The sequence below is a fragment of the Algoriphagus sediminis genome, from assembly GCF_030403435.1.
GTDB classification, from domain to species: domain Bacteria; phylum Bacteroidota; class Bacteroidia; order Cytophagales; family Cyclobacteriaceae; genus Algoriphagus; species Algoriphagus sediminis.
On record NZ_JAUEPH010000003.1, the window covers coordinates 57,114 to 518,486 of the forward strand.

The 461,373-nt window shown below is 41.3% G+C and carries 373 protein-coding genes, 2 tRNA genes and 1 riboswitch (2 of these 376 running past the window's edge); of the genes, 159 read left to right on the forward strand and 216 right to left on the reverse strand.

Annotated elements, in window-relative coordinates; all coding sequences use genetic code 11:
* Nucleotides 1-416 carry the 5' end (the start) of a twin-arginine translocase subunit TatC gene (tatC, locus tag QVH07_RS06755; protein ID WP_289999399.1) on the reverse strand. Its footprint begins 436 nt before the window's first position, so the window shows 416 of its 852 coding nt (coding positions 1-416); the start codon lies at nucleotides 414-416; its stop codon lies off the left edge, out of view.
* A 21-nt stretch (nucleotides 417-437) separates the two neighbouring features.
* On the reverse strand, nucleotides 438-1,706 hold the full coding sequence (gene glyA / locus QVH07_RS06760) for a serine hydroxymethyltransferase (RefSeq protein ID WP_289999400.1): 1,269 nt from the start codon (nucleotides 1,704-1,706) through the stop codon (nucleotides 438-440).
* Between the two features lie 190 nt (nucleotides 1,707-1,896).
* On the opposite strand from glyA, the gene QVH07_RS06765 reads away from it, so the two are divergent.
* A complete protein-coding gene (locus QVH07_RS06765; RefSeq protein ID WP_289999401.1) occupies nucleotides 1,897-2,211 on the forward strand; it encodes a UDP-glucuronosyltransferase in 315 nt (104 codons plus the stop codon).
* On the opposite strand, the gene QVH07_RS06770 is transcribed toward QVH07_RS06765, so the two are convergent.
* Complete coding sequence (locus QVH07_RS06770) at nucleotides 2,208-2,435, reverse strand: hypothetical protein (protein ID WP_289999402.1); 228 nt, start codon at nucleotides 2,433-2,435, stop codon at nucleotides 2,208-2,210. The two genes, QVH07_RS06765 and QVH07_RS06770, sit on opposite strands and share 4 nt — an antisense overlap.
* A 100-nt stretch (nucleotides 2,436-2,535) precedes the next feature.
* Between QVH07_RS06770 and QVH07_RS06775 the strand changes: the two genes are divergently transcribed.
* Nucleotides 2,536-3,447, forward strand: coding sequence for an AEC family transporter (locus tag QVH07_RS06775; protein WP_289999403.1), 912 nt, complete (start codon nucleotides 2,536-2,538; stop codon nucleotides 3,445-3,447).
* On the opposite strand, the gene QVH07_RS06780 is transcribed toward QVH07_RS06775, so the two are convergent.
* The 10 genes from QVH07_RS06780 to QVH07_RS06825 form a co-directional block, all read right to left on the reverse strand.
* The gene (locus tag QVH07_RS06780) at nucleotides 3,444-4,250 is read right to left on the reverse strand and encodes an inositol monophosphatase family protein (protein WP_289999404.1); all 807 of its coding nucleotides are present in this window, start codon (nucleotides 4,248-4,250) and stop codon (nucleotides 3,444-3,446) included. The genes QVH07_RS06775 and QVH07_RS06780 overlap by 4 nt on opposite strands.
* A gap of 6 nt (nucleotides 4,251-4,256) precedes the next feature.
* Nucleotides 4,257-4,943 (reverse strand): 16S rRNA (cytidine(1402)-2'-O)-methyltransferase, encoded by a 687-nt coding sequence (rsmI, locus tag QVH07_RS06785; protein WP_289999405.1) that lies wholly within the window; start codon nucleotides 4,941-4,943, stop codon nucleotides 4,257-4,259.
* Between the two features lies 1 nt (nucleotide 4,944).
* The gene (locus tag QVH07_RS06790; RefSeq protein ID WP_289999406.1) at nucleotides 4,945-5,175 is read right to left on the reverse strand and encodes a 4a-hydroxytetrahydrobiopterin dehydratase; all 231 of its coding nucleotides are present in this window, start codon (nucleotides 5,173-5,175) and stop codon (nucleotides 4,945-4,947) included.
* 11 nt (nucleotides 5,176-5,186) lie between these two features.
* Nucleotides 5,187-5,492: a DUF493 domain-containing protein gene (locus tag QVH07_RS06795; protein ID WP_289999407.1), complete on the reverse strand. Its 306-nt coding sequence runs from the start codon at nucleotides 5,490-5,492 to the stop codon at nucleotides 5,187-5,189.
* 32 nt (nucleotides 5,493-5,524) lie between these two features.
* On the reverse strand, nucleotides 5,525-7,636 hold the full coding sequence (locus QVH07_RS06800) for a SurA N-terminal domain-containing protein (protein ID WP_289999408.1): 2,112 nt from the start codon (nucleotides 7,634-7,636) through the stop codon (nucleotides 5,525-5,527).
* 83 nt (nucleotides 7,637-7,719) lie between these two features.
* Nucleotides 7,720-8,997, reverse strand: coding sequence for a hemolysin family protein (locus QVH07_RS06805; protein WP_289999409.1), 1,278 nt, complete (start codon nucleotides 8,995-8,997; stop codon nucleotides 7,720-7,722).
* 208 nt (nucleotides 8,998-9,205) lie between these two features.
* Entirely contained in the window at nucleotides 9,206-9,751 is a 546-nt protein-coding gene (lptC, locus tag QVH07_RS06810; RefSeq protein ID WP_289999410.1) for an LPS export ABC transporter periplasmic protein LptC, read from the reverse strand.
* 74 nt (nucleotides 9,752-9,825) lie between these two features.
* The gene (locus tag QVH07_RS06815; RefSeq protein WP_289999411.1) at nucleotides 9,826-11,130 is read right to left on the reverse strand and encodes a hypothetical protein; all 1,305 of its coding nucleotides are present in this window, start codon (nucleotides 11,128-11,130) and stop codon (nucleotides 9,826-9,828) included.
* A 94-nt stretch (nucleotides 11,131-11,224) separates the two neighbouring features.
* Entirely contained in the window at nucleotides 11,225-12,511 is a 1,287-nt protein-coding gene (gene bamG / locus QVH07_RS06820) for a BamG family beta-barrel-assembly machinery protein (RefSeq protein ID WP_289999412.1), read from the reverse strand.
* Nucleotides 12,501-13,214 carry a type III pantothenate kinase gene (locus tag QVH07_RS06825; protein ID WP_289999413.1) on the reverse strand — a complete coding sequence of 238 codons (714 nt, stop codon included), beginning with the start codon at nucleotides 13,212-13,214 and terminating at the stop codon, nucleotides 12,501-12,503. Before QVH07_RS06825 ends, bamG begins: the two co-directional genes overlap by 11 nt.
* 112 nt (nucleotides 13,215-13,326) lie before the next feature.
* Here QVH07_RS06825 and QVH07_RS06830 point away from each other — a divergent pair, with 112 nt between their 5' ends.
* From QVH07_RS06830 to QVH07_RS06840, 3 genes are all read left to right on the forward strand, one after another.
* Complete coding sequence (locus QVH07_RS06830; RefSeq protein ID WP_289999414.1) at nucleotides 13,327-14,406, forward strand: anhydro-N-acetylmuramic acid kinase; 1,080 nt, start codon at nucleotides 13,327-13,329, stop codon at nucleotides 14,404-14,406.
* Nucleotides 14,407-14,467: 61 nt separating this feature from the next.
* Nucleotides 14,468-15,694 carry a Glu/Leu/Phe/Val dehydrogenase dimerization domain-containing protein gene (locus QVH07_RS06835; RefSeq protein ID WP_289999415.1) on the forward strand — a complete coding sequence of 409 codons (1,227 nt, stop codon included), beginning with the start codon at nucleotides 14,468-14,470 and terminating at the stop codon, nucleotides 15,692-15,694.
* Nucleotides 15,695-15,864: 170 nt separating this feature from the next.
* Nucleotides 15,865-17,403, forward strand: coding sequence for a sodium:proton antiporter (locus QVH07_RS06840; protein WP_289999416.1), 1,539 nt, complete (start codon nucleotides 15,865-15,867; stop codon nucleotides 17,401-17,403).
* Here the strand turns inward: QVH07_RS06840 and QVH07_RS06845 are convergent.
* The 9 genes from QVH07_RS06845 to rfbC all read right to left on the reverse strand — a co-directional run bounded on the left by QVH07_RS06845 (nucleotide 17,400) and on the right by rfbC (nucleotide 25,174).
* A complete protein-coding gene (locus tag QVH07_RS06845) occupies nucleotides 17,400-17,990 on the reverse strand; it encodes a DNA-3-methyladenine glycosylase I (RefSeq protein ID WP_289999417.1) in 591 nt (196 codons plus the stop codon). The two genes, QVH07_RS06840 and QVH07_RS06845, sit on opposite strands and share 4 nt — an antisense overlap.
* A 7-nt stretch (nucleotides 17,991-17,997) precedes the next feature.
* Entirely contained in the window at nucleotides 17,998-18,852 is an 855-nt protein-coding gene (gene purU, locus QVH07_RS06850; protein WP_289999418.1) for a formyltetrahydrofolate deformylase, read from the reverse strand.
* 8 nt (nucleotides 18,853-18,860) lie between these two features.
* The gene (locus tag QVH07_RS06855; protein ID WP_289999419.1) at nucleotides 18,861-19,598 is read right to left on the reverse strand and encodes a shikimate dehydrogenase family protein; all 738 of its coding nucleotides are present in this window, start codon (nucleotides 19,596-19,598) and stop codon (nucleotides 18,861-18,863) included.
* Nucleotides 19,595-20,530, reverse strand: coding sequence for a DUF368 domain-containing protein (locus QVH07_RS06860; protein WP_289999899.1), 936 nt, complete (start codon nucleotides 20,528-20,530; stop codon nucleotides 19,595-19,597). Before QVH07_RS06860 ends, QVH07_RS06855 begins: the two co-directional genes overlap by 4 nt.
* 59 nt (nucleotides 20,531-20,589) lie before the next feature.
* Complete coding sequence (locus QVH07_RS06865) at nucleotides 20,590-21,360, reverse strand: phosphosulfolactate synthase (RefSeq protein ID WP_289999420.1); 771 nt, start codon at nucleotides 21,358-21,360, stop codon at nucleotides 20,590-20,592.
* A 21-nt stretch (nucleotides 21,361-21,381) separates the two neighbouring features.
* Complete coding sequence (locus QVH07_RS06870; RefSeq protein ID WP_289999421.1) at nucleotides 21,382-22,791, reverse strand: tetratricopeptide repeat protein; 1,410 nt, start codon at nucleotides 22,789-22,791, stop codon at nucleotides 21,382-21,384.
* A 124-nt stretch (nucleotides 22,792-22,915) separates the two neighbouring features.
* Nucleotides 22,916-23,869: an NAD-dependent epimerase/dehydratase family protein gene (locus QVH07_RS06875; RefSeq protein WP_289999422.1), complete on the reverse strand. Its 954-nt coding sequence runs from the start codon at nucleotides 23,867-23,869 to the stop codon at nucleotides 22,916-22,918.
* Between the two features lie 7 nt (nucleotides 23,870-23,876).
* Complete coding sequence (locus tag QVH07_RS06880) at nucleotides 23,877-24,623, reverse strand: tyrosine-protein phosphatase (protein ID WP_289999423.1); 747 nt, start codon at nucleotides 24,621-24,623, stop codon at nucleotides 23,877-23,879.
* A complete protein-coding gene (gene rfbC, locus QVH07_RS06885) occupies nucleotides 24,623-25,174 on the reverse strand; it encodes a dTDP-4-dehydrorhamnose 3,5-epimerase (RefSeq protein ID WP_289999424.1) in 552 nt (183 codons plus the stop codon). Before rfbC ends, QVH07_RS06880 begins: the two co-directional genes overlap by 1 nt.
* A gap of 155 nt (nucleotides 25,175-25,329) precedes the next feature.
* Between rfbC and hflX the strand changes: the two genes are divergently transcribed.
* Entirely contained in the window at nucleotides 25,330-26,589 is a 1,260-nt protein-coding gene (hflX, locus tag QVH07_RS06890; protein ID WP_289999425.1) for a GTPase HflX, read from the forward strand.
* Nucleotides 26,590-26,625: 36 nt separating this feature from the next.
* On the opposite strand, the gene QVH07_RS06895 is transcribed toward hflX, so the two are convergent.
* Nucleotides 26,626-29,013, reverse strand: coding sequence for a TonB-dependent receptor (locus QVH07_RS06895; RefSeq protein ID WP_289999426.1), 2,388 nt, complete (start codon nucleotides 29,011-29,013; stop codon nucleotides 26,626-26,628).
* A 97-nt stretch (nucleotides 29,014-29,110) separates the two neighbouring features.
* A riboswitch (TPP riboswitch) is annotated at nucleotides 29,111-29,207 on the reverse strand.
* A 100-nt stretch (nucleotides 29,208-29,307) separates the two neighbouring features.
* Here QVH07_RS06895 and QVH07_RS06900 point away from each other — a divergent pair.
* The 5 genes from QVH07_RS06900 to QVH07_RS06920 all read left to right on the forward strand — a co-directional run bounded on the left by QVH07_RS06900 (nucleotide 29,308) and on the right by QVH07_RS06920 (nucleotide 33,951).
* Nucleotides 29,308-30,150 (forward strand): fumarylacetoacetate hydrolase family protein, encoded by an 843-nt coding sequence (locus QVH07_RS06900; protein ID WP_289999427.1) that lies wholly within the window; start codon nucleotides 29,308-29,310, stop codon nucleotides 30,148-30,150.
* Between the two features lie 186 nt (nucleotides 30,151-30,336).
* Nucleotides 30,337-30,708, forward strand: coding sequence for a TfoX/Sxy family protein (locus QVH07_RS06905; protein WP_289999428.1), 372 nt, complete (start codon nucleotides 30,337-30,339; stop codon nucleotides 30,706-30,708).
* Nucleotides 30,709-30,770: 62 nt separating this feature from the next.
* Nucleotides 30,771-31,196: a hypothetical protein gene (locus QVH07_RS06910; protein ID WP_289999429.1), complete on the forward strand. Its 426-nt coding sequence runs from the start codon at nucleotides 30,771-30,773 to the stop codon at nucleotides 31,194-31,196.
* A 22-nt stretch (nucleotides 31,197-31,218) separates the two neighbouring features.
* A complete protein-coding gene (locus QVH07_RS06915; RefSeq protein ID WP_289999430.1) occupies nucleotides 31,219-31,653 on the forward strand; it encodes a secondary thiamine-phosphate synthase enzyme YjbQ in 435 nt (144 codons plus the stop codon).
* Between the two features lie 75 nt (nucleotides 31,654-31,728).
* Nucleotides 31,729-33,951 (forward strand): DUF5916 domain-containing protein, encoded by a 2,223-nt coding sequence (locus QVH07_RS06920; RefSeq protein WP_289999431.1) that lies wholly within the window; start codon nucleotides 31,729-31,731, stop codon nucleotides 33,949-33,951.
* An 8-nt stretch (nucleotides 33,952-33,959) separates the two neighbouring features.
* Here QVH07_RS06920 and QVH07_RS06925 read toward each other — a convergent pair whose 3' ends face one another.
* Nucleotides 33,960-36,371 carry an alpha-L-rhamnosidase-related protein gene (locus QVH07_RS06925; protein ID WP_289999432.1) on the reverse strand — a complete coding sequence of 804 codons (2,412 nt, stop codon included), beginning with the start codon at nucleotides 36,369-36,371 and terminating at the stop codon, nucleotides 33,960-33,962.
* A 212-nt stretch (nucleotides 36,372-36,583) separates the two neighbouring features.
* Here QVH07_RS06925 and QVH07_RS06930 point away from each other — a divergent pair, with 212 nt between their 5' ends.
* Nucleotides 36,584-38,011: a DASH family cryptochrome gene (locus QVH07_RS06930; protein WP_289999433.1), complete on the forward strand. Its 1,428-nt coding sequence runs from the start codon at nucleotides 36,584-36,586 to the stop codon at nucleotides 38,009-38,011.
* A gap of 312 nt (nucleotides 38,012-38,323) precedes the next feature.
* Here the strand turns inward: QVH07_RS06930 and QVH07_RS06935 are convergent, their stop codons facing one another.
* The 3 genes from QVH07_RS06935 to QVH07_RS06945 are packed head-to-tail and all read right to left on the reverse strand — an operon-like array spanning nucleotide 38,324 to nucleotide 41,062.
* A complete protein-coding gene (locus tag QVH07_RS06935; RefSeq protein WP_289999434.1) occupies nucleotides 38,324-39,556 on the reverse strand; it encodes a serine hydrolase in 1,233 nt (410 codons plus the stop codon).
* Between the two features lie 15 nt (nucleotides 39,557-39,571).
* Nucleotides 39,572-40,624: an aminotransferase class I/II-fold pyridoxal phosphate-dependent enzyme gene (locus QVH07_RS06940; protein WP_289999435.1), complete on the reverse strand. Its 1,053-nt coding sequence runs from the start codon at nucleotides 40,622-40,624 to the stop codon at nucleotides 39,572-39,574.
* Between the two features lie 15 nt (nucleotides 40,625-40,639).
* Complete coding sequence (locus tag QVH07_RS06945; RefSeq protein WP_289999436.1) at nucleotides 40,640-41,062, reverse strand: VOC family protein; 423 nt, start codon at nucleotides 41,060-41,062, stop codon at nucleotides 40,640-40,642.
* 58 nt (nucleotides 41,063-41,120) lie between these two features.
* Between QVH07_RS06945 and QVH07_RS06950 the strand changes: the two genes are divergently transcribed.
* From QVH07_RS06950 to QVH07_RS06975, 6 genes are all read left to right on the forward strand, one after another.
* Nucleotides 41,121-42,017: a patatin-like phospholipase family protein gene (locus tag QVH07_RS06950; protein ID WP_289999437.1), complete on the forward strand. Its 897-nt coding sequence runs from the start codon at nucleotides 41,121-41,123 to the stop codon at nucleotides 42,015-42,017.
* The gene (locus QVH07_RS06955; protein ID WP_289999438.1) at nucleotides 42,007-42,627 is read left to right on the forward strand and encodes a class I SAM-dependent methyltransferase; all 621 of its coding nucleotides are present in this window, start codon (nucleotides 42,007-42,009) and stop codon (nucleotides 42,625-42,627) included. The genes QVH07_RS06950 and QVH07_RS06955 overlap by 11 nt, the downstream gene beginning before the upstream one ends.
* Before the next feature lie 27 nt (nucleotides 42,628-42,654).
* A complete protein-coding gene (locus tag QVH07_RS06960; protein WP_289999439.1) occupies nucleotides 42,655-43,257 on the forward strand; it encodes a trimeric intracellular cation channel family protein in 603 nt (200 codons plus the stop codon).
* Nucleotides 43,258-43,620: 363 nt separating this feature from the next.
* Entirely contained in the window at nucleotides 43,621-44,208 is a 588-nt protein-coding gene (locus tag QVH07_RS06965) for an alpha-ketoglutarate-dependent dioxygenase AlkB (RefSeq protein WP_289999440.1), read from the forward strand.
* 140 nt (nucleotides 44,209-44,348) lie between these two features.
* Nucleotides 44,349-45,059, forward strand: coding sequence for a porin family protein (locus QVH07_RS06970; protein ID WP_289999441.1), 711 nt, complete (start codon nucleotides 44,349-44,351; stop codon nucleotides 45,057-45,059).
* 46 nt (nucleotides 45,060-45,105) lie between these two features.
* Nucleotides 45,106-46,164, forward strand: a complete 1,059-nt coding sequence (locus QVH07_RS06975) for a PCMD domain-containing protein (protein WP_289999442.1) — start codon at nucleotides 45,106-45,108, stop codon at nucleotides 46,162-46,164.
* A 76-nt stretch (nucleotides 46,165-46,240) separates the two neighbouring features.
* Here the strand turns inward: QVH07_RS06975 and QVH07_RS06980 are convergent, their stop codons facing one another.
* The 4 genes from QVH07_RS06980 to QVH07_RS06995 all read right to left on the reverse strand — a co-directional run bounded on the left by QVH07_RS06980 (nucleotide 46,241) and on the right by QVH07_RS06995 (nucleotide 50,179).
* A complete protein-coding gene (locus QVH07_RS06980; RefSeq protein WP_289999443.1) occupies nucleotides 46,241-47,422 on the reverse strand; it encodes a DUF4221 family protein in 1,182 nt (393 codons plus the stop codon).
* A gap of 7 nt (nucleotides 47,423-47,429) precedes the next feature.
* Entirely contained in the window at nucleotides 47,430-48,578 is a 1,149-nt protein-coding gene (locus QVH07_RS06985; protein WP_289999444.1) for a DUF4221 family protein, read from the reverse strand.
* Nucleotides 48,579-48,711: 133 nt separating this feature from the next.
* The gene (locus tag QVH07_RS06990) at nucleotides 48,712-49,845 is read right to left on the reverse strand and encodes a DUF4221 family protein (RefSeq protein ID WP_289999445.1); all 1,134 of its coding nucleotides are present in this window, start codon (nucleotides 49,843-49,845) and stop codon (nucleotides 48,712-48,714) included.
* 31 nt (nucleotides 49,846-49,876) lie between these two features.
* Nucleotides 49,877-50,179, reverse strand: coding sequence for a DUF4286 family protein (locus tag QVH07_RS06995; protein ID WP_289999446.1), 303 nt, complete (start codon nucleotides 50,177-50,179; stop codon nucleotides 49,877-49,879).
* 104 nt (nucleotides 50,180-50,283) lie between these two features.
* Between QVH07_RS06995 and QVH07_RS07000 the strand changes: the two genes are divergently transcribed.
* From QVH07_RS07000 to QVH07_RS07040, 9 genes are all read left to right on the forward strand, one after another.
* Nucleotides 50,284-50,952: a carotenoid biosynthesis protein gene (locus QVH07_RS07000; RefSeq protein ID WP_289999447.1), complete on the forward strand. Its 669-nt coding sequence runs from the start codon at nucleotides 50,284-50,286 to the stop codon at nucleotides 50,950-50,952.
* An 88-nt stretch (nucleotides 50,953-51,040) separates the two neighbouring features.
* The gene (locus tag QVH07_RS07005; protein WP_289999448.1) at nucleotides 51,041-51,487 is read left to right on the forward strand and encodes a sterol desaturase family protein; all 447 of its coding nucleotides are present in this window, start codon (nucleotides 51,041-51,043) and stop codon (nucleotides 51,485-51,487) included.
* The gene (locus QVH07_RS07010; RefSeq protein WP_289999449.1) at nucleotides 51,484-52,380 is read left to right on the forward strand and encodes a MerR family transcriptional regulator; all 897 of its coding nucleotides are present in this window, start codon (nucleotides 51,484-51,486) and stop codon (nucleotides 52,378-52,380) included. Before QVH07_RS07005 ends, QVH07_RS07010 begins: the two co-directional genes overlap by 4 nt.
* 202 nt (nucleotides 52,381-52,582) lie before the next feature.
* The gene (locus QVH07_RS07015) at nucleotides 52,583-53,095 is read left to right on the forward strand and encodes an RNA polymerase sigma factor (protein WP_289999450.1); all 513 of its coding nucleotides are present in this window, start codon (nucleotides 52,583-52,585) and stop codon (nucleotides 53,093-53,095) included.
* Nucleotides 53,096-53,098: 3 nt separating this feature from the next.
* Nucleotides 53,099-54,580: a bifunctional phytoene desaturase/3,4-desaturase gene (crtID, locus tag QVH07_RS07020; RefSeq protein WP_289999451.1), complete on the forward strand. Its 1,482-nt coding sequence runs from the start codon at nucleotides 53,099-53,101 to the stop codon at nucleotides 54,578-54,580.
* 22 nt (nucleotides 54,581-54,602) lie between these two features.
* Nucleotides 54,603-55,445, forward strand: a complete 843-nt coding sequence (locus QVH07_RS07025; protein WP_289999452.1) for a phytoene/squalene synthase family protein — start codon at nucleotides 54,603-54,605, stop codon at nucleotides 55,443-55,445.
* Between the two features lie 86 nt (nucleotides 55,446-55,531).
* A complete protein-coding gene (locus tag QVH07_RS07030) occupies nucleotides 55,532-56,377 on the forward strand; it encodes a 4-hydroxy-3-methylbut-2-enyl diphosphate reductase (RefSeq protein WP_289999453.1) in 846 nt (281 codons plus the stop codon).
* 21 nt (nucleotides 56,378-56,398) lie between these two features.
* Entirely contained in the window at nucleotides 56,399-57,112 is a 714-nt protein-coding gene (locus QVH07_RS07035) for a fatty acid desaturase (RefSeq protein WP_289999454.1), read from the forward strand.
* Between the two features lie 83 nt (nucleotides 57,113-57,195).
* Nucleotides 57,196-59,598 (forward strand): TonB-dependent receptor, encoded by a 2,403-nt coding sequence (locus QVH07_RS07040; protein WP_289999455.1) that lies wholly within the window; start codon nucleotides 57,196-57,198, stop codon nucleotides 59,596-59,598.
* Here the strand turns inward: QVH07_RS07040 and QVH07_RS07045 are convergent.
* The 11 genes from QVH07_RS07045 to QVH07_RS07095 form a co-directional block, all read right to left on the reverse strand.
* Nucleotides 59,595-60,044 (reverse strand): YdeI/OmpD-associated family protein, encoded by a 450-nt coding sequence (locus QVH07_RS07045; RefSeq protein WP_289999456.1) that lies wholly within the window; start codon nucleotides 60,042-60,044, stop codon nucleotides 59,595-59,597. The two genes, QVH07_RS07040 and QVH07_RS07045, sit on opposite strands and share 4 nt — an antisense overlap.
* 40 nt (nucleotides 60,045-60,084) lie before the next feature.
* Entirely contained in the window at nucleotides 60,085-60,543 is a 459-nt protein-coding gene (locus QVH07_RS07050; protein WP_289999457.1) for an outer membrane insertion C- signal, read from the reverse strand.
* A 46-nt stretch (nucleotides 60,544-60,589) separates the two neighbouring features.
* The gene (gene aqpZ / locus QVH07_RS07055; RefSeq protein WP_289999458.1) at nucleotides 60,590-61,273 is read right to left on the reverse strand and encodes an aquaporin Z; all 684 of its coding nucleotides are present in this window, start codon (nucleotides 61,271-61,273) and stop codon (nucleotides 60,590-60,592) included.
* A 117-nt stretch (nucleotides 61,274-61,390) separates the two neighbouring features.
* Entirely contained in the window at nucleotides 61,391-62,857 is a 1,467-nt protein-coding gene (locus tag QVH07_RS07060) for a pyridoxal phosphate-dependent decarboxylase family protein (RefSeq protein ID WP_289999459.1), read from the reverse strand.
* A 1-nt stretch (nucleotide 62,858) separates the two neighbouring features.
* Nucleotides 62,859-64,601 carry an arylsulfatase gene (locus QVH07_RS07065; RefSeq protein ID WP_289999460.1) on the reverse strand — a complete coding sequence of 581 codons (1,743 nt, stop codon included), beginning with the start codon at nucleotides 64,599-64,601 and terminating at the stop codon, nucleotides 62,859-62,861.
* A gap of 30 nt (nucleotides 64,602-64,631) precedes the next feature.
* Nucleotides 64,632-65,711, reverse strand: a complete 1,080-nt coding sequence (locus QVH07_RS07070; protein ID WP_289999461.1) for a lipid II:glycine glycyltransferase FemX — start codon at nucleotides 65,709-65,711, stop codon at nucleotides 64,632-64,634.
* Nucleotides 65,708-66,718 (reverse strand): hypothetical protein, encoded by a 1,011-nt coding sequence (locus QVH07_RS07075; RefSeq protein ID WP_289999462.1) that lies wholly within the window; start codon nucleotides 66,716-66,718, stop codon nucleotides 65,708-65,710. Before QVH07_RS07075 ends, QVH07_RS07070 begins: the two co-directional genes overlap by 4 nt.
* A 91-nt stretch (nucleotides 66,719-66,809) precedes the next feature.
* On the reverse strand, nucleotides 66,810-67,559 hold the full coding sequence (locus QVH07_RS07080; RefSeq protein ID WP_289999463.1) for a TMEM175 family protein: 750 nt from the start codon (nucleotides 67,557-67,559) through the stop codon (nucleotides 66,810-66,812).
* Between the two features lie 36 nt (nucleotides 67,560-67,595).
* On the reverse strand, nucleotides 67,596-68,969 hold the full coding sequence (gene radA / locus QVH07_RS07085) for a DNA repair protein RadA (protein WP_289999464.1): 1,374 nt from the start codon (nucleotides 68,967-68,969) through the stop codon (nucleotides 67,596-67,598).
* A gap of 2 nt (nucleotides 68,970-68,971) precedes the next feature.
* Entirely contained in the window at nucleotides 68,972-71,809 is a 2,838-nt protein-coding gene (polA, locus tag QVH07_RS07090) for a DNA polymerase I (RefSeq protein ID WP_289999465.1), read from the reverse strand.
* Between the two features lie 116 nt (nucleotides 71,810-71,925).
* Nucleotides 71,926-72,360 (reverse strand): hypothetical protein, encoded by a 435-nt coding sequence (locus tag QVH07_RS07095; protein ID WP_289999466.1) that lies wholly within the window; start codon nucleotides 72,358-72,360, stop codon nucleotides 71,926-71,928.
* 75 nt (nucleotides 72,361-72,435) lie between these two features.
* Here QVH07_RS07095 and QVH07_RS07100 point away from each other — a divergent pair, with 75 nt between their 5' ends.
* Nucleotides 72,436-74,109 carry an amidase gene (locus QVH07_RS07100; RefSeq protein ID WP_289999467.1) on the forward strand — a complete coding sequence of 558 codons (1,674 nt, stop codon included), beginning with the start codon at nucleotides 72,436-72,438 and terminating at the stop codon, nucleotides 74,107-74,109.
* Here the strand turns inward: QVH07_RS07100 and QVH07_RS07105 are convergent, their stop codons facing one another.
* Together QVH07_RS07105 and gpmI are read right to left on the reverse strand one after the other, a co-directional pair.
* Entirely contained in the window at nucleotides 74,110-74,670 is a 561-nt protein-coding gene (locus tag QVH07_RS07105; RefSeq protein WP_289999468.1) for a hypothetical protein, read from the reverse strand.
* On the reverse strand, nucleotides 74,667-76,193 hold the full coding sequence (gene gpmI / locus QVH07_RS07110; protein WP_289999469.1) for a 2,3-bisphosphoglycerate-independent phosphoglycerate mutase: 1,527 nt from the start codon (nucleotides 76,191-76,193) through the stop codon (nucleotides 74,667-74,669). The genes QVH07_RS07105 and gpmI overlap by 4 nt, the downstream gene beginning before the upstream one ends.
* Nucleotides 76,194-76,324: 131 nt before the next feature.
* Here gpmI and QVH07_RS07115 point away from each other — a divergent pair, with 131 nt between their 5' ends.
* Nucleotides 76,325-76,711, forward strand: a complete 387-nt coding sequence (locus QVH07_RS07115; protein WP_289999470.1) for a DUF4783 domain-containing protein — start codon at nucleotides 76,325-76,327, stop codon at nucleotides 76,709-76,711.
* A 50-nt stretch (nucleotides 76,712-76,761) separates the two neighbouring features.
* On the forward strand, nucleotides 76,762-77,619 hold the full coding sequence (gene nadC, locus QVH07_RS07120) for a carboxylating nicotinate-nucleotide diphosphorylase (protein ID WP_289999471.1): 858 nt from the start codon (nucleotides 76,762-76,764) through the stop codon (nucleotides 77,617-77,619).
* Here the strand turns inward: nadC and corA are convergent.
* The 5 genes from corA to QVH07_RS07145 all read right to left on the reverse strand — a co-directional run bounded on the left by corA (nucleotide 77,616) and on the right by QVH07_RS07145 (nucleotide 82,010).
* The gene (gene corA, locus QVH07_RS07125; RefSeq protein WP_289999472.1) at nucleotides 77,616-78,725 is read right to left on the reverse strand and encodes a magnesium/cobalt transporter CorA; all 1,110 of its coding nucleotides are present in this window, start codon (nucleotides 78,723-78,725) and stop codon (nucleotides 77,616-77,618) included. The two genes, nadC and corA, sit on opposite strands and share 4 nt — an antisense overlap.
* Nucleotides 78,718-79,653, reverse strand: coding sequence for a tRNA epoxyqueuosine(34) reductase QueG (gene queG, locus QVH07_RS07130; RefSeq protein ID WP_289999473.1), 936 nt, complete (start codon nucleotides 79,651-79,653; stop codon nucleotides 78,718-78,720). Before queG ends, corA begins: the two co-directional genes overlap by 8 nt.
* A 67-nt stretch (nucleotides 79,654-79,720) precedes the next feature.
* Nucleotides 79,721-79,993 (reverse strand): PAAR domain-containing protein, encoded by a 273-nt coding sequence (locus QVH07_RS07135; protein WP_289999474.1) that lies wholly within the window; start codon nucleotides 79,991-79,993, stop codon nucleotides 79,721-79,723.
* A gap of 2 nt (nucleotides 79,994-79,995) precedes the next feature.
* Nucleotides 79,996-81,681: a phage baseplate assembly protein V gene (locus tag QVH07_RS07140; protein WP_289999475.1), complete on the reverse strand. Its 1,686-nt coding sequence runs from the start codon at nucleotides 81,679-81,681 to the stop codon at nucleotides 79,996-79,998.
* A 107-nt stretch (nucleotides 81,682-81,788) separates the two neighbouring features.
* A complete protein-coding gene (locus QVH07_RS07145) occupies nucleotides 81,789-82,010 on the reverse strand; it encodes a hypothetical protein (protein ID WP_289999476.1) in 222 nt (73 codons plus the stop codon).
* 59 nt (nucleotides 82,011-82,069) lie between these two features.
* Here QVH07_RS07145 and QVH07_RS07150 point away from each other — a divergent pair, with 59 nt between their 5' ends.
* Nucleotides 82,070-83,170 carry a vWA domain-containing protein gene (locus QVH07_RS07150; protein WP_289999477.1) on the forward strand — a complete coding sequence of 367 codons (1,101 nt, stop codon included), beginning with the start codon at nucleotides 82,070-82,072 and terminating at the stop codon, nucleotides 83,168-83,170.
* Between the two features lie 2 nt (nucleotides 83,171-83,172).
* Nucleotides 83,173-84,699: a P-loop NTPase family protein gene (locus tag QVH07_RS07155; protein WP_289999478.1), complete on the forward strand. Its 1,527-nt coding sequence runs from the start codon at nucleotides 83,173-83,175 to the stop codon at nucleotides 84,697-84,699.
* A 116-nt stretch (nucleotides 84,700-84,815) separates the two neighbouring features.
* Here the strand turns inward: QVH07_RS07155 and QVH07_RS07160 are convergent, their stop codons facing one another.
* On the reverse strand, nucleotides 84,816-85,178 hold the full coding sequence (locus QVH07_RS07160) for a DUF1304 domain-containing protein (RefSeq protein WP_289999479.1): 363 nt from the start codon (nucleotides 85,176-85,178) through the stop codon (nucleotides 84,816-84,818).
* Nucleotides 85,179-85,252: 74 nt separating this feature from the next.
* Between QVH07_RS07160 and QVH07_RS07165 the strand changes: the two genes are divergently transcribed.
* The 3 genes from QVH07_RS07165 to QVH07_RS07175 all read left to right on the forward strand — a co-directional run bounded on the left by QVH07_RS07165 (nucleotide 85,253) and on the right by QVH07_RS07175 (nucleotide 90,143).
* Entirely contained in the window at nucleotides 85,253-86,629 is a 1,377-nt protein-coding gene (locus QVH07_RS07165) for a methyltransferase RsmF C-terminal domain-like protein (RefSeq protein ID WP_289999480.1), read from the forward strand.
* Nucleotides 86,630-86,908: 279 nt separating this feature from the next.
* On the forward strand, nucleotides 86,909-87,655 hold the full coding sequence (locus tag QVH07_RS07170) for a DUF3291 domain-containing protein (protein ID WP_289999481.1): 747 nt from the start codon (nucleotides 86,909-86,911) through the stop codon (nucleotides 87,653-87,655).
* A gap of 328 nt (nucleotides 87,656-87,983) precedes the next feature.
* On the forward strand, nucleotides 87,984-90,143 hold the full coding sequence (locus QVH07_RS07175) for a prolyl oligopeptidase family serine peptidase (RefSeq protein WP_289999482.1): 2,160 nt from the start codon (nucleotides 87,984-87,986) through the stop codon (nucleotides 90,141-90,143).
* 101 nt (nucleotides 90,144-90,244) lie between these two features.
* Here QVH07_RS07175 and QVH07_RS07180 read toward each other — a convergent pair whose 3' ends face one another.
* The 3 genes from QVH07_RS07180 to QVH07_RS07190 form a co-directional block, all read right to left on the reverse strand.
* Nucleotides 90,245-90,724 (reverse strand): hypothetical protein, encoded by a 480-nt coding sequence (locus QVH07_RS07180; RefSeq protein WP_289999483.1) that lies wholly within the window; start codon nucleotides 90,722-90,724, stop codon nucleotides 90,245-90,247.
* Nucleotides 90,721-91,830: an amidohydrolase family protein gene (locus QVH07_RS07185; protein WP_289999484.1), complete on the reverse strand. Its 1,110-nt coding sequence runs from the start codon at nucleotides 91,828-91,830 to the stop codon at nucleotides 90,721-90,723. Before QVH07_RS07185 ends, QVH07_RS07180 begins: the two co-directional genes overlap by 4 nt.
* A 121-nt stretch (nucleotides 91,831-91,951) precedes the next feature.
* Nucleotides 91,952-94,507, reverse strand: coding sequence for a M14 family metallopeptidase (locus tag QVH07_RS07190; protein ID WP_289999485.1), 2,556 nt, complete (start codon nucleotides 94,505-94,507; stop codon nucleotides 91,952-91,954).
* 93 nt (nucleotides 94,508-94,600) lie between these two features.
* Here QVH07_RS07190 and QVH07_RS07195 point away from each other — a divergent pair, with 93 nt between their 5' ends.
* Genes QVH07_RS07195 through QVH07_RS07205 form a run of 3 tightly spaced genes read left to right on the forward strand, consistent with a single transcriptional unit; the run spans nucleotide 94,601 to nucleotide 95,269 of the window.
* The gene (locus QVH07_RS07195; protein WP_289999486.1) at nucleotides 94,601-94,858 is read left to right on the forward strand and encodes a PLD nuclease N-terminal domain-containing protein; all 258 of its coding nucleotides are present in this window, start codon (nucleotides 94,601-94,603) and stop codon (nucleotides 94,856-94,858) included.
* A complete protein-coding gene (locus tag QVH07_RS07200) occupies nucleotides 94,855-95,094 on the forward strand; it encodes a PLDc N-terminal domain-containing protein (RefSeq protein WP_289999487.1) in 240 nt (79 codons plus the stop codon). The genes QVH07_RS07195 and QVH07_RS07200 overlap by 4 nt, the downstream gene beginning before the upstream one ends.
* Before the next feature lies 1 nt (nucleotide 95,095).
* Nucleotides 95,096-95,269, forward strand: a complete 174-nt coding sequence (locus tag QVH07_RS07205) for a PLDc N-terminal domain-containing protein (RefSeq protein ID WP_289999488.1) — start codon at nucleotides 95,096-95,098, stop codon at nucleotides 95,267-95,269.
* A gap of 7 nt (nucleotides 95,270-95,276) precedes the next feature.
* Here the strand turns inward: QVH07_RS07205 and QVH07_RS07210 are convergent, their stop codons facing one another.
* A complete protein-coding gene (locus QVH07_RS07210; protein WP_289999489.1) occupies nucleotides 95,277-96,164 on the reverse strand; it encodes a TIGR01777 family oxidoreductase in 888 nt (295 codons plus the stop codon).
* Between the two features lie 234 nt (nucleotides 96,165-96,398).
* Between QVH07_RS07210 and QVH07_RS07215 the strand changes: the two genes are divergently transcribed.
* Nucleotides 96,399-97,634, forward strand: coding sequence for a voltage-gated chloride channel family protein (locus QVH07_RS07215; protein WP_289999490.1), 1,236 nt, complete (start codon nucleotides 96,399-96,401; stop codon nucleotides 97,632-97,634).
* Here QVH07_RS07215 and QVH07_RS07220 read toward each other — a convergent pair.
* The 4 genes from QVH07_RS07220 to QVH07_RS07235 are packed head-to-tail and all read right to left on the reverse strand — an operon-like array spanning nucleotide 97,631 to nucleotide 102,758.
* On the reverse strand, nucleotides 97,631-98,437 hold the full coding sequence (locus QVH07_RS07220) for an ion transporter (protein ID WP_289999491.1): 807 nt from the start codon (nucleotides 98,435-98,437) through the stop codon (nucleotides 97,631-97,633). The two genes, QVH07_RS07215 and QVH07_RS07220, sit on opposite strands and share 4 nt — an antisense overlap.
* A 34-nt stretch (nucleotides 98,438-98,471) precedes the next feature.
* Nucleotides 98,472-100,940 carry a bifunctional UDP-N-acetylmuramoyl-tripeptide:D-alanyl-D-alanine ligase/alanine racemase gene (locus QVH07_RS07225; protein ID WP_289999492.1) on the reverse strand — a complete coding sequence of 823 codons (2,469 nt, stop codon included), beginning with the start codon at nucleotides 100,938-100,940 and terminating at the stop codon, nucleotides 98,472-98,474.
* Between the two features lie 3 nt (nucleotides 100,941-100,943).
* Nucleotides 100,944-102,005 (reverse strand): lysylphosphatidylglycerol synthase transmembrane domain-containing protein, encoded by a 1,062-nt coding sequence (locus QVH07_RS07230; protein WP_289999493.1) that lies wholly within the window; start codon nucleotides 102,003-102,005, stop codon nucleotides 100,944-100,946.
* A 3-nt stretch (nucleotides 102,006-102,008) separates the two neighbouring features.
* Nucleotides 102,009-102,758 carry a segregation and condensation protein A gene (locus QVH07_RS07235; protein ID WP_289999494.1) on the reverse strand — a complete coding sequence of 250 codons (750 nt, stop codon included), beginning with the start codon at nucleotides 102,756-102,758 and terminating at the stop codon, nucleotides 102,009-102,011.
* 177 nt (nucleotides 102,759-102,935) lie between these two features.
* Between QVH07_RS07235 and dxs the strand changes: the two genes are divergently transcribed.
* The gene (gene dxs / locus QVH07_RS07240) at nucleotides 102,936-104,849 is read left to right on the forward strand and encodes a 1-deoxy-D-xylulose-5-phosphate synthase (RefSeq protein WP_289999495.1); all 1,914 of its coding nucleotides are present in this window, start codon (nucleotides 102,936-102,938) and stop codon (nucleotides 104,847-104,849) included.
* A 10-nt stretch (nucleotides 104,850-104,859) separates the two neighbouring features.
* Nucleotides 104,860-105,630 (forward strand): alpha/beta fold hydrolase, encoded by a 771-nt coding sequence (locus QVH07_RS07245; RefSeq protein ID WP_289999496.1) that lies wholly within the window; start codon nucleotides 104,860-104,862, stop codon nucleotides 105,628-105,630.
* Here the strand turns inward: QVH07_RS07245 and QVH07_RS07250 are convergent.
* The 3 genes from QVH07_RS07250 to QVH07_RS07260 are packed head-to-tail and all read right to left on the reverse strand — an operon-like array spanning nucleotide 105,627 to nucleotide 107,927.
* Nucleotides 105,627-106,109 (reverse strand): GAF domain-containing protein, encoded by a 483-nt coding sequence (locus QVH07_RS07250; protein ID WP_289999497.1) that lies wholly within the window; start codon nucleotides 106,107-106,109, stop codon nucleotides 105,627-105,629. The genes QVH07_RS07245 and QVH07_RS07250 overlap by 4 nt on opposite strands.
* Nucleotides 106,102-107,127, reverse strand: coding sequence for a bifunctional diaminohydroxyphosphoribosylaminopyrimidine deaminase/5-amino-6-(5-phosphoribosylamino)uracil reductase RibD (gene ribD, locus QVH07_RS07255; protein WP_289999498.1), 1,026 nt, complete (start codon nucleotides 107,125-107,127; stop codon nucleotides 106,102-106,104). The genes QVH07_RS07250 and ribD overlap by 8 nt, the downstream gene beginning before the upstream one ends.
* Entirely contained in the window at nucleotides 107,124-107,927 is an 804-nt protein-coding gene (locus tag QVH07_RS07260; RefSeq protein ID WP_289999499.1) for a DUF4382 domain-containing protein, read from the reverse strand. The genes ribD and QVH07_RS07260 overlap by 4 nt, the downstream gene beginning before the upstream one ends.
* Before the next feature lie 106 nt (nucleotides 107,928-108,033).
* Between QVH07_RS07260 and dgt the strand changes: the two genes are divergently transcribed.
* On the forward strand, nucleotides 108,034-109,380 hold the full coding sequence (gene dgt / locus QVH07_RS07265) for a dGTP triphosphohydrolase (RefSeq protein WP_435367057.1): 1,347 nt from the start codon (nucleotides 108,034-108,036) through the stop codon (nucleotides 109,378-109,380).
* Here dgt and QVH07_RS07270 read toward each other — a convergent pair.
* The 18 genes from QVH07_RS07270 to QVH07_RS07355 all read right to left on the reverse strand — a co-directional run bounded on the left by QVH07_RS07270 (nucleotide 109,377) and on the right by QVH07_RS07355 (nucleotide 133,257).
* Complete coding sequence (locus QVH07_RS07270; RefSeq protein ID WP_289999500.1) at nucleotides 109,377-111,815, reverse strand: hypothetical protein; 2,439 nt, start codon at nucleotides 111,813-111,815, stop codon at nucleotides 109,377-109,379. The two genes, dgt and QVH07_RS07270, sit on opposite strands and share 4 nt — an antisense overlap.
* 71 nt (nucleotides 111,816-111,886) lie before the next feature.
* A complete protein-coding gene (locus tag QVH07_RS07275; protein ID WP_289999501.1) occupies nucleotides 111,887-113,572 on the reverse strand; it encodes a PQQ-dependent sugar dehydrogenase in 1,686 nt (561 codons plus the stop codon).
* A gap of 64 nt (nucleotides 113,573-113,636) precedes the next feature.
* Entirely contained in the window at nucleotides 113,637-114,908 is a 1,272-nt protein-coding gene (locus tag QVH07_RS07280; protein ID WP_289999502.1) for a serine hydrolase domain-containing protein, read from the reverse strand.
* 108 nt (nucleotides 114,909-115,016) lie between these two features.
* Nucleotides 115,017-116,900, reverse strand: a complete 1,884-nt coding sequence (locus QVH07_RS07285) for a CBS domain-containing protein (RefSeq protein ID WP_289999503.1) — start codon at nucleotides 116,898-116,900, stop codon at nucleotides 115,017-115,019.
* 27 nt (nucleotides 116,901-116,927) lie between these two features.
* A complete protein-coding gene (locus QVH07_RS07290) occupies nucleotides 116,928-117,944 on the reverse strand; it encodes a DUF3500 domain-containing protein (RefSeq protein ID WP_289999504.1) in 1,017 nt (338 codons plus the stop codon).
* A 113-nt stretch (nucleotides 117,945-118,057) separates the two neighbouring features.
* Entirely contained in the window at nucleotides 118,058-119,854 is a 1,797-nt protein-coding gene (locus tag QVH07_RS07295) for an acyl-CoA dehydrogenase FadE (RefSeq protein ID WP_289999505.1), read from the reverse strand.
* A 24-nt stretch (nucleotides 119,855-119,878) separates the two neighbouring features.
* Nucleotides 119,879-121,051 carry a thiolase family protein gene (locus QVH07_RS07300; RefSeq protein WP_289999506.1) on the reverse strand — a complete coding sequence of 391 codons (1,173 nt, stop codon included), beginning with the start codon at nucleotides 121,049-121,051 and terminating at the stop codon, nucleotides 119,879-119,881.
* A 37-nt stretch (nucleotides 121,052-121,088) separates the two neighbouring features.
* Nucleotides 121,089-123,494: a 3-hydroxyacyl-CoA dehydrogenase/enoyl-CoA hydratase family protein gene (locus QVH07_RS07305; RefSeq protein WP_289999507.1), complete on the reverse strand. Its 2,406-nt coding sequence runs from the start codon at nucleotides 123,492-123,494 to the stop codon at nucleotides 121,089-121,091.
* 22 nt (nucleotides 123,495-123,516) lie between these two features.
* Nucleotides 123,517-123,987 carry a MarR family winged helix-turn-helix transcriptional regulator gene (locus QVH07_RS07310; protein WP_289999508.1) on the reverse strand — a complete coding sequence of 157 codons (471 nt, stop codon included), beginning with the start codon at nucleotides 123,985-123,987 and terminating at the stop codon, nucleotides 123,517-123,519.
* Between the two features lie 239 nt (nucleotides 123,988-124,226).
* Nucleotides 124,227-125,975, reverse strand: a complete 1,749-nt coding sequence (locus tag QVH07_RS07315) for an AMP-dependent synthetase/ligase (RefSeq protein WP_289999509.1) — start codon at nucleotides 125,973-125,975, stop codon at nucleotides 124,227-124,229.
* Nucleotides 125,976-126,435: 460 nt separating this feature from the next.
* The gene (locus QVH07_RS07320; protein WP_289999510.1) at nucleotides 126,436-128,100 is read right to left on the reverse strand and encodes an Ig-like domain-containing domain; all 1,665 of its coding nucleotides are present in this window, start codon (nucleotides 128,098-128,100) and stop codon (nucleotides 126,436-126,438) included.
* Nucleotides 128,097-128,999: a class I SAM-dependent methyltransferase gene (locus QVH07_RS07325; RefSeq protein ID WP_289999511.1), complete on the reverse strand. Its 903-nt coding sequence runs from the start codon at nucleotides 128,997-128,999 to the stop codon at nucleotides 128,097-128,099. Before QVH07_RS07325 ends, QVH07_RS07320 begins: the two co-directional genes overlap by 4 nt.
* A gap of 6 nt (nucleotides 129,000-129,005) precedes the next feature.
* Nucleotides 129,006-130,871: a tRNA uridine-5-carboxymethylaminomethyl(34) synthesis enzyme MnmG gene (gene mnmG, locus QVH07_RS07330; protein ID WP_289999512.1), complete on the reverse strand. Its 1,866-nt coding sequence runs from the start codon at nucleotides 130,869-130,871 to the stop codon at nucleotides 129,006-129,008.
* Between the two features lie 50 nt (nucleotides 130,872-130,921).
* Entirely contained in the window at nucleotides 130,922-131,260 is a 339-nt protein-coding gene (gene ybeY, locus QVH07_RS07335; RefSeq protein WP_353890983.1) for an rRNA maturation RNase YbeY, read from the reverse strand.
* Between the two features lie 88 nt (nucleotides 131,261-131,348).
* The gene (locus tag QVH07_RS07340; RefSeq protein WP_289999514.1) at nucleotides 131,349-131,750 is read right to left on the reverse strand and encodes an ATP-binding protein; all 402 of its coding nucleotides are present in this window, start codon (nucleotides 131,748-131,750) and stop codon (nucleotides 131,349-131,351) included.
* Between the two features lie 29 nt (nucleotides 131,751-131,779).
* Entirely contained in the window at nucleotides 131,780-132,541 is a 762-nt protein-coding gene (locus QVH07_RS07345; RefSeq protein WP_289999515.1) for an exodeoxyribonuclease III, read from the reverse strand.
* Between the two features lie 5 nt (nucleotides 132,542-132,546).
* The gene (locus QVH07_RS07350; protein WP_289999516.1) at nucleotides 132,547-132,912 is read right to left on the reverse strand and encodes a hypothetical protein; all 366 of its coding nucleotides are present in this window, start codon (nucleotides 132,910-132,912) and stop codon (nucleotides 132,547-132,549) included.
* Nucleotides 132,913-132,915: 3 nt separating this feature from the next.
* Entirely contained in the window at nucleotides 132,916-133,257 is a 342-nt protein-coding gene (locus QVH07_RS07355) for a carboxymuconolactone decarboxylase family protein (RefSeq protein WP_289999517.1), read from the reverse strand.
* Between the two features lie 131 nt (nucleotides 133,258-133,388).
* Between QVH07_RS07355 and QVH07_RS07360 the strand changes: the two genes are divergently transcribed.
* From QVH07_RS07360 to QVH07_RS07385, 6 genes are read left to right on the forward strand one after another with little or no spacing between them, the layout of a single operon-like run.
* A complete protein-coding gene (locus tag QVH07_RS07360) occupies nucleotides 133,389-134,021 on the forward strand; it encodes a ComF family protein (protein ID WP_289999518.1) in 633 nt (210 codons plus the stop codon).
* A gap of 4 nt (nucleotides 134,022-134,025) precedes the next feature.
* Nucleotides 134,026-134,550, forward strand: coding sequence for a YfiT family bacillithiol transferase (locus QVH07_RS07365; protein WP_289999519.1), 525 nt, complete (start codon nucleotides 134,026-134,028; stop codon nucleotides 134,548-134,550).
* A 9-nt stretch (nucleotides 134,551-134,559) separates the two neighbouring features.
* On the forward strand, nucleotides 134,560-135,318 hold the full coding sequence (locus QVH07_RS07370) for an SDR family NAD(P)-dependent oxidoreductase (protein WP_289999520.1): 759 nt from the start codon (nucleotides 134,560-134,562) through the stop codon (nucleotides 135,316-135,318).
* Between the two features lie 2 nt (nucleotides 135,319-135,320).
* Entirely contained in the window at nucleotides 135,321-136,742 is a 1,422-nt protein-coding gene (locus QVH07_RS07375; protein ID WP_289999521.1) for a pyridoxal phosphate-dependent decarboxylase family protein, read from the forward strand.
* Between the two features lie 6 nt (nucleotides 136,743-136,748).
* Nucleotides 136,749-137,333 carry a hypothetical protein gene (locus QVH07_RS07380; RefSeq protein WP_289999522.1) on the forward strand — a complete coding sequence of 195 codons (585 nt, stop codon included), beginning with the start codon at nucleotides 136,749-136,751 and terminating at the stop codon, nucleotides 137,331-137,333.
* Between the two features lies 1 nt (nucleotide 137,334).
* On the forward strand, nucleotides 137,335-137,784 hold the full coding sequence (locus QVH07_RS07385; protein WP_289999523.1) for a PaaI family thioesterase: 450 nt from the start codon (nucleotides 137,335-137,337) through the stop codon (nucleotides 137,782-137,784).
* Nucleotides 137,785-137,811: 27 nt separating this feature from the next.
* Here the strand turns inward: QVH07_RS07385 and QVH07_RS07390 are convergent, their stop codons facing one another.
* The gene (locus QVH07_RS07390) at nucleotides 137,812-138,354 is read right to left on the reverse strand and encodes an RNA methyltransferase (RefSeq protein WP_289999524.1); all 543 of its coding nucleotides are present in this window, start codon (nucleotides 138,352-138,354) and stop codon (nucleotides 137,812-137,814) included.
* An 83-nt stretch (nucleotides 138,355-138,437) separates the two neighbouring features.
* Here QVH07_RS07390 and mutS point away from each other — a divergent pair, with 83 nt between their 5' ends.
* The 9 genes from mutS to QVH07_RS07435 all read left to right on the forward strand — a co-directional run bounded on the left by mutS (nucleotide 138,438) and on the right by QVH07_RS07435 (nucleotide 147,998).
* Nucleotides 138,438-141,041 carry a DNA mismatch repair protein MutS gene (gene mutS / locus QVH07_RS07395; RefSeq protein WP_289999525.1) on the forward strand — a complete coding sequence of 868 codons (2,604 nt, stop codon included), beginning with the start codon at nucleotides 138,438-138,440 and terminating at the stop codon, nucleotides 141,039-141,041.
* A gap of 56 nt (nucleotides 141,042-141,097) precedes the next feature.
* Entirely contained in the window at nucleotides 141,098-141,895 is a 798-nt protein-coding gene (locus tag QVH07_RS07400; RefSeq protein WP_289999526.1) for a LuxR C-terminal-related transcriptional regulator, read from the forward strand.
* 116 nt (nucleotides 141,896-142,011) lie between these two features.
* A tRNA-Gly gene (locus QVH07_RS07405) sits at nucleotides 142,012-142,084 on the forward strand.
* Nucleotides 142,085-142,149: 65 nt separating this feature from the next.
* A tRNA-Leu gene (locus QVH07_RS07410) sits at nucleotides 142,150-142,233 on the forward strand.
* A gap of 109 nt (nucleotides 142,234-142,342) precedes the next feature.
* Nucleotides 142,343-143,188, forward strand: coding sequence for a mechanosensitive ion channel family protein (locus QVH07_RS07415; RefSeq protein WP_289999527.1), 846 nt, complete (start codon nucleotides 142,343-142,345; stop codon nucleotides 143,186-143,188).
* Between the two features lie 285 nt (nucleotides 143,189-143,473).
* Complete coding sequence (locus QVH07_RS07420) at nucleotides 143,474-144,934, forward strand: hypothetical protein (RefSeq protein ID WP_289999528.1); 1,461 nt, start codon at nucleotides 143,474-143,476, stop codon at nucleotides 144,932-144,934.
* A gap of 51 nt (nucleotides 144,935-144,985) precedes the next feature.
* Nucleotides 144,986-145,303 carry a hypothetical protein gene (locus QVH07_RS07425; RefSeq protein WP_289999529.1) on the forward strand — a complete coding sequence of 106 codons (318 nt, stop codon included), beginning with the start codon at nucleotides 144,986-144,988 and terminating at the stop codon, nucleotides 145,301-145,303.
* A 644-nt stretch (nucleotides 145,304-145,947) separates the two neighbouring features.
* On the forward strand, nucleotides 145,948-147,471 hold the full coding sequence (locus QVH07_RS07430) for a hypothetical protein (RefSeq protein ID WP_289999530.1): 1,524 nt from the start codon (nucleotides 145,948-145,950) through the stop codon (nucleotides 147,469-147,471).
* Nucleotides 147,471-147,998 (forward strand): hypothetical protein, encoded by a 528-nt coding sequence (locus QVH07_RS07435; RefSeq protein WP_289999531.1) that lies wholly within the window; start codon nucleotides 147,471-147,473, stop codon nucleotides 147,996-147,998. The genes QVH07_RS07430 and QVH07_RS07435 overlap by 1 nt, the downstream gene beginning before the upstream one ends.
* A 324-nt stretch (nucleotides 147,999-148,322) precedes the next feature.
* On the opposite strand, the gene QVH07_RS07440 is transcribed toward QVH07_RS07435, so the two are convergent.
* Nucleotides 148,323-149,246, reverse strand: a complete 924-nt coding sequence (locus QVH07_RS07440) for a DUF1963 domain-containing protein (RefSeq protein ID WP_289999532.1) — start codon at nucleotides 149,244-149,246, stop codon at nucleotides 148,323-148,325.
* A 21-nt stretch (nucleotides 149,247-149,267) separates the two neighbouring features.
* Complete coding sequence (locus QVH07_RS07445) at nucleotides 149,268-149,735, reverse strand: pyrophosphohydrolase domain-containing protein (RefSeq protein WP_289999533.1); 468 nt, start codon at nucleotides 149,733-149,735, stop codon at nucleotides 149,268-149,270.
* 284 nt (nucleotides 149,736-150,019) lie between these two features.
* Between QVH07_RS07445 and dapF the strand changes: the two genes are divergently transcribed.
* From dapF to QVH07_RS07480, 7 genes are all read left to right on the forward strand, one after another.
* Nucleotides 150,020-150,820, forward strand: a complete 801-nt coding sequence (gene dapF, locus QVH07_RS07450; RefSeq protein ID WP_289999534.1) for a diaminopimelate epimerase — start codon at nucleotides 150,020-150,022, stop codon at nucleotides 150,818-150,820.
* Nucleotides 150,821-150,884: 64 nt separating this feature from the next.
* Entirely contained in the window at nucleotides 150,885-154,265 is a 3,381-nt protein-coding gene (gene secA, locus QVH07_RS07455) for a preprotein translocase subunit SecA (RefSeq protein WP_289999535.1), read from the forward strand.
* Nucleotides 154,266-154,270: 5 nt separating this feature from the next.
* Nucleotides 154,271-154,813, forward strand: a complete 543-nt coding sequence (locus QVH07_RS07460) for a hypothetical protein (protein WP_289999536.1) — start codon at nucleotides 154,271-154,273, stop codon at nucleotides 154,811-154,813.
* Entirely contained in the window at nucleotides 154,794-155,984 is a 1,191-nt protein-coding gene (locus QVH07_RS07465; protein ID WP_289999537.1) for a M20 metallopeptidase family protein, read from the forward strand. Before QVH07_RS07460 ends, QVH07_RS07465 begins: the two co-directional genes overlap by 20 nt.
* A gap of 57 nt (nucleotides 155,985-156,041) precedes the next feature.
* On the forward strand, nucleotides 156,042-156,815 hold the full coding sequence (locus QVH07_RS07470; RefSeq protein ID WP_289999538.1) for a S1/P1 nuclease: 774 nt from the start codon (nucleotides 156,042-156,044) through the stop codon (nucleotides 156,813-156,815).
* Between the two features lie 82 nt (nucleotides 156,816-156,897).
* Nucleotides 156,898-158,751, forward strand: a complete 1,854-nt coding sequence (locus tag QVH07_RS07475) for a tetratricopeptide repeat-containing sensor histidine kinase (protein WP_289999539.1) — start codon at nucleotides 156,898-156,900, stop codon at nucleotides 158,749-158,751.
* 6 nt (nucleotides 158,752-158,757) lie between these two features.
* The gene (locus QVH07_RS07480) at nucleotides 158,758-159,408 is read left to right on the forward strand and encodes a response regulator (RefSeq protein ID WP_289999540.1); all 651 of its coding nucleotides are present in this window, start codon (nucleotides 158,758-158,760) and stop codon (nucleotides 159,406-159,408) included.
* Here the strand turns inward: QVH07_RS07480 and QVH07_RS07485 are convergent.
* Nucleotides 159,405-161,447, reverse strand: a complete 2,043-nt coding sequence (locus QVH07_RS07485; RefSeq protein WP_289999541.1) for a protein-disulfide reductase DsbD family protein — start codon at nucleotides 161,445-161,447, stop codon at nucleotides 159,405-159,407. The genes QVH07_RS07480 and QVH07_RS07485 overlap by 4 nt on opposite strands.
* 53 nt (nucleotides 161,448-161,500) lie before the next feature.
* The gene (locus QVH07_RS07490; protein WP_289999542.1) at nucleotides 161,501-162,889 is read right to left on the reverse strand and encodes a dipeptidase; all 1,389 of its coding nucleotides are present in this window, start codon (nucleotides 162,887-162,889) and stop codon (nucleotides 161,501-161,503) included.
* A gap of 106 nt (nucleotides 162,890-162,995) precedes the next feature.
* On the opposite strand from QVH07_RS07490, the gene QVH07_RS07495 reads away from it, so the two are divergent.
* Complete coding sequence (locus tag QVH07_RS07495; RefSeq protein WP_289999543.1) at nucleotides 162,996-163,970, forward strand: NADPH:quinone oxidoreductase family protein; 975 nt, start codon at nucleotides 162,996-162,998, stop codon at nucleotides 163,968-163,970.
* Nucleotides 163,971-164,026: 56 nt separating this feature from the next.
* On the opposite strand, the gene QVH07_RS07500 is transcribed toward QVH07_RS07495, so the two are convergent.
* From QVH07_RS07500 to QVH07_RS07510, 3 genes are all read right to left on the reverse strand, one after another.
* Nucleotides 164,027-164,449, reverse strand: a complete 423-nt coding sequence (locus QVH07_RS07500) for an organic hydroperoxide resistance protein (protein ID WP_289999544.1) — start codon at nucleotides 164,447-164,449, stop codon at nucleotides 164,027-164,029.
* A 2-nt stretch (nucleotides 164,450-164,451) separates the two neighbouring features.
* The gene (locus QVH07_RS07505) at nucleotides 164,452-164,883 is read right to left on the reverse strand and encodes a MarR family winged helix-turn-helix transcriptional regulator (protein ID WP_289999545.1); all 432 of its coding nucleotides are present in this window, start codon (nucleotides 164,881-164,883) and stop codon (nucleotides 164,452-164,454) included.
* A gap of 169 nt (nucleotides 164,884-165,052) precedes the next feature.
* Complete coding sequence (locus QVH07_RS07510; RefSeq protein WP_289999546.1) at nucleotides 165,053-166,372, reverse strand: Gfo/Idh/MocA family protein; 1,320 nt, start codon at nucleotides 166,370-166,372, stop codon at nucleotides 165,053-165,055.
* A gap of 101 nt (nucleotides 166,373-166,473) precedes the next feature.
* Here QVH07_RS07510 and QVH07_RS07515 point away from each other — a divergent pair, with 101 nt between their 5' ends.
* Nucleotides 166,474-167,406, forward strand: a complete 933-nt coding sequence (locus QVH07_RS07515; protein WP_289999547.1) for a LysR substrate-binding domain-containing protein — start codon at nucleotides 166,474-166,476, stop codon at nucleotides 167,404-167,406.
* On the opposite strand, the gene QVH07_RS07520 is transcribed toward QVH07_RS07515, so the two are convergent.
* The 3 genes from QVH07_RS07520 to QVH07_RS07530 all read right to left on the reverse strand — a co-directional run bounded on the left by QVH07_RS07520 (nucleotide 167,407) and on the right by QVH07_RS07530 (nucleotide 168,751).
* Complete coding sequence (locus QVH07_RS07520) at nucleotides 167,407-167,859, reverse strand: copper resistance protein NlpE (protein ID WP_289999548.1); 453 nt, start codon at nucleotides 167,857-167,859, stop codon at nucleotides 167,407-167,409.
* Nucleotides 167,860-167,932: 73 nt separating this feature from the next.
* Nucleotides 167,933-168,298, reverse strand: coding sequence for a VOC family protein (locus QVH07_RS07525; RefSeq protein ID WP_289999549.1), 366 nt, complete (start codon nucleotides 168,296-168,298; stop codon nucleotides 167,933-167,935).
* Nucleotides 168,299-168,751 (reverse strand): DUF1569 domain-containing protein, encoded by a 453-nt coding sequence (locus QVH07_RS07530; RefSeq protein WP_289999550.1) that lies wholly within the window; start codon nucleotides 168,749-168,751, stop codon nucleotides 168,299-168,301. It lies immediately after the preceding gene.
* A 141-nt stretch (nucleotides 168,752-168,892) separates the two neighbouring features.
* Between QVH07_RS07530 and QVH07_RS07535 the strand changes: the two genes are divergently transcribed.
* From QVH07_RS07535 to QVH07_RS07550, 4 genes are all read left to right on the forward strand, one after another.
* A complete protein-coding gene (locus QVH07_RS07535) occupies nucleotides 168,893-169,453 on the forward strand; it encodes a hypothetical protein (protein WP_289999551.1) in 561 nt (186 codons plus the stop codon).
* A 1-nt stretch (nucleotide 169,454) separates the two neighbouring features.
* Nucleotides 169,455-169,742 carry a winged helix-turn-helix domain-containing protein gene (locus QVH07_RS07540; protein ID WP_289999552.1) on the forward strand — a complete coding sequence of 96 codons (288 nt, stop codon included), beginning with the start codon at nucleotides 169,455-169,457 and terminating at the stop codon, nucleotides 169,740-169,742.
* A 43-nt stretch (nucleotides 169,743-169,785) separates the two neighbouring features.
* Nucleotides 169,786-170,511, forward strand: a complete 726-nt coding sequence (locus QVH07_RS07545) for a tetratricopeptide repeat protein (protein ID WP_289999553.1) — start codon at nucleotides 169,786-169,788, stop codon at nucleotides 170,509-170,511.
* A gap of 99 nt (nucleotides 170,512-170,610) precedes the next feature.
* Nucleotides 170,611-171,180, forward strand: coding sequence for a hypothetical protein (locus QVH07_RS07550; protein WP_289999554.1), 570 nt, complete (start codon nucleotides 170,611-170,613; stop codon nucleotides 171,178-171,180).
* On the opposite strand, the gene QVH07_RS07555 is transcribed toward QVH07_RS07550, so the two are convergent.
* Together QVH07_RS07555 and QVH07_RS07560 are read right to left on the reverse strand one after the other, a co-directional pair.
* On the reverse strand, nucleotides 171,181-171,585 hold the full coding sequence (locus QVH07_RS07555) for a hypothetical protein (protein ID WP_289999555.1): 405 nt from the start codon (nucleotides 171,583-171,585) through the stop codon (nucleotides 171,181-171,183).
* A complete protein-coding gene (locus QVH07_RS07560) occupies nucleotides 171,572-174,010 on the reverse strand; it encodes a S9 family peptidase (RefSeq protein WP_289999556.1) in 2,439 nt (812 codons plus the stop codon). Before QVH07_RS07560 ends, QVH07_RS07555 begins: the two co-directional genes overlap by 14 nt.
* 172 nt (nucleotides 174,011-174,182) lie before the next feature.
* On the opposite strand from QVH07_RS07560, the gene QVH07_RS07565 reads away from it, so the two are divergent.
* The 6 genes from QVH07_RS07565 (at nucleotide 174,183) to QVH07_RS07590 (ending at nucleotide 180,541) form a co-directional block, all read left to right on the forward strand.
* Complete coding sequence (locus QVH07_RS07565; protein ID WP_289999557.1) at nucleotides 174,183-175,148, forward strand: AAA family ATPase; 966 nt, start codon at nucleotides 174,183-174,185, stop codon at nucleotides 175,146-175,148.
* Between the two features lie 3 nt (nucleotides 175,149-175,151).
* A complete protein-coding gene (locus QVH07_RS07570) occupies nucleotides 175,152-176,090 on the forward strand; it encodes a DUF58 domain-containing protein (RefSeq protein WP_289999558.1) in 939 nt (312 codons plus the stop codon).
* Complete coding sequence (locus tag QVH07_RS07575) at nucleotides 176,087-176,584, forward strand: DUF4381 domain-containing protein (protein WP_289999559.1); 498 nt, start codon at nucleotides 176,087-176,089, stop codon at nucleotides 176,582-176,584. The genes QVH07_RS07570 and QVH07_RS07575 overlap by 4 nt, the downstream gene beginning before the upstream one ends.
* A 76-nt stretch (nucleotides 176,585-176,660) precedes the next feature.
* Nucleotides 176,661-177,584: a VWA domain-containing protein gene (locus tag QVH07_RS07580; protein WP_289999560.1), complete on the forward strand. Its 924-nt coding sequence runs from the start codon at nucleotides 176,661-176,663 to the stop codon at nucleotides 177,582-177,584.
* Nucleotides 177,585-177,714: 130 nt separating this feature from the next.
* Complete coding sequence (locus tag QVH07_RS07585) at nucleotides 177,715-179,223, forward strand: VWA domain-containing protein (protein WP_289999561.1); 1,509 nt, start codon at nucleotides 177,715-177,717, stop codon at nucleotides 179,221-179,223.
* On the forward strand, nucleotides 179,216-180,541 hold the full coding sequence (locus QVH07_RS07590; RefSeq protein ID WP_289999562.1) for a BatD family protein: 1,326 nt from the start codon (nucleotides 179,216-179,218) through the stop codon (nucleotides 180,539-180,541). Before QVH07_RS07585 ends, QVH07_RS07590 begins: the two co-directional genes overlap by 8 nt.
* A gap of 115 nt (nucleotides 180,542-180,656) precedes the next feature.
* Here the strand turns inward: QVH07_RS07590 and QVH07_RS07595 are convergent, their stop codons facing one another.
* The 3 genes from QVH07_RS07595 to mfd all read right to left on the reverse strand — a co-directional run bounded on the left by QVH07_RS07595 (nucleotide 180,657) and on the right by mfd (nucleotide 188,840).
* Complete coding sequence (locus QVH07_RS07595) at nucleotides 180,657-183,899, reverse strand: WD40/YVTN/BNR-like repeat-containing protein (protein ID WP_289999563.1); 3,243 nt, start codon at nucleotides 183,897-183,899, stop codon at nucleotides 180,657-180,659.
* 188 nt (nucleotides 183,900-184,087) lie between these two features.
* Nucleotides 184,088-185,284, reverse strand: coding sequence for a gliding motility lipoprotein GldJ (gene gldJ / locus QVH07_RS07600; protein WP_493340622.1), 1,197 nt, complete (start codon nucleotides 185,282-185,284; stop codon nucleotides 184,088-184,090).
* A 202-nt stretch (nucleotides 185,285-185,486) separates the two neighbouring features.
* Nucleotides 185,487-188,840, reverse strand: coding sequence for a transcription-repair coupling factor (gene mfd, locus QVH07_RS07605; protein ID WP_289999565.1), 3,354 nt, complete (start codon nucleotides 188,838-188,840; stop codon nucleotides 185,487-185,489).
* A gap of 117 nt (nucleotides 188,841-188,957) precedes the next feature.
* Between mfd and QVH07_RS07610 the strand changes: the two genes are divergently transcribed.
* Nucleotides 188,958-189,572, forward strand: a complete 615-nt coding sequence (locus tag QVH07_RS07610; protein ID WP_289999566.1) for a cytochrome c oxidase subunit 3 — start codon at nucleotides 188,958-188,960, stop codon at nucleotides 189,570-189,572.
* A gap of 3 nt (nucleotides 189,573-189,575) precedes the next feature.
* Nucleotides 189,576-190,016, forward strand: coding sequence for an SRPBCC family protein (locus tag QVH07_RS07615; RefSeq protein ID WP_289999567.1), 441 nt, complete (start codon nucleotides 189,576-189,578; stop codon nucleotides 190,014-190,016).
* Here the strand turns inward: QVH07_RS07615 and QVH07_RS07620 are convergent, their stop codons facing one another.
* Nucleotides 190,017-190,490: a Fur family transcriptional regulator gene (locus QVH07_RS07620; RefSeq protein ID WP_289999568.1), complete on the reverse strand. Its 474-nt coding sequence runs from the start codon at nucleotides 190,488-190,490 to the stop codon at nucleotides 190,017-190,019.
* A gap of 200 nt (nucleotides 190,491-190,690) precedes the next feature.
* On the opposite strand from QVH07_RS07620, the gene QVH07_RS07625 reads away from it, so the two are divergent.
* The 4 genes from QVH07_RS07625 (at nucleotide 190,691) to QVH07_RS07640 (ending at nucleotide 193,844) form a co-directional block, all read left to right on the forward strand.
* Complete coding sequence (locus tag QVH07_RS07625; RefSeq protein WP_289999569.1) at nucleotides 190,691-191,947, forward strand: aspartyl protease family protein; 1,257 nt, start codon at nucleotides 190,691-190,693, stop codon at nucleotides 191,945-191,947.
* A gap of 70 nt (nucleotides 191,948-192,017) precedes the next feature.
* Complete coding sequence (locus QVH07_RS07630) at nucleotides 192,018-192,608, forward strand: LemA family protein (protein ID WP_289999570.1); 591 nt, start codon at nucleotides 192,018-192,020, stop codon at nucleotides 192,606-192,608.
* A gap of 2 nt (nucleotides 192,609-192,610) precedes the next feature.
* Nucleotides 192,611-193,048, forward strand: a complete 438-nt coding sequence (locus QVH07_RS07635; protein ID WP_289999571.1) for a TPM domain-containing protein — start codon at nucleotides 192,611-192,613, stop codon at nucleotides 193,046-193,048.
* Entirely contained in the window at nucleotides 193,026-193,844 is an 819-nt protein-coding gene (locus QVH07_RS07640; protein ID WP_289999572.1) for a TPM domain-containing protein, read from the forward strand. Before QVH07_RS07635 ends, QVH07_RS07640 begins: the two co-directional genes overlap by 23 nt.
* Before the next feature lie 74 nt (nucleotides 193,845-193,918).
* Here QVH07_RS07640 and QVH07_RS07645 read toward each other — a convergent pair whose 3' ends face one another.
* Nucleotides 193,919-194,341 carry a nucleoside-diphosphate kinase gene (locus tag QVH07_RS07645; protein WP_289999573.1) on the reverse strand — a complete coding sequence of 141 codons (423 nt, stop codon included), beginning with the start codon at nucleotides 194,339-194,341 and terminating at the stop codon, nucleotides 193,919-193,921.
* 181 nt (nucleotides 194,342-194,522) lie between these two features.
* Between QVH07_RS07645 and QVH07_RS07650 the strand changes: the two genes are divergently transcribed.
* From QVH07_RS07650 to QVH07_RS07665, 4 genes are read left to right on the forward strand one after another with little or no spacing between them, the layout of a single operon-like run.
* Complete coding sequence (locus QVH07_RS07650) at nucleotides 194,523-195,563, forward strand: DHH family phosphoesterase (RefSeq protein ID WP_289999574.1); 1,041 nt, start codon at nucleotides 194,523-194,525, stop codon at nucleotides 195,561-195,563.
* Between the two features lie 27 nt (nucleotides 195,564-195,590).
* A complete protein-coding gene (locus tag QVH07_RS07655) occupies nucleotides 195,591-196,517 on the forward strand; it encodes an FKBP-type peptidyl-prolyl cis-trans isomerase (RefSeq protein ID WP_289999575.1) in 927 nt (308 codons plus the stop codon).
* A 28-nt stretch (nucleotides 196,518-196,545) separates the two neighbouring features.
* A complete protein-coding gene (locus tag QVH07_RS07660; protein ID WP_289028462.1) occupies nucleotides 196,546-197,097 on the forward strand; it encodes an FKBP-type peptidyl-prolyl cis-trans isomerase in 552 nt (183 codons plus the stop codon).
* A gap of 2 nt (nucleotides 197,098-197,099) precedes the next feature.
* Entirely contained in the window at nucleotides 197,100-197,651 is a 552-nt protein-coding gene (locus QVH07_RS07665) for an FKBP-type peptidyl-prolyl cis-trans isomerase (protein ID WP_289028460.1), read from the forward strand.
* Nucleotides 197,652-197,677: 26 nt separating this feature from the next.
* Here QVH07_RS07665 and QVH07_RS07670 read toward each other — a convergent pair whose 3' ends face one another.
* On the reverse strand, nucleotides 197,678-198,268 hold the full coding sequence (locus QVH07_RS07670) for a methyltransferase family protein (RefSeq protein ID WP_289999576.1): 591 nt from the start codon (nucleotides 198,266-198,268) through the stop codon (nucleotides 197,678-197,680).
* 14 nt (nucleotides 198,269-198,282) lie between these two features.
* Here QVH07_RS07670 and QVH07_RS07675 point away from each other — a divergent pair, with 14 nt between their 5' ends.
* Nucleotides 198,283-199,491, forward strand: a complete 1,209-nt coding sequence (locus QVH07_RS07675; protein WP_289999577.1) for an NAD(P)-dependent oxidoreductase — start codon at nucleotides 198,283-198,285, stop codon at nucleotides 199,489-199,491.
* 5 nt (nucleotides 199,492-199,496) lie between these two features.
* Entirely contained in the window at nucleotides 199,497-200,132 is a 636-nt protein-coding gene (locus QVH07_RS07680) for a 2-deoxyribose-5-phosphate aldolase (protein ID WP_289999578.1), read from the forward strand.
* Here the strand turns inward: QVH07_RS07680 and QVH07_RS07685 are convergent.
* Complete coding sequence (locus QVH07_RS07685) at nucleotides 200,129-201,235, reverse strand: Na/Pi symporter (protein ID WP_289999579.1); 1,107 nt, start codon at nucleotides 201,233-201,235, stop codon at nucleotides 200,129-200,131. The two genes, QVH07_RS07680 and QVH07_RS07685, sit on opposite strands and share 4 nt — an antisense overlap.
* Before the next feature lie 216 nt (nucleotides 201,236-201,451).
* Here QVH07_RS07685 and QVH07_RS07690 point away from each other — a divergent pair, with 216 nt between their 5' ends.
* The 4 genes from QVH07_RS07690 (at nucleotide 201,452) to QVH07_RS07705 (ending at nucleotide 206,386) form a co-directional block, all read left to right on the forward strand.
* Complete coding sequence (locus QVH07_RS07690) at nucleotides 201,452-202,591, forward strand: hypothetical protein (RefSeq protein ID WP_289999580.1); 1,140 nt, start codon at nucleotides 201,452-201,454, stop codon at nucleotides 202,589-202,591.
* A gap of 4 nt (nucleotides 202,592-202,595) precedes the next feature.
* Nucleotides 202,596-203,039 carry a nucleoside deaminase gene (locus QVH07_RS07695; protein ID WP_289999581.1) on the forward strand — a complete coding sequence of 148 codons (444 nt, stop codon included), beginning with the start codon at nucleotides 202,596-202,598 and terminating at the stop codon, nucleotides 203,037-203,039.
* A 98-nt stretch (nucleotides 203,040-203,137) separates the two neighbouring features.
* The gene (locus QVH07_RS07700) at nucleotides 203,138-203,743 is read left to right on the forward strand and encodes a superoxide dismutase (protein ID WP_289999582.1); all 606 of its coding nucleotides are present in this window, start codon (nucleotides 203,138-203,140) and stop codon (nucleotides 203,741-203,743) included.
* A gap of 204 nt (nucleotides 203,744-203,947) precedes the next feature.
* Nucleotides 203,948-206,386: an outer membrane beta-barrel protein gene (locus QVH07_RS07705; protein WP_289999583.1), complete on the forward strand. Its 2,439-nt coding sequence runs from the start codon at nucleotides 203,948-203,950 to the stop codon at nucleotides 206,384-206,386.
* A 39-nt stretch (nucleotides 206,387-206,425) separates the two neighbouring features.
* Here the strand turns inward: QVH07_RS07705 and QVH07_RS07710 are convergent, their stop codons facing one another.
* Complete coding sequence (locus QVH07_RS07710; protein ID WP_289999584.1) at nucleotides 206,426-206,893, reverse strand: MaoC family dehydratase; 468 nt, start codon at nucleotides 206,891-206,893, stop codon at nucleotides 206,426-206,428.
* A gap of 87 nt (nucleotides 206,894-206,980) precedes the next feature.
* Between QVH07_RS07710 and QVH07_RS07715 the strand changes: the two genes are divergently transcribed.
* On the forward strand, nucleotides 206,981-207,778 hold the full coding sequence (locus tag QVH07_RS07715) for a class I SAM-dependent methyltransferase (RefSeq protein ID WP_289999585.1): 798 nt from the start codon (nucleotides 206,981-206,983) through the stop codon (nucleotides 207,776-207,778).
* Nucleotides 207,779-207,781: 3 nt separating this feature from the next.
* Entirely contained in the window at nucleotides 207,782-208,483 is a 702-nt protein-coding gene (gene mtgA, locus QVH07_RS07720) for a monofunctional biosynthetic peptidoglycan transglycosylase (protein WP_289999586.1), read from the forward strand.
* 423 nt (nucleotides 208,484-208,906) lie between these two features.
* Here mtgA and QVH07_RS07725 read toward each other — a convergent pair whose 3' ends face one another.
* Together QVH07_RS07725 and QVH07_RS07730 are read right to left on the reverse strand one after the other, a co-directional pair.
* Nucleotides 208,907-210,643: a chloride channel protein gene (locus tag QVH07_RS07725; RefSeq protein WP_289999587.1), complete on the reverse strand. Its 1,737-nt coding sequence runs from the start codon at nucleotides 210,641-210,643 to the stop codon at nucleotides 208,907-208,909.
* Nucleotides 210,644-210,701: 58 nt separating this feature from the next.
* Entirely contained in the window at nucleotides 210,702-211,643 is a 942-nt protein-coding gene (locus QVH07_RS07730; RefSeq protein WP_289999588.1) for a M28 family peptidase, read from the reverse strand.
* A 49-nt stretch (nucleotides 211,644-211,692) separates the two neighbouring features.
* On the opposite strand from QVH07_RS07730, the gene QVH07_RS07735 reads away from it, so the two are divergent.
* Nucleotides 211,693-212,673 (forward strand): NTPase, encoded by a 981-nt coding sequence (locus tag QVH07_RS07735; RefSeq protein WP_289999589.1) that lies wholly within the window; start codon nucleotides 211,693-211,695, stop codon nucleotides 212,671-212,673.
* A 173-nt stretch (nucleotides 212,674-212,846) separates the two neighbouring features.
* On the opposite strand, the gene yjjX is transcribed toward QVH07_RS07735, so the two are convergent.
* Both yjjX and QVH07_RS07745 read right to left on the reverse strand, forming a co-directional pair.
* Nucleotides 212,847-213,431: an inosine/xanthosine triphosphatase gene (gene yjjX, locus QVH07_RS07740; RefSeq protein ID WP_289999590.1), complete on the reverse strand. Its 585-nt coding sequence runs from the start codon at nucleotides 213,429-213,431 to the stop codon at nucleotides 212,847-212,849.
* A 6-nt stretch (nucleotides 213,432-213,437) separates the two neighbouring features.
* Nucleotides 213,438-214,145 (reverse strand): YebC/PmpR family DNA-binding transcriptional regulator, encoded by a 708-nt coding sequence (locus QVH07_RS07745; RefSeq protein ID WP_289999591.1) that lies wholly within the window; start codon nucleotides 214,143-214,145, stop codon nucleotides 213,438-213,440.
* A gap of 139 nt (nucleotides 214,146-214,284) precedes the next feature.
* On the opposite strand from QVH07_RS07745, the gene QVH07_RS07750 reads away from it, so the two are divergent.
* Nucleotides 214,285-215,616 (forward strand): NAD(P)/FAD-dependent oxidoreductase, encoded by a 1,332-nt coding sequence (locus QVH07_RS07750; protein WP_289999592.1) that lies wholly within the window; start codon nucleotides 214,285-214,287, stop codon nucleotides 215,614-215,616.
* A gap of 87 nt (nucleotides 215,617-215,703) precedes the next feature.
* Complete coding sequence (locus QVH07_RS07755; RefSeq protein WP_289999593.1) at nucleotides 215,704-216,111, forward strand: DUF4890 domain-containing protein; 408 nt, start codon at nucleotides 215,704-215,706, stop codon at nucleotides 216,109-216,111.
* A 34-nt stretch (nucleotides 216,112-216,145) separates the two neighbouring features.
* Here the strand turns inward: QVH07_RS07755 and QVH07_RS07760 are convergent, their stop codons facing one another.
* From QVH07_RS07760 to mutY, 5 genes are all read right to left on the reverse strand, one after another.
* Nucleotides 216,146-217,624: a glutamate synthase subunit beta gene (locus QVH07_RS07760; protein ID WP_289999594.1), complete on the reverse strand. Its 1,479-nt coding sequence runs from the start codon at nucleotides 217,622-217,624 to the stop codon at nucleotides 216,146-216,148.
* Between the two features lies 1 nt (nucleotide 217,625).
* Nucleotides 217,626-222,116: a glutamate synthase large subunit gene (gltB, locus tag QVH07_RS07765; RefSeq protein WP_289999595.1), complete on the reverse strand. Its 4,491-nt coding sequence runs from the start codon at nucleotides 222,114-222,116 to the stop codon at nucleotides 217,626-217,628.
* 383 nt (nucleotides 222,117-222,499) lie between these two features.
* The gene (gene gldE / locus QVH07_RS07770) at nucleotides 222,500-223,849 is read right to left on the reverse strand and encodes a gliding motility-associated protein GldE (protein WP_289999596.1); all 1,350 of its coding nucleotides are present in this window, start codon (nucleotides 223,847-223,849) and stop codon (nucleotides 222,500-222,502) included.
* Between the two features lie 73 nt (nucleotides 223,850-223,922).
* The gene (locus QVH07_RS07775; protein WP_289999597.1) at nucleotides 223,923-224,375 is read right to left on the reverse strand and encodes a single-stranded DNA-binding protein; all 453 of its coding nucleotides are present in this window, start codon (nucleotides 224,373-224,375) and stop codon (nucleotides 223,923-223,925) included.
* A 34-nt stretch (nucleotides 224,376-224,409) separates the two neighbouring features.
* On the reverse strand, nucleotides 224,410-225,471 hold the full coding sequence (gene mutY, locus QVH07_RS07780) for an A/G-specific adenine glycosylase (protein ID WP_289999598.1): 1,062 nt from the start codon (nucleotides 225,469-225,471) through the stop codon (nucleotides 224,410-224,412).
* Nucleotides 225,472-225,616: 145 nt separating this feature from the next.
* Between mutY and QVH07_RS07785 the strand changes: the two genes are divergently transcribed.
* The 3 genes from QVH07_RS07785 to QVH07_RS07795 all read left to right on the forward strand — a co-directional run bounded on the left by QVH07_RS07785 (nucleotide 225,617) and on the right by QVH07_RS07795 (nucleotide 228,515).
* Entirely contained in the window at nucleotides 225,617-225,925 is a 309-nt protein-coding gene (locus tag QVH07_RS07785) for an HU family DNA-binding protein (protein WP_289999599.1), read from the forward strand.
* Between the two features lie 18 nt (nucleotides 225,926-225,943).
* The gene (locus tag QVH07_RS07790; protein WP_289999600.1) at nucleotides 225,944-226,759 is read left to right on the forward strand and encodes a tetratricopeptide repeat protein; all 816 of its coding nucleotides are present in this window, start codon (nucleotides 225,944-225,946) and stop codon (nucleotides 226,757-226,759) included.
* A 184-nt stretch (nucleotides 226,760-226,943) separates the two neighbouring features.
* On the forward strand, nucleotides 226,944-228,515 hold the full coding sequence (locus QVH07_RS07795; RefSeq protein ID WP_289999601.1) for an Rne/Rng family ribonuclease: 1,572 nt from the start codon (nucleotides 226,944-226,946) through the stop codon (nucleotides 228,513-228,515).
* A 30-nt stretch (nucleotides 228,516-228,545) separates the two neighbouring features.
* Here QVH07_RS07795 and QVH07_RS07800 read toward each other — a convergent pair whose 3' ends face one another.
* The 6 genes from QVH07_RS07800 to QVH07_RS07825 all read right to left on the reverse strand — a co-directional run bounded on the left by QVH07_RS07800 (nucleotide 228,546) and on the right by QVH07_RS07825 (nucleotide 235,709).
* A complete protein-coding gene (locus tag QVH07_RS07800; RefSeq protein ID WP_289999602.1) occupies nucleotides 228,546-229,679 on the reverse strand; it encodes a DUF4221 family protein in 1,134 nt (377 codons plus the stop codon).
* 55 nt (nucleotides 229,680-229,734) lie between these two features.
* A complete protein-coding gene (locus QVH07_RS07805) occupies nucleotides 229,735-230,955 on the reverse strand; it encodes a hypothetical protein (RefSeq protein WP_289999603.1) in 1,221 nt (406 codons plus the stop codon).
* Nucleotides 230,956-230,978: 23 nt separating this feature from the next.
* A complete protein-coding gene (locus tag QVH07_RS07810) occupies nucleotides 230,979-231,731 on the reverse strand; it encodes a LytR/AlgR family response regulator transcription factor (protein ID WP_289999604.1) in 753 nt (250 codons plus the stop codon).
* Nucleotides 231,728-232,816, reverse strand: a complete 1,089-nt coding sequence (locus QVH07_RS07815; protein ID WP_289999605.1) for a sensor histidine kinase — start codon at nucleotides 232,814-232,816, stop codon at nucleotides 231,728-231,730. Before QVH07_RS07815 ends, QVH07_RS07810 begins: the two co-directional genes overlap by 4 nt.
* Before the next feature lie 83 nt (nucleotides 232,817-232,899).
* Entirely contained in the window at nucleotides 232,900-233,538 is a 639-nt protein-coding gene (locus QVH07_RS07820) for a hypothetical protein (protein ID WP_289999606.1), read from the reverse strand.
* Between the two features lie 11 nt (nucleotides 233,539-233,549).
* A complete protein-coding gene (locus QVH07_RS07825; RefSeq protein WP_289999607.1) occupies nucleotides 233,550-235,709 on the reverse strand; it encodes a TonB-dependent receptor in 2,160 nt (719 codons plus the stop codon).
* Between the two features lie 229 nt (nucleotides 235,710-235,938).
* Between QVH07_RS07825 and QVH07_RS07830 the strand changes: the two genes are divergently transcribed.
* The 5 genes from QVH07_RS07830 to QVH07_RS07850 all read left to right on the forward strand — a co-directional run bounded on the left by QVH07_RS07830 (nucleotide 235,939) and on the right by QVH07_RS07850 (nucleotide 243,701).
* Nucleotides 235,939-237,066, forward strand: a complete 1,128-nt coding sequence (locus QVH07_RS07830) for an efflux RND transporter periplasmic adaptor subunit (RefSeq protein ID WP_289999608.1) — start codon at nucleotides 235,939-235,941, stop codon at nucleotides 237,064-237,066.
* Between the two features lie 4 nt (nucleotides 237,067-237,070).
* A complete protein-coding gene (locus QVH07_RS07835) occupies nucleotides 237,071-240,241 on the forward strand; it encodes an efflux RND transporter permease subunit (RefSeq protein ID WP_289999609.1) in 3,171 nt (1,056 codons plus the stop codon).
* Nucleotides 240,238-241,641: an efflux transporter outer membrane subunit gene (locus QVH07_RS07840; RefSeq protein ID WP_289999610.1), complete on the forward strand. Its 1,404-nt coding sequence runs from the start codon at nucleotides 240,238-240,240 to the stop codon at nucleotides 241,639-241,641. Before QVH07_RS07835 ends, QVH07_RS07840 begins: the two co-directional genes overlap by 4 nt.
* A 132-nt stretch (nucleotides 241,642-241,773) precedes the next feature.
* The gene (locus tag QVH07_RS07845) at nucleotides 241,774-243,015 is read left to right on the forward strand and encodes a DUF4198 domain-containing protein (RefSeq protein ID WP_289999611.1); all 1,242 of its coding nucleotides are present in this window, start codon (nucleotides 241,774-241,776) and stop codon (nucleotides 243,013-243,015) included.
* Nucleotides 243,012-243,701 carry a HupE/UreJ family protein gene (locus QVH07_RS07850; RefSeq protein ID WP_289999612.1) on the forward strand — a complete coding sequence of 230 codons (690 nt, stop codon included), beginning with the start codon at nucleotides 243,012-243,014 and terminating at the stop codon, nucleotides 243,699-243,701. Before QVH07_RS07845 ends, QVH07_RS07850 begins: the two co-directional genes overlap by 4 nt.
* A gap of 184 nt (nucleotides 243,702-243,885) precedes the next feature.
* Here QVH07_RS07850 and QVH07_RS07855 read toward each other — a convergent pair whose 3' ends face one another.
* The 15 genes from QVH07_RS07855 to uvrA (QVH07_RS07925) all read right to left on the reverse strand — a co-directional run bounded on the left by QVH07_RS07855 (nucleotide 243,886) and on the right by uvrA (QVH07_RS07925) (nucleotide 262,877).
* A complete protein-coding gene (locus QVH07_RS07855; RefSeq protein ID WP_289999613.1) occupies nucleotides 243,886-244,287 on the reverse strand; it encodes a DoxX family protein in 402 nt (133 codons plus the stop codon).
* 161 nt (nucleotides 244,288-244,448) lie between these two features.
* Nucleotides 244,449-245,285 carry a DUF2490 domain-containing protein gene (locus tag QVH07_RS07860; protein WP_289999614.1) on the reverse strand — a complete coding sequence of 279 codons (837 nt, stop codon included), beginning with the start codon at nucleotides 245,283-245,285 and terminating at the stop codon, nucleotides 244,449-244,451.
* Nucleotides 245,282-247,285 carry a hypothetical protein gene (locus QVH07_RS07865; protein WP_289999615.1) on the reverse strand — a complete coding sequence of 668 codons (2,004 nt, stop codon included), beginning with the start codon at nucleotides 247,283-247,285 and terminating at the stop codon, nucleotides 245,282-245,284. Before QVH07_RS07865 ends, QVH07_RS07860 begins: the two co-directional genes overlap by 4 nt.
* A 54-nt stretch (nucleotides 247,286-247,339) precedes the next feature.
* Nucleotides 247,340-248,056 carry a hypothetical protein gene (locus QVH07_RS07870; RefSeq protein ID WP_289999616.1) on the reverse strand — a complete coding sequence of 239 codons (717 nt, stop codon included), beginning with the start codon at nucleotides 248,054-248,056 and terminating at the stop codon, nucleotides 247,340-247,342.
* A gap of 85 nt (nucleotides 248,057-248,141) precedes the next feature.
* Entirely contained in the window at nucleotides 248,142-249,932 is a 1,791-nt protein-coding gene (locus QVH07_RS07875) for a M14 family metallopeptidase (protein ID WP_289999617.1), read from the reverse strand.
* A gap of 61 nt (nucleotides 249,933-249,993) precedes the next feature.
* Nucleotides 249,994-251,595, reverse strand: a complete 1,602-nt coding sequence (locus QVH07_RS07880) for a GMC family oxidoreductase (protein WP_289999618.1) — start codon at nucleotides 251,593-251,595, stop codon at nucleotides 249,994-249,996.
* A gap of 38 nt (nucleotides 251,596-251,633) precedes the next feature.
* The gene (locus tag QVH07_RS07885) at nucleotides 251,634-252,335 is read right to left on the reverse strand and encodes an SH3 domain-containing protein (RefSeq protein WP_289999619.1); all 702 of its coding nucleotides are present in this window, start codon (nucleotides 252,333-252,335) and stop codon (nucleotides 251,634-251,636) included.
* Nucleotides 252,332-252,757, reverse strand: a complete 426-nt coding sequence (locus QVH07_RS07890; protein WP_289999620.1) for a cupin domain-containing protein — start codon at nucleotides 252,755-252,757, stop codon at nucleotides 252,332-252,334. Before QVH07_RS07890 ends, QVH07_RS07885 begins: the two co-directional genes overlap by 4 nt.
* Before the next feature lie 76 nt (nucleotides 252,758-252,833).
* Entirely contained in the window at nucleotides 252,834-255,365 is a 2,532-nt protein-coding gene (locus QVH07_RS07895) for a M14 family metallopeptidase (RefSeq protein WP_289999621.1), read from the reverse strand.
* 111 nt (nucleotides 255,366-255,476) lie between these two features.
* Nucleotides 255,477-256,424 (reverse strand): hypothetical protein, encoded by a 948-nt coding sequence (locus QVH07_RS07900; protein ID WP_289999622.1) that lies wholly within the window; start codon nucleotides 256,422-256,424, stop codon nucleotides 255,477-255,479.
* On the reverse strand, nucleotides 256,421-257,140 hold the full coding sequence (locus QVH07_RS07905; protein WP_289999623.1) for a DUF6624 domain-containing protein: 720 nt from the start codon (nucleotides 257,138-257,140) through the stop codon (nucleotides 256,421-256,423). The genes QVH07_RS07900 and QVH07_RS07905 overlap by 4 nt, the downstream gene beginning before the upstream one ends.
* Nucleotides 257,141-257,275: 135 nt before the next feature.
* Nucleotides 257,276-257,998: a hypothetical protein gene (locus QVH07_RS07910; RefSeq protein ID WP_289999624.1), complete on the reverse strand. Its 723-nt coding sequence runs from the start codon at nucleotides 257,996-257,998 to the stop codon at nucleotides 257,276-257,278.
* A gap of 4 nt (nucleotides 257,999-258,002) precedes the next feature.
* Nucleotides 258,003-259,163, reverse strand: coding sequence for a serine hydrolase domain-containing protein (locus QVH07_RS07915; protein ID WP_289999625.1), 1,161 nt, complete (start codon nucleotides 259,161-259,163; stop codon nucleotides 258,003-258,005).
* Between the two features lie 80 nt (nucleotides 259,164-259,243).
* Nucleotides 259,244-260,017, reverse strand: coding sequence for a LytTR family DNA-binding domain-containing protein (locus QVH07_RS07920; RefSeq protein WP_289999626.1), 774 nt, complete (start codon nucleotides 260,015-260,017; stop codon nucleotides 259,244-259,246).
* A gap of 43 nt (nucleotides 260,018-260,060) precedes the next feature.
* A complete protein-coding gene (uvrA, locus tag QVH07_RS07925) occupies nucleotides 260,061-262,877 on the reverse strand; it encodes an excinuclease ABC subunit UvrA (protein ID WP_289999627.1) in 2,817 nt (938 codons plus the stop codon).
* Nucleotides 262,878-262,972: 95 nt separating this feature from the next.
* Here uvrA (QVH07_RS07925) and pnuC point away from each other — a divergent pair, with 95 nt between their 5' ends.
* Genes pnuC through QVH07_RS07940 form a run of 3 tightly spaced genes read left to right on the forward strand, consistent with a single transcriptional unit; the run spans nucleotide 262,973 to nucleotide 265,660 of the window.
* The gene (gene pnuC / locus QVH07_RS07930; RefSeq protein WP_289999628.1) at nucleotides 262,973-263,611 is read left to right on the forward strand and encodes a nicotinamide riboside transporter PnuC; all 639 of its coding nucleotides are present in this window, start codon (nucleotides 262,973-262,975) and stop codon (nucleotides 263,609-263,611) included.
* Nucleotides 263,577-264,101: an AAA family ATPase gene (locus QVH07_RS07935; RefSeq protein ID WP_289999629.1), complete on the forward strand. Its 525-nt coding sequence runs from the start codon at nucleotides 263,577-263,579 to the stop codon at nucleotides 264,099-264,101. Before pnuC ends, QVH07_RS07935 begins: the two co-directional genes overlap by 35 nt.
* Entirely contained in the window at nucleotides 264,098-265,660 is a 1,563-nt protein-coding gene (locus QVH07_RS07940; RefSeq protein WP_289999630.1) for an arylsulfatase, read from the forward strand. Before QVH07_RS07935 ends, QVH07_RS07940 begins: the two co-directional genes overlap by 4 nt.
* Here QVH07_RS07940 and QVH07_RS07945 read toward each other — a convergent pair.
* Entirely contained in the window at nucleotides 265,653-266,744 is a 1,092-nt protein-coding gene (locus QVH07_RS07945; RefSeq protein WP_289999631.1) for a serine hydrolase domain-containing protein, read from the reverse strand. The genes QVH07_RS07940 and QVH07_RS07945 overlap by 8 nt on opposite strands.
* A gap of 281 nt (nucleotides 266,745-267,025) precedes the next feature.
* Between QVH07_RS07945 and QVH07_RS07950 the strand changes: the two genes are divergently transcribed.
* Together QVH07_RS07950 and QVH07_RS07955 are read left to right on the forward strand one after the other, a co-directional pair.
* A complete protein-coding gene (locus QVH07_RS07950) occupies nucleotides 267,026-268,360 on the forward strand; it encodes a glucuronyl esterase domain-containing protein (RefSeq protein WP_289999632.1) in 1,335 nt (444 codons plus the stop codon).
* Nucleotides 268,361-268,460: 100 nt separating this feature from the next.
* On the forward strand, nucleotides 268,461-269,426 hold the full coding sequence (locus QVH07_RS07955) for an alkaline phosphatase family protein (RefSeq protein WP_289999633.1): 966 nt from the start codon (nucleotides 268,461-268,463) through the stop codon (nucleotides 269,424-269,426).
* Nucleotides 269,427-269,457: 31 nt separating this feature from the next.
* Here QVH07_RS07955 and QVH07_RS07960 read toward each other — a convergent pair whose 3' ends face one another.
* The 25 genes from QVH07_RS07960 to QVH07_RS08085 form a co-directional block, all read right to left on the reverse strand.
* Nucleotides 269,458-271,017 carry a M20/M25/M40 family metallo-hydrolase gene (locus QVH07_RS07960; protein ID WP_289999634.1) on the reverse strand — a complete coding sequence of 520 codons (1,560 nt, stop codon included), beginning with the start codon at nucleotides 271,015-271,017 and terminating at the stop codon, nucleotides 269,458-269,460.
* An 81-nt stretch (nucleotides 271,018-271,098) separates the two neighbouring features.
* Nucleotides 271,099-272,232: a cellulase family glycosylhydrolase gene (locus tag QVH07_RS07965; RefSeq protein ID WP_289999635.1), complete on the reverse strand. Its 1,134-nt coding sequence runs from the start codon at nucleotides 272,230-272,232 to the stop codon at nucleotides 271,099-271,101.
* A gap of 3 nt (nucleotides 272,233-272,235) precedes the next feature.
* Nucleotides 272,236-273,567 carry a GntP family permease gene (locus QVH07_RS07970; protein WP_289999636.1) on the reverse strand — a complete coding sequence of 444 codons (1,332 nt, stop codon included), beginning with the start codon at nucleotides 273,565-273,567 and terminating at the stop codon, nucleotides 272,236-272,238.
* A gap of 135 nt (nucleotides 273,568-273,702) precedes the next feature.
* On the reverse strand, nucleotides 273,703-274,623 hold the full coding sequence (locus tag QVH07_RS07975; protein WP_289999637.1) for an NAD(P)-dependent alcohol dehydrogenase: 921 nt from the start codon (nucleotides 274,621-274,623) through the stop codon (nucleotides 273,703-273,705).
* A 236-nt stretch (nucleotides 274,624-274,859) separates the two neighbouring features.
* On the reverse strand, nucleotides 274,860-275,234 hold the full coding sequence (locus QVH07_RS07980) for a nuclear transport factor 2 family protein (RefSeq protein ID WP_289999638.1): 375 nt from the start codon (nucleotides 275,232-275,234) through the stop codon (nucleotides 274,860-274,862).
* Between the two features lie 103 nt (nucleotides 275,235-275,337).
* Complete coding sequence (locus QVH07_RS07985) at nucleotides 275,338-278,931, reverse strand: amidohydrolase family protein (protein ID WP_289999639.1); 3,594 nt, start codon at nucleotides 278,929-278,931, stop codon at nucleotides 275,338-275,340.
* A 29-nt stretch (nucleotides 278,932-278,960) separates the two neighbouring features.
* A complete protein-coding gene (locus tag QVH07_RS07990; RefSeq protein WP_289999640.1) occupies nucleotides 278,961-280,007 on the reverse strand; it encodes an adenylate/guanylate cyclase domain-containing protein in 1,047 nt (348 codons plus the stop codon).
* Nucleotides 280,008-280,010: 3 nt separating this feature from the next.
* Nucleotides 280,011-280,385, reverse strand: coding sequence for a response regulator (locus tag QVH07_RS07995; protein WP_289999641.1), 375 nt, complete (start codon nucleotides 280,383-280,385; stop codon nucleotides 280,011-280,013).
* A gap of 2 nt (nucleotides 280,386-280,387) precedes the next feature.
* Nucleotides 280,388-284,059 carry an ATP-binding protein gene (locus QVH07_RS08000; RefSeq protein ID WP_289999642.1) on the reverse strand — a complete coding sequence of 1,224 codons (3,672 nt, stop codon included), beginning with the start codon at nucleotides 284,057-284,059 and terminating at the stop codon, nucleotides 280,388-280,390.
* Nucleotides 284,046-285,413 (reverse strand): sensor histidine kinase, encoded by a 1,368-nt coding sequence (locus tag QVH07_RS08005; RefSeq protein WP_289999643.1) that lies wholly within the window; start codon nucleotides 285,411-285,413, stop codon nucleotides 284,046-284,048. The genes QVH07_RS08000 and QVH07_RS08005 overlap by 14 nt, the downstream gene beginning before the upstream one ends.
* A 17-nt stretch (nucleotides 285,414-285,430) precedes the next feature.
* Nucleotides 285,431-289,186 carry a sensor histidine kinase gene (locus QVH07_RS08010; RefSeq protein WP_289999644.1) on the reverse strand — a complete coding sequence of 1,252 codons (3,756 nt, stop codon included), beginning with the start codon at nucleotides 289,184-289,186 and terminating at the stop codon, nucleotides 285,431-285,433.
* Nucleotides 289,187-289,424: 238 nt separating this feature from the next.
* Nucleotides 289,425-290,546 carry a sensor histidine kinase gene (locus tag QVH07_RS08015; protein ID WP_289999645.1) on the reverse strand — a complete coding sequence of 374 codons (1,122 nt, stop codon included), beginning with the start codon at nucleotides 290,544-290,546 and terminating at the stop codon, nucleotides 289,425-289,427.
* Between the two features lie 49 nt (nucleotides 290,547-290,595).
* Nucleotides 290,596-291,732, reverse strand: coding sequence for an FIST signal transduction protein (locus QVH07_RS08020; RefSeq protein ID WP_289999646.1), 1,137 nt, complete (start codon nucleotides 291,730-291,732; stop codon nucleotides 290,596-290,598).
* A 507-nt stretch (nucleotides 291,733-292,239) separates the two neighbouring features.
* Complete coding sequence (locus QVH07_RS08025) at nucleotides 292,240-294,696, reverse strand: CehA/McbA family metallohydrolase (RefSeq protein ID WP_289999647.1); 2,457 nt, start codon at nucleotides 294,694-294,696, stop codon at nucleotides 292,240-292,242.
* Between the two features lie 83 nt (nucleotides 294,697-294,779).
* Nucleotides 294,780-295,952: a DmpA family aminopeptidase gene (locus QVH07_RS08030; protein ID WP_289999648.1), complete on the reverse strand. Its 1,173-nt coding sequence runs from the start codon at nucleotides 295,950-295,952 to the stop codon at nucleotides 294,780-294,782.
* Between the two features lie 123 nt (nucleotides 295,953-296,075).
* A complete protein-coding gene (locus QVH07_RS08035; protein ID WP_289999649.1) occupies nucleotides 296,076-296,828 on the reverse strand; it encodes an SDR family NAD(P)-dependent oxidoreductase in 753 nt (250 codons plus the stop codon).
* 270 nt (nucleotides 296,829-297,098) lie between these two features.
* A complete protein-coding gene (locus QVH07_RS08040) occupies nucleotides 297,099-297,629 on the reverse strand; it encodes a VOC family protein (protein WP_353890984.1) in 531 nt (176 codons plus the stop codon).
* Nucleotides 297,630-297,862: 233 nt separating this feature from the next.
* The gene (locus tag QVH07_RS08045; RefSeq protein WP_289999650.1) at nucleotides 297,863-299,548 is read right to left on the reverse strand and encodes an adenylate/guanylate cyclase domain-containing protein; all 1,686 of its coding nucleotides are present in this window, start codon (nucleotides 299,546-299,548) and stop codon (nucleotides 297,863-297,865) included.
* Between the two features lie 41 nt (nucleotides 299,549-299,589).
* Nucleotides 299,590-299,970 (reverse strand): response regulator transcription factor, encoded by a 381-nt coding sequence (locus tag QVH07_RS08050; RefSeq protein WP_289999651.1) that lies wholly within the window; start codon nucleotides 299,968-299,970, stop codon nucleotides 299,590-299,592.
* A gap of 41 nt (nucleotides 299,971-300,011) precedes the next feature.
* Nucleotides 300,012-304,934, reverse strand: a complete 4,923-nt coding sequence (locus QVH07_RS08055) for a response regulator (protein ID WP_289999652.1) — start codon at nucleotides 304,932-304,934, stop codon at nucleotides 300,012-300,014.
* 443 nt (nucleotides 304,935-305,377) lie between these two features.
* Nucleotides 305,378-309,154, reverse strand: coding sequence for a sensor histidine kinase (locus QVH07_RS08060; protein WP_289999653.1), 3,777 nt, complete (start codon nucleotides 309,152-309,154; stop codon nucleotides 305,378-305,380).
* A gap of 6 nt (nucleotides 309,155-309,160) precedes the next feature.
* Entirely contained in the window at nucleotides 309,161-314,968 is a 5,808-nt protein-coding gene (locus QVH07_RS08065; protein ID WP_289999654.1) for an ATP-binding protein, read from the reverse strand.
* On the reverse strand, nucleotides 314,968-318,843 hold the full coding sequence (locus QVH07_RS08075; RefSeq protein ID WP_353890985.1) for a sensor histidine kinase: 3,876 nt from the start codon (nucleotides 318,841-318,843) through the stop codon (nucleotides 314,968-314,970). The genes QVH07_RS08065 and QVH07_RS08075 overlap by 1 nt, the downstream gene beginning before the upstream one ends.
* 72 nt (nucleotides 318,844-318,915) lie before the next feature.
* Complete coding sequence (locus QVH07_RS08080) at nucleotides 318,916-322,191, reverse strand: ATP-binding protein (protein WP_289999655.1); 3,276 nt, start codon at nucleotides 322,189-322,191, stop codon at nucleotides 318,916-318,918.
* 141 nt (nucleotides 322,192-322,332) lie between these two features.
* A complete protein-coding gene (locus QVH07_RS08085) occupies nucleotides 322,333-324,426 on the reverse strand; it encodes a sensor histidine kinase (protein ID WP_289999656.1) in 2,094 nt (697 codons plus the stop codon).
* Nucleotides 324,427-324,633: 207 nt separating this feature from the next.
* Here QVH07_RS08085 and QVH07_RS08090 point away from each other — a divergent pair, with 207 nt between their 5' ends.
* The 6 genes from QVH07_RS08090 to QVH07_RS08115 all read left to right on the forward strand — a co-directional run bounded on the left by QVH07_RS08090 (nucleotide 324,634) and on the right by QVH07_RS08115 (nucleotide 335,353).
* The gene (locus QVH07_RS08090; protein WP_289999657.1) at nucleotides 324,634-327,894 is read left to right on the forward strand and encodes a S41 family peptidase; all 3,261 of its coding nucleotides are present in this window, start codon (nucleotides 324,634-324,636) and stop codon (nucleotides 327,892-327,894) included.
* Nucleotides 327,895-328,144: 250 nt separating this feature from the next.
* Nucleotides 328,145-329,347 (forward strand): FIST signal transduction protein, encoded by a 1,203-nt coding sequence (locus QVH07_RS08095; RefSeq protein ID WP_289999658.1) that lies wholly within the window; start codon nucleotides 328,145-328,147, stop codon nucleotides 329,345-329,347.
* A gap of 3 nt (nucleotides 329,348-329,350) precedes the next feature.
* Nucleotides 329,351-330,676, forward strand: coding sequence for an adenylate/guanylate cyclase domain-containing protein (locus QVH07_RS08100; RefSeq protein ID WP_289999659.1), 1,326 nt, complete (start codon nucleotides 329,351-329,353; stop codon nucleotides 330,674-330,676).
* 67 nt (nucleotides 330,677-330,743) lie between these two features.
* On the forward strand, nucleotides 330,744-332,921 hold the full coding sequence (locus QVH07_RS08105; protein ID WP_289999660.1) for a hypothetical protein: 2,178 nt from the start codon (nucleotides 330,744-330,746) through the stop codon (nucleotides 332,919-332,921).
* Nucleotides 332,922-332,939: 18 nt separating this feature from the next.
* On the forward strand, nucleotides 332,940-334,421 hold the full coding sequence (locus tag QVH07_RS08110; protein WP_289999661.1) for a hypothetical protein: 1,482 nt from the start codon (nucleotides 332,940-332,942) through the stop codon (nucleotides 334,419-334,421).
* An 11-nt stretch (nucleotides 334,422-334,432) separates the two neighbouring features.
* Nucleotides 334,433-335,353 (forward strand): bile acid:sodium symporter family protein, encoded by a 921-nt coding sequence (locus QVH07_RS08115; RefSeq protein ID WP_289999662.1) that lies wholly within the window; start codon nucleotides 334,433-334,435, stop codon nucleotides 335,351-335,353.
* 4 nt (nucleotides 335,354-335,357) lie between these two features.
* Here QVH07_RS08115 and QVH07_RS08120 read toward each other — a convergent pair whose 3' ends face one another.
* From QVH07_RS08120 to QVH07_RS08135, 4 genes are read right to left on the reverse strand one after another with little or no spacing between them, the layout of a single operon-like run.
* Complete coding sequence (locus tag QVH07_RS08120) at nucleotides 335,358-335,549, reverse strand: hypothetical protein (RefSeq protein WP_289999663.1); 192 nt, start codon at nucleotides 335,547-335,549, stop codon at nucleotides 335,358-335,360.
* Between the two features lie 26 nt (nucleotides 335,550-335,575).
* Entirely contained in the window at nucleotides 335,576-337,792 is a 2,217-nt protein-coding gene (locus tag QVH07_RS08125) for a xanthine dehydrogenase family protein molybdopterin-binding subunit (protein ID WP_289999664.1), read from the reverse strand.
* Between the two features lie 11 nt (nucleotides 337,793-337,803).
* Nucleotides 337,804-338,280: a (2Fe-2S)-binding protein gene (locus tag QVH07_RS08130; protein ID WP_289999665.1), complete on the reverse strand. Its 477-nt coding sequence runs from the start codon at nucleotides 338,278-338,280 to the stop codon at nucleotides 337,804-337,806.
* A gap of 25 nt (nucleotides 338,281-338,305) precedes the next feature.
* Complete coding sequence (locus QVH07_RS08135) at nucleotides 338,306-338,833, reverse strand: DsrE family protein (protein ID WP_289999666.1); 528 nt, start codon at nucleotides 338,831-338,833, stop codon at nucleotides 338,306-338,308.
* Nucleotides 338,834-339,062: 229 nt separating this feature from the next.
* Here QVH07_RS08135 and QVH07_RS08140 point away from each other — a divergent pair, with 229 nt between their 5' ends.
* From QVH07_RS08140 to QVH07_RS08150, 3 genes are all read left to right on the forward strand, one after another.
* The gene (locus QVH07_RS08140; protein WP_289999667.1) at nucleotides 339,063-343,082 is read left to right on the forward strand and encodes a hybrid sensor histidine kinase/response regulator transcription factor; all 4,020 of its coding nucleotides are present in this window, start codon (nucleotides 339,063-339,065) and stop codon (nucleotides 343,080-343,082) included.
* A 308-nt stretch (nucleotides 343,083-343,390) separates the two neighbouring features.
* Entirely contained in the window at nucleotides 343,391-345,106 is a 1,716-nt protein-coding gene (locus QVH07_RS08145; RefSeq protein ID WP_289999668.1) for an NHL repeat-containing protein, read from the forward strand.
* Nucleotides 345,107-345,323: 217 nt separating this feature from the next.
* Nucleotides 345,324-345,515, forward strand: coding sequence for a hypothetical protein (locus tag QVH07_RS08150; protein WP_289999669.1), 192 nt, complete (start codon nucleotides 345,324-345,326; stop codon nucleotides 345,513-345,515).
* Nucleotides 345,516-345,560: 45 nt separating this feature from the next.
* Here QVH07_RS08150 and QVH07_RS08155 read toward each other — a convergent pair whose 3' ends face one another.
* The 21 genes from QVH07_RS08155 to QVH07_RS08255 form a co-directional block, all read right to left on the reverse strand.
* A complete protein-coding gene (locus QVH07_RS08155) occupies nucleotides 345,561-346,304 on the reverse strand; it encodes a DUF6090 family protein (RefSeq protein ID WP_289999670.1) in 744 nt (247 codons plus the stop codon).
* A gap of 1 nt (nucleotide 346,305) precedes the next feature.
* Nucleotides 346,306-347,088: a DUF6090 family protein gene (locus QVH07_RS08160; protein ID WP_289999671.1), complete on the reverse strand. Its 783-nt coding sequence runs from the start codon at nucleotides 347,086-347,088 to the stop codon at nucleotides 346,306-346,308.
* On the reverse strand, nucleotides 347,085-347,525 hold the full coding sequence (locus QVH07_RS08165) for a YybH family protein (RefSeq protein WP_289999672.1): 441 nt from the start codon (nucleotides 347,523-347,525) through the stop codon (nucleotides 347,085-347,087). The genes QVH07_RS08160 and QVH07_RS08165 overlap by 4 nt, the downstream gene beginning before the upstream one ends.
* Nucleotides 347,522-349,552 carry a S9 family peptidase gene (locus QVH07_RS08170; protein WP_289999673.1) on the reverse strand — a complete coding sequence of 677 codons (2,031 nt, stop codon included), beginning with the start codon at nucleotides 349,550-349,552 and terminating at the stop codon, nucleotides 347,522-347,524. The genes QVH07_RS08165 and QVH07_RS08170 overlap by 4 nt, the downstream gene beginning before the upstream one ends.
* A 23-nt stretch (nucleotides 349,553-349,575) precedes the next feature.
* The gene (locus QVH07_RS08175; protein ID WP_289999674.1) at nucleotides 349,576-350,883 is read right to left on the reverse strand and encodes an APC family permease; all 1,308 of its coding nucleotides are present in this window, start codon (nucleotides 350,881-350,883) and stop codon (nucleotides 349,576-349,578) included.
* A gap of 9 nt (nucleotides 350,884-350,892) precedes the next feature.
* Nucleotides 350,893-352,524, reverse strand: coding sequence for an arylsulfatase (locus tag QVH07_RS08180; protein ID WP_289999675.1), 1,632 nt, complete (start codon nucleotides 352,522-352,524; stop codon nucleotides 350,893-350,895).
* Nucleotides 352,525-353,214: 690 nt separating this feature from the next.
* Nucleotides 353,215-353,421, reverse strand: a complete 207-nt coding sequence (locus QVH07_RS08185; protein WP_289999676.1) for a hypothetical protein — start codon at nucleotides 353,419-353,421, stop codon at nucleotides 353,215-353,217.
* Between the two features lie 175 nt (nucleotides 353,422-353,596).
* Complete coding sequence (locus QVH07_RS08190) at nucleotides 353,597-354,124, reverse strand: hypothetical protein (RefSeq protein WP_289999677.1); 528 nt, start codon at nucleotides 354,122-354,124, stop codon at nucleotides 353,597-353,599.
* Nucleotides 354,105-354,407 carry a hypothetical protein gene (locus QVH07_RS08195; RefSeq protein WP_289999678.1) on the reverse strand — a complete coding sequence of 101 codons (303 nt, stop codon included), beginning with the start codon at nucleotides 354,405-354,407 and terminating at the stop codon, nucleotides 354,105-354,107. The genes QVH07_RS08190 and QVH07_RS08195 overlap by 20 nt, the downstream gene beginning before the upstream one ends.
* Before the next feature lie 46 nt (nucleotides 354,408-354,453).
* On the reverse strand, nucleotides 354,454-354,999 hold the full coding sequence (locus tag QVH07_RS08200; RefSeq protein ID WP_289999679.1) for a hypothetical protein: 546 nt from the start codon (nucleotides 354,997-354,999) through the stop codon (nucleotides 354,454-354,456).
* Nucleotides 354,962-356,500 carry a hypothetical protein gene (locus QVH07_RS08205; protein ID WP_289999680.1) on the reverse strand — a complete coding sequence of 513 codons (1,539 nt, stop codon included), beginning with the start codon at nucleotides 356,498-356,500 and terminating at the stop codon, nucleotides 354,962-354,964. Before QVH07_RS08205 ends, QVH07_RS08200 begins: the two co-directional genes overlap by 38 nt.
* 305 nt (nucleotides 356,501-356,805) lie before the next feature.
* Nucleotides 356,806-357,306, reverse strand: coding sequence for a hypothetical protein (locus tag QVH07_RS08210; protein WP_289999681.1), 501 nt, complete (start codon nucleotides 357,304-357,306; stop codon nucleotides 356,806-356,808).
* Nucleotides 357,294-358,811 carry a hypothetical protein gene (locus QVH07_RS08215; RefSeq protein WP_289999682.1) on the reverse strand — a complete coding sequence of 506 codons (1,518 nt, stop codon included), beginning with the start codon at nucleotides 358,809-358,811 and terminating at the stop codon, nucleotides 357,294-357,296. The genes QVH07_RS08210 and QVH07_RS08215 overlap by 13 nt, the downstream gene beginning before the upstream one ends.
* Before the next feature lie 357 nt (nucleotides 358,812-359,168).
* Nucleotides 359,169-361,067 carry an adenylate/guanylate cyclase domain-containing protein gene (locus QVH07_RS08220; RefSeq protein WP_289999683.1) on the reverse strand — a complete coding sequence of 633 codons (1,899 nt, stop codon included), beginning with the start codon at nucleotides 361,065-361,067 and terminating at the stop codon, nucleotides 359,169-359,171.
* A gap of 261 nt (nucleotides 361,068-361,328) precedes the next feature.
* Nucleotides 361,329-361,577, reverse strand: coding sequence for a hypothetical protein (locus QVH07_RS08225; protein ID WP_289999684.1), 249 nt, complete (start codon nucleotides 361,575-361,577; stop codon nucleotides 361,329-361,331).
* 178 nt (nucleotides 361,578-361,755) lie between these two features.
* The gene (locus QVH07_RS08230; protein WP_289999685.1) at nucleotides 361,756-362,367 is read right to left on the reverse strand and encodes a DUF6434 domain-containing protein; all 612 of its coding nucleotides are present in this window, start codon (nucleotides 362,365-362,367) and stop codon (nucleotides 361,756-361,758) included.
* Nucleotides 362,357-363,421, reverse strand: a complete 1,065-nt coding sequence (locus QVH07_RS08235; RefSeq protein WP_289999686.1) for a DUF3500 domain-containing protein — start codon at nucleotides 363,419-363,421, stop codon at nucleotides 362,357-362,359. Before QVH07_RS08235 ends, QVH07_RS08230 begins: the two co-directional genes overlap by 11 nt.
* Nucleotides 363,418-364,824 (reverse strand): sulfatase family protein, encoded by a 1,407-nt coding sequence (locus tag QVH07_RS08240; protein WP_289999687.1) that lies wholly within the window; start codon nucleotides 364,822-364,824, stop codon nucleotides 363,418-363,420. Before QVH07_RS08240 ends, QVH07_RS08235 begins: the two co-directional genes overlap by 4 nt.
* Nucleotides 364,825-364,839: 15 nt before the next feature.
* Entirely contained in the window at nucleotides 364,840-365,643 is an 804-nt protein-coding gene (locus tag QVH07_RS08245) for a peptidylprolyl isomerase (protein ID WP_289999688.1), read from the reverse strand.
* Between the two features lie 61 nt (nucleotides 365,644-365,704).
* Nucleotides 365,705-367,423 carry a patatin-like phospholipase family protein gene (locus QVH07_RS08250; RefSeq protein ID WP_289999689.1) on the reverse strand — a complete coding sequence of 573 codons (1,719 nt, stop codon included), beginning with the start codon at nucleotides 367,421-367,423 and terminating at the stop codon, nucleotides 365,705-365,707.
* A 198-nt stretch (nucleotides 367,424-367,621) separates the two neighbouring features.
* A complete protein-coding gene (locus QVH07_RS08255) occupies nucleotides 367,622-368,746 on the reverse strand; it encodes a P1 family peptidase (RefSeq protein ID WP_289999690.1) in 1,125 nt (374 codons plus the stop codon).
* A gap of 77 nt (nucleotides 368,747-368,823) precedes the next feature.
* On the opposite strand from QVH07_RS08255, the gene nth reads away from it, so the two are divergent.
* From nth to QVH07_RS08270, 3 genes are read left to right on the forward strand one after another with little or no spacing between them, the layout of a single operon-like run.
* Nucleotides 368,824-369,495: an endonuclease III gene (nth, locus tag QVH07_RS08260; RefSeq protein WP_289999691.1), complete on the forward strand. Its 672-nt coding sequence runs from the start codon at nucleotides 368,824-368,826 to the stop codon at nucleotides 369,493-369,495.
* Nucleotides 369,495-371,258 (forward strand): asparagine synthase (glutamine-hydrolyzing), encoded by a 1,764-nt coding sequence (gene asnB / locus QVH07_RS08265; RefSeq protein WP_289999692.1) that lies wholly within the window; start codon nucleotides 369,495-369,497, stop codon nucleotides 371,256-371,258. The genes nth and asnB overlap by 1 nt, the downstream gene beginning before the upstream one ends.
* Nucleotides 371,234-372,460 (forward strand): glycosyltransferase family 4 protein, encoded by a 1,227-nt coding sequence (locus tag QVH07_RS08270; RefSeq protein ID WP_289999693.1) that lies wholly within the window; start codon nucleotides 371,234-371,236, stop codon nucleotides 372,458-372,460. Before asnB ends, QVH07_RS08270 begins: the two co-directional genes overlap by 25 nt.
* Here the strand turns inward: QVH07_RS08270 and gldB are convergent.
* Entirely contained in the window at nucleotides 372,423-373,436 is a 1,014-nt protein-coding gene (gene gldB / locus QVH07_RS08275; protein WP_289999694.1) for a gliding motility lipoprotein GldB, read from the reverse strand. The genes QVH07_RS08270 and gldB overlap by 38 nt on opposite strands.
* Before the next feature lie 141 nt (nucleotides 373,437-373,577).
* Here gldB and QVH07_RS08280 point away from each other — a divergent pair, with 141 nt between their 5' ends.
* From QVH07_RS08280 to QVH07_RS08315, 8 genes are all read left to right on the forward strand, one after another.
* Complete coding sequence (locus tag QVH07_RS08280) at nucleotides 373,578-374,582, forward strand: radical SAM/SPASM domain-containing protein (protein ID WP_289999695.1); 1,005 nt, start codon at nucleotides 373,578-373,580, stop codon at nucleotides 374,580-374,582.
* A gap of 128 nt (nucleotides 374,583-374,710) precedes the next feature.
* Nucleotides 374,711-377,299, forward strand: coding sequence for an SLBB domain-containing protein (locus QVH07_RS08285; protein WP_289999696.1), 2,589 nt, complete (start codon nucleotides 374,711-374,713; stop codon nucleotides 377,297-377,299).
* Nucleotides 377,299-378,366, forward strand: coding sequence for a GumC domain-containing protein (locus tag QVH07_RS08290; RefSeq protein WP_289999697.1), 1,068 nt, complete (start codon nucleotides 377,299-377,301; stop codon nucleotides 378,364-378,366). Before QVH07_RS08285 ends, QVH07_RS08290 begins: the two co-directional genes overlap by 1 nt.
* A gap of 12 nt (nucleotides 378,367-378,378) precedes the next feature.
* A complete protein-coding gene (locus QVH07_RS08295) occupies nucleotides 378,379-379,695 on the forward strand; it encodes an oligosaccharide flippase family protein (RefSeq protein WP_289999698.1) in 1,317 nt (438 codons plus the stop codon).
* 31 nt (nucleotides 379,696-379,726) lie between these two features.
* On the forward strand, nucleotides 379,727-380,551 hold the full coding sequence (locus QVH07_RS08300) for a glycosyltransferase family 2 protein (RefSeq protein ID WP_289999699.1): 825 nt from the start codon (nucleotides 379,727-379,729) through the stop codon (nucleotides 380,549-380,551).
* 70 nt (nucleotides 380,552-380,621) lie between these two features.
* Nucleotides 380,622-381,857, forward strand: coding sequence for a hypothetical protein (locus QVH07_RS08305; RefSeq protein WP_289999700.1), 1,236 nt, complete (start codon nucleotides 380,622-380,624; stop codon nucleotides 381,855-381,857).
* 197 nt (nucleotides 381,858-382,054) lie between these two features.
* A complete protein-coding gene (locus QVH07_RS08310) occupies nucleotides 382,055-382,903 on the forward strand; it encodes a class I SAM-dependent methyltransferase (protein ID WP_289999701.1) in 849 nt (282 codons plus the stop codon).
* 4 nt (nucleotides 382,904-382,907) lie between these two features.
* Complete coding sequence (locus QVH07_RS08315) at nucleotides 382,908-383,702, forward strand: class I SAM-dependent methyltransferase (protein ID WP_289999702.1); 795 nt, start codon at nucleotides 382,908-382,910, stop codon at nucleotides 383,700-383,702.
* 32 nt (nucleotides 383,703-383,734) lie between these two features.
* Here QVH07_RS08315 and QVH07_RS08320 read toward each other — a convergent pair whose 3' ends face one another.
* Complete coding sequence (locus QVH07_RS08320; protein WP_289999703.1) at nucleotides 383,735-384,991, reverse strand: M57 family metalloprotease; 1,257 nt, start codon at nucleotides 384,989-384,991, stop codon at nucleotides 383,735-383,737.
* Between the two features lie 245 nt (nucleotides 384,992-385,236).
* Here QVH07_RS08320 and QVH07_RS08325 point away from each other — a divergent pair, with 245 nt between their 5' ends.
* From QVH07_RS08325 to QVH07_RS08345, 5 genes are read left to right on the forward strand one after another with little or no spacing between them, the layout of a single operon-like run.
* Nucleotides 385,237-386,643: an O-antigen ligase family protein gene (locus QVH07_RS08325; RefSeq protein ID WP_289999704.1), complete on the forward strand. Its 1,407-nt coding sequence runs from the start codon at nucleotides 385,237-385,239 to the stop codon at nucleotides 386,641-386,643.
* Entirely contained in the window at nucleotides 386,640-387,764 is a 1,125-nt protein-coding gene (locus QVH07_RS08330) for a glycosyltransferase family 4 protein (RefSeq protein ID WP_289999705.1), read from the forward strand. Before QVH07_RS08325 ends, QVH07_RS08330 begins: the two co-directional genes overlap by 4 nt.
* 3 nt (nucleotides 387,765-387,767) lie before the next feature.
* On the forward strand, nucleotides 387,768-388,667 hold the full coding sequence (locus QVH07_RS08335; RefSeq protein ID WP_289999706.1) for a class I SAM-dependent methyltransferase: 900 nt from the start codon (nucleotides 387,768-387,770) through the stop codon (nucleotides 388,665-388,667).
* On the forward strand, nucleotides 388,660-389,820 hold the full coding sequence (locus tag QVH07_RS08340; protein WP_289999707.1) for a glycosyltransferase family 4 protein: 1,161 nt from the start codon (nucleotides 388,660-388,662) through the stop codon (nucleotides 389,818-389,820). The genes QVH07_RS08335 and QVH07_RS08340 overlap by 8 nt, the downstream gene beginning before the upstream one ends.
* Nucleotides 389,796-390,920 (forward strand): glycosyltransferase, encoded by a 1,125-nt coding sequence (locus tag QVH07_RS08345; protein WP_289999708.1) that lies wholly within the window; start codon nucleotides 389,796-389,798, stop codon nucleotides 390,918-390,920. The genes QVH07_RS08340 and QVH07_RS08345 overlap by 25 nt, the downstream gene beginning before the upstream one ends.
* Nucleotides 390,921-390,961: 41 nt before the next feature.
* Here QVH07_RS08345 and QVH07_RS08350 read toward each other — a convergent pair whose 3' ends face one another.
* The 3 genes from QVH07_RS08350 to QVH07_RS08360 form a co-directional block, all read right to left on the reverse strand.
* Complete coding sequence (locus QVH07_RS08350) at nucleotides 390,962-391,456, reverse strand: CIA30 family protein (protein ID WP_289999709.1); 495 nt, start codon at nucleotides 391,454-391,456, stop codon at nucleotides 390,962-390,964.
* 61 nt (nucleotides 391,457-391,517) lie between these two features.
* The gene (locus tag QVH07_RS08355) at nucleotides 391,518-392,249 is read right to left on the reverse strand and encodes an SIMPL domain-containing protein (protein WP_289999710.1); all 732 of its coding nucleotides are present in this window, start codon (nucleotides 392,247-392,249) and stop codon (nucleotides 391,518-391,520) included.
* An 81-nt stretch (nucleotides 392,250-392,330) separates the two neighbouring features.
* Nucleotides 392,331-393,800: a M14 family zinc carboxypeptidase gene (locus tag QVH07_RS08360; RefSeq protein WP_289999711.1), complete on the reverse strand. Its 1,470-nt coding sequence runs from the start codon at nucleotides 393,798-393,800 to the stop codon at nucleotides 392,331-392,333.
* Between the two features lie 103 nt (nucleotides 393,801-393,903).
* Here QVH07_RS08360 and QVH07_RS08365 point away from each other — a divergent pair, with 103 nt between their 5' ends.
* Entirely contained in the window at nucleotides 393,904-394,914 is a 1,011-nt protein-coding gene (locus QVH07_RS08365; RefSeq protein WP_289999712.1) for a dipeptide epimerase, read from the forward strand.
* 24 nt (nucleotides 394,915-394,938) lie between these two features.
* On the opposite strand, the gene QVH07_RS08370 is transcribed toward QVH07_RS08365, so the two are convergent.
* Together QVH07_RS08370 and QVH07_RS08375 are read right to left on the reverse strand one after the other, a co-directional pair.
* On the reverse strand, nucleotides 394,939-395,634 hold the full coding sequence (locus QVH07_RS08370; protein ID WP_289999713.1) for a response regulator transcription factor: 696 nt from the start codon (nucleotides 395,632-395,634) through the stop codon (nucleotides 394,939-394,941).
* The gene (locus QVH07_RS08375) at nucleotides 395,631-397,346 is read right to left on the reverse strand and encodes a sensor histidine kinase (RefSeq protein WP_289999714.1); all 1,716 of its coding nucleotides are present in this window, start codon (nucleotides 397,344-397,346) and stop codon (nucleotides 395,631-395,633) included. Before QVH07_RS08375 ends, QVH07_RS08370 begins: the two co-directional genes overlap by 4 nt.
* A 158-nt stretch (nucleotides 397,347-397,504) precedes the next feature.
* Here QVH07_RS08375 and lysA point away from each other — a divergent pair, with 158 nt between their 5' ends.
* From lysA to QVH07_RS08405, 6 genes are all read left to right on the forward strand, one after another.
* Nucleotides 397,505-398,743: a diaminopimelate decarboxylase gene (lysA, locus tag QVH07_RS08380; protein WP_289999902.1), complete on the forward strand. Its 1,239-nt coding sequence runs from the start codon at nucleotides 397,505-397,507 to the stop codon at nucleotides 398,741-398,743.
* A gap of 187 nt (nucleotides 398,744-398,930) precedes the next feature.
* Nucleotides 398,931-406,760, forward strand: coding sequence for a PKD domain-containing protein (locus tag QVH07_RS08385; RefSeq protein ID WP_289999715.1), 7,830 nt, complete (start codon nucleotides 398,931-398,933; stop codon nucleotides 406,758-406,760).
* Nucleotides 406,757-407,791: a PorP/SprF family type IX secretion system membrane protein gene (locus tag QVH07_RS08390; RefSeq protein WP_289999716.1), complete on the forward strand. Its 1,035-nt coding sequence runs from the start codon at nucleotides 406,757-406,759 to the stop codon at nucleotides 407,789-407,791. The genes QVH07_RS08385 and QVH07_RS08390 overlap by 4 nt, the downstream gene beginning before the upstream one ends.
* A 374-nt stretch (nucleotides 407,792-408,165) precedes the next feature.
* Nucleotides 408,166-410,220: a T9SS type B sorting domain-containing protein gene (locus tag QVH07_RS08395; protein WP_289999717.1), complete on the forward strand. Its 2,055-nt coding sequence runs from the start codon at nucleotides 408,166-408,168 to the stop codon at nucleotides 410,218-410,220.
* Between the two features lie 3 nt (nucleotides 410,221-410,223).
* Nucleotides 410,224-411,249 carry a PorP/SprF family type IX secretion system membrane protein gene (locus QVH07_RS08400; RefSeq protein ID WP_289999718.1) on the forward strand — a complete coding sequence of 342 codons (1,026 nt, stop codon included), beginning with the start codon at nucleotides 410,224-410,226 and terminating at the stop codon, nucleotides 411,247-411,249.
* 54 nt (nucleotides 411,250-411,303) lie between these two features.
* A complete protein-coding gene (locus QVH07_RS08405; RefSeq protein ID WP_289999719.1) occupies nucleotides 411,304-412,833 on the forward strand; it encodes a cryptochrome/photolyase family protein in 1,530 nt (509 codons plus the stop codon).
* 74 nt (nucleotides 412,834-412,907) lie between these two features.
* On the opposite strand, the gene QVH07_RS08410 is transcribed toward QVH07_RS08405, so the two are convergent.
* The 8 genes from QVH07_RS08410 to QVH07_RS08445 all read right to left on the reverse strand — a co-directional run bounded on the left by QVH07_RS08410 (nucleotide 412,908) and on the right by QVH07_RS08445 (nucleotide 418,444).
* Complete coding sequence (locus QVH07_RS08410; RefSeq protein WP_289999720.1) at nucleotides 412,908-413,513, reverse strand: hypothetical protein; 606 nt, start codon at nucleotides 413,511-413,513, stop codon at nucleotides 412,908-412,910.
* Nucleotides 413,514-413,611: 98 nt separating this feature from the next.
* Entirely contained in the window at nucleotides 413,612-414,034 is a 423-nt protein-coding gene (locus tag QVH07_RS08415; protein ID WP_289999721.1) for a hypothetical protein, read from the reverse strand.
* 106 nt (nucleotides 414,035-414,140) lie between these two features.
* Nucleotides 414,141-414,797, reverse strand: a complete 657-nt coding sequence (locus tag QVH07_RS08420) for a hypothetical protein (protein WP_289999722.1) — start codon at nucleotides 414,795-414,797, stop codon at nucleotides 414,141-414,143.
* Between the two features lie 4 nt (nucleotides 414,798-414,801).
* Nucleotides 414,802-415,296, reverse strand: coding sequence for an RNA polymerase sigma factor (locus QVH07_RS08425; protein WP_289999723.1), 495 nt, complete (start codon nucleotides 415,294-415,296; stop codon nucleotides 414,802-414,804).
* Nucleotides 415,297-415,337: 41 nt separating this feature from the next.
* Complete coding sequence (locus QVH07_RS08430) at nucleotides 415,338-415,742, reverse strand: DUF2306 domain-containing protein (RefSeq protein ID WP_289999724.1); 405 nt, start codon at nucleotides 415,740-415,742, stop codon at nucleotides 415,338-415,340.
* Between the two features lie 23 nt (nucleotides 415,743-415,765).
* Entirely contained in the window at nucleotides 415,766-416,860 is a 1,095-nt protein-coding gene (locus QVH07_RS08435; RefSeq protein WP_289999725.1) for a porin, read from the reverse strand.
* Nucleotides 416,861-416,879: 19 nt separating this feature from the next.
* Nucleotides 416,880-417,524 (reverse strand): TVP38/TMEM64 family protein, encoded by a 645-nt coding sequence (locus tag QVH07_RS08440; protein ID WP_289999726.1) that lies wholly within the window; start codon nucleotides 417,522-417,524, stop codon nucleotides 416,880-416,882.
* Nucleotides 417,521-418,444, reverse strand: coding sequence for a mechanosensitive ion channel family protein (locus QVH07_RS08445; protein ID WP_289999727.1), 924 nt, complete (start codon nucleotides 418,442-418,444; stop codon nucleotides 417,521-417,523). The genes QVH07_RS08440 and QVH07_RS08445 overlap by 4 nt, the downstream gene beginning before the upstream one ends.
* A 158-nt stretch (nucleotides 418,445-418,602) precedes the next feature.
* On the opposite strand from QVH07_RS08445, the gene QVH07_RS08450 reads away from it, so the two are divergent.
* Nucleotides 418,603-419,973 carry a transglutaminase-like domain-containing protein gene (locus tag QVH07_RS08450; protein WP_289999728.1) on the forward strand — a complete coding sequence of 457 codons (1,371 nt, stop codon included), beginning with the start codon at nucleotides 418,603-418,605 and terminating at the stop codon, nucleotides 419,971-419,973.
* A 29-nt stretch (nucleotides 419,974-420,002) separates the two neighbouring features.
* Here QVH07_RS08450 and QVH07_RS08455 read toward each other — a convergent pair whose 3' ends face one another.
* The 3 genes from QVH07_RS08455 to QVH07_RS08465 form a co-directional block, all read right to left on the reverse strand.
* Nucleotides 420,003-420,203 carry a hypothetical protein gene (locus QVH07_RS08455; RefSeq protein ID WP_289999729.1) on the reverse strand — a complete coding sequence of 67 codons (201 nt, stop codon included), beginning with the start codon at nucleotides 420,201-420,203 and terminating at the stop codon, nucleotides 420,003-420,005.
* A 90-nt stretch (nucleotides 420,204-420,293) separates the two neighbouring features.
* The gene (locus QVH07_RS08460) at nucleotides 420,294-420,620 is read right to left on the reverse strand and encodes a DUF5655 domain-containing protein (RefSeq protein WP_289999730.1); all 327 of its coding nucleotides are present in this window, start codon (nucleotides 420,618-420,620) and stop codon (nucleotides 420,294-420,296) included.
* Between the two features lie 85 nt (nucleotides 420,621-420,705).
* Nucleotides 420,706-421,812, reverse strand: coding sequence for a TolB family protein (locus QVH07_RS08465; protein WP_289999731.1), 1,107 nt, complete (start codon nucleotides 421,810-421,812; stop codon nucleotides 420,706-420,708).
* Between the two features lie 81 nt (nucleotides 421,813-421,893).
* On the opposite strand from QVH07_RS08465, the gene QVH07_RS08470 reads away from it, so the two are divergent.
* On the forward strand, nucleotides 421,894-423,132 hold the full coding sequence (locus tag QVH07_RS08470) for a M28 family peptidase (protein WP_289999732.1): 1,239 nt from the start codon (nucleotides 421,894-421,896) through the stop codon (nucleotides 423,130-423,132).
* 19 nt (nucleotides 423,133-423,151) lie between these two features.
* Here QVH07_RS08470 and QVH07_RS08475 read toward each other — a convergent pair whose 3' ends face one another.
* Nucleotides 423,152-424,375: an NADH:flavin oxidoreductase/NADH oxidase family protein gene (locus QVH07_RS08475; protein ID WP_289999733.1), complete on the reverse strand. Its 1,224-nt coding sequence runs from the start codon at nucleotides 424,373-424,375 to the stop codon at nucleotides 423,152-423,154.
* Nucleotides 424,376-424,569: 194 nt separating this feature from the next.
* Complete coding sequence (locus QVH07_RS08480; protein ID WP_289999734.1) at nucleotides 424,570-426,636, reverse strand: helix-turn-helix domain-containing protein; 2,067 nt, start codon at nucleotides 426,634-426,636, stop codon at nucleotides 424,570-424,572.
* 236 nt (nucleotides 426,637-426,872) lie between these two features.
* Here QVH07_RS08480 and QVH07_RS08485 point away from each other — a divergent pair, with 236 nt between their 5' ends.
* From QVH07_RS08485 to QVH07_RS08520, 8 genes are all read left to right on the forward strand, one after another.
* Nucleotides 426,873-427,445: an ankyrin repeat domain-containing protein gene (locus QVH07_RS08485; RefSeq protein WP_289999735.1), complete on the forward strand. Its 573-nt coding sequence runs from the start codon at nucleotides 426,873-426,875 to the stop codon at nucleotides 427,443-427,445.
* Between the two features lie 25 nt (nucleotides 427,446-427,470).
* On the forward strand, nucleotides 427,471-428,571 hold the full coding sequence (locus QVH07_RS08490; RefSeq protein WP_289999736.1) for an acyltransferase family protein: 1,101 nt from the start codon (nucleotides 427,471-427,473) through the stop codon (nucleotides 428,569-428,571).
* A 39-nt stretch (nucleotides 428,572-428,610) separates the two neighbouring features.
* On the forward strand, nucleotides 428,611-429,645 hold the full coding sequence (locus QVH07_RS08495) for a serine hydrolase domain-containing protein (RefSeq protein ID WP_289999737.1): 1,035 nt from the start codon (nucleotides 428,611-428,613) through the stop codon (nucleotides 429,643-429,645).
* A gap of 286 nt (nucleotides 429,646-429,931) precedes the next feature.
* Complete coding sequence (gene ileS / locus QVH07_RS08500; RefSeq protein ID WP_289999903.1) at nucleotides 429,932-433,306, forward strand: isoleucine--tRNA ligase; 3,375 nt, start codon at nucleotides 429,932-429,934, stop codon at nucleotides 433,304-433,306.
* A 10-nt stretch (nucleotides 433,307-433,316) separates the two neighbouring features.
* Complete coding sequence (locus tag QVH07_RS08505; protein ID WP_289999738.1) at nucleotides 433,317-433,955, forward strand: lipoprotein signal peptidase; 639 nt, start codon at nucleotides 433,317-433,319, stop codon at nucleotides 433,953-433,955.
* A 149-nt stretch (nucleotides 433,956-434,104) separates the two neighbouring features.
* Nucleotides 434,105-437,029 (forward strand): DEAD/DEAH box helicase, encoded by a 2,925-nt coding sequence (locus tag QVH07_RS08510; RefSeq protein WP_289999904.1) that lies wholly within the window; start codon nucleotides 434,105-434,107, stop codon nucleotides 437,027-437,029.
* 157 nt (nucleotides 437,030-437,186) lie between these two features.
* Nucleotides 437,187-438,533 (forward strand): PhoH family protein, encoded by a 1,347-nt coding sequence (locus tag QVH07_RS08515; protein ID WP_289999739.1) that lies wholly within the window; start codon nucleotides 437,187-437,189, stop codon nucleotides 438,531-438,533.
* A 278-nt stretch (nucleotides 438,534-438,811) separates the two neighbouring features.
* On the forward strand, nucleotides 438,812-439,036 hold the full coding sequence (locus QVH07_RS08520; RefSeq protein ID WP_289999740.1) for a hypothetical protein: 225 nt from the start codon (nucleotides 438,812-438,814) through the stop codon (nucleotides 439,034-439,036).
* Between the two features lie 76 nt (nucleotides 439,037-439,112).
* On the opposite strand, the gene QVH07_RS08525 is transcribed toward QVH07_RS08520, so the two are convergent.
* The 8 genes from QVH07_RS08525 to QVH07_RS08560 all read right to left on the reverse strand — a co-directional run bounded on the left by QVH07_RS08525 (nucleotide 439,113) and on the right by QVH07_RS08560 (nucleotide 449,259).
* Complete coding sequence (locus QVH07_RS08525) at nucleotides 439,113-439,868, reverse strand: LytR/AlgR family response regulator transcription factor (protein WP_289999741.1); 756 nt, start codon at nucleotides 439,866-439,868, stop codon at nucleotides 439,113-439,115.
* A 114-nt stretch (nucleotides 439,869-439,982) separates the two neighbouring features.
* Nucleotides 439,983-440,717: a LytR/AlgR family response regulator transcription factor gene (locus tag QVH07_RS08530; RefSeq protein WP_289999742.1), complete on the reverse strand. Its 735-nt coding sequence runs from the start codon at nucleotides 440,715-440,717 to the stop codon at nucleotides 439,983-439,985.
* Nucleotides 440,714-441,781, reverse strand: a complete 1,068-nt coding sequence (locus QVH07_RS08535; RefSeq protein ID WP_289999743.1) for a sensor histidine kinase — start codon at nucleotides 441,779-441,781, stop codon at nucleotides 440,714-440,716. Before QVH07_RS08535 ends, QVH07_RS08530 begins: the two co-directional genes overlap by 4 nt.
* 68 nt (nucleotides 441,782-441,849) lie before the next feature.
* Nucleotides 441,850-444,681, reverse strand: coding sequence for an excinuclease ABC subunit UvrA (uvrA, locus tag QVH07_RS08540; protein ID WP_289999744.1), 2,832 nt, complete (start codon nucleotides 444,679-444,681; stop codon nucleotides 441,850-441,852).
* A 123-nt stretch (nucleotides 444,682-444,804) separates the two neighbouring features.
* A complete protein-coding gene (locus QVH07_RS08545) occupies nucleotides 444,805-446,430 on the reverse strand; it encodes a metallophosphoesterase family protein (protein WP_289999745.1) in 1,626 nt (541 codons plus the stop codon).
* A gap of 51 nt (nucleotides 446,431-446,481) precedes the next feature.
* Nucleotides 446,482-447,531: a bifunctional transcriptional activator/DNA repair enzyme AdaA gene (locus tag QVH07_RS08550; RefSeq protein WP_289999746.1), complete on the reverse strand. Its 1,050-nt coding sequence runs from the start codon at nucleotides 447,529-447,531 to the stop codon at nucleotides 446,482-446,484.
* Between the two features lie 70 nt (nucleotides 447,532-447,601).
* Nucleotides 447,602-448,534 carry a lytic transglycosylase domain-containing protein gene (locus tag QVH07_RS08555; protein WP_289999747.1) on the reverse strand — a complete coding sequence of 311 codons (933 nt, stop codon included), beginning with the start codon at nucleotides 448,532-448,534 and terminating at the stop codon, nucleotides 447,602-447,604.
* A complete protein-coding gene (locus QVH07_RS08560) occupies nucleotides 448,534-449,259 on the reverse strand; it encodes an LOG family protein (RefSeq protein ID WP_289999748.1) in 726 nt (241 codons plus the stop codon). The genes QVH07_RS08555 and QVH07_RS08560 overlap by 1 nt, the downstream gene beginning before the upstream one ends.
* A 256-nt stretch (nucleotides 449,260-449,515) precedes the next feature.
* Between QVH07_RS08560 and QVH07_RS08565 the strand changes: the two genes are divergently transcribed.
* The 3 genes from QVH07_RS08565 to QVH07_RS08575 are packed head-to-tail and all read left to right on the forward strand — an operon-like array spanning nucleotide 449,516 to nucleotide 450,996.
* On the forward strand, nucleotides 449,516-449,875 hold the full coding sequence (locus QVH07_RS08565; RefSeq protein WP_289999749.1) for a phage holin family protein: 360 nt from the start codon (nucleotides 449,516-449,518) through the stop codon (nucleotides 449,873-449,875).
* Nucleotides 449,862-450,254 carry a hypothetical protein gene (locus QVH07_RS08570; RefSeq protein WP_289999750.1) on the forward strand — a complete coding sequence of 131 codons (393 nt, stop codon included), beginning with the start codon at nucleotides 449,862-449,864 and terminating at the stop codon, nucleotides 450,252-450,254. The genes QVH07_RS08565 and QVH07_RS08570 overlap by 14 nt, the downstream gene beginning before the upstream one ends.
* Nucleotides 450,226-450,996, forward strand: a complete 771-nt coding sequence (locus QVH07_RS08575) for a phosphoglycerol geranylgeranyltransferase (protein ID WP_289999751.1) — start codon at nucleotides 450,226-450,228, stop codon at nucleotides 450,994-450,996. Before QVH07_RS08570 ends, QVH07_RS08575 begins: the two co-directional genes overlap by 29 nt.
* On the opposite strand, the gene QVH07_RS08580 is transcribed toward QVH07_RS08575, so the two are convergent.
* The 6 genes from QVH07_RS08580 to panC all read right to left on the reverse strand — a co-directional run bounded on the left by QVH07_RS08580 (nucleotide 450,982) and on the right by panC (nucleotide 456,219).
* The gene (locus QVH07_RS08580; RefSeq protein WP_289999752.1) at nucleotides 450,982-451,908 is read right to left on the reverse strand and encodes a helix-turn-helix domain-containing protein; all 927 of its coding nucleotides are present in this window, start codon (nucleotides 451,906-451,908) and stop codon (nucleotides 450,982-450,984) included. The genes QVH07_RS08575 and QVH07_RS08580 overlap by 15 nt on opposite strands.
* Nucleotides 451,909-452,033: 125 nt before the next feature.
* The gene (locus QVH07_RS08585; protein ID WP_289999753.1) at nucleotides 452,034-453,173 is read right to left on the reverse strand and encodes an acyl-CoA dehydrogenase; all 1,140 of its coding nucleotides are present in this window, start codon (nucleotides 453,171-453,173) and stop codon (nucleotides 452,034-452,036) included.
* A gap of 94 nt (nucleotides 453,174-453,267) precedes the next feature.
* The gene (locus QVH07_RS08590; protein ID WP_289999754.1) at nucleotides 453,268-453,957 is read right to left on the reverse strand and encodes a zinc metallopeptidase; all 690 of its coding nucleotides are present in this window, start codon (nucleotides 453,955-453,957) and stop codon (nucleotides 453,268-453,270) included.
* Between the two features lie 31 nt (nucleotides 453,958-453,988).
* A complete protein-coding gene (locus QVH07_RS08595; protein WP_289999755.1) occupies nucleotides 453,989-454,996 on the reverse strand; it encodes a lysylphosphatidylglycerol synthase transmembrane domain-containing protein in 1,008 nt (335 codons plus the stop codon).
* Nucleotides 454,993-455,340 (reverse strand): aspartate 1-decarboxylase, encoded by a 348-nt coding sequence (gene panD / locus QVH07_RS08600; protein WP_289999756.1) that lies wholly within the window; start codon nucleotides 455,338-455,340, stop codon nucleotides 454,993-454,995. Before panD ends, QVH07_RS08595 begins: the two co-directional genes overlap by 4 nt.
* Nucleotides 455,341-455,361: 21 nt before the next feature.
* A complete protein-coding gene (panC, locus tag QVH07_RS08605; RefSeq protein WP_289999757.1) occupies nucleotides 455,362-456,219 on the reverse strand; it encodes a pantoate--beta-alanine ligase in 858 nt (285 codons plus the stop codon).
* Nucleotides 456,220-456,339: 120 nt separating this feature from the next.
* On the opposite strand from panC, the gene QVH07_RS08610 reads away from it, so the two are divergent.
* The 3 genes from QVH07_RS08610 to glmS all read left to right on the forward strand — a co-directional run bounded on the left by QVH07_RS08610 (nucleotide 456,340) and on the right by glmS (nucleotide 460,435).
* Nucleotides 456,340-457,152 (forward strand): glycogen/starch synthase, encoded by an 813-nt coding sequence (locus QVH07_RS08610; protein WP_289999758.1) that lies wholly within the window; start codon nucleotides 456,340-456,342, stop codon nucleotides 457,150-457,152.
* Nucleotides 457,079-458,473, forward strand: coding sequence for a DUF4270 family protein (locus tag QVH07_RS08615; protein WP_289999759.1), 1,395 nt, complete (start codon nucleotides 457,079-457,081; stop codon nucleotides 458,471-458,473). Before QVH07_RS08610 ends, QVH07_RS08615 begins: the two co-directional genes overlap by 74 nt.
* Before the next feature lie 120 nt (nucleotides 458,474-458,593).
* Nucleotides 458,594-460,435, forward strand: a complete 1,842-nt coding sequence (gene glmS, locus QVH07_RS08620; protein ID WP_289999760.1) for a glutamine--fructose-6-phosphate transaminase (isomerizing) — start codon at nucleotides 458,594-458,596, stop codon at nucleotides 460,433-460,435.
* A gap of 43 nt (nucleotides 460,436-460,478) precedes the next feature.
* Here glmS and QVH07_RS08625 read toward each other — a convergent pair whose 3' ends face one another.
* Complete coding sequence (locus QVH07_RS08625) at nucleotides 460,479-460,703, reverse strand: Kazal-type serine protease inhibitor domain-containing protein (RefSeq protein ID WP_289999761.1); 225 nt, start codon at nucleotides 460,701-460,703, stop codon at nucleotides 460,479-460,481.
* A gap of 105 nt (nucleotides 460,704-460,808) precedes the next feature.
* On the opposite strand from QVH07_RS08625, the gene prfA reads away from it, so the two are divergent.
* A protein-coding gene (prfA, locus tag QVH07_RS08630; RefSeq protein WP_289999762.1) for a peptide chain release factor 1 crosses the window boundary here: on the forward strand, nucleotides 460,809-461,373 show its 5' portion. It continues 512 nt past the right edge of the window; only the first 565 of its 1,077 coding nucleotides appear in the window; its start codon is at nucleotides 460,809-460,811; its stop codon lies beyond the right edge, outside the window.

A 461,373-nucleotide genomic window follows, 5' to 3' on the forward strand; every position in this document is an offset into this window, starting at 1 on the left:
GCCCCTCTTGCCGCATTTTTTTCATTATCGTAAAGCCCAGGGCTTATAAACCTCCACATTTCCCAAAAAACATAAGGGAAAGAAACGATAAAACCCACGACAAAACTCGAAGTCATGTGCATGGAAAATTGTCCGGTCATCTGCCGGCTTTGAATTATGAACGGAAGCTCATCGATGCACAGTGCAGGCATGCTGAAAACTCCACTCAAATGGCAAAGCCATCTATAAGTTGCGAAATCAACCCTAGATGGTCCAAGAATGACTTCTCCAAAAACTAAACTTTTGGAAACAAATGCTAGAATGGTGAAAATGAAGATAGCTGCGACAGAACGCACCAAATGCCAACGGAGCGCCTCAAGGTGCTCCAAAAATGACATTCCCTCTTCTTCCTCTTCGACGTATTGGTCTAAAGCCACTTTTTCTTTTGGAAATTTTAATTAGTACAGGGGAAATCCCACCATCCACTCATTCACTTCAGACTTAATCTCCTGAAGTTTTGCTTCGTTGTCATGGCTGCGCAAAGCCGAATCAATGAAACTTACAATCTTCAACATATCTTCTTCCTTCAGGCCTCTGGTAGTGATCGCAGCCGTTCCTATTCTCATCCCTGAAGTAACGAAAGGTGACCTTGTATCAAAAGGAACCATATTCTTATTGATGGTGATATCGACTTTCCCAAGGGTTTCTTCAGCAACCTTACCCGTGATGTCTTTGTTTCGGAGATCGATCAGCATCAAGTGATTATCCGTGCCTCCAGAAATCAGATTGTAGTCTAGTTTTACAAATTCTTCAGCCAAAACCTGAGCATTCTTCTTAACCTGAAGAATATAGGTCATGTACTCATCAGACAATGCCTCTCCGAAGGCAACCGCCTTTGCAGCTATAATATGCTCAAGTGGACCTCCTTGAGTACCAGGGAAAACCCCTCCATCCAGGAGTGAACTCATTTTTCTCAACTCTCCCTTCATAGTTTTGATTCCGAAAGGATTTTCAAAGTCTTCACGCATAAGGATCAGGCCTCCGCGTGGACCTCGAAGGGTCTTATGAGTAGTCGTGGTTACAATATGGCAATGGTCAAGAGGATCTTTCAAAAGCCCTCTTGCGATAAGTCCAGATGGATGAGAAACATCAGCCAACAATATGGCACCGACCTGATCTGCAATATCGCGCAGCCTCTCGTAATCCCAATCACGACTATAAGCTGATGCTCCAGAGATTAATAGCTTTGGTTTTACTTCAAGGGCTTTGGCTTCTACTTTATCATAATCGATCACTCCGGTTTCCTCTTCTACCCCATAAAAGTGAGGATCATAAAGTTTACCTGAGAAATTAACAGGAGACCCATGGGTTAAATGTCCTCCATGCGATAAATCAAAACCCAAGATGGGATCACCTGCCTTGAGGCAAGCTAGAAAGACCGCTGCATTCGCCTGCGCACCTGAATGCGGTTGAACATTCGCCCAGGTAGCACCGAAAAGTTCCTTAGCTCTTTCTATAGCTAAGGTCTCGATTTCGTCTACGACTTCACACCCACCATAGTATCTTTTGCCTGGCAGACCCTCAGCATATTTATTGGTCAATACACTTCCTGCTGCCTCCATCACCTGCTTGCTCGCAAAGTTTTCAGAAGCGATTAATTCTATCCCCTCTCTTTGACGCTTTTCTTCTTGATTAATTAAGTCAAATACCGCGGTATCTCTTTTCATAAATATTGTTGAATGGGTTTGAAGGACGCTTTGGTCAGTCAAAAATAGCCCGAAACTATCTATAATCCAATCTAAAAAACTACCCTGTGAAACTTTGCTAAAGCAAGCCTGTAATTAGTAATTTCGTATGATGTATGACTTCAAATTTTCACCGGAAAGTTACTTTTCAGAAGGATCAAATTCGGTCCTTTTGGTAAAATTAAGTTATCCTGAAAGTCAATGGGGAGAGCAAATCAGTATTTATGCACACTACTTGAATTACCGAATCGAGTTTGAAGCAGTAGATTTTTATGGAAACGAATACATGCTTTATCCCAGAAGCACAGAGGAGCCTTTGAGTTTTGAGGATATGGTGTACTTAATTGAAGGAATGCAGGTGAATACAGATGAGCTGAATGGTGGGGCAGATCTGACCTTGAATGGTGTTCCGAGAGTAGAAAGCTCATTTTACCCTGAGCTTAAAAATTTTTTTGATGAAAAAAGGTCGAATTACGATCTTGACTAGAAATCGCTATTAGGAGAGTCAGTGGAGGAAATCTGGTAATTTCTGAACCAGTAATTATAACAAGCAAAGTCCACACAGTCATTCAGAACCATTTCTCCCATGCGTAGATTTTTAACCCTGCTTTTTGGAAGCCAGTTTCTGAAGCGCTTGGCCTGATTTAATGGTAGCTGTCCTAGCTGAATCCAGCGTTTACCATCGATAAATATTGGGATAAGCTTTGTCATGTATCAATAGTTTAATCAAAAGTATACTGATAAACAGGTAGATACAATATCGTGCCATTTACCTTTCTGTTAATAAAAAGTAACCGCTATATTTCGTTCTATGCTTACGGCCGTCATCGGAGTTTTCTGTTTTTCACTTGGACTTCTTCTTCAAAAACTCCCAAAAAGGACCTCCTCCGCAGTATCCAAATGGATCAATAAATACCTTTTTTATCTGGTATTGCCAGCATTGGCACTTCTTCACATTCCTCCTATGGAACTCTCCTGGAGTGTTCTCATGCCCATAAGCGCAGCTTGGTTTACCTTCATGTTGAGCTGGGTGATTTTCGGAACACTTGGCAAATATTTTCATTGGGACAGGACTTTGACAGGATGTTTGATCATCGTTCCTGGCCTGGCAAATACTTCCTTTATGGGGTTTCCTGTGCTGGAGTTTTTGTTTGGCCCTGAGGCTTTACCAACTGCCTTATTGATTGATCAGGCAGGTTCTTTTCTATTGGTTTCCTCCATGTCCATTGTGGTGGCTTCGATCTATGGAACAGGCTCAAGCAAGCCTAAGCTGATTCTCCTCAAGATCATCAGCTTTCCTCCATTTTTTATGCTTCTGGCTAGCCTTGCCATGAGCGTATTTAAGGTTTCAGTACCAGGTATGCTACTTCCAGTTTTAGAAGTGATAGGAAAAACCATGGCACCTGTTGCCTTGATTGCCATTGGGATTAAACTTCAATTCGATCTTCCTTCTCTGAAGTCAAGATACTTTTGGCTTGGCATGAGCTATAGGATAATACTTGCCCCAGCTTTGATCCTCCTGATTTATTCTGAAACCATGGACCCAGAGTCGCTGGAATTTAAGGTGACTGTTTTGGAAAGCGGAATGGCTCCGATGATAACAGGATCGCTGGTGGCTATAGAATATCAGCTGAACCCAAAGCTAGCTTCTCAATTGGCTGGAATTGGGCTTCCAATTAGTTTAGCCACAGTTTTGCTCTGGCATTTTTTTCTCAGACTTTAGGTCCAGATAGTCTTTACATTTTCCAAAAACTCTGAATGGATATTTTTATTTGAGGCAACCACTTCTCGCCCAAACAGGAAATTATCTCCACCACCAAAGTCCGTAACTTGCCCCCCTGCTTCCTGAACCAGAATGATTCCTCCGGCTACATCATAAGAGTTAAGATTATATTCAAAGTACCCTTCGAATCTTCCGCAAGCCACATAAGCCAAATCCACAGCAGCACTTCCCATCCTTCGAAGTCCATGCGTCTTTTGCATCAAAGATTTCAAAGCGTCCAAATACTTATCAATCTGCTCAAAATCATAATAGGGAAAACCTGTAGCCAGTAGAGAAGCAGATAAATCAGGTGCTGAGGAAACCGATATTTTCTTATCGTTACAAAACGCTCCACCTCCTTTTCGGGCAGAGAAGCATTCGTCTCGATTTACTTCATACACCACCCCAAGAATTACCTCACCATTTAACTCCAGAGCAATACTTACAGAGAATACCGGTAAAGCGTGAATAAAATTTGTGGTCCCATCCAATGGGTCAATAATCCAATTAAGACTTTTAGACCTAGTCGTTTTGGTTCCTTCCTCAGTAATGAAACCCGCATCAGGAAGTAATTCACCTAATCCATCCACAATGATTTGCTCAGCCTCCTTATCTACATAAGAAACCAAGTCATTAAAGCCTTTATGTTCAATGGCTGAAAGGTCAAAATTCTCTCTTTCCTTTCGAATGAAACTTCCTGCCTTCTTTGCAATCTCAATTGTGATTTTTAAAAGCTGGTCTAATTGAACTTCTGAAAAAGTCATGAAAAGTTATTTTGAGGATTTACCCGCCACCACAAGCACAAGCTCACCTTTCAGCGGATTAGATTCATAGTAATTAGCGATTTCCGTAAGTGTACCCCGCACAGTTTCTTCATGAAGTTTGGTAATCTCCCTGGAAACTGATGCCTGCCTGTCCGAGCCCAGAACTTCTGCCAATTGATTTAAGGTTTTGATCAATCTATGCATGGATTCATAAAAGATCATGGTGCGGGTTTCTTCAGCCAATTGATCAATTCTGGTCTTTCTGCCTTTTTTGTGAGGTAAAAAACCTTCGAAAGTAAACCGGTCTGCAGGAAGACCGCTATTCACCAAGGCCGGTACGAAGGCTGTGGCACCTGGAAGGCTTTGGACTGAAAGTCCTGATTCAATAACCTCCCTCACTAAAAGAAATCCAGGATCTGAAATGGCGGGAGTTCCCGCGTCACTCACTAAGGCAAAAGTTACACCTTCTTTCATCCGCTCAATGATTTTCTCTACAGCCTTATGCTCATTGTGCATATGGTAACTTTGGAGTGGCTTCCTGACTTCCAGATGCTTCAGTAGCTGTCCAGTGGTTCTGGTATCTTCAGCTAAAATAACGTCCACCGCTTTTAAAATATCTACGGCGCGAAAGGTAATGTCTCCCAGATTTCCAATGGGAGTAGGTACTATAGTAAGATCTGGAAGACCTTCCATGTTATAGTAGCTGATCTATGGCTTTAGCAAGCTTTCGGTCCTTTTCAGTAACAGTATTTCCTGCATCATGTGTAGTAAGCTCAATGCTCACGGTATTATATACATTGCTCCAATTCGGGTGATGAGCATGAGCTTCTGCTAAAAATGCAACCCGAGTCATAAAGGCAAAGGCCTCTGTAAAATCAGCAAATTCAATTGTTCTTTTCAGTCGATTATCTTCTTCTTTCCACATAATATTTGAATTTATAGTGCGATCACTCCTTCAATTTTCGATGCTCTTTCATAAAAGTCTAGAACCTGTTCGGCAGACTCCGTCATCACTTTGATCGTGGCACTAATGTACTTTCCACCAGAACTCGCCTTTAGCTCTATGTTGTTCTTTGGAAATATTTCTTCGATCTCATGCTGTCTTCCATTCGGCACGATAAACTTAAACATGTATAGCATTGGGAAATCTCCACTTGCATTAAGCTTTTCCTTGAAGACTTCCCGGTCAAAATTATCCTTCATATTAATATTCCTTTCCAAAGGTCCAAAAAAAGAACCCATGCTTTAGGACATGGGTTCAAAATTTTATCTGTTTAGAAAAACTTGTATCGATAGTCTTTCACATCTGCCAAATCCTGCAAGGCCATCATGACCTGAAAATTCGTTCGTTGAGAACCACTTTGAGTTAGAGATCTTTGGAAGCCCGAATAATCCCCAATTTCGCCTGCAGAAGTTTTACTATTCAGCTTAGCAACTATCACTCCCACATCCTCATGAATAGGTTCGGTCATATCGCCTGAATTCTGCAATCCGAATATGGCTCCAACAGCAGCTGGCGCAAAACCGATTCCCGGAATCACCGAAGAACTCAATTTCAAATCAGGTGTGGAACTCAAAGAAGCCGCATCAGGGAAGAGTTCTTGCATTTCTTCCAAGGTTGACTTAGTCTTTAACTGCTCAGCGATTAAATCTGCTTTTTTCTGATTTCTAACCTGAAGCATTACCTGACTTCTTACATCAGCAAGCTTCGCATCACCTTTCTCCTTTTTATCCACTAGGGATGCCACCATATATTGGTTATCCAATTCGAAAACTGGAGAAACTTCATTTTCTGAAGCTTCGGAAAATGCCCATCTGATCACTTCTCTGGCTCCTTGAATATTGTTAAGGTTTCTAGCTTGTGCATCGACATTGTTAGCTTGGATAATTCTATATCCCGCTTCCTGTGCATTTTCAGTGAATTCATTTCTGTTTCCACTTTCAGCGGCGAAAGAATCTGCATTCCTAAATGCCTCATTTCTCGTTTGATCACTCGCCACTAGCTCAAGTTCGAGAACCGCGAGTTTAGTATATTCTGACTTTGGAAGCTCTGTCACCTGGATGATGTGGTATCCGTATTCGGTTTCTACCAGTCTATTGATGAGTCCTGTGCTTCTTTGAGCAAAAGCCGCCTCAGCAAACTCTTCTACAAAGTCTTCCTTAGCAAACCATCCAAGGTCACCACCCTGCTGTGCAGAACCATCCTGACCGTATTGCCTAGCGGCTAATTCAAAACCACCATTTTCTCTTATATCATCCAGAACATCCTGAGCCTGGGCTCTAACGTCTTCTTTCGCAAGATCAGACATATTCTCAGTGCTGAACAAAATATGAGAAGCTCTTAATCGAGGTGAACCTTCAAACTGTTCAGTGATCTTGTAAGTAACATAAGAAGAATTAGGAGTTACAAATGGTCCATAAACGCCACCTTCTTCGATCTCGTCAACATTATTAGTCAAAGACGCAGGCAAATTATCACCGGGACGATAAGTAAAGAAAGGAAACTGACTTTCAGAATTTCGCATTACAAATGAAGAGTCATTGTCCGCATTTATTAATTCCTGGGTAAGTTCATTGATTTCCTCAATAACAGCCGCCGAATCTAAACCACTAGGAAGAATGCTAAAACTTACATACTCCACGTTTGCGGTATTACCGGTTTGGAATTTTTCTTGATTTTCGGACAAATAGCTACTTAGCTCACTATCAGAAACTTCTATGCTGGAATCAGGAATTGCATAAAAAGGAACAAATAAATGCTGCACATCAGCGATGCTATTTTCAGCATTATAAGCAGCCTTCGCTTCTGCAGTAGTAGCATACTCAGAAGTAGCCAACAGATTATCATACTTGATTCTCAACCTAGAATCGGCAAAAACCTCTTCTTGCTGAGCCCAAAAAGCCTGTTGAGCTGGGTCAGCTGTCTCCAAAGACTGAAGGAATGATACCAATTGAGTTTTATCAAACTGACCAGTTTGTGGATTAACCAGCTGCTGCTGAAGTTCGGGAACGATGTTCTTTCCCTGAACCATATCTACAAGCTCTGCATCAGAAATCTCAAGGCCTAGTTTATCATATTCTTCTTTGAAGACCTTCTCCACAATCATGGCCTGCCATGCCTGCTCACGAACTGAAAACATTTCAACTTCTGAGGGCGCTCTTCCTGTTCTTTGCTGGTAGTTGATTCTAAATTCTTCTACTCGCTGCACATACTCTTCGTATGTGATTTCTTCTCCGGCTATTTCACCGACGATGTTCTGATTTGAGTTAAGAAGTGTGGAATTAGGGCTTAGTAAGTCCCCTCCCAAAAGGAATAAAATTAACCCGCCGGCAATAACACCGATTGCGAGACCCGTTCTCTGTCTTATTTGTTTAATTAACGCCATTCTAGTTTCTACGCTTTTTTAGGATGGCAAAGATAACTGGATAAAGGGCGAAATTCAAATAATATTCTAAATCAAAGGCTTATCTAAAAAACCCCAGATGAATTTATTTTCATCTTTACTGTATCGATCCGGTGATCCTGTTTAGAAACCACAGTAAATGTGTATGGACCATAGGTAACAGCCTCGCCTTTTTGAGGTAAATTTTCAGTCAAAGAAAGAATCAACCCAGAAAGAGTTTCGAAGTCTCCGATCGGTAAACTCCAGCCATATTTCTCATTCAAATAGTCGATTTCATGTCTTGCGCTGAGGAGATATTCTTGTTCACTTATATGCTGCTCGATCAAATCATCACTGTCATGTTCGTCTTCTATCTCACCGAGAATCTCCTCAATAATATCCTCCATAGACACAATTCCGCTTGTTCCTCCAAACTCATCTACCACCCAGGCAAGGCTTTTCCTCTCTTGAATAAACTGGATTAGTACTTCATTTGCCAAAGCAGATTCTGGGGCGATGATAATTGGGGTAAGAATTTCTTCAATTTTTTCGGGCTTTTTAAAAAGCTCCAGCTGATGACAGTAACCGATCACTTCGTCTATAGTATCTCGATACACGATGATTTTGGAATGACCGCTTTCAGCAAAAATCTCCTTCAATTCCTCTATGCTATCCTCTACCTCAATAGCTACCACATCCGTACGTGGAACCATGCATTCTCTGAGTCTTACCGTTTTAAATTCCACGGCATTGTCAAAAATCTTAGTATCGATTTCTAAATCACTTTCCTCGGAACTACTATTCATGTGATCCTGAATGAAGCTATTCAAATCAGTTACCGTAAAGACTGTTTTGTCCTCATTGTACTCCAGGTTCAAAATTTTAGTGATAAAAAACCTGGATAGCCAAACGACTGCCCAGACCACCGGATACATGACTAAATAGATAATAAGGAAGGGCATCGCGAATATCTTGAGCAAGCTATTCGGATTAAGCAGGAAAATGGATTTCGGTAAGAATTCTGCCGTAATCAAAACAATGATAGTGGAAATCAAAGTTTGAATTAGCAACACCACTACCTCATTATTCAAAATATCTGGTAATAAACCTCTTATCGGATCTTCAAGAAGATAGGCCATGAAAATACCATAGAGTACAAGGGATATGGTATTTCCCATGAGAGTGGTACCAATGAACTGACCAGGTTTCTCCATGAAACCGCTGAGAATTCTGCCCGTCAGTTTTCCTTGTTTGCTCTCAAGCTCTACCTGCAGCTTATTTGCCGAGATAAAGGCGATTTCCATCCCTGAAAAAAAAGCCGAGAAGAGCAGAGTGATAATCACATACATTAAAAAAACTGTCATTTCTTTCGTTTAGGCTTTTTCCCCTTCTTTTTTGATTTGGATTGGACCGGTGCTTTGCTCTGCATCCTACGATACTGAAACCAAAATAGGAAGGCTATCGCAAACATAAAAACCGAATAAGACACTCCGATTCCCTGCGTCAAAGATAGATGTATCCCTATGATGATTAGTGCAAGGGAAAGAGAAAGAAGTAAAACGTCCGGTAGTTTCATTGGCCTTCACCGGGTAAAACCGTTCGACTGTCAGTGATGTTTTTCAATTTATAATTTGTAAAGGTTTCATCACTTTCCATTCCTGTGCCATTAAAAATGGTTTGGTTATCCTGAACAGTCACGAATGTTTCCGTGTAAATGCGTTTTTCTCCCGGATCCCAAAATAATTCTTCTGCTTGAAGCTTCTGGTTTTCCAAAATATTATCCACTCGGACATCCCCCACTCCCTTATACAGATTTTCAGTTTTTAAAAAATATCCCCGATCTGCTCTCATGGTAGTTCCTACCGTCCCATCCTTTTCATAAAAAGTAATATCAATTCCTTCCGGAAACTCGAGGTTCCCATTTGCATATTCAAGCTGCTTGGCGGCCCGAATTTCAGATCGAAGAACGGCCGAATCACTTTGAATTAGGTGAATGTCTGTGGCAGCGTTTATGGGTCCATCATATACCTCCAAGGCACTCACATCCACACTTTCTCTGCAGGCAGAGAAGCCAAATGCTAATAAAAGAAGAAGAAATAGGCTATGATCCTTAGACATAGGATAAATGTAGTGATTAGCTAAACAAAAAAAGGCAACCTTACGGCTGCCTTTCATTATTTTCTTAGTGACTGTTAGTCTCTGGTAGCCAAAGTCACGGTCTCCCCAATCCAACAGCCAGTGTTGATTGTTCCTCCTACCTGAAGACCTTCTGTAAATAGTTCTTCTTTGGATGGGAATCGTGCTCTCGCATTTGCCATGCCCTGATTATTGCCAGCTCTTTGGTAGGCATTATAGGCCGCGATGAATACGGAGTAATCTTTTGCACGGCTTTCTCCTCCCTTACAAACATTGAAAGAACCCATGTAAAGATCTCCAATCAACTTCCATGCATCAGATGCCTTTTCCTGATCCAGTTCAGCAGCTTCACGAGCGGCCGATCTTGCGTCAGACCTTTGACCATTACCTGCGTAGATGGAAGCTAACTTAAGCTTTACTTCTGCCTTCTGAGCATCACTTTCCGCTAGTTCGAAAGCCTTGTTAAATGCTTCTTTAGCACTTTCTACATCATCTCTTTGAAGATAAAGGTCTCCTCTTACCTGAGCAGTTCCAAAGGTAGGCTCGTTTGAATCTTTAATTTCGAGTGCAGTAAGGAAAATATCGGAAGAGGTACACTTGTACTGTATAGAGTATTTGAATATCTGATCCGCTAGTTTAAGGTTCGTAGGGTCCGCCTTTAGTCTTGGACCCATCGTGTTTTCGATGAAGTCACAATCAATCAGTTTCATGGCCACTAAAACTCTTTCTGTGGTTCCGCGAGGCCCACTTACATCTACACCTTCTGCTTCCTTGGCATCTAGCAAAGCCTGGATTTGATCATATTTATCGAGAACCTGATCAGGTGTGTACACCTTGTTATAGGCATTATGCCTGTAAACCGCATCAAAATAAGCGGCATATAGACTTGGAATGGAAAGCTCACCATTTAGCTCAATAGCTTTCTCAAAGTTCGCTACTACATCGCCCAACTTCTCTTTATTCCCCTTATAGAAATCATAGCTGTAATAAGCTTTATTTTCAATCCAATTTGGCTCGTTATTATAAAGCTCCGCTCTCTTTTCATAAATAGTGATTACAGAGTCCTGGAAAACACGCTTCTTTTCAGCATCGGCTTCGGCATCTGCTGCACCTTTATATACAGTAACTCCATTGATATAAATGGACTCATTAAGTTCTGGTACGTTTGTCAATAGCCAATTCAATGGACCGGTTGCTTGGGCAAATTGCTCTGATTTCATATAATCAGTGTAAGCTGCATTTAGTTCACGAGCCTTTGCTTCATCCTGAGAGTCAGCTGGCCAGTTCCAACCGTCCTGTGCTTGAGCAAGACCAGTCACCAAAAGGGCTGCCAAGACAAATAGGGTAGTTTTAAGTTTCATTTCTTAGGGTTTTATTTGGCGATAATGTTATTAAACAAATAGATTTTCTCTCCAATTAAATTTCGGGCTTCTAATTTCGTATTTTTTTCTGGAATTAGTCAAATGGTCTTTTATAAAACCAACTATTATCATTTAAACTAAATCCAAGAGTGAAATTAATGTAATCCTCTCTGATCAATCCATTCTCCAAACTACCTCTTCTCCCCAGCTTCATGGCAAAGTTGACTAGAGATAGCTGGTTAACAGGAAATGAGGCTCCAAAGTTTATGCCGACATCATTGATTTTAGTTTGATTTAACAAATAAGGAGTCTGCTGATAATCAATCCCAAATCGATAAGTGGTGCGCTTAAGAGCGTTATCAATAGATAAATAATCAGGAACGATTTGGAAACCCAAGCCAATTTTAATTGCTTCTTCTAGGATGGATTCTCCTCCCCCGAAGGTCCTATACTGCGTAAAATCCTGGAATTGACCTTCCAGACCAATTACATATTTATTTGATTTCTCATAGCTAATTCCGAATCCGAAGCGATTTGGGATATATACTGAACCTGGATCATCATTTGCAATTTGGTCTCCGGGAGTATCTGGATCATCCGCTAGGCCAAAAGCTGCGAGCTTTGCAAAAGCTTTACCCTTTACTTCTCCTAAAGACTGATAAATGGCTCCAAGATGAAGATTTCCATTTTCACTGATAGGGAAAAAGTAGTGTGCACCAACTTTAAATCCCACATCGCTTACGGTTAATCTTTCATAATACTCCGTTCTATTACCTACGACATTGTCATTCTCATTGGTGAGTGTCAACTGATTTCTTCGGATAGTTGAACCGAAAAGGTAAGAACCGGTAAATCCAAGGCTTAAATTTTTTGCCACAAGAAAGCCGAAATTCATATAGGCCTCTGAAATACCACCATCTCCCTGGATAAAGTTTGTAGCTGTGATACCGTCCGCTCCACGAACATCACTCTCGAGGACGAGCCTGTAGTTTACACTGGTAATTTGGTTTAACCCCAATCCTCCACCAAACTTTCCAGACTTGAATGGAAAAGCCATTGCAATGTAAGAGAGACCTCCTCCATCTACATCAGAGTCTTCTACATTTGTTTGAGCATTGATCCTTTTGTAATTCAGGGCTGCCTGGAAATTAAAAATTGTGTTTCTGGTAGAAAGTGCCGGGTTCACCACATTTGGGTTCCAGCCAGTACCAAAACTAATGCCTAAGCCACCCATTCCTTGGTTATGGGTCAAGCCAGAGTAATTAAACTCGCCAAGGCCTAGGGCACTGTAAGTTGAAGCACTGGATTGTGCCGACACTTCTGTATATAAGAAAAGGGTGCATAGAACACCCAACAAATTCAATCTGATTTTACTCAACATTGTGGTTTAGAATGCAATTTAATCCGAGCAGGACTAAATTTGGGACTACAAATATGTGGTCTTTTGCCAACGATTCAAAGAAATGTGAATCTCCTCCGCTAATAAAGGCCTTGATTCCTGGAAATTTTGCCCTGAAATCTTCAATATGGCCTTCAATTTCATGAGCTAAACCATACCAAATTCCTGATTTCATACAGTCTACCGTAGTTCTTCCTATCGGTGAGTCTGGAATATCATCCATAGAAACCAATGGGAGATTAGCAGTGAGTGAATGCATACTCTGTGACCTCAACCTAAGACCTGGACTGATGGCTCCACCCATGTAAATATCTTCCCCATTGACAAAATCAAAGGTCAGACAAGTTCCCAGGTCAATAGCCAAAACAGGCCCTCCTGAATTTAATTTCCATGCACCAACAGCTCCTGCAAGCCTATCCAAACCTAGTGTAGATTGGCTTGAATAGCCATTTTTTATAGGTAAAGGCACTTTGTGATCAAGGAAAAGAAAATTAAATGGTAACAGGCTTTGAAGTTCAGATTTAGAATACCTCACCGAACTGACCAGACAATGCTTGAAACTTTCTTTACCGCACCAATCCAAGGCCTTCTCGATAGAATCAAATGACTCATTTGAGTAAATTTGATCTCCATCAAAAAAGGCTGATTTTATTCTGGTATTCCCTATGTCAATACAAAGCTGCATGCAGTTCATTTCTTTCGAAGGCGCAAATTACTGATTTAGAAAAGCGGGAGATTTACTTAACTTTAATTAATGCAATCACCAGACTTGGCTTAACAACTTTTAACCCCTAGCCATGGAAAAATACTCAGTAATCGGATTGATGTCAGGTACTTCAGGAGACGGACTTGATATTGCTTATTGCCACTTTGCAAAAAGTGATAAATGGTCATACGAAATCCTAAAATCCGAAACAGTGGAATTCCCTTCTGCCTTAAAAACCCAATTGATGTCTGCGCATAAATTGCCCTCATCAGATCTTATGAGTCTGGATGTCACTCTTGGAAAATGGATGGGTAAGGAAGTCAAAAATTTCTGTCAGAATTTGAAAACCAAACCCACGGCGGTTTGTAGCCATGGGCATACTGTATTCCATCAGCCAGAAAAAGGACTTAGTCTTCAGATAGGAAATGGCTGGTGGCTCGCTCAGAACAGTGAACTTCCTGCGATAAATGACTTCAGAATGCTGGACATTTCTCTGGGCGGTCAAGGTGCTCCTCTAGTACCTCTAGGAGATAAGCTTCTCTTTCACGAATATGATTTTTGTGTAAACCTTGGTGGAATTTCAAATATCAGCATGGATGTGAATGGATCCAGAAAAGCATTTGACTGCACCCCTTTTAATGGCTTACTAAATCTTTTTGCTCAAAAACTTGGAGCAGAATACGACAAAGATGGAAACTGGGCCAGAGAAGGAAATGTGGATAGACAGCTTTTGGAAAATTTAAACTCTCTGGACTACTATCAAAAATCGGGAGCCAAATCACTGGGTCGCGAAGACCTGGAAAGCGATTTTCTACCAATAATTTCCGAAAGAGGATTAAATGTAAAAGATATTTTGGCGACACTGGTAGAGCATTATGCCATTCAGATTTCTCAGATCATTCGAAAATATGCGGCCAAAGAAAACCCCAAAATTCTTTTATCAGGCGGAGGGGCTTACAATAAATTTTTCGTCGAGCGACTTTCCAGAAACCTACAAAACACCTATGAAATCATCTTGCCAGATAAAGAAGTCATTGAATTCAAAGAGGCTTTAATCTTTGGATTCCTGGGAGTTTTAAAGATGCGAGGTGAAAATAATTGCCTTTCAAGTGTGACCGGCGCCAAAGAAGATTCCTGCGGTGGAACATGGTATGATTACCGACCATCCTAATCCGATAGGACTGCTTTTCAAAAATTCTATTTTTGCCGCGAATATTAAACCCAACTAACCGATGCAGGAACTACTTAAAAAATTTGAGAATAAGAAACCCGAAGTAATCTTTGAGTGGAGTGATAGTGAATCCGAAGCTGAAGGATGGGTAGTGATCAATTCACTACGGGGAGGTGCTGCGGGTGGAGGAACCCGAATGAGAAAAGGTCTAGATAAAAGAGAAGTAGAGTCTCTAGCAAAGACCATGGAGGTGAAATTTACAGTTTCAGGTCCTGCGATAGGCGGAGCTAAATCAGGAATCAACTTTGATCCTGCTGATCCCCGAAAAGACGAAGTGTTGAAAAGATGGTATAAAGCCGTCATGCCGCTGTTGAAAAATTACTACGGAACCGGTGGTGACCTGAATGTGGACGAGATTCATGAAGTAATTCCAATTACTGAATCTTATGGGCTTTGGCACCCACAAGAAGGAATCGTTAATGGCTTTTTTCATGCGACTGAACCTGAAAAGATCCGTAAAATCGGCCAATTGAGACAAGGTGTAGCAAAGGTTTTAGAGGATCCGGAATTCACTCCAAACGGTCCTAAAAAATATACTGTAGCCGATATGATCACTGGATATGGGGTAGCTGAGGCAGTGAGCCACTATTACTCCATCTGGGGAGGAGATATCAAAGGAAAGCGAGCTGTGATTCAAGGATGGGGTAATGTAGGTGCTGCTGCTGCCTGTTTCCTAGCAGTGGAAGGAGTGAAGATTGTGGGAATCATCGATAAAGATGGTGGTCTGATAAAAGAGGATGGATACACGCTCGATGAGATAAGAGAACTTTTCATCAATAGAAAAGGAAATAAACTAAGCGCACCTGACATGATTCCTTTCGAGGAAATGAATGAGCGGGTTTGGGACTTAGAAAGTGAAATTTTCATTCCTGCTGCGGCTTCCAGGCTGATTACCAAAGAGCAGGCAGAGAAAATGGTTAATGCAGGTCTTGAGGTAATTTCCTGTGGTGCGAATGTTCCTTTTGCAGATCCTGAAATATTCTTTGGGCCGATAGGTCTATGGGTAGATGAAAGAGTATCACTGATTCCGGATTTCGTGGCTAATTGTGGAATGGCAAGAGTCTTTGCTTATCTCATGAGCGAAAATGCAGAGGTGACCGATCAGGCCATATTTTCTGACGTTAGCGAAACTATTCGGCTTGCCCTCCAAAAAACCTTTGATTCAAATTCTAGCAAAACTAAAATAGCTCAGAATTCTTTTAGTCTGGCTCTTCAGGAGTTAGTCTGAAAAGGATTTTAAAGCGATTATGATAAAATTCACAAAGAATTAATTCAGCCTTCTGATGTTGCACTTGGAGTTTATCGTCCAAAATCAGTAGTTTAGCGAATAGCGCCCTACTTTTTGAGTGGTTCGGAAGAAGGAATTTATTTCGGCATTAAATAAGATTACCCCAACCTATGAAGATTAATCTTTCTCGACTTTTTCTCATCTTTCTGCTAATGTTTTTTGTGGCTGGAGCCATAAATGAAGTAAGCGCTATGACTGATGAGGCTTCAGGAGAGATGATTTCCATGGTCTCTTTTGATGCAAGTCAAGATACAAACCACTCAGACCAAGATCACGGAGGTGAACATGCCGAAGGTCATGATGAGGAAGGCTCACACGGTCATGCTGCACCTATTTGGCTGGTGATTCCATTCATAGCCTTGCTATTGATGATTGCTACAGGTCCGCTTTTCTATGAGCACTTCTGGCATAAAAACTATCCTAAGATTGCCGTGGCCTTGGCCATTTTGGTTGTATTCTATTATTTATTTGCTCTGGACAACGTTCACGGGCCTGTTCATGCCCTCGCTGAGTATGTGCAATTCATTGCACTATTGGCTTCGCTTTACATTGCCTCAGGAGGAATCCTGATTGAAATCGATAAGAAAGCCACTCCTTTGGCCAATGTAACCTTATTAGTAGTTGGGGCTTTAGTATCAAATCTCATAGGTACTACAGGGGCTTCAATGCTTTTGATTCGTCCTTTTATTCGACTGAATAAGGGAAATATCCAGGCTTACCACATCATCTTTTTCATCTTTATGGTGAGTAATGTCGGTGGCTCCTTAACCCCGATTGGTGACCCTCCTCTTTTCCTAGGTTTCTTGAAGGGAATCCCCTTCTTCTGGACTCTTGAGCATAACTGGCCGGCATGGGTATTTGCACTTATCGTGTTGGCGACAGCATTTTATTTCATAGACAGAAAACTAGGAAGAGCTGTAGACCCAGAGCCAGAGGCAGAAACCTATACCAATAAATTTACTTTGGTGGGTGCCAAAAACTTCGGCTGGCTTTTGGTAATTATTTGTTCTGTATTCTTGGATCCAAACGTAATTGAAGGAGTTCCGGCCATCGTTTATGATGGACAAAAATTCTCATTTATCCGGGAAATCATCATGCTTTCTGTAGCCTTCTTTTCATATCGACTGGCTGATCAAAGGGCACTGCAAGGGAACGAATTCAATTTTGAACCCATCAGAGAGGTCGCCTTTATTTTCATTGGAATATTTGGAACCATGATGCCGGCACTTGAGCTTGTCGGAGATTTTGCCAAATCACCTGATGGCGCGGCATTGATCACAGCAAATACACTTTATTGGGGAACGGGTATTCTTTCAGGATTTCTGGATAATGCTCCAACCTACTTGAACTTCCTGGCTGCAGCCATGGCTTCTGGTGGGGCTTCTATAAATAATATTGAAGAGGTAAGAACCTTCGCCGCAAACGGATATCCGGATTCTTCTTTTCAATTGATGGCTATAGCTATCGCTTCTGTTTTCTTTGGAGCGATGACCTACATAGGAAATGGCCCGAATTTCATGGTGAAGTCCATCGCTGAGCAAAGTGGAATCAAGATGCCGTCTTTCTTTGGCTACATTATCCGATTCTCATTGCCGATTCTTTTGCCTCTGCTATTTCTGGTTTGGCTGATCTTTTTTGCTTTTCATTAAGCCTTAACCTCTGCGTATCTATAGCATTCTACTAGATGGTCATTAATTAGACCGGTAGCCTGCATATGTGCATATAAAGTAGTACTCCCTAAAAACTTAAAACCACGCTTTTTCATATCCTTCGCCAACTGATCTGATTGCTTGCTCGTAGCCGGAGCATTTTCCATGGAGCGTAATTGATTATCAATAGGCCGACCATCCACAAAATCCCAGATATAATCCGAGAAAGATCTAAATTCAGCCTGCACCTCCATTAATCTTTTTGCATTGTTGATGGCTGCTTTGATCTTTAACCTATTCCGAATTATTCCCGAGTCGGTCATTAATTCCTCCACAAAGGAATCCGGATAATCGGCCACCATCTTATAATCGAAATCAGCAAAAGCTTTGCGATAGCCTTCTCTCTTTTTCAGGATGGTTGCCCAACTTAGCCCTGCCTGAGCACTTTCAAGAATCAGGAATTCAAAATGAATTCGGTCATCATAAACAGGAACACCCCACTCCTCATCATGGTATTTGATGTATTGATTAAAACCTAGACACCAGGGACATCTGGTTTTATCGTCATTTAAGATTTGAGAGCACATGATTTGATCAATAAAAAATAATAGTTCGGTTTTTAAATACCATTACCTTCCTATCCAGATGTGACCTGATGGCTCTGGAAAGAACCACTTTTTCTACGTCCTGCCCGATCTGCACCAAATCAGAAACATCATTGTGATGCCTTACTCTGGCTACTTCCTGTTCGATGATAGGTCCAGCATCCAGCTCCTCTGTCACGTAATGCGCCGTTGCACCAATAATCTTGACTCCCCTCTCAAAGGCCGCATGATATGGCTTTGCCCCGACAAAAGCTGGTAAAAAGGAATGGTGAATATTGATGATTCGATTAGGAAAATGAGAAATAAACTCCGGGGAAACGATCTGCATGTATCTAGCCAGAACCACAAAATCTATCTTATTTTCCGACAGGAGCCTAAGTTGCTCTCGTTCTGCCTGGATTTTGTTTTCCTTAGAAACAGGGATGTGATGAAAAGGAATGTTAAATGCCTCCACCACACCTCTGAGATGATTGTGATTTGAAATCACCAAAGGAATTTCGACTTCAAGTTGTCCTGAATGATGTCTTGAAAGGATATCAAAGAGGCAATGGGATTGTTTGCTTACAAAAACCGCCATTCGGGCTTTTGGCTGATTGAAATGAAGAGTGAAATCCATTTCAAACTCCTCTGCCACCTCTTTTGAAAATTTCTCAGATATGTTGTCTTTTTCCAAGGCAAATGAATCCAAATCCCAGCAGGCACGCATAAAAAAGCGCTTGGCTTCCTGATCTACATACTGGTCTACTTCAAGAATATTTCCTCCATTCTGGAAAAGGAAATCCGAAACTGCCGCTACGATTCCCCTTTGATCAGGGCATTGAATGATTAAGATGGCCTTGTTCATGGTGAAATTTAGTCATTCCAAATCTTCCAGGCAGCTTCTGCCTGGCCGATGAGCATTTCCATTCCATTTGTAGCACGACCGCCTTTTTCTGTTACCGTTTTCATCATGGCGGTTTCCGCCGGATTATAAACCAAATCATAATAAAGATGATCCTTGGAAATCTGATCCAATGGTATTGCAGGCATGCTTTCTATTTCGGGAAACGTACCAAGCGGTGTGCTATTAATTATAAGTTGATGATCACTCATGATCTCAGGCCTTTGGGTTAATTCCTTATAGGTTATTGCATTTGCTTTACCCGATCTGGACACAAATTGAAACTCAATGCCAAGATCATCTAATGCAGCAGCCACAGCCTTTGATGCTCCACCAGTACCCAAAATCAATGCTTTAGGTCTCTCTTCCCCAAGCCATCCAGCTAAAGAATCGCGAAATCCGATGAAGTCCGTATTGTATCCGATGAGCTTATTTTCCTTAAACTGAATGCAATTAACCGCCCCGATTTGCTTTGCCGAAGGCGATATCTCATCCAGGAAAGGCATGACTTCTAGCTTATAAGGAATAGTTACGCAAAGCCCTTCTAGTGTAGGATTCTCAGAAATGACCTTTTTCAATTCCCCAACTGAAGGAATCTCAAATAGCTCAAATTCACAATTGCTCAACCCCTCCTTTTCGAATTTTTCAGTGAAATATTTCTTCGAGAAAGAGTGCCCTAGAGGAAAACCGATTAGTCCGAATTTTCTCATTTCTTCGAGAAATAAGCCGCCAATCTATCAATTCCAAAAACCAAAATGATTCCAAACATAAAAGCTCCTATGGCCATTGCCAGCTGGGGTTCTGCCCCAACCTGTTCAGAAAATTCAGCAGGCCAAAGATTCTCAGTCAGAAAAGGTTTTTCTTCCCCGCTTGAAGATTTGCGATAGGCCGTGACCAGTTTCCAGGGCCAAAGCTTATTTAATGATCCCAACATAAAGCCCGAGAGTAAACCTATGGTAACTGAATAAAACTTTCTCAGTAACCAGGAAATTAATCGGCTAAAGGATAGAATTCCCACCAGGCAGCCCGAGGCAAAAATTGCCAAAGTGAAGAAGTCTTTCTCAGATAGGGCATTTAGAATATTCTCATACTGACCTAAAATCAGGAGCAAAAAGCTTCCGCTAATTCCTGGAAGAATCATGGCACAAATAGCAATTGCCCCTGAAACAAAGGTAAACCAAAGGCTATCTGGAGAGGTCATGGGAGGGAGCTCTGTAATAAAATACGCTGAGATAATCCCTAAAACCACAGCGAATACCACTCCCAAATGCCACCTCTGTATTCCTCTCAAAATTATGATAGCACTGATCAAAATTAAGCCGCAGAAAAAAGACCAAAGACCGATAGGCTCTTCATCCATCAGGTAGGTAATCAGCTCGCTTAGTAAAAATATACTAGTTCCTATTCCGAGGATCAGTGCCAGTAGAAAAGACCCATTCACGGACTGGTAGAACTTCTTGAATTCTCCCTTAAATACAAGTTTGATGCTTTCGGTATTTATGGAAGTAATAGACTGTAGCAGCTTTTCATAAATCCCTGTAATTAGGGCGATCGAACCACCGGAAACACCCGGAACGATATCGGCCGCACCCATGGCCATGCCCTTGAAATAGAGAAGAATATATTTCTTGATCGTTTCCATACTCAAAAAATAAGGCTGACCAGAAATTCTAATCAGCCCCATTCAAATGAAATCTAAAATTAAAGTTTTATGTCCTCTAGGTACATATCAAAAGTATCTCCCCTTAGACCTAATCTTACGGTTTCCAATGGGATGATTTCAGACGGGCTGATATTTCCCAGGTTTACGTTAGCTCCAAGAAGCTTTACAAACCAAACCTGCTGGCTTTTGATTGGAGCCTCCCAGATAATTTTATCTCCTGGAATCTGAGTTAAAATTTCCTCAACAAGTCCTTGTCTTACCTCTCCGGAATCCCTGAAAAGACCAACATTCCCACCTTCACGAGCTTCTCCGATAACCTTCCATGCTCCAGCATCGAGCTCACTTTGCATTTGCTCAATCCACTTATATGGCGGGATAATCTTGGCGGCATCCTTCGATCCAACCTCGGACAAAACAGTCACTTGTTTTGCAAGCTGGGAAATGTACTCACACTTCTTATCGTGGTTTAGAGAAATCGAACCATCCGAAACTTCCGCGAACTCAAGACCATACTTGTCAAGGACGGCCCGGTAATCATCAAACTGACCTCTCACGATAAAGGCTTCAAATAAAGTTCCTCCAAAGTAAACCGGCACTCCCGCCTCTTTATAAATATCTAGCTTTTCGCGAAGATTTTTAGTCACATAAGAGGTGGACCAGCCTAATTTTACAATGTCCACATAGTCAGAGCAGCTGCTCATGAAGTCTTCTACTTGTCTGGGGCTTAGGCCTTTATCCATAGCCATAGTAAATCCTTCGGTCCTTGGTTTAGTAGTGCGGACCGGGATATTCTTCAGCTCGTAATTCATTCTGAAATGTTAAAGGTTTAATCAGGTATTTTCTTCTTTGTACTGTGCAATGATCTTGTATATCGCCTTTTGCTTATCCAGCTCCGGCATCAGTTCAAACAAAATCGTGTGCTTATCAAAGTCCAAAGTTAAGGCATTTTCTAAATATGAGAATGCCTCCTTGTATTTACCCATCTTGATCTGGTAAATGACCATTCGGTAGTAGAGTTCGGCTTCTTCTGGAATCTCATCAATTCCCTCACTAATGACATCAATAGCCTCTTCGAACCGATTCTGATCATAATAGATCACAGAAAGATTCACATAAGTCTCCATGATCCCCGGTTCCAGGTTAATAGCTTCTTCATAGGCTTCTGAACTGGCCTGCAGATTCCCAAGCTTGAATTCGGCATCTGCCAGACCCACCCAGAAATTCGGATTACTCTTGGTAAAGTTTAGTGCCTTTTTGAAATAATGGATGGCTTCAAAATACTTCTCTTTCTTCAGCATGCACATACCCAGCCCAAACCATGCATCGTCGTATTCCTCATCTATCTTGGCCGCCTTTTTAAAATAGGTAAATGCCTTCTCCACATTATCCAGTTTTTCATAGGCAGCCCCCATGTAGCAGCAGTTTTCTGCATTGGCTCCTTCGCAGTTTATCGTGTTCTGATATGCTTCCAGAGCCAATTCATACTGCTGAGTATTCATGTAGGCATTTCCTAAATTGAAATAGGCTGACGCAAAGCTATCATCAATCAGGAGAGCGTAATCATAAGCTTTGATTGCCTCTTCGAACTTCCCAATTCGGTTGTAAACTACTCCAAGGTTATACCAGGCACCCGCACTGTAAGGGTCCTGATCAATGAATTGCTGATAGAACTCCAGAATTTCATTGAAAGACCCTTCCTCTTCTGTAATCATGGCCAGCTGAAAAAGGGCATCCTCATGATTAATTCTGCACTTCACCGCCTCCTTGAAATAGAGCGTAGCTTTTTTATTGTCTCCCTTGATCCGATGAAGATTTCCAAGAGAATAATAAATCTCTGCCTTGTCTTCAGCCAGAGAGAGATAGTTTTCCAGTAGTTCTATTCCTTGATCATAAGATCCTGCCAGAATATGTGCATTCCCCAAAGCCAGAATTATTTCTTCATTATTCGGAGAAAGGTTATTGATATTTTCCAGAATATCCATTCCCTCATCCAGCTCATCATTAAAAATTAGACACTGGGCTTTGAGCAATTTGATTTCTACAGAAAACGGGAATCGGTCGAGCGAAATTTCCGCCGCCCTTAGGGCTTTCAGGAATTTCTGTTGGTCAAAGTAAAACCGGATTACATCCTCTAATTCCTCTTCTTCAAAATATAAATCCAGGTTTGATTTCAGGGAGTTCTCAAAGCGCTCGATCAGCTTTCTTTCTTGCTCCCTATCGTGATCATGATCTCCTGTCATTAGGATAGGTTAAGGTTTGTATAATTTACCAAATAAATCGGTCCGCCAAAATTCCAGTTGGCAATTTTTTGAAGCGATGAACCTATAATTATTAAAGGTCAAACGCAGGCTAAATTGGATTAGTTTACTTTGCCCATTCAAAAGTCTCTCGAAGGCTTCTAAATTCAAATTCCAGAAGTTTCATCACCTTTTTATTGTCAAAGAATATCTTCTGTTGGGCAATCATGGCTGTTTGACGATTTAAGGCCACTTTGGTTAATTTCAAGCGATAGAGCAAGTTTTGGAAGAATATCACCCATTTCAATAGCCAGTCAGAAATTTCTCTTTTGGGAGGAGTCAAATCAAAAACTTCACCCATCAACTCGAAAAACTCAGAATAAGCTATGCTCTCCTTATTTAAGATAAAGCGCTCTCCCCACTCCTCCTTCTCAAAAATCTTTAAAACCATATCAGCAGCATCCCGGATATCGATATAATTCAGATCCCCTTTAGGATAAAAAGAGCGGCCGTCCTTTAAGTAATTGTAAATGAATGTACTACTTCTACCTCCATCTGTTTTGGCGAGTAAAATAGAAGGATTCACAACGATCAGATTTAGCCCTTCCTGCTCGCCCCTCCAGGCCTCCAGCTCCCCCCAATATTTGGAGATGGCATAGTCCGTGTTCAAAGAGGATTCTGTCCACTTGTGCTTTTCATTGATTCTCAGAACTTCAGAAGACCTCCCAATAGCGGCAACAGAACTCACATGAATCAAATTATGAACTCCTTCAGCGAGCATGGTATTCACCAAATTCGCAGTACCGTTCACATTAATAGTATAAAGATCATCCTTCTCGCTAGGGTCGAAGGAAACAAATCCGGCCGCGTGAATAACTAAATCTATATCCTTTAGCGCGGTCGCAATCGACTCTGGATCTAAAATATCACCATCATGCCATTGAATCTCAAAATCGATGTCTTCAAGCAAATCCATCGAAGAGGTTTTCCTTTTTAGGCCATGAATATGACCAACCTTTGAAAAGCTTCTTGCCAACTGGCTACCAAAAAGGCCGGTAATACCTGTGATCAGGATTTTCATAGAGAGTTTATAGAGATCTGTTTTTCAGATCCATTTGCTTATAACTTTCATAATTCTTTGCCTTCGGCAAAGTTTCGAGCATATCCAGATAACGAGGATTATGGCAGTCTGTTCCAAAAAATTTAACTACCCCTCGCTCTATAAGTCTTTCAGCAAAATCCTTCACGGGTTTCGAATAAAACCCGGTGAGTGAAAGAAGATTCACTTGGAATAGAAGTCGGCGATCAATCAAGTCCTCCAAAAGCTTTTTGTCAGCAAGTAGATACTGATACCTTTCAGGATGGGCAAAGATTGGAGTATATCCGCTCATTTCTAACTGAAAAAGCGTCTCCAGAAGCATTTGAGGCCTGTTGATGAAGCCTGTTTCTACCAAAATATAATTCTTACCAAATGTTAGAATCTCTTCACCTGCTTTGACCTTTTCTAAAAAAATCTCATCCAGATAATACTCCGCAGCCGCTTCGATCTCAATATCAATTCCAGCATTTTTCACACTCTTTTTTAAGTCCTCTAGGCCCATCTTAATGATTTCTGGAGTATTTCTATAATACTCAGACATGATATGAGGCGTGGTAATAATCTTCCTCAAACCATAGCTAGAAAGTCTTCCGATTAATTCAAGAGACTCTTCGGTGGTCTTCGATCCATCATCGATTCCAGGAATAAGATGGGAATGCATATCTACTTCAAGCCAGTCAAGGTTGAAGGGTTCGATTTCTGTAGTTTTCTTTTTGAATAAGTCAAATAAGCTCATCACAATCCTCCTTCTCGGTCTATAAACTGTTTAAGAGTAGGTAAGATGGCATCTTTTTCGGAAACTATTGGATTATCCACCATCCAATCAATTCCCAGATCCGAATCATCCCAAATGATCCCCCCCTCAGATTCTTTGTTGTAGTAATTCGAACACTTGTAGGCAAAAGTGGCATCCTCTAATACAGAAAAGCCATGTGCAAATCCTGCTGGGACAAGCAGGAGATTATTTTTTTCTTCGGAGAGTTCCACACAGACAGCCTGTCCGAAGGTCTTTGAGCCTTTTCGAAGATCTACCGCCACATCAAGCACTCGCCCTTTGATCACTCGCACCAACTTGTCCTGTGCAAATGGAGGCCTTTGAAAATGAAGCCCTCGAATGGTTCCCTTGACAGAACTGGATTGATTATCCTGAACCCATTTAATATCCAACCCTCTGGAGGTAAACCAATTTTCCCGAAATGACTCGAAAAACGAACCTCTGGGATCTTTAAATACTCGGGGAAGAATTTCCAATACGTCGGGAATGGAAGTTTCTTTTATCTCTGCCATGCAAAGCTGGGTAACTTTTGCACAAAAAAAGCAAGCCTTTACCGAGTATCCTAATCTAATTCCGAATAATATGCCGAACTTTAATGTCCAAAAATTTGCTAAAGCAATCTGATTTCCAAATCATTAAATGCAAAGGAAACGTTGACTACCAACATATGAGTAAATATTCCAGAAAACTTCAAAAACTTTACGATACAGCCCCAAAGGTGCCTACTGCGGTACTGGTGAGTCTCATTTCACAGGGACAAACCGATCAGGAAGTTGACGAATATCTAGATGAACTGGCTTTTCTCACAGAAACAATGGGAGCTAAGGCTGTTTACCGTTTCACCCAAAAGATGGAAAAGCCTGATATAAGAACCTTTGTGGGAAGCGGAAAGCTGGAGGAAATCCAGGCTTACATTGAGCACTTCGAAACTGACATGGTCATATTCGATGATGACCTGTCTCCTTCTCAAATGAGGAACCTGGAAAATGAACTGAAAGTAAAAATCTATGATCGGTCCATGCTTATCCTGGATATTTTCTTACAGAGAGCTCAAACCGCACAGGCCAAAACCCAGGTGGAATTAGCAAGGTTTCAATATTTATTACCTCGTTTGACTAGAATGTGGACCCACCTGGAAAGACAAAGGGGTGGTACCGCTACTCGAGGTGGTGCTGGAGAGAAAGAAATCGAGACGGATAGACGGGATATTCGAAATAAGATCACGCTTTTAAAGAATAAACTTAGACAGATAGAAAAACAGGGCAGAACCCAAAGAAAGGGAAGGAGTGGAATCGTACGAGTAGCCCTCGTGGGGTACACAAACGTCGGGAAAAGCACCTTGATGAACCTGATTACAAAATCAAAAATTCTTGCTGAGAATAAACTCTTTGCGACCGTGGATTCCACGGTCAGGAAAGTAGTTTTAGACCGGGTCCCATTCTTGCTTTCTGATACTGTTGGTTTCATTAGAAAGCTACCTACTCACTTGATTGAATCCTTCAAAAGTACCCTTGATGAAATCCGCGAAGCTGATCTTTTGGTCCATGTGGTAGATATTTCTCATCCGAATTTCGAGGATCATATTCAGGTGGTAGAACAGACGCTCAGGGAAATTGATGCCGGTGATAAACCTGTCCTTCTGGTTTTCAACAAAATTGATTTGGTAGAAACCATGCCATCAGAAGATGCAATGATGTCAATGACAGAAATAGAGCTGGAGGAAGCTGATTACAAAGACTTCGATGGTTTGTCTACGGCTTATGAAAAAAAATATGGAGTAAAACCAGTCTTCATGGCAGCCTCTTCCGGAACTAAAGTGGAAGAATTCAGAAAGGCATTAACACAGGAGGTAAAAAAGCAACATCTGAAAATATACCCACACTATTTGGAGCCCGAAACCTACAATTGGGAAAAGGATACAGAATAAAAAAAGGACCTCGAAAGGTCCTTTTTATTTGTCCTATTAAAACTTGAGGCTAAGTCCGAGCAAGAAGTTTGTTCCGGCCTGGGGGTAATAAAAGTTTTCAGTGATTAAGTCCCTTCCACTATCTCCTGGAATGAAATAGCTGAAGGTGTAACCATTTGGCTCATATAGCTCATTGAAGATATTATTCACCATAAGATTTAAATCAATTGATTCAAAGAATCTAGGCTTTATGGAATAACTGAGTTGAAGGTCTGTGGTGAAAAAAGCATCCAATGCTCGGTCTTCATTCGAGGTGTTATCCAAGTATTGCTGCCCAACATACTTGCTCAACAAATTAAATGATAGCTGTTCGACCGGTTTAAACTCAATGATCGCCGAACCGACCAGACTCGGTGAGAAAGCTATATCCGTATCAGTGTGCTGGATAGATTCCTGTTGGAAAATCTCAGTGCTGTAATCATCTATGTATTCAGTGAATTCGGGAATTCTATTTTGGCTGAAAGCAATATTTCCACCCAAAGTCCACTTATCAGACACTTTATAGGCACCGTCGAGCTCTATCCCTACACGGTAGGATTCCTCCACATTTTCCCTAATGTAAGCCCCTACATCATTGATTTGTCCAGTAAGAATCAGCTGGTCCCTATAATCCATAAGGTAGAAGTTCGCATTATACTGGAAGCGATTTCCCTTTACTCGAACTCCTGCTTCCACATTGTTCAATTTTTCCGGCCTAGGAACTTCATCTAATGGATTATCAATAAAATCCCCTCGGGTGGGTTCTCGGTTTGCCACTGCATAGCTCGCATACCAGGTTCGGTTTCCTTGCTCGAATGTGATTCCAACCTTTGGGTTAAAAAAGGAATAGCTTTGCTGCCCATCTACAACCCTCTGATCATCATTCACCCCAAAAAAGGTATAGTCAATCCCCCGAAACTGCAAGTCTCCAAAAAGGTAAAGTCCACTAGACACCTGAAGATTGGCTTTGGCATAAATGTTTCTATCGTCTTTGACAGCGTTATTATCATAATATCGGTCCCTAATATCTGTATCACCAGCTACCCGGGCCCAGATTATTTCACCAAAATGATCACCATCATATCGATTGGCTCCACCACCAAGGATAACGTCCCATTTACCATCATCAGAGATATAATTTACTGAGCCCACGAAACCATAAAAATCATTATCCAGCCATCTTCTACGAATAATATCCGTGCTTGAAATCACTTCTTCCCCAACAATGGCATCAGGCAATCCATAATCCGAAAAGGCATCATCCTCTCTAAATTGTTCGAAATATCCTGCCCCATCTGTGTAGTGTAGCGCAAAATTAGTTTTCCAATTAGAACCGATTTTACCTGCATAGATTAACTGATAATGGTCCTGACCATAATTGTCGGTTTCATTGTCGTAAGTATAAAAATTCGCTGTTCGATCTGTCTCCAGTTGAGCTTCAGAAAGCCCATACCAACTTTGATAGGTCTGCTCACGGCCTGAGAATGCATTAAATTTAAGCACATGGTTCTCTGAGTGAAACCCTGCCGAAACGAACCAGCTCCTCAAATCAGAAAAGGCACGATCCACATAGCCATCCGAATAGATTCTAGATAGTCTTGCATCCACAGTAAAACGATCATTTAGCAAACCGGAGCCTGCTTTGACAGAATGTCTACGACTATTGAATGACCCCACACTATTATCGATTTGGGCATAGGGTTCATCCTGTCGGGTATCCGTCTGAAAGTTCAGAGAAGCACCAAAAGTAGCGGCCCCATTGGTCGAAGTGCCTACTCCCCTTTGAATTTGAAGGTTATCTACCGAAGAGGCAAAATCAGGCATATTCACCCAGAAAACCCCATGGGACTCCGCATCATTCAGTGGAATTCCGTTGACGGTAACGTTTATTCTTGTTTGATCCGTACCCCTGATTCTCAATCCTGTGTAACCGATCCCTGCACCCGCATCAGAGTGTGAAACCACTGAGGGAGTGAAATTTAAAAGTATAGGAATATCCTGACCCAGATTTCTTTTTGCAATTTCTTCCTTATCCAGAGTCTGGAAGGTGGTAGGGGTCAAATCAGATGCCCTGGTCGCTGAAACAATAAATTCCTCGGTCATCAAATCAGTGAATGCTAATTCAATCACAAATTCCTCGGTCATAGGAATGGAAATATCTCTCCTTATGGTGCCATACCCCACGAAAGAAATTCTCACCGAGTAATCTCCCGGTGATAAGTTTCGGATCAAAAACTCGCCAGATTCATCAGTCACACCTCCTTTTGAGGCTTCTTGCACCCAGACGGATGCTCCCTGCAAGGCATTTCCACTGCCCGCTTCAATTACTTTTCCTCTGAAGTCTTCTTGTGCGAAAACTCCAAATGAGCTAAGGCTTAAAGCCAAAGCAACTACAAATTTTTTCATTAATCCTATTGGATTTGAGTTAAACACTGGAACACTAAAGGGAAGTATTCCTTTCCTGTTTACCCTTTGAAAACAAATGATGGCACAAAACCTCAATCCATTTTCATTCTCATTTCCCTTCGTCGGCATTACCCGCATCAGGTAGTATGGGTATGATCTCAGCCCGATTTTAGAGGGCACCCCTTATGATCTGGTAGCAAAAGTAAGGGAGCTTGGGGTTCTTTCAAAACCGTCAAAAAAATATCCTTAGCTTGAATAGAACTGTTTTGACTAAATTTAAGCAAACTCAATCCTATGAAACTTTACAAACTTTCCTCCTCCACTCTGATCGAAATAGAATCTACTTTTTATCTCGGCCCTGAATTCGACTGGGACGACCTTCTTAGCAAAGAGGACTTATCTGCTTTTCTGGCTTCGGAGCATAAAAAATGGGAAGGAATTTCCACTGAATCAGCAACTCAGAAAATAGAATCTGAAGCGAGGGCTCCTATGGGCAATCAGGAGATTTGGGCAGCTGGAGTGACTTATTACCGAAGTAGAACAGCGAGAATGGAAGAATCCGAAGATGCTGGAGGAGCTGATTTCTATGACAAAGTTTATAATGCAGAAAGACCTGAGCTCTTTTTTAAGGCCACCGCAAGCAGAGTAGCCCATCCCGGCAAAGCTGTGACTATCCGGCGAGACTCCTCTTGGGATGTTCCAGAACCTGAACTGACTCTCTTGGTTTCTCCAAAAGGAATAATCCAGGGCTACACCATCGGCAATGATATGAGTAGCCGAAGTATTGAAGGAGAAAACCCTCTCTATTTGCCACAGGCTAAGGTTTATCATGGATCTGCATCTATCGGACCTTGCATCCTACTTGGAAATCATATCCTTGATGAGGCAAAAATAAAGCTTGAAATTCATCGTAATGATAGTCTTACTTTTTCCGGTGAAACAGATTTAAGCCAACTGAAAAGAAAACCTCAGGAATTAGCGGATTGGCTATATCGGGGAAACACATTTCCAATTGGTTGCTTCTTGATGACCGGAACAGGTATAGTACCTGATAACCTGACTCTTGAGGTAGGAGATCAAATCGCCATAAGCATTGAAGGAATTGGAACACTCAAGAATAAGGTGGAAAAAATCTGATTATGACTATCCCGCGAAATTAATGGCCTTTTTACACCAATTTTGGATAGTATAACAGCCTTCCTATTCTCTTTTTTTACTTACCAAACCCTAAGGCAAATGGTGCCAAGCTGGCGGTAAAAAATTTTACGCATCCACTAATTCCTTTTAGAAGACTTAGAATATTTCATATTTAAATCATATAAAATGGCATTTGACGAATATTTAGCAGAGCGAATTTCCAGGGTTCTGGATGAGAGAAAGGTCATCTACTTTCAAAAGAAAATGATGGGAGGCCTAGTTTTTATGGTGGATAATAAAATGTGCTTGGGGATTGCAAGAGATAAAAATTCAGGAGAAGATAGGCTGATGGTTCGAATCGGGGAGGAAGCCATTCAAAGCAATTCTCACAAAGATGGCATCAGGCCAATGGAATTTACAGGTAGGCCTATGAAAGATTATTCTTTTATCTATCCTGAAGGATATGATATGGAAGAAGATTTAGAATTCTGGGTGGATCTTGCCCTAACTTTTAATCCCCAAGCCAAAAAGAGCATCAAAAGATCAAAAAAGAAATAAAATTTTATCTGGATCGAAACGATGGAAGGGTCTGAATCGTAAAAAATAAAAACTTTCCAACCGTGAAAAAATACAAGTTTCTATTTATCGCTACACTATTCTTTAGTTTTTCCTGTGCAGAAAGTGTGGATCCTCTTGATCCTGAATCTTATCAGATATATGAGCTGGCTGGCTATCAACCATCCTTTTCACCAAACAGGGAATTTGTTCCAATTACCGATTCACTTTATGTGTACTGGTTTTTTGAAGATGGAGACTTCCAAAAACGGATTGGGGATGAAGTTGCAAACGGAACCTTTACTTCTGAAAAGCAGGATGGTCAAGAGGCCCTACTTTTGGATTTCGAAAATCCTGATAGCGACCTGATTCATAGTTGCATTCGAGGTCAGGAGTACATGATGCTTCAAACCGATAATACCCTGGTAGGTACTTGGCAGGCATGTGACGGGCCAATCTTATTTTTCAACCCAGTGGATACTCCTTCCTGAATTTTAGGTCATATCTTTGGATATGACCGAGTTTTATCAAACTGAACTTAGATTACGATCATTTCCGGCTGGTTATCATCTGATCACCTATGAAATAGAAACTGCAGTCCCTGAAATCTCCACTATCCAAACTGGTTTTCTTCAGGTTTTTATCAAACATACTTCCGCTGCATTGACCATCAATGAAAATGCAGATCCAACAGTCAGACAGGATTTCAGAACCTTTGTGGATGAGCTTATTCCTGAGGACTACCCCAGGTTTATTCATACTTATGAAGGACCTGATGACATGCCCGCTCATATAAAGGCCAGTTTCTTTGACTCCCAGCTTCAGATTCCCATAAGCAATGGAAGGCTCAATCTCGGAACCTGGCAAGGAATATATCTTTGCGAGTTCCGCACTCATGCTAGTCCTAGACAGCTCGTCTTAACTGCTTTTGGTCAAGTAAAATCCTGAACCCTCTGTACAGCACCTGAATAAGCCATTGATATAATTCGCTTATTGTCTTAGTAAGGATAAGTTAGATTTGTAATGATGCGGAAGATAAACCCCAGCCTCTTTCTTCTTCTGTTCAGTTTAATGGCTTTGCCGAAGGCTCTGGCACAAAACACCGAGCTACCAAATGCCTTTGCATTTAAACTGGATGAACCAATAGTCCTGGATGGTATTTTAGACGAAGCCATCTGGATGGACGAGGAAGGCTGGAACCGTGATTTTACACAGTATTTTCCTTTCGATACCTCTTTGGCCGTGGTACAGACTCGCATCAAAATAGCCTTTGATGCAAACAATCTATATCTCGCTGCCGAAATGATGAATTTAGGGGAAAGGGACTATGTTTCGACTTCTCTTCGTCGTGATTATCGTGGCCAGCAGAATGATGGAGTGACTTTCGTCTTCGACACCTTTAATGATAAAACCAACGCCTTTCAGTTTGGCATTAATCCTTATGGGGTTCAGCGTGAAGGATTATTAGCAAACGGGGGTTCACGAGGTGAGGATCTGAGCCTGGCATGGGATAATAAATGGTACGCTGAAGCTACGATTCTCGAGGACCGATGGGTGGCTGAGGCCATCATTCCACTTTCCACATTGAGATTTAAAGACGGAGGCCAAAACTGGAATGTGAACTTCTATCGTATCGATAGCGACACCGGTGAGCGCAGTACCTGGTCACCGATTCCCAGAAACTTATCCATCATTTCTTTGGCTTTCAGTCGAAAACTTATCTTCGAGGAACCCATAAAAAAGACATCTGCCAATATTTCAATCATCCCATATGTGGCAGGTCGAACTTCCAAGAATTTTATTGAAGGTACAGAAGAATCGTTTACTCCTTCTTTTGGGGGAGATGCCAAAATAGGAATTGGGCCGGCACTTAATCTGGACCTGACCGTCAACCCTGACTTTTCCCAAGTAGAGGTGGATGAACAGGTTACAAACTTGGATAGATTTGAGATTTTCTTCCCAGAAAGGCGACAATTCTTTCTCGAAAATGGGGATTTATTCGCCTCTTTTGGACATCCTTTAGCAAGACCTTTTTTCTCCAGAAGAATAGGAGTGGCAAGGGATGAAAACACCGGACAGAATGTGCAAAACCAGATTCTTTATGGAGCAAGGCTTTCAGGTAAAGTGACAGATGACTGGCGTGTGGGTTTGATGAATATGCAAACCGCAAACGATGAGGATGCAGGGATCATTGGGAATAACTATTCTGTGGCCGCCGTGCAGCGGAAGGTTTTTAGTCGATCGAACATAGGCTTCATTTTCGTGGATAGAGAAACTTTAGCTCCTGATGAAAGCAATAACTTATTTGACCCTTCAGAATCGAATCGCCTTTTGGGTTTAGAATATAATCTTGCTTCTGATGATGGAAAATGGACAGGTAAAGCCTTTTATCACCGGACATTTGAGCCTGATGAAGGTGAAAGTCCAAGAACTTTCAATGCCTATATGCTTTATAATGATTTGAATTGGAGAGGAAGCATCAGCTACCTGGATATCGGCGAAGGCTATAATCCAGAGGTAGGCTTTGTCCCGAGGACAAATTATAAGCGTTTCAATCCGGATATCGGATACAACTTTTTCCCTCAGTCCAACCTGATCAATCGACATGGTCCTTCACTGGAATATGAGTTGTTTTGGAATGAAGAGTTAGGGACAACCGATAGAAACTTCAATTTGGGATATCAAATTCAATTTCAATCTCTGGCCCAAATTGAGTTCGCTTTAAGCAATAATTACATCTACCTGTTTGATGATTTCGATCCAACCCGAACAGGGGGTGAACCTCTTCCTGCTGGGAGTGATTACTACGCCAATCGCTTTCAGGTAAGCTTTCAGAGTGACCCGAGAAAGGCTTTTAATCTTCAACTCAATTCGGAGTTTGGGGAGTATTTCACCGGGCAGATTGCCTCAATCAGAAGCCAGCTAGGTTGGAGAATTGGATACACAGCCAATATCTCCATGAATTTCAGCTATAATCGTATTCGACTTCCTGAACCTCAAAATGATGCAGATCTGCTTTTAGTTGGACCAAGGATAGATTTGACTTTTACCAAGAACCTATTCTGGACCACATTTATCCAGTACAATAATCAGATCGAAAACATCAATATCAATACCCGTCTGCAATGGAGATTTGCTCCTGTATCGGACTTCTTCCTGGTTTACACGGATAATTACTTCCCAGATACATTTAATTCGAAGCAAAGAAGTTTGGTATTGAAGCTGAATTATTGGTTAAATCTATAGAGGTTCGTTTATTTCACCGCCTCCACTCTTACTTTAGCCCCAGTCATCAATAATCTTCTATAGCCATCCTGAGTATCTGCATTAACTTCTTTTCCAAGTAGCTTCACCTTTCCATATTCCTCCGGAATCTCAATTGAAAGTCCCCATTTTTTCTCAGTCTGCTCCACTTCAATCATCAGCTCATCCCCTTCTTTTTCATACTTCAGGCTGACTTCATTGTCCCCAATTTTTACTCGCTCAATACTGGCCTCATTCCAGTTATTAGGCATCTGTGGGCGAATGTAAATTACCCGGTTTCCAGCATCAGGCTGAATTCCAAAAAACTGAGTAATAATCGGTACCGCGAAGCTGTACATGTTCCAGGCCTGTGTAAACATCCCATAATCAGGTGATACTTCATAAATGGAACCCGGAAGGGCGAATCCAAAACTTAGGGTCATCCTTTGCAGATAATCAAGTGCCGCATCAGGATTCCCATAATTGTTTTCTCCAATTGCTTGAACACCCGTAGGCAAAGTCATCACTGCCCCTGTATAAGAAAATGCCTGGCTTCCGGCAAAACTTCCATCCTCGCTTTCCGCCTGCTCATCTCTATCGATCCCTGTCACAAAAACCCCGAAGGGATTCGTGTATTTTCTACCGGTTTCTAGCGCGATTTGAGCTTTTTCCGGATCTGCAATACCAACCTCCATTGGAGTATTAACCACCCAATTATGGTACAAAACAAAGCCCTGTTTTTGGTCTTTAGGTAATGTGGATAACTTTGACTGAGTAGCTTCTAATTCTTCTACAGCCCAGGGCTTATTTAAGGTATCTGCTCGTAAGATCGCACCCTCCACCAATTGCAAAGCCTCTTCAGCTGTCCCGATAAAATCAGCATATGAGCCAAATTCCGGCACCCAGAAATCCGAATTTATCTTTTCGGCAAGCGCTTCAGCCGTCTGTTGATAACTTTCAGCCAATTCCTGTTTGCCTAAAATCTCCGCCATCTGAGAAGCATCACTAAATGCCTTTTGGCTATAGGCTGCCACATCGATCATCTCAGATTCCAGACCATGGATTTCCATCATTCCATATCCATCGGCCAGAAGATTTCCATCTTTATCATTTTCTTCCAATAGCCAATTCAAACCCTTTTCTATGGTGGGGAAATACTTCTGCAAAAGCTCCACATCTCCTGTCCATCGGTAGACCTCCCAAACCGTAGAAGCGAACTGAGGTGTTTCATTGATATTGCCTGGATTAAAAACCACTCCATTGGTAGATACCTCATGGACAATGCGGCCATTTCCGTTTTCAGATTCAGAAAGATCATGCAATAGATCAAGGGTTTCGTAAACCAAGTCTTTTCTTCCTGTGGTAATCAAACCTTGGATTGTGTATTCACTATCCACACCAAACCACCAGGGATAATCTGGCAGTCCTGCACCAAAGCCTCTTCCCAATTTAGGGACTTCTCGCACCAGCCAATCCGTATTATACTTGATCCACTCAAATGCTCGCTGAACCTCCTTATCAGGGATGTTAATTTTGGACACTTGACTCAGTTCCTCGTAACGGGCCTTCTTGTTAAACCAATCCTCAATGTAATTTGCCTTCAAATCGGCAAAGGTTTCCAATGCTTTCACCTCACTCTGGTCAGATCCTGAAATAAAGATGGGAAGAACTACACTTGAACCAGCAGGAATCGAAACAGATGTGGAAAAACCTGATTTAAATCCATTTTCTCCTTTAGATTCAAAACTACATTCTGGCTTTACAGGAGAAAGCAGAAAATTCTCATCACTACCCCAGACAGCAAACCAATCATTTGATTCATCCTTGGCGGTAAAAGTACCCGTAAGCTCCTCAAAGTTTACCTGATCTGGCCCGTCAATCATGCCGCTCCGCTCTCCCAACCAAACGGGCTGCAAATCCACATTGGCCTCAAAAAAGAAATCAAAGGCTGCTGAGCTTGATGATTCATTTTGAAAACGGAAAAGAACCGTCATTCCCTCTCTGCCGTCCGAAACGAATTGAGTCCGATCCACACTTACTTGTTCGAAGACCACACCATAATCCTGTTGATTTGCAAAAGGGTAATTGGTAAAGGTTTTTGCTTTGTCCAAACAAATGATTTGCTCTCCAGACTTTAAAGAAGCGGTGAAGCCATCCATGAGCTTGATAGGATGCATCCAAAGCCCTCCCATTTCTCCCTCTACATGCCAACCAAGATCAGGAAAAGTCCCATCCTGATGACCCACCATATAAAAGCGGTCACCTGATGCTGAAAATGGGCTAGACAGATACTCCCTCTTCCCAGTGAGACCTTCCTGGCTTTCCAAGTCTTCAAATATTTTATCCTGCGGGGAACCCTTCCATTCACAAGCCCACAAACCTAAAACCATCCCAGTAATGGCAATAGCTACCCTGATTCTCATTGATTTTGAAATCTTTTGTTTAATACCAAAAAAGCCCTCTAGAATTTTTTTCCGTACCAAAGTCCCTGATTTATAGATAAATGACAGAAAAAGGGTGACGAAAAGTTAATTTCGGATGACAGCTTATTTTTGGCTGAAATTAAAGAAAAATGAATCAACTAATTTTCGGTTAAATCCCCAAACATTGCCCCTGCACAGTCTGTTTGGAAGTAATGAAATTCAAAAGGTCTATCATATGGTTCAGGAATGACTTGAGACTCAGGGACAATGTCACTTTATTGGAAGGCATTGCGAGAAGTGAAGAAATTATCCCAGTCTATTTTCTGGATCCAAGACATTTTGAAAAAACTGAATTAGGCTTTCCAAAAACCGGAAAACTCCGTCATAAATTTTTAATAGAAAGCTTATTGAACCTGCGAGCGAACTTACGGAGAAAAGGGGCGGATTTAATTATTCTAAATGGAAAACCAGAGGAAATTCTCCCTGAAGTAGCCACAAGCATAGATGCTCAGGCCATATTCTTTTCACAGGAAGTGACCTCTGAAGAAACCTCGGTTGAAAAGGCCCTTGAACAAAAATCCTGGGCAAAAGGGATAGCCACAGAAAATTATTGGCAAAGTACTCTTTATCATATTGATGATTTGCCTTTGCCGGTAGGACAGCTACCAGAAGTTTTCACGCAGTTTAGAAAAAACGTAGAAAAGTTGTCCAGCATACGAAAAGAGGTGGATGCGCCTAAAAGTATCCCGTATGCACAAATAGAAATACCAAACAGTCTTTCCGATGAGGAAGTAAAGAATGGGCTTGGGGAGCTCCTGCCGCTGCCAAACAAGGTGATGAAGTTTGATGGTGGAGAATGCCGCGGTATGGAGCGCCTTGAGTCCTATTTCTGGCAAAAGGATTTACTCAAAAACTATAAGGAAACCCGCAATGGGTTGCTGGGAAAGGACTACAGCTCCAAGTTTTCGCCTTGGTTGGCCCTAGGCTGTATTTCACCTCGAACAATCTACTGGGAGGTGAAAAAATATGAGAAAGAGAGGAAAAAAAATAGTAGTACCTATTGGTTGGTTTTTGAGCTGATTTGGAGAGATTATTTCAGATTCATATGTAAGAAACATGGAGATAAAATTTTCCAGGTAGAAGGAATAAAAAATCAGAGGGACTCCTGGCGAAGAGATCGCGCGGATTTTCTGCGCTGGTGCGAGGGGAAGACAGGAGTCCCATTTGTAGACGCTAATATGCGCGAACTGAATACGACAGGCTTTATGTCTAACCGTGGGCGTCAGAATGTAGCTAGCTTTCTTGTCAATGATCTGAATATTGACTGGACCTGGGGGGCAAGCTATTTCGAGAGCATGTTGATCGATTATGATGTATGCTCTAACTGGGGAAACTGGATGTATGTAGGTGGTGTAGGAAATGACCCCAGAGAAAACCGGTACTTTAATATTCTCCGGCAGGCAAAGAATTACGACCGTGAAGGGGAGTTTGTGCGGTTTTGGATAGACGAACTAGCCAGTATTGAGGGATTTGATATTCATAAGCCCCATGAGCTACCTGAAAATTTTCTGCGTGGAAAGCGAATTGAAATTGGTAAAACCTATCCCGAGGCAATGGTTGAGATGGAAAAGTGGAGTTAGGGATAGGATACCCCCGGAATTGCTTCCGGGGGTTATTTTCTGGTCCAAATCTAACTAACTATTTCGCTTTTCTGTGTTCTTCTGCCGGGGCTTTTGATTTGGTTTCCAAATCATGAAGTACCAGATAGTCTCAAAAAAAATCACCAAAAATGAGATTTTAATCCAAACTCCACCGTCCAATAATTGGCTAAAATCAAATCGTAGCTCTGGATAAACGTATGCCTCTGAAATAAGCAACAGTGACAGGTATAAAAGCATAAATTTCCAATTGGACTTGAGAAATGCTATAAGGTTCTTCATTTTAACCATTCATCAATACTCAAACCAAAACTCAGAAAAATCAGCGGGCACAAGTTTCTCTCTGCTCATTTCTATATCATATAAATAGTCTCCAAGCTCAGCAAAAAACGGAAAGGCGATCTCTTCATATTCATAGACATCATCGTTCAGTGTTTCATCCTCATTTACATAAATCACCGCTGCTACGAAAAACTCAATTCCATTATCAAAATCCACATAGTAGCTTCCGTCCAGAAGATGCCCATACGCCTGACCGGTCTTATTGAAAAGTCTTAAGGATTTTCTTAATCCTCTCTTATCATTTCCATCCAGGTAAAACTTAGAATATGTATCCCAATACTCCTCCACAGGATAATTTGGATAATCGCTTTCCCCCGGAAGCATGCTCATGTATTTCAAGATTAGATTTCTATGTTCCTCATTAATATTAAACCGCTCCATATCCGGAAAAGCCATGGGAAACATAATCCGCTTTACGGTTCCACTCAAATCTGAGATGGCAAATTTATTCTTAAAAGTAAAGTCCATCCCTTCTTCGATTAGGGAATCTCCCAGGTAATAGGCCTTTCCGATAATCGGTTGAGCTGAGTTTGAATAGACCTTTTCTTCAGTTCTGGCCGGAATCTCATGAATCAATTCACCATCTTTATTTACAAAACGGATCGGGTTGAACATTCGGTTCTCCTCAGGCGTAGCCCTGAAACTAAGGCGGTGATTGATTACCGTATGATTCATGCCTTTTTCAGCCAGTTTACTGTTGATGTAATCCTGTCCTAAAAGCTCATACAGACGATTATAGGCATCATTGTCAGAAACCAGGAGAATCTTTTTGATATACTGGGCAATGCTGGGAAGTGAGTCCTCCGCAGATAGATCCACATAGGCCGGAACCTGAGAGGGGTGAATGGAATCAGTCAGCATAGTGGTATTGGCATCCAGACCCTCAATATTTTGCTCCTCCAACCACTCCAAAGCCAAAATCGCAACTGGCAATTTCACCGTGCTGGCGGGATAGAAATATCGCTCATCATCCAGATTAAAAGGGAATTCAGTCATCAAAGGAATTCCATGTTCATTTCTATCCAGCTGAGTGTAGAGAATCTGCACCTTGTATTTATCGGGGTTTTCAAGCACTTCTTCGAGCACAGGATATTTCTCTAGGCCATCTTGAAAGGGCACTATTTCTTTTGGCCCGCAGGCCAAAGCCAATACTAAAAGGGATGCAAGGGTGAAGATATTCTTCATGGTCAGATATTCGTTTTACGATAGTTTATGCAATGTTTCAGAAAGAAGCTCCAAATCTTCTGGTAGATGGAAAGCTGAAATAATAATTCGATTAATCCTGGGATCCTTTACGGTAGGATAATGGAACGAAGAAACGATAAATCCAGCCTCTTCCAAAGCTTCAACCCACTCATCTCTTTCAAACACAAAAACGGGATAATCCTCACTTTTATTTATCCCATTTATATCCTCGATAAGCGATGAAAAAAGTTTGACATTCTGAACTAGCTTTTTTTGCTGATCAACATAAATGTTCTGGCATTTTAGAAAAGCATAAAGATAGGCCGGAGGACAAGGTGAAGCCCCGCCATACATTCTCAGACCATGGATTTTTTTCTGTCGCTCCTCGGAGCAAAGGATAATCCCTGCGGGTAAACTCAGTCCTTTACCTAAAGAACCTGAAACGATCACCTCCGCAGGAAGGGTTTTCAAAGATTCATAAGTTCCGAAGATCCCCTGCCCAATTAAACCGAAAGCATGACTGTCATCCACAATGAGCGTGACAGAGTGCTTTTTCCCTATTGCTTTAAGCCACGAGTAATCGTGGATCATGCTAGTCAAAGGATCAACGGCATTTCCGAGTATCAGAATTTCCTGAGGGGCCAATCTTTCTGCCTTTTCCAGGCAAAGCTGTTTCCAGCTTTCAAAACTCATTGTAGAATCCGGGATCAATTGATTGGGAAGGATGGCTGGGTGGGTATCAGGTGCTACCCAGATGTCTTTGGATTTTGAGCAGCTTTGCAAAGCAGCAGATCCGGCGAGATAGCCAGAGCTCATCACGATAGCTTCTTCTGCTCCGGCGCTTTGAGCAAAGAAATCCTCAAACTCCTGGAAGATGTTAAGCTTTACATTGTTGCCACGGCTCTGGCCATGGTTCAAACCCAAAAGCTCCATACCTTCCGTCAGAGCGCTTTTAAAAGGGGGCAGCAATCCCATCCCGAGGTAAGCCGTCCCGCTGAAATAGCGATAGTTTTTTCCCTCGTATCGGATAATCCGATCTATTTTTTGATCCAGATGGAATTGCTTCAAAATGAGTATTGAAATTTAATTTGCGAAGATTTGGGATGGGTCCTTAAAGGACTTAAACTCAAGGGCATTCCCGGAGGGATCCAGGAAAAACATGGTTGCCTGCTCTCCCACTTCTCCTTCAAATCGGATGTATGGCTCGATCACGAATTCGATTCCGTGCTCCTTTAGCTTATCCGCCAGCTCATGCCATTCTTCCCAAGGCAGAATAGCTCCAAAATGCCGAACAGGAACATTTTTCCCATCGACCGAATTGGTCTTGGCCTGGGCAAGTTCATCTGGTTTCACATGGGCTGACAGCTGATGACCAAAAAAATCAAAGTCGATCCATTTATCGGTATTCCGGCCGATTTGGCATCCGAGCAGCCCACCATAAAAGGCTCTGGTTTCCTCAATATCCCGAATGGGAAAAGCAAGGTGAAAAGGTTTAAATTCGCTCATAGTTCTATCTTTGGAAAGGATTCAGAGAACTTCAAATTTAGAATTAAAATCCACAATAATGACAGCAAAAAAGTCGGTATCTCTTGTTTTAGGAAGTGGGGGAGCCAGAGGAATGGCCCATATCGGCGTGATCGAAGTGCTGGAAGAGAATGGCTACGAGATTCGCGAAATTGCGGGTAGTTCGGTAGGTGCCTTAGTGGGTGGAGTTTATGCCGCAGGTCAACTCGCGGAATTCAAGGAGTGGATCTGTAATCTGGGTCGGGTAGATGTCTTTGGCTTAATGGATTTTTCTTTTTCCAGCAAAGGTTTCATTAAAGGAGACAAGGTATTTCATGTGCTCAAAAAAATCGTGAAAGAGCAAAAGATCGAAGATTTAAAGATTCCTTTTTCCTGCAATGCGGTGGATTATCATGAGGGTTTGGATCGGGTTTTCGATTCAGGCAGTCTTTTTCAAGCCATCCGAGCTTCTGTGAGCATTCCTTCCTTGGTACAACCCGCAGTGATTGACGGAGTGGAATACATTGATGGAGGTGTTTTAAACCCTTTGCCCGTGGATCTTTTGAAGAAGAAAAGCCAAAAGGTGCTAGCAGTGAACCTGAATGCTTTGGGCGATAGCTACGTCAAACCTCCCAAAAAAGACCATGGAGGAAATCGACTGATCCAAACTCCCGGCTGGCTTAAAGAATATCAGGGCAAAATGAATTCCTACTTTGACCGACATAAGGAGGTCAGTAAAAGAAAAAGTCTGGGTTCTCTGGACCTGATCAACCGCTCCATGGAACTACTTCATGACCGGGTATCGCAGCTTACCCTGGAAAAGCATGGAGTGGATGTGGTCGTGGATATCAGTAAGAGACAGGCAAGTACGATGGAGTTTTATAGGGCTGCTGAGATGATAGAAATAGGTAGAATCAAAGCTGAAAAAGCGATCAAAAAGCTTGAGAATGAACCCTAAAGACCTAAATAAACTTCTGGGCAATATCGATATCTATCTGCTGGACCAGATACTCAAAGAGAGGTTTAGCAAGGATATGCGTATTCTGGACGCGGGATGTGGGGAAGGAAGAAACGCCATCTATTTTCTGAATGAGGGATATAGAATCTTCGGTATCGATCAGGAGGAATTAGGAGTGCAATACCTTAAATACCTTGCGAAAACGATCAATCCAAACTATGAGCTGGATCGGTTTCAAATAGCCAAACTGGAAGAGATTCCTTTTCATGATGGGGCCTTTGATGCGATCATTTGCTCTGCCGTCTTTCACTTTGCTCAAAGTGAAAAACACTTCTTTCAAATGCTGAACGAACTCCTGAGAGTGCTGAAACTGGGAGGGATTTTTTGGTTTCGCACCTGCACTGGGTTTGGCGGGATTTTAGAACAGGGTCAGCCCATAGGAAAAGGAAGGTTTTTACTCCCGGATGGGTCTGAGCGTTTTGTCATCACCCGGGAAATCCTTCAGCAAATAGAAGAATTAGGACTCAAATTTTTAGAGGAGCCGAAAACGGTTTTGGTCTTAGACCAGCGGGAAATGGGGATTTTCCTAATGGAGAAATTAGGTAAATAATGTATTCCATCTCCTTACATTTGCAGCATGCAACTTCAATACTACCTTGAGCTGGCGGGAACCTTGGTTTTCGCGATTTCTGGTGCTCTGGCTATTCGGGAACGGGACCACGACCTATTTGGAGCAGGGTTTACTGGATTTATCACAGCGATAGGTGGAGGTACACTCAGAGACATTCTTTTGGACAGTTATCCCTTAGTGTGGATAGGTGATATTTACTTTTTATACGCCATCTTTTTCGGTCTTCTTTTAGCATTCCTATTACCGAATTACCTTAGTCAGCTGCGAAAGACGTTTTTTCTTTTTGACACTTTGGGAATCGCATTTTTTACGATTTTGGGTGTGGAAAAATCCTTAAGTCTAGGGGTCAGTCCCGAAATCGCAGCGATTATGGGAATGTTTTCTGCAGTAATGGGTGGAGTGATCCGTGATACCTTAACGAATGAAACACCTGTACTTTTCCGAAAGGAAATTTACGCCTCTGCCTGTCTGGCAGGAGCTATTTTATATTTGATTTTGAATTATTTTGAAGTGGCTCGAGAGCTAAATATGCTTATTTCCATTTCGCTGGTGATTGCCCTTCGATTGCTCTCTGTGAAGTACAAATTAAGTCTTCCTAGGTTGGGGTAGATTTGAATCAATAGTGGATGTTACTCTACTTTTGAAGGCTTATTTTACTCCCCAAATCGGAGGGATATATTGGATATACCAGATATCCACTTTTTGTGCTTCATTTGATTGGCTACAGCCTCGTGCCTCGGCTTCTCACCACTCTGCTTTTGGTTTCTTTACTTTTCCCGACTTTTACCCCATTTTTCGCCCAGGCTTCGTATATTCTGTTTTTTAAATCTTTGCAACCGCAGGGTATTTTCACAGGGATCGTTGGAAGTTATTAGAGATCATGAAAACTGGTAGCTCAAAATCAATAAGAGAAGGTCCAACCAAACGATTACTGCTTCCATCAACAATGATTTCTGCACAATTACCGACCACATGAAATTAGACCTTAATTGCGAGGTAGAATACATTGGCTCTTTCCTTTCTCAGGAAGAATCTAATGGTTTGCTCCACGAACTATTAAAAGTCAAAGACCTTACGACCCCTTTTTCTATGGAATTGGCTTCAGGTGAATTGTTTCAGCAAAATTTTGGAAAAATGATGTTTGTGGATAGAGAAATCTACGATAAGAAAAAACTCCCATCTTCAATTTGGGGTACGAATCAGGTTTGGTCAGAAAGCATGAGTGTGCTTAAAAGGAGAATTGAGGGATATACAGGTCAAAGTTTTGCAACCTGTGTTTGTATTTATTACCCCGATGGAAATGCTGGTGTGGATTACCATTCCGACCAAGTTGCTTTTGGAGATACGAACATAATTGCATCTATTAGTCTAGGGGAAGAACGACTATTCCAATTGAGAGAAAAGCAAACAGGGAAAGTCTATGACCTTATACTTGGGAATGGTAGTCTATTGGTAATGGGTAACGGAACCCAAGATAGGTATGAGCACGCATTACCTATTAATCCGACCTATAAAAGACCAAGAATTAATCTGACTTTCAGGAAGTTTGGGTTCGATTGAAATCCTAACTTAGCCTAAGTATTAGCTGGGCGGCGATCAAATCTTCGATAGCATGACCAACTGATTTAACGAGGTTGATTTTAAACTCAAAAATCTACGAAATATTTAATTTGGATTAATTACCCTTAGATATAATGTCATTGAAAAAAATATTTATACTTAGCTTTCTTGTTTTAGGATGGCATTTGGCCAATGCACAGGAAAAGGTCGATTCATTGGATAATAACTATAAGATCGAAAAAGGACGATTCTTCACCTCTCTTACTGCTTCCCTTAGCCAAAGAAGTGCCGAGAATGAAAATCAAATCCTCCGGCAAGTCAAAAATCAAAATAGATACAGATTCCGTATCGTTGGGGCAGGAGGATACGCCATAAAGGACAATTTCATGGTGGGTTTAGCAGGGGGTTATGGCCGATCTAAAGAGGATATTACTTTTCTGAATGAAAATCAACAAGAGGTAACCACTCAGCGATTGGAGCAAGGATTTTCAATTGTGCCAAATATGAGAAATTATATACCACTTGGCCGTGGACAATTGCAAATTCTAGTCCAAACCGAATTTGGATTAACCTTTGGGGAGTCTTTGCAGCGTAACTTTTATGAAAGTGAAATTGACAAAATCGAGAGTGAGTTTATAGAAATTAACGTAGGTGTAAGCCCTGGATTAGTCCTTTTCTTCGATAGACATTGGGCCTTCGAAACCACGGTTGGTATCGCCGGCCTATCTACTCGTATCGAAGAAAGTATCACAAATGACGACCTACAGAACAAGACCAGAATAGTCCAAAATAACGTGGATTTACGAATCAATCTTTTAAACCTAAACCTTGGGGTGGCTTACTATTTCTAAGGACACCTGAATTAAACTCGATTAACTTAAACAACATCATTGTATTATGGAGAAAGTTTTAAGCCAATTATACATGATAGCCCTAATTTTTACTTTTGCCTCGTGCATTAAGGAGGATAAATTTGGATTGTCGTCATTCAAGGAAATCAAGACATTTGAATTACCTGGGCAGGCCGGAGTCTCGGACATCGATAAAGAGGCCTTGACGATCGAGATTCCAATGGCGGAAGGGGCATCTTTAATTGATATTTCACCTTCATTGATTGAACTATCAAACTTTGCCCGGATTGTACCTGGTATAGACGAACCACAGGATTTCAGCGAAAGCGTAACCTACACTGTTACGGCAGAAGATGGAACTAGCAATGACTGGACAATCATTGCAGTCCCAGCTTTGCCAAATCCACAATTAGCAAATAGTAATTTTGATGACTGGTATCGGGTAGGCGATTACCAGCAGCCTGGCATAGATGCAAATAACACAGTCTGGGGTACTGCGAACCGGGCCATAGCCATAGCAGGAGATGCTAATACCAACCCGGAGGATTTGGGGGGTGGGGACTTTGCTGCGAGGATGACGAGCGTGGCAGCACCCCTTTTAGTGAGAATGGCTGCAGCAACGCTATTCACAGGCCGTTTCAAAGATGGCTTCCCGAATCCTTCGGATCCCAGATCAAATATTGATTTTGGCACTCCTTTTATAGGAAGGCCTGAATCATTTCAGGTAGAATATCAATATTTTCCTGGAGACTCTTACGAAGATGCCAATGGCAATCCCCTTCCGGGTGGAGATCAATGCGATATTTATGTTCTTTTAGAAAAAAGAGAAGGGGAAGAGGTTGAAAGAATCGCGACTGGATGGTTTAGATCATCTGAGGAAGTGAGCGAATGGACAACCCTTGAAGTAGGCCTAAAGTATGGTGAATTAAGCTCTTCAGATCCCGAGTTTGAATATGCAAATATTAGGGAAGGTGAATCATGGGCCGACCCCGATGCTACTCCCACACATATCACGGTCGTTTTTTCATCGAGTGCTTTAGGGGACTTTTTTACCGGAGCCATAGGAAGCGAACTATGGGTAAATAACTTTGAGCTGATTTATTAGCAATTTTTAAATTTCTAACAAAAAAGCCTATTCCAAGTCGACCTGGAATAGGCTTTTCAAAAGGGCACGGGATATATCAATCCATTCGGACTAGAGAACCTCCAGTTTCCGATCCACCGATTGGCTTTATTCTGGCAAAAGCCATTTCGTCATCAATATTCACGTAGGTATAAAGCATTCCATTCTTGAAAAACCGAAGCGAAGCCTTTGGGTAATCCTCAATTTTCTCTTCGTGAAGCATATTATAATCTGTATCAAAAAGGGTGACCACCTGCTTTTTGATCACAGAATCTGCAATCATCCTATCCTTATCTTCTGCAAACCTCCACAGCAAATCTCCCTCAGGATGGTAAATCATTTGTTCAAACTCGACCTGTTCCCGCTTTTGGTCCATTATGGCCATCAAAGCTTCCTGAGAATCTACCTCTGATGGAAAATCGCCTGTTTTCTCATTAGTGGTGAGGGTAGCATTAAAAGTCTTATGCACCAAAGTGTCCTTTTCGGGCTGCCAAACCAAAGCCTCATTAAATGCCGCATTGGTAATAACAAAGTCCCCATTAAGAAAATTAGTGTGTACGGATTCGCCAGTAGTCATCATCATTTTACCATCTCCACTTCTCATGGTAATGGAAAACTGATCCAGCCTTTCAAACATATCGCCCGCCTCCATAAGCTCTATGGTTTTTGCTTCCATATCCAGCTTTAAAATTCCTTTTGCCGGCTCTCCGAAACCTTGCTCATTAAGTCGAGTGAAAAAAAGTTTACCATCAGGAGAAAAGGTGCCATGATATTCAAAGCTTTCGTCTTCGGCAATTTCATAACCGGTCCATTCTGACTTCTCATATTCGAAGGTGCTGACTAACTCACCTTTTTGGTTGATTTCATGGATTTTGTTGAAATCAAACAGCTTTAGATTTCCATTTTCCAGAACCTGAAGCCTCCCTATAAATCCACCCCCAACTCCATTTGGGCCTTCTCGCTCAAGCTGAACCGTTTCCCTTAATTTCATCTGATCTAAGTCCACGATTTCCAGAAGAAATGTATTAGGGTTGAAATTGAAAAGTGTTTTTGAATCGCTACTCACATCAGCGATTCCCATCCCCCAATTCAGAAAGAAGAAATGATCACCGGCATCCACCATCACAGTGTCGATTTCATAGGTTAGCTCATAGTTAAAATCCGCTGTGGTTTCCTCAGAGCTTTCTCCTCCACAGGAGAAAAGCAAAGCGAAAAGAGGTAAAAAGAGTAGTTTTTTCATGATTGGTTTAGTTAAAATTAAAATCCATAATGGCAAACCCAAGTTCATCCTCAATATTAACATAGGACCATAGTTTCCCATCTTTAAAAAACGGATTACTGGGCGCCTTTTCTAGATTTTCCAATTGAGTCTCTCCGATGAGATTCAAATTTTCGTCATAAGCGAATAGGAAAACCTCATATGTTCTTGGCACGTCGTCCGCCACCTTTGGATCCATCTTATCCCCAAATCGGTAATATCTCTGACTTGATGAATCCCAAAGCAATGGCTTATAGGCTATCTGGGTTCGAAGGGTTTCCATTTGCTCGTTGAATTCTTCATCCCCTGAGGGTTCTTTATTTATATCCGCGCTTTTCCTTCTTGCGGTTAGCTTATGAGGAAACTCAATTAACCTAGCAGAATCAGACTCAAAATCATAGAGATATATATCAGAAGTAGCGGATGTAGATACAAAGAGTTCATCATTCATCGGGTACACATCGATTTGCTCAGTATACACCATTGCCGTAGTACCATTCATATTCATGAAGGTATAGTCCTTTAAAAAATCAAAGGCTGGTAAGTCCACAAGCTTTCCAGATTTGCTAGCTAAGTCTATTATCGATAAGTCCCAAACTCCTTGAAAAAAGCTACCAAATAGAGAGACATGAGTTTTGCCGTCATTGAGCAGGAGCAAGCTATTGGTTAATGGAGAATTATCATCTGACTCATATTCAGGAATATCACTAGGCGCGAACTTTAAATCCAAAAGCTTCTTACCGTCCAGGTTAAACTGTCCGGCTTGCATATAACTTGCTATTACAAATTCGTCACCTGGCAGGTATTGAAAATTATTTGGAAAGTTTCCAACTCCATCAGGCCCCTCTTCTTCAAACTGAAAACGCTCAACAAGTCTTGCCGCATCCAAATCAATTTTCAATAAGCCTTGATCCTGAGGAACGTAAAGGAAAACAAACTTTCTATCAGGTGTGACCGCAGACGTACGAAATCCGTTTGCCAAGTTAATTAACTCTTCTCCCGAATCGATTTGAATGGTATCTAGCGAAAAGCTAAAATCCTCAAGAATATTATTAGGGGTTTCCGAATCGCCATTAGTTCCTTCGGAGCAGGCGAAAACCGCACAAGATAGTAGTGCGAGCAAAAGAATTCTTTGCATAAAAGTTGGTTTAGTCAAAATCGTAATCAAGAAATCAAAAACAGACTGATTTCCTGCGGCATAAGTTAAAACGAAAAGACGGTATGAGTCTCCTTTAAGCCTAGTTTATATGACAGAGATTCCTAAAAATTTCTTAAAAAACAAATGAGTATTTAGCGAACGCAGGAAATTCTCCCACCACTGTGTAGGCGTAAAGGTAGCCATCCTTAATGAAGGCACGGAAGGGGTATCGATCCATTTTCAGTAATTTTTCCCCGATGAGATTCAAATCTTGATCGTAAGCGAAAAGGTAAATATCTGAGCCCAAACTCCCTTCTTCATTGAACCGGGTGTTTTCGGATGCAAATCGGAAATACATTTCTCTCGAATCATCCCAGTAAAACTTTGTGAAAGAAATAAGCTTATTTATTTCTCTCCCTAATGCCCTTCTTTCCTCATGAGAATTTACATCTGCTTTGATACTACCGCTTCTTTTATTAGGGACCAACTTATGGTCAAATGAAACAAGTCTCAAAGAATCCAGCTGTGGCAAGTATTGATAAATATCAGAAGTGGATTGACAGTATACTATGAAAGAATTATTCACTTTATCCAACCAAACCTGATCTCCAGAAATGGTGGCACCATTTCCCTGCATAAACACCACTCTGAAATTGTTGGCGATGTCCATTGCGGGTATATCAAACATTTTCACCGAGTCGTTCTGAAAATCAAAAGAGGCTAAGCCCTGTGTTCCACCCATAAAAACTCCAGGTATAGAAACACCCTTGTTACCATCATCGATTATGAACATTCTTCGTTTGAAATCCAGGTTTTCTATGTCTGGAAGCCCCTTCCAATTCCGGGATTCAAGGTTCAACTCGCTCAACTTTTCCCCTTCTTTTGAATAAATCCCTTGAACCCCATATCCGATTAAAGCGAATTTATCATCTGCTAAAAGATTTGCATTGATCAAATACTCAGGAACCCTGTTGGGACCATCAGTTTTCAAGGTATAGCGCCCTTTCAAAGAGAAATCTTCTAGTTCTATTTCATGGATTTCAGGATTTTCACCCTCATAATAAAAGAAGAGTGTTTTTTGATCGGCGCTTATTTCAGGATAATTGTATGCTCCAGGGATAAAAATTTCCTCACCAACATCTACCACCACAGTATCTATATTGACTATTAACTCATCCAATACATTTTCAAAGGATTGATCCTCTTCCCTTGTTGCACATGAACTAAAAAGTAAAATACCTAAAATAAGGGCTAAAAATGTTCTCATAGTCAAAAATTAAATTTTAGAAAGTGAATAGTTATACCTCCTGAAGCAAAGTTCTAAACGCAAGTGCCTTCTCGCCGAATCTTATTTGGGGCTTAATTCTCAATTCCTGAGCATAAAGCTTTTCATATTCCATAAGCTTGGCAGTGGACTCTGCAAAAAACTGAATACTATAATTTGTGCTTTCGTCATCAGCGCTATTCAGTAGCCTATAAAATTTATGACTGGTAAAAAGCCCACAAGCAAAAACTTCGGGAATATGAGTGTCCTTCATCCAGCTCACAAAATCCTCTTCTACAGAATGAGCTACGGTGTAAGTGATATTATATAGAATCATATGAATTAATTTTAATCAGATTTTATTTGTTTTGCCAACAATCACAACGTAACCAAGTTAGACTTGCCGTGTCGGCTAAAATTCTGCCTCGGTAAAATTAACCAATGTCCAGTCCACAAACTATTTCTAAGGAGAGGAAAGTAAATATCAGGTTTTTGGTAGCAAGAATCCTTGTCATAGCAATCTATGCTGCAGGGGCTATTGGGCTCAGCTTTCCAGAATATAAAGAGCTTTTTGAGTTTCTTACCCCTTTTCAGTTGATCGGTACTACCTGCCTTTTGCTTTTGTTTCACAAGGGTTGGAATGATTCATTCCCCATTTTTGGAGCAGCAGCATTCTGGATTGGGTTTGGCTCCGAAATTATCGGGATTCATACCGGACTACTCTTTGGGAATTATGTTTATGGGCCCACTTTGGGGCCAAAGCTTTGGGAAGTCCCCCTTGTAATCGGCTTGAACTGGTTCCTTTTGGTGTATTTAAGTGGGGCGCTTTTTTCTAAATCTGTCAAAAACGACTACCTAGGAGCAGCTCTCGGTGCAGCAGTCATGACTGCCTTGGATTATGTAATCGAGCCGGTAGCAGTGGTTATGGATATGTGGTATTGGAAGTTTGATATCATTCCCCCTTCAAACTATGCAGGATGGTTTCTGATCGCCTTTATCATTCATTTAATTTATAGGAAGGCTAACTTTGCCAAAGAAAATCCACTAGTCCCATACCTTCTGGTTTCGATGATTCTGTTTTTCACAATTCTAAATTTCACCATCGTTTAATCCTCGATCAATTACCAGAATCTGTAATTGGTTGATAATTTGCGGTTAAAGCAAAAAACAAAAGTTCAACAAAACGGTTTACTTCACAATGGTAAAGGCGATAGGCTTTATTATACTCGGATTTGCAATCATGGAATTTTCCGGATGGGCTATACATAAATACTTAATGCATGGTCCCCTTTGGTCAATTCATAAGACACATCATCAACCTTCGAAAAGCTGGTTTGAGCTAAACGATCTGTTTTCTCTGCTTTTTGGCAGTATCGCAGTAATTTTAATCATTCTGGGAATCGAAGCTTTTGATTATCGATTTTGGATAGGAATGGGCATAAGTCTGTATGGAATGCTATATTTCTTCCTGCATGATGTTTTGATCCATCGAAGGGTAAAATTGTTTCACAGACCCGGCAACTTTTTCCTTCGCGGTATTTTTAAGGCCCATCAGGCCCATCACAAAACAAATAAGAAAGATGACGCTGTCTCTTTCGGTTTGTTTGTGGTACCAAAAAAATATTTTAAAGAAGAAAAGCAGTGAGCACGTATTCAATCAAGGATTTAGAACAGCTGTCGGGTATAAAAGCCCATACGCTAAGGGTGTGGGAACAAAGATACAGTTTACTCGACCCCAAGAGGACGGAGACTAACATCCGTTACTACGACGATGAAGATCTTAAACTCATCTTGAATGTTGCCTTATTAAATGATAATGGGTTCAAGATTAGTAAAATCGCATCCATGTCAGAGGAAGAAAAGCGGGAAGAGGTAGTCAAACTGACTGAAAGGTCTTTGACTCATGATGATCAAATTCATGCCTTGACTATCTGTATGATAGAAATGGATGAGGAGCGCTTTGATAAGGTGCTTTCTACCAATATTCTGAAACTTGGTTTTGAACAAACCATGCTCAACGTCATCTATCCTTTCATGTCAAAGATCGGAGTACTGTGGCAGACTGGAGCTGTAAATCCGGCTCAGGAACACTTTATTTCGAATCTGGTCAGACAAAAACTTATTGTAGCAATCGACGGGCAAGTCAACGCACATGGAGGAAAGAAATTTTTACTATTCTTACCTGAAGGTGAGCTGCATGAAATTTCTATCCTGTTTGCTACTTATATTATTAAGAGCAAAGGACACCGCGTGATCTACTTAGGACAAAGCACCCCAAGTGATGACTTGCTTTCTGTTTATAAACTTCATGAGCCAGAATACCTGCTCACTGTGATCACTACCTCTCCATCTGCCGAATATGCACAGGATTATTTAGATGCCTTGTCAGAAAGGTTTGCTAATTCGAATATTCTAGTGACAGGATATCAGGTAATTGGCCAGGACCTCAAGTTTCCATCCAATGTGAAATGCCTGAATTATATCCGCGATATCAAAGAGTATCTGGAGGAGTTAGAGCAGGTTCCACAAGAGAAATAGTTTAAAATTTCAACACTTTACTTAAACAAAGGCATTTCAATGAAATGCTTTTTTTGTTTTAAAACCTGCCTAAATTGCCATTTTAGAGAGTTTTAGTGGTAATTCATATTTTTTGTTTAATCTTTCTCAAAAAAAATTCAACAATTCTATTGTATTTTGTTTAATCATTAGTACATTTGATTAAACAAAAATCAGTAACACCATGACGACTCTTGAATTTAGCTACTCACTTAATAAGATGTCAACCAGCCTGAAGCCATTTGCGCTGAAATTGACTCGAGACATGGATGATGCAAATGACCTACTACAGGATACAATGGTTAAGGCATTTACCAATAAGGACAAGTTTCAGGAGGGAACCAACCTGAAAGCTTGGCTCTACACAATCATGAAAAATACTTTTATTACCAACTATCAAAGAATGGTTAGAAGAGGAACTTTTGTAGATACTACCGATAACCTCCACTACATCAATTCAAGCGGATCAAGAATTGAGAATGATGCCTATCAGAATTTTACATTAGATGATACCCACGCTGCCATTGATAGTCTGGATGATGTTTATAAAACTCCATTTATGATGCATTTCAGAGGATTCAAATATCATGAAATTGCAGAAAAGCTTAACATCCCAATTGGAACTGTAAAAAATAGAATCCATATTGCCCGTAAGCTTTTAAAAGCAGAACTTACAGTATACAGACATAAGAATTAAAAGATGAGCCAAAAGCATGTGGTAGTGATAGGTTCCGGGTTTGCGGGGCTTTCCGCAGCTACCCACTTGGCAAAAAATAACCACTCAGTCACCCTGATTGAAAAAAATGAATCCCCTGGAGGAAGAGCTCGAAAGTTCGACCATCAGGGGTTTGTTTTTGATATGGGGCCAAGTTGGTATTGGATGCCTGACGTATTCGAAGATTATTTTTCTCACTTTGGGAAAAAACCCAGTGATTATTATTCTTTAAAAAGACTTGATCCCTCCTATGCGGTCATCTATGGCGAAAAAGACGTATTGGATATCCCAGCAGACCTGGAGCAGTTTAAACAGATGCTCGAGGACATTGAGCCTGGTGCTGGGAAGCAATTGGATGAGTTTTTGGCTCAAGCCAAATACAAATATGAAGTGGGAATTCATGATTTAGTGAAGCGTCCAAGTCGATCAGTTTTTGAATTCACCTCTCCAAAACTACTTGCGGATATGATTAGAATGGACATTTTTCAGTCCATGTCAAAACATGTTCGTAAGTTTTTCAAGCATGAAAAAATTATCCGGCTGATGGAATTTCCTGTACTTTTTCTTGGAGAAACTGCTGATAATATTCCTGCCCTATATAGCCTGATGAACTATGCAGATATCGCCTTAGGCACCTGGTATCCCATGGGAGGAATGCATGAGGTAATTAAGGGAATGGTAACACTCGCGGAAGAACAAGGAGTGAAGATTCGTTACGATTCTGAGGTAGAAGAAATCGAAATCGAAAATGGTCAGGCCAAAAGAGTTCGCCTAATTTCAGGCGAGAAAATCGAAGCCGATGTGGTCGTGGCAGGGGCAGATTACCATCATGTGGATAAACATCTAATTAATCCCAAGTATTCGAACTATTCAGAAGAGTATTGGGATAAGAGGGTAATGGCTCCATCCAGTCTTTTATTTTACTTGGGTATAGATAAAAAACTCAAGAATCTTCGACATCATAATTTATTCTTTGACGAACCACTTGGCCCTCATGCAGATGCTATTTACAAACATCCAAGATGGCCTGAAAAACCGCTTTTCTATGCTTCAGTTCCATCCATGACGGATCCCTCCGTTGCACCTGAAGGAAAGGAAAATATGTTCCTTTTAATCCCATTGGCACCAGACCTAGAAGACACAGAAGAGATGCGGGAAAAATATTACGACATTATAATGGAAAGGCTAGAAAGAATTACTGGTCAGGATGTTAGGTCCCATGTGATTTATAAGAGATCCTACGCTCATGCTGATTTTAAGTCTGATTATCACGCCTTCAAAGGCAATGCTTATGGACTGGCAAATACCCTGACTCAGACCGCTATTCTGAAACCCTCCTTAAAGAATAAAAAAGTATCTAACTTGTACTATACCGGGCAGCTTACAGTCCCCGGTCCAGGTGTTCCCCCTTCTCTAATATCGGGTCGCGTGGTCTCAGGTGAGGTGATGAAAGAAAACAATTTGTAAACAAAAAAGTATATTTTGTACTATGAACGCTGTAGAACTATTCGACAATACTGCACTTGAATGCAGCCGGCTGATTACTCAGCGCTACAGTACAAGCTTTACCCTAGGGATCAAAACTCTGGATAAAAAGTTTCACCTTCCTATTTATGCGATCTATGGCTTTGTTCGATATGCTGATGAAATCGTAGATACCTTCCATGATCAGGATAAAGGAAAACTTCTTGAGAAGTTTAAGAAGAATACTTACGAGGCCATCGAGACTAAGCTTTCCCTAAACCCTGTCCTGCATGCATTTCAGCTCATGGTCAATAAATATAAGATCGACCATGATCTCATAGAGGCTTTTTTGCACAGCATGGAAATGGACCTTGACTTCAAAACCTACAGTGACAATCGCTACCATGAATATATTTATGGCAGTGCCGAGGTAGTCGGTCTTATGTGCCTTAAAGTATTCTGTGAGGGGGATGAAGAAATGTATCAACGCCTAAAAGAACCGGCATGTAAACTAGGTGCCGCCTTCCAAAAAGTTAATTTCCTCAGAGATATAAAAAGTGATTTTGAGGAACGAGGCCGGGTATATTTTCCAGGGGTCGACTATGCCCAGTTTGATAAAAATGCAAAACAAGCCATAGAAGAGGACATCCAAAAAGATTTTGATGATTCCCTCATTGGAATTGAAGGTCTTCCTGAGGGAGCTCAACTAGGTGTCAGAGTAGCTTATCTATACTATCAAAAGCTCTTTGATAAGATAAAAAGTCTACCGGCTGAGACCATAACCCAGCAAAGAATTCGAATTCCTAATACCAGGAAATTAACTCTTCTGCTCGGAACTTACTTCGGAACCAAACTTGGTATTTCTTAGTAAATCGATTATCATACAATTACTTTATCCTTCAGTAGTTTCACAACCTTCATCAAACAATTCAAACAATTGAAAGTTAATTACACGTGAAAAATCTTCAGGTCCATATCGATCAACATTCCGGCTTCTGTTTTGGAGTGGTCTATGCTATCGAAATGGCAGAAGAAATTCTAGATGAGCAGGGTTATTTGTATTGTCTGGGAGACATAGTTCACAACGACGAAGAAGTAAGAAGGTTAACGGAAAAAGGGCTTCGAATTATAAACCATGAAGAGCTCAAATCTCTTTATAATGAGAAGGTACTTATCCGTGCTCATGGTGAACCTCCCTCAACCTACGAGCTTTCAATTCAAAATAATCTCACTTTGATAGATGCAAGTTGTCCTGTTGTATTGAAGCTACAAAACCGGATCAAAAACTCATTTGACAAAGAGGAGACAATCTACATTTACGGAAAACATGGGCATGCAGAAGTGATTGGACTTCTAGGCCAAACCAACAATAAGGCAGTTGTTTTTCAGGATATCGCAGAGCTTGATATCAAAAGCATGCCTAAAAACATCACCCTTTATAGTCAAACCACCAAATCCACTGATAAATTCTATGAAATCAATGAGGTTTTAAGAGAAAATGGAATCACAGTTCGGACTAATGACACCATCTGTAGACAGGTTTCCAATCGAGATAAAGAACTTAGGGATTTTGCCGAGAGGTTTGATAGGATTGTTTTTGTAAGCGGAACTAAATCATCAAATGGTAAAGTTCTTTACAATGTATGCAAGGAGAAAAACCCAAACACTTATTTCGTTTCTAATCCGGATCAAATAGAAAATGACTGGTTCGAGCAGAATGAGACCATTGGAATCTGCGGTGCTACTTCCACGCCCATGTGGCTTATGGAACAAGTAAAAGAAAGAATTTTAACTTTCTAGGAATTCAACCCATCTTTCGCCATGGATTTGGCAAACACATCCGATAAAGCTTATAGGCTTAAGAATAAAGGCGTAATAATCGCATTGGTCATAATAGTCCTTTGGGCTATTTCTTTGACCTACTGGCTGCATTTTGACTTGAGTTGGAGCAATCCTTTGACCTACGTCGGAATAATATTACAGACTCACCTTTATACCGGGCTTTTTATCACTGCCCATGATGCTATGCATGGTCTGGTGTCACCTAACAAGAAACTAAACCATACCATAGGCTGGATCAGTGCAATCCTTTTTTCCTATAATTTCTACTGGAGGCTTTTTCCAAAACACCACGAACACCATCGCTTTGTTGCCACAGATAAAGATCCAGATTATCACGAATCTGATAATTTCCTGATTTGGTATTTCAGCTTTGCAAAGCAATACATCAATATCTGGCAGTTAATACTGATGGCTGTCACTTATAATTTGCTGAAGCTGGTTCTTCCATATGAAAACCTGATCGTTTTCTGGATGGCTCCAGCCATTCTTTCTACTTTACAACTTTTTTATTTTGGAACCTATCTTCCCCATAGGGGGGAAAGCGATAATGAGCATCACTCAAGATCGCAAAAGAAAAACCATGTCTGGGCATTTTTAACTTGTTATTTCTTTGGTTACCATTACGAACACCATAATTCTCCTGGGACTCCATGGTGGAAGCTTTGGGAAGAAAAAGAGAAACAAACTGTATGATTTTGATGATTTTCATCAAAAATTCCATGAGGTAGAAACTTTTTACGGCTGAAATGATTTTGATGTTAACCTTAACTAAAATCATGAAAAGTTCAGTTTTAGCATTTATTCTAATTCTCTTTTTTGGAACGGCATTTTCGCAAGGGATAATTCGGGGTAAAATTGTAAATCCGGTGAATAATGAACCGGTACCTTATGCAAATATCTTTATTCTCGAGACGGAACTAGGTGCAATTTCTGATGAAGAAGGGAACTATGAAATCTCGGGGATTCCTCCAGGTTTATACAATGTCAGAGCAAGTTTTGTAGGTTTTAAAACTCAAACCCAATATGAAATCCAGGTGACCTTGGCGAGACCTGTGCAGCTCGATTTTGATTTAACTGAAGATGCGGCGGAACTCAATGAGGTGGTGGTAAACTCAGAATTCACAAGAAATGAAGAAACTCCCGTTTCTGTCAGAAAGCTCAATTCAAATGAAATAGAACGATACCCAGGGGGTAACAGGGATATCTCCAGAGTGATTCAATCACTCCCAGGAGTAGCAAGCACAGCAAGTTTTCGAAATGATATCATTATTCGTGGAGGAGCTCCTAATGAAAATAAATTTTTTGTTGATGAAATTGAAGTTCCTGTAATCAATCACTTTGCCACACAGGGTTCTTCAGGAGGGCCTGTAGGGATTTTAAATGTGAACCTTATCAAAAATGTGGATGTGGTTTCGGGTGGCTTTGCCGCAAACAGAATGAACTCCTTGAGTTCTTTTTTCGAATTTGAACTGAAAGAGGGAAGAAGAGACAAAATGTTTACGCAGTTCACAGTGGGAGCATCTGAACTGACACTTTCGAATGAGGGTCCAATAGGGGAAAATACGAGCTACATATTCTCTGCAAGGAGGTCCTACCTCAGCGGCTTGTTTAGGCTACTCGAACTTCCATTCTTACCTACATTCAATGATTTTCAGGTTAAGACCACTACAAAGCTCAACGATAAAACTGAGCTTACATTCATAGGGGTAGGGGCTATTGATGACTTTGTTCTTAACCAGGATATTCCTAACGATGAAACAGAAGAAGAGCGTGCAGACAGGCTTTATCTATTGGATTTACTGCCAGTGCAAAAACAGTGGAATTATACCACTGGACTGAAACTCAAGAGATATCGTGATAACGGGTTCTGGACTTTTGTGCTTAGCAGAAACATGCTAAATAATGAATCCATTAAATATCAGAACAACGACGAGAGCTCTGAAGATAATCTTCTATTCAACTATGTGTCTCAAGAGTCAGAAAACAAATTCAGGGCTGAAAACAGCATCTTTGGTAACGGATACACCCTAAAATATGGAGTGAATTATGAGTACTCCAGGTATTTGATTGATAATTTCGACAGGGCCACCTTATCCAGTACAGGCGAGGTGATCGATGTAGAAAACATCAGTAATTATAATAGCTACGGAGCATTTATCTCCGGTAGTAAGAATTTCTTAAATGAGAGGCTTTTGCTGACAGGAGGCATAAGAATGGATGGGAGTGACTTTGGGCAAACTGCCCAGAATCCTCTAAATCAAATCAGCCCCAGATTTTCTGTGTCATACCAGCTCAGACCAAATCTATATGCTACAGCCAATGCAGGAATTTATTATCAAAAACCACCCTACACCGCACTTGGATTTGTAGACGAAAATGGTGTCCTAATCAATCAAGAGAATGACATCCGGTTCATCAGGAATTCTCAAATTATTGGAGGAATAGAAATGGTTTCTCCGGAGAAAAACAGAAGATTTGGTGCAGAAATCTTTTACAAAAGATATTCAAACTATCCTTCATCGATTAGAAATGGAATTGCTCTGGCAAATCTAGGGGCTGACTTTGGTGTCATCGGAAATGAGCCTGTTGAGTCCAATGCTGATGGAAGAGCGTACGGAATTGAATTCTTGGCACAACAGAGACTATTCAAAGATTTCTATGGAATCGCGGCACTGACTTTAGTCCGAAGTGAATTTACCAACCCAAATACCGAAGGGTTTGTCCCTTCTTCCTGGGACAACAGAATCATCCTGAGCCTGACAGCAGGAAAGAGATTTGGAAAGAATTGGGAGATAGGTGCCAGATGGAGATACCTCGGAGGGACACCATATACGCCATTTGATGTGGAAGAGTCTTCATTAATCAGTAATTGGGATTTGAGAAATACCGGTATTCTTGATTTTACACAAATCAATGCGGAACGTCTTCCTGCTTTCCACCAGCTTGATTTGAGAATTGATAAAAAATACTACTTCGAAAAGTGGAACCTTAACTGGTATATCGACATTCAGAATGCCTATAATTTTGAAGCAGAGCAGGCTCCATTGCTTGTACCTGTTTATGATCAACAAGGAGATATTTTAGTGGATCCAAATGATCCCTCCAGATATCAGTTGCGATTTTTAGAAAACACAGCTGGAACCATCCTTCCTACCGTAGGGCTCATATTGGAATTCTAAAGTTCATCGATCAGTCGGAGAATTCGCTTGGTCATCGAATTAATCGAGTCCTTTTCGTAAATGAATTTGACCCATTCTTTTTGCTTTTTTTGCGAAAGCTTCATGAAGCGCTCATATTTACCCGGTACGTCTTTTAGACAGGCTATCACTTCATCTGGCACATCCTTAGGTATGGATCTCTTGAAAAGTTTGATATAAACGAGCTCCCCCGCTTCCTTTTGAATCTCATTTCGAATCGCCTTGGCCACGGGAAGAAAAAGGGTACCATCCCCTTTAGGCATCAGATTTTTATTATCAAACTTATACCCGTCAATCTGCCCCGAAACCTTCAGCATGCCAAAAGACTCCACCCCATTGAAAGATTCTTTTTTCAAGGGAACATAAGTCCATCCGCCCTTACCTGAAAAGCGCTCCAAATAAATTTCTCCTTCAAGAATTAATTCCATAAAAAAAAGCAGGATCAACACCTGCTTTCTAAATTACTGATTAAGAGGCGTTGGGCCCAAATCGCCAACGGATATTGAGCCCAAACCCGTTTCCATTAAAGCTCGTATTCTCCACGATCACGAAAACAGGTCTGTAATCCACACCGATGGTAATAGGAACATCACGGATGGGGTATTCAATCCCTACTTCACCTGCCGCTCCAAGGACAAATGGATCGCCTAAAAACAAAGATGGCCCAAAGCCTGCATACCACATAAAATCACTATTTCCTACGGGCCTGAATAATGGATGCCAAATGGCATCTATTCCTACACCTCCACCACCAAAACTTACGTTTGCATGAATCCTAGAAAATTCTCCCAAGGCTAGGATTCCATCAACGGCAACGTTATTGTTGTTCATATTACCAAATCGAATACCCACTTCCTGGGCCTGGCTTTGCAGACTGAAACCAAAAGCCGTGACAAATACGGCTAAAAGAATTTTTAATTTTTTCATATGGAAAATTTAGATCTTGGACAAAAGTAAAAATCTATCTCTTTTTTTAATCCTCTGGGGACAAATTCTTATAAACCAAGCCGGCAAAAACCGCCCCAATAATAGGAGCAACCCAAAATAACCACAGCTGCTGGAGGTAAATACCTCCGGCAAAGATAGCCTGAGAAGTACTTCTTGCAGGATTAACGGATGTGTTGGTGACTGGTATTGAAATCAAATGGATTAAAACCAAGCAAAGTCCGATGGCTAGGCCCGCGAAGCCTGCTGGGGCTTTAGAGTGGGTAGATCCTAAAATGACAAAAAGAAAAATAAAAGTCATCACTACTTCAGTCACTAATGCAGCCGTCAAACCATAGCCCCCTGGAGAGGCTTCTCCATATCCATTTGAAGCGAAACCTCCAAGTTCCACCCCAGCTTTACCTGTAGCAATTACATAAAGAATAGCTGCACCAGCCAGTCCTCCCAAGACCTGAGAAATCACGTATCCTCCTACATCTTTTCCTTCAAACCTACCTCCCATCCAAAGACCTATGGTAACAGCAGGATTCAGGTGGCAACCAGAAATATGACCGATTCCATAAGCCATAGTCACCACCGTAAGACCAAAGGCCAAGGATACCCCGACAAAACCAATTCCCAATTCAGGGAATCCTGCTGCTAGAACTGCACTGCCGCATCCGCCGAGGACCAGCCATAGTGTACCAATAAACTCTGCAATGTGTTTTTTCATGATATTTGGATTAATATGGTTATCTCATCAAATTATAAAGAAAAATTTTATTTAAAATTATCTTATAACTTTTAATTTGGTTTTGTTTCAGATAAACCAAATATCTACTATCTCCAATTAAGAGAAATCTAAATCTGATAACACTTCCTTTCCAATTCTGATTGTCTCCCGAACCAGAATTTCCATATCCTCAAAACGCGTTCTCTGGTTCACATTAGCCACTCTCAGAGTAAATTTTCCTTTAAGCAAAGTAGAACTTGGCGCGGCAATCCCTTCTTCCTGAATTCTCAGAAGAATTTCTCTGTTCAGGTCTTTGAGCTTCTGCTCTGGTAAGTTTCCAGGATTCATTCGATAGCAGGTTATACTCATTGATACCGGTGCCATAAGTTCTAGCCCTTCCTGAGATTCTACCAGCTTCCCAAGATACTCAGCCTGCCTATTATTTTGGGCTATCATGCCCTTGTAAGCTTCAAGCCCATTTTCCTTTAAGGACATCCAAACCTTAAGCGCTTTGAACCCTCTGGATAACTCAAACCCATAATGATTAAGTGAATCCGGACCTCCAGCAAGACCCCTTTTCTCTTGGATCAGGTAATTAGGAGTTTGGGAAAAGGCAGCCCGATGCTTCTCAGAATCCCGAATTAGAGTACAGCCGACTTCATACGGCACATAAAACCACTTATGCAGATCGAAAGCCAGACTATCTGCCTTCTCTATGGCTTTGAGCCTATTCTCATAAATTGGATCTAATTTGGCCAGAGCCCCATAGGCTCCATCCACATGAAACCATAGATCATACATTCGGCTGATTCTTAAAATTTCATCCAGTGGGTCAATAGCCCCGGTATTTACCGTTCCGGAAGTACCAACTATACAGAAGGGCCTAAATCCATTTTCCAAATCAGAGAAAATCTGCTTTTCAAGTAAATCTGATCGCATTTCATAAAACTCATTCACTTCTATCTCCCGAATGTTTTCAGAACCTAGACCTATAATTTCCGCCGCCTTTTGAATACAACTATGGGTTTCTGTGGAGCAATAAAGAATAAGCTTTTTATCCAAGTGGCTCATTCCTGACTTTCTAATGTTCTCCCCTTTGATGGAATTTCTGGCAACAGTCAAGGCGGTGATATTCGCCATAGAACCACCACTTACTAGAATTCCGGAAGCCTCAGGAGGGAAGCCCATCATTTCCTTGCACCAAGAAATTACCTGCTTATCCACGTACATGGGAGCATGTTCACCAATGGTCACATTGGGATTCATCCCTGAGGCCATTAAGTCAGCAAAAGTCCCTAGAGGAGTTCCCGTCCCTTGGATCCATGCAAAAAACCTTGGATGTACATTTCCTTTATTGTAAGGAAAAATATTTTCTTTGAATTCATTGTAAACCTCTTGCGGATCCATGTGGTGAGAAGGGATAGGCTCATCCAGTGACTTTTTTACCTCCTCTGGGATTGGTTTCCAAATGGGCTTTTCTTGTATTCCTTTCCAATAATCAATTAAATCATCCACCATTTGATGGCCCAGATTTCGCATCTTTTCCCAGTCTCTGGGGTCAAGCGTCCTATTTTCTTTATCCATTTTATTCCTTTGGAATTAGCTCCAAGCTATAAAAATCACCCACCCCATTTGATGGCATGGAAAGAGCTTTCAGCACCAGGTTTTGTCTACCCTCTTCAAATTCCAACATACCGATATTGATTTTCCTCCAGGTTTGCTCCGGAGCTTCTTTACGTGGAATCCGGTTTATACTGGGAATTATTTCTCCTTGAAAAGGCTCATTAATTTCTATTTCTATTTCACTAATAGTCCCATATAAAAGGAGAGCACTAGGTACCTGATTTTTTTCGGCGGTATAACTCAACCAAACTTCAAACTCACCTCGGTCCAATACATTCAAATCCCAATAAATACTGTCTTCCATAGATTTCCATTGGGTTAACCAATCTTGTGCCCAACCATGCCCTTCAAAAAATGAAATACCCTCCGTAAAGCGGGCTTCATACCCTGGAAGTAAAATCTGAGGACTTTGGTCAGAAATTGGAATTGGCCTTTCCATCTGTATTTCGGCGGTTACCTCATCCCACCACTTATCGTACTTAGCCTTCATTGCTTCCAAAATCTCAGGCTTTTCATCTGCTAAATCCTTTTTCTGGTTTGGATCGTTTGACATGTCGAAAAGCTCCTCTCCATTTTCATTTAGGACCAATAGCATTTGATCCTCCCGAATGGCCCCAGGATAATAAGTTAGCTCGCTTTGTGGCTGAGCCACTTGTGAAAAAATGGGACGTTCAATTTCTAAATCATTCCCTAGTAGAAGGGGTTTCAGACTTATACCGTCTATCGTTCTTATGCCATTGTTTTCTAGGCCTAGTAAATCTACCAAAGTCGGGAATACATCAATGTGAGCTGACGCAGCGGTCACTATTCTTGGCTCAAATTTTCCTTTCCACCTCCAGAATGAAGGCACTCTTACCCCTCCTTCATTTACGCTTCCCTTTCTACCTTTCATGTTATCGTTGAAACGAACTCCATTCGGACCGTTATCGGTAAGAAAAATTACTAAGGTGTTTTGGTCCAGACCCATATCTTCCAGCTTCTTCAAAACCCGACCCACATTGCTATCTATGTTCTCCACCATCCCGTGTATGGCTGCCAGTTCGTCATCTAAGCCTTCCGACTTATATGAATCAAAATATTCGTCTGGAACCTGATGGGGACTATGGGGAGTATTATAGGGTAGATACAAAAAGAAAGGGGTCTTCTCATTTCTCTCCATAAAATCAATGGCTTTGTCCGTAAGGACATCTGGCAAATACCCTGGTAAATTCTGGTTCTTCTGATCAATCTCTAGCGTCGTATTAAAATAATTGGTCCAATGGCCCCCGAGAAACCCAACGAACTCATCAAATCCTTGGGCGAGAGGATGATGGGGGTAGTGCTGCCCATTATGCCATTTACCAAAGATTCCTGTGGAATACCCATTATCCTTAAAAAGCTCAGCAAGGGTATACTCTTCTGCATCCATCGTTTCAAGGCCGTTGGAAACTGTGACCGTCCCAGTTCTAAGGTGATATCTGCCAGTCAGTAAACTTGCCCGGGTAGGTGCGCAAAGTGGACTCACATAGAATCGATCAAACCGAACCGATTCATGAGCTAATACATCGAGATTTGGGGTTCGGATTTTGTCATTACCGTGAACACCCAAATCACCATAGCCTTGATCATCAGTTAGAATTAAAATGACATTGGGAGGTTTCTCCTCACTCTTTTTCGAGCATGCAAAAAGGACAAAGGCGAGAAGGAGGTATAAAAGTGATTTCATAATTGAGTAAAGTGAAATTAGCAAAAATTGCTACTTCTTACTCAACAGCCTCGATATGAACTTTTTATTTCTTTGAACCCATGGCATAAGTTTTTGGTAAGTCCAGAAAAGCCAAGGTTTAAGCACCCAGTAATAGGGCTCCTCCAAGCCCAACTCCTCGCCTCCAAAACCTTTCTTAAATCTCACTACTCCTTCACTACCACCCATAGAAATATCATAAAAATCATAGCCCTTGGAAACCCCGAACTGGATAACCTGATCTTGCAAAAAATGCCCCACCATCAAGTCCTTCTTTTCTCTCAAAGTGGCCCCCATGATATAATGGAGTTTATTTCCGACATCAAAGATCACCAAAGCACCTTTTAGCTCTCCTTCGTTAACGCAGGTTACAATATGGCATAAACCCTTGTTCACCAGAGAGACCAAGGTAGACCCAAATTCGCTCCAGCTTCGCACGGAGTATCCCTGATTCACAGCATTTAATTCTATGAGGGAATAGGCCGCCTTGATATCGTCTAAGGAGTTGGCAAACTGCAACTCATTTCCCATTCTTTGGGATTTGTTCACATCACGTCTGGTGCTGGCTTTGTAATTTTTCCTAATTTTTTCATAGGCATCAGCCTCTTTCGGGAAAAGATGAACCGCTCTGAATGCAGAAACTCCAATTACAAATTTGAAAGGAATGCCTCTTCCACTAGGCACTCTCCTTCCAGGGTAATCTTTAACAAAAGAATAGGTGTGCGGACTAATAGGATTTGATGAAAATGGGGTACTCAATTGGACCAAAAAAGCTCCTTGTCGTTTCCCAACTTTTAAAAATTCATCAACAAGCTCTTCAATCAAGTGCTCCTGACCTTCCTTTATGATGGGTCCATAAGGGCAAACCAAAACTTTAAAGGGACCTGTTTTGGCAAGAACTGCCCCGATTCCACCAAGAATTTCTCCTCCCTCTGTTTTAGCAAGAATTAGGGAAGAAGAAAACCCATAGGAAGAATAGCTTTTCAACCAATCCTCAGTTTGAAGATAAATTCCTCTGCTGCTTTTATTTAGAAAATCATCCCAACTGGCCCAATCCTCTTGGGACTCGCTATGCACTATGGAATAGGTCATAAGTTATTTGTGTGTTCTGAAATAACTTCTACAAAACGATCGGGATCATCCACAAAAAAAGCAAGTGTCTGGAATCGCCTCTTTATTCCGTAAATACCGGATAACTCAGCAGGAACTTTGAGCTCAAGGGTTACATTATGAGCTTCCAGTGTTCCTAGAATGGAAAGCCTCCTCGATAATTCGTGTTCATCAAAATCTGCTGTGAACTTCTCAACCCTATTTATCTGATCAAAGGGAATATCTACCTCACTTGCAAAACCATACCTTAAATGGAGTGTGTCTTTCGAAAGGTATATTGGTCTTTGGTTTAAGGATCGTAAAACTCCAAATAATTGAAACCCCGAATAGATACTTAGTCCAGTCAGGATCCAAGCTGCCAATAAACTCCAATTCATTAAGAGGATATGAAACACAAATGTCTCAGCAATTATCAGGAATATAAGAAAAGCCAAAATTATTCTGGAAGGTGAATCTTTGTGATAGCTAAATTCATTGTCCCCAAGCTTTGGCGATTTCCACTTAAAGAAACCGTAATAGAAAACAGCTACCTCGGTTGCGACACCATTAACGGCAAAAGGGGGAAATAACTTTCTACAAGTATCTTTGAGCGCATTGAAAAAGTCTGTATTTCCTTTCTGAGTTTCTTTGTAAACCCTAACAGTATTTGTGACTTTCCAAACCACATAAGAAATAACAGCAAGTTCAGCCAATGGAACGAGCCAAGATTTTGCAAAATCCAGATACCTTTGATTGCCTTCCGGCAAAATATAGCTGGCTAGAATTACCCCAGCTAAAAGGACAGGAAGCACCAGTGTTTTTGGAAGTTTTGTTTTTCGAATTGTAAAGAAAAATAATCCTGGTATCAATACGACCAGATCAAATGTGATTCCCAAGGATAGAAGATCTGCATTTGGGGGAAACTGTTCCGTTCGAACCAAAAAGAAGAAAAACAAACCAGCTAAAAATAAAAGAATTATAGGGTGGGATCTTCTAAGAAATAAACTCATTGGCTGTGGGTTCAATACTCCTTTTTCTTATGCGAAGTTAATCAGAAAGGGGCTAAATCCTTGTTTTTTGAGGGGAAATGAGTCCGAACAATTAGTCCCTAAAATCCACAAACTTGGGATTGGAATCAATGATTTCTTTTGCCTTTTTCTTATACCGCTTTGCCCAGATTATAATCGCAGGGGTATAGGTACTATACATCATTCCGCCAATAAAAGAAGCCAAGGCCACAGAGTACCCTTTAATTGCGATTACGAGTAAAATCGAAACAATCGGAACCACAGACATGAGGATCATTCTGTTTCTCTGAAATGTGGTATGAATGATTTCATATTCATTTAACTGAAGAACCGATTTTTTCTTCAGAGCTACCTGATAAAACCAAAGGAGAATGAAATACAATGCAAATGCAACGAAGCCATAGTAAATCATAATATCGGGAATTTCGCGAGGGGAAATAGTCACCGGCAAATCACTCCCGAAAATCGCTTGGGTCATGAATAAGGTCAAAAATCGAAGTGGATAGACATAAAAAATAATCAGAGCAATAAACAAAGAATTGAGGAAGACGAACATGGGACCACGCAATCCATAAATTTCCGAAAAGCGCACATGTTCCTTCCAGATAATGATCAGGAAGCCAATACTGACCAAAAAAGCAGGGAGTGTTTTGGTGAAAACCACCAGGTCCTTCAACGAATTTGGATTGGATAAATTAAAAATGAGAAGGGTAACTGCTATTCCAAAAACCGCATCGGTAAGATTATCGAGCCTCGATGGATTCTCTCCCCGATAATCGATATTCGGATCTTTCTCTACTTTGGACAGTGCTCTTTTTCTCAAATCTTTAGTCTTATAAGAACAAATAAAGGATTCCTCTCAAAAAATCTGCTGATACATTTCTTCTAGCTTGGCGACCGCAATTACTTTTATCCTGAAATTCGATAAATCCACGCCCTTTACCGAATACTTGGAAAGGACGATTTTTTTGAAACCCAGCTTTTCAGCCTCAGAGATCCTACTTTCTATCCGGGAAACTGCTCGAACTTCCCCTCCCAACCCTATTTCTCCTACCAAACAAAGCTCTTCCGACAAGGGCGTATCTTCATAACTGGAAATCAAGGATGCACAAACAGCCAAATCCAGTGCCGGATCATCTACTTTCATTCCGCCTGCAACATTTAAAAACACATCCTGCATCCCGAGCTTCATTCCTCCTCTTTTTTCAAGAACTGCCAAAAGCATATTAAGCCGTTTAGAATCATATCCAGTACTGCTTCTCTGTGGAGTTCCATAGGTGGCAGGACTCACCAGGGATTGAATTTCTATCAGCAAAGGCCTATTGCCTTCCATCATTGCCCCAATAGCAACACCATTCAAAGACTCTTCCCTTTGAGTCAAAAGAATCTCAGATGGATTAGTAACCACCCGTAGCCCATCAGCCCGCATTTCATAGATTCCAAGTTCATGGGTGGAGCCAAATCTGTTTTTAGAAGTTCGAAGAATTCGATAGGTCAAATGTCTATCCCCCTCAAACTGCAAAACCGTATCCACCATATGTTCCAGAACTTTAGGACCAGCGATGGATCCATCTTTTGTGATATGACCTATCAGGAAAACTGGCGTTCCCGTTTCTTTCGCGAATTTCATGAGCTCTGCAGTGCATTCACGCACCTGAGAGACCGAGCCTGCGGCCGACTCCACATGTTGGGAATGCAAAGTCTGAATCGAGTCAATCACCAAAAAATCAGGCTTTAATTGCTCGATATGCTGAAAGATATGCTGGGTATTGGTTTCCGCTAGCAGATAGCAATCAGCATTTTCACGATCCATCCGATCAGCCCTCATTTTGATTTGAGCCTCACTTTCCTCTGCGGATACATAAAGCACTTTCTTCCCTGAAAGGGACAAAGCGATTTGAAGCATGAGTGTAGACTTACCAATGCCTGGTTCCCCTCCGATAAGCACCAATGAACCAGGAACGATTCCTCCTCCTAAAACCCGATTTAATTCCGAATCGCCTGTATTCCATCTGGGCTGATCAGAATAGCTTACTTCGGAAATCCTTTTTGGGCTATTCGACTTTTGAGTACTTGTTCCCGGCGCTTTCCATGAGCCTTTTCCTGAAACTTCCTTCTGAATTACCTCCTCCACATAGGTATTCCACTCCCCGCATGCCGGGCACTTTCCGAGCCATTTGGGACTTTGGGCTCCGCAATTTTGACAAAAGAAGCTTGTTTTTACTTTGGCCATAATTAATGAGCCTCCAGCCAATTCTTTCCTGTTCCAACTTCCACTTCCACCGGAACTTTCAACTCAATCGCATCAGCCATAAGTTTAGGAACATTCTTTTCTAGAACAGAAATTTCATCCTTATGCGCATCAAAAACCAACTCATCATGCACCTGCAAAATCATCTTTGACTTAAGTTTCTCCTTCTTCATCCAGTTGTGCACATTGATCATAGCCACTTTGATGAGGTCTGCTGCAGATCCTTGAATAGGCGCATTAATGGCATTTCGCTCCGCAAAGCCTCTCATCGTAGCATTACGACTATTAATATCACGTAAATATCTACGCCTTCCCAAAATAGTCTCCACGTATTCGTCTTTCCTAGCCTTCTCAATGGCCGAATCCATATATTCTTTCACAGCAGGAAATTCTCTGAAATAGGAATCAATAATCTCCTTCGCTTCTCCTCTTGGAATACTCAACCTTTGCGAAAGACCGAAGGCCGAAATCCCATAAATAATTCCAAAATTGGCTGTTTTTGCCTTTCTCCGCATATCTGAGGTCACCTCCTCAAGAGGAACTTTGAAAATTTTCGCGGCGGTGGTCGCATGAATATCGCGACCGTTTCTAAAAGCTTCTAGCATGGACTCATCCTCAGAGAATGCCGCCATAAGCCTTAACTCGATCTGTGAATAATCTGCAGCTAGAAGCAAATGATTTTCGTCTGTTGGCACAAATGCCTTCCTTATTTCTCTCCCCCTTTCTGTTCGAATAGGAATATTCTGAAGGTTTGGGTTTACCGAAGAAAGCCGACCCGTAGCAGCCACAAACTGATTATAAGTGGTGTGGATTTTTCCCGTTTTGGAATTAATAAGAGTAGGCAAGGAATCCACATAAGTTGACTTCAACTTCACCATTTGTCGAAAATCCAAAATTGCTCTGGCGATTTCATGCTCGCTAGCCAATTTGCTCAAGACTTCCTCCCCAGTTGCATATTGCCCTGTTTTGGTTTTCTTGGCCTTAGGGTCTAACTCAAGCTTATCAAAAAGAACCTCACCCAATTGCTTTGGCGAAGCCAGATTAAATTTAACTCCAGCCAGCTCGTAAACCTTATTTTCGATCTCCTTGATTTCCTTTTCCAGTTTCTCAGAAAGCTCAGACAGGGCATCTGTGTCCAGACAAACTCCCTGAAACTCCATTTCTGCTAAGACATTGATTAACGGAACTTCTACATCAGAAAACAGTCCCTCGACCTTTTTCTCCTTAAGCTGGGGATCAAAAACTGATTTAAGTCTAAGGGTAATATCGGCATCCTCGGCCGCATATGGAGTGACCTTATCCTCATCCACATCACGCATATTGCCTTGGTTTTTACCCTTCTTTCCAATTAAGGATTCAATGGAAACCGGCTTGTAATTCAGATACTGCATGGCCAGCCAATCCATAGAATGCTTACCTTCAGGTTCAATAAGATAATGAGCCAACATGGTGTCGTATAGGGCTCCCTGAACGGAAATCCCATGATTTTTCAAGACCAGAACATCGTATTTAATATTCTGTCCCACTTTCATGATTTTCTCATTTTCAAGAACTGGCCTAAGCAAATCAAGAATTTTTGCAGTCTCTTCCTTTTCTGAAGGACAAGGAACATAATATGCCTCACCATCTACATAGGCAAAGGCTATTCCGACCAATTCTGCTCCCATAGGATTCAAGGATGTGGTCTCTGTATCAAAGCAAAATCGCTCTTGCAGGTTCAAATAATGGACAAGTTTGGATATAGCTTTTTCCCCTTTGATTTTATGATAATGAGCCACCGAACTAAAAATATTCGAAGGCATATTTTGATCATAAGGGCTTGCCGGCTCTTCCTGCGGTTCAACCACAGGGTCATCCAAAGCGACTGTTTTTCCAGTCCCTGAAGCTCCTCCAAACAGACCTAATTGTTCAGACTGAGCAATCGTAGCCTTTTTCTGATCACCTTTGAAAATTCTGGAAGCCAAAGTCCGAAATTCAAGCTCTGAGAAGATTTCTTTCAGTTTTTCTTCATCGAACCCTTCATACTTCAATCCTTCCCCATCGAAATCAATCGGAACATCGACCTTTATGGTGGCTAATTCTTTGGAAAGTAAGCCTTGCTCCGCAAAGTTCACTACATTTTCCTTTTGCTTTCCTTTAAGATCTTCCGTGTTTTTAAGTAGCTCCTCCACAGATCCATAGGCTTTCAGCAATTTCACCGCTGTTTTTTGCCCTATACCAGGAATGCCAGGAATATTATCCACAGAATCACCCATAAGGCCAAGTATGTCTCTAACCTGATCTACCTTTTCAATATCCCACTTTTTACAAATTTCACTAGGCCCCATCACGTCCACAGCGTTTCCCATAAATGCAGGCTTGTACAAAAAGATATGATCATCCACCAGCTGTCCATAATCCTTATCTGGTGTCATCATATAAACCGTGAAATCATTCCTCTCGGCCTTTTTCGCCAATGTCCCGATGATATCATCGGCCTCGAAGCCATCTAATTCCAGAATAGGAATATTAAAGGCTTCCACGATTTTCTTAACCCATGGTATCCCTACTCCAATATCCTCAGGTTGCTCCTGCCTGTTTGCCTTGTAGGGTTCATACCTTTCATGTCTGAATGTAGGTGCGTGAGTATCAAAAGCCACCCCGATATGGGTAGGCTTTTCTTTGTTTAAAACTTCAAGTAGGGTATTTGTAAACCCCAGCATGACCCCTGTATTCAGGCCTTTAGAATTAATTCTGGGATTTTTGCTGAAGGCAAAGTGCGCACGATAAATAAGCGCCATGGCATCCAGTAAAAAGAGCTTGTTTGGCTGCTTTTGGGACATTTTTGGGTGTTAGTTTTTTAGAAAAGTTAAATATTCAGAACGGTGAATTTACTAAAAATTGAACGCCTTCAAGCGAGATCACTTAGCAAAAAGGCATCAAATTTCTGATTTATAAACTAGCCGTTTTTAGTGAGATAATCCTTAACCTCTTTGGCACGCCATAGAATGAAACCCAGAGGAATTAACCAGAATAGCTCATTAAAAATCAATTCAAAACCCGTTCTTTTATTCCAGCCTAGTTCAGGAAGGAAAAAAACTACAAACCAGACTGCCATGATTACCTTCCCGATGAGCCCCGCCAACATCAAACGTATCCAGCTCACTGGATAAAAGGCTGAAATAAAAATCAGTAAGCCCACTACCAAACCAAAAGATCCAAACCAGTTAGAATGGAGATCTAACTGGGCCTCCATATCCATAGCAAGCCAAGCGAGAAGACTTCCCCCAAACCATTTATAAAAAGCGGACCATGCCAGCGTATACATCCCGGCAAGAAGCAAAAGACCCCTGAAATACATTGGGAAAACAGGAAAAGTTGACTGTTGATCCATGAGTGGTTTGATTTTGATTTCCTATTTGAACACCTTCAGGAACTTGAAGTTTGAGAATAATACAAATCTATTCAAATGAAAAAGGAAAAGAACCTTTTAAAGGTAGCATTTATGGGCATCGCTGCTCTAGCATTTTTGGCTCTTGGATTTACCATGGGACAGAAGGCCAATGAAATTACCCCACAAAAAATCCAAGGCGCTGCTGAAATCCTCGGCCTGGAATTCACTCCTGCAGAAACCGACAGCATGGTTGGTAGGCTGAAAACTCAGTTATCGAATCTAGGTGAGCTGAGGGAAACTTCCTTAGAAAACTCTGTGAGCCCCTCCCTAATTTTCAACCCTCTTCCAAAGGGATTCACCCCTAATCAAGAGCAAAAACCAATCGACTGGGGCCTAGAGGACAATGTGGTTTTACCTGATCGTGAAGCTGACATTGCCTATATGCCTGTTCATGATTTAGCTGTCTTAATCAAAAACCAAAAACTTTCCAGTGAGAGGCTCACCCAAATTTATTTGGATAGGATAAAAACATATTCAGACACGCTTCAATGTTTGATCACTTTAATGGAGGATTCAGCTTTGGAAAAAGCGCGTGAAATGGATGCTGAAATTGCCTCCGGTAAATACCGCGGCCCTCTACACGGGATTCCCTACGGAATAAAAGATTTATTGACCGTGGAAGGAACAAAGACTACATGGGGCGCCATGCCTTACAAAGACCAAGTCCTCGAGGGTACTTCTACCGTTGTGAAAAAGCTGGATGAAGCAGGAGGTGTTTTGGTTGGTAAGTTTACCCTGGGTGCTTTAGCTATGGGTGATGTTTGGTACGGTGGAGTCACCAAAAATCCATGGAATTTGGAGCAAGGTTCTAGCGGTTCTTCGGCAGGCTCAGCCTCAGCCGTAAGTGCTGGCCTGGTTCCTTATGCAATAGGAACTGAAACTCTTGGCTCTATCGTATCACCCTCTACAAGAAATGGTGTCACAGGATTAAGACCAACTTATGGGCGAGTGAGTAAAGCCGGTGCCATGGCGCTAAGCTGGTCTATGGATAAAATCGGACCTATATCCAGATCTGCCCTAGATAATGCCATTGTGCTTTCAGTGATCAATGGAGCAGATCCGGAAGACCCGAGCACTATACCCGCCGCATTCAATTATTCTGCGGATGAAGATGTAAAATCTCTGAAGATTGGCTATTTCAAGCCCTTCTTTGAGAGAAGAAATACTCCAAATGATCAAGCCGTCCTCGATCTCCTCCGAGATCAGGGAATAGAACTGGAGCCTGTTTCATTGGATAATAAAATTGATGCAACTCCAATAATCATGATGTTGATGGCTGAAGGGGCAGCCTCATTCGATGAATTAACCCGATTGGGCTGGGATGATCAGCTGGTCGCCCAACACAAAAATGCCTGGCCAAACCTGTTCAGGGCTGCCCGATTTATTTCAGCCGTGGATTATGTGAATATGAGCAGGCAAAGAAGGCTGCTGATCGAAGAAGTTCATGCCATCATGAAGAATTATGATGTAATCGTCACTCCCACTTTTGGAGATCCCCAGCTACAAATCACCAACCTTACGGGTCATCCTGCACTTTGCCTTCCAAATGGTTTTAATGATGAGGGAAGCCCCACCTCCATCACTCTTTTATCGAATATCTTCGACGAAGGAAAACTGATCATGTTAGGTGAACTGATCCAAAATAATTCGGACTGGCAGGCAAAACGTCCTCCTATGTTTAATCAATAATTATTGCTTGATGGATCCTGAATAGCGGATGTTGTTCGGATCCATCAAAAGGATTTTCTGGGTAGTTTCAACGTTGTAATGATCAATTTTTTGACTCACCCCAGAGAAGTAAATTTCCGCAATTGTTGTAGAAGTATAAAAGGTATTATCCTTCTTCATTTTGATTTGAATACCACTAACCTCATCGTCTGTGTAAGTGATGATCATCTCCTGAAGCCTTCCTTTTTCTTCAGGTTTTAGCTTATGGATTAAATATCTTTTGACTACCTCAGTATCGTAAGATTGGGCAAAAGAAGGGCTATTTATATCGGCCTCATAGAACACTTCCAGCTCTTTTCTAATATCCTCTCTGGACATTCTTTTGGAAGTCAAAGCCTCCTCCCAGTTAATTCTGGAAGATTTTGCCATCTGAACAGAATCTGGAAGTTCAGCCAGTTTTTGGTCTATGAAACCCTTCAGGTCAAAATAAGGCAGGACCTCCATCTCAGCATTTCTGGAACTAGCCACATCACATGACACCAAAATCAAGAAAGCAAGAATAAAACTATTTCTTAATCTCATTTTGAAATCAAAATTTTCCCCGTCATCTCTTCTGGAATATCAATACCCATAAGATTTAGAATGGTAGGAGCTAAATCCCCAAGCTTCCCATCCTTCATTTTGAAATTTTTATTCTTATCCACGAAAATAAACGGAACCAAATTCGTGGTATGGGCAGTGTTGGGCGAACCATCTGGATTTACCATGACATCACTATTTCCGTGATCTGCTATGACTATAGTACTGTAGCCATTGGCCAAAGCAGTTTCGATTACACTTTTGGTACACTGATCCACTGCCTCACAAGCTTTCATGGCCGCTTCGAAAACTCCAGTATGACCCACCATGTCTGCATTGGCAAAATTCAAACAGATGAAATCAGCACTTTCCTTTTTCAGTTCAACATTTATCTTACTTGCTATTTCAAAAGCGCTCATTTCTGGCTGTAAATCGTAAGTAGCGACTTTTGGAGAAGGGCAGAGAATTCTACTTTCTCCATCAAATTCTGTCTCCCTTCCCCCGGAAAAGAAGAAAGTTACGTGTGGATACTTCTCGGTTTCAGCGATTCTTATTTGCTTTTTACCATTTCTCTCAAGGACCTCCCCAAGGGTATTTTTCAGGTTATCCTTTTCAAAAAGCACCTTGACTCCTTTGAAGCTATCATCATAATTTGTAAATGTGATGTAGTCCAATGAAAGTTTTTTCATTCCGAAATCCGGAAAATCCTTTTGCGTCAAAACCTGAGTGATTTCTCTCCCTCGATCTGTTCGGAAATTAAAGCACAACACCAAGTCACCCTCTTCAATAGTAGCAATGGGGCTTCTATCAGAATTTACGTGGATAATCGGACGAATAAACTCATCCGTCACTCCATTATCGTAAGACTTTCGAATGCTCGCTTTGATGTCGTGAGATCGTTCTCCTTCCCCCTTGACCATTGCGTCATAGGCCAATTTCACTCGCTCCCATCTATTATCTCTATCCATGGCATAGTATCGGCCAATTACGCTAGCCACCTGACCGGTAGAGTTCTTTAGGTGAGCCTCCAAGTCTTCGATGAATTTGATGCCACTTTTTGGATCAGTGTCTCTTCCATCCGTAAACGCATGGATAAAAACATCTTCCAGCCCATGAAATTTAGCCGCATCACAAAGACCTTTCAGATGTTTGATATGAGCATGAACACCCCCATCGGAGACAAGGCCCATAAAATGAACCTTTTTCCCCTTTTCTTGGGCAGATTTGAAAGCCTCTATCAAAACCTGATGATCCTTGAGCTCTTCATTTTCGACAGCTTGATTGATTTTTACCAGATCCTGATAAACCACTCTCCCTGCGCCAATATTCATGTGCCCAACTTCAGAATTACCCATTTGGCCTTCTGGAAGACCTACGGCTAGACCTGAGGCGTCCAGTTTTGCGTGAGGATAATTGGTGAATAAGCTATCTACGTAAGGAGTATTTGCCTTTGCGATGGCAGAGATATTAGGGTTAGTTCCCAAACCCCATCCATCGAGAATCATCAAGAGTACTTTCTTTTCCATATGGCAAATATATTATTTTTCAATCCAATGGAGCCAAAGGGTATTTCGTACTTTTTTTTAGGACGAACAACATTCTTTAGCATTCAAATTAACTTTTGGTCTAGTATTTGAAATAGCGGCAGGTGATGTACATGATCTACCTCATACTAGCTGCTTTTATCTCCCTTGGAAATCCTGTGGATGAGGTCAAAGTTGAATCCATTGACCCGATAGTTGAAGCATTGGATAGGGGCTCCAGCAGCGAGCTGGCCCAGTACTTTGATTCCAGCATTCAACTGAACCTAAATGGAAAGCAAGGAAGTTATAGTAGCAGCCAAGCAGAGCAAGTCCTGAAAGAATTTTTTAGACAGAACCCTCCAAATAGCTTTGCTGTGGTCTATTCCAGCCAAAAGAATAGCCGGGTGAATTCCTATGTAGGCAACTACCAAAGCATCAATAGGCTATTCAAAGTTTTCCTCAAAGTCAACGAAAAGGATAATTCCATACGACTTTATAGTCTGGAGTTCGTCGCAGGATAATTACCCAATCCATTTAGTTAAATCACAAAGTCTTTGGCTATTTTTGCCAAATGACCCCAGAATATATTACCGAGCAGTCCCTGCAAGAATTCATCCAAGCCGCTTTTCGAGAGGACATAGGGCCTGGTGATTTTTCTTCATTGGGTTCTATTCCAGAAGGAACTCAGGGTAAAGCACAGCTACTGATAAAAGGTGATGGAATTATTGCTGGGGTGGAAATGGCAAAAAGAATTTTTCATGCCTTTGATCCTGAACTTCGTGTAGAAATATTGATTCAAGATGGAAAAGAGGTCCGTTTTGGGGATGTTGGTTTAAAAGTTTATGGAAAGGCCACTTCCATCCTTTCTTCCGAAAGGCTGGTGCTGAACTGCATGCAGCGAATGAGCGGAATCGCTACAATAACTCACCGTCTTACCCAGAAAATCCTCCATACCAAGGCTCGCCTCATGGACACCAGAAAAACTACCCCAAATTTCAGGCTTATGGAAAAGTGGGCTGTAGCCATCGGAGGGGGACTTAATCATCGTTTTGCTCTTTATGACATGGTCATGCTTAAGGATAACCATGTAGACTTTGCCGGAGGCATAAGCAAAGCAGTGAACAGCACAGTGGATTTTTTAAAAGAAAAAGGGCTGAACCTGAAAATAGAGGTGGAGACCCGAACTCTGGAGGAAGTTCATGAGGCAGCATCACTTCCTCAGGTAGACTGCATCATGCTCGACAATATGGACTATGCCACCATGCGCGAAGCAGTTAAAATTATAAATGGAAGAGCAAAAACTGAGGCATCCGGTGGAATAACTGAAGAAACTCTGGTAGATGTCGCAGAATGTGGGGTGGACTACATTTCTATGGGAGCCTTGACCCATTCAGTGAAAAGTATGGACATCAGTCTTAAGGCTTTCTAAAACCATTTTTTCCAGCGGAAATAGAGGAGCATTCCCATAACTGCCACAAACATTCCACCTAAGACATAAAAATACCCGTTTCTCAAATGCAGCTCCGGCATATTTTCGAAATTCATCCCATAGACACCCGCCACGAAGCTTAGAGGAATAAAAATGGTCGAAATGACGGTAAGTACCTTCATTATCTGATTCATTTTATTCGAAAGGATATTCATGCATAAGTCCAAAAGGCTTCCCGAAAAATCTCTAAACCCATCTAGCAATTCTATTACCTGGGTGATGTTTTCATGTAAATCTTGCAAAAAGGGGTGAATTTCCTGAGATACATGAGGGCCCTCGTGTTTTTGGAAAACCACACTAACCTCCCGGAGCGGATAGATCGCTTTTCGAATAGCCATCAATTGTTTCCTTTGAAAATAAATTCGATTTAGGGTTTCATCCCCCGCATTATTAATTGCCGCTTCCTCAAGGTCCTCCAGACGACTACCAATCCCCTCCAAAACCACAAAGTAGGAGTCAATAATGGAGTCAAGTAGGGCATACAGTAAGTAATCTGATCCTCTTTTTCTAATATTTCCAATCGAATTTTCCAGCCTACCCCGAACATAATTAAAAACATCGCCTTCACGCTCCTGAAAAGTAATCACCAGATCTTGTCTGAGAAGAAAACTCACTTGTTCTACATCCAAGGCATCTCCTTCAGGTTCCTTCCTGATCATCTTTACAGAGACATAAAGATAGTCTTCCACGACCTCCATTTTTGGTCTCTGGTCCACATCCAGAATATCCTCCATAGTAAGCTTATTGATGGAGAAAATCTGCCTTATTTCTTCTAAGGTTTCGATGTCGTGAAGGCCATCTACATCAATCCACGTCACCTTTTTCCTATTTTCTAGAACGTTCGGAAGCTCCTTCAGGCTGATCTTTTTTTGCTCATAGAACTCCTCATCGTAATGAGTCAACTCAATGGTGACATCTTCGATTTTCTTCTTCCCAGTGAACACCATGGATCCTGGTGGAAGTCCAATCTTTGATCCTTTCTTTTGGGGGAAAAGATTAATTTTTGGGATCAGGTGTCTGCTCAAAAATGGTTTTTTCTTACTCATTCTTCAGAAAATTAACATTTCTCTTTAGTCCGGCAAACTTTGTTCGCTTCAGAGGAGACTTTTTGAATACCTTTCCAAAGGTCTCTTCTGTCATTTCCTCCCAATCCTTATTGGAAAAAGACTTTAACTCCTCCGGGGGAGAAAATTTTGGCTGAGTGTGGGTTTTAGAAAAGCGATTCCAGGGGCATACATCCTGGCAGATATCGCAGCCAAAAGCCCAGTTTCCCATTTTGCCCTTGAACTCAGTGGGTATTTCTTCCTTCAACTCAATTGTCAGATAGGAAATGCAACGGGAGGCATCTATCACCTCAGGTTCCACAATAGCATCAGTAGGACAGGCATCGATACATCGTGTACAAGTGCCACAAAAATCCCCTATGAATGGAGGGTCAGGCTGAACCTCAAGATCAATAATCAGCTCAGCCAAAAAGAAGAAGCTTCCCTGTTCCTTAGAAAGCAAAAGACTGTTTTTACCAATCCATCCTATACCCGCCTTTTGTGCCCATTGACGTTCCATCACAGGAGCCGAATCCACAAAAACTCTTCCCGAAAATTCCCCAATTTCTTCTTGTAGCTCTTTCAAAAAAGTCTTTAAAAGATCTTTGATCACGAAATGATAGTCTTCACCGTAGGCATATTTGGCAAGCTTAATATCCTTTTGCCCTTCGGGCAAAGCTTCCTCCGGAAAATAAGAATAGGCAAGAGAAACCACCGTTTTGGCTCCCTCCACAAGCTTGGTTGGATCAAGCCTTTTATCAAAGTGATTGGCCAGATAGGCCATTTTCCCATGGTAATTTCTATTCAGCCATTCCTCCAACTTAGGAGCTTCTCCTTCTAAAAATTCAGCTTTGGCTATGCCGCAAAAATCAAAGCCTAAGGCCTTGGCCTTGGATTTAATATGTGCCGCATATTCCTGAGGTCTAATCATTCGTTACCGTTGGTTTATGCAAAATACCAACAAAAACTTCCCAGGAAAAATTGAAATGAAGCAACACTCAGCCAGAGATAACTACTGTAGCCTGACCTGCAATGGCTTCTGCCCCAGAAATTGTGGAATCTCCCGTTCTTATAGATGGTTTTCCTTCTATCAATACGGTAGCGCTGCCGGTAACAAAGTCACTAACTGGTGGTTTGTTAGGCAATTTTGAGGTAGCGGAATCACCGACTATCGCTGCTGGCTTACCCTCGATAAGTACTGTCGGTGCGCCTGTCCCGACCACCATTCCTCCCTCATTGGTTGGATCAGAAATTCTTACTGCTGTAGACATGGTTAATTGATTTGAACTAGCGAACCTTGGATACGGGTAATTGCATTGGATTTTAATTCTGCACTCGCACCACCAATCAAACTTATTTCAGCATCAGAGTTTGCAGAAATATTAACTCCGTTAATAGTGATGTCCCCCGTTGCAGACAGATTTAAATCTGACTGACTGGAAATGGTAATTCCATTAGAATCCATGGTTAGGCGATTTCCTGATTGATCTTCCAGCAATACGCCTTCATCCTGAGATATTGACACTTTATTCCCTTCTGTTGTTTCAAGCTTAATTGCTCCGGCTTCATCATCAAATGTCATTTTCAAGCCGCTTTTGGTAAAAATGCCCTTTATATCCAATCCTTCACTGTCCGAAATAGGGCTTGGCTTAGCTTCACTGTGTAAGCCTCCAATAACTACTGGGTTTTGAAGAGATCCTCCTAGGAAGGATATCAAGACTTCATCACCAATGTCTGGTCTAAAAAGCAAACCCTTATTGGTACCAGCTCCTGTGGAGGTCAGACGAGCCCAAATACCAGAAGCATCGTCTCCTACCGAAGGAATTTTTACTTTGACAGCATGACCTTCTCCTCCTTCCACTTCTGTGACGACACCTATATGTATCCCACCTATGGAAGTTTCAGGCTCTTGATATTCCTGAATATCCAGTCCGATTGAAATCGTACTATTCCATTTGCCATCCTCAATTTCATGCTCTACACCATTTACGAATACCGTCTGGCTAAGGTACTTTCCGAAACCGTCAAGCTTTACATAGTCTCCTGAATTCAACAGAGCATTTCCCTGGATCTCCACGAAACCCCTAATTCTAGATAGCCATTTCTCTGAAAGCTCAGCCTCCAAGGTATAATCCAATTCTTCCTGACTCAGATATGGGTCATTGATGATATTCAATTCTTCCGATCCTATAAACTTGGCCAATTGGACTTGAACCTTATCTCTGGATCTTATTGTTGATTCGGTCATTTCCTGGTCCTGTATATTCCAAACCTTTCCCTTCAATTCTTCTGCCTGTGGTTCAGAATCCAGGGTTAATTCATGGTTATTTACTTTTTTTGAATTAATCTCAAGTGAAGGTTCAGCTCTATAATTAATCTTATTTACAGTCACCTTCCCTTCTTTCACACCCACGTAGCAGGCATTTCTTTTGGCTCGCTCCAGTATAAAGGACCAATCAGTTTGGTTCAATTGAGTTACATTTTCGTGAACGAATTCCATTCCTTGGATGGAGTGAGCTTGTAAAGAATATTTACTTAAAATATTATCCACGATGTCCTTATCATTTAGATCGTAAAAACTATGACTGGAAGGACCAGCATCCAGTCTAAAAGTCGAATCTTTGAGTTGGACCTGAAGAACATTTCTTTTATTATCTGAAAAAGACTTGTGACTAAGTACCACACCTTTAAATAATACTTCTTCGTTGGAATTATATCCTGCTTTAATTTCCCACTCTGCTCCAAATAGAAACTCTTCAGATTCACTCAACTTGAAGTTTTGGTTTTGAAACTCCACAAAGGCTATAGGAATCTCATTGATGAAATTGAAGGTCCGGACGCTCAAAATCCTAAGCTGACTAGACAAGATTTGACCATTGCTGGAAATGGTAAAAGTAGGTGCGCTTCTGGTAGCCAATGGGGTCCGAATAGGGGTGGAGGTAATTCTTCTTTTTGACATAAGACTAAAAGTTATGATTTACTTGTGCAATAAAGAGAACGCACATTGGCCTTAATCTACCTCATAAAAAACTGAAAGTCAATAGTTTAAAAAAGGGTTCTCCAAGATCAGAGATCTGTATTTTTCCGATCCTGATAAAATTGCTCATCGAAAGTTTCCTTGATTTCCACCGGGGCTACTAGCACGGACCAAACCATCCAGATCACTAAAAAGGGAGAAATCAGAAACATAAGCCAGATTAAGAACATGCTAAGTTCAAACTGAATCAAAGTTGTAAAAACGATCAGTGCGCCAGTAACAATTCCGACGACAGTCTTATAGTTGGTCATATTTTCATTTATTTAATGCAAGAGATAAACTCGTTAGCACTAAAACTTGTTATGAGCGCATGAAAGGATTTCGCTTTTCGAAATACACTCCACCGAAAGACCCTGGCAAAAACACCTTTGAAAATTTATTGAAGATTTTCCTTCAGTTGGTCACTATGACCGGAGGTGATGTGGCTGAGGCACTTAACTGGCTGACCAATCTGGATAATCAGTATAATCTCACCAATCCGAATTATGGAATTGGCGATTTTATCGACGACCTAAAGGACAAAGGCTACCTCACTGAAGAAAGCCCTGAAGGAGAGTTTAAGATTACCGGAAAAGCAGAGCAGAGTATCAGAAAATCCGCCTTGGAAGAAATTTTTGGAAAACTTAAGCGTGGAAAATCCGGTCAGCACAAGACGACTCATACCGGGCTGGGAGAGGAGAGAGGTACCGATAGGAGAGCCTATGAATTTGGAGACAATCTGGACCAGATCGCATTGACGGATTCTTTGAGAAATGCCCAGGTAAACCATGGTTTTTCCGGAGATTATCTGCTCACAGAGAGCGACCTGGAAATTCAGGAGACTGAATTTAGATCACAGACCTCCACGGTATTGATGATTGACATATCTCATTCCATGATTCTGTATGGTGAGGATAGAATTACTCCTGCTAAAAAAGTTGCTATGGCTTTGGCGGAGCTTATTAAAACCCGATACCCAAAGGATACCCTGGATATTATCGTCTTCGGAAATGATGCCTGGCAGATTGAAATCAAAGATCTTCCCTATTTGCAGGTGGGACCTTATCATACGAATACCGTGGCCGGACTGGAACTTGCAATGGATTTGCTCCGAAGGAGAAAAAACCCAAACAAGCAGATTTTCATGATTACTGATGGAAAGCCGACCTGCCTGAAAGTAGGGATTAAGTATTACAAAAACAGCTTTGGCATAGACAGCAAAATCTTAAATGAGACTCTAAAGCTTGCTGCTCAATGTAGAAAGCTCAAAATACCGGTAACCACCTTCATGATTGCTTCAGACCCTTATCTGAAGGAGTTTGTGAAAGAGTTTACCAAAGTAAATAATGGCAATGCCTACTATTCCAGCCTGAAAGGATTAGGCGATTTAATTTTTGAAGACTACAGAAGAAACCGAACAAAGCGCTTTTAAGCATGGACTACCAAAACATCAAAACTGAAGACCTCCTAAAAATAAAAACCTTGGGGCAACTCAAAGCCGCTGGTTACCAACCCAAAAGCATTAAAGAAGAACTTCGCGAGAATCTGATCAAAAAGATTCGGGCAAATGAAAATGTTTTTGAAGGAATCTGGGGATATGAGGATACCGTGATTCCTGACATCGAACGTGCTATTTTATCCCGCCATAATATTAATCTTCTAGGCCTTCGGGGTCAGGCAAAAACAAGAATTGCAAGGATGATGACTCAATTACTGGATGAGTATGTCCCGGTAGTATTCGGTTCAGAGCTGAATGATGATCCCTTACAGCCCTTGACTCACTTTGCTCATGACCTGATCGAAGAGAAAGGTGATGACACGCTTATCACCTGGTGGCATAGAAATGATCGATACACCGAAAAACTCGCTACACCGGATGTTTCGGTTGCCGATTTGATTGGTGATGTAGATCCGATTAAAGCTGCAACTCTTAAGCTTTCTTATGATGACGAGAGAGTGATTCATTATGGATTGGTCCCACGATCGCATCGGTCTATTTTCGTGATCAATGAATTACCTGATCTTCAAGCGAGAATCCAGGTGGCTCTATTCAATATTCTCCAAGAAGGAGACATTCAAATCAGAGGCTTTAAGCTTCGCTTACCTTTGGATATCCAATTTGTCTTTACAGCAAATCCTGAGGATTATACAAACCGGGGAAGCATCGTAACCCCACTTAAGGATAGAATAGAAAGTCAGATCATCACGCATTACCCTAAGTCGATTGAGATTGGGAAGAAGATTACCGAGCAGGAAGCGAATTTGGACGGAAAGCCTCTTTCCAATATTCATGTTCCGGAGCTGATGCGCGATTTGATCGAACAGATCGCTATCGAAGCCCGAGGCTCAGAGTATGTTGACGAAAAAAGCGGGGTTTCCGCTAGACTCACGATTTCAGCTTATGAAAATCTGATTTCTGCGGCTGAGCGAAGAATGCTCAAGAACGGCGAAAGCAATACCATTACCCGTGTAGCGGACCTGATTGGCGTGATTCCGGCCATTACTGGCAAAGTTGAGCTCGTCTATGAAGGCGAACAGGAAGGTGCTGGATTGGTGGCTTACAATTTAATTGGCAAGGCCATCCGGTCGCAATTCGTGAATTACTTCCCAAGTCCAGAGCAAAAGAAAAAAGAAAAAGAAGGCAATCCATACGTCCTGCCTCTTTCATGGTTTGGCGAGGGAAATTCACTGGATATTTTGGCATCGCAATCAGACAAAGAATACAAAAGCGCCCTCCTACAGGTTCCGGGATTAGAAGAAGTGGTTACCCAACTGGTGACTGATCTACCAGAAAAGGAGAAGGAGTTTTTTATGGAATTTGCGCTGCATGGGCTGGCGGAATATTCACAGCTCAGCAAGAGCCTGCTGGATACTGGCCTTCAGTTTAAGGACTTGTTTAGCTCCATGTTCAACATGGGCATGGGGGATGATGATGACTTTGATGAGGATTCATTGAATTGATTGGCTTGCCAGGTTGAGCGCCTGCCTTTTAGTTCGGAAGGTAATGGAAATGTGATTAAACTTCGACTCTGCTCAGTCCGACATGCGGTAGGAAGGGAAGCATCTAAATTTTAAAATCACCTTAGTAAAACCAGAACGATCCCGATAAGGGCAGGTAATCCCTGCACCCAGAATATTTTCTTGCTTGCGGTAAGAGCACCAAAAATTCCTGCTACCAAAACACAGCCAAGGAAAAATAGAGCTACGTTTCGGGACCATTCAGGATCTGAGATCAAAAGACTCCAAATTAACCCAGCAACCAGGAAGCCATTGTACAAGCCCTGATTGGCTGCCAGGGATTTCGTTTTTGGGAAAAGCTCCTTAGGAAACTGCCTGAAAATTTTTCTGCCTGTGGTTTCCCAGGCAAACATCTCGAAGTACAAAAAATAGGCGTGTAGCGATGCTACAATGATGATTACAATTTGGCTGGCAATCTCCATAAGTAGTTTTCTTTCAAATTACGATTAATCAAGGAAAGTTAATGCCGAAAACAAAGATCATTTAACTTTAGCCTATGGCAAAAACTGAGCTTCCTAAAGACTTTCAGAAGCAGATGAGCGAACTACTGGGCGCAGAAGAATTTGAGATTTTTTCAAAAGCATTGGAAAAACCTGTCAAAACATCTATTCGGAAAAATCCCTACAAAAAGTCGGAGCTTAGCTCAATTGAGGAAAGGATCCCTTGGTCTGAAAATGGCTTTATTCTCAGAGAAAGACCAAAATTTTCGCAGGATCCTCTTTGGCATGCCGGAACTTTTTATGTGCAAGAATCCTCCTCCATGTTTATAGATTGGGTTTTGCGTAGCTTAAAAATACCGAAGGGCATCTTTCTGGATATGTCTGCTGCACCCGGTGGAAAATCCACCCTTCTTTCTTCCTATTTAGGTGATGAAGGTCTTCTCGTTTCAAACGAAGTCATCCAATCCAGAGCCCAGACCCTGAAAGAGAACATCATAAAATGGGGACTTGGAAATACCGTAGTGACTAACAATGACCCAGAACATTTTGATGATTTGGAAGGACTTTTTGATTGCGTCCTCGTGGATGCCCCTTGTTCGGGAGAAGGGATGTTTCGTAAGGACCCAAATGCCAGAAATGAATGGTCTTTAGATAATGTATCCTTATGTGCCGCGAGGCAAAGCCGAATTCTTGATCATTGTGGCGCTCTGGTCAAAGGTGGAGGATATCTGATCTATTCAACCTGTACTTTTAATGAAAAAGAGAATGAGGACATGATCCGCTTTTTGGTGGATGAGTTTGCTTTCGAACCTGTCAGAATTCGATTTGAAAAGGAATGGGGAATGAAAGAGTCGGAGATCGAAACTTCTGAGGGCACTTTTTTTGGATATAGATTTTATCCGCATAGAGTCCCGGGAGAAGGATTTTTTATTGCGATCTTGAGGAGGCCTCAAGATTCGTTTAGTCTAAATCCCAAACGCTCAAAAGATTTCAAACATCCCTTTCTCAAGGAGATAAGGGATACCGACTCCGAAAAGCTGGATTTAGATTCAGGCTTTGACGGTAATGGTAAGTTTTATACTCTTAATGATTCCTACTTCAGAGTTCTTAGAAATTTTATACCGGAACTTGAAGTGATCCTTCGTTCTCTGAATGTCCGATATTTCGGCGTTGAACTAGGAAAAAGAAAAGGAGAAGGATGGATTCCGAGCCCTGAATGGGCATTAAGCACATTACCCAAAAAGAATTTTTCTAGGCTAGAATTAAGCCGAAATCAGGCCCTTGATTTTCTAGGAAAAAAGGAAATGAACTTACCAGAAATACCTTTGGGCTGGCATCTGATTACTTATCTGGGAAACAGTTTGGGCTGGATCAAGAATTTGGGCAACCGAATAAATAATTACTACCCCAAAGACTGGAGAATTAGGAAGTAGCATTTCATCACTTAACAGTGATAATGCGAAGTGCGGATTTGCATAAGATCGAATCGGCGGAAAGCCTTTTACCAAAATAAAAATTGATGTAGAGAACTAAGGGTCTACACATTCATATCTTCATTTCTAATGATCTTTACTTCGGCTTTAACTATCCTTCTAATTTCTCATGTTAAGGCTATTTCTGAAATCTCATGCAAGGACATAAACAATTGTGAAACTGGTGAGTTAAAAAAGCTCCATCAATAAACTATTTCCAAGGAAGCTTACGCCAAATTTATGCCTTTTCAATCCTACACACCCGGGCAGATTTGCACCATGAGCTTTTTTCGATTCGAGTCCCGTGTGAATAAACGCTGGGCATTCAACCAGATATTCAAAGCTAGAGAACCCCTCTCCAATACGGATGGATTAAAGTTTTTCAAATTGTTTGGTCTTGGAGGTGGGCATGGTTACAGTTTGAAAACCAAGTTTGACAAATATGGCCTCCTGGGCGTCTGGGATGACATGGAACAAGCGAAGAGTTTCTTTAATGGAGAGCTATTTGCAGAATTTAAAGAAAGAACCATTGAAACCTACACGATGGTGATGAGCCCTCTCTCATCAAGAGGAACCTGGTCAGGGTTTAATGAGTGGCAGCCAAAGGCAGAAAGAACTGTAGACAATGAAATCGTTTGTGTTCTAACTCGTGCTACTTTGAAGCCTAAGTATATTTTCCGTTTTTTCCGTCAAATCTCCAAAGTGGTACGAGACCACACAGGAAGGGAAGGACTAATATTAACTCAAGGCTTCTCTGAATTACCATTAATTGAACAAGCCACTTTTTCTATTTGGGAAAATGAGGCTACTATGAAAGATTTCGCATATCGATCAGCGCATCATGAAGTAATCCGAATGACCAGGAAATACGATGGCTTTAAAGAAGAAATGTACACTCGCATGCAGCTCATCGAAACACATGGCTCCTGGAATGATACGGATCCAATTAAGTCTCGTATGGAAAGCCTTTCCCTGCTCGCAGTTTAATTTTTATTTTATACTCTGGTTAACTTAAAGAGCAGGCTTTAGGCAGGCTCAGATTTTTGGAGCAGAGTAAAAAACTACCCCAAAAACTGAAAAATTAAGAAGTCACAATGCTATTTTACCACCCAAAATAAGGGATAAAACCGTAATACGTTTATCGGCCTGAAAATGGTATATTCAGGCAAAAAGTGCGGATATCCTGGTTTTGGAATAAGGATAATGAGTAGATGCAGGATGTCCACTGGTTGAAGCCAAATTTGATTGGCTCCAAGACGAGAGCACTATTTGAGCAGTATTAGATTATTTTACTAGACTTCACTAAAGCAAACACATGCAACAGATCTCTTTTTGGCAAACATGGATAGTGGTAGCCTTACTGATGGCGATACCCATAACCCTCACAGCACAAGAAACTGAGCTCACACTTGATGACCTGTTCGCAACACCAAAACTGACGGGAACAACCCCATCCCGGCCTGTATGGGCACCGAACAGCGAGCAATTCGCCTTTTCCTGGAGTGAACCAGGAAATCCTGGGCGTGGCCTTTGGGTAAGCACAAGCGATGGGAAAGAATTACGCCTCATTTCCAATTCTACATCCGCGTCAGTACGCGATATTATCTGGACCGACGCAAACACAATCCTCAGCCTTCGAGCTGACAACCTATGGCAGACAACGCTGAGCCGAGGAGTCGACCTCCAGTTGATGCCCGTTAAGGCAGGGGCAAGTAACCTGTCGATATCGCCAAACGGCAATCAAGCGGCATATTTACGAAACGGTGACCTATGGCTTGCTGACTTCGCTTCCAAACAGAATCGCCAACTCACCGAAATCGGCATTGCTCCTCTCTCAAGCTTACCGAAGGGTCGCTACAGCCGTGCGGAACGTGAAATCGGGCCAGGTATTTGGAGTGGGCCAACGTACAAATGGTCCCCGGATGGCAAGACAATCGCGATTCACGTGGTGGATCGGAGAGAGATGCGAAAGGTTCCGTTCCCTGATTACCTCGCTGAGGAAACTGATCCTAACGAGGTACGGCGAAGTTATCCTGGCGATCCGAATGAGATTCGAAAAGTTGGCCTGCTCGATGTAGAAAGCGGTAACATCACGTACCTCGATTTACCGAACCCCAATGCCAACCAGGTTATCGACTTCAATTGGTCACAGGACGGTGCGTTGCTGGTTGATATTGCTTCCGACACGGCAGTAGAACGTAAGTTGTTCGTTCTTGCAGCCGGAGAAAGCCAACTGAGGGAGATTTGGCGAGGTGTACGAGAGAGCCGCATGTATACATCCTTTGGATCTACCTGGCATCCGGATGGAAAAAATGTCGTTTTCTTAAGCGATATGGGTGATCGCTACGGCCTTTACAGGATCGATGCATCACCGTCAAGGGATCGTCCGCAACTCCTAACAGATCCTTCCTATGATGTCCTTTCCGCACCAAGTATTGCTGGTGACGCCCTGTTTTACGCAGGAAATGGTGTTAATCCATACGAACAACACGTATATCGACTGAAGATGTCCGGTGGCGCTCCCGAGCAGGTGACACAACTTGCTGGGCAGAACGTTGGCTATCCTTCACCAGATGGCCGGCACTTGGTTTTTACGCACAGCAACGACACAGCACCGCCCGAACTATATGTGATGAGCAGCGATGGTGGCGAGGCCACTCGAGTAACACAGTCTCCATTGTCGGCCTTCACAGAGCGTACTTGGGCAGCCGCGGAATACGTCACTTTCCCCAGCCTTGTAGATGACTACACCCTACATGCCCGAATTCTGAAACCTACCAACATGCAGCCCGGTAAAAAGTATCCAGTACTATTTGGGCCCGTGTATTCGAATACAGCGAGGAACCGCTGGGCCGGTAACTACAGCCTCATACAGCATCTGTTGTCCAAGAAGGGATATATTATCGTGCAGGTGGATTCACGCGGCAGCAACGGTTATGGTCGGGCATTCCGTGAAGAGTTCCTACTGGGCTTTGCCGATCAGGACATTGAGGATTATGCGAGTGCCGTTGCCTATATGGAGTCATTGGACTATGTTGATCCCGATCGCATCGGCATCTGGGGCAGCAGTTACGGAGGCACACTCTCCGTTTATTCGCTATTGATGAAGCCGGGCTTATTCCAGGTGGGTGTTGCTGCCGCAGCGGCTGTGGACCCGATGTACTTTGGCACGGACGACGTTGCGATTGTTCGTACCCCACAGACACACCCGGAAATCTTTGAAAGAAAAGCCCTCAAGTATGCCGGCAATTTGGAGGATAAACTCCTGTTCATCCACGGCATGCAGGACCATGTGGTACCATTTAAGACGACAGCCGTGTTAGCTGAAGAACTGATTAAAAAAGGCAAGGACTTCGACTTTACCTTTGCACCGGGTGCAACGCATGGATGGAGCCGTGAGGGGTATTACGATCGCTATCTGTTCGGTAAGATGATCGAATACTTTGACCGACACCTTGGCGTGCCGTCAAAGTAGATGATTGCAATTGGCTTGTTGCAAAGCGTTGAGGCCCAATTTGATTGGCTCTACTTTATATATTTTAGTCTTTATCCTTTTTTACACGCTGACCTTAATTATCACATTAGCTCATCGGAAAAAAGTTCCATTGCCTTTATAGCTTTTTTCTCATTTCTGAAGTCTAAAACCAGAGGCTGCTGACCTTCCATAAAAATCACACATTTATAGCTTTTATATCGGCTCGTAATTGTAGGGTGAATACCATTCGGAATGTTCGACCGCTCCACTTCATGATGTATCATGTCCAATTTTTTAACCTCCGGAATAGGCTCCCAATCCCCAAAAGAAATCCCAGCCCAACGCTGGTAATGCTTCCATCTCTTATTACTAAAGTCAAACAGAATTCCACTGTAGCTGCCCAAAAGGATTACACCAATGCTTATCGCCCCAGCCCCAAGAGCAATTGATTTAACACTTTGCTCTACAGGAAAGAGAAAGGGAGCTATTAAAACAATACTTCCCCCTAGAACCAAAACAGCACCGCCCACCTTTAAGCCATCAGACCAAAAGTGGTAATTTTTATACTCAAAGAATTTCATTCGGGAAATAGACTTTTGTCCATTCCGGGAACAATGCGAAGTGCATTTTTATAATAGACCTTCTTCAACACCTCATCCGAAAGTCCCAATCCGTACATTTTCCAATACGCATGATACTTTTTGTAATAGGGAAAGTATTCGTCCTCAGTCTCCAGCACCCGGAAATACGTATTGAACTCCTCCCGATTATAAGCGTCCTTTCCGAAAAGGATTCGGTCCTGGTATTTCTCAAAGAAAGCTTTCGCCCTTCTGGGCTGACGCCCAAATTCTGCGATCACGGCTCCTATCCCAAAATTCACATTGGGGTATTTTTCCAGATGTGCTTCAGCTTTATCCAAATCATTTGCCATCCAACCCATATGCGCGTTGATGAAAGTAGTTTCGGGATGCTTCCCAAAAACATCATGTTGCTCAGCTATTATCTGCTCAAACGGGGCCGGATCAGTATCACTTCGCTTTCTTCCTGGTCTGAGCTTCAGCTCCAGCCATCGTTCATTATTGGCATCATGCGGTTGCCAGAACTGGGCAGGATCTGCGGAATGAATTAAAACCGGAATCCCAAGTTCCCCAGCTTTGGCCCAAACCGGATCAAGATCGGGGTGATTTATGGGTACTCGGTTCCCTTTGATATCCTCCACAGAAAGTCCCAGGCTTTTATAAATCTTCAATCCCGCAGCTCCAGCCTGAACATCCTCTTCAAGCTCTTTTACGGCTATTCTTGTCCAATTCTCATCCCCAAAACCAGCAAAATTCAAATTGGTAAAAACCATAAATCTTCCAGGAGCATGGGTTTCAAATTCCTTCAGCATAGACCGAATGTATTCCTGCTGTGAATCACTGGTTCCTCTTCCAAACCCTCTTCCGCTGAGATTTACCAAAACACCCATATTCAGCTCCTCCATTTCCGAGAGTAGATTATCGATTTTGGTTTCATCTATTCCTCCTTGATGACTGTGAATATCCACGAAGGGAAACTTGGCATGAGTGACAATATTCTCCGGCACTTTTAGCGTGGATGGTGGGTTATATTCTTCAAAGCTCATTTCTTGAGCATTGACCATGAATGAGCTTAGGAGAAGAAAGCCGAGAAGTGGTGTGAATCGCATTTTTGGGAATTTTTAATGTATAAGTAATGAATTTCTCCTCCCTTTGCCTAACCAGTCATAGAAAGTCAATCAAAAAAGCCCCAAATACAAACCTTGGGGCCCTTTAAAGAAGATCAAATCATTACCTGGCTGTACCTCCACTTATAATCTGGCCGAAGAAAATAGCATTGGCGAAAAGCTTATTCGTACCAAACCAAAATGCTCTGAAATTAGGATTATCAGCAAATCCGATAATTCTACCCCTTCCAATGGCCGACACGCGGATCACAGCACCATTCTGGAGACCTGCCACGTTGGATGGATGCAAATATCCTGACGCAAGTGGGGCATCTGTGTAGACTAATGGGTTTGCATAAGGGTTTTCTGAAGGTTCTAACCAGAAATTATCGTTTCTAAAAGTGTAAATCTCGGGACTGGTATAGCCAAACCCCACAGGATGACTTGTATCGAGGATCGCATTAAAAATTGCGCCACCGGTTACTTTTGCTCCTGTAGCATTGTCATAGTCTGCATAGCTTTTTTGTAGCACTGGCTCTTCTGCCTCCCTTTCTCTAAAGGAAAAGTCCCCAACTTCATTTCTAGACAGAAAGCTTAAGGCTCTCCCTTTTGCAACAAGGGTTCCACCAGCAGAGACCCAGGATCTGAGAGTTTGGGCTCCTGATTTGCCAAGCCCCCCATAGTTTCCATCAGGCATCAAAATCACGTTATATCGATTAAGAGTATTCTGAGAAACTCTGTCCATAGGTAGTAAAGTAACAGGCATCTCATACCGCTGATCGAGAAGGTGCCAAATTTCTCCCGCCTCATAGCTGTCTACTCCTCCATCTACCAAAAGTGCGATTTCCGGTTTTTCTAAAGGAAGAATCTTTCTGGAGCCCAGGTTCACTCCTGAAGTGTAGCCGGTACTTAGACCATATATTTCCAAATTCGACTCTTGTGCTACCTTTTGAAGCTCCGAGTAAAATTCAGTCGGATTTAATCCGCTTTCTCCGGCTCCAATTAAAAGTGTTCCTCGTCCAAATTCTTGCCCTTCGGGAGTCGCAAACTCCTCAGTGGACACTCTCACCAGGAATCCCTTTTCGAGCAAATCATACGCTGCTTTTGGGGCATAATAATCCGTCCATGGCAAGGCATATTGATACGCAGCTGTTCCACCAATTACCCCTCCACTTTTCATTTCATGAGTTTCTTTGCTCACCTCCTGAACATTGGCAAGGTTTAGAATTTTACTATTCAAGGCCATGTAATCCAGATTAAAAGCCATAGGGTAAGTCCAAGCTGAAATATCATAAAATAGACTATCCTGAAAGGTTGTTCTGGTCTCAAACATGGCCTCGATCAATTTATATTGAGGCTGATTTACAGGTACGATATATGAATTCTCAGCCTTGAACTCCTGACCATTTACAGAAATATCTTCTTTAAGGCTGAATACTTGGATATCGTGCTGAAGAATAAGGTCCGCCAAGTGAAAGCTCCTAGCATCATCTTCTTTGCTCCCAAAAATGTAAGCTTGATTCGCATCCGCAGAAGCTTCGTCCGAAATTCCTTCATAAAACTCCTGCATCCACTCATTCAACTCACTTCCCATTTCACTGATGGCCTGAAAAGACGATAAGTTTGCCGTGAACTGGTTTCTTATTGCAAATGGAAAACTCAACATTCCATTGGGGCTTTCCTGAAGATGCCCTCTTGCGCTAGCTTGCTCAAACAAAATCCCTATTGAGCCCTGTACATCAGGATAGGTGGACCCTTTACCAAAATAAAAGTCGTCGTAGCTCTCCCTGGCAAAATAAAGCGATCCAATTTTATCTAAGGCTTCAGCATGAAATCTGCCTATTTTTTCAGTCAATTCCTGATTCTTAGCAGGGGTTAATGGGTGAACTCTAGAAGGGATACCCGGCTGGAAAAAGAACGTGCTATAGGTTCCCATTTCATGAAAGTCCAAATGTACATTTGGAAGCCATTCCTGAAAAACCTTAACCCGACTTCTGGATTCAGGGTGCTGAACAGGAAGCCAGTCCCTGTTTAGGTCAAACCAGTAGTGATTTGTTCTTCCTCCTGGCCATGCTTCATTGTATTCCCGACCATTCGGGTCACCATTTAAATTATACGCCTTATGCGAATTTACCCATGAAGCAAAACGGTTAACCCCATCAGGGTTTAAAGCCGGGTCTAAAAGCAAAATGACATTCTCTAATTCCTCTGCAAGTTCATTGGCAGCAGCAAAGTGATAAGCTGCTAAAAGCGAGGCATTGGCTCCAGAGGCCTCATTTCCATGGACGGAATATCCCATAAACATCACCGCAGGTAGATCAGCAGCATTAACTGAAGCCCCTGATTCCCTCAGCTTCTGACGATCCGCTTTAATCTGATCAACCCGAGAGAGATTAGACGGGGATGTAATGGTCAGAAGCGTTTGAGGCCTCATTTCATAGGTCCGCCCAGTTTCCTCAAACTTAACGCGGTCAGATGATTCCGCCACCGCCTTCATATAGGTCACAAGCTGATCATGGGTAGCATGCCATTCTCCCACTTCGAAACCCAAAACCTCTTTTGGAGTAGGTACGTTTGGATCATATGTATATCCTTCTGGTAAATAGTAGGATAAGTCCACCTGGGCAAAAACAGTCGAAGCAATGAGCCCCAAAAAACAAGTCAGGATAGTCTTCTTCATAGTATCGATGATTAAATTTTTCATAAAAGTCTGACAATAAACTCGGGAGAAAAGTTATTTTCGTTTAATGGCAATAATAATTGAAGAACTGATATGAATTTACTTGAACCAAACGCTCTAATTATTACTCAAATTGCCTTCGTCATTTATGCCGGTTTTTGGGTGTATGCTCTGTTTGACTTAATCCAGGCAGAATTCAGAGATCCAAACCAGAAATTAATTTGGGCTATATTATTAATTTTCATTCCTTTCATCGGTACTTTTATGTACCTGAGTATGAGTAGGAGACTCAAAGTCAGAAAGACTCTTTTTAATTCTCAGGAAAAACGAATTAACTTCAGAAGGAAATGACATTAGCTTTTTTAAACAACTTTGGAGGAATCGGAACATTAATATTTTTCATCCTAGGCTTAATTTATTCGGTGGTATGGGTTTATTGCCTAATTGATATCATTCGTTCAGATTTCAAGGATTCAAACATGAAAATCATTTGGATTCTGGTCATCTTATTTGCCCAACTTGTCGGACCAATCGCCTACCTTTTAATGGGCAAATCAACCAAAATCTCAACCACCAACCCATATTGATATGTTCGGACTCGGAATCATTGGTTTCCTCATTTACGCCTACACCATCTATGATGTAGTCATAAGTAGTTTTCATAATAGCAATGATCGCCTGATCTGGCTGTTAATTGTGGTTTTGCTTCCCTTGTTAGGGACGATTCTTTGGTTCCTGGTGGGCCGAAGCAAGCGGGTTTGATAAAGGCCTAACGGTATACCTCGGTTAAGGCTTCTCCAAGTTTTGGATATTCAAATTCAAAGCCAGCCTTCTGGATTTTTTTGCTTGATACCCGGTTGCCTCCGAGTACCATCTCTGCCATTTCTCCCAAGATAAGTTTTAAAACAAAACTTGGAACTCCTATTCCTACGTAGGTTTTACCAACTGCATTCGCTGCTGATTTGGTGAGTTCTTGATTAGTGGCTGGGTTGGGCCCCACTGCATTGAAGGTTCCCTGAAGAGTGGTTTTCTCCAGAGCAAAGGCAAACATCCGAACTAAATCATCAACATGAATCCAGCTCATCCATTGGTCTCCGGAGCCCAATGGTGCTGCTACTGGTGGCTTGAGCATTTCCGGTAGAGCTCCACCTTTGGCGTCAAGAACGATTCCAATCCTTAGGAGAACGGTACGGATCTGGAGGGATTCCATCTTTCGAACTTCTTCCTCCCATTGCTTTACCACATCCGCCAAAAAATCTGATCCCGGTGGAAATTCTTCTGTCATCAGGTTAGTACCGGTATTAAATCCATAGAATCCGACTGCCGAAGCAGATATAAACGCATCTGGTTTTTTCTTAGCTTTTCCTATGGCACCATAAAGCAATTGAGTGCTTTTGGTCCTTGATTCCAGAATCAGCCGTTTCCTATCTTCTGTCCATCTGCTATCCGCTACACCTGCACCTGCTAAGTGTATCACCGCATCTGCCCATTCCACAGAATCAGCATCAATATGGCTTTTCTCCAAATTCCATAGGTAGGACTTTCTTTCCTGAATTCTTCTGCTCAGCCACGCCACTTCATACCCCTTTTCTTCAAGGTGAGATGTGAGCTTCTGGCCTATAAGTCCTGTACCTCCTGTGATAAGAATTCTTTTCATTTTATTACGATGTTTCCAAAACTCAAAAGATGGGTATTTATTAGGTTCGCACCATTCCCAAAAAACAAATTGCCAAAAGTTGTTCCTCCTTTTTCAACTAAGGATTAATAATTGCAAAACAACCTACCTTCCATCCTCTTCCAACTGGCACTTAGAAAGTGCCCCTAGTTAAATACAATCTGGAAATTATTATCTTCAAAGCTAAAGTTATCACCTTTTAACTTCTCAGCAATTTTGACTTTTTCTAAGTTCCTTAATCACAGCAAAAGATGGATTCTTTTTGTACTGATCGTGGGACTTTTTTCAGGTAGTGCCTCAGCTATTTTTCTGGTGTCTCTTGATTGGGCTACTCAATACCGTGAACAAAATCTATGGATCATTGCTCTACTTCCAGCAGGAGGTTTTTTGATCGGTTGGTTTTATTATAAGTATGGCAAAATTTCGGTGCTTGGCAATAACCTTTTGCTTCAGGAAATCTACGAACAAAAGAATCCTGTTCCTTTGAGAATGACACCCATGGTACTTTTGGGAACGGTTTTGACACATTTATTCGGAGGGTCAGCAGGACGAGAAGGTACAGCTGTTCAGATGGGAGGGTCCTTAGCCGACCAACTCTCCAAGTGGTTTGACCTCAGCAAAAAAGAGCGACGATTAATATTGATTTGCGGGGTTGCGGGAGGCTTTGCTTCGGTCTTTGGGACACCTCTGGCGGGGGCCTTTTTTGGACTGGAATGGATGCTGGATCGGAAGTTGAATTGGTCATCAGTCTTGCCCACCTTTTTAACTGCTTTTATCGCCGATTGGGTCTGTCAAGGGTTATGGGGGGTGGGGCACACCGTCTATGAAATAAGCGAAGTTCCCTCGCATACATTCATTAATTTTCTTTGGGTCATCCCTGCTGCCATTGCCTTCGGACTATCAGGAAAATTATTCGCGGAGAGCACACATTTTTTCTCCAAACTTTTTTCTAAATCCATTTCCTACCCACCTCTCAGACCGCTCATAGGCGGACTACTTATCGCTACTTTTGTATGGATATCGGACAGTACAGAGTACCTCGGTTTGGGAGTCCCCAGAATTGTGGAAGCCTTCGAAACTCCACTTCCCTGGTACGACTTTCTGGCTAAAACAGGACTGACAAGCTTTACTTTGGGAGCAGGTTTTAAAGGAGGAGAGGTGACACCTTTATTTTTCACTGGAGCCACGCTTGGCAATGCACTTTCTACCTGGATTCCTTTACCCTTAAGCCTCATGGCCGGAATAGGTTTGGTTGGAGTTTTTAGTGGAGCTACTAATACTCCCGTGACCTGTACCCTCATGGGGTTAGAGCTCTTCGGCATGGAAGCTGGATTTTTTCTGGCTCTCAGCTGTGTGATCGCCTATTTGGCCTCCGGCCAAAGCAGTATCTACTCATCTCAGGATCTCTCAAAAAAACCGAGGATATTTAGAAGGAATCGGGATAAAAATTAGAGAGCCTCTCCACATGCTCTACAATAGGAATCTTCAGGGTCAAGACCAGTTTTTCCACAGGTCTTACATGTAATACCTTTCGCAATTTGGTCCCGGGTTCTTTGAGCTGCCATTTCAGAACTCACAATTCCCGTGGGAACCGCAATGATCGCATAACCCATCAACATAATTACAGAAGATAAAAACTGACCCAAAGGTGTGGAGGGTGTAATGTCTCCAAAACCCACCGTTGTCAAAGTCACAATTGCCCAATACATTCCAATTGGGATATTATAAAACCCGTGCTCTGGGCCTTCTATGATGAACATCAGCGTCCCCATAATGAGAACTATAGTGAGTATAAAGCCGACAAACAGTAAAATTTTGTGGGAACTAGCTCTAATGGATTTTTTCAAGAACTCAGCTTCAGAAACATAACGACCCAGTTTCAAAATTCTGGTGATACGAAGTAATCTCATCGACCGGACTACGGTAAGCAACTGGGAATTCACCACGAAAAAGCTCAAAAATGTTGGTAAAATCGCCAATAAATCAATGATCCCATAAAAGCTGAAAACATAGCCCAAAGTTCTTTTGGAAAGCCATAATCTTAGAAGGTATTCAACGGTGAAAAGAATGGTAAAAATCCACTCCAGAGCCAGGAAAATATCCCCATACTTTGCTCGGATCGCAGCAACAGAATCCAGGATGGCGACCAATATACTTCCGAAAATCATGATCAAAAGGACGACATCAAAAGTCTTTCCTGCTCGATCATCAGCTTCAAATACGATGTGGGCTAGTCTTTCTTTACTTAGATTCATAAAGGAATTTAAAAAATTTACTTCGGGAGACAATTCAGTCCAGATAATAAACTCTCTTCACCCGGGTACTGATATTAGTCAAAAGCTCATACGGAATCGTTCCAATGGATTTAGCTTGATCAAGTAATGATATTCCTGAACCGTAAACAATGGCTTCATCTCCTTCATTAGCTTGAATACTTGTCACGTCCACCATAACCATATCCATACAAACATTTCCTACCACAGGAGCTTTCTGTCCATTGATAAGAACATACCCTGTTCCGTTACTAAACCTCCTGTCATACCCGTCAGCATAGCCTATGGCAAGTGTGGCAATTTTTCCGCCTCTTGGGAGAACTCCTTTTCTGGAATACCCTACTGTTTCACTTGGTTTGATCGTCTTGATTTGGGAAATACTCGTTTTCAGAGTAGATATAGGACGTAGGGCTTCTGGCTCCTTGTTGCTCACCTCTACTCCATAAAGCCCAATACCCAGACGAACCATATCCATTTGGTAGTCAGGAAAGGAAAGAATTCCAGCTGAGTTTAATGCATGCTTAAGAATGTTCTTGGGGAGGTCTGGCTGAACTTGGGAAACCATTTCATTAAATAGCTGGAGCTGTTCTAAAGAAAATTCGGAATGGACTTCTTCGTCGGCTCCTGCCAAATGGGTGTACACACTCTTAACTTTAACTTGTGGGTTTTGATTCAGTAATTTTTTCAGACTCTGTAGTTGATCACTTGTAAAACCAAGTCGCCTCATTCCGGTATCAAAGTCCAGATGCACCTTTATTTCCTTCGTTTTTTCTCGAGCAAAATTGGCAACGAATTCAAAAAAAGAAACACTGAAAACCACTGGTTCCAAATCAAAATCCAAGCATGACTGCAAAGATTCTTTCACAGGGTTCAAAACCATGATAGGTAAAGTAATTCCCTCATTTCTTAAGAAGACCCCTTCATCCGTATACGCAACCGCCAAGTAATCGGCTCCAATGGATTGCAAATGATTCGCTATTTCTGAAGATCCCCCACCGTAGGCAAATGCCTTCACCATGACCATAATTTTGGTTTCTGGTTTAAGCTTCCTTTTGTAAAAATTGTAATTATGGGTCAAGGCATTGAGGTTGATCTCAAGAACGGTCCCGTGTAATCTTTGCTCTAAAAAATCAACAACTTTCTCAAAGCCAAATGATCTGGCTCCAGTGACAAGAATTAAATCGTTTTGGAAGTCATCCTTCCGAATATGATTTAGCAAGTCTTCGGTAGTGACAAATGAAATGGTCACTATACTTTTTGGAAAGGGATATGCCGAAATGGAAGCTCCAACGGCATAAAGGGTATTAACCTGATGCATTTCAAGAAGTCTGGAAACTTCTGGATAAACCTGCTCAGAGGCACCTTGCTGGAGAAGGTCAGAAAGGATAACAATCTTCCTTGCCTTTGGCCTTTGTTGATTCATAAAATCAAACGCAACCTTCAATCCCTCCAAGTCATTGTTGTAGGTGTCATCGATAATCAAGGAATTATTCACTCCATCTTTCACCGTGAGACGCATATCCACCGACTTCAGGTATTTTAGAGCCTCCTGAATTTGAGAAGCTGATTGTCCCAAAGTTAATGCAGCCACGATGGCGTGTGTAATATTCTCAAGGGATGCCTGATCAGAAAAAGGAACATGAAAAGTGTGCATGCTCAATTCTTCTTTTAAAAGAATAATCCGAGTTAATGTTCCTTCCGTTCTAAGAGATCTCACGAAGGTGGCTCTGGCTGAGTCAGACCAGCTAATTCTTCTTTCGTCTTCAATCTCTTTTTCTATGATTTCGCTCAAAAGCGAATTCTGCCTTTGGTAAATGAGAAAACTGGTACTCTCAAACAGCTGGAGCTTTTCCTCAATCTTATCTTTTCGGGACAGAAAGCCTTCATCGTGAGCCGTACCGATATTCGTGAAAATTCCCAAATCAGGTTTTAGCATCCTTTCCAATGCCTTCATTTCGCCAGCCTTCGAAACTCCAGCTTCCATCACAGCCACCTGATGATAATCGGTGAGACCAAAGATGGATAAGGGAACACCTACCTGAGAATTATAACTTTTTGGGCTTTTGCCGACATTGAAGCCCTGAGAAAGCAATTGCCCCAGCCATTCCTTTACAATAGTCTTCCCGTTACTTCCGGTAATCGCAACAACCGGCTTTTCAAAAAGCTTTCTTTGGAATGCGGCAATATCCTGTAGTGCTTTTCGGGTGTCTGGTACTCTGAGGAAAATACATCTATCCAGATTATTTTTCTTCGGACTAAAGCTTAAACCGACCAAAAAGCCTTGCACTCCCTGATCTATTAAATCCGGAATAAAATCCTCTCCATTTGCTTTTGCTCCCTTTAAAGCAACAAAAAGCGTTTTCTTCGGATTGCCAATCTGTCTTGAATCAATGGAGACTGTTTCAAAAACCATGTCCATTTTTTCACCCAAAAGCTCTCCTCCACAGGTTTCAAGCAATTGAGATATGGATAAGCTGGACAGCATAATTTATTCGATGGGCTTTTTCTTTTTGAAGAAAACCTGGCGTATCCATCTAGGTAGAAAAATCGCGCCAAGAATCAAATATGGGTAATAGGAAAAGAGCCTCCATAGGATACTCGTCACGAATGTGTATCCATCCAAGAATTGAGTGAAAAACTGTGAAAAGAAGAATTCGGCGGTACCACTGCTTCCTGGTGTTGGGGAAATCATCATCACGATCCACATGATCACTTGCCTTGCAAATACAATCAAATGACTATCTAAACTCAAGGTGACAAATGCAGAAATCAAGGCATTGAGCATGAGATAACGTGAGCTCCAGATAAATATGGTAGCGAGAATCACAGGAAGCCAGTATTTGTAGTTTTTATCGGATAGCTCCTCAGATGCATCAATGATCTGATCTCCATACTCACCAGCATCGTGTTTCCATTTTCGAAGAAATCGGATGGAAAAAATCTTGATAAGGATCCATTTAAACACTCTTGGTCGATAAAATAATGCCGCAGCCATAATCATACTGTAAAGGGCATAAAGGGCATAACTCACCCAGAAAATAGCTTCCAAACCATTTTGGAACTGGTTTTTAATCGCTTCGCTTTCAGGAAAAATATTCCCTTTGGCCAAAACCAAAATAATTGGGGCTCCTATAACAAAGAACAGGTTATCTAAAATGGCAGTCACCATCACATAGGCGATGGCTCTTCCAAGCTTGATCCCTTCCTTGTTCAAGATAAAAATCGCCACAGCTGTCCCACCAACTATAGAAGGGGTAACTGCGGAGGCAAACTCCCAGAGAATGATGACATAAATGGCCCGAACCCAGGTTAGTTCTTGATTGGTGATAGCCCGAATTCTGTAGACATAACCAATATCCCTGAAAAGAATAAGAACGATTGCCAGAAAAATAAATGGCAAGGATGCATCAAAAACCACTTTGAGGTTATCTGAGGTTACATCCGGATCGAAATAGAACATTGCGAAGACAATGCCCAGTCCAATAAGTACCGGAACCCAAACCTTATTTGGATTAAGGGTCTTAAAAATTTCTTTATTGTCTAGCTTCATTCCCTATGCAGCCTCTACCGGCTCTGTGTGTTCGACCCAAAAATTATTGAATCCTTCACCGATGACGATGGTAACTTTTGAAAGTTGCAATAGTTCTAAAATGGCCAGAAATGTATAGATCACGAAGATCTTATCGGCTTTGTATTCGATGAAATAAGAAAATGGCATTTTCTTTTTCAGGCTTACTTTTTCTAATACGAAGTCCTTTTGCTGCTCAATCGTATATGGGTATTGAATTACCGTATGCTTGGTTTCTTCCTCCCTTGCCGCGAGTTGAGCCATCTTTTTTTGAAAGACCTTAAGAAGTTTATATAAGTCCAGGTGTTGCATTTCAGCATCCACATTTTCCCCTGAAGACAGAGAGTAAAACTCCTCTAAAACATTCCCTCTTTTCTCCTTATGAAGTTGATCATACTCCATTTGAGAAAGCTCCTCAATTACAGACTTATATTTTTTGTACTCAAGCAAATTCCTAATCAGCTCTTCTCTGGGATCTATTTCCTCTCCCTCTTCGTTCAGCTCTGGCCGAGGCAAAAGCATCCTTGACTTTATCTTCATCAAAGTTGCCGCGAAAAGGATAAATTCACTCGCCACTTCAATTTCCATTTTCTCCAAATGGTGAAGATAGTCGAGAAAATCCTGGGTGATCTTGAAAATAGGAATGTCGTAAATATCCAATTCGTCTCGCTCTATAAAAAAAAGCATCAAATCGAATGGACCTTCGAAAAGGGGTAATTTGATTTCGAAACTCAAAGGATATTTAAATTAATGGTTAATTTTGCTGTTTAAAATCAAAGATATTCAAATAAGGCTAATTAACAGGAAAGAGCCCGCAGAAAGTAAAGGATTGAACCTGCTTGATTTTAATCCGATGGAAAACAATGCTGTTCTAAAAAGGTTATCCTTTGTATCCCAACTACGACTTAAAAAATGCTAATCGAACCAGGAAAATTATTAGCCCAAATCAATAGCCCTGCAGACCTAAAGAAGTTTCCCAAGGACAAACTGGTACAAATATGTGATGAACTACGTCAGTTTATCATCGACAATGTCTCTGTTTATGGCGGTCACTTCGGTGCAAGCCTGGGAGTTGTAGAACTTACTGTAGCTTTGCACTATGTGCTTAATACCCCTGAAGATCAACTCGTATGGGATGTAGGTCATCAGGCTTATGGACATAAAATTTTAACTGGAAGGCGAGATAAATTTCATACAAATCGGGTCTATGGAGGCCTTTCTGGGTTTCCAAAAAGAAAAGAAAGCGAGTACGATACTTTTGGTGTTGGGCATTCTAGTACTTCTATTTCTGCTGCTCTTGGAATGGCCGTTGGTTCGAAGTACAAAAATTCAAATATTCAGCACGTTGCTGTCATCGGTGATGGTGCTATGACGGGTGGAATGGCATTCGAAGGAATGAATCACGCAGGTGTTTCTGATTCAAATATCCTGATCATTCTGAATGACAACTGCATGTCTATAGACCCAAATGTGGGAGCTCTTAAGGATTATCTGACGGATATCACCACTTCACACACCTATAACAAGGTAAAGGATGAGGTTTGGAAAATGCTAGGTAAGCTTAGCAAGTTTGGTACAAGTGCTCAAGAGATCATTTCAAAGGTTGAAGGTGGATTAAAATCAGCATTGCTAAATCAAAGCAACTTATTCGAATCGTTAAACCTGAGATACTTTGGCCCTGTAGATGGTCATGATGTAAACCACCTGGCAGAAATTCTAAGTGATCTAAAAGATATTCCAGGCCCAAAAATACTTCATTGTATAACTATGAAGGGCAAAGGTTTTGAGCCAGCGGAAAATGGAAACCAAACCACATGGCATGCCCCAGGGACCTTTGATAAGGTAACAGGGGAGATTTATAAGAAAAAACCATCAAAGCCTCAGCCACCAAAATATCAGCAAGTTTTCGGTCATACGATTGTTGAGCTGGCTGAAAAAAACGATAAAATTATGGGGGTAACCCCAGCCATGCCTTCAGGTTCTTCTCTCAATATTATGATGGAAGCAATGCCTGATCGAGCATTTGATGTGGGAATAGCAGAACAACATGCTGTCACTTTTTCAGCTGGACTAGCTACACGAGGCCTTGTTCCTTTCTGTAATATCTATTCCACTTTTATGCAGAGAGCCTATGACCAGGTGGTTCATGATGTCTGCCTTCAAAACCTCCCTGTAGTATTCTGCCTCGATAGAGCAGGGTTCGCAGGTGCTGATGGCCCCACACACCATGGGGCTTATGACATCGCTTATTTTAGATGTATTCCAAATTTGGTAGTAGCAGCACCTATGAACGAGGAGGAACTTCGGAATATGATGTATTCTGCTTCCGAGCATGGTGCTCCGTATTCAATCAGATATCCTAGAGGTCAGGGTGTGATGCCAGAGTGGAGAACACCACTTGAAAAGATTCCTACTGGTCAGGGTAGAGTTGTGAAGGAAGGGGAGGATGTTGCTATCCTTACTCTTGGTCACATCGGAAACTATGCTGTCGAAGCCTGTGAAACCCTAGCAGAAGAAGGCTTAAATCCAGCTCATTTTGACATGCGATTTGTTAAACCTCTGGATTCAGATCTACTTCATGAAGTTTTTGGAAAATTCAAGAAGGTAGTAACTGTAGAAGATGGCTGTTTGATGGGCGGATTCGGATCAGCGGTGACCGAGTGGATGATCGATAATGGCTATCAGTCGCAGATCAAGCGACTTGGCATTCCTGATGAGGTCGTGGAACATGGTACGCAACTAGAGCTACATAAGCAATGTGGTTTTGACCCAGCTGGAATCGCCGATGCGGTTCGAAGTATGGCTGAAGTTTCAACCGCAAAATAATTCTTATCCCATGTCCGAAATTCACTTTTACCAAGAAGGTGATGGACAGCCTTTAATCCTTATTCACGGATTTTGTGAAACAGGAGAAATGTGGCGTGAATTCAGTGCTGCTCTTGGTTCATCTAATTCAGTATATGCCATTGACCTGCCCGGGTTTGGAATGAGTCCTTTGGATCGTGACCGAATTACACTGGAGGAAGTTGCCGTCCAAATAGAAGAATGGATGCATGATCAGGACATTAAAAACCCAATCATCATAGGGCATTCTTTGGGAGGATATGTTGCACTAAGTCTTCTGGAACTTTTAGGAAACCACATAAAGGGTATTGGCCTTTTTAATTCTACTTCTTTTGCTGATCCTAAGGAAAAAAAAGCGATGAGAAACAGGGCCCTATTGTTTATAGAAAAAAATGGTGTCACAAAATTCGTTGATTCTTTTGTCCCGCAATTATTCCCTGAAAACAGACGAAAAGAACTGGAGGAAGAAATTCAAGTAGCGGTGAAAGATGCTCATCGCTCTTCTCTAAATGGACTAATGGCCTTTACCCAAGCAATGCGAGACCGGCCGGACCGTTCCTCCATTTTAGCACATTTTCAAGGTAAAAAATTGATGATAGCGGGCACACAAGATTCGGCTGTACCCGTTGAGGATAGCCGAAAACAAAAAGAATTGTTTACTCATTACCACGAATTGGAAGGCATGGGTCACATGGGAATGATAGAAGAAAAAGAGAAGACTCTTAATCTTTTGCAAAGCTTTCTAAAAGCTTGTGAAGCTTAAAGCGTTTTGGAAAGAATCTCCATTAGCTCCTCTAGGTACTTTCTATCCGTGTCGTCAAAAGAGGCTAGCTGATCACTATCCACATCCAGAACGCCAAATACAACTCCATCCTTCATAACCGGAACCACTATTTCAGACTTGGAGGCTGAGCTACAGGCAATGTGGCCAGGAAAAGCATCCACATCATCCACAATCAAAGTTTCTGCCCTTTGCCAGGAAGTTCCACAAACTCCCTTACCCATCTGAATTCGTGTGCAGGCAATAGGCCCTTGAAATGGCCCCAGGACAAGTTGCTCTTCTTTAACCAAATAAAACCCAACCCAAAAGAACCCTAGTGCTTCTTTCAGACAGGCCGAAATATTGGCCAAGTTCGCATAGAGATCAGATTCTGATGAAATCAGCGCCTCCACCTGAGGCAATAAAGCCTCATAAATTTCAGCTTTGGTTCCTGTTTCTGGTAGGTATAGGTTCTCAGACACGGTAGTAAATCTTTAAAGAGTCATCACCAACTTGAATTTCCTGCGATACAGGGAAATCAAATTTTGGCGCAGAAATTCCACTTTCAAATCGGGCTTGGCTGGTAAACACCCGTGCCTCATCCCAAAGTTCAGTTTCTATAAATTTATTCAATAAATATGTTCCCCCTTCCACAATCAAGCTTTGAATCTTTCGTGAATTTAAATCGCTGAGAACATCACCTAACTCAAAGCCATCATTAAGCTTTACATATTCCATATTTCCTCCTCTTTCAGCCTTTATGGTATTGAAACAAATCGTTGGTACCGATCCATCGAATAGAGAAAGAGAGGGGTCTAACTCAAGGTTTGAATCAATCACAAGACGAATTGGATTGGTTCCTTTCCAGTCACGAACATTCAATCTTGGGTTATCATATTTCGCAGTATTCTTCCCAACCAAAATCGAGTCTTCATCCGAACGCCATTTATGCACCAATTGTCGGCTTTGGGAGCCACTGATCCATTTGGAAGAATAGTCAGTTCTCGCAACAAACCCATCTAATGTTTGAGCCCATTTTAAAATCACATAGGGCCTTTTTTTCTCAATTTGGGTGAAAAATCTTCGGTTCTGATATCGTGCTTCCTTTTCCAAAACACCTGCTTTGACTTCAATTCCCGCATTTTCGAGAATGGCAATTCCCCTTCCTCCAACCAAGGGATTGGAATCAACTGTGGCAATTACTACTCTTTTGACACCCTTTTCGACCAGCAGATTTGCACAGGGTGGAGTCCTTCCGAAATGAGAGCAAGGTTCTAAGGTGACATAGACAGTGGCATCTGAAAGTAGATCTGTCTCGGAAACAGAATGAATAGCATTCACTTCCGCATGAGCCTCTCCATATTTTTTATGATAGCCTTCTCCAATAATCTTATCCTCATGAACGATCACGCAGCCGACCATTGGGTTTGGTGAAACCGCCCCTTTTCCTAGCTCGGCAAGTTGCAATGCACGAAGCATATACTTGTTATCCTTGGTCATTCTTCTTTAGGCTCTAAAACGATATCACCTACCTCAGTTTGCTGGTTTGATAGGACAGGAATATCCTTAAGTATTGACCCTTCATATAGAGAATCCTTAGGATCCACGTATAAGTCAAAAGTTCCTTCTGGAAGCCTAAAGAGAAAAACTCCTGAGCTATTTGTTTGCGTGGAGATAGAGTCTGAACCCACAATGGCATATACCGCAGGCCTAAGTCCTGTAGGCTGAATTCTTCCCTCAATTTCTCCAGAACCTAGTCCGGGGATTGCACTGACCTCTGGGCTGAGGAAAAAAATAAAGGGATCTTCCGAAAGCAGATTGATAGACCTCTCCAAATCAAAATCCAGAATGACGTCATAGGCAACCCCGAATTCAAGATCTTGATTAAACTCAAGTGGAATGACTTCCATGTCTGCGCTTTCTAATGGCAAAGGATACTGCCTATCATTTTCCCATAGGGAATGATTGTTTCCCAAAATCATCCGTATTCCTTCAATGTTTCCCACCGGGAGTTCTCCCCTTGCCAATAGCAAGGCCTCTCCAGCTACCAATGCGCTTACTTCGATTTCCTTTTCTCCTGGTTTATATTCAAGAAAAAAGGTTTCCAAGCTCGCTTCCCTTGCTTGAACTCTTACATCTACCTCCACTCCCAAAATGCTCACAAAAACTGAATCCCAGGTAGCAGGGGCATCCACCAAAATAACATTTAACAAGGCTTTTTGATCAGAGCTTGGGTCCTCACAGGAATAAGCCAAAAGTAAGATTACTGAAAGAAAAAGTGCGTAAATGAGTTTTCTCAAGGGAAGTTCGGATGTGTCCTCACAAAAATACGGTTTTTCCTTACCCTAAGATTATAAAAAGCGAGTTTAAGTCTTTTCCTTCGTTTGGAAGCAGCTATTTTTGGGCATGATGAAATGGGAAAAGCTTTTGAACCGGGGAAGGTTTGGTGATTTGGCTTCAAAATCAACCAATAATAGTAGTAGGAGTGAATTTGAAGTTGATTATGATCGAATCATTTTCTCTTCTCCCTTCAGGAACCTTCAGGACAAAACACAAGTGTTTCCACTACCTGATAATGCCTTTGTCCACACGCGCCTTACCCATAGTCTCGAGGTTTCATCTGTAGGGCGTTCACTTGGAAAAGAAGCCGGCTATTACCTCCTGGAAAAGTACCCAAAACTTAGCGAAGCTGGAATCTCAGCTTACGAAATAGGTGCGATTGTAGCGGCAGCGGCCTTAACTCATGACATTGGAAACCCTCCTTTTGGACATGCAGGAGAGGAGGCCATTTCGGATTTTTTCAGGCATCATGAATCAGGTCAGATCTGGCAAAATCATCTTCGAGAAGACCAGTGGACTGACTTGTGTAACTTCGAAGGGAATGCACAGGGGTTTCGCATGTTGGTTTCCAAAGAAAATGGATTGAAGCTCACTTATGTCACTTTAGCGGCCTTCACCAAATACCCCAGACCAAGCGATATTCCACATCGCGATGTGGCGCGTAAAAGCCAAAAGAAATTTGGGTTTTTTATCAACCAGTTTGCTGATTTTGAGCGTTTGGCAAATTTCCTTGGAATAGAAAAAAACAGTCCCGATTGTTGGTGTAGACATCCTTTGGCCTTTTTGGTGGAAGCTGCAGATGACATTTGTTACAGCATCATCGATCTGGAAGATGGCTGTACCACCGGTTTGGTTAGTTTTGAAGAAACGGTAGAACTTCTCGCTCCAATTCTAAAAGATCGTTTTGATCCAGAAAAGCTGAAAGGCCGAAGCATGACACAAAATCTAGGGGCTTTGAGGGCTTTGGCCATAGGCCAACTGATAGAAGAATGTGTAGTGGCTTTCATCACAAATGAAGAAGGAATGCTCAAGGGGATTTTTGATAAAGCTTTGACCGATGTCATTCCTTCAGCGAAGGCCCTGGAAAAAATAACGGAAGTTTCCATCCGGAAAATCTACCGAAGCCAGGTAGTTCTAGAAAAAGAGGCCGCTGGTTTCCAGGTATTGGAAGGCCTTCTCGCAGTTTTTTCATCCTCTATCTATAATAAATGTTATAGGCCAGAACAGTTTTCCGGAAAGGATAAGAGTATTTTAAGGCTGCTTCCGGAAGACTTTCCGCTCAATGGCTGGGGTGAGGAAGTAAATCCTTATGGCCTTATCCGGGCACTGGTCGATTACATTAGTGGAATGACTGATAAATATGCTCTTTCCCTATATCGAAGGGTCAACGGGATTTCCTTCCCTGGAAATTAATCCAGAGGTTTTCTGATTCCTAGCTGATCCAAAATTACAGCCCCTTCGATAGTCTGGTCGAACACAAACTTGATCTCTACAAGATTAGAGAAGTCAAAATCTGGGTTTCGGTCTTTAAGCCGCTTAAACTCGAAGGAATAGCTTTGGAATATTGGCTCCGAATTACTGTCTTCATCCAAAAACTGCAACTTCTCCACACGGGTTTTTACTCTTCTTTGAAGATGTGAGAAATCACTCAATAAAAACTCTAACTTTTCACCGGCCCGATCTTTTATAATTAAGCTAAGGTTCAAAGGGTCTTCTGGTTTTTCCTCTTCCTCTTCTTCGTCAGCTTCGGAATCTTCTAAATTTAGTTCTTCTTCGGCATCATTTTCCTCATTCTCCACTTCTTCTTTTTCTTCCTCCTCATCAACGCCCTCGTCATCATCTTCATCCTTTTTATTAACCCATTTACCAGAACTTCGGGGGTCAGTATTGGTTGTAGATTCTGAAAGCGAGAAGACCAGCACGGAGGTAGAGTCGACCTGAGCAGGAACAGAATCCCAACTAATGGTATAGCTAGCACGGATACTATCAGGCAATTCAGGAATTTTTCCATCCTCCCAAAGGCTATCAGCCCCGTCTAATTTTTCATAGTTCCAGCCTAAGACAGCAGCTCTGGTTCCCAGCCTGCCATAATTAAAAGGAACCTCTCCCTCACGCCAAACACTAAGGTTAATTCCTTGGGCCATTCCTTTTCCTGCCGTTTTCAGATCAAGGTCCTCATCAAAATCAACCAAAATCTCTGTATTCGAATCTTCAAACTGATTCAAATAAATATTATCCGGAAGCCAGTCCCTACCAGCTCGATGATCTATAAAAAAAGGAAGATATTCATCCCTCTCATTTAAAGTAACTTCCAGAAACGCTCCGATATAGACCTTGGCAATTTGTTCCTGCTCCTCCTTGCTCATAAGCTGTTCCTTATTCAAAACTCCATCGAATGCCGCTCCGATATCATTATCTCCCCAGCTCGTGTTGAACTGTCCGTGATTTGCGTCCTTGATGAAAATACCAGCCTTAAAATGATAAAGGCTATCGGTGAACTTGATTCTCTGAAACTGCTTTAAACCTGAAAATGAAGTAACGTCTGCATCCATACCACCATGTAAGGTGAGATAGCTCATATTCTCCACTTGGTTTGGAGAGTCTCCCGGTTTATACTGTCCATCCACTGGTGCTATCGCCACCACAGACTTAATATTAAAATGATAATCCAAAGGGGTTTGCCCATCATCTGGATAAAGGTCGAGGGAGTTCATCATGGCGGCATGACCCACAGCCTCTCCACCTCTGGAATGACCAATCAGTGAAACTCTTTCCAAATCAGCTTTGCCCGAAAGGGGATGAGAAGAATCTTTTGACCAATCATCCCAAAGTTTCACATGCTCCAGCAAAAGCCAGGCTCTGGCATCATTTTCTTCGTCCAAACCATCGGTGAATAAATCAGTCCAGGAGGAATTGATAAAGTTTTCATCTACTGAAGCCAGGATCATCCCTTTGCTGGCGAGAAATTCACCCAGGTAATCATATCCCGGATCAGAATAATCCTGCATTCCATGGTTTCCATGAACGATCAGAACCAAGGGAAAAGGTCTATTCCCTTTAGGCGCCCACACTCGGGCATTTAATGGCAATTCCCGGTAATCAAAGTCCCAATATTTCGTTCTCAGCTCCCCCGACCAACCTTCCCAATTGTCCAAAAAGGCGGTGCCATCAACAGTTCTACTCTCAAAATCTACTTCTTCTCCGTACTCAGGCCTCCTTATATCTGTCCCTGAACCATAAGTAAAATACTCTACTTCATAACTCCCATTATCACCTGGAGAGGGTAAATCAAATTTTTGAACATTATCCTCAGTTAGCTTTGCGGCATTAACAGGCTCCAACATGTCAAAGCCAGGAATAATCAGAGCATAAAAAAATGCGAGCATTCCAGCTAAACCGACCAATAGGCCCAAAATTCCTATGATTCTTCTTACCCAGCTGGTTTTACCAAAGGTCTTTTGGGTGAACATGGAAATACCCGCACCTAGCAAGGCAAACATTAAAATCAAATAGAAAACCACCCTGTTATCACCAAAACGAACGATGGTCATCAGGGGAATAGCAAAGCTTAACCCGATGAGGAATGGCTTTGGAATGGACGCCAATTGTTTGATAAGCCAGGGTAGGATGAAGCCAATCAAGGTAGCCGCCACCATGAGAACCAGACCAAAAAGAAGTAGTCTGGAATCATTCCACCTATGGCTGGAAACAATAACCTCGTATAGGAAGAAGAGAACCGAAAATGCAACCATTCCGATGGCTGCCCCTCGCACTGCGGAATCTCCAGGGCTTACCGCTTTTACAATTTTATTGAACCAAGCTTTAAGCTTTTGAAATAGTTTCTTCATTTTATTAGGGTTATGAAGTGGCAAAAAAGGCTTTAACTAAGTCTATTTTTAGGAGTAAAAAGTTAATTGAATCAAAGCCTCATTCGAAAAACTTTACCCTCGGTCTTACTCATAATGTAAATATTACCTTCAGCATCTTTTCCGAACTTTAGGTCTACTCGATTCCCTTCTCCTACCATTTCCGCAAGTGTCATTTCCTGGCCATCGACCATCACTTTCCAGGAATAAATGGTAGGTCTGGGGTTTTCATTGAAATTTGCATGAAAAAGACGGCCAGAAAGTATATCTCCAAAAATGAGGTTTCCAGATAAGACCCCTTCATCCACAAAATAACCAGCAAAAATCGCTGCTAGCTCATCATGCTCCATTTGAACAATAGGGTAGGTCACATCTAAACCTCCATCTCCTTCCTTTAAGGGGAAAATCTCTCTAAAATTCCCATATGGATTGATTTCAAACGTTCCTTCGCGGAATGGCCAACCATAAAATTTCCCTGGTTCAATTCGATTGATTTCCTCAATAGTATGCTGGCCAATATCTGTAGCATAGAAATTACCTACTTGATCCCAAAACAGTCTGTTAGGGTTTCTAAAGCCATTTGCATAGACTTCTCCGGCTTTGCCTTCCTGTCCAAAAAACGGGTTTACTTCCGGTATTCCATACTTTCCATTATCACTATTCCTTCCCAGTGGATCAATTCGCAGAATACTGCTGTATAAATCGCTCCCTTGATTATATGAAATATTAGCAAACCCTTGTTCTACGGTTCCTCCGTCACCAAATCCAATATAAAGCAATCCATAATCCTCTTCCCCTTTTTTTGCGGTGGGATTAAAAGCCAGTTCTTGCATTCCATGTGCCTGAGAGGGAATATCTATCCTTAATAGCTCCCGAAACTCTCCCTCAAAAAGGGTAGACTCTGGCTCTTCATTTTTCCATTCGGTAAGTACCCACTGCATGAAAACTTTCAGGCTATCAGTGTACCCAGTATCAGGAATAGCCGAACCTCCCGGCTCAGTATGTGCAGTATAAAAAAGGCCGTTTTCAAGATAATCTGGGTGAAAAGCAAAACTTCCAAGTCCCGTTCCCCAGCCTGGTTTGCTGACGAGTTTGTCCATTTTGTCCTTGAGATTAAGGAATAGCTTTGGCTCTGAGCCTATCACCTCATAAATACCGACTCTTTGATCATTAATCATCAATCGGTCTGTTCCTGGGATTGGCTCCATTTTGGTCATCTTGGCCAAGGGAGGAACGGTATCCGAAGCAGGCAACTGGAAAAACTCCTCAATCTCAATTCGAATTCCTGAATCTTCTATTCCTTCTTCAATCCAGTTTTTATTTTCCAAGAGCGCCACCTGTTCAGCAGGGGTAGCAAAAGTGTGCATGTAGCTCAATAAAGCATCAAGGTCTGGCTCACTTAAGCTTCCAAAAGCAGGCATGGGTGTCTTATAGGTTGCCAAAAGTGCTAAGGCCCGCTCATCCTCATCATCAAAAAAAGCAGAAGGGTTCTTGATAAAACCTTTAATCCACTCAGAGTCAACTTGTCTCGTCAGCCCACTTAAGTTCGGCCCAATGGCATTGTCCTTAAAATTATGACAAGTAGAACATTGGTTCTGGAAAATGGCTTTACCAGCCAATATTTGATCCTGAGCCTGAGAAATATCTGCACCTATTTTATTTCCCTTTGGCTGGCAGGCCACCATTGTGATTAACAAACAAAAAATATAAAGACTGGTAGTTTTTCTGGAATTACGCATAAAATAAGGCCTTGGAAAAATATATCAATTCTTTGCATGAATAAGAAACCCTTGGTTAACAGGGCTATTCCTCTGGTACAAATTTCCCATAAACAGCGTCCTTAAAATTTTTGTGCAAGCCAATCCCATCGTAAGGAAAAAGTTGTACAAATAGGACTGCTACCAAATCATTTTTGGGGTCAACCCAGAACAAGGTACTTGCTGCTCCATCCCAGAAAAATTCACCTGGGATTCCATTAATCTCCTCAGCGCGTTGGGGAGCTTCTGTCCTTACCGCAAAATCAATCCCGAACCCGACTCTACCTTTAGAGGGTAGCCAAGATCTCTCAGTGATAGAGTCTGGAAGATGATTGGTAGCCATCAGCTCAATCGTTTCGGGTTCCAAAATTCGGGTTCCGTTGATCTCTCCTTTCCGAGCTAACATTCGAGCGAATGTCATATAATCATCTATGGTGGAAACTAAACCAAACCCTCCAGGAGTGAGCGGCCATTTATTAAAATTAAATCTATTGGCGATGGAATCAGGCGTAGGCTCTAACTGCCCTTCTCCCGTGCGAGTGTAAGCCACTGCCAGTCTATCCCGCTCGTCTTCTGGCAAATAGTATTTGGTCTCATCTAAGCCCAAGGGGTCTAATACGTTCGCCCTTAAGTATTCTCCATAGGGTTGACCGGAAATTCTCTCAACCAAAAAAGCCTGAACATCCACCGAAAGACCGTACTCCCATTGAGTCCCCGGATGAAACCAAAGAGGTGTTCTTCCCATTTTCTCAGCCATCACCGTAAGAGTATTTTCAAAACTCCGGGCATCTACTTCCGCCATTATTTCACTTAAACCGGGAATATCATTACGATTGGGGAATCCTGCCGTATGCCTGGTAATATCCCGGATGGAAATGGGCCGGTCTGCATCCACTAGAATCATCTCTCCATTCTCATCCACACCCTCATAAACTTTCATGCCTGAAAACTCCGGCGCATATTTTTCAAGAGGATCATCCAGATCAAACTTCCCATTTTCCCAAAGCTGCATCAAAGCTGTTCCTGTGATGGGTTTAGTCATGGAATATATTCTCACAAGCGTCTCCCGATCCATAGGTTTTTGATTTTCCCTATCGGCAAAGCCAAAGGCATTAAAATATACCTCTTTATCATTTTCAAATATCAGGGCCGAAACCCCGCCAACATTTCCGGTATTGACATAAGATTGAAGAGTAGAATCTATGCGTGATTTTACCTCTTCATTAACGATAAAATTCTGATTGACCGGCTCATTACAAGCCGAAAGAAAAAGGGTCAGGACCCCTAAATAGAGGATTCCCGAGCGATTAAGAACCATTATAATTGAATTAGGATGGGTATGTGTTTACGTAGTTTCTCCTGTAATTTAGCCATTTTCAAATAAGGTCTTAATGGCCTATCTGGGATTCTCAGGTCTGAAAATTTTTCAGAAATCATTTTCCGTGATAATTCCCACTAAGTGACCTTTATCTAAAACCGGTAGACAACCTATTGCCTTGTCTTTCATAAGCCTTTTTACCTCCTCCAATGGGGTAGTTGGTTCGGTCACATATATTTCATTTACCATCACATCTGCCACCATTGTGCTTGATGACATTCCCTTAATTTTTCTGAGATGACTCCAGGTAAGAAGACCGCAAATTTTTCCCGATTCATCCTCCACTGGAACATGATGGATGTTTTTCCATTCCATAATTTGCTTGGCAAGCTCAGCGGAATCATGTTTTCCTACCCTAAAAAGCAAAGTACTCATCGCATGAGCGACAAGGGTTGGTTTCGTAACTTTCTTTATTTTTTCTGCTTCCGGCCAAAGGTGAACCGGAAGCCCGCTATCCTCAAAAACCTGAAGGTTCTTCACCAGACTTAATAAGGCATCATCCTGTTTACAGCCTTCTTTAAGTTTTCTGAAATTATTGATAATCCATTCTGAGCCTGATTGACCATTAAGTCTTCCTCGGATTACTTCAAACAAGCGTATAATATCACTTTCATCCACCCCTGCTTTTTGCAACCCATCCTCTGCAATTGGGAGAAACTCCTCTAACATTAAGTCCTCAATGGTAACTTTCTTACCAAACCAAAACATCTGGGCTCTTCTTCCTACCCTTGCGGCATTCACAAAGTTTGACTTAACATCCCTAAAACTCATTTTCTCACTGCTGTTGTCATACTTCTCCGGTCGACCCAACATTAAGCCAACCCAAAGTGCCATATTCGCCATTTCGTCTATCGCCGTGGGCCCTGCCGGGATATATCGGTTCTCTATTCGTAAATGAGCCTTTCCTTTACCTACACCGTAACACGGCCGATTCCATCGATAAATTGTACCATTGTGAAGGTTCAGCGCATCAAGTTTTGGGGTTTCTCCGCTTTGCGCCTTTTCAAAAGAGTTTCCTTCAATTTCCTTTCCAAGGATAACCCTGTGATCTGCTATCTCATTTTTAAAATAGTCCACTATGGTACCCTTTGCCCAATCTCTACCAAAGCTCACTCTGGCCAATTGCTCTTTTAAGGCAAAAGTAGTAGGCCTGGAATCAATGCTTTGCTGGAAAAGGCCTATTCGGGTTTCGTACCAAAGCTCTCTGCCCAATAGCAGCGGAGAGTTTGAAGCTATTCCCAAAAGTGGTCCCGAAATGGCCTGAGCCCAGTTATATGCACTTTCAAAATCATTGGGGTCTATTTGCAAATGCATTTGGAAACTGGTATTGCAAGCCTCAAAAAGAACATTTTTATGTTTTATGGATAATTCATCAACACCTGCCAGATAAAGGGAAAAGTCACCCTGTTTCAATTCTTTTAGCCTTTCATTGAGTGCATGATATCGGGGGCTAGGAGTCATATAATCTTCCTCCAACTCCCTCTTGGTGATGGTAGGAAGGATACCAGTTAGAATGATCTGAACTTCTTTTTCTTTTCCTTTTTCCTTGGCTAGCTGAAGCAAAGACTCAAGTTGATTTTGCATTTTAGTAAAGGCATCACCCTTGAGTTCAAAAGGATCCAGATTTATCTCGAGGTTGAAAACAGCAAGCTCAGAAGTGAAATGCTTATCGTTCACAGCCTCTAGCAACTCACTAGCACAGGTAGCAGGTCGTCCTTCCCGGTCTACCAAACAAAACTCTTGCTCTGCACCAATTCGAGTAACTCCTTTTTCAATCTTTCCATTATCTAAAAGGTATTCTAGAGCAGCTAAATCTTCTAGAAGCTGTGCAGATAGTCTTGCTTTTTGTACGTCGGTGAAATTCTGTTGAATAGATTGATCTCCCATACCTGCGAAAATAGGCGTGTCCTTGGTTAAGCCTGCTGCTAGCAAGCAACAAATGAAATGACTTTAATCAGCTTACTGTACCACGTGATGCGGAGAGTTCAAATAATGTTCTACTAAAATGTCTCTGCCAAAATCACCCTCGAAGTCTCGCCAAACCGTGTGAACATGATTTGCTCCATTTTGGGAATTATCAAATTCAATCAGAAATGATAATCCCTGAACCCGATAATAATGTGCTGATCCTAATTCTTTCGCGCCAACCCATCCAAAATGGATATGATCAAAACCTTCATCTTGAATGACTTTACGTCGTTCCTGATTTAGCTTATTGGGCAAGGCACTTAGATATAGATCAATGATTTTAATCAAGGCATCCTGTTGCTTGGAATTCAATTCCTCAAAACTCAACCCTACAGGATCAAGGGGGTCCACGACCGATTTATTTATGGTAACTATTTCCCTATAGGACTCTTCCCTAAAAATAGCTTTCTCCAATTGTTCCTCCGACATGCTGTTTATTAAAGCAAAACCGAGATCCTCTTCCTCCTTAAGTACTCGCTCACCTTCTCGTGGCCCACTTGGGATTCGGGCAGGATTAGAACCGAAAAACCTGGGAGTCGCAGTTACCTTGTCACCGGCTATGGTATAATTCAAGGACACGTGATGTCCTTCAAAAGACCAGGCCCAAACATCATCATTCAAGGGGTCTCCATAAAATGCCAAATGATAGTTTTCAGGGTTTCTCAAAACTGAGTCTCCGGAAAATTCCCGAAGGACAGCCTCCAGACCCATTATTGCCTTTGTTTTTTCCAGCCCAGACTTAGACAAATAACTTTGAAGCAATGCGAAAAGCTTCTCTCGTTGGTCTTCAGAAAGGTCTGAAAATACCAGGCCTTCTCTTTCATACATGGTTCCAGGAAAAAAGTGCCACTCTGTCTTTGCTTCATGATTGAAATCAAGCAAAGCCTTGGCCTTTTGGGTTTCAGAAAGAGAGTTCAGAAATGATTCAACTGGCTTATCCCGAAAAGAAAAAAACACGATACACAGAATGGATACAAAGCCAAGAATGATGATAGAATACTTTTTCATAGTGATGGATGTGAAAGATGAAAAGCTAACTGGTATTTCTAAGCTACACATTTTCAAACAAAAAAGCCCCTAACCCAAAAGGGCCAGGGGCTTTCTCTCTATCAATTAACTAATCAAAATGGATACTTCCCTTCAGCGATCATAAAGTCAGCGACTTGTCTTCTCAGAACTTTGGTATTTACCAATGGGGCCTTTGTATATCTCTTCAAACCCATCAACATTACCTTCTGCTCATCACCAGAAGTGAAGGAAGCAATTGCTTCTTTCGCAGCGGCTGTAATTTTATCAATCGCTTCGGATAAGTAAACCTGAGTCATTGCAAGCTGGTTTGCTACTGCCTCTTCGCCTTTAATTCCTGCAAGCTTTTCTGTTCTAAGAACAGCTGATTCCGCCGCATAAATTTCGATCATCACATCCGCAAGATTCATCATTACTTCTTGCTCGTCCTCGATTTTTTCCTGAAGGGCCATTGCAGCTTTTCCACCCACCATTAAGAAAACTTTCTTAAGGTTTTTCAGCACATCTTTTTCCTGAGCCAGGAACTGGGAGTTGTCAATACTTCCGAAAGACGGAACAGACGTCAATTCTTTTGATACCGCCATCGCAGGTTCAAAAAGATTAATCTCTCCTTTCATGGCTCTTTTCAAAAGCATACCAACCATGAGCATTCTGTTAATCTCATTGGTTCCTTCGTAAATTCTGGAAATTCTGGCATCACGATAAGCTCTCTCCATAGGTGCATCTGCCGAATATCCCATTCCGCCATACACCTGGACACCCTGATCCACTACATAATCCAAAACTTCAGAACCATGGACCTTTGCGATAGCACATTCTAGGGCAAATTCTTCCACACCCTTAAGCTTAGCCTCGTTTTCGGCCATTCCTTCAGCTGCCAGTTCCGCAATTCTTTCTTCAATATCCTGCCCAGCCCTATAGCAAAGTGACTCCGTCACAAACGTCCTGATAGCCATTTCTGCAAGCTTCGCTTTGATCGCACCAAATGAATTAATGCTGACTCCAAACTGCTTACGCTCGGTAGAATATTTGATAGCCTGAGTAGTGACTGTTCTGGTTCCACCAAGAACTCCAGCACCCAATTTAATCCTACCGATATTCAAGATGTTTACTGCAATCTTAAATCCGTTTTGTCTTTCGGAGAGCATGTTCTCAACCGGTACTTTACAGTCATTGAAAAACACCTGGCGAGTGGAAGAACCCTTAATACCAAGCTTCTTCTCTTCCTCATTCATGGTAATTCCACCAAAATTTTTCTCTACGATGAAAGCAGTCAGGTTTTTATCGTCTTCGATTTTGGCGAAAACAATGAATAGGTCTGCAAAGCCAGCATTTGAGATCCACATTTTCTGACCGTTAATAAGGTAGTGTTTACCATCTTCGGTCAGTGTTGCTTTAGTCTTTCCGCTGTTTGCGTCGGAGCCCGCATCAGGCTCAGTCAAGCAGTAACAAGCTGCCCATTCGCCAGTCGCTAGTTTAGGCAGATACTTTGACTTTTGTTCTTCATTGCCATAGTATAATATCGGGAGGGTACCTATTCCTGTATGCGCACCATAGGTGGTAGAAAAGGATCCTGCTGCACCAATAATATCTGCGATGAGCATAGAAGTATTAAAGCTCATTCCCATTCCACCATATTCCTCTGGAACGGAAATACCCAAAAGCCCCAATTCACCTGCTTTTCTAAAAATAGAAGGAACAAGATCAGGGTTTTTCATGCTGTCAATCTCTTCAATATTTGGATGAATTTCCGTATCGATGAAGTCCTGACAGGCCTGAGCCATCATTTGCTGCTCTTCGGTAAACTGCTCAGGAATAAAGACGTCCTGAGCCTTTGATTCTTTGATTAAGAACTCTCCACCATTGAGAGAATCTTTTGCTACACTTTCCATTTTCTTTTTATCTAGTTTTCGAGTTTAAAGGAGTTCATATACTCCAGCTACACCCTGACCCCCGCCTACACAGGCAGTGACCATTCCATACTTCATATTTTGTCTTTTCATTTCATTGAAAAGCTGCACAGAAAGCTTCGCTCCGGTACATCCCAGTGGGTGACCAAGAGCAACAGCTCCACCATTTACATTTACAATATCAGGGTTCAAGTCCAGTGCTTTAATCACCGCTAGCCCCTGAGCTGCAAACGCTTCATTCAATTCGATCAATTCAATATCCTTAAGCTTCAGTCCCGCCTGATCCAATGCTTTTGGCACTGCTTCTTTAGGACCAATACCCATAATTCTAGGGTCAACACCTGCTACCGAATAAGACATCATTCTGGCGACAGGCTCCAAGTTCAGCTCTTTTACCATTCGCTCAGACATCACTACCACAAAGGCTGCCCCGTCACTAGTTTGAGAGGAATTACCTGCAGTAACCTGTCCTCCTTGTTTGAAGGCTGGTCTTAATTTTGCCAATCCTTCCATGGAAGTTCCCGGTCTCGGCCCTTCATCGGTATCCACGGTAAATTTTCTGACTTTCTTTTTTCCATCTCCATCCAAGAATGTTTCCTCGACTTCAACTGGAACAATTTCGTCTTTAAATTTTCCTTCGGCGATCGCCGCCAAAGCCCTATCATGAGATCTTACAGAAAATGCATCTGCTTCTTCTCTGGTGATTTCATATTCGGCTGCCAATTCCTCCGCAGTAAGACCCATACTCAAATAATAGCTAGGGTGCTCAGAGGCTATCTTCCAGTTTAAAGCCGTTTTATATCCCATCATTGGGACCAAAGACATGGACTCTGTACCACCAGCAATGATACAATCAGCCATACCTGCATTAACTTTGGCGGAAGCCAAAGCAATAGCTTCTAATCCAGAGCCACAATATCGATTTATAATGAAGCCTGGGTTATCAATACCGAGTGCCAAAAGGGAAATCATTCTTCCCATTTGCATTCCCTGCTCTGCTTCCGGTACAGCATTACCTACGATCAAGTCCTGAACATGAGATGTTTCAAGACCCGGTGTATTTGCCACCAAATGCTTGATTACGTCAGCAGCAAGATCATCAGGTCTATAGAATCGAAACCCTCCTTTTTTTGCCTTTCCGACTGCTGATCTATATCCGTTTACTATATAAGCGTTCATAATTTTTTATTTAGAATTTGAAGTTTTAAGGAAAAAATCAGTTTCTGAGAGGTTTGCCTTTGAATAAAATACTATGGATTCTCTCCAGCGTTTTTTGCTCTCCGGTAAGACTGAGGAAAGCCTCCCTTTCCAAATCCAAGAGGTATTGTTCAGAGACCATGGTTGGTGCTGACAAGTCCCCACCTGACATTACCCATGCCAACTTCCTTGCGATTTTAGCATCATGCTCGGAGATGTAAGCCCCATATCGCATTCCTGTTATTCCTGCTTCGAAAAGTGCCAGAGAGCTCTTTCCAAGGACCTTGATATCCTTTTGCTGAACTGGCTGAGTATAACCTGCATCGTAAAGTTCGATTACTTTGGCTTTTGCTTCAGCCAGCTGCCTTTTTCTATTCAGGGTGATTCCATCGGTCGGCCTTAAATAGTTAAGATTCATTGCCTCATTTGCAGAGGTAGCAACTTTTGCCGTGGCAATATTCATGAAGTATTCCTGCAGTTGATTCATTTCTACATCTCCAGCTATCAAGCTGTTGGAGAATCGAAGCGTCATTTCCTTTGTTCCTCCTCCTGCAGGGATCAAACCAACACCTACTTCCACTAAGCCCATATACAGTTCTGCATGTGCCTGAATATGATCGGAGTGAAGCGACAGCTCACATCCACCTCCCAAAGCCATATTATGCGGTGCGACTACAACAGGAACTGAGGAGAACCTCGCTCTCATCATAGTATTCTGGAAGCCAGCAATCATCAGGTTTATTTCGTCAAAGTCCTGATCACCGGCAAACATAAATAGCATTGCAAGATTTGCTCCTGCGGAGAAATTGGCCCCTTCATTTCCAATGACGAGCCCTTTGTAAGACTTCTCAGCCATGGTAATAGCGGTATTAATTCCTTCTACTACTTCTTGGCCCATGGAATTCATTTTAGTATGGAATTCCAGGTTGATTACATCATCACCCATATCATAGATAGTGGCCCCAGCATTTCCCCAGACTTTCTTACCTGCCGCTTTAAGAGTATCCAGAATGATGAAATCATCTGTTCCCGGTATTTCCTTGTAGCTTTTGGATGGAATATCGTAGTAAAGTTTCTTCCCGTTTTTCACTTTGTAGAAACTTTCAAATCCAGCCTCAAGCATTTCGAAAACCCAATCGGCTGGTTTTTCTCCAGCTGCTTCCATTTTCTCAGCTGTCTCTTTAACTCCGAGAACATCCCAAGTCTCAAACGGCCCAAGCTCCCAACCGAATCCTGCAGAAACAGCCTGATCAATTCTATAAAGCTCGTCTGCGATTTCTGGAATTCTGAATGAACAATATCGAAGTGAATCATAGAAAGTAGCTCTATAAAACTCTCCGGCTTTATCATCGAAATTGACAAGTAGCTTTATTCTTTCTTTTAAATCTTCAACTTCCTTGGCCGCTTCGAGTGATTTAAACTTTGGCTTTTCTGCAGGCTTATATTCAAAAGTTTCAAAGTCTATCTCCTTGAGTTCTTTTCGTCCATCTTTATGACGAATCATTTTGAAGTAACCTTGGCCTGTCTTATCTCCAAACCACTTATTGTTATAAAGGACTTCTACGATTTTTGGAAGTTTGAACTTATCTCTTGATTCATCATGAGGAAGTACTTTGTACAAGTTATTCGCCACATTTACGGTAGTGTCTAGACCAACTACATCCATTGTTCTAAAAGTTGCTGACTTGGCTCTACCAATTACAGTACCTGTAAGCTTATCCACTTCAGAAACACCCATTCCCATTTTTTCAATGGTATGCATGGCTGAAATAATGGAGTACACACCGATTCGATTCGCGATAAATGCCGGTGTGTCTTTACATAAGACAGTTTCTTTTCCAAGAAACTTATCTCCATAATCCATCAAGAAATCAACGATTTCAGGATCTGTTTTCGGACCTGGAATAATTTCTAGAAGTCTAAGATATCTTGGAGGATTGAAAAAGTGTGTTCCCGCAAAATTAACCTGAAAGTCTTCGCTTCTACCTTCGCACATCATATGCATTGGAATGCCTGATGTGTTTGAGGTAATCAAAGTCCCCGGTGTCCTATACTTTTCTACTTTTTCAAACAATTGCTGCTTGATGTCAAGCCTTTCTACTACGACCTCAATAACCCAGTCATAGTCTTTAATTTTAGGAAGGTCGTCATCAAAATTTCCTGTAGAAATTCTACTGGCAAATGCTTTATCGTAAATGGCGGAGGGATTAGACTTTAATGTGCTGGCTAATGCCTCATTCACGATCCGGTTTCTGACGACAGGGTTTTCTTTCGTAAGTCCTTTTTTGGTTTCTGCTTCATTCAGCTCAAAAGGAACAATATCCAAAAGAAGAACTTCCACACCTATATTGGCAAAGTGACAGGCGATTCTGGAACCCATAACGCCTGAACCCAATACGGCAACTTTTCTAATAGTTCGCTTCATGATTATTTTGGCTTATACTCTTTTAAAATTCAATAATTGATTTCTGTAATTCGGATACGTTTTCTGCCTGGACCTGATCGATGACCAATTGAATTTTCCTAAATACTTCGAAAAAATTATTCAGCTCCTCCTCGCTTACAATTTCCCTTACCTGCTCATTAAAAAGTTTAATGGTGCTGACGGAAATTTCCTTTTTGCGTTTTCCCTCTTCGGTCAAATAAATTCGAACAGACCGTTTGTCTTGCTCATCCGGCTTTTTATAGATGAGGTCTTTTTCTTCCATGGTTTTCAGCATCCTGGTCAGACTCCTGGTTTCTAGACCTAACTTAGGAGCAATCTTCGTAGCTGGTGTTCCATCCTTAGAATTAATGTTGATCAGTACAAAACCGATAGCAGTGGTAAAGTCCTCCTTTGCGGCTTGCTGATTATACATCCTGGAAATGGCATGCCAGGCACTTTTAATATGGAAATCAACGGTCTCTTCTCTCTTCATTTACTTTCAGATCTCAAAAGAAATCTAAAGTAAAAAAATTTAGTATGCATGCATACAAAAATCGAAAAATAATTATGCATGCATCACAAATTAACTACCAGTGAATGATTAAAATTCAGAATATTATTTTATAAATATGCTTAAAAACTAAGAAAACGAAACAAAATAGATTATTTGCTCCGTTTTCCGTATGATCTATTGTCCCTAGGTATTGGGACGTTTTTGATCCAAATCAAATATTAAGCTGCGTACAGATCCTCAATCTCTTTTTGGTATTTTTCTTTGATTACTTTCCTTTTCAGCTTCATAGTAGGAGTGAGTTCACCACTGTCCACTTGCCAGACATTAGGTAGAAGTTTGAATTTTTTTATTTGCTCCCATTTTCCGAAGTATTTATTCAAACCATCTATTTCACGTTGAAACTTTTCAAGTATTTCTGGTTTCTCTATCATTTCAGAATCATTCGAATATGCAATTCCCTTATGCTTGCAGTAATCCCGAAGTCCTTCGAAACTTGGAACAATGATCGCAGAAGGAAATTTCCGGTTTTCACCTACCACCATAAGCTGTTCAATGAGTGCAGACTCTTTAAACTTATTTTCCATTACCTGTGGTGCTATATATTTTCCACCTGAGGTTTTAAACATCTCTTTTTTCCGGTCTGTGATTTTGAGATATTCTCCATCGAGCACTCCTATGTCCCCGGTATGGAACCAGCCATCCTTAATGACCTCAGCAGTCATCTCAGGTTCCTTGTAGTATCCCATCATAATGTTTGGTCCTTTCGCCAAAATCTCTCCATCTTCAGCGATCTTAACTTCTACACCTTCTATCACTTTTCCCACATAACCGATCCTCATATCTTCATGGGTACAAATAGAAGCTGTAATCACAGGTGAGGTTTCTGTTAACCCATAACCTTCACATATTTTGATTTCTGCTGCCCAAAAAACCCTGAGTAATCTTGGCTGCAAAGCAGACGCTCCCGAATTGATTTGTTGTATTTCTCCTCCCAGAGCTTCTCTCCATTTACTGAAAATGATTTTGTTGGCCATTTTTAATTGCCAATTATACCATCCACCTAAATCAACATTAGGATCATATTTATGACCCAATTCCAAAGCCCAGAAAAATAACTTCTTCTTGATACCAGTAAGTTCATAACCTTTGGCTACAATCTTATCGTAAATTTTCTCTAACAGTCGTGGAACTGTATTAAACATGTGAGGCTTAACCTCCTTTATATTTTCACCCAAAGTCTCGAGACTTTCAGCATAATAAACAGAATAGCCCGCAAAAAGGTAAGCAAAGGAAGCTGCTCTCTCATAGATATGGCAAAGCGGTAAAAAGCTGATTACCCTTGAAGTTCCTGGTGGAATGGTCCAGATCTTTTCTATGGCAACCATGTTTGACATAACATTTGAATGCTTCAGCATGACGCCTTTTGGTCGACCAGTGGTTCCAGAAGTATATATGATTGTAAAGAGATCTGATTCCTGAACTGCATTCTTTGAATTTTCAAGTTCCTGAAGATCTCCACCTTCTCCTGTTTTTAAAAAGTCTTCCCAAAAATCTACACCCTCCAGTTTCTCAAAACTTAGAATTCGTCTATCACCGGCCACTTTTGAAGCTTTGTCATATATCTCCTGATCTCCAACAAAAATCATTTTTACTTCTGCATGATTGAAGATATAGTCATAATCCTCAGAAGTAATGGTGGGATACATGGGTACAGAAACAGCTCCGATTTGTTGCAAAGCCAAATCCACAAAATTCCATTCAGGACAATTATTAGAAATGATAGCTACTTTATCCTTACTCTTGATTCCACCAGAAAGGAAAGCCAGACTCAAATTATCAACAATCCGTTTCAGATCTCTAGAAGAAAATGTTTTCCATTGTCCATTTTCTTTTTTTGCAAGACACACATCTTTATCATATGTCGAAATCTGATATGGAATCAGATCAAACAGCCTTTTAACTTCCATCTTATTTTGGGTTTTAATTGGTTCTATAATTATACCAAATAAGCATCATCGAACCAACAGGCATGTGGATTACCAACATGCTATTTATAAGAATAGAAATTTTAATTAAAAAATCTTATGATTATTACTAAGTGTGTGGAAATGTGGGAAACTTGAATGTTGTCTGAAACCCACAAATTGGGTAGATGTTTAAATTATTTTTCCCCAAGTTTTAAACATATAAAATATTGATAATCAGTTGTTTGTAAAGTTGTAGACATTTATTTTCTTTTTGTGAAAGTAAATTGTGTGGTTAAAGTGGAAGTGGTTAACTCTGGGAAACTCTGTTGAAAACTCTGCACTTATCCTCAGTTTCTGGATATGGAAGAATGCATCGTGAAATGGCTTGGGATAAAATGTCGGAAACTTAGATTTATGCCTTATTCTATCCACATAGAAAACCACATTATCCACTGGCAGATTAATTCAGTATTCCTGATTTAGGAATACTTTGGATGACAAGAGGACCAACTGTCCAACCCCCTCTTATTGTAATATCTTTGCTCTGAGTCTCAGGATCGAGGAAGTAATAAACCAATTCCGGCTGTCGGCCTGTGGCGAAATTAGGTGGATCCCATACTCCGTTTCCATTTGTATCCTCAATGACTCTTAACCTATAAATTCCAGGTTCAATAAGTTTGAATGAAAAATCCGCCTGATTGGATTGTTCTAGTTCCTTTATTACTTCTTCTTTGGAGTTGAGTAGTTGAATTATGAGATTGGTTGCTCCGGTATTTACACTCCCAGAAATCTCATCAGCGAGAGATTCCCTTTTCAATTTTCGGAAATTGGCTGTGATTGATTGGAGATTGTACTGATTTTCTACATCCTGAAATGTAGAGTCGGAGGCACTTAAAGTGAATATGCTTTGGTTTAAAGAATCTGGTACAAAAAGCTGAATTTGAAGTTGATCGCGTCTAAGGGAGTCCTTGAAACTGAGCATTTCTGGCGTGATTTGATAAAATTGAGCTGAGTCATAAACAACCTGTAATGAATCATAATTGATCGCTGCAAGGGGTTTACTGAAGGTTAAGTCCATTTTCAGGTTTTCGAAAAAGCTTTTTCCGGAAGCTACGGTCACTGATAACTCTTCTTTGGCTCTGTCGGATTCTTGGAATTTTGCCCAAACTAGGCTATCCACTGTCTGTAGTATGGAATCTGTGGCGAAAATTTGTAGGGATAAACTATCTGGAATGGTTTGATCTGAGTAAATCTTGACCCTATCATCATTAATCTTAAAGGATAGATTATAATCTGTACTGTGCTGCAGTGCAAAATCTCGTAAACCTTTATTAAAGACTAATTGATATGCGCTACCAGACTCAGTTGACCGATTTAGCTTAAACTCCCCTTGGTCAGATTTTGCCAGATTGAAATGGAGAAGCTTTTCAGTTTCTGGAGTAATGGTTAAGGTATCCTTGATAAAGGCGAAATTTTCGTTTTTCCCTTCCGCCTTTAAGGTATTGTTCTCGTCAAGCCATGCATAAGCAAGAAACTCTCCTTCACGAAGGTTTTCTAGCTGGAAGTTTCCTGTCGAATCGGCTTGTCCTATATAGTAGGGAGGGGAGGTAAAAAGATCTGTGGTGTCCTGAGTTCTATATAGCCCGATCAAAACATCCCGATAATTAGTGTTTCTATCTGGGAATAAAACGTTAACTCTTCCTTGTACAGTAAGGCTGTCTATTGTTGGTCCAGTTGAAAAAACTACTTTCAGGTTTTGTGCTGGATTGCTTTCTGAGGCATCTTGAACAGATTTTTGAAAATTGAAAACGTAGGTAGTATTTTCTTCTAGTTCCTGATTAAGGTCTACACGCACCCTGTTTTTTAGTGCTGTTGTAATTATTTTATCCTTATCCAGTCGTGGTGTGATAATGATGTTCTTGGAGGGATTATCCAGTTTTATATACTCATCAAACTCGATAATAATTTCTTCAGGAACCGTGTTAATAGACTGGTTTTCAGGATATTGTGAGATTATATTCGGTGGGTCTTCGTCAATCGGTCCCCCTTGAGGAGTGCTTTGTTTGGCACAGCCGAGAAGTAAGAGCAAACTCCATAGTGGCAATATTTTCGTTAATAGTTTCAAGACTTTTGAAAGTAATAAATATTACTAGAGTGTTGCCGATTCGAGTTTATTCTGGCCTTGGTGTTTGATTGAATTCCTGAAAGAAATGCTAACGAGTATTTGACAATGTTTGAGGTATTGGGGTTTTTGTATTTCTCCGAAAGTAAAGAGACGTAATAGCTATCAAAGACCAATGGCTCTGTTTCTATAAGGTTTAGATTGTAAATTTGAGCGAACTTTTGCATGGTATGATCAGTAAAATGATAGAGATGTCTAGGAACATCCCAACCGGCCCAAAAAGGTCCATATTTTTCTGAATCTAGGCTCAGCGGATTGGGAACTGCAATTATGATATACCCCCCAACTTTCAACCTCTTCAAAAGTTGATCTACTGTTTCTTTGAGATCGTGGATATGTTCTAGTACGTGGTATAAGGTGATTATATCAAATGAATTTTCGTCACACGAATCAATGGACTGGAAGATTTGGTTTGGAAGTTTGATCTGGGATAAAGAGAATGCTTGTTGATTTGGTTCGATACCGAATACGGTCCACCCATGTATATTTCCCTGATTGATAAGTTCGGCCGTTCCACAACCGTAATCAAGCCACTTTCCCTTTCGGCCAATCAGTTTTTCAAGTCTTTTGAGTTTGGTATTTATATTTCTGTCTTTGACCGTTTGGTAAATTTTTGATATTAAGTCTTTGCCTCCATCGGAATGGGAATAATACTCCTCAAAATCATAATAAGGGTGAATTTCCTGTTGGGATGGCCTTGGGTTGGTAAAAATTAAATCACAATCCTGACAGCGGTCAAGAGTGAAAGTTTCCTGACTAACTGCATGGTCGCTTATCTTTTTGTAACCCTTATGGATTTTATGACTTCCACAAAGAGGACAACTACCAAGTGTTTCAGACATTGTTAATTATTTGTCCAAATATACGGTAATGATGGATAGGTCAGCGGGGGATACACCACTGATTCTAGAAGCCTGGCCTAGAGTCTCTGGTCTGATTTTACTGAGTTTTTGTTTTCCTTCTGCAGAAAGTGCAGGAATTTCAGTGTACTGGAAATCAGAGGGTATTTTGAAATTTTCCATACTACTCATTTTCTCCACCATTTGGCGCTCCTTACGGAGATAGCTATCATATTTTGTGATTATTTCTACTTGTTCTAATACATCCTTGGCGTATGAAGAAAGGATTGTATTTGTTTGATTATCAAGGGTTTGAATATCAAAAATTCCTATATTTGGTCGTTTAAGCAACTTCTCTGCGGTCGTTTTTTCTTTTATGATAGCGGTATTAAGTTGTTGTAGTTTTGTATTGATATCATCAGGAGAAAGCTTGATTTTTGTTATCTGCTCTTGTAATTCCTCCGTAGCTTTTTCTTTAATTTTTACCTGCTCGAGTCGCTCTTCGCTCGCAAGTCCTAATTGATATCCTAAAGGAGTTAGCCTTAAATCAGCATTGTCCTGTCTTAAGAGAAGTCGAAACTCTGCTCTCGAAGTGAACATTCTATAGGGTTCATCGGTACCCTTATTAATGAGGTCATCGATTAGTACTCCGATATATGCATCCGATCTTTTTAGAATAAACGATTCTTCTTCTTGTACACGTCTCGCTGCATTAATACCTGCGAACAGTCCCTGACAGGCGGCCTCTTCATAACCAGTGGTACCATTAATTTGTCCTGCGAAAAATAGGTTGTCTACCAGTTGCGTTTCCAAGCTAAGTTTTAGCTGGGTTGGTGGAAAATAATCATATTCTATCGCGTAGCCTGGGCGAAACATTTTTGCATTCTCAAAACCAGGAATCTTTCGTAGTGCTTTGTATTGAATGTCTTCAGGTAAAGAAGTGGAGAAACCATTGACATATATTTCAACTGTGTTCCATCCTTCAGGCTCTACGAATATCTGATGTCGATCTCTTTCAGCGAAACGATTGATTTTATCCTCAATTGATGGACAATATCTCGGTCCGAGTCCTTGAATTCGTCCATTGAACATCGGAGATTTATCAAAGCCTTCTTCAAGTGACCTGTGAACTTCAGGGTTTGTATAGGTTATCCAGCAGCTTCTTTGGTTCTTTAGAGTGGTTGTTTCATGAGAAAAGCTGAATTTTTCTGGTTTCACATCCCCAAGCTGTTCTTCCATTTTGGAATAATCGAGAGATCTTCCATCTACTCTAGGAGGTGTACCGGTTTTCATTCGACCAGACTCAAAGCCTAAGTCTAAGAGCTGTTCGGTTATCCCATAAGCTGCGGACTCTCCAGTTCTTCCACCACCGAATTGTTTTTCTCCAATATGAATTAATCCATTTAGAAATGTACCGTTGGTCAAAACGACGGTTTTGGCTTTTATCTCCAGCCCCATTCCCGTTTTTACTCCGACCACTTTTTTATCCTTTACAATAATTCCCTTAACCATTTCTTGCCAAAAATCCACATTCGGCGTTTGTTCGAGGGTTAGTCTCCACTCTTCTGCAAACCTCATACGGTCGTTTTGACTGCGGGGACTCCACATCGCTGGACCCTTTGATCGGTTTAGCATTCTAAACTGAATCATGGATTTGTCAGCCACGATACCGGACATTCCTCCCAAGGCATCGATTTCTCTTATTATTTGGCCTTTAGCCACTCCACCCATTGCTGGATTACAGGACATCTGTGCGATCGTATTCATGTTCATGGTACACAATAAGACAGAAGCCCCTATTCGAGCTGCTGCATGAGCTGCTTCACACCCAGCGTGTCCAGCGCCAACTACAATTACATCGTATTTTTTAAACATTTCTTGAGATGTTTCACGTGGAACAAAAGATGATGTTCCACGTGGAACAGTTAAATGGATTCAAATAATTCTATTGCCTCAGTCTCTTTTTGCCTCATTACTTTCTTGTCTTTGTTTGATTTGTCATTATAACCAATCAAATGTAAGAGACCATGACTTATTACTCGTAATAGCTCAGTGTCGGGAATGGTTCCCAAAGTCATTGCATTTTCTTGAACTCTGTCTATACTTATAAAAATATCCCCTGAAATTTCTTCAGAGGCATCACTTCCATCAAATGTGATAATATCTGTATAAGTATTATGATTCAGGTATTGGAGGTTAATTTGTAGAAGGTAGTCGTCAGAGCAGAAAATGTAATTGAGGTCCGCAATTTTTTTATTACTCATTCCTGCAATTTGACGCAGCCACTTTTTGGTCTTGTTCCGATGTTTGTATCGAAATGATGTGTCCTCTGAAAAAAAGGAAATTGCCATCTTAATTCAAATAGAAACCAAGGGTTGCCTTGGTGCCGCCATTATCCAGCTTGAATTCATCGGTCAAGTGTTTGATTAGGAAAATTCCTCTTCCACCTGGTTTCTCAATATTTTCTGGTGCTGTAGGATCCTGTAAATTATCCTGATCGAAACCGTCTCCCTCATCTGTAATGATAAACTGTAAAAGGTCATCATCCATGATGAGTTCTAGGTGTACCGATTTTTGTTTGTCTTCTCGGTTGCCATGCTGTATGGCATTGCTTACACATTCGGTGACAGAAATCATGATGTTTCCATAGATGTCGTCATCGATTTGGAACTTTTCTCGGGCATTGTCGATGAAGCTTTCGACAATCTTAATATTGTCGATCAAAGATGGTATTGAAATTTTAATTGTTTTCATCGACTAGATATAATTAAACCTCTTTTAACTTAGATAATTTCTATTCTTATGGGACAATGGTCCGAATGCTTTATCTCTGGCAAAATTACGGAATCTTTTACTCTTGGTTTCATTGACTCAGATGTCATGTGATAATCAATCCTCCAACCCAAATTCTTGTTTCTTGCATTTGCCCGATAACTCCACCAGGTGTAATTATGGGGGTCGGAATTCATCAGGCGGAAAGAATCATCAAAACCACTTTCAGTCAACTTATCCATCCATGCTCTCTCTTCTGGTAAAAACCCCGAGCTGTTTTTGTTTGATACGGGATTATGAATATCGATAGCTTTATGACAGATATTATAATCACCGCTTACAATCAGGTTAGGAGTGGTTTTTAGAAGTGACTGCATATGATCAAACATCCCATCTAGAAATTCATATTTGAATGTTTGCCTTATGTCACCAGTAGTTCCTGAAGGGAAGTAAGATGAAACAAAGGAAAAATCCTCAAAATCCGTTTGAAGAACTCTTCCCTCAGAATCAAATCTTTCATGTCCCATTCCGTAATGTACTTTGACAGGCTTCAATTTAGTTAAAATTGCAACACCACTATATCCTTTTTTCTCAGCAGGGTACCAATAAATGTGATAACCAAGATCTTCGAACTGAGCGAGCTCTACCTGGCTTTCTAAGGCCTTAACCTCCTGTAAACCAATGATATCTGGATTTTCTGCTTTGAGCCAGTCTCTGAACCCCTTATTAATCGCAGCTCTAATCCCGTTTACGTTATATGATATGATTCGCATGTTTTTCAATCGAAGCTTTCTCCGTACTCTTTTTCAAAATAATCCAAAACCTGAATTTTTAGAAGCTTTTCCTGATTCAATAAATCAATGTGCGGGAGCTCCTTGATAAGTTTCCAATGAGGCCAACCCTCTTGGTCGATATAATCCAGTTCGTAAAATCCCTGGTAACTTAGAACTTTACAAATGGCAATATGCATTAAGTCCTGCTTTTGCTCTTTACTAAAAGTTTTCAGTCCCTGACCTAATTCTTGAACTCCTATAAGGAATAGAACTCCATTTAAGTCATTCGGTTTTTTACCTATGCTTTCCTCCAAAGCGAGTTTAAGCTTATTCCACTTTCTCTCAAAATCCAGGTCTCGCTTTATACTCATAATCTATTGAATGTCAAGACTTTCCCAATATTCTGTGGCTCTCCTTAGGTGAGGAATCACTATGGTCCCTCCAATAAGTGTTGCAATTGAAAAGACCTCAAAAACCTGCTCACGTGATAGTCCAAGTTCATGGCATTTACCAAGGTGATACCGCACACAGTCGTCACATCTCAAGACCATAGAACAAGCAAGCCCTATCATTTCTTTGGATTTTTTGTCCACACTTCCTTCAGAAAAGGCATTGGTGTCCAGATTAAAAATTCTTTTGAGAACTTTATTATCCTCGCCGAGAATTTTCTCATTCATCCGACTACGGTATTCGTTGAATTCCTCAGGGTTATTCATTAACTTTTTGTTGATATGGATTGCAAATATACTAGGAATATGGCCTAGACGAATACTAACTGTCCAATTGAGCTATGCGTTTATTTTTTATCAAAGATTTTTTAAATATTCTTTTCCCCCGGAATTGCATCATGTGTAAAAACTCCCTTCATGAGTTTGAGGAACATTTGTGTTTGACCTGTGAAGAGTCTTTACCGAGGACAAATTACGTTTTGCGGCCCGAAAACAATGATTTGGTACAAAAGGTAGAGGGTTTAACCAAGGTGAAGTCCATTGTTTCTTTTCTTCGCTTTACCAAATCTGGGCAAAGTCAAAGGCTCATTCATGAGATCAAATACAAAAATAGACCTGATTTAGCAAAACATCTGGGTCGACTTTTCGGGAATGAATTGCTGGCTTCAGGATATCCTCTGCCGGACTTACTTATCCCAGTCCCTCTTCATCCAAGTAAAAAGATAAGGAGAGGCTTTAATCAAAGTGAAATGTTTGCTGAAGGCATAAGTCAAAAAATCGATGTGCCGATTTGCTTGGCCTTGAAAAGAACAAAATTTACAGAAACCCAAACCAAAAAATCCCGAGCTCAAAGGATGGCTAATGTTGATGGAGTATTTGCTCTTGAAGAATCAGAGTTGGTGAAGGGAAAAAATGTGGCAGTAATTGATGACGTAATGACAACGGGAGCCACGCTGTGTGCATGCGGAAATGAACTTTTGGACAATCATGCAAAAAGTGTGAATTTCATGACCATAGCATCTGGAAGATAATTTCATGGATATAGAGCATCTTAAATATCCCATTGGGAAGTTTGTTAGACCGGAAGTCATTTCGGATCAGCATCTTCAGCAAGCCATAGAGTATTTAAACGAATACCCCGATTTGCTGAACAGGACCCATCAAAGCTTTGATAGTCAGTATTTTAATAAAAAATATAGACCTGGAGGATGGACTGTTGCTCAGGTGATTCATCATCTTGCTGATAGTCATATGAATGCCTTAATTCGTTTCAAAATGGCATTGACAGAAAATAACCCAATAATTAAGCCTTACGATGAGGCACAGTGGGCAAAACTGGCTGATTATTCCTTGGGCACCTCTATTTCTGTGAAAATGATAGAAGGTATCCACAAAAAATGGGGAGAGATTTTGAAGAATATGAGTTTTCCAGATTTCGAAAAATGCTATTTTCACCCGGATTTAAAGCAAATGGTTTCCTTGAAGGAAGTTTGTCTATTATACGAATGGCACGGAAAGCACCATCTTGCACACCTTAGATTGCCCCAGCTCTATAAATAAATTGAAACAATGAAGATTGACTTAACTAATAAAACCATTCTAGTTACGGGTGCTTCCAGAGGTATTGGTGCGGCGGCAGCATTACAACTTGCAGCTTCTGGAGCTAAGGTTTTGATACATTACAATAAAGCAAAAGAGCATGCGGAAAACCTTCTAGCTCAGATTCAGGGCAAAGGTGCTTTAATCCAATGCGACCTTTCAAAACCGGTAGAAGTTGTTGGCTTAATTGAGAAAGCATGGGCTGAATTTGGTCCTATTTCAGCCGTTGTAAATAATGCAGGCATTGCTAAAGCGGCTCCGGATGATATGCCCAGTAATGAATGGCTCAAAATATGGGAGGAAACGATGGCCGTAAATACCACCTCTTTGGGAATAATATGCAAGGAATATGTAGAACATGCCAAAAAGGAGAAACAAGGGCGAGTAATTAATATATCATCAAGAGCGGCCTTTCGTGGGGATACTACCGATTATATTGCTTATGCCGCATCAAAAGGGGCGGTTGTGAGTATTACAAGAACCATTGCTAGGCATTATGGGAAGGATGGAATTAAGGCATTTCTCATTGCTCCTGGATTTACCAGAACGGATATGGCCAATGAAATTTTGGCGGAATATGGTGAAGGTTTTGCCTTGAATGATATTGCTCTTCGTGAGTTAACTAAACCAGAAGACTTGGCACCAATGATTACTCTTCTTTGCTCTGGTTTGGCGGATCATGCCACCGGCGCCTCCATAGATATTAATGCCGGTTCTTACGTACACTAATTATGGATAAGAATGAATTCAGGAAGCGAGGCCATGAATTGGTTGATTGGATGGCTGATTATTTGGAATCAAAAGAATCCTATCCAGTAACTCCTGATGTTGAACCCGGAGACATTTATGCCAAACTTCCGGATAACGCACCTGAAGAAGGAGAAGAGTTTGACCGAATTTTCGCCGATTTTCAGAGGATAATTATGCCGGGGATGACCCATTGGCAAAACCCAGCTTTCTTTGGGTACTTTCCGGCAAATAACTCAGAGCCATCAATTTTGGCGGAAATGCTGATGTCAACCTTGGGAGCACAGTGTATGTCCTGGATCACTTCTCCGGCCGCCGCCGAACTTGAAGAAAAAGTATGTGATTGGCTTCGAGAAGCCAAAGGAATAAACTCTAATTGGAAGGGCTGTATCCATGATACCGCTAGTACAGCTACCCTTAGCGCTATTTTGGCCGCTAGGGAGAAACACAGCGGCTTTCAAATCAATAAATCTGGCTTTACAGGGAAAGAAAAATTCAGGGTTTATTCTTCTTCTCACGTTCATTCTTCTATCGATAAAGCGGTAAAAATCAGTGGAATTGGAGAAGAAAATCTGGTCAGAGTGGATGTGGATGAGAATTTTTCTATGATTCCTGAGGCCTTGGAAAGGGCTATCCGTCATGATTTGGCTCAGGGCCTTACCCCTTTGATGGTAATTTCTGCGTTAGGTACCACCAGCTCTACTGCTGTCGACCCCATTGGAGAAATAACTAGGGTTTGTCGGGATTATCAGGTATGGCACCACATAGATGCTGCTTTTGCGGGGACCGCTTTGCTACTTCCTGAATATCAGACTCTTATTCACGGGCATGATGAGGCAGATTCCTACGTATTTAACCCACATAAGTGGATGATGACCAATTTTGATTGTACGGTCATGTTTTTGAAAGAACCCGAATATTTGGTTAAGACTTTTTCTCTTACTCCGGAATATTTAAAAACTGATCTGGACGAAAAAGTGAATAATTATCGGGATTGGGGTATCCCGCTAGGCAGAAGGTTCAGGGCCTTGAAGTTGTGGTTTGTATTAAGATCCTATGGTTTGGAAGGTCTTAGGAAAAAGCTCAGACATCATCTCCATCTTACAAAAAAAGCAGAGTCATGGATAAGAGCTGATAGTAGATTAGAAATTTTGGCTCCGGTAAATTTCAATACTATTTGCTTTAGATACGTTCACCATGACCTGAGCACAGAAAAACTAAATGAGATCAACGAATCCTGGATGTCCACAGCAAATGCAACCCATAAGCTGTTCTTTTCACACACCAAACTTAATGATAAGTATGTGATAAGGTGGGTCATTGGCCAAACAGATGTTGAGGAGAAACATATAGAAGCAGCATGGGTTTTACTGAAAGAGCAGTTGCATAAGACCATTAATTCATAGACCTAAATGTCATCCAGGTCCACAAAAGACCCTGTTTTATCACCCGAATTGATTCGGATTTTGAAGATTTTTGGCCTTGCCTCTCTTCTGATTGTTTTTGCTTTGTCCTTCTTTGACTCAAAAAGGGCCAACAACACCGGAGAGGACCCTAGGTTTAGGATGTCTCAATCAAACCGTCTTTATTTCTTAAATGTGCGGGCTTTGTCCTATGATCGTGAAGTAAGAAAGGATGCGAAAATGACCTTATTTCGACATGACAATAGGAAGAGCATTGATGATGAGCCAAGTTTGGACTTGGTGCTAATTTTAAATGGGCAGAAAGATGAAGCTTATCTTTACTTGGAGCCTATAAATACAGATTGGCCTTTGAATTTGAGAATAACACAAGGGGCTGAAACAAAAGAATTTGAAATGAAAAATGGAAACAAGGATGACCATTTTGAGCATGTGCAAAAAATAAAGGATGGAATCTTAGAGAAAAGCTCGTTTTATATTTTGCATGAGGAACGTTGGGTTCCTCTCTGGAAGGATGAGGGAGAGCTTGAATATCTGAATATAATACTGGAAGACTATTCTAAACTTATTGAATGAGATGAATCAGCGAATTTATAGCATTTTTAAGGCTCAAGAAGGCCAAGTAATCGATAATGGACCATCTAAGGCTGCGAATTGGCTTGCACTTAAACTTCTACGTATTGGTGATTCAAATGTGACCATGGAGGGTAGGGTCCGTGAGGATATGTGTAACCCTGTGGGAATTCTGCATGGAGGGATTGCTTCACTGATGTTGGATGAGATCATTGGAATTGGAAACATAGTGATGACTGAGGAGTACGTGATGTCCAGTGTCAACCTCAATGTTGACTTTCTTTCCTCTGCGAATATTGGTGAGCGACTAATTATTTCCGCAAAGCTTATCCGCCTAGGGGCTAATTTGAATCACTGGGAGGCGAAGATCGAAAAGGAGTCGGGGAAACTTGTTGCAAAGGCAAGCAGCAATATGTCAAAGACTCATATTAAACTTTCGGATCTTGGGCTTTAGTTTTCCACAAACTAATTGTGAACAATTTTAATTACCTTTCAATTCATTGATTTTGCAGAAAATATCCCAAGTGGCGATTCCCAATGAGACAGAGATATTAAGTGAATGCTTTGTGCCAAACTGGGGAATTTCCAGGATTATATCTGAATTAGCCAACACCTCATCTTCCACCCCGAAAACCTCATTTCCGAATACTAGAGCATGTTTTTCACCCTTTTCAGGGGAGTATTTTTCAAGAGAAACAGATTTTTCAGCTTGCTCCAGAGCGCAGATTTTATAGCCTTTCTTCTTTAGCACTTGAATGGCTTCCATCGTATTTAGGACATATTCCCATTGTACAGAATCTGTTGCTCCAAGAGCAGTTTTCTGAATATCACGATGAGGTGGCTTTCCTGTAATCCCGCAAAGAAATATTTTCTCAATACGAAAAGCATCCCCTGTTCGGAAAGCTGAACCGACATTATTAAGGCTTCGAACATTGTCCAAAACCAACACAATAGGGGTCTTTTTAGCTTCTTTATATTCTTCTATGCTGAGCCTATTCAGCTCTTCCATGCTTAATTTTTTCATCTGCTTTTGTTATGGTAGGCGAATGCTTATTTTCGACTTTTGGCTTTCCTGCCTCAAAACTACAAATAGCCTTCTAAACTCCCATGAGCAAAAGCAAATCCGGAAAAGAGACCCCCTTGATGAAGCAGTACAATGCTATCAAAGCCAAGCATCCCGGCGCGTTACTTCTTTTCCGGGTAGGAGATTTCTATGAAACTTTTGGGGAAGATGCGATTACTGCAAGTAAAGTTTTGGATATCGTCCTTACCAAAAGAGCAAATGGCGCGGCATCGCATATTGAACTGGCGGGTTTTCCACATCACTCATTGGATACTTATCTCCCCAAACTGGTAAGGGCTGGAAATCGCGTTGCGATATGTGATCAGCTTGAAGACCCGAAATCAGTCAAAGGGATTGTGAAGCGAGGAGTTACCGAGTTAGTTACTCCAGGCCTTTCTTATAATGATCAGGTTTTAGATACTCGAAAAAACAATTACCTAGCTTCTATAGACTTTGGAAAGGAAACGCATGGAATCGCCTTTTTGGATGTTTCCACCGGGGAGTTTATGTGTGCAGAGGGAAGCCTTTCTTACATTGAAAAGCTTTTGCAAAGCTTTGCTCCATCGGAGGTTATTTTTAGTAAAGCTGCAAGGCAAATCGCAGAAGGAACGTTAAAAGATGATTCCATCACCTTTTACTGCGAAGACTGGGTTTATCAATTCGACTACTGCTATGAGCGGATGGTGGGACACTTTGGAACTCAGAACCTGAAGGGCTTTGGGGTAGAAGAGCTTTCCCAAGGAATAGTGGCTGCAGGCGCGATTTTATACTATCTGGAAGAAACAGAACACAAAGAGACCCAGCATGTCAGCTCTATTTCAAGAATCGCCGAGGAGAAATACGTGTGGCTGGATAAGTTTACTATCAGAAACCTTGAGCTTGTTTTTGCTCAGCATGATGGAGGAGTGCCCTTGATTAATATCCTCGATAAGACGGTGACTCCCATGGGCTCCCGAATGATGAAAAAGTGGATGGTTTTACCTCTGAAGGAGAAAAGCCTTATAGAGGAGAGACTTAAAGTGGTGGAGTTTTTTGTGGAGCAAAGGAGCTTGATCGAGCAGATTACAGAAGAGCTCAGGCATATTGGAGACCTAGAGCGATTAATTTCTAAGGTGGTAGTGGGCCGTGCAAACCCCCGAGAAATGAATCAGATCCGGAGGGCGTTAAAAATCACCTTGCCCATAAAAGAGCTGCTGAAAAAGCAGAATAATGCAACGCTGAAAAGAATTTCAGACCAGCTTCATCCATGTACTTTCCTACTTGAGAAAATCGAAAGAGAGCTGAAGGAGGATGCGCCTATGTTGGTTCATCAAGGTGGAGTGATTCAGGATGGAGTGGATTCTGAATTGGATGAATATCGCGGCCTGGCCAATTCCGGAAAAGACCATCTGGTGGGAATTCAGCAGAGAGAAATCGAAAGAACCGGAATAACCAGCTTAAAAATAGCTTTTAATAAGGTTTTTGGCTACTACCTGGAAGTTACCCATGCTCACAAAGATAAAGTCCCCCCAGAATGGATTCGAAAGCAGACTCTTGTGAATGCTGAGCGATATATTACACAGGAGCTCAAGGAGTACGAAGAAAAAATTCTGAATGCGGAAGAGCGCATGGTGGTTTTGGAACAGCAACTTTATCAAGAACTCGTTAAGGAAGCATCCAACTTTGTCACCGAAATTCAGCAAAATGCTAGAGTTCTGGGGACTCTTGACGCATTGCTTTCCTTTGCAGCAGTAGCCATTTCAAATAATTATGTAAAGCCAAAAATTTCTACAACAGAAACTCTGGAAATTAAAGATGGCCGTCACCCTGTAATTGAAAAGCAGCTTCCTCCTGGTGAAGATTATATTCCCAATGACATTTACCTCGATCATAATAGTCAACAAATCATCATCATCACTGGGCCAAATATGGCAGGTAAATCCGCTTTGCTTCGACAGACGGCCTTAATTGTCTTGATGGCTCAAATGGGGAGCTTTGTTCCTGCTAGCTTTGCCCGTGTGGGCATTATAGACAAAGTTTTTACCCGCGTGGGAGCTTCAGACAACCTTTCCAAAGGAGAGTCCACTTTCATGGTGGAAATGACGGAGACTGCTAGCATATTAAATAATCTATCCGATCGAAGTTTGGTGCTCATGGATGAAATCGGTAGAGGGACTTCCACATATGACGGTATTTCCATTGCCTGGTCCATAGTGGAATATCTCCATAACAATGAGCAGTTTAAGGCGAAGACTCTTTTTGCTACCCATTATCATGAACTGAATCAACTGACTGAGGATTTTCCCAGGGTTAAAAACTTCAACGTATCGGTGAAAGAGGTCGGAAACAAAGTGGTTTTTATGAGGAAGCTGGAAAAAGGAGGTAGTGAGCATAGCTTTGGTATTCATGTGGCGCAGATGGCAGGAATGCCAAATCCGATTGTACTTAGAGCTTCAGAGATTATGAATCATCTCGAGAAGGACAAGGCAATGAAGAGCAAGAAAAAAGCCCTTAGCGAAGTTCCGAAAAATAATTACCAGTTAAATATGTTTGAGCTGGACCCAAAGTTTGCAGACGCTAAAAAACTTTTGGATGAGATAGACATCAATACCATCTCCCCGGTAGAAGCCTTGCTAAAACTAAATGAGCTTAAAAAGAAACTAGAGTAGTCATTTGAAAAGCAGAAATGTGTATATTCATTACTGTTTTTTAAACTTAACTTCACATGGATAAGGTTCTTCTAAGTGACCTAAGAAAGCAAAACAAGTACACTCATTTTTTTCAGGATTGGGCTAATCAGGAGTTTGGGAAAATGCCCGACCCGAAGAAGGTGGTGAAAGATCTGGAAAAGCTCAGCAATCAGATCGGGATGCAGGAAGGCCTGTATATGGCTTGTTTCGATTATAAAAATTTGAATCTGGCATTTTTCGCTGGAAATGTGGAAGAGTTGACCGGATATCCCTCTTCTATGTTCAGGAATAAGGGTATGGAGACATCCTTTACCATGATTCATCCTGATGATCGGCCTGAGTTATTTCGCTTTCAGGAGATTGTATTCAAAGCCTTTCATGGCTTAAGTATGAAAGAAAAACATACTTTCGAGTTTTCATACACTACCCGATGGGTTCACCGCACCACCTTAGAAGTGCATTGGATGATGGCCAGAGTGAAACCATACTTTATTGATGAGAGCGGGAATTTTGCCATGGACTTTCATGTCATTGTAAAGCTTATGGTTCCTCCAAAGATTTCAGGCTATGACTGGAATTACTCATTTGTGAAAGACGACGGAGAGCGTGTGGTGGTGAGTAAAAATGAACCTACAGAACATGAGGTGAAGCTTACTAAAAAGGAGAAGCAGGTCGTGAAATTGATTTTGGATGGCCAGTCATCTAAAGAAATTGGGGAGGCTTTGAATATCTCGATTAATACGGTTGGTACTCATCGAAAGAATATTCTCAAAAAACTGGGTGCAAGAAACGTAACCGAGATGATTAAAATCCTGAGCTCGTACGAATTTTAAGTTAGGCTGGTGAATAACATATTGAATTTTTTCGAGGTAAAAGTCTTGCAAATTTATTCTTTCAACTTACCTTTGCATCCACAATTCGATCAGATCACGTTCTGATCTACCCAAAAGCGAGAGTAGCTCAGCTGGTAGAGCACGACCTTGCCAAGGTCGGGGTCGCGAGTTCGAATCTCGTCTCTCGCTCAAAAAGCCCTTGCAAAAGGGCTTTGTTGTTTGCAGAAGACTTCTCTACTAGAAGGAGCAAACAAGCCGGGATGGTGGAATAGGTAGACACGCAAGACTTAAAATCTTGTGGCCGTAAGGCCGTGCGGGTTCGATTCCCGCTCCTGGTACAGAAGCCTCGCCCCGATAACTATCGGAGCGGGGCTTTTTTATTTTAGAACATCATCTAGACTTTTGAATTAAAACCGTTTTCTCAAGCACTTTTTATAATTTAAGAATATGGAAAGTGTAATTGATTTAGATTGGTCTGGAATAGTAAGCTGGTTACAGACCCTGGGGATTTCCCTCGCCATTCTTCTGGTATTCTATTTTTTGGCAGCATTTCTTCAAAGGCATCTACGAGCCCGTTTGGTGGCTCGAATGGAAGATGACCTGTTGGCCAATTTCCTTTCTATGATTTTTAGGCTGATCATCATTCTGATTGGATTTATGGTCGTTTTTCGCTTTGTAGGGTTGACAGGGGTAGTTTCAGGGCTATTGGCCGGAGCCGGTATTTCGGCCTTTGTGATTGGCTTTGCTCTTAAAGATATTGGTGAGAACTTTCTCGCAGGAATTCTTTTAGCCTTCAAGCGACCTTTCAAAGTTGGAGATATCATCGAAATCAATGGAATAAGGGGATCAGTGGTTTCCCTTAATCTGAGAGATACACATATCAAAACCGGAGATGGCATGGATGTCTTTATTCCTAATGCACAGATCATCAATAATCCACTGACCAATTTGACTATCGATGGTTTTCTACGCTATGATTTTGTGATTGGGCTGGATTACGGTTCAGATTATCGCAAAGCGATGTCTATCATCTTGGAAACGGCAAAAAATGTCCCAGGAGCTCTCAAAAACCGAAGAAAGGCCAATGTCTGGATTTCCGATCTGTCAGCCAGTACGTTAAATCTCCAGGTAACTTTTTGGGTAGATACCCTAGACGATGGTCCCGGCGATATGGAGATCAAAACCAATTTGATAATTGAGGTCTTGAATGCTTTAAGTCAAGCAGGCTTCAATTTGCCAGGAAACATTATGGAATTGAAGAACTATCAAGATAATCCGCTAAAAACCAGTTAAGTTATTTTTCCAAAATCCCTAGAAAAAGTCTAAATCCGGGCTGAACTACAACTATCCTATTTTCAAAAGCAAAAAGTCAGTGCTGACCTGCAATTAAATAAATTATAGCCCAAAATAGTCTTAAAAACCCAGCAAATAGTACAAGAAAAAAAGTTCAAAACCATCAAAAAATACCCAGAAATGGGTATTTTTTTTCTGAATCAATCGCCCCAACTTTGATTAAATAAATTTTAATTCTATGAAAACACAAAAACACAAAAACACAAAAACACAAAAATTTAATTTTTGAATAGACTTTTTAGTAGTGTTTTACTTTTCGCCTTAGCGGCATTTTTTATTTCCAGCTGTCAAATGGAGCCATTGGAGGAGCATATCCTGGAGGCGGATGTCCTAGAGGAATTTGAACGAGGCCCTTTTGATGTCCAGCCTGCCAACTTAAATGATTTGCAGGCGCTAGGGTCCAAGATGAACAAGCGACTCGGCGTGGATGTAATTCGGTCAGCACAGGGTCGGGAACTTTCTGATTTCACTTTTGATTTGGATGCTTCATTAGTCACGTTTGACTCCACCCAGAGAAAAACCTACACAGTTCCTTTCCTCGAAAAGGAAAACCGCTACAGCACTTATAACCTGGTCATAGTAACTGACTCAGCTACTAACCTCTTAGACCAATATGTATTAGCCTATAGCTTTGATAGCCTACAGTATAGGAGTTTTATTGAAAGTGGAGATTTCCTGCAATCAGGAACTACAATAAAAAGATTCTCATTTTCGAGTTTTTTTAATGACTCCAATCCTTTTTCTCTGGAAAGGTGTCAGGGGATCACGGATGAGAATGGAAATCCAGTGGTATGTGATCAGGTGACTATAGATGCCGGGTCCGGTGGAGGAGGGGGCTCATCCAGTGGAGGTACTGCTTGGGTTACTCCTGGAGGGGCTACAGGTAGTGGTAACCCTTCTCCAAGTTCAGGATCTTCTGGTAGTGGAGGAGGAACCCCATGCACTTGGACTGTGACATCTGTGAGAGAAGAAGTACCGAATTACGGAGGATCATATTGTGAATCTTCAACGTCCTGCATCACCGGATATGTAGTGACCATTTCCTGTGGGGACGCCTATTCTCGAAAAAGCGCTTCCCAAAATGAAGGAATGATGACCTGCATGGACTGTGATATTTCAGATTTTGGCAACCCTGCCTTTACTTCTTTCCTATTGGAGTCGCTTGATCCGGATCAAAAAAGAGAAGCACAACTGGACTATTTGAATACTCATGGCGCCTCAGAGTTTGTATCCATGATTCGGCAGATGATGGCAACTCCAGGATTGACCATGGGTGATTGGGCAGAAATTAATAACCTTGTCAATCAGATTTATCTTCAGCAGAAGGGAAAATTTATGATGGTCATTTTTAGTCCAGAGAATATTTCTCAAGTACTTTTCCTGGCCTTTTCTACTAATATATCTGATGCTCTTAGAAATAGAGTATTTAGTTTAACGTCAAGATATTCAGCCTATGCCGAAATAGCCTCAATGTTGGGTAATAAAAGTTGGACTGTTGGCGGACTAAAAATTACCTTTAATGGATATACTTCCCATGGAACGATTGCTTATGGAATTTCAAAGGGTCTTTCTCCTTCCCAAATAAAAACTATTCTTGGGAATGGAGTCCCTAGAATCGTAACCCATGCTAGATGGGGGATCAATTGTTTGTGGAATTTCAAGGGAAAGCAATTGTTATTGATATAGCTAATGGTGCAAACCATGGAAAGATAATTACTTATTTGTTAAACCCATGATATGGATTACAACGAACTAAAAAAATTTAATGCGGTCGAAACCCAAATCAATATCGTATTAATGAATTGGGACCCGATAGGAATTCAAAAATCAGGAGAATTTGCCCATAATATTTACTTGGAATACGCTAGATATGTGAGCCAAATACTTGAAGTAATTCATGACAAAGAAAAACTTGAAGAATTGATTTGGACTATTGCGACGGATATTACAGGATTAGATGAAAAAAATTTCAGACTAGCTGCTGAAGTAAGTGGTTTACTTGATTCCTTTTGTAAGATTAGAGAGGAAAATGATACTATAAATAATGGATCTTAATTTATGTTGGAGGCTCTAGAAGTATTTCTGGATTAGAAGCTGCTATTCAAAGCCTTTTATTTTGATCTGACTGGTGCAGGAGGGTTTCTACCTATTGTATTGGATTTTAATTTCGGTTATCGCCTAAAATAAAAAGAAAGGGCTGTTCCAAAAGCAATTTTGGAACAGCCCTTTCTTTAACCATGCTCAAGAATTCCTTTCTCCAAAGAAATCGGCGGATTCTGTTCTATTTGGTCCTGACCCTACTTTTCAACTTTAAGCTAGCAAATTACCCCTCCAAAATCCCCTTCAAATCCGCAGGTGAATAGTTTACTCAACCACCAATCACCATCTCAGAAATCCCGATTTTTCCTAAAATCCCTGGAAAAAGTCTAAATCCGGGCTGAACTACAACTATCCTATTTCCAAAAGCAATAACCTAGGTTTGATCTGCAACGCAAAAAATTTGAGGTCAAAATAGTCTTAAAAATCCAGCAAATAGTACAAGAAAAAAACTTCAAAAACCCCCAAAAATACCCAGAAATGGGTATTTTTTTTCTGAATCCATCGCCCCAACTTTGATTAAATAAATTTTAATTCTATGGAAACACAAAAACACAAAAACACAAAAACACAAAAACACAAAAACACAAAAATTTAAATTTTTGAAGGATCTTTTTTACCGATCGCTTAGCTTTTCAGCTCTTATTTTAATTCTTTGGAGCTGCCAAGAGGAGCTAACCGGAGATGTAGACCCTAGTAGCCAGCTCTCGAAAAGTGAAAGTACTAGACTCGTTTTTGGTTCAATCGCCGAATTTGAAGGGCTCATGTCTCAAATGGACCCAGCCTCTACTCAAGATTATGAAAAAGTCTTACAAAGCAAAACCAAGGAATTCCCCAAATTCCATTCTTTACAAAAAACTATCCTTAAAACAGTAGAGGAAAATTCACCAAATTTCAGAGCGCTAGAGGTTGAACCAGAGTTCCTTCTTGATTCAATTATAGAATTAGTTCCAGATATCGCGCTTAGATCCTTTCTGAATGAAGATATGGAGATAGAAATTGAGGGCATGATTTACAAGGTAACCTCATATGGAACATTTGGCTGTCCTTCAGATAAATATGAAAAATTGCTCGAAGTAATTGAAAACTTCAATCCAAACGCTAGAATTGCAAGCGGTACTTTAGGAGGTGTGGAAGGAGATGATGGTATTATATTTGAGGACACTTTCGGTGGTGGTAATGGAAGTGGCGGTTCTTCAGGCGGAAGCTCTACCAACAATTTAATCATGTCACAACCTAATGATTTTTCCCCACTGAGCCCTTATTTATACGCATGGCCAAAGTCTGTCTATGATAGCTTTACCGCTCACAGTTATGGTGCGAATACTACTGTTGGAAAATTATTTGAAGGTACATTTGGAGGAAATACAGTTTATGAGGAAAATTATACCTCAAAATTTAGATTTCGGGTAAAAGTTTTTGATTACAACTACATTTTTTATCGAAGCGTAGGGTTAAACGGTAAGCTTCAAAAGAAAGGTTGGACAGGTATCTGGGCGACTCAAAACGAGGTAAGAGCTGAAAAAATGGTTCTTGGTTGGGATGGACTATTACTTAGCATTAAAATTCCGTACACTTTACCAGCAGGTTATACTAGTTTTCCATCCAAGGGTGTTTCAAAGGAAATTTTAAAGTTTACAAATTTCAGTCTTCCAAATGGAAATTTAACCAGTGTTAGAATCCCGTTTTTAGGAGTTCAGCCTATAGCCTACAATGATATTGAAAAGATGTTAAAAGGAACATTGAAAAAGTCTTATAGCGAAATTACTAAGGCTATTTGGAAAGATGCTGAATCAAGTTTTGCTAGTGCCTCTCTTGCAATCAAACAACAAGATTTGAAAAGCTACAGGGTTGTATTCCCAGATGAAATTAAGATAAACCTCTCACGTTACGAAATTGTGGGTACCAATGAGAATGAATTAAGCTTCATTATTGATAGATTTGTCGGAATAGAATATTCGGCTACAGGAACCGGTGCCCCTACCTCATTCTCTCAAAATGTATTACAACCTACGCTATCTAATGTGAAGAAAATGCATAAGATTGACGCAGCAGCGGTTTATGGTGGCGCTGAGTTTCTTGGAGATATTAAAGGCGTTAGGGTAATTAAAGAATTGAATGACTAATGACTAGAAAAATTCTCTTAGCAGTTTCACTTTGCTTTCTTGTAAAAGTAGTATGGTCTCAGTCAGAGAAGGAGACCAGGATAAATCTGATTAACCCAGGAATTGCGCTTGAATATCCAATTGGAAAATATTCTACAATTGAGTTCAATGCAGGCGTAGGCTATAACTATTCCTATCCAAATTTGAATACAGTTTTCGGTGAATCTGGTTTTCAATGGCAGATAGCTCCATTTATAGACATTCAAAGCAGAAAGTATTACAACTTTGAAAAAAGGCAGTCTAATAAAAAATCAGGTTCAAACTTTATTGCTCTGCGGTACTTGTTCTATGGTTCCAGATTAGCTGGTAACGTTCGGACTGATCAAAACTATAGTATGGCTATTGGACCTACTTGGGGAATGAAACGGGAATATGGTCGGTGGACTGCCCTTTTCAGTGTAGGACCAGCATATTATTTTGATCTGACTGGTGCAGGAGGGTTTCTACCTATTGCATTGGAGTTTAATTTCGGTTATCGCCTAAACTAAAAAGAAAGGGCTGTCCCAAAAGCAATTTTGGGACAGCCCTTTCTTTAACCATGCTCGAGAATTCCTTTCTCCAAAGAAATCGGCGGATTCTGTTCTATTTGGTCCTGACCCTACTTTTCAACTTTAAACTAGCAAATTACCCCTCCAAAATCCCTTTCAAATCCGCAGGAGAATATTTTACTGATTTCAAGGTTTTGTAATCTCCTTCATGAAAGACAAAAAAAATCTTACAGGCTTTCCATTGATAAACAAATTGGTGCCAACAAGAATTTATGGTTTGACAGAAAGCTTTATTTAATGCCTGGAAGAACCTTAAAAGACAAATTAGGTGTCTTGAAAAACGAGGATGGTATTTTCAAACTTTTTGTTTTGAAGGTCTTGTTTTGTAATACCAAAATAGCCTGTCGAGCTACCGATTTTGTTGAATCCAGTTTGAGGGTTAGCAAGTGTAAATTGAAGTAGGTTTATGAAGGTTGGTCTGACCGAATCAATTTTAGCTCTGTCCAATTCGTCCAAGTCATACGTCTGATAATTGAGGTAGGAGAAGGCCCAGTCAAAAGTTACATCAGTTTGGACAGGTGAGGTGTATCCAAGAATTTGTTGAATCTCTTGATTACCAAAAGAGTAATTGAGGTTATAGGCTTTTTCCTGATCAGTTGGACTCATAGACCTAACCTCAAGAGTCTCATATGACGGAAAAGTATAGATGGTTTCAAAACTCATCCTCTGTGGAACAAACCTATATTCTGTCAAAAGAGCCTGAGGGAATGGGACGTTTTCTAATTTCTGACTTTCAGAATAAATCACTTTGTATTCACTTTTATCAAAAATGAATTCATAATAGGTGCCAAATTGGTTTTCAGGTTTATTGAAATGGACAAAAAAGTAAATCATTCCACTATTTGGGAGCTCCTTATCCAAATCTAGTTTTTCGATTTCGCTTAAGTTGATCTGAGCCAGGAAAACCATTGGATTGTCTTCAAATGTTGGCCAATTTAAACCTTCTGGTAAATCTGGAGTTCCCCCGAACCGGGAGACGCCCAACCCTTGCTTATCAATCGATTGATCCTGAACAACCTTAATTCCAGGCCTCAGCAAGGCTTCGATATTTTCAATACCAGAGGACCATTTGATCGTCTGAATAGCTTTTAAATACCTTTCTTTTGTTGGGTCTCTTGAGTCAGGAGACTTCACCTGACTACAGGAGATAAAAACCAAGATTACGAAAGAGCCAAGTTTTTTTATCATTATATAAAAGGAAAAAGATGATTAGATTCCCAAAATCCCCTTCAAATCCGCAGGTGAATAGTTTACTGATTTCAGGGTTTTGTGATCTCCTTCACGGAAGACTAGGTACAAGTCTCCTTCTTTTTCATAAAAGCATTTGGTGCCCTTGGCTTCGTAATGAGCAACAGTAGCTTTGGCTTCCTCTTCTGTTTCGCAAGCTTTACTCATATTTGATCGCTGTACTTCGTCGAATAGGGCTTTGAATTTTTCCCCTAGCCCAAACTCAAGAATTGCACCAGAAAGGACGTACTGAAGATCACAAAGGGCATCCGCGATTTCAACAAGATCTTTATCCTCTATGGCTTCTTGAAGCTCCTTCAGCTCTTCGGCTAGAAGAGATACTCTGAGTTCACATCTTTTTTGGGATGGAATGGTGGGTTCCGAAAGCACAGGGTGCTTAAAAGTTTCATGAAATTTAGCGACAGAGGTAAGTGACTTTGGGTCTTGCATTTTGATTTAGAAATTAAAGGTTGAAGTAATAAAAAAAGCGGGAATTTATGGTCTTCCGATTGGAGAATTATACTTAAATCTGTTTGGTAAGAGATAGAACTCGAGTTGAGCCCATAGGTTGAGTAGCTGAATATCTCTAGGGATTTTGCTAAATATGGTCAAAAACTCCTCTTAGCGAAACCAATATCCCGACAGAACGTCTGATTTTCTGCCAAGTATGGTAGCTTTATGCCCGAATGTTTCTTTGGAAATGTTTTTGATAAATCAGGTACAGCTAATAATTCATGACACTTTCGTTTTATAAATATCAGGGTACAGGCAATGACTTCGTCATGATTGACGATAGATTGGAGCGGTTTGACCTCGATGATCTTTCTACCGTTTCGAAGATTTGCGACCGGAAGTTTGGTGTAGGGTCTGATGGGCTGATTTTGATCCGAAACCATCCTGAGTATGATTTCGAAATGATCTACTACAATGCTGACGGGAGTCAGAGCATGTGTGGAAACGGAGCTAGATGTGCTGTTGCCTTCAGCCATCTACTTGGGATTATCGGTTTAGAAACGAGCTTTCTCGCGATTGATGGAGGCCATAAGGCCAAAATTGTCGACGGAAAAGTAGAGCTTCTGATGGGAGAAATTTCTAAGCCAAAGGAAGTGGAGGGAGATGTTTTTATCAACACGGGTTCTCCGCATCATCTTCGAAAAGTAGAGCAAATCAGGGACTATCCGGTGGTGGAAGAAGGAAGCAGAATTCGCTATTCTGAGAGGTATCCAGAGGGTACGAATGTGAATTTTGTGGAGGCTATTGACGAGAATGAAATCTTCGTACGTACCTATGAGAGGGGAGTGGAAAATGAGACGCTCTCCTGCGGAACAGGTGTGACTGCAGCAGCTTTGGCCTTTGGCACAAAGAACCCAAATCAAACGGTCGCGATTAAAACCCTTGGTGGGGATCTTGCCGTGAGATATTCATTAAATGAGGATCATGAATTTGAGGATGTGTGGCTTATAGGGCCGGCAGAAAAAGTATTTGAAGGCACTCTGGAATTGAACGAAGAATCAGTTGCAGAGCAAAGCCATTAACCATTATCAATTGTAACAAAAAGGGCGTAATTTTAGCCCCCTATTGAGAATACACTAATCCAACATGTTAGACGCTATAGCTAAAGGGCTGGCCAAAGTTTTTGGGACAAAGTCCGATAGAGACATAAAAGAATTAACTCCGAGAGTCAAAGAGATCAATGCTGAGTTTGCCAAACTGGGCAATATCAGTGACGATGAACTGAGAGGGAGGACATCAGAGATCAAAGAAGTCATCAACGCTCACCTGAAGCCAATTGATGATCAGATCGAAACGCTTAAAGGGGAAATCGATAAGTTACCTGCTGAAGCCATCCACCAAAAGGATGAGCTTTTTAATCAAATAGACAAGCTTGAAAAGGAAAGGGACGAATCCCTTGAGAAAATCCTTGATGAGGTACTTGCCCAAGCTTTTGCAGTAGTGAAAGAAACCGCAAGACGCTTCAAAGAAGTGGGAAGCCTGAAGGTAAAAGCTACCCTTCGTGACAAGGAACTGGCCGCCAGTAAAGACAATGTCGTAATAGAAGGAGATTCCGCTACCTGGAAAAACAGCTGGATGGCTGCGGGTACAGAAGTGGTCTGGGATATGGTCCATTATGATGTGCAGCTGATCGGTGGTATGGTTTTGCACCAAGGAAAAATCGCCGAGATGGCCACAGGTGAAGGAAAAACTCTGGTATCTACACTTCCTTCCTATTTGAATGCCCTTGCAGGAAGAGGAGTTCATGTGGTGACGGTAAATGATTACCTGGCTAAGCGTGACTCCGAGTGGAATGCACCACTTTTTGAATTCCATGGATTGTCTGTGGACTGTATAGATAAGTATAAGCCCAATAGCGAGGAGAGAAAGAGAGCTTACAAATGCGACATCGTCTACGGTACGAATAATGAATTTGGTTTCGATTATCTAAGAGATAACATGGCCCGTGATGCGGGAGATTTGGTTCAGGGTAAACATCATTTTGCCATGATTGATGAGGTCGATTCTGTATTGATTGATGATGCCAGAACACCGTTGATCATTTCAGGACCTGTTCCTAAAGGAGATGTTCATGAGTTTGATGACATGAAGCCAAGGGTTTCCTCTTTGGTGGATGAGCAAAGAAAATTAGTCCAGGGATTCCTGACCGGAGCGAAGAAAAAAATCGCTGATGGAGACGAGAAAGAAGGGGGATTGATGCTTTTCCGAGCCTATCGGGGAATGCCAAAATATAAGCCTTTGATCAAGTACTTGTCGGAGCCGGGCATCAGAGTAATTCTCCAGAAAACAGAGAATTTCTACCTGCAGGACAATAAGAAATACATGCCTGAGGCGGATGAGCCACTACTTTTTACCATTGATGAAAAGACCAATGTGGTCGATTTAACTGATCGTGGAATTGAAACCATGACCGCCAAAAATGAGGATCAGGACTTTTTTGTGATGCCAGATATTGGGGTGGTTATTGCAGAACTGGAGAAGGATGAAAGTCTGGAAGACAAAGAGAAGCTGATCCGCAAGGAAGAGGTCATCAAGGATTATGGAGTAAAAGCCCAGCGAATTCACACCGTAAACCAGTTGCTGAAGGCTTATTGTATGTTTGAGCGTGACACGGAGTATATCCTCGTGGATGGAAAAGTGAAAATCGTAGATGAGCAGACAGGTCGTGTGATGGAAGGCCGAAGATATTCGGATGGACTTCACCAAGCCATCGAGGCAAAGGAAAACGTAAAGGTGGAGGATGCTACCCAGACCTATGCGACAATTACTTTGCAGAACTATTTCAGAATGTATCACAAGCTTTCCGGGATGACCGGTACAGCAGAGACAGAAGCTGGAGAGTTTTGGGAGATTTATAAGCTAGACGTGGTTGTAATCCCAACGAATAAACCGATTATCCGAAAGGATAGAGAAGATAAGGTTTATAAGACAGTAAGGGAGAAATTCAATGCGGTAGTTGATGAAATCAACGAATTGGTAGCTGAAGGAAGGCCAGTGTTGGTGGGTACTACCTCGGTGGAAATCTCTGAGGTACTTAGCCGAATGCTCACCCTGAAAAAAATCCAGCATCAGGTTTTAAATGCGAAGCAACATGCCAGGGAGGCAGATGTGGTGGCTGAAGCGGGTAAGCCGGGAACAGTGACCATCGCAACCAACATGGCAGGTAGGGGAACTGATATCAAATTAACTCCGGAATCAAGGGAAGCAGGCGGACTGGCCATTATCGGTACAGAGAGACATGAATCACGGCGTGTGGACAGACAGCTTCGTGGTCGTTCCGGTAGACAGGGGGATGTGGGGTCTTCACAGTTCTTTGTTTCTCTGGAAGATAGCTTAATGAGACTTTTCGGATCAGACCGAATCGCGAAGCTGATGGACCGAATGGGTCTTGAAGAAGGAGAAGTGATCCAGCATAGTATGATTTCTAAGTCCATTGAGCGCGCACAGCGCAAAGTGGAGGAAAATAACTTTGGTACCAGAAAGAGACTGCTCGAGTATGATGATGTGATGAATTCTCAGCGAGAGGTAGTTTATAAGAGAAGGCGAAATGCTTTAAAGGGCGAAAGACTGGAGCTAGACATTCTGAATATTCTGTTTGATGTTTGTGAAGGCTTGGCAGAAATGGCTCAGTCTACGGAGGATGTGGAAAACTTCAGAATGAATGTATTTACATCTCTTGGCTTGGATTACCCGATCACGGAAGAAGAGCTCAAGTCCAAAGACACCGGTGCTCTAACTCAGGAGTTGTATCAAAAGGCATTTGAAAGCTACCAGGCGAAGAACCAAAGAATCATGACCACCGCTTTACCGGTTCTTAAAAAGGTATATGAAGAGCGCGGCGCGACGGTGAAGGATATTATGGTTCCGATTTCGGATGGAGTGAAGCAAATCGGAGTAGTGGTTAACTTGGAAAACACCATAGAGTCTGAGGGAAGAACTTTGGTAAGAACCATAGAGAAAAATGTGACTCTAGCGATCATCGATCAAAATTGGAAGGAACATTTAAGAGATATGGACGATCTGAAGCAGTCGGTTCAAAACGCAGTTTATGAGCAGAAGGACCCACTTTTGATTTATAAGTTCGAGGCCTTTGAGATGTTTAAGCGCTTTATCGGTAAACTCAATGAAGATGTTTCATCTTTCATTACTCGTGCAGACCTTCCGAAGCAGGATCCTGCTCAGGTGAATGCAGCGGCTCCAAGGAGAAGGCAAGAGCCTGAAGGTCAGGCAAGTAAAGCTGAAGTTTCGAGTACATTGAACCCAGGTGCTAATCGAGCGGCCGCGGCTGCAGCATCAGCTGGAAGGGCCGAGACTCAGGTTGTAGCTCCGAGAAAGGTAGAGAAAAGCTATGGCAGAAATGACCGCGTTTCGGTACAATATACAGACGGCCGTGTCGTAAAAGAGGTAAAATATAAGAGCATTGAGCAGGACGTAGAGTCCGGCAAATGTGTGATCATAGAAAACTAATTCTTATGAGAGGGTACTTGGTTGTTCTTTTGTTTGGGGTTGTTTTTGTAGGCTGTAAAAGTTCTGCAAATGTGAACTCAACCCGTTCTGATTTCAGCAACTATACGGAGGATGTATCTGCCACACTTCCGGATTATCCCGATTATCAAGATCAGTTGGCACAAATCGAGGAGCCTGTTGAGTCTTCTGACCTTGCAATAGATGATCAGTTGGCCGCTATCGGAAGAGATTTGGCTGCTCAAAATGAATCAGAGCCATATTTTGATGGTTACACTGTTTTGATTTACTCAGGGATAGACCGTGAAATGGCTTTCGAAACTCAGGAGTCTTTGGAAGAGCTTTTCCCGGATTTGAATTCAAGAATGCAGTATGAGCAGCCTCGGTATTTGCTTAAAATAGGACAATACAAGCATAGGTTTGAGGCCCAAAAGAATTACAGTTTATTAAAAGAAACGTTTCCAAGTGTGAGGATTATCCAGGATAGAATTCAAAGAAAGGATTTCCAACTGGATTCCGAAAAGAATGATAATGATGAAGGAGAGAATTAAAGCTTTAGCCGAAGGCCTAAAGCAAGAAGTAATCGAAAATAGGAGACATCTTCATCAGAATCCTGAGCTTTCATATAAGGAATATAATACTGCGAAATTTGTCAAAGAGAAGCTTGAATCCATGGGGATTTCAGGCCTCGAGCAAAAAGCTGATACTGGCTGGACCGCATGTATTAAAGGGAAAAATCCTGATAAAAAAGTAATTGCCTTACGGGCAGATATGGATGCCTTGCCCATACTTGAAGCAAATGAGGTTCCATATAAATCCCAAAACCCCGGGGTAATGCATGCCTGTGGTCACGATGCCCACACAGCTTCCTTGCTTGGTGCCGCTAAAATTCTCAATGAGGTAAAAGATAGTTTTGAAGGCACGGTGAAGTTGATTTTTCAACCTGGAGAAGAGCTCGCCCCTGGTGGAGCCTCTCTAATGATTAAAGATAAGGTATTAGAAAATCCAAGACCGAATGGAATTATCGGTCAGCATGTGATGCCTTTCATTCCTGTGGGGAAGGTGGGTTTCAGAGAGGGAATCTATATGGCTAGTGCGGATGAGCTTTACATTACCGTCAAGGGTAAGGGAGGCCACGGTGCCATGCCGGAGACTTTCATAGATCCCGTATTGATTACTTCACATCTAATCGTAGCTCTGCAGCAGATAGTGAGTAGGGCTGCCAGCCCAAAAGTACCAAGCGTTCTGTCCTTCGGTAAAGTGATAGCGAATGGTGCGACTAATGTGATTCCAAATGAAGTTAAAGTGGAAGGAACTTTCCGAACGCTGAATGAACCCTGGAGAGCCAAGGCGCATGAGAAAATGCTTCAAATTGCTCACGGAATAGTGGAAGGTATGGGAGGTGAATTGGATTTTGAAATCCGAAAAGGATATCCTTTCCTGAAGAATGACCCATACCTCACCAGAAGATCGAAGCAAGCAGCTATTGATTATTTAGGAGAAGAGAATGTGGTTGATCTGGATATCTGGATGGCAGCGGAGGACTTTGCATATTATTCTCAGGTAGTGGATGGGTGTTTCTATCGTCTGGGAACCCGAAATGAAGCAAAAGGAATTATCTCAAGTGTTCACACACCCACTTTTGATATCGACGAAGACGCACTTGAAATCGGTGCGGGCTTGATGGCATGGCTGGCAGTTTCAGAGCTTCAAAAAAGTTAACCTACAGTTAAACTTATTGGATTAGACACGATTTATCTTTGTGAGTAAATATTAATTATGAAGTCTAGTCGAATCATCCCAATCTTCCTTTTACTTTTCACCCTTTCTCTGGAAAGCTTTGCCTGGGGCCAGCTAGGCCATTACCTAATAGGCTATATGGCAGAAAAGCAGCTCAAGAAATCCACTCTAAAAAAGGTGGAGGCTGTAATTTATCCCATGTCCTTAGGGAGAAGTGGTACCTGGATGGATGAAATTAGATCAGATTCGACCTTTGACTATGCCACTACGTGGCACTACCTCACTTCAAAAAATGGGGAATACGATCCAAGCATCCAGGAAGAAATGGGAGATGCTTTTGAAGCTATCAAAAGACTAAAAGCAGAACTAAAGGCAGGAGGGCTTTCCAGCAAAAAGGAAGCTGAAAAATTAAAGATGTTGATTCACATTGTGGAGGACATTCACCAACCCCTCCATGTGGGCACTGGAGAAGATCGCGGTGGAAATGATGTTCGAATTGAATTTTTTAATCGTGCTACCAACTTGCATGCACTTTGGGACACGGGCATGATTGATAGAAAAAGCATGAGCTACACTGAATTGGGCGAAGAGCTATACCGAAGAATCACTCCTGAATTGCAGAGAAAATATCAGTCAGCATCTATGGAGGACTGGCTGAAAGAGGCCGTTTCTTTGAGACCTCTGGTGTATAATCTTCCAGAGAGTAAAAAAATCAGTTGGGTTTATATGTATGAAGCCAATGATACACTCGAAGAAAGGTTAGTGGCAGCAAGCGTAAGGTTAGCTCAGGTTTTAGAAGAGATTTATGGCTAGTCTTAGGAAAATTTAAATTTTTCTTTAGCGATCTGTAAATACAAAAAGCATTTTTCTATATTTAGAATCTCTATTTCTGTATATGAGAAGAGTTTCTACCTGCTTATTCGTCATCCTTACTTTTATTTTCACGGCTTCTGGTCAGGAGCTTCAAGATCGCCTGCAGAAAGCCCTTGAAGCACGTGATTCAATTGCCCTTAATTCGGCTCAGGAGTCAGTTCAGACCCCTCTTGATTCAGGAGTTTTTCTATATTTTCAGGGCCGTCTTCAGTCCAGACTAGGTGATAATAAACGTGCCGTGGAATCTGTCGAGAAAAGTTTAACCTATTTTGACCTTAAAAATTCACCTGACTATTTAATCTCCGCAAACAACTATCTCACCTACCTGGAATCCATAATAGGGAACTGGGACAGGGCGATGTTTTTTGGCCAGGAGGCCCTCAAGGCGGCAGAGACAGTCCAGGATACTAATAGAATTGCCTATGCTCTTGGAGATATAGCGATAGTATTTCATGACATGGAGGATTATTCCAATGGTGTGGCCTATGCGAAGCGAGGCTTCAACTTATTGAAAAACTATCGAGACCCTAATCCACGGACGCAGGGCTTTGTGACTAACAGCCTTGCTATCAATTTCGATGACTGGGATAAACCTGATTCCGCACTTTTCTATCATTATGAAAACCTGAAGCTTTTGGAAGTGGTGGATAGTACCACCATGACAAACACTTTCAATAATATCGGAAATACTCTGCTGAAGCAGAAGGACTTTGCGGAAGCGGAAAAATGGATTAATGTAAGCCTAAAGTATAATTATTTGCGGGATGAGCCCTATAAAATGGCGGCGAATTACACGAATCTGGCCAATATCGCCTATAACCTAGACAACTTTTCGAAGGCAGAGGTGATGCTTGATTCAGCTAAAAAATATGTGGACTTGAGTGGCTCAAGAGAAAAGGTTAGAGATTATCTCTGGGAACAATACCGCTTTCAAAAAAGAAAAGGTGACCTGAATAAGGCCATGGCTTTCCTGGAAGATTATTCGGAACTGAAGGATAGTATTTTCAAGGATGAACGCGTACAAATGATAGGTGAGCTTCAAACCAAATATGAAGTTTCGAAAAAGGAAACCGAGCTTGCCCAGTCCAGGGCAGATCTTGCAGAGACAGATTTACTGGTGAAGAACCGGAACAACCAATTATTGCTTTTGCTGATCCTGATTTTGATTGTGCTGGGGATTTCCTTTTTTATCTATTACAGGCAGAAGAACAAAACGCTTCATTTGGAACAGGAAGCAAAGCTACAGGCTATTTTGGCGGAGCAGGAAACACAAAACCGTCTTTTGGAGCAAAGAAATAGGATTTCTTCCGATCTGCATGACAATATCGGAGCGCAGCTCACTTTTATAGTCTCATCGCTAGATAACCTTAAGTTTGTAGATCTGCCCAAAGAAAAATTCAACAGTAAGCTAGATCAGATTTCAGCTTTTACTGTGGAAACGGTGAATGAGTTGAGAGATACCATTTGGGCCATGAATAAAGAAAGCATAAGTGTGGAGGATCTTGAAGTGCGATTAAATACCTTGATTAGTAAGGCTAAAGTCTCCTGTCCCAATATTGATTTTGAGTTAATTGTGGATGAGGGCTTATCAAAAGAAAAAGAGCTAAACTCTATGGAAGGGGTGAATTACTATAGAATTGCTCAAGAGGCCTTGAACAATGCGGTGAAACATTCCGGGGCGAATAAAATTTGGATAGAATTGGCTTCTGAAAACTCCCATGTTAAGCTTTCTGTGAAAGATAATGGTCAGGGAATTTCGGGTAAAGAATCTAAAGGAAATGGAATGCATACGATGAAGAATAGGGCAGAAAGGATTGGCAGGAAGTTTTCACTTGACTCGAGACCCGAGGCAGGGACACAGGTTTGTATTTCATGATAGGATATGGGGATTAAACTGGCGATAGCGGAAGACAACTCATTTTTGCTTCGAGCAATTGAGGAAAAGATTTCTTTTTTTGAGGACCTGCAGCTAAAATTTACGGCTTCTAATGGAGAAGATTTTCTCCGGAAATTGAAGAAGAACTCCGTTGTGGATCTGGTTTTGATGGATATAGAAATGCCCGTGAAAAATGGCATTGAAACGGTTCGTGAACTAAGTAAGGCCTATCCACAAATCAAGGTGATTATGCTCACGGTATTTGATGATGAAGAGAATATCTACCAATCGATACTTGCTGGAGCGAATGGTTATTTATTAAAAGAGGTGGACCCAAAATCTCTTCATCAGGCGATTCTTGATACCATGGAAGGTGGTGCGGCTATGACACCGAGCATTGCGATGAAAGCTTTGAAGATTCTTCGAAACCCGATTGTTCCGGAGGAAAAGAAAGAAGAGATTAACCTGACTAGGCGTGAAATAGAAGTCTTGGAGCAAACTGCCAAAGGACTCACGTATCAGCAAATTGCTGAGAACTTATTTATCTCTCCCAAAACGGTCCGAAAGCATACGGAGAATATTTACCAAAAACTCCAGGTTCACAACAAACTGGAGGCCGTACAAAAGGCGGTTAAAAACAGAATAATTGAGGGTTAAGGCCTAAATCGTTCGCTGGCTTCATCTAAAAAGTCTATGAAATTCTGAATGTTGGTATCATAAGCTTTCGGCTGAACCAATAGATTTTCATCATGATCCAATATCACATAATAAGGCTGGGCGTTGTTTTGAAATCGCGTGATCTGGAAATCTGCATTCTGCTTCCCCATGGTTTTTTTCACTTTTCCATCATATTCAGAGGTGTACCATTCACTCTCAGGAAGCTCCAGACGCTCATCTATGTAAAGAGCTACCATGACAAAATTCTCTTTCAGCCGGCTAAGCACGGCCGGGTCTGACCAGACATTTTCTTCCATTTTCCTGCAGTTTACGCAGCCATGGCCTGTGAAATCGATAAGTAAGGGCTTTCCTTCTTTTTTGGCGACAGCCAAAGCTTCATCATAATCGAAGTACCCTTCGATCCCATAGGGTATTTTCAGGAGGTCTCCGTACTTGACCTGTCTTTCAGAAGCCTGAACCGAAGCATTGCCTCCTGATACAAAGTGCTGAGTAGTGATTGGGGGAAGATAACCGCTTAGAGCTTTGAGCGGAGCGCCCCAAAGTCCTGGAATCATGTAAACAACAAACATGAAGGTGACCAAAGCGAGTAATAATCTCGGGACTCCAATACTTTCAATAGGGCTATCATGTGGTAACCGAATTTTGCCCAGGAGGTATAATCCGAGTATACCGAATATGACAATCCAAATCACTAGGAATATCTCCCGATCCAAAATTCCCCAATGATAAACCAAGTCAGCAATGGATAAGAATTTAAAAGCTAAAGCCAGCTCCAAGAAGCCTAAAACCACTTTCACAGAATTCAGCCAGCCACCAGACTTAGGAAGGCGATTCATCCATTCTGGGAAAATTGCGAAAAGAGTAAATGGAATGGCAAAGGCTAATGAAAAAGAAAACATTCCCAAAATGGGCTTAAGCAATTCACCACCAGCCGAGGAAATTAAAATGGAGCCTACGATAGGCCCTGTGCAGGAAAAAGAAACAAGTACCAAGGTAAATGCCATGAAAAAGATGCCACTCATTCCTCCTTGTTCCGCTTTTTCGTCTACTCTATTAACGAATTTTGAAGGGAGAGTAAGCTCAAACATTCCAAGAAATGCCAAGGCGAAAAAGATGAATATTCCAAAGAAGAATAGGTTGGGCAGCCAATGTGTGGCCAACCAATTAGCAAACTCGGGGCCTTGAATGGCTGCTACTGCCGTTCCAGCGATGGTGTAAATTCCAATTATCGAGGCGCCATAAATAAATGCGTTTCTTATTCCTTTTGATCGATTCTCTGCCCTTCCGGTGAAAAAGCTGACTGTCATTGGGATCATCGGGAATACACATGGAGTTAATAATGCCGCCAAGCCAGCCAGAAAAGCCAGAATCATAAAACCCCAGAGGGACTCCCCCTCCTGATTAGTATCAAGAATAATAGATTCTACTGCACCTTCGGTTTTTTCTACTTCGCTAGTTTCGGATGCTGGCGGAATCGTATTAAAAATGGGCTCGGATACAGAATCTACTGAATTACCTGTGGAGCTTTCGAATGTACTTTCCGAAGCTGGGTTTGCTGTAAAGGATAATTCCAGATCTTCCTCATAATTGATGCATTGCCCGGTGAGGTCGGAGCACATCTGGTAAATCACTACGCCTGAAATTATCCCAGATGCTGCTTCAAGTTTCAGTTTCTGCTCGAAACGACCTTTTTCAAGGAAATAGGTCACATTGGCTTCCCAAACCTCCTCATACTTTTCCTTTGAGTCAATGGATTCTAATTCTCCAATCGGGGTAAAATCGGGTGATGGGGAAAGCTCAAGCTGGGTAAGAATTGGTCCGGCTTCAGGAGAGAAATCATTCGCATAGATATACCAGCCTAAAGGAATATCTGCTTCCACAACAAGAGCGACTTCTTCTCCAACAGAATAGTTTTCAGGGCTAATACTGAAATTCCAATTGGGCGGATCAATGATCTGGGCCTGTACAACGCCAGTCATTAAGGTTAATAAAATTAGTAGAAGCCGTAACTTTTTCATGGAAAGGGGTGAATTCCTGATCAACAGTCAGTTGTACTTTTTAAGTTCCGGACTTAGCCTTGACTCAAGGCTCTGAATTTTTCAAAGAAAACAGCGATCGTTTCAATTCCAATGAAGTAATTCTTTACACCATAATGCTCATTTGGTGAGTGTAATGCATCGGTATCCAACCCAAATCCGAAGAGAATTGGATCGGTTCCAAGTTCTTTCTGGAAAAGAGCAACGATAGGAATAGACCCCCCTTCACGGGTTGGAATTGGTCGTTTTCCAAAGGTTTCTTCCATGGCTGCTTCTGCCGCTTTGTATCCCATAGAACTATCCGAAACCACAGCCGGAGAGCCACCATGATGTGTTTTTACACTTACTTTCACTGAATCCGGAGCAATGGACTTGAAATAATTCTCAAACAATTCCGAGATCTCATGCCAATCCTGGTCAGGAACCAAGCGCATGGAAATTTTTGCATTCGCTTTAGAAGGAAGTACGGTTTTGGCCCCTTCTCCCATGTAACCTCCCCAAATACCATTGACATCTAGTGTAGGTCGAATTCCTACTCGTTCGATGGTGCTGTATCCTTTCTCACCGTGCACTGCATCTATGTTTAGCTTGGATTTATATTCTTCCAAATCAAATGGAGCTTCATTTAGTCGCTTTCTTTGCTCATCGGTAAGCTCTTGAACCTTATCATAAAAACCAGGAATGGTCACATGATTATTTTCATCCAGCATGGAAGAAATCATTTGGCAAAGGATATTTATCGGATTTGCTACGGCACCGCCATAAGTTCCAGAGTGCAAATCTCTATTCGCCCCGATCACTTCCACTTCCATGTATGCCATACCTCTCAGACCAACCGTAATGGAAGGATTTTCCATCGAAATCATATGGGTATCCGAAATCAAAATCACATCGGCTGAAAGTTTTTCTTTATTGTTGATTACGAACTCTTCTAAATTATCTGAGCCGACTTCTTCCTCACCCTCAATCATGAATTTCACATTACAAGGAAGGTTTCCTTCAGCCATCATGGCTTCAAAAGCTTTTACATGCATGTAAAATTGTCCTTTGTCATCCGCCGAACCACGGGCGAATATGGCTCCCTCCTCATGATTCGGAGCATCTTTTATAACTGGCTCGAAAGGAGGAGAATCCCAAAGCTCATATGGGTCTGCGGGCTGCACATCGTAATGCCCATAGACTAAAACCGTTGGAAGACTTGGGTCGATGGTTTTTTCACCATAAACAATCGGATAACCAGCAGTCTGGCAAACTTCTACAGTATCTGCACCTGCTTTATCGAGTGATTCTCTTACAAATTCCGCAGCGGCGAATACATCGTCCTTGAATTTTGGGTCTGCACTTACAGATGGAATTCGCAATAAATCCAATAGTTCATTCAGAAATTTGTCCTTGTTATTTCTTATGTAGTCTTTTACAGCCATGTGCTTTTTTGAATATGGTAGAAAGTGCTCAAAATTATCCTTTTCGTAAGGAAATGCCTATTTTAAACACACTTTTCACATAAATTGATTTGAATAAATCACCCATATGAAAGCCATTATTTGTAACAGTTTTGGAGGGCCAGATACTCTTCAGTTTGGAGAGCTTCCAGATCCGGTACCATCAGAAAATCAAGTGTTGATTTCCGTAAAAGCTTGTGGAGTTAATTTCCCTGATGTTTTGATCATCCAGAACAAATATCAATTCAAGCCAGAACTTCCATTTTCGCCTGGAGGAGAAGTGGCTGGAAAGATTATTCAGGTTGGTGAAAACGTCCAACATCTAAAAGTTGGCGATGAGGTGCTGGCACTATGCGGCTGGGGAGGCTTTGCTGAAAAAGTAGCGGTAGATTCAGATCGTGTTTTTCCCTTGCCCGCGGGCCTTGACCCTTTGGTTGCAGCGACTACCCTTTACACCTATGGTACCTCTTATCACGCGCTGAAAGATCGAGCTCAGCTTAAAGAAGGGGAAACGGTGGTTGTTTTGGGTGCAGCAGGAGGCGTTGGTTTGGCAGCTGTGGAACTAGCAAAACTCCTCGGGACAAAAGTTATTGCCGCAGCATCCACCAAGGAAAAGCTTGAGCTTTGCAAAGCTAAAGGCGCAAATGATCTGATAAACTATGAGGAAGAAGACTTGAAAACCCGAATAAAGGAGCTCACTGGCGGAAAAGGAGCAGATGTGGTGTATGACCCAGTAGGAGGAAAATTCACCGAACCGGCATTGAGGGGCATGGCTTGGAAGGGCCGATATTTAATAGTTGGTTTTGCAAATGGAGAAATTCCGAAAATCCCGATGAATTTACCTCTGTTGAAAGGCTGTTCAATTCAGGGAGTATTTTGGGGACAGTTCTCGAGAATGGAGCCTAAAGTAAGCATGGAAAATATTCAGCAGCTTGTGAAGTGGATTTATGAGGGAAAAATCAAGCAACACATCCATAAGGCTTATCCCTTGGAAAATGCTGGGGAAGCATTGGTGGCCCTGCAGGAAAGAAAAATGCTTGGAAAAGGAGTTGCGACAATATGAAAAAAGGCCAGCGATTATCTGGCCTTTAAGCTTTTCGAGCAGTTCATTGAATGAAATTATTCCACTGCTTTTATAGTCACCTCTATATTTCCTCTGGTAGCTTTAGAATAAGGACAAACCTGATGAGCCTTATCTGCTAGTTCCTGAGCTTGTTCCAGAGATTCTGCCTGAGGAATTTTCACTTCAATATCTACTGCCAGGCCAAAACTTCCAGGTCCATAATTTCCCAGGTGTACCTTGGCCTTGATTTCAGAATCTCTCAGACTGGTATTTCCTGCCACAGCCCCAAGAGCACCACCAAAGCATGAAGCATATGCTGCTGCAAAAAATTGTTCAGGATTAGTTTTTTCACCATCACCGCCAATTTCTTTGGGCATTGAAACATCAAAATCAAGTTTTCCATCATCTGTCTTCACGTGGCCTTTTCTGCCTCCGGTATTTATGGCGACAGCGGTGTAATCAATATTAAGTTTTTCCATGGTTATTGGTTTTTAAAGAGTTGTAATTCTTCTAACAAGTCGTGAATAGTTTGGTTCACCTCCTGAAAGGTTTTCGCGGAGGATTCTTGAAGTGCTTCCTCTAATTCATTCATGGCTGACTCGGCTTTTTGCTGAAGCGATTTACCAGGATAGGTAAGTTCGGCTGTTACGGTCCTTTCATCCTCCTCACCACGCACGCGCTTGACATAATTCAAGGATTCTAACTTCTTCAGTAATGGGGTAAGCGTTCCTGAATCCAGCAATAATTTTTTACCAATTTGATTTACCCTAAGTCCGTCTTCTTCCCACAGGCAGGATAAAACCAGATATTGTGGATAAGTCAAGCCTATTTCTGAGAGTTTGGAGGAAATCAACTGTACCAAAAGCCTAGAACTGCTGTAAAGGCTGAGCGAAAGCGAATGAATGGTATTCATTTCATTTTGATTGATTGAGAACAATTTAATAAAGCAAAATGAAAAAAATCGCTTTTTCTTAGAAATTAGCCTAATTAAGAACCAGAAAATTCTTTCTGTGCCTTAGCCAAGCCAGGAGGACTTACTTCAAATAATCAAATTGTGGATAAGTCTACAGTCATTTCCCAAATCAAATAGAATATCCATTCTGATAGGGATAATGCAGCTTGGTTTGAGCTTCCCAATCATTTAAGAATTTTTGATTAATTGGATCCCAAGATAGTTCTCGGCCTAACTCATGGGCTATATTTCCAATAGTACAAACTGTGCAGGTACTATGGCCTACTTCCACAGGAGCCACAGGTTCTTTCCTCATAATCACGGAGTCAATAAAATCTACATGATGTCCGCCGAAGCCTAGCTCCTCTCTGGAAAACTCCCTTTGGCACTCAGGAACAGAACTGTCATACTGACCTCTGGAAACGGTAATCCAGCCTTTTTCCCCAATGAATTTTACTCCTTGTCTTCCCTCACCGAAAGGGGCAACCAGCATTTCGATTCCATTCGAATAAATGAATTTAAGTGGCTCTTCACCCCTGTCGGGAATGATGGATACTGGACCATTTCTATCCATTCCAATTCCCCATTGGGCAATGTCAAACATATGGGCTCCCCAATCGGTCATGAGTCCACCTCCCGTATTTTTATACCACCTCCAGGCACCCCAGGCGTCTTCATTTTTCTGTGGATCAAGAGTAATTGGGGGGTTCAATTCTGGCATGTAGGGCATTTCCGGTCTTGGGCCAAGCCAGGCCTTCCAGTCCAAACCTTGCGGGATAGTGGTGCCTTCATAATCTACTTCTTTAGGAAATGGATCTGAACCCACATGTGCGTAAACTGTTGAAATTTTGCCTAAGTATCCTTTCTGTACCATACGAACAGCATGCTGGAAATTTGCTCCGCTTCTTTGCATACTACCCACCGCCAAAACAATATTGTTATCGCGGACGGCCTTCACAAGGTCTTGCCCTTCTTTGACTGTATAGGTAAGTGGCTTCTCTAGGTAAATATCTTTGCCCGCTTCACAGGCATGAATTGCCATAAGGGCATGCCAATGGTCCGGAGTAGCGATAACCACGGCATCGATTTCCGGATTCTCCAGTAACTCCCTGTAATCTGAATAGAGCTTAACCGAAGCCTCTTGCCCTCTTTCTTTGTAAAGCTCCTTGGTTCGGATGGCAAACCTTTCTCTTTTAATTTCATATACGTCTGCCCCAGCCAAAACTTCCACCTGAGGGTTTTGCATGAAGTTCCTTAACAATCCCATGGCTTGGCGTCCAACTCCAATAAACCCAAGACGAACTTTTTCACCTGCAAACTTTCTGATGTGGGGACTTTCCGCAAAGCTTAAACCTGGAACTACTCCAAGAGCTCCTGTGGTTAAAAGTGTGTTTCTTAAGAATTTTCGTCGAGAAGAGTATTTATTTGTCATGGCTTTGGCATTTTTCATTTTGTAGAAATGAATTTAAGCTTTTCAACAGGAAAGCAAACCAGAGAGTGATAAATGGTATTATATACCTTGGGAATTGTGCATATTGAAAAAAATAGCTCATGACTATACAGCAATTAGAGTACTTATTGGCAGTGGATAAGCATAGGCATTTCGGGCATGCAGCTCAGGCGTGTTTTGTTACTCAGCCCACGCTTAGTGCTCAATTGAGCAAACTTGAAAGGGAGTTGGGTCTGGTTCTTTTTGACCGATCAAAAATGCCGGTGATTCCAACTGAGACCGGTAAGCGTGTGATCCAGCAGGCCAAAAAAGTGGTCAGTGAATCAAAAGGTATTTATGAGCTCGTTGCTCAGCTAAAAGGAGATGTCTCCGGTGACGTGCATCTGGGAATAATTCCCACCTTGGCGCCATATCTACTGCATCGTTTTGTTAAGGGCTTTCTGGAAAAATATCCAAAGGTTAATCTGATCGTTCAGGAGATGATTACTGAGGAGATTATTGGAAAGTTGAAAAATGATGAGTTGGATCTGGGAATAGTAGTGACCCCGCTTTCGGAACCTGGCATCATTGAAAAGCCAGTTTTTTACGAAAAGTTTTTTGCCTATATCTCGGATGGTCATCCTGCTTTGCGCAGTGCGCGGTTTGATCCAAGTAAGAATTCCAGAGAAGACTTTTGGGTCCTTCAACAGGGCCACTGCTTTAGAGAGCAAGCTCTGAATATCTGTGATGGCTCATCTAATGGTAAACAAAACTTCCATTACGAAAGCGGTTCTTTGGAAGGGTTAAAGAATATGGTGAATCGGTACAAGGGGATTACCTTGCTTCCTGAGTTGGCTACGTTTGATTTATCGGTGGAGGAGAAAAATAGGTTGAGGCCTTTCGTCGGGGAAACTCCCGTGCGTGAAGTAAGTATTATTCTCAATCGCAGCTTTTTAAAGCAAAAAATGGTTCAACTTCTGCATGAGGAAATTTCCGCTTCCATTCCCCAGGAAATGACCATGAAGGCACATGGGAAAGTGGTGAAGTTTCGCTGATTATTGCTTTGTAAGAATATAATAATCCGCTAGATCTCCTGTAATAATTTCTCCAGATTGGTCCAGAAACCACAATCGGTTTTCACCTACTTTATACTTACCCTCGGTTTTTCCCATATGAATTAATGTGATTATGGAACCAGTCTCATCCCACTCGAAAGGGCCTGACAGCTCCTGTTCTAAGGCATCATTCCTTCCCAGATAAATTGATTTCAGAAGGTAGGTTTCGTCATTGTTCAAAGTCAAAATGGTCTCAATACCCTCGCAGTCAGCACATGGTAGAGTTCCTTTATAAGTCCCATTCCAATCTAGAGAAACATGGGAGTTGTCTCCGATATATTTTGGTTGTTCTGTCGAGGGGCTTACTTCCTCGGTTTCAGTTTTTACTTCGGTCTGGGTATCGCATGCAGTAGCGACTAGTAGTATTCCAAATAGCCAAATAAGGTTTTTCATAATTGTTAAATTTCTCCTTTTAGTAAAGCGATTAGAATTTAGAATGATGTAATTGCATTTTTTGTTTGTTGTCCTATTCTTTAAATATTCCGATATGCCAAAGAATTCCACTCGGGTCATGGATAAAATATTCTGAACCCCAATCGGCATGTTGAATTTGTGAAACTCTCACCTCAGGAAATTCTGAAGGCAGGTTTTTGGATTGAATTTCTTTCCAGTGCATTTCTAAATCTTCTACTTCCAGGAAAATCATAGAATTTTCGCACCAATCTTTCACATAATAGTCCTGTAAATAAAAGAAAAGAGTCTTTGATACCCTAACAACAGACATTTTGGGTCCTACCGGCCTGATATCAAACCCCATTCTTTCATAAAATGAGATGCTTCTTTGGTAGTTTTTAGAACCAAGAAAGGTCCTGAGTGATCTTGCTGTAATCATTTAAACACCGAATTGGGTGAGGTGGTGATCCAGGTGTTTGTAAAAGAGGTTATTCCATTCTTGTGAGGACATAGCACCGAAAGAGGGAGATTCCTTTCCCTCGAAATGATCTTTACCCAGTTCCAGTGTCTTTTTCAGGAATTCAATTAGTCGTTTTTTTTCTTCTTTGAAATTTCGCGAATCATGAATCACAAAAGCAGGAGCGGTCCTAAGGTTCTTTTTGTATGGGGTTTCGTCCACCACTCCTTTCTTCACAAAAGTCTTTAGCATGAACCTCATAAAGGGATTTGCCTTTGGGTGCTTATCTGTAAATGCCATTTCATAGGCAACGTTCACATGTGCCAGCATTTGGTCCACCGACATCTTTCCCCAATGTGGCTTGGTGTCAATTTTAAGACTTTCAACACGAGAAATGAGCTCATTCGTCACTTCTTCAGAAAAAATATTTTTCATAGTAAATCGGGCTTTTGAAGCAATATAGCCAAAAAAGGGGCTCGTTTGAAGATTTTAGAATCAGAATTATTTAAAATAAATAGGTTTATAATGTAAACCAATTTATATTTGTTCCGTTGGTATTAGTAAACGAACAAAAAAATGGAAAAAGAACTGACAAGTAAAGAGTCTTTAGAGCTGATCACACAGATGATCAGCAAAGCAAAGAAGACAGCGGGCGGAGATGGTGGTTTTCAGATGCTACTTTGGGGCTGGGCTGTTTCTCTATGTAATTTTGGCCATTATATATTGGCAAAGTTAGAATACGATGCCCCTTACGTAGTTTGGACGGCGTTGATTCCGGTCGTGGGTGTTAGTATTTGGCATGGTTTCAAAAAACCAAGACAAACAGGGGTAAGAACCCATTTAGATAGTGTCCTGAACCAGCTTTGGCTTATGGTTTTCATTGGAATTATCATTGTACTGGCATTTATGTCTCAGCTAAACTTCTATCAGAATCCAGTCATTTTAATTTTGGCCTCGATTGGAGTTTTCACAACGGGAGCCATGGTTAAGGAAAAGCTGATTAAGTTTGGTGGAGTATTTCTCATGGTGGCAGCATTAATTTCCTTCTTTATGCCAATTACGGAACAGTATTTAGTAGCAGGGATTGCGATTGTCATTGGATATTTAGTACCTGGATATACACTTAAAAAAGGATAAGGTGAGCGCATTTAGTCCATTAGATCCACTTTTACATTCTCAGCTTAGGTTGGCAGTAATGTCGCTGCTGATTGGTCTTGATGAAGCGGAATTCACATTCCTGAAGGGACAGACTCAATCCACTGCCGGTAATCTGAGTGTTCAGTTGGACAAACTGGAGAAGGCAGGATATATAGAGGTCACCAAGTCCTTCCGAGGCAAAAGACCATTAACTACCTGTAAGATTACACAAGAAGGTGTTTCGGCTTTTGAGTCTTATGTGGAGAACTTAAAGAAATACATCGAGTAAAAAATTTTCAAAATTTAGTTTATAATATAAACCAATTTATACCATGAAAACGAACGTAAAATTTATGATTGTACCGGTCTTGTTGATATGCATGGCCATGACTACTCCTCAGGAGTTATTGCGAATGAATTATCTCGCTTATCTCAATGCAGATAAGGAGAACTGGAAGCAAAATGTGGCGTTGGCCAGTAAAATCTACCAGGAAGATCCAACTGTGGATAACCTAGCAAATCTTGCAAAAACGGAGTTTGGGTTGCTCAATATCACTATGACTGATGAGGATGAAGACCTTTTCGATGACTATGTGGATAACTGTGAAGACCATCTTAAAGAATTAGAAAAAAGCTCTAAGTTTTCAGGAGAGGCAAAAGCCTTACTTTCTAGTCTCTATGGTTATAAAATAGCCTATAGTCCCTGGAAGAGCATGACATTAGGGCCAAAGTCTTCAAGGCTTTTGGATGAAGCGATGGAGCTCGACCCGGAGTCACCAGTGGTGTTGAAAATGCTGGCGTCTAACAAGTATTTTACTCCAGCTATGTGGGGTGGAGATGTGGATAAGTCCCTTGAGTTATTTGAGAAAAGTTCTAGAAAATTCCAGGAAGTTGGCGATGAGAATAATTGGATGCACTTGGATAACCTTGCTTGGCAAGGGATAATCCTAGCAGAAAAGGGTGAAAAAGACGAAGCTAAAAGGGTCTATGAAAAGGCTGTGCAGATGGAACCAGATTTTCATTGGGTAACGAAAGTTCTTCTTCCGGACTTAGAATGAAATTAGAGGTTGTAATTTAAAAATGGTGGGTTCTATGGGCTCACCATTTTTCGTTTGCTTAATATGGCCTAACTTTGTCACTTTAATTTTCTGGGATAAATGAAAAAGTTTAGTGTACTGATTTTTCTCTTTCTTACTAGCCACTTCGTTTTTGCACAAGAAGGACATGAAAATAATCAAATAGAAGGCGAAATAGGTGAAGAAGGTTTTCACTTGGAAGAAGGAAGGTACAGCATAGCTTTCGTTATAGGCCACACTTACCTCTATGGAGCCAAAGATCTTGAGGGAGAAGAAATCGCCAGTTATGTACCTATGTTCGCCATCGACTTTAATTATTATGTCACAGAGCGATTTGGCATAGGTTTACACACGGATATTCTTTTTGAAACGATTTTTCTGGAGGGCGCAGATGAAGGTGAGGTTGAGAGAGAGAACCCGGTTGCTCCTGCAGTTATGTTCGGCTATAAACTGAATAAGCATTTTTTAATAGGTGCAGGGTTAGGGGCTGAATTCGCTGGTAATGAAACTTATGGACTAAACAGAATTTCTCTTGAATACGGAGCAGAATTCCGAAACGGTTGGGAATTCTTTGCCTTACTCTCTCAGGATTTCCGTTGGGATATATATGATACCACTTCCCTTGCCTTTGGTTTGGCTAAAAGGTTTTAATTAATCCTCTACCGTTAGCCTTATTTCTTCAATTTCAGAATTTACATTTGCAATAGCCCTTTCCTGAAAAAACTCAGAAATTGGCCGTCCAGAATTCACGAAGCGGACCACATAGGGTTCTTTCACTATCAACTCTTCAACAGGAAATTCCTCCCCTGAGAAGGCCGTTCCTTTAAGGATAAATTCCTCCTCTGCCTGAAGTTGAGGTTTAATGTAAACATCCACACTTCGGGTGCTGGTGTTTTCAATGATCAAGGTGAATAGAACCATAGGGTCAGGCCGCTCCTTTTCAGAACAGGCCATAGCCATAAGCGCAAGTAGTAGAATCCAGAGAATTGATTGGGTGTGAATCATTGCTGTCGTTTTAATTTTTAACGACTTCCACTGCATTCTATTTCTTTTCATCCAACTGATTTTTGTTCTTCACATACTTTTCAAGCCAGGTATCCATTTCCCATAAAGTGTGCAGGATAGATTCTCTGGAAGCATATCCATGACTTTCGTTTGGAAGGAAGACTAACCGAGCCGTGCCTCCATTTCCTTTTAAGGCCGCATAGTATCGTTCAGATTGAATTGGGAAAGTACCCGAATTATTATCGGCCTCTCCGTGAATTAATAAAATCGGTTCTTTTACTTTATGTGCGTGCATGAATGGGCTCATGGTGAAATACACTTCCGGAGCTTCCCAAAAAGTTCTTTCTTCTCTTTGGAAGCCAAAAGGAGTCAAGGTTCTATTGTAAGCCCCAGATCTGGCGATTCCTGCAGCAAAGAGATCTGAATGTGAAAGCAGGTTGGCAGTCATGAAAGCTCCATAAGAATGTCCACCTACCCCGATCCTATCGCGATCACCTATTCCTCTTTCGACGACGTAGTCAATAGCTGCCTCAGCATTGGCCACTAGTTGGTCCACAAAAAGATCGTTTGGTTCTATATCACCTTCCCCGACAATAGGCATTTCAGTTCTATCCATTACGGCATATCCTCTCGTCACCCAATAAATCGGTGATCCCCAACTCAACCTGGTGAAACGATACTTTGATCCTCTTACCTGAGAAGCTACTTCAGCTGATTTGTATTCTCTAGGGTATGCCCACATCAAAACAGGAAGGGGACCGTCCGTCTCGGGATCATAGCCTTCTGGGGTATAAATCACAGCGGAAAGATCAAGACCATCTTTTCTCTTGTAAGTGACCAATTCTTTTTGAACGCCCTTGATGCTTTCATATGGATCAGGGAAATCAGTGATTTGTCGAGGAGCCATTCGCTTCCTTGTATTCACTAACCAATAATTTGGCTGTGTTTCTGTGCCTTCTTTCAAACTGATAAATTCTCCACCTTTCAGGTCAAGCACTTTCGTGATCCGCTCATAATATGGAGCCTGAGACCTCCAAAGAATTTCCTGCTCTCCGGTATTTAGGTCAAAAGAAGATAAGAATGGCATACTTCCCTCTGGGGAACCACCCTCCGATGTCATATAGATTTTGTCTCCATCCCGCAGCAGGACTGATCGCCCAAATTCATTTTCAATGGAGATTGGGCTTCCGGGATCATTGTAAATATCCGAATAAAGTCGATCGATAATTACTCGCTGACCTTCCTTTGGATTAGAAGGATTGATTACGCTTCTGATTTCCTGTCGGCTTGACCACCATCGTTCATTCAAAATTGCCAAATTATCATCTGACCAGTCTATATAGCTGTATCTTAGTTTGGTAGAGGCGATTTTATTTTTTTCTCCGTTAAAAGGTGCTTCCAGTGTATAAATTACATCTCTTTCGTCCACTTCCATTTGAGGATCTCCCCCATCCTGGGCTTCTGCCCAGTAAAGTGTCGCCGGCTTATCCGCTCTCCAATTTACACTTCTAGGACCCTCTACCGTGGCATCAAACCCTTTAGGACGGACTTCGTCCAAAGGAATCTCCGCCAGGGTTTTTACCAAGGAGCCATCGGAAGAAGATAAAATTTCAACTCTATAAGGAAAACGACTTGCCGGAACTAAATAAGAGAATGGCTTCTCGATAGTTCGAATCAAAAGGTATTCGCCGTCAGGGGAGCTTGAAAGGCTTCTGATCATTCCTGCTTTACCTATGGGTTTTACACTACCAGAAAGATCAGCCTTCATAAGTTGGCTATCCATGAAGTAAGCAAATAGCGCTTCATCATAGGTGTTTTTTAGCAAATCCTGATAAGTTCTGGTAGCCGCTGCAGCACCATCCGTTTCCTGAATGGTAGGGCCACTTGGCGCCGCTGGTTTTTGAGGGTAATCTCCTCGGTTGGGATTTATCGCCCGAAATACGATGGTATTATCCGGAAGCCATATCAGGTCAGTTCCAAGCACACCATTTAAGATTGGGTCAGTGATTTGTTTGGCTTCAAAAGAATTCAAGTCAGCGACCCAGAGGCTGATTCCATTGGCATAAGTTTGAGTGAAAGCAAGATATTTCTCATCCTGAGAAAGCGAAAAACCGGATAGTTTTGGGAACTCAGGAAGTCCTTTTACTTCCACTTCTTCCCCAGATCGGGTCTTTTTGAAGGTGATATTATTGAAGTAGCCCTGTCTGCTGGAGCCTGAAGTTTGAGGATTGATTCTCGTCCCTGCGATTCTCAACTCAGGGCTGGAAAGATCTTCAATTCCAGCATATCCTGGTCTGGAGAGGATCATCATCCATTCCCCATCAGAAGTGAAGCTCACACTGGGAGTGGGAGGTGTATCCACCAAATCTACAATTGATTTGGGAGGGGTTTGATAGGAAGTTTGAGCTTGGATTGTTCCGATTCCTAAGCTAAAGCAAAAGAATATCGCGAGAGTGTTAGTAATGATCCTGGACATAATTTCTTCGATTTAACACCTAAAATACATTTCATGCGGAAAGATCAATGAAAGATTTCGATAAGAGGTAGCAATTTGTTGGAAATGGTCTCACAAAAGTTGAAATGTATGTTCCATTTTCTATCTTCAGAATTTAATTCAGAATAGAAAAAATTAAACTAAACCAATTTTTATGACAGCACTTGAATCGATTCAGGAGTTAAAAAAGCGAATGTCGAATTCGATAATTGGACAGGATAGGCTTTGTGAAAGGCTGATTCTGGTTTTACTGGCCGATGGAAATATGCTCCTTGAAGGGCTGCCAGGTTTGGCAAAAACAAGAGCGATAAAGACCCTGGCAAAGGAGTTGGACTGTGGTTTAAGTCGAATCCAATTTACTCCCGACCTTTTACCGTCAGACATCACAGGCACGGAGATTTACCAACCTGAGTTGGAAGAGAAGTTCATATTTCAGGAGGGGCCTATTTTTAGTAATCTGATTCTTGCAGATGAAATTAATCGTGCCCCAGCCAAAGTTCAATCTGCGCTTCTAGAGGCAATGGAAGAAAGACAGGTTTCAGTTGCTGGTAAAACATATAAAATGGATCCCCTTTTCATGGTGATGGCTACTCAAAACCCAGTGGAGCAAGAGGGGACTTATCCACTACCAGAAGCTCAAATGGATAGATTCTTAATGCATGTTATGATCGATTATCCAGATGATAATTCAGAACTGGAAATTCTTAGATTAAATCGGTCGGAGCAGACTTCTAAAAAACAAACCACTCATGAAAAACTATCTCCTGAAATTATTTTTGAGGCAAGAAAGGAGATAGCTGCGGTGAAAATTTCTGAGAATGTGGAAAAGTATATAGTCGATTTGGTCTCTGCCACGCGTTATCCCAAAAAATACTCCGAGAAATTAGATGAGTGGATTGAATTTGGCGCCAGCCCAAGAGGGACCATAGCCCTGGACAGGTCGGCTCGAACGCATGCCTGGATGAATGGGCAGGATTTTGTAAGTCCTGATGATGTTCGGGCCGTGATTCATGACTGTTTGCGCCACCGCTTGATTCTTAGCTATGAGGCAAATGCTGAAGGAGTAAGGCCTGATCAAGCTTTAGACGAAGTATTGAAGTTGGTAGCTGTAATCGGATAAAGGGTGAAATCTTCTGAGGACCATAACGAGCATGTTTTCACCTCGCTTAAAGCTTTATTGAGGATGGAGCATATTGCTAAGACCCTTAGTTTTCGGAAAAATAGGCAGAGGGTAAAATCCATTTTGGGCGGTAAACATGCATCAAAACTTCGAGGAAGAGGGTTGGACTTTGAAGAGGTGCGGAATTATGAAAGAGGTGATGATATAAGAAACATTGACTGGAAAGTTACAGCCAGGACCCAAGTGACTCATTCCAGGGTATATAGTGAAGAAAAGGAGAAGCCCGCCCTGATCGTAGTGGACCAATCCAACTCTATGTTTTTTGGCTCACAGAAAAGGATGAAATCGGTTGTGGCGGCCGAGCTTGCGGCCATTTCCGCTTTTAGAATACTAAAAGAAGGAGATCGAGTAGGAGGCGCTATTTTCACAGATCACGGAATCGATATCATCTACCCCAAAAGAGATAGGAAGAATATCCTACGGTTTCTTGAGGCAATAGTGAGAAGAAATCACGCCTTGAAACAGCGGTCAGCAAATAGAAAATTTGAGGACTCTTTAAAAGAAATTACCCAGAAGGTCAGGAACATTGTTTCACATGATTTTCTTGTCATAATTGTTTCTGATTTTATGCGATACTCTCCGAAAGTAGTAAAGTTTCTCACGCAGATTTCTCAGCATAATGACGTAATACTGGCTAAAGTCAGTGACCCTTTGGAGCGGGATTTACCGAGAACTAACTTTATTGCAGGTAATGATTCCAAACAAATCAGTATTAAGGGAAAAGCAAGTCAGATTCGTAAAAATTTTCAAGAGGGTTATGATCAGGAACTCCTTTCTTTTGAAGCAAGCATGAAAAAGTATAGGATTCCAGTAATAAAAATTGATACGATAAGGTCCGTGGATGAACAGCTTAAAGAACAATTCGGTCTATCCAGAAAATGAGATTGCAGGAATCAAATATCGACTCTTTAAGAATAGCAGACTCATTGGCTATTGAGGCTAGACTGGAGCTTCAGCCTCTTTACGAGCCTGATCCTGTCAGGTTTGATTTTAGTGCACCTGGCTGGCTGTATTTGGGAATTGTTCTAGTACTTGCGATCCTAGTGCTTGGGTTTTTTCAGTGGAGGAAATATCAAAGGAACAAATACAGAAGAGAAGCCTATAACAATCTGAATCGCTTTGAAAATTCCGGTGATCTTAAAGGAGCTTTTATAACTCTAAAGCAGGCTGCGATCTTCCGTTTTGGAAGAGAAGAAGCTGGTTCCCTTTCAGGAAGCTCATGGTGGAGGTTTCTTGAAAAAACAGGAAGAGGGGTAGAATGGGTTGATATTTCTTCTGATTTGGATAATTACCTGTACCAAGGGAAAGAGCCTGGTCCGGAGTTTTCAAAACTCGTATTTGACCGAGCAAAAAAATGGATTAAGAATCATGCCTGAGAATTTTGAAATAGCTAATCTTTGGGTTTTTTACTTGTTACCCCTGCCGATTCTCATTTATTGGTTACTTCCTTCGATGAGAATTCGCAGTTCCTATTTAGAAATACCGGGCTTTGATAAAGCTGTGAATTATACAGCCGAAAGACCAAGGAAAGGGGCACTGGTGAAGAGGAGAGGTTGGGTTCAAATGATAGTTTTATTTCTTTCATGGATCCTTATCCTTATGGCACTTTCATCTCCACAGCTAGTTGGAGAACCTGAATTAAGGGTAAAGACATCAAGAAATTTCCTTATCGCAGCGGATATATCATTCAGTATGGCTCAAAAAGACTGGATGAGCGAAGGGGAAAGAGTAAGGCGCTGGGATGCTGTAAAAGAAGTTCTTCATGGTTTGATCGATAGTCGGGAAGGAGATAGAATGGGACTGCTTTTCTTCGGCACGAATGCCTATGTGCAAGCCCCATTTACTTCAGATTTAAAGACAGTAGATGAGCTCTTGGAAGAAGCGGATGTGGGCATGGCTGGACAGATGACCCACGTAGGAAAAGCTATCACAAAGGGAGCAACTCTTTTTGAGGAAGATACAATTGAGACCAAGGTCATGCTCCTATTGACAGATGGTGTGGACTCTGGAACTGATATTCTTCCCCTTGATGCAGCCGAGCTCGCGATGAAAGATTCGATACAGATTTATACGATTGGAATAGGCGTACCAGGAAATGCTGGAAGTGATCTGGATGAAAAAACCTTAACCCAAATTGCTGAGATGACAGATGGACAATATTTTTTAGCTCGGGATAAGGAAATGTTGGAGCAAATTAATGAGGAGTTGAACAAACTTGAACCTATTGAATTTGAAGAAAAGGAAAATCGACCTGTAGAACTTCTATATCCTTACCCTTTAGGAGTGTCCATAGCCCTTTTGCTATTAAGTTCCCTTTTGTCTTCTTTAATCCAACTGGTGATGACTGTAAAGAGAAAGGAGAATACTTATGCCTGACGAGGTTTTTCCAATTGTATGGGATCAGTTTCACTTCTTAAGACCTATTTTTTTATGGCTTTTTATTCCTTTGAGTATTTGGCTATTGATAAGCTTTTTATCTCTAAGACAGGAGCAAGATTGGAAAAAAATGATTGCTCCCCATCTAAGATTTTATGTAATCAAAAAAGGAAATGAATGGAGCAGCTATTTCATGCAAGGATTACTGTTCATTGGAATCTCCTTTGGAATTGTTGCCGTATCTGGCCCAACCTGGAAGCAGATAGAAGTTCCTGGTCAGGACCTTGAAACTCCTCTTGTAATCATTTTAGAACTATCCAATAGCATGCTGGAAGGGGATTTACAGCCTTCACGTTTGGAGCGGGCAAAATTTAAAATAACTGATTTCTTGAAAGAAGATCCAAGAGCCAGGGCTGCTTTAATTGGATATTCTGGGACGGCTCATACCATCATGCCACTTACTAAAGATTATAAGCTGATCTTGAGTCATATTGATGGATTATCTCCTTCCATTATGCCTGTTGAAGGCTCTGATTTTCAAGCAGCCTTAGCACTTTCTGATACACTTACCTCTATTACATCGGCACCCGGTACTGTGCTCCTACTCACTGATGATATCTCAGAGGCTTTTTTTGATGCCGTTCAAGAATTTCAAAATAACTCAAAAAATACAGTCGAAATTCTGCCTATTTTTTCTGGGACAGAAATTGGTACAGAGCAAATTCTTGAAAAACTTCAAAACCTTCAATCAGTAAATGTAAATAGACTGACTTTGGATAATAGTGATGTCGAGGCTGTTGCCCAAAGGATCAGTAAAAACCTTATTTTCTCAGAACAGGATGAAGTTCAAGAGGAACAATGGCAAGATATGGGTTTACTTTTCCTGATTCCACTTGCAGTGATTGTTCTATTCTGGTTTAGAAGAGGCTGGGTTATTTATGTTTTTTTGGTCTTTGTTATCACTTCATGCGGAGAGATAAATAGTTTTGGAGACTTATGGTATAGTCCGGACTATCAAGGTCAACTCCTCAGCGATAAGAATGAATTTGTCCTCGCTGCAGAGGCCTTTAGTGACCCCATGCGAAAGGGGGTTGCATTTTTTAAGGCTGGCGACTTCGAGAATGCAATAGAAGCTTTTCAGTCTGATACGACTTCCAATGGGGCATATAATCTGGGTTTGGCCTATTTCCAAAATGGAGATTATGCAGCAGCAAATCTGGCCTTTGGCAAAGCCCTTGAAATAGACCCAGAGATGGAGCAAGCTAGAAGTGCTCAAACCGAAATTAATCAACTGATTCCAGGAGAATCCGAAGTAAGTCCTGAAGAGGCTGAAGAAGCCACCAGCAAGCCATCGGGAGATGGAAATGTGGAAAACCAAGACATGGAAGATCTCGGAGGTGGAGGGCAGGAGGCCACTGAAGAACAAATGAGCGATGGAAGAAAAGAAGAGGAGGTGGCTACGGATACCCGAATCGGCAAGGAACTAGACGAGGTACCAGATGATCTCGGGATCCGTATTGAGGATCAAGGTGGAAAAGTTCTAATGAGAAAAGTGGATGATGACCCGGCACTTTTCTTACAGAAAAAATTTGCGTATCAAGTGAAACAAGGCCAAGTAAAAGGCAGGAACAATGAATAGCTGGAAATTGAAATATATTCTATCATTTGGAGGTTTTTTAATTTGTTTCCAGCTATGCTCTCAGCAGTTCCATACTGAAGTGAAGATCAATAAAAACTCTGTCTATGTCGGGGAACCCATAGAAGTAACAATTGGAGTTTTTACTACCACTTGGTTTACAAGAGGTGTGGATTTGGGGAATATTTCTGTACCTGGGGCCTTTTCAGTTTATTTCAGGCCTGTCAGTCAATCCAAAACGATAAATGGGAAACAGTTTTCTGGAGTTGAATTAACTTACAATGTATTTCCTTATGAGGATAGCCCAGATTTCGTATTTCCTTCCTTGGATATTGAAGTGGAATCACCTCCAGATGGGGATTTCAGAGGAAAAACTCACTTCCTCAAAACTCAGGAGAGGAAAATACAAGTTAAGCCAGTCCCGACGGAGTTTGATAGGAATGAATGGCTAGTTGCGAATAGTCTGGGTGTAAGAGAAACCTGGTCTCAGAATAAGAAACAGGTCAAAGTTGGGGATGTATTAGAAAGGAGAATCACGCTGAATGCAGGCGGTACGGTTTCTGAGTTAATTCCTCCTTTAATCTGGGATAGCATTCCCAATGTGAGTCTTTATCCTTCCAGGAGCCAGGTGAATAATGATAAAACCAAATCAGCGATTAGCGCCAGTCGATCTGAAAGCATACGCTATCTTTTTGAGAAGGAGGGGAAAGTTTTGATTCCCGCCAAGGTTTTTACTTGGTACAACCCTTACCAGCAAAAGCTCTTTAAGCGTACTCTGGATGCAGTAGAAATAGACGTAATTCCGAACCCAGATTTAGGGGTTTTACTCTCTGTAAAAGACAGTCTACAAACCGAAGTAGCATCCATGGATACTGAAACTTCCGGAGAAGAAAAATTGCTGATTTTTGGATTACCGCTGGGTCAATTCATTTTGGTTTTGAGCATAGTCTTGGTGTTGGCCTATTTCCTATTTCGGGCAGCAATTCGTTTATGGATAACCGTTAAGGACCGAAGGAAGAAGTATAAAGTTTCAGAAGAATTCTTCTTTAAGCAATTTCAACATGAGCTTAAAAATGGTAGTGGTTTTCAAGCCCAAAGGGCATTTTATCGATGGATTGATGAATTACATTTGGCTGAGCCAAGCCTAAGCTTTTTTGTTTTGAATTATGGCCATAGAAGCCAGAGCCAAACTAAAATAACCGAGTTGATGTCTTTAAATTGGACTACCAATGATTGGAAGGAGGCAAGAAAAAGGGCGAAAAAAAATATCATTCAAAATGGAGTTTTTGAAAAGAAAAAAATGGCTTGGATCAATCCATAGCATAGATGTCTGGTCGGAAGGTATTAAATAATTCTGGATGACTCAATGATCAAGTCATTCTTAATCTAGAAGGGAAAACCCCCGAGCTAATTTTTAACTCGGGGTTTTTCTTTGATTATTTCAAGCCATCTATGGGTGGAGCACCAAGGGCTTTGACTCTAGCTGCAAGTGAAGGAATGGTAGTTCCAGTCATCTGCTCTAGTTCGGTTTTTAGAGGGGCAAACTCAACCTTTCCAGCTGCAAGTGCCTCTTTTTGCATGCCTGTTGGACCGTATGTTCCCATTGCACCTCCATATGCGGCGTATAATCTATCCGTCACTGTTGGAGCCATATTGTCCTGTAGCTCTCGCTTCGCCAAATTCCCATTCATTTTACTTTCCAGGGTTTTTAGTGCCATTTCCGCATCATGAAGATCCTTAACCAAGGCCGCATCAGTTTTTCCTGATCTGCTTACGGCTACTTGCATGGCCTGGACTTGATTCTGAGCATCCTCAAAAGCAGTTTCAGCTAAGGTCAATTCATTCGCGAACTCCACAAGTTCTGCCCGAAAGGATTTGATTTCAGCAAGGCTTTTTCCTTCCAGGGCTCCTTCTCTTAGTGGTTTTATTTCGAAGGAAACAGGCTCTCCCATAGGAGTCATTTCACCGTCTTTGAAAGAAACCAGCTTTGCGGAATAAGTACCTGGCAAAGCCATCATTCCGCCAAAACCTCCAGCGCGAAGTCTCTCTGGATTAATAACTCCCTGACTTGCCATGGAAAGGTCCCAAGACATTCTGTGGATTCCGGAAGCATTTTTTGCTTTCACTCGTTGCACCAAATTCTCTTCAGAATCATAAATGTCTATATGCAATTCCGGAGCTTTTTCCATCATTTCGGCCTCTATGGCATCAAAACCGGGAAATTCAATAGAAGCGTCACCCATTTCTTTTTCTGCCTTTTGGCGGTCTGCTTTCATTGTGCTCATGCCTTCTTTGAGGAAATAGGAGAAAGTGACTCCAAAATCTGGGTTTGGAGCTGACCAGTAATCATCTCCCATTTGTCTTACAACATTTCGTGGTATATACCAATAGCCATCTCTTGGAGTGAAAAGGTGAGCGTCTTTTTCCAGCATTTCTTCAGAGATCTCTCTCAATGGGCTATAGTCATCCAGAATGAAGAACCCTCTGCCAAATGAAGCTCCCACCAAGTCATTTTCTCTACGCTGTATGGTGATATCCCTGAATGAAATCGTAGGAAGTCCACCATTTAATTCCATCCAGTTTCCTCCTCCATTTATAGAAAAGTAAACTCCAAATTCGGTTGCCAAAAAGAGAAGCCCTTCTTTTTCATGGTCTTGAACGATTCTCCAGGTGAGTAAAGGCTCCGGCAGACCATTGGTGATCAAGGACCAGCTTGCCCCATAGTTTGTGCTCTTGGCTACATAAGGCTTGAAATCTCCTTCCTTGTGATTATCTAAAACAACATAAACTGTGGCTTCGTCAAAAAGGTCTGCTCTGATATCATTCACAAATGCGTTTTCCGGTACTCCAGGGATGCTACCCACTTGGACTTCATTCCATGTTTCCCCCCCATCAGTAGTATATTGGATCAAGCCATCATCTGTTCCGGCGTAAAGGACATCGGGATTAATAGGAGATTCACCTAAAGAGGAAATGGTGCTGAACTCGGACATGGCATACATATCCCAGGCGTGATCCCAGCTTTGGTTTTTACCCATAATTGGCTCAGTGATTCGATCCCTTCCGGTAGTAAGATCTCCTGAAATTGCGGTCCAAGAATCCCCACGATCGGTTGACTTCCAAACTCTTTGCGAAGCAAAATAAATGGTACTAGGTACGTGCTGACTCGGTAAAATAGGAGAATCCCAGTTGAACCTTTCTTCGCCTTCATTGGCCCCGGGTTGAGGCTGAATGTACACTGCTTCACCGGTAATTCGATCCAACCTGTTCAAATATCCTTGTTGAGATTCAGCATATCCGATCTCTGGATTTCCAGGCTCTACGGCAGATTGGTGTCCATCTCCCCCAAGAACCCGAGACCAGTGTGCGTTGCGAATTCCATTTTCATCGTCCGTTCTGGAGGGGCCACCATGAGAGCCATTGTCCTGGGTTCCTCCATAAACATTATAGAAAGGAACAGCATCGTCAACGGCCACCTTGTAATACTGCGTCACCGGGAGATTTTTTATGTATCTCCAGTTTTTCGTTCCGTCTAAGGTCTCATAAATTCCTCCATCTGTTCCCAATAGCATAAAATCAGGCTCGTTTGCAATGAAATTCAATGAGTGACTGTCTGAGTGGGTACCATCGGTATCCAGTAAATTAAAGGTTTTTCCATGATCATAGGAGACCTGCATTCGTACATCGATCAGATAAATTGCACCAAATCTATGTGGGTCAGCAATGACTTCCTGATAATAATGAGGCCCTGTGGCACCAGCCACTGCATCAGACATTTTGGTCCAGGAAGCACCTTGGTCAGAAGACATAAAAACACCACCGGTTCTCCTGATTAATTCGATGGCGGCATATACATAGTCAGGGTTTTGTGGACTTATTGCCAAGCCTATCTTCCCTTTGATTCCTCCAGGAATTCCATTAGTCAGCTCGGTCCAGGTCTTTCCTCCGTCCATAGATTTATGGACCCCTGATTTTGGTCCTCCTCCTAGATATCCGGCTATGGTTCTGTGCCTTTGCCATGTGGCAGCGTAAACAATGTCTGGGTTTCTAGGGTCTATCACCGCATCTCCAACTCCCGTCCATTCCTCATCTCCAAGCGTTTTTTCCCACGTTTTCCCCCCATCTTCGGAGAGATAAAATCCGCGATCTCCTCCACTACTCCATAGCGGACCTTGAGAGGCAACCATAACGACATTTGAGTTTTCAGGATGCACAATTATTTTTCCAATGTGCTGAGAATCTTTTAGGCCCATATTTTTCCAAGTGGACCCCCCATTTTCACTGAGGTAAACTCCATCTCCAAAAGAAATATGTCGGCCACCATTGTTCTCACCCGTGCCTACCCAAATTCGGTTCGTGTTGTTTGGATCAATCGTAACGCAACCAATCGCAAATACAGACTGATTATCAAAAATAGGAGTCCAAGTAGTCCCTGCATTTTCTGTCTTCCATACACCTCCTGAAGCCACTCCAACATACCAGACGTTACGATTATTTGGATGAATAGCTATATCGGCGATTCTGCCTGAGGTAAATGCAGGCCCGATATTCCTCCAGGCGAAAGCCGAGAAGCTCTGAGCGGCCAGACCTTCCGCACTTGATTCTGTATTATTTTTTTGTGCCAAAGCGGGACTCCATAAAAGAGTAAGGCACAAAATCATTTGGTAAAACTTACGCATAAGATAGATTTTTGGTGTGAGTGATGTAATTGATAAAAATTTAAGATCGAAAAAAATCTTCAGACGGGGAAGTTTATTTTGGGAACGGAGGCTGTAAGTTTTCTGAAAAAGCTAATTGGGTGCTTTCCTGGAGACATAAAAAAACCCTGCAGAGATTTCTACAGGGTTCATTTTATGTTTTTTTAGGATTAATTACCCTTTTCTCCAATGGAAATCATCGCACATCTAAATCCGATAGCATTGGTAGCTGAATCTTGATGCATAAATCTTCGTGTACCCGGAGACAGCCAATAAGCCACATCTTTCCATGACCCGCCTTTGTATACTCTAAGCTCATCGGTTAGCAATGAGGTCTCATAGTTTTCTGCTTCGTCATAAACACCATCTTTTCGAAGAGGGTTTAGATCGTCAAAATCCTGAAATGAAAGTGGTCGATACACATCATAAACCCACTCATTCATATTTCCTGCCATGTGATAAAGGCCAAAGTCATTTGGCGCCATGTCGTACACATTGGTTGGTAGAATTTCTCCATCATTTCTTTGATTACCTGAGATACCTGCATAGTCACCTCGGCCTCTTTTAAAGTTGGCAAGGAAATCACCCTGCTTACCCTTACGCTTCACGTTGTAAGGGTTTCTCACTCCACGGCCATCCCATGGGTAAATTCTTCCATATTCCTGATTCTCTTCAAGATATTGAGTACCGATCATTGCTTTGGCGGCATATTCCCATTCAGCTTCATTTGGGAGTCGATAATCAGCTAAAGCTACTCCTCTTTCGATCAAAAGATTTTTGCTCATAGCAGAATCCAGACCTCTTTCCTCCCGGATCAATTCCTGAACATATTCAGTTCTCCACTTTGCATAGGCATTTGCCTGACTCCAGGAAACACCAGCAACAGGATAAAAATTAAATCCGGGGAATCGGAAATAATATGATTGGTACAAGTCATTAAAAGACATGGCTCCGGACCAAACATCTTCAGATGGTTCAAGTTTCAAAAGGGAATCGGCGCTCACCTTTTTCTTCATATCGAATAAGTATTCCCGATAATCGTTATTAGTGATTTCTGTCTCATCCATATAAAAAGACGCAACAGTTACCGTTCGCTCTAGATTGTCACGGAAAGCCATGATATCCTCTTCTTGCGAACCGAGCACTGCTCTACCGCCCTGAATAAATTTCAAGTTTGGACCGGGAATCTGCTCCGCATTTTTGGCCACAAAGAAACTGGTAGAATCCTCTTCATCGAAACTGAATTCTGCACCAGTCGTTGCACTTTTCTTTCCGGGATTTTTCGCAGTCCTGCGTCCGTATCCTGGAGTTTTATTACAAGAAGAAAGGATAACCCCAAAAATGATTAAGAAGGAAGCTATCCACATGCTCAATGAGGTGTTTCTCTGACGCATATTGTTATCGTGTTTAATCAATTTAATCCGCTAATATAATTCCTATAGTGAGCAGTTACAATAAATTAATGTCTGAGAACGGATTATGTTTTGGTTAAAATCCCCAAAATTACCAACCACAGACATTTAATATGGCGGAAAGTGCAATATTTATGCCAGTAAAAATTTTGAAATTTTACTGTGAAAGCATCTCTTTTAGTCGCTGATCCGCCTTGGAAATGGATGTTACTTCTCCTATGGTAAGAATCAAACGACTTTTGTATTCTTTTATTTTGCAAAGCCGCGGAAGTGTTTGAGTGAATTTCATCACCTTACCAAAAACCTCAGATGCATAATATTCTGATTTACTGGAAGGAAGTAAATAGCATTTCATTTTCCCGGATTTTAAAACGAGTTTTTCTATTCCAAGACTTTCAGCTTTCCAGCGTAGCCGAACAGTCTCCATAAGTTCCTCGACTGATTCAGGAATCGGACCAAAGCGGTCACTGAGCATGGCTGAGAATTTATTCAGACCTTCTTCATCTTTAATTCCATCCAACTTGGCGTAGAGACCTAGTCTTTCGGAGATATTACTTACGTATTCTTCGGGAATCAAAAGCTCCATGTCAGTTTCGATAGTGCAGTCCTGAACCAAGACAGCCACCTTTTCTTTTAAATCCACCTCGAAGAGGGAAGCAAACTCATTTTCTTTGAGTTCCTGAACGGCTTCATCCAAGATTTTATGATACATTTCGAAGCCCAGATCGGTAATAAACCCACTTTGCTCTGCACCCAAAAGATTTCCTGCTCCACGGATATCTAGGTCCTTCATAGCCACCTTAAAGCCATCCCCTAAATCGGAAAATTCTTCTAAAGTCTGAAGCCGTTTTCTAGCTTCTGCCGTGAGCCCGGACATTGGGTTGGTCAGTAGATAGCAAAAGGCTTTTTTGTTGCTTCTACCTACCCGACCACGCATTTGATGCAAATCACTCAAGCCAAACATATGAGCGCGATTGATAATGATCGTGTTTGCATTCGGAATATCCAGCCCAGACTCAATGATGTTTGTAGAAACTAGCACATCGTATTCATGATTAATAAAATCTACCATAATACGTTCCAGTTTGCGGCCATCTATCTGACCATGTGCACCTATCACTTTGGCATCCGGAACTAACTTCATGATTAAATTGGCTATGGAGTCGATTTCTCCGACGCGATTATGAACAAAGAAAACCTGACCGCCACGTCTAAGTTCATAGGCCACCGCATCCCGAATCACTTCTTCTTGGAATGTATGAGTTTCTGTGGTGACAGGCTGTCGATTTGGTGGAGGAGTCCCAATGACAGATAAATCACGCGCTCCCATCAGAGAAAAGTGCAAGGTTCTGGGAATTGGAGTAGCCGTGAGTGTGAGAACATCCACATCCACACGAAGATTCTTTAACTGATCCTTTACTTTCACTCCAAACTTCTGCTCCTCATCAATGACCAGCAACCCCAGGTCCTTAAACTGGATGTCCTTATTGACAATTTTATGTGTGCCTACGAGAATATCGATTTCTCCTGTTTTCACTTGCTCCACGATTTCACGAACCTCTTTTGCTGTTCTGAATCGATTGATGTATTCTATTTTTAGTGGGAATCCTTCGAGTCTCTCGGAAAAAGTCTGGTAATGCTGCATGGCCAAAATGGTGGTAGGCACTAATACGGCCACCTGCTTTCTGTCATTGACAGCTTTAAATGCAGCTCGAATGGCTACTTCTGTTTTACCAAACCCGACATCCCCACAAACTAATCTATCCATAGGGTAGCTCTTTTCCATATCCGACTTGACATCCGAGGTTGCCTGGGCTTGATCAGGAGTATCTTCATAGACGAAGGAAGATTCCAGCTCAACTTGTAAAATAGAGTCTGGGCTATAGGCAAATCCGTGGGCTGAACGTCTTTTAGCATAAAGTGCAATCAGGTCCTTGGCAATGTCTTTGACTTTTTTCTTGACCCTGGACTTTTTGTTGTCCCACTCAGGCGATCCCAATTTGGACATAGTAGGAAGGGAGCCTTCCTGTCCGCTGAATTTTGAAATTTTGTGAAGGGAATGAATATTCACATAAAGTAGATCATCATCACGGAACACAAGCCTGACTGCTTCCTGCATCTTGTCATTCACCATCACCTTTTCCAGACCGGCAAAGCGACCTATCCCATAATCCACATGGACGATATAGTCTCCAGCATGAAGAGCCTTGAGTTCCTTTAAAGTAAGAGCTTTGGATTTGCTCGCCTTCCTTCTGGACCTATATCTATGAAATCGTTCAAAAATTTGGTGATCCGTGTAGCATGCGATTTTCAACTCCCGATCTTCAAAACCCTCTTTTAGGCCCATTAGAATTGTTCCCACTTTTAGGGTAGGGTCCAACTCCTCAAAAATTCCCAAAAGGCGGTTGATCTGCTTTTCGTTTTCAGCGGTGATAATGGAAGTGAAGCCTTTATTTTCGTTTTCGCTCAAGTTTTCGACCAGTAGGTCAAAGTTCTTATTGAAAGCAGGCTGAGGTTTACTATCCCATTCGAACTTTCGGCTTTCCCTAAGGTAAAATTGCCTTCCGAATTCTACGATTTTAAACCTGGATAAGGCCTCTGAAAAATCCTGACTTTGGTGGAAAAGGGCTTCGGGTTTGATCAGAAGTTTTTCTGCTTTGGACCGGGAGACCATTTGCTCATGAGAAAGCTGAGCTTTGTGAAAGCACTCATCAATCACATCCAAAGTCAATTGATAATCCTTAATCCAAACAGTGGTTCTTTCCGGCAGGAAATCCAAAAATGATTGTCTTACCTCCTGGATTAGTGTGCTTTGTAAATTCGGTACCAAGGAAATGTGCTTCACATCTTGAAGGGAAAGCTGAGTCCCGGGATCAAAAGTCCGAATGCTTTCTATCTCTTTTCCGAACAATTCAAGCCTGTAGGGATTTTCGTGGGAGAAGGAAAAAACGTCCAGAATACCCCCTCTAATGGCAAACTGCCCAGGTTCGTAAACAAAATCGGTCTTCTCAAAATCATAACTGACCAAAACCTCAGAAATGAATTCCATATCAATTGCCTCTCCCACCCGAGCCACTAAAGTGTTTTCCTGAAGGGATCGCCTATTGATCACCTTTTCATAAAGTGCCTCAGGATAAGTGACTATCAATTTGCTTTTCAGGTCTGGTAATGCCAACGCCGACAGCATTTCTGCCCTTAGCAAAACATTGGCATTATCGACTTTGTCGTATTGATACGGGCGCTTGAAGCTTGTAGCAAAAATAAAATGCTCTTCCGTTTGAAGTAGATTTTGAAGGTCGGTGTTGAAGTAGGCAGCCTCTTCTTTGTCCTTGAGGATTACCAGGTGCACTCCTTCTTTTTCAGCAAAAATACTGCTTAGGAAGACAGCATCAATGCTTCCTGCTAATCCTTGAATTTGCACGTTTTGCTTTTTTTCAGCGAGTACTTCATGGGAAATACTCTGAAATAGCGGGTGACTTTGATAAAGGGCTAAAAAAGATTTTTGATCCAAAACGGTGTGGTTGCAGGGCTGAAGAATCGCAAATTTAGTGTATTCCAGACTTTTGGGAAAACTTCCCTAAATTCTCAGAATTTTGAACCTAAGGCTCGATAAAATGTTTAGCTCTACATGGTGGAGAAACAAGAGAAACTCGGATGGTTTCAACGCATCGAAAGGCTGCACCCTTACGAGACCCTGATGTATCTTGGAATGTTTGGCAGCGGGTTGATCTTTCTTTTTCTAACAGTGGCTTTTTTAGCTTCAGGTACTAATCAGCTTCAAGGCTTAAACAGGCATATACCCTTTTCTTTTCTAGCCTCTACTTTTCTTCTGGTGGTAAGTGGATATTCGGCCACCAAAATGAGACTCCATTATCAGGAAGAACGAATAGATAAACTGCAGGGGTCCTTGTTGATTACTCTGGTTTTGGGGCTGGTTTTCACACTTTTGCAGTTTTTGGGGTGGCAGGAATTAACAAATATGGGAATTGATTTTCAAGGAATCCCTTCTGGTAGCTTTTTGTATGTGCTTTCAGGGATACATATTTTTCACCTTCTTGGAGCTATTGTTTTCGCGATAATCCTTTGGCTACAATTAAAGAAGAAACAAACTGATCAAGTTGAAAGTCTGATTTTGGTAGTGAATCCCTATGAAAAAATGAGAATACGGCTTTTCACTACATATTGGAGATTTATGGACGCCATTTGGTTGATTTTATTCATGTTGTTTGTCATCAGTTTTTAGGGGATGAAATTAACTATTGAAACCAAGGTCGAGCAGGATTATCTTTCTGTAAAAGAAGGGTTCAATGAGAGCCTATTTACTAAATTAAGTCCTCCCTTTCCCCCAGTTAAGCTCCTCCGATTTGATGGATCGTCCAAAGGAGATATCGTTTCCCTTGAATTGAATTTTATCTTTTTCAAGCAAAAGTGGACCAGCGAAATCACAGAGGATGCGACGGATGATCAGGAGTTTTATTTTATTGATAAAGGGGTAGAACTTCCCTTTTTTCTTTCAAAGTGGACGCACAAACACCGAGTGATCAAATCAGGGTCTGGTACAATTATTCGGGATGAAATTGATTATGAAGCTCCCTTTTTTCTAATGACATGGTTGCTTTTCCCTGCCATGCTTGGGCAATTCGCTTACAGGAAGCCTGTTTATAAAAAAATATTCAAAAGGGGGTAATTAAGCCGTTTCAGGTAGATTTTCACACTTTTCGATCGTACAGTCACCATACAGAACCAGAGAATGGCTGGTAATGGCCGAATCAAATTCCTTTCCGATCAGCTCCTTGATTTCTTTGATTTTGGGATCTGAGAATTCTCGGATTTTACGGCATTGATTACAGACATGATGGTCATGGTGCTTATAAGCAAGGGCCTGTTCATACAGTGCTACCTTATCTTTAAATTGGTGTTTCACGGCCAGGCCACTTTCAACCAAAAGATCCAAGGTGTTGTAAATTGTTGCCCGGCTAATGGTACTTCCTGAATTTCTCATATTCAGAAATAATCCCTCCACATCCATGTGTTCATCTTCAGGCAAAGCGTAAAGCTCTTCCAATACAGCAAACCTTTCCGGAGTTTTTCTACTTCCTTGTTTAAGTAAGAAATCTTCAAAAATTCTCTTAGCCTTTTCTAAAATCTCTGGGTTTGACATTATACAGCACTTAGGTGATCCAAAGATGCTAGTTTTTGGGGCCAACTTCAACTTCAACACTACCCAAGAGACTAATTTGATTTTATTCTAATTAAAAACTGGATTTGATATTCGGAACAAGCCGGGTATTTGGGGCGTTTATAGGGTACCATTTATTCTAATTTAACTAACTTATCCACATCGCCCCATCTCCATTCATAATGGTTAGGATTGTTATTTTCAGTTTATTTTTTGCCTTTTCAACTTCTGCCAAAGTAGCAGCACAGGTTCCGGGATTCTTTCTCAAAGACGAATCAAAAAGGAAAGCAACCATTCCTTTTTATGCATCAAATAGTCTAATGATTATTCCTGTATCGGTGAATGGAAATACGCCTGTAAATTTTATGATTGATACGGGAGTGAGAGCCAATATTCTTTTTAGTAAAGATTTGGGAGATGCCATGGGTTTGGAATATAGCCGGAAGATAGATTTGGTAGGTGCGGATGGATCTGCTACCCTTGGGGCCTATGTCTCGCCTATTAATAATTTTGATCTAGGACCGGTGGAAGGGCGACTTCAGAGTTTACTGGTTTTGGAAGAGGATTTTTTGGAAATCGAAGCCGTGATCGGGACCCCTGTTTATGGAATTCTAGGTTATGAATTTTTCAAATACAATCCGATCAGAATCAACTATGACGATAGCAAGCTCGACTTCTTCAGGGAGGACGCTATGAAATGGAGACCTCCCTTTTATCATAAGTTTGATTTATCTATTGAGGATAATAAGCCTTATGTGGACGCGAAGATTAAGCAGAGAAACGGGGAAACTCTGGAAGCAAAACTGCTCGTGGATACAGGTGCCAATCATGGACTTTTATTAAATGCTGAAACAACCGATGAAATTGTTCTACCAAACAAAACCATAGAAACTCAAATAGGCCAATCCTTAGGAGGAGTGATCTATGGTAATGTAGGCCGGGTAGATAGAATTAATCTGGCAGGATTAAAAATGGATGAAGTGCTTACCTCCTATCCTGAAGAAAATGAATTCAGCTATGTGGTCCAGGGGACAGGAAGACAAGGAAGTCTGGGTGCCGAGATATTTGGTAGAACTCGTTTGATTCTTGATTATCCGAGGGGGAGAATGTTTATGAAAAAAGGGAGAGATTTCTATTCCCCTTTTGAATTTGATATGAGCGGAATTTTTGTCAAAAAGATAACCACCTTTGAAAATCGGTTTTATGTTGGACAGGTGAGAAAAAATTCACCAGCTGAGGAGCAGGGAATAAAGGCAAATGATGAAATCCTTTCGATAAATAAAATCCCTACTTTCATTTGGGAACTATCAGAAGTGATCCAGCTTTTTAGATCAGAAGAAGGCAAGGAAATAGAGCTGGAGCTCCGAAGATACAGGAATGATGACCTCAATGATTATGAGGATTATCGAACCATCATCAAGCTCAAAAAACAAATTTGATAAAGAAAATTAGGTACTTTTGAGCTTTGCGCTCTGAAGCGCCAAACCAAACTTAAAACCAACACAAGTGATGAAGAAATTATTAATCCCTGGAATTATCCTGCTTGTATTAGGCATTTTCTTGTATTCCTCTTTTAAAGGAACTTACAATGATCTGGTGAGAATGGACGAAGGTGTGGGAGGACAATGGGCTGAAGTCGAGACTCAATACCAAAGAAGAGCAGATTTGATTCCAAATCTTGTAAATACCGTTAAGGGATACGCTGACTTTGAGCAGGAAACTTTGACTGGAGTAATTGAAGCCAGGGCTAAAGCTACTTCCGTAACTATTGATCCAACGAATCTGAATGAAAGCAACATCGCGCAATTCCAGCAGGCTCAGGATGAGCTTTCTGGGGCATTAAGCAGATTGCTGGTTTCTGTGGAACGTTATCCTGAACTGAAAGCAAACCAAAGCTTCCTTGAGCTTCAGGCGCAGCTGGAAGGAACAGAAAACAGAATCGCTGTAGCTAGGAGAAATTTCAATAATTCAGTAGTAGAGTACAATACCTACCTCAGAACCTTCCCAAATAATATTTATGCTGGATTCTTTGATTTCGAGCGTAAAGGCACCTTTGAAGCAGCGGCTGGAGCTGAGAATGCACCAAACGTACAATTTTAAGCATGGCTGAAAAGTTATTTTCAAACGAAGACCGTGAGATAATTATTTCTGCCATTAAGCAGGCTGAACTGAAGACTTCTGGTGAAATTCAGGTTCATATCGAGAGTAAGGTTCGAGGTGATCTGATGGATCGCGCTGCGGAAGTTTTCGAGATGCTTAAGATGTTCCAAACCAAGGACAGAAATGGTGTGCTTTTTTATTTGGCAGTGGAGGATCACAAGTTTGCTATCCTCGGTGACGGTGGAATTAATGCCGTGGTTCCAAAGAACTTTTGGGAGGAGATAAAGGAGACCATGCTGGGATATTTCAAAAAAGGAGAATTTACTGAGGGTTTAAAAACCGGAATAAAAATGGCTGGAGACCAGCTGCAAGCCCACTTCCCATACAATGAGTCAACCGATATCAATGAATTACCTGATGAGATTTCTTTTGGGGAGTAAAGCTTTAATTTTCTTTGGACTAGTTTTCCTAACTCTGGGAAGTGTTTTTGCCCAGGACTTTCCTCCTGTGCCAAATCCACCTCGATTGGTTAATGATTTTACAGAAACTCTTTCCACTTCAGAAATCAATAATCTGGAGCGAAAATTAGTGGCGTATAATGACAGCACTTCCACCCAATTGACTATTGTGCTCATGGGCTCCGTAGGCCCATATGACATTTCAGACTACGCTTTCCAGCTAGGCGATGCTTGGGGAATTGGTCAGGAGGACCTGGACAATGGAGTCCTGATTTTGGCTGCAATGGAAGATAGAAAAGTGTTTATCGCCACGGGATATGGAATGGAAGGAGTGGTTCCTGACGCCCTTGCTAAGAGGATCGTAGAAAGCATAATCATTCCAAATTTCAAAATGGAGGCTTACTACGATGGCCTCGATCAGGCTTCCGAAATGATTTTTAAGCTAGCTTCAGGAGAATATAAGGCCGAGGAGCTTCAATCCGATGGTAATAGTGGAGGCGGACTTCTTTTAGTCGGGCTTTTCATTTTACTTTTTATCATAATTCCATTGATAAGAAACCGTAAGGATAATGACAACCACATGGGTGGCCGTGGAGGTGGGGTAGATCTATGGACTACCATTATGCTAGCGAATTTACTCAAAGGCGGAAATGGGGGCCGGTTTGGCGACTTCAAATCAGGCGGAGGATCCTTTGGAGGAGGCTTCGGTGGAGGAGGTGGATTTGGAGGTTTTGGTGGCGGCTCCTTTGGCGGCGGTGGAGCAGGAGGCAGCTGGTAAAAAATCAGCCTTGATTAAAATCAAAAAAGAGCGCCATGCGGCGCTCTTTTCTATTTGTTAAATAAAGCTAAATCTTAGCCCACTCTCTCGATTTCAGAAAAGTAGAAATTGCCTTCGATTGCAGCATTTTCGTCTGAATCAGATCCGTGAACCGCATTGGCTTCGATAGACTTAGCAAAGATTTTTCTGATGGTTCCTTCAGCTGCATCAGCAGGATTAGTGGCACCTATCAATTTTCTAAAATCTTCCACTGCATTATCCTTTTCAAGGATCGCGGCGATGATAGGTCCTGAGGACATGTATGCGCATAAATCCGCGTAAAAAGGCCTTTCGGCGTGTACAGCGTAGAATTTACCCGCCATTTCACCGGTCAATCGAGTAGCTTTCATTGCTACGATTTTGAATCCAGCTTCCTCGATCATTTTCAAAATTGCTCCAGAATTTCCTTCCGCAAAAGCGTCAGGCTTAATCATGGTGAATGTTCTGTTAGTTGCCATTGTGTATTTCCAAGGTTTAATTCGGCCGCAAAAATAGGTGATTTAGAATCATTCTCCGAACTCAGGTCTTAATTTCTCAAAGAAGATGCTCATTTTCAGCTTGGTGCACATGTTGGGATTTGGTAAAAAATTATAGACCTTTGCAAGCTAATTGTGGCTTCGCGGCCTCTAAAAGATTCGAATGACAGCTTTCGCCTCATTTAAAAAGGAAATTTCCTCACCCAGAAATATCTTCATCACTACCCACGTAAAACCTGATGCTGATGCCTTAGGCTCATCTTTGGGTCTTGCTAATTACCTCATTAAAAAGGGACATAAGGTTACCGTGGTAACACCTACGGATTATCCTTATTTCCTTACTTGGATGAAAGGTAATGATGACGTAATTGATTTCAGTGTTCAAAAGAACCATCCTAAGGTTAAAAAAGCCCTCAAGGAAGCAGATATCGTTTTTTGTTTAGACTTCTCAGTATTGAGTAGAGTAAATGAACTAGGTGAAATGATTCGCGAAAGTGATACTTTCATTGTGAATATTGATCATCACCAAGAACCAGAAGATTTTGCGGATTACAGGCTTTGGTCCACCGAAGCCGCAGCGACTTGTGAGTTGGTTTACGAGATGATTGTGAAACTTGGCGATAAAAAACTGATTGACAAGGAAATTGCTGAGTGTTTATACGCTGGGATTATGACGGATACGGGAGGCTTTAAGCATCCTAATACCACTAGCAATGTTCATCATGTGGTTGCCGATTTAATTAAAATTGGAGCGGATAATACCAAAGTGGCTAATCTGATTTATGATTCTAATTCCGTGAATCGTTTGAAGTTTATTGGCTTTGCCATCAGCCACAGGCTGGTGGTCAGAGAGGACCTTCACCTCGCTTATTTTGTGATTAGTAAAAAGGACTTGCAAAAGTATCATCATAAAACCGGAGACTCAGAAGGTCTGGTGAATTATGCTCTATCTTTAGACGGGGTTAAAATGGCTGCCTTATTTTCAGAAAGAGAAGATGGTGTGAAAATTTCATTTAGGTCAACAGCTGATGTTGCAGTTAATAAATTCGCTGCCGCGTACTGGAACGGCGGAGGTCATAAAAACGCTGCAGGCGGACGTTCCCATCTAAGCTTAAAAGCAACGATAGAGAGATTTGAGGATTTAGTAGAAGAGAAAGAGGAAGTATTATTTGGCACAAAAGTTCTTGAGGAGAATCTGGGCTAAAACATATAATTGAAACCAATTTATTTTATGAATAACAATAAGCGTATTTGGGCGATTGCTGCCTTGATTTTTGGTGTATCGACACTTTCGTCTTGTCAAAAAACAAAAGTGACTGAGAAAGATGGGATTGAATATACCTACCACGAAGAAGGAACGGAAAAACCTGCAAACGGGGACTTTCTCATGTATCACCTGGTGATTAAGACAGCTGATGATTCTACTATTTATTCTACAGTGGATCAGCCTTTCCCAGGTTATTTACAGGCTAATGATTCCATTCCGGCAAACAACGGTATGGACGAAATTTTCCTAAACCTCAAAAAAGGGGATAGTATTTCTTTTCAAGCAAAGGCGAAAGTCATTTTCGGCCCAAATCAGCCACCTTCACTTGGTCCGGATGATGATGTAAAAGTAGCCCTTGGTGCATTTGATATCTTGGATAGAGATGGAATTGATTCACTTTTCCAGATCGCCATGGCAAAGGAAAATGCCAAGGCAGCCGAAAGAGCAAAGGAACTCCTTGTCACCGAGTCTGCGGAAATCGAGACTTATGCTTCTGAAAATGGACTAGAACTCCAAAAAACAGAAAACGGCCTTTACTATGTAATTGAGCAAGAAGGAACGGGTGAAGAAGTGAGCCCAGGAACAACCATGTACGTGGATTATGCGGGATACCTCATTGATGGTACTCTTTTTGACACTTCTAATTCAGAATTGGCCCAGGAAAATGATGTATTCAATCCTTCTAGAGATTATTCTCCACTTCCTGTTAATGTGGGAATGGGTCAAGTAATTCCAGGATGGGATGAAGGGCTTCTATTATTAAAAAAGGGCTCGAAAGCTAAGTTTTTGATTCCATCTCCTTTAGGATATGGAGAAGCTGGTGCTGGAGGCCTAATCGGTCCAAACTCAATCTTAGTTTTTGACGTAGAAGTGACGGACGTTCAGAAATAATTCTTTCCGGAAAAAATCCAAAATCTGTATGAAACTTAGATATCTATCCATTCTAGCTGTTGCTATTGCCACTATCGGTGCTTATTCATGTATTGATCAGGAAAACACAGTAGATGCAATTTTCGCTCGTGACATGGAGGCGATAGATGAATACCTAGCCACGAACTCTTTAGTGAATGTTAAGGAATTTGAAGATGCTAGGGGCTTTAGAGTAATTTGGCAGGAAGTATCCGGGAGTGGTGTTTTTGCAGAAGTTGGGGATACCATTAGGGCTAATTATACTGGTAAGCTTCTTGATAATTCCGTTTTTGATACTTCCATCGAGGATATTGCGCGAGAGAATGGCATTTATGTGGACAGCAGACCATATATCCCAATTCAGTTTCGAACGGGTTTGGGTTCTGTGATCCCTGGGTTTGAACTTGGTCTTCTGAACATTGAAGTTGGCGATAAGGCAACGGTAATTATGCCCTCCGAATTGGGATATGCCAACAATCCTCCGAGTGGCATTCCTGTAAATGCACCGCTCATTTTTGAGATAGAATTAATTGAAGTCAAAAGAGGGCCTACAGGTAACTAATTATGAAAAGAGGAATACCATACTTGATTTTCTTGGCTTTGGTAGGGATGTTTTCATGCGAGCCTACTAATCCATTTGAAAACCAACCGACATACGATGTAGATGGGAATTTGGCAATAGACAGCGCCAAGATTGTGGCATATCTAGACACGGCTAGAATTGATAGCCTTTACCGTATTCATGATCCTTCCGGACTTGTAGTGATTGTTCAGGAAGAAGGCGAGGGTACTAGGCCTACTAGTGGAAATGTAATCTACGCTGATTATATAGGATCACTTATGGAAGATGGGTCTGTATTTGATACTAATCTTGAGCAAGTGGCAAGGGATAATGATATATTCGTTGAAGGCAGACAGTATGGTGTTTTTAACTTTGTATTAGGGTCTGGTACTGTAATTACCGGCTGGGATATCGGCTTTCGAAGAGTGCGTCCCCAAACCAAGGGTATTATGATCATTCCGTCCCCATACGCCTATAGAAATCAGGAAAGTAATGATCGAATTCCACCAAACTCAGTTTTGCTATTCGAATTTGATTTTAGAGGAATTGACTAATTTAAAGGAGCTTAAACGCTCCTTTTTTATTTCCACTTGGGGATCAAAGCTGGGACGGATTCCTTGTATTTAATATAATCCTTTCCGAAGAGCTGGGTTAGATTTTGCTCCTCGAACTTGATTCCAAATATTAGGTATACTAAAAGGCAGAAAAGGTGAATGATAGCTGCTAAACTAGCCGCTACAAATGCGTAGCCAAGGAAAATTAGAATCAAGGCAGCATATAACGGATGCCGTACTTTCGAATAGATTCCTGATATCACAAGTTTTTCCTTTTTTGGAGTAGAAATCCCAAAAAATCCTGATAAGGATATTGCACGGCTGGACTTCACCAAAATGATGGTTCCGAAGGTGGCTAGCATATACCCAACATATGTGATAATGGGTGATGTTGGGAATAACTGCAATACCGGAATTGTGACCGAATGATACAGGATACCGGCGAATAATGTCAGTGATAAAATAGAATAATACAGTCGGTATCTTTTCATCAATCTAGGGGAATGCTCCTCTAAAAATCTTTTTACCTTTACTGAAGCCAAGCTACTGTGGGAAACATAGAAAACAGCCCAGAGTAGTGCAAGCACGATATAATCAATTAGTTGTTCGTTTCCCATATACTTCAAATATCATGAAAATCGGAATAATTCATGAGGGTAAAAACCCACCAGATAAACGAGTTCCATTTACACCATTGCAACTGGCGGAAATTCAGGAAAGTTTTGCCGATCAGTTGGAAATAGAGGTTCAAAGTAGTCAGATCAGATCATTTACTGATCAAGAGTATTTGGATGCTGGATTGAAAGTGGTGGATGACATTTCCTCTTGTGATATTTTGTTCGGAGTAAAAGAAGTCCCTATACCATCTCTTATCCCAAATAAAACTTATTTCTTCTTTTCCCATACCATGAAAAAGCAGGAGTATAACCGACCCTTACTTCAGGCTTTGCTTCAGAAAAATATCAGGATGATAGATTATGAAGCCTTAACTAATGAAGAAGGGGTAAGAGTAGTGGCCTTTGGTCGCTGGGCTGGCATTGTTGGAGCATATAATGCTTTTTTAACTTACGGAAAGAAGAGTGGGCTTTATGATATTAAGGAGGCTAATGAATGCTTTGACCTGGAGGAGCTGAAGCAGGAACTGAAGAAGGTGGAGTTACCTCCAATCAAAATCATCCTAACAGGAAGAGGAAAGGTAGGAAAAGGAGCTCGGGAGGTTTTAGAGGAAATCCCAATTCGGGAAGTTTCCGAAGACGAATTCCGCAATAATTATTTTGAAGAGCCAGTATTCACCAATTTGGATTCAGAAGAAATCAATAAAAGGAAAAAGGACGGAGGATTTGATCTTCAGGAATTTTATAACCAGCCTGAGCTGTATGAAAGTGATTTTAGGAAATACACAGAAGTAGCTGATATTTTAATTGGAGCCTCTTATTGGGACCCAAAAGCACCCAGGCTCTTTGAATTAAAGGACATTCAAAGCGAGGATTTTGCCATATCCGTCATCGCGGACATTACTTGTGATATTGATGGCTCTATCCCCACCACCCAAAGGCCAAGCACAATTGCTGATCCGGTCTATGATGTAGATCGGGATTCTTTGGAAGAGATTCCACCGTTTTCAAAGCAGTCGAGCATATCAGTTATGGCTGTGGATAATCTTCCCTGTGAATTACCTAGAGCAGCAAGTGATGGTTTTGGTGCTCAACTTCGGCAGTGGGTAATTCCAGCGCTATTAGAAGAAAACGCAGCCATTCTGGAACGAGCCACCATTTGCCGGGATGGAGATTTGACCTTGGAGTTTATGCGGCTTAAAGATTTCGTGGAGGGCAAAGAGTAAACTGAATGACAGTTGATAATCGATTTTTGGAGCCAACTTTTTTGAATGCAGAGTTCTGTGCCCGGGATTTAAATGAGGCAATTCTAAAAATCAAAGAATCTGGAATTGTTGGAGTTACCCTACCTTCCTTTTGGGTTAAGAAAGCTGTTCGTGAGCTTGGGGATAGTGATGTTATCGTGAGTACAGCAGTTGGTTATCCTCATGGGTTTCATCAAAGTATTGTAAAGCTGACCGAAGCCAAGGAGGCCATTTCTCAGGGAGCCATGGGAATCCATCTAGTTTGGTCAGAGACAGCATACTTGTCAGGAATGAACTGGCCAAAAATCGAAGTGGCTCAGCTCTCTAAGCTGTGTCATGAGGAAGGGTGCTTCCTATCGGTAATGGTATCCTCGAAATGGGTCTCCAAAAATGAGAACATGCTGGAAGTAGCAAGAATGTCGCAGGATGCAGGAGCCGATTATTTTACCCTTGGGCTTGATTTTTCCGAAGAGATAGAGGCTGCCCAAATTCAACTTCTGAGAGAGACTCTAAGCTCGCAGGTGGGTATCAGGGTCTTTTCTAAGTATAATGAGCCAAAAAAATTACAAGCTTTACTCAAAGCTGGAGCGGACAAAATCCATGTGTCAGGAAGCCTTGCTTAGTCGCTGAAATAGATCAGCAAAAATGGAATAATAAAAAAGACTAAGAGAATATAGGCGAAACCTATCAAGCGGTTTTTGGCGGATTTTTTACCAAAATTCTTGGCTAATCTTACCGGGAGGTTTCTCACAGCTGGAATTGGCATCATAATCAAAGCACCAAACAGATTGATAAAAAAATGCACCAAAGCCAAAGCAATTGCCGCCTCAGTTTTATAAACCGCTGCAATGGCTGCAGTGATTGTTGTCCCAATATTGGCGCCAATAATAAATGGAAAAGATCTTGCCAGAGTAACTCTTTTATTTGCCACCAACGGAATAATAAGTGAAGTGGTCACTGTGCTGGATTGTACCGCAGCAGTGAAAAGAGTTCCGTAGAATAAAGCCCGGTAAGGAAACTTAAATACAATGTTACTTATCTCATTGAAGGAGTCGAAAATGAAAGCTTTGAATACTGAGGAAGTTAAAAGTTTTATTGCTCCAAAAATCAGGAAAATGGAGATGATTAAGGTTAAGAAGGGAATACCAATTAGTTCGGTCAGCCATTCTGTTAGAGGCCGTGTGAAGGTTTTACTGTAAAGAAAGGTTCCGTCGTAACTTTCGTCAGCAAACAAGTGTGCAGTCTGGGTGGCAAGGTTGCTTAGAAATCCAAAAATCAGCTCCAGAGGTAATAAAATAAACACCGTGAACATGTTAAAAAAGTCATGTAGGATTCCTGCGGAAAGAGCTCTGGCGAATCGTTTCTTCTTCATTATGTAAGAAAGGGAAACGAGAGTGGAGGTAAGTGTGGTACCAATATTTGCTCCAAGTACGATGGGTACCGCCTGAGAAAGTTCAAGGTTTCCTGCTGCGACCACGGCAACCACTGTGGAGGTGACAGTGGAGCTACTTTGGATGAGGGCGGTCATCAGAATTCCTATGAAGAGTCCAACGAATGGGTTTTCTGTCGCTAGAAGAATTCCATTGGCCACAGAGTTATTCAAGTTCCCCATGGACACCGTCAGCAGATCAATAGCAAAAATGAACAACAACAAAGCTATGACCATTAGGATATAGCTCTTTATCTTATTGCTGTTGTTGGGTTCCTCTAAGTTCTCTGCGACCATTACAGGGTGTTGGTTTAACTTTCAGAAAAGAAACAATCTTACATCAAACTTCAGACCGCAAAATTTTCATGAAATGGAGCGGCAAAATTTGAAATTTTTTTGCGAAAAACCTTAAGAATCAGGCTGAATAGAGATCATTTATTCTTGAATTAACAATTTGATAATAATGACAATCTAATATCTTCATTATTTTAGCCCTTGAATCCGAGACCTAGCATGCCGCCAAAAAAAAATCTCGACCAAAACATCAACGAGGAAAAACTAGTCAAATCATCGTATGCGCTTTTTGATTTTGCAAGGAAGGAAAAATCCTTTCTGATCATAATCTGCATTCTTATCACCATAGCTGGTATAATTACTCCCTATACTTACGCTGCGATGTGGTTTGGTTTTGCCCTGGCAGCTTATTCAGCCATTGCAAACGACTCAATTCAGACCATAGGAACCTTTATTGCTTCGAACCAACAGAAAAAATGGTATTGGCTTTGGCTGTTTATGGGTTTGATATTTGTGGGTACGGTCACCTATAGCTGGCTGACTTTCGGAGGGGATGTGAGTTATGAGCGCCTCACTACAAAAGGGTTGGAAAAAGCTCCAGAAAGCTTTGTTTTCTTACAGCTTGCAGCTCCCATAGTACTTCTAGTGATGACAAGGCTTAGGATGCCTGTATCGACTACCTTTCTACTCTTAAATGTTTTTACATACAGCTCAGGAACGATAGTAAGTGTCACGGAGAAAAGCTTATCGGGTTACTTTTTAGCGTTTTTCTTAGCCATCATAGTGTGGTTTGCTCTTGAAAAATTTGTAAAAAATTACCTCAAAGGTAAACCTGCACCATATTGGACGGTGCTTCAATGGATTACTTCTGGAACACTGTGGGCGGTCTGGATCATGCAGGATGCCGCCAATATTGCCGTTTTCTTACCCCGACAATTGAATTTGGCTGAATTCATTGCTTATGCGGGATTTGTCTTTCTGGGACTAGGATTTCTTTTCTATATGAAAGGAGACAAAATTCAGGGCATTGTGAATGAAAAGTCAAATGTGACTGATGTCAGAGCTGCTACGATTGTGGACTTTGTTTATGCGATCATTCTGTTTTATTTCAAGCTCTATAATAGCGTACCTATGAGTACTACATGGGTGTTCATCGGCTTGCTAGCTGGACGTGAGCTGGCGATAGCCTTAGGAAAAGAGGCAGGACCAAACGACAGCCGATCCAAGTGGGTTAAGCGAGCTCTGAAGTTGGCTAGAAAAGACGCTACTAAAGCAATAATTGGTCTCTTGGTCTCTTTGATCCTTGCCATCATAATCAATGAAGGCGTAAGAGAAGAAATACTTGATTATTTCCGATAGGCACATGGAGCTTTTCTCCCATGAATACTATATGAATGAGGCCTTAAAGCAGGCAAAATATGCTTTTGAAGAGGGTGAAATCCCCGTTGGAGCTGTCATCGTGTCGAATAATCGAATAATTGCAAGGGCTTACAACCAAACTGAAAAGCTTCATGATGTTACTGCACATGCGGAAATGCTTGCTATCACCTCTGCCGCAAATTCTTTGGGGGCAAAATATCTCACGGACTGCAAAATGTATGTCACACTGGAACCTTGTCAAATGTGTGCAGGGGCACTTTTTTGGGCGCAAATTTCAGAATTACACTTTGGAGCGAGTGACCCCAAGAGGGGTTTTATGAAGGTTAATTCAAAAGCGTTACACCCTAAAACTAAGATTTCAACCGGAATTCTGGCCGAACAAAGTGAGAGCTTATTGAATGAATTCTTCAACAAGCTGAGAAAATAAGTCGCTTTTGACTCCTGTGAGAACCTTTTTGCAATCGTCTCGGTTGATTTAGCATATTCTTTAATGCAATTATTGTTTCACTAAAAACCAAATACAAAATGTCTTTTGAATTACCATCTCTACCTTATGCGCTAGACGCGCTAGAACCACATATTGACGCCAGAACCATGGAGATTCACCATGGAAAGCATCATGCGGGATATGTGAGCAAGTTGAATGCTGCTATTGCAGGTACAGATCTCGAAGGAAAGTCCATCGAGGAGTTAATGCGTGTAGCCGGTTCCAACACCGCGGTAAGAAATAATGGCGGGGGCCACTTTAATCACAGCCTTTTTTGGCAAATTCTATCTCCGAATGGTGGAGGTGAGCCAAAGGGTGAAATAGGATCTCATCTAAATACCAAATATGGAAATTTTGAAGAGTTTAAGGATCACTTTGCTAATGCAGCTGCAACTAGATTTGGTTCTGGTTGGGCATGGCTCATCGTAACTGCCTCTGGAGGAATTGAGATTACTTCCACCCCAAATCAGGACAATCCATTGATGGATATTTCAGAAATCAAGGGTACTCCTATTTTAGGAATTGATGTATGGGAGCATGCTTACTACCTAAACTACCAGAATAGAAGACCAGATTATATTTCGGCTTTCTGGAATGTTGTTAATTGGGACGAAGTTGAAAAGAGATATTTAGCTGCCATCTAAGCTAGCTTGCTATCTTTTTAAGAGCCTCGATCAAAAAAGATCGAGGCTTTTTTTGTGCCAATATGAATCATTTAACTGTACGGTTTTGGTACAGTTTTCTGATTAGAAATTTGTTTTTGTCCCTTTTTGAGCTTTTTAGGCCTGTTTTTTCACTTGGCACTCCTTTTTCATATGCAGGCATGAAACACAAACCAATTATTTGCCATGCGCGCCACCAGCATTTTATTCACCACACTTTTGATTTATTTCTTGGGAGTCAGCAGCGCAGCTGCTGAACAGCCAAGTATCGTATTTGGATCATTGGTAGACCAAAAAGGGAGCCCAATTCCTTACGCCAATGTAGCCTTGATTGCCACCGATGGAGGTGGTCTCGTAGATGGAACCGTATCTGATGAAAACGGTGAATTCCTGATTGAATCCATCAAGTCAGGCACAGTTCGATTAGTAATTTCATCGATCGGATATAATCAGTTTTCGTCTGAGGAGTTTGAACTGGAGCCAGGTTTAAAAAAGAACTTTGGACAGCTCAGTATTGAAGAAGAGATGACCGGTCTGGATGAAGTGACCGTTCAATCCACTCGACCTGAAATTATTATAGAACCCGATAAAACCATCGTTAATGTGGAAGGCACTGTAATGGCCGAAGGGTCCAATGTTCTGGATGTGATCGGAAGGTCTCCTGGGATTTATGTGGACCAGGATGGGAATATCAATTTGAATGGCCGCACAGGTGTGGTGGTCATGATCAATGATCGTCAGACCTACATGAGTGCCACGGATCTAGCAAATTTCCTTAGAGCTATGCCTGCCGATAATATTAAGAGTCTCGAAGTAATCAATAATCCCTCCGCAAGATTTGATGCAGAGGGTTCTGCCGGGGTTATTAATATTATTCTGAAAAAGAACACCGTAGACGGGGTTTTTGGAAATGTTCAAGCAGGAGGGCAGTATAATGGCCTTTGGGCACCAATCGGTGGATTTTCTTTGAACGTGAAAAAAGGAAAGTGGACTAGTAATTTTAACCTGAATCATAGCCACTACGCGGTAGTTAATGAATTAGATATTGAGAGGAATTTTGCTTTGCCCGAAGGGGTATCAAATTTCAGCCAGGACTCTGAAATCAATCAAAGGGATAAGAATTGGTTCGGAAATGGAGCCATAAATTATGAGATCAATCAGAACCATAATCTAGGGTTGAACTTTCAGGCGTCCACTTCGAATTTTCAGAACAATAGTACTTCATTAACTGAAATTACTACCCCAGGCGAAGCGGAAAATAGCTTTCTAGATTCGGATAACGATCAAAATGGAGGAAGTGACCGATACTTTGCCAATCTTCATTATGCCGGAAAATTGGATACAATAGGAACTACGCTTTCAGCTGATGTGGATTTCACAAGAATGAATTCTGACAGTAGATCGCTTCTTTCAAATACGTACTGGGTAGGTGAAGATCACGAAAATGGGACACGAGATCAGATTCTTACACTTAATGATATGTTCTATAACATTTTCACTTCAAAGGTTGATTTGGTTAAGCCTCTTGGGAAAAAGGGTGGAATTCTCGAGACAGGCCTGAAAGGTTCTTGGGTAAAATCAGATAATAACCTTGACCTGAGCCGTGCGATTGAAGATGGCCCATTTGAGCCAGACCCGAACAGCAATCAGTTCATTTACAATGAGTCTGTGCTGGCAGCCTATGCTTCTTATAAAGGGAGTTTCTCTGAAAAAGTATCCTTCCAAGCTGGACTTAGAGGAGAATACTCTGAAATCAAGGGTAACTCCGTGACTTTGGATCAGGTAAATACACAAGAATATTTCAATTTATTCCCAAGTGTTTTTGTGCAGCATAAGATCAGCGATAACTACCAAATCGTTTATAATGCTAACAGAAGAATTACCAGACCTAATTATCGCCTTTTGAATCCTTTCGTGAATTATATCGATCCTTTGACTTCAGAAAGGGGTAATCCAAACCTGAGGCCACAGTACTCAAATAACTTCGAAATGAATCATGTGGTGAAAGGAATGTATCAATTTACCTTAGGCTATAGTGAGACAGAGGATGCATTTATGCAGGTATTCATTCAGGATGAAGAAAGTCGATCAACCACGACGTTTACAGACAACTTTGATAAGACCCGAAATGCAAATTTCAGAGCCATAGTCCCTGTACAAATAAAGGAATGGTGGGGAGCATCAAATATGGTACAAGTGAACTACAACAGGTTCAAAAGTCAGATTGGAGATGATTTTCTAGATAATTCCCAGACATCGTTCATGGTTCGATCTCAGCATAATCTTACTTTGCCAAAAGGCTTTAAGCTGGAGCTAATGGGGATGTATGTCGGCCCTCAAATTTGGGGACAAGGAGAGCTAAAAGGTTTTGCCTGGATGGATGCCGGAGTCACTAAAACCATCATGGATGACAAACTTACTATTGCAGTCAATGCAACCGATGTTTTCAGAACCCAGCTGATTCGAGCAAATGTTGAATTCGCAGATATCGATACTTCCTTTGAGCAGTATAGAAGTAATCAAGGTATTCGCTTTACTCTGAGATGGAGGTTTGCCAAAGGGGATAGTTTCCGGGTGAATAAAAGCACCGGAAGTGAAGAGGAAAGAAGCAGACTTGGACAGTAAATTTTGGAAATGGCCGGTTTAGACCGGCCATTTTTCATTTTAATCCATAAAATGATATAAGAAAATCAGGACCCCAGTAAAGGCTGGTTTTTTTTGATCTTTGATTTCCAGTTTGACCTGTACCTCAGCTTTAACCGTTCCCCGTAGGTTCATCACTGATTTTAAAGTGGCATGAAGTTTTACCTCCTGATCCACCAAGACCGGGGATGCAAATCTCAGAGACTCTATCCCATAATTGATCATCATTTTGAGATTTCGGACATCCACTATTTGTTCCCATAGATGGGGAACGATGCTCAAGGTGAGGTAGCCATGTGCGATGGTATTTCCAAATGCCCCCTCTTTTTTAGCTCTCTCTGGATTAGTATGAATCCATTGGTGGTCATGAGTAGCGTCTGCAAAAAGATTAATTTGATCTTGAGTGATTTTGAAATAGTCAGAGCTGCCAATTTGTTGGCCATTAAATTTTTCAAATTCCTCAAAACTTCGGATGATTACCTGGGACATAGTAGCTGTGTTTTTCTAATGGCCTAAATTAAGTTGCATAATTAGAAAGTGAAAGTCATTATGAACTCCATTCTTTAAGTTTGCACCATGGACAAAAGATATCTCCACGGTTTTATCCCGGAGGAACAACAGAGGCTGATTAATCAAGCAGGATTTCTCACTCCCCTGATTTATCCCAAAATTGACTTTTCAGGATGTAAAAGAATCTTAGAGATTGGATGTGGGGTCGGTGCACAGACAGCTAAGCTTCTAGAACTTTTTCCTGAGACTCATATTACTTGTGTAGATCATTCAGAAATTCAACTTGACAAGGCTAGGGAGAATCTGAAGTTTGCAGGGAATCGAGTAGACTTTCTACTTCAGGATGCAACGGAATTGAAACTTCCAGAAAGTTATGATGGAGTTTATATCTGTTGGGTTTTAGAGCATATTCCGAATCCTGAAAAAGTTCTTCGTTCATTGAAGCCTTTTTTGGATAAAGAAGCCAAAATTTGGATAACGGAAGTTTTCAATTCAAGCTTTTATTATCAACCTCATGGCGAAAGGCTCGAGTATTACTATTCCCAATACAATACCTATCAGAGAGACTGTGGGGGTGACCCAGACGTAGGAGCTAACCTAGGCAACCTACTTTTCAGAGAGGGATATAATGAGATCAAAACTTTTCCTGGTGGGTTTCACCTTGATAAAAAGGATGAGGGATTGCTCCTTGAATTTTTAGAATTTTGGAAAAAATTAATGCGAAGTGGAAGCGAAGGAATGCTTCGAGACGGATATATCATCCTGGATGATATTTCTGGAATGGAAGAGGATTTAGATGCTATCGCAAAGAATGAAAATCCAATATTTTTCTATCGTTTTATTCAGGCGTTTGCGACGATTTAGGGAATGAGAAAAGTGATTAGTTGGTTTTGGCGGTTAATTTGGAAAACCATTCTGTGGTTTTTCATTCTGAGCATTGGCTTGGTGGTATTGTATAGGTTCGTTCCTGTTCCCTTCACCCCCTTAATGATTATTCGCTGGGTTGAATATAAGACGGAAGACCAGGATTTTGGGATTGAATATAGTTGGACGCCAGTGGCAGATATTTCAAAGCCCATGCAAAAAGCTGTCGTGGCTAGCGAAGATCAAAAATTCCCGGATCATAATGGTTTTGATTTTGACGCGATGAAGACCGCCTGGGAAAAAAACAAACAAGGTAAAACTGTAAAAGGAGCCAGTACCATATCTCAGCAGACAGCGAAGAATGTATTTTTATGGCCCGCGAGAACCTATTTGAGAAAAGGGCTGGAGGCTTACTTTACGATTTTGATCGAGTTAATATGGCCCAAAGAAAGAATTCTGGAAGTGTACTTGAATGTGATAGAAGTTGGGTCAGGAAAATATGGTGTGACCACCGCGGCAAAAAGCTTCTACAATACTACACCCGATAAACTTCAGCCCTCCCAAGCGGCTATGATTGCGGCTTTACTTCCAAGTCCGAGGAGGTGGAATCCGAACCGACCGACTCCTTATTTAATTGGAAGACAGGCCTGGATAAGAGTTCAAATGAATAACCTTCCAGATCTTCCGTGGTGGAAATCAAATTAAAATCTTCCGGTTAAAATATAATTATTTTAAGTCAAAGCTGAAGGTTTACTCCACATAAAACCAAAGGTCCGAACCACTAGCTATAAGCAAGTCTCCAAAATTATCCCTTGCCAAATTTTCTTTTTTTATTTGGGGTCAGAAGGATTTTCGCATTCCTCAGATGAAAGATTTATGAATAATAATTAGGTCAATATTTTCGGTCTATAGTCGCAGTATTTGCCGATTAAAAAAAGCAAGATTTTTTTATCCACAATTCCATTAATTTATCCACACTTGCCAACATGATTAGTTTAAATAACTGAAAATCAATAAATTATGGTTAAAAATAATTTTAAATTTTGTGGATAAAGCGAGCTAACTTTAATTCTTGCAAAAATTGGCTGTGAAAAATGTTGTGAAATAAAAAAACCAAATAATCTTCTTTTATGATCGTTCATTGAGCCTTTGGCGGATTAATTTCTTCCTGTAGGCATTAAAAATTCTTGACTTCGAAATGAAGCCCAGATAGCGCTCATCATTGATTACAGGTAAATTCCATGCCCCTGACTTTTCGAATTTGTCCATTACAGATTGCATATTTTCAGTAGCCAATAGTACTTCTGGGGGACTGTGCATTAAATCCTTAATTAGCACAGAATTTCGCTTACTCTCGTCAAACATGATTCCCCTGATGTCGTCCAGAGTGATAATTCCTCTGAGATGTTCTTCTTCATCCACCACAGGGAATAAGTTTCGCTTAGAAACCTTGACAAGAGCTATCAATTCAGAAAGCTTTGCTTCGGGTGAAACCGGATGGAGATCTTTTTCAATTATGTGTGAGATACTTATCAAGTTTAGGACTTCCTGATCTCTTGAACTGTCCAGACTTTTGCCTTGATCCTTCAATTGCAGGATATATAGGCTGTCCTTTTGATAATAAGAGGTGGTGACATAAGAAATGGCAGAAACAAACATGAGCGGGATGAAGAGTTCATATCCTCCTGTAATTTCTGCTATTAGGAATATTGCTGATAGAGGCGAGTGTTGGACTCCACTCATTAATCCGCACATGGCAACTAAGGTAAATGAGGCTACTGGCAATGGGATGTGGAAACCGAACTGGTTTTTGGCATAGGCAAAGGCAAATCCCAGAATACCTCCTGCAAAAAGGGATGGAGCGAAAATACCTCCGCTTCCTCCACTTCCCAAAGTGATGGCAGATGCAACGGGTTTTAGAAGAACTATTATTCCGAGGAAAACTATAAACAAGACAGGACTATCAAAAGCTGAGAAAAAAGGACTGGTCTCAAGAATGCTAAGAGGATCCCCTTCAATCAGTGTATTCAGCGTATTATAGCCTTCCCCATAGATAGGCGGAAAGAAAAAAACCATAAATCCAAGGATGGCACCACCGTAAAGAAGCTTCATGGTATGATCTTCGAATCGATCCATAAATCTCTCTGTATAGTGAACTGCCCTAGAGAAATATAAAGAGACGAAGCCACAAAGAATGGCCAGCAGAAGGTAATAGGGCATATGTGCCGCCTGGAAATTTATTACCAAATTGAAGTTGAAAAGGGAGTCATTTCCAATCAAAATCATGGATGTCAGAGACCCCATCACCGATGCGATTAACAAGGGAATAAAGCTGGTAGTTGAAATTTCAAGTAGGATAACTTCGATCGCAAAAATCACGGCGCCTATTGGGGCTCCAAATATTGAGGAAATGGCTCCCGCCGCTCCGCAGCCGATAAGCAGGGTCCTGTTTTTTGCATTCAAACGCATAAGTGACCCGGTGTTTGAACCTATGGCGGACCCGGTGACCACCATCGGCGCTTCCAGCCCAACCGAACCACCAAAACCTACCGTCAGCGCTGAGGTCACTAGACGGCTGATCATTTTCACTCTTGGAATCAGGCTGCTGTTTTTTGAAATATTAAAAAGTACATCAGGAATCCCATGCCCCCCAAAATCCTTGAAAATGAACTTTCCTACCAGATAAGCCAAGGTAATCCCGATTAAGGGGTAAAGTATATACATGAAGTTTGCATACTCTGCATAGAAATCAGCAGTGAGAAAGACCTGGATACTATGTACTGCCTCTTTTAGAACTACTGCAGCAAAACCAGATAATACACCGATTATTCCGCTCAGAATAAGAATAAAGGATTGGTTGCTCATATGTCTGAGCCGCCATTTTAAAAATCGGGTAATCAAGTCTGGTCCAGCCATACAGGATTTAATCTTCTACTAAAAATTTGTCAAGTTCAAGAATGCATTTGAGGATCAAATTCGCAGAGCCCACAAAGAATTTAGGGTTAATTCCATCAAACTCATCATCTTGAGTATGATAATCCTCGTGATCCTCTACCCCAAAATAGATATGAGAAATTCCCTTTTTTACAAATGAACCGTGATCGGATGAGTTAGTCCAGTCGTCTCTTCCCATTCCTGGTTGGTCATGTCCAAATAATAATTCCGGAACAGAACCTTCAGAAGCGATCTCTAGTGGCCCCTTTAGCTGAGGGTTTTGATAAGTTCCAGATGCATATATCTCATCACTATCATTCCTTCCGACCATATCCATATTTACATTTAGGGCTATTTGATCTAATTCAAAAGGAAAATCCTCCAAAAAAGCTTTGGAACCTCGTAATCCAAGCTCTTCAGAATCAAAAGCCGCAAACATCAAACTGTGTTGGGCGGGATTTTTTGAGAAGTATTCGGCTATTGCCAAAAGTGCTGCAGTTCCTGATGCATTGTCATCTGCTCCATTATAAATGGAGTCTCCATCTGAGTTTGGCTGTCCCAAGCCCAAATGATCAAAGTGGGCACTTATGACAATTATCTTATCGGACTCTCGCCCGGGAATAAAACCAATTACATTTGCGGCATCTTCATATACCTTCCCAAAGCTCCGGAAGGAAAATCGCTGCAAGTAATCCTTGTAATGCGTTTTCAATCCATAAGTTTGGAATTCATTTTGTATATATTCTATTGCTTTGAGATTCCCTTCAGATGAGGTTTTTCTGCCCTTGAGCTCATCGGAGCTAAGGAAAACTAAGTGCCTCATCAGGTTTTTGGAATCAATACTCTGAGAAAAACTCGTTGTATAAATAAATGCCAAAAAACAAATGATGCCTACTTTCCGGTAAAGTTGCATAAGGGTGTGGGTTTTCATTAGATTAACGCAAAATTACTGCTGTAAGTAAAAATAGCTTTTATTACCAATGAAATTCTATTTGGGGGTTCTTCTTTCATTTTCCATTTGCCTTCTGGGCAAAGCTCAAGGGGGGTTACCTGAGAGTTTCTTCGATGGTAAGGCAGTGGTTATGGTTTCGATAGACCCGGCTTCTCAGCCATCAATGACTTGGAAACAACTCGCAGATAGTCTTCATACCTCGCTGGTAGATGCCGGTGCCGACCCTGTTGCTTATTATGAGCTTGAGACCATTGCTTTATCCGAAGATAGACAGGCGGCTTACGCCAAAGCTTTTGAAACAAGGCAGGTTAAAAACATAATTTTTATCACAAAGACCAAATCCACGCTTGCAGTCCATATGTCACCATTTAGCGGAGATGGCAAAATCATTCCAAAAACCAACCCTTATGGTGTTCAAGGTTCAAATCTAAATGAGGCTCGTGAAGCTTTAGAAGCCATAGGAGAAAATGTACGAAGCAAGAATCTCCTGGTCATTGATGTTCCTGAATTTGGAGAAGTGATTGATGCATCTGCATCTGTAAGTTTAAAGTATGAACAAGGGTACCCACTTAATCTGGAGATTTTTAAAACGGGGGTCCCGATTTCCGGCTCTTCAGCATCCGAGAGTTTAATCAGCCTTTTCCGCTTTGACCTTTATGGTAAAAGCCAAGAGGCGGTTTTGGCAGAGCAGGCGAATCAAAAGTCAGCCTTGGAATCTATCCTTGATTCGAATTATCCCTATGAAGTTGTTTGGCTCACAGAAGCCAGAACAAATCAAGAATTAATTTCCGACAGGATTCAATTTATTCTCGATAAGGTAGAAGGTCGGGAATCAGACCTAATGGAAAGTATGGGTGTGGAACCTAGACCAGGGTCAGAGAGTCGCGTGGTCACGAAATATTTCATTAAGCTTCTGGTAAGAGATGAAATCTACATTGGAGACTCTTGGGATGCTGATCCCGACTGGAGAAAATCACTACAAAATTTCCTCTCCAATCTAAATAAATAAACCTCCCGAAGGAGGTTTATCGAACAGCTGTTTCAAATAGGGTGATTGAAGCAACTTTTTTCTTTCATCTTATTGAATCTAATCTGGAAGTCAAGATCGAATAAAATTTTTACTTTCCTACATTTTACACAATTATTTTGAACTTTGTCGCCAATTAAGTGCAGTTTATACCATTAGGAACCGAAATAAAGCTCCTTATTCATGAACGGAATCAGGGCTAAAATTATTGCCGGTGTATAGTATTCTGCTCTTGTGATTTTTTGTTTGGTAAGAAGACCTACAGAGCCACCTTTTTGTTTAGAATTCTCTTCGGAAAATACCTTGTCATCAGCATGCCCGAGTTCCATCCCTTTATCCACAAGATCTGAAACGGCCTTAGGTAAATAAAAGGTTGCCGTTTGGGCTTGACTACTGTTACCTTTTTTATCTTCTATATAAACATAAGCGAAGGCATACATACCACTAGAATCTCTAGCCACTCCACCTTCTATCCCCACCCAAAAGTCAGCTTCGGGGAATGAGATTCTAGCGTTTTTTGCTCTGTTTTTGGCACCCTGCAAAGTTTCATCATGACCAATCGGCTGATCTGAGACCTCAGAAGCTACATGAATTCCGGATATGGCATATTCTTCCTCAAAAACTTCTCTAAATGCACTCTGGGTACAAGAGAGCTTAACAGGATTTTGGCTTCCTACTATGATGAGACCTTTAGAGCCCCTTTGTAAGTTTTGTCTTTTTGGAAAGGATCTTTTGTTCATGATAGGTTATGCCATATTGGTATAAACCTGGTTTACATCATCGTCCTCTTCCATTTTTTCCACCATTTTATTTATCACTTCTTCCTGTTCTTCATCCAGTTCAGTAAGGGTAGTGGGGAATCTTTGAAAATCAGCGCTTATTACCTCTATCCCCCGATCCTCCAGGGCCTTTTGCATGGATCCAAAATCCTCAAATTCTGTGTAAACAAATAACTCTCCTTCATTCTCATCAATATCCACCAGGCCATGGTCAATTAGCTCCAGCTCTAACTCTTCGATATCCTGATCTTCTGCTTTGAAGCGAAACACAGCTTTTCTATCAAACATAAAACTTACAGAGCCTGAGGTTCCAAGGCTTCCTCCCGCTTTCGAAAAATAGCTTCTGACATTCGCCACAGTTCGATTGATATTATCCGTGGAGGTCTCTACGATTACTGCGACGCCATGCGGGCCGTATCCTTCATAAACGATTTCTTCGTAGTCCTTTTCGTCTTTGTTTGAAGCTCTCTTTATCGCCGCCTCAATACGGTCTTTGGGCATTTGTGCACCCTTGGCATTTTGGATGACTGTTCTTAGCCTGGGATTGGAATCAGGATCAGGTCCCCCAGTCTTGACAGCCATCACTATTTCTTTACCCAGACGGGTAAAAACTTTGGACATTTTGTCCCATCTCTTGAACTTCCGTTCCTTTCTGAATTCAAATGCTCTTCCCATATTGATTTTTTGTTGGTGTAAAAATAATAAATCAACAGAAATCAAGAGTGAGCCTGTGGATAAAACTGTCTTCAAATAAAAGTCAATTTTATTTGACCGATTGCTAGCAGCTTTCGTATACTTTTTTATCTCCCCAAGTATGAAAAATCTCCCTCAATATCCTATCCCAAATCTTCCTGAAAACAGTCTGCCTAGAATAGTAATAATTGGTGGAGGCTTTGCTGGTTTGAAACTGACCAGGAGCTTGAAAGGAAAACCATTTCAAGTCATCCTTTTAGACAAAAACAATTTTCATCAGTTTCAGCCTCTTTTTTATCAGGTTGCCACTGCTGGTCTTGAGCCAAGTGCGATCTCTTTTCCCTTGAGAAAAATATTCCACAACACGAAAAATGTGAGCTTTCGTATGGCTGAAGTAAGCAGCTTTGACTCGGAGAAAAAGCGAGTCTATACAGATGCAGGGTATTTAGATTACGATTATCTAGTATTGAGCTTAGGGGCTGATTCCAATTATTTTGGTTCGAAGTCTATTGAAAAATACTCTTCTCCAATGAAATCTGTCTCGGAGGCGCTCTACATTCGGAACAAGATTATCTCTAACTATGAGAGAGCTATTAATCTCTCAAAAATGGAAGACCGGAAAGTATTGATGAATGTGGTTATAGTGGGTGGAGGGCCAACAGGGGTGGAACTTGCCGGAGCCATGGCAGAACTTAGAAACTCAGTGCTTCCAAGAGATTATCCGGAGTTGAGTTTTGAAAATATGAAAGTGGTTTTAATTGAGGCTGGTCCGAGTTTGTTAGCTGCCATGTCAGAGGAGGCTAAGGCCAAGGCTGAAAAGTACCTGACTAAGCTTGGGGTGGAACTCAAAATGAATACCAAGGTAAAGGATTATGATGGGCGAAATGTATATTTCGACGATCAGGAACCCATAGAGACAGCAACCCTACTTTGGGCTGCCGGGGTAAAGCCAAATCAGATTGAAGGTCTATCTGAGTCATCTTACGCTCCCAACGGAAGAATTCTCGTCGATGAATTTAATGAGGTTATTGATCACCCGGGAGTATATGCAGTCGGGGATAATTGTTTGCTTGCCGATGAGACATATCCAAAGGGGCATCCTCAAGTGGCACAAGTAGCCTTACAGCAGGCTAGCAATCTGGCAAAGAATTTTGAAAGAGCCAGAAGAGGGAAAAATCCAGAACCCTTTCACTATAAGGATCTAGGAAGTATGGCAACCATAGGTAAGCACCTTGCAGTAGTGGATCTTCCATTTATCAAATTTCAGGGGATTATTGCATGGATGACCTGGCTATTTGTTCATCTCATGGCCATACTGGGAGTGAAGAACAAACTCTTCATATTCTTCGATTGGGCATGGAGCTATTTGAGCTTTGACCCCAGTCTAAGGCTTCTGATAAAACCTAGATATGTGAGGGAGTCGGAACGGAAAGAGCTGATCGAACAGAAGTAATTTCAGGATTTAACATATTTTTTGATTGCTGGCTTAAACTCGCGGGTGTCAGTTCGGTCTAAGCCATGTAACTAACCCTATTAAACCATGAAAAAAATACTTTTGACACTTGGACTATTTTGTGCGATCGCGGGTTTTGCGATGGCTCAGGAACAAAAAAGAGAGAAGCCTACTGCAGAGCAGAGAGCAGAACGAGCTACTGAAAGAATGGCTGAAGAATTGAAATTAAGTGAGGAGCAGAAAGCTCAGATTCTCGAAATCAATTTGCAATCTGCAAAAGAAAGAGAGGATGAGAGAAAGGCCTCAGAGGAAATTCGAGAAGAAATGCGTAAATCTCGCGAGGCAATGAGAGAGAAAATGAAGGCAAATGAGGAGAAAATCAAAGCCGTTTTAACCGAGGAGCAAGCCGCTCAGTGGGAAGAAGCCAAAAAAGAACGTCGAAATAATCAACAAAGACGAAGGTCACGAGGCCCAAGAGGAGGAAGAACGAAATAAAAAAAGCCCCGATAAAAATCGGGGCTTTTTTTTATTAATCAAGTGATTCAAATTCATCCAAAACGTGGAAGAAAGACTCATCCTTTTTAGGAAGATCGGCTTGTCCTCCTAGGTATTCGTTCACAGCCACTGCGGCTTCCCTACCCTCTGATATGGCCCAAACAACCAATGACTGGCCTCGTCTCATATCTCCGGCTAGGAAGACTTTAGGAGCGCTACTTTTATACCCTTTTGATTTCGGAAGTGTATTTTCCATTCGTTTCACCCCGAAGGCCTCTAATAGTCCGTTTTGACTTGGTCCAAGGTAACCTATCGCAAGGAAAGCCAGGTCGCAGGGGATAGTCCTTTGGGTTCCCGGAAGCTCCTCGAAGGTCATTTTTCCATCTACTGATTTCCACTCTATATCTGCCAATGAAAGACCAGTTACTTCTCCCTTATCGTTTCCAATAAACTCCTTGGTCAGGATGGAAAACATCCTGTCAGCACCTTCCTCATGCGAACTGGATGTCTTCAGAGTCATAGGCCATTCTGGCCATGGATTCTCATCCGTTCTTTGCTTGGGAGGCTTGGGTAATAATTCTAATTGAGTAATACTTTTTGCACCATGACGATTAGAGGTTCCGATACAGTCGCTTCCTGTGTCCCCTCCACCGATTACAATTACATGTTTATCCTTTGCAGAGATAGGGTTTTCATCGATTTCCCCAGCGATTACCTGATTTTGCTTACCAAGGAAGTCCATCGCAAAATGTACTCCTTTCAAATCATTACCAGGGATATTTAATGCTCGAGGTTGGGCTGCTCCTGTGGCTAGAACTACTGCATCAAAATTCGCAAGAATATTTTCAGCCTTGATATTGAAGCCTACGTCAGTTTTACATGAAAAAATGACTCCTTCTTCTACCATGAGCTCAATCCTTCGATCTATTACCCATTTTTCCAGCTTGAAATCAGGAATCCCATATCGTAATAAACCTCCGGGCTTGGCATCTTTTTCAAAAACAGTTACCTCATGTCCAGCCTGATTGAGCTGATCCGCAGCTGCAAGGCCTGCCGGGCCTGAGCCGATCACCGCGACTTTTTTACCTGTTCTGCTTTCAGGGATTTTAGGAGTAATCAGACCTAACTCATAAGCCTTCTCAGCTATGGTTTTTTCAATAAGCTCGATCGCTACCGGATCTTTATTAATACCCAAAACACAACTCGCTTCGCAAGGTGCCGGGCAGATCCTACCGGTAAACTCAGGGAAATTATTGGTGCTTCGCAAAATTTCAATCGCACCTTTCCAGTCCTTTTCATAAACAGCATCATTGAACTCAGGTATAACATTCCCCAGTGGGCATCCTGAATGACAAAAAGGAACACCACAATCCATGCATCGGGCAGCCTGATGATTCAGACTTTCCTCAGACATGGGTTGGTAAATCTCCTTGTAATCGCCCACTCTTTCAACCGGTTTTCTACTTACCGGAGTTTCTCTTTTAAATTGTAAGAATCCCTCTTTCGCTCCCATCTTACGCTAATGTTTTTGATTTTTCCAGGGCACGCTTTTTTAAAACAGCCTTATAGTCCCTCGGAATTACTTTAATAAACTCTTCTTTCTTTTCTTCCCAATTTTTAAGGAATTGATTTCCCAACTGAGAATTTGTATACTCCACATGCTTTTTAAGATATTCTTTGATAGTGATGTAGTCTTCATCTTCCAATAAATCTATATCTACAAGCTCCGGATTGATTTCGGTAATGTAATCTTTACGGATATAGGCGATTCCTCCACTCATGCCTGCGGCAAAGTTTCTTCCGATCTCGCCCAAATTGATGATAAAGCCACCTGTCATATACTCACATCCGTGATCACCAATGCCTTCCACTACTGCCTTCACTCCTGAGTTTCTCACACAGAATCGTTCCCCTCCTTTTCCATTAATATAAGCCTCGCCTGAGGTAGCTCCATAGAATGCTACATTGCCAATTATTATGTTTTCCTCGGCAACAAAGCGGGCATTACGGCTCGGGAAAACCACTAATTTTCCACCGGAAAGGCCTTTACCGAAGTAGTCGTTTGCCTCACCCTCCAACTCAAATTTTACACCTTTGGCCAGGAATCCACCGAAAGTCTGACCTGCTGAACCAATGAAGGTGAATTTAAGCGTATCTTCTGGAAGGCCTTGACTACCGTATACTTTGGAAATTTCATTAGAAAGCATAGCTCCCACGGATCTGTCCGTATTTTTTATCGGGAATTTGGCCTGAACTTCATTGGCTTGCTCCAGAGCTGGAAGGGCTGCTTCAATCAGCTGTCTATCAAGTACTTTTTTCAATTCAAATTCCTGATCAATTTGCTTATGAATTCCCACATGATCAGGCACTTCCACCTTGTGAAATACAGGGCTTAGATCCACCTTATTCCATTTCCAGTGATTTAAATGACCGGTGGATTGAAGAATGTCACTCTGGCCCACCATTTCATCAATAGTTCTAAATCCAAGTGCAGCCATGATTTCACGAAGATCCTGAACCAGGAACTCAAAGTAGTTTACAACATGATCAGGATCTCCAGTAAATAGCTTTCGAAGCTCTGGGTTTTGAGTCGCTATCCCAACAGGACAGGTATTTAAATGACATTTTCTCATCATAATACAACCCTCTACCACTAGCGCTGCAGTCGAAATTCCCCATTCCTCTGCTCCGAGCAAAGTTGCAATCGCAAGATCCCTTCCGGTTCGTAATTGCCCGTCTGTTTGAAGAACTACTCTGCTTCTCAGGTTATTTTTCACCAAGGTCTGATGAGCTTCAGAAAGGCCAAGCTCCCATGGAAGACCCGCATGTCGGATCGAACTAAGTGGGGATGCACCGGTTCCTCCATCTGCCCCGGAAATTAGAATTACATCTGACATGGCTTTGGCCACACCAGCGGCCACAGTTCCTACTCCGGCTTGAGAAACAAGTTTCACATTAATTCTTGCTGCACGATTGGCATTTTTCAGGTCATAAATAAGCTGCGCCAAATCCTCAATAGAATATATATCGTGATGCGGTGGAGGTGAAATTAATCCCACTCCAGGAGTGGAATGTCTTACTCTACCGATCCACTCATCCACCTTGTGTCCAGGAAGCTGACCTCCTTCTCCTGGCTTTGCCCCTTGGGCCATTTTAATCTGAATTTCATCTGCGTTGCTCAGATAGTTACTGGTCACACCGAACCTACCTGATGCCACCTGCTTTATAGCCGATCGCTCCCAGTCTCCATTTGCTTTCCTTTCGAATCGAATTTCATCTTCTCCCCCTTCACCGGAGTTGCTCTTCGCTCCGATTCTATTCATGGCTATGGCCAAAGTGGTATGGGCTTCATGAGAAATAGACCCAAACGACATAGCACCTGTAGCAAATCTCCTCATGATTTTGCTGGATGGCTCTACCTCTTCTATAGGGATGCTGATTCGCTTTTTGAATTCAAACAGGCCACGAAGAGTCAGGGCGTCGGTACTTTGCTTGTTCACTTTGTCTGCAAATTTTCTATAAAGTGAATAATCGCCAAGTCTTGTTGATTTCTGAAGTAAATGGATGGTTTCAGGATTGAAAAGATGCTTTTCACCTCTTCTCTTCCATTGATAAACCCCTCCTGTTTCCAGAATCGGAGCCTGAGATTTATGAGCAGCCCGGTGCCTTACCAAAACTTCTTCGGCAAGGTCATCAAAGGAAATACCACTAATTCTTGAAATGGTGCCCTTAAAGCACCTATCGATTACTTCCGGGCCTAATCCAATGGCCTCAAAAATCTGTGCTCCCTGATAGGACTGAAGGGTACTAATTCCCATTTTGGACAAGACCTTCAGTAGCCCTTTTCCAATGGCTGTCTGGTAGTTTTTGAAAAGCTCTTTTTGGCTACCGACATTTGGAATTTTACCGTCCTGGTAGGTCTCCAAAAGTGTTTCTAAGGCTAAATAGGGGTTCACAGCGGAAGCACCATATCCAATTGCCGTAGCAAAATGATGGGTCTCACGAATATCTCCTGATTCCAAAACCAAACCAGCCTTAGTTCTCAGTTTCTTTTTCACCAAATGGTGATGTACCGCACCAATGGCTAACAATGAAGGAATTGGAGCCTTGGTTTCATCATTCAGACGATCTGAAATGATCAGAATGTTTTTACCATTTTGAATAGCTTCGACTGAGGCATTGCAAAGCTCGTCTAAAGCTTCCAGAAGTCGCCCAGGTTCATGGTCCGCCTTGAAATGTGCATATAGTTTTTGGGCTCTAAAGCCCAAATTATCCATCTGCTGAACCTTTTGCAGTCCCTCATTCAGCAAAACTGGTTGGGAAATATGAATCTGCTTTGTGTGCTCAGGACTTTCATCCAGAATATTATATCCCTCTCCCAGTCTCGTGAAAAGTGACATCACCAACCTTTCCCGGATTGGGTCAATCGGGGGGTTACTTACTTGTGCAAAGAGTTGCTTAAAATAATTAGAAATGTGTTGACTTTGCTTTGACAGGACTGCTAATGGGGTATCTGCTCCCATCGATCCGATAGGCTCATACCCTGTTTTTGCCATGGGCTCTAAAATCAACTTGATTTCTTCACTGGTATAACCAAAGATTTTCTGTGACTTCTTTATTCCCTCTGTTGAGTAAGGGAGGTTTAAGTCTTTAGGATCAGGAAGTAATCTTAGTTTGATACGTTGATCGCGTATCCAGTCTTCATAAGGTGATTTGCTACAAACCTCAGCTTTAATTTCTTCATCAAACCTTACCTTCCCTTTTTCTAGATCTGCCCAAACCATACGTCCGGGGCTTATTCTGCCTTTATCTACGATAGTAGCCTCACGGATCGGCAAAGCGCCAGCTTCTGAAGAAAGTATGAAGCGATTGTCTTTCGTAATGAAATATCGGAGCGGTCTCAATCCGTTTCTATCCAGGGTGGCACCCACCGAGTTGCCATCTGTGAAGAGTAAGGCAGCAGGGCCATCCCAAGGCTCCACAAGAGAGGCATGAAACTTATAAAATGCCTTTCTCTGTCTGTCCATATCACTATTGTCTTGCCAAGCTTCCGGAACCAGCATCATCATAGCATGAGGAAGTGACCTACCACTTAAGGTAAGCAACTCCACCATAGCGTCCAGATTTGCTGAATCCGAATTTTGCTTATTCGTGATGGGCAGTAGCTTGTCCATTTCATCCTCTGAAAAGTATTTACTTTTCATGAGAGTCTCTTTGGACTTCATTTTATTAAGGTTTCCTCTAATCGTATTGATCTCGCCATTATGAGAGAGGAATCTAAAAGGCTGGGCAAGTCTCCAATTTGGGAACGTATTTGTGGAGAATCTGGAATGCACAATGGCAAAGGCCGATTCTATTTGTGGGTTTTGAAGATCCTTATAAAAGTCAAGTACCTGATCCGTTTTGAGCTGACCTTTATAAATTAAGGTTCTGCTACTTAGGCTAGCGAAATAAAATGAGCGATTTACCCCAGGAATTTTACAATTAATCTCCGAAGTCGCATAATTTCTTAAGACGTAAAGTTTTCTCTCGAGTGCAATTCCGGTTAAGCCGTCCTTATGCCGCACAAACATCTGTTCGATATTTGGCATTACTTCCAAAGCACCTGAACCAGGAACAGTTTCATCCACCGGAACCGGTCTGTATCCTATTAATTCAAAATCCAATTCTTTAAGAATCTTATTTAAAAGCTTTTTTGAGTTCTTAAAGAGTTGCTTGTTTTTTGGGAAAAAGGTCATTCCTACTCCATAGGTGCCTTTTTCAGGTAAATCTATATCTGATCTAGAAGTAACTTTTTTTAGAAAATCGTGTGGAACCTGAATGAGGATACCAGCACCATCCCCTGTCTTGGGGTCACTGCCTCTTCCTCCTCGGTGCTCCATATTGCTTAGCATGAAAAGAGCATTGCTGATGGTCTCATGGGTAGGCTCTGCATTTAAGTCTACCACTGCACCAATGCCGCAGGAATCATGCTCAAAAGCAGATCGGTATAATCCCTTTTGCATTTATTGATAGGTTTTAGATAGGTTTAGAATTTTGAAAAATACAAAAAATTTTCCGTTTGTTGAAATTTGATCAATGATCTGATGAGTATTATGAAAAAAACAGAAGAATTCATTTATTGATTACCAAATTCATAATTTTTGGTGGGTTTCAATATTCACCAAGACTTTGGAGATTCTTCGAAAATTTTTCAAAAGAGGGTTAAAAACGGTTCCTCTTTATCAAAAAATATGGGAAATTTAGAAGGAAAGGGGTTTAGTGGATTTCTTGAAAAATAGATCTAAAAATTTCCTAAATAAGGCAAACTATTCTGTGGCTCCCTTGACTTTACTTGCTCTTTGAATTTTTGGGAAGGAGTCGTTCATTTCAAAAAGTCTTTGGATCCTCAATCTGAGAAGGGATGATGCTCTTTGTACTGCTGGCCGAGAAGCTCCACCTTTACTTTCTTGATACGACGGGTATCGACCGCTAGAACGGTGAACACCATATCTTCAAGTTTAATTTTGGCTCCGTGTCTTGGAAGCTTAGAATTTATTTCAAGAAGAAGGCCACCCAATGATTCACTTTCTCCTTTCACTTCATCGAAAATCTGACCATCGAGATCGAGCTTTTTACAAAAATCATTTAAAGACACTTTTCCCTCAAAAATGAAGGTATGCGGGTCTAGCTCCTTAAAGTAGATATCGTCCGTATCATCAAACTCATCATTTATCTCCCCAATAATTTCTTCAATAAGATCCTCTAAAGTCACTAAACCAGAGGTACCGCCATATTCATCTACTACGATGGCCATGTGGACCCGTTTAAGCTGGAAATCCTTTAATAGGGAATCAACTTTTTTATTTTCTGGAACGAAGAAGCTTTTTCTGGTTAATTCCTGCCATGCAAAATCTTCATCATTTTCGATGTAGGGGAGCAAGTCTTTGACGTAGAGAATTCCCTTTATATTATCTATTGTCTCATCAAAGACCGGAATTCGAGAGTAGCCACTTTTGTTGATTTTATCCATAAGTTCATGGAAATCCATTTCTACATCCACAGCCGTGATATCCATGCGACTTTTCATTACCTGCTTTACCGTAAGTGTTCCAAAGTTCACGATTCCCCTTAGAATTTCTCTTTCGTCTTCAGGGGTGTCTTCGGTGGTAAGTTCCAGAGCCCTATTTAATTCATCTACCGATAATGCATAGCCTCTTTTTTCTATTCTACTTTCTATCAGATCACCCATTGACATGAGTAAATAAGAAATGGGTCTTAGAATATTTCCGAATAAGTAGATGGTTGGGGCCATAGTTTTGCTAAAACTAAGTCTGGCCCTGTTTGCATAAACCTTGGGTACAATTTCACCAAAAAATACAATGGCAAACGTCACACCTACCGTTTGTACCAGTATTATAATCACTCCTTTGGCATCAAGGCCAAAAAGACTCCAAGACACGAATGTGGTGAGGGTCACAATGGCGATATTGATAAGGTTATTCAGGATCAGGATTGTGCTCAACAGACTTTTTGGGCTATCTACGAGGGTAAGCACTTTTTCGGCAACCCCAGATCCCTCCTCGCGAAGTTGAATTAAGTCATCGTTTGAAAGGGAGAAAAAAGCAACCTCAGAGCCTGATACTAAGGCGGAGCAAATTAGCAAAAGAATAAAAAGGATACCGTTAAATATCAGGTAGCCTGGCGTTAATTCAGCTACTTGAGCGATTAGGTGGTAACTCGGGAAGGGGTCGTCCATGTATGATGCATGAATAATAGAATACAAAATAACGAAAAATCCCTAAAAATAGATTTAGGGACATTCGCAATTTTTAGAAAGGTAGGTCATCATCATCCCCGCTTAAATCCGGAGCTGGAGTTGGGGCTGATTGTGGTTTTGGAACAGATGTAGGCTGCTGAGAAGAGGGAGAAGATGGGCTGCTGCCACTGTCCTGTCTACCTCCGAGCATGGTGAAACTCAAAACACGGATTCTTACTCTACGCCGGTTTTGTCCTTGCTCATCTTGCCAGGTATCTGTTTTGATTTTTCCTTCTACGTAGATTTGCATTCCTTTTTTAAGGTATTGCTCTGCTACCTTGGCCTGGCCTCCCCAAAGTTCAAGATCATGCCATTCGGTTTGATCTACCCTGTTTCCATTTCGATCTTTATATGACTCAGTGGTCGCCAGTCTAATATTGGCCACCACGTTATCCCCTTCTAAATATTTTACTTCAGGGTCAGCCCCTAAATTACCAAGTAAGATTACCTTGTTTACTCCTGCCATTAGTTATATTATTTCTGTACTAATTAAAATTAACTCAAATACCCTGATCCTTCAAATAATTCACGATCAACTTTGGCTTTGCTAGATAGTCAATCTTATCCTCTTCCACCATAGCTAATTCCTGCTCTTCGCAAAGCTTTTTTAGGTGGTCCTGTGCGGAACTTTCTAAACGAATCTCTGAAAACTGAACCTTGAGTCTCTGATGTGATAGCAAATGTAAGTATTCTTTCTGCGGGGGGATAAATTCCTTCGTCTTTAGTTCTGCATATTTGTCAAGAATTGACTTGATTTCTTCAGTTGGGAAGTCATACAGGCCTGCCCAGATATCTCCAGTACTTCTTTTTTTCCAAACCCAATTCTCTCCGCACTTCAGCACCAGATAATGGATCTTTCGTTCTTTTACCTTGGTCTTTTTTATCTTGATTGGCAAAACCTGGATAAGATCATTCTTAAAGGCAAAGCAAGACCCATTTAAAGGACATGCTTCGCAGTCGGGATTTCTAGGGGTACATTGACGTGAACCGAAATCCATCATGGCCTGGTTAAATTCACCTGGATTTTCTTTTGGGATCAGGCTATTGGCCAAGGCTTCGAATTCCTTTTTGGCTTTGCCTGTGGCAATATCAGTCTGAATTCCAAAAAAGCGAGAGAGTACTCGGAAGACATTTCCATCCACTACTGCTTTAGCTTCACCAAAAGCAAAACTCGATATGGCAGAGGCGGTATAGGATCCCACTCCTTTTAGCTTAAGTAAATCCTTGTAATTATCCGGGAAATTCCCTCCGAGTTCGAACCAAATTTGCTTTGCGCAGAAATGAAGATTTCTTGCCCGGCTGTAGTAACCCAGTCCCTGCCAAAGTCTTAAAACTTCCTCTTCGGGTGCCATTGCTAAATCTTTGACCGTTGGATAAGCCTCGGAAAACTTATAAAAATAAGGCATTCCCTGAGCTACCCGCGTTTGCTGAAGAATGATCTCTGACAGCCAAATAATGTAGGGGTCCTGAGTATCTCTCCAAGGTAAATCTCGTGGGTTATCTCGGTACCAATTGATAATCAATTTTGAAAAAGCTTGATTATCAGGAAGTTTCTTGCTCATCTATTTTCATTCAATCTCCTACAAATCAAGGTAATTTTTCTTGATTTGTTTTTTAATTGCACAGGTTCTCGTACATTTGCAGTCCCAAAAACACTTGGTTAATAGGTTGTTAAGCTTATTTAATAAATTCTAAATATACATTACAGTGACAAAAGCAGAAGTAATCACTAAGATTTCAGACAAAACAGGCATCCAGAAGGACGACGTAACCCAAACAGTAGAGGCGTTCTTCAAAGTGATTAAGGATTCGATGGTTGAAGGAGAGAACATTTATATCCGAGGATTCGGTAGTTTCATCAATAAGAAGAGAGCCAAAAAAATCGCCCGTAACATCTCTCAAAATACCGCTATCGTCATTGACGAGCATTATATTCCTGCTTTCAAGCCCTCCAAAGTATTTGTGGAGCGAGTAAAGCAAAGCGATAAGATAAAGGAATTAGCACCTCAAGATTAAGCTTAGGTGTAGGTTGACATGAAAAAGTCTCAGCTTCTGGTATCGGTTCTAGGTATCCTTGCGATTGTTGGTCTTTACAGTTTGCCAAAAGTAGTGGTGGACAATGAAGAAAACGTAGAAGGGCTCGCCGAAGAAAGCGAATCAGCCACCGGGATGGTGGATATGCATGAAGCTGAGCTTACTCCTGAGCAAGTAGAAGAGTTAGCGAAAAATCGAAATGTTGTGGAAAATGCTTCCACCATTGAAGATAAGCTAGCCTCGGCCCAAGTTTTGGCGGAAATATATATTGAACTGGGAAAGTTTGATAGTTCTGCCTACTACTATGGAGTGATAGCAGAAGAGACGGGATTACCTGCAGACCGAGAGGTGGCGGGTGATGCTTACTACGAAGCCTTCACTTTTGCTCTGGATCCTGAGAAAGTTGCTTATCTGGCAGAGGAAACCAGGTCTTATTTTAATTCTATCTTGGAAGAAAATCCTGATAGATTAGATCTGAAAACCAAAGTTGCGATGACCTATGTATCATCAGCCAATCCGATGCAGGGGATAACCATGCTGAGGGGAATTCTAGAAGAAGACCCTCAAAATGAGGAAGCTCTTTTCAATATGGGCATCTTGTCAATACAGTCTGGACAATATAAAAGGGCTTCTGAACGTTTTGAGGAATTGGTAAAATATCATCCTCAGAATCTTCAGGGACAGTTTTATCTTGGAGTAAGCTATTTTGAGGCGAAACAGAATAACAAAGCGAAAGCTCAATTTGAGTTAGTGAAGGAAATGACTCAGGATGAAATGATCCTGGGAAGTATCCAGAGCTATCTCGATCAGTTGTAAATATATTTCTAACTATAAATCAAAGAATTATGCCTTGCGGTAAGAAAAGAAAAAGACATAAGATCTCCACGCACAAGCGTAAGAAGAGACTAAGAAAAAACAGACACAAGAAGAAGTAATTTCACATTGTGACTGGCCCTTAATTCGAAGGGCCAAAAGTTCATTTACATAATAACTATACGATTTGAGTACGGAATTATTAATTGATTCTGCACAGGAAGGAAGTCGTATAGCCCTGCTAAGAGATAAGAAACTGGTTGAGTTGCATTCCGACGGAATGGATAATCAATTCAAGGTAGGTGATATATATCTCGGGACTGTTCGTAAGATCGTCAATGGCTTAAATGCCGCTTTTATTGATGTGGGTTACGAAAAAGATGCATTTTTGCATTACCAGGACCTGGGAGCCAATTTCAACAGCCTGAATAAATTTACCAAGAAGGTACGTAACAATAACTATCAGGATTACAATCTCAAAGGCTTTAAAAACGAACCTGAAATTGATAAGGTGGGTAAGATTTCATCCATTTTGTCAAAGAACAGCCAAATTTTGGTTCAGGTAGTAAAAGAGCCAATTTCCAGCAAGGGCCCAAGACTTTCCTGTGAGCTCTCTTTACCCGGTCGATATCTGGTACTCGTTCCTTTTTCGGACTCTGTAAATGTGTCCAAAAAAATAAGAAGTAGCGACGAAAGAAAAAGACTTTTAAGACTTATCAACTCAATCAAACCTGCCAATTTCGGTGTGATCATTCGTACCGTGGCTGAAGGTCAATCCGTGACAGAACTGGATAGAGATCTTCGAAATCTCGTTGACAAATGGGAGGCAGGTATGAGCAAGCTGAATAAAGCCAAGAGTCGGGACAAGGTAATAGGAGAAATGAGCATGGCTTCATCCTTAGTGAGAGACCTGCTTAATGAATCATTCGATGGAATCACCGTAGAAGAAGAATCAACTTACGATCAAATTAAATCCTACATCAGGACTATTGCTCCTGAGAAAGAAAAAATTGTCAAGCTTTACAACGGTAAAGCCAAACTATTTGAAAGTTTTGGAATAGAGAAGCAGATCAAAAGCCTGTTTGGTCAGACGGTAAGCCTTCCGCAGGGAGGATATCTCATTATTGAGCATACCGAAGCCCTTCACGTCGTGGATGTGAACAGTGGTAATAAATCAAACAAGGAAAATGATCAGGAGTCAACCGCGCTGAATACCAACTTGGTGGCAGCAAAAGAAATGGCTCGTCAGCTTCGCCTCCGGGATATGGGAGGAATCATCGTCATCGATTTTATCGATATGAAGCGCGCCGAAAATAAGAAAGCGGTGTACGAGGCGATGAAGGAAGAAATGAGTAGCGACAGATCAAAGCATACTGTACTGCCCTTAAGTAAATTTGGGCTCATGCAGATTACCCGTCAAAGGGTTCGCCCGGAGGTCAATATTACGACCCGAGAGGTTTGCCCCGCTTGTAACGGAACCGGTAAAATCCAAGCATCTATCTTGATTGCGGATAAACTGGAAGGCGATCTTGAACATATGGCTACGACCCAAAATGTGGAAAAAATACAGATAGCATTACATCCTTATCTGTATGCATACTTTACTCTAGGCTTTATTAGCAAAAGAGTGAAGTGGTTTTTCAAATATTACAAATGGATATCATTGATCAAAGATTCTTCACTACCAGTGACGGAATACAGATTTCTAAATAAATCTGGTGAGGAAATAGAACTTACAGCAAAAAGCGGGGCTAATTAGTCCCGCTTTTTTTTGCTCTAATTTTTATGGTCATTCCAGGATATCATCGAAGGATAGCCTCACATAGGCCACTTCATCTTCGGAGTGAGGATTCCCAATCCATATATAAAAACCATCTGGGGTATTGAATCCCCCGGTCTCGAAAGGCATGTCTATTTCGGCTTTTAATCTTAGGGAACTATCTAAAACCACCATTTTAAGGATAGGTATTTTTCCGTCTTCTCGATTTTCTTTGGTATCGGGAATGGGAATTGCCTGCCTTAGTAAAACCTGTTCCTTCTCTGCCCAAGAAATTCCTGAATACTTGCTTGAGTTATTGTCCTGAAAAAACACTACCCATTCTCCTTGTTGACTTTGGCCTCCCTTGAGATAATTCATCGGTTCCCTAGTCCCTGCATAAACTTTCTTTTTTAGGCCTTTTCCTAGTACAATTAGAGAATCACTTGCTGGTAAAGAAACTACCATAATATTTTGGTTATGCAAATAGGAGTTTTGGTATCTTCCAAAGCCTGGGTCGTTTAGAAATTGCTGATAATTCTCAGGCCATTGGAACGAAAGGTACTCAAATGAGTCGGCCTCTGGATCAAATTTTAGAATCCAATCTTCATATTGAACGACTTGTTCATTTAGGACAAATGGAGCATCGGGGATGAGAACAGAGGACCCTACGCGAAAAACTTTTGCTCCCATTCTTGTGCTGTAATTTACAGATTGGCGGTTTTCATTGGCCTCCGGCAAAGCGTATCGGGCGATCACTCTCCCGAAGTGATCTGCTTTTATGAGATTGACCTCTGAAAGGAACCAAATAAAATCTTCCTCTATAAAATATCCCTGATTAAAACTCCCTATTCCATTTGGACCCTCCTGTTCGTAATCCTGAGTCCGAAGAATTCTCCCATCTGGATAACTGTACTCATATATGGTTCCATCTATGAAAGTTTTCAGAACTATTCTATTCTCTTCTGTTTCAAAAAAACTGAAATCGTAACCTAGCTCTTTTGTATTTGGGCTCTTTTCTAAATAAAGTGTATCAACAACCAGGTCTTCAAAGTTTACTTCAACTATTTGCTCCGGATCTTTTTCGCAGGAAATCCAAAAAGGAAAAAGAAGGACCATACTAATTCGCATAAGCCTCTTTGTAGCAATCATCTTGTTCTGAATCATGGGTAAATTATAGCACTCTAGGAATTGGTGTCCCTAAATGGGGTCTGCGGTCTCTTTATTTCTTTATAAACTCTAATTCGTCCCAATACTCCCTGAGTAAAATTTGTTCAGGTTTATTGGAAAAAAGGCTGTAGTTCAGCATTACTTTTTCCACTCTAAGGGAATGAATTCCAGCTTCCAGCCCTGTGATGTCAAAAGTAGTTTCATAAACTTTTTGATCGGTAATTTGAATTCTATTTCTCCTCCAAGCCCCGGGTTTAATTATTTGGTCATTGAGGTAAAATCTGTATAAATCCGGCGTGTCTTCTAAGACATGCCAGCCCATGGAATCTAACTCCAAGCGGAATTGATCATTTAAATCTTTCAGAGTTTTAGTGTCTCCCTGATATCTCGCCACACCCACTCGAAGAAGGTCAGACTCCACCGTCTCCTTCGGAAGGAATATTCGAGGATATCTGCTCTCTTCATCATGGAATTCTGCATAAGTGAGGCCCTTCGTTGGCCATTCTCTTTCTCTTTCCAGCAGATTGGTTTTGTTATTGAACATGGAAAAATCCCTGACATCTTCATAGATAAGTGGGACTGCGAATGCAAAAATGACAAGCGTATAGAAAGTACTGAACCATTTACCAAGGTTGCTTTGGTAAATTGCCGTAACACTTCCCATCATAGTCGTGGCTAGGTACTCTTTCCATTTAGATTTCTTACTTGCCAATTGAAGGATGACAAAAAGTAAAATGCTTGCTAAGAAAATGAAGTAAATAACCACGAAACTGATATCCAGCCAGATATAAACGAAAAGTAAAATGCCCAGGTAAACAGTGAAGACGAGAATGATGAACACTTGGGATATGGGATAAGCGAAGGTCATGCTGCAGATTCTCTCCATCTGAAGGACCAGTTCCCCAGGCTTTTTGTAATTATAATTCTGCGACATTTTGAAGAGTTTTTCATTGATTACCCCTTCAGGAAATGCATAACTAAGACCTAGAAGTCCGGCCCAGATAAAACGTAGCGCCAGATGCACCACAAAAAAGATTTTGAATACAGAAATGATGGCACTTAGGTAAAGTAGAACCAACATCCCGCCAACAAAATGAAGTCCTACGTCCTGGATTAAGCGGGCAGAAAAAGCATAGATTTTTGAGGGAAATGCAAAAAGAAAGGCTAGGATAATACCTGAAATAATAACCTCAGGTTCCCAGCTATTCCGTTGGAGGTTTTCCAGCCAGGTGAGTTCAGCCTTAGTTTTATTTAAATCCTGGTTTTCACTCATTTCACTAAGGTAAAAGTTCCGGGCTATTTGTCTAACCAATTTTTAAAATCTGCCACTCTTTCTCTGCTTACGATTACATCTGAATCTTTGGAATGTAAGAGTTTAATTTTCAGGCGACTGTTAGAGTGGGCATATATTTCTTCAATGGAATCTGGAGAAATAAGGTACTTCCTATTGATTCTAAAAAATTCATCAGGGTCCAGCTGGTTTTCCAGTGTCTCTAGATTTGAATCTAAAATGTATCGTTTCCCAGCATGGGTCTGAAGATAGGTGGCACGAGACTCGCTGTAAAAAAATGCTGCTTCCGTGACATTTATACTTTGGATTTTTTCACCGAATTTAACCAGAAACCTGCTTTTATACTTTTTCGAAGGACTTTGGAGAAGGGACTTGATTTCCGTGATATCCACGGTTGTTTTTATTTGGTTTGATCGGAATTTTTCAAGGGCTTTTTCCAGGGCGTCAGGGTCAAGAGGCTTTAGCAAATAATCCACTGCATTTACCTCAAAAGCTCTTATGGCGTACTGGTCGAATGCAGTGGTAAAAATAACCGGAGATTTAATATCCACTTCCTGGAAAATTTCAAAACTGATTCCATCTGCGAGCTGTATGTCACAGAAAATTAAATCTGGTTCCGGGTTTGTGTTAAGCCAATCAATTGAGGACTGCACAGTATCAAGGTTCCCATGCATTTCCGCCTCAGGTAAGCGGGCCTGAAGAAGCCTTTTTAATCTGGCCGCTGCGGGGTTTTCATCCTCAATAATTAAAATATTCATGCCTTTATCTCAATCAGTGGTAGCCGAACCACAAATTCATCTTCACTATTTACGATTATGGGCTTTCTGCTCGAAAGAAACTCATATCTCAAATCGATGTTTTTCAAACCAATACCTGTCGACTCCTCATGTTGTACTCGCTTTGGTTGGTAGGTGTTGGAAACGATCAAGTCATTTTCATCCTTGAAAATATCTATGAAAAGCGGGTTGTTTCTACTTGCTTCATTGTGCTTAATGGCGTTTTCTAAAAGCAACTGAAGTGATAAAGGAGGGATTTGTCCCTTGGCATCCTCCTCCTTAACTCTGATCGAGTAAGCGAGGCCATCCTCAAACCTGAGCTTTTGGAGCTCAAGGTAATTTTTGGCAAAGCTCAATTCTTGGCTTAGAGGCACCAGCTCCTCCTGTTGTACCTCCAAGACATATCGGTATATTTTCGACAATTTCTGGATGAACTCCGCAGACCTATCTGCATCCTCATAGACCAAATTACTGAGGACATTCAGGGAGTTAAATAAGAAGTGGGGATTTAGTTGGTTCTTTAAGGATTGGTATTGGGTTGAGATTTTTTCAGTCCTCAATTTTTCAGCTTCAATTGCTGATTTTCGCCATTCGAAAAGCCATGATCTGGTTGTAAAAATGGCCATAAAAATAAAAGCGAAAATCATGGGAGCCTCTGTACCCTGACCTATCCCCCTCCATGGTATGTTATCCAAAGTAAACTGCCCGGTAAAATAGGCTATCCCAAAAACGATGATATAAGAAGCAACAAAAGTATAGGCCATATACGTGATCACCGTCAGGATTAACCTCTTCGCCGGCTTCTCAATCCAAGACATCTTTTTGTCAAAAAAGAAATCTACTTGGCTACCACCAAAGCTTAAGGCGGAGGAGAAAATAAATCCAAAAATAAAGCTTTGAAAAACTTCCCCTATTCCTTCTGATGAAAGATAATACCCAGGGTTAAAACTGATATTTATGACAGTAATTATGGTGGCAATACCAATATTGATTAGGATAAACTTTGGCATACTTACCCAAAGTCCTTTTTCAATCCTTTTATTGAGGCTAATGCTTTCTTCTGTCATGGCATTGAAGATATCAAAAAAGAACCAATAGCACAGTAGACTGTTATTATTGGCTCTTTTAGATTGTGATCAATTAAATTGGCTTAGTTACAACTTTCATACATTTGTTTCGCTTGCTCATAGCCCCAAGAAGGCAGAAGGTAGTTCTCATCGATTTTTTCTTTTTCTTTTTCGAAGAGGTCAAGACTCATTTTGAACATACCGCATGCCTTTTCAGTCCCCTGCCCGAAAAACTGAGCGATTCCTCTCTCCATCTGAGCCATAAGATACACGGCTCTGGGATTGCTTCGGTCCTGGCCAATTGCCTTTCCAAAAGTTTCCATAGTAGGTCCGCTCATACTTTGACCCCTTGACCCTGGATCTACACTGACCATTCCCATCATAATGTATCCTTCGAGTGCGGTAATTTCAGAATTAGATGCTCCTGCATCCTGTAAAATTTTCAGATAGCTTTGGGCTTCTTCAAAGTATGCATCTTTGTCTACATCAAATCGAAGTCCAGCTTCAGTTTGCACTAGAGCAGCATAGTACATAGGCAACCATTCGCTCATATTTGCCTGAGCAATTCTCAAAAATCCATTTTTAACGTCCTGAGCTTCTGCATCTGAGCTGATGTTATTCATTTTCTGGATTTGCGCTTTCATTGCTTCTTCATATTCTGAAGCTAATGCAGTGAGACTGCTCATAAATGCCAATACTAGGATTAGAGTTAGATTTTTCATGATTATAAATTTTAGAGGTTGTTTAATTGATTCGCAGTTTTGTCCTTTGATAAGGTTAGGAATACACCCAGAAATAAGAATCTTGGAGCCACCTGACCAGAAGGAAGAGAGACGTAAACTCCATCTTCATTCGGAGTTTGGCTGAAGGAGTAGCCGAATACATTTTCCCTTCCCAGCACATTGGTACATGCTAGATGAATGATCAAATTGGGTTTTGGGAGGTAGCTCCAGGAAAGACTTAGATTTTGAAAAGACTTTGTCTTGGAGTTCATTTCTCCATTCAAATTTGGATCCGTATAAGTATAGCCGTCATTTGCAGTGAATGAGAACCCAATCTGTGAGTTCAAATTCGTGATGAAGTGCTTGATGACAAGGGAGAAATTATGTCTTGGAGCAAATGAAGGCTGAACCTGAGTTTCAAATTGATCAAACTGTCTTTTGCTATCCACAAAGCTGTAGGTCACCCAATAGTCAGTATTCCTAATGGTTGATTGGTCCCTGAAGAAAATATCTAATCCTTGAGCATATCCTTCTCCTTCATTTTGAAGATTGCTCATGTCCATTTGATTCCCATCAAAGGTGACGAGATTGTTGTAACCTTTGTAGAAGGCTTCTGCTCTAAAAGTTCTTCCTTCCTTTTGGAAAAAGTAGTTTGCGATAAGATGCTTCGCCTCGGAGTTTGCCAAATTCGGATTCAAAACCCGAAAGTTTTCCACAGGCATCTGATTAAAGGTGCCTGCAGCAAGGGAGACCTTACTTGCATCTGAAATCTGAAAGGCAAAGGATACTCTGGGGTCAGCCCACAGCTGAGAAGACAGATCGCTGCTACCAGCCCGAAGACCTGTTCTGAAAACGAGTTTTGAGCTCAGATACCAATCCCATTCTGTGTATGCGAAGATTCTGTTGTCCTTAAAATTCCTTTGAAGGTTTTCGTTTGGAAGCGCCTCACTGTAATTCTGTCTAAAAAATTCCAATCCAAGCTTCATCGAAATCCGGTCAGAAAAATCTTTGATTCCGTAGGTTTTAGCATGAAGCGTCTCTCCGGTATTTTTGATTTTTAAGCTGTCGTAAAGAATGTTATCCACATTTCTTGAGTAAGAGACTCCTCCGAACATGGTCCAGTCATTTGATAGGAAATTGCTCCAGTTAGCCTGGCCATAAGTGTAGTCATTGTTTAGTTTGATCCTCACTCCACGACCTTCTACTCCCGGAACTGGCTGCCAAAGTTCCATTCCTCCGCCCTCGGTTCTGAAAAGAGCTTTTAAATGGCCTCCCTTGCTTAACTTCTTTTGACTAGCCACCTCAAAATCCCAACCATTGGCAGGGCTTTCAAAATCAAAATTTTGATTGATGAGGCTCTGATAAGGGCCGAGATCAAAATAATTCGCGGAAGCGGTGATGCTTTGTTTCTCACTTGAAAATGTATGAGAATAGCCTCCCCCAACCGACATGATGCTTAGGTCACCTTGATTTCTGACTGATAGATCCTTTGTGCTTAAAGCCAAAGCCGAACTTAGTGCCTGCCCAAATTCAGCAGAGTAACCTCCTGTGCTAAAAAAAGTCCCCTTGAATAAGTTTGGGTTAAACCTTGTCCTTGTAGGAACATTTGCTACCCTTGAACCATAGGCATTTCCCACAAAAAGTCCATCGATATAAATCCCAACTTCGCTGGCATCCCCTCCTCGAACAAAAAGTCTCCCATCATTACCCACTGTGCTGGTTCCGGGTAAAGTTTGCAAAGCACCGGTGATATCTCCCATAGCACTGGGAGTGGTAACTATATCAAGAGGGCGAAGAACCACCGCCTTGTTTTCATCGGATGCTTCAAGGGCTCCGGCGGAGATGGTGACCGCATTCATGTCCGTGATCTCTTCCTTTAAAGTTAGGTTTCCAACTTCGATTTCTCCTCCGGTACACTCTATTACGGTTTCTACAGCTTTAAATCCCATCATTTTGATAAGGAGAATTTGGAATCCTTCTTTGGATGTTTCGAATGAAAATTTTCCTGAAATATCAGCAGTAGTTCCATCATAGCTTCCTTTAATCATGATGTTGGCCCCTGGTAGTTCCTTTCCCTTATGGTCAAGGATAATTCCCGAAATAGTCGTTTGAGTTAAAGCGACATGCTGGCTCATCAGAAGAAAAAAGAAAAGAATCAATCGAGTGCTCATAGCTGATTTCGTTTGACTCAAAGGTGCTACTCACCTCACTTCAAATGAAAAAAGACTGACTGAACTGTTGATTTTCGAGACTGAATTGTCAAATTCTGATTTAGGCTTTTTTAGGATGGTCGGGGGAAGAGATTTTTAAAAGGTATTATTATAGGTTTCTACTACTTTTTTGGATAGTTTCATGACAATAATTTGGTACGTAAAAGCCCAGTTTAAATCATTATTTGAAATGAAGAGAAGCCTCTATTTTGCAGTATCGATTCTGGCATTCGGCTGTGGAGAGCCAGAAGTAACCACAGAAGTCCCTCCTTTAGAAGTAAATGTGGTAGAAATTCAAAGCCAGGATGTTTCCCTCGAAAAGGATTTTGTGGCCCAGATTTATGGAAAGGTAGATATTCCAATTAGGGCAAGAGCCGAGGGATATCTTGAAGGAATTCATTTTGAGGAAGGGAGAATGGTCAGGAAGGGAGATCTTTTATACACTGTTGATTCGGACCCTTTTCAGGAGGGAGTGAATGTGGCTCAGAGCCAACTCGCTTCTGCAAAAGTAAACCTAACACAAGCAGAGAATGACTTAGCCAGGTATGAACCACTTGCTGCTATGAATGCCATTTCTCAAAAAGATTATGATGCGGCGGTAGCTAGGCGAGATGCTGCATTGGCCATGGTGGATGCAGCGGAGGCTCAGCTGAGTTTTGAGGGAATACAGCTTAGTTATACTCAAATTAAAGCTCCGATCACAGGATTGATCGGTAAAACTGAAGCAAAAGTTGGAGAGTTTGTGGGCAGGGATCCAAATCCAGTCATACTAAACACCGTTTCACTCATAGATTCAGTAAGAGTGGAATTTGCGCTAAGCGAGAATGACTATCTGCAGTTATTCAGGGAGTATCAATTGGAAGAAAGACGAGCGGATAAGCAAAAACCTCTTAAGTTGATCCTGTCTGATGGAGTAGAATTTGATCAGGTTGGTTACGTCGATTTCATTAATAGACAAATAGATGCTACCTCAGGGACCATTCTTATCCAATCTACCTTTGCTAATCCAAATGGTTTAATCCGTCCTGGTCAATTTGCTAGAGTGAGAGCTCCTATGAAGGAGGTGAAGGCTGGCAAATTGGTTCCTCAGCGAGCCGTCAGTGAGTTTCAGGGTCGATTCTTCGTGTTTAAAGTTGGGGAAGAAAATGAAATTGTTCAACAAAGTATTACGATCCTTGGTCCCTACAGAGATTATTTTTTGATTAGCGAAGGGCTTCAAGAAGGGGATCAAGTAGTATTGGAGGCATTGCAGAAGGTGGCCGCCGGACAAAAAATTCAGCCAGTAGTTGTCCCTTTTGAATCTAAATTCTCCGAATAGTCCCATGGCAGAAATAGACGATTCTAAGCAAATTTTCTTCGTGAAAAGGCCTATTGTGGCCATTGTGATTGCCATTTTTATGGTGGTAGTTGGAGGTATTTCCATCCTTGGACTGGCCATTGAGCAATATCCGGCCATTACACCCCCTGTGGTACGGGTCAGCACTTCTTTTACAGGAGCTAATGCCGTAAGTGTAGAGCAGTCAGTCGCATCGCCCTTGGAGCAGGAAATTAATGGTGTGGAGAATATGTTATACATGAAGTCCACAAATGCGAACTCCGGGGCATTGTCTCTTGATGTGACATTCGATCTTGGTACCGATCCGGATATGAATACTGTGTTTACACAGAACCGGGTGGCTTCAGCTACTCCTAAGTTACCAGAAGAGGTTAAGAGACTTGGCGTAAAAACCCAAAAGTCTATGCCTAATATTCTGATGCTCGTTACACTGACATCACCTGATGGGACCTATGATCAGCAGTTCTTAGGAAACTATGGGATTATCAATGTGAAAGACCAGTTGGCCAGAACAAAAGGGATTGGAAGGGTGGATGTACTGGGAGCCAGTGATTACTCAATGAGAATCTGGATCAAACCAGATAGAATGGCAAAGCTGGGGATTACAGTTACGGAGATTATCGATGCTATTCGGGAGCAGAATGTTATAGCCCCGGGAGGAAAGTTTGGTGCAGAGCCCGCCCCAGCCGGAACAGAATTTACTTACACGGTCCGACTTCCGGATCGCTTGGTTTCCGAAGAGGAGTTTGGCGATGTGGTGATTCGCTCCGATGCTGACGGAAGCCAGATTCAAATTAAGGACATTGCACGGGTGGAATTGGGTGTGGAGTCTTATGACGCATTTACGAGACTAAATAAAAGTGAGTGTGCCATAATAGCCTTGTATCAAGCTCCAGGTTCTAATGCTGTAGAATTGGCAGAGACAATTATCACCACAATGGATGAGCTTGCAGAAGACTTTCCAGAGGGTATAGAATACGAAGTTTCCCTTGATTCTACTGCTCCGATCAAGGCTGGAATTGCAGAGATAATAGAAACTCTTGTGATTGCTCTGATCTTGGTGGTTCTTGTGGTTTTTATTTTTATCCAGGACTGGAGAGCAACATTAATCCCTACTCTTGCGATTCCAGTATCTCTTGTGGCAGCCTTTATGGTTTTCCCATTACTGGGATTTTCTATAAATACACTTTCGCTTCTTGGGCTTGTATTGGCAATTGGTATAGTAGTAGATGATGCAATAGTAGTGGTGGAGGCTGTCCAGGTAAATATGCAGAAAGGGATGGATCCAAAAACAGCTACATCCACTGCAATGAGGGAAGTGTCCGCTCCTGTTATTGCCACCACTTTGGTGATGGTTGCGGTTTTTGTACCTGTTGCCGTAATGGCTGGAATCACCGGAAAACTTTATCAGCAATTTGCCATCACCATTGCAGTATCCGTAATTTTCTCTTCCATCAATGCACTTTCTTTAAGTCCGGCCCTTTGTTCCCTTCTTTTAAAGCCAAACTCAGGTGAAGCAAAAGGCTTTTTGGGAAGATTTTTTGACAAATTCAATAAGGGCTTTGATCGTAGTACAGAAAGTTATTCAGCAACAACCAAAGTGGTAGCCGGCAAGCTTAAACGGGGCGTTTTGTATGTTGTGATTAGTTTAGTGGCTGCAGGAATCTTTGCCACTCAGGTACCCGGAGGATTTCTTCCTGAGGAAGACCAAGGTTATGTCTATGTAAATCTTCAATTGCCAAATGCCGCATCAGTTCAGCGGACAGATGAGACCATGAGGAAAATCGAGGAGATTGTATTGGCTCAGCCAGAAACTGAATATGCCACTGCGCTCTCTGGATTTAGTTTACTTGCGGGATCCTTTATTCCAAACTCTGGCTTTATGTTCATTACCATGAAGGATTGGGATGAGCGTGATATTACTGCAAAGGAATTCATGCAACGGCTCAATAGGATTTTTGCCAAGGAGATTCAGGAAGGTCAAGCCATAAGTCTAGGTCCACCTGCTATACCAGGACTGGGAAATGGCTCTGGCTTCAGTATTATGATCCAGGATAAAAAGGGACAAGACCCAGCTTACCTGGCCCAAAACACCTATGCATTCATAGCTGCAGCACAGCAAAGACCAGAAATCGCCTCTGCATTCACCACTTATCAGGCTGTGGTTCCTCAGCGCTATATGGAGATCAATCAGGATAAGATTCTTAAAACAGGGGTTCGATTAAGTGATGTGTATAATACATTCGCAGCTTTTCTGGGGGGAGCATACGTAAACGACTTCAACCGGTTTGGTCGATTATATAAAGCTTACATTCAGGCCGAACCGGAGTACCGCCAGAATGAATCCGGTCTGGAATTATTCTACGTCAAGAATAATAATGGAGAGTCAGTTCCCATTTCCACTTTTGTTGATGTCAAAAAAATTGCTGGTCCTGACTATACGAACCGATTTAATCTATACCGATCAGCAGAAGTGACTGGTGCTCCTGCTTCAGGATACTCGTCGGCACAGGCATTGGACGCATTAGAAGAGGTGGCGGCAGAAGTACTTCCGGATGATATGACGTACAGTTGGAACGCTATGAGTTACCAAGAAAAAGCTGCTTCTGGTCAGGCAGGGATTGTATTTGCCTTCTCTCTCTTTTTCGTATTTCTTATTCTCGCAGCTCAGTATGAAAGTTGGTCTATGCCTTTCGCCATTTTGCTAGGAACCCCTTTCGCCTTATTTGGGGCCTTCCTCTTTTTGTGGTTAGCGAGATTAGTAGATGAGGCTTATCTGAATAATATTTTCGCACAGATTTCACTTGTAATGCTTATAGCGATGGCCGCCAAGAATGCCATTCTGATCGTGGAATTTGCCAAAATGAAATTTGATGAAGGGCATAGCCTTTTTGATGCGGCGGTGGAATCTGCAAGGCTTAGGTTCAGGCCGATTTTGATGACCGTTTTCTCATTTATTCTTGGAGTGCTGCCTTTAATTCTCGCCTCAGGCTCGGGTGCAGAAGCCAGAAAAGTCATGGGTATGGCGCTCTTAGGAGGCATTGGTGTGGCCACATTGATGGGTGTGTTTCTTTACCCCATGTTGTTTATCCTGATCGGAAAACTCGCGAAATACGAAGAAAAGAGAGATGCCCAGTTAAACGCTCAAAAGTCATGAGAAAGATATCCTTGCTGATTTTTGCGATAATAACATTGTACTCCTGTAAGTCGGGACAAAACTACCGAGGGGTGGAGATAGAAATCCCTGACCAATACCGGTTTACTGACTCTAGTTATGCACAGGTAATTGATACCGTCAGAGTAGATACGCTGAAAGTAGATTCACTCGTAAACATCAATTGGTTTGAGATATTTGAAGACCCTGTTTTGGATACTTTGATTGTGAAAGCTTTGGAGAACAATCAGGACCTGATGATTGCAGCAGAAAATATCCAGCAAGCCCAAAGTGCATTGGTTATTCAAAGGTCTCAAATGCTCCCAAATATTGGATACTCAGCTGGTGCACAAAGGGGTAATACCCTTGCACAGAATTTTGGAAATACAACAAATCTGTTTACTGGATTTGGATCTGTGAACTGGGAAATAGATTTCTGGGGAAAATTCAGAAGACTTAATGAGGCTGCACAGGCAAACATTTTGGCAAGTGAGGAGGGATATAGATCTACTAAACTTAGTCTGATGAGCACGGTGGCCACCTCTTATTTCCAATTGCTGGAATATAAACTTAGGCTTCAGATTTCTCAGGAAACCTACGCACTACGGGATAGCATGGAGAGCATTATTCAGGAGCGTTTTGATAAAGGGATTATTGCAGAAATTGATTTGAATCAGGCGCAGATCCAAACAGCAATTGCTCAAGGAAGTGTTCCGGTTTGGGAGAGACTTATTTCCCAAACAGAGCATTTACTAAGTGTATTGGTTGGAGAGCTTCCTCAATCTATCACAACCGGAACACCACTTGTGGAACAGCAGATTGACTTATCCATACCAGAAGGGTTACCTAGTCAGCTTTTGGCCAGAAGGCCGGATATCCTTTTTGCTGAGCAAGATCTGATTGCATCCAATGCTCTTGTTGGTGCAGCTAAAGCTAACAGATTGCCGAATGTTTCCCTCACAGGTTTGTTGGGAGTAGCAGGAACTCAGTTCAGTAGTCTTGGGTCTGCAGGAGCAGCATGGAATCTCGGAGGTTCGCTTGTCGGGCCTTTGTTTAACTGGGGAGCCTTACAAAGACAAGTTGATATAGAGGAGAGTCGTACACGGCAAGCTGTTCTAAATTATGAAGCGACGGTTTTAAACGCATTCAGGGAAGTTGAAGATCTTTTAGTAAATATACAGTCCCTTCAGACTGAAATGATCGCAAGGGAGGCCCATGTCAGGGCTGCGGTTCGGGCTCAGTTTCTTTCGCAAGAAAGGTACAACCAAGGTGTAACCAGTTACCTTGAATATTTGGAATCTCAGAAGCAGGCATTCGATTCACAACTCAACCTAGCGGGGACAAAGTCTGAACTTTTGAGTAGCTATGCGAGACTTTATGCGGCATTAGGAGGAGGCTGGTAAATTATTTTTTTACTAGTAGCCTAAATGATAGCAAAATTTGATTCAGAGAATTCCAAATTCTTAGAATTTGACTTTTACTTTATTGCCTACTTCGATTACTTTTATAGCGAATAGTCTTGCCCTCAATTTAATATGAAAAAATTAACCCTCTGTCTAGTAGTCCTTATTGTGCTGAGTTCGCACGATATGTTTTTGAAATTGGATAATTTCTTCCTGCAGCCCAATTCAGATTCTGTTATCCAACTATTAAATGGAACATTTGAGCGAAGCGAGAATGTCATCTCCCGAGATAGGATGCTCGACGTTAGTCTGGTTGGGATGGGATCTCGAACGGAAATGGATACTTCATTTTGGTATGAAAAGGACAGTAGTACTTATTTAGAGATTTCCACCGGTGATGAAGGGACCTATTTAGTTGGAGTGTCAACTGCCGCCAGAAACATTGAAATGGATGCCGAGGCTTTTAATAGTTACCTGGAGCATGATGGTGTTCTGGATATGCTTGAGTGGAGGAAAGAGAATGATGCGATGGATCAGCCTGCAGTGGAGCGATATTCAAAGCACGTTAAAACCATTTTTCAGGTAGGGGATGAATTGACTGAGGATTGGAAGACTGTTCTGGGTTATCCCATTGAGTTTGTTCCCATGGAAAATCCTTATGATATCCACCCGGGGCATGAGATGAAGGTAAAGTTGCTTTGGAAAGGAAAGCCACTTAGTGGTCAGATAGTCTATGTTGGGAATGACGGAGAGGCACATGATCATTCACACGACGAACCTGGAATGCATACACATGATGATGGGACCACTCATAGTCACGACACTGGACAGGAGCATTCTCATGAAGATGAAACCACTCATTCACATGATAACGAGGATTCTCATGAATCAGATGGTGAACATAGTCATGACGAAAATCATTCTCATACCCATGATTCAGCGGAGGAACATACACATGGTGATGGAACCACCCATTCTCACGAAAATGAGGATCAGCATGAATCAGGCGAAGTTCACACACATGAAGACGGAACCACTCATAGTCATAATGAAGAAGAAACGTCCTCTGAAAGCCATTCCCATGAAGGCGTCATGCAACTGAGAACCGATTCGAATGGGGTAATTTCCATCCCCATTTCTTCCACTGGTGTTTGGTATCTCCGAACCATCTATATGGAATTAAAATCAGAAGAAGGTCTTACCCATGAATCGAACTGGGCTACCCTTACCTTTGCCGTTGGAGAAGGACATTCCCATGAACATGGAAATGATGCTCATGTGCATGAAGAAGAAGGTATTCCGTCTTATGTATTCTGGGGGGGTAGTTTAATCCTTTTGGTTATTCTATTCTTCTGGTTTAATCGAAAAAAATGACAAGCATAAAAAATCTGCGCTTCCTTCTTATTCCGGCATTGGTTTTAATACCGAAGATTCTCTTTGCTCATGACGTGAGCGAAGGCGATCAGCAAATTCTAGATAATGGAGGATTACTAGCTTACCTATGGGTTGGCGCAAAACACATGCTCACCGGTTATGATCACCTTCTCTTTCTGGGAGGTGTGATCTTCTATCTGAAGAACTTTAAGGATATCATCAAATTTATCACGGTGTTTACTTTGGGTCATAGCATTACTTTGATCGGGGCTACCTATTTGGGAATAAAAGTAGATGAGCACCTAATTGATGCAGTGATTGGGCTGAGCGTTCTTTATAAGGGATTTGAAAATTTGGGTGGTTTTGAAAAGGTGTTCAAAGTAAAATCACCAAACCTTTTGGCCATGGTTTTTTCTTTTGGATTGATACATGGTCTTGGTTTATCCACACGGCTACAATCCTTCGCTATGGGGGAGGAAAATATCCTTGCTAAAATCATCAGCTTTAATGTCGGAGTGGAACTGGGGCAAGTGGCTGCTCTAATTCCGATCATTTTTGTAATCAACTTTTGGAGGCAAAAAGAGAGCTATAATGCCTTTTATAAGGCTTCGAACGTGTATTTAGTTCTTGCAGGTATCGCGCTTACTGCGTTCCAATTATGGGGATATTTTGGTGGAGCACATTGACGGATTAAAAAATAGAGGAACACCAGTAACCCATTTCAAAACCTTTAAACTACCGTTGTTATTCTTTGAAAGTACCAAATCAGTAGAGCTAAAACTCGAGCTTTGAGCAACAGGTTATTGTTCAATTCGGATCGCCATGCATTCGAAACCAGGACAATAAAATAGTCCACCGTGGGAATATGGGTTAGTACCTCCTTTTCCTGTTTGCTAAAGCTCCGTCTATTGAGAACCTTCCCCCACCGAAAACTAATAAACCTAGGAAGGTCAGAAAAAATAAAAGTGGGAGTTCTTTTCGTCCAAATGGATCATCCCAATGTGCATAGAAGGCTGCAGTTAGCATGGTCACCATCAAAGGTATAGTAGCTAACCTGAGCTTAAAACCGACCATCACTAACACTGCACAAACCACTTCAGCGAATGTAGCTAATGCCAAAGATACTGTTGGTCCTAATCCAAAAGGATCAGCAAACTTAACTTCATCTGCCATCAGGCGACTGATTTTTGGGATACCATGGGTGAGCATCATTGCTCCCGCTCCCAAACGGATGATTAGAAGGACGAGATTTCTTGCTAAAGCTTCGGACATGAAAAATGTGGGTTTTAAATATCCTTTTAAATTATTATCCCGATTAAAACTCAAAAGGGGATTTTTATAGGCCCATTTTTATTAGGGATGGCTGGTAACCACTTATCAATCCGCGCCTGATGGATGGTTTAAATCTTGACTCCCTTTTCAACTCATCAAGATCAAAAAATTGGCTGAAAATCCACTGGAGGGCTTTTCTTTTTGGTGAAATCAAGATTATGATAGACCGAAAGGCGTATCAAATCTCGGTTCACATAATCAATTCCTGAGGATCTCTGTTGCCAACTTTTCGCATAGCCTACCTGAAATTGGACTTTGTCATTAAGTATGTATCCCATGCCTAAAAAGAGTCGATTGTCCTCAAAAGGATTTCGAATGATGGTCTTCCCAGTTTGAATAAATACCTCATTATAAGCGGACAGAAAATAAGTGCCTGGTTGGAATTTATATGAGTTTAAGGGGATGTATGTGGAAATCTTATAGCGCCAACGAAAAGTCAATTCAAACGGAGATCCAACATAGTAGTCTCTTCTCCATCGTTGCTCTGCTCTGAGCTGATGGTAAATTTTTGCTTTGCCCAAAGGCACAATAAAAAGAGCCTGCTGCCAAAAACGGAATTGATTTACCACCTTATCATAAGGTCGCTCTTGCTCCTGATACTGAGGAGGAGCCCAATAAAACGGGGTGACGATTCCGCCTGTGATTTCCAGATTCTTATTAATAATATAACTCAGCCCAAACCTCAGATAAATTTGACCCATATTTTGGACGAGCTGATCTCTGGTACGTATGTGATACTCCCCGTAATAGAAGAGCTTCTTCCCGATTTTATACTTAGTATAGAATCCATTCCAAAGCTCTGATCTTCTTGCAGTATTTCTCTCTTCTTCCTCTGGTTCATCCTGCGTTTGCGCCGTTACCGGCAAAGCTAAAAAGAGCACCATGATCAATGCCGCGGCAGATGTGCGAAGAAATGCTATGTAAACATCATGCCTCATATCGACAAAAGCTTTTTAAGTTGGCTGACATTCCCAGATGATTTTCTGAGGTTTCGTTCCAGTCTTTTTGTGTTTCTCCCCTTCAAATCTAGTATTCGCCCTTCCAAGGCGTCGAGGTTTAAAAGATGAACCTGTACATCCCGAAAATCTGAAGATTTCATGATCTCCTCGAGTTCAAAGGCCACGATAGTTTCCGCGGCTTTAATTAGTTCAAGTTGTCGCAAAACTTCGAAATCGGTTTCAAAAGTAAAGGGGTCAAGGGTCTTTTCTGTGAATTCTTCTTTCAGAGCAATTGCCAAGTTTTCATAGCGTGAGAGTTCAGGAAGGCTCTCCTCCAGAAATAGGAATAATTCTATCATTTCGTCTCCCACCTCTGCTTTGTCAAGGAATCCTTCTGTCTCATTGTATTGATCCAAAAGTTCCTGATAGTTGTCAGTACTTAGGTTTTGATAGGTAGAATCCAACAATGCCTGATGACGTTCATTTTTGGGCTCAATGGAATCCTTAACTCGTTTTACCCTTGCCTGCTCTTCAAGAATGCGCTCTTCAATCACATCAAGCTCATTGCTTTGCCTAAAATCTACTTGCTGCTTTTGGATGAAGGCATCCACTTCCCTGAAAATATTCCACTCGGCTTCAATGTGGGTGAGCAGATCGATTCCCAGATTTTTTTGCTCAGACAGTGGAGGAAAGTCCAGTGTTTTCTCCTTGATCTCTAGATCGTAGCTATAGGTAATTTCTTCTTGTGGTTTTAAAAACTTCAGACCATCCCTGAGATAGTTTTCCGTATCGAAATACTGAATATCCCCATTTCGAAGTAGCTCAACAGCTGGCTCGTAGGCCTTTATTTTCTCCTGCAGATAATCAAAATATGCAGCACTGAAGGCCAATGAGTCAGAAGTGTTCCTGTTTAGAGACAGGAAGTCTAAAACTGCTTTTTGAGTCCCTTCAGCTTTAAGTTGGTCGAAAAGATAGATGATGTCATTGTATCGATCCTGGTCTTCTTCATAAATGGCATAGACAAACCTTCGCGTGGAAATCGGATATTTTTTCAGTTGCCCCTCTTCCGAAAAGAAATCCTCTTCGAATTGAAGGACTCGGCTCAAGGCATCCTCAAGAAGGAAAGTTCCCAAATATTGCTCCTGAAACTCCTCGCTATTCTCAACATATCCATCATTGAAAATGAGACCGAAAGCCTGATCAGAAACCCTGTAATCCACCTCTAATCCACGATTTAGGGAATCTAGTTTTTCAATAGCATTAAAAAATACAACCTCGTCAATTTTCTCCTTCGTCACATCATTGACCTTAGAAAGACCAATGAGAAACCCCTGTTCGTAGCGCCTTTGTTCATTAATGGTCAAGGTGCTGTCTACGAAATAGATGAACTCCCAAGTTCCTTCCATCAGCCCTTCTTCGCCAATCTGGCCTGAAATCTGATATGGTCGATTTGGTTTTTGGGAGACAAAATTTACCCTTCCTACAAGACTATCCCGCTCAAAGGTCAGGTTTTTGGCTTCGAAGACATCTATGTATTCTTCATTTTCTAATTGCTTCTCAGAGTAATCCCATTGACCGGTCAATAGCCCATCCTTGTATGCGGCTTGTAATTCCACCAAATTTGACGACAAAGAGGCTTGAATCTCCCGATTGAAAATGTCCTTTATCGCAACTTGGTAAGTCTCCTGATAATATTTCCAGTTCCCGGTTTTCTGGTCTTCAATGTAGGAGCCTTCGGCCAAAAGTTTTCTGAAAAGACCACTCTTCAGACTGTCCATTTTGCTGAAAGAAAATGAAAACGGACCATTCAAAATGGGATCCAGGTTTTCATCCAGGGTATAGGAAAGCCTCGCCGTACCTCTGAGTCCCTTGAAGGTATAGCCTCCCTCGTAGGTTCTTATTTCCTGTGAATGAACCAGAGCGGGTAGTAGAAAAATAAAAATTCCGAAAACCTTTTTCAGCATGTTGGCCTCCTGTCCAAAACCCTTGCCAAAAAGCACTTAGCAAGTTGAGAAATGTCAAAGAAAAAAATTAGCTGATAGAAATTTTTTCGGTCAGATGTCTGCGTTCTTTTTCTTTAAGTCAGCTATATAATTCTTAGCGTAAGCCCTATACCAACCAACTTCGCATTCAATTATGTAATTTTTCCAAAGCTCGATTTCTATTGGGATATCCTTCTCCTTGAGTAAATGGATATCGCACATTCTTCGATTCCATTTTAGATTGACCTTCCAAAGGTCTAGAATTCTTTCAATTGAGTTTCCTGTGGTTTCATGAAATCCGAGTTCCTCTGTGATTTCTTCAATCAGGTAGATGTATTGCTCATCAAAATGATGTCCTGTTTTCGTAATCAAATGCACGTATTCTTTGAGTGTGGTAAGCTTATCGAATCCACTTGCCTGATCGAAATGAATTATAGCCATTTTGAACCAATGAAGACCTTTTTCGAAATCTCCAATTTCACCATAGCAACGAATCAGCATCTGGATAGGAAATAAATAAAAAGGGTCGGTTTCTTTCCTTAATGCGTGCTCTTTCGCGAAATATGGAATGGCTAAATCAAATTTGTCAGCGTCCAGGTAAGAATGAGCGATATAAAAGGCCAATCTATTTTCAACAAATTCGTGATCGAAATCTGGTCTGACTTTTTCAATCTCAGCCGTTATATAGGCTATTCTGGATTTAAAATCTTTGAGATCAAAACCCATTTGGTAGTGAATCACCACGTCTTTATCTAGAAACTCTTTATGGTCTACATTCTTTTGGCTCATACTGTTTTTTATCAATCCCGACTTTGCTTTTAAGTGAATATTTTTGACTGCAAACTGAGACTGCTTTCTAAAGACTCTCCATCATTCAAAACCACTCTCTACCCACAGGAATTACTTTCCAGTTTTGATCGAAGTAAGGCGTCTGGCTATAAAACCACTGATAAACAGCACGTGGATTTTTGATGAAGTTTTCATCTTCAGCCTTTTTAGCATCAAAGGCCGCCTTTAGATCGGCATCCTTTTCTAGCATCTCTTCCATCATGGGCTCCATTATGTATCGCTCCATGTATTCTGTTTGGGATAGAACGGAGTTGAAATATCCCCATTGAAAAAAGGAATCAACTGACTCAGGTTCCATTAATATTACGGCTAGTTCACCCAGCTTTTGATCGGTTTCGATTCTGATGGAACCAGCTGGAAGAGTAAGGGTTCTGTACTCCTTTTCCAGTTCCATTGATTGCACCCGCATCCTCCCTTCATAGGGCGAGGGGTTCATAGAAAAGTCAGTGAGACGCGAATATTCTAATTTAATTTCTCTCGGTTCTTCCAGTGTTTCCACTTGTATTCCATGCTGCTTTACTTTTTCGATTACTTCGCTCCACTCGGCTGAGATCCAATAAGCTCGGGGAATAGGAACAGAGTTCACAGGTTCATCCATGTATAAAGTTGGCACTTGCTGCTGCATAGGTTTGCCTTCCCATTGGACATATTCTGCACCGGTGATCTCGGAAACTTTTTTACTGGAAGAAATTCCCAAAAAAGTCATGGTATCAGCAGGGGTATCTCTGAACTTATATTTCACGACAATGGATTCCTTAGCTTGATTGATATCAGAATTTACGGCGGATTGGAGCTGCTGAAAGTGATTTCCTAGCGAGCGGATGGATTGCTCCAAAAACACATAAGTTCCTAAAACTCTTTGTCTGAAGGGCTTTAGTGAATGATTTTCAACAAGAATCGATGCCGTGTGACGAATATCCCCGTAAGTATGGGAGAATCTTGGGCTAAATGCGAAAGCTACGTTTCCTCTGGTAAAATCCTGTCCATTCGCCGCAAAAAGCAATGGCCCGGGAATGTGACCTTGATCCTGAAGTGCCTGATCCACTTCAGGTTTGTAATTCCCAGCTAGCCAAGATGAAATTTCGGGAGAGTAACCTCCTGTTTCTACAAAGCCATAAGTGATATCGTATTGATAATCAGCCCCATCGGTGACATGCACGTCGATGTATAAATCTGGATCGTACTCATTCATAATATCAGCGATGAGTCTAACACCTGCTGTTTCCAGTTTGGTGTAGTCTCGGTTCAGATTTAGATTTTGGGCATTTGTTCTCCAGCCCATCACTTTGGGACCACGCTGGTTTACTCTGCCGTATTCACTGCTTCTCTCGTGGCCGTCAGGATTAAGAATAGGGATAAAAAGGATATTGGCCTCGTCAAGTAAATTCTGCTTTGTGCCGAAGGCAATATCTCGTAGCAACATCATTCCAGCATCTTTCCCATCTATTTCTCCCGAATGAATTCCCGCCTGGATTAAAATCAAAGGTTTTTCTGAGCTAGCAAGTTCTGCCGCCGAAAAACGATTCTCCTTTGTGACGATCATCATATGAATTATTCGGCCTTGCTCACTCATTGCAGGGGAAGTCATGGAAATCAAGGGACTGGCGTTTGCGAGTTTTGTTAGCCATGCCATTGTCTCCTCATAATTCGGAGATTCTAGACCATCAGAAAGCTCAAAAGGTGTAACCCATGGGTTTGATTTATCCACTAAGAGATTTTCGCTTTCTCCAGACCATGGAATCAGTGGAGGCATAAAATCCTGGGCCTGGGCAAGAGAGCAGAAGATAAAAGGGAGAAGGGCTAACAGTTTTCGCATATAGAAAAGGTTTAAAAGAAACTAAAGATAGAAAATGCACTGCCAAAGGCCACAGCTTATTTTATGAACCCTTTAATATTAAATCTGCACCTTTTTCCCCAATCATGATGGATGCAGCATTGGTATTTCCTGAAACGATTCTCGGCATAATGGACGCATCTATCACCCGAAGTTTCCCAATTCCTTGAACTCTAAGTTCATCGTCCACCACCGCCATTTCATCCTGTCCCATTTTGCAGGTGCCTACAGGATGATAAATGGTTTCAACAGATTTCTTAATGTGCTGAATGATGCCCTCATCGGACTCGTCCAGAGGAGAAAGAACCCTTTCACGGTACGGGCCAAAGGCATCCGATCTTAAAACGTCTATAGTTATTCTAGTACCCCGGATCATGGTCTTCCAGTCATCCGGATGAGATAGGAAATTAGGTTGGATCAAAGGAGTTGCTCTGGGATCTTTGCTTTGAAGTTTCAAAAATCCGACGCTCTTTGGCTGAATCAAACTAGGAAGGATAGTGAACCCGTCTCTTCTCGGGAAAGTATCGATATCATAAAAATCCAAGGAATAGTCTTCTCCTGTTTGTAAAGGGACAAAATGAAGTTGAAAGTCTACTTCGTTTCCTCCTCGGGTATCGAAAAAGGCCGTTGCCTCAAGTGGTCCTGCGGTTAGTGCTCCTTTTCTGGTGGTTAGAATCTGAATGGTTCCAATCAGTTGATTGAAAAGTGAAAGCTCGTGATTTAAGCCGTTTTGTTGTTTGCTTGCAGCTGTACAAGGAAAAAATAAATGGTCTTGTAGATTTTTACCGACACCGGGGAGGGCCTTCTTTGTTTGGATACCCACATATTCCAACTCATTTGGGTCACCAATACCCGAAAGCATTAGAAGCTGCGGTGATTGAAATGAGCCTGCACTCAGTATGACTTCCTTAGTAGCGTAGACCTTTTCCTTTCCTTTTTTAGTGAAGTATTCTACTCCTTCGGCGGCATCATTTTTAATTAAGATTTTGCTGACTTGGGCATGGGTGCGAACTTCAAGATTTGGTCTTGAAATTATGGGTTTGAGGAAAGCTGTTGCGGTGCTATGCCTGAACCCATTTTTCATAGAGAACTGGAGCAAACTGGCTCCCAGCTGTGATTCTCCATTGTAATCCCCTGTCTTTGGAATTCCAACTTCCTCACAAGCTTTGACGAAGGCATTTCCAAAAGGGGTTCGCTGTTCTTTTAAGAAAGTAATATTCAATGGTCCATTTTGGCCATGAAACTCATCTTGAAAATTCTCATTGTGCTCAGACTTTTTGAAGTAGGGTAGCAAGGAATTATAATCCCACCCTTTATTCCCCAGTTCTGCCCAGTGATCATAATCCTTCCGGTTTCCTCTCACATAAGCCATGGCGTTCGTGGAGGAGCTACCCCCTAAGGTTTTGCCTCGGGGTAGATATAATCTTCTTCCATCCAGGTGCTCCTGAGGTTCGGACCAAAAACCCCAATCTACTTCCGATTTATGGAGCTTGGGATACCCTCCCGGGATTTTTATTTCGAGTTTTTTATCCGGGCCTCCTGCCTCTAAAAGGAGGACAGAATTCGCTGGGTCTGCAGAAAGCCTATTAGCCAGCACGCAACCAGCGGAGCCAGCACCAACAATGATGTAGTCGTATTTGGGCATGAAATCGGGGTGATAACAGGCCTTAATCTAATGAAAAATTAGGTGCAGGAGGAGAAACTGATCTTGTATTGTCCTTGGCCTAGGTCTTCTAGTTTTATTTCTTGACTTGCGTCAATATCTGAAAAAAACCATGTGTTTCCTTGACCGGAAATAATCCTTGGGGTTTCGATTTTTTCATCACGAAAAATGGAGGTCAGTTGTAGAACTTGATGGTAGGCTTCTGATAATGTAAAATCTTTCAATTCGTATTTCCATGTCCAGCATCCATCAAAAAAACTCTCGGTAAAAAAGGCGTTTTCAAAATATATTTCAGTTTCCTCTGAATAATAAGTGCCAGATTCAAAGGAGTGGGGTTCAGTAAACTTCTTGCTGCTTAATTTCTTTCCGAATAGATGGAGACCGTCTTGATTTTCGTATTCCGTCAAATTTGATGTGGGAGTTTTTGATAGATCTGAAGAGAAAATATAGCCCCAACCGAAGTCCTCCATCATTATTTTGATCCAGTAGCCTTTCAAGGTCAAAATTGAATTTACTTTTTTCTCCACTTTTTCTGGCAATTCCTCTTCGAAGTATTTAATCGCCTTACCGCTGTTGTACTTTCCAACGATTTGTGAATTGAAATCTTGGTCAGAGTGAATATTTGCCCCCAAGACGTTAATCACATGATATTCTGTTCGCGTTTGAGAGAAACCAATTGTTATGGAAAGAGTGAGTATGAATGTGGCAAGTACCTTAATCATTCTTCTAGTTTAGCAACAGTTATTGGAGTTTCTAAATCTCCTGCATATACCACCACTATTTCAGCAGTTTCTTTTCCTTCATTCATCCCAAAGTGGAAGGTATTGACCAGTTCGATGATTGGGTCTCCCTTTTTCATTTTTAAGGTATTTCCTCTTTCACTTATTACTGTCAGTTCTCCTTTGATTAAAACACCTGCATTAATTACTAGATGTTTGTGCATTTTAAGATTGGCACCTGGTGGGATGCTTACTTTTAGAATGGTAACCTTTGGTATTCCGTCTGGGTAAGGAGGGAGGCTATCTCCATTCCAGCTGAGGGAGCTTTCCACCAAAGTTTCTATTTGGATTTCATCAATGGATTTATTTGACTCTGCACAAGAGAAAAGTAGAAGGGCGATTATTCCAAAAAAGTATTTGCTCATTTTCAGCTTTTCCTCCCAAGAAACAAAAAACCAGCCAAGAGACTTGACTGGTTTCTGATTTTGTAGGCGTTTTGTCTTATTGACCTACCATGAAGATAGCGTTGCTCAATACCATTTTACCTGATTCCCAGAATCCTCGGAAGATGGGATTATCCACAAAATAAATAATATGACCGCGGCCTTTTCTCTCACTACCTATGGCCAGAGATTCACCCATTCTTTCTTTGATCTTGACACCCACATATCCCGTTCTGTATGAATCAGTGGAAAGAATTCTTCCCGCGTTCACTCCATTGTTCATGTAGGCATAACTGTTTGAATTATTCTTCAATGTGTAGAATTTACCTCCTGTACCGTAACCCAAAGGATGTGTTTCATCCATCTCTACCTCATATATTGCTCCAGTCACTCCGCCGGAAATAGCTAATCTCTCCCCATCAATATAGGGCTCTAATCTTTCAGCCACCCTCACACTGTCGGCCATCTCTTCTGCGGCCTTCTCATCTTCTTCGGTATCGAAGGTTTTTAATTCAAAACCTTCTTCATTGGCGAAAAGGTCCACTGAACCATCTATTGCGATCAATCTTCCTCCATCTCTTACCCAGTCCATTACATTGGCCTTCACTCTATCATTTATTCCTCCCCCCCATAAAGAAGGCATAATGAGAACATCATAATCACTAAGGTCATATCTGGCCATGTTTTCAAGTTCCAGATTCACCAATGGGTAATTCAGATCCTTTTCAAAGAAATGCCATAATTCTCCATATCCAAGAGAACTGGTTCCTGCTCCTCCCACCAAAGCTACCTTAGGTGCTTCAATGACCCGGATAGTAGGTGAACCAAAGTCTTTACCTGATTCCATATATCCGGTCATGGTGGTAGCGAGTTCGATCTGGAATTTATTAGCGGTCTCTGTAACCACACGGTCAAAATCTTTTACATATTCATTTCCACCCTTGGTTATCAATAAAGTCCCCGCAGGAAAACTTTTTCCTTCCGTAGTGAATGGATATTCAGGATATTTTACTCTGACACCTTGGTCCAGGAGTGAGGCAAGAAATGATGCTGCTCTTGTTCCTTGCCATTCAGCAATGTAGGCCACAGGAGTAGTTCCTGCCTGATTTTGAATAAATTCGGGTGCCTGATATTCTCCTGCAGGCTCTATTCGGCTTTCGGATGCATAAGCTTCAAGTCCATAAGCATAAGGTAAGGCCCAACTAGTAATGTCATAGGTGATACTATCGTTCAGTTGAGGACTTGGCTCAAATAATACCTGTGCCAGCACAGACTTTGGCTGGTAAGCCGAAACTATCACATCCTCCTCCGAAGTAGAAAAGGACTCAGATTGTCCACTTTGATAAGACCATCCTCTTAATCCGGATTTTTTCCCAGCAGTTCCATATTGGATACCATTTTTATCCAGCAATTCTAGAAGCTTCGCTAACTGCGCAGGGTTATCCTCACCTTTGATCACAAAGCTTTTGTATTGCCCTTTAGGATTAGATGAGTTGCTCTCATAGAAATTTGCAAACTCCTCAAGTAATTTTTCGGCATGCTGACTGGTGACTTCCGTGGCTGACATAGCAGCAGTATAGTGACCTTCAATTCTGTAGCTAAGAGTCACTGTATCACCTACGGCATTGAAGCCGGCAAGACCCGCTCGTCCACTACCTCCCTGTTCGATGGTCATTCCTATGGCTCCATTGAACATAGGGTACGTGTCTCCATAGGATGGATAAAGCAGATCGAATCTTTCTTTCGTAAAATAGAATCTCCCCTTTTCATCAAAATACTTAGCTGTATTTTTTCCAAAAATATCCTGGAATTCATGTTGCCATTCAGTAAGCTGCTCGTGTAAAGGTTCAGCTGCAGGAGCCATGTAGAAAGGCGAATTAATTCCTTGTTCATGGAAGTCTAGGTGTAGCTGAGGCATCCATTCTTGATAGACCTTTAACCTTGCCTGTGATTCTACCTGTACCTGCCAAGCCCAATCTCTATTCAAATCAAATAGATAGTGGTTAGCTCTTCCTCCTGGCCATGGTTCATTATGTTCTACAGACTGAAGGTCCGGCTGAAGTGTGGTGTTCATTTTTTGATTGTACCACATGGCATATCGATCTCTTCCGTCAGGATTTATAGCAGGATCGATAATAACGACTTGATTTTTAAGCCATTCCTGGGAGGTTTCATTGTTCGGATCAGCTAAAGTATGGAAGGCTGAAATTGCCGCTTCCATCCCTACGGATTCATTTCCATGAACATTAAAAGACATCCAGTTTACAGGAATAGAATGAACTGGATCCCCTTCTATAAGACCTGCTCTTCTCAGGTTGTCAGTTCTAATCTCTTCAAGGTTACCCATATTTTCTGCACTGGAAAGAATGGCAATGATCAAAGGTCTTTTTTCATTGGTCTCTCCATATTGCTGAAGGATGACATTAGGGTTATTCTCAGCCACATGCTCGAAATAATCAATCATTCTGTGGTGAGGAGTGAATCTATCTCCTGGCTTATAGCCAAGAAATTGTTCAGGAGTTTGGATTTGGGCGAAAGCCGAAATGACCAGTGAAAAGGCCAAAAGGCTGGTGGTGAGAAGTTTTTTCATGATTTTCTATCGAAGAAGTCCCGAAGTTAAAGTGAAAATCAAGATAGAGAAAACCAAATGTGGAAAAGTGTGGAATTTATCTTCGGATCATTCTCTTCAATATTCTTCGCATCAATTGATTTTTTGCAACCAGGCAAAAAATTCCATACTCCAAGCCAAAGCGACGTGCAGAGCCACTCCACCCCAGATTCTTTTAGAGTAAAAAGCTAAAACGCCAATAATATAACCGCCGAATGCAGAGGAAATACATTCCGTCATAGGCTTACCAAAATGTAAAAAAACATAAGATCCTACCATTGCCAACACGGCATGTCCGCCTAATACACGCGTAAATGCAATCACCAAAAACCCTCGAAATAAAAATTCTACATTCAGAAAATTCAGTCCATAAAAAAGTTCGAATACAGCTACCGTAAACCATTCAGGCAGCTCATGAACTACCGCAAATATTTCACCTCCAGACTTATCAAAACGAGGATAGTATCGCGTCAAATCCCCTAAAAATGAGGCAAATCCTATCCCAATAAAAACTATCCCGATCAAAAGAAAATAGGGAGTAAAATCTGTGTCCTTAACTTTTAAACCGTACCAACTTTTCTCAGGATCCCGCTTTTTTTCGTAAAAGCGATAAAAAATTAGAAGGGGAATTAAAGTGGTGAAAAACGGTCTGATATACCAGAGAATCCTTCTGACGAAAAGTCTATCCGCCGGCTCCAGAGTGTCTATAATATAATAGTGAAGGAAAAAGGAGCGTTGAAAACCCATGGCCAGAGTACCCAGAAGAAAAAGTAGCCAAAACTCTCTTGATTTAACCCAGGTACGATTGATGTTAAAAATGTAAAGAAACCCACAAATAGCGAGGAACGGAAACATGGTGAATCCTCCAAAAAGAGGGAGTTGGATCCATTGCTTGTACAGAGAATCTATAAATCCATTTTCGAAATTGTACTTATAATTCAGGAAAATTGCGAGCGCAAGAAATAGAGCAGTACTGGCATAAAACCATACATGAAAGTGAGCTTGCCAATACTTCTTTAAATATGCTATGATTTGCTTCACAGAGCTTGGGTTTCAGGCTTTTTTCCTCTGGTGAAAAAATACATCATTACCACTAAGACGAGCATTAAAACGGAAAAGAGAACCAGAGCTGCATTCGTTATTCCGCCGATCATAGAATTCATCTCCATATGCATTTCCGTCATTTCCGCGAGGTAATCCTCGATTGGTTCAAGTCCCATTTCAGCCCTACGAGCATTAAGGTTTTCTGGGTCTTCCGTTGGTAAGGAGAAGGCCTCCCCGGTGATAAAGTTGTAATTGACCTGTGTTCCGTAGACTAATTTCTCACCTTTATTCATCCTTACCCGATCAGTTAGGAGCGCATAATTGCTTGGGCTTGCATTTCCTTCCAACACCTCTTCATGCATCAAATCAAGAACTTCTTCCTGAAAGGCAAGATTGAAATCTGAATGCTGTACGATTAACCAAAAATTCCTTTCCCCAACTTGTCCTACCTTATCAAAACCTGGGTATCCAACCTCCTCCAAAATTTTAGAAGCTTTTTCTTGATTCGCCCGAAAGATACTGTCCTTCTTGGACTCCCATTCAGACTGAGAAAGAGAGGAGAACTCCTTCGGCGGCTGAGCATTTGAGGCGGCTAACTGATCAATTTTGACCATTTCTTCTAGTTCTCTGATTAGAGAAGAATCCAGATTTGCTTGCGCAAAGAGATTTTGAATAGAAAAGATACTTAGGAATAACAGGAAACCTCTTTTCATTGGAATTGGGATAGATTAATTAAAACCTAAATAAATGAATTTATATCATTCATTATGTTTAAGGCTTTTAAAAAAAGAAGCTCAAGTCGTAAGACCTGAGCTCAGATGAGATTGGTGGTTAAATGGTTAAGGTTTTCAATCAGGGAATTTATTTTGTCTGGCAAAAATCATTTCAATATCTCTGTTTGAATCCGAAATTCCGGTAAGAGTAAGCTTTCCTGGTGAAAAGGCCAAAGCCCAGGATTCAGCAGGGTCTCCTTCCGTATGTGGTAGCATGGTGACTTGAGGTCTGTGTGCATTCATATGCCAGTAACCAGTTTTTCGTCCTTCAGCCATAGACATTTCTCGGTAAATTCGGTCCCAGCGTATGAGAAACATTTTTAGTTCATTCTCCTCTATTGCTCTAGTATCACTCGCACCGCTATCCTTTATATGAGTAAGCATCCACAAGCCGATTATTTTATCCGCAGGAGCCTTTGGTAATTCATCGATTCTTGAAAGCAATACCGTTACTGGCTCACCATTTTCTTCCCGCTTCCAAATCATCTCTTCATCCATAACCTCAACCTTAAAGGCTCCAAATTCTGATTCAAGCTGAAGCCCTTCAGTTTCTGTTGGTAAAAAACTCTTTTCGGCTTCATTATAATCATAAGTTCCAAATGAACTTTTCAGCCAACCATTTCCAGATTCAAAAGTCCCGTTTTCGTTTATTCTGGTCCATCTTGCTATTGGGGTCATCTCTTCTTCGCCCACCTGAACATTTATTACCTCCCAAAGCCCTGTGATATCTTGTGCGTAAGTTGGTAAGGAAAAGATGCTCCATAACGCAAATAGGGCTACATTAATCTTTAATTTCATAGTGTTAGTCAATTAAATTGTTTACAATATTTTTTGCTAGTTCCATTTCATTGGTCCGCCATCCAGAATTGGTGAGGAAAGATATGATATAGTCTCCCTCATTGATGTTGATTGCCATCGCTCTAAATCCTTCAGTACTTCCTCCGTGGATGATATATGGTTCATCTATGCCGAGATCACCCATTCCATAATTATCACCTTTTCCAAAGGTCACCCAACCATAACCATAGCCTAAATCCTGTGTGATGTCTGATAGGTGGTTGGATTTCATCTTTTCCAGGGACTCCTGAGATAGGACTTTTCCCTCACTCATTTCCTGAGCCCAAATGCCAATATCTCTTGCCGTACTAAAGATTCTTCTCCCAAGGGTTAAATCAATAAAGTTATTGGCGAGCCATTGCTTTCTGTCCTCATCATATGAATAACCCACCGCCAGATTTTGAATACTTACCTGATTCGATGAGCTTGCATATGTTTGTGTCATCCCCAGAGGGCCAGTTAGTTTTTCCTCTAAAATCTGCTCAAATGGCAGGGAATAGCTTTCTTCCAGGAGAATGGCCAAAAGATGGTAAGGGAAATTGCTGTAATAAACCGATTCATTTGGCTGACCCCGGACAGGTAGATTACTGATAAAATCTACATACTCTCCATTAGTGAAGTGCAAGCGCTTAAATTTTCTGAATTCATCTGCGGAGAGTTCTTCTCCGACCGCATCATAATCCGGAAGCCCTGAACTATGACTCATCATGTGATGAAGAGTTATATCACTTGAGTAATTTCCTGAATACTTCAGTTCAAAACTTTCTAAAAGATCAACCAGCCGATCCGTAGTTTTCAACTTTCCTTCTTCCTCCGCAATCATAATCAGACCAGAGATCAAGGATTTGTTCACAGAAGCAATATCAAATACCGTAGTTGTTTCATTAGGGATATTCCAGTCTCGACGGGCAATACCATAAGCCTTCTGAAATTGGTTTCCTGCGGGATCCTGGATAAAGACAGAGCCATGGAATAAATCTGCATCTGCCTTTGTCTGCAGAAGGGAGTCTATTCTTATTAATGAAGAAATTCTTTCAGGCTCCTGGATGGACCGGGTGCAAGAGCTAAATCCAATGGAAAAAAGGATTGATAAACTCCAGATGTAAATGAGATTCTGATTTTTCATTGATGCCAAATTCGAAATAGAATCAGGCATTCCAAGCGAATAAAGCCACTTTGGGATGAAATTCTTAAATACGTGACGAATTAATCCAGAAAGTTAGATTCGTATTTAGAAGATACTGGAATGACTATGGATTTTAACTCAAGCTCCATTTTCCCTTTGGACTGGATAACTCGTGCCACATTGACAGGATTTACCAGATAACTCCGATGGGATCGTACTAAAAGGGGCCTTAGGGTTTCATTTTCTTCAAGTGATTTTAAGCTGTTTCGTAAAAGTTGCTTTTTTGTTTCTTCCCCATGCTTGATGAAAACTTCGACATAATTACCTGCAGATTTGATAAAAAGAAGATCCTCGATCCTAAGTTTGATCAGGTCCTTTCCGTTTTCTGAAGCCAGAGAAATCAAATCTTGAGGAATAGATTTTTGCCTTCCCGGAATAAAACCGATTCCATAGGAAATTACCACTGGGGTGATCATCATGGCAAAACATTCCCTCATCATCAGGAAGTAAGAGTCCCAGTACATCTCGGTCCAATTCCAAAAAATATTGAAAACAAGGAAGGTGACGTGTGCGGCAAATATTAGCTCAATCAGGAGCCAAATAGTTTGATGGGCCCATGTTCTTCTCTGGATGTATCGGCTTAAGCCAAATTCAAAAATCGCAAAACATAGGGAGTTGGCCAGACCGAACCAAAATGCTCTCGCTAAGAGAGTATGACCTGAAAAAGAGATTCCTGTTTGGATTTGATAGGCATTAAAAACATATAGGATGTAAAACAGAAAAAGTCCCGAAACTAGGGTGATGATCCATTTGAATCGTTTTGAGTTTAAGTATTTTCTGTATGCCGGACTCACAGCTAAATAAAAGAATATTATTGTTGCTCAGCAAGGGAAGAATTTATACAAAAGCCTCCTTTAAATACTTCGCAGTATAATTATCTTCCTCTTTAGCCAAATCCTCTGGTGTTCCTGAAAAGGTGAGATATCCGCCTTTATGGCCTCCTTCTGGTCCGAGATCGATTACCCAGTCGGAAGATTTAATTACTTCGGTATTGTGCTCGATAATTATTACCGAATGGCCTTGTTCGATTAGGGCATTGATTGAATGAAGAAGCTTTTTAATGTCGTGGAAATGTAGTCCAGTCGTAGGTTCATCGAAAATAAACAAGATATGGTCTCCGGATTTCGATCCGCCCTTTCCTAAAAATGAAGCTAGTTTTACTCGCTGTGCTTCCCCACCAGAAAGCGTATTTGAGCTTTGACCCATTCCAATGTATCCCAAGCCCACTTCCTGCAAGGGTTTCAATCGGTTCACAATCTGGTTTTTGCCCTCAAAAAAGTCAATCGCTTCATCTACCGTCAGATCAAGAATTTCTGAGATGTCCTTGTCCTTATATTTTACGTCTAGAATTTCATTTTTGAATCGTTTTCCTTTGCAGGATTCACAGGTGAGATGAATGTCTGCCATGAATTGCATTTCTACTGTGGTGGTTCCTTCTCCCGCGCAATTCTCACATCGACCTCCATCCACATTAAAGGAAAAGAAAGCCGGTTTATAGCCCCTTTGCTTAGAAACAGGCTGATCCGCGTAAAGCGAGCGGATGGCGTCATAAGCTTTGACGTAAGTCACCGGATTGGATCTGGAAGATTTCCCAATTGGGTTTTGATCGACGAATTCGATCTGGCTTACCTTTTTATAGTCCCCTTCGATTTTATCGTATTTCCCACTTTCATCGATCACCGTTCCCAGTCTTTTGCCTAAAGCAGGATAAAGAACCTTTCGGATCAAAGTAGATTTTCCAGAACCTGATACCCCCGTCACGGTAGTCAAAGTATTCAGGGGAAAAGTCACATCAATGTTTTTCAGATTATGTTCTCGGGCACCTTTGACCGTGATGGAATCTTTCCACTTTCTATTGCCTTTCTTCTGAAAGACTTGCTCTTCACCACGAAGATATTTGGCAGTATAAGTTTGGCCAGTACTTATTAGCTCTTCAATTGGACCCTGGAAAAGCATTTCTCCACCATTTGAACCTGCATCCGGACCGATATCGATAATTTGATCTGCAGACTTCATCACCTTTTCCTCATGCTCCACCACGATCACGGTATTACCCATATCTTTCAAGGATTTCAGAACTCCAACCAATCGATCTGTATCTCTGGGATGAAGACCTATACTGGGTTCATCCAGAATATACATGGAGCCTACCAGGGCCGAGCCCAAAGAAGTGGCCAGCTTGATTCGTTGATATTCACCTCCTGAGAGTGTATTTGTCAACCTGTTTAAGGTCAAATAGCCAAGACCAACCTCATCCATAAATTCCAGACGACTCACGATTTCCTTCAAAAGCCGGTTGGCAATTTTCGCTTGATGCTGGGGTAGATCAAGAGTTTTGAAAAAATCCAATGCTTCATCAATGGGTAACAAAACCAAATCTATGATCGACTTCCCGGCTATTTTCACGTAGGATGCATCCTTCCTTAAGCGGGTTCCTTTACAATCCGGGCAAACGGTTCTTCCCCGAAATCGTGAAAGCATCACGCGATACTGAATTTTATGGGTTTTGGTTTCGAGATTTTTGAAAAAGGCATCCAGTCCTTTGAAGTATTTATTACCCGTCCAAAGCAATTCCTTCTGATCATCATTCAGGTCTTCATATGCTCTATGAATAGGAAAATCAAATTCAATTCCCTTTTTCAGTAGTGGCTCAAGCCATGACCTGGAAGATTCACCTCGCCAAGGGGCGATGGCACCTTCATACACGGACATGTCCTTATTAGGAAATACCAGATCAGGATCGATTCCCAAAACACTTCCAAAACCTTCGCAGGTTTTACATGCACCATAGGGATTGTTAAATGAGAAGAAGTTTACCGTGGGGATTTCGAAAACCATATCATCCAATTCGAAGCGATCAGAGAAAGTCTTCTCCTCGACTTCTGGGATAGTGATTTTCATGTATCCATGCCCTTCAAAAAGTGCGGTCTGTACTGAATCGGCTATCCTAAACTGATTATCTTCATCATCTTTTCTTACGGATGCCCGGTCAATCAAAATCTCATAATGTCCCTGAGGAACTTCTTTTTCCTGCAAAAGATCTTCTACAAAGTGGACATCAGAATCTATTAAAATTCTCGTGTAGCCCTTTTGCAGCAGCAAGTCTAATTCTTTAGAAATATCCCTCCCGTCCTGAATTTGTAAGGGGCAGGAGATCATTACTTTGGTCCCTTCATCGAAGCTTTGCACATAATCCACAATGTCTGACACGGTGTGGTGCTTGACTTCATTTCCGGAAATCGGCGAATAGGTTTTCCCAACCCGCGAGAAAAGAAGTTTGAGATAGTCGTAGATTTCAGTGGTGGTCCCAACGGTAGACCGGGGATTTTTTGTATTGACTTTTTGCTGAATAGCGATCGCTGGTGCCACACCTTTTATGTATTCCACTTCAGGCTTTTCCATTCTCCCGAGGAATTGCCGGGCATAGGAGCTTAGGCTTTCTACGTACATTCTCTGGCCTTCGGCAAAAAGGGTATCAAATGCTAGGGAGGATTTTCCCGAACCTGATAAGCCGGTAACTACCACAAATTGGTTTCTGGGAATGGCAACGCTAAGGTTTTTGAGATTATTTACCTGTGCGTTTTTAATGATAATAAACTCCTTAGGGTCCAGGGAGTCAATGTCTGTTTTGTTGGGAAGGGTACTGGTGGCCATAAGTTGGTAAAGTTAAGAAAGGAACCCTTCAAGTCCACGAAAAGTTGGAAGATGGGTATTAAAAGACTTTCATTTTTTAATTGTTTCTTCGCAGAATGGATTTTCAATTTCTACTGGATGGATTCACCGAGGGCCTTAAAGCTATGACCTGGCTAGAAGCGGTGGCGGTAGTTTTTGGAATTGCCTCTGTCTTTTACTCCATGCGCGAGAAGATTTTGGTTTATCCTACGGGTATCATCTCAACCTTAATTTATGTTTGGATTTGTCTTCAGTATAAGCTTTATGCAGACATGGGGATCAATGCCTACTATTTCAGCATGTCCATTTATGGCTGGTATGTTTGGACGCATCCAAAGGAAAATCAAACCGTTCTTCCTGTCACTTGGCTTAAGCCCAAAGGCTGGTTAGTGGCCGGAGTAATTTTTGTCGTTTCTTATGGAGTTTTATCTTTTGTTCTAAGCAATTTTACAGATTCGGACGTTCCCTATTGGGATTCATTTACAACTTCTTCAGCCTTTGTGGGAATGTGGCTTATGGCCAAAAAGAAAGTTGAAAACTGGATAGCCTGGATTATCACCGATCTGGTTTCAGTGCCTCTTTATTTTTACAAGGGACTTATTCTAACTTCATTTCAGTTCTTATTTTTTACGGTTTTGGCTACTTTGGGTTTAATAGCATGGATTAAATCAGCAAAGAATTATGAATCCGAAGAGAGTACTTATTCTGGGACCTGAGTCAACAGGGAAGAGTACGCTCTGTAAGGATTTATCCACATGCTTTTCCGAGCCTTGGGTTCCGGAGTTTGCAAGAGAGTATCTACTTAATTTGAATCGAGAGTACGTTTTTGAAGACTTATCCACAATCGCTAAGGGTCAGATCGAGTCTGAAGATCAACTTGCCGAGGAGGCAGATAAGTATCTGTTTTGCGATACAGATTTAAGAGTTATCCACATTTGGTCTGAGGTAAAGTTTGGGAAGACTGCCCCATGGATACTTGAAGAAATGAAGCGTCGGGATTATGATTTGATTTTCTTATGCAATATTGACCTTCCCTGGGAGGAAGACCCATTGAGAGAGCATCCTGATCCTAAAATGAGAAAAACTTTATTTAATCGCTATCTTAAATTAGTCGAAGAAAGCGGAATTCCATTTGCCATTATTTCGGGTGAAAGGAAAGACCGCCTTGGCGATGCTATTTCTAACATAAAACTGCATTTAACTTGAAAGTAACCCGTTCACTATTTGGTCTTTTTTGTATCTCTATACTCTTTGGCTGTTCTCAGCCAAATGACCAACCTACCGAATCAAGACCCAACATTGTTTACATCTTAGCCGATGACCTAGGATACGGAGAGGTGGGCTATCAAGGTCAAAGCAAAATAAAAACACCGAACATTGATGCTTTGGCAGCCTCTGGAATGATTTTCACAAATCATTATACCGGAGCTCCTGTCTGTGCACCTGCCAGATCGATTTTTTTGACTGGAATGCATGGTGGTCATACCTACATTCGCGGAAATGATGAATGGGGACATCGGGGAGAGGTTTGGAATTATGCCAAAGCTGCTGAAGATCCAAATCTGGAAGGCCAAAGGCCATTACCCGAAAAAACTTTGACCATAGCAAAGATTCTTCAAGGAGAAGGGTATGCCACTGGACTTGTGGGGAAGTGGGGTTTGGGAGCGCCATTAAGTGAGGGCATACCAAATAATCTTGGGTTCGATTATTTCTATGGTTACAATTGCCAACGTCAGGCACACAACCTATATCCACCTCATATGTGGGAAAATGAAACGAAAGTCCCCTTGAACAATGAGGTGATTGTACCGGGAACCAAGCTTGATTCTTTGGCTGACCCAAATGACCCGGAGAGTTACGCAAAGTACACCCAATCGGATTATGCTCCAGATATGATGCATGCGAAGGCACTTGGTTTCATTGAGGAGAATAAGGACAAACCATTTTTCCTTTACTATGCTTCACCGCTGCCTCATTTACCTATTCAGGCTCCGGAAGAACTGGTGGAGGAATACCGTGAAGAGTTTGGAGAAGAGGAGTATTATGATGGAAATATGGGCTATTTTCCGAATCGATACCCAAGAGCTACTTATGCCGCTATGATCTCACGATTAGATCAGCATGTGGGAGAAGTGCGGAAAAAGCTAGAAGATCTGGGTCTTTTGGAGAACACACTGATCATATTTACTAGCGATAATGGACCCACATTTACCGGAGGAGTCGATTTTGATTACTTTGAAAGCTCCGCACCATTTACGAATGGACGTGGGAGAACCAAAGGCTCGGTTTATGAGGGAGGAGTCCGAGTACCCATGGTGGCCAGCTGGCCAGGGACAATAGAAGAAGGCTCGAGCTCTGATCATATATCCATCTTTTATGATATGATGCCCACATTTTGTGAGCTGATTGATGTGGAGGTGCCAGAGCAAACCGATGGGAAAAGCATTCTTCCAACCTTGTTGGGAAAAGAACAGGATACTCACGAATATCTTTATTGGGAGTATCCTGAATATGGTGGTCAACAGGCCATTAGAATGGGGAAATGGAAAGCTGTAAGACAGAATATCAAAAGCGATGGTAATTTGAACATCGAGCTTTATGATCTCAGTACTGATATTCTCGAACGGAATGACCTTGCTTCTGAAAACCCCGATATAGTTGCTAAAATGGAGGAGATTTTCATCAAAGAGCATATCGAATCTCCAATAGATCGCTTTAAAATGGAAGCCTTAGGGGATAAATTGAGTGGAGAACAATCTAATTGAAAAAAATTGATCTTAAATCTTTCACAAGTTCTCCCATGGCTGGATGAGCATTATTGTTTAAAATGATAATGGTCTTATTCTGATCGATGTTTCTAACGATTATGTTTTTATAGCCTGGGTTGCTTCCAGTGTGAAGGACCACTTTACCTGGATGGGTTTCGAAGTCCAGACCCCAACCAAAACCATACATACTTTCAGAACCATCAGTTAAAACTTGAGGACTGAAGGCCTCGTCGAGAGTCTTCTCACTTACTAGTTTTGAACTGTACAAAGCCTGATCCCAAATCAATAAATCCTGAACGTTGCTACTCACTCTTCCCGGTCCTTTCCTATTTCCCAACCAGATGGTGTAGTCCGAAGATTTAAAATTATTCGCATTCACATAGACTCCGTTTTCATTTTTTAGATGTCCTGCAGCAAAGTTATCCACAGCGGCCTTGGCTTCCAGACTACGTAAATCAGTGTTGTTCATTCCTAATGGCTCAAAAATCCATTTTCTCGAGAGCTGAACAAAGTCCTCACCGGTCACTTTTTCCACAATGCTGCCAAGCATCACATAACCCGTGTTGCTGTACTCATATTTTTCTCCGGGTTCAAAAAGCTTTGGTGGAGCATATTCCCGGAGGTACTCCAAAATCTCCGGATTTCCGGCAACCTTATCCTTATCCCAATGCTCATCCATGATTGCCTGATAATCGGGGAGTCCTGAGGTATGCGTTAAAAGTTGGCGGATAGTAATATCTGGATAGGGTATGTCGATAAACTTTGATAGAGGATCATCATAATCCAAAAGGCCTTTCTCCTCGCACATCATGATCAGCATGGAGGTGAATTGCTTCGATATGGATGCTAATTCGAAAATATCATCCGACTTAAGAGGAACTTGATCTTCATAATTCCTGTATCCAACCGCATTTTCATAAATGACCTCGCCTTGGTCAGCGACTAAAATTACTCCTGAAAATCCTTTATTAGCAGCTGATTCAAAAGTTTGCAGGATCTCTTCCACTTGAGCTGAAGTGATAGAAATAGTGCAAAGAGAGAGAAGAAATAAGAAAAAGGAAAACTTCAGCTTGGCGATCATAAGTATTTAGTCTGGGATTGAAAAAGATACAAATTTTGGAGTTAATCAAGCCTCCTAAACTTTCAATAATCCTTAAAAGGTATTCTAATTTTTTTTGTCTGTTTAGAAAGGATTTGATAGAAATTACAACGAGTTTTAACCATGGTTATTCTACTCCAAGTAGGATAGGTGCCTCTAAACCTAGTCCTGATTATATCCCAAAAACATGCAGAGGGATATAAAGTAATTATATTTTTTTCACTGTAAAAAATGTAGATTCAGATTCCTCAAAGTCTATTTGCATGAACCTTAAACCTTTAATCCTAGGTCTCATTTTTTTTATTCCCAATCTGACTATTTCTCAGAATTCTGGCTTGTCTCGTGATTCAATCCAAGCACTAACTCGACAGGATCATCAGCTCATGATGGAACGATTAGGAATCGAATCACTTCGACCTGGCCCGTCTGGCGATCCCTCAGCTCTAAATGCGGCTAACTCCGATGAAAGCAAAGCAAATACCTATGAAACTGTTCCGGATCCATTAATTTTTGAAGATGGAGAAACAGTAAAAAATAAACCTGATTGGGAGAAAAGAAGGGTTGAACTGATAGAACTTTTTGACAAGGAAATTTATGGACGAACTCCTCAAAAACTACCAGATTTGAGTTGGGAATTGCTTTGGGAGAAAGATACACTGATCGGGGGAATAGAGACTAGCTACAGAAAAATGGAAGGTATGGTGGATAATTCTGAATTTCCAGAAATCTCTGTCTCGATCGATTTCGAATATGCCATCCCAAAAAGTGCGGCTAGCTCCGTTCCTCTAGTAATGGAGTTTGGTTGGAAGTGGCCTAAAGGGATGCGCAGACCACCGAGCCCGCCGGGGCCAAGTTGGCAAGAACAGGTTTTGAAGGAAGGCTGGGGTTTTGGGATCCTTATCCCAAATAGCTATCAAGCTGATCATGGGGCAGGACTTCGATCGGGAATAATAGGTCTGATCAATAAAGGCGAACCACGTGATTTGGATGATTGGGGTACGCTAAAAGCATGGGCTTGGGGTGAAAGTCGAGCTCTGGATTTATTAGAAACCGATCCAAAGGTGGATGCTCAAAAAGTAGTCATTGAGGGCTTATCTCGCTATGGAAAGGCCGCATTGGTGACAATGGCTTATGATGATCGATTTGCAGTTGGACTGATTGGATCATCTGGAGCAGGAGGAGCAAAACTCTTGAGGAGAACTTTTGGGGAGCAAGTAGAAAATCTTGCGAGTTCAGGAGAGTATCATTGGTTTGCTCCAAATTTCATCAAATACGCTGGACCTTTGACACCGACTGATCTTCCTGTAGATGCCCATGAATTGATTGCGCTTTGTGCACCAAGACCTGTTTTTATTTCTGTAGGTTCACCCGAGGTGGAGGGTCAGTGGATTGATGCCAAAGGGATGTTTGAAGCGATGGTTTTAGCAGATCCCGTTTATGAGCTGCTAGGCAAAAACCCACTTTCGACTTCCCAATTTCCTACGATACAGACCTTTTTGGATAGAGGTGATTTAGCTTTTCGTCAGCATGAAGGCGGTCATACAGTAGGTCCCAATTGGCCTTTTTTCATTGAATGGGCAAGAAAATATCTCCATTGATTGATTCAAGAAAAATCGAAAATAAGACGCTAATAATTGGATCAGTCATCCGAAAATTTGAAGTGGTAATAGTGAATTTTAAAACACAATAGTTGAATTTATGCTACGTCAGAGCTGGTTACTTCTTTTAATTTTTCTATTTCCATTCCTAAGCCTTTCTCAGGAAAGAAAGGTCGTTTTTATCATTTTAGATGGAATTCCTGCACCAGAACTGGAAAGGATTAATACACCCAATTTAGATGAAATATCAAAAGTTGGAGGCTATGCAAGGGCATTTACCGGAGGAGAAAAAGGAGGGGAATCAGAAACGCCCACTATCTCAGCTGTAGGGTATAATTCATTGCTTACTGGTACTTGGGCCAATAAACATAATGTCTGGGGCAATGCTATCGAATCACCCAACTATGGTTATTGGTCTGTTTTTCGCCTGATGCGGGAAGCAAGACCGGCGTCCAAACTGGCCATTTTTTCAACTTGGGAAGACAATAGAACCAAGTTGCTTGGTGAGAGAAAGGCGGAGACCGGGTATTTAAAGCTGGATATTGTATTTGATGGGTTTGAAAAAGATACGGCTCGTTTTCCCCATGATACGGAAAAAACTTACCTCCGTGATATTGATAATTTGGTGTCTTTTGAAGCTGCTCATTCGCTCAAAACCCAAGCTCCTGACCTCTCTTGGATCTATTTGGAGTTCACGGATGCGGTAGGACATCGCTATGGGAAAAGCGGCGAACTTACTTCAGCCATAGAATTGGCAGATATGCAGGTAGGAAGAATTTGGGAGGCTGTTCGGTTTCGAGAAGAAAATTATGGAGAGGAATGGTTGATTTGGATCACTACCGATCATGGTCGAAAGGCTCCCGAGTTCAAGGATCATGGTGGTCAAAGTGATTCCGAAAGGGAGATTTGGATGATCAGCAATGCTAAAAACCTGAACGAGCGATTTTTTTCAGGGAAGGCTTCCATGGTTGATATCTTGCCTACAATTATTGAGTTTTTGGAAATTCCTGTCCCGGATGAACAGCAGGAAAATTGGGATGGAGCTAGCCTGATATTGAAAAAATAAAGCTCTGGCCTAATGACCAGAGCTTTTTTGATTAATTATCTATCATTCCTTTTCGGTTAGGAGATCGCGGCACTGGCCAGTATGCCGGCTGTCCGCTTCTTTGATTGATTGGAACTCTTCGTTTTCTGGAAACCAATTCTGGTTCCTCACAAGCCATATAAACCAGGATTGCAGTCATAATCGCATTATTTTTCACTTCCTCAAACACGATTTTATCATAGGTGTCCAGATTCGTATGCCAGGTGTAATTAAAATAGGACCAGCTAAGCGAACTGAGTGAGAAAGCCGGAACACCCGCAGCCACGAAAGAGGCATAATCAGAACCGCCTCCTCCTGGATTTCCAGGGAAATTAGTTTCTATGTCTTGAGTAATAGGTCTAGGCACTTCCGCCAGCCATCTGCCCAAGTATTCATAACTGTCCACAAAGCCTTGTCCAGAAAGTCTGGCAATTCTTCCGGTTCCATTATCCTGATTAAATAGTACCTGAATTTTATCAAGGGTTTCCGGATGATCTTCTACAAAAGCTCTTGATCCGTTTAAGCCTTGTTCTTCAGAACCCCAAAGACCTACTAGTATTGTTCGTTTTGGGTTAGGATAAACCTTCTTCAGAATTCGCATCACTTCCATCATGGTGATGACTCCTGTACCATTATCCGTGGCACCAGTTGCTCCGTCCCATGAGTCGAAGTGAGCGGATAGCATGACATACTCTTCGGGCTTTTCTGTTCCTCTTATTTCACCAAAGGTATTGAAGGTAGGTTGTACGCCCGTTTCTCTTGATTGTGCATTCAAGTGTATTTTGGGCTTCTTTCCGCTTTCTGCTAGCCTGAATAAAAGACCATAATCTTCAAGTGATAGGTCTATGGTAGGGACTTTCTTCGTGTATGCCGAGAATATTTTATTAGCTCCGAAACCTCTGGACCAATAAGAAGTGATCACTCCTAGGGCACCAGCTTCTTCTAAAACAACAGGAAGTTCTCTTCGACCATGACCTGTTTGACTCATGCGCAGTTCCCATTCAGCCTGTACTTCACCTCTTTCTTCTTTCATCTGGGAAAAAGATTCCTCTGTGGACCACTCTTCCCAGTTGTAGTCAGGACGGCCCGTGACTTGTGGAGTAGAAATCATCACATATTTTCCTTCTACGTTGGGTAACCAATCTTCAAATGACTGTCCTTCTTCTAGCTGCGGAATGACAATTACCTCACCCGTTGCACCACCTTCAGGACTTGGAGGACTCCATGCGAGTTGCGTTCCTGCGAGAGATCTCACCCAGGGTTCAACCATATCGATATGGGTAATCCCACGTTCCCAGCCACGCCATTCTCCCCATTGCTCGTTTTTCCCTTCTATCCCCCATTCTTCAAATTGTGCCACTGCCCAATCGTGTGCCTTTTGCATCTGTGGAGATCCGACTAATCGTGGACCGATCCCATCTAATAATTCATGGCCAAGATATCTCAGCTGAGAGTTTTCTTCGGCCTCTTTAATGATGCTTTCGATGACTTCATCCTGTACTTCCTCCTGAGCTTTGGCCTGCAGGCCAAAGCAAAGAATCAAAGCCAGAGTAGAAATGTAGTATTTCTTCATATTATTCTGATTTATAATTGTTGGGGTATTGAATTCTGATCTTTTAGAATTGGGGAAAATAGGTAAGATGCTAGGAGTGATTTAATTGTCAGAGAGGATTGATTTTATAAAGGTAATCTCATCTTCTGAGAAAGGTGTACCATCCGATCTTAAAATATCATGATGCCAAACTTCCGGCTCTGCATTGAATTCCCTTCTCCAGGACTCCCAAGGGTAAATTGTATTGGTTTTTCCTGAAACGAAGCCCCAATTGATGGCAGCAATTTTATTATCCTTAAAAATGGGAAGAATGGCCTCAAAAGTGTTTCCACCCCCGCGAGCTAAATATTCGGTGCATAGCAAAGGGCGACCATATTTTTCCAGCTCGGCGATTTTTTCTTTTACAGCTGCAGGATCACCATCGTAGGCGTGAAAAGAAATGACATCTGAGTTTTCCACCATAAACCGGTCCAATGGAGGAAGGCTATCAGGATTTCCCCAGTTACTGATATCACCTCTCCACAGCCCCGTGGTAATGGGCTGGTCTGGATTTATCTCTCTGGACCATCGAACCACCTTTTTCAGTAAGGCAAGGGAGAAAATATGTTTGTTTTCTACTTCAATCTCTTTTCGCCCCATTTGGCTGGAGACATTATCTGGTTCATTGTAAATATCCCATACCAAAACGCGATCGTCTTTACCAAAGTGGTTCATTACTCCCTTGATGTAGTTTTCAAGTTCATCATGCCTTGTGGAGTCTCCCAAAATCTCAGCGCCTGGTGCCTGAACCCAACCAGAATTATGAAGATGGGGCACCGGGTCGGGTTGGGGTCCTAATTTTGGGTATGGATGCCAGACATCATCTAAAAGTACCAGCATAGTTTTGATTCCATAAGAATCAGCGATTCTGAGATATTCGTCCACCCGCTTTAAGAAACCCGCTGAATCCTGATCCCACAGTAAATTGTGCAGATAAATTCTATGCAGATTCATACCCAATTCGGCAGACCAGCGAAGCTCTCGATCGATGGTTTCCGGATCGAAGGTTTCTTCCTGCCAAAACTCTAATTGATTTATGGAAGTACTTGGATTAAAGTTAGTACCCACCAACCAGGGTTGCTGATCGTACCATTCCCAGGCCTTTTCTTTGGACCATTGCTCGGCGGTGTCCTCCTCTTCCTCTTTGGCACATGAGAAAATGGTAAGAAGTAGAAATAGTAGAAGGTAGTTTTTCAAAGCTTAGGAAATAAAAAGGCTTATGATGTAAATAATACATATGGCTGATACCCCCATGACCAAGGTTCCTAGACTATGTGATTGGTTCCCCTGCTTCACGGTCATTCCAGAAAGTTGAGTTACTACCCAGAAACCACTATCATTGGCATGAGATATTGCCATAGCTCCTGCTCCTACAGATAAAGCGGTCAGCACTTTCATACTTTCGGAGTCCAGGCCTAATGGTCCCAATAAAGGAGCTATGATGGATGCAGTGGTGATCATAGCAACGGTGGTGGAGCCCTGAGCAGTTTTTAAGGCAAAAGCAATCAAGAATGGTAGAAAAATCCCCCAGTTGGCATCTTGCATTCCCTCGCTCACAAGTGTTCCAATTCCTGAATTTTGAAGCATTTTACCGAATACAGCACCCGCTCCAGTGATGAAGATTACCGGTGCGGCAATGAGCAATGCTTCTCCAATCCAGCCCGATGCCGAAAGCATTTTTTTGTCCAATTTTTTCGGAAGGGTAAAAGACAAAACAGCACCTATAAGCAAAGCGATCACAGGGCTTCCTATAAATTTAATGACTGTCACGTGAGTTCCTTCTCCAAAGGGCTGGGTAGGATAAGTGGCAATAGAAGCCAGAATAATTAAGACCAAAGGAATCACAATCGGTATGAAGGACTTCAAGGTGGAAGGGAAAGCAGAACGATTTAAATTGCTCTCATTTTCGCTCATTTTTGGCTTCAAAGGAATTTTGGACACCACCTTGTTCACAAAGATGTAAGCCGGAATCAAGGTTAAAAGGGAGATAATCACTCCAAAAAAGATCATTTGCCCAAGGTCAGCACCAATGATTCCCGCGGTGGCAATGGGACCCGGGGTCGGAGGAACCAAAGAGTGGCTACACATGGCTCCGAGTGAGAGAGCGATCATCGTACCTGCGTAGGATCGATTACTCTTGCTGGAAAGCGACTTTGCGATAGGGTTCATCATGATGATGGTAGAATCCCCAAAAACTGGGATGGAAAGCACATAACCACCGAACATCATGGTGAGGTTAACAGATTTCTTTCCTAGCCAACTCAGTATTTTCTCGGCAATGACTATTGCCCCGCCAGTCTTTTCAAGGAAGGTTCCTAAGATTACCCCAAAAAGAATAAGTAAGCCAACAGATCCAAGAACACCGCCAAATCCTTCAGAGATGGATTGAAGGATTAAGTCTGGGCTCATCCCTGATAAAAGTCCGTAGATCAGGGCACCGCCAATAAGTGCTAAGAAGGGGTGAATATCATACTTGACTATGGCCAATAAGAGAATGGCTAATACAAGTAAGATCAAGAAAATGGTGTACATGCTGAGTTAGATAGATTGCAATCCTAAAAATTACCTAAAAATTGGAGAATAGAAAGGATAATATGATGAGTAGTCTCTTTTAGGTTCTTCCTTGCTTCGGGTTGCATTTAGGATCTAATTCAAATCTCCCAAGCTTTAATCCCTGATTTTAATTGCAACATTCCCACTCTTCCTTCCAGTTTCCACATAGCGATGGGCCTCCACTATTTGGTCTAATGTGAAGGTCTTATCAATGTAGGCTTTAATTTTTCCTTCCTCAGCGAGCTTCTTTATTTTAAGTAAGTGCTCACTTCTTTCTTTAGTCATCATATTTACAGAAACGAAGGAGCCGCCATTTTTTAGAACCTTTCGTCCTTGAGATTTGCTGCTTTTACCTACCGAATCAAATACCACATCAAAGGATTTTCCTGATCTGGTAAAATCCTCTTTTTTGTAGTCGATCACATGGTATGCTCCGAGTTCCTTGACCATTTCTATTTTCTCAGTGCTACAAACCGCCGTCACTTCTAACCCCATATTTTTGGCCAGCTGTATCGCAAAACTTCCCACACTTCCGGATGCCCCATAGATTAGAATTTTCTGAGTACTTTGAGCTTTTGCTTTTTCAAGCAAAAACATGGCAGTCATACAACCAACCGGTAGTGTAGCCGATTTTTCATGAGAAACACCTTTAGGCTTATGCTCAATCACCCCATGTTTCCATGTTTCCGGAACACAGATATATTCAGCATATGAGCCGTTAGGCAAAAGAGTGGCTGTTCCAAAAACTTCTTGGCCAACTTCAAATTTTGTGATAGAACTTCCAACCTCTTCCACCACTCCTGAAAACTCATGGCCAAGAACCTTCTTTTTGGGAGTAAAAAGCCCAAAAATAATCCGTGCAGGCAGCCAAAAGAGAGGGGGGAAGTCAGACTTCCTAAGTCGAACATCTCCTGAAGTCACAGAGGTAGCAAAAATCTTAACTAAAATCTCGTTTTCCTTAGGCTTCGGTTTGGGCACTTCCTTGATTTCGATTTCTTCAGGGGGACCATAGTGTTGGTAGACGGCTGCTTTCATGATTAGGATTGAAAAGTTTCGCTGAGCTCAAAAGTTAGGAGTTGAAATACGAGTGTTTGCCCTGCTTCAGAAATGAAACACCCGTTATGCTACAATATATCGATATTAGTGGAGCTTACCTTACACGACATAGCCCTCATTATCCCCAGAATGAATACTCTTTTCTTCTGAAATAGGACTTTAGCGGGAGGATGGAGGCTCTATTGATTAAACGGAAAAAATCAAACGGAAGGCTTTTATTCGGCCGAGATAGGAGTAGCATAATGACTTGAAACTAATTGCCATCCATTTTCTCGTTCCACCCAGACATCCAAAAAATTGAGATGTACCGCGCTTGTTTTACCTGACTTGATTATTGTAAAGTCTCCTTCACCGTGCACAACTGCAGATGTACCAAAAACGCGAACCATTGTATTTTTAAGGTCAATTTCCTCGAAAGTGCACTCTTTGGATTCCATCTGAGCAATCATCTGATTTTTGGTTATGGCATTATCTTTTTCTTTGAAAATGAGGCCACGTTCATCAAAAATTCTTGAAAACACATTAACATCGGTGTATTGCCAAGAGGCAAACTTCTTCTTGGAAAGATTTAAAATATCTTCTTCAGTCATTACAGGGGGGTGATTAATTCGGGTATCTAAAGCAAATCTCAGACCGAAAAATCACGTAAAAAAAAAAGGGCTTTTAGCCCCTTTCTAGTTTTATTTAGCCCTATCAATTTAGCTCCGTAGTCACAGCTGGAGCAGTTTTGGTCCAGGGACTTATATCCAATTTCCTTGGTGTAGGGAGTAGCTCGTCAAGCGAGTTACCGTCATAAAGTCGACCATTTTTCACCACGTGGGTAATTGTATTGGTATTTCTGATATTCTCCAAGGGGTTACTATCCATGATCACAAGGTCTGCTAATTTTCCAGCTTCAATACTTCCCAGTTCTTTATCCAAACCAAGAGCCTCTGCCCCTAGAATAGTAGCTGTTTTAAGCGCATTCATAGGACTCATTCCTCCACTGGCTACTGCCCAAAGCTCCCAGTGATAACCTAGTCCCTGCAGCTGTCCATGGGAACCAACACCAGCAAGACCTCCAGCTTCAACCATATCATTAATTCCCTGAGCATGAAGAGAGTAAACATGATCCTCTGGCGAGAACCAACCACCAAGGCCTCCCGCTCTTCTTCTTGCCTTCGAGTTCAATTCGTTATATGGAGTGAACCTGGCTAGCTTTTCATCACCCAAAGGACTTTCCATGGTGTAAAAATAGTTTTCTGCCCATGGGCCTCCATAGGCCACCAAAAGGGTTGGTGTCACAGCCATCTTACTATCAGCAATCACTTTCACCACGTCATTGTAAAGTGGATGGATTGGGATGGCATGTTCATGACCTGGATATCCATCGATTAGTTGTGTGATATTTAACTTATAATCCAAGCCTCCTTCGGTGGTGGGCATAAGCTCTTGTTCTTTTGCTGCCATAATTATCCACTGCCTATGTTGTCGGTTACCGACCAGGTACATTTTGATGTACTGAGTATTATAGTATTTACTGTATTGCTTCAGAATATTTTTAGTTTGATCAAGCGATTTAAGGTTATACATCCAAAAACCAACTCCAGGGCCTGTCGAATAAACTCTTGGGCCAGGAATCATACCTGATTCAACCATATCCGCATAAGTGAGGACGTCTGTAGTTGCAGTTTGTGGATCTCGAGTTGTGGTAACACCATAGGCTAAATTAGCCGCATAAATCCAGACGGAGTTTTTATGAATACCCCATGTAGGCCACATATGGGCATGGGTGTCAATAAAGCCTGGTGTGATGGTTTTCCCTGAAACATCGACTATCTCTGCATCTCCTGCATCTAAAGATCCTGTTTCACCAACCGCTTTGATGCGATTATTTTCGATTAGGATATCTCCATTCTCAATGACTTGTTCGCCATTCATTGTGACGATTCTTGCGTTTTGAAGGAGGATTGATCCCTTTGGAGTATCCTTGGCATAGTAAACTTTTACCTGATTCTCTTCTGGAGAATATTTTTCACGTTCTTTTTGCTCGGCTTTATAAATGCTGTCGGCTTTAGCTTTTTCCTTGTCCTCTTTGAAAAGGTCTGCAATTCGCTTCTTTTCAGCTTTGGCTAAAGAATCCGCTAGTTTTACAGCCTCTTCTCCCTGAGCTTTAAGCGTGTTGACACTATCTGCATCTGCAAGCATTTTTGCCTTTTTTGCTGCCTTCACCGAATCATCAAGAGTTTCGGCTCTGGTCAAGTCATAAACCCAATGACCATTTCCCAGAGACCAATGAATTTTCTCTCCATTTGCCTCCCATGCAGGCCATTCTCCACCAATTTCTGTAAGCTGTCGAGAAGGGAAGGAACTTGAAGAAGGGTCTCCAACATTGATGTTTGCAGGTTTACCCGCTTTAGGAATGGTTACCACATAGACATTGTTATTTACTTGGGCAAGAGCTTTATCCCCTTTGGGAGCCATGAAAATGGTGCTTGCGCTGGAAGCTTGAGGCTGAGGCTCTCTTGAGCTCGCTCCTTCAGGTAGCATGCAGTAATTTACAGCATCAGCCTTGGAGCGGGGGAGGCCCATGACATATTCTACGGTTCCTTCTTCGGTGGTGATGCTGTGTCCATGATCTTCATGTCCATCTGCAACAGTGCCAAAGGTGGTTATTCCAGAAATCTTAGCATATACTTTTTCATCTGTTCCATCCCATTTCACGGAAAGTAGCTGCCCGCCTCCTTTATTCAAGAAGACTCTGCTGGTGTCCATGGTGAAGTGAACATTACCATAATTCCCTGCTTCCATAATATGACGAGCAACTCCTCCATTTTCCGGAATCCACATTAATTCTGCTTCGGAACCTGAAAATCCCGGACCTTCAGCATTTTTTAAAACTCTTCTTGGACCTTTGAAAAAAGCAATTCTATCATCATGACTCCAGGCAGGTTGGAGGTAAACTCCAGGAGAATCACTCAGCTTGGTTGTAGTTCCTGCGAGGTTTGTTTTGAACAGGGCGCCTCCTTCTTTTTCATCCCAAGTCACAAAGGCCAATTGAGTTCCTTCAGGGTTCCATGCTGGCATTGCCTCTGTGAAATCATTGGAAGTAATTCTTTTCGGGGTGCCATTGGGATAATCCATGACATATAGCCTGTTCAGTGCGGTGAATGCTAACTTGCTACCATCAGGGGATGGAACAGCATCCCGAATCTGAGTAACCAGAGCATGTGTGGTATCTTTCACCTCATAATTGAAATATAGCCTTGGACCCATGGCCATTTCCACATCCACTTCAAAAGGTATTTCTGAAGCTTCACCTGAATCAATGTCGATTTTCCAGATTTTCCCTCCGTATGAAGTGATGAAATTTTTGCTGTCTGGGGTGAAGGCACTTGCAGGTAGGACACCTTGAGGAGCGATGGACTCTTGGTCATCTCTCTGGACTGGATAGGCAAGCCACTTTTCATCACCGGTTTCCAGCTCTCTCACTACTAGGCCCGTTTTATTTTTCCATCGAGATCCATACACCATCCATTTACCATCAGAACTTAGCGTAGGGGTGAAGGCAGAACCATATCGAGTGGAGATGCTAGTTACATTTCCTTTGTCAAAATCATATGTGCCAAGCTGATACTGAGGAAGTAGGGCATTATAATTCCAAGACCCATTCCTGTGAGAGAAATATACTTTTCCGCCATCAGGGCTTACCACTGGATCAATGGTCTTAAAAGAAGAGGAACCGGTCACTAGCTGAATGCCTCCACCTCCATCTTTATGGTACATCCAAAGTTTAGGGATTCTACGACCTTTACTCACTACGATATATTCACCGTCTGGAGTCCAAGCAGCCCCAGGTACATCCCCCTTTTTATCTTTGGTGATTTGAACGGTATCTTTTTTGACCATGTCTATATACCATAGATTATCGCTTCCAGCCCTATCCGAAGTAAAGAGTATTTTTTCTCCATCCGGCGAAAATCTTGGGTGTGTTTCATAAGCCATACCTCTAGTGATGGCCTTAGCTTTTCCTCCAGATATTGGAATGGTATAAATATCACCAAGAAGGTCGAAGGCAATGGTCTGCCCATCGGGACTAACATCAATACTCATCCAGGTACCTTCATCAGTGGTGAACTTCATCTCCCGTTCAGGTTTCAATGGGAGATCTTTAAATTTTGGGTAATCCAAAGAATCCTTTTCTGTACTGTCGGATGAAACAAACACAGGAAAAGACGGAACATCGGCCCACAGATTCGTAGAGCCAAAAATCCCAGCCATAAGCATGGGAATTAGAAACTTTTTCATGTTGGGTTGAAATTAGGGGGGTGTATTATTTAAGAAATCACCTCATAAACGGTGACTGGTTTAGCTTTATTCTTCAGTGAAAAAACTCCTATTTTTTCAAATTTGAAGGCGTCTGAGATCTCTTCCTGATATTTTTCCAGAATTAGAATTTGGCCAGGGTTGGCCTTGGATTGCAGTCTCGCAGCTACATTCACGGTATCCCCAATGACTGTATAATCCAGTCGTTTAAGTGAAATGGAGCCAATATTTCCAGAAACCATCTCACCATAATTTATCCCGACAGAAACTTTTGGGCGAAAGCCCGATTCTTCAAACTCAGGCATTTCATTCATTTTGTCTCGTATGGAAATAGAAGTTTCCACTGCTCTTTGCCTGGCATTTTCTCCTTGAAAAACGGCCATTACAGCATCCCCAATAAATTTATCAATACTCCCTTCTCTAGCGATGATCTCTTTCACCATCAGGTCAAAGTAATTATTCAAAAGGCCAACTACGGTATTTGGAGATTCATTTTCTGAAATCGCGGTGAAGCCACAGAGATCGATAAAGGCTACTGCAGCTTCTATATTCTCATTCTTCATGATCTCGTTTTCCATGGACTGACCACTCATGAAGTTTAGAACGTTCTCGTCGACATACATTTTAAGAATGTCATTTTCTTTGAGAGCTTTCAGGTTGGATTTGATCTGGGTGACATACTGAATGGTCTTGTCTATGGTGATTTCCAAATCCTGAAAATCCACAGGTTTTGTGATGAAATCGAAAGCACCAAGATTCATGGCAACACGGATATTTTCCATGTCCCCATAGGCTGAGATGATCACGGTTTTCAGCAGGGAATACTTTTCTTTCACCCGTGATAGGAGGGTAAGCCCATCCATTTCAGGCATATTTATATCACTCAGAATCATATCCACATCGGGATTCTCTTCGAGAATTTCAAGAGCTATTCGTCCATTCAAAGCGAACAGAAACTCAAATTCTTCTGAGCGAATTTTCTTTCGAAACTTCTGCTTGATCAGGACTTCTAAATCAGGCTCATCGTCTACTACCAGTATTTTTACCGCGTTGGACATAATTTAATTTATGAGATTGCTGATCTCCTTTCTTAAGGAATCAAAATCTATAGGTTTAGTGAAAAATTCTTTGGCACCGGATTTTTTGGCCTTATCGTAATTCTCGCTATCTCCATAAGCAGAGATCATACTTACCTGGATATTTGGAAAGTCTTTTTTTACTATTTCCAGCAATTCAAGTCCGGTCATTCCCGGCATATTGATATCGGAAAACATATACATCACTTCTGGTGGATCGTCGTTTGCTAAGATTTCCAGAGCTTCCGACCCTGAAAAAGCAAAGACCATATCTATGGCTCCGCTTCGGATTTCCCTTCTAAACTTTTGTCGAAAAAGTAACTCGACATCTTTTTCATCATCTACGATTAAAATTTTCATAACTAGTTAGGTAAAATAATAATAAATTCTGTGTATTCACCGCTTTTGCTTTCTACTTCAAGCCTTCCGTTATGACCTTTGGTGATAATGTCATAACTCATTGAAAGGCCAAGTCCCGTTCCTGCCCCTGTGGGTTTGGTCGTAAAGAATGGCTGAAATATCTTAGATCTGATTTCCTCTGGTATGCCAGTCCCGTTATCCCGAACTCGGATTTCTACACCTTCTGGTATTTTTCTGGTTGAGACGGTTACTTTTGGAACCACTCCTCCTTGATCTTTTTGGTTCTTTTTTTTCTCTGTAGCGGCATAGAAGCCATTGTTGATCAGATTCAATAAAACTCGTCCTATGTCTTGTGGGACAATTTCTATCTTAGGTAGATTTTCATCTAGATTTAACTCAAATTCTGCAGTAAAGGACTTATCCTTTGCTCTGAGACCATGATAGCTTAGACGAAGATATTCATCAGCCAGAAGGTTGATATCAGTTAGTTCCTTTTCATTCGAGCTATTTCGGGAATGCTGGAGCATTCCTTTCACAATAGAGTCTGCTCTTTTCCCGTGAAGATTTATTTTTGATAGGTTTTTCTCTATGTCGTCTAACAGTTCATTCACTAGTGTTTCATCAACTTTCTCTTTGCTTTTTTCTTCTCTAATTTCTTGAATCAGTTCATTACTCACCTCTGAGAAGTTATTCACAAAGTTCAGAGGGTTTTGAATTTCATGTGCTATTCCCGCGGTAAGTTCTCCAAGAGAAGCCATTTTTTCTGATTGAATAAGTTGTTCCTGGGTAGATTGCAGGTCTTCAATGGATTTTTTAAGCTGGGAAGTTCTGTGGTTTACTCGCTCTTCAAGTAATTTATTTTCCCGCTTCAGGTAAGATGATCGTACCTGCACAATGATGTAAATCAAAAGTCCAAGAAGGAAGGCATAAAGGAAAAATGCCCACCATGTTAGCCACCAAGGAGGAAGAATGGTAAATGAGAAAGTAGTAGGTTGGCTCCAAACCCCAGAGAAATCCTTGGTAATTACTTTAAAAGTATATTCTCCAGGCAGGAGGTTGAAATAAGTTTTTGACCTGGGACTCTTAGTCACTTCGGACCATTCGCTGTCGGTGCCTTCTAAGACGTATCTGAACTCTATTTCATCCCTACTTTTGATTGTGGAGTTGGAATAAATGAAGGTGAGAGAATTCTGATGATGTGGGAGTGTCAAACCAATAGGTAATTTGCTCTTATTAGAGAGACTATCCCAAGTGATTTTGTTTTCAACGAGATAATTGAGTCCCATTTCATTTTCCAGAAGACTGTCCTTTGCAGCTTCATAATTTTCCTTTTCGAAAAATTTTGGCCGCTGATCCATGATCTGAATCGCATCTAGTAAAGGAGGTAGAACTGATTTACCTTTGGTTATTGGATCCTGTAGATTGACGCTAAGTGCAGGGGATGCAGCCCACCACACTTTCCCAGTGGATGTGGCCACTGCAGTGGATTGATTGTAATCAGAAAAAGGATAGCCCTCAGCCCTTGCATAATTTGAAAATCTCCATGAAGAGTCCGAACTGCCTGTTTCTGGTTTGTCTATGACGACGATGCCGTTTTCTGTTCCGAGTTGAATCCTTCCTTGAGATATTATCATATCGTAAAGCGCCTCTGGGTAGAGACCATGCGCTCGATTTACATGAGTAATGGTGGTTCTGTCTTTATTCAGGATTGAGATTCCTTTAGATCCACCAATAATCATTTCATCTTCAGGGGAAATAAGGAGAGCGGATTGATCCACTGTGAGAAGACCTTCAGTTACCCCAATATACTTTACCGTTTCGTTCTCAGGATCGATAATATTGATCCCAGAATTACTCACTAACCATACCTGTCCTAGCGAATCTTCTAGAATACCCCAAACAGTATCTCCAGCTATACCCGAGGAAGAATCTAATTTTTTCATGCTTCCTTTTTCCCTATCAAAAACCAGTAGTCCGGCACTGCTGGCAATCCAAATAGTACTATCCGGTCTTTGTATTGCCCGCCAATTGAATAGAGCCGTTTCTGAGTTCGCTCCATATGATGTGATGGTTCGCTCTCCCAGATTAATGATGGCAAATCCTCCCACAGAGCCCAAAAACACCTCATTATCAGTGAGCTTCGAGAATCCCCGGTGATCATTGGACCCTATAGACGCTGGGATTTCGAGATACTTCAGCTCCTTTGATTTGGGATCATAAATATTTAGACCTCCATAGGTTGCTAGCCAAACACGAGATTCCTCATCTTCCATTATTCCCCAAGTGTCATTACTCACGAGTCCATCATCGGTAGAAAAATGCCGGGAGTCGGTGCCATGAGGATCATAGATTAAAAGTCCATTCGGCAAGGTTCCAGCCCAATATATCCCCTCTAAGTCGAAAATGGATACAGAAGGGGGACCCTGACCCAAAACCCATATGTTTAGGCCCGTTTCAATTCTTTTGAGTGTGGACTTGTTAGGGTAGTAAATGGTAAAATAGCCATTGGATCCAATCCAAACATTTTCTTCATCATCTAATTTGATATCCATTGGTGCTCCTTCAAATCCTTGGTCTTGAGCAATGCGTGACACGGTTTCATTTTCAAGAGAAACAATGGAAAGGCCCGGAGAAAATGAATTCAATAGTACATCACCTTCTGATGTTTCGATAAAATCAAATATGTTAAAACTCTGCACCAGTGGATCGGATTTTAAAAGCTTGATAGAGGTTTTTTCGGGGTTAACGATACCTATGCCATTACTCAAGCCAATCCAAAGGTTGTCTTTAGAATCTTCAAAAACCCCCATGGAACGTAGGACATTATACTCAGATGGGATGTTCCAAGTTGAAAGAGTTTTAGCCTCAAAGTCAATAAATTTAACTCCCGGGGTGGTCATCCCTCCCCAGAAATTTCCGTCCCGGTCAATATAACTCCTTGAAAAACCGTAGGGAAGATCAATAGTTTCCACAATTTCAGTGTCTGGATCAAGAATCAAAAGGCCTTTATAAAAGGTCGAAATCAATATTCTCCCGTCTGGAAAAAGATCCAAATCTGATATGGTATTTAATGTACCGGAAAAATCGCTTGTGATAATATCATAAAGATGAAATTCACTTCCTGTAAATTTTATTAAACCTTGATCTGTACCGATCCAGTGAATCCCGTTATTGTCTATTATTTGACCATTAATTGAAGAGCCAGGTAGCCCTTGACCAGAGTTGAGGCTCAAGATACCTGCATTAATATTTTCCGCTTTTAGGGGGATTCCTGTAGCACTGATAATTGGCTCTGGGAGTAAAGCGAAAGTGGTTTTTAAGGTGTCTGTCTCAACCTCAAGTGAAAAAGGGATCTCTTCCAACTCGTCCCAATTAAAGTTTGTTACTTCTAAAGGGGCCTTGAGGGGTTCTTCTTCCTGTAGGTCAAAAGGGGTGGAGGGCAAGCGATCCAGGTCATACCGCATGGTTCTGCCCTTAGGAACGCTGTCCTGAGGAACCACCTTCCACGTAAAGGGTTTTCCTTCAGGCATCTCAAAAGCAACTGGTTTTGGGATCTCAAACCCAGATGGATTTTCTGGATAGGGGACCTCAGTCCTTTGCTGGCAAGAGAAAGCCAGAGCAAGAATTAGGATCAATCCGACCCTTGAAAAACCAGGGCTTTTAATTTTCTTCATTCAGCGTAATGGTAAATGTGGTTCCCTTTCCCTCATTGGACTTAACTTTTAGTGTACCCCCGTGGCCTTTGGTGATGATATCATAACTCATACTTAAGCCTAGACCAGTACCTGATCCTGTAGGTTTGGTTGTGAAGAATGGTTGGAATATTTTGTTGACAATGTCCTTTGGAATTCCATCTCCATTATCATTCACGCTTATTTCTATGCCACCTGATCTCTTTTTTGTCGAAACTGTGACTAGAGGTTTATAATTACTAGAATCCTCCTTTTTGCTTTTCTCGTTTACAGCATAGAAAGCATTATTGATCAGATTCAGAAAAACTCTACCAATGTCCTGAGGCACTACTTTCATTTCAGGCAAACCCTCTTCCAGGTTCAGCTCGAATTCGGCATTGAAGGATTTATCCTTGGCTCTCAGACCGTGATAACTTAGACGGAGATATTCATCTGCTAGAAGGTTGATATCAGTTAACTCTTTTTCATCCCCGCTGTTGCGGCTGTGCTGTAGCATACCTTTCACGATAGAATCTGCCCGCTTGCCATGGGTTTGAATTTTGGATAGGTTTTGTGCTAAATCCGTGAATATCTCCTTGATCAATTCTGGATCTTGATCATCTTTTGATTTGGCAAATTCTTCTTGGATTTCTGCAATGAGCTCATTGCTCACTTCTGAAAAATTATTTACAAAATTCAGTGGATTTTGAATTTCATGAGCAATCCCTGCGGTGAGTTCACCGAGCGAAGCCATTTTCTCCGAATGCACTAATTGGTCCTGAGTTGCTTTTAATTCTTCCAAAGCTTTCTGTAGCTCTTCTTTTTGCTTGACCAGAGCCTTGGTCCGGTCAGAGACCTCCATCTCCAAAGAGGCTCTGATCTCCTGAGTGATTTGATATTCTTTTTCTTTCTCCTCAGCTATTTTTCGCTCTTGCTCCAAAGCTTTTCTTTGCCTTCGGCCAAAAAGCCAAAGCCCGATTCCCCATATCAGAGAAAAAATTAAAATAGCCGCAATCACGTCTTCCCATGCTGTGGCAAAGCTGGGGAAGAAGCTTTCTACGATACCGACGAGGAAGGATAAAATAAGGGTCGGTGTCCAGCAAACGATAAAGTACTTTTTATGCCTGAATTGATCCACCATGTATATGGTGTAGGCGACAATTGCATAGACGGCCATTATTCCCAAGTCCCATAATAAGGTGATCCCTAACTTTGCCTCTGACATTACTCCCAGGAAGATGATCAATGCCATCCCATAGTTGAATCGGGTTCTCCAAAATTGACTTTCAGGACTTTTATCTAAATCCCTTCTGAGAAAGATGATAATAAAGAGAATTATAAAGGCGTCTAATCCCATACCGCAGGCTTGGTTTATTAAGTTAAGGGTAAGATAATACTAAAAATGGTTCCTGTCTCCCCCTCCTTCATCTCACTTATCGATTTGGCGCTCAGCTCTCCACCATGGGACTTAATGATATCATAGCTAAGTGATAGCCCGAGACCAGTACCTTTTCCAGTGGGTTTTGTCGTAAAAAATGGCTGGAATACTTTTTCCTTAATATCATCCGGAATCCCAGCACCATTATCAATTATCTGGATTTCTATACTCTTTTTATGCTTTTTGGTTTTTACTGTAACCAATGGCTTAAAATCTGGATCTTTGAGATTCTTATCATGCTCATTTGCGTAGTAAAAGGCATTGTTTGTAATATTCAGAAGGACCTTTCCTATGTCCTGTGGAATCACTACCACCTTGGGAAGTTTGGGATCCAGTTCTAATTTGTATTCAGTACGGAAGTCCTGGTCTTTAGACCTGATGGCATGATAGCTCAAACGCAAAAACTCATCCGCTAAAGCATTGATATCGGTTTCTTCTTTGTTTCCTGCACCCGTTCGGCTATGCTGGAGCATAGCTTTCACAATGGAATCTGCTCGTCTACCATGAGAACTTATCCGCTCAAGGTTATCCTTGATATCCCTGGCAATAGCAAAAACCTCCTCCGTGTCTTCTTTCTTTAGCTCTGCTTCCATCTCCTCCATGAGCTCCTTGCTCACCTCGGAAAAGTTGTTCACAAAATTCAATGGATTCTGAATCTCATGAGCAATGCCCGCCGTGAGTTCACCAAGTGAAGCCATCTTTTCGGATTGAATAAGCTGAGATTGGGTAGCCTTAAGATTCTCATGGGAAGCTTCTAGCTCAGTGTAAGCTTTCTCGATTTGCTTAGCCTGCTCTAGTTCTCTTTCACGAGCTTTCTCCTGCTCCTTTTTTATTACCTGCCTCTTTTGATATTGACTGAAAGGATATAGTAGGGAGATCAAAAGGACTGCATAGATCAAATAGGCCCACCAGGTACGATACCATGGGGGAAGTACAATGAAAGAATATTGGGCAGGTTCAGACCATTCTCCCCCACCTCCTTCGGTGGGGCCGGTGTATCTTGCGATTACATTAAAAGTGTATTCGCCCTCCTGAATATTACCGAAACTAGCACTGGATTTTTTAACCACCGGACTCCAGCCCTGATCATACCCTTCCAGATAATACCTGTATTCGATCAAATCAGGTTTGGCCAACTCGTTTGTGATAAAGTTGATGTTTACTTGATTGTTTTTATAGGGAAGAGTCAGATTTTCCGGTAGGGCAAAGAAAGGAGTAATTCCATCAAATTGAATTTTATCAAACTGAGGCGACATTTCTTGCCTTTCCCTGGTGCTTAGGCTTCGCCCAAAAACTTCCATTTCCTCAGCGAGTTCGGAATTAGAAATCGCAGATCCAGCCATTTCTGATTTGGCTCTTAGTAGATTATTCCAGGAAATCTGAGTCTCGTTGATTTGAATTTCATTGATAGCTACAGATGGAACATTCGTATTCTTATTTAAAGCAGAATAGTTGAATCTGACTAGAGAGGTTTTATTGCTACCGGTACCAGCCCAAAGGTTTCCTTGTGAATCTAGAAACATTCCGTTTTGTCCATCTGTGAGGTCTCGAACAGGAAATCCGGTTTGGGCATGAAAAAATTCAATATTGCTGAGCGAATCCAGCTTCGCTCTTCCCGATTCCGGTGCATCGAATAAAGTAATTCCTAGATTGGTGCCTATTGCCATTTTTCCTTCGGGCAATTCGGATATTTGTAAAATCAGGTCATTGGGCAATCCATCTGAAACAGTAAAGTTTTCAAAAAGAGATTCTTTATACCCCTGGTTTATTATTTCCTCCAGCCTATCTAATTTTTCTTTAGGGACAAAGCTAAAACCATGTATGGTTCCTATCCAGAGATTGTCTTTGCTGTCTAGGGTTACTCTTTGCACACCATTATCTACGAGCCCCTGTTCGGTTGTGAAATTGATAAGATTTTCACCATCAAATCGACTCAGGCCTCCATCAATTGCCGCGATCCAAATATTACCCAAATGATCCTCTTCCAATCCAAGGATCGCATCACCGGCCAGTCCATTGGAGGAATTGATATTGGTAAAGGACTCTCCATCGAATTTGCTTACCCCGCCGCCGTCGGTCGCGAACCAGATGTTTCCGGATTGATCCTCCAGTATTCCATAAACATCATTTCCAGCAAGACCCTGTTTCATGGTGAAGTTTGAAAAGGTGGCTGATTCAGGCCCAACCACATTTCCATTGTACCTACTCGCACCTCCTCCTCCTGTTCCGAACCAAATGTTTCCACTGGAATCCTCGATTATGCTTAAAACAATATCATCAGCCAGCCCTTGGCTTTCTGAGTAATTTGTGAATTTGGTTCCGTCAAAGTGACTTACTCCTCCATAAACAGTCCCAAACCAGATATCATTGTTTTGGTCCTCTTCGATGCTCATAACAATTTCCTCAGCCAGGCCTTGCTCCGTGGAGAAATTCACGAATCCCTCGCCCTCATAGCGTGTGATTCCACCTCCTTCGGTTCCAAACCAGAGCTTCCCATTTGAGTCCTCTGCCAAGGAATTGAGATTATTCGTGGGTAACCCATGAGCTTCCCGATAGGTGATGAATTTGCCCTGATTAAATTTGCTTGCGCCTTCGTTGGTTACTAACCAGGTTTCTCCTTTGGAGGTAGTGATCACTTGCCTTACAATCAAACCAGCAAGTCCATCACTTTGGTCGTAATGTTTAAAGGCTTTTCCATCATAGGTAGTTACCCCTGCTCCGATTATTCCAATCCAGATCAGTCCATTGGGGTCCTGGTAAAGGCTTCGGATTCGGTTTCCGGGGAGACCATCACTTTCATTGAAAGTGGTAAAGGTATTACCATCCCATCTGGATAGTCCTCCTCCATTAGTTCCGATCCAAATAAAGCCATCCTCATCCTCAAGAAGTGAAATTACTCCATCATTTGGAAGCCCCTCTATCACTGTATAATTTGAAAATTTTTCCCCATCAAATTTAGCTACACCCCCATTTAGCGTTCCAGCCCAGATTGCTTCATCCTGATCAACAATCACCGTAAAAACCTGATTGTCCAAGAGACCTTCCTCCGTGGAATAAGAAGTAAATTCCTTTCCATCATATTTTGTGATTCCTCCATCTAATGCACCAATCCAAATGACCCCATTTGAATCCTCAACTATACTTCGAACTTGATTGCCTCCTAATCCTTCAGCGGTGGTATAGTTTGTAAAAGTTCTGCCGTCAAAGCGACTGACTCCTCCACCATTGGTTCCAAACCACATATGCCCTCTGGAGTCTAAAAAAGCACAATTCACAGCATCTAATCCTAAGCCATTGTCAGAGGTGTAGGAGGTAAATTGTGTGACTCCACCACTTCCAAGAAGATATGGGTTTCCTTCATCATCCAAAACTTCACGTCCCTCTCCATCGGTAAGGGTGGGTAATGGGTTAACGACAGGGACCTCAAATGGAATGACCTCCTCTGCTTCAGTTCCTCTGTTTTTTACGTAGAATCCTCCAGATTTTTGAGGTACTTTCACAATCTGTGGAGACGGCACATTCGTCAATCGGACCACTTCAAGTGGTTTTCCCTTTGAAGGGTCACTTAGGTTAATTACTTCTGGCTCCTGCCATACAGCTTTTTCCTTGGTTTGGCTTTGCTCTTCCGTAGAACAAGACCAGGAAAGAGCCAAAAGAATCAAAAATAAAAAATAAGAATGCTTTCTTAGCATTGAATCTCTCATTAGGTAATAATCCAGAAAACTTGACTTTTGGATTTTGATTGGTGATATAAAAACTGAATTATATCTTCAGAAAAACGATTTCTATCAAAATTTAGGGTTTTTTCTGATACTCTGATGGATTTAACCAAAGAAAGTACTTTCGATCAGTGACTTCACAATATTTACGCGCAACAATGTTGCAAAAAACTAGTCGTTCCACTTAAGATGTTTACCAGATTAGGGAAGCTCAATTTTTTAAATGAAGCGTCTGATTTCTGTTGATACTGGTTACATTTTTTAAAATCGCAATGAAAGTGGCTCCTTCCCCTTCTTGGCTTTCTGCCTCCAGTGTTCCTCCATGGGTCTTGATAATGTCATAGCAAAGACTTAACCCAAGCCCTGTTCCGGAACCCGAGGGCTTTGTGGTGAAGAAGGGTTGGAATATTTTATCTCGGATGCTTTCCGGTATACCCGTGCCGTTGTCTTTGACTTTGAGTACAATATCTATTTTGCCATTTTCTTGAGGAATGGACCTTGTCGTTATTTCAATAGTGGGAAAATAATGGGGGTCAGGAATATTGATTTTCTTTTGATGTACTGAATAGATTGCATTGTTGATAAGGTTCAGTATCATTTTACCTATTTCTTTGGGAGAAATATAAACTTTGGGTAGTCTCCTTTCCAGTTTCATGACTTGATCCAAGCCAAATTCATTTCCATCTTCGATTTTATATTTGGTTAAAAAGCTATGATAGGCGATGTTTCTGAACACATTGATCAAGACATTTAGGTCAGTCCACTCCTTTCTGCTGACACCTTTTTTGCTATGCTCCATCATATTTTTCACAATGGCATCAGCGTGAATCCCATGTCTACGGATTTTTTTTAAATTGGAACGGACATCCTCAATGAGCCGATTCAAAAGTTCTGGATCTCTCTGAGAATCTGGTTTATTTATTTCCTCCAGGACTTCCTCCAGCATTTCATCACTGACCTCTGAGAAGTTGTTTACAAAATTCAATGGGTTTTGAATCTCGTGGGCAATACCCGAAGTAAGCTCGCCTAGTGAAGCCATTTTTTCGGAATGGATTAACTGCGCTTGGGTATCCTTTAATTCTTCTATCGTTTTTTGTAGTTCTACATTTGAGTTCTCTACTATTTTCTGTTTGTTTTCTAATTCTTCAATCGTCTCTTCCAGTAGAATCCCTGTAGTCTTTTTGACCTTCTCCGTTTTCTCGAGCTTAAATTCCGTAATCGCCCACTTCTTATTGGCCTCTTGAAGAGTTTTAGTTATTTCCTCTCTGAGACCATCATCGATATGATCAAGGCTATTGATTAAATCTTGTATTTTCTTTAAATGAGGATTCATAAAATGGGCTCCCTTGATTCCAGATTAGAAAAAGACCGCAGAATAATTTTTATTTTTCTTTAAGCACGACGGCACAAGTAGTCAAGTTGTGCAATTCAATGTTTCCTCCCGGAGTTCTGGCCAGTTCAGCATTACTGAACATGCCCACCGTAGGCACCTCCCAGACTTTTCTCATTCCTTCAATTTCATCCCCCATCAAGGGACCAAGGGCTACCAGCCTACCTGCACAGCTAAAAATAATCAAGGCATCAGGATCAGGCATTTCTGTCCGTTTTAAATCTTCACATGCTTCAATTACTTTATCAATCACATCAAAGTCTGGTGGAAGTGAAAAGCGTACTTTGGCCCCCTGAGGCACAGAGCCTACACAATGGAATGAGCGATCATTTAAATCTACGACAAGGCCTGGGCGCATCACTGCCTCCCCGGACTCCCTTTGAAGTTGCAGAGGAAATTGAGAAGACATCTGAACAGAAAAATCTCCTGTGGAGGGATCTATTTCCAGCCCGCTATATTTAATTGTCAAATCGAGTACGGGAATATCATCCACAGTATACACATGGTTTCCTTCACTTTTTGTCACCGTTCGAACAGTACCTACGGCTTTCCATCCACAAGTTGCTTTCCCTTTAATTTCTATTTTATCACCGTCAAGGGCAAGTACTAATAAACCTCTGTTGCTTTCTTTTTCATTCGTGAAGACAAACTGCTCAGTAAAAGTAAAGTCGTCTCCTGCCATGCATCCATGAAGCTCTACCTCTTTTCCCATTACATCTTCGAACCCATAAATGAGTTCTTCACCATCAGTTTCAATGTTGCTTCCAGCAATAAGGAAAACTGGATTTTTGATTTTTTCGAGGGCCTTTTTAGCCGTCATTGCCGCCACCTCCCTGTAATTTTTCTCAGGATAACCCTCGAGCTGGATATGGAAAAATTCAGGTTTGATATCTAAAAGTAAAATGGCCGCTGACTCCTCGATCATGGTGTCATCCCTGAAACCTCCATTTGTGGTAGCCCCGAAAATAGTTAGTCCGGCTTTATCGAGGAGTTCTCTTATGGCTTTACGGTCTTGTTTCACCGAAATAAAACAAATAGCAAGGGTGGGGCTGAAACCATCCTCCAGAGCTTCCTTTAATTTTGTATTTAATTCTTCTGGACTGGTTCCGTTTATTGATTTCGCTTTCACAATTTTTTTGATTAAATGATTTGATCACTTGATGTCTCATTTATCAATGAGCTCTATTAAAATTTCGCTGACTTTCTCTGTAAGAATCAAGCGATCCTTTAGCTTAAATAAGAAAGAAGAAATGAAAACAGTCCTTTCTGCATAGTCGCCTAAAAACAAAGTACGGATCAGTTATAAAAAAGAATGTACTTTCAATATATCTCTAGCTTAGAGGCATGAAATGGTTGGAATGATAAACCCTTTCGCCAGATATTTAAAATAGTTTAATCTGACTTGCTTGCTAAGCTTATTAAGTTAAAGATTTTTCAGCTAAAAGGGCCTTTAAACATTGTGAATGTTTAGTGTGGCGGGGTTGCGTCCAAAACCCTGATTAGAAGAAGTAAATTAAAATCTGTCTCTAATTATGTATTAAGTTGACCCAACTTGGATTTATTAGACAACTCATTTGAGGATAATAAATATTCTATCGATAGAGAAGTCAGTTTTGGTTTTAAGGTATTCCTTGAGCTATTCTAAAAGACCTTCAAGTTTCTTCCTCGCATCCTCAAATCGGGTCATCATTCGGTTCATCTCTATTTCTCCGTAAGCTTGTTTTGCGATTTTTTCCGAAGCATCAATTGCCCGGATGAGATCTGCTGCTGCGGCTTTCATAGAATTCGGATCGGTGCTTCCGATAGAGTTTATCCAGATGGGAGAGCTATGGGCAAAAGGTCTGGCATGCATACTGGGCCATGAATCTTCTTTGATTTCACTGGCATAGGCACGGATTGCTACCCATCCGCCTTCTGGAAGCCTGACCTGTCCTTGATAGTTTCTGGTTTCTCCGGCTTTGATTCCCTCCAGCTTTTCTACGATTTCACCGTTTACGATTAATTCAACCACATCAATATCATTGGTACTTACCAAAGTAGCCGACCAGTCTTGGATACCACCGGAAATTACATCACCGGGTTTTGCATTTTCGCCTACTTGGAAAAGTAAGGCAGGCCCAGTGGACACAAACCCTTTTCCAGCCATAGCTGCATCCAATACAGCATCCGCGCTCATTTCAGCCCCTTCGAGGCGAACATAATTTCTACCGGTTCCGACGGCCATGGTGCGGTGAAAATCTACCCACATATCCGTACCCGACATGGCAACTACCGGGCGGCCAATATTTAAAAGTCGATACCAGACATGACTATTGCCCAATGGACTGGTCCAGGCGCAGACCATCTCCAGGCCTATTCTCTCTGCAAGAACAGCATCTGAAATCAGTTCGATGGGGATGGGTCCGTTTTCAAGTTGCTCAAAGGGATCGGAGTCAATTTCTATGGGATGAACGTAAGTGGTGAAAGCATCATTTTGATCAGCAAATTGAATTACCTCCCCGTTACTTCTATCCGGATCTCCCAGTTTAGGATTATTAGGTCCCCAAAACCAGGGAGCATAGGCTTTTTCTGTTCCTATTAAGCTAACATGACCATGAAAGTGTGAGCGTACCTCTTGTCCCTGATCTACAATTCTACCATTCCGTTCCGTTTCCTTTCCAATAATTGAAGCATCAATTCTTCGTTCCCAGCGATTCCATGACATGGGAGCAAGCAGATCCAGATCTTCTCCTTCCAAGGCTTGCAGGGCATCCTGATGAGTCGCCCGATGATGTCCATCTCCATTCAGATGAACATGATGATCTGCGGATACATATCCTGCTGCTTTGGCATCCCAAATTGGACTGATGCTAAGGCGGACTTCGCTCGATTGGCCATCTTCAACTTGTGCATTGGATTGTACAGAAGGTGTCATGGGACCTTGGACTCCTGTTATTTGATAATTTCCGACTGGTAGTGAAAAGCTTGATTCTCCTTCTAGATAAAAATAGTGTCGACCTGTTTGTGGATCTACATAAGTTGCATTTTCATGCGAAGCTATTGGATATCCATCCTCTCGGACAATAGAAACTCGTGCAGTAATTGGCTCGCTAGTGTTATCCACAACCTTCACCTTCAGCGTTCCACTTGCTTCTCCCAAGTCCCAGTTCTGAATTTTCACCTCACTTGGAACCTCACCATAAGTAGGAATCTGCATCAATCGAAATTGTCTGTTTTCATCCAGTTCGACGAAATAAATTTTTTCACCATCGGCACTGAAAGCCGGAGTTAAGGCAAAAGAGTTTCCATCGGTTAATCTGTGCTTTACTCTAGGATCATCCAAGTCCATGGTCCAGAGGTGGTAATCATTGTCTATGGGAGCGCTGTAGACAATGAGACGCTGAGCTGGATGGGAATCCGCAGTCAAATGATAGGTCAATGTCTGTGCAAGGGCGATGGTGTCTGTATTACTTTCAAAGTTTCTAATTCTGAGTACACGGTGGGCACCACTACCATGAAGGTACATCAGGCTTTGGCCATCTGGTAGACTTCTTGAGTTTCGCTCCACTTGACGAAGCTCTGTCAATGGCTCATCCATGGCAGAAGAAAGGTGATATCTGCGGAGATTGAGCGAACCGGTTTTTCCAGAGGTATAGTAAATCCATTCGCCATCTGCGGAAAATTCAGGGTCCAGTTCAATGGTTTCAGTATCAATTCTTTGTTCCTCCCCACTAGCTAAGTCCCGGACAATAATGGCAGTATTTTTCCCCTCATCTCTCACAAAGGTCAATTTTTCACCATCAGGAGACCATCTTGGACGCGAATCTATCCCAGGTCCTTTTGTAATTCGGGTCGCTGTTCCTGTTTGCAGATTTAGATTCCAAATCCAACCTCGAGCAGCAAAGGCTAATTGTACACCATCCGGTGCTGGAGCTGGATCTGTTGGGCCATGTGCCAGAATCGGAAGTTCATGCTGTTCCAAATAGACATGATGTCCAAAGTCATCAAGTTTCGCATAATGATTATACCATTGGGCCGAAGCGGATTCCGCGAAAAGGAAAAGGCAAAATAGTATTACTGTAAAATGGAATAAGTTTTTCTTTTGGATACTCATTTTCTTAGCTAGGCTAAAGTGAGGGATAAATGAAATTGATTTCGAACTTGGATGGTAAAAATCGGTTGGCCATATAACTTTTATTACTTCTCTTCAATCCTAGCATATTTTTCTAATAACTCCATGACTTCCTCTTCAGGCAGCTCATAGACTGTGGTGTTATTTTTTCCTACCATTGTTTCGGCTGCCACCAATGCATTCAGGATCGATTCTTCGGTAGCTTGTGCAACTGCCTCAAAAAGGGAAGTGATTTTGTCATTAGGAATCATGGTCAGTTGTTGCATTTCGACCCGGTCTGCTGCTCCTGGATTGGAGGTAGAAAAAGCGATGAAGATATCCCCTGAGCCGTTTCCTCCATAGCCACCTACTCTACTTATCCCTATCGGGACTCGGCGTGCCAATCTCTTCAATTGATGAGGAAGCAAAGGTGCATCCGTGGCAACGATCACAATGATTGACCCTCTTTCTTCTTGCCGCTTTAATGGATCCCAAAGAATCTTATGATCGGTAATTTCTTTTCCTATAGGCACACCTGCAATCGTTAAGTTTTCTCGAGAACCATAATTTGCCTGTACTAAAACACCCAAGGTATAGGTAGTATTATTGATGACGACTTCACGGGATGAAGTTCCAATTCCCCCTTTGAACTCATGGCAAATCATTCCAGTACCACCACCGACATTTCCCTCCTCCACTGGGCCTGATTTGGCATTATCCAAAGCTGAGAAAACATGTTCTTTTTTGACGTGAAATCCGTTGATATCATTTAGGTCTCCATCATAGGTTTCAGCAACTACCGGCAAGGCCCAAAATACATCAGGTTCGTAGGGCAAAGGGTCGAAATGATCATTGTTAAACTGCCATTCCACCACCGCATCTCGCACAATGCCTACACTGTGGGTATTTGTAATGGCGACAGGACCTTCCAAAAAGCCCGACTCTTCCACCCAAGTGGTTCCGGTCATTTCCCCATTTCCATTCAAGCTGTACCAGCCTGCAAATACGGGATCGTATTGCTTTCCTCTCGGAAATATTGCCGTCACTCCTGTTCTTACAGGTCCTTCTCCCACTATCAATTCACCCTCACCGGAAATCAATGTGGTATGCCCCACTTCAACCCCTTTGACATCGGTAATGGCATTGAGTTTCCCAGGTTTTCCATCCAGTGGAATTCCTAAATCTCTGGCTCGGGGTCCTTGAGCGAAAGCCATTGAAATTGGAATGGATAGAAAAATGAAAGTGAGCAGCCTGGTCATCGGATTGTTATTTAGATGCCTAAATGTCTCAATATAAGGAAATTCCAATGCCAAAACCCTAAAGGTTAGCAAAGGTGAAACAACCCAAAGACTAAAGTTGGCTTGATTGGAAAAGTAATGAGTTTAACCTTTGGCCATAATACCCCCATCAATGGTGTACACACCACCAGTGATCCAGGAGGCATCTTCAGAAGCCAGGAACAAAGCTAGTTTTGCAATGTCTTCCGGTTCACCCAATCGTTGTACTAAAGTATTCTTGCCGGCATTTTCCACAGCTGTTGCCGGGTCTGGAAAAGCTGCTGCAGAAGCATGAATAAAGGGAGTGTCGACAGGTCCCGGACAAATGCAATTGATGCGGACTTTTGGGGCATAGTCCACTGCGGCTTGTTTTGATAGTGCCACTAGTCCAGCCTTGGAAGCGCAATAAGAAGGATGATTGGGAAAGGACTTAAAAGCGGCAATGGAGGAATTGATAACCACGGATCCATAGTTGCTATTTTCAAGGTATGGAAGGGCTGACTTTAACAGGTAAAAGACTGAGGTCAAATTCACATCAAGAGTTTTAGTCCATTTTTCGATCTCCAACTCTGTAATTGATCCCAAGCCTAGCATGCCGGCATTGGTGACTAAGCCATCCAACTTACCGAATTTGTCCAGAGCCAATTCTACCAGCCTTTGGTTATAAGCCGGATCGCTGACATCACCAGCTAGAAAATAGGCCTCAGTTTTCAATAGCTTTAAAAGTTTTTCTGCTGCTTCCTCATTTCTTCCACTCAAAATAAGTTTTGCCCCTTCCTTTGAGAATTCCAGAGCTATGGCACGACCCATTCCGCTTGTCGCACCTGTCACGATAAATGTTCTGTTTTGTAGTTTCATTTTGGGTTTATTGTACGATTTTTTCATCTGCAGTGATGTCATTTCCACCTTGCACTTGAAGTACTTTAAGCGTTTTGATCAATGTCTTCTATGTTTTTCTCAATCCACTTTCGAGGTAGGTTACTCTGATTTCTAATTTGGAAGGTCTTGAGCTGCCGCTGGAGATTTTATTAGACTAGGTTCCTAAAAAGTCCTATAGTTAGTTTTCGAATTAAAGGAAAGAATTTGGGAGGAAAATTACTACCAGGCATTTTTTCAAGTACCCATCTTTCAAAGTCTCCCTTTTACAAACTCCATCAGCTCAATCAATTCTCCATCAGGACCGCTTAGGAAAATGTTTTTGACAATAATGGATCCATCGTTGATTGTGCGCACCTCTCGGACCTTTTTTGCCCCAGCATCCTTTGCCCTTGCTAAGGCATTGTCCAAATTTTTAACCGTGATTCCCATATGTTGAAAATGGATGTCTCGGCTAATGGAGTCAGGGTAGGCTTGCTCAGAAAGCTCCAGAACAAAATCACTTTCTGGGAATTTCATAATTACTAGATCCAAGGAGGTTGTTTCTGTTTCGCCCTGTTCGGTGGTGATCTGTACCTCATCGATGCGTTTATGGACTTTCAGCCCAAGAGCCTCCTCATAGAATTGGACAGATTTTTCCATATTAGAAACATACAGCATTACATGGTTAAAGTCTTCGGATGACTTTTTCTTGGAGGTACTTGTGCAAAAGGTAAAGGTGAAAAATAGGATTATAAGAAAGCCTTGATTATTCCTGCGCGTGAACAAAGGTAAATTTCTCATGATTGGTATTTTTTCTTACATCCTACAAAAGCCTAGGCTTGAAAGGAGATTCTAAAATTGTTTTTCCAGCCTTAAAATCTAAGTTTATATTTCCAGCACGTGTTTTGAGGAGATTTTAGCTTAAGTTCAAACCTAGAACTTTTTAAATACTAGAAGGAAAAGAATTTTTCCTTTATTCTATTTTAAAGAAAGTGAGATAACCAATAGAATATTAGAAACTGTGTCTTAATAGGTTATTTATAAAGCATCTCTTCCGCACCATTCCAGTTTTTTGGAGCACCCTGATTGAGATACTTTTCTGCATTTTTAAGGAAGACTTTGACGGTATGATCTTCTGGATCTGAATCCAAAACTTTATTGAATAGTGCGATAGCATTTTCAAACTTTCTTTGCTGATACAGCTCCATGGCCTTATCGAAGTCTTCTAGGTTTTCTTTGCGTTTTGTACTAATACTTTCTTGTAAACCATTCATACATTCCACCACACTAAGGGCGTTGTTTTTTCCTTTGAGTAATACTTTGCCCAATCTCCTAAATGCTAAATTTGAATTGTTTGGGATGCGTTTGACCGTGTCTTCGCTCATTAGAAGAGGGGATTGATAATATTTAGTCAGACTCTCTATTCTTGAGGCGGTATTAACTGTATCACTTATCGTAGCAGCGTCAAGACGGTGTTCATCTCCAGTTATTCCCATTATTAATGGCCCAGTATGCATTCCTATCCCCGCATTGATCAAGGGTAAGCCTTGTTCTTTTCGTTGCCGATTTAGAGTTCGGACAGCACGCTGCATTCCAATTGAAGCCAGAACTGCATCTTGGGGTCTATTTGGAAAAATGGCCATAATGGAATCTCCCAAGTATTGATTTATAAAACCCTTATGCTCGCGAATGATGGGTCCCAAGATTTCATTAAATGAGGATACAAATCTGAAATTCTCTTCTGGACTCATACGTTCCGAAAGGGTAGTAAAATCTCGAATATCCGTGAATAAGACAGTCACTATTTTTTCGACCTGATCACCTAACCTTACATCTGTGATATTCTTCTTCCCTAATGAAGAAATAAATTCATTAGGCACAAATTTTTTGATTACTTCATTAATCCTCTGCATTGCTTCTTCTCGCATTCTTATCTCAGTAAGATTTTTTTCAAAAAGAAGTGCTGACTCAATGGCAGAGGAAGACTGCAAGGCAAGAGTCACCAAAAGCTTTAAATGAGCCGCAGTGAATGGTTCGGAACGAGTCCCTGCTAAAACAATGGCCCCCATAATCTGATCCTTACCCTTTAAAGAAGCATAGATGAGATTGGTCACATTGGGTGCAACCAATCCAAGTTTCTTTATTGCCTCAATATCTGTGATGATTCCTGATTGTCCATTGAGTACTATTTGAAATAGAAAAGAAGTGTTTTTTGCTAATAGATCTAAATCAAATAATTGCTCACCGGTGACCGCAGGAACAGCCAGAGTTTTTTCTTTTTCCTCCCATAGGGTAATAATTCCTGCGTCTGCTGGGATAGAATTGGTGGAGTGGGCAAGTGTAATTTCTGCGATAGCCTGTGTAGAAATTGCCTCTCCCAAGCTCTCGGCAAACCCATAAATAATATTGAGTTCCTGATACAGGTGAAGGACTTCTGCTCCCAATTTCCTTTTTTCTGACTCTTTAGTAATCAGCATGTTTAGCACATCCCATACCTGATTGAGTACATTACTTTTGCTCCAAACGCGTGCGACAATAGCATCTCCAGTAATCAAGGGAATACTCAATGAGTCATGTAAAAGGTCTGGGTTGCCATAAACTACTTTTCCAGAAGGATCGGAAATACAAACCTCGGTCTTATTATGTGTACACCAATTATCTAACCATAGCCTGAGTGTATCTTCTTTCCTCAGAATAGCTTTAATTGAAATTTTTGCCATGGTTAATATTCAGTTTCTGTTTAGGCTATTTTAGTTATAGACTATGGTAATTGGAGTACATCACGTGCTTTTTCTAGCAATAACTCTGGATCGAATGGCTTGGTCATATAAATATCCGCTCCTACATCAAGGCCTTTTTGGCGGTCCGATTCTTGACCTTTTGCTGTTAGCAAAACAATATAGATTTGGGATAGCCCCATTTCCTGTTTTACTCTTCGGCAAACTTCCATACCGTTGAGTTTTGGCATCATCACATCCAAAAAAATGAGATCTGGTGTTTCTTCCTTTATAACTTCTAGGGCCATTTCCCCATTTTCAGCGGTATAAAACTCCACTCCTTCATCTTCTAGCTCTTCTAGCGACTGCTCTATGAGCATGCGGATGTGAGCTTCATCATCGACAATTAATATTTTTAGAGACATACAAAAATGTGTGTTAACATATTTAGTTTAAAAGATTTTATTTATTGGTAAATAAAGAACAAGACGTTTTCTAGGCCCTTTTCAAAGCGTAGAGTTTGAATAATTTCATCATTAGAAGAAAGAATCGAATTAAGGATAATAATGTCTGGAAGTGTTTCTTTTGCCTTCTCCACCAGTTCCTTTCCATCGGATTCTACGACTTGATAACCTTTAGTCTGGAGGACATCAGTCAGGGTTCGAACGGCAGTAGAATCCTCATCCACCACCATTACTTTCTTTTTGGACTTCCCTTGATTTAGCAAGTCCCCAATGTCTTCAAACAGCTGATTAGTATCTATTGGCTTGGTCAAATAACGATCTACACCAATCCTGAACCCTCTCGCTTTATCCTGGACAATTGATAAAATGATAATTGGAATATCCATCGTCTGCGGGTCATTCTTCAGAATGGCTGCGACATCAAAACCATTAATCTCAGGCATCATGATATCAAGAATAACCAAATCTGGCCTATTCTCTCGAATGGATTCAATCGCCTCCTTTCCGTTGCTGGCTTCTGAGGTCAGATAACCCGCTTCGGCCAATTCTTGGCTGAGCAACGAGCGAATGGATTGCTCATCATCAACTATTAGGATATGTGCATTATTCTTGACAGACTTCAACCGAGAGAAGACCATCTTGTTTTTCAATTGGTCTACCAATTGATCCAAATGAATGGGTTCTTCATAATTTGTGGTTACCCTATTCTTTATTGGCAAGGCAAAAGAAAAATTACTTCCTTCGCCAACTTTACTTTCAAGCCAAATTCTACCACCATGATGTTCAATTATCTCCTTGCATATTGGAAGACCAAGCCCTGTGCCTTTTGGTTTGTCTGTGAGGGTGTCTCCGCCAACTTGCTTAAACTGCTCAAATACAGCATCGAAATCTTCGGGTGCAATGCCCATTCCGGTATCAATGATACTAGTAATGATTTCATTTCCGCTTCTTTTAATTCGGCAAGTGACCCCACCCTTTTCGGTAAACTTCACGGCATTGGAAATCAAATTGATTACCACCTGAATCAGCTTGTTATTATCTCCACTTATTTCAGGAATATTTTGATCAAAATCCCTAATGAGCTTGAGTTTATTTGATTCAAAAAGAGAATTTGTAGCTGCAATCGCTCGCTCGACCACTTCTGTGAGATTAACCTGCTCTTCGCTCCAATCCATTTTTCCCGCCTCTATTTTTGCGAGATCAAGTACATCATTGATTAATGTGGTTAGTCGTTCACCTTCAGATATTACGACATTTAGGTTTTGAGAAACTTGATTTAACGCTCTTCCAGTTTTGGGATCTTTTTGATCCACTAAAGGAAATATCTTTTCTTCTAGTCTCTTTTGGATGATTTTCGCAAAACCTAATACTGATGTAAGGGGCGTCCTAAGTTCATGGCTCACAGTGGAAAGGAATGCACTTTTGGCTTCATTTGCTTTTTCCGCAGCTTGCTTTGAAGCGACCACTTCTTCAAATAACTGGGCTTTATTAATGGCTACTCCTACAGAGGAAGCGATGGTAGATAGTAAGCTAGAGTCGCTCTCGTCAAATCGATTTTCGAATTCGGTACTCTGTACACTTAGCACTCCAATTGCCTTTTCGCCCTGGAAAATGGGAACTCCCAAATAGGATGCGGAAGGTATCCCAAGGTGACTAGTTCCCATGGCGACAGTCATTTCCTCCACATCTCGATTAATGAGCAATGGCTCTCCAGAATTCAATATTTTGGAAGTGAGCCCTTCACCCAATTTCTGAGGAGGCATTTCGTCACCAAATCTATATGGGAAATTGATCATCCCACTTTGCTCATTCAAAAGAGCAAGGTACACAATATTGGCATTGAACAAGTCTTTCATCTGATCCCCAACTAGGTGGATGATCTCATCCAGAGATAGCTGCGAAGCAAGGGCCTGTGTAACTCTATTAACAGCGGACAATTCATTGGCTTGTTGCGTAGACTCCTCAAGTAGTCGATTGGTTTCGTCAAAAAGCCGAGTGTTTTCCAAAGCTACACCCATGCTACTGGTAATCGTCACCAATAGGTTCACTTCTGCATCACTGAATGCATGCTCTCGATCCAGATTTTGAAGGCTTACAGATCCTCTTACGGTTTTACCGATGATGATCGGGACAAAAACTGCTGATTTTGGAGTATGGCCCATACTCACTCCTTTTCCTCCAAATTTTCGTGCAGTCTGGATATAGTTTTCGTTGATTACAAGCGGTTGCTTGGTCTCAATAAGTTTACGATTGGCCCAATTAATAGGTCGGGGGTCACTGTATTGCCGTACATCGCGCTCGATGGAATAATGCCAAATTTCTTGCTGTGAATTATGATCGAAGGAGCGGAGGACGACTGTTTGGGTATCAAAAAGATCATTCAGTTTTTCTCCGACCAGTTCATAAATTCCCTCGGTATGGATTTCTTTCACCAAACCATTCTGCACTCCGTTTAATACAGCTAGTTCAGAAACCCTCTGACTGAGTTCCTGGGTACGTTCCATTACAGTCTTTTCTAATAATTCCTGTTTTTCACGAAGTTGGCTTAGTCTCCATTTCAAAATCAAACGTACCAAAATGATGATCAAGAGAGCGTAAATCAAATAAGCCCACCAGGTACTATACCAGGGCGGGATGATGGTAAAGGTGTAAGATGCCTCTTCGCTTATATCATTAAAGACATTTTTTGCACGAACTCGGAAAGTATAGGTGCCCGGGGAAAGATTGGTGTATTCCTTATAGACGCTCCTGTTCCAATCTGACCAATCAGATTCAAAACCTTCCAAGTAGGTCTGGTAAGTAGTTCGTTGTTCCTGCTGATAGAATTGGGCTGCATAAGTAAAACGGATAGAATTTTGAGAATAGGCCAAATTCTGGTCAGCCTTATTATTTGAATGATTTAAAGTGTCCAAACCAGCATAAATGCCTCTCATCCTTACTGGGAAATTCTCCTTTGATTTAGAAGGAATAGTGCGATCATACCGAAGCAAACCTTCTCCACTCCCTATCCATACAATGCCATCATCCTCGGAATAAAGACCAAATACAGCTTGCCAAGGGTAATCGTTGAATAGGTTTTCTTCAAGGGTGTAAGTATTGTCAGGGCCTGGAATAGCTAGTCTTAGTCTATTGCCAATTGGAATCCAAACTTGACCTTGAGAGTCTTCTTGCATAAAAAAACCTTCAGAAAGCCCCAGGTTATCCGGGATCATTCCAAATCGATCATCAGGCACAATTGATTCTGTTGCTGGATCATAACGTAAACTAGCTCCGAAGGAAGGGAAAAAGATTTCACCATCAATAGCGTACAATAATCCCGCAGATTTAACCAAACCTTCTTCGACACCAAATTCCTTGATTTGAAAATCTGCAACGATGGGAAGATCGTTTTCATCATAGGAAGGGGTGATGCGATAGGCCATGTTCGTTTGGGTTCCAGCCCAAATGGTCCCATCCTCACTCTCAGCAATGGACCAAATCGTATTTGGCATTCCTTCTAAGTCGGCATATTTTTCCCAAAAATTTCCTTTTTTAAGGAAAATCCTCAGGCCACCGGCTTTAGAAATGTATAATAGATTTGGATGACTAGGTGAGATCATCAGATCTTGACCTCCAGTTGTATTAGTGTCAATAGGGAGAATTCTTCCATCTCGGATCATCGAAAGGTCTTCCCCAGGGACGATCAAATCATCCCCATCCACTACTAGATTCCAAATTTGTATGTTTCCAAGTTCAGGTATTGAGACAAATTTTTTGCTGGCATCATCATATTTGAAAAGACCGATAGATGAACTAACGTACAATTGACCGGCAGCTCGGGTAATGGCATAAATGGTTGAATTTAAGCCTTGATTCTCAGTAAAAGTACTGATAGGGGAGTTTAGCTCTAGCTTTGAAATTCCATTGTCTAGTCCAACCCAAACTGTTTGGTCTTGATCCACGAAAACAGAATATACCGAAGGGTCTTGTAGTCCTTGATCACCAGAAAGAATATTCAGTAGCTCTCCTTCTTGATTTACCACCACCAATCCCATTCCGATCATAGAAGCTACCAGGTTTCCATTGGGAAGAAGGGCACTTTTATAAAGCAAATTAGTCTCGGTATATTCATTTAGGTCACTATCAAAAATTTCAAAATTCTCACCATCATACTTGTAAAACTCTTGATAAAACCGACCTGTTAGGAATTGCTTCTGACCAGTATCAGGATTGTCTATATGCTCGACTAAGGTGAACAGTCGATCCCCGGCAACCACTTCACTTCCCTCTATAAACTCAAGCTCCTCATCAACCATTTTATAGAGTCCATTATCCACATCATGGACGATATAATCCCCATGGATGATATAACCATGTGAAAAGGTACTCTGGGCTGGATATGTTTTGATATTAAACTCCCCCTTGTCTAGATCATAGTCTAACCGAAAAATATACTCTCTAGCTTGAAAATAGAGATATCTTCCATCAAATTGAACAGACCAAAATTCTTCGAAATCCCTCTTGTCCTCCGGGATAAGATGCCTTAAAGATTCTATTACTCGATCCCCAAATTTATTTTTTTTGAGATATCCAAAGCTTCCACCAGATACATAAAAAATAACCCCATTGTTATCTTTTACCATTCCTCTGGTGGAGACACCAGTGGGGTAATCAGGGTTCCGGATTTGCCGCCAATTAATCCCATCGAATTCCATGATCTCGGTAGAAGTTCCGAAATACATTAATTGGTCATCACTTTGAATAATGGACCAGACCTGCCCATTACCACCGTACTCAGAAGTGGCATAATTGGTGATCAAAGGAACTCCTATTTCTTCGCCTGACTGGGAGTAGCCAAAACTGGAAAATAAAAACAGAATTCCGAAAACCGAATAACACAATTTGCCTTTGAAAGGGTGATCAAAAAAATGAGAAAGGCTTTTCATGGTATTATTTTAAGATTATTATAAAAAATCAAGGAGGAATCTAATAAATAAATACCCAAAGTCCTAAAAGAAAAAGCTAGCTCTGGAGGACTATCAGGACGTACTTTATAAATAGAATGTCACCTTTCAGAATTTTGGGCAACCAATGTTTATTTAGTTCAATGCGACCTCTGTCTCAGTATCAAAATTTAAAAATAAACTTCGCCCAGAAGGTGCCCGACTACAGGAGTGAAAAACAAAAAGCAACAGTTTATTTCCTGTTGCCAGTACTTCTCCAATTCTTATCCACCACCTAAGCCACGTGGTATATTTCCATCTCTTTTTCCGTTCACATGAACCCTTTAGTATTTTTCCAGCATTCGATTCATATTTTTTTCACTTTTGACAAAGTGTTTTGTAGTAAAAATGTCTTGTATATTTCTCAAACTTCTTTCTAGGGCTTTTCATAGGACATCGTTATTGGGTATTGACATGACGAAAGTTGCTCCCATACCTTCCTCACTCTCTATCCTAATTTCTCCCCCATGCGCCTTGATGATATCATAAGATAGAGATAATCCCAACCCTGTTCCCGAACCGGTCGGCTTGCTGGTAAAAAAGGGCTGGAAGATTTTGTCTTTGATGGACTCGGGGATGCCGTTTCCATTATCTTGGACAGAAAGCTCTACCCCTAAATCCCCTGAAGGTGACTTGGTTACCATTGTTTTGACGGTTACCAAAGGCTTGTATGTTTCTCCCCCTTCAGGAGGCAGGGGGGTAGATTTTGCTTTCTCATGGACGGCGTAAAAGGCATTATTCACCAGGTTCAAAACCACCCGCCCGATATCCGAAGCCACCACATCGACTTTTGGCAAGTCAGGATCAAGATCTAACTTAAAGTCTGCTGTGAAGCTTTTATCCTTGGCTCGAAGTCCGTGATAGGAGAGGCGCAAATATTCATCTGCGAGCTCATTAAGGTCCGTTTCTACCTTCTCTCCGGAATTACTTCTACTATGCTCCAGCATTCCCTTCACTATATCTCCAGCGCGTTTCCCGTGGTAGTGTATTTTATCCTCATTTGCTTCTATATCAGTTGCTATCAATTTCACCTCTGCCAAATCGCCTTTTTTTATTTCTTCCTTTAGTTCAGCAATTAATTCCTTGTTCAGCTCCGAGAAATTATTGACAAAATTCAGTGGATTTTGAATTTCATGAGCTATACCAGCAGTCAGTTCACCCAGAGATGCCATTTTCTCAGATTGAATCAGTTGGGCTTGGGTTGATTTCAGGTTTTCGAGGGATTGATTGAGTTGAGAGGTCCGATGTTTGACCTTCTCCTCTAAGATTAAATTTTCCTTCTTGAGGGCTTTTGCACGGTATTGAACAATAGCTCCGACTATTGCAGAAAATGCCAAAAGGTATAAAACCCAAGCCCACCAGGTATTTGTCCAATGAGGGAGTATGGTAAAGCTTATTTTTGCCGGTTCAATCCAAAGGCCCTCTGGCGATAAGCTACTTACCAGAAAAGTATATTTGCCAGCTGGCAAATTTCTGTAATTTTCACTGAAGGGGTTAGTGCTCACTTTGCTCCATTCTTTATCAAAACCTTCTAAGAAATAGCTGAACTTCGCTTTGTCTTGGTTTGAGAGTTGGGCACTGCTAAACTGGAAGCTTAAATAATTATGCTCAAAAGGAATTTCCAGATTCACGGGAAGATTAAAATAACCCGAGACGCTATCCCATTTCACATGATTTTCTTGGAGCCAATCACTTTGTTTGGGGACAGCATTGGCAAGATAAAATGTGTCTAGACTGGCGCTAAAAATAGTATCTAAATCAGGACGTTTTCTTGCGATGTTATTTCGATCAAAGAAGATTTGGGATTCATCAGAAATGGTGATACCAGAGATAAATGTCTTAATTTCCGAGGAATCCTTTCTGGGAATATTTGTTATTGTAAGCGCCTCCGTTTCGATTCCCCACCACAGTTTATTATTAAATTCAATTACCGCATCAGCATTAAAATCGGTATAAATTAAACCTTGACCTTTTTCAAAGGATTTTAAGTCATACCCAAATTTCCCCTGGCTCTTTTTTTCTGGATTAGGAGTCAAAAGGTTAAATCCGTTTCCTGTTCCGATATAGTACTTTCCATTCGATCCATATGAAGTGTAGACGGCAGGATTTGATAAGCCATTTTCAGTATTTATTTCAGTTAACGAATTCGTATATTGATCAACAATCAAGAGGCCTGATCTACTTCCTATCCACAGCTTTTCGTCTTCATCCTTGAAAAAGGCGCCTGTATTTCTTTGACTAAGTTCACCTTCTTCCATCAAATAGGATATCGTATTATTTTCAGGGTTAATCACGTTTATCCCTAAATCTGTTCCTGCCCAAATCTGGCCATATCGATCTTCTGCGAAGCCCCAGACAATATCTCCCATTATTCCATTCAGGTTGGAAAGCATTTTTATTTCTTTCTTTTCCAAATCGATAAATTCCACGTCTCCATTTCTAAATGACCCTGTCCAGAGTCTTCCCTTACTATCTACTATAGATGAAGACGGGAAAAGTGTAACAATACCTTGAGTACCTGTGAGGTATTGGATATTCTCCTTTACCTCGTCATAAATACCAAAACCAAATCCAGGCGAGGTAATTAAAATCTGGTTCTCGGAAAGCCTTTGCATTTTGTGGGAAATATTGTTCGCCTTGGGGAGTCCAAGGTTTATATCTAATCTTGATATGGAGTTTTTACTTGGATCATACAGGTCCAAGCCTTGTCTCGAACCAATCCAGAGTCGTTCTTCAGAATCTTCAAAAAAAGACCAAGTATCAGGTCCAGAAAGTCCATCAGAACTGTTTAGATAAATTGGCGCAAGGCCTTTGAGGTCAAAGAGGTTGATTCCATCCTGGGTTGCAATCCAAAGTTGTTCATTTCTATCAAAAGTGGTGGTGTTTATAAAATCATCAATTAATCCATCGGCAGAATTTAAATTTTTGAGTCCGTTGTTGTCTTTATTAAAAACATATACACCTTCACTTGATGACATCCAAATAGTTTGGTCAGACCCCTCTGAAAAGTGGCATATACTTGTTCTAAGCCCTTGTTCTGCACCTAGAGAGCTGATTATATTTCGCTCAGAATTTAAAAATGCTACTCCCTGCTCAGCGGTACCTATCCATATTTGGTTCTCGCTATCTGTGAAAAGGCCAGTGATGGAGGCGATTGAGGTATTAAATGGCTCTTCTAAGGTTTTAATTTTTCCATCTTGGATATCAATTTCCGAGAGGCCTGAAGCTGAGCCTACCCAAAGGGATCCATTTTGATCAATTGTAAGTTTTGAGGCATTTCTGTCATTATTTGGGCCCCATTGAGGAATGTGCTTATAAGTATCGTCTGACGAGTTAAAGACGTATATACCATCCTGAATTGTACCAACCCAAATCTGTCCTTCTCCATCCATAATCATGGAGCAATTATCATTAAAATTGAAATTTTGACCTACGAAATTAAAGCTACTTACAAGGCCAACCTTCAGGTCTAAAACATAGATTCCTTTTTGAGAGGTGTAAACCCAAATTCTGCCATCCTGGTCTTCTAATATGTTGTTTACAATTGCCTGACTACCGGTAAAAAAAGATTCAATAAAATCGAAAATTTCTAAATATGCCCCATCAAATCTGGTTAACCCTTTATCCGTGGCTATCCACATCATGCCATTACTGTCTTCCATCAGGGCAGTAACTAAATAGCTGGGAAGACCCTGGTCCTCACTGAATTCTAAAATACCCAGGGTAGAATTTTTTTCAATTTTAGGTAAGCCTGCTTTTATTTTTTTGGGATTAGCTAGTAAGTAGTTTTTGAAGTCAATCTTAATAGACGGAAGCTCTGAAAAATTAAGAGAAGAATCCATGAAAGATTCAAATAGTACCTCATTTGTTTTTAAGGGTGTCTTCAAGGGAATGAATCGATCTGGATAAAATGGTTTTCGAGGAAAGGATTCTATGTTAACCTTTCGCTCATTCATTTTAGCAAAATCATTCATGTCTCTAACTTCCCAATCGATTTGCTTGGGCTCACTAAATTCTAAGGGGATTACTTTTGGCTCTTCAAATTCAGAACTACCAATTGTAATTTTTTCAGAGTCATTTTTTTCTTGACAGGAAATAGTGGACAGTGCAACCAATCCTACTAAAAATAATAATGATTTTAACCGCTTATTTTGAAGGTTCATTTGTTGTTAATTTTTAGAGATTGGTAGTGTGATTAGAAAAGTTGTTCCCTTATTCATTTCAGTATCCGATTTGTTTTCTACTCTCAACTCCCCACCATGCGCCTTGATAATATCATGAGTGATACTTAACCCAAGGCCTGTTCCTTCTGTGCCTTTTTTAGTCGTAAAGAATGGCTGAAGAATCTTGTCCCTAATCTCCTCAGGGATTCCGGGTCCGTTGTCTGCAATCGAAAGAATTACATTGTCATTTTCCAAGGAAGTCTTGACGGTGAGTTTTGGAAGATAGTCCGGGGTCTGTTTGAGTTTGTCCCGCATGGCATCAAAGGCATTGTTACAGAGATTCAGAATCACTCGGGAAAAGTCCTCCGAGATCAGTGTCACATCACCTACATCGGGATCAAGCTGCACGTCAATTTCCACATTGATAGGAGACTTAGCCGCCCGCATTCCATGGAAAGAAAGATTTACAAATTCCTGCACCAAGGGGTTAAAAGCCGTGGGTTCGCGCTTACTACCTGAGGCCCGGCTATGCTGCAGCATGGATTTGACAATACCATCGGCGCGGGTTCCGTGCTCATGGACCCGGCTCAGATTACTTTTTACATCCTCCAGAATAGCGATGATTTCCTCTTTGGTTTCCGAGGGCTCAAGTTTTTCGAGTTCCTCAAAGACTTCATCAATCAGCTCACAACTGAGGTCGGAGAAGTTATTTACAAAGTTCAGTGGATTTTTGATCTCATGGGCAATGCCTGCGGTGAGCTGACCGAGTGATGCGAGCTTCTCTTGTTGCACGAGTTGTTCTTGGGCAGCTTTCAGTTCTGTCAGCGTATTTTCGATCTTTGACTTAGCATTTTCTAGGGCATTAAAATCCTCATATCGAGAATAGGCTACGGAAAAGGAATCCGCAAGAGTCTGAACCAACTCAATTTGCTTTTGCTCTAGCAATTCAGAATTTCCAACGTAGAGCATTCCTTGCCGAAAGGGAACCAAATGCAATACCAGGCGCTCAGGAGGGGTATCACCGGCTTGATATTTTTTTGGATTTTTTACATCACCCCTTCGGATAAAGTTCTGCATGTTTCTTAAGAAAAGCTCCTTATCCCATTCCTCAGTGTAGATTTTTTGTTGCCTCCAGTTTTCGATGGAAGGTTTAATCATTCCAATCTCCTCTTCCTCGAAACCAATATGAAGTCCTGCCAAAGCTTCTCCAGTGGGGGTTGATAAATAGGCATGTACCATTTTTTCATCTTCCTTGATTATGAAAATTCCACATCTGAAAAATGGAACACCCAGGTGAGTAAGTTCTTGCCAAATCAAGGGAGTAATTCTATTCAGATCTGAAGTAGTTCTCATTGAGGCTATTTCACCTCGAACCCGATCAAATGATGCTTGTCTTGTTGCTGCAAGAGCACGTTCTTCTGCTTGTTGAAGGTCGCAAAACCTTTTATAGGTTAAGTCTATGACAGAGCCGAATTTCTTTATTGTGGAAAGTTCTTCTTTCTCGAAAGGTTTGTTTGTCCAGGAGTAGAAAGATCCGTGTGTAAAGGGAATAAAGTAACCGTATTGGACTTCATCAGGTGAGAATTTCGGTTTGGGCATATCCTCATAGCTTGACAGTAATAGGTCATAGTATGACTCTAACTCTTCCCCATTGAGTACCGGAGTGTAGATTTCTTTTTTCAGCCAGTTTTCAAAAATATTATCAAGCAATTCATGGTTGCTTAATTTGATTTCACCGATAAGACTCAGTGTGTTGCCTTCGCCAGCTGAATGAGCGGCAAACATAGTTCCTCTCCTTGTCGCTTTGTCTATTAACCCGATTCCAGAACGTAAGGGTACTATTCCTAAATGTCTGAGTTCGTCAAATACTACACTTGAAGCATCTGAAAGGTCGCTTGAACTATGCATGGCCATGGCTTTAGCCCTTACCCTTTCCAGAGCCGCCTCAATCTGAGCTTCTCTAGTCCGGGTCTCTGCCAAAACCAGATCGAGGTATCTTCGGTAAGTTTGCCCAAAACCAGATGCAAATCGTGCAAGAATATTGGCGTGATCCTCTGAGATTCTTTCAGGGGAGAAAATATATATTCCCCCTTCTTTAAAATAGCATGCAGACGTGAACTCCCTTTCAGAAAGCTCTTCGATATTAAATTGGATCGGGATGTCAGGAGATTCGTTAAGAGTTTGATAGTAATCTTTGCGATCCTTTCCCTCAAAGAGATAATTAATAAGGTTTTCTTGATTCTTCCACCCCTCATATACCGCAAGGGTCATATGATTCATAGACATATCCAGCTTCCATGGGAAGAGTTCTACGATATTTTCGGAATTTATCTTGGCAGTCCAGAGTTCAGAGGAGCCATCTTTATTCATAATCAAAACTCCACTTCGGTTGGCCTGAATCCCCAGGTCTCTGAGCTCATCGAATAATAGGACCATGGTATTGCCAACATCCTGGCTGGTATGCATTGCCATAGTTTTGGAGCGAACCCGCTCCAGAGCGGATTCTATCTGGGCCTCTCTCGCCTGCGCTTCTGCCTTTTGTAGGTCTAAAAAGCGGGTATAGGTTTGTTCGAAAACTTTTGCGAAGCGTTTTAGTATTTCAAGGGTTTCGGGTAAAAGTGGTTTTGGGTTGGTGCTAATAAGCAAGCCATTAGAAAAATAAGCACAGGTATGAAATCTGCGATCGGAGATTAAACTTTCCTGAGTGGGAATCTTCAATACATCTATTACATAGGACATCCAGTTTTTTAATTCTTCCCCTTCAAGGCTCACTTCGATTGATTCCTCTTTATTCACCCATCCTTCATAAAACTTCTTGATGCTCGTTGGCTCATCGATTGATCCTTTAAATACTTGACTTATGGCATTGCCTCCTTGTTCGGTAGACCAAAACTCTATGAATCGCTGGTCTTCTCTTATTATCCCTATGTTGATTCTTTCAGTTTCATAGCCTAGCTCAATAAATTGTTGGAATAAAACGGATGCTGTTTCGGAGAGTTCTTCACTTTTTTGCATTGCCATCGTCCTGGCTCTGATCCTTTCAAGTGCTAGTTGGATTTGGTTCTCTTTTGCCTGTGCTTCAGCTTTTTGGAGATCAAGGAAGCGGGTATAGGTCAAATCGAAAACCTCAGCGAATCTCTTAATGATAGTTTTGTCTTCTGCTGTCGGTTTTATATCTGAAAAAAAGTATAAGCCGCCGGCACTAAAAGGGCAGTAGTGGTAATACTCTTTTGGTAAAGCAGATGATTTTTCAAGAACTTCTTCTGAGAGGATAAATTCACTATGAGAAACTATGTCGTAGTAATTTTTTAGATCCTTGCCTTCCAAAGTATAAGATAAGGCTTCTTGCTTTTCCCAGGCTTCAAAGGTTTGGACGAGCAAAGGGTGAATGGTCAAAGAGGTTACTCCCAAGCTCAATTCCTTTTTGCCTTCAGGATTTTCCACTGTGGTATAAAGCTGGCAATCTCTCGTGTCTGGATCGAAAATGCCTATACCACTTCGTTCCATATTCAACTCCAACTTTTCCAGTTCGTCGAAAACTACCTTGGTACATTCCTTTAAATCCTCACTATGCCTCATCGCCATTGCAGCGGCTCTAACTCGCTCTAAAGCCACTTCAATCTGAGCTTCCCGTGCCTGTTCTTCTGCTTTTTGGAGATCGAGGAAACGGGTGTAGGTCTGTTGAAAGACTTTATTCATCCGTTTAAGGATAATATTTTCTTCCTCAGAATAAATGATTTTCTGGTAATTGAACATTGTGATGCCCGAGTGGATGCCAAGTGTAGACGAACCAGTCATCCCTATTCCTTGTGCTATAAATTCTTTGCGATCTTCTGGAACATCTATACCCTTGGCATTAGGATAAAAATGGTCAAAGTAAACCTTCTTTGATTTTTTGTCTTCGTCAAAAGTGAAGAACTCAATACCATTTTCTCTCGCATCTTTGTTCAGGTTGTGAATGGGATGATCGAAGTAGGGGAGTCTTACTTGCTTGGGATAAATCGCTGTACTCGCTCCAATCCAGAGATTAAATGCCTGATTATTTTCGTCAAAAATATCAATATAGCAAGTATCAACGACCAAGTTTAAATGTTCGAATTGCTTGAACAGTACTAGGATGACCTCTGATAGTTCACTGGTCTTATGCATGGCCATGGAGCGCGATCTGATTCTTTCAAGCGCCGCTTCAATCTGGGCTTCTCTAGCTTGGGCTTCTGCTTTTTGGAGATCGAGGAAGCGGGTGTAGGTTTGCTCGAATACCTTTGAAAACCTCTGAAAAATATCATGGGCCTCTGGTACCGGTTGGTAGGTAATAAAAAGAAGGAAGCCATGCTTGAAAAATGCAATATGGTCATATTGTGACTCGGGTAAAGAACCTCCTGATGCCACTACTTCCCGTAAGGCATCACCCATCACCGGAATGGTCATGATGTACTCATAATGCGCCTTGCAGGCTTCTCCCAGAAATTCCTCTACATGGAAAGTTTCTCCAGCTTTTCCCTTCTCGTAAAACTTTAAAAAGAAATTCTCTCTGGGAGTTTTATAAAAAGGAAGGGTTCCAGCCTTGCTGCTGAACCATTCGTAGTCACCTTCTGGATCATCGGCATAGATATGAAATGCGCAGCCCCAGGTATCTATTCCCAAAGCTCTGACTTGCTGATCCAAAACCTGAGAAGCTTCAGTCAATTCATCGGAATGCTGCATGGCCATGGTCCTGGCTCTTACTCTTTCAAGGGCCAGTTGTATATCTGACTCCCTTGCCTGTGCTTCGGCTTTTTGGATATCTCTGAATCGCTGATAGGCCAAGGAAAAGACCTGATGGAATCGCTTAAATAGATTTAATTCTTCTTCCTTGATTGTTTTATAGCGAGTGATTCCCAGTCCACCTTCACCAATAGAAAGAAAGCAGTACCCCAATTCGGAGCTTTCCTCTATCAAAGGATCGGGGAAATGATTTTCCTCTTTCCTATGGGCCTCAAATTCTTTCAGCGCTTTCCCTTCCATATGACCCATAAAGTGGCCATCACGTGAGGCAAGCATCTTGAGGACCATTTCCTGCTCGACAGGATTTTTGAGATATTCGGTTTCTTCGATGATGGTCTCCTTATAAGCTGGGAAATACTGGTAACAGGTATAGAGACCTGCCTTTTCATCAATGATGGCTATCTGAATGTTTCGGATTTGATCAACTTCAAAATCTTCCAGCTGATTCGAAATCACTTTACAAACATCTAGTAAGTCTTCTGCCTTTTTCATCCCCATAGCTGCTCCTCGCACTCGCTCGAGCGAGGCTTCAATCTCCAACTCGCGGCTTTTATTTTCCAGCTCAATGGTTCGCCTTTTTACAGCATCGCGAAGCTCCAGATTTTCCCGGTTGATTTTTTCGATCGCCATTGTTTCTCCTTCCTGTACACGCATATCGGGAAGGGAACCATGCTGTTGAAGAACTTTCCAACCGGATTCAGTTTCACGGAGAAATGTGGATATTCGGATTTTGGAATAGAAGGTCCATTCCGGTTCTCCATACACGTAGATGTCGCAGCTTTCATTGATGAATACAAGGTCATTGATTGATTTGGAGGAAATTTGACGATTTCTCATGTCAGCTTTTCCGATCACCTCTTCAAGTTGATCCTTAAAAAAAGCAATTCCTTCTGCCTTATTATGTGCAATCTCGCTTTCGGAGGTACCGATCATTTCAAATTCCTCGTCAAGCGTGGAGGCAAATGATTCTAAGTCTCCTTTGATATAGCTATCCCAGAAAAAATTATATAGTTGTAGAGCTTTCTCCTCCCTATTTTTCTTACTGTCCATCAATCTTCGGGCTCAATGGGTAAATAAATGACCATTTCGGTGCCTTCACCTACTATACTTTTCACCCGAAGGTCACCGCCATGTGCTTTGATGATATCATAGCTTAAGCTTAAACCCAATCCAGTTCCACTACCTGTAGGCTTGGTGGTAAAGAAGGGCTGGAAGATTTTATCAATGATGGATTTAGGAATTCCCCCACCATTGTCTTTGACACAAATCTCCACTCCACCGATACTGCCTAAATCTACCAAGCGGGATTGGACGGATACCTTAGGCTTGTAAGAGTCGGCATTTTGTTCATCTCCGGAAATCACAGATTTTTTCCGCTCAGAACAGGCATAGAAGGCATTATTAATCAGATTGAGAAATACCCTTCCTATGTCTTGAGAAACTACTTTTACCCGAGGAATATTTGAATCCAAGTCCGTTTCAAAGTCAGCTGAAAAACTCTTATCCTTTGCTCTAAGCCCATGATAACTTAGACGAAGAAATTCATCTGCCAGGGCATTTAGATTGGTCAGTTTTTTTTCTGTGTCACTGCTTCTGCTATGTTCGAGCATTCCTTTGACTATGGAGTCTGCCCGCTTGCCATGATGATTGATTTTACTCAGGTTTTCCTTTAGGTCTTTACTAATAGCCTTTGCCTCTTCAAGGTTTCCACCTTCCAGCTCCTCATTCATTTCATCAATCAGTTCCTCACTTACTTCTGAGAAGTTATTGACAAAGTTCAGCGGGTTTTGGATTTCATGGGCTATACCTGCAGTCAGTTCACCAAGAGATGCCATTTTTTCGGCTTGAATAAGTTGAGACTGTGTCGCTTTTAGTTCTGTATAGGCTTTTTCGATCTCCTTTGCCTGGGCTACCTCTCGCTCAAGACTTTGGGCCCTTTCTTTCATTCGAATTCTTCGTTTCAACCCGGAATAGGAAACAAAACCTATCATTACCAAAAGAAAGGCATAGAATGAATAGGCCCACCAAGTCTTCCACCATGGAGGAAGAATGGTCACAATTATGGATTTCGGGACTTCATTCCACACCCCATAAGCATTGGAAGCGATTACTTTGAAGGTATAAGTCCCAGGCTCAAGATTGGTATAGGCTGCAAAGTTCCGGTTGTCATAAATCCAGTCTTGATCCAAGCCTTCCATCATATGGGCATATTGGTTTTTAGAAGGATTGGCATAGTGTAAGGCTGCAAATTCAAAGCTCAAGTCATTTTGATCATGTTTAAGCTTAACCTCCTTTGTTGCCAATAAATCGACTTCCAAAGGAGAGTTTTCCTTCATATCATAGACAGATTGATTGGAGATCAAGAGATTTGAAAAAATGACCGAAGGGGGGACTTTATTTGAAGTAATCGTAGAAAAGGTGGTCAGGCCATGATCTCCTCCAAAATAGAAATTGCCATCAGGAGTTTTATCTGCCGCCAGAGAGAGAAAGGATTCCCCACCTATGCCATCGTCTTCGTTGTAATTGATAAAAGTAACCTTGTCCAATGCTTCATTTTGCATCATTTGGATTAGACCATTTTGCGTGGAAAACCACATTTCTCCATTTTCTCCAGGTAAAACAGTCTCAATGAAATTGGTTGGCAGCCCATCTTGCTCCGTGAAATAGCTTAATTCATCAGCTTCAATATCTAAGATATTAATGCCTCCATAAGTCGCCATCCATAGTTGTCCATCTTTTTCTAATACATCATAGACTTGCTTATCACTCAAAGTGGAGGGATCTGAGGGGTCACTGGTGTAGTAATTTGTGGAATTGGTGGCTGGATCTATACGAGTCACTCCAGCATTGATACTTGCAACCCAAATGTATTTTTCTCCAATCTCGATGTCAGAGATATTGGAATCTTGAATGATTATTTCGGCATTCTGTTCATTTACATTGACCACTGTGGATTCGCTTCGGATATCCGCCTCTTGCTTGAAGATGGCGATGCCATAGAGGGGAAGTAGGTCCGGTTCAGGTGCATTAAAATCATTAAAGTGGTGACTGTCGTCTGAGGAGTAGCGTAGGGAGTAAGTGCCGGGGTTTAATTCGATTTGTGTGATTTGTAGTCGGTTTTTGGGGCTCCCTCCAGCCCAGAAAGTATCATCAATAGATTCTATTCCCACGACGGTTTCACCTGTGGAGTTTTGAAGCCAACCATAATCAGCCATACTTGCAGGATCACCTTCACCAACTGTCACCAAAAAGTAGGTTCCCCTTTCAGCGATTTCGAAACCTTGGGTTAACTCTTCGCTTTGTCCCACTCGTTCAATACTCGCAATTTCTTTGTCCTCCACAAGCCAGGTTTTTATTTGGGAAATAATTTCATCTGAGTAGGTTTGTGCGTATTGACTCACTATTTCATCAAATGATTCTGTCTTGGGGTCGAAGACGGTTAGTCCTCCATTAGTACCCACCCATATTTTCCCGGTTTTGTCTTCCCGAATTACCCTAACCTGATCGTTGGGTAAACCCTTTTCCTGGCTCAAGGCATCTCGCTTATACCGTTTGATTTCATTATAGTTTTGGTCCATTTTGATGAGACCATCTCCCCAGGTACCGATCCAAAGTGTGCCATCTGTCTGCTCATAAATAGCTCTTGCTGAGCCTCCAAACATGTCATTGGCCGAATTAAAAGCTACCTTTTGAATAGAGCCGTCCGATTCATTAAGTACATTGATCCCATTTCCTCGAGTACCCATAAAAACCTTACCCGGGTTGTTTTTGGAAGCAAACAAACCAAATGCGCCGCCAGAACTTATAGTCTTGTTGTTTTGTGGGTCATGTGTGTAAAATTTAAACGGTTGGCTTAATGGGTCGTATTTAAATAGTCCGTCGGTTAGAGATCCAAACCAGAAGATCCCACTCCGATCCATTATCAATTCGGTGAACCTTATGGTCCAGCCTCCTGAATTTACCCTCCTATTTCCCGGGATGATTACTTCTTCATATTGATCGGTATTCCCTTTAAATTTATAGACACCTCTTATGTTATTCATGATCCAGATGTTTCCCTCATAATCCTCCTTGATGGAGTTGAAAAATGTGCTTACATCTCCATTTAGGTAGTCATATTCGACGATAGTTTTGAGATCATTGGTGGCTGGGTTGTATTTGTATATTCCTTTTCTGCTGGTAAACCAAAGGATACCATCTTGGTCAGAATAAAACGCGGTTATTAAATTTTCGAGGGAGTTGAAATCATTTCCTTCAGGAAATTTTATTGGGACGAACAATTCCGATCCTTTTGCCAAATGTAATAGACCGTGCTCAGTAGAAGCACCCCAAATTCCACCGTTTCGATCCTCATAGATGAGCCTTGCAAACCCGCTATGTACCGCTTCTCTACCGTTGATCTGGGTATAAGGAGCCATTACCCATGTGTCTTTTTTAGGGTCAAACCGTAATATCCCAAATGCTAATGTTCCTGCCCAGACCCTCCCTTGTGAATCCACCAGCACACCAGGTGTTCGGCCAATACCAGCGGTTTGAAATATTGAATCGAAATTGTAATTCTTGAAAATGTTCTTTGCACGATCGTAGTATGTTGCACCTAATTCATTTCCTATCCAAAGGTTTTGAAGAGAATCCTTAGCAATATCGATTACAGTATTGTGTTGTAAGCTAGTAGAATCTCCTATGATATTTCGGTAGGTCTTCCAGGTAAAACCATCATAACTTTGAATACCATTTGCGGTGCCCAACCAAATAAGCCCATAATCATCTTGAATAAGTGCTCTCACATTTGGAGAAGCCAGACCATTAGATATAGAAATCGTTTCTAAGCTGATTTCTTGAGCCGGTACTTCTTCAGAGTTTACCCAAATGAAAGTGAGAAGTAGCAGAAAAATTAGGATCGATTTAGAAAAGAAAAGTTTCATAGTTTTTGGTAAACTTGGATGGTGATTACTGTCGTTTTTTTGATTTTTGAAGTATTGAATAGTGCAATGGCACTATTCTTCAATAGGTAAATAGATGATCATTTCGGTACCTTCACCTTCCTTGCTTTTCACCCTAAGGTCACCACCATGTGCCTTGATGATATCATAGCTTAAGCTTAAGCCCAATCCGGTTCCGCTGCCTGTAGGCTTGGTGGTAAAGAAGGGCTGGAAGATTTTTTCAATGATGGATTTAGGAATTCCTCCACCATTGTCTTTGACATAAATCTCCACTCCACCTATACCGCCTAAATCTACCAATCGGGATTGCACGGATACCTTTGGTTTATAGGATTCGTTCATTTCTTCTTCTCCGGAAATCACACATCGTTTCCGCTCAGCGCAAGCGTAGAAGGCATTGTTTATCAGGTTCAATAAAACTCTACCGATATCTTGTCGAACAACAGGAACTTTCGGCAAATCTGGATCAAATTCAGTTTTGTAGTCTGCTGTGAAAGATTTGTCTTTTGCACGAAGTCCGTGATAGGAAAGCTTCAGGTACTCTTCAGCCAATACATTGAGATTGGTGGGCTGCTTTTCTCCTGAACTTGATCGACTGTGCTGGAGCATTCCTTTTACTATGGAATCAGCCCTTTTTCCATGTTGAACGATTTTAGCTTCATTGGCCTGAATACTAGCCACGAGCTCCTTCACTTCCTCGAGATTTCCTTTTTTCAGTGCTTCATGAAGCTCATCAATAAGCTCTTGGTTAAGCTCAGAGAAGTTATTCACAAAATTTAATGGATTCTGAATTTCATGAGCAATCCCTGCCGTCAGCTCACCCAGTGAAGCCATTTTTTCGGATTGGATCAGCTGAGCCTGTGTGGCCTTGAGTCCTTCGTAGGCTTTCTCGATTTCTTTGGCCTGCGCCAATTCCTTTTCCCGATTCTTTTCTTTTTCACGGGCTAATACCCTGGCTGTCTGGAATTTCACCACTGCGTACACGATTAAAGCAAAAAGAATGAAGTAAAGCACAAATGCCCACCAGGTAGCATACCAAGGAGGAAGGATTTCGAGGGAATAGCTGATCTCGTTTGAAATGGTTCCAAACGTATTCCTAGCTCTTGCTTTAAAGGTATAACTACCGTAAGGAAGATTCGAAAATTCACGATAAGTAGTCTCTCCCCATTCTGACCACTCTTCATCAAGGCCCTCTAAAAATGTCTGGTATTCAATCTGGTTTTCTCTGATAAAGAAAGGTGCTGTAAAATCAAAACGTATGGAATTCCCTTTAAACTGGATTTCTACACCTTCTTTCAAGGTAGATATGGGACCTTCTCCAGTTGATACTCCACTGAAATATAAGGGCAGAGGATGGTCTGTTTTATAATCACTATTTGGATCTAGTCTGAGCAGTCCTCCGTCTGTACCTAACCAAACCACCCCATTGGGCTCGGTATAACCAGAAGCCACTGCACTAGCAGTAATCAAATTAAAGGGATACGATTGGAGTTTGAAGCTACCATCTTCTTGTCGTACGGCCAGGCGCTTTTCCCCCTTAAAATCGAGATAAACATGACCTAACTCCGAAACTGCCAATCCGTAAGTATCCAAATTTATATTGGCCACCTCATCCGAGAAGCTGAAAACTGGGTCACGCTCGAATTCATTAGTACTCGTATTGAAGAAATAGAATCCGTCAATTCCAGAAGTATAAACTTTACCTTCAATTGGTCCTGCGGCTAAACCCGAAAGCCCTCTTACCCCATCTTTTTCACCATACTCCTGCACGCTGGCATTAGCCACGTCCAGGTTACCTGAGGCGGTTTTTTGAAAAATAACCCTAAAAAGAATTCCTGCCTGAGTTCCGCCCCATAATTCTCCCTCCGCGTTTTCCGCGAGAGAATAAACCGAACGATCAACTCCATTAATTGAACCAACGATTTCGTAATCATATTCCCCATTTGCCTCCTTCTCTCTTCTCATTACAGTAATCCCAAACCCTCCACTTACAAACAAATAGCTAGGGTGAAATTTAGATTTTATAACTCTCAGGGATTGTAATGCATCCGTACCCGGGATCGTTTTTGCTTCTCTGCCTTTTATTTCATAGATGCCTACACCTGTGCTTAGCATTTGGTTTCCATCAGCTTCGAGATCAAAAACTTGAGTGTTTCCTACACCCTCTACCTGCTTGACCACTCCGTCCGATTTGTCTAGATATAGGACACTGGTAGAGGTACCGATATATAAATTATCGTCATAGGCACTTAAGGATAGCGGGCTGCCGATTTCGTATTCATCAGAATCAATTCTAGAGACAGGTGAAAAGATTTCAATTTTCGAAAGCCCACTGTTGGTCCCAACCCATAAGTTTGATGTGTTGTCTAAATGAAAAGCATACACACTTTGATCTGTAATAGAGTTTTTAACGTTATAATGAGCCTTCATTTTACCTTCCTGATCGATGATAAAAAATCCATTGCCAAGCACACTTAGCGCATATGTACTGTCAGGAAGGGCAAGGGCTTTGTAAAGGCTTCTTTCTTGAAGAAGATCGTCTATTTCTGTGGGGAAAGGAGTGAAATTTTGTCCATCATAGTGATAAAGTCCACCGGCAAAAGCACCCACAAGAAAGCCTTCTGAATCTCCATAGGGCAATAAAACTTGTACTCTGTCTTCACCTAAAAACTCGCTACCCTCCACCAAGGTCAAGGCCCCATTTTCCTCTTTAAATAGACCCAGATTCATTTGATGAGTGTAGTAGGTATCATTGAAGCTAAAACCATACATAAAATTTGTGTCCGGCTTCCACACTTTGATATTACTGCCTTCAGTCTCCGTGCCTGGAGTGTAAACAAAAATGGCCTCCCTAGCCTGAAAATAAATTTTCCCTTTACTTTCCCTGATGGACCAAATGTCATTAAAGACCATATCCGCTGGAAAATTAGCAAGCAGTGATTTCTCTATGGTGTTCCCTAGAGAGTCCTTGGTGACAATCCCGAAATCTCCCAGTGATCCAAAGTAGAAGGTACTGTCTGAAGCAAGCAAAGTTGACCTCACATTGGTGTTGAACTCCGTAGTGGGTGAAGCCAGAAGCTCCCAACTTTTACCGTCAAACTTCTGTAGACCAGAACTAGTACCCACGAGAAGAAAGCCCTCCTTATTTTGATTGACGTTCCAGACTTGCTGTCCTGCTAAATTATCGTCACCCACCACATAATTGGTGAAACTCGGGACAGCCTTAGAGAAATTTATTTGGCCTAAGGAATTTTGGCAAAAGCCAAAAAGCATTGCGGTATACAACGCGGTGGTTGCAACCAATCTGAAAGATGAAAAAAATCTCTTCATGATATTATGTTTAATTATGGGTGTACTTCTCATGTCATAATTTACTCAAAATCAATAGGTAGGAAGACTGATAATGAATTCACTTCCTTCCCCTTACTTACTTTTAATCTTTATTTCCCCTCCCTATTTTCTTACTATCCATTAATCTTGAATCACAATAGGTAAGTAAATGATCATTTCGGTACCTTCACCTTCCTTGCTTTTTACCCTTAGATCGCCTCCATGTGCCTTAATGATGTCGTAGCTCAAACTAAGGCCCAGACCTGTCCCTTGCCCAGTGGGCTTAGTGGTGAAGAAAGGCTGGAAGATTTTGTCCTTTGCTTTGGCAGGTATGCCGTCTGCGTTATCGACCACTGAGAATTCTACCCCAGTAGGATTCCCATCCATTTCTATAAGCTTACTTTTTACAAGCACCTTGGGCAGGAATGAGGAGTTCTGATTTTTTTTGGCCTTTTTATTTACTTCATAGAAGGCATTGTTGATAAGGTTCAAAAACGCCCTGCTGATGTCAGAAGCGTTGACTTCCAGTTTTGGGATCCTGGAATCTAAATCTGTTTCAAAGTCCGATTGAAAGCTTTTGTCTTTGGCCCTTAGTCCATGGTAGCTCAACCTCAAGTATTCATCTGCCAAAGCATTAAGATCAGTTTCTTCTCTTTCACCATCGCTCTTTCTGCTATGCTCAAGCATGCCACGTACAATTTCCCCTGCACGCTTTCCATGATGATTGATTTTCGAAAGGTTTTCTTTTAAGTCCTTAGCGATGAACTTGACTTCTTCAAGATCTCCCTTCTCGATTTCTTCATTGATTTCATCCACTAATTCAACACTTACTTCTGAAAAATTATTTACAAAGTTTAGAGGGTTCTGAATCTCATGAGCGATTCCCGCGGTAAGCTCTCCGAGAGAGGCCATCTTTTCAGATTGTATCAGCTGTGCTTGAGTTGATTTTAGGTTTTCCAGAGACTCCTTTAAGTCTTTTGTTCTTTTGGCTACTTGCTTTTCAAGTTTTTCATTTTGCGAAGCAAGAATTTCTTCCCGCTCTTTGGATAATCTTTCGACTTCAGCCAGGTTTTTTTTAAGTTTTTTGGTTCTTTTTCCAAGTGTTCCTACCACATAAGCTCCGAATCCAAGTGGTATAGCTAAACCTGTAAATTGACTTAATGTATCCAGCCCTCCAGTTTCTAAACCTAGAATTGTCCAAATTCCTCCCAATATTGGAGGGATTAAAAAAATTGAGGTAAGGGTGGCTATGATTCTTGACGGGATTTTGTGCGAACTCCTTTGGAGGTAACAAGCGCGATAAATGGATATAAGGATCAAAAGCGAGTAGATGGTCCTTGGAATCTCGGCTATATCAAAATATCCCAAAATAACCGGGATTATAGAGGCAAAAACCACGATTTTTAACCACAGATCTTTCTTCCTTTCAAGCAACTCGAATGCTAAAAGCAGAATTAAAACAAATCCTGCCGCTCCAAAGAGGTTGTTCAAAGTACTCAGTTCAACCCTTTGACCTATGTACAGCGTTTCTATAGATGCAAATCCTGATAAAACTATACTTAAGTTTAACAAACTGAGGTACAGATTTTCTCTTTCTCTGGTATAAATCCATATGCCAAGAAAAAGAAGTGTCAAAAAAGTTACAGTCCCCAAGATCATAAAAATGATGGGCTTGAAGTCTTCAATGTCTGATCGCACAACTTTCAAGGTATACCCATCGGACTTCGCATAGGAATTTGACCCCATCCTGAGAAATAGGTGTGGGCTGTTCCTTTCTGGAAAAAACCTGTTAGTATGGATATATTGGTATCTGATGGCAATGACATATTGTTTGCCAGAATCCAGACTAGCTAAACTAAAGTTTCCTTGATAGGGAATCCCTTCCGGTTCAGTCCCGATTTTTCCAACTTCTAAAATCTTATCTCCATTCAGATAAATTTCAGCGGCTCCTCTTTGGAACAATTGAAACATAACTGAGTCATATTGAGTGTCTGAGCTTATGTATTTCCTGAACCAAAAAACTTCATTTTCTTCTATTTGGTCAACAGAGTCCAGCATTGCCAATTGCCAATTTGAAAAGGTCTTCCAGCCTGAGTCGTCATAATCAAATTCTTTCCAGCTTAGGTCATCTCCTTTGGAGTAGTGCCAGTTAAGCGACATGGTAACATATGCTGAATCTAGATCTGTTTGCAGCCTGGCTATATCCTTTTCTTGTCCCTGGACAAAAAATGACATTAGAAAAGCGGAAATAAAAAAGAGATATTTCATCGGATCAGATTCCTGGAAAATTTTATTAGACCCTAAAAAGTTTTACCTGACCTTAAGGGGTCGATTAGTTTTTTATGGGAGGTGGATCAAAACAATTTTTTATCAATATATTCAATCCGATTGATACAATCATTATTCACATAGTGCAATTTTCTGTATTTGAACCTTAGAAAAATGAAGCTAAAATTATTTCTTGCCTTTTTCACGGCAACTCTTTTTTCACTGATCAGCCATGCTCAATCTGGATACTTTATGCATCCGGATATTTCCGGCGATCAAATTGTCTTTGTCTCCGAAGGAGATATTTGGAAGGTTTCCGCGAGTGGTGGATCTGCCATTCGCCTCACCACACATCCAGGGGACGAGTCCGACCCCAAACTTTCACCAGATGGAAAATGGGTGGCCTATGCAGCTAGCTATGAAGGACCGACAGAGGTTTATGTTATTTCTATTCAAGGAGGCCTACCAAAACGGCTTACTTATGAGGCGTCAAGTTCTACTCCCACGGGATGGAAAGGGAATGAACAGGTAGCTTATATGACCACTCAATATTCTACCCTTCCCAGGCTGAGGACTGTTCTGGTGAATGTGGAAAATTTGGAGAAGGAGTTTGTTCCGCTTTCCCTGGCGGCTGAAGGAACCTTTTCAGAAGATGGTAGCGACGTTTACTTTGTACGACCCTCCTTTCATAATAATGTAACCAAGCGATACGAGGGAGGAACAGCCCGAAAAATCTGGAAATATACAGACGGGGCTGAAGAGGCAGTTCGACTAACTCAGGACTACGACGGAGAAGACCATCACCCGGTTCATCATGGTGATAAAGTGTACTTTTTAAGCGCAAGGGACGGAATTATGAATGTCTGGTCAATGAGTACTGAGGGCTCCAATCTTACTCAGCTTACGACCGAAGACACATTCGATGTCAGAGAGTTTTCCTTATCTGAGAACCAATTGGTCTACCGGGTTGGAGCGGATTTAAAGTTGATGGATTTGGGATCTGGAAGTGAACAGCAGCTAGCCATAAGTTTGGTTTCAGATTTCGATCAACTACGGGAAAACTGGGTGACTAATCCAGAGCAATACATTACCAATGCATCTGTAAGCAATGATGGAGATCGGGTGGCACTCACTGCTCGGGGACGAGTTTTTGTGTTTCCATCTAAGCAAGGAAGAGAGGTACGCTTGAGTAGAAAAGACGGTGTGAGGTACAGAGATGCTGTTTTTTCCAGTGACGGAAAGGAGATTTTGGTCTTTTCGGATGAAAGCTCAGAATTTGAAATTCATGCATATTCTAGCCTTGGACTGGATGAGGGAAGAGCATTGACTTCGGATGGGGAAGTTTTAAGACAAAATCTGCTTCCTTCGCCTGATGGTAATAAGGTGGCCTATTCTGACTTGGACAATAAAATATGGATTCTCGATATTAACAGTGGAGCAAGCACTCAAGTTACCGAATCAGATGAGGATTTAACTACAATGCCCACATGGTCTCCCGATAGCAAGTTTCTTGCTTATGGACAAGCTGCGAGTAATACATTTTCTCAAATATGGATTTATGATTTAGCAGCAGCTAAAAATATCCCTGTGACCACTGACCGAATCAATTCGCTAAGCCCTCAATGGAGTCATGATGGAAATTGGTTGTACTTCTTATCAGATCGAAATTTTCAGTCCTTAGTGGGAAGCCCCTGGGGACAAAGACAGCCTGAGCCTTTCTGGGAGAAACAGATGAAAATCTACCAGATCGCACTGAAAAAAGGGTTGGCATCTCCATTTCACCCTAAAACAGAACTTACTGAAGAAGAAAAAAAGGAAGAGGATGGTGCAGAGGTTTCGGTCAGTATAGATGAGGATGGTTTAATGGAAAGACTCTATGAAGTTCCGGTTCCTGCGGGAAATTATAAGAATCTCTTGGTCACGGATAAAGCTATTTACTTTCATCAAGTGGGCCCCGGCTTGGGCGTTTATTATGGAGGAGGTGCTCCATCTCGTGATAACCCAACCATCATGATGATGGCCATTGGTCCAGACGAGGAGCCGAAAGAATTCCTCAAAAACATCAATTCGTACACGCCTTCAGCCAACAACAAGTATATTCTTGCTACTCGGGGGAGTACCCATCACGTGGTACCCTTAGGAACCTCACCGGTTTCGGATCCATCTAAGTTTCGACTGGATCTGAGTGGCTGGAAATTCTCCATTGATCCGAGGGAGGACTGGAAGCAGATTTACACGGATGCCTGGAGAATGGAGCGAGACTATTTCTATGACAGAAATATGCATGGAGTAGATTGGGACGCAATGTATGAGAAGTATTTGCCTTTCGTAGATCGGGTGAGCAGCAGGGCTGAATTATCAGATGTGATCGGAGAAATGGTAGGAGAGCTCAGCGTACTTCACACCTCAGTCCGCGGAGGGGATCTAAGAAGTGGTGAGGATAATATCAGCTTTGGTACTCTCGGTGCCAGATTCTCTAGAAACGATAAGATGCAGGGATACTCCATTGAGCATATTTACCAAAGTGATCCTGACTATCCGGATGAGATGTCACCATTGGCACATGCCCATGTGGATTTTGAAGTTGGGGATGTAATTACTCATGTGGATGGGGTTCCCGTGATGAGTGTACCGGACATTCATTATTTGCTTAGGGACAAAGCTGGAGAGCAAGTAAGAATCTCCTATTTAGGATCAGATGGAGCTGACAAAGGTGACGAAATCATAGTGCCAATGAGTTCTGGGGCGGATTATAATCTGCGCTACAATGAATGGGAATGGAGTCGAAGAATGAAGACAGAGGAAGCCAGTGAGGGAGACATTGGTTATGTTCACTTAAGAGCCATGGGTTCTGGCGATATCAGTCAATGGTACAGGGATTTTTACCCTCAGTTTAAAAAGAAGGGTCTGGTCATCGATGTGCGTCATAACCGGGGTGGAAATATTGATTCATTTATTTTAGAAAAGCTGATTCGGGAGGTGTTTTTCTATTGGAAAAGCAGGAATGGAGAGCCCTACTGGAATATGCCTTACTCCTTCAGAGGGCATCTGGTTTTACTCGTTGATGAGTTTACTGCATCTGATGGCGAAGCTTTTGCAGAAGGGTTCAGAAGACTGGGCTTGGGCAAAGCTATCGGTGCAAGGACCTGGGGAGGGGAAGTCTGGCTTTCAGGAGTGAATAGACTTACAGATAATGGTATCGCAAGGGCTCCGATGAATGGAGTTTATGGAGAGGAAGGAGAATGGCTCATCGAAGGTTATGGCTTTGTTCCGGATATAGAAGTGATCAATATGCCCAAGGCTACATTTGAGGGTGAGGATGCTCAGCTTGATGCAGCTATTGAGCATTTAAAAGAATTGATAAGGACAGACCCAAGACCTGTGCCACAGCCACCAGCATACCCAGACAAGTCTTTTAAGAATGGGAAGAATTAATCGATATTAAAGCGAAGTTTCAGACTTCGCTTTTTTTTATGAATATTCATTCTCGAATCCGGAGAAATTGAAACTTATTCCAATGGTCAAATCATAATTGGATTCGAAAAAAATGAAAATTGCTAGTTTGAAATTGTGTATATTTTTCACCAAATAAGAAAGAGGGCAAAGATATGTTTATATCGATCTTAATTGGGTCCTACTAATTATTTGAATAGTTATTTTTTATATCCCAAACGAATTAAATTTTATGGAAACCAAAGTCGGCATTGGCCAAAGTAATCAAACAGACTCTTTTTCTGCTGGTAAGGAAGCTACGGCATCAGCATTAAATAAAGGCAAAATTGAGAGGGCTGATTTTGCCTTAATCTTTTGTGGGGGCAAACACGATCCACATGAATTTTTAAAAGGAGTAAATTCAGTTATTCCAGAATGCCCAAAAGCTGGAGGAACTTCATTCGGAATTATTACAGATTCCTTTATTGGATATGATGGTTTCGAAACGGGTGTGACGCTTTTCAGTTCGGACAAAATCAAATTTGATGTGTTTGCTGAAGGAGACATTAATTTGAACGAATTCAAAGCAGGTGATGCTCTAGGCAAGCAGATTAAATCTGGAGGAATCAAGGATCCAAAAGCTCTGATGGTTTTTTATGATTCCAGTAAGCAGCAAAACCCACCCATGTTGAATTTTGCCACACCTTTATTTGCGGCTTTGGAGCCTCATCTTCCAGCTGGAATTCCCTGTGCAGGAGGAGGTTTTTTAGCTGATATGAGATTATCCCAATGCTATCAGTTTGTGAATGACGAAGTTGTTTCCCAGCATGTGGTTGCGATAGTGATATCCGGTGATTGTGAATTTGAAACCACTATTCTTCATGGTTGCCATCCTTGTTCCGATTACCTGACTGTAACTAAGGCAGAGGGACCTGTGGTATTTGAAATTGACGGAGTTCCAGCAGTGGATAAAATCCATGAGCTTTTGGGTGGAAAGGATGTGGTCGATGTGAAGGATTTTGCCATGAATGTTACTCTGGGTATTAATCGTGGTGATAAGTTTGGTGAATTTCAGGAAAAAAATTTTGCAAACCGACTTACTCTTGCCGTTGATGAAGAGAATAAGGCCTTGGTTATGTTTGAGCCTGATTTGACACCAGGGTCTGAAGTTCAGCTTATGCGTAGAAATCTTGAGCCTGATTATTTAGAGTCTGTAATTTCTGAAGTCAAAGATCAAATTTCTAATCTGAATCCGGTCTTTGCTTTTTATATTAACTGTGGAGGTCGGGCTAGGCCATTCTCAGGTGTAGGGTTTGAAGATGCAGAGGAGGTACAGAAGGCTGTAGGGGACATTCCATTGGCGGGCTTTTATTCAGGTGTAGAAGTAGCACGAGTCGGGGAATTCCTTCAGCCATTAGATTGGACCGGTGTCCTTTGTTTTTTGGCTGAAAAATAAATTATGTCCTGGGAAGAAAAGCTGGAGCAAGCACAAAAGGAAATAAACTACTATAAAAGTAGACTTCAAAAATTATCCACCTCTTATATGAGTCTGGAGTATAGAACTGCTGATCTTTCTAAGGATGTACTTCAGATGAGTGAGGGGCTGAAAGTAATCGCTGAACTTCAGGATGTGGATGCAAAAAGCGATGAAGACCAGCTTTTCGAAAGCCTGGCTGAAAGTATTAATGTCCGGTTAAAAATGGATGTTGCAGCCATTCTACTACCTGTTGAAGAAGGCAAGCTGGATTTTGATTTAAGATATCTAAAGGGTTTTGGACAGTACGATACCGAAACTGTAAGACAAAAAATTATTCAAGTTCCAAAAGATGTTTTTGAAAGTAAAAAAGGAGTTATAGTAAATAAAGAAGATGAGCTTAATGAGTTTCAGTCTTATCTTCAGAGAGAACTAGAAATAGAAAATCTCATTTTCTCTCCCATTATCCACAATAAAGAGATCATGGGATACTTTTTTGCTGGCCGTAGAAGTCAGCTTCTCCAAAAAGGAAAAGGAATTTTGCCCTACCACTTGAATATTTTGGATGCTATTGGAGGGGTGGTATCTACCGTACAAAACCAACTGGAGAGGCAGCAAGTGTTGGAAGGCCTAGTGAATAAAAGGACTAAAGAACTTCAAGAAGAAAAAGAAACCAGTGAAAACCTTTTACTTAACATTCTTCCCTGGGAGACGACCCAGGAATTAAAGAAAAATGGTTCTGTAAAGGCCAAAGATTTTAATATGGTCTCAGTGCTTTTTACTGATTTTAAAGATTTCACCAGGTTCAGTGCCGGTCTCAGCTCGAAGGAACTCGTGGAGCTTATTGACTTTTACTATCGGGAGATGGATAAAATCACTGGAAAGCATGGCATCGAAAAAATTAAAACTATTGGGGATAGCTACATGTGTGCCTCTGGATTACCTGTAGAGCGAGAAGACCATGCCATAGCAGCAGTTCGGGCGGCATTTGAAATACGGGACTTTATTCAGAGAACCAAAGAAGAGAGAATAAAGCAAAATAAACCCTACTTTGAGGTCAGGATTGGAATCAATAGTGGTCCTGTGGTAGCAGGAATAGTGGGTATCAAAAAGTTCGCCTATGATATTTGGGGTGACACGGTGAATGTGGCCTCCAGAATGGAATCGAACGGTGAACCTGGGAAAATAAACATCAGCGATTCTACCTATGAGCTGGTTAAAGATTATTTTGAATTTGAATACCGGGGAGAAATCCCTGTAAAAAATAAAGGCGAGATAGGGATGTACTTTGTCGAACCGACTTTGGGATAGTCAGATTTTTTTTCAGTCGGAGAATCAGCTGGCCTAACCATTTTTTCTTAACCTTAATTGTTTAATCATGAGTCAATTTGATTTTCCGAGGATCAATTTTCACGGTAGTGTGCTCCTCGATGTTCCCACAGGAAACAACGGGAAGTTTTCACCTCTAAAAATTTACAATCAGGATGAAGCTTTGCCATACAGACCTCCTAGAGTGTATTTGAAACCCGGAATAATTCCCAATATTCCTGCTAAGTACAAAATTGAGACTGATGAAAACTCACCATATTCTGATTATAACAAATATGTTGAAATAAGTAGTGTTACCGATGAGGTATACGATGCTTGGGCGATCTGTCATTTAGGCACTTCAGGTCATGATGATGATTATAAGGAGCTTTATGAAAACGTCCCTCTTGATGGTGATTCTCCACAACCCATGCTTTCTGAAGGAATGGTTCAGCCGAGTTATTGGAATTATTATGGAGATCTCAGCGTCTATGCCGAGGATATTCGAATCACTGGTGTTCAGGTGGTGGATGATCTGGGGAATGTAACTACCTATACCCCAGGTAATTCTGATGGATGTCCAGCTGGTCTGTCCCAGCTGCTAGGACAATCATTTTCATTTCATCAACAGTTCTTTGATCCAAATAGTAGGACCACAGCCATGTTTTGTGACGTGGATAGTATAGGCGATTCTTGTACCCAGATGTTTTATTCTCTTGCTGGAATCTATGGAAAGCCCAATAATCAGGAAAAAACCTTTTTCACCGGAGTACCTTGCAAGTCAGCTTTCAATTGGCTTTCACTTTGTAAGGTCCTAAATTTAAATAATCCACTTTTGTCACCTATGTACGGAGGCACTTATTTCAACTCCACTATCCAGCTCAATGCAGATCAGACCGATCCTCAATTTCAACAGGATCTAAATACAGCTGCTGGTTTTCATGTGGATGCTCTTTCCATGAAAATCCTCTTACATCAGGTTTATGAAGTAAGAAATCCAGATTACAAAAAAATGCCAACCGCTCCCTTGGGTAATAATCAGACTTCGGTCCCTAAAAACCCTGCACGAGTGGCTTTTTCAGGATCTTTGTGTCCTCATGTGTCTGGGGTGGATATGACCACAACAGATATCGCTCGAATTTTAAAAAATGAAGTGGTAAACAATCCTAAGTTAGATGTAGGCCACTTAGATTTACCCATTCCTCAAGGTTCGAATGAAGGGATTACCATAGAATCGCAAGTGCAATTGCCACCTGCATTTGTTCGAGTGAACCCTACAAAAAAGGTTATCAGTCTAGATGTAATTAATACCATTTGTGAATACGGGATTGGTTTTGGAGATTACAGTTGCTATGGCGGGGATACTGCGATTCCACCATTCAAAAGTTTTGAAAATTTTGATTTCAATACCCTCTCCTTGTATTTTATACCTGATGATCAATCCGGTAATGTGCTTATTGGTTCTTTGACCCATACGGAGGATTACAACATGGCCGTGTTCTTGGCGAAAGGAGGAGTTATGGATTTTAAAATTCCCCCAGGGAAACACGACTTCTCAGCTGGAAAATTTGCTATTTTTTGGAAAGATGGTGAACTAATGATGGAAGATGATTACTTAGTTCTTACAGATCAAAAAGGATCTTACGCTGAAGAAAACCAGCATGATAATTACAATTATAAATATGATGGTTCGGGTCGTGGGCCGATCACTTTAAGGTGCTTTAAAAGGGGTCAGCCCATTCCATACGAAAGTCGGGTAGAAGGGGTATATCAAACGGCTTGGAACCAAAATTATCCTTTTACTTTTTATGACAAGGTTGACTTCAAATATCCAACTAATGTGGTCGGTTGTACGCAGTATACCTTTGCCATTACAGAGAACCAACGAATTCCAAATTTTCAAACTACCAGTCCTCTGTATTTTTTAGCTAACGGCTATTACCTGGTCGGGCGAGTACTAGACGAGGCAGCGGATTTGGTAAAATATCTGGATGGGACGGAGCCTCTGACATTCGAGGTACTGTATGATAAGATTCTATCAAATTATAACAATGTGCTTCCGATTATGAATTCGATTTTACCATTCCAGGAATCGGTTTGGAGCGAACCGTATACTATGCGCAGGATGCTCATGCTGACGGATGAAAAAAACTGGGGAGGTTATATGTATATGCCGGTAACCAGAGAATTATCAAAAAATCAGCATGCTCTTCTTCAAATGTGGGCAAAGCAAAAAATCAATTCTTAGTCCTAAATTATAAACAACATGAAAAATTCAATTTTAAGAATACTTGGACTAGCATTGATTTTATCTTTGAACCAGTTTTGCTCAGCTCCAACTGAGGATAGGGAGGGAGATGAAATGGTTTTGGCGACCGAAACCTCACCTTTGATGGCTCAAGTTCAAGGGTTGTTTGAAGGAGCAAATGAAGATAGTACTGTTTCGGACTTTATCCAGATCCATTTGGAGGCTGAAGACCTCGGTTTTTTAATTCCGGCTCTTCAAAGTCCAGTTTATGCTACCTATGGTAGTCAATGGGTGATGTTTGGAGGAAGAAAAGCTGGACTACATAACATGAATAATGATCCACCAGCTTTTCCTAACCTTATGGCCAACGATTCGATTTGGGTAGTGGATTTGGATGCCAAAAAAACTACAGGCGTACCTGTTCCTCCCCTATATACCACTTACCTCTCAGGAAGTAGTATGCTTCACTATCAGGAAGGGGAAACACTTTATGCCTCGGGTGGCTACACTTCAATCGGAGATACTACGATTAGCAATTGGACTTCAGATCACTTTTTTGAAATCAACATCCCAGGTTTGATTCAATACGTGAATTCAGGGGGTAGTACCCCAGCCCTAGACCAGGTCTTTACTAAAGTCATAAGTGATCCCTTTTTACAAGTAACTGGCGGGGAAATGATGGTTTCAAATGGAAATTTCTACCTCATCGGAGGTCAAAATTATAAGGGGGCATATCTTCCTGGAAACACCGGAGACTATACCCGGGCTGTACGTAAGTTTTCACTTACAACAGATGGCATTAACTGGATGATTACAGATACCTTATCAGTAATTGACTCCACAAAATTACACCGTAGGGACTACACCTTGGCAGAAGTTATTACCCCTGGGCCTGATTCTCTGGGAGCTGTAATTTATGGAGGGGTGTTTAACCAATATGGATTAGGCTATCCTTCTCCTGTTTATCTAAACGATTTAGGTTCAGGTGTTCCATCCGTTACCCTTGATGAGGAAACATTGCAGAAAGTAAACCTTTATTCCGCCGCTCAGATCGATGCCGTATTAGCTTTCGGAGAATATAGAGTCAGTCGAATTTCTATTCTAGGTGGGATCACTGATTTGAGTTATTTCCCAGATTCTTCTGGTTTAGGGGAGTCTGATATTCCTCTCCCTTTTTCAAATTTGATTTCAACTTACTATACAAATGGCGAGGATGAAACAATTGAATTAGTTCAGACCCCTCCCAATGCACTTATGCCTGGTTACCTTGGTTCTAATGCTGTATTTTTCCCATTACCCGGATTACTGTATGGTGAATCAGAATCAATCATTGATCTGAACAAGGTGTTTCCTGGAGATGCTTCTGGACCTGTTTTGGTGGGGTATATGTATGGAGGAATTGAATCTCCAGTGGCTAACCCAATGAACGGAATGCAGAATTATAATACCAAAACGAATTCCACCCTATACGGGGTGTATATGACTTTGGGCTTAGAATAATTCTGGCCAAATTGAAAAATTATCTATTCCCAATATTGGTCATCCTAGTGCTGAGTCTTGCCTTGATCAGGCCAAGTTTTTTGTTGAATTGGGAAGGATTAGAAACTTCAGTTTTAATTGTACCCCTCCTTCAAATAATCATGTTTGGGGTGGGAACTGAAATGAGCCTGGCAGATTTTAAGGGTGTGGTTCAGATGCCGAAAGGAGTTCTAATTGGCATGCTTTGTCAGTTTAGCATCATGCCTTTTTTAGGGTTTGGAATTGCGAAGCTTTTTGGGTTTTCGCCTGAAATCGCCGCGGGGATTATTCTAGTAGGATCTTCACCCAGCGGATTAGCTTCTAATGTTATGTCTTATCTGGCTAAAGCCAATCTCGCTCTTTCAGTGACTATGACGGCTTGTGCTACTTTGGTCGCACCTCTAATCACTCCATTTATGATGAGCTGGCTTGGTGGTCAATTTGTGGAAGTTGATTTTCTGGGAATGATGTGGAGCATATTTCAGATTGTGATTATTCCCATAGCCATTGGATTACTGTTCAATCATTTTCTGAAAGGCAAAGTTAGCTGGCTGGATAGGATCATGCCCATAATTTCCATGGCTGGGATCATTCTGATCATAGGAGTAATTACAGCAAATGGAAGAGATAGTTTACTGGAGATCGGGTTGCTTCTTGTTTTGGCTTGCGTACTTCATAATGGCTTGGGATACTTGCTTGGGTATTTCGCTGCCAAAGCAGCTAAAATGGATGAAGCTTCCTGTAGAACCATCGCCCTTGAAGTTGGCATGCAAAATTCTGGGCTGGCTTCCGGAATAGCAGTTCAAATGGGTAAAATTGGAACCGTTGGATTAGCACCAGCTGTTTTTGGGCCATTGATGAATGTTACGGGCTCGTTATTGGCTTCCTTCTGGAAAAACAGACCCCAAAGCTGAGATTCTAGCCGATAGTACCATCGCCGTCAATATCCCTACCTACTTGTTGTTCAAGGATGGTTAGTGTCTTTTGAAGGAGCACCCTGGTCTTTTTTAATTCCTCCTCTAAGTTTACCACCCGCTGTTCCAGACTGATTGCTTTTTCATTTTGCTCTTCAATCTGGCTTTGCTGGATAAGATCCCAAAATAATCCCATGACATTTGAATTTTAATAAAGTATAATTAGCCCAATGTGTTTTCCCTCACAGGCATTTCTATTTGGAAAGGAAGCCTCCTTAATCGGACCCCAGTAGCATCAAAAATGGCATTTCCAACAGCGGAGGCAATAATCGGAGTACTCGGCTCACCAGCACCTCCAGGTGCATTTCCACTATTGATTATATAAGTTTCGATTTTGGGTGAATCTTTCATTCTGGTCACAGGGTAATCATGAAAGTTGCTTTGGGCGACAGCCCCATCCCGAATGGTAATTTCACCTGACACGGCTGCGGAAAGGCCATAGATGATTCCACTTTCCATTTGAGCTTTGAAGGAATCTGGGTTGATGGCAAAACCAGGATCTGCCACGCAGATTACCCTATGAACCTTAATTCCTCCTGAGATATCTACTTCCACTTCTGCCACCTCAGCCACATAGGTGCCAAATGACTTATGCACGGCTACTCCTCTTCCCCAGTTTTGAGGGAGTTCGGTGCCCCAATTTGATTTTTCCTTTACTAAGTCTAATACTGCTTGAAATCTTGGTTGGTCTGAGGTGAGTGTTTTCCGGTAGGAAAGAGGGTCTTGCTTTGCAGCATGGGCAATTTCATCTACAAAGGATTCAGAATAAAAACCATGAGTGGAATGATCTACACTTCGCCAGTTCCCCCAGGGGACATGAGAGGCAGGACTTGAAAATCGGATTTGTTGATTGGGAACCGCGTAAGGTATATCGGCTGCTTCGGGGGGGTGATGTCGGAAGATAAATTGGCTTTGGTAAGCCAAAGGATTACCCGATTCATCCAAGGCAGCTTTCATTCGACTGATGCCAAGTTCCCGATACACATCATGTTGCATATCTTCCTCTCTTGACCAAATGAGCTTAACCGGATAACTCACTTCTCTGGCTATACGAGTGGCCTGAAGAATGACATCGTTTTCCGAACGACGCCCAAATCCGCCGCCCAGTAACTGATTATGAACCTTTACTTTTTCCTGCTTGATATCCAGCTCTTCAGCCACAGCAGCAGCCACTCCCAGTGGATTTTGGCTTCCACACCATACTTCAGCTTCCTCCCCTTTCACCCAGACCGTACAATTCATAGGTTCCATGGTGGCATGAGCCAGAAAAGGAACCTGATACTCCGCCTCTATCACTCGTGCCGCCTTTTCAAATTCGACGCCTACATTTCCCACTTCGTAATGGGTGTCAAGCTCGTCTTTTTCCCGGGCCTCATCCATTTCTCTTTGGTAGCGAGCGATGATTTGGTCCTGGTTAATTTTTGCATTTTCTCCCAGATCGAAATCCAGGTTCATGGAATCTAAAGCCATCTTAGCCTGCCAATATCCATCTGCTATTACAGCTGCGGCATTACCTAAATTGAGGACTTTGATGACTCCATTTTTTCCCTCCATAGACTTATCCATGGATTTAACCCTCCCACCAAAGACTGGAGAAGCAGCCACCGTGGCATATTTCATATTAGGAAGATCCACGTCTATCCCAAACATAGCTTTTCCGGTGACCTTGTCAGGAATGTCAAATCGAGGTTGTGAGGTGCCAATAATTTTAAATTCTTTCTCAGACTTCAATCTCGGATCTGATGGCTTTTTTACTTTTGCAGCTTCAGGGGCTATTTCTCCAAAACTTGCTGATTTGCCAGATGAATCACTGATTATCCCTTTTTCAATGCGAATACTTTCCTCATTCACACCCCATTTTTGGGCGGCAGCCTGAACCAACATGGCACGCGCAGCTGCTCCTGCCACTCGCATGGCATACTGACCTGTGAATCGAACTGAGGAACTCCCTCCGGTAATCTGAAAATTCATGCTTTTGACAGCTGTCAGGAATACTCCATCCACGGTTTCATTCAAAAACTTAGGGACATTAGGTCCCCCTCCCAGAAAGCCCTTAGCCACGGCATAATTGGCATATTCCTTAATAGCTGGGGCCTCCTCAAATCGTATTTGAGACCAATCAGCATCCAGTTCCTCGGCCAGCATCATGGCCAAAGCCGTGTGAACTCCCTGTCCCATTTCGGCGTGGGGAATGATGGCCGTGACCGTATTATCTTTAGCGATTTTCAGCCATATATTTAATACTGACTCTCCATCCCTGGCAATCACATCAGCTACCTTGGATGATCTATTTCCAGGTCGAATGGCAATGCCCAAAACCAAGGTTCCGCTGGCTAATACCCCTGCTCCAATAAATGCTCTTCTAGTCCATTTTTTCATCTCTTTTTGGATTAAAGGGTGGAGGATTTTTGAATTTCAACCGATGCTTTTTTGATGGCCGCTTTGATTCGACCATACATCCCGCATCGGCAAATATTACCACTCATGGCGGCATCAATTTCTTCATCACTGGGCGAGGGATTTTCCTCCAAAAGTGCCACAGCAGACATAATCTGACCTGATTGACAATAGCCGCATTGAGGAGTTTGCATTTCTATCCAGGCCTTTTGCACTTCGTGAAGTGTGTTTCCATCCGGCTGAATTCCTTCAATGGTCCGAATCTTTTTACCCTCAACGGTAGCTGCAGGAGTGATGCAGGATCGGGTAGGTTTGCCATCCACATGAACTGTGCAGGCTCCACATTGGGAAATGCCACAGCCAAATTTAGTGCCTGTCAGCTTGCATTGCTCACGGATCGCCCAAAGTAAAGGCATGCCCTGTGATTCATCTACCTCGTAATCCTTGTCATTGATGTTTAGCTTGATCATGTCAAATGAATTTTCTTCTCCTAATTTAAAATATAGAGATGTAACCTCGAGCCATTAATTCTGAACTAATGGTAATTCTTGAAGAACCGATTTTTATTCCCTCAGTAATATTTTCAGGAAGTATATTTTGTTTCATCATGGATTGACCACAAACAAAGACATCTACCCCAGCTTCTTGAAACCGCTGGAATAGTTCAAGGTTTGGATTATCCATTCCAAATCGCTTATTGTACTCTTCATTGTTTAGAACGGTATAGGCTGAACCCGAAAAAAGAACAACAGCCATGTTAAACTTTTCATCTGGAACTCCGGCGTATGCATGTGCATTGATCACTCTGGCAAAGTAATCCAACATCCCATAAAGCTCACTTTTGTCTTCCTGACCCTGATATGCTTCAGCCAGAAGTTTAAAATCCAGATTTGGATCGGGATTAATGACTTCAAAGGGCATTTCGATAATGAATCCGTAATCTTGAATGACTGGAAACACTTTTTGCTGAGCAAAGATCGAATGGCTAATGAAAAGGAAAAAAAAGAGGGATAGATATTTCATGGTTTATTGGATATCTGAATAAGATACAAATCTTTTTCATGCCGGTGCATGAGCGCTTACCATCATCCCAGTATTTGTCCAGGAGGTATTTTTTGCTATTCGAGAGAATTGAGGTAAGTTGTTAATTACTAATTGCTTTCAGCTTATGAGAAGCGCCAGGTTATTTTTTATATTTATTTTTTTCCTATACTCTTTTCTTGCGACTGGCCAGGAAGTTAACATCACTCCTGTGCCTTTTAATTTTGATCCAACCAATACCACTATTACCGGGATGTGCCAGGACGAGAGGGGCTTCATCTGGCTCGCTAAGATGAATGCCGACTTAATCCGATTCGATGGGACGGACCGAAGGTACTTCAGGCCCAATTTTAATGATAGCACTGCCCTCCAATTAGGTCAAATCGAATGCGTTGCAGCTGGAAAAGGTGGGGAAGTTTGGATTGGAAGCATCTATGATGGTTTAGATCGATATAATCCGGCCACGGAAACTTTCACCCATTTTAGGCATGATCCCGACAATCCCAACAGCCTTCGAACCAACTATGTATCTACCTTATTCGTGGATCGATTGGGTACTTTATGGATAGGAACAGACGCAGGGGTAGACACTTTGGATAGAGAGACTGGCAATTTTGTCCAAATCCAAGTTGATAGTCCTGCTGGTGGAATGCTTCAAAAGGCATTTATCCGGAGCATTTATGAAGACCGTTCCGGAGTGATTTGGATTGGTGCTGGCAATGCCTTCGATTACACCAACTCTCCTTCATCTGGACTATATCGATTCCAAAAGAAAACCAGTTCGATTACCCATTTTAGACATGATCCTGCAGATCCCAGCTCTTTGATTGGGAATCGTGTAAAGGCAATATTTGAAGATAGTAAAGGTAATTTTTATATAGGTTCAGATGGAGATGGACTTCACCTGATGGACCGTGAAACGGGAAAGTTTCAACGACTTCCTAATATTCCTGGCAATCCCAATGCCCTTTCCAGGCCCCCGATTAATGAAAAGGCTACTTTTGCAGTTGATCACATTTCTTTCATCAGCGAGGATGCGGAAGGGGGTATATGGATAGGGACATATGCAGGGGGTATAAACCGGTATGACCCCAAATCCAAGGAGATTGAGTTCTTTGGTACAACTGGAAAAGGCTCCCGATACATGGAAAATAATGGCTTCTGGACATTACTCAAGACGAAAGATAATTTGATTTGGATTTCTTCTTGGCTACCCGGAAATGAGAATCAAATGCTATATCAGGTCTCTACTTTGCAGTCAAATTTTGAGTTTTTTGAAACTGGACCAAGAGCTGTGGCATTTGGTGAAGATCAGGAAAAAGGCGTTTGGGTTGCCACAGCACAGGGTGTTTTTGGTCATAAAGTGGACACTTCAGAAGATAGTTTTTTCAGTTTGGCGCGAAGAACTATTGGCCCTGCACCCTTAGTGGTTCTGAAATTTGATCAGGAGGGAAATGTCTGGATATCCACGGGATCGAGGGGCTTATTTTTTTTCGATAGAGCTACCAAAACATATCAAAACTATGTTCAGAAAGGGTCTGGAAAAGAAGGCTTAGCCTCACGAAATGTTCGTGATGTTTTACCGATCAGTGAAGGAAACGCATGGATAGGCACAAATGAAGGTCTCAATTTTTTTGATTCCAAAAGCGGAAAGTTCAAGCTCTATACCCATGATCCAGCCGATTCGACCAGCCTAAGTTCAAGTGCTGTCTTTAGCCTGAGCCAAGATTCAAAAGGTCAGATTTGGATAGGCACCGCAAACGGAATCGACTTACTTAAGGATGAATCAGGTAGATTTAAAAGATACTTAGATGGCTCCGAGATTTCTATTTTGGGAATTTATGAGGACGAGAAAGGAAGGATTTGGGCTGGTTCCTATCGTTCGGGGTTTTTCTTATACGATCCTGAAGAAGACCGGTTCAATCCTTACTACGACCATACGGGTCTGATTACCGATTTGATCAGGATTAACGGATTGGTAGAAGATGAGTCCAGCTTCCTCTGGCTATTTACAGATAATGGACTTATCCGTCTCAACCCTGAAACGAATAATGCCACCATGTTTGGGAATAGCTGGAAAAAACCCAGTCAATCGGGCTTTTATTCTTTTGAGCCATTCATTTCTAAAGAAAAGGAGATTTTTATCGGCAATGATGAGGGTTATTTTTCATTTTGTCCCGACGACTTGGGAAGTCAATATTCCGAAGCCCCTATTCCTTACGTAACAGCATTTTTATTGGGTGGACGAAACATCTCCCCTCAAATGGATCAAAAGATTTTACCCAAGAGTTTTTTGGAAACCTCTGAAATTCATCTGGCCCATAATCAGAATACGTTTTCTTTCCAATTTGCCAGTATTGATTTTGTGACCTTGGAATCCGATAAAAATATCCGCTACCGTCTCGAAAACTTTGATCAAAATTGGAAGAATGGCAATACATACCAGGCAGACTATTATTCTTTGCCCCCCGGGGAGTATACCTTCCATATTCAGGCTACCAATCGTTTTGGAATTGCGGGGCTTAGGTCTATTTCGGTGTCGATTTTACCTCCTTGGTTTACGCAGTGGTGGGCTTGGCTTTCCTATGCTCTGTTGCTTTTTCTTATGCTTTATTGGATTTACGGTTTTTTGCTTCGTAGAAAACTTGCCCAAGCTGAAGTAGTGAGACTCCAAGAGCTCGACCAGATCAAAACTAGGATTTACAGCAATTTGACCCATGAATTCCGTACTCCCCTTACAGTGATTTCAGGTATCGCGGACCATATTTTGTCACACCCTTCGGTAGAGAATTTGAAAGAGGGAGTGCCGATGATCAAGCGGAATGGCATCCAATTATTAAGGCTAGTCAACCAGATGCTGGATTTATCCAAGCTTCAATCTGGGATTTTAAGCGCAAAAATGATCCATGATGATATTCTGGAGTATTTGTCCTATTTGACAGAATCCTTTCACTCTTATGCAGATTCTAAGGATATCCGATTACACTTTTTTTCAGACTTAAAGACCTTGCCAATGGACTTTGATCCAGAAAAAATTCAAACTATTTTTTCTAACCTTTTAGGGAATGCGATCAAATTCACTCCATCCGGTGGAAATATTTACCTCAAAGTAGAAAAAGTCAAGGTTAAACAAGGAGAAGGTTTGCTTGAGTTAAAGATTATCGATACAGGAAAGGGAATACCTACTGAACAGTTATCTAGGATATTTGACCGATTTTTTCAGGTGGATGATTCTACTACTAGAACTGAGGAAGGCAGTGGGATTGGATTAGCACTCACCAAGGAGCTCGTGCAATTAATGTCTGGAACTATTGAAGCCACAAGTCAGATTGGAAAAGGTTCGGAATTTACCTTAAGACTGCCCATCCGAAACAAAGCGCCGAAAGGTCATGCAGTTGAGTTGACTCAAGATGACATTCCTTTGGTGAAGGATACGCCTAAGGTCTCCGCTATTGGGGTGGAAGAAAGTTACGATGAAAGCCTGCCCCTGGCATTGCTGATTGAAGACCATGAGGATATTTTAAGCTATCTGGAACTATGCTTCAAGGGAAACTATCGCATTCAGAAAGCGAGAAATGGACTTCAGGGTATTCACCAGGCTATTGAAATAATCCCGGATATTATTGTCTGTGACGTAATGATGCCAGAAAAGGACGGCTTTGAAGTAGTGGAAAGGTTAAAAGAGGATGAACGAACGAGTCATATCCCTATCATCCTACTTACTGCAAAGGCGGACATGGAGTCCCGATTGGCTGGATTGGAAAGAGGAGCGGATGCTTACCTAACCAAACCTTTCAATAAGAGTGAGTTGGAGATTAGGCTTCGTAAATTGATAGAGGTCCGACAAAGACTCATTACCCGATACGAAGGTCTGAAGACCCTGCCCGAGCCAAAGACATCTGCTGAACTCAAAGAGGATGCTTTCCTTAAAAAAGTCCGAGGTCTCATAGAAAGTGAAATGGGAAATGAAGAATTTGGCATCTCGGAGATCTGCAAAGTGCTAGGGGTAAGCCGAACGCAGCTTCATAGAAAATTGAAGGCTTTGACGAATAAATCGACCTCTCAGGTGATTCGTACCATTCGTATGCAAGAGGCCATGAGACTTTTAGAAAATTTTAGTTTAAATATTTCTGAAATCGGCTATGAAGTGGGCTACAGTAATCCCAGCCATTTTACACAGGAATTTATCAAGGAGTTTGGAGAGGCACCGAGCTTTTATAGAAAAGGCTAACACTGCTTTGAATTCACAAGATCGAATAATTTGATTTAATGGATCCCAGCCTTCTGATTTTCCTCAAGTCAGTCTTCTATACATTTTTTTTGATTTGGAACAATGTCTAATGCATTTGAAACAATAGCTAAGGCTGATTTTTTTATTTCGACATACTTTTCGAAGGTAAATAACTCATTAACCTGGGACTACATTTTAGGCTTTTAGTCGAATATGTTTTTCCATAAAGATGAGCTTTAAAGTCCTTAAAGGGGATAGTTCTCTAAAAGGCTTTTTAAACATTTTTATCCATTAAACTCCGAGAAATTATGAAACGTAATCGATTTTCCATTTTTACCCTATTAGCGATTTTGGCTAGTATGACTGCATGTTATGAAGTGGAGCAACTTACTAACATTAATGCCAAGAAGAAGAATTCTAAAGTCCTTGTAAAAGAGATTTACACAGGCTCTCTCATCAAAAGTGCCAACGGTGTAAATTTCGGACCGGATGGCAATTTATACATCGCCAGTTTTGGTGGTCAGGAAATAATCGTGATGAATAAGCAAAACGGCAAGATCCTAAAGAGACTTGGCCCAGAGGATGGAGTGATCTCTCCCGATGATTTGGCGTTTGGACCAGACGGGTCGCTTTATTGGACGGATATAAATATTGGTGAAGTTGGCCGTATGACTCCGGAAGGAGTGGTGACCAAGCAGTTTGTGGCACCAGGTGTCAATCCAATTACTTTCTCGGAAGACGGACGACTTTTTGTAGGACTCTGTTTTTTGGGAGATGGATTATATGAATTGGACCCGGACCTTATTGCACCACCTAGACAAATCATTGCTTCCACTCCTGAAAATCCATTTCCCCTTGGATTTTTAAATGCATTCGACTTTGGTCCTGATGGCAAACTGTACGGACCCTTATTTGCAGGTGGCGCAGTGATTCGGGTTAATGTTGGCGGGCAAGGAACTCCAACTTCTACAGATCCTTTTGGGGATGGTACCGCAGAATTTTTAGCCGGAGGCTTCACCGTTCCCGTTGCAGCAAAGTTTGATTCCAAGGGAGTCCTTCACGTTTTGGATCAATCAGGCGAAGTTTTCAAGGTAAATACTTTGACCGGAGAAAAAACACTTTTTATAAAAATTCAAGAGGGACTTGACAACTTGGCTTTTGACTCCAAAGGCTCCCTTTTCATCTCCAATGCTGACTTTGGATCGGTAGTAGAAATACTACCTAGTGGTCAGCCACGCACCATAAGCCGTGAAGGGATGATTGCACCTATGGGCTTGGCAGTTTTACCGGGGTCAAATAACAAAGATGCATTGTATGTAGCTGACTTGTTCCGATTGTACCAGTTTAATGGACTATCTGGTAAAAAGGAAAAGGTTTATAAAGGAGACTTACTGGGTCGTGAAGGAAATCTGACCACTCCTTTTACTCTTTCTGCTGACGGGCAGAATCTTATTGTATCTTCCTATTTCGGAGGAGTTGTTCAGATTTGGAATCCACAAACTGATAAGGTACTTCAGACTTTTGAGATACCTAGTGTTCCTGTCGATGCTATTCGCTTCAAAGATGATATTGCTGTGTCCGCTCTGCTAGCCGGCGTGGTTAGGGCAAGTGACCAGTCGCCTATTTTTCCGGAAGGAACTTTGCTTATCCCAAGCGGATTGGCAACCGATGGGGAAACTTTATGGGTAGCAGACTTGGCTACCGGAACCATTTGGCAGTTAGGATCTAACAACATTCCTGTAGAACTTGCAACTGGATTAAAGGGTCCCGAGGGATTGGCATGGGATAAAGAAGGAGGCCTGCTAGTTGTGGAAACCGATGCTTCACGTTTATCACGCGTAGACCTAGCCACAGGAGAGGTGAGCAAAATCGCAGATGGACTCAGCCTGAGTGGAGCGGCTGTTGGCCAAGATGCAGCCTTACCTCCTTCCAACTACTTTGATGGGGTAGTTGTTGGCCAATCGGGTGATATCTATGTTTCGGGTGGAGGAAAGAATGTGATTTACCGCATCTCTAAAAATTGAGGACAAGCTTATGGATTGAATTTTTTAAGCAAAAAGGGTGACCCACTCCTCCTTTTCCTTTTGGAAAAGGGGGAGTTTTTGTTTGTTGATGGAAATCAATTTTACCTCTTTCTAAATGTTCTGATCATCTAAAAGAACAGAATAAATATTCCTCCAAAGCCAAGACGAGACATAAGTTCGGGTTTGCTTAGTTGGAAGAAAAAATCAGACCAAGGGGATGAGGGTTTCGATTCCGACAAGAATACCAACAGGCACTAGAAACACTTCGGGTTTCTGGCTTTTTGATTTCAACCTGAACTTCAGAAATGCCAGAATAGCACCGAAAAAAATTACCAAAGAAGCTCCGGTCACCAAGACCAATACGTATCTAAAACTACCGGTGGATGCAACAGCAAAAATTCAAGATTGATAAAAAAAGAGCTTTTGGCGGATTTTTCGGAAGAAGTAAATCAGATCAGTATTCTGAGGCAATTAAAATTTCTTCAATTATTCCGACAGTTTCCTCATATTGTTGCAGAAGCAAAATACTAGTCACGTATTTATCATCCACTACATTCTCGAACCTAATATTTTTTAGTAATTCGGAATTACTGAAGTTAAATTTTGACTTGAAATATTTTTTACCCTTTTGAGTTAGGTAGGGTGCATCAGCATTTCGAAGGGAGCCGCTTTGCTTGATAAAATTTAAAAAGTCACTGCTGCTTCTTAGGTCATCTTCGGTAAACTCATTTACATTTTCATAATGCCTTTCCCATCTAAACAATAAAGATTGTAGGTGAGAGTTGGTTAGTTTAGAGATCTGGCCGGAGTTTTTGAGATCATTCAAGACATAGGAACTAGGATTCCAAGTCATATTAATAAATGAATTGCTAATCATGCTGTCCAAGATTTCATCTGCAGGGAGATTTTTAGATCCAAAGAGGCTCAAGAGAACTTCTTGAGTCTCGATCATAACTTTGATACGATCAATCTCAAACTTCAGGGAGGTCAGATTTTCTTCAAATTCATTGTGCAGTGCTAAGACCACTTGTTTTTCTCTATTTTTTTCACGCAAGGTTTCATTATAATTATTTACCCCAAGAGCAATCAAAATTCCAATCACTACCAATAAAATTTCTCCCACGGCGTACACAAGATACCGGGTTACCCGATTTTGAGATAGGAGTTTTTGGCGGATTTTTCTAAAAAATGAGATCATTTTATTTTTTTCTATTCAATTCACCCTCAATCATTTTGAGCGTGATGTTGATAAAATCTTTAATGTTCAATTCATTGACTGAAACGTAATCATTGTTATGCTTGTGGTGCCAGATTTGATTCTCAAATTCTAAATAATCCGCCTCAACTAGCTGGGTCTTGAAAGGGGATTTCTCTGGGTAGGTTTTAAGATAGTCTTTTTTGTCATAGGGGAGTTTTTTCGTGAGCTCACCATTGGCCAATGGAAAGCGCTCCATTAGAAATGGCATTAAATTCATGGTATAGTTGTCTGATCTAAAAAGAATATCCTCCTCCTGATCAACTAAGAGCGTCAGCCAGTTTACTATTTGAGTGCGTAGGGCATCATTTCTCAGAAGGTTTAATTTCCCTGAATTGACAATTTCGCTTGCGACTCCTGTTTGGGCATCAAAAGAATTAAATGTACCCACCCTCACCAATAGTTCATCTACAAGTTCTGGATTATTTTCTATTGAATTAGATCGAATTAATTGGGTGAGTTGTAAGCAGTCCTCAGTTACTTTTGAGTTAATGATGATACTGAAGTTTATTTCCTCCAGATTATTTTCAAATTCTTCCTTTAACCCAAAAAGTATTTCCAATTCTTCATCATTTTCAATTCGTTGTTGGTTCCATGTATTGATTTGTAGTGCTATCAAAATTCCGATTACCACCAAAAATATTTCACCAATCGCATAGGCCAAATACTGAGTGATTCGGTTTTCCTTTAGGAGCTTTTGGCGGATTTTTCTAAAAAGTGAAATCATCTATTTTCTGGTAAAGTCACGAACAATTGGGATTGAATTAACCACTTGCCAGAAGCTTTGGTCCACTGAGCAGAGTATTTTCCTCCCACGACAGAATCTTCTGATCCCTCTACATATCCTTTCCAGGTTCCAGTTTCCCAAGCCAGTTGGGTTTCGGAATTGACAAGGACCTCATCTGGGGTCCGAACCCAATACATTTTAGGGCCAGAATCTCTTTTTATATAATCCTGAAGTGCCTTTTTACCAGAGATTAAAGTCCCTGCACCTGTTGAAATCAATACATCATCAGTCAGGAAAGTAGCATTTAAATCCTCATTAAATTCTCTTAAAGCGGCATTAGATTTCTCCCTCTGCGCAAGAATCTGAGACTCTTCAGATTCTTGTGCAAAGCAGAAAACAGGAGCTAGTGTGAGGAAAACCCAAAGAAGGTATCTCATTCTTTGTCCCGATAATAATTAAACCAGCTCAAAATCGAAGCAGATTTACTCATTAGCATGCTTGGGCGATTGACCAAGCCATGAGAGGCATTGGGTATTCGAACCATCGCCGCTTCTACTCCTTCCAGCTTGAGTGCTGTGTAATATTGCTCTGATTCAGATATTGGCGTTCGAAAGTCTTTTTCACCAGTCAAAAGCATGGTTGGAGTAGTAACATTTCCCACCAGAGAAAGTGGAGATCTTCTCCAATAGTTTTCTATATCCTCCCAAGGCTTTGCCCCAAACCAATACTTTGAAAAGAAGGCCGCTCCATCGGCATGAAGTACAAAACTCGTCCAGTTGATCACTGGCTTGGCGACCACCGCAGCCTTAAATCGATCTGTCTTTCCCACGATCCATGCGGTCAGGACTCCACCTCCGGAACCACCGGTAACAAAAAGATTTTCCTCATCCACATAGCCTTTGGCGATTACCGCATCCACACCCGACATGAGGTCCTCATAATCATGATTTGGATAGTCATGATGAATAAGGTTCCCAAACTCCTGTCCATATCCGGTGCTTCCCCTTGGATTGGTGTAAAGCACCACGTAACCGGCAGACGCATAAGCCTGAATTTCATAAGAGAAGGATGGCCCGTACATGGCAAATGGTCCCCCATGAATCTCAAGGATAAATGGATATTTTTTATTTGGGTCAAAATTCGGAGGAGTAACGATCCAACCCTGAATATCCCGATCGTCATAGGAAGATTTCCACCAAAGCTCCTCTACAGAACCAATGTTCCGATAAGAGAAAACATCTTCATTTAGGTTAGTGATTCGGGTAGTATTTCCATTTACAAATGCCGCCAAATCCGCTGGATGATCTCCTCCTCCCAGAGTGTAAGCGATATTTCCATTTTCTGCCATGGTAAAGGTACCTGCATTATAAGGTCTCCCCAGGTCCAATCCTCCTAGACCTTCCACCACCGTCTTTGTTTTGCCATTAAGGGTCACATGACCCACTTTGGTGTCTCCCTGGTCATCATACTGAAAATAGATTGCTTTCCCACTGGATTCCCATTGCGGATTTCCCACACTTCGATCTAGCTCTTCAGTGAGATTTTTCATGCCTGAACCATCAGAATTCATGACATAAAGCCTGGTTACCGTGTAGCCCTGAAACGTGTCATCATATCCCGTGTAGGCGATCATGCTTCCATCTGGTGAAAGGGTGGGGTTAGAATCAGGGCCGAACCTGTCGGTCAAAGCAGTTACCGAGCCATCATTAAGATCCAATTGATAGATTTCAGAGTTAGCTGGATTTAGCTCATTATCCTCGTGGAGATTTGCTGAGAAGAATAGTGACTGACCATCGGTAGACCAAATTGGAGAACCATAATTTTGGTCGTCGAAAGTTCGCTGTCTGGCTGTACCTCCGGAAAGTCCAATGGTAAAAATATGCCTGTTTCCTACCGGTAAATAGCCAGCTCCATCTCCACGATAGTTCAAACGATCAATGTATATCGGTGCATCGTTCCAATCGGCTCCTGCCGGCTTGGAGGGGATGTTTAGCTTGTTTGAAGGAGTTCCTTTTACAAACTGGGTAAAAGCCAATTGGGTATCATCTGGTGACCATGAAACTGCCGAAGGAGGGGTAGCTGAATTGGTCAAAGCAATATCCGCATTCATGTCAAAATGATGGACAAAGAGCTTGGTTTTATCGTCTTGTTGGTTGGAAAGATAGGCCAGCTTACTGCCATCATTTGACCATCTGGGAGCATAGTCTCTCTGATTGCCTTGAGTGAGTGGACGGTTTTGGGTGCCGTCACTATTCACAATCCAGAGATTGCCATAGTCTCTGTCTGTCATGATGTCTTTAAACATTCGAACGTACACGATTTTGGAGCCATCCGGAGAAATCTGTGGATCGGAAACCATTTCCAGATCGAAGAGATCCTTCAGCTCCATATTTGTCTTTTCCTGTGCCTGGCTTTGGGCGAGTAGCCCAAGGCAAAAAATGAGAAGTAGATATGTCTTTTTCATAATTAATTGATGGTTTGGTAAGCTTAAGATATCCTTTTCCGGACGAACTTCCTGATGAAATAAAGCAGGGTCAAGGATAGGATGAAAATTAGTGATGCCCAGAGTTCTTTCGAACTGGATTGAAAAAGAATCCAGATCAGAGAGACAAAGGCGAAAGTTCCGACGATATAGCCTAGAGGAACTTTGAATAGATTTTGGTCTTCGTTTTTTCGAATCAGTCGGAATTTGAAAAAGGCCAGAATCACTCCGAGATACATCAAAATGGAAGCAACGGTAACCAAGACCAAAAGAAACCTAAAGCTACCAGAAGCTGCCAAAATCAAGTCCAGAATGGCAAGAAATACGATGGCCACTACCGGGGTTTTAAATTTTGGGTGGATGCTGCTGAAAACTGAAGGAGTAAGACCATCTGCTGACCCAGCATAAAGTACTCGGGTCTTCATGACGAAAATGGAGCTAAATGTACTCCAGACGGCGATAAAGGAAACGGTAAGAAGCAGAAAGAAGGCGGATTCTCCCGCTATATTTTTGGCCAGTTCGGCCAAAGGGGCTTCCTGATTTTCAATCAGCTGATCACCTAGGACTCCCTGTACCACCAGATGCAAACAGCAGAAAATGAAAATCACCCCGATAATGCCAAGAACAAAACCCAAGGGGGCTGTGCGTTTTGGGTTTTTCATTTCTCCGGTAGAAACCAAAGAAAGTTCACCTCCCAGAAAGGCAAAAATGAGTAAAAGTGAAGCCTCACCGATTTTAGGAAATTCAGGAAACCCCTGCCAGGAAATATTCTCTATTTGAATGGAGCTAATACCAAAAACCAGCAAAGCCAGAATAGCAAAAACCTTTATCCCGGTAAGAATCTTAATAAGGGTCATTCCATTTTTGATTCCTCGAATGCTTAAAAAGGTAATCACTCCCAGCACCAAAGTGAATAAAATGAATCGAGGGCCAAACTCTTCAAATGCCGGAAATGCTGTGGAGGCAATATCAGCCATAGCATTAAGCAGGGCTGCACAGGCAAGTGCACTCACCCCGAACCAGTACAAAATATTAGCAACGAATCCTGCCACTGGCCCGAATGCTCGCTCGATATAAACATAAACTCCACCCGTATCGTCAATTCGGCTACTGACTTCCCCGAAGCAGAGTCCAAGCGATAGAAATATCAATCCACAGGCGATATATGCCAGGATACTTCCATGACCCAGAATTACATAAACTAAGGCTGGTAGAAGGAAGATTCCACTTCCTATGGAGATGCTCAGGACGTTTGTGATTACATCCCAAATTCCCAGGTCTTTTTTGAGTTCTTTCTCAGATGATCGGCTCATATAATCTACTTAGTCTTCCTCGGAAGAGTTAGGAAGGGGAAGAACAACTCCCACCTGTTCAGACCATTTTTCCCACTCGAGAAGCATTTCTTGATACTTTTCAGGAAATTCCTTTCTCAGGTCATTTTGCTCGGCAATATCCTTCGATAAGTCGAATAATTCGAAATTCGATTTGTCAAAGGGGCGCTCATGGTTTAGGATTTTCCAGTTTCCTTTTCTCAGCATAGCCTGTCCTGCATGTTCCATCCCGAAAACGTAGTTCTCATGGTGTACTTGACTAACATTTCCAGAAAGCATGGGAATGAGCGATTCACCCAGCAGGGGCTTTGGACTGTTGCCTTTCCATTCTTTGGGATATTCCACTCCAGCTACTTCATAGAATGTTGGTGCCAGATCGAGAAGTGTACAAAAAGTATCCTGGATACTCCCTGAACCTGCTACTCCCGGTCCTGCTATGATCATGGGAACATTCATCCCTCCCTCCGTGGTATATCCCTTGAAATATCTAAAAGGTGAACTACCTGCTTCCGCCCATTGGGGGCCATAGGAAATAAAGGAATTTGGCTTGCCCATATCCTCATATTCATCGGTGAAGTGTTTTCTGAGAAGCTCCATAAATCCTTTACGATAGTAGAAATCCTCAGCAGCAGCACCATTATCCGCCATAAATACGATCAGTGTATTTTCATATTTACCCTTCTCTTTCAGATAATCAAGCAATCGCCCCACATTATAATCCAGATTGTCTACCATTCCGGCATAGAGCTCCATTTTCCGAGCTTCTTTTTTTTGCTCCTCCGGAGAAAGCTCCTCCCAGGGTTTTACCCTTGAATTCATTTCAGGCAAAATGGCATTTTCTGGGATCATGCCAGCTTTCTTCAAGGATTCAAGTCTCTGCTGTCGCAATGCTTCATAACCTTCATCGTATCGCCCTTTGTACTTTTTCCAGTACTCTTCATCCACCTGAAGGGGCCAGTGGGGAGAGGTGTAGGCAGCGAAAGTGAAAAATGGTTTATCATCCTCAAGATTGGAATCGATGTATTCGATCAATTTATCCGTGTAAAAATCAGTAGAGTAAGCATCTTCCGGCCACTCCACTTCCTTTCCGTTTTCGAAGTACTTAGAATTGGGTGCTTGAGGTAGAATACCGAGGTTATTGTAATGATTAGCCCCACCTTCTGAAGTCATGAAATATTTCTCAAAGCCTTTTTCGCCCGGATGATGCTCTGGCTCACGACCCAGATGCCATTTCCCTGCCATATAGGTATGGTATCCTGCGGATTGGAGTAATTCAGGAACAGTCACTATCCTGTCGGTGAGGTATCCTTCATAACCCGTTAATTCTTGGATTCTTCCCTGAACACCCATTCCGGCGATATGATTATCATTACCCGTCAGGAACATGGAACGGCTCACAGCACAATAAGGGGATGCATGAAACCTGCTAAATCGTAGCCCCTGACTAGCGAGCTGATCCAGATTAGGGGTGTCTATATCTCCTCCATAACTCCCCAAATCTGCATAGCCTAGATCATCGGCTACGATTAGCAGAATATTGGGTCTTTTGAGAGATTCTTCTTCAGGGGCTTCACATGCGATCAGCATGCTGCAAATACCTGAAAGAAGTAGAAGTCTTTTCATCTAGGCCTTGAAAATTAAGCCAGAAGATAGGGATTTATGGAGATTATTTTGGGTTGGGTTTTGATTAAGATTATGGAGAGGCTTTAGGATGAAGGTGTGGCACGCCAAGGTTTTCCGAAAGTACCGGCTGACTGTCGTGCAGGCAATCTTTTGAAGAATTAGATTGCTTCTTCGCTTTGCTCATCGCAATGACGTAAAAAGCCTACTGCCCTCCCGATAATGTTGACTTCTGCTCCTAAAAGTATTGTACCTACGGCACATGCGTTTTGTGTAGACTTGCGTAACCAAGCTTGAGTCCCTATGGGACTTATAATCAAGTAGAAAAGGTCCCAGAAGGACCGAAACTAGGTAAGGATGAAATTGAAAATGGTTAAGAGTGCCAGAGACACGATTGCATATTAACCAAAAAACCCAAACCGAAAGGCTTGAGTTTTCCGATTTTACTTTGTTTTTTTCTGAGAATGGTGAGTTGTTCTCGAAATTAAAGTCCTAAACTCTGTTATAGCTTCTTTTTGGATAGGTCAAATTATGTCTTTAGAAATTCTAAAACTCATGTGCAGCTCCCAGATGTATAACTTGGATTCGAAGATAATTTGAACCACTTTTCTTAATCACAAATAAATTGAAATAGGGGTGTTCATAACCTTCTATAATCGGTGGTAATTCAGGCATCTTTTCTTTCCTCTCTTTCTAAATCGAAGCTTCAAGAGCATTAAATTCATATACCGAGACAAACTCGATTTCGGTAATAGATTTTAGAGTATCTATTTTTCCTTTTTCATATTTGAAAAGATGATAGTCGATCTCTTCAATTTTTGAACTATCAAAACCATCAAACCTTAAGTACACATTGGGCTTAGGGTCTTTTTGATAAAACCAAAAGCAGAAAAATATCATTATTCGCATCTTCGATCTCCTTCCAATAAATATTTCCCAATATTTAAATTTATTCTTTTTTTAGTCTGCTCGTTAAGGGCAGTCCAGGATTTTGTCTCCTAATTATGGAGGGCTACTATCATTGACAGTTCAAAATGTCTTATCGTTGCATGCGACTCAAGAATGCCAAATAAGATCAATTCAATGTAAACTCAAGTGGCATTCCACATTTATATGCCCATTTTCCATTTTCCTTTTTCATTTGAATATGAACACTCTTTTCACCGGCAATTCTGACAAAACTGAAAGCATAATTGTCAATAAAAATAGCTTCGCTAATGAACCTTACATTTTTTTCTTTTTTCACAACCCTAATTTTATCACCGATGGTTTTTTGTAAAATTTGTTTTTTTTCAAGGCTTTTTAAACTGAATTGAAGTGAATTATAGGCTTGCCTGAAATTAGAATCATTGAATGAGCATAATCCTATTCCTGCAGCTGTTAAATTCTCCTCGTCCCATAGTTGGTCCATCCAAGGTTCATATTTGATAGTATGGCGATTCAGAAGAATATTTTCTTCTTTTGCTTCACTGTAGATATTCTGGATAATTTGGATTTGCTCTTCATCTACAGTCAATGGATTCTGGAAGAAGAACAAACAAAACACAATTGCTGAGAAAAGAGAAACTGTTATCGCTTTAAAATTAATTACACTTTGTACCATTTGCTTTGTTACTACCGTTGATTTCCCTTACAATAATTTGATTAATTTCTGACCAAGTAGTACCCTCTGGAATGAATTCTACTACCTCGTCCATAGGTTGGGATGGATTATCTCTTTTAACAAGTCCAGCAAAAGCCATACTATAGTAATAATCAAAGCTAAGTCCACCCCTTGTTGGACCATAGTTTTTATCCCAATTGCAGAGCAAAACAGCCATGTCTAGAACAAAGTCACCTATGATGATTTTCTTACTCTTTTTATTGGATATAATTAGCTTGATCATTATTAACAAAAAGCCATCTTAATGGTAAAGATGGCTTGTAAACTAGTTAATCTACAAATACTGAATAGAGAGGAACAGAACATTCATATACCCACTCTCCTTCCTTATTCTTCTTTTGTACCCGAAGGCTCTCAGAATTAGGATACTTAAACAACAAAAAGGAGTATTCTCCAATTATAATTGGCTCAGTTATGGACAAATAAGGTTGATCTTTCAAATTTTTGATCAACACAAATCTTTTTCCTAGTTTTTTAGGTTCAAATTCTTTTACCTGAATATTCATTACATGATTGATCAACTGGTCTATCGCTCGTTCCAATCCGGGGACTTCAAAGGAGCAAAGAGCAATGCCTCCTTCCTGTCTATAGTAGTCACCATACAGCAAATGGACCCATGACTTGTAATCGATTGTCTGAAAGAAGATGAGAGTTTGATCCTTACCGGAATTTTTGAAAGCTCCTTCGATGACTTGATATTGTTCTTTTGTCAGTTTATTTTTTTGTTGTGCTTCACAAACCAATAGTGATCCAAAAAGCATGAGTAAAACAAACCCACTAATTGCATTTCGTCCCATTTGCTTTATTGCTTCCATTTTTCTCATTGTTTAAAATCTGATTGATTTCATTCCAGCTGCTACCAGCTGGAATGAATGGCTTTGCCTCATCTATAAGCTGCGTCTTGTTTGGATTTAATAATCCACCAAACGACATTTTGTAATAATAGTCAAAAGGCAAACTTCCTCCAGAAGGTCCAAAGTTTTTATCCCAATTGTAGAGAGATACTGCCATACCTAGAATGAAATCGCTCATGGCCGCATGATGAGTATCATTCCAATCTTCTTCATATTTTTCCAGATATCTTACCATCAGCTCAAATGTATTATAGTCTGTCCTTAAGTGCATATCATAGGTGTTTTCTAATAGATACGCATGAACCGTTTCATGAATGATTGTTCTGGAAATACTAAGAGAGGTTGCATTTTTGAGATAGTCATTATTTAAAGTTATCACGTTGATTCCATTCACACGTTTTGTGAACCCGTTCGCTCCTCCTGTATTATTGCTATTTTGAATCCGATAATCAAACTTCCCACTTTGCTCAAATAAATCAAGCATACCCGGAAAAATGTCCAAAGAGCCTAATCCTGTAAGATCGGTCAGTCCTGCGCTTCCTTTTGAGAGGTCTTTAAATATGTCTGCAGCGCATTGGTTTGTGAGTTGGTTGATTATGGTTTTGGGTGCCGGGATTGTTGGAGGATCCAGAGTCGGCTTATCTCTCGGAACGCTATCTACCCCTCCTCCATCTGTGGCTGGATCTCGATCCCCTGATCCACCACCTTCATTTATATAAGTGTAGCTTGGTCTTCCACCATCTGAGCCGAAACAATTCGATTCTTCGACATAATAGTCTATTTCCTGGGAGCAATATGTTTCAAAATCTTTTTGGGATACACATTGAGTGTAATAAACAGGAATGTAATTTGTCGTACATCGTACATCCATTCCAGCTTGACTTTTCCTTTTGTCACCTTGTTGGATTTTTCTGGAATAACTGTTTTCAATTTGACCGTTCACAACTTCAAAACCCACAAAGAACCGCTCGTCATAGGTGAAAATTTCTAATTTCCCATTCCAGAGTACTGGGATTCCATTATAGCTTATGTCATCAAAGTTGGCTTTAGATTCGTCATCACCAGGATAATATCTTGCAATTACCACATTAAATTGATCCAAGGTCTCATGGCGAACGAACATGATGTTTTGAATCATGAAATCAGCAGGGTTTTCACCTACAAAGATTTCTGACATTTCACTTGGAAAATACTTGGTCGCATTTTCAAGACTCGTCTCAAACACTTCCCGGCCATCAGGAAAATAATAATGATGAAACTTATCCCAGTCGGGTTCTTTTTCAAAAAAAGGAAGGATGAGTTCCTGTGATTCTGTTCGGAAATTCGATCCTCTTTCAGGTAATCGAAGTCGGGTTTTATTGGTTTCAAACCAATCTCGAACAGCTGCGATTTGAGAGGTTTCAACCTCAGGAATTTGAGGATGATCAGGTTCTTCTATACAAGAAGGTAAAAATAAAACCATGGTAAAAAGTACAATTAAACTGGATTTAGCTAGTTTTTTGTACTTGGGGGGGGCAAAAATTGTATTTCATCATTTAATCGTTGGGTAAGTATTTAATTCTTTCGTTAATGTGATGAAAACTAAGGTTTCTCGCAAGTTAAATTCAAAAATTTATCTTTTTTTTGGAACAATGTAGGTTTGTGCCTATCGCACAAATGGTTTTCAGGTAGGCCAAGAGCTACCAAGTCTGAGTCCCTCTGGGACTATGGAGTAAGAGTTGTCTAGATTTAGGTCCTATCCCGATTGAAGCTTAGGATAATGACTTATTAGTTATTCTTTTTTCTTCGTAAAGTGTCCACAGCAGGGATTGGGGCAATTGGGATTTCTAAAGGTGCCAAGTCATTTCCAGAAGCACTTACATGCACCCTAACCTCATAAACTGTAAACTGATAATTATACACGAAACGCTTAGCCGAGCAGTAATCCTCGGGCGGAAGAAGAAAAATCCTTCGATCGGGATCGTTGCCTAATTCGTACCATTCATCAAGACTTAAATCAGATGTAAATACGTAATCTGACTTAAGAATATCAGAATATGTCGATCTGTCCGTCGTTAGTTGATCAGCTTCATCTATCCAAGCATGACCGAATGAAATAAGTGGAAACTCTCTTCCTTTTCTGGTATAAGAAAAATGACTTGTACCTGGCCTGTAGCTCCCTCTATCCCACTTCTCACAATCGTCTATGACAACGAAGAGTATTTTTCGTTGGTTTACATGAGAAAACTGCCCGGCGAGTATAGAAGTAAAAAGAATTAATTTCCACATGGTTTAGTCATTAAATTTTTGGCATTCCCAATATCCTCCTTATAGTTCTCAAATGGAGACTTACCCATTGTGGTTCCTGGCATCTGAGACATGATGTCAAAAGCCTTGGTACCCTCCAAACCCTCCCAGAAAAGATTCTTATAGAAATCTAAAGGAATTCCCTTGGTATAGTTCATGTACTGGTTGAACTTTTGATAATCCTCAGGAAACTGGGTTTTGTGAATTTCCATTAATGCCGCTCCCATTTTTCCTAGAAGTTGTTCTGCCATATATGCATGATGTTGAGGTCCAGAATCGCCTCTAGTCCTCAAAAAAACATATGAATCAAAGTTATAAGCAAAATCATCATCTAGGGGAGTGATTCCATTCGACTTGAGCGCCCGATAAATCTCAGCATGTACCATTTCATGTAAAATGGTTCTAGCGATTAAAAGATCAGGCCTGTTTAAAATACCAGAATTAATAGAGATTTGATGTATTCCATTAATATTTTCAACTTGTCCGTTTATATCTGAAGGTAGGCTGGCCAGCTTTAAGATAGAATTGCTAGTAGCTCCTTCTGCATCCGTAAATTCCGCCATTTCATTTACAAAAGACGAAAGTGCTAATTTACTAACGATACAGCGGGCTCTTGCATTTTCCTTTATCGATTTATCCAATGAAATGGTCAGTTTTGGCTCTGGCAATTCAGGCGGATCATAGCAACTACTACAGGTAGAACCACCACCGTCTGTAGCCGGATCACGAACCCCAGAGCCACTACCACTTCCAGAATATACATAGCTAGGACTTCCTCCATCTGACCCAAAACAATTTTCTTCTGATACATAACGTTCGATTACCTTGTGGCAGTTCTCTCCAACACAGACTTGATAGCCGACAGGGTAATAATTAGTCACACATCTTACGTCCATTGCCTCCTGACTATGTTTCTTGTCTCCTTCGTAGACTGCTCTGGTATAACTAAACTCAATCTTACCGTCTTCAAACTGAAACCCCACAAAGAAGCGCTCGTCATACGTGAAAAGCTCTAATTTTCCATTCCAGAGAACAGGTATTGCATTATAGCTGATTTCATCAAAGTTGGCTTTAGATTCGTTATCACCAGGATAATATCTTGCAATTACCACATTAAATTGATCCAAGGTCTCATGGCGGACGAACATGATGTTTTGAATCATGAAATCAGCAGGGTTTTCACCTACAAAGATTTCTGACATTTCACTTGGATAATACTTGGTAGCATTTTCAAGACTCGTCTCAAACACCTCTCTTCCATCAGGAAAATAATAATGATGAAACTTATCCCAGTCGGGTTCTTTTTCAAAAAAAGGAAGGATGAGTTCCTGTGATTCAGTTCGAAAATTTGATCCTCTTTCTGGTAATCGCAGTTTGGTTTTATTGGTTTCAAACCAATCACGAACAGCAGCAATTTGAGAGGTTTCAACCCCAGGAATTTGAGGATTATCAGGTTCGTCTATACAAGAAGATAAAAATAAAACCATGGTATAAAGTACAATTAAACTGGATTTAGCTAGTTTTTTGTACTTGGGGGGGCAAAAAGTGTATTTCATCATTTAATCGTTGGGTAAGTATTTAATTCTTTCGTTAATGTGATGAAAACTAAGGTTTATTGCAAGAGTATTTTTGAATTTATTGCGAAAAAATGAAATCCTTCCCGTATGGTAATTGAGAAAAGGAATCGCTTCCTGAGAGTATGGGGTTAGGGAATTTTGCTCCTCAGGGCTGTAAGAGGTAAAAATGGTTTTTGGAGACAAAATCCGTGGCGTAATTTAAAAACCTATCGGCTGGGTGAGTGTTCTCACTCACACTATTTTGGCTTTAATACAAAGAAATAACACTCAAGCCTCCTCCACATACCACATGGGTAATAGACCCTTACCTTTTACTTCAACCTCACCTCGGTATTCGAATTTGAAGCGAGGGTTGTCTTTCACTTCTCCGTAAGTGGTTTCGGAGATGTTGATTCTATTGATTTCACAGGCCGTTTCCATTCTTTGAGCCACATTCACTGTGTCACCCCAGATGTCGTATTGGAATTTTTTGATGCCTACGATTCCTGCTACCACAGGGCCTGTATTTATCCCACATCGCATATCAAATTTTACCTCTGTTTTGGTTTGGGGATTTGCATTTCTTTCGTTGATGAATGCCTTCATTTTTAAGGCAGCCAAAACTACATTGGACACCGTAGATTCTGAATTCAGACCGCCTGCTGCCATATAGGCATCCCCAATGGTTTTGATTTTTTCCAGCTTGTATTCTTCGATAATCGAGTCAAAAGCTTTGAAACAGATATTCAATTCTTTCACCAATTCATTTGCCGTCAAGGCTGCGGCTTTTTTTGTAAAGCCAGCAAAATCAGTAAAAATTACACTTACCTGCTCAAACTGCTTGGCTTCGGCATGGCCGTTTGCTTTAAGTTCTTCTGCCACTGAGGCCGGGAGAATGTTTAAGAGAAGTTCATCCGATCGCTCTTTTTCTTTCGCTATTATCTCGGAGGACTTTTTGATGTATTGAGAACGACGATAAAAACCAATGGCGACCACTAGAAATAGGAGTCCTGAAATCACGAATATGATCTGCTTATTTCGCTCTTTAGTAAGTCTTTCATTAAATACCAACTCCTGTTCGATACGAGCTTGTTCATTTTGAATACTATCCAGCATTTGCTTCTTCTCAAACTCGTAATTCATCACGGTTTGGGTAAGCTCCCTAGTGTTGGATTCATTGATAATACTATCTTTTAATGCGGTAGCTTTTTTCAAATAATCCAATTCGGCCCGGTAGTCCCCGGTTTTTTCAGCAACCTCCATGAGCCTCTCGTATGCCATGCGAAGCACTTTAACTTCACCAGCCTTTTCGGCGTTTTCCAGAGATTTCTCGGCATGAAATCTTGCTTTCGCAAGTTCATTGGTTCGCTGGTATAGGTTGGCTAATCGATTATGCGTATAGGCTAGTCCTCTGGAATATCCAAGAGAATCTCTGATTCTAAGTGCCTCTAAGAGGGTCTCTTCAGCCAAGTCTAATTTATTATCATTGGCATAATTGTTTCCTAGGTTACTTAGTGCTAGGCCAATAGAATATGGATTATTTGATTCTCTGGCTGCGGCCAAAGACAATTTGTGATAGAAAATCGCAGAATCAATTGGTCCTGTATGCTCGAAGATGATAGCAAGGTTATTATAGCTACCCTGGATTTCTGAAGGTTCATTTAATCCCTTGTCAATCTCAACTGATTTTCTTGCATGGTAAAAAGCAGGTTCATAATCATGTTGATCATAGTATAGTAAACTCAGACTGGAGTGTGTTGCTGAAATACCACTCAGACTTCCCATTTCCTGATAAATGTCCATGGCAGCAAAGCGATTTTCCAGAGATTTCTCTATATCTCCAAATTGCTTGTACATATTGGCAAGGAAATTATGTGCCCTTGCCTGGATTAGGTCCAGACCAAGCTCGTCCATGGTTTGAATCATTTCCTCGATCAGCTTGGGGTCTGACTGACTTGGATCTCGTTCTTGAATTGAAATGGCATTGTAGTATTGGGCTTGGATTAATGCCCCTGCATTATTCTCCTTCTCTGCCAGTTGAATAGCCTCTTCGGCAAGTTTAATGGCTTTTTCATATTCATAATCTCTGTAGGCATCATAACTCTGTATGAGTAGACTATCCAGACTTTGGCCAAAGCTTGCGAATGGCGAAAATATTATCAGAACAAAAATGAAAAGTCGAAACATATGAAAAATTTATCCCCATTGAATATAGTGATTTCTAGGGAACGTAAAATTTGGCTTAGCAGACTGGCCTTTAAAAACACAAACCTCCCAGCTTGGAGATTCCGGGTAATAAATATACCGCAATAGCCTCTTCGAACGAAGTCAGAAATCCCTTTTGGTATTTGAAAAAATAATGGCGATTACCTTACGATAATTCTTGATGAGGTGAAAAGAAAAAAGCCGATCCAAGTGGATCGGCTTCAATTCATATGGAGGTATCAATTAAGCACTTGCTCGGTTTGGAGCCCATGATGCGCACATCATACCTGGTGCGGCGTGGGTTGGATTAGCGCAATCCTCACGCTCGTATCTCAAGCAGGTAGTACAGTTTCTATCATCCTTTAACTCTGCTTTCATTTCAAATTGATCGCAGGTATAATGACTTGATACTTCTACCCCGTGTACCTTACAAGTGTTATCTCCATTTAAGTTTTCACAATTCTGACAGTTATTTCCTAATCGAATAGCCATAGTTTCATTTGTTTAGTTTCAGTACAAGGGTAAGGATAAACAAGGATGGAATCAATATAAATAACTGATAATCAATTATTTATATTAAGATTAGTTTAAAACTAAGAAAAATTTAAACAAAAATTATCCCTTAGTAGTTTGTTGATCCCTTAGTACCAAATGTGGCCATTGAAGGATTTTATACCTTAATAAGCTTCAAATCACTTTCCTCAAAAATCACCTTTCCGTCCCTATTTTCCATTTTTGATTTGACGCTCCAGCATTTTCTGGCATCCTGAATAGTCTTATCTGGAAACGCGTCAAAGAAATCTCTGAAATATTGGTTCATCATGTTGTGTGGTCGGATGCTTCTTTTGACTCCTCTATTTTTTAACTCCTCCATTTCCTTCCAGGCTATGATTGCATCTTCGAGGGTTTTTCCGGGATTAGTTTTGACCCAATCCATAAAATCGCCATGGCAGTTAAATCGTACCCCGATCTGTGACTTCATAAAGTTCCTGAAGTTCGGACCAAATGAAACACTGTCCGTAATCACCGTTTCTAGGCTTAGGCTTTCTTTGGCCCAGTTAAACTTTGAGGACTTCTTTTTTGAGTTAGCTTTTGGTATCGGTTTTTCTGGGTTCTCCAGGCTAAAAATAATTCGGTCTCTGATTTCGAATTTACTTCCATTGGCTGGGATGCCTGTCTGCTTGGCGTATTCTATTAGCTCAGCTTTTAGCCAGTACCATTTTTTGAAATTTTCAGCCGTTTGAATGCTCAAAATCTCTGGCCTTTCTTGGCTAGTGCTCATGATTCATCCTGTGCTTTCTTAAAATATCCTCGCCGAAATCATTACCTTTTTCTCTCCAGATGGCATGGATATGGTTGCCATTATTCAAGAATCCCACATTGTCATACTCAATAAGAAAAATAGGAGTGTTTATTTGATAGTAATGTGGAGTTTTAGGTGCCAGACCACCAATCCAGGCAAAATAAATATCTTCCTTTTCGATGGCATGGAACATGGCTAAATACTCATCTTTCTTTTCATGCTCCAGATTTCCTAAAAATTCCTCAATAATGTAATGAAGAAGCTTTTCCTGCTCTTCATTGAGCTCGTTAGCCGGAATCCCCACATAGTCATCCAGCCTTTGCTCTGAACCAGGAGCCGTCAGAATATCGCCAGGTACTTCTCGACTGAGAATAGCCTTCTTTTTTTGAGCTTCGCTCAAAGCATTAATCAACCAAAACCCATAATCTTCTTCTTTACTCAGCGGCCTTAGCCCGGCATACTGGGTAACTTCTACCTCGGCTGGGTCAGAGCCAAGGAAGAGTGGGGTTATGGAGTATTCATCCCCGGCCACTGACAAATTTAAAGAGAGATGATGACCTTCAAATTTTAATCCCCAGACATCATCTTTTTCAGGATTTCCCCAGATGGCGAAAAAGTAATTTCCATAATCCCAATTCAATCTTCGAATGTTCTGGATCATGTTTTCGTTCATTTCCCCATTTTCATATGCGATTTCAAAAATCTCGTGAAGGATATCATCCAGCTGAAGGATTGCGAAGGTTTTCAGATAGCCCTGGGAGCTGAAGATTGTGGTTAATAGCCGATGAAATTTTACTTTGCTCTCAGCTGAAAAATCTCCAAACCTTAGTCCTTGTCGCTCTTTAAGGCCTAATGGAAGATTAGACCAATCCTCCCGGCTTTCATTTTCAAATGGAAGCATGGCTTGAGTTCTTTGATCCTCATCAAAGGTGGACATGAGATCCAAAGTGGAAGTTTTGATCTCGGGAACAGACTGCCCATTGGTTTGACTAAAAACCAAAAAGCAGATAAAGGCACTGAGTAAATATTTCATTGTTGGGATTGATTTTCTCTCTTTTGTTGAAGATACTCGTAATGGCTTCTGTCCTGTGAAGTTCGAATGACAAGGCTGGGAGGAAGGGGTCCCAGTTGGCTGACTGCTAAATTCATCGCCCGCATCATTTGGGCTACTTTTTCAGGATTTTCTGAGTAAAGGTTGGTCGTTTCTCCAGGGTCGCTTTTTAAGTTAAAAAGTAAAGTGTCATGAGCAGCAACTGCTTTCATTCCGGGACTACCAGCATAGCCTTTGAAAGGTAGTTTAATTTTCCAGTCTCCCTCCTGGTAAGCCCTTAAATCATTAAGCATGTAGTACAGGAATTTATCTCCTTGCCTTTTTCCATTATCAAAAAGCACATTGCTGATGTCTACTCCATCTATTTCCCGGTCAGTCGGTAATTCCGCACCCACGATTGCAGAGATAGTTGGAAACCAATCCATCTGGCTGGCAGGATCCTCATAGACTTGCCCAGGCGCTATTTTTCCCTTCCACATAGCTACAGTCGGAACACGAACACCGCCCTCGAAAGTATACTGCTTCCCTTCTCGAAGTGGTCCTGCCGAACCGCCATGATCCTCCATCACTAGCCAAGGACCATTATCTGAAGAGAAGATGACCAAAGTATTTTCAAGAATTCCTTTTTCCTCGAGTTTATTGAGGATTTGCCCGACACTCCAGTCGATTTCCTGTATTACGTCTCCATACAAACCCCTTTCGGAAGTACCTTGAAATTCAGGTGAAGCATAAATTGGAACATGTGGCTGGTTATGGGCTAAGTAAAGCAAAAAGGGTTGATTACCAGTTTGATCCAGAAACTTCAGGGATTCTTCGGTGTAGACTTTGGTAGTGTAGGTTTGATCCGGATTAAACTCCTCCACTTCATTATCCCTCATGTAAACCACAGATTCCATGTCATTGGAATAGGGTATGCCGAAGTAAGAATCAAAGCCTTGATTTAAGGGGAGATACTGGGTCATGTGGCCCAAATGCCATTTGCCCACATGAGCGGTTTGATAGCCCTTTTCCTTTAGTACCTCAGCAAATGTAATTTCTTCAGGTGCCATGCCGGTAAAGCTTTCGGGGAAAAACACAGAGTTAATGCCCATTCTCTGCGGCATACGTCCGGTGAGTAGTCCGGCACGACTTGGGCTACAAACAGGCGAAGCAGAAAGGAAATTTGTGAACTTGATTCCCTCCCTGGCAATTCGGTCAATATTCGGAGTTTTGATATCATTAGCTCCAAAACAACCAATATCACCATAACCTAAATCATCGGTAAAAATGTAGACGATATTAGGTAGATCGGATTGTAGAGCTTCTTTTGGTTCCTGATTACATGAAAAAAGAAAGGGAAGGGATGTAAGAACAAAGAAACTGATTCTGAAGGCATGGGTTTTCATCCCATTAAAATAGGATTATTCCCTGACAACCCGCATAGAAATTATTCTAACGTCTTCAAGTGGTCTGTCCCGATTGTCTGTTTCAACACGTGCAATAGAATTCAAGACGTCAAACCCAAAAATGATCTCACCGAAAACAGTATAATTCTGATCTAGGTGAGGTGTACCACCCATGGTCTTATAGTACATTCTATGTTTTTCCGGAATCTCGTATTTAATGAAATCTTCATAGCTGTTTTGAAGTCTTTCCGACTTAGTCCGAAGCTGGTTATAAAGAATGCTATCCTTCGCTTCTCTTGCTGCAGTAATGGAATCTAGTAAGGGTTGACTATTAGGGTCATTCATATAGTAATGTCTCCTGAGCATATTATTTATTCGCTTCTGGTGATAGTTCAATGTACTGTCATTTTGAACTTTTCCCTGTACCAAATAAAACTGGGTGCTACTGGATGCTCTTTCTTTATTTCCATCCCTCGCCGCGGCCAAAACACCTTTTTTGTGAAAAAGGACCGGACTGAATTCGGCAGGTACTTTATAACCTAAATCATTAGCCCCTAAACGTTCTTCAGGTCCTGCATTCTTGCTTTTGATATCCCCGGCCTGAATCATGAAATCCTCGATAACTCTATGAAATAAGAGGGAATCATAAATCCCTTCCTCCACCAGCTTGATGAAATTATCCCTGTGCTTAGGAGTCTCATTGTAAAGAGCGACAATAATGATCCCGCGAGAGGTCTGAATCTCAACTTTCGTCCTTTCAGCTTTTAAAGTGGAAAGTGAGAATAAAAACAAGCATAGTGTATAAAGAATTCGAGTCATACTCCAATGGTCTAAAACTTGAATTTAATTTTGATTAGCTAGTCGAAGTTAAAAAGCCACTTTACCTTTCCCAAAACCGCTTCTCGCTAGGAATCGAATCCAGGTATTTACTGGCCTGAAAATATCCTTGCTCCTGAATTTCTTCCCATTTACTATCATCTAGAAAATCATACTGATTGAGATCCATAGGCCAGTAATGAGAAGCTTGATCACTGATATTTCCCTGTTTATTCATACTATTTAGGTTCAGCGAATTCTCTACAATCGAATAAAAACCAGGTATAGGATATCGTTTTCTTTGGGTGATTTTATCCCAGAGTAATTTCCAGCCAGAGGGAGTTTCTTCAAAGTCGATTTCAGCTTCCTGCAAATTTGAAAGTGAAATGGCAATTATATTCTCCACCGGATAATCGTACATAGGCTCTATCGGCAAAGTATCCATCACGGAGCCATCAATGTGAAGATTTTTATTGAGAACTACAGGTGGGAAAATACCGGGAACGGAAATACTGGCAAGAAGTGACCGCCAGAGAATCCCTGTTCGATGAGTTTCCAGTTTAGCTGAATTATAGTTTGTGGTTACACAAAAAGAATTGATCCAGAGGTCTTCAATGTTTGTTTCTTCAAAAGTGTCCTTGAGGAATTTTCTAATCTTTTTTCCTTTCATCATTGAAACCACCGGAAGAGCAAAATCTTTGGAAGTGAGCTTTCTGCTAATGGAGTCTTTGATAACATTATCTAATTTTTTCTGATCGAATTCCAGATAGTCCAGTGCCATCCCATAAACGGCTCCGGCACTTGCTCCACCTATAAAATCTACCTCAAGGCCTCTTTCCCGCATTGCTTTGACTGCGCCTAGATGAGCATATCCTTTGGCTCCTCCGCCTCCTAATACAAGTCCAGTTGCAGTGTTGGTGAGAATTCTGCCTAATCTATTTAGATCTGCCTGATGATTTCTCCGTAAATGGATATGTAAGTGGAAATTCCGATTAGCAAACCACCTTTGAGTGTTCTCGGCTGTTTTCCCTCCCCTTTCGTGAAGTAGAAGCAAATATGTTTTCTTATTCAGAATACCATAGGAATAGAGGTTCAACTGCTTTTCTATAGGTCTGAGTTTGGTATCTGAACTAAAATGGGTCGCTACTATCACTAAATCCGCATACAAAAGGCATTGCTGAGCCCAAACCATATCATCCTGATTACAGACTAGAATCTGAATACCCGGTTGCTCTTCAAGAGAGGCAAAAAATTCTTCCCCATGATCGCTTTGATTTTCATTCTGATTGTGAATTCGGATAAGACCACCTGCCTTATTTTTATACTTCTTGAGTCCTGAAATCCATGGGTCAAGGTTGGTGAAATTGTCAAGTTGAACCAAAGCAATGGTTTTCGGAGGGGAGGACCTTTTCTTTTCAAAAGTGTTTCTCCTGAGCCGGTCAATAACAAAAGAGGTCATCGTTGTGGCCAGTTCAGGTTTTTCTGCCACCAATTTCAAATATTCCTCCTGAGTTATTTTTAAGACAATAGATTTTCGGATTGCAATCACAGAAGCCATTCTTGGTTCTCCTGTAAAAAGCGCGAGCTCTCCGACTGGTTCACCAATTCCAATATCACCCAAAATGAATTGACCTGAGCCTCTTTTTTTTAGGGCCCTCAGTCTACCCGAAATCACAAAGTAGATAATGGTATTTTTATCCCCTTCATGAAGAAGGTATTCCCCACTGTTCAGAAGGATCTTGGTGCCTTTGTTCTGAATTTCATCCCAGAATGATGAATCCAAAAGATTAAACGGTTTGGGAGCTTTTTTGGGTTCGATGACCAATTTTTCTTGCACAGTAATACGATAGGGCTAAAAATCACTTTATAATGCTGGTGAGCCGAAAAAATAAAAAATAGTTGGTAATTCAAATGAAAAGATCATTTGATTTTTGTCTTGGAACACCAAAGACAAATTAGATGGTATGAAAGGGAAACCAACTCACTTTTTTTCATCAATTAGCCAAGGAAGAATGGTTTTAACAGGAAGATTCGGTACGATACGGCCCTCCTTGCCTGTCATCTCTTCTGCTGCAAAAAGCGAATTAATGATTGCTTCTTCGGTGGCTTCGATTACAGCCATAAAAAGCGGAGTCATTTTTGAGTTGGGTAGCTCTCGGAAAAATAGATCTTCATTTTCAGAATAGGGAATTCGTAGGTCTTGATTTGTGCTGAATGCGATTACGTAATCTCCCGAACCATTCGAGGCAATACCTCCTGTTTTTGCCAATCCCATCAAGGCTCTTTTTGCCATTCTTTCCAGATTCCTGTCCAAAACCGGAGCATCTGTAGCAATGACGATCATGCAGCTTCCATCGGATTTTTCCAAGGCATCCTTAAAAGGATATTTTCCCAGTTTTTCACCCACTGGGACACCAGAAATTTGGAGGTTTCCTCCAAAATTGCTCTGAACCAATACACCAACTGTAAAGCCGCCCAGTTCTTCCGGTAATTTTCGAGAGGAGGTTCCTATACCCCCTTTCCACCCGAAGCAAATCGTACCCGTGCCTGCACCAACGTTTCCTTCATCCACAGGTCCGGATTCAGCACTTTCAATAGCCTGAATTACTTCTTCTGCACTGATGTGCATACCTCGGATATCATTGAGATATCCATCATTTGTTTCTCCGACCACTGCATTTACGGACTGCACAGATTCATTGCCCTTCTGCTCCAATGTGTATTTTACCACTCCTTCAATTCCAGCGGCAACTGATAGCGTATTGGTCAAAATGATAGGACTTTCCAAGTTTCCTAACTCCATAACTTGAGTGGTACCAGCGAGCTTGCCAAAACCATTTCCCACAAAAACCGCAGCAGGAACCTTTTGCTGAAAAACATTATCTCCATGGGGAAGAATTGCCGTCACCCCGGTACGAATATGCTCTCCCTGATTTTTTGTGAAATGCCCTACCTTAACGCCAGAAACATCGGTGATTGCATTTAATTGCCCTGCGGGCAAAATTCCAAATTTTACCCCCAGCTCTCGGGGTCGATCCTGTGCAATGGATGGAATTGAAAGGGCTAAAAAGCAAAGACCTAGAAACGGATAAACGAAATTGGACATAACACTAACTCATTTAAGTTCCTCAAGATAATTTGAATTTTTTATCTTCACCCCTTCCATTTTAACCCTTTATTCATATGCTCAAAAAGGAACGCTATGCCGCATTTATTCAGCATTTTTCAGAAAATATGCCGATAGCTGAAACTGAGCTTAGATACGAAGACGCCTTTCAACTTCTGGTGGCTGTAGTTCTTTCAGCACAATGCACGGATAAGAGGGTCAACATAGTCACAGAAGAACTTTTTAAAGAATTTCCAACCCCGGAGCATCTTGCCCATTCTCATTTTGATGAGCTATTTCCATACATTAAATCAATATCTTATCCAAATAACAAAACCAAGCATTTATTAGGTCTTGGGAAGATGCTGGTTGAGGATTTTAATAGCGAGGTGCCTTCCACAGTAGAAGAACTGATCAAGCTACCGGGTGTAGGGAGAAAAACCGCAAATGTGATTACTTCAGTGGTTTGGAACCAACCAAATATGGCTGTAGACACACATGTATTTAGGGTTTCAAAAAGGCTGGGCTTGGTGACTCAGACCGCAAAGACTCCCCTTGAGGTCGAGAAGCAGCTTATTCGCCACATTCCAAAGGAGTATGTCCATAAGGCCCATCACTGGTTAATTCTTCATGGAAGATACATTTGCCTAGCCAGAAGCCCTAAATGTGAAGAATGCTACATTACTCATTTCTGTAGATATTTTGAGAAAAACCAAAAGGCTAAAGCACTCAAAAAGGATAAGAAATAATGTGTGGCATCCATTTGATTTGGGGTCAAGGGGCCAAAGAGGAAAATCTCCGTATTCTTTTGGAGAGCTCTTTCCATCGTGGTCCTGATCACCAGGACCTTTGTTCTCCATGGCCCGGGCTTTGGATAGGGGTGAACCGACTTAGAATTTCTGATCCAACCCCAAAAGCTGATCAACCCTTTTGGACAAAAGATGGTCATTCTTTAATCATTTGGAATGGCGAAATCTATAATCACCGAGAGTTACGATCCCTCCTGGAAACCATGGGAAAGGATTTTGAAAGCAACTCCGATACGGAGGTTTTGATTACCTGGCTCAGGTCCTTTGGAGTGAAGGGCTTGAGTAAGTTGAAAGGTATGTTTTCACTGATTTTGGTGGATGTAATGACTAAGTCTATTCTCGTAGCTAGAGATCCAAGTGGGGAGAAACCACTTTACTATCAACACAGCCAGGATTCGCTTTGTATTTCCTCATCAGTTAGCGGAATCAATAAAATCTGGCCATCAGACTTGGATATGGCCTCAGTTGAAAATTACGCTTTTTTGAGGTCTGCAAGGCGAGGTCACACTTTTTACAAGAGAATTCAAGAATGGAAGCCTAATCGCTTTAGCCAAATCAGTAACCCTGGCACTTTTAGGTTTGATCCTCTTCCCCATGAGGAGGAATCCGATACAAATTCTTTTGAGAAGATCCTGGATAGAGTAGTAGAAAGACAATTTGACTCCGATGTACCAAAGGGGGTTCTTCTAAGCGGAGGTGCCGACAGCAGCCTTTTGTATTCGCATTGGTATCAAAAAACCGGAAAGGCCTTACCTGCATTTACTTTCGCCGCAGAAAAAAAATACCAGAAAAAATACGATGACATCCACTGGGTCAGGAATCTGACTGATCTATTTCCGGCAGAGCTTCATGAAGTTTCCATTGATCAGCATTCCTTCGCCAAACATTTTGAGGATTATGTGGCGAATCTTGATGAGCCTGTTGGAGATTCCGCAGGGTTTCTTCTTTGGATGCTTGGGAAAGAGGCCAAGAATCAAGGCATTAAAGTGTTGATCTCAGGGGCCGGAGCAGATGAGCTTTGGGGAGGATATCGACGTCATGATGCTTTTGAGAAGTATTTGAAAAATAAGAGACTGTATTTGTTTTTGAAATCGACTTTATCGTGGATGCCCCTAACAAGGTCTTACTCGAAATTTTTTGATTCTATTCATGAAAGTGAAGAGAGAACCTTTCTTAATTTTTCAGCCCTTCGTCCAGTCCCAAGTTATATTTTTCAGGATTACTATCGGATTTTCGATCAAGGTTTAGATCCTTATCGAAAAGCACTGGATTTTGATAGAAGGGTTTATTTGGTGGAGGATGTTTTAAAGGTCCAGGATCAGGCCTTGATGGCACATGGTATCGAAGGAAGATCTCCCTACCTGGATTCAGATTTTCTTTCATTGTGGAAACAAAGTCCAAATAGGGATTTGAAAGCCAAGCGTGGAATTAAGGAATTACTCTTAAAATACGATTTGGGGCAAATTGCAAATCGAAAAAAATTAGGTTTTGGTTTGCCTTTGGAGGAATGGTTTCAAGAGGGTGAAAGTTTTGCGAAAAAGGCATTTCAAAGCATTAAGGAACTTGAAAATCGACTTGGAGAAACCTTACCTTCTCCCATCTCAGAAATCTCTCAAAGACCCGGATATTTTGTTAAATCTGATTTTTTGATGCTGTATAATCTGTTTCTTTTCTCAGAATGGGTGAACTTGAGGAAGAAATGAGAATTGTCTATATCCATCAGTATTTTAAAACCCCAGAAGAGGGAGGAGCTACCCGATCTTTTTATCTGGCCAAAGGACTGGTTCAGGCTGGATATGAAGTGGACTTGATTACTGGTGGAGCGGAATATTACGACCTAAGGAAGATAGAAGGTATCACAGTACACTATTTACCAGTTGCTTATGATCAGAAATTCGGATTTGTGAAAAGGGTTTACTCCTTTCTGAATTTTGTGAAAGCAGCGAAGGGCCTGATTATAAAATTGCCAAGGCCTGATCTTTTTTACATATCATCCACACCTTTGACCACCGGGCTTATAGGACTTTGGGCAAAAAAGAAATTCGCCATTCCATACATTTTTGAGGTAAGGGATATTTGGCCGGAAGCTCCGATTCAAGTAGGGGTAATTAGGAATCCAGTGATCAAAAGATATCTCAGGAAAATTGAAAAGAAGACTTATCGGAATGCTCTAAAATTGGTTGGGCTGTCACCCGGCATAGTAAATCATCTTCGAATCCAAGCTCCTGAGAGGGAAGTTCATCTGATTCCTAATTTCTCAGATCCGGACTACTTTTTTCCTTCAAGAGTTGGCGGGACAGATGTGTCAAAAAAAATAACCATTGCGTACACGGGAGCTCTTGGAAAGGTCAATGCTCTTGATGAGTTAGTGGACTTTGCCTATTGGTCTCAAAAAGAAAAAAAGCCTTGGAATTTTATCATTATGGGGCAGGGAAGTGAGGAAAATTTCTTGAAAAAGAAGGCCTCAAAGTTGAATTTAAATAATCTGGAATTTGAGCCTTTTGGTTCAAAAAAGCGAGTAAATGAGGTCTTGGCAAAGGCTGACTTTGCATGGATTTCATTCGCTGACCTTCCCATCCTAAATACGAATTCACCAAATAAGTTTTTCGACGCAATCGCAGCCGGTAAGGCAATTATCATCAACCATCGCGGTTGGGTTTATCGCCTCGTCACTGAAAACAATTTAGGTTTTTCTATTTTGGATAAAGATTGGCAAGGGCTTTCAGTCAAACTTTCGGCTTTGCAAGACAACCCGAAAAAACTAAGGGAAATGCAGCAAAATGCGCAAAGGATTTCAGAGGATTTTTTCACAGAAGAAATTGCGGTGAAAAGGCTTTTGCACGCAGTGGATTCAAAAAAGCATCCCCTTACTCTATCCCACGAGGCCTATATCCGGATAGCCTAAAAATAAGTTCAGCATCTTTTTCCTCCATAATGTCCTGAAGGGAGGCTTCTTGAGAAATCTGGTAGTCATCCACAATATTCCATCCCAGCCATCGTCCCAGTCTTCCGGGAGCTTTGGTACTGATCGCATCAGTACTTGGAGCTTCGCCTAGATATTTTTGAATTTCAAAGGGATTAGTTTCATAAAGCAGTTCATTCTCCACAAAATGGGCCCAGATATATTCTTCATTTGAATAACTATCAGCGACTTGCTCATCCGTATATCCTATGATCAGACCCTCCGGAGTACATGGAAGCACCGCCTTCGCAAAGTGATAAGCCTTGCCATAATAAATCATCTCAGCCAATAGAGACTTGTCCTGAAGATCCACTTCATTGAATCGGGAAGAAAGCGCTGTGACGATCATGGGGACTAAATAGGGTAAGTCGTATCTCTCAGCCATGTAGCGAGGAAGGTCAGGCTGGAATGGATGATCAGTGGGAAGAAAATAATCTATGCCGATTACAATAAGATCATCGGTGATGAATAGGTCTGAATTAAACCCACTCACGAAAGTGTAAACCTTCGGTACTTCAAATTCGGGATAATAATGCTTAATGTATTTGAAAGCGTTTTCCAGATTTTTATTGACCTCTGAAATATCCCCTCTTTTGCTTTTTACAGCCTCATAAAGATCTTTCATGGAGCTGTCTTGGTGAACCACTAGAAGTGAACTGGCCAAAGAATCCAGGTTGGCATAAAGTTCCGGTTGCAAATACTCCTCTGTGAATTCAGGGTGCTCTTCAAAAAGAAATAAGAAGTCCTCTTTTGTCTTAGCTGAAAAGAAATCGTCTTCCAGCCGAGTTATTTTTAGATTTAAGTCCTGAGCCAAAATTTCCTCATCGAGCTCACATTCATCCTGATTGGAATTACAGGAAAGGAATGCCAGAAGAATAAAGGATAGGGTTGCTCTGAAAAAGAGGGTGTTTTTGGACATGATCATCAAAATTCTCAAAGGCGAAATTAAAACTTAATTTTTGATGAGAGAACGATTTCAAACAAAACGGGAGGGAACGGAATTTTCGTCTTTTTTGGAAAGAGTTTTTCGAATCCATCCTCCATTTGCTTATTTGCCGGAGTGAAGAATCAGTGGTTGACTTTTGTGGCATTTTCCAGGTACCTTACTTTAAACAAGGTGTTGAATTATGCTCAGCTAGCTATCTCTTTTCAGCTATCAAGGCTTTTGCAAAAGCCGATTCTCTGGGGACAACCTACCACCCTTAGCGTGGAGCCTACCACAAGCTGTAATCTTCGATGCCCGGAATGTCCTTCAGGCTTGAGGTCGTTTTCCCGTCCCACAGGAATGCTTCAGGATCAGCTTTTCGAGAAACTCATTGAGCAAGCAAAAGGCCATTTAACCTGGCTCCATCTTTATTTTCAGGGGGAACCGTTTTTAAACCCAAGATTTTTCGAGATGGTAAGCCTAGCGGATCAAAATCGGATCTTTACATCCACTTCTACAAATGCGCATTACTTGGATAAGCAGAATATTGACAAGGTTTTGGACTCAGGCCTGAAGCAATTGATCGTCTCTATGGATGGAATCACCCAGGAGATATATGAAAAATACAGGATTGGTGGAAAGCTTGAAAAAGTACAGGAGGGTCTGACGAAGCTTCTTGGTCGTCGGAGAGAAAGAAACGCCCATTACCCAAGAGTGGTTTTGCAGTTTCTAGTCACTGGACAAAATGAGCAGCAGATTCCTGCTTTAAAGGACTGGGCAAAAGAAATCGGAGTAGATGAACTTCAATTAAAAACTACTCAAATTTATGACTTTGAGAATGGCTCAGAGCTTATCCCTTCCAACTTGGGATATTCCAGATATCTGCCAAATGGAGATGGAAGCTGGAGGTTAAAAAAGAAGATTGAAAACAAGTGCTGGAGAATGTGGCAAGGAGCTGTTTCTACATGGGATGGAAAGATAGTGCCTTGCTGTTTTGATAAGGATGCCAAATACGTAATGGGAGAGCTGGCAAATCAGCCCCTACCAAAAATCTGGAAGTCGAAAACTTATGAAAAATTCCGGAGTCAGCTGCTCAATAACAGACAGCAAATCGATATTTGTAGGAATTGTACCGAGTAAAAACGCGAAAAACGTATGAAATAGGAGGTTTTTGGAACCAAATTTGGTAGAATTCGGAATTAGATGGAATTTTAGACTTTGCAAACGATTTTCAATCACCTGGCAGGTTTTTTTGCCGGAACAGACATATGCCCTATTTAAAAAATCTTTGGTGTCTTTTTGCCCTTGTGGCTTTTTGTACATTGACCCTTCCCGAAACCTTTGCTCAGGAAACTGCTGATTTTTCAGAAATCAATGTGGATACCATGAGCGATGAGGAAATAGAGGACCTGATAAATCGAGCTTCTGCAGCAGGTTTAACTACTGAAGAATTCCTCGAAAGGGCTCAGGCTGAAGGTAGAATGCCTCCTCTTCAGGCCGAAAAACTGCGGGAGCGAATTGATCAATTAGAATTGGGTGGAGCTGGCTTCCAAAGAAATTCAAGAGTATCCAACCGGGACAGCAGGTCTCAAATGGGTGAAAAGGATATCAGCGATGGATATTTTAACCCCAGGTCATACCCCAGGCTATCCGAAGAAGAGGCACAGATTTTCGGAAGTGAGATATTTTTTAATAATCGTAGGACGCTCACATTTGAGCCAAGCCTAAACCAAGCCACTCCGAAAAGCTATGTTTTAGGCTCTGGAGATCTTCTTTATGTAGATATTTATGGTCAGTCGGAGCAATACTATGAGGCCACTGTGAATCCAGATGGTTTTATCCTTTTGGATAATATTGGGACTATTTCTGTTTCCGGCAAAACCATAGAGGAAGCTACAGGCATCATCAAAAATAGGGTTTCAAGGTTTTATCCAGGCATGACAGGACCGAACCCGAATACTTTTCTTCAAATTTCCCTCGGAAACGTGAGGACCATCCAAGTGAATATTCTGGGTGATGTTAGGCTTCCGGGAACGTTCACTTTGAGTGCTTTTAGCACAGTGTTTAATGCACTTTACGCAGCAGGAGGGCCAAGCATAAATGGCTCCATGAGGAACATTAAAGTCCTGAGAAACAATCAACTGCTCTCCGAAGTGGATGTGTATGATTTACTGATCAAAGGTGAGGCAAGTCTAGATCTACGGTTAGAGGATCAAGATGTGATTTTAGTGCCTCCTTTTGAGTCTAGAGCTACCATTTCTGGACAAGTGAAAAGGCCTAAGACCTTTGAAATCCGGGAAGGAGATACATTTGAGGACTTATTGAATTATGCAGGTGGGTTTACCGATGAAGCCTATAAAGATCAAGTGACCATCGCTAGAATCACAGGGAATGAACGGGCCATTTCGAATGTGTATAAGGATCAATTTTCCATGTTTCTGATGAAAGGTGGAGATGAAATTACAGTACAAAGAATTCTGGATAGATATACCAATCGTGTTCAGATAGTGGGTGCTGTTTTCAGACCTGGGACTTTTGCTTTGGTAGAAAATATGATGCTTTCTGACCTCATAGAAAAGGCTGAAGGTTTACGAGGGGATGCGTATAAAGTTCAGGCGAGCGTCCTCAGAACACGTGAGGATTTTAGCACGCAGATGTTCCAGATTGATCTCGAGGGTTTACTAAATGGAAGCAGTCCTGATTTCGCTCTCCAAAGGGAGGATGTGGTTAGAATTGCGAGTATTTACGATATAGAAAATGAACAGTATGTTCAGGTACTGGGTGAGGTAAAAAGACCCGGCATTTATCCTTTCTCAGAAGGAATGGAAGTGGAGGAACTTTTAATCATGGCTGGGGGACTACAGGAAACCGCAAATGCCAATGACATTGAGATTGCCAGAAGGCTGGAGGATCAGGATTTAGGAACGCTTTCCGAGATATTTCCGGTACAAGTTTCCCCGGATCTCAGGATGTCAGACAATAGTGTGGAGCTTAAGGCTTTCGATCAGGTCATCGTAAGGAAACGTGCAAACTTTACCATGCAAAGCCTCGTTGCGGTGGAGGGACAGGTGAATTCCCCCGGAATGTTTGCCATAGAGAATAGCGAAGAAAGAATTTCAGATATCGTGCGTAGGGCAGGTGGACTTAATCAATTTGCCTACGCAAAAGGTGCCGCTTTGATCCGTAGGACTGAATTTTACGATACCCAATCAAATCAGGAAAGAAGACAGAAAAATCTGGAAGAGCTCCAGCAGCTTCTAGAGGCTTCTCAAAATAATTCTGAAGCCCAGGAGGAATTGCTGAGGAGACTAAGGAGTGATGATCCAATTGCTGAGTCGCCTGTAGATGATCAACTGGCTGAAAATAAAAGAGAGTCTTTGGATCAAATTGCCTCCGAGACTCCCGGCTTTGCTGTAAAGCTGAAAGAAACAGAAGCGGTGGCCATTGATTTGGAGAAGATTTTAAAGAATCCTGGGTCGGAGGATGATTTGATCCTTGAACCCGGAGATATTTTATCTGTGCCAAAGCTTTTGCAGACAGTGAGGATGCGAGGCGACGTGGTCTATCCTACCACGCTCCGATATGAAGGAGGAAGAAGCTTAAAATACTACATTAATGGTGCTGGAGGATTTGAGCGAAGAGCAAACCGAAAGCAAACTTATGTGGTCTATGCGAATGGAGCGGTAAAAAGAACAAAAGGCTTTTTGGGAATCAGAAATTATCCACCGGTAGAACCGGGAGCCGAAGTGATCGTCCCTACTAAGGGGCCAAGAGTTCCTTTGAGGTTAGGAGAAATAGTGGGAATTACCACTGGAATAGCGACTCTGGCATTAGTCGTTTCACAAATTAATTGGTAATGGCTACATCGAAGCATTTTTCAGATAATCAATTTACACTCAAGCAGGTTGTTCTAAATCTGCAGGAATGGCTTGGCTATTTTATCAGCCAGTGGAAAATACTTGTTGCAGCTGGCGTAATTGGCTTGGGTCTGGGAGCCCTTTATTCCATTTTCACCAAACCAGTTTTTCATGCTGAAACATCCTTTGTACTGGAAGAAGGAGACTCAGGGGGAAGAGGGCAGATGGCAGGACTTGCCTCTCTGGTTGGAGTAAATCTTGGCTCACTGGGAGGAACTTCAGGGCTTTTTCAGGGAGATAACATTATGGAGCTGTATAAATCAGACCGGATGCTCTCTGAAACTCTTTTGAGCCCTTTTAAGGAAGACGAATTGCTGATTGATCGATTTGTGAGCTTTGAAGAGATTGATGAAAAGTGGTCTAACAAAGTAGATATCAATTCCATGGACTTTTCGATTCCTAGAGATCAATTTACCGTGGATCAGGATTCAGTGGTCAAGCAAGTCTCAAAGCTAATCCGTGAAAAGCAGCTTGGGGTGACAAAACCAGATCGAAAGCTTACTATTCTTCAAGTATCTATTTCTTCAAAAGATGAAAAGTTCGCTAAGGTTTTCAATGAGACTTTGGTAGAAAAGGTGAATTCATTCTACTTCGAAACCAAGACCAAGAAAACAGGTGAAAATCTTCGAATTCTTCAATCTCAGGCAGATAGCGTTCGGAAAATACTAGACGAAAGTATTGGGGCTTATGCCACCGCGTCAGATCAAGTTCCAAATGCAAACCCATTGCTCACCCGCGCCACTGTAGAAAGTAAGAAGCGACAAATTGATGTGCAGGCCACTGGAGCTGTTTATGGAGAAATCGTTAAGAACCTTGAAATCGCGAAGGTGAATCATAGAAATAATTCCCCACTCATTCAAGTCATAGATTCCCCCATATTACCTCTCCCACGTTCGGAAACCAGATTGGTTAAAGGCATGGTTTTAGGGTCAATTCTTACCGGTTTAGCCGTTTTGGTATTCCTTTATTTCCAAAGACTTTTCCGCAAGCATGTGAAGGAGGTTTAAAGCTAAAAGGACATGTTTGAGAAAATTTCCTTTCTATCTTTTAGCAGCTTAATTCGTAATCGCTCTATACAAAATTTTCTTTTTCTAGCGGTAATCCAATCTTCGAATGTCCTGATTTCCATTATCTCCATGCCTTTGCTTATCCAAAGTATAGGAGTCGACCAATTCGGATTGGTAAATCTGGCCCTTTCAGTCATCATTCTCCTGAATATAGTGGTGGGCTTTGGGTATAATCTTAGTGCTCCAAAGCAGGTGGCAACCAACCAAAAAGATAAAGAGGCCCTTTCCCATGTGGTTTCTAATGTTTTCTCCTCGAAAGTTCTGCTCGCCGCTCTATCCACACTATTCGTTTTTGTAGCGGTTTTCGGGCTTAATCTGTTTCAGGAGTACCAAATGATTCTGGTGTTTTCAGTTTTGCTTCTCTTTTCGGAGGCAATACTTCCACTCTGGTTCTTTCAGGGAATGGAAAAAATGAAGCTAATTAGCATTGCCAATATCTTCAGTAAGCTTCTTTTTCTTTTAGGGATTGTGCTTTTTATCCATAGCCCAGGACATAGTAAATGGGTGAATTTTATGCTCGGACTATCCGGGATTTCCATCAATATCTTCCTTCTGACCTATATCCATACCTATTTGGGAATTCGAGTTTATCGCCCAGAATTTTCTGCCATCTGGCAAAGCTTAAAAGATAATATTCTTCTCTTTTTTAGTAATCTGGCTAGTCATATTTCAATTAATGGAGGCCTGATAATTTTAAGCTTTTTTTCGGTCGCTGAGACCCTGGGCATGTACAGTTTGGCTGAAAGGGTGGTAATGGTTATTCGATTGTTACCTCCGATGGTTTTCCAGGCGATTATTCCCAGAGCAAGTGCACTATACAAAGAGGATAAGCAGAGTTTTTTCTCTTTTCTTCGAAAAATTCATAAGAGCATTGTTTTCACTGGCTGTATTGTTTCGGTGTTTACCTATTACTTGGCTCCTTGGATAATTGAACTATTGTCTCGATCCATTTTGAACGAAGCTGTTGAGTTTTTGCGAGTTTTAGCCTTTGTTCCATTTTTTGCCTCGTTTAATGTAGTCAATGTCACAATTCTTATTTCTGCAGATCAAAGAAAACTAATGTTTAAAGCTAGTTGGTTAATGTGTGTTTTTATGATATTTGTTTCTTCCACGCTAACGTATTTTTTTGATGGGATAGGTCTTTGCTATGGCATTCTTGCTACCGAGCTTTTTATTTTTCTTCTATGCACCATTCTTTTATACCGTTTTGACAAAAGTCTTATAACTGATTTTTATGGGATCACCGAGAATAGCGATAATATTAGTTAATTGGAATGGTTTTGATCATTCCCTTAAATGCTTGGAAAGCCTTTTAAAGGTCAATTATGGATCATTTAAGATTATTTTAATAGATAATGGTTCAAAAGAAAAAGAAGGGAAAAAATTAGAAGAATTATTTCCAGAAATTCATCTGATTGAAAATGCCAGAAATTTAGGTTTTACTGGAGGAAATAATTTAGGGATTAAGCTAGCCTTGAAAGAAGGGTTTGATCAAATTCTACTTCTAAACAATGACACGGTGGTTGAACCAAATTTTCTCTCCAAACTTTCCAGATTTTCTTTAGAACATCCTGAATATGGTGCAGTGCAACCCATAATCTATTCGATGGAAAACAGGAGAAAAGTGTGGTCTGCCGGGGGGAAATGGAATAATTTGTTTAGTAGAGCTATAACCTTAAATACCTCAAAAAATTCTTATCCCGAGAAAATTGATTGGGTCACAGGATGCGCGATTCTTGTACGGACCGATGTTATCAAGAAGGTTGGGCTTTTAGACGATTCCTTTTTCGCCTATTTTGAAGATGTCGATTGGTCCCTTCGCATGAAAAAAGCAGGTTATTCCTTGGGCTTATGTTCAGGTTCAATAGTTTACCATGAAGCAGGAGCCTCATCTAAAGACAATAGTAAAGAGGGAACGCTCTCTCCGAGGGTTTTTTACCTACACTGCAGGAATCAATTTATTTTAATTCGGAAACATAGTTCTTGGTTTAACTATTTTCCTTCGATTGGGTATCATGGGTTTAGATTTTTACTTTGGATTATTTATTTCTTGCTTCGCGGCAGACCACTTAAGGCAAATAGTGTTTTAAATGGCTCGTTCGCTGGGTTTTTTGTAAATAAGTGAAATTCCAAACTTCGCCAGAGACTTAATGAATATTTTATTATCTTAGGTAAACAATGAAAACAGTTTAACTATGAAAATAAAAATTCCATCTTTCAGCATTATCTTTATCCTAGTTTTTGGTTGTAATAATTTATTAGAGGAGCCAATCCAACTCGACAGTCCCACCTTTAAAGAGGGTGTTGTAATAACCCCAGATTTAGAAATTGCATTGGAACATTTGGGTTATCTCAATCCGAATGATTTGAAAATTTTAGAATCAGATATGGATTATTTGATTGATGATGAGATAATAATTCATAAAGAAGACATTGAAGAGTTTTTAAAATTAAGAGGAGAGCCAAATGCTCTTATTAGGCAAAATGCAATCACCTCTACAACTCCAGGTACTAAGCGAAATATACCTTATGTGATTCTGCCTGGAGAGTTTTCCCCTACTATGGAAAATTTAATTGACCAAGCATTTGATAGGTGGAATAACATCAGAAATTTTAATATCAATTTCTACCGTGCACCTACACCAGCAGGTTTCGGCAATGGCAATTGGATTCTTGTATCGGCGACTAGCTCTAGTACATTAATGAATGCCAATAGACCATTTTTGAATGGAGATGTGGGTGATGTTTTGGTTATTAATTCTTCAATTTTGAGTCTTTACTCCTCTATAAAGGTTCAATGGATGCTGGCACATTCAATTGGACATCTTTTAGGAATTGGTCATGATACAGATGGCAATAATCCTCTACATAGTCTAGTTTCAGGAACTAGAAATAACATGGTTACCATGTACAAATATAATATAACCACTTATGATAGTATTACTGGTATCCCTAATTGGTCAGGATTCTATTACACGGATCTTCTTGGAATCAGATACTTATGGCCAAACGATGTTACCGAGAAACCTTTATATAGCTATTTGCACCGAAATAATGGGTGGGGGCAATGGACTCCAAATTGGAATACGTATCAATACTCAAGTGGATTTTATGATTATTATGGAGTAACGGGGTATCTTTATACCTCATCAAAACCAGGAACTGTTCCGTTGTATAAATACACGCATGTCTCTGGTACCCCTTATATATCTACTACGCCAAACATTCATATTACTTATTCTGCATTTTCTTACGTCGGAGTGACAGGCCATGTATTCCCAAGTGCTGGAACGGATAGAATTCCGGTTTATGAGTGGTACAATCCAAGTGTAGGCTACTTTTTTACAACGAATGCAGTGGATAACTATGTTCAGGGCCCTGGTTGGATAGGTGGTGGCATTGCATTCTATACTCTTACTCTTGAAGAATAAATAATTTTGCCATTAATTAAAAGCTGTAATAGTTGTGTTACAGCTTTTTTTGCATTTGTCTCTCACTGTTGAAATTGACTCTGATTTTTTTTTGAAGAAAATGAGGCTAGTTTTACAGGTGACTATTGCTAATATTAAAATTGAAAAATTGTCCAGTCTGCAATTCCAAACAGAATGATAAATTTTCTGTAAAAGAAATGATGTTTGGCCTTAACGATTCGTTTCTCTATTCTCATTGTCACAATTGCGGATCTATTTGGATTGATAATGTTCCAGAGAATCTAGATAAATTCTACCCACCAAGCTACTATTCTTTCGATAAGTCTGGAGAAGAGAATGCGCTTAAAAAAAATCTAAAGAAGTGGAGATTTAAGATGCATAAGAAAGGCTTTTCTTTTAAACCACCCCAGTATTTTGACTGGATTGATAGATTGGAGTTGGATGTGGATGACTCAATTGCTGATATAGGTTGTGGTGATGGAATACTGCTAAAGCAACTAAAGTATTGTGGGTTTGAGAATTTATTGGGCTTTGATCCATTCATAGGCAATGAGACAATCTTAAATGGATTGAAAATAAAGAAGCTCCCTTTCGAAGAAATCTCTGGATTTTTTGACTGTATAATGTTTCATCATTCCTTTGAGCATCTGGAAGACCCATTAAGAGTTTTTGAAAAAATAGCCCAAATCCTTAAGCCGGATGGAAAGGCACTAATTAGAACGCCGGTAAGTGGAAGTCTGGTCTGGGAGGAAGAAAAGGAAAATTGGTTCCAGCTAGATGCTCCAAGACACTTATTTATTCCTAGTGTAAAGGGGATGCAAATCCTGGCCCAAAACAGTGGACTTGAGCTTTTCTTGGTATTATTTGATAGTTTGGACACCCAATTTTCAATTACTGAACTTTACAAAAGAGGGATTCCATTGGTTAAACAAAATCCCCAAAAGGAATTCAGTAAGAGAGAATTAAATAGCTTTGTAAAAAGGGCTGAAAAAGTGAACAGGATAAGAAGAGGGGATCAGGCAGCATTTTATTTTAGGAAACTATAGTTTGATGAAAATATTGTTTGACGAATTGAATTCGAGCCAAGTAGGGAGTGACTTGGAATATTTTGATTTCCATAAGAGAAGATTTGAGCGATTTGAAAATTTTCTTAAATCTCAAGATTTTCAAAGAAAGAACGAGCTGAAAGTTCTGGAAATAGGCAGTCACTACCTGCACACTTCTATCTTGTTATCTAATCATGGGTTTTCGGTAGATGCCATGGACGTGTCTGAATTTTGGAAATTGGATTTCGTTCAAGCAAGGGCCAATAAATACGGATTGAATCCTATTATTGAAAATGATCTTGCTAGTCTTGAATCTTTAAAGGAAATCGATGATAAATATGATTTAGTGGTATTTACAGAAATTTTAGAGCATATAACATTTAATCCAGTAAGTTTTTGGAAACAGATTCATAGGGTGATGAAAACCAATGGCATCATTTATATTTCTACACCCAATTCTTTTGCGCTGCCGAACCTCATAAGGAATTTAAAGAATGCATTATTGCTGAAATCCATTGGAATATCGGTTGATGATATTCTTTCAAAAGTTACTTATGGACATCATTGGAAAGAGTATTCGAAAAAAGAGATTTTAGAATACTTTGAGAGGCTTTCACCTGACTTTGAAGTCAAGATATCAACTTATTCATATAAGGAGTATGAACTTAAACCCCCTTTCTTTTTTTTCAAAATTCTGTCAAGAATAGGTAATGCTTCAGGTTTTTTTGCGGACGATCTTGAGGTTATTGTTAATTTAAGATCGAAAAATAAATGGGTGGCGCAGCCGCCAGAGTATTAAAGAAGTGGGACTCAAAAAGAGTCCCACATTTTTTAAAGTGTTCCAAGGGACATAGCATAAAATGCTATTCCTCCTCCAATCCATCCAGGACCCTGAACATAATTGTCAACAGCGTTAGTGGTGAAGAAGTATCCTACGCTGGGGTTATACCATTCGTAAACAGGTGTTCTACTTGCACCTGGTCCTGAAAACACATGACCTAGAGTACCATTATAGGAAAAGGAAGGAATAGATACATGCAGATTTGGAGTTGTGGACATATAAGGTGTACCAGAAGAGTGTGTATATTTATAAAGCGTCGTACTTCCTGGTTTTGGAGAACTATAAATATAACCAGTCACTCCCCAATATCCATATTGTAAATTCCCATAGCCATAAGTATTCCAATTAGTAGTCCAGTTGGCCCACCCAGTGCTAGTGGAGATATAAGAGTAAAATGGTTTTTCGGTTTTATCTTTTGAATACATAAATCTTATTGCGAGCAGGTCAGTGTAGTACCAATCTGTGAAGTTTGGAACGGTTGAATTATAGAAGGGTCCTGAATTATAAATTGAGAATGGATCACCTTCAAAAGTAGCTGGTATGAGTTCTGCACCTATAAATCTTCCAAATTCATCAAAAAGCCCTTCTCCAGCTTGAGCCCAATCCCCATGGCGAAAACCAATACAGTGCCCAATTTCATGGGCAATTACAAATTTCTTTTGTCCATCTGAATTTGACGAACTGCCAAACCAAATTGGATCTAGCTCAATAGAATCTCCTATATTCCCGTTAAAAGGCCAAGATCCAAGACCGATCCCAGGAATTAGTGAATTCATTGAAATCAGAAGATCCTGATTTGTAGAAGTAGTTTGTTGAAATTTAAGATTGAAGTTCCTGATGGAATTGTATTTGGCCATAACATCATTGACCAAAACTTGTGTAGCGATAGGGGTAAATGGTGCGAACCTGTAAGTAATAGTTCGAACCTGATTGTTTGGAACAGAGACAATGGATACGGTTTTGGACTGATAATTGGGATTGTTTTGAATCTCCCACCATTCATTTAACTTTTCATCAGTGACTAAGACATCCCCACCAATAATGTAACCATCATTAAAACGCTGGATGTCTTTGGTGACAATCTTGCTTTTCTCTAAAAATTCTAAAAATCTTGGATCGATTTCGACCTCATTTTCCGGAAGCTCTTCAATAATCTCATTTTGTTCCTCAAGGACTTCGTCTACTTGGCAGCTGATGCAAAAAGAAACGATAAAAAGACTAAGAATAAGTTTTTTTGTAGTTTTCATAGTTTAAATATTAAAGTTTATTACAACTAATGTAATAATGATAAAAGATTGAGTCAACTAATAAAACACAAAGCAAAAAAATTAGTTTATACTGCAATAAGATGTATTTTAAATAATAGTTAACCCCTCTGTTTTAGCGAATGGAGCTTTTGAACTTCTTTTCTTAAAAGTTCTCTCAGCCTCAGTGAAAAAACTTTATTTAGCGGCTTTCAAAATTATTAGCCAATTGTTTACTTCTTTGTAAAATGGTGCTATTGGTATTGTTCGCCTTGGTTTTATTAATTGGAATAGGATTTCTATGGGCCGCTCAGGAAATGATTTTCAAGGGACGATGGGCCTATTTTATCTTTTTCCTTGCCACTTATCTTCCGTTTTACATCACAAGCCTTAGCGTAATTCACCTGGCGAGCAGATCCCCAGATTTGGTCGGTATTTTCCAAGTGATTAAGGAGGTGACTCTTTTGATCGCTCTGCTATCTTTCCTGTTTTATCAAAAAAATCTCAAGGATTATCCGCTCCGCTTCCAGGCCACCGACTGGATGATTTTGGCTTTTCTCAGCCTCACCTTTTTGTATCTCTTGCTTCCACTCGGAGGCGCGAGTTTCGTGAACAAGGCACTTTACTTCAAAGCTATCCTAATGCCGATGGTGGTTTACTTTCTCGGAAGGAATACAAGATTTTCGGGTCAGGAGCTTAAAAGGATCTTTGTGATTATTTTTGTCATCGGCATTGGAGCATTTGGACTGAATCTGATTGAGAGCTTCATATTGAACTCTCATTTGCAGCAATTCACAGGATATGCCCTGTATAACCTTGTGATCAATGATATTGAACCAAGTGGCAATTTTGGATTAACCTGGACCTTTGAAACTCAGGCAATGGGGATGCGATTGGCAAGCTTTTTCTCAGATCCGCTTGAGATGGCCAGCTCTGTATTGATGGGTTTTGCAGCAGGATTGATCTGGTATTTGACTTCCAAAAAAGCATATCATTGGTTTTATCTTTTGATCATGGCATGTTCTCTGGGAAGCCTGATTTTTTCTGCATCGAGAGCGGCTTTTGGGGCCTTTTTTATTATGATTTTCTTTTTGGCCTTGGTCTTCGGTCTCTATAGACTTATCGCTGCCGGAGCTTTGGCTTTGGTTTCATTTGTGATTTATGTGCTCTTTTTTGCCTCTACAGAGTTTTTCTACTTTGTCGTAGACACTATCACTTTCCAAAATACCTCGAGTATCGGTCACGTGATCGAGTGGGTACTCGCTCTGGACTCAATGTTTGCTAATCCACTGGGGATAGGACTAGCTACCAGTGGAAATGCAGGATCTGTGAATACTGACTTAAGAGTGGGAGGAGAAAATCAATTTCTGATTTATGGTGTGCAGCTCGGGTGGATAGGGATGCTCCTGTATATTTTTATTCTGTTTTCAGGAATTATTTTGAGTCTCAGGGTTTTTTATCGTACTGATGACATCATGGAAGCTCGCTTGGCTTTTGTGGCTGCAGCGGTGAAAGTCGGATTACTGTTACCATTATTCACTGCAAATGCCGAATTATATACGTATGTTTCATGGCTTACCTGGTGGATGATGGGCTATTCTGTCAATGCCTACAGTCGCCTTGTTATTCACGAACGGAAATTGAGTCTATCATGAAAGTACTTTTGGATCTACAATATCTCAATGTGGCCACCACGGGTATCAAAACTTACATGATGGAACTGGCAAAAGCTGCCATACAAAATCCACATCCTGAGATTGAATGGATTTTTTCACATGATCCAGACGAGCAGGCCAAGGATAATACTCATAAAAGCCCCAAGAACAAGTTCCAAAGGCTGAATTATCATTTAGATTATTTCCGATGGAAAGAATTTCAGCTGCCGGATATGATCAAAAAGCATAAGCCTGATCTTTTAATCTGCCCAGATTTTGTTTCTCCCGCAGCAAAGCTTCCATGTAAAAGGATGACAGTCATCCATGATGCTTTCTTCTGGGAAATGCCGCAAAACTATCCCAAATGGTGGAGAACCTATTTTTTGGGACTAGTGAGAAAAGGCCTGAAGGAGCCAACAGAAATTGTAACTACCACGGAATTTTCTAAGAAAGCACTTATTAAACACCTGAAAACCGAACATCCCATATCGGTGATTTATCAGACTCCCAAAAGTCTAGGAACGGATAGAGATAGTTCCATCTTGGAAAGATATAACATTGGTAGCAAAGCTTTTTTCCTTCATCTAGGTACTTTCGACAAGAGAAAGAATCTTCCCATTTTAGTTAATGCTTTTAAAGAAGCGAAAGAAAAAGAAAAGTTTGATTTCAAATTAGTTCTGGCTGGAGGTGAAGGGCAAAGCATTCAAATGAATGATTTTCCAATTGTGGAAAACTTAGTAAAAGAACTCGGACTTCAGGATGAGGTAGTTCTGCCAGGTTTTGTTTCTGATGCCGAAGCGAATGCTCTTTATGAAAATGCATATGCCTATGTTTTTCCTTCAGAGAATGAGGGCTTTGGGATTCCAGTTCTCGAGGCTATGGCAGCTGGTGTACCGGTGATTCATTCAGACCAGCCCGCATTAGTTGAAGTGTCAAAGGGAGCCGGACTAATCGCGAAAACAGGGAGTGTTACCGATTTGAGAGAAAAAATGATACTTTTGGCAAAGGACGAAAATCTTCGAAATGATCTCAAGAAAAGAGGATTGGAGAGAGCAAATGATTTTGGTCCGGGAAAATTTATTAAGGCATTCCAAGAGCTCATTTTATCAGCTCGACCCTAATTTATGAGGCAAATTTTTTGTCCGGTTTGTACCGAAAAAGCTCCCCCTAATCAAGGGGAGAACAGCCTTGTAGCCTGTAAAAATTGTGGTGTTTCCTGGACCTTTATTCCCAATGAACTTGATACAGATGCGCTTTATGAAGATGAGGTTTATTCTGTCGTGGATAATCGGAATTCTATTTTTGAGAGGATCATTTTCTTTGAAGCAGGGCGGATTCTTTCTGGAGCGGAGAGATTATTGAGATCAAATTCCAGAAAACTTCTTGATTTTGGTTCTGGTAAGGGTCAGTTTCTATGGGAGGCTTTGAAAAGAGGTTGGAAAGGGATAGGAATAGAAACAGCAAAAGATCGTGCACAATTTGCTCGTGATAAATATAAAGTATCTGTTCTTTCCGAATTTTATGAAGGAGGAAAAGTAAAGGAAGGGGATTTTGATTTGATTTCTCTGAATCACGTACTCGAGCATCTGCCTGAGCCCATGAAGCTTTTAGATGAGCTCTTTTCTCAAAACTTGAAGCCAGGCGGAATTATCTATATTGAAGTTCCCCGAGCTAATTCCTGGCAGGCAAAGATGGCGGGGTCGGAGTGGATGCATTGGGATATCCCTAAGCATTTGACCCATTGGACTGAACCCATCCTACTTAATGAAATGTTTAAGCGGGGTTATAAAATCCGGGATGACCGAAGATTTTCTGTCCATTTGGGGGTCTTGGGTATGCTTCAAGCCATTTTCAGTTTTCTTGGCTATAGGGAAAATCTCATTTTGGGCTTGAAGAGGAAAAAGAGTCCAATTCTTCTCTTCACTGTTGTCCTTTTATCTCCGATAGCCTTACTTTTGGAAACTCTCGCCTGCCTCTTTAACCGAGGAGGGATTTTGGGAGTTTATTTTTCATTGGATGTCTGAACCTCGTCATGTACTCTTCCTCCAAAGTTCTTCAGAGCTATATGGCTCTGGACGGATTATTCTACAGGTTTTAGAAATCTATCAAAAGGAGGGTTTAACCCCGATCGTAATTCTTACTGGAGGAGGTCCGATTACATCTGAGTTGGCTGCTTTGGGCATCAAATACTACATTCAGAATTTGGGAATATTGAGGCGAAAATATATGAGCCCAACCGGACTCTGGAATCGAGCTCAAATGAATTTGAAAGCTCTGAAGTTTCTGGATGAACTCGATGAAACCTATAAGTTCGAGCTGGTGTATTCGAATACATTAGCTGTAGTGGTTGGGGCTTATTGGGCGAGTATAAATAATCTTCCACATATCTGGCATATTCATGAAATTTTAAAAGGGCCTAAGGTTTTGGTGGCCTTTTTAAGAAGACTTTTGGATCGAAGCACACCAGCACCCGTAGTCGTTTCAGAAGCTGTGAAAGACCATTGGAAATCGAAACTTAGAATCTCAAAACCGCGAGTTATCCACAATGCAATTCCTTATGAGGAGTTCTTAAAGGGCGATTTTGAACAAATTCAAGATTTAAAAGAGGATGTGGATAACTTAGTAATTTCAATGATCGGAAGGATTAATCCTGGCAAGGGACAACTCTTCTTTTTGGATATTGCTGAGCAAGTATTGGAGAGTTATCCACACTGTAAGTTTGTGATGGTAGGAGACCCTTTTCATGGCTATGAATACATCGAAGAAGAAATAATAAGGCGGATAAATTCTGGAATTCTTAAGGGTAATGTTATCAATTTAGGTTTCCGAACTGATGTCCCTGCCATTCTTTCTCAAACTGATATTTTTGTCCTTCCCTCCGTATTGCCTGATTCCTTCCCCACTGTTATTCTAGAAGCCATGGCTTCAGGAAAACCGGTGGTAGCAACGGATTCCGGAGGTTCTCGAGAGATGGTCAAAGAGGGTGAAACTGGATTTCTGATCCCTATCGGAGATGTTAATACCGCGGCCAATTCCATTATAGAATTAGTTAAGGATTCTGATAAAAGAAATCTTTTTGGAAATAAGGGAAGAGAAAGAGTTTTGAGGGAGTTCGGTCAAACTAAATTTGAGGAGCAAACTATCGATCATTTATGGCTTCACCTGGCAAAAGATTGAAGGTAGCCATAATGGGAGCTAAGGGTTACCCGATTGTTTATGGCGGGTACGATACCATGGTCAAAGAACTCGGGGAAAGACTGGTGGATAAGGGAGTTCAAGTTAGGGTCTATAATCACCGAAGCTTATTCAAGGACAGACCCAAAATGGTGAATGGAATTGAATGCATTTACACTCCTGCAATAGAAAAGAAAAGCCTTACCCAGCTCACACATACCTTCTGCTCTATGATCCATGCCTGTTTTTCAGACGTGGATGTAATTTTTGTGGTGAATAGTGGTAACGGACCTTTTGGGGTTTTTTCCAGGCTTTTTGGAAAACCTACAGCCATAAATGTGGATGGATTGGAGTGGCTTAGGCCAAAATGGAAGGGCTTTGGAAGTAAATATTTCTACTGGGCTTCTCGTATGGCCACGAAATTTTATGACCGAATTATCAACGATTCCGATGAGATGAGAAGGGTCTATTTAGAGGAGTTTGGAGTGGATTCTATGGTGATTGCTTATGGTGCAAATCCGAAAGAAAATGTATCAGCAAAAGCATTAAAAAAATGGAACCTTGACTCAAGAAGCTACTTTCTGATAGTAGGTAGGCTAGTTCCAGATAATAATGCCGATTTAATCATAGAGGGATTTCTTCAATCTGAATCCCAAAGAAAGCTAGTGATTGTTGGTGATGTGCCTTTTGATGATTCATGGGCAAATCGCTTAAAAGGTCTAAAAGACGATAGACTCCTTTTCACCGGCTATGTGAATGACCCTGAAACTTTGGCGGCGCTCTATTCTCACTGCTATGCCTATTTCCACGGACATGAATATGGAGGGACGAACCCAGCCATGCTTAAAGCCTTGGGTTATGGATGTGCCATTTTGGCTTTGGACACTCCCTTTAATCAGGAAATGCTCCAAAATGGAAAATATGGATTGTATTTTCAGAAGAGCCAGGATTCTGTATCTGAACTAGTGTCTTACTCGGAGGAGAATCCTGAAGAAATGAGGCGGTTAATAGAAACCTCTCGCCAGGGATTAACTGAAAAGTATAATTGGGATAAGGTCACCGAAAAGTACATCCAGGTCTTCGAGGAGCTCGCAAAGAGATAAGTTGGTATGAAAACTACATGCTTGCTTTTATTAGAAGAGACCTAGATAATCTCAATCCTAGAAAGCTCAAGCCGGAAAGATTCCTTTTTCTTATTTCCGATCAGGAAGGCGATTTCTTCAAGGATGTCTGCAGGATAGTTATCCATGCGCAGTTTTCTGCCCCTAAAAGCCGGATACATTTCACCTAATGGCACCAGGATTTCTTCCCACTCTCCCGAAGTCTGAAATTCATAAATGTAGGAGTAATAATCCTGTGATGATCTTTTGATTCTGAATTGGTATTTTTTCCCATCTCCTTTTAGGTAAAGCTTCACAAACTCTCCTTCTACCGCCACTCGCTCATCAAACCTGTGGCGGAGAGATGAAAATCCTCCGTTGTTTTCTAGTCTCACTGTGCCATAAAAAACAGCCGACCCTTCCTCTGTTAATTCAAAATTTCCTTGAGATAAGCCTCCCATGACCCCATCGTCCACAACTCTCCAATTATCAGGATTACTAAGATTAGAGAAATCAATCAAAATAAGTGGTACAAGCATAATCAATAAGGTAGCTAAGGACTTCACACCTAATGAATCGCCTTTGCCTCAAATTGTTTTTCTATTCCGCCTTAAATACCAGCTTCATTGTAATTGAAGCTGTTTTATGCTTATCGGCGGTGTTGAACGTACCGCCCCAAGAGTAGGCCTCACCAGAGTTTTGACCGGTAATTTGGAAAATGCCCATGTTTGCAGAAATCAGGTCCCCAAGTTTTCCTTTTGAGTTTTCGGCTATTCGTTCTGCTCTCACTCTAGCATCTTCAGTGGCTTTCGCAATCATTTCAAGCTTCAAAGATTCAAGATCAGTGTAATAATATCGTGGTGGATTCGAATAAAAACTGATACCCTGATTCAGCAATTCTGTTATCTCGCGTGAAATTTTTTCAATTTTTTCCACTTCGCTTGACTCGATTTTCAGGGATTGACTGAGTTGATAGCCTTTGAAGGTTTGACCAATGTACCGTCCATCGTTTGTGTAGTTTTGTTCGTACTTCGGATTTGAACTTACTGCATTAAATACGATCTGGTTTTCCTCGATTCCTTTGGATTGTAAATACTCCCGTACTGTGTTTCTATCCTCTTCGAGGAATCTGTAGGCGTCTTGAAGGTTGGAGCTTTCTCGGTTAAAGCTTCCCTCCCAGACAATTAAATCAGAGGTGAAGTTGCTTTCACCAAGTCCTGTGACATTGATGGTGCCATTTTTTTGGTTTCTATTGATCACGGCATGTCCAAGTACTATGGAGGATATCACGATGGAAATGGCAAAGAGGGCGGAAGGAATGTATGATTTCATAATGATTGATTTGATCCATCATGAAAAATCAAAAAACCCGCCATGAAGCGGGTTTTTATTAATGCTTATATTCTTTTAACATTAATACACCACTTGGTTAAATGACTGATCCTTAGGTTCCTTTAAGTCGATCAAGTATCCATTCACCACCGCGTATTCTATGCTTCCATCTTTTTCAAGCAAGAAAGTAGGGGTTTCTCCCAGCTGCCAACCGGAATCAAATTCTTCACCTGAACCAAGTACCAGAATAGGCAATCCGTGCAGCTGCCCTTCTTCGAAGTTCTCTGCTTTGACCGCTAAAAATCCCTGTCTTAAAAGTTCTAATGCTTCTGCTTCGTCGATGTCATCTACGTTCTCGAAGCTTTGAGAAAAAATTTCACCTTCCTTGATTCTATAACCGGTTGCATCTAATTCTTCCATACCAAAATAGGTCTGAACGTCCCCTAGATCATCCACAACTCCATTCACATAATAAGAATCACCTGAATTCACTTCTCTTCGCCTGATGGCCAGATCCAATTGAAAATCCTGCCCATTCAGAGGTACGGTGAGCTCATGGAGAATTAAATCGACCAGTTTTATGCTATTGTCAGGGATGTCGAAGTATTCTTCTTCAGTGTATTGAACATAGCTTTCCGTTGCGATTTGATGAAGTGCATTCAGAATAATAATAAAGTTGAGTTCTCGGATGTATTGCTTTTCAGGATCTCCAAAATAGCCTCCAGATTCGATCAGGATAGTACTGGTCCCCCATTTTTGAATGTTATCTCCAAATGCTCTTGGCTCAAAAGAATCGTTGTACTGACCGACCTGACCAGGAATCAATTGCTGCAGGATGCGATTCATTCCAACTATGGTCTGCATGGCCCTCATTCTTACTTCATTGTTGTCTCGCTCCTCATTATAGGCTGGAGCCAAAACTGAAATAGTAGCCTGCTTTGGGGTATCCCCGACGTTGTAGTAGATCTGCTGATCGTGAAGGTTGAAACCGAATTCCGGTTCAAATGAATCCCTTGTACCTTTTAAAATGATGGCCTCGGGTGATATTTGAGAAACGGCATCCCGATTCAGATCAATGTCCAAGGCATTTCTGCGCTTGAATTCTTCAGCACCATCAGGGTTGAGCATCGGAATAAACTTGATGGACAGCCTTTGACGTAAAGTATTCCTCAGTTCATCAAATTCATCATTTTCTGCTTCTAGAAAATTAAATAGATCAAAAAGGGACATGGTGGCAGTGGATTCATTTCCATGCATCTGTGACCAAAGGAGTACTTTGGTCTCACCTTCACCCCAATCCAGGCTGCTTATACTCCTACCTTCCACAGATTTTCCCAGTTCTTCAATCTTGAATGCACCTTCATGCTTTTTTATCAAGGGTTGTAAATCGGAGTGTTTGAACCTTCTATCCGTAATTTGGGGCTCTTTATAAGTATCAAAAGCACTTTCTAAAGTGGCTATTGAGAGAGCTTCAACTTCTTCTTCATTTGCTGTTTTACAGCTAAATATTAAAATTGAAAACAGCAAAAACAGGCTAATTGATTTTTTCATCGTAAATTTCATGCAGATAATTTATTCAGCGATTAATTCCTAAAGCTAGGGAACTTGCTTTAAACTTTATCTTAATATCATCCTTAAAACCCAATAAAGAGCCGTGAAGTTATCTTATTTTGTTAAAGACCTCCCACTGAAACACACTTTTACCATTGCACATCAAAGCAGGGATATTCAGGATACCCTTATAGTAAAGCTAGAAGATGCTGGTTTTTACGGTTTAGGTGAATCTACTACAAATCCCTTTTATGGAATTGACATAGAAAATATGACGGAGAGGCTTGAGGCCTTTAGAGGGATCGTTGAAAGCCATGACTGGCAAAATCCGCAAGAGCTTTGGGAATTAGGCAAAGAAGTTTTCAGTTCAAATCCATTTGCTCAATGTGCTTTGGATATGGCAGCATGGGATTTATTCACCAAGAAGCAAGGGAAGAAACTTTATGAATACCTAAACCTAGACCCAAAAGCGGCACCCATTTCAAACTTCACCATAGGGATTGATTCTATAGAAAAAATGGTAGCCAAAATGAGGGAAGTAGACTGGCCGATTTATAAAATCAAACTAGGGACAAAGAATGATCTTGACATTGTCAGGGAATTAAGAAAACACACGGATGCAGTTTTCAGAATTGATGCGAACTGTGCCTGGTCTATTGAGGAAGCTATCGCCAATTCGATTGAACTGAAAGAGCTTGGGGTGGAATTTATGGAGCAACCCCTTCCTAAGGATGATTATGAAGGGATGGAGAGAGTGTTTAAAGAAAGTGCTTTACCAGTTATGGCAGATGAAAGCTGTATTGTGGAGGCGGATGTCAAAAAGTGCCATGGGCGATTCCATGCTATCAATGTGAAATTGGTGAAAGCTGGGGGAATAACTCCTGCTTTGAGAATGATCAATGAAGCAAAAAACCTGGGTATGAAAACCATGGTTGGCTGCATGACAGAATCATCTGTTGGGATCTCAGCCATTGCCCATTTAGCTCCAATGCTCGATTATGTGGATATGGATGGTGCTTTATTGCTTTCAGATGACCCGGCAGATGGGGTAAAAGTTCTTCCTGATGGGGTTATTTTTCCTGAGCGGAATGGAATAGGAGCAGAGATGAAATAAAAAAGCGGCTCAAGCCGCTTTTTTTTATCCTTCTGAAACAATCAACTTAAAGCCTTCACCGTGCACGGTGATAATCTGAACTTTAGGATCATCTTTCAAAAGCTTACGAATCTTGCTGAGATACACATCCATACTTCTGGCGTTGAAATAGGAATCATCTCCCCAAATTTGCTTGAGTGCATGACTTCGGTTCACCAGCTTGTTAAGCTCAGCCGCAAGAATTCTGAGTAATTCATTCTCCTTTGAAGTCAGTTTATGCCTTCCTTTTGGTCCTTCCAGATACTGTTCGTCGTAATGAAGCACAAAGTCTCCGAAGCTGTAGTTTTTTAGGGTTGCCACCTCATCAGACTTTTGAGTTCTTCTCAAAATAGCATTCACCCTAAGCAGGAGCTCTTCCATGCTAAAAGGTTTCGTGATATAGTCATCAGCTCCGATTTTCAAACCCTCAATCACATCGTCCTTTTGGTTCTTTGCCGTAAGGAATAAAATGGGAAGGTCTTCTTGAACTTTCTTGATCTCTTTAGCCAGAGTGAAGCCATCTTTTTTTGGCATCATGACGTCCATTAAGCAGAGGTCATATTTATCTTTTTTGAATTTATTCCATCCTTCCTCTCCATCTCTGCAGAGAGTGGGCTCATAACCCTTCATCTGTAAATATTCCTCAAGGATATCTCCGAGATTTGGATCGTCTTCTACTACTAATAGTCTTGCTTTACTCATTGTTTTTTGGGTAAGTGAATGGTAAATGTACTTCCTTTTCCTACGTCACTTTTGACAGAAATGGTTCCGTTATGAGCCTCCAACATGGTCTTGACGTAGGATAATCCCAGTCCAAAGCCCTTGACATCGTGGACATTACCGGTTGGAACGCGATAAAATTTATCGAAAATTTTTCTTTGTGCGTCCTTGCTCATGCCGATACCATTATCCTTGAATGATATAGCAATAAAGTTGCCATCATCTTTCGCCGTCACCTCAATATTCGGTTTTTCGGGAGTGTATTTGATGGCATTATCCAGCATATTATTAAAGATATGGGTGAGATGAAATAAATCACCCTGGATCCATGGTTCGGATAATTTATTGATGAACTGATACACTCCTCCTTTTTGCTCGATCTGAAGACTTATATGCTGAAGACTTTCATTAATGAGATCCGGGATATTGACTGTGTCTATTTTCAGTTTAAAGTCCTTTTTATCCAAAGCTGCTGCCTGAAGAACATTTTCTACCTGAGATACCAACCTTTTATTCTCGTCCTTAATCACTCCCAGATATCTGTCCCTAAACTTGCTTTCTGCAGAGAGGTCAGGGTCCTGTAGAGCTTCCACGGCTAGACTCACAGTTGCCAAAGGTGTTTTGAACTCATGAGTCATATTATTGATGAAGTCATTCTTGATTTGAGACAGGGCTTTTTGTCTCAAAATAACTTTAATCGCATAAATGAAGCAGAAAATAATGACTCCAATAAAAAGAACTGAAGAACCAATAGGTAGCCATACCTGACGGAGAACGTGGTAGTTTTTTGAAGGAAAATAAACTTTCAGGAAATTGTCTTTTGCGATCACATCGCTGGGAAAGAGCTTAGCCTGAACACCGTTGTTTATAAAACTAAGCGTATCAAACTCCTCGCTGATAGCGAAGATATTTCCTTCAAAATTCACCACTCCTAATTCATATTCTTCTTTAATTCCTCTTTGTCTTAATTCATTTTGAAAAAGTAACTGAACTTCTGATGGCTCTATTCGATCCATGATTGCCATCTGACCCGCTGCTACCTCATTCCAGGCTGCATTCAGAAAGTCAATTTTCATATTGGCCTTCCTGATTTTATCCAGTGCATCAGAAGAAATATTGATTTCCGAGATTAATTCAGGTTGGGTAGGTAAGGATTGTGGGTTATTCATGGCCCTTTCCTCAATGTCAGAGAGATATTCCAGATATCGCTCCTTTTCCTTGAGCAAAATCTCCATTTCATCTGGGGCGAAAATTCCCGATGCCACCTCAGGAGTCATGTTGCGAAAAAAGTCTTGCAAATCATCTAGAATCCTATCATCGATTCCACGGGTTTGTAGTAGCCTTCGGAAGGTTGGGCTAAGAGTAGGTCCTGTGGTCAGGTTCAGCGAATCCATCATAGATGCCCGGGTAGAAATTACTTGTCTTTGTCTTACATTCAGCTCAATCGGATCAATTGGCTCGAAAAGGGAATCTTGTAAGGCGGAATTTTGAACAATGGTATTCAGAACAACATTGCTGGCCTCACCTTTTTCCAAAGTTTCTACCGTACGAGTTAAGGCAGAAAGGACATTTTGATCGAATCGCTCTTCGTTGATGTTGATGGCATTTCTGACCCAATAGTATTGGAAGCCCATCAGGCCAAAGCTGGCTATGGACATTAAGATGACGATGAGGGTAATTTTCGTCTGAGACATTCTACAAATTTAAAGTCTTTGGAATCCGACGGTCTGACCTTAACAATCTTTAACCAGCTTGAATTAGCCTTTCGGAAGTGTTTTGATGGACTTTGAGGTCAAAAAAAGTGGTTCAAATTCAATGCCCCTTTTATTAATATCTATATTTGCCACCATTCATTTTTGAGGTCAAAAGGAAAGAAATTATGCAGGTACAAGGTCTGGAATTAACGGATATAGCCGAGGAATTTGGGACTCCCCTCTTCGTTTATGATGGGGAGAAAATCGTCCAGCAAATCAACAAGCTGAAAAATGGCTTTTCTGGTGCTCCTACCCGAATTAAATATGCGGTAAAAGCTTTGACGAATGTCTCGATTTTAAAACTGATGAAAAGTCAGGGAATCGGGGTAGACGCGGTTTCAATTGAAGAGATTAAGCTTTGCATGCATGCAGGATATGAACCTTCTGAAATCATGTATACGCCTAATTGTGTGGGTTTTGATGAGATTAAAGAGGCAGTAGAATTAGGTGCCATGATAAATCTGGATAATCTTCCTATGCTCGAGAAATTTGGACAGGCGTACGGAGGCAAGGTGCCGGTGGCGATCCGGATCAACCCAAGAATAATGGCCGGAGGAAATTCCAAGATTTCTGTTGGTCACATCCACAGTAAATTCGGGATCCCAACCAGTCAGCTTCCTGAGGTTATTCAGATTGCTGAGAAATATGGAATGGTAATCAATGGGCTACATGTGCACACGGGTTCGGATATTCTGGATGCTGAGGTTTTTCTCCGTGGTGCCAATGTGCTTTTCCAAGAAGCACCAAAATTTCCAGATCTTAAGTTTATCGACTTTGGAGGTGGATTTAAGATTGCATATCGAGAAGATGATCCCTCTACAGATATGGAAAGAGTAGGTCGTGAGGTAACAGCTGCATTCAATGAGTTCTGTAAATCTTACGGTCACCAACTTGAACTTTGGCTTGAGCCAGGGAAGTTTCTTGTGAGCGAAGCGGGCACTCTTTTGGTAGAAACCAATGTGGTAAAAGAAACTCCGGAAATAGCTTTCGTGGGGGTAAACTCGGGATTAAATCACCTTATTCGTCCCATGTTTTATGATGCCTATCATGAGGTGATAAACATTTCTGGGCAGAGCAAAGAAAAGAAGCCTTACAATGTGGTAGGATATATCTGCGAAACGGATACCCTTGCAGCGGATAGAAAGCTTGAAGAGGTAAAAGAAGGAGATATTTTAGCATTTAAAAATGCTGGAGCCTATTCATTTAGCATGGCTTCCAATTACAATTCCCGCCTTCGTCCGGCAGAGGTTTTGGTGTGGAAAGGGAAGGCAAACCTTATTCGAAAGAAGGAAGAATTTGCTGATTTATTGAAAAATCAGGTGATTCTGGATATTTGATCCCTTCAAGGGCGAATTTGGTATAATTCTTGAACCCCTAGGGTAATTCCAAAAAAGATGATTTTTTGGGAGTTTTGAAACAGAATTGATTGAAACCCGATCGTAAGCCCTAGTAGTTTCAGAACCTTTAATTCATGTGAATATCATCCCGTTAGCTATGGTATTTTAGTACCTTTACGGGGTGGGAATGGTGACCCTATTCATGGTTAGAAATTTTACAGGCGGATATCTTTTTTGCATCGTTTTTTTGCTTTTAAGCATTTCTACGATACAATCCCATGCGCAAGTGGTGATTCCACGTGATGGATTTCCCTACTGTGAACCTTTCACCGGAAATACTACAAGGGCAAATACTGAATTTGGAGGAAGCCCTATTCCTGCCAGTCTCACTTCAGGTACTTCAATAGATCCAAGTGGTCAAGGAGTTCTCAGGTTAACAAACAACGATGCCAATCAAACCGGATATGTGTTTGTTGACTTAGCATTCTCCTCCGCTTACGGGATCAAAACCTCTTTTGAATATTTTGCATACGATCCAGCTTTCCCTAATGAGCCAGGTGATGGGTTTAGTTTTTTCCTATTTGATGGTTCAATAGGTCCTTTAGATTTTGAAATTGGGGGCTTGGGAGGCTCTTTGGGTTATTCTCCTTTAAGGTATAGTTCAGGAAACTTTGGTGGGGGATACGGGTTGAAAGGAGCATTCGTGGGGATTGGACTTGATGAAAGAGGAAATTGGGGCAATGAGCATGAAGGAAGATTTGGTGGTTTTGGTGCACCTTTTACCTATGGTTCAGGAGTTTCTCCAGCACCATTTCCAATTGGATTCGCAAGATATCCAAATGCAATCGCCATAAGAGGTCCAGTGGATGTGCTAGATGCGGTAAGAGATAATGGAATGACAGGAATGGGGGCAGGCTTTCCGGCAACTTTTCCTCAGCCGGCTCCAGGTTTTCGAAGTTATCCCTTTATAGATGGGAAAATCCTGTTCAACAACCAATCGGATGGAGCACCTTGGAGTTCTTTACCGGCTAGCTCTTTCTTAGATCCTTCAGACCAATTTACTATTGGTGCCCTTACTCGAGTAGAAGATTGCAGCGATGATGGATATAGAAAGGTGTTTATTGATTTGAGACCCGACCCAAGTAACCCCGGTGAATATACCATAACTATGGATGTTTTGGTAAATAGAGGAGGTGTCCCTGATGTAATTAATATTTTTAACAATGTTCCTTATCCCTATGGTGCCCCTCAAAATTTAAAAGTAGGTTTCGCTGCATCAACTGGTGCGACGCTAAGAAGTGTACACGAGATTAGGAATGTGACTGTTGAGGTTTCCAGTATCGATGATGTCTTGGCTCCTGACCCACCGAATCTGGATGAAACTGTTTGCTTTAATGAGAACCTGACTTTTGACTTTGCGGTTGGCCTTCCAGCTGCCAACCAATTTATCCGATGCCTTCAGCTTTACGAAAATGATCCAGGTGCACCGGATAATTCCCCAAATCCAGCAGGGGATCCAGCAATAGGCAACTGCGGACTATCAGGGGTATGTGTGGATCCTTGTGATCCGGCGAATAGGAATCTTTTTGTGCCTGGTGTAGGCACTTTTGAGTCTATTTTGGGAGAACTGAATGATCAAAACTTCAATGATGAGCGAGATGAAGCTGAAATCCGGTTTACCCCGGAACCAGGCTTTTTTGGAACTCACATGATCTATTATACCGTAATTGACAACTATGGACTGACTTCCTTCCCACGGACAGTAACAGTAACCGTTAACCCAACGCCAAAAGCAGATGGGACTGCCGCGATTATTGGCCCAACCTGTAACGGACAAAATGATGGATCTATTTCTAATGCAATTCTCCGGGATTTGGTGCCAGGGTATACTTTTAGATGGGAAGATGAATTTGGGAATGTTCTGCCTGCTAGCAACTACTCTGTATCAGAAACTACTGTAGGAAATTACATTCAAGCTGAAGTGGGAGTAACTGGGGTGAATCTAGGAAGGTATTTTCTAGTGGTTTCAAATCCAGCGACTAACAATATTTGCGAGGATAGATTCCAATTTGATGTGACTGATGAGAGAGGAACACCGGTCATTGTTGATGTGGATAATCAGCAGGTTTGTTTTGGGACTGACGTTTCCTTTATTCCAAGAATTGATCCGATTTATGGTATTAATCCGAGCTTCCTATGGTACAAGGACAATGGAAAAACCCAACCGATCACTGATGGCCTGACCGAGGGAGCCGTTACCTATTCGATTGATTCCAATGGAGTTTTGACTATTTCGGGATTACCAGAAAATGCCACTCCGTTTGAATATTTCGTAGAAGTGGCCGCTGATCCTTCTCAAAACCTTTGTGCTACCCCACCAGGAAACCTAAAGCAAGTGCAAGCCTTAATTGTACCACCTCTCGGGTTGGCAGCGAATGTGGTAGATGATCTTTGCTATCAAGCTGCCGGATCCATTACAGTCAATGCTTCAGGAGGGTTTGGGAGTTATGAATACAGCCTAGATGGTGGCCCATTCCAAACTTCCAATGTTTTTTCGGGCCTCTTGCCAGGAACTTACACTATTGATGTAAATGCTGGAACCAATTGTGTTGGGACTATCACTGAAACCATCGCTGGTCCTGCCGCGGCTCTTAATGCAAACCTAATTGATACAATTCTTCCTAGTTGTGGATTGGACAATGGTGAAATGGTCATCGAAGTTTCAGGCGGAACACCTGCCTATAACATTACCTTGAATGGTCAGCCCATCTCCAATTTCACAGTTTCTGAAAACTCGGGTACTTACACTATTTCTGATATTCCTCCAGCAGCGGATTATGATATTGTAATCACTGATCAGAATAATTGCCAGGTAAGTATTCCTGATGTTCCTTTTGCAGCTATCCCAGTTCCCTCATTCGATGTGAATAATGATTTGGTTTGTCCGGGCGGTTCAGCGACTCTGACTCCTCAGATTATCGAACTAAGCAATGCTGCTAATTTGGTGTACATCTGGGAAGATGAGAATGGAAATACAATTTCCAATGGCACAAGCAATGGGGTGACCTACACGATTAATGCCGGAACAGGGGAGCTAAATATTGTGGGGCTACCTGAGCGGGTCAATCCTTATGAGTTTAACCTTTTCATCACAGGTGATAACCTTTGTAGCACTGATCCATTGGTTTCAGAGGTTGCCATTCGACCTAGCCCTGCAATAGACAGGGCCGATGTGGTTGATGTCACCTGCTTTGGGGATAATTCTGGAGAAATTGAATTAGTACCTGTGGATCCAGCCGCAGCGGCGGAATATGAATACAGTATTGACGGAGGGATTACCTTCCAACCATCTAATGTTTTCTCAGGGTTAGTAGCTGGAACTTATGACTTTGTGATTCGAAACTCAGTATCGCTTTGTACTTCAAATTTTGATGGAGTGGTGATCACAGAACCTACTGAACTAATTTCGAATCTGGATGATGTAATCCAGCCAGCCTGTGGAGAATCTAACGGCTTGATTGAAATATCCTTCGGTGGGGGTACGGGGCCTTATTTCCTTGAAGTTTTCTTTAATGGAGGAGCTACACCATTGCTTTCTCAGGCAAATGTAACCTCACCATTTACCATTCAGGATTTAGCTCCTGGGGATTATTCACTTCAGATTTCAGATGCCAACTCATGTCTTTTGGAGGTGTCTCAGCAACTAATTGACGATGCCGGGATTCCGATTACGGTGGATCCAATGAGTAGTGAGATTTGTGAAGGAGATATTTCCATTTTAACTCCTATTGTCAATACTAGTGGTAACCCAAACCTAACCTGGTACAAAGATGCTGCTGCTACAGATCAAATAGTATCAAGTCCAAATCCTGATTCGGATGGGGTGACATACACCATTGACCCTGGAACCCTTGAGTTGACCTTGGATGGACTTGCAGCAGGAAACTATACATACTATTTGGTAGCAGAGGGGCCTGGCTACTGTCCAAACCCACCATTCGAAGCTACGGTCACGGTTTATGAGCCTTTGCTTGCAGATGCGGTGGTCACAAATGAGATTTGTTTTGGTGCAGTTGATGGAACTATTACTGTGAGCGCCACCGGGGCTGATGGTAATTATGAATATAGCCTTGATGGGGGTGCATTCGGTCCTTCAAACCAATTCACAGGATTAGCACCTGGAACTTATTCTATAGATATCCAGAGTGGAAATGGATGTACCTATACTTTTGATGCAACCGTACAAGGTCCAAACGCTGCAATTCAGGCCACTGCTGATATTCTCAGAAGTTCTTGTTCTGAGGCGAATGGAAGTATAGAGAACTTGAACATTACAGGAGGCTGGGGAGATTATTCAATTGAGTGGAGAAGAGGGTCTATTACCGGAGCTGTGGTTCCTGGTGATTTATCCGGCGCTCAGGATCTACTTCCAGACACCTATTTTGCTATTATCACTGACCTTGAAGGTTGTGAAGCTGTATTTGACTTTGTGGTAGAAGAACAACCGCTTCCAAATTATGAGGTGACTACTTTCGAATCCTGTTTTGGCAGTGATGCCACTCTTACACCAGTAAACACCCAGTCAGGGAGTTCTCCTTCTGAGATTTTCTGGTACAAGGATGCGGGACTAACTCAGCCGATAAGCGATGGGGTTGATCAGGATGATCCTTCTATTTCTTACAGCATTTCTGCTAATGGAGAGTTGACTATCTCCGGGCTTCCCGGATCGGTCAATCCATATAATTATTATTTAAATGTGATCTGCGGTAATCAGGTCGTAGAAGCTACGGTTATCATCAATCCACTACCTGATCCTGATTTTGAAATTGTCGATGCTCTATGTTTTGGAGATTCCAACGGTACGATTTCACTTGCGGCAAGTAGTAGTGCTGAGTATGGAAACACGAATTACACCTTTACGATAATCCAAACTGGAGAATCGAATAATTCTGGAGAGTTTAATACCCTAGCTGAAGGGGACTATGACATCAGAATCGTAAATGACCTTACCACATGCGAATCGACTCAGTCCTTTACCATTGGTCAGCCGGATGAATTGATCATTTCCAATGAGCAGTTCCAGTCTCCGGTTTGTGAGCCAGATAATGGCTTTATTTACTGGGAGATCAGCGGAGGCACAGAAGCTTATTCCTACGAGCTTACCGAAAGTGGGAATCCTATAACAGGGTTTACTGTTACCGCTTCGGGTTCAGGTTTTGAGATTCTTGGGCTACCAGGAGGTGATTATACTTTAACAGCAATAGATGCTAATGGCTGTCAGACTTCGGTTGATTACAGCCTTGTGGTTCAGGTAGCTCCTGAATTTATGGTGACAAATGATGAGATTTGTGAGGGCGAAGTAGCTGAATTGACACCAGAAATTGTGGAATTGGGTGTACCAATATCCAGTCCTACTTTTGCCTGGTATCTTGATGCTCAGGGAACACAAATGATTTCTAATGGGCAAAATGATCCAAGCCTACCAGGGGTATCTTACAATTTGAGCGCTTCAGGAGTTCTTAGCATTGTGGGTCTCCCTACTGATTCCAATCCTTATGTTTATTATCTAGGCGTTGAGGGGCCAAATACTTGTGATCAGGCATTAATTCCGGCGGAGGTAATGGTTAACCCGATTCCGGATGTTGAGTTTGTTACCGAGCCAGAACAATGTTTTGGGGCTGCGGATGGACGAATTTTGGTTACTTCAGGTGGTTCTGCAGATTTTGAATACAATGTGGTGGGGATAGGAATATTTAATCAATCACAATTGGAAGCAAATGATTTTGCCCCCGGCACTTATCAAATAGAGATCACAAATATAGCAACGACCTGTTTCGAGTCGTTTGAAGTAATTATAGAAGGACCAACGGCGCCACTTGAGATGACTCCTCTTGAGGTAATCGACCCTGGTTGCGGTGCAGACGTAGGAATTATCAGGACAGAAGTCACCGGAGGTTGGGCACCTTACACCATCAATGTAATTAAAGATGGAAGTGAAATTCTCTCCTTAGTGAGTGCTGATTCTGAGATAGAAATCAATGATCTGGCTCCTGGAGATTATTACTTAGAAGTGGTAGATGATCAAGGTTGTACCATTACCTCTGAAACGGTTACCCTAGTCTACGGGCCTTCTCAGGTGCTAGTAGATGATGTAGAAATATGTGAAGGGGAAATTGCAGTATTGACTCCGGAAGTTAATCCATCCGTGGCCAGTCCAGTATTTGAATGGTTTTATGATGCGGCCTTGACAAATCCTTTGGTTTCAAGTGCCAATCCAGATGCGAATGGACATATTATCCAAATAGATGCGGATGGAGTTCTTTCGGTGGAAGGTATAGACTCTAATGATTCTCCCGTAAGTTATTATGTTACGGTAAGTGGCAACGGAGTATGTCCTGGTTTCATAGCCAACCCAACCTTAGAGATCTTTGATCAACCAAGCCTGAGTTTTAATGTGGTCGATGAGGTTTGCTTTGGGGAGCAAGGAACTATCAACTTCACTGCAACTGGAGGAAGTGGCACTTACGAATATTCCTTGGATGGAGTTAATTACCAAAGCTCTAATGTGTTCAATGTTGCTCCAGGCACTTATGATGGATATGTAAGAAGTGGAGGTTGTGAGGGCTTAGTTTCAGGAATTGTGGTAGATGGACCATCCACTCCGATAAACGTCAATGATCAAGTTTCAACCGATCCAGTTTGTAATTCTGATAATGGAAGCATTTCCTTCACCATTGCAGGTGGATATGGAGGTTATTCCGTGACTACTTTCATCAATGGTCAGAACAATGGAACGGTCAATCTAACGGATGGAAACTTCGAGCTGAATGATCTCGGACCTGGTGACTATACCTTCGAAATTGTAGATCAGGGAGGATGTGTATTTGAAGTTAGCGAACCGCTTGTCCTGACTGAGCAATTGACTCCATTGGAGACCACCAATGATGAAATTTGTGAAGGTGAAACAGGGACAGTTACCGCTAATAGCTCTCAGCCTGGAATCACACCTGTGTTCACATGGTATTTCGATGCAGCAGGCACACAGCCTGTGCCGAATGGAACTCAAGGCAACGTAACATATCAGATAGCTGCTGATGGCACTATGAATGTAGAAGGACTTACTGGCTCTGCTACATCATACACTTATTATGTTGGTATATCAGGACAGGGAACATGTCCACCACCGTTGGTTCCAGCAACGATCCAGGTTTCTGCCATTCCAAACTTGAGGGTTTCTAATCCTTCTATCGTTTGTGATCCACAGGGAACGGTTGACTTGACTCAATTCATTGAAGGATATAATCCCAATGCATTCGATTATCTAATAGAAAGCCCAACTGGAGCCATACTTAGACAGGATCAAATTCAGGATGTGGATCAAAATGGTGACTACAGAGTCCAAAGTAGTGTGAAGGATAGGGAATGCTGGTCTCAGGTTCAAAGAATCCAGGTTCTCATTGCTGATGAAGAACTCATCCCAGAATTCAATTATGAGATTGATTTGGGAGGTGGCAATATTATTGTGAATGGTGAAATACAGATTTTGGAACCAGTTCAATTCGATGATATCTCACAGGGAGATGTAATTATTTGGAATTGGGACTTCGGAGATGGAAATACCAGTGCTTCCCAAAATCCTGTTCATGAGTATGATAAGAAAGGGATTTACACTGTGACTTTGACCACCATAGATAAGTTTGGTTGTGTTGCTGAATTCCAAAGAGTTGTGGAGGTATTTGACGACTATATGATCATGGTGCCAAATGCCTTTACGCCTGATGGGGCTAAAAATCAATACTTCAAACCTCAATTCAGAGGGATTGCCTCTATGGAATTCTACGTCTTCAGCACTTGGGGTGAACTGATATATCAGACGAATTCACTGGAAGCTCTCGGATGGGATGGCTCATTGAATGGTACTCCGGCGATGAATGGAAATTATGTTTATCGGGCAGTGTTTATGACCCGTTCTGGGGAAAAAGTGGAAAAAGCAGGTGTCTTTGTATTGATTAGATGAGCAGGAGACTGATCATATCGATTATGTTGATACTTGGCTTTGCAAAGCTCGGAAAAGCTCAGGATGTGCAGTATTCTCAGTTTTATGCGGCGCCAATATACTTAAACCCTGCACTTACAGGTGCCAGCGAACTTACCAGAATTGGTATTAATTACAGAAATCAGTGGCCCGGATTAGATCAGAATTTCAATTCCTATTCTGCCTACATAGATCATTACATTTTTGACTATAACTCGGGAATAGGTTTAATATTCAATGGAAGTCAAGAAAGTATGGCAAATTTAGCTACCAATGAGATTGGGCTTTCCTATGCTTATCGCTTAAGGTTAGGTGAGGACAGCTATTTCCGGCTGGGTGCCCAGGCAAGCTATATGCAGCGGGACGCCTTTTTTTCAGACTTGGTTTTTGGTACACAGATCGATATTGTGAATGGTACTATCGGAGCGATCACGGACGAATTGAATGGGGTTCCGATTGATTCCCGGTATAGCTTTATGGATTACAGCTTTGGTGCCATGTATTACTCTGAAAAGATTTGGCTCGGTGCCGCGGCTCATCATATCACTGAACCGAATATTTCTTTTGTGGATGATCAGATCAGTAAGCTACCCATGAAGCTTTCAGTGCAAGGAGGGATTAAGTTTGACTTGGCAGGCGGTAGCCGAAATTACTTTACGCATATGTACTCGGAGCGGTCCATATCTTTCGCTTTTAATTATAAACAGCAGGACCCATTCAATCAGTTGGATATCGGAACACAGGTTTATCTGGAACCTTTGGTTGTTGGACTTTGGTACAGAGGACTTCCTACTAAAAATGGACTCCCAAATAATGAAGCCGTAATAGGTTTGGTAGGTGTTTCACTTGAAAGTGGATTGGATATTGGATATTCTTACGATGTTACTGCTTCAAAATTGGGATTACGAAATAGTGGAGGAGCCCATGAAATATCCCTCAGGTACACATTTTTATGGGGTGACCCTAAGTCCAGAAATCAGCGTTCAAGAACCATTCCTTGCTTTAGATACTGATTTAAGAGCTTTGATAGGAGTCTAGCTAAAAAAATTTTTAAGAAAATTGAAAAATTTTTCAAAAGGCTGAATTTCAGCCTTTTTTCATTTCGTCCTCAAAAAAAAGCTTCTTCTCTTCCTTTTTTTGATTATTGCAATAATCTAAGAAAAATTTAACTTTTCTAACATTCCAAGCTTTGATGTCTTGGCATGGTATTCTCTTGCAAAAGCGAATTTTTATCTACTTATTTTCAAAATAAAGCTGTATTTAAGAATATCATTTTGTTGTATATGATTTACAAAAAATAATATTCTAAAAAACAAAATACAGTTTATCCGATTTGAGCTGCAAAATAGAGCTATTAAAAATGGGTCTCTGATTTGTGGTTTGGAAAATGAGTAGAATTTGGATCATATCGATACTTTCTGTTTTGATGCTTGCTAGTACGAGTGTCTATCAAAGAGGCTTTGCCCAAAGTCTTGCAGGAGCCCGTTTAGCTGCGGATGGATCTTCTGATGGACCTTTCACAGTTTCGGTGACAGGGAAGCTTGCGCTTTGTTCGCACAGCGAACGGGGATCCATCATTCTTGATATTGAAGGTGGAGTAGCTCCATACACCTTTAAGTGGAATACAAATGAAACCACTCAGAACCGAAGTAATCTTTATGCAGGAACCTACACGGTGGAAATCACTGATTCTCAGGGTACCCTTCATATTGAAAGAATTGTAGTTCAGCCTCCATACCCATTGATCCTTGAAGATTTAGAAAAGCAAAATGCTTCATGCGGATCAGGGAATGATGGATATGCAAAAATCGGAGTGAAAATAGGAAGAGGAGAGCCTTATAAAGTGATTTGGAGTCATGGGCTGGAAGACCAATGGGAAGCTTACGATTTAGCTCCTGGGGTTTATACGGTGACCGTGGTCGATAAATATAATTGCGATGTATCTCTCTCATTTGAGATCGAAGCTCCAAATGAGGGAATTGAGGTGACTGAATCTATAACTGAGGTGACTTGTACCTCTGGGAATTCCGGAGAGGTCCAGCTGAATGTCACAGGTGGTCAGCCACCTTACCAATATAGCTGGAATCATGGGCCTTCCACTTCTAAAATTACAGGGCTTTCCGCTGGCACTTATGTTGTCACCATCATGGATCAGACAGGCTGCGCGTATCAGGCCAGCTACTCCCTTCAATCTCCTTCTGAAATTCAGGTTGAAAGTGAAATAGTTGAGCCATCCTGTGGGGGGAAAAGTGATGGATTGATTGAATTGAAGTTGACAGGTGGTACCCAGCCATACACAGTAAACTGGTCAAATGGAAATACTGGGGCGAAGATTTCGAATCTTAATCCAGGAACATACACAGCCTCCATCTCAGATGCCAAGGGATGCTCATACGAGCAAAGCTTCAATCTGGCTGCAGCCACTGAGCTAACAGTAAACGTCACTGACAAAGTTGACCTCACCTGTTTTAATTCAAATGACGGAACCGCAATAATAAATACCAATCAACCAAAAGACCAACTCAATATTCTATGGTCTGATGGAATCAAAAATGTTTGGTCTCGAAATGATCTTGAAGCAGGGAATTATACTGTTCAAGTAAGCAACAACGAAGGTTGTTCTGTAGAAACCCAATTCACAATTGATGCTCCAGATGAGCTTTCAGCAAGGATAGAATCAACCCTGGAAGTGGATTGCGCAGTCGGTTCGGTAGAGGGAGTTGCCTGGGTGAGCATTTCTGGAGGAGTGGAACCTTACACGATAAACTGGAACCCTTCAAATGCTTCAAATAGGGAGATCAATTTCTCGCAAAGCAGTAACCTGAAAGTCCGGGTAACTGATGCCATGGGATGTATAGTCGAGGCAGAAGCCAGAGTAGATTACCCGACGAATACAAAAGAAGGGCGATTGAATTTTAATTATCGAAAACTGGAAATCAGCAGCGAGCCCGAAGTTCTTACGAACGAAGAAATCATTTTCGAATCTGAAATCTCAGATGAATTTATTGCTTGGGAATGGTCATTTGGTGATGGCTCTAAATCTGTGGATAAGGACCCAATACATGTATTTAATAAGGCTGGTGTTTACGAAGTGTCTCTCACGGGATATGATATCTATGGATGCTCCAGCATAGAGACTAATGTCATTCAGGTTAATAGTCCTTTGGAAGTAGTAGTAATCCCAAATGCATTTACCCCAAATGGAGATGGATTGAATGACACTTTTATGCCCAAGCTTAGAGGAATTCAGGAATTCTATTTAGAAGTATTCAATACCTGGGGTGAAAGTATGTTTATCACCTCCTCACCCGAGGATAAAGGCTGGGATGGTACCTATAAAGGTCAGTTATCCCCTCCAGGAAATTATTTATACAAAATCACCTATCGCACCCCTGCGGGGGAATCGGTCCACCGAACAGGTGGAGTCACCCTAATCAGATAAAGTATGAGAAGATTATTTACCCTAATCACCCTTACTCTTTTCGGAATATCAGTCCAGGCACAGGATGTACAATATTCGCAATTTTATGCAGCACCCTTGTACTTAAATCCAGCTATGACCGGAGCTTCCGAGATGACAAGAATCGGAGTAAACTATCGAAATCAATGGCCAGGGCTTGATCAGTCCTTCAATTCCTATTCTGCATATATAGACCACTATCTATTCAATGCAAATTCTGGAATTGGGCTGATTTTTAATCGTTCCGATCAAAGTATGGCAAATCTGAGCGTTTCAGAAATCGGATTGACGTATTCCTACAGAATGCGACTTGGATTTAGGTCTTTCCTCAGAGTAGGGGGCCAGGCTAGCTATATGGATCGAGATGCCTATTTCGGAGACATGATCTTTGGAAGCCAAATCGATGATCAGACTGGGGCCATTGGAGATTTTAGTGGAGAGAACTTAGGTGATGATATCAGGCATCAATTCATGGATTACAGCTTTGGTCTAATGTTTAACAATGAAAATATGTGGTTTGGCCTTTCGGCCCATCATATCACTCAACCGAATATTTCCTTCATCGATGGAGAGATCAGTGAACTTCCCCTGAAGGTTTCTGCGCATGGTGGATATCGTTTTGACCTAGGCTCATCTACTGGAGCTAATTTTCTGAATCAGAAAGAAAATGTGAGAGAAATGACTCTCGCTTTCAATTATAAAAATCAAGGTCCTTTCTCGCAGTTAGATATGGGCGCTCAGGTAAATATTCAGCCGATTGTTTTTGGGGTTTGGTATCGGGGAATTCCTGTGGTAAAAGAAGAGCAGCCTAATCATGAATCTATTGTGGCATTAGTTGGACTGTCTCTGGGAGGCGGATTGGATGTGGGATATAGTCATGATTTCACCATCTCATCCTTCGGAAATGCGAATACAGGAGGTGCTCACGAAATCAGCCTTAGATACAGCTTTTTGGCTACCTCGAAAAAGGGTAGAGGTATAAAATCCTCAATGCCATGCTTTAAATACTGATTTTTTTAAACTTTCACCCATTCAGGGGCTTTACATTTGTAAAGCCCCATTTTTATGCCCAAAACTTTACGATTGATTCTTGGCGACCAGCTAAATATTAAACATTCCTGGTTTGAAGAACAGAGTGACGAAGTACTGTATGTGATGATGGAGATGCGGCAGGAGACTGATTATGTCATGCATCATATCCAGAAGGTGATAGCCTTTTTCATTGCCATGAGAAACTTCTCTGATGTGCTTAGAGATCAGGGTCACAAGGTGAGATATTTAAAAATTTCTGATGAGGCTAACCAACAGGATCTGGATGCTAACCTTCATCAAATCATTGAAGAAGAAAAAATTGAGCTTTTCGAATATCAACTTCCAGACGAATATCGACTAGATGAGCAGCTAAAAGCCATATCAGAAAATCTAAGCATTCAGGCTCGATCTGTGGACACGCAGCATTTTCTCACCGAGAGAGGATTTTTGGAGGATTTTTTTGAAGGTAAAAAAACCTATCTCATGGAGAGTTTTTACCGTCAAATGCGAAAGGATTATGATATCCTTATGGATGGCGAAGAGCCCTTGCAAGGCAAATGGAATTTTGACCATGAAAATAGGTCTGCCTTAAAGGATAAAAAGTTACTCCAAAAACCGAAGACTCATTCACGGGATGTAAGCTCGATTGCGGACGAGATCGAAAATGCGGGAATTGAAACCATTGGATCGGTAGATAAAGAGAAATTCCTTTGGCCTGCGACTAGAGAAGAGAGTCTGGAAGTACTTGATTATTTCTGTGAATCGTTACTGGAGAATTTTGGTAAATATCAGGATGCTTTGACTACCTGGGATCCTTATTTATTTCACTCCAGGTTGAGCTTTGCCTTAAATTCCAAAATGCTTTCACCTCTGGAAGTAGTGAAAAAGGTGGAGCAATATTGGAATAAAAATCAGGAGGAAATCAGTATAGCTCAGGTGGAGGGTTTTGTCCGACAGATTATTGGCTGGAGGGAATACATGAGAGGAATTTATTGGGCCAAGATGCCTGAGTTTGCAGAGATGAATTTCTTTGAACATAAAAGAAAGCTTCCGAACTGGTTCTGGACGGGGAAAACTAAAATGAAATGTCTCTCTCATTCCATCACCCAATCTCTCGAACTGGCCTATGCCCATCACATTCAGAGGCTGATGGTGACTGGAAATTTTATGTTGCTGGTAGGAATAGACCCAGATGAAATTGACGAGTGGTATTTGGGTATTTATATCGATGCCATAGAATGGGTGGAAATCACCAACACTCGCGGAATGAGCCAATTTGCCGATGGGGGCATTGTAGGTACAAAGCCCTACGTATCTTCTGCCAATTACATTAAAAAACAAGGGAACTACTGCAGTCACTGTGCGTACAGTCCTTCAAAGAAAACCGGAGAGGGTGCTTGCCCATTCAATTCTCTTTATTGGCATTTTTATGATCGAAATCGAGAAAAGCTCGAGAAAAATCCTCGGATTGGAATGGCCTACCGCACGCTGGATAAAATGAAGAATACCGATGAAATATTAGCTCAGGCAGAAGAGTATCTAAAGGAGATCGAGAATCTTTAGAATTTCTTTGGGGTTCCCTGTAAATAAATAAAACTGCCTTGGCGTTAGCCAAGGCAATTTTTATTCTATTCTAATCATTTTCGGAATAAACCGAATTTCAAACCAGCCTGTGCACTGAAACCGCTGATTTCTGATTGATCAATTCCACTGAAAGCAAAATCCCCAGCAAACCTATATCCGAAACCTATATTGAAGCGAAGATTTTGAAGTAAGTTAATTTCTAAAAGAGCAGAAGGTTCTACCAAAAAGAAATTGGCTTCAAAGTTCTCATCAGTCCCCGGTATTTGTTCGTCTCGATCTACTTCAGCACCACCGATTAAAACTGGAAAAGTCAAATGAAATTTTCGATCAGCAAATAAGGTATATTCAAAAAATCCTCCGAACCACCTGAAGTCCATAGCAGGGCCTTGAGCGCCTACAAATTCACCTCGAAAATCATTTAGAGATGAATTGTAAAAGCCACCTATACTTACCTTATCCTTAAATACTGCTCCCGCACGCATATTAAGTAAACCTACAGCAGATTCACCCCATTGAGCCGGTCCTAGACCTATCGCTCCCATGACACCTACAGATTTACCGAACCCTTCGTTAAAAACCGTTTCATTTGGTTTAGCTTCTTGAGCATGGGAAAAACTTCCAATTAGAATTAGACAGAGAATTACACAGATTCTTTTCATTGGTTAAGAAATTAAACTTTTAGATTAATAAAGCCTGGCTGGGGCTCAGGCAAAGCTGAAGGAGCTGCCTTAATTGAGAACCTACTTATTCAAGATGTTCAGATTTTTCTGAGAATTAAGAAATCATCCGCATCATCATCATCTTCTTCCAGTTCGACTCTATCTGCGTTAAACCCAATCAGATACCAATCGTCGCTAAGATCATCTAATGCATCATCATCTGATAGATTAAGGTCTAAAACGATAAAGCCATCATCTATTCTGGTTCTCCAACTTCCAGTTTCAATCAAGCTCCCACCTTCAGAAACCTCTACTTGACCACTTGCGAGAAAGCTGAAACGCAGGTTTTCATAATCACTTGTTTCGTCCTCATTATCCTCAATGAAAAGATCCACCACCCACACTCCTGAAGTTAAGGTCGAGTCAAGCTCTTCTCGAATGATGGTAGTACCTGGATCAGAATCCTCTGAGCAGGAAAACAAAAGTAAAATGCTGCAAAAGAATAAGAATTGCTTTTTCATGGTTAGATCGTTAGGTATTTCTCAGAAAACGCTGGTTTCAAAAATGGGTTGCATTTAAATATCTAAAATTTACCTCTCTAAGCGATAAATTATTTTTATACCTAGATTAATTCTCAAACTCTTTTACTTCCTGATACACAGCCAAGGCTTTGTCCAAAGGATCGCCACCTGTAGCAGAAATAAGGAATTTAGCGCTTTTGCTATGAAGATTTTCTTCCCTTAAAGTCCAGGTCACCCAAACTGTTCCTAAAATGAAAAGAAAGGTGATGGCAACTTGAACCCCTACCCAAGCTGGTGCGGCATCATGCGGAAACCAGGAAGCACTCAAGTGAAAGGTAGTATAAAATGGAATCTGTAAAACCCAGATTTTCATTCCCTTAATCAGAGAGATTTTCATTTCCATCAGCTTCGCCTGAATCTCCACCACCGGACCTGAAAAGTCAATTCTGAAAGACATCACCAAATGCCTGATGTAGTCGATGTAGACCTTAAGGTTGATGAGGAAAATGAATCCTACTGAAATGAGGAAATAATTATTCAGATAGCTTCCACTGCTTAATCCGATCCCGAATAGAAACCCGAGAAATAAGAGGTAAATAAAGCCAACTACCAGTCCGAGGATTTTCTCGGATTTCCAGCCAAGCATAGCCTCAGAAGTTTTTCTCTGGACTCTTTCTTGAAATAAGATTTTATTGATAGCCCAGAGTTTGTCGATTTGCGCTTCCTGTGATTTCCACACATTAATTAGTTCTTGATCTTTCATGAGTTTATGGATTTAGTTGGTTTTTGATTTCTTTTTTTATTCGATTTAGCTTCGTCCCCACATTACTCTCACTGATTCCGAGAATCTCTGCGATTTCTGCATAGCTTTTTTCTTCGAGATGCAGGAGAATGATTGCCTTGTTGATTTCGCTTTGTTTTCCGATTGCTTTGTACAATTCAGAGATGTTTTCATCTCCTTGACTTTCTTCCTCGGGAAGAAGATTATACTCCTCATCCAGGGGCTCGGACTTCCTTTTTACTTCCTTTCTGATATGAGAGATGGCCACATTTAGCGCCACCCGATAAAGCCAGGTTGAAAACTTGAATTCCGGATTGAAACGGGGAAAAGACCTCCAGGCTTGAATGCTAATCTCCTGAATCAAATCTTTTTGGTCTTCTTTGTCCCAGCAGTACGTTTGAGCAACTTTGAATAGAATCCCGGCATTCTGATCCATCTGCTGGATAAAACTTCGTGATAACTGTTCATTGAGATCGCTCATGGTTTATTCTTTATCCATGATTCGCAGAAGGGTGGGGAAAATCACAGAATTGTGAAAAAATTTTCCCCGAAGAATAATTCATGCAAATATCTTCCCGGGGCGAAGGTGAAACTTCCTGCAATTAGGATAGCTCCGAGGTAAAGGAGGACCATTTTTCTTTGGTGAGATTTGATATTACCTTTTTTTATGGCGAGCAGAGCGGTAGGAACTGTCCACAATACCAAAATGCAAAAGAGATGGATATAGCCAAAGTGATTCAGAAATGTAGGGCCAACTCTCGCCTGCATGAAAAGAGAAATTATGGCGGTTATAACCATTAAGACCATATAAATCTTTCCGAGGGTCCTATGTGTAACCCCTCCCTTTTTGGCCAAAAGCAGATAGGCTCCAAGAAAAATGCATGGAACTACCGTCACAAGGTGGAAATACATAAGGGGTTCATACATAGCTGTTGGATTAAAAAGTTACTCTAATTCCATGTCCAGGATACCGATGAGAGGAAATAGAAATTATCTTTTTTCAGAACTTCTTCTTTCATAAACTGATTTTCAGGGCCCACTAAGTACCTTCCCTCTACCCTGATAAGGAAGCCTGAACCAAGGTTTCTATCTAGGTTCAAAGAAAACCCACTTGCCTTTAATCCATCTCCAATCTGGTTGATGGCATTCACTCCTGCAGGATCATTATAAAACTCGGCCCTGGCGGCTGTTTGCCATTTTTCATTTATGATGTACTGGGTGATCCATGCCCCACCAAACCATGTTTTATTTTCCGTCTCTCCTAAACCTGGCTTTTGTAAACCCGAGTCAAATCCAATAATCATATTCCACTGGTCCGATAGGGTGAGATTGGCGAAAAGATTACTGAAATATCTCATTTGCCGGTTTTCATCCGGACCTGAAGGACCTATAAAGGTATTCCAGTTAAGAGCAATATTCTGGTTAGGAGAAAATACAATTTGACTACCAAAACTGGGGCTAGAATTTCCTTCGATACCCTCGATCAATTGCCAGCCATTCACAATATATAATGCTAAAATCCACTTCTCGGTACCCATCCAGGATAGTCTTCCTCCGGTCAGAAAATAGGGGCTTCCTTCTGCTACCAAAGACCGGCTAAGAGTAGGGTTCTGGCTTGAGATAGCACTTTCAAAACCGGTATGAGCCGGGAATACTCCTACGTCCAGCCAGATTTGTTCCTTCGCTGAAAGGGCTACTCCCAGATTTGCTTCCTGTATCCATTCTAAAGCTTCGGTCTCCCTCTCAAGATTGTCCTCTACATAAGTCCCTTGTTGTAGAGCGAGGTTTGCTCTGAATCGTTTCGAAGTATAGGTTCCTTTTATGGACGCGAGATTAACTGTGGGAGTATTGTGCCTGGTATGATTGTATAAAAATGGTAACCGTTTTTGCTCCATTGGCTTATTAAAATCATAGCCATAATACAGATCTATGAAACCTGAGAACTCCAGCTTGGAAATGGATATATCTTCTTGAGCTTTGGCCGATAGGCAAAATAAAACAAGAGTTCCTATGGATATAAGGATCGTCTTTTTCAAGAATCTCATTAAAGGGTTTTTACTTGAGCTATTGAAATTTAACCTTTTCTGATTGCTTTCTAAACAACATGCCTAAGCTCCAGACCACTCCTGCAACTAAAACAACGAATAAGAAGCTTTGCCAACCCGATTCCATATCCAAAGCCAGATCACCGGTATAGGCATAAAAAATACAAGTAGGTAGAAGCCCAACCATTCCATAAAAAATGGTTTTTCCGAGAGGATATTGTAGACCACCACAAACTATACTAATCGCTTCTGCCAACACCGGAATGGGTCTGCTCACAATAATGGCAAGGCTACCCCATTTCGTAAGAAATCCATTTGCTTCTTCCATGCCATCCTCCCCCATAAAACGAAGGATCCATTTTTGTCCTCCTTTACCTATTATCCAGCCAAGCACAACTGACAAAATTGATCCTAACAAAGAAAGGGCGGCACCTAACCAGATTCCGAAAAGCGCACCATTCGTGATCATTATTAAACTGGAAGGAACAGGTAGAAGAACATCTATCGCGAGCAGAGCTACTCCCACCACAGCAGCAACACTTCCCTGCAAATCCCTGATACTATCGTCATCTCCTAGGTAGGGTAGATCTAAGGCCATAGCCAAGGCAAAAAGCACTAGAATAAATACCCCCATCATGAAGAATAGTAGCCAAAATCTTTTCATGACTCTTTGTCATTTGGAAGCATGCTGACTCTTGTTTTTGGAAGTGCCTCAGGATAGTTTTTCTGGATAAATTCGATCATTTTTTCCCGGACAAAAACCCGAAGATCCCATGCTGTAGGAGAGTTTTTGGCGGATACCAGAATTCTGCTTTCCACGGTGTGTTCTTTCGAATCGGTTACTTGCAAAACTTTTACTCGTTTATCCCATAGCTGGGTGGTCTCAAGGATCCGATCTAGTTCCTTGCGAAGAGCATCGAATGACACCGAATAATCTGTGTATAGAAAAACAGATCCAATAATATTTGCGGAGCTTCTGGTCCAGTTTTGAAAAGGCTTCTCCAGAAAATAAGTTGAAGGTAAAACCAGTCTTCTCTCATCCCAAATTTTTACCACCACATAGTTTAGATTGATTTCCTCTATCCATCCCCATTCTCCTTCGACTACAACTGCATCATCCAATCTAAAGGGCTGAGTTATGGCAATTTGAATTCCGGCGATCAGAGTTCCTATGGCTTTTTGGGCGGAAAAACCAATGATAATTCCGGCCACACCAGCAGATGCAAATAGCCCAACACCTACTTGTCTAATGGATTCGAAAGAAAGTAGAATTAAGCCCACCCCAATAAGGAGTACCACAAAATTGGCGACTTTATGAAGTAGATTGATTTGGGTGTAAACTTTCCGAGCGCGAAGGTTGTCCTCCTTGTTTATGTCATACTGCTTTAGAAAAGCTTTCTTAAAAATCGAAATCAGCACCAGAGCTGACCAGGTAAAGCCAGAAATAATCAGGACAGTATTTAAATGAGGAACATAGCTGAAAATTCCCTCCCAGTGTTGGGATTTATCTCCGAGGTAGATTTTAAGAATTACTAGGATTATGGTTACCGTTAGTGGCAAAACCAGTCGGGTATAATAGTTCATAAAAAATGGCAATAGGTTTAAGACTAGTAAGCTAGAAAATCTTCATGAACCAGACAAAGAAGTATTAATAGACAGGATTTAATGTGCCACTTAATCGGATATGGACAATAGTTTACTTCCTCATTTCACCTAAACAAACAAGATACTAACTTAGTACCATGAAAAACTTCAAATTCATAATACCTCTAATAGTCGCAACTTTCTTTTTACTTGGATGCGAGTCGCCTAAAGATAAAGTTTCAGCTGAAGAGGAGGAAATTAAGGAATCCCGAACCCTGGTAGATAGGGTAAGCATAGCTCAAATTGAGCAAGGAATTAAGGATTACATAAATGATGTGAAGTCTAAGAATAATGGGTTTTTTCCTGTTAAGGATGAAAATCATGACCTCTCAATGAAACTAGTTAGGGTTCACACAGAATACCTTTCTAATCTAGGTCCAGACAGTCATTTTGCTTGCGTTGACTTGGTTGATGAATCAGGGGATGTTTATGACGTGGACTTTTTTCTAAAGGGAAAACCAGGAGCAATGAATGTCACCAGTACTACTGTACATAAATTGAACGGTAAGCCCTTTTATTCCTGGAAGCAGAATAAAGAAGACAAGACATGGTACCGAGTACCCCTGGAGCAATCCAATAATTTATTGCTAGGTGTAGTGGAAGGACGGGATGAGTTTGAGTTTTATTACACAGCCCAAATTCCAGAATTGACACAGAGTGCAAAATTGTGGATACCTATTGCTGAATCGGATGATTTTCAGAAAATAGAATTGTTGGAAGTCAATGTTCCCGAAAGTAAAAAAGAGATCAAGGATCAAAATTATGGGAATAAACTCATGTATTTTGATTTAGGTCCGGAGCATTCTGGTGAAGAAATTAAGTTGACTTATCGTGTTACTAGGAGAGAAAAAGGCCCTTACGATGCCCCGGAACCAGACCCTGAGTTATATCTGGCTTCAACTAGGCTTATGCCAACTGGAGGAAGATTTGAAGAAATCGCTAAAGAAACCCTTGGCGAGAAGATCAATGATTCCCACTTGATTCAGGCTAGGGTTTTATACGATTATATCATCGATAATATGAAGTATGCCAAGGTAGGGGATTATGGAAATGGGGACTCAAATTATGCCTGCGATTCCAAAACAGGTAATTGCACAGAATTCCACTCATTCTTTATCTCTTTGGCCAGGTCTGTGAATATTCCTGCACGCTTTGCGATTGGAGCATCTGTTCCTTCTGACAGGAATGAAGGTGGCATCGATGGATATCACTGTTGGGCTGAATTTTATGCTGATGGCAAATGGTGGCCTGTGGATATCAGTGAGGGGAATAAATATACAGCGCTTGCCACTTATTATTTTGGGCGACATCCAGCCAATAGAATAGAGCTAAGTAGGGGAAGAGATCTAGTGTTGGACCCAGCACCTGAAGCAGGTGCTATCAATTTTCTAGCTTATCCCTATTTGGAGATCGGTGGCAAAGAAGTGAAAGTGAACTCCAGATTTTCATTCAAGAGATCTAACTCATAAAAAAGGGCGGTGTTAGAACCGCCCTTTCTTTATGACTTTTCACTACTATCACTCTCAGTAGGATGTTCTCCAGCTGGATGCTCATCTCCTTCAGGGTGCTCACCACCTTCTGGATGTTCTGTTTGCTCAGCATTGTTTCCTTCTTTTTTACCCCCGCAGGAAGTAAAGGCCAAAGAACTTACAAAGAGCATTACAAGAGCCAGGCTCGTGATTGATTTTAAGATTTTCATAGCAAATGGTTGATTATTTAGGTCAAATGTAAACAGATTTAGAGAAGTTTTTAAAAATATCCTTTCCAACTTATTGCCCTTTTTACAGAATTAGAGCATTAGGTAGGAATCCCGAATCCACGAAATTAACTCAGGGGATAGCTCTTCCAAGGTTGAAATCCGCAGGTGGTTCTCATACTTTTTTGAAACCGATCGGGACTTAAAAAATGGTGGGCAGGATTGAGCTTCCTGGGAGTAGAACTGTAAATCCAGAACCTTAGTCATTGGACGAATGACCAAGAATGTTTGATTGTGAACGAAAAGAATGGCTTTTCTGGTGTTATTCACAATGACATCATCCCACTCGATAATTTCTGCCAATATTTTGTCAAAGACATATTCAAGCTCCTTTGGTTTTCCCTCAAATAAAGAACTCAAATCGGCCTTAATACACGTGTGCCATTGATTTTCTTTTTTGAAATCACGTTCACATTTCGGACAGGTCCACATTTCGATTAGCTTATCAATTACCTATCCACTCGGCTACAAATAAGTTGGTGTCTCGAGTACCGCCATTATTTCTGTTGGAAGCAAAAACTAGGTGCTTTCCATCATTCGAAAAAACAGGGAATGCATCAAAGGTACCATCATTGGTGATTTTTGTTAGTCCCGTTCCATCAAGATTGATCATGAAAAGATTAAAAGGAAACCCACGTTCTGTCTGATGATTTGATGCAAAAATGATCTTTTCACCTGATGGGTGGAAGAAAGGGGCCCAGTTGGCTTGCCCTAGATCCGTAAGTTTGCGCGCATCTGTTCCATCCGCATTAGCCACATAAAGTTCCATGCTGGTAGGCATGACCAGGCCTTCGGCCAAAAGGTCCTGATATTCTTTTATTTCCTCATCAGTCTGTGGTCTGGAGGCTCTCCAGATAAGCTTGCTTCCGTCTGGGGAGAAAAAAGCCCCACCATCATAGCCCAGATCTGAAGTGACCTGCCTTACATCAGATCCATCAAGATTCATGGTAAAAAGCTCCAGGTCCCCAGTTCGCATAGAAGTGAATACCATTCGGTCACCTTTTGGCGATACAGTGGCCTCAGCATCATAGCCCGGTTCAAAAGTCAGCTGTTTGAGCTGATTACCCTCCAGATCAGCGGTAAAAATATCGAAAGAGTCATAGATAGGCCACACATACTTTCCATCAGTTCTTTCTGCTGGAGGAGGAGGACAATTGTCATCCCCTATATGCGTAGATGCATAAACAATGGTATTATCAGGCAGAAAGTAGGAGCAAGTGGTTCTGCCTAGGCCTGTACTTAGAAGTTTGGGCTGATTTTTCTGAAGATCATCTTCTCTCCAATTCAAATAAAAAATCTGATCACAATCATTTCCCCAGCCAGCGTAATCGGACTGAAACACCAGCATACTGTCGTCGAATGACCAATATGCCTCTGCATTATTTCCCCCAAAGGTAAGCTGTTTGATGTTCCTTAGATACTTCATCTCCTCGGGATGAAGAAGCAAGGAATCAGAAGCCGAATTTCCTTCAATTAGTTCAGTTTCTTTGTTTTCTGACTTGGTGTTACAAGCAAATGCAGCGATTAAAAGAAGAAAGAATAGCGATCTCATAATCAATAATTGGGTGTTTTAATTTTGCTGGGCGAAGATACCAATTATTATCTTTGACCTGAATTTCTAAACACGATGAAAATGAGAATTAAATATATTTTGACTTTGGCAGTGTTGCTGAGTTTTTTGGCTGCTTGCAGCAATGCTCCTACTGATCAGGAACTGATTTCAAGCCTAAAAGAAGATGTGGTTTATCTGGCAGCGGATGAGCTGGAAGGAAGAGCAATAGGTACTGAAGGGGAGAAGAAAGCGGCTGAATATCTAGCCTTGGAGTTTGAAAAGGCAGGATTACAAGGAAAAGGGACGGATGGTTTTTTTCAGGAATTCACCGTTTCAAAACCAACAAACCCTCATGAAGAAGCAGTCATCGGAACTGATGGAGAAGGAGTCACAGGTAGAAATGTGATCGGATATCTGGACAATAAGTCTGAGACCACAATCGTGATCGGCGCCCATTTTGACCACCTAGGACTGGGAGGTGCTGGGTCCCTTCATCGAGGTGAACCAGAAATCCATAATGGGGCGGATGATAATGCCTCCGGGACAGCAGCCCTGGTGGCTTTAGCCAAAATCTTAAAAGCAGAAAAACATAATTCTAATTTCCTCTTTATTGCCTTTTCGGGGGAAGAAAATGGTCTTTGGGGCTCGAATTACTTTGTGAAGAACCCCACCATTGACCTTGAGACGGTGAACTACATGATCAATATGGATATGGTCGGTCGATTAAATCAGGAGAAAACCCTGGCAATCAATGGTGTGGGAACAAGCCCTTCCTTTGTTCCAGCATTGGATATTGCTAATTCAGATAGCTTGAAGTTAGTGACTTCTGAGTCAGGGGTGGGACCATCTGATCATACTTCCTTTTACTTACAGGATTTACCCGTGTTACATTTTTTTACTGGACAGCATGAAGACTATCATAAACCCTCTGACGATTCAGATTTGATTAATTATGAAGGGCTGTTGTCGGTAGTTCGATACATAGACCGATTGGTGGATGAACTTGATGATGAACCGAAGTTGGCATTTACAAAGACCAAGGACAGTTCAGGGGACTCTCCTCGTTTCTCAGTGTCACTTGGGGTTGTACCTGACTATTTATATGATGGTGAAGGAATGAGAATAGATGGAGTTTCTGAAGATAAACCTGCCGAAGCAGCTGGCATGATGAAGGGGGATATAGTTGTCCAACTTGGAGACTCTACCATCGTGGATATGATGAGTTATATGAGAGCCTTATCTGCTTTCAAAAAAGGAGACCTTACCACGGTAATCTTTGAACGGGAAGGGTTGAGGAATGAAGCTGAGATTGAATTCTAATTCAGAGAAAGTGAAGTGTTTACTTCGCTTTCCTACTTTTTTGCCTTGCTTTTTTAAACTCATGTTTCACAATAAACATGGATGATGCCATGGGATTCAGATTCGGTTTTAGGCCTCTTCCTTCGGCAATATTGATTAACTGTCGAGCGTAGTATCCACCTTCTGCCGCATCCTCAAAAGCACTAAATCCCGTCCTTATCGGAGGGTTTTCCAGATAAGGAATCTTCCCATGGAGGAAGTCCCCCATGATATTATAGTTTCCTATAAAAGGCCGACCCATTCCGATTAGATCACAATCACCCTCTCCCAGCACATCATTACAAAAATTAAAAGATCTGAAGCCTCCGGTGATCATCAGTGGCACGTCGCATACTTCTCGTACTTTTTTGGCAAAGTCCAGGAAATAAGCCTCCCGCTTGATCGTACTTTCCTTTTTCTTGTCATTCCCCATGAAGAAAGCTGCTTTTTCATAGGTTCCTCCGGAAATTTCAAGAAGATCTATTCCCTCCTCCTCTAGTTTTTTTACTACAATCAGCGAATCTTCCTCGGTAAATCCTCCGCGCTGAAAATCAGAGGAATTAATCTTTACCGAAATGGGAAATTCATTTCCAACTGTTTTTCTGCAGACCCGAATAATTTCCAAAAGGAGTCTGCTTCTATTTTCCAAACTCCCTCCCCATTTATCAGTTCGGTGATTGGTCTTGGGGGATAGAAATTGACTGAGAAGATACCCGTGGGCTGCATGGATTTGGATTCCTGTAAATCCACTTTCCTGTGATATTTTGGCAGCTTTGGCAAAGCCTTGAATCACTTCTTGGATATCTGATTCAGTCATTGGTTGTGGTTTGCCAAATAGCCAAAGCTTTTTCAATTGGATAGCTGAGGGCGCTTTGGGTCTTGGATTGACAAATCGATTGGTTTGTCTTCCCGAATGAGAAATCTGAGTCCAAATATGATTTCCTGGGCCTTTCGAAGAATCGCTCCAGTCTTTCAGTTTTGGAATCATTTTTTCATCCCCCATGAAGATATTTCCAGCAGATTCCATGTGGTTCTTATCAATCATCACATTTCCTGTAATCAACAGACCTGCCCCGGTCTCTGCCCAAATCTTATAGAGATTTTGATGTGCTTCTGTTGGCTCATAGCTGGAATTACTCATCCTTTCTGTCATGGCAGCTTTAACCAGTCTGTTCTTAAGGATAGCTCGACAAGGGAGAGTTATGGGTTGGTTGATCGGATTCATGGAAATGATTTTCTGGACAAATTTAAGGCAGTATTTCTAAGACCCGGTTGTGAATTAGCAAGGTTGGATTATCCATTTTGAAATAAAAAGTAAGGTTTCAGGTAGTTTGAAAATTGTGTAATGAGCAATTTTTAATAGTTTCTATGAGACCATTACGGTACAAGAAGATGATGATTTTTCTTTTAAAATCTTACTTAAATCAATTCTGACTTTTCAAGGGTTCTTTTGATTTGCTCATGCCTTTCCCAAAAGTTGTCTTTAATTTTAGTCATTGCCCTTTGATATTCAGGACTGCTTTTTAATGGATTAAAAACAGGCTCGTCCTCCAAGAGTAAAAACCAAAACTGGTAGTTATCTTCTTCGGCAAAGGCCTCAATTTGTTTGATGGCCAAGTCATTGTTACCCTTATAGACATTTATCATTGCCAAATTGATATTACGGTACATTGATTGGTCAGCCTCTACATAATCAGAAAACTGCTGAAACAGAAGTTTAGCTTCCTCTTCCATTCCCATTTTTTCATACACAATGGCGATCTTACCATCCTCCATTGGGTAGATTGACTGTCCGCTTTCCTTGCGGGCTTTCACAAATTTTTGATAATAGAAAAAAGCACTGTCGTATTGCTCTTCCACATAGTAAAGCTTCCCAATGTCCTGTAAAATATCCAGCCTGGCCTGATTTTTTTCCCACTCACTAATGAGAAGCTGCTTGGTTCTTTCGATATTTCCATCCTTTGCAAAAAGTATAAATGCCCTCAAGTGTGGGGCATAGTAATTAGCAGGATCAAAGGCTAAAGACCGATCTATATATTCCAACGCCTCATCAACAAATCCTGCGCTAATTAGGGCGTTGGAGAGCTGAAGGTAACTGTAGCTTTGAGAGGTTGAGTCACCATTTGTCACCTGTAACTGTGTGCCTTTCAGGGCATATTCGAGGTATTTTTCAGTGTTTGGTACCATCCTGAAATAAAAATCTGCCAGCATTTGTATGGCTAATGCTGAATTAGGATTGTATTCCAGGGCTTTTTCCAAATAGGGCCGAGCTAGTGAAAACTCCTTGCTTTGGATGTAATAAAAGGCTTTGGCTGTTAGGCTTTCAGCTGATTTAGAATCTAATAAAAGAGCCTTGTCGGCATATGAATTGATTTTCTCAGTAAACTGCTTTTCCGAGCGAAACATCTCTAATAAATAATAGGATATCGCCACATGCGCGTAAGCCAGAGAAAACTCCGGGTCTTGCTCAATTGCTTTCTCAAAAAGTAAAATACCTTTTTGAAGTCCCGCATCGGTTCTGGTGTGATAGGGGTCCAGGGCCTGCAGGTAATAATCGTAAGCAAGTAAGTTTTCAGTGGGCCGCTTTTCGATTTGTTGGAGTTCAACCGGGGTGATGATCACCTTAATCGCATCAGCGATTTGGGTTGCGATTTCATTCTGAATAGCGAAAATATCAGCTAATTCCCTATTGTATTGACCCGCCCAGATTTGTTCCTGATCATTGGCTTCTATGAGTTGAATATTTAGAAGGACCTGTTCGCCGATTTTTTGTCCACTACCTGAGACGAAATAGTTCACGCCCAGTTCTTCAGCCATTTCCAAAATACTTTTGTCTGTATTTCGATATTTTTCTACCGAAGAACGGCTGATTACCCTTAGGTTTTTGATTTTCTGAAGATTGTTAAGCGTAGACTCCATCAGGCCATTGACAAAGTAGAGGTTGCTAGAATCGGCACTTTCATTTTTGAAAGGTAGGACTGCGATCGATTTCTCCTCTTCCAAAACTGGCTGGCTTGAATCTGACCAAAGGAAATAGCCGGCCACTCCAATCAGAATGATAATCAACACGCCGAGAGACCAATATTTCGAGGGCCTTCTATTGATTCCCTTTTTGGGTTGATTTTCATTCGTTTTAGAAAGGACTAGCTCCTGTTTTCCAACTTCTCCAGGAGGAAAACCATACTGTTCGCGAAAACACTTGATAAAATAAGAAGCGCTACCGAAACCCACCTGATACGAAACTTCAGAAACGGTCATGTTTCCTTCTTTGAGCAAATCCATGGCGATTTCCAATCGAATCTGACGAATAAAAACACTTGCGGAAAGGTTCGTAGCGGCTTGAACTTTTCGGAGCAAATTGGATCGACTCATGTTCATCGCCTCTGCTAGTTCAGATACTCCAAACTGCTCATCGGAAGCTCTCTCTACCACTATGGCTGTGGCCTGAGAGAGGAAGTCGCTCCTATGTTTTTGATCTTCCACCATGCTAAAAGTCGATTTTCAAGGTAGAGAAATTTACTCAAAGACACCTTGACTTTTTCCAAAGATTCTCCTGCCATTCAATTGGTTTTGCGTCATAGTTTATAGCCTTGCGTCATAATTTTTACCTCTGTGTGATACTTTATGTTTTTAGCACCCTGCCTTTTACATATACCCTACAGGCTTACCCCAACTTTGTATCAAACGAAAATGAAAAAGTATTCACCAAAAAAATCAGTATTATGAAAACCTTAAAAAACAACTCGTTCAGAATCATTGCTAGCCTTTTATTAGCTATGGTTTTTTTGCCAGGATGTGGTACAGCACAGGAAAAGACCAGTCAAGACCAGCAAATAGAGGCTCCTAAAGTCGATATTCATACAGCGATTATGAATAATAATCTGCAGGTGGTCAAGAAGCATATTGCCGCAGGTTCGGATATTAATGTCAAGGAACCTTTCAGCGGATCAACTCCTTTGATTACAGCCATCACCTTTGATAAGCAGGAAATCGCCAGGGAACTAATAGATGCTGGAGCAGACTTGACCATCGCTAATAATGATGGAACAACGCCACTCCATGCCGCAGCCTTCTTTGGCCGCGTAGAAATCGTGGAAATCCTGTTAAATGCCGAAGCAGATAAATCGCTGAAAAACAATTTTGGATTTACCCCACGTGAGACCGTCACTGGGTCCTTTGCGGAAGTGAAGCCAATCTACGAATTGATGAAGCAGCAGCTTGGTCCTCTTGGATTTGAACTAGACATGGAGCAACTGGAAAAGACTCGTCCGGTCATCGCGATGATGCTTCAGTAATCTGAGACTTTAGACTCCTGAAATCATGACAACTCAAAGAAGATTCGACATTGATTGGCTTAGGGTGATTGCGATCGCCCTACTGCTGATCTATCATATTGCGATTGTATTTCAGCCTTGGGCGATGTTTCTCGGTTTTATAAAAAGCGAGGAGCTTATGGAAGAGCTGTGGAAGCCTATGACTCTATTGAATGTTTGGCGAATTCCTTTTCTGTTCTTCGTATCAGGAATGGGTGTTTATTTTGCCATCCGCAAACGAAATTGGAAGGAACTCATCTTAGAACGGAGCAGGAGAATCTTGCTTCCCTTCCTTTTTGGAATAATAGCCATCGTACCCATTCATTTCCTGATTTTCCAAGCTTATTACAAGTTGCCGCTCGGCTATTCTGCTCACCCTGCTCATTTGTGGTTTCTGGGTAACATCTTCGCTTACGTGTTGATTTTAGCTCCGATCTTCTTTTATCTGAAAAAATCAGAAAATGGAGCTTTTAAGAAGAAGCTAGCAGTCTGGATGAGTAATCCTCTCGGACCACTTTCTCTTTCTTTGCTTTTCGTCTTGGAAGTAATCTTGGTTAAGCCCCAGGTCTTTGAAATGTATGCCTTGACTTGGCATGGATTCTTTATAGGGATTTTGGCTTTCTTCTGTGGCTTTCTGCTTGTCTATTCGGGAGATACCTTTTGGAAGACGGCCTTGAAATGGAGATGGGTTTACCTTGGGATCGCTGTAGGAATGTACTTGACGCGATGGTTTGCCTTTGACTTGGTGGCACCAGGCTATTTGATGGCTATGGAGTCAGTTACCTGGATCTTGGCTATTTTCGGTTTTGGTTATCGATATTTAAATAAACCGAGTTTTGCTTTGAGCTATTTGAGCCAAGCGGCCTACCCGGTTTATATTCTCCATATGATAGCTTTGCATGCAGCTGCTTGGGTTATTTTACCTTTGAATTGGCCGGTTTTGCTAAAGTTTCTCGCCATTATTGTTTTTACAGGACTGTTCTGTTTTGTCATTTTCGAATTCCTAATTCGTAGAATACCTATCCTCAGACCGCCGTTTGGACTTTCCGCAGAATTCAAAACTAAATCTGCTCCCCGAAGCCCCGCTTTCTTGACGGATCAGGTTTGAATGAATAATGCCTTGTAAGCAATGCTAATTAATGAAAACATGAGTTTTAAATCATTCTTCCGTATTCTTTTCATAGTGGCTTCTATTATTTGTACCATTTATTTCGTCCCATGGTTGATCCTGCGGGCATGGCTGGCACCGACACCTGATACCATTCAGGAGCAGGTAGATATGGCCATGAATTATAAGCTTGATGGGATCATCGTATATGTCGATCAGGGCGGAAAAGAACCCCAATTCTATTGGGCAGGCTGGAAGGATCGAGACAAAAAAATCCCTGCCGATCCGAATTCACTTTTCAAGATCGCCAGTATCAGTAAGCTTTATATCGCTGCTGCAGCCAGTAAAATCGTAGCAAGTGGAAATCTTTCCTTGGATGATACTTTGGAGGAATTGCTCCCTGAAATCGCCCGACACATCGAAAATTCTGATCAAATTACTCTTCGCCTTTTGATACAGCATCGATCGGGGATTCCAAACTATTCGGACCATCCCGATTATCCTTGGGATACCCCCTTTACCCGAAATATTCAAGCCTTGGAATTGATCTATGATTTGCCTGCGGACTTTCTACCCAACGAGAAATATGCCTATTCCAACACAAATTATTTGCTGATCGGTGAAATTTTGGACAAAACCTTGGGCTTTTCTCATCATGATTATATCGGAACAGAGATTTTGGAGCCTCTGGGTTTGAAGCGAACCTATAGTTTACTCTCGGAAGTAGATCAGGACAAATTGATGAGTGGGTATTTTATTGGATATCCTTTGGACATTAAAGGGAATGATTTTATCCACCCTGGTGGATCCATGATATCCACAGCTGAAGAAGTCGCTATTTTCCTTCGAGCCTTAAATGATGGGACATTGCTGACCGAAAAGGAACAGGAAATTTACTCTTCTGTGTATGTGTTTGAGCATACAGGGTTACTTCCTGGTTATCAGAGTATTGCCAAATACCATCCGGACATTGATGCAGTAGTGGTGCAGTTTGTGAACACCAATGGAGGCTATGCCTGGAATATCCACGAGATCGTGTATAATAAGGTGGTGAAGATTCTACGGTCCAAATAAAATCAGGAGTCAAGAGTCGACTCTTCCTGATTTTGAAAAAGAGCTTTTTTCCAAAAAAGTGGGCTTGTAATTATTCTTCTTTCAGCTATTTGATAATTCTTTCCCTCAAAAGCCCATTTCTTCTATCTTTGTGCCTGCTTTTGAGAGGGATAAATCCTTCTCTCGCGTGAGGGATAGAAGCGGCATCCTTCTGACGCAGTCAGAAGATATAGCGGATAGCCCGACCACGGCCATAAGCCGGGGTCACGCCCATAGAAAAATACCTAATGAATCCAGGAAAGGAATCGTGAAAAAGTATCAAGAATATAAGCAAGTCAACTACCCTGAGATCGGGGAAAGTATCCTGAGCTACTGGAAGGAAAATGAGATTTTCGAAAAATCCATCACAAACAGGGAAGGAGCTGAGACCTTTACGTTTTTTGAGGGACCGCCTTCGGCAAATGGAACGCCAGGAATCCACCATGTGATGGCCCGGACCCTTAAGGATATTTTCTGTCGATATAAGACTTTGAAAGGATTTCAGGTAAAGAGAAAAGGAGGTTGGGATACGCACGGGCTTCCTGTGGAACTTCAAGTAGAGAAGGAACTGGGCATCACCAAAGAAGATATCGGGAAGAAGATCTCCGTTGAGGAATACAACAAACGCTGCAAGGAAACGGTCATGCGATTCAAGGATGAATGGGATGATTTGACAGAGAAGATCGGTTACTGGGTGGATCTAGATGATCCATATATCACCTTTGATTCAAAGTATATTGAGACGCTCTGGAGTCTTTTGAAAAGACTTTATGAAAAGGATTTATTATACAAAGGCTACACGATTCAGCCTTATTCCCCTGCAGCAGGGACAGGTCTAAGTTCCCACGAGCTAAACCAACCTGGAACCTATAAGGACGTAAAGGACACTTCGATTACGGCTCAATTCAAGCTAAAAGATCAAGAAAACACCTACATCCTCGCCTGGACTACCACACCCTGGACTTTGCCTTCAAACTCCGCACTCGCAATAGGTGAGAAACTGGATTATGTAAAGGTGAGAACGTATAATCCTTACACCTTCGATCCTGAGTTTGTGATATTAGCTAAAGCTCGAATGGGAGCTTATTTCAATAAGAAAGCTGCAGACTTAAAGGTGGATGATTACCAGCCTGGAGATAAGCTGATTCCTTACCAAATCGTGGAGGAATTCAAAGGTAAGAATATGCTTGGCTGGGAGTATGATCAGCTATTTCCAATTGAGGGATTGGCTTTGGCTCATCCGGCCTTTACGGTGATTTCAGGAGATTATGTGACTACTGAAGACGGTACAGGAATCGTTCATTTGGCCAAAGCATTTGGAGCGGATGACTTCAGGACTCTGGTGCAGAATAATGTTCCCGGAGTTTTCGTGAAAGATGAGAAAGAAAACGACATTCCTGTGGTGGATAAGCAGGGAAAATTTTTACCTGTTGTTGGGGAGTATCTCGCTGCTAAAATGCAGGAACATGGGATCAATGCCCATAAAGCCTTTGGGGTAGACGATTTCTACGTCAAAAATTATACTGAGGATGATGAGAATCAAGCTGATTACAAAAACACAGATATCATCATTTCTATCATTCTGAAGAATGAGAATAAGGCTTTTAAGGTGGAGAAATATGAGCACAGCTACCCACACTGCTGGAGAACGGATAAGCCCGTGCTTTACTACCCCTTGGAAAGCTGGTTTATAAAAACCACAGCCTACAAGGATCGCCTGGTGGAATTAAATAAAACGATCAACTGGAAACCTGAGGCTACCGGAACTGGGCGCTTTGGCAACTGGCTTGAAAATTTGGTGGATTGGAATTTATCCCGATCCAGATTTTGGGGAACACCACTTCCAATCTGGAGAACCAAGGATGGAAGTGAAGAAAAATGCATAGGCTCTATTGCAGAGTTGGAAGCTGAAATTCAGAAATCTATCAACGCTGGATTTATGACCTCCTCTCCGTATGAAGGGAAGGAGCTGGATCTTCATAGACCCTATGTAGATGATGTGATTTTGGTGTCTTCGGATGGAAAAGAAATGTACCGAGAATCAGACTTAATTGATGTTTGGTTTGATTCTGGAGCTATGCCTTATGCTCAGTGGCATTATCCCTTTGAAAATGAAGATATTTTCAAAGCAAATTATCCCGCCGACTATATTGCTGAAGGTGTAGACCAAACGCGTGGATGGTTCTTTACCCTGCATGCTATTGCAGTAATGCTTTTTGATAGCGTAGCCTTCAAAAATGTAGTAGCCAATGGCCTAGTTCTGGATCAGAATGGAAATAAGATGTCCAAGCGATTGGGGAATGCCATTGATCCATTTAAAACCTTAAAGGAATATGGTCCTGACGCTTTGAGGTGGTATATGCTTAGCAATGCCAATCCTTGGGATAACCTTAAGTTTAGCTTGGACGGAGTGGCAGAAGTACAAAGAAGGTTCTTTGGCACTCTTCAAAACACGTATAATTTCTTTGCGCTCTATGCCAACCTGGACCATTTCGTGTATTCTGAGGGAAAGGTGATTCCTGTGAGTGAAAGAGCAGAACTCGATCAGTGGATTGTATCCAAACTCCAATCTTTGATTTTAGAAGTGGAGGAGTCTATGGATAATTATGATGCTACGAAGGCGACTCGAGCTATCATGAACTTTACGGTAGATCAGCTTTCGAACTGGTATGTGAGATTGGCAAGAAAGCGTTTCTGGAGAGGAGAAATGAGTGCTGATAAGCAAGCAGCTTATGAGACGCTTTATGAATGTCTGAGTACTTTAAGCCAATTGATGTCTTCTTTTGCTCCATTCTATACCGATTGGTTGTATCAAAATTTGACGCAGGCTTTGGATAAAAAAGAGGAGTCTGTTCATTTGACTGATTGGAAAGAAGCAGATCAATCTCTGATCAATTCTGATTTAGAAACGAGTATGGGACTGGCCCAAACCATATCTTCTTTGGTCCATTCTCTTCGAAAAAAGGAAAAGCTGAAGGTCCGTCAACCCCTGCAGAGAATTTTAATTCCAATTCTCTCTGAAACCACCAGAAAGCAGATTGAGCATGTAGAAGAGCTTATCAAGTCTGAGGTCAACATCAAGGAGGTGGAATATATAGATGATGCATCTGGTATTTTAGTTAAAGAAGTGAAACCAAATCTCCCCGTTTTAGGTAAAAAACTTGGGCCAAAAATGAGGTTTGTCGTAGCTGCCATAAAATCCTGGGGTCAGGAGGAGATTGCTGAGATCGAAAGAAATGGATCCATCGAGGTGGATGCTGATGGCGAAAAAATAAGTATTTCAGTTGATGAAGTTCTAATAAGCTCACAGGATATCCCTGGCTGGTCCGTAGCTAGTGACCAAAGCATAACTGTGGCATTGGATGTTACGTTGACGGATGAATTGAAGCAGGAAGGAATTGCCAGAGATTTGGTGAACCGAATCCAGAACCTTCGTAAAGAAATGGGTCTTGAGGTTCAGGATAAGATTGTAATTGAGGTGAAAACCGATCAGGAACTTGTGGAAGCGGCGATTCTTAATTTTGGAGATTATATCCAGACTGAAACTCAGGCAAATTCTTTATCAGGAAGTAAAGAGCTAAGTGAAGGTACTGCTCTGGATCTGGATGATTTTGATGTATTGGTTCAAGTGAAAAAAGATTAAATCAAGGTAGATGAATCAGTATCTGAAGTATTTTGGGATAACTCTTTTGGTCATTTTAATTGACCAGGCAGTGAAGATGTGGGTTCATTTTGAGATGGACTTTGGAACCCCTGGGCAGATCCAGGTTTTTGGTGACTGGTTTAAGCTTCATTACACCACCAATCCCGGGATGGCATTTGGGATGGAGCTTGGGACCGAATACGGGAAACTAATTCTGACTTCATTCAGGTTATTGGCCATGTTTGGAATCGGGTATTATCTCTATTATATCATTAGCCAGAAGCAGCATCCCATTTATATTCTATGTATTGCCATGATTTTGGGCGGGGCAATAGGAAACCTAGTGGATTCCATTTTCTACGGTGTTTGGTTACAAAATGCTCCTTACAATGCCCCGACACCATGGTTCCATGGTCAAGTGGTAGATATGTTTTATATCGATATTTGGGAAGGGTATTTACCAGAGTGGATCCCATTGGTTGGTGGGGATTATACAGCCTTATGGCCAATCTTTAATATTGCTGATGCTTCGATCTTCGTTTCTGTAGGGATTATATTGATTTTCCAGAAGCGATTTTTCCCTGATAAAAAAGAAGAAGAGAGTTTGGAGCAAGAGGAGTCAATTGAACAGAAAATCTCTGAAGAGTAAATTCAAAATCGCTGATTTAAATATTTCCGCCCGGTCAAAGCTGATTTGATCGGGTTTTTTTGTACTTTTCAATTTGCAACGCAATGCACAATTTGCCTTCAAGGATAGTTTGCTTGCTTAAGAAAATCGCCACCAGCCCACATTTCTTAATGATTGTAAACCCAGATCAACCCTTTCAAATAGTTTATTCTCTTTATAGTCATGAGTACCTAGGATTACTTTTTGAGTCCTATGCAGTACAGCTTGATGAACAGGGAAGACTTTCTCTCGCCAATCAAAATATCAGTTTCCAAAATGCAGACGAGTTCGATTCTGGTCTGGATGAAAGAGATTATAAGCTAATTAAGCTAATGGATAAAATGGCTCAGGAAGTTATCGTGAAGCCATACATAAAAAGGAATATCCGTCCCAAGGATTTCTTACGCAAAATCTATGATCCTAAAACCGAGGATAAAGTCATTCAGGAAAGGCTAGAGAGAGATTTAGAGGTTTTGCGTTCGAAAATTTTGCCACTTCTTATAGGAAAGAGGCTCTTCGAGATGGCCAACGACAAAAACCCCATTTATAAAGAAATAAGAGTTCATCCTGAGCCTGTCACGATTCACTTTCACTTTTTTAAGAACGATGGTCATACTCAGTATAAACCGACATTTAGGCATGCCGGTGAAAAGCTTGAAATTGATAATCGAAATGGGGTGTTGTTATGCCATGAACCGGCATGGCTGCTGATGCAGGATCAGCTTTTTCATTTCGATAAAAACCTGGATGGAAAGAAACTGATTCCATTTTTAAGGAAGAAGTTTGTAGTGATTGAGAAAAGGTTTGAACCCGCTTATTATAGTAAGTTCATCACCAGTCTACTTGCTCATTATGATGTGTTTGCCCATGGTTTTGAGGTAATAGTGGAGCGTAGTAGTCCTGAGGTTCTGGTTGGAATCAGTGATCTCCCCAGTAGCGAAACCCAGGATTTGTTTGAAAAGAGAGAAGGTGAAATTCCTCAAAGCCAAATCGCTTTTGAGTTGAGGTTTCGCTATGGGCAGAATGAATTCAGGGCAGATCAAACTGGTGCTCATAATGTTCGGATGGAGCAGGATGGAGACAACTATACTTTTTATAAGGTTATCCGAAGTGAGCAGAAAGAGCGCTATTTCGGAAAGCTGCTGAATGACCTGGGATTACCTATTCGAAGGGGAAGAGTGAGTATGCCAAAAACAGAGGCCTTTGACTGGATCACCGAAAATGAGGATTTGCTAGAATCAGAGGGAGTGAAAATTATTCAAATTGACTCCAATTCGGGAAGAACTTATCACATCGGTAAGGCTCAAATTTCTATCGAAGTGAATGAAAGCATTGACTGGTTTGATGTAAATGCTCAGATAAAATTCGGCTTGTATTTGGTGAGCTTTGCAAAGCTCAGGAAGCTGATGATAGCTGGTAAAACAGAATTTGAACTTCCGAACGGTGAAATCGCAGTGATACCTTCTTCCTGGTTTGTCAATTATTCTGAGCTTTTCAGTTTAATGGAAGATCGGGGCCAGGAGAATACGCTCGTGATGAGAAAGCATCATATTGCACTGGCTGAAGATCTCGAAAAAGGGAATTTAGTGAGTCTTACTTTAAGCAGAAAACTGGAGGGCTTAAAAGATTTCAAGAAAATCGAGCAATATGAAATCTCACCTCTTTTTGAAGGGGTTCTCCGCCCTTATCAAAAGGAAGGGTATAACTGGCTGAGGTTTCTGAATGAGTATAAATTTGGAGGCTGTCTGGCTGATGATATGGGTCTTGGAAAGACCGTCCAAACATTGGCCCTTTTGGCTCACGAAAAGCAGGAGAATCCAGATTTAACCTCACTTTTGGTGATGCCCACTTCCCTGATTTACAACTGGCAGCTGGAAGCAAAGAAGTTCACACCAAGTTTGAAAATTCTTGTTTATACAGGAACCAATAGAAATAAAGATCCATGGCAATTTGGAGATTTCGACCTGGTCTTAACCAGCTACGGTATTACGAGGTTGGACGTTGATATTCTTGAGCAGTTCTATTTCAATTATGTGATTCTGGATGAATCACAAGCTATCAAAAACCCTTCAAGCAATATCGCCACTGCGGTAAACAGGCTGAAATGCAAGCATAAACTAATTCTAACAGGAACTCCCGTAGAGAATGGGACCATGGACCTTTGGTCTCAAATGAATTTTGTAAATACGGGTCTTTTAGGCTCCCAAGCCACATTTAAAAAGAATTTCCTATTTGCCATAGAGAAACAGAAGGATATGGATAAGGCTCAACGTCTTGCGGCTATGATCAAGCCCTTTATTCTAAGACGTCTGAAGTCTCAGGTGGCTACTGATCTTCCAGAAAAGATTACCAATGTCAAATACTCGGGAATGACATCAGAGCAGGAGGAAGTTTATGAGGAGGTTAAAAACTATTACCGAGAAAAAATCATAAATGACATTCAGGAATTAGGTGGTGGTTCTCAGAAATTTACCCTCTTGCGGGGACTAACACAGCTAAGACAGATTGCGAACCATCCCAAACTTGTAAAGGATGATTTTGAAGGAGAATCAGGAAAACTTGAAGATGTGACTTACATGCTTCAGTCCTCCATTTCCGAAGGTCATAAGGTATTGGTCTTTAGTCAATTTGTAAGACATCTTAGCATAGTTAGGGAGTATTTAGATTCCAGGGATGTTCCGTATTCGTATTTGGATGGGGCGACCAAAGACCGGCAGGCTCAAGTGGAGAATTTTCAGGAGAATGAGGATGTAAAGGTGTTTTTGATTTCATTAAAAGCTGGTGGTGTGGGACTAAATTTGACGAAGGCGGAATATGTGTTCTTGCTTGATCCATGGTGGAATCCTGCAGTTGAAGCACAGGCCATAGACCGTGCTCATCGGATTGGGCAAAAGAATAAGGTCATTATTTATAAGTTCATCACTAAAGGAACTGTAGAGGAAAAAATTATGGCTTTGCAGGACCGAAAGCTTGCCCTGGCAGGAGAGTTAATCGGTTCGGAAGAGAGCTTCATGAAGAGTCTTGACCAGGAAGATATTTCCGCGCTTTTGGATTAAACCAGGGTTTTAAGAAAGCGCATTCTGTTTATACACTTGATTGTCAATGTTCTAAGAAAAGTTAGCAAATAATTAATCTTAAATTCTCATTGAAAGCTGGTTTTTCAAGGATATTATTCTTTAAATTAATTCAATATTATTTTCAAGCCCGCACCACATGCCAAGAGCAAAAGCCGATAAAGATCGGAAGATTTTCGTGCTGGATACTTCAGTAATCCTATACGCACATAATTCCATAATGAACTTTGCAGAACACGACGTGGTCATTCCGATCACCGTTCTTGAAGAGTTGGATCAGTTCAAAAAAGGGAACGACAGTAAAAATTTTGAGGCCAGGGAATTTATCCGTCTTCTGGATAAGTTATCGATGGACCATATGATTCATAACTGGACCCCACTGAACGGAAAAACGAAAGGGAATTTCCGAGTCCTGATGAATCCGGAGAATAAGCTGAATGCCAATGAGGTATTTGGTGAGGAGAAAAACGACCATAAAATCCTCAACGCTGCCATTTATCTCAAAGAGAATGAGAAAAAGCGTAAGGTGATTTTGGTGTCAAAGGATATCAATCTAAGGCTAAAGGCAAAGTCGCTGGATCTTTTGGCCGAGGATTATGAAACCGGTAAGATTAAAAATATCACCGAATTAGAAAATACGGGTAAATATCAATTGGATAATGTTGATCCTACGCATATCAATACCCTTTATGATGTGGGCTTTGTGGAGGCCAAACTTGTCTTAGGGACTCGAAAAAGGAAGGCGAATGCCTTTTACATTCTCAAAAGCGATAAGAATTCGGTTTTGACCTATTACAACCCTGACCAAAATGTTCTGGAGCGAGTAGATAAGCGATTGGCATATAATGTCAAGCCTAAGAACGCGGAGCAGGCCTTTGCGCTTCATGCGGTAATGGACCCGAATATCAAGCTGGTCACGATCCAAGGGGTCGCTGGAACCGGAAAGACTCTTTTGGCTTTGGCAGGAGCCTTAGAGCAAAGGAGAAGCTACAAGCAAATATTTCTAGCTAGGCCAGTGGTTCCACTGAGCAATAAGGACATTGGTTACTTACCCGGAGACATTAAGTCAAAGCTGAATCCCTATATGGAGCCGCTTTGGGATAACCTGAAATTTATCCAAAATCAATACAAGGAGACGGATAAGGAATATCAGAGAATTACAGACCTGGTGAATCAAGAGAAGCTAGTAATTCAGCCTTTGGCATATATTCGTGGTCGATCTCTTTCGAATATTTTCTTCATCGTGGATGAGGCTCAGAACCTGACTCCACATGAAATTAAGACGATTATTTCCAGAGCTGGAGAAAATACAAAGATTGTGTTCACTGGAGATGTGTTCCAGATTGATACCCCTTATTTGGATAGCCAGAGTAATGGAATGTCCTATCTCATCGATCGGATAAAAGATCATCCGCTTTATGCTCATATTAAACTGGAGAAAGGCGAGAGGTCAGAATTGGCTAATTTGGCTAATGAGTTATTATAATTAAGAAAACTTTGAAATTACCAGACCGCTCAAATTGAGCGGTCTTTTTTTTGCCCTTTCTGCAACCATTCTCACCAAACCCTCATCTAAACAATAAAGGCAGCGGGGAAATAAGATTTTCCATTGAAAAAATTGTTCAATACTGACTTAAAGGTGTACGAAAGCGTACGCTAAATTTGCGAAAAAATTAATAAATCACTGAAAATCAGATAAATATAAAATTAGGCTCTCTTTTGGCATATATAGAAATACCGAAAGGAACTAAACCAACTACTACAATGAAAACGATACTGTTAACACAAAAAAGCATTTGCGGTATCCTTGGCCTTATGATGGCAACGACTATCGTTTGGAAGGCGAATCTAAAAATGCAAGAAATTAATTCTGAGAGGATTACAGAAAAAATCGAGAAAACTAAACCAACTATTTCGATTCTTCCGGTTCAATCCTTTACATATATGCACTTTGAAGAAATTAGCGGAGAGGACGATATCTCCGTTTAAGAAAACTCGTAAGGGTTAATTTGGTTGATTGTTTGGATAACTAAATAGGCGGGATTTTTCCCGCCTTTTTGTTTTTTTAGCTTTCTGTGATGGTATTCAGCTTGGCCAGAAAGCTGTTGTAATACTGTCTTCCCACCTGAACCACTGAGCCTTGACTCATGGTGATTTCCTTTGTGTTAAAGTTTTCAATCTGGGTGAGATTAACGATATATGATTTTTGCACTCTCAAAAATAGATGTGAAGGAAGAATTTCTTCAATTTCCTTCATGGACTTTCTAATACTGTATTCTTTTCCCCTGGTGAAAATACTTACCATATTTCCATTAGCTTCTACGAAATAAATATCCTCATACGGGACTTTTTCAAATGCATTATCAGCTTTGATAAAGACAGCATCGGTTACCAGATAAGGAGATTCAGAAGTGGTCGAGGTGCTAACAGATTCAGAAGACGGTTTGGTTCTTTTGTTATAAAGAACTATTTCCACGATCGCGTGGATATCATTTGTGTTGAAGGGCTTAACTATAAACCCTGCTGGATTAATCCTCTTTGCTCTTTCTATGATGGTAGGATCACTGTAGGAGGTTACATAAACCAGCGGAGCGTCGACCATTTGCTTTACGATCTCACCGAGTTCGATTCCATCTTTATCTCCCTTGAGTTTGATATCCATAAATATCAAATCAGGACGATATTTTTTAATGACTTTGATACACTGATTAGCTGAATTTGCTATGTCAATGTTTACATAACCAAGAAGTTCAAGGATTTCCTGAATATTTTCAGCAATGCTTAATTCGTCCTCGACGATTAGGATCCGCTCCTCTTTCATATCAAAACGGGTGGTTGGGAAGTTTCTTTAAATTAATAGCACCAACTAGATGGACTCTTTCTACAAGTAAAGAAATAATTTTCAGAAACCAAATGCTTTTTTGTGCGTACGAAATTAAAGGCTCATCATTTCTTTGAACCTGGCAGCCTGTCTTCGACTCACTTCGATTCTGTCTCCTCCTTTTAGGGTTACAACTAAACCTCCATTAAACCAAGGCTCAATTCCTTCTACCCAACCAAGATTGATTATGTGCTTTCGGCTTGCCCGGAAAAAGGATTTCTCGTCTAGTCTTTCATCAAGGGCGTTCAGTGACTTGTGAATCATGGGTTTTACATTATCAAAGTAAACTTTGATGTAGTTTCCGTCTGACTCGAAAAGTCGGACATCTGCGAGTTTTACGAACCAACATCGGTCACCATCCTTCACAAAAACCTGATCATCGAGAGTTAACTTTTTCTGTGGGGTCTCATCCTTTTGTACCTCATCTTTTTTAGCAGCCTCTATTTTCTTGTTCAGCTTAGTAATAGCTTCCTCAAGCCTTTTTGGTTCAATGGGCTTTAAAAGATAATCCAATGCATTTACCTGAAATGCTTTCAATGCATACTCATCGTATGCTGTAGTAAATATCACATGAGGAACAGAATCGAGCTCTTCCAGCAATTCAAATCCAGTTTTCTCTGGCATCTGAATGTCAAGGAAAATTACGTCAGGTTTTAATTCTTTGATTTTCTCCTGTGCATCATCGGCATTCACTGCCTCCCCCACTATTTCCACGGTTTCCAGTTGCTTGAGCAAAGTTATAAGCTCTTTTCTTGCCAGTCTTTCGTCGTCTATTACTATAGCTCTCATGAATATTTATTTGATTGGGATGATTTGATTCGTTTGGGTATTTTGATTTCTGTAATGACTTGTTCTTGCCCAGAGTCGAATATACGAAAGGTAGCATTTTCTCCATAAATAAGTTTTAAACGCTCTACCGTATTACTCAAGCCATGACCTTTTTCACCTTTAACCTGTAAGTTCGGCTCATTTTCAAGGACACCGGTGTTCTTCACCTGCATGTAAAGTTCCTCACCAACCCCTTCTTTGCACTTGATTTCTATCACCCCCCCACGGACGAAATTAGAAATCCCGTGTTTTATCGCATTCTCAACAATGGTCTGTAGCATCATTGGAGGGACCTTATAATCATAAGCCTCATCTTCGATATCATACACTACTTTTAGCCTCTCTTCAAACCTGATAGATTCTAAAGAAAGGTAATCCTTTACGGTATTTAATTCTTCCTCAAAGCTTATGGTCTGGTTTTTATCCATCATTAGTGAAAACCTAAGCATATTGGAAATCCGCGTTATAGCAGTTTTTGCTTTAACTGGGTCTTCATCGACCAAAGCTCTTACACTATTAAGGGCATTGAAAATGAAGTGTGGGTTTAATTGACTTTTAAGGTGGTTGAGTCGGATTTCATTTATTCTGGCTTCATATTTCAATGAGGTGTTGTAGTTGTCCAGGAAGTGAAATAAGAAATACACCAAGCACCAAAGAGCATAGAAAAGGAAGCTTTCAAAAAGGGAGGCCAAAATAATCAGAACCCTAAAATCCTCTTCAGGATTTAAAGTGTTAAATGCAACAGAAATAAGAATCTGAGCTACGAAATTCACAAAGCTCATCCCCAAAATGGATATTAAAGTGAGTCCTAGTAGCTTTGAAAATGGAAGCTTAAACCAGTCGTAGGTTTTTATGATATACCTTAAAAAATGGGTTGAGATAAGATAAAAAGCCGATAAAACAATAAAGGCCCAAACCACCACGGAGGTGATGCCACTGGAAAGCGTACCAAAAAAGATTTTGATGAAACCAACGGCTCCCCAGCCTAAAATCTGTAAGATCCAATATAGCCTGATTCTGTTCATCGAAATCAAAGATAAATATCCTTAACTCTAGCTCAGAGATAATTTGATAAATGGAAAAAAGCTTTAAACTAAGCCTCGAGTTCCAGTTTAAGGAACTTCCCCGTATGACTTTTAGGATGCTTGGCTACCTTCTCGGGTGTATCCTGAATGATGATGTTTCCTCCCAGATTTCCCCCCTCTAGCCCTAAATCAATGATATAATCTGCCATTTTAACTATATCCAGATTATGCTCAATAATCAAAACGGTATTTCCTTTATCCACAAGACGATTAACTACCAACATGAGCAATTCAATATCCTGAAAATGAAGTCCTGTAGTAGGCTCGTCAAGAATATAGAAGGTCTTCCCAGTGTCCTTTTTCGATAGCTCAGTAGCTAGTTTTACTCTTTGGGCTTCTCCGCCAGAAAGGGTAGTTGCATGTTGTCCAAGGGTAATATAACCCAGACCCACATCATTCAGAGTTTTGATTTTTCTTAGAATTTTAGGCTGATTCTCAAAAAATTCCACCGCCTGTTCCACAGTCATGTCCAAAACATCAGAAATCGATTTGCCTTTAAATCTAACCTCAAGCGTTTCTCTGTTGTAGCGTTTTCCCTTACAAGTCTCACACGGAATGTGCACATCGGGAAGGAAGTCCATTTCTATCAGCTTCATTCCTGCCCCTTCGCAATCCTCACAGCGTCCGCCTTTGACATTAAAGGAAAACCTACCGGGCTTATATCCCCGGATTTTTGCCTCAGGCAATTCGGTAAACAGAGTCCTTATATCAGAAAACACGCCGGTGTAAGTTGCCGGGTTGGACCTAGGCGTTCTCCCGATTGGCGATTGATCTACTTCGATAACCTTGTCCAGTGCTTCCAAACCACTAACTTTTTCATAGGGCATGGGATCTTTCTTGGAGCGATAGAATTTCTGGTTCAGGATGGGATAAAGTGTTTCGTGAATAAGAGTACTCTTCCCGCTTCCTGAAACTCCAGTGACGCAGGTAAGTGTCCCAAGTGGAACTTCAAGATTCACATTCTTCAGATTGTTACCGCCTGCACCGCTTAGTTTGATGGATTTACCTTTTCCTTTGCGCCTCTTTTCTGGGATTTTCATCCCTAAACTACCATTTAGATAATTTGCCGTGACCCCATTTAGCTCTAGTATTTCTTTGGGACTTCCAGCGGCGACTACATGTCCGCCATGCCGTCCTGCCCCAGGCCCCAAATCCAGCACATAGTCTGATGCTAGCATCATGTCCTTATCATGTTCGACAACTATTACTGAATTTCCTAAATCTCTCAGACTTTGCAGAGCCTGAATAAGCTTGGCATTGTCTCGCTGATGGAGTCCAATGGATGGTTCATCTAAAATGTACAAAACCCCAACCAGCTGGGTTCCAATTTGCGTAGCCAGCCTGATTCGTTGAGCCTCACCACCAGATAATGTTCGCAAAGGCCGGTCAAGTGTTAAATAATTCAACCCAATGTCTAACAGGAATCCTATCCTCTTTTTGATTTCTTTAAGAACCTCTTCCGCGATTATTTTCTGTTTATCATCCAATCGATCCTCTAAGTTTTCAAACCACTCGCCCAAACTTCTGATATCCATTTGAGCTAATTGTCCGATATGAGTATCGTCAATCTTTATGTGAAGGGATTCCTTTTTGAGTCTATAGCCGTCACATTCAGGGCAGACCTGAGTGGTAGTGAACTCCTGCACCCAATCTCTAATTTTATCAGAGCTTCCTTCCTGATATTTTTCAAGGAAGTTTATGATTCCTTCAAAGGTGGTGTGCCATTTCGTACCTGGGTGCTTCACTGAATCAACAGCTACTTCTACTTTGTCACCGTGAAGTAAAATATCAACAACCTTCTCAGGAAGCTTCTCAATAGGTGTACTTATGGAGCATTTATAATGCTTAAGGATGGCATCAATTTTCTTGAAAATCCAAATATCTCGGTATTCTCCAAGTGGTGCGATTCCTCCTCTGGTAATACTCAATTTTGGGTCGGGAATGATATTTTCCTTCCGAATCTCATCAATATGGCCCAGGCCGTTACATTTAGGACAAGCTCCGTATGGGCTATTAAAGGAAAATGTATTTGGAGCCGGTTCGTCATAGGATAGCCCAGTTTCGGGATCCATGAGGTATTTTGAAAAATGATGTATCTCTCCCTCTTCATCCCGGATCATCATCACTCCTTTGCCATGCTGAAGGGCAGATTTAAGAGACTGGCTGATTCGAAACCGATCTTCCTCGTCTGCGATGATTCGATCAATGACAATTTCTATATCGTGAATTTTGTATCGATCCACCTGCATTTTGGGGACCAAGTCCATGACCACACCATCTACCCGGATTTTTGAAAAGCCCATTTTTCTTACCTGTTCAAAAAGCTCACGATAGTGGCCTTTTCTTCCTTTTACCACAGGAGCGAGAACGTAAAGCTTTTTACCTGCAAAATTCGAAAAAAGTAATTCCACAATTTGATCCTCAGTCTGCCGGATCATTTTTTTACCCGTCTTATACGAATAGGCTATGCCTGCTCTGGCAAATAGCAAACGCATAAAATCATAAATTTCAGTTACCGTACCCACGGTGGACCTTGGGTTTCTGGAGGTGGTTTTTTGCTCAATCGCAATAACCGGCGAGAGCCCATTTATTTTATCAACTTCAGGTCTTTCCAGTCCTCCCAAAAAAGATCTCGCATACGCAGAAAAGGACTCCATGTACCTTCTCTGGCCTTCAGCATAAATGGTGTCAAAAGCCAGAGAGCTCTTTCCACTACCACTTAAACCTGTGATAACTACCAGTTTATTTCTGGGTATTCGAAGATCTAAGTTTTTAAGGTTGTGCTCACGAGCACCAAAAATTTCAATAAATTCTTCTTTTGAGGAAGAGAGTTGGGTCATTTTCAAGGAGAATAATAATCTGCAAAGCTACAAAATATTGAGGTCAAGCACGACCGAAATACAAAGAGTGTAACCTGACTGAAGAGAATTGGTTCATGAGTTTCAATAGTCAGTGAGTTGACTTTATTTTAAAGAAACTGTTTTTGGCCAACCCTTAAATTGGGAGGCACTTTCCAGCGAAACATCAGTATATCTGGGCCAGCATTCAAAAGTCACTTCTTCTGTATCGGTATGGAACCTGATCAGGCCATATCCAGAGCCATTGGATTCAGAATCAGGATTAGCATAGGCGTGCATGGTAATTTTATTATTAAACCCATCTAAGTATTGGCCCGTCCATGGCAGAAAAGTATTTGAGTTTTTTCCAGGTTTTTCATCCTCGGGCCACCACCATCTGCTATAGTAATTATTCACAATGGCAGGTACCACAAAGGCCCATGGTCCATCATCGAATTCATCAATTCCATGTTGTATGACGGTAGCTAAATGTTGGTCACCAGCAATATGCACGGCATTGGCCGCTTTAATTTTTGTCAGTGCCTTATTTCTGCCTGTCTGAGGCCAACCATTTGAATCTAAATCAGCATGTAATCTATTTTCCTGGCTACCATGCAAATGAGCCCCGCCACAAAACCCAGTCTGCGAAAGGACAGCTTTCATTTTATCCATGTATTGTTTTCCCCAGTAATCAAGAAAGTTTATCTGACGCTCTCCTAAGAGAGTTAGGCCCGGTAAATCTATGGTTTCAGGATCGTAATTTGGATCATTTATATGATCTGGTCTTGGCCCTGCTTGAGGGATTTTATTTCTTGGTCCGGATTTGAATTTTCGGTCTTCAATGATTGCAAAGTCAACACCTCCGATAATTAGATTGGTAAAATACACACCAATCCCTTGTTCGATGGGAGTTGGGTCGAATGGATCAGGAAGATGTGAGGTTTGAGCGCGCTCCACCATCTTGACATATTCTGGATGATAAAAATAACCTCCATCAGCACCATCCACGATAGGGGCCTTTTTGCCATTTTCTCCCCACAAATTTCCTTGCCCTATATCATGATCATCAGGAATCGTCACCGCTGGTCGATTTCTGAAAGTTTCTCGAAACTGCATTCCAAACTTCAACCAAGCTGCTGTATGCTCTGTATGGTCGTATGATTGATCTCCAGCAAAAAACATCAGGTCGGGATTCTGGTAATTAATGTTCCGAACATAGTTTTCACGATCGCCACGGTCTTTGTTGCTATTACAAGATGTAGCCGCGATCACTATTTGCTCCTTATCAATAGGGTCTTTCCGTATTAAACCTTCAAATGATGCTTCCTCACCATGAAGCAATCGATATCTTATATCATTTTTAGTATCCCAGTTTTCGACTCTAAATAAGGCAGACCAACCCAAATCATTGACTTTTTGGGTTTGAATTTCTTTCCAGTTACCCTCCTCCTCAATTTCCAAACGCACTTCACGACTTTCGTTAGGGTAGAGTGGAAAAAGCTGAGCTGAGAGCTTTAAGGTTTCATTTGAAACCGTATAAATACCAAAGGCGATGACCTCATTTCTTGGTACTTTGAGATTGATAATTGGACTTTCTCCTCTATTCCACCAGTCATTTGTAGCCAGAGTGTCCAGTCCTTCAAAAGGGGCTATTACTGGGGGTTCGAGCAATTCAGTCTTTTCTCGGCTTTCGCAAGAGAGAAATATGGAGATTAAAAAAAGGGCAAATACCCCGGATGTGATTGATTTCATGTGCTAGAGTTTTCTGAATATAATTAACCCTAGCCTTGAGTCAAATGGATTTTATGCAATTCTCAGTTGACCGGATTCCAACTCCAGGAGTCTTTGCTTTCTCCATAGTCCACCTGCGTATCCTGTAAGCTGTCCGTCAGAACCCACCACTCTGTGACATGGAATAATAATGGCAATTCGATTCATTCCATTAGCTCTTGCCACTGCTCTCACGGCTTCTGCATTTCCTAGTGCCACAGCTTGGGCCTTATAAGATCGGGTTTGTCCAAATTTTATGTTCTTAAGCTCATTCCAAACCTGAATTTGGAAATCTGTTCCTGGAGTTACTAAAGGAATCGAGAACTCATGAAGTTTGCCTTCGAAGTATGCGTCTAATTGTTTTCGAAGCTTGCTGAAATGAGGATTTTCACCCAGGACTATGGTAGAGTTCAATCTCTTGGCTAGATCCTTTAATTCTGTTTCGAGCATCTTCCGATCAGAAAATTCCAGAAGGCAAATTCCATCTTCCACTCCACAGGCGATCATGGTTCCAAGTGGAGTTTCGATTCGAGTCAGATCGATTACTTTCGAGCTTCTGCTCTTTGAAGGGGAAAAACCAAATACCTTTTTGAATGAATCTGAAAACCCGCTTAAAGAATCAAAACCACTATCAAATGCGGTATCTGTGACGTTTTCCCCCTTTGAAATTTTCTTAAAGGCAGTATTAATTTTGTTCATTCTTTGATAAGCGTGGAAGGTCATTCCATGGTTTTTCAAGAACCATCTTCTAATTCGGACGGGATCAAGCCCTCTTTCCCTGAGATGAAAATCTTTTAGTTTTAAGCTAGGAGTTGTATTCAATTCATGAATTAAGTCCTGAATCTCTTTTGGGGTGCTACCCTTTTTTTCCAAAGGGTTACACACCTTACAAGGTCGATATCCTTTTAATATCGCCGTTTTACTATCATCGAAAAACTCAACGTTTTCCGGTTTTGGTTTTTTTGCTGTGCAGCTAGGTCTACAAAATATCCCCGTGGTTTTTACGCAGGTATAGAATACACCATCAAAGGTTACATCCTTCTCGACAATCGCAGCATATTTCTGATCAAAGGAGAGCGTCATGCCAGCAAGATAGCGTCTTCAGGTTTTTTGGCACAACCGAAAAATGAACAAACAATTTTTCAGAAGATACTTAGCCCATTGGCAGTCGAATGGTATATGACTTTCCTCTACCTACATTAAGATTCCGGTCCAGGAGCCAAGGATTATAGAGCTTCAAGCTTTTGTAATTTGAATCATGTTGCCGTGCCCATGATGCTAAATCTTTAATATCCTCCTTCACTTCAATTTCCTTAAACTCCGGTAGATAATAGTAATCTTCCTCCGTTAGGTTGAATCCATATTTAGAGGGATTTTCGAAAATTACCTTAAAGGCCAGGATACGAAACATGTATCTGCTCGTTTCTTCATTAAGGTAAAGATCATAGTAATTCTGGCTGAGTTGCTGGTTTTGCCTTCTGGAAAAGCCAGTTTGCCCCATGTTGTAGCTTGCGGCTACAGAAGTCCAATCTCCAAATTTTTCATGTGCCTTTTTAAGATATTTTGTGGCTGCCAAAGTGGCTTTTTCCATATGGTACCTTTCGTCCACATCTCTTGAAATCTCAAGCCCGTACTCCCGTCCTGTGTCTCTCATGAACTGCCAAAACCCTTTCGCGCCAGCCGGAGAAGTGACATTCATTAAAGCTGATTCTGCTATTGCTAAATATTTGAAATCATCCGGAATTTCATTTTCAGCCAAGATTCTCTCAATCTCCGGTAGAAACTTTCTGGACCTTTTCATGAGCATGATCATGTTGGAATGCCAATATGCATTTACATAAATTTCTCGATCCAGGCGCTCACGTACATCCGGGGTCAAAAGCGGAACTTCTTCTCCTGCAAAAGTCAAAGAATCTGGCAGTCTGAAAAGAGCAACAGGTTCACCGGAACCAGCTAATGCTGCGTCAGTAGGAATGACTGTGGAGGTTGTGGTTGAAGACGTACTGGATTTGACCAGGTTGAAAATCAAGAGACCCCAACATAAAATCAGGAGAGAATAAATAAGATAAAGGTGGGTTTTGTTCATTAGAAATTAGGACAAAGTAGATACTGAGAATAAAAGTCGTCAATAACTTTAACTGCTTCCGTGGGGGTATCTACCACAGAAAACAAGTCTAAATCCTCAGCATTGATGTAATTATACTCCTCCAAAAGTGTTTTTTTGATCCAATCGATCAGTCCCGACCAATAGTCTCTGCCTACAAGTACGATTGGAAATCGACCAATTTTATCAGTTTGTATCAAAGTAATGGATTCGAAAAGTTCGTCCATGGTTCCAAACCCTCCAGGTAGGACTACAAAGCCTTGTGCGTATTTTACGAACATTACTTTTCTGACAAAGAAGTAATCAAAGGTGATGAGCTTATCCCTATCAATGTAGATATTTTCAAACTGCTCGAAGGGTAACACGATGTTTAGGCCCACAGATTTCCCCTTTTCTGAATGTGCACCTTTATTCCCGGCTTCCATGATTCCAGGTCCTCCACCGGTGATAACTCCATACCCATGTCGAACCAACTTAGCAGCAATCTCTTCTGCCATTTTATAGTACTCATGATTCCGAGGAGTTCTGGCAGAACCAAAAATGGACACACATGGGCCTATTTTTGCCAGTTTTTCGAAGCCTTCAACAAATTCTGACATTACCTTAAATATGGCCCAGGAATCTGAGCTTTTGATTTCGTTCCAGTCCCTTTCCTTGAATGCCTTTCGGATTCTGTCTTCTTCCTGATTATTTTCGATTTCAGCCATATTTTAAGTTTTGGTTACCAAAAAATTTAATTTTCCCTTATACTCTCATTCAAACGAAGGAAATTGCCATTTGATTTTTAAATATCATTAAACAAATCATAAATCCATCGGATAATTATTACGATTGGTATCATGCCTCTTTAACCACAAAAGGCTCATAACTTCTTCAATTTCTTACTCAAACTTGGTGTTTGATCATTTTTTTGGTCTTTGTATTACAGTATATTGCCAATAGAAACGCAGAAAAGAAGTCTATATGCTGAAAGTCGGAGAAATCATACAAACAGTCAAGGGCCTTATTGAAACCAAGGTTGACCTAATGAAGCTTGAGATTCAGGAAGAATTTCTTGGCATAATCGCCAGACTAATTCTTTTGGTGATGATAGGCTCCGTGCTGCTCCTGGTTTTACTTTTCTTTAGCCTTTCTCTGGCATTTTATCTAAGCACGGTGACCGGGCATCCTTTTATGGGATTCCTGATTGTAAGTCTAATTTTCTTATTGGTTCTTTTTGGACTTTTTTACGTCCGGTACTCTCCTGCAGTTCAGCAGAAAATCCAGATGGGTTTGAGAAATTTTATTCTTAGAAATAGAAAAGATTCTGATGAAGAGGAATAAAGAAGACTTAGTGAAAATAGAGGAAGAGCTTGAGCAAACCCTTAGCCAGCAGCTTTCATTTGCGAAGCAGGATTCAGGGAATATCTTGAGGGTGGGTGGAATAGCCTTGGCCGCAGGGCTTTTGACTTACGCTCTTATTCATCGAAAAAGTCGAAGAAAAGAAAGAAAAATTGAGAAAGCCCTTGAAGCTCTCGAACGGGAAGGACTTTTGAATGAAGAAATTGAGGAGAGACTAACAAAACCTAAAAAATCTTCATTCTGGCCATCCTTAGGGCAAAGATTAATGATGGTAGGTCTGATATATGCAAAGGAAAAATACCTTCCCGAATTACTGAAAAATCTGGGAATAAATGGCGAGGATCAAGGGGAAGATATTTGAGTTATTTCAGGATTTGCATCTATCCGGGCGTAAAGCGATTGCTTGGCTAATCGACCCTGATAAAGTAGGAGTGGATGAAATTAAACGTTTGGGAATTTCTCGATCTCAGGTAGATTTCATTTTCGTAGGTGGTAGCCAAATGCAGGTTGATTTTTTTGATGAGGTGGTCTCTGCAATCAAGGCTGAAGCTGGCAAAATTCCCGTTATTTTATTTCCTGGATCCCATGCTCAGCTTTCTCAAAGTGCTGATGGAATCCTTTTTTTAAGTCTTCTTTCTGGCCGAAATCCACGCTTTCTTATCGAAGAGCAAGTCAAGTCTTCTCGCCAAGTCGAAGCCATGGATCTGGAGGTTTTGGCTACGGCTTATCTTCTTGTAAATGATGGTCAGCTGGGAAGTGTACATTATGCCAGTGATACTCTACCGATCTTGAATTCGAATGTAGAATTGGCTGTGGAAACTGCTCTCGCCGGGAAATATTTAGGCATGAAATTAACCTATCTCGATGCGGGAAGCGGTTCGCCAAGCCCGGTAAACCCTGCGGTAATCTCTGAGATCAAAAGTGCAGTGAATGGACCGTTGATTGTTGGTGGGGGTTTGGATACAATTGAAAAATGTAAAGTAGCCCTAGACTCAGGGGCGGATTTATTGGTTTTGGGCAATGCCATAGAAAAAGACCCCAGCTTGCTGGCTGAGGTCCTTGATCAAATTCAAATTCGGAACTTTTCCTTAAACGTTAATTAGAGACTCTCGTCTTCTCATTTTTCCGGCGGGTACCCCATACATCATTTTGAATCTTCTACAGAAATAGGCTGTGTCTTTGTACCCAACTTCCTTTCCTATGTCTCGGATGGATTTCTTGGTGGTTCGAAGAAGGTCCACGGCTGACTCCATTCTTTGATATTCTATATAATCCTGTGGGTTAATTCCTGTCAGCATTTTAAAATATTGCCCTACGTAGTCTTCTGATACATTTGCCACTTTGGCCAAAACTTTATTTGAAAGATCCCCGCTTAAGTTGTTTTTGATATAGTTAAATAGATCAATTAATCGCGGGTCTTTAAAGTAGGTAGAATTAGTAGAGAGCTCTTCCACGAAGAGTTGATTTTTCAAGATATGCCTTAAGATCTCGATCACCAGAACCTCAGTTTGACAACTCAGTGACCGCTCTTTTCCGACGCTGCTCTGCTCTTGTTCTTTCATTAAATCTTCGATAATGGTCCCTATGCGATCATTGAATCGAATGGTGAAAGGTGGGATGGAAAGGGAATTGAAGAAATTAACCACATCGAAGACTTTCGATTCAAAGCTCATCATGGAAATGCAGTCATCTTCAGTATTTCTGATATCATAGAAACTCAGGCTTTGAAGATGCTTTTTCTTCAAATCTCTGAATTTATCCATCTTGATCTGATTCTTTTTAGTTCCTCCACCAAGAGTCAAATAAGTTTTTTGACCACCGGGAATAAAAAGTACCTCACCTTCATTCACTACCTCTTGGTTTTCTCCAAATTTCAGGCTGCCCTGATGTAGCAGGATCAATACATTTTCCTTTTCTGAATAATCCAGAATGGAAAGAGGTTTTTCTATACGATAATTGGTACCGCGAAGGAATCGGACTTTTACCGACTCGATCACTTTATTGTAATAATCCATGAAAAATTTGAATAATGAGAGACGAAATTAGCACTATTTAGGTGATAAACTGCAGCCGTTCAAAAATATTGTCAAAAAAAATGAAAAAAAGGTGTAAAAATTGATTTTACACCTTTAATCTATAATTATTTTAGGATTCCCCTAGAGATCACAATTTTCTGGATTTCTGAGGTTCCTTCGTAGATCTGAGTGATTTTCGCGTCTCTCATTAATCGCTCCACATGATATTCCTTTACGTATCCGTAACCTCCGTGGACCTGTACGGCTTCCACCGTAACATCCATGGCGACTTGTGAGGCATAAAGCTTTGCCATAGCTGATGCATGAGCATAATCCTTACCCTGATCTTTTAGAATAGCTGCTTTATAGACTAAAAGTCGGGCAGCTTCTATGGTTGTAGCCATATCGGCAAGCTTAAACTGAATTGCCTGATGTTGACTGATTGGTTTGCCAAAAGCCTTGCGCTCTTTCGAATAGGCAAGGGAGAATTCATAAGCCCCAGCAGCGATGCCAAGAGCCTGTGCGGCAATTCCTATTCTTCCACCATTTAAAGTTTCCATCGCAAACCTAAAACCAAAACCTTCATCACCAATTCGATTCTCAGCTGGTACTTTGACATCTGTAAACATCAAAGAGTGTGTGTCAGAACCACGAATTCCTAGTTTATCTTCTTTTTTCCCGATGACGAAACCATCCCATCCTTTTTCTACGATAAAAGCAGATATTCCTTTATGTCCAAGGCTTGAGTCAGTTTGGGCAATCACCAAATAAACGCTTGCGGTACCGCCGTTTGTGATCCAGTTCTTGGTCCCATTCAGGATGTAATGGTCACCTTCAAGCTTGGCTTCTGTTCGCTGCGAAGTGGCGTCTGACCCCGCCTCTGGTTCAGAAAGGCAAAAAGCACCTAGAATTTCACCCGTTGCTAGCCTTTTAAGATATTTTTCTTTTTGATCTTCAGTCCCGTATTTTTCAAGACCCCAGCAAACCAAGGAATTATTTACAGACATGGATACAGATGCAGAGGCATCGATTTTTGAAAGTTCTTCCATGGCTAGAACATAGGATAAGGTATCCATTCCTCCTCCATTGTACTTTGGGTCTACCATCATACCCATGAAACCCAGCTCTCCCATTTGCTTAATTTGCTCCTTTGGGAATTTGGCCTCCGAATCTCTTTCAATTACGCCGGGAAGTAATTCAGAATGAGCAAAATCTCTCGCCGCATCCCTTACTGCTAAATGCTCTTCAGATAACTCAAAATTCATGTTTATTTGGGTTTAAAATTCGAATTGTCGAAGATATTTCAAAAAAAGAAAAGGGGCAAAAACCTGCCCCTTTCTCCATTTTTTTTGATTTGGATCAATCTCGATTTCCAAAGAAGATAAATATGTAGTACGCCAGAGTGGCTAGAGATGCCAAAGCTGCAACTACATAAGTCATGGCTGCCCACTTTAGGGCATCTTTTGACATCGCATATTCTTCGCTCGTCACCACGTTTCTTTCTTTTACCCAAGCAAGGGCTCTATTACTAGCGTCAAATTCTACAGGTAGCGTTACCAGAGTAAATAGTGTCATTACACTGTAAGAACCCACTACGATATAGCCGATGAACGGAATAGGTAATCCCAGAGCGAATCCACCAAATAGTGATGCAATCAATACAATGTTCAAAATTCTTCCTGAAATATTCTGAATAGGTACCAGCCTTGATCTAAGATTTAGCCATGCATATTGTGTGGCATGCTGAACGGCGTGTCCACACTCGTGTGCAGCTACGGCTGTAGCAGCGGCATTCCTTCCGTAAAAAACATCAGGACTTAAATTTACGGTCCGATTCATTGGGTTGTAGTGATCTGAAAGCTGTCCTTCTACACATTGAACTTTGACATCATGGATTTGGTGATCTGCAAGCATCAGCTTCGCTACCTCCTCTCCAGATAGATTTGCCTTAAGGGCTGTCTGTGAATATTTTTTGAATTTGCTCTTTAATTTGCTACTGACAATAAATCCCAGCAGCGCAAAAAAGCCTACGATTATTAGTATTCCCATTTTATTTCATTTTAGAATTTCTGTTACGATTCTAATCGGCTACAGGTTTGCTTTTGGGTGTCAATCTAAGGATCCAAACCCAACTTATTAAACCAGCAATGACCATTAGAATCATTTGTGTGCCATGAATGATCGCGGCAAAAATTTTACCATCAGTCTCTGACACTCCGAACTGTATCAAAATCAGGGCCACCAAAGCATGAAAGGTCCCTATGCCTCCTTGGACGGGTGCAAGCATGCCAATTGTTCCCATTACCATTACCAGAAGGATTTCTCCCAAAGACAAAATGGCAGTACTTTGAATGGCCTTAGCCACAAGTAATAGGGTGAGAAAATAAATAATCCAAATGGCAACTGAGCTTAGCCAAAAGCCCAGAGGATTTTTGATGGCATTTATCTGTTTTAGCCCACCAGCGATATCTCGGAAAAAGGCCTGAATCTTTTGAACCAATCCATGATTTCTGAATCTCCTTCCGATCAGGTAAAGGGAAAGGATTAGGACTAATGTACCTCCGAGGAAAATTGGCAAGTTATCCATCGCTGATTTCCAAAGGGATTCAAAATTTACAAATTCATTTGCCAGTTCTAGGAAAAGTTGGTTTTGAAGGAAAAAGGCCAGCAAAATAACCCCAATCATGAATAAGAGATCAATTGTTCTTTCCAGGATGACAGTTCCTATTAGGTGACCCAAAGGTATTCCATTGCTTCTGCTCAACACCCCGCATTTGGCGACTTCACCAGCTCTTGGAACCAGAAGATTTACCAAATACCCGACCATCACTGCATGATAGGCTCTGGATGCATTGGGAGGAGTTCCTTCCTTATCTGAAATTATTAAAGTCCATCTCCAACCACGAATCCAAAATCCGACGACTGAAATTGTGAGTGACGCAAAAATCCAACCCCAATTACTGGCGTAGAGTTGCTCAAGGAGCGCTTCGAATTCTATGTCCTTGTATAAATACCAAAAAATCCAGAGCGCTATCAAAAGTGAGATAGTGACCTGGATTATTTGCTTTATTTTGGATGGGAGTTTCAAATTACTTGGTTATGCTCATCAGGAAAAATAACCCTAGGCTTGAATGACTTGGCTTCTTCAAAATCCATGCTGGCATAAGAGATAATGATGATAATATCTCCGACCTGAACTTTCCTGGCAGCAGGGCCATTCAGACAGATTTCTCCGCTCCCGCGCTTCCCTTTAATGACATAAGTTTCCAGTCTTTCACCATTGTCAATATTAACAATTTGTACCTTCTCGTTTTCGATCAGGTTTGCCGCTTCCATCAGATTCTCATCGATTGTGATGGAACCTACATAATGTAATTCGGCTTGGGTAACCTTCACCCGGTGTATTTTGGATTTTAATAGTTGGATATTCATTTTCAGAATTTTGCCGCAAAATTAGTCAATTACAGGCAGATTGTCGATTAATCTCACATCTCCAACATTTGCAGCCACGCAAAGCGAGCTTTTTTGATTAGGATCAAAGCTAGAGTAAAGTGCGAAAGACTCCGGATGTACTAGTTCAAAATATTCTAATTCTGTAGATAAGATATTTTGAAAATCAGACTCGACTGCCTGCCGAACGGCAAACCAATTCTCTCCTGCTAAAAGTTCCGACTTTGCTTTGCTAAGGCTTTTAAAAAGAACCAAAGCGATTTTTCTTTCTGAAGGGCTAAGCCGGACATTCCTCGAGGAGCAAGCGAGACCATCCGCTTCTCGTTTGGTTGGTACCACACTGATATCCACCTGAAAGGATAGATCTGCCACTAGCCGCTTGATCACGGCAATTTGTTGAAGGTCTTTTTGCCCGAAAAAGGCGACTTGTGGTTTAATAATATTAAAGAGTTTACTCACTACCAGTCCAACTCCACTAAAGTGACCTGGCCTTTGTTTTCCTTCCAATACTTTTTCCAGTTTACCAAAGCTGAGTGTCATTTCCGTTGAAGTCGGATACATGGTTTCTGTATTCGGCACAAAAGCAGCATGAACACCATTTTCGTCCAAAAGAGCTAAATCCTTTTCAAGCGTTTTTGGATAGGTCTCAAAGTCTTTGGGATTATTAAACTGAGTGGGGTTTATAAAAATGGAAACGATGGTAAAATCACATTGATCCAATGAAGCTTTGACTAACTCCAAGTGGCCTACATGCAATGCGCCCATGGTTGGCACAAAGCCTATGCTTTGACCACCAGATAAAATTTCAAGACGAAGTTTGGCCCACTCTTTTGGGGTTTTTAGAACTTTCAATTTTTGCATTTACAATGTGGTAAAACCGCTAAAGCTAGATTATTATTTACATAATCAAGGCATTACGGCCTTTTTTTCTTATCTTTGCGCAGTTGTTTTTTCACCATTTCAATTTAAACTCCAATAAGTATGTCTAAACTACGTATTCTCTACGTTGCAAGTGAAATCAACCCTTTCTTACAAACTTCCGAAGTCGCCAATTTTCTGCGTTCCCTACCACAGGCAATGCAAGAGCGTGGCATGGAAATAAGAATTTTGGTTCCAAGATTCGGTTTGATCAATGAAAGAAAAAACAGACTACATGAAGTCGTAAGACTTTCCGGTATAAATATCGCAGTAGGTGATGAAGAGAAGCCTTTGGTAATCAAGGTTGCTTCAATCCCTAATGCGAAGCTTCAGGTTTACTTTATCGATAATGAAGATTATTTCCAGAGAAAGCATGTATTCCATGATAAGCAGGAGAAATTCTTCGAGGATAACGATGAAAGAGCAATCTTTTTCTGCAAAGGTGTGATTGAGACGGTGAAGAAGCTTGGTTGGGCGCCAGATATCGTTCATTGTAACGACTGGATGACTAGCTTAATCCCAATGTATCTCAAGACTACATACAAGAATGAGCCGCTATTCCAGAACACAAAATCTGTTTTTGCTATCTACAATAATGGCTTTTCTCATACCTTTGGCGACGATTTGTTAAACAAGGTTAAGATGGTCGATATTGACGACGCAATTTTAGCACCTTTACAATCCAAAGATTTCGAAGGCTTCATCAAAACAGGTATGGAATACGCTGATTTGGTAGTGAAGGGTAGCGAAGTCTCCAAGGAATTAAACCAACTAATTGAGGATTTCTCAAAAGACAAAAAGTTTGAAATCAGCATTGAAGCAGAAGAGCAAGCTCACGATGAGCTATTTGAAAAATATAACGAGCTCGCCGGTTAAATGGGCCATAGGGCTTTCCATTTCCTTTTTATTACTTATTTCCTGTAGCGATCCTTCCACGGTTGGACTCCAGTTGGCTCCCGAAAATAACCAAATCGGCGTGTTTTTCGAAGAGTTTGAACTTGAAGGAGAGGTCGTGCTATTGGATTCATTTAATACCACCAATCAGAGTGTTTTGGTAGTCGGTAATGAGGTGGATCCATATTTTGGCAGGACTGAGGGGACAGGGTATACCCGTTTATTTATTGATGCTTTCGATGAAAGGCCGAGAGGTGATGCCTCATTGGACTCAATATTCTTCACCCTGGATGTAGTAAGTGTCAATGGTACTGATCTTGACGAGCCTAAATCCTTCAGTGTTTACAGACTAGAAGAGCCAATTCTAGATACTCTTTATTATAATTTCAGTTCTCTGACATTTAGTGAAGATCCAATTGCGTTCGAGGAGGTGGTTTTCGAAGATGTAAAGGATACCACGATGAGGCTTTCTGTAGATAAAGACTTTGCGAATGATCTCTTTGATAAACTTCGTAGAGGAGAGGAATTTGAAGACTTATTCAGCTTCAGAGAGTATTTACCAGGTATTGCGATTCAAATCGGGGAGGATGACAATACTACTGCGGGAATTAACCTGGGTTTTGAAACAGGATTTGAAATATTCTACAGTTACTTGAACGATACCGTTTCTTCAGAGTACTCAATAAGTACAGCTTCTTCCCGAAGTTTTAACGGAGTGGTGAATGATCCGACAGGGACACCCACCGCTGTCGTACAGGAGCCTGGTGTAGCTTATAAAACAGGTAATAAGCTTGGTATGAAGAGTAATTTGGGAATGGTTATTAAAGTTGATACCAGCCCGATAGATGAGTTTCTGGATACTTTGCCAGGAGTTTCTTTTCAGCAGGCTAACTTTGAGCTTGGTGAAATTGATGAATTTCCAGAAGGTCAAAACCCTCTTGCAAATATGGTTGTCTATTTTACTGATGAGACCAATACTATTTTAACAAGAACACTAGATGGTCAGCCCTTGTCAGTCCAGCAGGACGGTCAACCTCAAGTAGTGGTGGATGAAGATGGAAATTTGGAACCAGCCACTTCTGCGCCCGCTGTTTTTACATACTTTGACTCAGATGACAGATATCGTGTACAAATAACTTCACATGTCAATGCAATCTATCGAGAACAGTTGCTTAGAAAAGATTGGTTATTGTATGGAAATTCTCCGGACACAGGAGGAGATGATTTCAAAAGATCTTTCCGGCAATTTGTCTTAGATAATGACAAAATAAGATTGAGGATCATTTACTCAAAAGCGAACTAATCCTCAATTTCAATTAAGTCTGATAATCCACTTACTTTTTTTTAAGGAAGTGGATTATTTTTTTTGGCATGAAACCTGTTTCTTTGCCTATCTAAATTTTTACCAAAGCTTTTTTTCATTATGTGTGGAATAGTAGCGTATGTGGGCCAACAAGAGGCTCTACCAATTGTAATCAAAGGCCTTAAGAGATTAGAGTATCGAGGGTATGATAGTGCTGGGGTTGCTTTGATCGATAAAAACGGGTTAAGTGTGTATAAAAAGAAGGGCAAGGTGAGCAAGCTAGAAGCCCATCTTAAGGAGGCTGGAGATCTCAAGTCCACCATTGGAATCGGTCACACCCGTTGGGCCACTCATGGAGAGCCAAATGATTCCAATGCTCATCCACACTACTCTTCCAGTGAGAAAATTGCCATCATTCACAATGGAATCATCGAGAACTATGAGGTTCTCAAAAAGGATTTGATTTCTAAGGGATACTCTTTTCAATCTGAAACTGACACAGAGGTTCTTGTCAAGTTTATAGAGGATATTTATGTGAACAATTCTATCAGCCTTGAGGAAGCACTTAGGCTTGCACTTCATCAGGTAGTAGGCGCTTATGCCATCGTTCTGATTAATAAAGAAGAGCCGGGAACACTAATCGCTGCTAGAAAAGGTTCTCCTTTGGTGATTGGAGTAGGAGAGGATGAATTCTTTCTAGCTTCTGACGCCACTCCAATTATCGAATACACGAATAAGGTCGTCTATCTCGATGATTATGAAATCGCCGTAATTCGAAACAATAGACTTCAGGTAAAAACCATTCAAAATGTAGAGACCAATCCTTATATCAACAAGCTAGAAATGGAGCTTGAGGCAATCGAAAAGGGCGGCTATGAGCATTTTATGTTGAAGGAAATCTACGAACAGCCAAAGTCTATCGAAGATTGCTTACGAGGAAGACTAGATGCAAAATCTGGCAGACTAGTACTTGGAGGCTTGCGGGATTACATGAATAAATTCCAAAATGCAGAAAGGATCATCATTACTGCATGTGGAACTTCATGGCATGCAGGATTGGTAGCCGAGTATCTTTTTGAAGAATTTGCACGTGTGCCAGTGGAGGTCGAGTATGCATCCGAATTCAGGTATAGAAATCCAGTAATTGGAGAAAAGGACTTCGTAATTGCCATTTCCCAGTCGGGTGAGACCGCTGATACTTTGGCAGCAATTGAGCTGGCAAAATCTAAAGGAGCCACTATTTTTGGAGTATGTAATGTGGTAGGTTCTTCTATTCCTAGAGCTACCCATGCAGGATCCTACACTCACGCTGGACCGGAAATCGGTGTTGCATCTACGAAGGCCTTCACTGCTCAGATTTCAGTATTGGCGATGATGGCCTTAATGCTCGGATATCAAAGAGGCACTTTGCCCCAAGGGAAATATGTAGAACTCTTAAATGAGCTTGAATCTATTCCTAAGAAAGTTCAAAAGGCTTTAACAGCAAATGAGGCCATCAAATATATTTCTGGAGAGTATAAAGATGTTTCTAATGCCCTTTATCTAGGGCGAGGATATAATTTTCCTGTGGCGCTGGAAGGTGCATTAAAGCTCAAAGAAATTTCTTACATACACGCGGAAGGATACCCTGCTGCTGAAATGAAGCATGGGCCTATCGCATTGATTGATGAGGAAATGCCGGTTATTTTCATTGCCACTCAGGATAGTTCTTACGATAAGGTGGTAAGTAATATCCAAGAGGTCAAAGCTCGAAAAGGGAAGATTATTGCTGTGGTAACCGAAGGGGACACCACCGTAAGAGAAATGGCTGACCATGTGATTGAAATACCAAAAACCCATGAAGCATTCAATCCATTGGTATCTGTGATTCCATTGCAGCTTCTTTCTTACCACATCGCCGTGATGCGTGGTTGTAATGTGGATCAGCCTAGAAATCTGGCCAAGTCAGTCACTGTTGAGTAAAGCGATTCTATTATTTGTTTGACTTTGCCGTTGGCGAAAAACTTTAGCTGCATTCGCCAGTAGAGTAAGAAATAACCCCTGACTGATCAGCGTGACAGGAATTGGAATAGGTTACTCCATTGCATCCGCATACCGGTTCATATTCTAAAGTGCAGGCTCCTTGCTGGATTTTTTCTGGATCAATACAGTTTTCTGGAGGATTCTCTTCTCCACATTGAAAAGCTGAAATGAATATTAGAAGAAAGTAGGCTGGGATAGCTTTTTTCATCAGAGAGTGGTTCAGGCTATGTCCAAATTAAACGTAAACTTGAGTAAGAGGTTCAGGCTTTCTCCAAGGGAAAATTTCCTATTTTTGCTCACATATTAACTACCTATGCTAGATAAATTACAGACCCTTAAAGATCGTTTTGAAGAAGTAGGACAGTTGATTGTGCTCCCTGAGACCATGGAGGACATGGCAATGTATACAAAGCTTACGAAGGAATATAAAGAGCTAGAACGAATCGTAAAAGCTGGTGATGAATATAAACTAGCTCTACAAAATATAGATAGCACTAAGGAAATCCTGGAGAAAGAGAAAGATCCTGATTTTAGGGATATGGCCAAAGCTGAGCTTGATGAGTTGAAGACGAGAGTTGCGGAGTTGGAAGAGGAAATCAAGCAACTTTTGATCCCTAAGGATCCGAATGATTCCAAAGACTGTATTCTTGAAATTCGTGCCGGAAGTGGTGGAGACGAGGCCGCAATTTTTGCGGGCGATTTATTTAGAATGTATGAGCGTTTTTGCGAAAAGCAAGGATGGAAGCTTACAGTGCTTGACTTGACCTTTGGTACGGCTGGAGGATACAAGGAAATAATAGCTACCATCACCGGAGCTGATGTCTACGGTATGATGAAGTTTGAATCCGGAGTACACAGGGTTCAAAGAGTTCCAGCTA

What these genes read in the sequence shown, in the direction of transcription:
- QVH07_RS06930 (WP_289999433.1), top strand. Translation starts at nt 36,584, where the DNA reads ATGAAATTCAAAAGGTCTATCATATGGTTCAGGAATGACTTGAGACTC.
- QVH07_RS07550 (WP_289999554.1), top strand. Translation starts at nt 170,611, where the DNA reads ATGAAAAAGTTTAGTGTACTGATTTTTCTCTTTCTTACTAGCCACTTC.
- QVH07_RS06840 (WP_289999416.1), top strand. Translation starts at nt 15,865, where the DNA reads ATGAAGATTAATCTTTCTCGACTTTTTCTCATCTTTCTGCTAATGTTT.
- QVH07_RS07800 (WP_289999602.1), bottom strand. Translation starts at nt 229,679, where the DNA reads ATGATTCAGAACAAGATGATTGCTACAAAGAGGCTTATGCGAATTAGT.
- QVH07_RS08230 (WP_289999685.1), bottom strand. Translation starts at nt 362,367, where the DNA reads ATGAGCACTAGCCAAGAAAGGCCAGAGATTTTGAGCATTCAAACGGCT.
- QVH07_RS08440 (WP_289999726.1), bottom strand. Translation starts at nt 417,524, where the DNA reads ATGAAAAGATTTTGGCTACTATTCTTCATGATGGGGGTATTTATTCTA.
- QVH07_RS07975 (WP_289999637.1), bottom strand. Translation starts at nt 274,623, where the DNA reads ATGAAAGCAGCCGTCTACCAACACTATGGTCCCCCTGAAGAAATCGAA.
- pnuC (WP_289999628.1), top strand. Translation starts at nt 262,973, where the DNA reads ATGGATTTTCAATTTCTACTGGATGGATTCACCGAGGGCCTTAAAGCT.
- QVH07_RS07005 (WP_289999448.1), top strand. Translation starts at nt 51,041, where the DNA reads ATGGTAAAGGCGATAGGCTTTATTATACTCGGATTTGCAATCATGGAA.
- QVH07_RS08195 (WP_289999678.1), bottom strand. Translation starts at nt 354,407, where the DNA reads ATGATCAAGCTAATTATATCCAATAAAAAGAGTAAGAAAATCATCATA.
- QVH07_RS06855 (WP_289999419.1), bottom strand. Translation starts at nt 19,598, where the DNA reads ATGAGAAAATTCGGACTAATCGGTTTTCCTCTAGGGCACTCTTTCTCG.
- nadC (WP_289999471.1), top strand. Translation starts at nt 76,762, where the DNA reads ATGACCCCAGAATATATTACCGAGCAGTCCCTGCAAGAATTCATCCAA.
- bamG (WP_289999412.1), bottom strand. Translation starts at nt 12,511, where the DNA reads ATGTTGAGTAAAATCAGATTGAATTTGTTGGGTGTTCTATGCACCCTT.
- QVH07_RS07645 (WP_289999573.1), bottom strand. Translation starts at nt 194,341, where the DNA reads ATGGCAACTAACAGAACATTCACCATGATTAAGCCTGACGCTTTTGCG.
- QVH07_RS07400 (WP_289999526.1), top strand. Translation starts at nt 141,098, where the DNA reads ATGGATAAGGTTCTTCTAAGTGACCTAAGAAAGCAAAACAAGTACACT.
- QVH07_RS07525 (WP_289999549.1), bottom strand. Translation starts at nt 168,298, where the DNA reads ATGATTACAGCAAGATCACTCAGGACCTTTCTTGGTTCTAAAAACTAC.
- QVH07_RS08170 (WP_289999673.1), bottom strand. Translation starts at nt 349,552, where the DNA reads ATGAAAAAGACATATCTACTTCTCATTTTTTGCCTTGGGCTACTCGCC.
- gldJ (WP_493340622.1), bottom strand. Translation starts at nt 185,284, where the DNA reads ATGTGGATAGCTTCCTTCTTAATCATTTTTGGGGTTATCCTTTCTTCT.
- QVH07_RS08420 (WP_289999722.1), bottom strand. Translation starts at nt 414,797, where the DNA reads ATGAAAGATCAAGAACTAATTAATGTGTGGAAATCACAGGAAGCGCAA.
- QVH07_RS07105 (WP_289999468.1), bottom strand. Translation starts at nt 74,670, where the DNA reads ATGAGATTAAGAAATAGTTTTATTCTTGCTTTCTTGATTTTGGTGTCA.
- QVH07_RS07070 (WP_289999461.1), bottom strand. Translation starts at nt 65,711, where the DNA reads ATGACCTATTCCATAGTGCATAGCGAGTCCCAAGAGGATTGGGCCAGT.
- QVH07_RS08290 (WP_289999697.1), top strand. Translation starts at nt 377,299, where the DNA reads ATGGCTACATCGAAGCATTTTTCAGATAATCAATTTACACTCAAGCAG.
- QVH07_RS07210 (WP_289999489.1), bottom strand. Translation starts at nt 96,164, where the DNA reads ATGAAAAGAATTCTTATCACAGGAGGTACAGGACTTATAGGCCAGAAG.
- QVH07_RS08160 (WP_289999671.1), bottom strand. Translation starts at nt 347,088, where the DNA reads ATGATTTCACTTTTTAGAAAAATCCGCCAAAAGCTCCTAAAGGAAAAC.
- QVH07_RS06905 (WP_289999428.1), top strand. Translation starts at nt 30,337, where the DNA reads ATGGCATTTGACGAATATTTAGCAGAGCGAATTTCCAGGGTTCTGGAT.
- QVH07_RS08310 (WP_289999701.1), top strand. Translation starts at nt 382,055, where the DNA reads ATGATGTTTGGCCTTAACGATTCGTTTCTCTATTCTCATTGTCACAAT.
- rfbC (WP_289999424.1), bottom strand. Translation starts at nt 25,174, where the DNA reads ATGGCAGAGATAAAAGAAACTTCCATTCCCGACGTATTGGAAATTCTT.
- QVH07_RS06955 (WP_289999438.1), top strand. Translation starts at nt 42,007, where the DNA reads ATGAACCCTAAAGACCTAAATAAACTTCTGGGCAATATCGATATCTAT.
- QVH07_RS08035 (WP_289999649.1), bottom strand. Translation starts at nt 296,828, where the DNA reads ATGAAACTACAAAACAGAACATTTATCGTGACAGGTGCGACAAGCGGA.
- QVH07_RS07670 (WP_289999576.1), bottom strand. Translation starts at nt 198,268, where the DNA reads ATGGGAAACGAACAACTAATTGATTATATCGTGCTTGCACTACTCTGG.
- QVH07_RS07960 (WP_289999634.1), bottom strand. Translation starts at nt 271,017, where the DNA reads ATGAAGAAATACTACATTTCTACTCTGGCTTTGATTCTTTGCTTTGGC.
- QVH07_RS08315 (WP_289999702.1), top strand. Translation starts at nt 382,908, where the DNA reads ATGAAAATATTGTTTGACGAATTGAATTCGAGCCAAGTAGGGAGTGAC.
- QVH07_RS08215 (WP_289999682.1), bottom strand. Translation starts at nt 358,811, where the DNA reads ATGGTTTTATTTTTATCTTCTTGTATAGACGAACCTGATAATCCTCAA.
- QVH07_RS08180 (WP_289999675.1), bottom strand. Translation starts at nt 352,524, where the DNA reads ATGAAAAGACTTCTACTTCTTTCAGGTATTTGCAGCATGCTGATCGCA.
- QVH07_RS07845 (WP_289999611.1), top strand. Translation starts at nt 241,774, where the DNA reads ATGAAAAAATTAACCCTCTGTCTAGTAGTCCTTATTGTGCTGAGTTCG.
- QVH07_RS07380 (WP_289999522.1), top strand. Translation starts at nt 136,749, where the DNA reads ATGTCATCCAGGTCCACAAAAGACCCTGTTTTATCACCCGAATTGATT.
- QVH07_RS08480 (WP_289999734.1), bottom strand. Translation starts at nt 426,636, where the DNA reads ATGGTGGAAGATCAAAAACATAGGAGCGACTTCCTCTCTCAGGCCACA.
- QVH07_RS08515 (WP_289999739.1), top strand. Translation starts at nt 437,187, where the DNA reads ATGCCAAGAGCAAAAGCCGATAAAGATCGGAAGATTTTCGTGCTGGAT.
- QVH07_RS07745 (WP_289999591.1), bottom strand. Translation starts at nt 214,145, where the DNA reads ATGGGAAGAGCATTTGAATTCAGAAAGGAACGGAAGTTCAAGAGATGG.
- QVH07_RS08060 (WP_289999653.1), bottom strand. Translation starts at nt 309,154, where the DNA reads ATGAACCTTCAAAATAAGCGGTTAAAATCATTATTATTTTTAGTAGGA.
- QVH07_RS07905 (WP_289999623.1), bottom strand. Translation starts at nt 257,140, where the DNA reads ATGAAAAGAGGTTTCCTGTTATTCCTAAGTATCTTTTCTATTCAAAAT.
- aqpZ (WP_289999458.1), bottom strand. Translation starts at nt 61,273, where the DNA reads ATGAAAAAACACATTGCAGAGTTTATTGGTACACTATGGCTGGTCCTC.
- QVH07_RS08465 (WP_289999731.1), bottom strand. Translation starts at nt 421,812, where the DNA reads ATGAGATCGCTATTCTTTCTTCTTTTAATCGCTGCATTTGCTTGTAAC.
- QVH07_RS06770 (WP_289999402.1), bottom strand. Translation starts at nt 2,435, where the DNA reads ATGACAAAGCTTATCCCAATATTTATCGATGGTAAACGCTGGATTCAG.
- QVH07_RS07200 (WP_289999487.1), top strand. Translation starts at nt 94,855, where the DNA reads ATGACATTAGCTTTTTTAAACAACTTTGGAGGAATCGGAACATTAATA.
- QVH07_RS07750 (WP_289999592.1), top strand. Translation starts at nt 214,285, where the DNA reads ATGAAAAATCTCCCTCAATATCCTATCCCAAATCTTCCTGAAAACAGT.
- QVH07_RS08010 (WP_289999644.1), bottom strand. Translation starts at nt 289,186, where the DNA reads ATGCTAAGAAAGCATTCTTATTTTTTATTTTTGATTCTTTTGGCTCTT.
- QVH07_RS08400 (WP_289999718.1), top strand. Translation starts at nt 410,224, where the DNA reads ATGAGAAGATTATTTACCCTAATCACCCTTACTCTTTTCGGAATATCA.
- gpmI (WP_289999469.1), bottom strand. Translation starts at nt 76,193, where the DNA reads ATGGAAAAGAAAGTACTCTTGATGATTCTCGATGGATGGGGTTTGGGA.
- QVH07_RS07970 (WP_289999636.1), bottom strand. Translation starts at nt 273,567, where the DNA reads ATGTACACCATTTTCTTGATCTTACTTGTATTAGCCATTCTCTTATTG.
- QVH07_RS08590 (WP_289999754.1), bottom strand. Translation starts at nt 453,957, where the DNA reads ATGGGAATACTAATAATCGTAGGCTTTTTTGCGCTGCTGGGATTTATT.
- QVH07_RS08270 (WP_289999693.1), top strand. Translation starts at nt 371,234, where the DNA reads ATGGGTGAACTTGAGGAAGAAATGAGAATTGTCTATATCCATCAGTAT.
- QVH07_RS07870 (WP_289999616.1), bottom strand. Translation starts at nt 248,056, where the DNA reads ATGAGCCAAAAGAATGTAGACCATAAAGAGTTTCTAGATAAAGACGTG.
- QVH07_RS08120 (WP_289999663.1), bottom strand. Translation starts at nt 335,549, where the DNA reads ATGGGATTATTTTGGGATCTTATCCAGCAAAGCCAGATTGAAGAGCAA.
- QVH07_RS07370 (WP_289999520.1), top strand. Translation starts at nt 134,560, where the DNA reads ATGAAGATTGACTTAACTAATAAAACCATTCTAGTTACGGGTGCTTCC.
- QVH07_RS07385 (WP_289999523.1), top strand. Translation starts at nt 137,335, where the DNA reads ATGAATCAGCGAATTTATAGCATTTTTAAGGCTCAAGAAGGCCAAGTA.
- QVH07_RS08040 (WP_353890984.1), bottom strand. Translation starts at nt 297,629, where the DNA reads ATGAGAAATTTACCTTTGTTCACGCGCAGGAATAATCAAGGCTTTCTT.
- QVH07_RS08555 (WP_289999747.1), bottom strand. Translation starts at nt 448,534, where the DNA reads ATGAACAAAACCCACCTTTATCTTATTTATTCTCTCCTGATTTTATGT.
- QVH07_RS08095 (WP_289999658.1), top strand. Translation starts at nt 328,145, where the DNA reads ATGGAAACCAAAGTCGGCATTGGCCAAAGTAATCAAACAGACTCTTTT.
- QVH07_RS07390 (WP_289999524.1), bottom strand. Translation starts at nt 138,354, where the DNA reads ATGAAAAAATTAAGCATGGAAGAGCTGAATAGGCTCAGCATAGAAGAA.
- glmS (WP_289999760.1), top strand. Translation starts at nt 458,594, where the DNA reads ATGTGTGGAATAGTAGCGTATGTGGGCCAACAAGAGGCTCTACCAATT.
- QVH07_RS07515 (WP_289999547.1), top strand. Translation starts at nt 166,474, where the DNA reads ATGACTATACAGCAATTAGAGTACTTATTGGCAGTGGATAAGCATAGG.
- QVH07_RS07625 (WP_289999569.1), top strand. Translation starts at nt 190,691, where the DNA reads ATGGTTAGGATTGTTATTTTCAGTTTATTTTTTGCCTTTTCAACTTCT.
- QVH07_RS08415 (WP_289999721.1), bottom strand. Translation starts at nt 414,034, where the DNA reads ATGAAAAAGCAATTCTTATTCTTTTGCAGCATTTTACTTTTGTTTTCC.
- QVH07_RS08050 (WP_289999651.1), bottom strand. Translation starts at nt 299,970, where the DNA reads ATGTCTCTAAAAATATTAATTGTCGATGATGAAGCTCACATCCGCATG.
- QVH07_RS08220 (WP_289999683.1), bottom strand. Translation starts at nt 361,067, where the DNA reads ATGTTTCGACTTTTCATTTTTGTTCTGATAATATTTTCGCCATTCGCA.
- polA (WP_289999465.1), bottom strand. Translation starts at nt 71,809, where the DNA reads ATGTCCCAAAAGCAGCCAAACAAGCTCTTTTTACTGGATGCCATGGCG.
- QVH07_RS07840 (WP_289999610.1), top strand. Translation starts at nt 240,238, where the DNA reads ATGAGAAAGATATCCTTGCTGATTTTTGCGATAATAACATTGTACTCC.
- QVH07_RS07615 (WP_289999567.1), top strand. Translation starts at nt 189,576, where the DNA reads ATGAAATTAACTATTGAAACCAAGGTCGAGCAGGATTATCTTTCTGTA.
- dgt (WP_435367057.1), top strand. Translation starts at nt 108,034, where the DNA reads ATGATGAAATGGGAAAAGCTTTTGAACCGGGGAAGGTTTGGTGATTTG.
- QVH07_RS07205 (WP_289999488.1), top strand. Translation starts at nt 95,096, where the DNA reads ATGTTCGGACTCGGAATCATTGGTTTCCTCATTTACGCCTACACCATC.
- QVH07_RS07300 (WP_289999506.1), bottom strand. Translation starts at nt 121,051, where the DNA reads ATGAACGCTTATATAGTAAACGGATATAGATCAGCAGTCGGAAAGGCA.
- QVH07_RS06915 (WP_289999430.1), top strand. Translation starts at nt 31,219, where the DNA reads ATGACCGAGTTTTATCAAACTGAACTTAGATTACGATCATTTCCGGCT.
- QVH07_RS07945 (WP_289999631.1), bottom strand. Translation starts at nt 266,744, where the DNA reads ATGATCGCCAAGCTGAAGTTTTCCTTTTTCTTATTTCTTCTCTCTCTT.
- QVH07_RS07315 (WP_289999509.1), bottom strand. Translation starts at nt 125,975, where the DNA reads ATGGAAGTTAAAAGGCTGTTTGATCTGATTCCATATCAGATTTCGACA.
- QVH07_RS07520 (WP_289999548.1), bottom strand. Translation starts at nt 167,859, where the DNA reads ATGAAAAACCTTATTTGGCTATTTGGAATACTACTAGTCGCTACTGCA.
- QVH07_RS06995 (WP_289999446.1), bottom strand. Translation starts at nt 50,179, where the DNA reads ATGATTCTATATAATATCACTTACACCGTAGCTCATTCTGTAGAAGAG.
- QVH07_RS06880 (WP_289999423.1), bottom strand. Translation starts at nt 24,623, where the DNA reads ATGAGCTTATTTGACTTATTCAAAAAGAAAACTACAGAAATCGAACCC.
- QVH07_RS07775 (WP_289999597.1), bottom strand. Translation starts at nt 224,375, where the DNA reads ATGGCAGGAGTAAACAAGGTAATCTTACTTGGTAATTTAGGGGCTGAC.
- QVH07_RS07680 (WP_289999578.1), top strand. Translation starts at nt 199,497, where the DNA reads ATGACAGTTGATAATCGATTTTTGGAGCCAACTTTTTTGAATGCAGAG.
- QVH07_RS07955 (WP_289999633.1), top strand. Translation starts at nt 268,461, where the DNA reads ATGCTACGTCAGAGCTGGTTACTTCTTTTAATTTTTCTATTTCCATTC.
- QVH07_RS07735 (WP_289999589.1), top strand. Translation starts at nt 211,693, where the DNA reads ATGAAATTCTATTTGGGGGTTCTTCTTTCATTTTCCATTTGCCTTCTG.
- QVH07_RS08330 (WP_289999705.1), top strand. Translation starts at nt 386,640, where the DNA reads ATGAAAGTACTTTTGGATCTACAATATCTCAATGTGGCCACCACGGGT.
- QVH07_RS07340 (WP_289999514.1), bottom strand. Translation starts at nt 131,750, where the DNA reads ATGAAAACAATTAAAATTTCAATACCATCTTTGATCGACAATATTAAG.
- QVH07_RS08200 (WP_289999679.1), bottom strand. Translation starts at nt 354,999, where the DNA reads ATGGAAGCAATAAAGCAAATGGGACGAAATGCAATTAGTGGGTTTGTT.
- QVH07_RS07585 (WP_289999561.1), top strand. Translation starts at nt 177,715, where the DNA reads ATGATTGCTCCCCATCTAAGATTTTATGTAATCAAAAAAGGAAATGAA.
- QVH07_RS08295 (WP_289999698.1), top strand. Translation starts at nt 378,379, where the DNA reads ATGTTTGAGAAAATTTCCTTTCTATCTTTTAGCAGCTTAATTCGTAAT.
- QVH07_RS07935 (WP_289999629.1), top strand. Translation starts at nt 263,577, where the DNA reads ATGAATCCGAAGAGAGTACTTATTCTGGGACCTGAGTCAACAGGGAAG.
- QVH07_RS07530 (WP_289999550.1), bottom strand. Translation starts at nt 168,751, where the DNA reads ATGAAAAATATTTTTTCTGAAGAAGTGACGAATGAGCTCATTTCTCGT.
- QVH07_RS07365 (WP_289999519.1), top strand. Translation starts at nt 134,026, where the DNA reads ATGGATATAGAGCATCTTAAATATCCCATTGGGAAGTTTGTTAGACCG.
- QVH07_RS07445 (WP_289999533.1), bottom strand. Translation starts at nt 149,735, where the DNA reads ATGCAAGACCCAAAGTCACTTACCTCTGTCGCTAAATTTCATGAAACT.
- QVH07_RS07555 (WP_289999555.1), bottom strand. Translation starts at nt 171,585, where the DNA reads ATGAAAAGAAATAGAATGCAGTGGAAGTCGTTAAAAATTAAAACGACA.
- QVH07_RS08240 (WP_289999687.1), bottom strand. Translation starts at nt 364,824, where the DNA reads ATGAAAACCCATGCCTTCAGAATCAGTTTCTTTGTTCTTACATCCCTT.
- crtID (WP_289999451.1), top strand. Translation starts at nt 53,099, where the DNA reads ATGAGCCAAAAGCATGTGGTAGTGATAGGTTCCGGGTTTGCGGGGCTT.
- QVH07_RS07305 (WP_289999507.1), bottom strand. Translation starts at nt 123,494, where the DNA reads ATGAAGCGAACTATTAGAAAAGTTGCCGTATTGGGTTCAGGCGTTATG.
- QVH07_RS07595 (WP_289999563.1), bottom strand. Translation starts at nt 183,899, where the DNA reads ATGCGTAAGTTTTACCAAATGATTTTGTGCCTTACTCTTTTATGGAGT.
- QVH07_RS08205 (WP_289999680.1), bottom strand. Translation starts at nt 356,500, where the DNA reads ATGGTTTTATTTTTACCTTCTTGTATAGAAGAACCTGATCATCCTCAA.
- QVH07_RS08565 (WP_289999749.1), top strand. Translation starts at nt 449,516, where the DNA reads ATGCTGAAAGTCGGAGAAATCATACAAACAGTCAAGGGCCTTATTGAA.
- QVH07_RS08185 (WP_289999676.1), bottom strand. Translation starts at nt 353,421, where the DNA reads ATGATATTTTTCTGCTTTTGGTTTTATCAAAAAGACCCTAAGCCCAAT.
- QVH07_RS08385 (WP_289999715.1), top strand. Translation starts at nt 398,931, where the DNA reads ATGGTGACCCTATTCATGGTTAGAAATTTTACAGGCGGATATCTTTTT.
- QVH07_RS06965 (WP_289999440.1), top strand. Translation starts at nt 43,621, where the DNA reads ATGAAATTAGACCTTAATTGCGAGGTAGAATACATTGGCTCTTTCCTT.
- QVH07_RS08545 (WP_289999745.1), bottom strand. Translation starts at nt 446,430, where the DNA reads ATGAAATCAATCACATCCGGGGTATTTGCCCTTTTTTTAATCTCCATA.
- QVH07_RS07730 (WP_289999588.1), bottom strand. Translation starts at nt 211,643, where the DNA reads ATGAAAACCCACACCCTTATGCAACTTTACCGGAAAGTAGGCATCATT.
- QVH07_RS07350 (WP_289999516.1), bottom strand. Translation starts at nt 132,912, where the DNA reads ATGAGTATAAAGCGAGACCTGGATTTTGAGAGAAAGTGGAATAAGCTT.
- QVH07_RS07835 (WP_289999609.1), top strand. Translation starts at nt 237,071, where the DNA reads ATGGCAGAAATAGACGATTCTAAGCAAATTTTCTTCGTGAAAAGGCCT.
- QVH07_RS06775 (WP_289999403.1), top strand. Translation starts at nt 2,536, where the DNA reads ATGCTTACGGCCGTCATCGGAGTTTTCTGTTTTTCACTTGGACTTCTT.
- QVH07_RS08285 (WP_289999696.1), top strand. Translation starts at nt 374,711, where the DNA reads ATGCCCTATTTAAAAAATCTTTGGTGTCTTTTTGCCCTTGTGGCTTTT.
- QVH07_RS07465 (WP_289999537.1), top strand. Translation starts at nt 154,794, where the DNA reads ATGATGAAGGAGAGAATTAAAGCTTTAGCCGAAGGCCTAAAGCAAGAA.
- QVH07_RS07690 (WP_289999580.1), top strand. Translation starts at nt 201,452, where the DNA reads ATGCCGCCAAAAAAAAATCTCGACCAAAACATCAACGAGGAAAAACTA.
- dxs (WP_289999495.1), top strand. Translation starts at nt 102,936, where the DNA reads ATGCTAATCGAACCAGGAAAATTATTAGCCCAAATCAATAGCCCTGCA.
- QVH07_RS08150 (WP_289999669.1), top strand. Translation starts at nt 345,324, where the DNA reads ATGAGGGTTTCGATTCCGACAAGAATACCAACAGGCACTAGAAACACT.
- QVH07_RS08475 (WP_289999733.1), bottom strand. Translation starts at nt 424,375, where the DNA reads ATGAATCCGATCAACCAACCCATAACTCTCCCTTGTCGAGCTATCCTT.
- QVH07_RS08135 (WP_289999666.1), bottom strand. Translation starts at nt 338,833, where the DNA reads ATGAAATATCTATCCCTCTTTTTTTTCCTTTTCATTAGCCATTCGATC.
- QVH07_RS08005 (WP_289999643.1), bottom strand. Translation starts at nt 285,413, where the DNA reads ATGGGATTAGACGCCTTTATAATTCTCTTTATTATCATCTTTCTCAGA.
- QVH07_RS08495 (WP_289999737.1), top strand. Translation starts at nt 428,611, where the DNA reads ATGAGTTTTAAATCATTCTTCCGTATTCTTTTCATAGTGGCTTCTATT.
- QVH07_RS07310 (WP_289999508.1), bottom strand. Translation starts at nt 123,987, where the DNA reads ATGAAGAGAGAAGAGACCGTTGATTTCCATATTAAAAGTGCCTGGCAT.
- QVH07_RS08435 (WP_289999725.1), bottom strand. Translation starts at nt 416,860, where the DNA reads ATGAGATTCTTGAAAAAGACGATCCTTATATCCATAGGAACTCTTGTT.
- QVH07_RS08355 (WP_289999710.1), bottom strand. Translation starts at nt 392,249, where the DNA reads ATGAAATCATACATTCCTTCCGCCCTCTTTGCCATTTCCATCGTGATA.
- QVH07_RS06980 (WP_289999443.1), bottom strand. Translation starts at nt 47,422, where the DNA reads ATGAAAAAACTACTCTTTTTACCTCTTTTCGCTTTGCTTTTCTCCTGT.
- QVH07_RS08520 (WP_289999740.1), top strand. Translation starts at nt 438,812, where the DNA reads ATGAAAACGATACTGTTAACACAAAAAAGCATTTGCGGTATCCTTGGC.
- QVH07_RS08490 (WP_289999736.1), top strand. Translation starts at nt 427,471, where the DNA reads ATGACAACTCAAAGAAGATTCGACATTGATTGGCTTAGGGTGATTGCG.
- QVH07_RS08560 (WP_289999748.1), bottom strand. Translation starts at nt 449,259, where the DNA reads ATGGCTGAAATCGAAAATAATCAGGAAGAAGACAGAATCCGAAAGGCA.
- QVH07_RS07170 (WP_289999481.1), top strand. Translation starts at nt 86,909, where the DNA reads ATGCCTTTTCAATCCTACACACCCGGGCAGATTTGCACCATGAGCTTT.
- QVH07_RS07665 (WP_289028460.1), top strand. Translation starts at nt 197,100, where the DNA reads ATGAAAAGAGGAATACCATACTTGATTTTCTTGGCTTTGGTAGGGATG.
- QVH07_RS07280 (WP_289999502.1), bottom strand. Translation starts at nt 114,908, where the DNA reads ATGGTTCTTAATCGCTCGGGAATCCTCTATTTAGGGGTCCTGACCCTT.
- QVH07_RS07725 (WP_289999587.1), bottom strand. Translation starts at nt 210,643, where the DNA reads ATGAGCAACCAATCCTTTATTCTTATTCTGAGCGGAATAATCGGTGTA.
- QVH07_RS06950 (WP_289999437.1), top strand. Translation starts at nt 41,121, where the DNA reads ATGACAGCAAAAAAGTCGGTATCTCTTGTTTTAGGAAGTGGGGGAGCC.
- QVH07_RS08100 (WP_289999659.1), top strand. Translation starts at nt 329,351, where the DNA reads ATGTCCTGGGAAGAAAAGCTGGAGCAAGCACAAAAGGAAATAAACTAC.
- QVH07_RS08485 (WP_289999735.1), top strand. Translation starts at nt 426,873, where the DNA reads ATGAAAACCTTAAAAAACAACTCGTTCAGAATCATTGCTAGCCTTTTA.
- QVH07_RS07155 (WP_289999478.1), top strand. Translation starts at nt 83,173, where the DNA reads ATGGACTACCAAAACATCAAAACTGAAGACCTCCTAAAAATAAAAACC.
- QVH07_RS08570 (WP_289999750.1), top strand. Translation starts at nt 449,862, where the DNA reads ATGAAGAGGAATAAAGAAGACTTAGTGAAAATAGAGGAAGAGCTTGAG.
- QVH07_RS06945 (WP_289999436.1), bottom strand. Translation starts at nt 41,062, where the DNA reads ATGAGCGAATTTAAACCTTTTCACCTTGCTTTTCCCATTCGGGATATT.
- QVH07_RS08530 (WP_289999742.1), bottom strand. Translation starts at nt 440,717, where the DNA reads ATGAGAGCTATAGTAATAGACGACGAAAGACTGGCAAGAAAAGAGCTT.
- QVH07_RS08585 (WP_289999753.1), bottom strand. Translation starts at nt 453,173, where the DNA reads ATGAATTTTGAGTTATCTGAAGAGCATTTAGCAGTAAGGGATGCGGCG.
- QVH07_RS07650 (WP_289999574.1), top strand. Translation starts at nt 194,523, where the DNA reads ATGACAGCTTTCGCCTCATTTAAAAAGGAAATTTCCTCACCCAGAAAT.
- QVH07_RS07000 (WP_289999447.1), top strand. Translation starts at nt 50,284, where the DNA reads ATGTCCAGTCCACAAACTATTTCTAAGGAGAGGAAAGTAAATATCAGG.
- QVH07_RS07435 (WP_289999531.1), top strand. Translation starts at nt 147,471, where the DNA reads ATGACTAGAAAAATTCTCTTAGCAGTTTCACTTTGCTTTCTTGTAAAA.
- QVH07_RS07810 (WP_289999604.1), bottom strand. Translation starts at nt 231,731, where the DNA reads ATGAATATTTTAATTATTGAGGATGAAAACCCCGCAGCGGCCAGATTA.
- QVH07_RS07275 (WP_289999501.1), bottom strand. Translation starts at nt 113,572, where the DNA reads ATGCGTAATTCCAGAAAAACTACCAGTCTTTATATTTTTTGTTTGTTA.
- ybeY (WP_353890983.1), bottom strand. Translation starts at nt 131,260, where the DNA reads ATGAGTAATAAAAAAATTGCGGACCTCAATTACATTTTCTGCTCTGAC.
- QVH07_RS08085 (WP_289999656.1), bottom strand. Translation starts at nt 324,426, where the DNA reads ATGTCATTTTTTGTCCAGGGACAAGAAAAGGATATAGCCAGGCTGCAA.
- mutY (WP_289999598.1), bottom strand. Translation starts at nt 225,471, where the DNA reads ATGAGCAAGAAACTTCCTGATAATCAAGCTTTTTCAAAATTGATTATC.
- QVH07_RS07980 (WP_289999638.1), bottom strand. Translation starts at nt 275,234, where the DNA reads ATGACTGAAGAAGATATTTTAAATCTTTCCAAGAAGAAGTTTGCCTCT.
- QVH07_RS07225 (WP_289999492.1), bottom strand. Translation starts at nt 100,940, where the DNA reads ATGCTGTCCAGCTTATCCATATCTCAATTGCTTGAAACCTGTGGAGGA.
- QVH07_RS07220 (WP_289999491.1), bottom strand. Translation starts at nt 98,437, where the DNA reads ATGAATCTAAGTAAAGAAAGACTAGCCCACATCGTATTTGAAGCTGAT.
- QVH07_RS06990 (WP_289999445.1), bottom strand. Translation starts at nt 49,845, where the DNA reads ATGAGAACATTTTTAGCCCTTATTTTAGGTATTTTACTTTTTAGTTCA.
- QVH07_RS07545 (WP_289999553.1), top strand. Translation starts at nt 169,786, where the DNA reads ATGAAAACGAACGTAAAATTTATGATTGTACCGGTCTTGTTGATATGC.
- QVH07_RS08030 (WP_289999648.1), bottom strand. Translation starts at nt 295,952, where the DNA reads ATGACCAGGCTGCTCACTTTCATTTTTCTATCCATTCCAATTTCAATG.
- QVH07_RS07290 (WP_289999504.1), bottom strand. Translation starts at nt 117,944, where the DNA reads ATGAAAAAGTATTCTATCATCATTCTTGGCTTTGTATCCATTCTGTGT.
- QVH07_RS08325 (WP_289999704.1), top strand. Translation starts at nt 385,237, where the DNA reads ATGGTGCTATTGGTATTGTTCGCCTTGGTTTTATTAATTGGAATAGGA.
- QVH07_RS07035 (WP_289999454.1), top strand. Translation starts at nt 56,399, where the DNA reads ATGGATTTGGCAAACACATCCGATAAAGCTTATAGGCTTAAGAATAAA.
- QVH07_RS07175 (WP_289999482.1), top strand. Translation starts at nt 87,984, where the DNA reads ATGCAACAGATCTCTTTTTGGCAAACATGGATAGTGGTAGCCTTACTG.
- QVH07_RS07075 (WP_289999462.1), bottom strand. Translation starts at nt 66,718, where the DNA reads ATGAGTTTATTTCTTAGAAGATCCCACCCTATAATTCTTTTATTTTTA.
- QVH07_RS06825 (WP_289999413.1), bottom strand. Translation starts at nt 13,214, where the DNA reads ATGCAGCTTTGTATTGACATAGGGAATACCAGAATAAAATCAGCCTTT.
- QVH07_RS08375 (WP_289999714.1), bottom strand. Translation starts at nt 397,346, where the DNA reads ATGTCTCAGACGAAAATTACCCTCATCGTCATCTTAATGTCCATAGCC.
- QVH07_RS07990 (WP_289999640.1), bottom strand. Translation starts at nt 280,007, where the DNA reads ATGTCCAACGCGGTAAAAATACTGGTAGTAGACGATGAGCCTGATTTA.
- QVH07_RS07895 (WP_289999621.1), bottom strand. Translation starts at nt 255,365, where the DNA reads ATGAAAAAACTTCTCACCACCAGCCTTTTGGCCTTTTCACTGGTCATT.
- uvrA (WP_289999627.1), bottom strand. Translation starts at nt 262,877, where the DNA reads ATGGCCACCAGTACCCTTCCCAACAAAACAGACATTGACTCCCTGGAC.
- gltB (WP_289999595.1), bottom strand. Translation starts at nt 222,116, where the DNA reads ATGCAAAAGGGATTATACCGATCTGCTTTTGAGCATGATTCCTGCGGC.
- QVH07_RS07630 (WP_289999570.1), top strand. Translation starts at nt 192,018, where the DNA reads ATGAAGAAATTATTAATCCCTGGAATTATCCTGCTTGTATTAGGCATT.
- QVH07_RS07095 (WP_289999466.1), bottom strand. Translation starts at nt 72,360, where the DNA reads ATGGATCAACAGTCAACTTTTCCTGTTTTCCCAATGTATTTCAGGGGT.
- QVH07_RS08610 (WP_289999758.1), top strand. Translation starts at nt 456,340, where the DNA reads ATGTCTAAACTACGTATTCTCTACGTTGCAAGTGAAATCAACCCTTTC.
- QVH07_RS07425 (WP_289999529.1), top strand. Translation starts at nt 144,986, where the DNA reads ATGGATTACAACGAACTAAAAAAATTTAATGCGGTCGAAACCCAAATC.
- QVH07_RS06925 (WP_289999432.1), bottom strand. Translation starts at nt 36,371, where the DNA reads ATGAGAATCAGGGTAGCTATTGCCATTACTGGGATGGTTTTAGGTTTG.
- QVH07_RS07565 (WP_289999557.1), top strand. Translation starts at nt 174,183, where the DNA reads ATGACAGCACTTGAATCGATTCAGGAGTTAAAAAAGCGAATGTCGAAT.
- QVH07_RS07580 (WP_289999560.1), top strand. Translation starts at nt 176,661, where the DNA reads ATGAGAATTCGCAGTTCCTATTTAGAAATACCGGGCTTTGATAAAGCT.
- QVH07_RS08430 (WP_289999724.1), bottom strand. Translation starts at nt 415,742, where the DNA reads ATGTATGAACCCCTTATGTATTTCCACCTTGTGACGGTAGTTCCATGC.
- QVH07_RS08345 (WP_289999708.1), top strand. Translation starts at nt 389,796, where the DNA reads ATGGCTTCACCTGGCAAAAGATTGAAGGTAGCCATAATGGGAGCTAAG.
- QVH07_RS06975 (WP_289999442.1), top strand. Translation starts at nt 45,106, where the DNA reads ATGGAGAAAGTTTTAAGCCAATTATACATGATAGCCCTAATTTTTACT.
- QVH07_RS08165 (WP_289999672.1), bottom strand. Translation starts at nt 347,525, where the DNA reads ATGAGATACCTTCTTTGGGTTTTCCTCACACTAGCTCCTGTTTTCTGC.
- QVH07_RS06835 (WP_289999415.1), top strand. Translation starts at nt 14,468, where the DNA reads ATGCAGGAACTACTTAAAAAATTTGAGAATAAGAAACCCGAAGTAATC.
- QVH07_RS06815 (WP_289999411.1), bottom strand. Translation starts at nt 11,130, where the DNA reads ATGAAACTTAAAACTACCCTATTTGTCTTGGCAGCCCTTTTGGTGACT.
- QVH07_RS07695 (WP_289999581.1), top strand. Translation starts at nt 202,596, where the DNA reads ATGGAGCTTTTCTCCCATGAATACTATATGAATGAGGCCTTAAAGCAG.
- QVH07_RS08505 (WP_289999738.1), top strand. Translation starts at nt 433,317, where the DNA reads ATGAATCAGTATCTGAAGTATTTTGGGATAACTCTTTTGGTCATTTTA.
- purU (WP_289999418.1), bottom strand. Translation starts at nt 18,852, where the DNA reads ATGAACAAGGCCATCTTAATCATTCAATGCCCTGATCAAAGGGGAATC.
- QVH07_RS08525 (WP_289999741.1), bottom strand. Translation starts at nt 439,868, where the DNA reads ATGAAAGAGGAGCGGATCCTAATCGTCGAGGACGAATTAAGCATTGCT.
- QVH07_RS07375 (WP_289999521.1), top strand. Translation starts at nt 135,321, where the DNA reads ATGGATAAGAATGAATTCAGGAAGCGAGGCCATGAATTGGTTGATTGG.
- QVH07_RS08370 (WP_289999713.1), bottom strand. Translation starts at nt 395,634, where the DNA reads ATGAGTAAAGCAAGACTATTAGTAGTAGAAGACGATCCAAATCTCGGA.
- QVH07_RS08450 (WP_289999728.1), top strand. Translation starts at nt 418,603, where the DNA reads ATGAAAAACTTCAAATTCATAATACCTCTAATAGTCGCAACTTTCTTT.
- QVH07_RS08510 (WP_289999904.1), top strand. Translation starts at nt 434,105, where the DNA reads ATGATTGTAAACCCAGATCAACCCTTTCAAATAGTTTATTCTCTTTAT.
- QVH07_RS06795 (WP_289999407.1), bottom strand. Translation starts at nt 5,492, where the DNA reads ATGGGTTCTTTTTTTGGACCTTTGGAAAGGAATATTAATATGAAGGAT.
- QVH07_RS06830 (WP_289999414.1), top strand. Translation starts at nt 13,327, where the DNA reads ATGGAAAAATACTCAGTAATCGGATTGATGTCAGGTACTTCAGGAGAC.
- QVH07_RS07480 (WP_289999540.1), top strand. Translation starts at nt 158,758, where the DNA reads ATGGGGATTAAACTGGCGATAGCGGAAGACAACTCATTTTTGCTTCGA.
- QVH07_RS07475 (WP_289999539.1), top strand. Translation starts at nt 156,898, where the DNA reads ATGAGAAGAGTTTCTACCTGCTTATTCGTCATCCTTACTTTTATTTTC.
- QVH07_RS07535 (WP_289999551.1), top strand. Translation starts at nt 168,893, where the DNA reads ATGGAAAAAGAACTGACAAGTAAAGAGTCTTTAGAGCTGATCACACAG.
- QVH07_RS08625 (WP_289999761.1), bottom strand. Translation starts at nt 460,703, where the DNA reads ATGAAAAAAGCTATCCCAGCCTACTTTCTTCTAATATTCATTTCAGCT.
- gldE (WP_289999596.1), bottom strand. Translation starts at nt 223,849, where the DNA reads ATGGACGACCCCTTCCCGAGTTACCACCTAATCGCTCAAGTAGCTGAA.
- QVH07_RS07510 (WP_289999546.1), bottom strand. Translation starts at nt 166,372, where the DNA reads ATGAAAAATGCCAAAGCCATGACAAATAAATACTCTTCTCGACGAAAA.
- rsmI (WP_289999405.1), bottom strand. Translation starts at nt 4,943, where the DNA reads ATGGAAGGTCTTCCAGATCTTACTATAGTACCTACTCCCATTGGAAAT.
- QVH07_RS08255 (WP_289999690.1), bottom strand. Translation starts at nt 368,746, where the DNA reads ATGTCCAATTTCGTTTATCCGTTTCTAGGTCTTTGCTTTTTAGCCCTT.
- QVH07_RS08235 (WP_289999686.1), bottom strand. Translation starts at nt 363,421, where the DNA reads ATGAAATATTTACTCAGTGCCTTTATCTGCTTTTTGGTTTTTAGTCAA.
- QVH07_RS07575 (WP_289999559.1), top strand. Translation starts at nt 176,087, where the DNA reads ATGAGATTGCAGGAATCAAATATCGACTCTTTAAGAATAGCAGACTCA.
- nth (WP_289999691.1), top strand. Translation starts at nt 368,824, where the DNA reads ATGCTCAAAAAGGAACGCTATGCCGCATTTATTCAGCATTTTTCAGAA.
- QVH07_RS07985 (WP_289999639.1), bottom strand. Translation starts at nt 278,931, where the DNA reads ATGAAAAAGTTTCTAATTCCCATGCTTATGGCTGGGATTTTTGGCTCT.
- QVH07_RS08090 (WP_289999657.1), top strand. Translation starts at nt 324,634, where the DNA reads ATGAAGCTAAAATTATTTCTTGCCTTTTTCACGGCAACTCTTTTTTCA.
- QVH07_RS08335 (WP_289999706.1), top strand. Translation starts at nt 387,768, where the DNA reads ATGAGGCAAATTTTTTGTCCGGTTTGTACCGAAAAAGCTCCCCCTAAT.
- QVH07_RS08550 (WP_289999746.1), bottom strand. Translation starts at nt 447,531, where the DNA reads ATGACGCTCTCCTTTGATCAGAAATATGCTGCGATTGTCGAGAAGGAT.
- QVH07_RS08410 (WP_289999720.1), bottom strand. Translation starts at nt 413,513, where the DNA reads ATGAAAAGAATCTGTGTAATTCTCTGTCTAATTCTAATTGGAAGTTTT.
- corA (WP_289999472.1), bottom strand. Translation starts at nt 78,725, where the DNA reads ATGAGTAAGAAAAAACCATTTTTGAGCAGACACCTGATCCCAAAAATT.
- QVH07_RS07995 (WP_289999641.1), bottom strand. Translation starts at nt 280,385, where the DNA reads ATGAAAATTTTAATCGTAGATGATGAAAAAGATGTCGAGTTACTTTTT.
- QVH07_RS07760 (WP_289999594.1), bottom strand. Translation starts at nt 217,624, where the DNA reads ATGGGAGCGAAAGAGGGATTCTTACAATTTAAAAGAGAAACTCCGGTA.
- QVH07_RS08065 (WP_289999654.1), bottom strand. Translation starts at nt 314,968, where the DNA reads ATGGACAGTAAGAAAAATAGGGAGGAGAAAGCTCTACAACTATATAAT.
- QVH07_RS07850 (WP_289999612.1), top strand. Translation starts at nt 243,012, where the DNA reads ATGACAAGCATAAAAAATCTGCGCTTCCTTCTTATTCCGGCATTGGTT.
- QVH07_RS07880 (WP_289999618.1), bottom strand. Translation starts at nt 251,595, where the DNA reads ATGCCCAAATACGACTACATCATTGTTGGTGCTGGCTCCGCTGGTTGC.
- QVH07_RS08305 (WP_289999700.1), top strand. Translation starts at nt 380,622, where the DNA reads ATGAAAATAAAAATTCCATCTTTCAGCATTATCTTTATCCTAGTTTTT.
- QVH07_RS07950 (WP_289999632.1), top strand. Translation starts at nt 267,026, where the DNA reads ATGAACCTTAAACCTTTAATCCTAGGTCTCATTTTTTTTATTCCCAAT.
- QVH07_RS07165 (WP_289999480.1), top strand. Translation starts at nt 85,253, where the DNA reads ATGGCAAAAACTGAGCTTCCTAAAGACTTTCAGAAGCAGATGAGCGAA.
- QVH07_RS08425 (WP_289999723.1), bottom strand. Translation starts at nt 415,296, where the DNA reads ATGAGCGATCTCAATGAACAGTTATCACGAAGTTTTATCCAGCAGATG.
- QVH07_RS07490 (WP_289999542.1), bottom strand. Translation starts at nt 162,889, where the DNA reads ATGGCTGTAAAAGACTACATAAGAAATAACAAGGACAAATTTCTGAAT.
- gldB (WP_289999694.1), bottom strand. Translation starts at nt 373,436, where the DNA reads ATGTCCAAAAACACCCTCTTTTTCAGAGCAACCCTATCCTTTATTCTT.
- QVH07_RS07710 (WP_289999584.1), bottom strand. Translation starts at nt 206,893, where the DNA reads ATGTCCCAGGTAATCATCCGAAGTTTTGAGGAATTTGAAAAATTTAAT.
- QVH07_RS07150 (WP_289999477.1), top strand. Translation starts at nt 82,070, where the DNA reads ATGAAAGGATTTCGCTTTTCGAAATACACTCCACCGAAAGACCCTGGC.
- ribD (WP_289999498.1), bottom strand. Translation starts at nt 107,127, where the DNA reads ATGACCAAGGATAACAAGTATATGCTTCGTGCATTGCAACTTGCCGAG.
- QVH07_RS07270 (WP_289999500.1), bottom strand. Translation starts at nt 111,815, where the DNA reads ATGAAGAAACTATTTCAAAAGCTTAAAGCTTGGTTCAATAAAATTGTA.
- QVH07_RS08130 (WP_289999665.1), bottom strand. Translation starts at nt 338,280, where the DNA reads ATGATCAAGCTAAACATCAATGACAAGGATTACGAGGTAGATGAATCA.
- QVH07_RS07825 (WP_289999607.1), bottom strand. Translation starts at nt 235,709, where the DNA reads ATGAGCACTCGATTGATTCTTTTCTTTTTTCTTCTGATGAGCCAGCAT.
- QVH07_RS06780 (WP_289999404.1), bottom strand. Translation starts at nt 4,250, where the DNA reads ATGACTTTTTCAGAAGTTCAATTAGACCAGCTTTTAAAAATCACAATT.
- QVH07_RS08075 (WP_353890985.1), bottom strand. Translation starts at nt 318,843, where the DNA reads ATGAAACTTTTCTTTTCTAAATCGATCCTAATTTTTCTGCTACTTCTC.
- QVH07_RS07830 (WP_289999608.1), top strand. Translation starts at nt 235,939, where the DNA reads ATGAAGAGAAGCCTCTATTTTGCAGTATCGATTCTGGCATTCGGCTGT.
- QVH07_RS07325 (WP_289999511.1), bottom strand. Translation starts at nt 128,999, where the DNA reads ATGTCTGAAACACTTGGTAGTTGTCCTCTTTGTGGAAGTCATAAAATC.
- hflX (WP_289999425.1), top strand. Translation starts at nt 25,330, where the DNA reads ATGAGTAAATATTCCAGAAAACTTCAAAAACTTTACGATACAGCCCCA.
- QVH07_RS07065 (WP_289999460.1), bottom strand. Translation starts at nt 64,601, where the DNA reads ATGAAATCACTTTTATACCTCCTTCTCGCCTTTGTCCTTTTTGCATGC.
- QVH07_RS06920 (WP_289999431.1), top strand. Translation starts at nt 31,729, where the DNA reads ATGATGCGGAAGATAAACCCCAGCCTCTTTCTTCTTCTGTTCAGTTTA.
- QVH07_RS07495 (WP_289999543.1), top strand. Translation starts at nt 162,996, where the DNA reads ATGAAAGCCATTATTTGTAACAGTTTTGGAGGGCCAGATACTCTTCAG.
- panC (WP_289999757.1), bottom strand. Translation starts at nt 456,219, where the DNA reads ATGCAAAAATTGAAAGTTCTAAAAACCCCAAAAGAGTGGGCCAAACTT.
- QVH07_RS07590 (WP_289999562.1), top strand. Translation starts at nt 179,216, where the DNA reads ATGAATAGCTGGAAATTGAAATATATTCTATCATTTGGAGGTTTTTTA.
- QVH07_RS07015 (WP_289999450.1), top strand. Translation starts at nt 52,583, where the DNA reads ATGACGACTCTTGAATTTAGCTACTCACTTAATAAGATGTCAACCAGC.
- QVH07_RS07355 (WP_289999517.1), bottom strand. Translation starts at nt 133,257, where the DNA reads ATGAATAACCCTGAGGAATTCAACGAATACCGTAGTCGGATGAATGAG.
- radA (WP_289999464.1), bottom strand. Translation starts at nt 68,969, where the DNA reads ATGGCCAAAGTAAAAACAAGCTTCTTTTGTCAAAATTGCGGAGCCCAA.
- mtgA (WP_289999586.1), top strand. Translation starts at nt 207,782, where the DNA reads ATGAGAAAAGTGATTAGTTGGTTTTGGCGGTTAATTTGGAAAACCATT.
- QVH07_RS06860 (WP_289999899.1), bottom strand. Translation starts at nt 20,530, where the DNA reads ATGGAAACGATCAAGAAATATATTCTTCTCTATTTCAAGGGCATGGCC.
- QVH07_RS07230 (WP_289999493.1), bottom strand. Translation starts at nt 102,005, where the DNA reads ATGAAGCTAGACAATAAAGAAATTTTTAAGACCCTTAATCCAAATAAG.
- QVH07_RS07050 (WP_289999457.1), bottom strand. Translation starts at nt 60,543, where the DNA reads ATGAAAAAATTAAAAATTCTTTTAGCCGTATTTGTCACGGCTTTTGGT.
- QVH07_RS07885 (WP_289999619.1), bottom strand. Translation starts at nt 252,335, where the DNA reads ATGATTAAGGTACTTGCCACATTCATACTCACTCTTTCCATAACAATT.
- QVH07_RS08320 (WP_289999703.1), bottom strand. Translation starts at nt 384,991, where the DNA reads ATGAAAACTACAAAAAAACTTATTCTTAGTCTTTTTATCGTTTCTTTT.
- queG (WP_289999473.1), bottom strand. Translation starts at nt 79,653, where the DNA reads ATGATTAGACCTCAGGAATATGCGGCACATATTAAATCCAAGGCCAAG.
- QVH07_RS07705 (WP_289999583.1), top strand. Translation starts at nt 203,948, where the DNA reads ATGCGCGCCACCAGCATTTTATTCACCACACTTTTGATTTATTTCTTG.
- QVH07_RS07790 (WP_289999600.1), top strand. Translation starts at nt 225,944, where the DNA reads ATGAAAAAGTCTCAGCTTCTGGTATCGGTTCTAGGTATCCTTGCGATT.
- QVH07_RS07700 (WP_289999582.1), top strand. Translation starts at nt 203,138, where the DNA reads ATGTCTTTTGAATTACCATCTCTACCTTATGCGCTAGACGCGCTAGAA.
- QVH07_RS06960 (WP_289999439.1), top strand. Translation starts at nt 42,655, where the DNA reads ATGCAACTTCAATACTACCTTGAGCTGGCGGGAACCTTGGTTTTCGCG.
- QVH07_RS08015 (WP_289999645.1), bottom strand. Translation starts at nt 290,546, where the DNA reads ATGAATCCTCATTTAAAGAAAATACAAGATTTAATCAATAGCCTTGAT.
- QVH07_RS07655 (WP_289999575.1), top strand. Translation starts at nt 195,591, where the DNA reads ATGAATAACAATAAGCGTATTTGGGCGATTGCTGCCTTGATTTTTGGT.
- QVH07_RS08470 (WP_289999732.1), top strand. Translation starts at nt 421,894, where the DNA reads ATGAGAATTAAATATATTTTGACTTTGGCAGTGTTGCTGAGTTTTTTG.
- QVH07_RS06935 (WP_289999434.1), bottom strand. Translation starts at nt 39,556, where the DNA reads ATGAAGAATATCTTCACCCTTGCATCCCTTTTAGTATTGGCTTTGGCC.
- QVH07_RS08360 (WP_289999711.1), bottom strand. Translation starts at nt 393,800, where the DNA reads ATGAAAAAATCAATTAGCCTGTTTTTGCTGTTTTCAATTTTAATATTT.
- QVH07_RS07715 (WP_289999585.1), top strand. Translation starts at nt 206,981, where the DNA reads ATGGACAAAAGATATCTCCACGGTTTTATCCCGGAGGAACAACAGAGG.
- QVH07_RS07855 (WP_289999613.1), bottom strand. Translation starts at nt 244,287, where the DNA reads ATGTCCGAAGCTTTAGCAAGAAATCTCGTCCTTCTAATCATCCGTTTG.
- uvrA (WP_289999744.1), bottom strand. Translation starts at nt 444,681, where the DNA reads ATGACCCAACTCTCTTCCTCAAAAGAAGAATTTATTGAAATTTTTGGT.
- QVH07_RS07660 (WP_289028462.1), top strand. Translation starts at nt 196,546, where the DNA reads ATGAAACTTAGATATCTATCCATTCTAGCTGTTGCTATTGCCACTATC.
- QVH07_RS07875 (WP_289999617.1), bottom strand. Translation starts at nt 249,932, where the DNA reads ATGCGAAAACTGTTAGCCCTTCTCCCTTTTATCTTCTGCTCTCTTGCC.
- QVH07_RS08025 (WP_289999647.1), bottom strand. Translation starts at nt 294,696, where the DNA reads ATGAGTATCCAAAAGAAAAACTTATTCCATTTTACAGTAATACTATTT.
- lptC (WP_289999410.1), bottom strand. Translation starts at nt 9,751, where the DNA reads ATGTCTAAGGATCATAGCCTATTTCTTCTTCTTTTATTAGCATTTGGC.
- QVH07_RS08395 (WP_289999717.1), top strand. Translation starts at nt 408,166, where the DNA reads ATGAGTAGAATTTGGATCATATCGATACTTTCTGTTTTGATGCTTGCT.
- QVH07_RS07890 (WP_289999620.1), bottom strand. Translation starts at nt 252,757, where the DNA reads ATGAGCAAATACTTTTTTGGAATAATCGCCCTTCTACTTTTCTCTTGT.
- QVH07_RS08155 (WP_289999670.1), bottom strand. Translation starts at nt 346,304, where the DNA reads ATGATCTCATTTTTTAGAAAAATCCGCCAAAAACTCCTATCTCAAAAT.
- QVH07_RS07185 (WP_289999484.1), bottom strand. Translation starts at nt 91,830, where the DNA reads ATGCGATTCACACCACTTCTCGGCTTTCTTCTCCTAAGCTCATTCATG.
- QVH07_RS08080 (WP_289999655.1), bottom strand. Translation starts at nt 322,191, where the DNA reads ATGAAGAGATTTTTTTCATCTTTCAGATTGGTTGCAACCACCGCGTTG.
- QVH07_RS07040 (WP_289999455.1), top strand. Translation starts at nt 57,196, where the DNA reads ATGAAAAGTTCAGTTTTAGCATTTATTCTAATTCTCTTTTTTGGAACG.
- QVH07_RS07620 (WP_289999568.1), bottom strand. Translation starts at nt 190,490, where the DNA reads ATGTCAAACCCAGAGATTTTAGAAAAGGCTAAGAGAATTTTTGAAGAT.
- QVH07_RS08225 (WP_289999684.1), bottom strand. Translation starts at nt 361,577, where the DNA reads ATGGCTATTCGATTAGGAAATAACTGTCAGAATTGTGAAAACTTAAAT.
- QVH07_RS07140 (WP_289999475.1), bottom strand. Translation starts at nt 81,681, where the DNA reads ATGTCAAAAAGAAGAATTACCTCCACCCCTATTCGGACCCCATTGGCT.
- QVH07_RS07815 (WP_289999605.1), bottom strand. Translation starts at nt 232,816, where the DNA reads ATGACAGAAGAAAGCATTAGCCTCAATAAAAGGATTGAAAAAGGACTT.
- QVH07_RS07915 (WP_289999625.1), bottom strand. Translation starts at nt 259,163, where the DNA reads ATGAAAAATCAGAATCTCATTTACATCTGGAGTTTATCAATCCTTTTT.
- QVH07_RS07100 (WP_289999467.1), top strand. Translation starts at nt 72,436, where the DNA reads ATGAAAAAGGAAAAGAACCTTTTAAAGGTAGCATTTATGGGCATCGCT.
- QVH07_RS07470 (WP_289999538.1), top strand. Translation starts at nt 156,042, where the DNA reads ATGAAGTCTAGTCGAATCATCCCAATCTTCCTTTTACTTTTCACCCTT.
- QVH07_RS07820 (WP_289999606.1), bottom strand. Translation starts at nt 233,538, where the DNA reads ATGAAAAATCTAACTCTAATCCTAGTATTGGCATTTATGAGCAGTCTC.
- glyA (WP_289999400.1), bottom strand. Translation starts at nt 1,706, where the DNA reads ATGAAAAGAGATACCGCGGTATTTGACTTAATTAATCAAGAAGAAAAG.
- QVH07_RS08405 (WP_289999719.1), top strand. Translation starts at nt 411,304, where the DNA reads ATGCCCAAAACTTTACGATTGATTCTTGGCGACCAGCTAAATATTAAA.
- QVH07_RS08105 (WP_289999660.1), top strand. Translation starts at nt 330,744, where the DNA reads ATGAGTCAATTTGATTTTCCGAGGATCAATTTTCACGGTAGTGTGCTC.
- QVH07_RS07025 (WP_289999452.1), top strand. Translation starts at nt 54,603, where the DNA reads ATGAACGCTGTAGAACTATTCGACAATACTGCACTTGAATGCAGCCGG.
- QVH07_RS08175 (WP_289999674.1), bottom strand. Translation starts at nt 350,883, where the DNA reads ATGAGCCGATCATCTGAGAAAGAACTCAAAAAAGACCTGGGAATTTGG.
- QVH07_RS08210 (WP_289999681.1), bottom strand. Translation starts at nt 357,306, where the DNA reads ATGTGGAAATTAATTCTTTTTACTTCTATACTCGCCGGGCAGTTTTCT.
- QVH07_RS08145 (WP_289999668.1), top strand. Translation starts at nt 343,391, where the DNA reads ATGAAACGTAATCGATTTTCCATTTTTACCCTATTAGCGATTTTGGCT.
- QVH07_RS08455 (WP_289999729.1), bottom strand. Translation starts at nt 420,203, where the DNA reads ATGAAAATCTTAAAATCAATCACGAGCCTGGCTCTTGTAATGCTCTTT.
- QVH07_RS06805 (WP_289999409.1), bottom strand. Translation starts at nt 8,997, where the DNA reads ATGACAGTTTTTTTAATGTATGTGATTATCACTCTGCTCTTCTCGGCT.
- QVH07_RS06900 (WP_289999427.1), top strand. Translation starts at nt 29,308, where the DNA reads ATGAAACTTTACAAACTTTCCTCCTCCACTCTGATCGAAATAGAATCT.
- QVH07_RS07860 (WP_289999614.1), bottom strand. Translation starts at nt 245,285, where the DNA reads ATGAGGCATGATGTTTACATAGCATTTCTTCGCACATCTGCCGCGGCA.
- QVH07_RS08350 (WP_289999709.1), bottom strand. Translation starts at nt 391,456, where the DNA reads ATGCTTGTACCACTTATTTTGATTGATTTCTCTAATCTTAGTAATCCT.
- asnB (WP_289999692.1), top strand. Translation starts at nt 369,495, where the DNA reads ATGTGTGGCATCCATTTGATTTGGGGTCAAGGGGCCAAAGAGGAAAAT.
- QVH07_RS08390 (WP_289999716.1), top strand. Translation starts at nt 406,757, where the DNA reads ATGAGCAGGAGACTGATCATATCGATTATGTTGATACTTGGCTTTGCA.
- QVH07_RS07685 (WP_289999579.1), bottom strand. Translation starts at nt 201,235, where the DNA reads ATGGTCGCAGAGAACTTAGAGGAACCCAACAACAGCAATAAGATAAAG.
- QVH07_RS06790 (WP_289999406.1), bottom strand. Translation starts at nt 5,175, where the DNA reads ATGTGGAAAGAAGAAGATAATCGACTGAAAAGAACAATTGAATTTGCT.
- QVH07_RS07045 (WP_289999456.1), bottom strand. Translation starts at nt 60,044, where the DNA reads ATGGAATTAATTCTTGAAGGAGAAATTTATTTGGAGCGCTTTTCAGGT.
- QVH07_RS07560 (WP_289999556.1), bottom strand. Translation starts at nt 174,010, where the DNA reads ATGTCCAGGATCATTACTAACACTCTCGCGATATTCTTTTGCTTTAGC.
- QVH07_RS07505 (WP_289999545.1), bottom strand. Translation starts at nt 164,883, where the DNA reads ATGAATACCATTCATTCGCTTTCGCTCAGCCTTTACAGCAGTTCTAGG.
- QVH07_RS08535 (WP_289999743.1), bottom strand. Translation starts at nt 441,781, where the DNA reads ATGAACAGAATCAGGCTATATTGGATCTTACAGATTTTAGGCTGGGGA.
- QVH07_RS06895 (WP_289999426.1), bottom strand. Translation starts at nt 29,013, where the DNA reads ATGAAAAAATTTGTAGTTGCTTTGGCTTTAAGCCTTAGCTCATTTGGA.
- QVH07_RS07360 (WP_289999518.1), top strand. Translation starts at nt 133,389, where the DNA reads ATGTGTAAAAACTCCCTTCATGAGTTTGAGGAACATTTGTGTTTGACC.
- QVH07_RS08190 (WP_289999677.1), bottom strand. Translation starts at nt 354,124, where the DNA reads ATGGTACAAAGTGTAATTAATTTTAAAGCGATAACAGTTTCTCTTTTC.
- QVH07_RS06845 (WP_289999417.1), bottom strand. Translation starts at nt 17,990, where the DNA reads ATGTGCTCTCAAATCTTAAATGACGATAAAACCAGATGTCCCTGGTGT.
- secA (WP_289999535.1), top strand. Translation starts at nt 150,885, where the DNA reads ATGTTAGACGCTATAGCTAAAGGGCTGGCCAAAGTTTTTGGGACAAAG.
- mutS (WP_289999525.1), top strand. Translation starts at nt 138,438, where the DNA reads ATGAGCAAAAGCAAATCCGGAAAAGAGACCCCCTTGATGAAGCAGTAC.
- QVH07_RS08575 (WP_289999751.1), top strand. Translation starts at nt 450,226, where the DNA reads ATGGCGAGGATCAAGGGGAAGATATTTGAGTTATTTCAGGATTTGCAT.
- QVH07_RS08055 (WP_289999652.1), bottom strand. Translation starts at nt 304,934, where the DNA reads ATGAAAAGCCTTTCTCATTTTTTTGATCACCCTTTCAAAGGCAAATTG.
- QVH07_RS07460 (WP_289999536.1), top strand. Translation starts at nt 154,271, where the DNA reads ATGAGAGGGTACTTGGTTGTTCTTTTGTTTGGGGTTGTTTTTGTAGGC.
- QVH07_RS07910 (WP_289999624.1), bottom strand. Translation starts at nt 257,998, where the DNA reads ATGAAATTAAAGATTAATGTAGCCCTATTTGCGTTATGGAGCATCTTT.
- QVH07_RS07805 (WP_289999603.1), bottom strand. Translation starts at nt 230,955, where the DNA reads ATGAGTGAAAACCAGGATTTAAATAAAACTAAGGCTGAACTCACCTGG.
- QVH07_RS07160 (WP_289999479.1), bottom strand. Translation starts at nt 85,178, where the DNA reads ATGGAGATTGCCAGCCAAATTGTAATCATCATTGTAGCATCGCTACAC.
- QVH07_RS07675 (WP_289999577.1), top strand. Translation starts at nt 198,283, where the DNA reads ATGAAAATCGGAATAATTCATGAGGGTAAAAACCCACCAGATAAACGA.
- panD (WP_289999756.1), bottom strand. Translation starts at nt 455,340, where the DNA reads ATGAATATCCAACTATTAAAATCCAAAATACACCGGGTGAAGGTTACC.
- QVH07_RS07500 (WP_289999544.1), bottom strand. Translation starts at nt 164,449, where the DNA reads ATGGAAAAACTTAATATTGATTACACCGCTGTCGCCATAAATACCGGA.
- QVH07_RS06800 (WP_289999408.1), bottom strand. Translation starts at nt 7,636, where the DNA reads ATGGCGTTAATTAAACAAATAAGACAGAGAACGGGTCTCGCAATCGGT.
- QVH07_RS07295 (WP_289999505.1), bottom strand. Translation starts at nt 119,854, where the DNA reads ATGGAAAGTGTAGCAAAAGATTCTCTCAATGGTGGAGAGTTCTTAATC.
- QVH07_RS08445 (WP_289999727.1), bottom strand. Translation starts at nt 418,444, where the DNA reads ATGAACTATTATACCCGACTGGTTTTGCCACTAACGGTAACCATAATC.
- QVH07_RS07415 (WP_289999527.1), top strand. Translation starts at nt 142,343, where the DNA reads ATGGAAAGTGTAATTGATTTAGATTGGTCTGGAATAGTAAGCTGGTTA.
- QVH07_RS07245 (WP_289999496.1), top strand. Translation starts at nt 104,860, where the DNA reads ATGTCCGAAATTCACTTTTACCAAGAAGGTGATGGACAGCCTTTAATC.
- QVH07_RS08125 (WP_289999664.1), bottom strand. Translation starts at nt 337,792, where the DNA reads ATGAAAAAATGGACTAGAAGAGCATTTATTGGAGCAGGGGTATTAGCC.
- QVH07_RS07485 (WP_289999541.1), bottom strand. Translation starts at nt 161,447, where the DNA reads ATGAAAAAGTTACGGCTTCTACTAATTTTATTAACCTTAATGACTGGC.
- QVH07_RS07755 (WP_289999593.1), top strand. Translation starts at nt 215,704, where the DNA reads ATGAAAAAAATACTTTTGACACTTGGACTATTTTGTGCGATCGCGGGT.
- QVH07_RS07180 (WP_289999483.1), bottom strand. Translation starts at nt 90,724, where the DNA reads ATGAAATTCTTTGAGTATAAAAATTACCACTTTTGGTCTGATGGCTTA.
- QVH07_RS08045 (WP_289999650.1), bottom strand. Translation starts at nt 299,548, where the DNA reads ATGGCAAAAATTTCAATTAAAGCTATTCTGAGGAAAGAAGATACACTC.
- QVH07_RS07640 (WP_289999572.1), top strand. Translation starts at nt 193,026, where the DNA reads ATGAGATTTCTTTTGGGGAGTAAAGCTTTAATTTTCTTTGGACTAGTT.
- yjjX (WP_289999590.1), bottom strand. Translation starts at nt 213,431, where the DNA reads ATGAACAAAAGATCCTTTCCAAAAAGACAAAACTTACAAAGGGGCTCT.
- QVH07_RS07190 (WP_289999485.1), bottom strand. Translation starts at nt 94,507, where the DNA reads ATGAAGAAGACTATCCTGACTTGTTTTTTGGGGCTCATTGCTTCGACT.
- QVH07_RS07610 (WP_289999566.1), top strand. Translation starts at nt 188,958, where the DNA reads ATGGTGGAGAAACAAGAGAAACTCGGATGGTTTCAACGCATCGAAAGG.
- QVH07_RS07635 (WP_289999571.1), top strand. Translation starts at nt 192,611, where the DNA reads ATGGCTGAAAAGTTATTTTCAAACGAAGACCGTGAGATAATTATTTCT.
- QVH07_RS06875 (WP_289999422.1), bottom strand. Translation starts at nt 23,869, where the DNA reads ATGAAAATCCTGATCACAGGTATTACCGGCCTTTTTGGTAGCCAGTTG.
- QVH07_RS08245 (WP_289999688.1), bottom strand. Translation starts at nt 365,643, where the DNA reads ATGACTCGAATTCTTTATACACTATGCTTGTTTTTATTCTCACTTTCC.
- QVH07_RS06865 (WP_289999420.1), bottom strand. Translation starts at nt 21,360, where the DNA reads ATGAATTACGAGCTGAAGAATATCCCGGTCCGCACTACTAAACCAAGG.
- QVH07_RS08580 (WP_289999752.1), bottom strand. Translation starts at nt 451,908, where the DNA reads ATGGATTATTACAATAAAGTGATCGAGTCGGTAAAAGTCCGATTCCTT.
- QVH07_RS07145 (WP_289999476.1), bottom strand. Translation starts at nt 82,010, where the DNA reads ATGACCAACTATAAGACTGTCGTCGGAATTGTTACTGGCGCACTGATC.
- QVH07_RS07115 (WP_289999470.1), top strand. Translation starts at nt 76,325, where the DNA reads ATGATCTACCTCATACTAGCTGCTTTTATCTCCCTTGGAAATCCTGTG.
- dapF (WP_289999534.1), top strand. Translation starts at nt 150,020, where the DNA reads ATGACACTTTCGTTTTATAAATATCAGGGTACAGGCAATGACTTCGTC.
- QVH07_RS07195 (WP_289999486.1), top strand. Translation starts at nt 94,601, where the DNA reads ATGAATTTACTTGAACCAAACGCTCTAATTATTACTCAAATTGCCTTC.
- QVH07_RS06870 (WP_289999421.1), bottom strand. Translation starts at nt 22,791, where the DNA reads ATGACAGGAGATCATGATCACGATAGGGAGCAAGAAAGAAAGCTGATC.
- mnmG (WP_289999512.1), bottom strand. Translation starts at nt 130,871, where the DNA reads ATGTTTAAAAAATACGATGTAATTGTAGTTGGCGCTGGACACGCTGGG.
- QVH07_RS08340 (WP_289999707.1), top strand. Translation starts at nt 388,660, where the DNA reads ATGTCTGAACCTCGTCATGTACTCTTCCTCCAAAGTTCTTCAGAGCTA.
- QVH07_RS08000 (WP_289999642.1), bottom strand. Translation starts at nt 284,059, where the DNA reads ATGAAGAAAATTAAAAGCCCTGGTTTTTCAAGGGTCGGATTGATCCTA.
- QVH07_RS08110 (WP_289999661.1), top strand. Translation starts at nt 332,940, where the DNA reads ATGAAAAATTCAATTTTAAGAATACTTGGACTAGCATTGATTTTATCT.
- QVH07_RS06985 (WP_289999444.1), bottom strand. Translation starts at nt 48,578, where the DNA reads ATGCAAAGAATTCTTTTGCTCGCACTACTATCTTGTGCGGTTTTCGCC.
- QVH07_RS07345 (WP_289999515.1), bottom strand. Translation starts at nt 132,541, where the DNA reads ATGCGAATCATATCATATAACGTAAACGGGATTAGAGCTGCGATTAAT.
- QVH07_RS07440 (WP_289999532.1), bottom strand. Translation starts at nt 149,246, where the DNA reads ATGATAAAAAAACTTGGCTCTTTCGTAATCTTGGTTTTTATCTCCTGT.
- QVH07_RS07135 (WP_289999474.1), bottom strand. Translation starts at nt 79,993, where the DNA reads ATGTCTACAGCAGTAAGAATTTCTGATCCAACCAATGAGGGAGGAATG.
- QVH07_RS07060 (WP_289999459.1), bottom strand. Translation starts at nt 62,857, where the DNA reads ATGGATAAAGAAAATAGGACGCTTGACCCCAGAGACTGGGAAAAGATG.